At 61.4% G+C, this 458,085-nt stretch carries 439 protein-coding genes, 3 tRNA genes, 3 pseudogenes and 3 riboswitches (2 of these 448 only partly in view); of the genes and pseudogenes, 223 read left to right on the top strand and 222 right to left on the bottom strand.

What is annotated here, in order from left to right; genetic code table 11:
* Both RG540_RS10205 and RG540_RS10200 read left to right on the top strand, forming a co-directional pair.
* Positions 1–455, top strand: partial view of an efflux RND transporter periplasmic adaptor subunit gene (locus tag RG540_RS10205; protein WP_038587355.1) — the final stretch only. 727 nt of this gene lie to the left of the window's left edge; the window shows 455 of its 1,182 coding nt (coding positions 728–1,182); its start codon lies off the left edge, out of view; it ends in the stop codon at positions 453–455.
* A 130-nt stretch (positions 456–585) separates the two neighbouring features.
* Positions 586–3,765, top strand: coding sequence for an efflux RND transporter permease subunit (locus tag RG540_RS10200; protein ID WP_038587353.1), 3,180 nt, complete (start codon positions 586–588; stop codon positions 3,763–3,765).
* A 165-nt stretch (positions 3,766–3,930) separates the two neighbouring features.
* On the opposite strand, the gene RG540_RS10195 is transcribed toward RG540_RS10200, so the two are convergent.
* On the bottom strand, positions 3,931–4,701 hold the full coding sequence (locus tag RG540_RS10195; RefSeq protein ID WP_051909619.1) for an SDR family NAD(P)-dependent oxidoreductase: 771 nt from the start codon (positions 4,699–4,701) through the stop codon (positions 3,931–3,933).
* Between the two features lie 62 nt (positions 4,702–4,763).
* Here RG540_RS10195 and RG540_RS10190 point away from each other — a divergent pair, with 62 nt between their 5' ends.
* Positions 4,764–4,952, top strand: a complete 189-nt coding sequence (locus tag RG540_RS10190) for a hypothetical protein (protein WP_038587351.1) — start codon at positions 4,764–4,766, stop codon at positions 4,950–4,952.
* Positions 4,953–5,071: 119 nt separating this feature from the next.
* On the top strand, positions 5,072–5,752 hold the full coding sequence (locus tag RG540_RS10185; protein ID WP_038587349.1) for an HAD-IA family hydrolase: 681 nt from the start codon (positions 5,072–5,074) through the stop codon (positions 5,750–5,752).
* A 3-nt stretch (positions 5,753–5,755) separates the two neighbouring features.
* Here the strand turns inward: RG540_RS10185 and RG540_RS10180 are convergent, their stop codons facing one another.
* Positions 5,756–7,117, bottom strand: a complete 1,362-nt coding sequence (locus RG540_RS10180; RefSeq protein WP_038587347.1) for an APC family permease — start codon at positions 7,115–7,117, stop codon at positions 5,756–5,758.
* 36 nt (positions 7,118–7,153) lie between these two features.
* Between RG540_RS10180 and RG540_RS32350 the strand changes: the two genes are divergently transcribed.
* From RG540_RS32350 to RG540_RS10170, 3 genes are read left to right on the top strand one after another with little or no spacing between them, the layout of a single operon-like run.
* A complete protein-coding gene (locus tag RG540_RS32350) occupies positions 7,154–7,426 on the top strand; it encodes a hypothetical protein (protein ID WP_157884608.1) in 273 nt (90 codons plus the stop codon).
* 2 nt (positions 7,427–7,428) lie between these two features.
* Entirely contained in the window at positions 7,429–8,091 is a 663-nt protein-coding gene (locus tag RG540_RS10175) for a class I SAM-dependent methyltransferase (RefSeq protein WP_038587345.1), read from the top strand.
* A 15-nt stretch (positions 8,092–8,106) separates the two neighbouring features.
* Entirely contained in the window at positions 8,107–8,733 is a 627-nt protein-coding gene (locus tag RG540_RS10170; protein ID WP_038587343.1) for a TetR family transcriptional regulator, read from the top strand.
* On the opposite strand, the gene RG540_RS10165 is transcribed toward RG540_RS10170, so the two are convergent.
* The 5 genes from RG540_RS10165 to RG540_RS10145 all read right to left on the bottom strand — a co-directional run bounded on the left by RG540_RS10165 (position 8,734) and on the right by RG540_RS10145 (position 13,851).
* Positions 8,734–9,171: a YqaA family protein gene (locus RG540_RS10165; protein WP_038587341.1), complete on the bottom strand. Its 438-nt coding sequence runs from the start codon at positions 9,169–9,171 to the stop codon at positions 8,734–8,736.
* A gap of 73 nt (positions 9,172–9,244) precedes the next feature.
* Positions 9,245–11,764 (bottom strand): protein translocase subunit SecD, encoded by a 2,520-nt coding sequence (gene secD, locus RG540_RS10160; RefSeq protein WP_038587339.1) that lies wholly within the window; start codon positions 11,762–11,764, stop codon positions 9,245–9,247.
* Between the two features lie 88 nt (positions 11,765–11,852).
* Positions 11,853–12,233: a hypothetical protein gene (locus RG540_RS10155; RefSeq protein ID WP_155414635.1), complete on the bottom strand. Its 381-nt coding sequence runs from the start codon at positions 12,231–12,233 to the stop codon at positions 11,853–11,855.
* Positions 12,234–12,432: 199 nt separating this feature from the next.
* Positions 12,433–12,942, bottom strand: a complete 510-nt coding sequence (locus RG540_RS10150; protein ID WP_038587335.1) for a cupin domain-containing protein — start codon at positions 12,940–12,942, stop codon at positions 12,433–12,435.
* A gap of 288 nt (positions 12,943–13,230) precedes the next feature.
* Complete coding sequence (locus tag RG540_RS10145; protein WP_038593479.1) at positions 13,231–13,851, bottom strand: TerC family protein; 621 nt, start codon at positions 13,849–13,851, stop codon at positions 13,231–13,233.
* A 343-nt stretch (positions 13,852–14,194) separates the two neighbouring features.
* On the opposite strand from RG540_RS10145, the gene RG540_RS10140 reads away from it, so the two are divergent.
* The 6 genes from RG540_RS10140 (at position 14,195) to RG540_RS10115 (ending at position 18,275) form a co-directional block, all read left to right on the top strand.
* Entirely contained in the window at positions 14,195–14,560 is a 366-nt protein-coding gene (locus RG540_RS10140; protein ID WP_038593477.1) for a response regulator, read from the top strand.
* An 88-nt stretch (positions 14,561–14,648) separates the two neighbouring features.
* The gene (locus RG540_RS10135) at positions 14,649–14,948 is read left to right on the top strand and encodes a hypothetical protein (protein WP_038587333.1); all 300 of its coding nucleotides are present in this window, start codon (positions 14,649–14,651) and stop codon (positions 14,946–14,948) included.
* A gap of 150 nt (positions 14,949–15,098) precedes the next feature.
* Positions 15,099–16,484 carry an FAD/NAD(P)-binding protein gene (locus RG540_RS10130; RefSeq protein WP_038587331.1) on the top strand — a complete coding sequence of 462 codons (1,386 nt, stop codon included), beginning with the start codon at positions 15,099–15,101 and terminating at the stop codon, positions 16,482–16,484.
* Positions 16,485–16,601: 117 nt separating this feature from the next.
* Positions 16,602–17,153: an FMN reductase gene (gene msuE, locus RG540_RS10125; RefSeq protein ID WP_038587329.1), complete on the top strand. Its 552-nt coding sequence runs from the start codon at positions 16,602–16,604 to the stop codon at positions 17,151–17,153.
* A 61-nt stretch (positions 17,154–17,214) separates the two neighbouring features.
* Positions 17,215–17,706, top strand: a complete 492-nt coding sequence (locus RG540_RS10120; RefSeq protein ID WP_038587326.1) for a heme-degrading domain-containing protein — start codon at positions 17,215–17,217, stop codon at positions 17,704–17,706.
* Positions 17,707–17,717: 11 nt separating this feature from the next.
* Positions 17,718–18,275, top strand: coding sequence for a DUF924 family protein (locus RG540_RS10115; RefSeq protein WP_038587324.1), 558 nt, complete (start codon positions 17,718–17,720; stop codon positions 18,273–18,275).
* Positions 18,276–18,286: 11 nt separating this feature from the next.
* Here RG540_RS10115 and RG540_RS10110 read toward each other — a convergent pair whose 3' ends face one another.
* Entirely contained in the window at positions 18,287–18,541 is a 255-nt protein-coding gene (locus RG540_RS10110) for a GlsB/YeaQ/YmgE family stress response membrane protein (RefSeq protein ID WP_038543316.1), read from the bottom strand.
* 163 nt (positions 18,542–18,704) lie between these two features.
* On the opposite strand from RG540_RS10110, the gene RG540_RS10105 reads away from it, so the two are divergent.
* The 4 genes from RG540_RS10105 (at position 18,705) to RG540_RS10090 (ending at position 25,485) form a co-directional block, all read left to right on the top strand.
* Positions 18,705–21,182, top strand: coding sequence for a mechanosensitive ion channel domain-containing protein (locus RG540_RS10105; protein WP_244446646.1), 2,478 nt, complete (start codon positions 18,705–18,707; stop codon positions 21,180–21,182).
* A 154-nt stretch (positions 21,183–21,336) separates the two neighbouring features.
* Complete coding sequence (locus tag RG540_RS10100) at positions 21,337–23,850, top strand: GcvT family protein (RefSeq protein WP_038587322.1); 2,514 nt, start codon at positions 21,337–21,339, stop codon at positions 23,848–23,850.
* A 156-nt stretch (positions 23,851–24,006) separates the two neighbouring features.
* Complete coding sequence (locus RG540_RS10095; RefSeq protein WP_038587320.1) at positions 24,007–24,855, top strand: response regulator; 849 nt, start codon at positions 24,007–24,009, stop codon at positions 24,853–24,855.
* Positions 24,856–24,873: 18 nt separating this feature from the next.
* Positions 24,874–25,485, top strand: a complete 612-nt coding sequence (locus tag RG540_RS10090) for a GGDEF domain-containing protein (RefSeq protein WP_051909323.1) — start codon at positions 24,874–24,876, stop codon at positions 25,483–25,485.
* A gap of 18 nt (positions 25,486–25,503) precedes the next feature.
* Here the strand turns inward: RG540_RS10090 and RG540_RS10085 are convergent, their stop codons facing one another.
* Both RG540_RS10085 and RG540_RS10080 read right to left on the bottom strand, forming a co-directional pair.
* On the bottom strand, positions 25,504–26,523 hold the full coding sequence (locus RG540_RS10085; RefSeq protein WP_038593471.1) for a GlxA family transcriptional regulator: 1,020 nt from the start codon (positions 26,521–26,523) through the stop codon (positions 25,504–25,506).
* Between the two features lie 237 nt (positions 26,524–26,760).
* The gene (locus RG540_RS10080) at positions 26,761–26,970 is read right to left on the bottom strand and encodes a hypothetical protein (RefSeq protein WP_038587318.1); all 210 of its coding nucleotides are present in this window, start codon (positions 26,968–26,970) and stop codon (positions 26,761–26,763) included.
* Between the two features lie 213 nt (positions 26,971–27,183).
* Here RG540_RS10080 and RG540_RS10075 point away from each other — a divergent pair, with 213 nt between their 5' ends.
* Positions 27,184–28,080 carry a LysR family transcriptional regulator gene (locus tag RG540_RS10075; protein ID WP_038587316.1) on the top strand — a complete coding sequence of 299 codons (897 nt, stop codon included), beginning with the start codon at positions 27,184–27,186 and terminating at the stop codon, positions 28,078–28,080.
* A 2-nt stretch (positions 28,081–28,082) separates the two neighbouring features.
* Here the strand turns inward: RG540_RS10075 and RG540_RS10070 are convergent, their stop codons facing one another.
* From RG540_RS10070 to RG540_RS10050, 5 genes are all read right to left on the bottom strand, one after another.
* Positions 28,083–30,119, bottom strand: a complete 2,037-nt coding sequence (locus RG540_RS10070; RefSeq protein WP_038587314.1) for an ASKHA domain-containing protein — start codon at positions 30,117–30,119, stop codon at positions 28,083–28,085.
* Positions 30,120–30,130: 11 nt separating this feature from the next.
* Entirely contained in the window at positions 30,131–31,093 is a 963-nt protein-coding gene (locus RG540_RS10065; protein WP_038587312.1) for a methyltetrahydrofolate cobalamin methyltransferase, read from the bottom strand.
* A 52-nt stretch (positions 31,094–31,145) separates the two neighbouring features.
* Positions 31,146–31,448 (bottom strand): virulence factor, encoded by a 303-nt coding sequence (locus tag RG540_RS10060; protein WP_038587310.1) that lies wholly within the window; start codon positions 31,446–31,448, stop codon positions 31,146–31,148.
* 130 nt (positions 31,449–31,578) lie between these two features.
* On the bottom strand, positions 31,579–32,352 hold the full coding sequence (locus tag RG540_RS10055) for a formyl transferase (RefSeq protein ID WP_038587308.1): 774 nt from the start codon (positions 32,350–32,352) through the stop codon (positions 31,579–31,581).
* A gap of 58 nt (positions 32,353–32,410) precedes the next feature.
* Positions 32,411–33,025, bottom strand: a complete 615-nt coding sequence (locus RG540_RS10050; protein ID WP_038587306.1) for a DUF1638 domain-containing protein — start codon at positions 33,023–33,025, stop codon at positions 32,411–32,413.
* Between the two features lie 39 nt (positions 33,026–33,064).
* Here RG540_RS10050 and RG540_RS10045 point away from each other — a divergent pair, with 39 nt between their 5' ends.
* The gene (locus tag RG540_RS10045) at positions 33,065–33,223 is read left to right on the top strand and encodes an entericidin domain-containing protein (protein ID WP_038543295.1); all 159 of its coding nucleotides are present in this window, start codon (positions 33,065–33,067) and stop codon (positions 33,221–33,223) included.
* A 30-nt stretch (positions 33,224–33,253) separates the two neighbouring features.
* Here RG540_RS10045 and RG540_RS10040 read toward each other — a convergent pair whose 3' ends face one another.
* On the bottom strand, positions 33,254–33,955 hold the full coding sequence (locus tag RG540_RS10040) for a corrinoid protein (RefSeq protein WP_038587303.1): 702 nt from the start codon (positions 33,953–33,955) through the stop codon (positions 33,254–33,256).
* Positions 33,956–34,219: 264 nt separating this feature from the next.
* Between RG540_RS10040 and RG540_RS10035 the strand changes: the two genes are divergently transcribed.
* The 4 genes from RG540_RS10035 (at position 34,220) to RG540_RS10020 (ending at position 39,258) form a co-directional block, all read left to right on the top strand.
* Positions 34,220–35,794 (top strand): trimethylamine methyltransferase family protein, encoded by a 1,575-nt coding sequence (locus tag RG540_RS10035; RefSeq protein WP_038587301.1) that lies wholly within the window; start codon positions 34,220–34,222, stop codon positions 35,792–35,794.
* 101 nt (positions 35,795–35,895) lie between these two features.
* Entirely contained in the window at positions 35,896–36,573 is a 678-nt protein-coding gene (locus RG540_RS10030; protein ID WP_038587299.1) for a 4Fe-4S dicluster domain-containing protein, read from the top strand.
* An 85-nt stretch (positions 36,574–36,658) separates the two neighbouring features.
* Positions 36,659–37,186 (top strand): RNA polymerase sigma factor, encoded by a 528-nt coding sequence (locus tag RG540_RS10025; protein WP_038587297.1) that lies wholly within the window; start codon positions 36,659–36,661, stop codon positions 37,184–37,186.
* Between the two features lie 2 nt (positions 37,187–37,188).
* On the top strand, positions 37,189–39,258 hold the full coding sequence (locus tag RG540_RS10020) for a vWA domain-containing protein (protein ID WP_157884607.1): 2,070 nt from the start codon (positions 37,189–37,191) through the stop codon (positions 39,256–39,258).
* Positions 39,259–39,268: 10 nt separating this feature from the next.
* Here the strand turns inward: RG540_RS10020 and RG540_RS10015 are convergent, their stop codons facing one another.
* The 3 genes from RG540_RS10015 to RG540_RS10005 form a co-directional block, all read right to left on the bottom strand.
* Positions 39,269–39,613 (bottom strand): hypothetical protein, encoded by a 345-nt coding sequence (locus RG540_RS10015; RefSeq protein WP_038587293.1) that lies wholly within the window; start codon positions 39,611–39,613, stop codon positions 39,269–39,271.
* A 24-nt stretch (positions 39,614–39,637) separates the two neighbouring features.
* Positions 39,638–40,651 carry a betaine--homocysteine S-methyltransferase gene (gene bmt, locus RG540_RS10010; protein ID WP_038587291.1) on the bottom strand — a complete coding sequence of 338 codons (1,014 nt, stop codon included), beginning with the start codon at positions 40,649–40,651 and terminating at the stop codon, positions 39,638–39,640.
* A 120-nt stretch (positions 40,652–40,771) separates the two neighbouring features.
* Entirely contained in the window at positions 40,772–41,767 is a 996-nt protein-coding gene (locus RG540_RS10005) for an ABC transporter substrate-binding protein (protein WP_038587289.1), read from the bottom strand.
* An 802-nt stretch (positions 41,768–42,569) separates the two neighbouring features.
* Between RG540_RS10005 and cobU the strand changes: the two genes are divergently transcribed.
* Positions 42,570–43,091, top strand: a complete 522-nt coding sequence (gene cobU / locus RG540_RS10000; protein ID WP_038587287.1) for a bifunctional adenosylcobinamide kinase/adenosylcobinamide-phosphate guanylyltransferase — start codon at positions 42,570–42,572, stop codon at positions 43,089–43,091.
* Here cobU and RG540_RS09995 read toward each other — a convergent pair.
* A complete protein-coding gene (locus RG540_RS09995; protein WP_038587285.1) occupies positions 43,088–43,873 on the bottom strand; it encodes a TSUP family transporter in 786 nt (261 codons plus the stop codon). The two genes, cobU and RG540_RS09995, sit on opposite strands and share 4 nt — an antisense overlap.
* A gap of 177 nt (positions 43,874–44,050) precedes the next feature.
* Between RG540_RS09995 and RG540_RS09990 the strand changes: the two genes are divergently transcribed.
* The 8 genes from RG540_RS09990 (at position 44,051) to RG540_RS09955 (ending at position 51,377) form a co-directional block, all read left to right on the top strand.
* Complete coding sequence (locus tag RG540_RS09990; RefSeq protein WP_038587283.1) at positions 44,051–45,022, top strand: nucleoside hydrolase; 972 nt, start codon at positions 44,051–44,053, stop codon at positions 45,020–45,022.
* A 117-nt stretch (positions 45,023–45,139) separates the two neighbouring features.
* On the top strand, positions 45,140–45,424 hold the full coding sequence (locus RG540_RS09985; RefSeq protein ID WP_092662234.1) for an acyl carrier protein: 285 nt from the start codon (positions 45,140–45,142) through the stop codon (positions 45,422–45,424).
* Positions 45,425–45,455: 31 nt separating this feature from the next.
* Positions 45,456–45,929: a 3-hydroxyacyl-ACP dehydratase FabZ family protein gene (locus tag RG540_RS09980; protein ID WP_037082199.1), complete on the top strand. Its 474-nt coding sequence runs from the start codon at positions 45,456–45,458 to the stop codon at positions 45,927–45,929.
* 39 nt (positions 45,930–45,968) lie between these two features.
* Complete coding sequence (locus tag RG540_RS09975) at positions 45,969–47,168, top strand: beta-ketoacyl-ACP synthase (protein ID WP_038587281.1); 1,200 nt, start codon at positions 45,969–45,971, stop codon at positions 47,166–47,168.
* 10 nt (positions 47,169–47,178) lie between these two features.
* Positions 47,179–48,465, top strand: coding sequence for a beta-ketoacyl-ACP synthase (locus RG540_RS09970; RefSeq protein ID WP_038587279.1), 1,287 nt, complete (start codon positions 47,179–47,181; stop codon positions 48,463–48,465).
* A 59-nt stretch (positions 48,466–48,524) separates the two neighbouring features.
* Positions 48,525–49,553, top strand: coding sequence for a zinc-binding dehydrogenase (locus tag RG540_RS09965; RefSeq protein ID WP_038587277.1), 1,029 nt, complete (start codon positions 48,525–48,527; stop codon positions 49,551–49,553).
* A 10-nt stretch (positions 49,554–49,563) separates the two neighbouring features.
* Positions 49,564–50,493 carry a lipid A biosynthesis lauroyl acyltransferase gene (locus RG540_RS09960; RefSeq protein WP_038587275.1) on the top strand — a complete coding sequence of 310 codons (930 nt, stop codon included), beginning with the start codon at positions 49,564–49,566 and terminating at the stop codon, positions 50,491–50,493.
* A gap of 170 nt (positions 50,494–50,663) precedes the next feature.
* On the top strand, positions 50,664–51,377 hold the full coding sequence (locus tag RG540_RS09955; protein ID WP_038587273.1) for a PAS domain-containing protein: 714 nt from the start codon (positions 50,664–50,666) through the stop codon (positions 51,375–51,377).
* 3 nt (positions 51,378–51,380) lie between these two features.
* Here RG540_RS09955 and RG540_RS09950 read toward each other — a convergent pair whose 3' ends face one another.
* From RG540_RS09950 to RG540_RS09940, 3 genes are all read right to left on the bottom strand, one after another.
* Positions 51,381–51,737 carry a VOC family protein gene (locus RG540_RS09950; protein ID WP_038587270.1) on the bottom strand — a complete coding sequence of 119 codons (357 nt, stop codon included), beginning with the start codon at positions 51,735–51,737 and terminating at the stop codon, positions 51,381–51,383.
* Between the two features lie 9 nt (positions 51,738–51,746).
* Positions 51,747–52,154, bottom strand: a complete 408-nt coding sequence (locus tag RG540_RS09945; protein ID WP_038587268.1) for a polyketide cyclase — start codon at positions 52,152–52,154, stop codon at positions 51,747–51,749.
* 67 nt (positions 52,155–52,221) lie between these two features.
* Entirely contained in the window at positions 52,222–52,986 is a 765-nt protein-coding gene (locus tag RG540_RS09940; protein WP_051909321.1) for a helix-turn-helix domain-containing protein, read from the bottom strand.
* A 184-nt stretch (positions 52,987–53,170) separates the two neighbouring features.
* On the opposite strand from RG540_RS09940, the gene gndA reads away from it, so the two are divergent.
* Positions 53,171–54,604 carry an NADP-dependent phosphogluconate dehydrogenase gene (gene gndA, locus RG540_RS09935; protein WP_038587264.1) on the top strand — a complete coding sequence of 478 codons (1,434 nt, stop codon included), beginning with the start codon at positions 53,171–53,173 and terminating at the stop codon, positions 54,602–54,604.
* A 52-nt stretch (positions 54,605–54,656) separates the two neighbouring features.
* Here the strand turns inward: gndA and RG540_RS09930 are convergent, their stop codons facing one another.
* Positions 54,657–55,709 carry a LacI family transcriptional regulator gene (locus RG540_RS09930; RefSeq protein ID WP_038587262.1) on the bottom strand — a complete coding sequence of 351 codons (1,053 nt, stop codon included), beginning with the start codon at positions 55,707–55,709 and terminating at the stop codon, positions 54,657–54,659.
* A 416-nt stretch (positions 55,710–56,125) separates the two neighbouring features.
* Here RG540_RS09930 and RG540_RS09925 point away from each other — a divergent pair, with 416 nt between their 5' ends.
* The 10 genes from RG540_RS09925 (at position 56,126) to RG540_RS09880 (ending at position 68,507) form a co-directional block, all read left to right on the top strand.
* Positions 56,126–57,361, top strand: a complete 1,236-nt coding sequence (locus tag RG540_RS09925; protein WP_038587260.1) for an ABC transporter substrate-binding protein — start codon at positions 56,126–56,128, stop codon at positions 57,359–57,361.
* 99 nt (positions 57,362–57,460) lie between these two features.
* Positions 57,461–58,363: a carbohydrate ABC transporter permease gene (locus tag RG540_RS09920; RefSeq protein ID WP_007760323.1), complete on the top strand. Its 903-nt coding sequence runs from the start codon at positions 57,461–57,463 to the stop codon at positions 58,361–58,363.
* A gap of 10 nt (positions 58,364–58,373) precedes the next feature.
* On the top strand, positions 58,374–59,306 hold the full coding sequence (locus RG540_RS09915; protein ID WP_038593468.1) for a carbohydrate ABC transporter permease: 933 nt from the start codon (positions 58,374–58,376) through the stop codon (positions 59,304–59,306).
* A 5-nt stretch (positions 59,307–59,311) separates the two neighbouring features.
* Entirely contained in the window at positions 59,312–60,424 is a 1,113-nt protein-coding gene (locus RG540_RS09910; RefSeq protein WP_038587258.1) for an ABC transporter ATP-binding protein, read from the top strand.
* A 244-nt stretch (positions 60,425–60,668) separates the two neighbouring features.
* The gene (locus tag RG540_RS09905; protein WP_038587256.1) at positions 60,669–63,128 is read left to right on the top strand and encodes a beta-mannosidase; all 2,460 of its coding nucleotides are present in this window, start codon (positions 60,669–60,671) and stop codon (positions 63,126–63,128) included.
* Positions 63,125–63,886, top strand: a complete 762-nt coding sequence (locus tag RG540_RS09900) for a sugar phosphate isomerase/epimerase family protein (RefSeq protein WP_038587255.1) — start codon at positions 63,125–63,127, stop codon at positions 63,884–63,886. The genes RG540_RS09905 and RG540_RS09900 overlap by 4 nt, the downstream gene beginning before the upstream one ends.
* A gap of 23 nt (positions 63,887–63,909) precedes the next feature.
* Entirely contained in the window at positions 63,910–65,046 is a 1,137-nt protein-coding gene (locus RG540_RS09895) for a Gfo/Idh/MocA family protein (protein WP_038593465.1), read from the top strand.
* Between the two features lie 69 nt (positions 65,047–65,115).
* On the top strand, positions 65,116–66,159 hold the full coding sequence (mgrA, locus tag RG540_RS09890) for an L-glyceraldehyde 3-phosphate reductase (protein ID WP_038587253.1): 1,044 nt from the start codon (positions 65,116–65,118) through the stop codon (positions 66,157–66,159).
* Between the two features lie 190 nt (positions 66,160–66,349).
* Positions 66,350–67,957 (top strand): glycoside hydrolase family 43 protein, encoded by a 1,608-nt coding sequence (locus tag RG540_RS09885; protein ID WP_038587251.1) that lies wholly within the window; start codon positions 66,350–66,352, stop codon positions 67,955–67,957.
* Between the two features lie 217 nt (positions 67,958–68,174).
* Positions 68,175–68,507, top strand: a complete 333-nt coding sequence (locus RG540_RS09880; RefSeq protein ID WP_038587249.1) for an RcnB family protein — start codon at positions 68,175–68,177, stop codon at positions 68,505–68,507.
* Between the two features lie 96 nt (positions 68,508–68,603).
* On the opposite strand, the gene RG540_RS09875 is transcribed toward RG540_RS09880, so the two are convergent.
* Positions 68,604–69,605, bottom strand: coding sequence for a zinc ABC transporter substrate-binding protein (locus RG540_RS09875; RefSeq protein ID WP_038587247.1), 1,002 nt, complete (start codon positions 69,603–69,605; stop codon positions 68,604–68,606).
* 95 nt (positions 69,606–69,700) lie between these two features.
* On the opposite strand from RG540_RS09875, the gene RG540_RS09870 reads away from it, so the two are divergent.
* From RG540_RS09870 to RG540_RS09860, 3 genes are read left to right on the top strand one after another with little or no spacing between them, the layout of a single operon-like run.
* Positions 69,701–70,606, top strand: a complete 906-nt coding sequence (locus RG540_RS09870) for an ATP-binding cassette domain-containing protein (protein ID WP_051909319.1) — start codon at positions 69,701–69,703, stop codon at positions 70,604–70,606.
* Entirely contained in the window at positions 70,599–71,423 is an 825-nt protein-coding gene (gene znuB / locus RG540_RS09865) for a zinc ABC transporter permease subunit ZnuB (protein WP_038587246.1), read from the top strand. The genes RG540_RS09870 and znuB overlap by 8 nt, the downstream gene beginning before the upstream one ends.
* Positions 71,423–71,863: a Fur family transcriptional regulator gene (locus tag RG540_RS09860; protein ID WP_038587244.1), complete on the top strand. Its 441-nt coding sequence runs from the start codon at positions 71,423–71,425 to the stop codon at positions 71,861–71,863. Before znuB ends, RG540_RS09860 begins: the two co-directional genes overlap by 1 nt.
* Here the strand turns inward: RG540_RS09860 and RG540_RS09855 are convergent.
* A complete protein-coding gene (locus RG540_RS09855) occupies positions 71,860–72,387 on the bottom strand; it encodes a gamma carbonic anhydrase family protein (protein ID WP_038587241.1) in 528 nt (175 codons plus the stop codon). The genes RG540_RS09860 and RG540_RS09855 overlap by 4 nt on opposite strands.
* 26 nt (positions 72,388–72,413) lie before the next feature.
* The gene (locus RG540_RS09850) at positions 72,414–73,100 is read right to left on the bottom strand and encodes a fumarylacetoacetate hydrolase family protein (protein ID WP_038587239.1); all 687 of its coding nucleotides are present in this window, start codon (positions 73,098–73,100) and stop codon (positions 72,414–72,416) included.
* Positions 73,101–73,452: 352 nt separating this feature from the next.
* On the opposite strand from RG540_RS09850, the gene RG540_RS09845 reads away from it, so the two are divergent.
* Entirely contained in the window at positions 73,453–77,286 is a 3,834-nt protein-coding gene (locus RG540_RS09845; RefSeq protein ID WP_051909317.1) for an ATP-binding protein, read from the top strand.
* A 16-nt stretch (positions 77,287–77,302) separates the two neighbouring features.
* Here RG540_RS09845 and RG540_RS09840 read toward each other — a convergent pair whose 3' ends face one another.
* Both RG540_RS09840 and RG540_RS09835 read right to left on the bottom strand, forming a co-directional pair.
* Entirely contained in the window at positions 77,303–78,307 is a 1,005-nt protein-coding gene (locus RG540_RS09840; RefSeq protein WP_038587237.1) for an inorganic phosphate transporter, read from the bottom strand.
* A complete protein-coding gene (locus RG540_RS09835) occupies positions 78,307–78,951 on the bottom strand; it encodes a DUF47 domain-containing protein (protein WP_038587235.1) in 645 nt (214 codons plus the stop codon). Before RG540_RS09835 ends, RG540_RS09840 begins: the two co-directional genes overlap by 1 nt.
* A 95-nt stretch (positions 78,952–79,046) precedes the next feature.
* Here RG540_RS09835 and RG540_RS09830 point away from each other — a divergent pair, with 95 nt between their 5' ends.
* Entirely contained in the window at positions 79,047–79,580 is a 534-nt protein-coding gene (locus tag RG540_RS09830) for an NUDIX hydrolase (protein ID WP_038593456.1), read from the top strand.
* Here the strand turns inward: RG540_RS09830 and RG540_RS09825 are convergent.
* Together RG540_RS09825 and RG540_RS09820 are read right to left on the bottom strand one after the other, a co-directional pair.
* The gene (locus RG540_RS09825) at positions 79,577–81,256 is read right to left on the bottom strand and encodes a Na/Pi cotransporter family protein (protein ID WP_038587233.1); all 1,680 of its coding nucleotides are present in this window, start codon (positions 81,254–81,256) and stop codon (positions 79,577–79,579) included. The two genes, RG540_RS09830 and RG540_RS09825, sit on opposite strands and share 4 nt — an antisense overlap.
* Before the next feature lie 259 nt (positions 81,257–81,515).
* Positions 81,516–82,817: an MFS transporter gene (locus tag RG540_RS09820; RefSeq protein WP_038587231.1), complete on the bottom strand. Its 1,302-nt coding sequence runs from the start codon at positions 82,815–82,817 to the stop codon at positions 81,516–81,518.
* Between the two features lie 191 nt (positions 82,818–83,008).
* Here RG540_RS09820 and RG540_RS09815 point away from each other — a divergent pair, with 191 nt between their 5' ends.
* The 5 genes and pseudogenes from RG540_RS09815 to RG540_RS09795 form a co-directional block, all read left to right on the top strand.
* Positions 83,009–83,899 carry a LysR family transcriptional regulator gene (locus RG540_RS09815; protein ID WP_038593453.1) on the top strand — a complete coding sequence of 297 codons (891 nt, stop codon included), beginning with the start codon at positions 83,009–83,011 and terminating at the stop codon, positions 83,897–83,899.
* A 168-nt stretch (positions 83,900–84,067) separates the two neighbouring features.
* Positions 84,068–84,511: an SRPBCC family protein gene (locus RG540_RS09810; protein WP_038587229.1), complete on the top strand. Its 444-nt coding sequence runs from the start codon at positions 84,068–84,070 to the stop codon at positions 84,509–84,511.
* Positions 84,512–84,683: 172 nt separating this feature from the next.
* Positions 84,684–84,986 carry a hypothetical protein gene (locus tag RG540_RS09805; protein ID WP_038587227.1) on the top strand — a complete coding sequence of 101 codons (303 nt, stop codon included), beginning with the start codon at positions 84,684–84,686 and terminating at the stop codon, positions 84,984–84,986.
* A gap of 174 nt (positions 84,987–85,160) precedes the next feature.
* Positions 85,161–85,493: a hypothetical protein gene (locus RG540_RS09800; protein ID WP_038587226.1), complete on the top strand. Its 333-nt coding sequence runs from the start codon at positions 85,161–85,163 to the stop codon at positions 85,491–85,493.
* A gap of 221 nt (positions 85,494–85,714) precedes the next feature.
* Positions 85,715–85,888: pseudogene (locus RG540_RS09795) on the top strand (c-type cytochrome); the annotation flags it as partial.
* Between the two features lie 14 nt (positions 85,889–85,902).
* Here RG540_RS09795 and RG540_RS31610 read toward each other — a convergent pair.
* Positions 85,903–86,184: pseudogene (locus RG540_RS31610) on the bottom strand (alkylated DNA repair protein); the annotation flags it as partial.
* 232 nt (positions 86,185–86,416) lie between these two features.
* Between RG540_RS31610 and RG540_RS09790 the strand changes: the two are divergent.
* The 5 genes and pseudogenes from RG540_RS09790 to RG540_RS09775 all read left to right on the top strand — a co-directional run bounded on the left by RG540_RS09790 (position 86,417) and on the right by RG540_RS09775 (position 89,028).
* Positions 86,417–86,944 (top strand): DUF4142 domain-containing protein, encoded by a 528-nt coding sequence (locus RG540_RS09790; protein ID WP_038587223.1) that lies wholly within the window; start codon positions 86,417–86,419, stop codon positions 86,942–86,944.
* Between the two features lie 151 nt (positions 86,945–87,095).
* On the top strand, positions 87,096–88,145 hold the full coding sequence (locus RG540_RS09785) for an AI-2E family transporter (RefSeq protein ID WP_038587221.1): 1,050 nt from the start codon (positions 87,096–87,098) through the stop codon (positions 88,143–88,145).
* A 101-nt stretch (positions 88,146–88,246) separates the two neighbouring features.
* Positions 88,247–88,375: pseudogene (locus RG540_RS33125) on the top strand (DUF2267 domain-containing protein); the annotation flags it as partial.
* Complete coding sequence (locus RG540_RS33120; protein WP_244446665.1) at positions 88,355–88,585, top strand: YbhB/YbcL family Raf kinase inhibitor-like protein; 231 nt, start codon at positions 88,355–88,357, stop codon at positions 88,583–88,585. The pseudogene RG540_RS33125 and the gene RG540_RS33120, both read left to right, overlap by 21 nt.
* Before the next feature lie 17 nt (positions 88,586–88,602).
* Positions 88,603–89,028 (top strand): CBS domain-containing protein, encoded by a 426-nt coding sequence (locus RG540_RS09775; RefSeq protein ID WP_038587219.1) that lies wholly within the window; start codon positions 88,603–88,605, stop codon positions 89,026–89,028.
* 210 nt (positions 89,029–89,238) lie between these two features.
* On the opposite strand, the gene RG540_RS09770 is transcribed toward RG540_RS09775, so the two are convergent.
* Positions 89,239–90,129, bottom strand: a complete 891-nt coding sequence (locus tag RG540_RS09770; RefSeq protein ID WP_038587217.1) for a LysR family transcriptional regulator — start codon at positions 90,127–90,129, stop codon at positions 89,239–89,241.
* 107 nt (positions 90,130–90,236) lie between these two features.
* Between RG540_RS09770 and RG540_RS09765 the strand changes: the two genes are divergently transcribed.
* The 8 genes from RG540_RS09765 (at position 90,237) to RG540_RS09730 (ending at position 100,380) form a co-directional block, all read left to right on the top strand.
* Positions 90,237–91,097, top strand: a complete 861-nt coding sequence (locus RG540_RS09765; protein WP_038587215.1) for an SDR family oxidoreductase — start codon at positions 90,237–90,239, stop codon at positions 91,095–91,097.
* A 430-nt stretch (positions 91,098–91,527) separates the two neighbouring features.
* A complete protein-coding gene (locus tag RG540_RS09760) occupies positions 91,528–93,078 on the top strand; it encodes an ABC transporter substrate-binding protein (RefSeq protein WP_038587212.1) in 1,551 nt (516 codons plus the stop codon).
* A 1-nt stretch (position 93,079) separates the two neighbouring features.
* Complete coding sequence (locus RG540_RS09755; RefSeq protein ID WP_038587209.1) at positions 93,080–94,027, top strand: ABC transporter permease; 948 nt, start codon at positions 93,080–93,082, stop codon at positions 94,025–94,027.
* 2 nt (positions 94,028–94,029) lie between these two features.
* Positions 94,030–94,893: an ABC transporter permease gene (locus RG540_RS09750; RefSeq protein WP_038587206.1), complete on the top strand. Its 864-nt coding sequence runs from the start codon at positions 94,030–94,032 to the stop codon at positions 94,891–94,893.
* Entirely contained in the window at positions 94,890–96,947 is a 2,058-nt protein-coding gene (locus tag RG540_RS09745) for an ABC transporter ATP-binding protein (RefSeq protein WP_038587203.1), read from the top strand. The genes RG540_RS09750 and RG540_RS09745 overlap by 4 nt, the downstream gene beginning before the upstream one ends.
* An 8-nt stretch (positions 96,948–96,955) precedes the next feature.
* Entirely contained in the window at positions 96,956–97,606 is a 651-nt protein-coding gene (locus tag RG540_RS09740) for a TetR/AcrR family transcriptional regulator (RefSeq protein ID WP_051909315.1), read from the top strand.
* Positions 97,603–98,568: a formylglycine-generating enzyme family protein gene (locus RG540_RS09735; RefSeq protein ID WP_038587200.1), complete on the top strand. Its 966-nt coding sequence runs from the start codon at positions 97,603–97,605 to the stop codon at positions 98,566–98,568. The genes RG540_RS09740 and RG540_RS09735 overlap by 4 nt, the downstream gene beginning before the upstream one ends.
* A gap of 36 nt (positions 98,569–98,604) precedes the next feature.
* On the top strand, positions 98,605–100,380 hold the full coding sequence (locus RG540_RS09730) for a sulfatase (RefSeq protein ID WP_244446645.1): 1,776 nt from the start codon (positions 98,605–98,607) through the stop codon (positions 100,378–100,380).
* Positions 100,381–100,707: 327 nt separating this feature from the next.
* Here the strand turns inward: RG540_RS09730 and RG540_RS09725 are convergent, their stop codons facing one another.
* From RG540_RS09725 to RG540_RS09690, 7 genes are all read right to left on the bottom strand, one after another.
* Positions 100,708–100,983, bottom strand: coding sequence for a DUF4242 domain-containing protein (locus RG540_RS09725; protein WP_038587197.1), 276 nt, complete (start codon positions 100,981–100,983; stop codon positions 100,708–100,710).
* 600 nt (positions 100,984–101,583) lie between these two features.
* Entirely contained in the window at positions 101,584–102,576 is a 993-nt protein-coding gene (locus tag RG540_RS09715) for an ABC transporter ATP-binding protein (RefSeq protein ID WP_038587193.1), read from the bottom strand.
* 3 nt (positions 102,577–102,579) lie between these two features.
* The gene (locus RG540_RS09710; RefSeq protein ID WP_038587191.1) at positions 102,580–103,548 is read right to left on the bottom strand and encodes an ABC transporter ATP-binding protein; all 969 of its coding nucleotides are present in this window, start codon (positions 103,546–103,548) and stop codon (positions 102,580–102,582) included.
* 11 nt (positions 103,549–103,559) lie between these two features.
* Entirely contained in the window at positions 103,560–104,771 is a 1,212-nt protein-coding gene (locus tag RG540_RS31600) for an ABC transporter permease (RefSeq protein ID WP_080724909.1), read from the bottom strand.
* Entirely contained in the window at positions 104,768–105,751 is a 984-nt protein-coding gene (locus RG540_RS09700) for an ABC transporter permease (RefSeq protein WP_038587189.1), read from the bottom strand. Before RG540_RS09700 ends, RG540_RS31600 begins: the two co-directional genes overlap by 4 nt.
* Positions 105,751–107,154, bottom strand: a complete 1,404-nt coding sequence (locus RG540_RS09695) for a class-II fumarase/aspartase family protein (RefSeq protein ID WP_157884606.1) — start codon at positions 107,152–107,154, stop codon at positions 105,751–105,753. The genes RG540_RS09700 and RG540_RS09695 overlap by 1 nt, the downstream gene beginning before the upstream one ends.
* Positions 107,155–107,220: 66 nt before the next feature.
* Positions 107,221–108,828 carry an ABC transporter substrate-binding protein gene (locus RG540_RS09690; RefSeq protein WP_046599834.1) on the bottom strand — a complete coding sequence of 536 codons (1,608 nt, stop codon included), beginning with the start codon at positions 108,826–108,828 and terminating at the stop codon, positions 107,221–107,223.
* 195 nt (positions 108,829–109,023) lie between these two features.
* On the opposite strand from RG540_RS09690, the gene RG540_RS09685 reads away from it, so the two are divergent.
* Positions 109,024–109,839, top strand: coding sequence for a LysR substrate-binding domain-containing protein (locus RG540_RS09685; protein ID WP_162182800.1), 816 nt, complete (start codon positions 109,024–109,026; stop codon positions 109,837–109,839).
* Between the two features lie 1,041 nt (positions 109,840–110,880).
* Here the strand turns inward: RG540_RS09685 and RG540_RS09675 are convergent.
* Positions 110,881–111,666 carry an AraC family transcriptional regulator gene (locus tag RG540_RS09675; RefSeq protein WP_197560178.1) on the bottom strand — a complete coding sequence of 262 codons (786 nt, stop codon included), beginning with the start codon at positions 111,664–111,666 and terminating at the stop codon, positions 110,881–110,883.
* 154 nt (positions 111,667–111,820) lie between these two features.
* Between RG540_RS09675 and RG540_RS09670 the strand changes: the two genes are divergently transcribed.
* Complete coding sequence (locus RG540_RS09670) at positions 111,821–113,254, top strand: MFS transporter (protein WP_038593437.1); 1,434 nt, start codon at positions 111,821–111,823, stop codon at positions 113,252–113,254.
* 110 nt (positions 113,255–113,364) lie between these two features.
* Here the strand turns inward: RG540_RS09670 and istA are convergent, their stop codons facing one another.
* On the bottom strand, positions 113,365–114,840 hold the full coding sequence (istA, locus tag RG540_RS09665) for an IS21 family transposase (protein WP_157884605.1): 1,476 nt from the start codon (positions 114,838–114,840) through the stop codon (positions 113,365–113,367).
* A gap of 94 nt (positions 114,841–114,934) precedes the next feature.
* On the opposite strand from istA, the gene RG540_RS09660 reads away from it, so the two are divergent.
* From RG540_RS09660 to RG540_RS09650, 3 genes are all read left to right on the top strand, one after another.
* A complete protein-coding gene (locus tag RG540_RS09660; RefSeq protein ID WP_244446644.1) occupies positions 114,935–115,993 on the top strand; it encodes a hypothetical protein in 1,059 nt (352 codons plus the stop codon).
* Between the two features lie 199 nt (positions 115,994–116,192).
* Positions 116,193–117,239, top strand: a complete 1,047-nt coding sequence (locus tag RG540_RS09655) for a DmpA family aminopeptidase (RefSeq protein ID WP_038587177.1) — start codon at positions 116,193–116,195, stop codon at positions 117,237–117,239.
* A 19-nt stretch (positions 117,240–117,258) separates the two neighbouring features.
* Positions 117,259–118,125 (top strand): D-amino-acid transaminase, encoded by an 867-nt coding sequence (locus tag RG540_RS09650; RefSeq protein ID WP_038587175.1) that lies wholly within the window; start codon positions 117,259–117,261, stop codon positions 118,123–118,125.
* 7 nt (positions 118,126–118,132) lie between these two features.
* Here RG540_RS09650 and RG540_RS09645 read toward each other — a convergent pair whose 3' ends face one another.
* The 7 genes from RG540_RS09645 to RG540_RS09615 form a co-directional block, all read right to left on the bottom strand.
* Positions 118,133–119,017, bottom strand: coding sequence for a LysR substrate-binding domain-containing protein (locus tag RG540_RS09645; RefSeq protein ID WP_038593432.1), 885 nt, complete (start codon positions 119,015–119,017; stop codon positions 118,133–118,135).
* A gap of 62 nt (positions 119,018–119,079) precedes the next feature.
* Positions 119,080–120,588, bottom strand: coding sequence for a serine hydrolase domain-containing protein (locus RG540_RS09640; RefSeq protein WP_038587173.1), 1,509 nt, complete (start codon positions 120,586–120,588; stop codon positions 119,080–119,082).
* A 55-nt stretch (positions 120,589–120,643) separates the two neighbouring features.
* Positions 120,644–121,387: an ABC transporter ATP-binding protein gene (locus RG540_RS09635; RefSeq protein ID WP_038587169.1), complete on the bottom strand. Its 744-nt coding sequence runs from the start codon at positions 121,385–121,387 to the stop codon at positions 120,644–120,646.
* Positions 121,384–122,211, bottom strand: coding sequence for an ABC transporter ATP-binding protein (locus tag RG540_RS09630; RefSeq protein ID WP_038587168.1), 828 nt, complete (start codon positions 122,209–122,211; stop codon positions 121,384–121,386). Before RG540_RS09630 ends, RG540_RS09635 begins: the two co-directional genes overlap by 4 nt.
* 4 nt (positions 122,212–122,215) lie before the next feature.
* Complete coding sequence (locus RG540_RS09625) at positions 122,216–123,118, bottom strand: ABC transporter permease (RefSeq protein ID WP_157884648.1); 903 nt, start codon at positions 123,116–123,118, stop codon at positions 122,216–122,218.
* Complete coding sequence (locus RG540_RS09620; protein WP_162182799.1) at positions 123,115–124,128, bottom strand: ABC transporter permease; 1,014 nt, start codon at positions 124,126–124,128, stop codon at positions 123,115–123,117. Before RG540_RS09620 ends, RG540_RS09625 begins: the two co-directional genes overlap by 4 nt.
* On the bottom strand, positions 124,125–125,723 hold the full coding sequence (locus RG540_RS09615; RefSeq protein ID WP_038587164.1) for an ABC transporter substrate-binding protein: 1,599 nt from the start codon (positions 125,721–125,723) through the stop codon (positions 124,125–124,127). Before RG540_RS09615 ends, RG540_RS09620 begins: the two co-directional genes overlap by 4 nt.
* Before the next feature lie 211 nt (positions 125,724–125,934).
* On the opposite strand from RG540_RS09615, the gene RG540_RS09610 reads away from it, so the two are divergent.
* Complete coding sequence (locus RG540_RS09610; protein WP_038587162.1) at positions 125,935–126,972, top strand: dipeptidase; 1,038 nt, start codon at positions 125,935–125,937, stop codon at positions 126,970–126,972.
* A gap of 126 nt (positions 126,973–127,098) precedes the next feature.
* Here the strand turns inward: RG540_RS09610 and RG540_RS09605 are convergent, their stop codons facing one another.
* A complete protein-coding gene (locus RG540_RS09605) occupies positions 127,099–128,796 on the bottom strand; it encodes a peptide ABC transporter substrate-binding protein (protein ID WP_038587160.1) in 1,698 nt (565 codons plus the stop codon).
* Between the two features lie 124 nt (positions 128,797–128,920).
* Between RG540_RS09605 and RG540_RS09600 the strand changes: the two genes are divergently transcribed.
* The 3 genes from RG540_RS09600 to RG540_RS09590 are packed head-to-tail and all read left to right on the top strand — an operon-like array spanning position 128,921 to position 131,807.
* Complete coding sequence (locus RG540_RS09600) at positions 128,921–129,799, top strand: MurR/RpiR family transcriptional regulator (RefSeq protein WP_051909310.1); 879 nt, start codon at positions 128,921–128,923, stop codon at positions 129,797–129,799.
* On the top strand, positions 129,796–130,542 hold the full coding sequence (locus RG540_RS09595; protein ID WP_051909308.1) for an N-formylglutamate amidohydrolase: 747 nt from the start codon (positions 129,796–129,798) through the stop codon (positions 130,540–130,542). The genes RG540_RS09600 and RG540_RS09595 overlap by 4 nt, the downstream gene beginning before the upstream one ends.
* Positions 130,539–131,807: an NAD(P)/FAD-dependent oxidoreductase gene (locus RG540_RS09590; protein WP_038587158.1), complete on the top strand. Its 1,269-nt coding sequence runs from the start codon at positions 130,539–130,541 to the stop codon at positions 131,805–131,807. The genes RG540_RS09595 and RG540_RS09590 overlap by 4 nt, the downstream gene beginning before the upstream one ends.
* Before the next feature lie 64 nt (positions 131,808–131,871).
* On the opposite strand, the gene RG540_RS09585 is transcribed toward RG540_RS09590, so the two are convergent.
* Together RG540_RS09585 and RG540_RS09580 are read right to left on the bottom strand one after the other, a co-directional pair.
* Positions 131,872–132,783 carry an ABC transporter permease gene (locus RG540_RS09585; protein ID WP_038587156.1) on the bottom strand — a complete coding sequence of 304 codons (912 nt, stop codon included), beginning with the start codon at positions 132,781–132,783 and terminating at the stop codon, positions 131,872–131,874.
* The gene (locus RG540_RS09580) at positions 132,776–133,783 is read right to left on the bottom strand and encodes an ABC transporter permease (protein ID WP_038587153.1); all 1,008 of its coding nucleotides are present in this window, start codon (positions 133,781–133,783) and stop codon (positions 132,776–132,778) included. The genes RG540_RS09585 and RG540_RS09580 overlap by 8 nt, the downstream gene beginning before the upstream one ends.
* A 295-nt stretch (positions 133,784–134,078) precedes the next feature.
* Between RG540_RS09580 and RG540_RS09575 the strand changes: the two genes are divergently transcribed.
* Positions 134,079–135,956 (top strand): ABC transporter ATP-binding protein, encoded by a 1,878-nt coding sequence (locus RG540_RS09575; protein WP_244446643.1) that lies wholly within the window; start codon positions 134,079–134,081, stop codon positions 135,954–135,956.
* A 47-nt stretch (positions 135,957–136,003) separates the two neighbouring features.
* Positions 136,004–137,458: an aldehyde dehydrogenase family protein gene (locus RG540_RS09570; protein ID WP_038587150.1), complete on the top strand. Its 1,455-nt coding sequence runs from the start codon at positions 136,004–136,006 to the stop codon at positions 137,456–137,458.
* A gap of 591 nt (positions 137,459–138,049) precedes the next feature.
* Here RG540_RS09570 and RG540_RS09565 read toward each other — a convergent pair.
* Positions 138,050–139,051, bottom strand: a complete 1,002-nt coding sequence (locus RG540_RS09565) for an amidohydrolase family protein (RefSeq protein ID WP_038587147.1) — start codon at positions 139,049–139,051, stop codon at positions 138,050–138,052.
* Here RG540_RS09565 and RG540_RS09560 point away from each other — a divergent pair.
* Complete coding sequence (locus RG540_RS09560) at positions 139,050–140,000, top strand: AraC family transcriptional regulator (RefSeq protein WP_244446642.1); 951 nt, start codon at positions 139,050–139,052, stop codon at positions 139,998–140,000. The genes RG540_RS09565 and RG540_RS09560 overlap by 2 nt on opposite strands.
* Positions 140,001–140,192: 192 nt before the next feature.
* Here the strand turns inward: RG540_RS09560 and RG540_RS09555 are convergent, their stop codons facing one another.
* Positions 140,193–141,236 (bottom strand): alpha/beta hydrolase, encoded by a 1,044-nt coding sequence (locus RG540_RS09555; RefSeq protein WP_051909306.1) that lies wholly within the window; start codon positions 141,234–141,236, stop codon positions 140,193–140,195.
* Positions 141,237–141,332: 96 nt separating this feature from the next.
* The gene (locus tag RG540_RS09550) at positions 141,333–142,250 is read right to left on the bottom strand and encodes a LysR substrate-binding domain-containing protein (protein WP_038587144.1); all 918 of its coding nucleotides are present in this window, start codon (positions 142,248–142,250) and stop codon (positions 141,333–141,335) included.
* Between the two features lie 121 nt (positions 142,251–142,371).
* Between RG540_RS09550 and RG540_RS09545 the strand changes: the two genes are divergently transcribed.
* The 5 genes from RG540_RS09545 (at position 142,372) to RG540_RS09525 (ending at position 147,924) form a co-directional block, all read left to right on the top strand.
* Positions 142,372–143,337, top strand: coding sequence for a tripartite tricarboxylate transporter substrate-binding protein (locus RG540_RS09545; RefSeq protein ID WP_038587141.1), 966 nt, complete (start codon positions 142,372–142,374; stop codon positions 143,335–143,337).
* A 51-nt stretch (positions 143,338–143,388) separates the two neighbouring features.
* A complete protein-coding gene (locus tag RG540_RS09540) occupies positions 143,389–143,841 on the top strand; it encodes a tripartite tricarboxylate transporter TctB family protein (protein ID WP_038587138.1) in 453 nt (150 codons plus the stop codon).
* Positions 143,842–143,847: 6 nt separating this feature from the next.
* The gene (locus RG540_RS09535) at positions 143,848–145,353 is read left to right on the top strand and encodes a tripartite tricarboxylate transporter permease (protein WP_038593412.1); all 1,506 of its coding nucleotides are present in this window, start codon (positions 143,848–143,850) and stop codon (positions 145,351–145,353) included.
* Positions 145,354–145,365: 12 nt separating this feature from the next.
* Positions 145,366–146,451 (top strand): tartrate dehydrogenase, encoded by a 1,086-nt coding sequence (locus tag RG540_RS09530; RefSeq protein WP_038587135.1) that lies wholly within the window; start codon positions 145,366–145,368, stop codon positions 146,449–146,451.
* Between the two features lie 309 nt (positions 146,452–146,760).
* Positions 146,761–147,924 carry a mandelate racemase/muconate lactonizing enzyme family protein gene (locus RG540_RS09525; protein WP_038587133.1) on the top strand — a complete coding sequence of 388 codons (1,164 nt, stop codon included), beginning with the start codon at positions 146,761–146,763 and terminating at the stop codon, positions 147,922–147,924.
* A 203-nt stretch (positions 147,925–148,127) separates the two neighbouring features.
* Here RG540_RS09525 and RG540_RS09520 read toward each other — a convergent pair whose 3' ends face one another.
* The 3 genes from RG540_RS09520 to RG540_RS09510 all read right to left on the bottom strand — a co-directional run bounded on the left by RG540_RS09520 (position 148,128) and on the right by RG540_RS09510 (position 151,041).
* On the bottom strand, positions 148,128–149,450 hold the full coding sequence (locus RG540_RS09520; RefSeq protein ID WP_080724906.1) for an NtaA/DmoA family FMN-dependent monooxygenase: 1,323 nt from the start codon (positions 149,448–149,450) through the stop codon (positions 148,128–148,130).
* A 93-nt stretch (positions 149,451–149,543) separates the two neighbouring features.
* On the bottom strand, positions 149,544–150,209 hold the full coding sequence (locus tag RG540_RS09515) for an NADPH-dependent F420 reductase (RefSeq protein WP_322789618.1): 666 nt from the start codon (positions 150,207–150,209) through the stop codon (positions 149,544–149,546).
* A gap of 97 nt (positions 150,210–150,306) precedes the next feature.
* Positions 150,307–151,041: an NADPH-dependent F420 reductase gene (locus RG540_RS09510; protein WP_038587128.1), complete on the bottom strand. Its 735-nt coding sequence runs from the start codon at positions 151,039–151,041 to the stop codon at positions 150,307–150,309.
* A gap of 136 nt (positions 151,042–151,177) precedes the next feature.
* Here RG540_RS09510 and RG540_RS09505 point away from each other — a divergent pair, with 136 nt between their 5' ends.
* Positions 151,178–151,561 (top strand): winged helix-turn-helix transcriptional regulator, encoded by a 384-nt coding sequence (locus tag RG540_RS09505; protein ID WP_037078318.1) that lies wholly within the window; start codon positions 151,178–151,180, stop codon positions 151,559–151,561.
* A 113-nt stretch (positions 151,562–151,674) separates the two neighbouring features.
* Here RG540_RS09505 and RG540_RS09500 read toward each other — a convergent pair whose 3' ends face one another.
* A complete protein-coding gene (locus RG540_RS09500) occupies positions 151,675–152,298 on the bottom strand; it encodes a TetR/AcrR family transcriptional regulator (RefSeq protein ID WP_038587123.1) in 624 nt (207 codons plus the stop codon).
* A 127-nt stretch (positions 152,299–152,425) separates the two neighbouring features.
* On the opposite strand from RG540_RS09500, the gene RG540_RS09495 reads away from it, so the two are divergent.
* The 3 genes from RG540_RS09495 (at position 152,426) to RG540_RS09485 (ending at position 154,262) form a co-directional block, all read left to right on the top strand.
* The gene (locus RG540_RS09495; RefSeq protein ID WP_038587120.1) at positions 152,426–153,304 is read left to right on the top strand and encodes an SDR family oxidoreductase; all 879 of its coding nucleotides are present in this window, start codon (positions 152,426–152,428) and stop codon (positions 153,302–153,304) included.
* A gap of 13 nt (positions 153,305–153,317) precedes the next feature.
* The gene (locus tag RG540_RS09490; RefSeq protein ID WP_038587117.1) at positions 153,318–153,743 is read left to right on the top strand and encodes an organic hydroperoxide resistance protein; all 426 of its coding nucleotides are present in this window, start codon (positions 153,318–153,320) and stop codon (positions 153,741–153,743) included.
* A 228-nt stretch (positions 153,744–153,971) separates the two neighbouring features.
* Positions 153,972–154,262 carry a DUF1330 domain-containing protein gene (locus tag RG540_RS09485; protein WP_038587114.1) on the top strand — a complete coding sequence of 97 codons (291 nt, stop codon included), beginning with the start codon at positions 153,972–153,974 and terminating at the stop codon, positions 154,260–154,262.
* 500 nt (positions 154,263–154,762) lie between these two features.
* Here RG540_RS09485 and RG540_RS09480 read toward each other — a convergent pair whose 3' ends face one another.
* On the bottom strand, positions 154,763–155,833 hold the full coding sequence (locus RG540_RS09480) for a site-specific integrase (protein ID WP_038587111.1): 1,071 nt from the start codon (positions 155,831–155,833) through the stop codon (positions 154,763–154,765).
* Positions 155,834–156,013: 180 nt separating this feature from the next.
* Between RG540_RS09480 and dusA the strand changes: the two genes are divergently transcribed.
* Positions 156,014–157,009 carry a tRNA dihydrouridine(20/20a) synthase DusA gene (gene dusA, locus RG540_RS09475; protein ID WP_051909611.1) on the top strand — a complete coding sequence of 332 codons (996 nt, stop codon included), beginning with the start codon at positions 156,014–156,016 and terminating at the stop codon, positions 157,007–157,009.
* Between the two features lie 856 nt (positions 157,010–157,865).
* Here the strand turns inward: dusA and RG540_RS09470 are convergent.
* Positions 157,866–158,438, bottom strand: a complete 573-nt coding sequence (locus tag RG540_RS09470) for a TetR/AcrR family transcriptional regulator (protein ID WP_038587107.1) — start codon at positions 158,436–158,438, stop codon at positions 157,866–157,868.
* 134 nt (positions 158,439–158,572) lie between these two features.
* Between RG540_RS09470 and RG540_RS09465 the strand changes: the two genes are divergently transcribed.
* Together RG540_RS09465 and RG540_RS09460 are read left to right on the top strand one after the other, a co-directional pair.
* A complete protein-coding gene (locus RG540_RS09465) occupies positions 158,573–158,920 on the top strand; it encodes a DoxX family protein (protein WP_038587104.1) in 348 nt (115 codons plus the stop codon).
* 101 nt (positions 158,921–159,021) lie between these two features.
* The gene (locus tag RG540_RS09460) at positions 159,022–159,606 is read left to right on the top strand and encodes a flavodoxin family protein (RefSeq protein ID WP_038587101.1); all 585 of its coding nucleotides are present in this window, start codon (positions 159,022–159,024) and stop codon (positions 159,604–159,606) included.
* A 160-nt stretch (positions 159,607–159,766) separates the two neighbouring features.
* Here RG540_RS09460 and RG540_RS09455 read toward each other — a convergent pair whose 3' ends face one another.
* Positions 159,767–160,096: a flagellar basal body protein gene (locus tag RG540_RS09455; protein ID WP_038587099.1), complete on the bottom strand. Its 330-nt coding sequence runs from the start codon at positions 160,094–160,096 to the stop codon at positions 159,767–159,769.
* Between the two features lie 229 nt (positions 160,097–160,325).
* Here RG540_RS09455 and RG540_RS09450 point away from each other — a divergent pair, with 229 nt between their 5' ends.
* Positions 160,326–160,667 carry a hypothetical protein gene (locus RG540_RS09450; RefSeq protein ID WP_038587096.1) on the top strand — a complete coding sequence of 114 codons (342 nt, stop codon included), beginning with the start codon at positions 160,326–160,328 and terminating at the stop codon, positions 160,665–160,667.
* 222 nt (positions 160,668–160,889) lie between these two features.
* Here the strand turns inward: RG540_RS09450 and gcvP are convergent, their stop codons facing one another.
* The 3 genes from gcvP to gcvT are packed head-to-tail and all read right to left on the bottom strand — an operon-like array spanning position 160,890 to position 165,269.
* Entirely contained in the window at positions 160,890–163,757 is a 2,868-nt protein-coding gene (gcvP, locus tag RG540_RS09445; RefSeq protein ID WP_038587093.1) for an aminomethyl-transferring glycine dehydrogenase, read from the bottom strand.
* A complete protein-coding gene (gcvH, locus tag RG540_RS09440; protein WP_038587091.1) occupies positions 163,754–164,116 on the bottom strand; it encodes a glycine cleavage system protein GcvH in 363 nt (120 codons plus the stop codon). The genes gcvP and gcvH overlap by 4 nt, the downstream gene beginning before the upstream one ends.
* Positions 164,117–164,132: 16 nt before the next feature.
* Positions 164,133–165,269, bottom strand: coding sequence for a glycine cleavage system aminomethyltransferase GcvT (gcvT, locus tag RG540_RS09435; RefSeq protein WP_038587088.1), 1,137 nt, complete (start codon positions 165,267–165,269; stop codon positions 164,133–164,135).
* Positions 165,270–165,336: 67 nt separating this feature from the next.
* Positions 165,337–165,416, bottom strand: a riboswitch (glycine riboswitch).
* Positions 165,417–165,504, bottom strand: a riboswitch (glycine riboswitch). It abuts the riboswitch before it with no gap.
* Between the two features lie 194 nt (positions 165,505–165,698).
* Here gcvT and RG540_RS09430 point away from each other — a divergent pair.
* Complete coding sequence (locus tag RG540_RS09430) at positions 165,699–166,076, top strand: hypothetical protein (RefSeq protein WP_051909304.1); 378 nt, start codon at positions 165,699–165,701, stop codon at positions 166,074–166,076.
* A 67-nt stretch (positions 166,077–166,143) separates the two neighbouring features.
* Entirely contained in the window at positions 166,144–166,632 is a 489-nt protein-coding gene (locus RG540_RS09425; protein ID WP_038587087.1) for a copper chaperone PCu(A)C, read from the top strand.
* A gap of 39 nt (positions 166,633–166,671) precedes the next feature.
* Here RG540_RS09425 and RG540_RS09420 read toward each other — a convergent pair whose 3' ends face one another.
* A complete protein-coding gene (locus RG540_RS09420; RefSeq protein WP_038587085.1) occupies positions 166,672–167,088 on the bottom strand; it encodes a DUF2000 domain-containing protein in 417 nt (138 codons plus the stop codon).
* 138 nt (positions 167,089–167,226) lie between these two features.
* On the opposite strand from RG540_RS09420, the gene RG540_RS09415 reads away from it, so the two are divergent.
* Complete coding sequence (locus tag RG540_RS09415; RefSeq protein WP_038587083.1) at positions 167,227–167,712, top strand: Lrp/AsnC family transcriptional regulator; 486 nt, start codon at positions 167,227–167,229, stop codon at positions 167,710–167,712.
* Positions 167,713–167,887: 175 nt separating this feature from the next.
* Positions 167,888–169,483 (top strand): EAL domain-containing protein, encoded by a 1,596-nt coding sequence (locus RG540_RS09410; RefSeq protein ID WP_038587081.1) that lies wholly within the window; start codon positions 167,888–167,890, stop codon positions 169,481–169,483.
* Between the two features lie 17 nt (positions 169,484–169,500).
* Here the strand turns inward: RG540_RS09410 and RG540_RS09405 are convergent, their stop codons facing one another.
* Positions 169,501–169,779, bottom strand: coding sequence for a hypothetical protein (locus RG540_RS09405; protein ID WP_038587077.1), 279 nt, complete (start codon positions 169,777–169,779; stop codon positions 169,501–169,503).
* A 124-nt stretch (positions 169,780–169,903) separates the two neighbouring features.
* On the opposite strand from RG540_RS09405, the gene crcB reads away from it, so the two are divergent.
* The 5 genes from crcB (at position 169,904) to RG540_RS09380 (ending at position 173,322) form a co-directional block, all read left to right on the top strand.
* Positions 169,904–170,281, top strand: coding sequence for a fluoride efflux transporter CrcB (gene crcB / locus RG540_RS09400; protein ID WP_038587074.1), 378 nt, complete (start codon positions 169,904–169,906; stop codon positions 170,279–170,281).
* Positions 170,282–170,329: 48 nt separating this feature from the next.
* Positions 170,330–171,322, top strand: a complete 993-nt coding sequence (locus tag RG540_RS09395; RefSeq protein WP_038587071.1) for an RluA family pseudouridine synthase — start codon at positions 170,330–170,332, stop codon at positions 171,320–171,322.
* Positions 171,319–171,972, top strand: a complete 654-nt coding sequence (locus tag RG540_RS09390) for an HAD family hydrolase (RefSeq protein ID WP_038587068.1) — start codon at positions 171,319–171,321, stop codon at positions 171,970–171,972. The genes RG540_RS09395 and RG540_RS09390 overlap by 4 nt, the downstream gene beginning before the upstream one ends.
* Positions 171,973–171,984: 12 nt before the next feature.
* Entirely contained in the window at positions 171,985–172,776 is a 792-nt protein-coding gene (locus RG540_RS09385; protein WP_038587065.1) for an ATP12 family chaperone protein, read from the top strand.
* A gap of 111 nt (positions 172,777–172,887) precedes the next feature.
* Complete coding sequence (locus RG540_RS09380; RefSeq protein ID WP_155414638.1) at positions 172,888–173,322, top strand: hypothetical protein; 435 nt, start codon at positions 172,888–172,890, stop codon at positions 173,320–173,322.
* Positions 173,323–173,325: 3 nt separating this feature from the next.
* Here the strand turns inward: RG540_RS09380 and fghA are convergent, their stop codons facing one another.
* The 10 genes from fghA to lipB form a co-directional block, all read right to left on the bottom strand.
* Entirely contained in the window at positions 173,326–174,159 is an 834-nt protein-coding gene (gene fghA, locus RG540_RS09375) for an S-formylglutathione hydrolase (protein ID WP_038587060.1), read from the bottom strand.
* Positions 174,160–174,177: 18 nt separating this feature from the next.
* Positions 174,178–174,840, bottom strand: coding sequence for a DUF1345 domain-containing protein (locus tag RG540_RS09370; RefSeq protein WP_038587057.1), 663 nt, complete (start codon positions 174,838–174,840; stop codon positions 174,178–174,180).
* Between the two features lie 17 nt (positions 174,841–174,857).
* Positions 174,858–175,304 carry a YaiI/YqxD family protein gene (locus RG540_RS09365; RefSeq protein ID WP_038587054.1) on the bottom strand — a complete coding sequence of 149 codons (447 nt, stop codon included), beginning with the start codon at positions 175,302–175,304 and terminating at the stop codon, positions 174,858–174,860.
* A gap of 87 nt (positions 175,305–175,391) precedes the next feature.
* Positions 175,392–175,580, bottom strand: coding sequence for a YegP family protein (locus RG540_RS09360; RefSeq protein ID WP_038587050.1), 189 nt, complete (start codon positions 175,578–175,580; stop codon positions 175,392–175,394).
* 86 nt (positions 175,581–175,666) lie between these two features.
* Positions 175,667–176,794: an S-(hydroxymethyl)glutathione dehydrogenase/class III alcohol dehydrogenase gene (locus RG540_RS09355; protein WP_038587048.1), complete on the bottom strand. Its 1,128-nt coding sequence runs from the start codon at positions 176,792–176,794 to the stop codon at positions 175,667–175,669.
* A 105-nt stretch (positions 176,795–176,899) separates the two neighbouring features.
* A complete protein-coding gene (locus tag RG540_RS09350; RefSeq protein WP_038587045.1) occupies positions 176,900–177,514 on the bottom strand; it encodes a GNAT family N-acetyltransferase in 615 nt (204 codons plus the stop codon).
* 76 nt (positions 177,515–177,590) lie between these two features.
* Complete coding sequence (locus RG540_RS09345; protein WP_038587041.1) at positions 177,591–178,859, bottom strand: zinc metalloprotease; 1,269 nt, start codon at positions 178,857–178,859, stop codon at positions 177,591–177,593.
* A 137-nt stretch (positions 178,860–178,996) separates the two neighbouring features.
* Positions 178,997–179,650: a hypothetical protein gene (locus RG540_RS09340; RefSeq protein ID WP_157884604.1), complete on the bottom strand. Its 654-nt coding sequence runs from the start codon at positions 179,648–179,650 to the stop codon at positions 178,997–178,999.
* A 157-nt stretch (positions 179,651–179,807) separates the two neighbouring features.
* The gene (locus RG540_RS09335; protein ID WP_038587038.1) at positions 179,808–180,728 is read right to left on the bottom strand and encodes a DMT family transporter; all 921 of its coding nucleotides are present in this window, start codon (positions 180,726–180,728) and stop codon (positions 179,808–179,810) included.
* Between the two features lie 62 nt (positions 180,729–180,790).
* Entirely contained in the window at positions 180,791–181,519 is a 729-nt protein-coding gene (lipB, locus tag RG540_RS09330) for a lipoyl(octanoyl) transferase LipB (protein ID WP_038587035.1), read from the bottom strand.
* 177 nt (positions 181,520–181,696) lie between these two features.
* On the opposite strand from lipB, the gene RG540_RS09325 reads away from it, so the two are divergent.
* Positions 181,697–181,781, top strand: a tRNA-Leu gene (locus RG540_RS09325).
* 172 nt (positions 181,782–181,953) lie between these two features.
* Here the strand turns inward: RG540_RS09325 and RG540_RS09320 are convergent.
* The gene (locus RG540_RS09320; RefSeq protein WP_038587031.1) at positions 181,954–182,550 is read right to left on the bottom strand and encodes a hypothetical protein; all 597 of its coding nucleotides are present in this window, start codon (positions 182,548–182,550) and stop codon (positions 181,954–181,956) included.
* Positions 182,551–183,011: 461 nt separating this feature from the next.
* On the opposite strand from RG540_RS09320, the gene RG540_RS09315 reads away from it, so the two are divergent.
* Positions 183,012–183,434: an OsmC family protein gene (locus RG540_RS09315; protein ID WP_038587028.1), complete on the top strand. Its 423-nt coding sequence runs from the start codon at positions 183,012–183,014 to the stop codon at positions 183,432–183,434.
* 14 nt (positions 183,435–183,448) lie between these two features.
* Here RG540_RS09315 and RG540_RS09310 read toward each other — a convergent pair whose 3' ends face one another.
* The 3 genes from RG540_RS09310 to RG540_RS09300 all read right to left on the bottom strand — a co-directional run bounded on the left by RG540_RS09310 (position 183,449) and on the right by RG540_RS09300 (position 184,834).
* On the bottom strand, positions 183,449–183,940 hold the full coding sequence (locus RG540_RS09310) for a BON domain-containing protein (protein WP_051909300.1): 492 nt from the start codon (positions 183,938–183,940) through the stop codon (positions 183,449–183,451).
* Positions 183,941–184,015: 75 nt separating this feature from the next.
* Positions 184,016–184,273 (bottom strand): BON domain-containing protein, encoded by a 258-nt coding sequence (locus tag RG540_RS09305; RefSeq protein ID WP_051909298.1) that lies wholly within the window; start codon positions 184,271–184,273, stop codon positions 184,016–184,018.
* Between the two features lie 69 nt (positions 184,274–184,342).
* Positions 184,343–184,834 (bottom strand): peptide deformylase, encoded by a 492-nt coding sequence (locus RG540_RS09300; RefSeq protein ID WP_038593397.1) that lies wholly within the window; start codon positions 184,832–184,834, stop codon positions 184,343–184,345.
* Between the two features lie 205 nt (positions 184,835–185,039).
* Here RG540_RS09300 and mgtE point away from each other — a divergent pair, with 205 nt between their 5' ends.
* Both mgtE and RG540_RS09290 read left to right on the top strand, forming a co-directional pair.
* Positions 185,040–186,458, top strand: coding sequence for a magnesium transporter (mgtE, locus tag RG540_RS09295; protein WP_038587022.1), 1,419 nt, complete (start codon positions 185,040–185,042; stop codon positions 186,456–186,458).
* Between the two features lie 57 nt (positions 186,459–186,515).
* A complete protein-coding gene (locus RG540_RS09290) occupies positions 186,516–186,908 on the top strand; it encodes a MerR family transcriptional regulator (RefSeq protein WP_007770768.1) in 393 nt (130 codons plus the stop codon).
* Between the two features lie 15 nt (positions 186,909–186,923).
* On the opposite strand, the gene RG540_RS09285 is transcribed toward RG540_RS09290, so the two are convergent.
* A complete protein-coding gene (locus tag RG540_RS09285) occupies positions 186,924–187,910 on the bottom strand; it encodes a DUF1624 domain-containing protein (RefSeq protein ID WP_038587019.1) in 987 nt (328 codons plus the stop codon).
* Positions 187,911–187,933: 23 nt separating this feature from the next.
* Positions 187,934–188,632 carry a DUF599 domain-containing protein gene (locus tag RG540_RS09280; RefSeq protein ID WP_038587015.1) on the bottom strand — a complete coding sequence of 233 codons (699 nt, stop codon included), beginning with the start codon at positions 188,630–188,632 and terminating at the stop codon, positions 187,934–187,936.
* A gap of 517 nt (positions 188,633–189,149) precedes the next feature.
* Between RG540_RS09280 and RG540_RS09275 the strand changes: the two genes are divergently transcribed.
* Together RG540_RS09275 and RG540_RS09270 are read left to right on the top strand one after the other, a co-directional pair.
* Complete coding sequence (locus RG540_RS09275; protein WP_038587012.1) at positions 189,150–190,550, top strand: L-serine ammonia-lyase; 1,401 nt, start codon at positions 189,150–189,152, stop codon at positions 190,548–190,550.
* A 71-nt stretch (positions 190,551–190,621) separates the two neighbouring features.
* Complete coding sequence (locus RG540_RS09270; protein ID WP_038587011.1) at positions 190,622–191,059, top strand: DUF1489 family protein; 438 nt, start codon at positions 190,622–190,624, stop codon at positions 191,057–191,059.
* A 15-nt stretch (positions 191,060–191,074) separates the two neighbouring features.
* Here RG540_RS09270 and RG540_RS09265 read toward each other — a convergent pair whose 3' ends face one another.
* From RG540_RS09265 to RG540_RS09240, 6 genes are all read right to left on the bottom strand, one after another.
* A complete protein-coding gene (locus RG540_RS09265) occupies positions 191,075–191,344 on the bottom strand; it encodes a hypothetical protein (protein ID WP_038587008.1) in 270 nt (89 codons plus the stop codon).
* A gap of 87 nt (positions 191,345–191,431) precedes the next feature.
* Positions 191,432–193,000 carry a D-alanyl-D-alanine carboxypeptidase gene (locus RG540_RS09260; RefSeq protein WP_051909296.1) on the bottom strand — a complete coding sequence of 523 codons (1,569 nt, stop codon included), beginning with the start codon at positions 192,998–193,000 and terminating at the stop codon, positions 191,432–191,434.
* Positions 193,001–193,158: 158 nt separating this feature from the next.
* On the bottom strand, positions 193,159–193,893 hold the full coding sequence (locus RG540_RS09255) for a hypothetical protein (protein WP_038587004.1): 735 nt from the start codon (positions 193,891–193,893) through the stop codon (positions 193,159–193,161).
* Between the two features lie 243 nt (positions 193,894–194,136).
* Positions 194,137–194,703: a transglutaminase-like cysteine peptidase gene (locus tag RG540_RS09250; protein ID WP_080725014.1), complete on the bottom strand. Its 567-nt coding sequence runs from the start codon at positions 194,701–194,703 to the stop codon at positions 194,137–194,139.
* A 587-nt stretch (positions 194,704–195,290) separates the two neighbouring features.
* Entirely contained in the window at positions 195,291–195,902 is a 612-nt protein-coding gene (locus tag RG540_RS09245; protein WP_038586998.1) for a PilZ domain-containing protein, read from the bottom strand.
* A gap of 111 nt (positions 195,903–196,013) precedes the next feature.
* Entirely contained in the window at positions 196,014–196,580 is a 567-nt protein-coding gene (locus RG540_RS09240; protein WP_051909295.1) for a PAS domain-containing protein, read from the bottom strand.
* Between the two features lie 240 nt (positions 196,581–196,820).
* Here RG540_RS09240 and RG540_RS09235 point away from each other — a divergent pair, with 240 nt between their 5' ends.
* Positions 196,821–197,561 carry a rhomboid family intramembrane serine protease gene (locus tag RG540_RS09235; protein WP_051909608.1) on the top strand — a complete coding sequence of 247 codons (741 nt, stop codon included), beginning with the start codon at positions 196,821–196,823 and terminating at the stop codon, positions 197,559–197,561.
* A 128-nt stretch (positions 197,562–197,689) separates the two neighbouring features.
* The gene (locus RG540_RS09230; RefSeq protein ID WP_038586992.1) at positions 197,690–198,124 is read left to right on the top strand and encodes a CBS domain-containing protein; all 435 of its coding nucleotides are present in this window, start codon (positions 197,690–197,692) and stop codon (positions 198,122–198,124) included.
* Between the two features lie 64 nt (positions 198,125–198,188).
* Here the strand turns inward: RG540_RS09230 and RG540_RS09225 are convergent, their stop codons facing one another.
* The 3 genes from RG540_RS09225 to folE form a co-directional block, all read right to left on the bottom strand.
* On the bottom strand, positions 198,189–199,148 hold the full coding sequence (locus RG540_RS09225) for a patatin-like phospholipase family protein (protein WP_038586989.1): 960 nt from the start codon (positions 199,146–199,148) through the stop codon (positions 198,189–198,191).
* Between the two features lie 108 nt (positions 199,149–199,256).
* Positions 199,257–199,718: a phosphoribosyl-AMP cyclohydrolase gene (hisI, locus tag RG540_RS09220; protein WP_038586986.1), complete on the bottom strand. Its 462-nt coding sequence runs from the start codon at positions 199,716–199,718 to the stop codon at positions 199,257–199,259.
* A gap of 28 nt (positions 199,719–199,746) precedes the next feature.
* On the bottom strand, positions 199,747–200,361 hold the full coding sequence (gene folE / locus RG540_RS09215) for a GTP cyclohydrolase I FolE (protein WP_038543080.1): 615 nt from the start codon (positions 200,359–200,361) through the stop codon (positions 199,747–199,749).
* Positions 200,362–200,647: 286 nt separating this feature from the next.
* Between folE and RG540_RS09210 the strand changes: the two genes are divergently transcribed.
* The 4 genes from RG540_RS09210 to thrS all read left to right on the top strand — a co-directional run bounded on the left by RG540_RS09210 (position 200,648) and on the right by thrS (position 204,390).
* A complete protein-coding gene (locus tag RG540_RS09210; protein WP_038586983.1) occupies positions 200,648–201,091 on the top strand; it encodes an iron-sulfur cluster assembly scaffold protein in 444 nt (147 codons plus the stop codon).
* A gap of 250 nt (positions 201,092–201,341) precedes the next feature.
* The gene (gene yidD / locus RG540_RS31595) at positions 201,342–201,719 is read left to right on the top strand and encodes a membrane protein insertion efficiency factor YidD (RefSeq protein WP_080724904.1); all 378 of its coding nucleotides are present in this window, start codon (positions 201,342–201,344) and stop codon (positions 201,717–201,719) included.
* A gap of 7 nt (positions 201,720–201,726) precedes the next feature.
* Complete coding sequence (locus RG540_RS09205; protein WP_038593388.1) at positions 201,727–202,251, top strand: DUF1697 domain-containing protein; 525 nt, start codon at positions 201,727–201,729, stop codon at positions 202,249–202,251.
* 126 nt (positions 202,252–202,377) lie between these two features.
* Positions 202,378–204,390 (top strand): threonine--tRNA ligase, encoded by a 2,013-nt coding sequence (gene thrS, locus RG540_RS09200; RefSeq protein ID WP_038586980.1) that lies wholly within the window; start codon positions 202,378–202,380, stop codon positions 204,388–204,390.
* A 123-nt stretch (positions 204,391–204,513) separates the two neighbouring features.
* Here thrS and RG540_RS09195 read toward each other — a convergent pair whose 3' ends face one another.
* The gene (locus RG540_RS09195) at positions 204,514–205,500 is read right to left on the bottom strand and encodes a hypothetical protein (protein WP_038586977.1); all 987 of its coding nucleotides are present in this window, start codon (positions 205,498–205,500) and stop codon (positions 204,514–204,516) included.
* Between the two features lie 109 nt (positions 205,501–205,609).
* Between RG540_RS09195 and RG540_RS09190 the strand changes: the two genes are divergently transcribed.
* Both RG540_RS09190 and RG540_RS09185 read left to right on the top strand, forming a co-directional pair.
* A complete protein-coding gene (locus tag RG540_RS09190) occupies positions 205,610–206,188 on the top strand; it encodes a nitroreductase family protein (RefSeq protein ID WP_038586974.1) in 579 nt (192 codons plus the stop codon).
* Between the two features lie 8 nt (positions 206,189–206,196).
* Complete coding sequence (locus RG540_RS09185; RefSeq protein ID WP_038586972.1) at positions 206,197–206,817, top strand: flavin reductase family protein; 621 nt, start codon at positions 206,197–206,199, stop codon at positions 206,815–206,817.
* On the opposite strand, the gene RG540_RS09180 is transcribed toward RG540_RS09185, so the two are convergent.
* Positions 206,807–207,463, bottom strand: coding sequence for a hypothetical protein (locus RG540_RS09180; RefSeq protein WP_157884603.1), 657 nt, complete (start codon positions 207,461–207,463; stop codon positions 206,807–206,809). The two genes, RG540_RS09185 and RG540_RS09180, sit on opposite strands and share 11 nt — an antisense overlap.
* 110 nt (positions 207,464–207,573) lie before the next feature.
* Here RG540_RS09180 and RG540_RS09175 point away from each other — a divergent pair, with 110 nt between their 5' ends.
* A complete protein-coding gene (locus tag RG540_RS09175) occupies positions 207,574–208,701 on the top strand; it encodes a DUF2336 domain-containing protein (protein WP_038586966.1) in 1,128 nt (375 codons plus the stop codon).
* Between the two features lie 8 nt (positions 208,702–208,709).
* On the opposite strand, the gene RG540_RS09170 is transcribed toward RG540_RS09175, so the two are convergent.
* Together RG540_RS09170 and RG540_RS09165 are read right to left on the bottom strand one after the other, a co-directional pair.
* Positions 208,710–209,150 (bottom strand): hypothetical protein, encoded by a 441-nt coding sequence (locus RG540_RS09170; RefSeq protein WP_038586963.1) that lies wholly within the window; start codon positions 209,148–209,150, stop codon positions 208,710–208,712.
* 121 nt (positions 209,151–209,271) lie between these two features.
* Positions 209,272–210,492: an AI-2E family transporter gene (locus tag RG540_RS09165; RefSeq protein WP_038586960.1), complete on the bottom strand. Its 1,221-nt coding sequence runs from the start codon at positions 210,490–210,492 to the stop codon at positions 209,272–209,274.
* 251 nt (positions 210,493–210,743) lie between these two features.
* Between RG540_RS09165 and RG540_RS09160 the strand changes: the two genes are divergently transcribed.
* A complete protein-coding gene (locus RG540_RS09160; protein WP_038586957.1) occupies positions 210,744–213,293 on the top strand; it encodes an HWE histidine kinase domain-containing protein in 2,550 nt (849 codons plus the stop codon).
* A 42-nt stretch (positions 213,294–213,335) separates the two neighbouring features.
* Here the strand turns inward: RG540_RS09160 and parE are convergent, their stop codons facing one another.
* Positions 213,336–215,387: a DNA topoisomerase IV subunit B gene (parE, locus tag RG540_RS09155; protein WP_038586954.1), complete on the bottom strand. Its 2,052-nt coding sequence runs from the start codon at positions 215,385–215,387 to the stop codon at positions 213,336–213,338.
* 195 nt (positions 215,388–215,582) lie between these two features.
* On the opposite strand from parE, the gene RG540_RS09150 reads away from it, so the two are divergent.
* The 5 genes from RG540_RS09150 (at position 215,583) to RG540_RS09130 (ending at position 220,609) form a co-directional block, all read left to right on the top strand.
* Positions 215,583–216,467 carry an alpha/beta fold hydrolase gene (locus RG540_RS09150; RefSeq protein ID WP_038586951.1) on the top strand — a complete coding sequence of 295 codons (885 nt, stop codon included), beginning with the start codon at positions 215,583–215,585 and terminating at the stop codon, positions 216,465–216,467.
* 142 nt (positions 216,468–216,609) lie between these two features.
* Positions 216,610–217,380 (top strand): triose-phosphate isomerase, encoded by a 771-nt coding sequence (tpiA, locus tag RG540_RS09145; protein WP_038586948.1) that lies wholly within the window; start codon positions 216,610–216,612, stop codon positions 217,378–217,380.
* 96 nt (positions 217,381–217,476) lie between these two features.
* On the top strand, positions 217,477–217,938 hold the full coding sequence (gene secG, locus RG540_RS09140; protein WP_038586945.1) for a preprotein translocase subunit SecG: 462 nt from the start codon (positions 217,477–217,479) through the stop codon (positions 217,936–217,938).
* A gap of 136 nt (positions 217,939–218,074) precedes the next feature.
* Complete coding sequence (locus RG540_RS09135; RefSeq protein ID WP_038586942.1) at positions 218,075–219,703, top strand: CTP synthase; 1,629 nt, start codon at positions 218,075–218,077, stop codon at positions 219,701–219,703.
* A gap of 135 nt (positions 219,704–219,838) precedes the next feature.
* Positions 219,839–220,609 (top strand): SDR family oxidoreductase, encoded by a 771-nt coding sequence (locus tag RG540_RS09130; protein ID WP_038586939.1) that lies wholly within the window; start codon positions 219,839–219,841, stop codon positions 220,607–220,609.
* 7 nt (positions 220,610–220,616) lie between these two features.
* Here RG540_RS09130 and RG540_RS09125 read toward each other — a convergent pair whose 3' ends face one another.
* A complete protein-coding gene (locus RG540_RS09125) occupies positions 220,617–221,708 on the bottom strand; it encodes a citrate synthase/methylcitrate synthase (RefSeq protein ID WP_038586936.1) in 1,092 nt (363 codons plus the stop codon).
* A 79-nt stretch (positions 221,709–221,787) separates the two neighbouring features.
* Here RG540_RS09125 and RG540_RS09120 point away from each other — a divergent pair, with 79 nt between their 5' ends.
* Both RG540_RS09120 and RG540_RS09115 read left to right on the top strand, forming a co-directional pair.
* The gene (locus RG540_RS09120) at positions 221,788–222,930 is read left to right on the top strand and encodes a citrate synthase (protein ID WP_038593385.1); all 1,143 of its coding nucleotides are present in this window, start codon (positions 221,788–221,790) and stop codon (positions 222,928–222,930) included.
* Positions 222,931–223,043: 113 nt separating this feature from the next.
* The gene (locus RG540_RS09115) at positions 223,044–223,448 is read left to right on the top strand and encodes a VOC family protein (protein ID WP_244446641.1); all 405 of its coding nucleotides are present in this window, start codon (positions 223,044–223,046) and stop codon (positions 223,446–223,448) included.
* Between the two features lie 24 nt (positions 223,449–223,472).
* Here the strand turns inward: RG540_RS09115 and RG540_RS09110 are convergent, their stop codons facing one another.
* From RG540_RS09110 to RG540_RS09035, 17 genes are all read right to left on the bottom strand, one after another.
* Positions 223,473–224,906, bottom strand: coding sequence for a cryptochrome/photolyase family protein (locus RG540_RS09110; protein ID WP_038586930.1), 1,434 nt, complete (start codon positions 224,904–224,906; stop codon positions 223,473–223,475).
* Positions 224,907–224,969: 63 nt separating this feature from the next.
* Positions 224,970–226,184: a molybdopterin molybdotransferase MoeA gene (locus RG540_RS09105; RefSeq protein ID WP_038586927.1), complete on the bottom strand. Its 1,215-nt coding sequence runs from the start codon at positions 226,182–226,184 to the stop codon at positions 224,970–224,972.
* A 3-nt stretch (positions 226,185–226,187) separates the two neighbouring features.
* On the bottom strand, positions 226,188–226,625 hold the full coding sequence (gene moaC / locus RG540_RS09100) for a cyclic pyranopterin monophosphate synthase MoaC (protein ID WP_046601819.1): 438 nt from the start codon (positions 226,623–226,625) through the stop codon (positions 226,188–226,190).
* A 41-nt stretch (positions 226,626–226,666) separates the two neighbouring features.
* The gene (gene trpC, locus RG540_RS09095; protein WP_038586922.1) at positions 226,667–227,482 is read right to left on the bottom strand and encodes an indole-3-glycerol phosphate synthase TrpC; all 816 of its coding nucleotides are present in this window, start codon (positions 227,480–227,482) and stop codon (positions 226,667–226,669) included.
* A 4-nt stretch (positions 227,483–227,486) separates the two neighbouring features.
* Positions 227,487–228,503, bottom strand: coding sequence for an anthranilate phosphoribosyltransferase (gene trpD / locus RG540_RS09090; RefSeq protein WP_038586918.1), 1,017 nt, complete (start codon positions 228,501–228,503; stop codon positions 227,487–227,489).
* 19 nt (positions 228,504–228,522) lie between these two features.
* Complete coding sequence (locus tag RG540_RS09085; RefSeq protein ID WP_038586916.1) at positions 228,523–230,406, bottom strand: peptidylprolyl isomerase; 1,884 nt, start codon at positions 230,404–230,406, stop codon at positions 228,523–228,525.
* Positions 230,407–230,524: 118 nt separating this feature from the next.
* The gene (locus RG540_RS09080; RefSeq protein ID WP_038586913.1) at positions 230,525–231,442 is read right to left on the bottom strand and encodes a DUF72 domain-containing protein; all 918 of its coding nucleotides are present in this window, start codon (positions 231,440–231,442) and stop codon (positions 230,525–230,527) included.
* A gap of 66 nt (positions 231,443–231,508) precedes the next feature.
* Positions 231,509–231,856, bottom strand: coding sequence for a DMT family protein (locus tag RG540_RS09075; RefSeq protein ID WP_038543032.1), 348 nt, complete (start codon positions 231,854–231,856; stop codon positions 231,509–231,511).
* Between the two features lie 245 nt (positions 231,857–232,101).
* Positions 232,102–232,260, bottom strand: a complete 159-nt coding sequence (locus RG540_RS32835) for a hypothetical protein (protein WP_167551672.1) — start codon at positions 232,258–232,260, stop codon at positions 232,102–232,104.
* 254 nt (positions 232,261–232,514) lie between these two features.
* Complete coding sequence (locus RG540_RS09070; RefSeq protein WP_038586910.1) at positions 232,515–233,336, bottom strand: MBL fold metallo-hydrolase; 822 nt, start codon at positions 233,334–233,336, stop codon at positions 232,515–232,517.
* Positions 233,337–233,339: 3 nt separating this feature from the next.
* Positions 233,340–234,122, bottom strand: coding sequence for a TatD family hydrolase (locus tag RG540_RS09065; RefSeq protein WP_038586907.1), 783 nt, complete (start codon positions 234,120–234,122; stop codon positions 233,340–233,342).
* Positions 234,123–234,132: 10 nt separating this feature from the next.
* Positions 234,133–235,686, bottom strand: a complete 1,554-nt coding sequence (metG, locus tag RG540_RS09060) for a methionine--tRNA ligase (protein ID WP_038586904.1) — start codon at positions 235,684–235,686, stop codon at positions 234,133–234,135.
* Positions 235,687–235,792: 106 nt separating this feature from the next.
* Positions 235,793–236,821, bottom strand: a complete 1,029-nt coding sequence (locus RG540_RS09055; RefSeq protein ID WP_038586902.1) for a DNA polymerase III subunit delta' — start codon at positions 236,819–236,821, stop codon at positions 235,793–235,795.
* Positions 236,818–237,516 (bottom strand): dTMP kinase, encoded by a 699-nt coding sequence (tmk, locus tag RG540_RS09050; protein ID WP_304655747.1) that lies wholly within the window; start codon positions 237,514–237,516, stop codon positions 236,818–236,820. The genes RG540_RS09055 and tmk overlap by 4 nt, the downstream gene beginning before the upstream one ends.
* Before the next feature lie 49 nt (positions 237,517–237,565).
* A complete protein-coding gene (locus tag RG540_RS09045; RefSeq protein WP_038593382.1) occupies positions 237,566–238,744 on the bottom strand; it encodes a D-alanyl-D-alanine carboxypeptidase family protein in 1,179 nt (392 codons plus the stop codon).
* A gap of 67 nt (positions 238,745–238,811) precedes the next feature.
* Positions 238,812–239,867, bottom strand: a complete 1,056-nt coding sequence (locus RG540_RS09040) for a septal ring lytic transglycosylase RlpA family protein (protein WP_038593380.1) — start codon at positions 239,865–239,867, stop codon at positions 238,812–238,814.
* A gap of 255 nt (positions 239,868–240,122) precedes the next feature.
* Positions 240,123–240,422 carry a DUF6894 family protein gene (locus tag RG540_RS09035; RefSeq protein ID WP_407668883.1) on the bottom strand — a complete coding sequence of 100 codons (300 nt, stop codon included), beginning with the start codon at positions 240,420–240,422 and terminating at the stop codon, positions 240,123–240,125.
* Between the two features lie 93 nt (positions 240,423–240,515).
* Here RG540_RS09035 and RG540_RS09030 point away from each other — a divergent pair, with 93 nt between their 5' ends.
* Positions 240,516–241,235: a Crp/Fnr family transcriptional regulator gene (locus RG540_RS09030; protein ID WP_038586900.1), complete on the top strand. Its 720-nt coding sequence runs from the start codon at positions 240,516–240,518 to the stop codon at positions 241,233–241,235.
* Positions 241,236–241,329: 94 nt separating this feature from the next.
* On the opposite strand, the gene RG540_RS09025 is transcribed toward RG540_RS09030, so the two are convergent.
* A complete protein-coding gene (locus tag RG540_RS09025; protein ID WP_038586896.1) occupies positions 241,330–241,962 on the bottom strand; it encodes a TetR/AcrR family transcriptional regulator in 633 nt (210 codons plus the stop codon).
* Between the two features lie 118 nt (positions 241,963–242,080).
* Here RG540_RS09025 and RG540_RS09020 point away from each other — a divergent pair, with 118 nt between their 5' ends.
* Both RG540_RS09020 and RG540_RS09015 read left to right on the top strand, forming a co-directional pair.
* Complete coding sequence (locus tag RG540_RS09020) at positions 242,081–242,509, top strand: tautomerase family protein (protein ID WP_038586892.1); 429 nt, start codon at positions 242,081–242,083, stop codon at positions 242,507–242,509.
* An 82-nt stretch (positions 242,510–242,591) separates the two neighbouring features.
* A complete protein-coding gene (locus RG540_RS09015) occupies positions 242,592–242,999 on the top strand; it encodes a VOC family protein (RefSeq protein ID WP_038586890.1) in 408 nt (135 codons plus the stop codon).
* A gap of 224 nt (positions 243,000–243,223) precedes the next feature.
* Here the strand turns inward: RG540_RS09015 and RG540_RS09010 are convergent, their stop codons facing one another.
* Complete coding sequence (locus RG540_RS09010; protein ID WP_157884601.1) at positions 243,224–243,658, bottom strand: MarR family winged helix-turn-helix transcriptional regulator; 435 nt, start codon at positions 243,656–243,658, stop codon at positions 243,224–243,226.
* 94 nt (positions 243,659–243,752) lie between these two features.
* Between RG540_RS09010 and RG540_RS09005 the strand changes: the two genes are divergently transcribed.
* Complete coding sequence (locus RG540_RS09005; protein ID WP_038586884.1) at positions 243,753–244,619, top strand: SDR family NAD(P)-dependent oxidoreductase; 867 nt, start codon at positions 243,753–243,755, stop codon at positions 244,617–244,619.
* Between the two features lie 69 nt (positions 244,620–244,688).
* On the opposite strand, the gene RG540_RS09000 is transcribed toward RG540_RS09005, so the two are convergent.
* The 4 genes from RG540_RS09000 to RG540_RS08985 all read right to left on the bottom strand — a co-directional run bounded on the left by RG540_RS09000 (position 244,689) and on the right by RG540_RS08985 (position 247,286).
* A tRNA-Ser gene (locus RG540_RS09000) sits at positions 244,689–244,778 on the bottom strand.
* A gap of 53 nt (positions 244,779–244,831) precedes the next feature.
* Positions 244,832–245,311, bottom strand: coding sequence for a GNAT family N-acetyltransferase (locus RG540_RS08995; RefSeq protein WP_038586881.1), 480 nt, complete (start codon positions 245,309–245,311; stop codon positions 244,832–244,834).
* Positions 245,312–245,384: 73 nt separating this feature from the next.
* Entirely contained in the window at positions 245,385–246,002 is a 618-nt protein-coding gene (locus RG540_RS08990) for a J domain-containing protein (RefSeq protein WP_038586878.1), read from the bottom strand.
* Between the two features lie 129 nt (positions 246,003–246,131).
* Positions 246,132–247,286: an MFS transporter gene (locus RG540_RS08985; protein ID WP_038586875.1), complete on the bottom strand. Its 1,155-nt coding sequence runs from the start codon at positions 247,284–247,286 to the stop codon at positions 246,132–246,134.
* Positions 247,287–247,569: 283 nt separating this feature from the next.
* Here RG540_RS08985 and RG540_RS08980 point away from each other — a divergent pair, with 283 nt between their 5' ends.
* Positions 247,570–247,995: a DUF4864 domain-containing protein gene (locus RG540_RS08980; RefSeq protein ID WP_038586872.1), complete on the top strand. Its 426-nt coding sequence runs from the start codon at positions 247,570–247,572 to the stop codon at positions 247,993–247,995.
* Positions 247,996–248,006: 11 nt separating this feature from the next.
* On the opposite strand, the gene tgt is transcribed toward RG540_RS08980, so the two are convergent.
* The 5 genes from tgt to coaD form a co-directional block, all read right to left on the bottom strand.
* A complete protein-coding gene (gene tgt / locus RG540_RS08975; protein ID WP_038586869.1) occupies positions 248,007–249,137 on the bottom strand; it encodes a tRNA guanosine(34) transglycosylase Tgt in 1,131 nt (376 codons plus the stop codon).
* The gene (gene queA, locus RG540_RS08970) at positions 249,134–250,219 is read right to left on the bottom strand and encodes a tRNA preQ1(34) S-adenosylmethionine ribosyltransferase-isomerase QueA (RefSeq protein ID WP_038586867.1); all 1,086 of its coding nucleotides are present in this window, start codon (positions 250,217–250,219) and stop codon (positions 249,134–249,136) included. The genes tgt and queA overlap by 4 nt, the downstream gene beginning before the upstream one ends.
* A gap of 65 nt (positions 250,220–250,284) precedes the next feature.
* Complete coding sequence (locus RG540_RS08965; RefSeq protein ID WP_038586863.1) at positions 250,285–250,794, bottom strand: peptidylprolyl isomerase; 510 nt, start codon at positions 250,792–250,794, stop codon at positions 250,285–250,287.
* A gap of 78 nt (positions 250,795–250,872) precedes the next feature.
* Positions 250,873–251,445: a peptidylprolyl isomerase gene (locus tag RG540_RS08960; protein ID WP_038586859.1), complete on the bottom strand. Its 573-nt coding sequence runs from the start codon at positions 251,443–251,445 to the stop codon at positions 250,873–250,875.
* 27 nt (positions 251,446–251,472) lie between these two features.
* Complete coding sequence (coaD, locus tag RG540_RS08955; protein WP_038586856.1) at positions 251,473–251,967, bottom strand: pantetheine-phosphate adenylyltransferase; 495 nt, start codon at positions 251,965–251,967, stop codon at positions 251,473–251,475.
* A 435-nt stretch (positions 251,968–252,402) separates the two neighbouring features.
* Between coaD and RG540_RS32345 the strand changes: the two genes are divergently transcribed.
* Positions 252,403–252,558, top strand: coding sequence for a hypothetical protein (locus RG540_RS32345; RefSeq protein WP_155414821.1), 156 nt, complete (start codon positions 252,403–252,405; stop codon positions 252,556–252,558).
* Between the two features lie 292 nt (positions 252,559–252,850).
* Here RG540_RS32345 and gyrA read toward each other — a convergent pair whose 3' ends face one another.
* Positions 252,851–255,667 carry a DNA gyrase subunit A gene (gene gyrA / locus RG540_RS08950; protein WP_038586853.1) on the bottom strand — a complete coding sequence of 939 codons (2,817 nt, stop codon included), beginning with the start codon at positions 255,665–255,667 and terminating at the stop codon, positions 252,851–252,853.
* A gap of 227 nt (positions 255,668–255,894) precedes the next feature.
* Between gyrA and RG540_RS08945 the strand changes: the two genes are divergently transcribed.
* The gene (locus tag RG540_RS08945; protein ID WP_038586850.1) at positions 255,895–256,524 is read left to right on the top strand and encodes a MarC family protein; all 630 of its coding nucleotides are present in this window, start codon (positions 255,895–255,897) and stop codon (positions 256,522–256,524) included.
* Between the two features lie 109 nt (positions 256,525–256,633).
* Complete coding sequence (locus RG540_RS08940) at positions 256,634–257,782, top strand: HPP family protein (RefSeq protein WP_038593378.1); 1,149 nt, start codon at positions 256,634–256,636, stop codon at positions 257,780–257,782.
* A gap of 252 nt (positions 257,783–258,034) precedes the next feature.
* Here the strand turns inward: RG540_RS08940 and RG540_RS33115 are convergent, their stop codons facing one another.
* The gene (locus RG540_RS33115; RefSeq protein WP_244446640.1) at positions 258,035–258,445 is read right to left on the bottom strand and encodes a hypothetical protein; all 411 of its coding nucleotides are present in this window, start codon (positions 258,443–258,445) and stop codon (positions 258,035–258,037) included.
* Positions 258,446–258,713: 268 nt separating this feature from the next.
* A complete protein-coding gene (locus tag RG540_RS08930; protein ID WP_007763736.1) occupies positions 258,714–259,262 on the bottom strand; it encodes a single-stranded DNA-binding protein in 549 nt (182 codons plus the stop codon).
* Positions 259,263–259,511: 249 nt separating this feature from the next.
* Here RG540_RS08930 and uvrA point away from each other — a divergent pair, with 249 nt between their 5' ends.
* Both uvrA and RG540_RS08920 read left to right on the top strand, forming a co-directional pair.
* Positions 259,512–262,433: an excinuclease ABC subunit UvrA gene (gene uvrA, locus RG540_RS08925; RefSeq protein WP_038593374.1), complete on the top strand. Its 2,922-nt coding sequence runs from the start codon at positions 259,512–259,514 to the stop codon at positions 262,431–262,433.
* A gap of 24 nt (positions 262,434–262,457) precedes the next feature.
* Complete coding sequence (locus RG540_RS08920; RefSeq protein WP_038586848.1) at positions 262,458–263,270, top strand: DUF72 domain-containing protein; 813 nt, start codon at positions 262,458–262,460, stop codon at positions 263,268–263,270.
* On the opposite strand, the gene RG540_RS08915 is transcribed toward RG540_RS08920, so the two are convergent.
* Positions 263,267–264,748: a bifunctional ADP-dependent NAD(P)H-hydrate dehydratase/NAD(P)H-hydrate epimerase gene (locus RG540_RS08915; RefSeq protein ID WP_038586845.1), complete on the bottom strand. Its 1,482-nt coding sequence runs from the start codon at positions 264,746–264,748 to the stop codon at positions 263,267–263,269. The two genes, RG540_RS08920 and RG540_RS08915, sit on opposite strands and share 4 nt — an antisense overlap.
* A 343-nt stretch (positions 264,749–265,091) precedes the next feature.
* Between RG540_RS08915 and RG540_RS08910 the strand changes: the two genes are divergently transcribed.
* The 3 genes from RG540_RS08910 (at position 265,092) to hspQ (ending at position 267,510) form a co-directional block, all read left to right on the top strand.
* Positions 265,092–265,430: a P-II family nitrogen regulator gene (locus tag RG540_RS08910; protein WP_038542987.1), complete on the top strand. Its 339-nt coding sequence runs from the start codon at positions 265,092–265,094 to the stop codon at positions 265,428–265,430.
* A 69-nt stretch (positions 265,431–265,499) separates the two neighbouring features.
* Positions 265,500–266,909: a type I glutamate--ammonia ligase gene (gene glnA / locus RG540_RS08905; RefSeq protein WP_037087011.1), complete on the top strand. Its 1,410-nt coding sequence runs from the start codon at positions 265,500–265,502 to the stop codon at positions 266,907–266,909.
* A gap of 271 nt (positions 266,910–267,180) precedes the next feature.
* Complete coding sequence (gene hspQ, locus RG540_RS08900; RefSeq protein WP_038586840.1) at positions 267,181–267,510, top strand: heat shock protein HspQ; 330 nt, start codon at positions 267,181–267,183, stop codon at positions 267,508–267,510.
* A 115-nt stretch (positions 267,511–267,625) separates the two neighbouring features.
* On the opposite strand, the gene RG540_RS08895 is transcribed toward hspQ, so the two are convergent.
* Positions 267,626–268,273 (bottom strand): invasion associated locus B family protein, encoded by a 648-nt coding sequence (locus tag RG540_RS08895; protein ID WP_038542985.1) that lies wholly within the window; start codon positions 268,271–268,273, stop codon positions 267,626–267,628.
* Between the two features lie 285 nt (positions 268,274–268,558).
* Between RG540_RS08895 and RG540_RS08890 the strand changes: the two genes are divergently transcribed.
* Genes RG540_RS08890 through RG540_RS08880 form a run of 3 tightly spaced genes read left to right on the top strand, consistent with a single transcriptional unit; the run spans position 268,559 to position 272,044 of the window.
* A complete protein-coding gene (locus RG540_RS08890) occupies positions 268,559–270,385 on the top strand; it encodes an extracellular solute-binding protein (protein ID WP_038593372.1) in 1,827 nt (608 codons plus the stop codon).
* A 33-nt stretch (positions 270,386–270,418) separates the two neighbouring features.
* Entirely contained in the window at positions 270,419–271,090 is a 672-nt protein-coding gene (locus RG540_RS08885; protein WP_038586837.1) for a DsbA family oxidoreductase, read from the top strand.
* A gap of 15 nt (positions 271,091–271,105) precedes the next feature.
* Positions 271,106–272,044, top strand: coding sequence for a DMT family transporter (locus tag RG540_RS08880; RefSeq protein WP_038586835.1), 939 nt, complete (start codon positions 271,106–271,108; stop codon positions 272,042–272,044).
* On the opposite strand, the gene mfd is transcribed toward RG540_RS08880, so the two are convergent.
* Both mfd and RG540_RS08870 read right to left on the bottom strand, forming a co-directional pair.
* On the bottom strand, positions 272,045–275,551 hold the full coding sequence (gene mfd, locus RG540_RS08875) for a transcription-repair coupling factor (RefSeq protein ID WP_038593368.1): 3,507 nt from the start codon (positions 275,549–275,551) through the stop codon (positions 272,045–272,047).
* An 11-nt stretch (positions 275,552–275,562) separates the two neighbouring features.
* A complete protein-coding gene (locus RG540_RS08870) occupies positions 275,563–275,892 on the bottom strand; it encodes an FAD assembly factor SdhE (protein ID WP_038542977.1) in 330 nt (109 codons plus the stop codon).
* A gap of 90 nt (positions 275,893–275,982) precedes the next feature.
* Here RG540_RS08870 and recG point away from each other — a divergent pair, with 90 nt between their 5' ends.
* Positions 275,983–278,088 carry an ATP-dependent DNA helicase RecG gene (gene recG / locus RG540_RS08865; RefSeq protein ID WP_038593365.1) on the top strand — a complete coding sequence of 702 codons (2,106 nt, stop codon included), beginning with the start codon at positions 275,983–275,985 and terminating at the stop codon, positions 278,086–278,088.
* 127 nt (positions 278,089–278,215) lie between these two features.
* On the opposite strand, the gene RG540_RS08860 is transcribed toward recG, so the two are convergent.
* The 9 genes from RG540_RS08860 to pcsA form a co-directional block, all read right to left on the bottom strand.
* Positions 278,216–279,700: an esterase-like activity of phytase family protein gene (locus RG540_RS08860; RefSeq protein ID WP_038586832.1), complete on the bottom strand. Its 1,485-nt coding sequence runs from the start codon at positions 279,698–279,700 to the stop codon at positions 278,216–278,218.
* A gap of 134 nt (positions 279,701–279,834) precedes the next feature.
* Positions 279,835–280,518, bottom strand: coding sequence for a DUF502 domain-containing protein (locus tag RG540_RS08855; protein WP_038586829.1), 684 nt, complete (start codon positions 280,516–280,518; stop codon positions 279,835–279,837).
* A 92-nt stretch (positions 280,519–280,610) separates the two neighbouring features.
* A complete protein-coding gene (gene glmS / locus RG540_RS08850; RefSeq protein ID WP_038586826.1) occupies positions 280,611–282,437 on the bottom strand; it encodes a glutamine--fructose-6-phosphate transaminase (isomerizing) in 1,827 nt (608 codons plus the stop codon).
* A 120-nt stretch (positions 282,438–282,557) separates the two neighbouring features.
* A complete protein-coding gene (glmU, locus tag RG540_RS08845; RefSeq protein ID WP_038586823.1) occupies positions 282,558–283,919 on the bottom strand; it encodes a bifunctional UDP-N-acetylglucosamine diphosphorylase/glucosamine-1-phosphate N-acetyltransferase GlmU in 1,362 nt (453 codons plus the stop codon).
* Between the two features lie 128 nt (positions 283,920–284,047).
* On the bottom strand, positions 284,048–285,121 hold the full coding sequence (locus RG540_RS08840) for a BMP family ABC transporter substrate-binding protein (RefSeq protein ID WP_038586820.1): 1,074 nt from the start codon (positions 285,119–285,121) through the stop codon (positions 284,048–284,050).
* 47 nt (positions 285,122–285,168) lie between these two features.
* On the bottom strand, positions 285,169–286,095 hold the full coding sequence (locus tag RG540_RS08835; protein WP_038586817.1) for an ABC transporter permease: 927 nt from the start codon (positions 286,093–286,095) through the stop codon (positions 285,169–285,171).
* Positions 286,095–287,186 carry an ABC transporter permease gene (locus tag RG540_RS08830; RefSeq protein ID WP_038586814.1) on the bottom strand — a complete coding sequence of 364 codons (1,092 nt, stop codon included), beginning with the start codon at positions 287,184–287,186 and terminating at the stop codon, positions 286,095–286,097. The genes RG540_RS08835 and RG540_RS08830 overlap by 1 nt, the downstream gene beginning before the upstream one ends.
* A complete protein-coding gene (locus tag RG540_RS08825; protein WP_038586812.1) occupies positions 287,176–288,750 on the bottom strand; it encodes an ABC transporter ATP-binding protein in 1,575 nt (524 codons plus the stop codon). Before RG540_RS08825 ends, RG540_RS08830 begins: the two co-directional genes overlap by 11 nt.
* A gap of 167 nt (positions 288,751–288,917) precedes the next feature.
* Positions 288,918–289,646: a phosphatidylcholine synthase gene (pcsA, locus tag RG540_RS08820; protein WP_046601006.1), complete on the bottom strand. Its 729-nt coding sequence runs from the start codon at positions 289,644–289,646 to the stop codon at positions 288,918–288,920.
* A gap of 186 nt (positions 289,647–289,832) precedes the next feature.
* Here pcsA and RG540_RS08815 point away from each other — a divergent pair, with 186 nt between their 5' ends.
* Positions 289,833–291,035 carry a UbiH/UbiF family hydroxylase gene (locus tag RG540_RS08815; RefSeq protein WP_038586808.1) on the top strand — a complete coding sequence of 401 codons (1,203 nt, stop codon included), beginning with the start codon at positions 289,833–289,835 and terminating at the stop codon, positions 291,033–291,035.
* Here RG540_RS08815 and RG540_RS08810 read toward each other — a convergent pair.
* A complete protein-coding gene (locus tag RG540_RS08810) occupies positions 291,012–291,974 on the bottom strand; it encodes an AEC family transporter (protein ID WP_038586805.1) in 963 nt (320 codons plus the stop codon). The genes RG540_RS08815 and RG540_RS08810 overlap by 24 nt on opposite strands.
* Positions 291,975–292,020: 46 nt before the next feature.
* Positions 292,021–292,779, bottom strand: coding sequence for a cytochrome c biogenesis CcdA family protein (locus RG540_RS08805; protein WP_038593362.1), 759 nt, complete (start codon positions 292,777–292,779; stop codon positions 292,021–292,023).
* Between the two features lie 206 nt (positions 292,780–292,985).
* On the opposite strand from RG540_RS08805, the gene RG540_RS08800 reads away from it, so the two are divergent.
* Positions 292,986–293,061, top strand: a tRNA-Lys gene (locus tag RG540_RS08800).
* A gap of 925 nt (positions 293,062–293,986) precedes the next feature.
* Entirely contained in the window at positions 293,987–295,528 is a 1,542-nt protein-coding gene (locus tag RG540_RS08795) for a DegQ family serine endoprotease (protein ID WP_038586802.1), read from the top strand.
* A 14-nt stretch (positions 295,529–295,542) separates the two neighbouring features.
* Here RG540_RS08795 and RG540_RS08790 read toward each other — a convergent pair whose 3' ends face one another.
* Positions 295,543–295,782, bottom strand: a complete 240-nt coding sequence (locus RG540_RS08790) for a hypothetical protein (protein WP_155414735.1) — start codon at positions 295,780–295,782, stop codon at positions 295,543–295,545.
* A 222-nt stretch (positions 295,783–296,004) separates the two neighbouring features.
* On the opposite strand from RG540_RS08790, the gene RG540_RS33465 reads away from it, so the two are divergent.
* The 3 genes from RG540_RS33465 to RG540_RS08780 all read left to right on the top strand — a co-directional run bounded on the left by RG540_RS33465 (position 296,005) and on the right by RG540_RS08780 (position 297,103).
* A complete protein-coding gene (locus tag RG540_RS33465; protein WP_275451997.1) occupies positions 296,005–296,130 on the top strand; it encodes a hypothetical protein in 126 nt (41 codons plus the stop codon).
* Between the two features lie 121 nt (positions 296,131–296,251).
* Positions 296,252–296,830 (top strand): NADPH-dependent FMN reductase, encoded by a 579-nt coding sequence (locus RG540_RS08785; protein WP_038586800.1) that lies wholly within the window; start codon positions 296,252–296,254, stop codon positions 296,828–296,830.
* 93 nt (positions 296,831–296,923) lie between these two features.
* Entirely contained in the window at positions 296,924–297,103 is a 180-nt protein-coding gene (locus RG540_RS08780) for a hypothetical protein (RefSeq protein WP_038586796.1), read from the top strand.
* 80 nt (positions 297,104–297,183) lie between these two features.
* Here the strand turns inward: RG540_RS08780 and RG540_RS08775 are convergent, their stop codons facing one another.
* Positions 297,184–297,444 (bottom strand): DUF2171 domain-containing protein, encoded by a 261-nt coding sequence (locus RG540_RS08775; protein WP_038586793.1) that lies wholly within the window; start codon positions 297,442–297,444, stop codon positions 297,184–297,186.
* Positions 297,445–297,546: 102 nt separating this feature from the next.
* Complete coding sequence (locus RG540_RS08770; RefSeq protein ID WP_046601008.1) at positions 297,547–297,840, bottom strand: hypothetical protein; 294 nt, start codon at positions 297,838–297,840, stop codon at positions 297,547–297,549.
* 299 nt (positions 297,841–298,139) lie between these two features.
* Here RG540_RS08770 and RG540_RS08765 point away from each other — a divergent pair, with 299 nt between their 5' ends.
* The 4 genes from RG540_RS08765 (at position 298,140) to RG540_RS08750 (ending at position 302,095) form a co-directional block, all read left to right on the top strand.
* Positions 298,140–299,426, top strand: a complete 1,287-nt coding sequence (locus RG540_RS08765; protein ID WP_038586787.1) for an efflux RND transporter periplasmic adaptor subunit — start codon at positions 298,140–298,142, stop codon at positions 299,424–299,426.
* Between the two features lie 12 nt (positions 299,427–299,438).
* A complete protein-coding gene (locus tag RG540_RS08760) occupies positions 299,439–300,155 on the top strand; it encodes an ABC transporter ATP-binding protein (RefSeq protein WP_038586784.1) in 717 nt (238 codons plus the stop codon).
* Positions 300,145–301,350, top strand: a complete 1,206-nt coding sequence (locus RG540_RS08755; RefSeq protein ID WP_038586780.1) for an ABC transporter permease — start codon at positions 300,145–300,147, stop codon at positions 301,348–301,350. The genes RG540_RS08760 and RG540_RS08755 overlap by 11 nt, the downstream gene beginning before the upstream one ends.
* A gap of 121 nt (positions 301,351–301,471) precedes the next feature.
* Positions 301,472–302,095, top strand: a complete 624-nt coding sequence (locus tag RG540_RS08750; RefSeq protein ID WP_038586778.1) for a GntR family transcriptional regulator — start codon at positions 301,472–301,474, stop codon at positions 302,093–302,095.
* Positions 302,096–302,103: 8 nt separating this feature from the next.
* On the opposite strand, the gene sufA is transcribed toward RG540_RS08750, so the two are convergent.
* The 7 genes from sufA to RG540_RS08715 all read right to left on the bottom strand — a co-directional run bounded on the left by sufA (position 302,104) and on the right by RG540_RS08715 (position 309,121).
* Positions 302,104–302,493 carry a Fe-S cluster assembly scaffold SufA gene (gene sufA, locus RG540_RS08745; protein ID WP_038586776.1) on the bottom strand — a complete coding sequence of 130 codons (390 nt, stop codon included), beginning with the start codon at positions 302,491–302,493 and terminating at the stop codon, positions 302,104–302,106.
* Between the two features lie 77 nt (positions 302,494–302,570).
* Positions 302,571–302,951: an SUF system Fe-S cluster assembly protein gene (locus RG540_RS08740; protein ID WP_038586774.1), complete on the bottom strand. Its 381-nt coding sequence runs from the start codon at positions 302,949–302,951 to the stop codon at positions 302,571–302,573.
* 11 nt (positions 302,952–302,962) lie between these two features.
* Positions 302,963–304,204 carry a cysteine desulfurase gene (locus RG540_RS08735; RefSeq protein ID WP_038586772.1) on the bottom strand — a complete coding sequence of 414 codons (1,242 nt, stop codon included), beginning with the start codon at positions 304,202–304,204 and terminating at the stop codon, positions 302,963–302,965.
* Positions 304,205–304,217: 13 nt separating this feature from the next.
* The gene (gene sufD / locus RG540_RS08730) at positions 304,218–305,492 is read right to left on the bottom strand and encodes a Fe-S cluster assembly protein SufD (RefSeq protein WP_038586770.1); all 1,275 of its coding nucleotides are present in this window, start codon (positions 305,490–305,492) and stop codon (positions 304,218–304,220) included.
* A gap of 25 nt (positions 305,493–305,517) precedes the next feature.
* Entirely contained in the window at positions 305,518–306,273 is a 756-nt protein-coding gene (gene sufC, locus RG540_RS08725; protein ID WP_038542928.1) for a Fe-S cluster assembly ATPase SufC, read from the bottom strand.
* 63 nt (positions 306,274–306,336) lie between these two features.
* Positions 306,337–307,806, bottom strand: coding sequence for a Fe-S cluster assembly protein SufB (sufB, locus tag RG540_RS08720; RefSeq protein WP_038586768.1), 1,470 nt, complete (start codon positions 307,804–307,806; stop codon positions 306,337–306,339).
* Between the two features lie 148 nt (positions 307,807–307,954).
* Positions 307,955–309,121 carry a cysteine desulfurase family protein gene (locus RG540_RS08715; protein WP_038586765.1) on the bottom strand — a complete coding sequence of 389 codons (1,167 nt, stop codon included), beginning with the start codon at positions 309,119–309,121 and terminating at the stop codon, positions 307,955–307,957.
* Between the two features lie 241 nt (positions 309,122–309,362).
* On the opposite strand from RG540_RS08715, the gene RG540_RS08710 reads away from it, so the two are divergent.
* Positions 309,363–310,040: an alpha/beta hydrolase gene (locus tag RG540_RS08710; RefSeq protein ID WP_038542924.1), complete on the top strand. Its 678-nt coding sequence runs from the start codon at positions 309,363–309,365 to the stop codon at positions 310,038–310,040.
* A gap of 47 nt (positions 310,041–310,087) precedes the next feature.
* Here the strand turns inward: RG540_RS08710 and RG540_RS08705 are convergent, their stop codons facing one another.
* Positions 310,088–311,275 carry a GGDEF domain-containing protein gene (locus tag RG540_RS08705; protein WP_046601016.1) on the bottom strand — a complete coding sequence of 396 codons (1,188 nt, stop codon included), beginning with the start codon at positions 311,273–311,275 and terminating at the stop codon, positions 310,088–310,090.
* A gap of 269 nt (positions 311,276–311,544) precedes the next feature.
* Between RG540_RS08705 and tyrS the strand changes: the two genes are divergently transcribed.
* Positions 311,545–312,798 carry a tyrosine--tRNA ligase gene (tyrS, locus tag RG540_RS08700; RefSeq protein WP_038586762.1) on the top strand — a complete coding sequence of 418 codons (1,254 nt, stop codon included), beginning with the start codon at positions 311,545–311,547 and terminating at the stop codon, positions 312,796–312,798.
* Between the two features lie 50 nt (positions 312,799–312,848).
* Here tyrS and RG540_RS08695 read toward each other — a convergent pair whose 3' ends face one another.
* The gene (locus RG540_RS08695; protein ID WP_038593353.1) at positions 312,849–316,250 is read right to left on the bottom strand and encodes a YhdP family protein; all 3,402 of its coding nucleotides are present in this window, start codon (positions 316,248–316,250) and stop codon (positions 312,849–312,851) included.
* A 127-nt stretch (positions 316,251–316,377) separates the two neighbouring features.
* Here RG540_RS08695 and bcp point away from each other — a divergent pair, with 127 nt between their 5' ends.
* The 5 genes from bcp (at position 316,378) to RG540_RS08670 (ending at position 321,279) form a co-directional block, all read left to right on the top strand.
* A complete protein-coding gene (bcp, locus tag RG540_RS08690) occupies positions 316,378–316,845 on the top strand; it encodes a thioredoxin-dependent thiol peroxidase (RefSeq protein ID WP_038586759.1) in 468 nt (155 codons plus the stop codon).
* A gap of 15 nt (positions 316,846–316,860) precedes the next feature.
* Entirely contained in the window at positions 316,861–317,688 is an 828-nt protein-coding gene (locus tag RG540_RS08685; RefSeq protein WP_038586755.1) for a ferritin-like domain-containing protein, read from the top strand.
* A gap of 92 nt (positions 317,689–317,780) precedes the next feature.
* Positions 317,781–319,094: a M23 family metallopeptidase gene (locus RG540_RS08680; protein WP_038586752.1), complete on the top strand. Its 1,314-nt coding sequence runs from the start codon at positions 317,781–317,783 to the stop codon at positions 319,092–319,094.
* 210 nt (positions 319,095–319,304) lie between these two features.
* Positions 319,305–320,858 (top strand): DEAD/DEAH box helicase, encoded by a 1,554-nt coding sequence (locus tag RG540_RS08675; protein ID WP_038586749.1) that lies wholly within the window; start codon positions 319,305–319,307, stop codon positions 320,856–320,858.
* Positions 320,859–320,865: 7 nt separating this feature from the next.
* Positions 320,866–321,279 (top strand): NUDIX domain-containing protein, encoded by a 414-nt coding sequence (locus RG540_RS08670; protein WP_038586746.1) that lies wholly within the window; start codon positions 320,866–320,868, stop codon positions 321,277–321,279.
* 181 nt (positions 321,280–321,460) lie between these two features.
* Here RG540_RS08670 and RG540_RS08665 read toward each other — a convergent pair whose 3' ends face one another.
* From RG540_RS08665 to RG540_RS08635, 7 genes are read right to left on the bottom strand one after another with little or no spacing between them, the layout of a single operon-like run.
* Positions 321,461–321,787, bottom strand: coding sequence for a TfoX/Sxy family protein (locus tag RG540_RS08665; protein WP_038586744.1), 327 nt, complete (start codon positions 321,785–321,787; stop codon positions 321,461–321,463).
* 4 nt (positions 321,788–321,791) lie between these two features.
* Positions 321,792–323,426, bottom strand: a complete 1,635-nt coding sequence (locus tag RG540_RS08660; RefSeq protein WP_038586741.1) for an NTP transferase domain-containing protein — start codon at positions 323,424–323,426, stop codon at positions 321,792–321,794.
* 4 nt (positions 323,427–323,430) lie between these two features.
* Entirely contained in the window at positions 323,431–324,126 is a 696-nt protein-coding gene (locus RG540_RS08655; RefSeq protein ID WP_038586739.1) for an XdhC family protein, read from the bottom strand.
* Entirely contained in the window at positions 324,126–324,452 is a 327-nt protein-coding gene (locus RG540_RS08650; RefSeq protein ID WP_038586736.1) for an XdhC family protein, read from the bottom strand. Before RG540_RS08650 ends, RG540_RS08655 begins: the two co-directional genes overlap by 1 nt.
* Positions 324,449–325,711, bottom strand: a complete 1,263-nt coding sequence (locus tag RG540_RS08645) for a vWA domain-containing protein (protein WP_046601086.1) — start codon at positions 325,709–325,711, stop codon at positions 324,449–324,451. The genes RG540_RS08650 and RG540_RS08645 overlap by 4 nt, the downstream gene beginning before the upstream one ends.
* A 32-nt stretch (positions 325,712–325,743) precedes the next feature.
* Complete coding sequence (locus RG540_RS08640; protein ID WP_038586731.1) at positions 325,744–326,673, bottom strand: AAA family ATPase; 930 nt, start codon at positions 326,671–326,673, stop codon at positions 325,744–325,746.
* 24 nt (positions 326,674–326,697) lie between these two features.
* Positions 326,698–327,198, bottom strand: a complete 501-nt coding sequence (locus RG540_RS08635; RefSeq protein ID WP_038586728.1) for a flavin reductase — start codon at positions 327,196–327,198, stop codon at positions 326,698–326,700.
* Positions 327,199–327,372: 174 nt separating this feature from the next.
* Here RG540_RS08635 and RG540_RS08630 point away from each other — a divergent pair, with 174 nt between their 5' ends.
* The 6 genes from RG540_RS08630 (at position 327,373) to RG540_RS08605 (ending at position 334,626) form a co-directional block, all read left to right on the top strand.
* A complete protein-coding gene (locus RG540_RS08630; RefSeq protein WP_038586725.1) occupies positions 327,373–328,446 on the top strand; it encodes a branched-chain amino acid ABC transporter substrate-binding protein in 1,074 nt (357 codons plus the stop codon).
* Between the two features lie 60 nt (positions 328,447–328,506).
* Positions 328,507–329,196: a ribulose-phosphate 3-epimerase gene (gene rpe / locus RG540_RS08625; protein WP_038586722.1), complete on the top strand. Its 690-nt coding sequence runs from the start codon at positions 328,507–328,509 to the stop codon at positions 329,194–329,196.
* The gene (locus tag RG540_RS08620; RefSeq protein ID WP_051899713.1) at positions 329,193–329,930 is read left to right on the top strand and encodes a DUF2259 domain-containing protein; all 738 of its coding nucleotides are present in this window, start codon (positions 329,193–329,195) and stop codon (positions 329,928–329,930) included. The genes rpe and RG540_RS08620 overlap by 4 nt, the downstream gene beginning before the upstream one ends.
* 86 nt (positions 329,931–330,016) lie before the next feature.
* Entirely contained in the window at positions 330,017–331,324 is a 1,308-nt protein-coding gene (gene purB / locus RG540_RS08615; protein ID WP_038586718.1) for an adenylosuccinate lyase, read from the top strand.
* A 31-nt stretch (positions 331,325–331,355) separates the two neighbouring features.
* Positions 331,356–331,910, top strand: coding sequence for an RBBP9/YdeN family alpha/beta hydrolase (locus RG540_RS08610; protein ID WP_038586716.1), 555 nt, complete (start codon positions 331,356–331,358; stop codon positions 331,908–331,910).
* Positions 331,911–332,034: 124 nt separating this feature from the next.
* The gene (locus RG540_RS08605) at positions 332,035–334,626 is read left to right on the top strand and encodes a sensor domain-containing protein (protein WP_038586713.1); all 2,592 of its coding nucleotides are present in this window, start codon (positions 332,035–332,037) and stop codon (positions 334,624–334,626) included.
* A 75-nt stretch (positions 334,627–334,701) separates the two neighbouring features.
* Here RG540_RS08605 and RG540_RS08600 read toward each other — a convergent pair whose 3' ends face one another.
* A complete protein-coding gene (locus RG540_RS08600) occupies positions 334,702–335,016 on the bottom strand; it encodes a DUF1476 domain-containing protein (protein WP_038542878.1) in 315 nt (104 codons plus the stop codon).
* Between the two features lie 722 nt (positions 335,017–335,738).
* Here RG540_RS08600 and purC point away from each other — a divergent pair.
* The 12 genes from purC (at position 335,739) to RG540_RS08535 (ending at position 344,520) form a co-directional block, all read left to right on the top strand.
* Positions 335,739–336,503, top strand: a complete 765-nt coding sequence (purC, locus tag RG540_RS08590; protein WP_038542873.1) for a phosphoribosylaminoimidazolesuccinocarboxamide synthase — start codon at positions 335,739–335,741, stop codon at positions 336,501–336,503.
* Between the two features lie 15 nt (positions 336,504–336,518).
* Positions 336,519–336,761, top strand: a complete 243-nt coding sequence (purS, locus tag RG540_RS08585; RefSeq protein ID WP_038542871.1) for a phosphoribosylformylglycinamidine synthase subunit PurS — start codon at positions 336,519–336,521, stop codon at positions 336,759–336,761.
* Positions 336,762–336,778: 17 nt separating this feature from the next.
* Positions 336,779–336,985 (top strand): hypothetical protein, encoded by a 207-nt coding sequence (locus tag RG540_RS08580; RefSeq protein WP_038586707.1) that lies wholly within the window; start codon positions 336,779–336,781, stop codon positions 336,983–336,985.
* The gene (locus tag RG540_RS08575) at positions 336,978–337,235 is read left to right on the top strand and encodes a hypothetical protein (protein WP_038586704.1); all 258 of its coding nucleotides are present in this window, start codon (positions 336,978–336,980) and stop codon (positions 337,233–337,235) included. The genes RG540_RS08580 and RG540_RS08575 overlap by 8 nt, the downstream gene beginning before the upstream one ends.
* Complete coding sequence (gene purQ, locus RG540_RS08570; RefSeq protein WP_038586701.1) at positions 337,232–337,912, top strand: phosphoribosylformylglycinamidine synthase subunit PurQ; 681 nt, start codon at positions 337,232–337,234, stop codon at positions 337,910–337,912. The genes RG540_RS08575 and purQ overlap by 4 nt, the downstream gene beginning before the upstream one ends.
* A 57-nt stretch (positions 337,913–337,969) precedes the next feature.
* A complete protein-coding gene (locus tag RG540_RS08565; RefSeq protein WP_038586697.1) occupies positions 337,970–338,368 on the top strand; it encodes a lipoprotein in 399 nt (132 codons plus the stop codon).
* Between the two features lie 221 nt (positions 338,369–338,589).
* Entirely contained in the window at positions 338,590–339,144 is a 555-nt protein-coding gene (locus RG540_RS08560; protein ID WP_038542863.1) for an acyloxyacyl hydrolase, read from the top strand.
* A gap of 160 nt (positions 339,145–339,304) precedes the next feature.
* A complete protein-coding gene (gene purL / locus RG540_RS08555) occupies positions 339,305–341,512 on the top strand; it encodes a phosphoribosylformylglycinamidine synthase subunit PurL (RefSeq protein WP_038586694.1) in 2,208 nt (735 codons plus the stop codon).
* Positions 341,513–341,795: 283 nt separating this feature from the next.
* A complete protein-coding gene (locus RG540_RS08550; protein ID WP_157884600.1) occupies positions 341,796–342,347 on the top strand; it encodes a hypothetical protein in 552 nt (183 codons plus the stop codon).
* Between the two features lie 107 nt (positions 342,348–342,454).
* Complete coding sequence (locus tag RG540_RS08545) at positions 342,455–342,691, top strand: BolA family protein (protein ID WP_007770085.1); 237 nt, start codon at positions 342,455–342,457, stop codon at positions 342,689–342,691.
* 156 nt (positions 342,692–342,847) lie between these two features.
* A complete protein-coding gene (gene grxD / locus RG540_RS08540) occupies positions 342,848–343,183 on the top strand; it encodes a Grx4 family monothiol glutaredoxin (RefSeq protein WP_038542857.1) in 336 nt (111 codons plus the stop codon).
* 89 nt (positions 343,184–343,272) lie between these two features.
* Entirely contained in the window at positions 343,273–344,520 is a 1,248-nt protein-coding gene (locus RG540_RS08535) for a multidrug effflux MFS transporter (protein WP_038586688.1), read from the top strand.
* Positions 344,521–344,580: 60 nt separating this feature from the next.
* On the opposite strand, the gene RG540_RS08530 is transcribed toward RG540_RS08535, so the two are convergent.
* The 5 genes from RG540_RS08530 to cckA form a co-directional block, all read right to left on the bottom strand.
* Complete coding sequence (locus tag RG540_RS08530) at positions 344,581–345,405, bottom strand: inositol monophosphatase family protein (protein ID WP_038586685.1); 825 nt, start codon at positions 345,403–345,405, stop codon at positions 344,581–344,583.
* A 49-nt stretch (positions 345,406–345,454) separates the two neighbouring features.
* A complete protein-coding gene (ttcA, locus tag RG540_RS08525; protein ID WP_038586682.1) occupies positions 345,455–346,321 on the bottom strand; it encodes a tRNA 2-thiocytidine(32) synthetase TtcA in 867 nt (288 codons plus the stop codon).
* Positions 346,322–346,374: 53 nt separating this feature from the next.
* On the bottom strand, positions 346,375–349,035 hold the full coding sequence (gene alaS, locus RG540_RS08520) for an alanine--tRNA ligase (protein WP_038586678.1): 2,661 nt from the start codon (positions 349,033–349,035) through the stop codon (positions 346,375–346,377).
* Between the two features lie 184 nt (positions 349,036–349,219).
* Positions 349,220–350,308, bottom strand: coding sequence for a recombinase RecA (gene recA, locus RG540_RS08515; protein WP_038586675.1), 1,089 nt, complete (start codon positions 350,306–350,308; stop codon positions 349,220–349,222).
* A 245-nt stretch (positions 350,309–350,553) separates the two neighbouring features.
* Positions 350,554–353,166: a cell cycle histidine kinase CckA gene (cckA, locus tag RG540_RS08510; protein ID WP_038586672.1), complete on the bottom strand. Its 2,613-nt coding sequence runs from the start codon at positions 353,164–353,166 to the stop codon at positions 350,554–350,556.
* A 252-nt stretch (positions 353,167–353,418) separates the two neighbouring features.
* Here cckA and RG540_RS08505 point away from each other — a divergent pair, with 252 nt between their 5' ends.
* Complete coding sequence (locus RG540_RS08505; protein WP_038586669.1) at positions 353,419–354,528, top strand: flagellar biosynthetic protein FliO; 1,110 nt, start codon at positions 353,419–353,421, stop codon at positions 354,526–354,528.
* Positions 354,529–354,609: 81 nt separating this feature from the next.
* Here RG540_RS08505 and dksA read toward each other — a convergent pair whose 3' ends face one another.
* Entirely contained in the window at positions 354,610–355,029 is a 420-nt protein-coding gene (gene dksA / locus RG540_RS08500) for an RNA polymerase-binding protein DksA (RefSeq protein ID WP_007771163.1), read from the bottom strand.
* Between the two features lie 270 nt (positions 355,030–355,299).
* Between dksA and RG540_RS08495 the strand changes: the two genes are divergently transcribed.
* The 4 genes from RG540_RS08495 to RG540_RS08480 all read left to right on the top strand — a co-directional run bounded on the left by RG540_RS08495 (position 355,300) and on the right by RG540_RS08480 (position 359,086).
* Complete coding sequence (locus RG540_RS08495) at positions 355,300–355,809, top strand: SixA phosphatase family protein (RefSeq protein WP_038593350.1); 510 nt, start codon at positions 355,300–355,302, stop codon at positions 355,807–355,809.
* 77 nt (positions 355,810–355,886) lie between these two features.
* Positions 355,887–357,353 carry a YcjX family GTP-binding protein gene (locus RG540_RS08490; protein WP_038586666.1) on the top strand — a complete coding sequence of 489 codons (1,467 nt, stop codon included), beginning with the start codon at positions 355,887–355,889 and terminating at the stop codon, positions 357,351–357,353.
* On the top strand, positions 357,350–358,429 hold the full coding sequence (locus RG540_RS08485; RefSeq protein ID WP_038586663.1) for a YcjF family protein: 1,080 nt from the start codon (positions 357,350–357,352) through the stop codon (positions 358,427–358,429). Before RG540_RS08490 ends, RG540_RS08485 begins: the two co-directional genes overlap by 4 nt.
* Positions 358,430–358,531: 102 nt before the next feature.
* Entirely contained in the window at positions 358,532–359,086 is a 555-nt protein-coding gene (locus RG540_RS08480; RefSeq protein ID WP_038586660.1) for a hypothetical protein, read from the top strand.
* Positions 359,087–359,102: 16 nt separating this feature from the next.
* On the opposite strand, the gene folK is transcribed toward RG540_RS08480, so the two are convergent.
* From folK to folP, 3 genes are read right to left on the bottom strand one after another with little or no spacing between them, the layout of a single operon-like run.
* A complete protein-coding gene (gene folK / locus RG540_RS08475; protein WP_038593347.1) occupies positions 359,103–359,645 on the bottom strand; it encodes a 2-amino-4-hydroxy-6-hydroxymethyldihydropteridine diphosphokinase in 543 nt (180 codons plus the stop codon).
* On the bottom strand, positions 359,614–359,979 hold the full coding sequence (gene folB / locus RG540_RS08470; protein WP_038586657.1) for a dihydroneopterin aldolase: 366 nt from the start codon (positions 359,977–359,979) through the stop codon (positions 359,614–359,616). The genes folK and folB overlap by 32 nt, the downstream gene beginning before the upstream one ends.
* Complete coding sequence (gene folP, locus RG540_RS08465; protein WP_038593344.1) at positions 359,979–360,851, bottom strand: dihydropteroate synthase; 873 nt, start codon at positions 360,849–360,851, stop codon at positions 359,979–359,981. The genes folB and folP overlap by 1 nt, the downstream gene beginning before the upstream one ends.
* Before the next feature lie 181 nt (positions 360,852–361,032).
* On the opposite strand from folP, the gene RG540_RS08460 reads away from it, so the two are divergent.
* Positions 361,033–361,581 carry a DUF922 domain-containing Zn-dependent protease gene (locus tag RG540_RS08460; protein ID WP_038593341.1) on the top strand — a complete coding sequence of 183 codons (549 nt, stop codon included), beginning with the start codon at positions 361,033–361,035 and terminating at the stop codon, positions 361,579–361,581.
* Between the two features lie 412 nt (positions 361,582–361,993).
* Here the strand turns inward: RG540_RS08460 and RG540_RS08455 are convergent, their stop codons facing one another.
* The gene (locus RG540_RS08455; protein ID WP_038542828.1) at positions 361,994–362,314 is read right to left on the bottom strand and encodes a 2Fe-2S iron-sulfur cluster-binding protein; all 321 of its coding nucleotides are present in this window, start codon (positions 362,312–362,314) and stop codon (positions 361,994–361,996) included.
* 133 nt (positions 362,315–362,447) lie between these two features.
* Positions 362,448–362,816, bottom strand: coding sequence for an Hpt domain-containing protein (locus tag RG540_RS08450; RefSeq protein WP_038593338.1), 369 nt, complete (start codon positions 362,814–362,816; stop codon positions 362,448–362,450).
* Between the two features lie 479 nt (positions 362,817–363,295).
* Between RG540_RS08450 and RG540_RS08445 the strand changes: the two genes are divergently transcribed.
* The gene (locus RG540_RS08445; protein WP_038586654.1) at positions 363,296–369,730 is read left to right on the top strand and encodes an apolipoprotein A-IV repeat region-like domain-containing protein; all 6,435 of its coding nucleotides are present in this window, start codon (positions 363,296–363,298) and stop codon (positions 369,728–369,730) included.
* A 170-nt stretch (positions 369,731–369,900) separates the two neighbouring features.
* Entirely contained in the window at positions 369,901–370,335 is a 435-nt protein-coding gene (locus RG540_RS08440) for a hypothetical protein (RefSeq protein ID WP_051909288.1), read from the top strand.
* A 27-nt stretch (positions 370,336–370,362) separates the two neighbouring features.
* Here RG540_RS08440 and RG540_RS08435 read toward each other — a convergent pair whose 3' ends face one another.
* The 4 genes from RG540_RS08435 to RG540_RS08420 are packed head-to-tail and all read right to left on the bottom strand — an operon-like array spanning position 370,363 to position 374,348.
* Positions 370,363–370,977 carry an ABC-type transport auxiliary lipoprotein family protein gene (locus RG540_RS08435; RefSeq protein WP_038586651.1) on the bottom strand — a complete coding sequence of 205 codons (615 nt, stop codon included), beginning with the start codon at positions 370,975–370,977 and terminating at the stop codon, positions 370,363–370,365.
* A gap of 37 nt (positions 370,978–371,014) precedes the next feature.
* Positions 371,015–372,385, bottom strand: coding sequence for an MlaD family protein (locus RG540_RS08430; RefSeq protein WP_038586649.1), 1,371 nt, complete (start codon positions 372,383–372,385; stop codon positions 371,015–371,017).
* An 8-nt stretch (positions 372,386–372,393) separates the two neighbouring features.
* Positions 372,394–373,239, bottom strand: a complete 846-nt coding sequence (locus tag RG540_RS08425; RefSeq protein ID WP_038586646.1) for an ABC transporter ATP-binding protein — start codon at positions 373,237–373,239, stop codon at positions 372,394–372,396.
* Positions 373,239–374,348, bottom strand: coding sequence for an ABC transporter permease (locus RG540_RS08420; RefSeq protein ID WP_046601091.1), 1,110 nt, complete (start codon positions 374,346–374,348; stop codon positions 373,239–373,241). The genes RG540_RS08425 and RG540_RS08420 overlap by 1 nt, the downstream gene beginning before the upstream one ends.
* Before the next feature lie 154 nt (positions 374,349–374,502).
* Here RG540_RS08420 and dgcA point away from each other — a divergent pair, with 154 nt between their 5' ends.
* The gene (gene dgcA, locus RG540_RS08415; RefSeq protein ID WP_038586641.1) at positions 374,503–375,486 is read left to right on the top strand and encodes an N-acetyl-D-Glu racemase DgcA; all 984 of its coding nucleotides are present in this window, start codon (positions 374,503–374,505) and stop codon (positions 375,484–375,486) included.
* Here the strand turns inward: dgcA and RG540_RS08410 are convergent.
* Positions 375,456–376,643, bottom strand: coding sequence for an MFS transporter (locus RG540_RS08410; RefSeq protein ID WP_038586639.1), 1,188 nt, complete (start codon positions 376,641–376,643; stop codon positions 375,456–375,458). The genes dgcA and RG540_RS08410 overlap by 31 nt on opposite strands.
* Positions 376,644–376,752: 109 nt before the next feature.
* Positions 376,753–377,556: a UDP-2,3-diacylglucosamine diphosphatase gene (locus RG540_RS08405; protein WP_080724901.1), complete on the bottom strand. Its 804-nt coding sequence runs from the start codon at positions 377,554–377,556 to the stop codon at positions 376,753–376,755.
* Positions 377,557–377,787: 231 nt separating this feature from the next.
* Here RG540_RS08405 and RG540_RS08400 point away from each other — a divergent pair, with 231 nt between their 5' ends.
* A complete protein-coding gene (locus RG540_RS08400) occupies positions 377,788–380,115 on the top strand; it encodes an NADP-dependent malic enzyme (RefSeq protein WP_038586633.1) in 2,328 nt (775 codons plus the stop codon).
* A gap of 148 nt (positions 380,116–380,263) precedes the next feature.
* Entirely contained in the window at positions 380,264–380,965 is a 702-nt protein-coding gene (locus RG540_RS08395; RefSeq protein ID WP_038586631.1) for a hypothetical protein, read from the top strand.
* Here the strand turns inward: RG540_RS08395 and bluB are convergent, their stop codons facing one another.
* From bluB to RG540_RS08365, 6 genes are all read right to left on the bottom strand, one after another.
* The gene (gene bluB, locus RG540_RS08390; protein ID WP_038586629.1) at positions 380,966–381,652 is read right to left on the bottom strand and encodes a 5,6-dimethylbenzimidazole synthase; all 687 of its coding nucleotides are present in this window, start codon (positions 381,650–381,652) and stop codon (positions 380,966–380,968) included.
* An 81-nt stretch (positions 381,653–381,733) separates the two neighbouring features.
* Positions 381,734–381,922, bottom strand: a riboswitch (cobalamin riboswitch).
* A gap of 27 nt (positions 381,923–381,949) precedes the next feature.
* Complete coding sequence (locus tag RG540_RS08385; RefSeq protein WP_038586618.1) at positions 381,950–382,783, bottom strand: TolB family protein; 834 nt, start codon at positions 382,781–382,783, stop codon at positions 381,950–381,952.
* On the bottom strand, positions 382,773–383,369 hold the full coding sequence (locus RG540_RS08380; protein WP_038586615.1) for a hypothetical protein: 597 nt from the start codon (positions 383,367–383,369) through the stop codon (positions 382,773–382,775). Before RG540_RS08380 ends, RG540_RS08385 begins: the two co-directional genes overlap by 11 nt.
* Positions 383,370–383,372: 3 nt before the next feature.
* Entirely contained in the window at positions 383,373–385,046 is a 1,674-nt protein-coding gene (locus RG540_RS08375) for an NAD+ synthase (RefSeq protein WP_038586612.1), read from the bottom strand.
* A 60-nt stretch (positions 385,047–385,106) separates the two neighbouring features.
* A complete protein-coding gene (locus RG540_RS08370) occupies positions 385,107–385,517 on the bottom strand; it encodes a GFA family protein (RefSeq protein WP_038586609.1) in 411 nt (136 codons plus the stop codon).
* Positions 385,518–385,677: 160 nt separating this feature from the next.
* Positions 385,678–387,051: a class II 3-deoxy-7-phosphoheptulonate synthase gene (locus tag RG540_RS08365; protein WP_038586605.1), complete on the bottom strand. Its 1,374-nt coding sequence runs from the start codon at positions 387,049–387,051 to the stop codon at positions 385,678–385,680.
* A gap of 260 nt (positions 387,052–387,311) precedes the next feature.
* Between RG540_RS08365 and RG540_RS08360 the strand changes: the two genes are divergently transcribed.
* Positions 387,312–388,646: a TadE/TadG family type IV pilus assembly protein gene (locus tag RG540_RS08360; RefSeq protein WP_038586601.1), complete on the top strand. Its 1,335-nt coding sequence runs from the start codon at positions 387,312–387,314 to the stop codon at positions 388,644–388,646.
* Between the two features lie 25 nt (positions 388,647–388,671).
* On the opposite strand, the gene gor is transcribed toward RG540_RS08360, so the two are convergent.
* The 3 genes from gor to rpiA all read right to left on the bottom strand — a co-directional run bounded on the left by gor (position 388,672) and on the right by rpiA (position 391,585).
* Positions 388,672–390,060 carry a glutathione-disulfide reductase gene (gene gor / locus RG540_RS08355; RefSeq protein ID WP_038586598.1) on the bottom strand — a complete coding sequence of 463 codons (1,389 nt, stop codon included), beginning with the start codon at positions 390,058–390,060 and terminating at the stop codon, positions 388,672–388,674.
* A 118-nt stretch (positions 390,061–390,178) separates the two neighbouring features.
* Positions 390,179–390,871, bottom strand: a complete 693-nt coding sequence (locus tag RG540_RS08350) for a DUF2059 domain-containing protein (protein WP_038586597.1) — start codon at positions 390,869–390,871, stop codon at positions 390,179–390,181.
* An 18-nt stretch (positions 390,872–390,889) separates the two neighbouring features.
* The gene (gene rpiA, locus RG540_RS08345) at positions 390,890–391,585 is read right to left on the bottom strand and encodes a ribose-5-phosphate isomerase RpiA (RefSeq protein WP_038586595.1); all 696 of its coding nucleotides are present in this window, start codon (positions 391,583–391,585) and stop codon (positions 390,890–390,892) included.
* A 188-nt stretch (positions 391,586–391,773) separates the two neighbouring features.
* Here rpiA and RG540_RS08340 point away from each other — a divergent pair, with 188 nt between their 5' ends.
* Complete coding sequence (locus tag RG540_RS08340; protein WP_038586593.1) at positions 391,774–392,475, top strand: HAD family hydrolase; 702 nt, start codon at positions 391,774–391,776, stop codon at positions 392,473–392,475.
* Positions 392,476–392,531: 56 nt separating this feature from the next.
* Here RG540_RS08340 and RG540_RS08335 read toward each other — a convergent pair whose 3' ends face one another.
* Positions 392,532–394,469, bottom strand: coding sequence for a L,D-transpeptidase family protein (locus tag RG540_RS08335; RefSeq protein WP_080724900.1), 1,938 nt, complete (start codon positions 394,467–394,469; stop codon positions 392,532–392,534).
* 382 nt (positions 394,470–394,851) lie between these two features.
* Here RG540_RS08335 and fumC point away from each other — a divergent pair, with 382 nt between their 5' ends.
* Both fumC and RG540_RS08320 read left to right on the top strand, forming a co-directional pair.
* On the top strand, positions 394,852–396,243 hold the full coding sequence (fumC, locus tag RG540_RS08325; RefSeq protein ID WP_038586589.1) for a class II fumarate hydratase: 1,392 nt from the start codon (positions 394,852–394,854) through the stop codon (positions 396,241–396,243).
* A 293-nt stretch (positions 396,244–396,536) separates the two neighbouring features.
* Entirely contained in the window at positions 396,537–397,607 is a 1,071-nt protein-coding gene (locus RG540_RS08320) for a GGDEF domain-containing protein (protein ID WP_038586587.1), read from the top strand.
* Positions 397,608–397,614: 7 nt separating this feature from the next.
* Here the strand turns inward: RG540_RS08320 and RG540_RS08315 are convergent, their stop codons facing one another.
* The 4 genes from RG540_RS08315 to RG540_RS08300 all read right to left on the bottom strand — a co-directional run bounded on the left by RG540_RS08315 (position 397,615) and on the right by RG540_RS08300 (position 400,534).
* The gene (locus RG540_RS08315; RefSeq protein WP_038586585.1) at positions 397,615–398,421 is read right to left on the bottom strand and encodes a M15 family metallopeptidase; all 807 of its coding nucleotides are present in this window, start codon (positions 398,419–398,421) and stop codon (positions 397,615–397,617) included.
* Entirely contained in the window at positions 398,405–398,794 is a 390-nt protein-coding gene (locus tag RG540_RS08310; RefSeq protein WP_038586582.1) for a hypothetical protein, read from the bottom strand. Before RG540_RS08310 ends, RG540_RS08315 begins: the two co-directional genes overlap by 17 nt.
* A 121-nt stretch (positions 398,795–398,915) precedes the next feature.
* The gene (locus RG540_RS08305; protein ID WP_038586579.1) at positions 398,916–399,524 is read right to left on the bottom strand and encodes a pyridoxamine 5'-phosphate oxidase family protein; all 609 of its coding nucleotides are present in this window, start codon (positions 399,522–399,524) and stop codon (positions 398,916–398,918) included.
* Positions 399,525–399,592: 68 nt separating this feature from the next.
* The gene (locus tag RG540_RS08300) at positions 399,593–400,534 is read right to left on the bottom strand and encodes an alpha/beta hydrolase (RefSeq protein WP_038586576.1); all 942 of its coding nucleotides are present in this window, start codon (positions 400,532–400,534) and stop codon (positions 399,593–399,595) included.
* A gap of 47 nt (positions 400,535–400,581) precedes the next feature.
* Between RG540_RS08300 and RG540_RS08295 the strand changes: the two genes are divergently transcribed.
* Positions 400,582–401,061 (top strand): MarR family winged helix-turn-helix transcriptional regulator, encoded by a 480-nt coding sequence (locus RG540_RS08295; protein WP_038586573.1) that lies wholly within the window; start codon positions 400,582–400,584, stop codon positions 401,059–401,061.
* Here the strand turns inward: RG540_RS08295 and RG540_RS08290 are convergent, their stop codons facing one another.
* Positions 401,062–401,436 carry a gamma-butyrobetaine hydroxylase-like domain-containing protein gene (locus tag RG540_RS08290; RefSeq protein WP_038593329.1) on the bottom strand — a complete coding sequence of 125 codons (375 nt, stop codon included), beginning with the start codon at positions 401,434–401,436 and terminating at the stop codon, positions 401,062–401,064.
* 220 nt (positions 401,437–401,656) lie between these two features.
* Between RG540_RS08290 and moaA the strand changes: the two genes are divergently transcribed.
* Positions 401,657–402,646 (top strand): GTP 3',8-cyclase MoaA, encoded by a 990-nt coding sequence (gene moaA, locus RG540_RS08285; RefSeq protein WP_407668902.1) that lies wholly within the window; start codon positions 401,657–401,659, stop codon positions 402,644–402,646.
* Positions 402,647–402,752: 106 nt separating this feature from the next.
* Here the strand turns inward: moaA and RG540_RS08280 are convergent, their stop codons facing one another.
* Positions 402,753–405,314, bottom strand: coding sequence for a methyl-accepting chemotaxis protein (locus RG540_RS08280; protein ID WP_038586567.1), 2,562 nt, complete (start codon positions 405,312–405,314; stop codon positions 402,753–402,755).
* A 277-nt stretch (positions 405,315–405,591) separates the two neighbouring features.
* Between RG540_RS08280 and RG540_RS08275 the strand changes: the two genes are divergently transcribed.
* From RG540_RS08275 to mobB, 4 genes are read left to right on the top strand one after another with little or no spacing between them, the layout of a single operon-like run.
* On the top strand, positions 405,592–406,497 hold the full coding sequence (locus RG540_RS08275; RefSeq protein WP_038586565.1) for a DMT family transporter: 906 nt from the start codon (positions 405,592–405,594) through the stop codon (positions 406,495–406,497).
* 50 nt (positions 406,498–406,547) lie between these two features.
* Complete coding sequence (locus RG540_RS08270; protein WP_038593327.1) at positions 406,548–407,774, top strand: multidrug effflux MFS transporter; 1,227 nt, start codon at positions 406,548–406,550, stop codon at positions 407,772–407,774.
* Positions 407,774–408,412 carry a molybdenum cofactor guanylyltransferase MobA gene (gene mobA / locus RG540_RS08265; protein ID WP_038586562.1) on the top strand — a complete coding sequence of 213 codons (639 nt, stop codon included), beginning with the start codon at positions 407,774–407,776 and terminating at the stop codon, positions 408,410–408,412. The genes RG540_RS08270 and mobA overlap by 1 nt, the downstream gene beginning before the upstream one ends.
* Entirely contained in the window at positions 408,409–408,924 is a 516-nt protein-coding gene (mobB, locus tag RG540_RS08260; protein WP_038586559.1) for a molybdopterin-guanine dinucleotide biosynthesis protein B, read from the top strand. The genes mobA and mobB overlap by 4 nt, the downstream gene beginning before the upstream one ends.
* A gap of 49 nt (positions 408,925–408,973) precedes the next feature.
* On the opposite strand, the gene RG540_RS08255 is transcribed toward mobB, so the two are convergent.
* Positions 408,974–411,373, bottom strand: a complete 2,400-nt coding sequence (locus RG540_RS08255; RefSeq protein ID WP_038586556.1) for an OmpA family protein — start codon at positions 411,371–411,373, stop codon at positions 408,974–408,976.
* Positions 411,374–411,682: 309 nt separating this feature from the next.
* Here RG540_RS08255 and RG540_RS08250 point away from each other — a divergent pair, with 309 nt between their 5' ends.
* From RG540_RS08250 to RG540_RS08235, 4 genes are all read left to right on the top strand, one after another.
* Positions 411,683–412,462 carry an ABC transporter substrate-binding protein gene (locus RG540_RS08250; protein WP_038586553.1) on the top strand — a complete coding sequence of 260 codons (780 nt, stop codon included), beginning with the start codon at positions 411,683–411,685 and terminating at the stop codon, positions 412,460–412,462.
* 120 nt (positions 412,463–412,582) lie between these two features.
* On the top strand, positions 412,583–413,365 hold the full coding sequence (locus RG540_RS08245; RefSeq protein ID WP_038586551.1) for an ABC transporter permease: 783 nt from the start codon (positions 412,583–412,585) through the stop codon (positions 413,363–413,365).
* Entirely contained in the window at positions 413,362–414,192 is an 831-nt protein-coding gene (locus RG540_RS08240) for an ABC transporter permease (RefSeq protein WP_038586548.1), read from the top strand. Before RG540_RS08245 ends, RG540_RS08240 begins: the two co-directional genes overlap by 4 nt.
* A 151-nt stretch (positions 414,193–414,343) precedes the next feature.
* On the top strand, positions 414,344–414,607 hold the full coding sequence (locus RG540_RS08235; RefSeq protein ID WP_007764766.1) for an usg protein: 264 nt from the start codon (positions 414,344–414,346) through the stop codon (positions 414,605–414,607).
* Between the two features lie 168 nt (positions 414,608–414,775).
* On the opposite strand, the gene RG540_RS08230 is transcribed toward RG540_RS08235, so the two are convergent.
* Together RG540_RS08230 and RG540_RS08225 are read right to left on the bottom strand one after the other, a co-directional pair.
* Positions 414,776–415,042, bottom strand: a complete 267-nt coding sequence (locus RG540_RS08230; protein WP_038586545.1) for a DUF2798 domain-containing protein — start codon at positions 415,040–415,042, stop codon at positions 414,776–414,778.
* 60 nt (positions 415,043–415,102) lie between these two features.
* Positions 415,103–415,963, bottom strand: coding sequence for an NmrA/HSCARG family protein (locus RG540_RS08225; RefSeq protein WP_038586542.1), 861 nt, complete (start codon positions 415,961–415,963; stop codon positions 415,103–415,105).
* A 122-nt stretch (positions 415,964–416,085) separates the two neighbouring features.
* On the opposite strand from RG540_RS08225, the gene RG540_RS08220 reads away from it, so the two are divergent.
* Positions 416,086–416,979 (top strand): LysR family transcriptional regulator, encoded by an 894-nt coding sequence (locus tag RG540_RS08220; RefSeq protein ID WP_038586539.1) that lies wholly within the window; start codon positions 416,086–416,088, stop codon positions 416,977–416,979.
* A gap of 116 nt (positions 416,980–417,095) precedes the next feature.
* On the opposite strand, the gene RG540_RS08215 is transcribed toward RG540_RS08220, so the two are convergent.
* Entirely contained in the window at positions 417,096–417,818 is a 723-nt protein-coding gene (locus tag RG540_RS08215; protein ID WP_038586536.1) for a DUF2270 domain-containing protein, read from the bottom strand.
* Positions 417,819–417,954: 136 nt separating this feature from the next.
* Here RG540_RS08215 and RG540_RS08210 point away from each other — a divergent pair, with 136 nt between their 5' ends.
* The 5 genes from RG540_RS08210 (at position 417,955) to RG540_RS08190 (ending at position 421,590) form a co-directional block, all read left to right on the top strand.
* The gene (locus tag RG540_RS08210) at positions 417,955–418,776 is read left to right on the top strand and encodes a class I SAM-dependent DNA methyltransferase (RefSeq protein WP_038586532.1); all 822 of its coding nucleotides are present in this window, start codon (positions 417,955–417,957) and stop codon (positions 418,774–418,776) included.
* Positions 418,777–418,911: 135 nt separating this feature from the next.
* Positions 418,912–419,466 (top strand): DinB family protein, encoded by a 555-nt coding sequence (locus RG540_RS08205; protein WP_038586529.1) that lies wholly within the window; start codon positions 418,912–418,914, stop codon positions 419,464–419,466.
* Between the two features lie 2 nt (positions 419,467–419,468).
* Complete coding sequence (locus tag RG540_RS08200) at positions 419,469–419,879, top strand: CopD family protein (protein ID WP_038586526.1); 411 nt, start codon at positions 419,469–419,471, stop codon at positions 419,877–419,879.
* 141 nt (positions 419,880–420,020) lie between these two features.
* A complete protein-coding gene (locus RG540_RS08195; protein ID WP_038586523.1) occupies positions 420,021–420,893 on the top strand; it encodes an NAD(P)-dependent oxidoreductase in 873 nt (290 codons plus the stop codon).
* A 7-nt stretch (positions 420,894–420,900) separates the two neighbouring features.
* Positions 420,901–421,590, top strand: a complete 690-nt coding sequence (locus RG540_RS08190; RefSeq protein ID WP_038586520.1) for a DNA alkylation repair protein — start codon at positions 420,901–420,903, stop codon at positions 421,588–421,590.
* Here the strand turns inward: RG540_RS08190 and RG540_RS08185 are convergent.
* The 5 genes from RG540_RS08185 to RG540_RS08165 form a co-directional block, all read right to left on the bottom strand.
* Complete coding sequence (locus RG540_RS08185) at positions 421,587–422,339, bottom strand: AraC family transcriptional regulator (RefSeq protein WP_038586517.1); 753 nt, start codon at positions 422,337–422,339, stop codon at positions 421,587–421,589. The genes RG540_RS08190 and RG540_RS08185 overlap by 4 nt on opposite strands.
* Before the next feature lie 16 nt (positions 422,340–422,355).
* Positions 422,356–422,772, bottom strand: a complete 417-nt coding sequence (locus tag RG540_RS08180; RefSeq protein ID WP_157884599.1) for an ester cyclase — start codon at positions 422,770–422,772, stop codon at positions 422,356–422,358.
* A gap of 102 nt (positions 422,773–422,874) precedes the next feature.
* Positions 422,875–423,363: an Lrp/AsnC family transcriptional regulator gene (locus RG540_RS08175; RefSeq protein ID WP_007771498.1), complete on the bottom strand. Its 489-nt coding sequence runs from the start codon at positions 423,361–423,363 to the stop codon at positions 422,875–422,877.
* Between the two features lie 48 nt (positions 423,364–423,411).
* On the bottom strand, positions 423,412–424,077 hold the full coding sequence (locus RG540_RS08170; RefSeq protein WP_038586510.1) for a uracil-DNA glycosylase family protein: 666 nt from the start codon (positions 424,075–424,077) through the stop codon (positions 423,412–423,414).
* Positions 424,074–424,598, bottom strand: a complete 525-nt coding sequence (locus tag RG540_RS08165; protein WP_244446637.1) for a thermonuclease family protein — start codon at positions 424,596–424,598, stop codon at positions 424,074–424,076. The genes RG540_RS08170 and RG540_RS08165 overlap by 4 nt, the downstream gene beginning before the upstream one ends.
* A 162-nt stretch (positions 424,599–424,760) precedes the next feature.
* Between RG540_RS08165 and RG540_RS08160 the strand changes: the two genes are divergently transcribed.
* From RG540_RS08160 to RG540_RS08140, 5 genes are all read left to right on the top strand, one after another.
* Positions 424,761–426,296: a sensor histidine kinase gene (locus RG540_RS08160; protein WP_038586504.1), complete on the top strand. Its 1,536-nt coding sequence runs from the start codon at positions 424,761–424,763 to the stop codon at positions 426,294–426,296.
* A 47-nt stretch (positions 426,297–426,343) separates the two neighbouring features.
* A complete protein-coding gene (locus tag RG540_RS08155) occupies positions 426,344–426,574 on the top strand; it encodes a hypothetical protein (RefSeq protein ID WP_038586501.1) in 231 nt (76 codons plus the stop codon).
* Positions 426,571–426,843 (top strand): type II toxin-antitoxin system RelE/ParE family toxin, encoded by a 273-nt coding sequence (locus RG540_RS08150; protein WP_038586500.1) that lies wholly within the window; start codon positions 426,571–426,573, stop codon positions 426,841–426,843. The genes RG540_RS08155 and RG540_RS08150 overlap by 4 nt, the downstream gene beginning before the upstream one ends.
* A gap of 133 nt (positions 426,844–426,976) precedes the next feature.
* Positions 426,977–427,204, top strand: a complete 228-nt coding sequence (locus tag RG540_RS08145; protein ID WP_038593325.1) for a hypothetical protein — start codon at positions 426,977–426,979, stop codon at positions 427,202–427,204.
* Positions 427,201–427,494 (top strand): type II toxin-antitoxin system RelE/ParE family toxin, encoded by a 294-nt coding sequence (locus RG540_RS08140; RefSeq protein ID WP_038586497.1) that lies wholly within the window; start codon positions 427,201–427,203, stop codon positions 427,492–427,494. Before RG540_RS08145 ends, RG540_RS08140 begins: the two co-directional genes overlap by 4 nt.
* Positions 427,495–427,501: 7 nt before the next feature.
* Here the strand turns inward: RG540_RS08140 and RG540_RS08135 are convergent, their stop codons facing one another.
* The gene (locus tag RG540_RS08135) at positions 427,502–427,894 is read right to left on the bottom strand and encodes a diacylglycerol kinase (protein WP_038586495.1); all 393 of its coding nucleotides are present in this window, start codon (positions 427,892–427,894) and stop codon (positions 427,502–427,504) included.
* Between the two features lie 7 nt (positions 427,895–427,901).
* On the bottom strand, positions 427,902–428,921 hold the full coding sequence (gene cobT, locus RG540_RS08130) for a nicotinate-nucleotide--dimethylbenzimidazole phosphoribosyltransferase (RefSeq protein ID WP_038586492.1): 1,020 nt from the start codon (positions 428,919–428,921) through the stop codon (positions 427,902–427,904).
* Positions 428,922–429,031: 110 nt separating this feature from the next.
* Between cobT and RG540_RS08125 the strand changes: the two genes are divergently transcribed.
* Genes RG540_RS08125 through RG540_RS08115 form a run of 3 tightly spaced genes read left to right on the top strand, consistent with a single transcriptional unit; the run spans position 429,032 to position 430,750 of the window.
* Positions 429,032–429,808, top strand: coding sequence for an adenosylcobinamide-GDP ribazoletransferase (locus RG540_RS08125; protein WP_038593323.1), 777 nt, complete (start codon positions 429,032–429,034; stop codon positions 429,806–429,808).
* A gap of 19 nt (positions 429,809–429,827) precedes the next feature.
* The gene (locus tag RG540_RS08120) at positions 429,828–430,049 is read left to right on the top strand and encodes a DUF1289 domain-containing protein (RefSeq protein WP_038586489.1); all 222 of its coding nucleotides are present in this window, start codon (positions 429,828–429,830) and stop codon (positions 430,047–430,049) included.
* Positions 430,046–430,750 (top strand): TIGR02281 family clan AA aspartic protease, encoded by a 705-nt coding sequence (locus RG540_RS08115; protein WP_038586486.1) that lies wholly within the window; start codon positions 430,046–430,048, stop codon positions 430,748–430,750. The genes RG540_RS08120 and RG540_RS08115 overlap by 4 nt, the downstream gene beginning before the upstream one ends.
* A gap of 2 nt (positions 430,751–430,752) precedes the next feature.
* Here RG540_RS08115 and RG540_RS08110 read toward each other — a convergent pair whose 3' ends face one another.
* Entirely contained in the window at positions 430,753–431,730 is a 978-nt protein-coding gene (locus RG540_RS08110) for an AraC family transcriptional regulator (protein WP_046601045.1), read from the bottom strand.
* Between the two features lie 100 nt (positions 431,731–431,830).
* On the opposite strand from RG540_RS08110, the gene RG540_RS08105 reads away from it, so the two are divergent.
* Positions 431,831–433,054 carry an MFS transporter gene (locus RG540_RS08105; protein ID WP_038593319.1) on the top strand — a complete coding sequence of 408 codons (1,224 nt, stop codon included), beginning with the start codon at positions 431,831–431,833 and terminating at the stop codon, positions 433,052–433,054.
* Between the two features lie 24 nt (positions 433,055–433,078).
* Here RG540_RS08105 and RG540_RS08100 read toward each other — a convergent pair whose 3' ends face one another.
* The 6 genes from RG540_RS08100 to RG540_RS08075 all read right to left on the bottom strand — a co-directional run bounded on the left by RG540_RS08100 (position 433,079) and on the right by RG540_RS08075 (position 440,107).
* Entirely contained in the window at positions 433,079–433,840 is a 762-nt protein-coding gene (locus RG540_RS08100) for an ABC transporter permease (protein ID WP_038542707.1), read from the bottom strand.
* Positions 433,837–434,775, bottom strand: coding sequence for an ABC transporter ATP-binding protein (locus RG540_RS08095; RefSeq protein WP_038586483.1), 939 nt, complete (start codon positions 434,773–434,775; stop codon positions 433,837–433,839). The genes RG540_RS08100 and RG540_RS08095 overlap by 4 nt, the downstream gene beginning before the upstream one ends.
* 102 nt (positions 434,776–434,877) lie before the next feature.
* Positions 434,878–435,699 carry a sulfite exporter TauE/SafE family protein gene (locus RG540_RS08090; protein WP_038586480.1) on the bottom strand — a complete coding sequence of 274 codons (822 nt, stop codon included), beginning with the start codon at positions 435,697–435,699 and terminating at the stop codon, positions 434,878–434,880.
* A 534-nt stretch (positions 435,700–436,233) separates the two neighbouring features.
* Positions 436,234–436,557 (bottom strand): MmcQ/YjbR family DNA-binding protein, encoded by a 324-nt coding sequence (locus tag RG540_RS08085; protein WP_038586476.1) that lies wholly within the window; start codon positions 436,555–436,557, stop codon positions 436,234–436,236.
* Between the two features lie 9 nt (positions 436,558–436,566).
* The gene (locus RG540_RS08080; protein ID WP_038586473.1) at positions 436,567–438,021 is read right to left on the bottom strand and encodes an extensin-like domain-containing protein; all 1,455 of its coding nucleotides are present in this window, start codon (positions 438,019–438,021) and stop codon (positions 436,567–436,569) included.
* Between the two features lie 247 nt (positions 438,022–438,268).
* Positions 438,269–440,107 carry a methyl-accepting chemotaxis protein gene (locus tag RG540_RS08075; protein ID WP_038586470.1) on the bottom strand — a complete coding sequence of 613 codons (1,839 nt, stop codon included), beginning with the start codon at positions 440,105–440,107 and terminating at the stop codon, positions 438,269–438,271.
* A gap of 209 nt (positions 440,108–440,316) precedes the next feature.
* Here RG540_RS08075 and RG540_RS08070 point away from each other — a divergent pair, with 209 nt between their 5' ends.
* Positions 440,317–440,706 (top strand): acyl-CoA thioesterase, encoded by a 390-nt coding sequence (locus RG540_RS08070; RefSeq protein ID WP_038586468.1) that lies wholly within the window; start codon positions 440,317–440,319, stop codon positions 440,704–440,706.
* A gap of 14 nt (positions 440,707–440,720) precedes the next feature.
* A complete protein-coding gene (locus RG540_RS08065) occupies positions 440,721–441,308 on the top strand; it encodes a hypothetical protein (RefSeq protein ID WP_038586465.1) in 588 nt (195 codons plus the stop codon).
* A gap of 15 nt (positions 441,309–441,323) precedes the next feature.
* On the opposite strand, the gene RG540_RS08060 is transcribed toward RG540_RS08065, so the two are convergent.
* The gene (locus RG540_RS08060; RefSeq protein WP_038586462.1) at positions 441,324–442,502 is read right to left on the bottom strand and encodes a DUF1501 domain-containing protein; all 1,179 of its coding nucleotides are present in this window, start codon (positions 442,500–442,502) and stop codon (positions 441,324–441,326) included.
* A 3-nt stretch (positions 442,503–442,505) separates the two neighbouring features.
* Complete coding sequence (locus tag RG540_RS08055; protein WP_038586458.1) at positions 442,506–443,978, bottom strand: DUF1800 domain-containing protein; 1,473 nt, start codon at positions 443,976–443,978, stop codon at positions 442,506–442,508.
* A gap of 330 nt (positions 443,979–444,308) precedes the next feature.
* Here RG540_RS08055 and RG540_RS08050 point away from each other — a divergent pair, with 330 nt between their 5' ends.
* From RG540_RS08050 to RG540_RS08020, 6 genes are all read left to right on the top strand, one after another.
* Positions 444,309–446,303 carry a putative bifunctional diguanylate cyclase/phosphodiesterase gene (locus RG540_RS08050; RefSeq protein WP_051909284.1) on the top strand — a complete coding sequence of 665 codons (1,995 nt, stop codon included), beginning with the start codon at positions 444,309–444,311 and terminating at the stop codon, positions 446,301–446,303.
* A gap of 93 nt (positions 446,304–446,396) precedes the next feature.
* Positions 446,397–449,414, top strand: coding sequence for an excinuclease ABC subunit UvrB (uvrB, locus tag RG540_RS08045; RefSeq protein WP_038586455.1), 3,018 nt, complete (start codon positions 446,397–446,399; stop codon positions 449,412–449,414).
* A 91-nt stretch (positions 449,415–449,505) separates the two neighbouring features.
* Complete coding sequence (locus tag RG540_RS08040) at positions 449,506–450,753, top strand: hypothetical protein (protein WP_038586453.1); 1,248 nt, start codon at positions 449,506–449,508, stop codon at positions 450,751–450,753.
* Entirely contained in the window at positions 450,753–451,889 is a 1,137-nt protein-coding gene (locus tag RG540_RS08035) for a hypothetical protein (RefSeq protein WP_038586449.1), read from the top strand. The genes RG540_RS08040 and RG540_RS08035 overlap by 1 nt, the downstream gene beginning before the upstream one ends.
* A 187-nt stretch (positions 451,890–452,076) precedes the next feature.
* Positions 452,077–452,517, top strand: coding sequence for a DUF3828 domain-containing protein (locus RG540_RS08030; RefSeq protein WP_038586446.1), 441 nt, complete (start codon positions 452,077–452,079; stop codon positions 452,515–452,517).
* A 994-nt stretch (positions 452,518–453,511) separates the two neighbouring features.
* A complete protein-coding gene (locus RG540_RS08020) occupies positions 453,512–454,003 on the top strand; it encodes a hypothetical protein (RefSeq protein WP_157884598.1) in 492 nt (163 codons plus the stop codon).
* Between the two features lie 137 nt (positions 454,004–454,140).
* Here RG540_RS08020 and RG540_RS08015 read toward each other — a convergent pair whose 3' ends face one another.
* The 5 genes from RG540_RS08015 to cysG form a co-directional block, all read right to left on the bottom strand.
* A complete protein-coding gene (locus RG540_RS08015) occupies positions 454,141–454,968 on the bottom strand; it encodes a ferredoxin--NADP reductase (protein ID WP_038593315.1) in 828 nt (275 codons plus the stop codon).
* A 147-nt stretch (positions 454,969–455,115) separates the two neighbouring features.
* Entirely contained in the window at positions 455,116–455,625 is a 510-nt protein-coding gene (locus RG540_RS08010; RefSeq protein WP_038542680.1) for a DUF934 domain-containing protein, read from the bottom strand.
* On the bottom strand, positions 455,626–457,299 hold the full coding sequence (locus RG540_RS08005; protein ID WP_038586437.1) for a nitrite/sulfite reductase: 1,674 nt from the start codon (positions 457,297–457,299) through the stop codon (positions 455,626–455,628).
* Between the two features lie 7 nt (positions 457,300–457,306).
* The gene (locus RG540_RS08000) at positions 457,307–457,621 is read right to left on the bottom strand and encodes a DUF2849 domain-containing protein (protein ID WP_037087208.1); all 315 of its coding nucleotides are present in this window, start codon (positions 457,619–457,621) and stop codon (positions 457,307–457,309) included.
* Positions 457,618–458,085, bottom strand: partial view of a siroheme synthase CysG gene (cysG, locus tag RG540_RS07995; RefSeq protein ID WP_051909282.1) — the final stretch only. The gene runs 987 nt beyond the window's last position; the window shows 468 of its 1,455 coding nt (coding positions 988–1,455); the start codon falls outside the window, past its right edge — the gene reads right to left on this strand; its stop codon occupies positions 457,618–457,620. The genes RG540_RS08000 and cysG overlap by 4 nt, the downstream gene beginning before the upstream one ends.

The raw sequence follows: 458,085 nt of genomic DNA, 5'->3' as shown, positions 1-458,085 counted from the left end.
TCGACGGTGTACCGGCGATCGAACAGGTGCCTGTCGAGGTCAGCACGCTCGCCGGTAACGGCACACCGATCCGTGGCAAGCTGCAGCTCATCGACAACGAAGTGAATGCCTCGAGCGGCACGATCCGCGTGCGCGCCGTCTTCGACAATCCGGGCGGCAAGCTGATCCCGGGCCAGTTCGTGCGGGTTCGCATGGGCCAGCCGAAGGCGCAGGATCACCTGATGGTCAGTGAAAAGGCTGTCGGCACCGATCAGGACAAGAAGTTCGTCTTCGTGGTCGATGCGGCCAATACCGTTGCGTACCGGCAGGTGGAGCTGGGCACGGCGGTCGACGGCATGCGGATCGTCGAGAAGGGCCTCAATCCGGGCGACCGAATCGTCGTCAACGGCCTGCAGCGTATCCGTCCTGGTGCTGTGGTCCAGCCGCAGGACGAGGCGAAAGTCGCCAACAAGTAATGCTCTGAGCGGCGGCTAGTCCGCCGCTTTCCAACACTCATCCAGTTCCGGTTCGTGGAGCTTGCGGCCTTGTCGGCCGCGAGCCGGGGCCGTTTCGCCTCTTGTTCAACCCCGGAGAGAGGGCTTTGACATGAATATTTCCAGGTTTTTCATCGACAGACCGGTCTTTGCGGCCGTGCTGTCGATCCTCATCGTGGTCGCGGGCCTGATCGGCATGCGGTCTCTGCCGATTTCAGAATATCCCAATGTGGTCCCGCCTTCGATCGTCGTGCGTGCCGTCTATCCTGGCGCCAATCCGACGGTCATCGCCGAAACGGTCGCGACGCCGCTCGAAGAGCAGATAAACGGCGTCGAGGACATGCTCTACATGTCCAGCCAGGCGACCTCCGACGGCGTGATGACGCTGACCGTCACCTTCAAGCTCGGCACCGATCCGGACAAGGCGCAGCAGCTCGTTCAGAACCGCGTGAGCCAGGCCGAACCGCGCCTGCCGGCAGAAGTGCGTTCGATCGGTCTGACGACCGTCAAGAGCTCGCCGGACTTCATCATGGTGGTCAACCTCGTCTCAGACCGATACGACATCACCTACCTGCGCAACTATGCAACGCTCAACGTCAAGGACCGGCTGAACCGCATCCAGGGCGTCGGCCAGGTGCAGGTGTTCGGCGCCGGTGACTATTCGATGCGCGTGTGGATCGATCCGCAGAAGGCCGCCGAGCATTCACTGGCCGCAAGCGACATCTCGAACGCCATCCGCAGCCAGAACGTCCAGGCCGCGGCCGGCATCATCGGCGCTTCGCCGAGCCAGCCCGGTGTCGACCTGCAGCTCAACGTCAATGCCCAGGGCCGCCTGCGCACCCCGGAAGAGTTCGGCAACATCATCGTCAAGAGCGGTCAGAACGGGGAAATCACCCGGTTGCGCGATGTCGCCCGCATTGAGCTTGGTGCTGCCGATTATACGCTGCGCTCGCTGCTCGACGGTCAGCCGGCCGTTGCCATCGCGGTTCTCCAGGCGCCGGGTTCGAACGCGATCGAGATCGCCGACAACGTCAAGGCGACCATGGACCAGCTGCAGCTGGCGATGCCGCAGGGCGTGAAATACGAGATCGTCTACGATACGACCAAGTTCGTGCGCGCTTCGATCGAGAAGGTCATCGATACGTTGCTCGAAGCCATCGCGCTGGTCGTGCTCGTGGTCATCATCTTCCTGCAGACCTGGCGTGCCTCGATCATTCCGCTGATCGCCGTGCCCGTCTCGATCATCGGCACGTTTGCGGTCATGTATGCCTTCGGCTTCTCGATCAACGCATTGACGTTGTTCGGCCTCGTGCTGGCGATCGGTATCGTCGTCGACGATGCGATCGTCGTGGTGGAAAACGTCGAGCGCAATATCGAGGGCGGCCTCAGTCCGCGGGATGCGACCTACAAGGCGATGAAGGAAGTCTCCGGCCCGATCATCGCCATCGCGCTGGTTCTGGTCGCAGTCTTCGTGCCGCTCGCCTTCATCAGCGGCCTGTCCGGCCAGTTCTACCGGCAGTTCGCCCTGACGATCGCGATTTCGACGGTCATCTCGGCGATCAACTCGCTGACCCTGTCGCCGGCGCTGGCTGCCCTGCTGCTCAAGGACCATCACGCCAAGAAGGATTGGCTGACCCGGTTCATGGATGCCATCTTCGGCTGGTTCTTCCGTGGTTTCAACCGCGTCTTCGGTGCGGCTTCCAACGGCTACGGCCGCACGGTCGGCGGATTGCTGTCGCGCAAGAGCCTGGTGATGATCATCTATCTGGCTCTCGTCGGTGCGACCTACAGCATGTTCAATGCGGTGCCGGGCGGCTTCGTGCCGGCGCAGGACAAGCAGTATCTGATCGGCTTCGCCCAGCTTCCGGATGGTGCAACCCTCGACCGCACGGAAGACGTGATCAAGCGGATGAGCGAGATCACCCTGGCCCAGCCGGGCGTCGAACACGCCATCGCCTTCCCGGGCCTGTCGATCAACGGCTTCACGATCGGCTCGAACGCGGGCATCGTCTTTGCGGTTCTCGACGACTTCGAAAACCGCACGACGCCGGAGCTTTCGGGCGGTGCGATTGCCATGCAGCTGAACCAGAAGTTCGGCGCCATCCAGGACGCCTATATCGCCATGTTCCCGCCGCCGCCGGTCAACGGCCTCGGAACGACGGGCGGGTTCAAGCTGCAGATCGAGGACCGTGCAGGCCTTGGTAACCAGGCGCTCGACGAGGCCACCAAGGCGGTGATCGCCAAGGCCTACCAGACGCCTGAACTTGCCGGCATCTTCTCGAGTTTCCAGATCAACGTGCCGCAGCTCTATGCCGATCTCGACCGCGCCAAGGCCGAACAGCTCGGCGTCTCGGTGACCGACGTCTTCGAAACGCTGCAGATCTATCTCGGCTCGCTTTATGTGAACGACTTCAACGCTTTTGGCCGCACCTACAGCGTCCGGGTGCAGGCGGACGCCAAGTTCCGCGCCAAGGCGGAAGACATCGGCCAATTGAAGGTCCGTTCGCAGTCCGGCCAGATGATCCCGCTCTCGGCTCTGCTGAAGGTGGATGCTCAGACCGGTCCGGAACGGGCGACCCGCTACAACGGTTTCCTGTCCTCCGATATCAACGGCGCTCCGGCTCCGGGATTCTCGTCCGGCCAGGCAGAGGCTGCGATTACGAAGATCCTCGACGAGACGCTGCCTTCCGGCATCGAATTCGAGTGGACGGACCTGACCTATCAGCAGATCCTTGCCGGCAATTCGAGCATCGTCGTCTTCCCGCTGGCGCTGCTGCTCGTCTATCTCGTGCTCGCCGCCCAGTATGAAAGCCTCGTGCTGCCGCTGGCGATCATCATGATCGTGCCGATGGGTGTGCTGGCGGCGCTGACCGGCGTCTGGTGGACCGGCGGTGACAACAACATCTTCACCCAGATCGGGCTCGTGGTCCTTGTGGGTCTCTCGGCGAAGAACGCGATCCTGATCGTGGAGTTCGCCCGAGAACTGGAGTTCCAGGGGAGGACACCGCTCCAGGCGGCGGTTGAGGCGAGCCGACTGCGCCTGCGTCCGATCCTGATGACGTCGATGGCCTTCATCATGGGTGTCGTGCCGCTGGTCGTATCGACCGGTGCGGGTGCGGAAATGCGCTCCGCCATGGGTATCGCCGTGTTCTCCGGCATGATCGGGGTGACGTTCTTCGGCATCTTCATGACGCCGGTCTTCTACCTGCTGGCACGTTTGCTAACCGGCAGCCGCCCTCTGCGGCAGCACGGTACGGAGGAGGCGGCTCCCGCTCTCTCTCCAGCGGAGTAAGGTCTACCTCCGGCGCCGCGCGGGTTCTTTCCACCGGGAACCCGCGCGGTATTCTTATGTCTAAAATGATCGAACGCATCCCAAAAGGATGCGCTCGACCATTTTAGGTCTTCGTTTTGCAGATGTCGTTATCGCAAACCGCCGCGCACTTTTGCGAGACATGCGTTAAAGAGCACCGCCGTCGATGATCAAGGTCTGGGCCGTCATGGCCGCGGATGCATTCGAGGCGAGGAACAGGCAGGGGCCGACAAGGTCTTCAGCCACCAGCACCCGCTTCAGGGACTGGCGGGCGACCATCGCCGTGATGCTGTCGTCGTTCAGCCAGAGCTTTTTCTGCCGTTCGGTGACGATCATTCCAGGGAGGATGGCGTTGACGCGGATGTTCTCGGTTCCAAGCTTTCCGGCGAGGCTCTTGGTCAGGCCGATGATCCCGGCCTTGGCGGTCGCATAGGCGGGCAGTCCGCCCATGTTGAGCAGATAGGCGATCGAGGAGAAATTGACGATCGCGCCACCGCCGGCCTTGCGCAGGTGTGGGACCGCGGCCTGGGAGACGAAGAACATCTGCTTGACGTTAATGGCCTGGGCGTTGTCCCAGTATTCCTCGGTCACCGTCTCGAACTCGTGGCGGTCGTCCCAACCGGCATTGTTGACCAGTACCGAGAGCGATCCGAGTTGCTGGGCGGCCCTGTCGACGGCGGCTTTCGTTTCCGCGACGTTACGCAGATCGGCTTTCAGGTAGAGGACCGGATGGCGGGCGGTCTTGGAAAGACGTTCCCCCAATTCGCGGCTCGGCTCGTCGGCAATATCGATGAACGCGACTTTGGCACCCTGTGCCGCAAAACCTTCCACCAAGGCGGCGCCGATGCCGGAACCGCCGCCGGTGATCAGCACGCCACGATCGGCGAAATCCGCATGCCGTACAGAAATATTGGCCAAAACACCCTCCTTGTCCGGCTTGGTCGCCAAGTTCTATCGCTTCGATGCGGGAAGACAAGGATGTGCGACAAACTCTCGCCATCTGGGCGCGCAATGGTCTCGACATGACCATTGCGACAGGAATAGCCGTCGGCGTCGGGCTGGGCACGGTGCTCGGGACAGCCGTTTTCGACAATATCGGCATCGGTGTTGCCGTGGGCATCGCGATCGGCGTTGCCCTGTCTCAATTCCTGCGTTCGCGATCGAAATAGCCCGAAGGCGGTCGCATGCCTTTGCCGGGAATTGCCTTCCTGCGTCATTGCATTTACTCGGAAGAGGGCAGTTTCCGGCCATCTCCCCGAGTCGGAATCCGACGCTAAAGGAACTTTCCGTGCCTCTTCCCGCCGCCGACATCTCCCTTCCCGAAAAAACCTATGCTGCTTTCCTGTTCGACATGGACGGCACGATCCTGAACTCGATCGAATCCGCCGAACGCGTCTGGGGACGCTGGGCAGCAAAGATGGGTTTCGATGTGGAAGCATTCCTGCCGACCATGCATGGCAAGCGCGGGATCGACACGATCAGCGCACTGAACCTCCCGGGCATCGATCCGGCCGCCGAAGCCGAAGGCATCCTGCGCGGCGAGATCGAGGATGTCGAGGGCGTGGTGCCAATCCCGGGCGCGGTGGAATTCCTCTCCGCGCTGCCGCCTGAACGCTGGGCGATCGTCACGTCGTCGCCAATCGAACTCGCCAAGGTCCGGCTTGCCGCCGCCGGAATTCCGCAGCCGCGCTACATGGTGACCGCTGAAGACGTGACCGTCGGCAAGCCCAATCCGCAAGGCTATATCCTTGGCTCGGAACGGCTCGGCGTTAGCCCCTCTGAGGTTCTTGTATTCGAGGATGTGCTGGCCGGCATCCAGGCGGGCGAGGCGGCAGGCGCCGACGTGATGGTGATCACCGCCACCCATTCCCATCCAATCGAAACCGGGCATTCCAAAATACCCGGCTATCTCGACGTGGTGCCGCATATCAGCCAGGACGGGCGGCTCTCGATTCGCCGCAGGGCCTGAGTATCAGGCCGGCTGGTTCGACGTCCGCATGATGCTGACCGTGGCGAACCAGAGCACGACGCCGAGGCCGAGCAGGCAGGCGGCAATCAGATACTGAACCGGATCCCGGCCGGTCCAGGGGCCGGCGAGGAAGGCACAGGAGATCGCACCGAGTACCGGCAGGATGGTCGGCGTGCGGAAATGCTTGTGCTCGACCGTGTCCTTGCGCAGGACCAGTACGGCGACATTGACGATCGCAAAGACGCAGAGAAGCAGCAGCGCCGTGGTGCCGCCGAGCGCCGGAACGCCGCCGGCAAACAGGATCAGCGCAACCGCCAGCAGCGAGGTGAAACCGATCGCGATATAGGGTGTGCGACGGCCCGAATGGACCTTGCCGAGCACCTGCGGCAGAACCCCCTCTCGGCTCATGCCGTAGATCAGGCGGCTCGCCATCATCATGTTGATCAGTGCGGAATTGGCCACCGCGAACATGGTGATGATCGCGAAGATGCCGATCGGGAAGCCCGGTGCGCCGGCCTGCACCACCTTCAGCAGCGGGGTCTCGCCCTGGCCGAGTTCATTGGCCGGCACCAGCGTGATCGCCGAGATCGCCACCAGGACGTAGATCAGGCCCGTTACCGCCAGGCCGGTTAGCAGCACCTTCGGGAACATCCGGCTCGGCTCCTTGCATTCCTCGGCCATGTTGACCGAGTCCTCGAAGCCGACCATGGCGAAAAAGGCGAGGGTGGTTGCTGCGATGACCGGCCAGAAGACGCCGCCGTTCCCCGGGGTCGCGAATGTCCAGGCGCGGGAAACGTCGCCCTGGCCGCCGGCGATCGCCCAGAAGCCGATGCCGATGATGATCAGCAGGCCGGTCAGTTCGACGACGGTCAACAGAACGTTCAGTCTGACGCTCTCGCCGACCCCTCGGAAATTGACGGCAGCGACCAACGCGATGAAACCGACCGCGATCAGCGATACGCCCCAGGCGCCGAGATCGAGGCTGAGAGAGGTCGCGAAGTTGGAGGCAAAGGCCCGCGATGCGGTCGCCGCCGAGGTGATGCCCGACGACATCACCGCAAAGGCCACCAGGAAGGTGACGAAATGGATGCCGAAGGCCTTGTGGGTATAGAGCGCGGCGCCGGCCGCGCGCGGATATTTGGTGACCAGTTCGAGATAGCTGAAGGCGGTGAGGAGGGCGACGACGAAGGCGATCAGAAAGGGCAGCCAGACCACCCCTCCGACCTGCTTGGCCACCTGGCCGGTCAGGGCATAGATGCCCGTCCCGAGAATATCCCCGACGATGAACAGCAGCAGCAATCCGGGTCCCATCACCCGGTGGAGTTCCGTCTTCTGTTCGCCCAATTCAGTGACCGGCTTTTTCATAAACTCCTCCTGGTGTTATCGATTCCCTCCGGGAAAGTGTTCAATGAGAACAAGCGCCGGTTGTTCCCAAAAAAACGCAAAGGTTTCAGCCCGTTCCGGCCTGAAAAAGGGGGATGGCGAAAATATCCTAAAAACTTGCACTCGATGCAAAAATCCTCTAAATACGACGGTGTAGTCGCCGCACTGCACAATTCTGCGGCCGATATGCGTATTTTTCTTGAGCGGAGGTTCCCATGCCTTGGAATTGCCATGCAGGCTGTGAAGGTCGGCGGAATACTCGATCGCATTTTCAAACCGGTGAGTCTCTGACCATGACAGCAGATGCGGCATTTTCGGATTTTTGGCATTTTTTCCGTTCCTGGATCAGCAATCCATTGCGGGTTGCGGCGTTGGCGCCTTCCGGGGATTCGCTCGCGCGACTGATGACCCAGGAGATCGCGCCGCTGGACGGCCCGGTCATCGAACTCGGCCCGGGGACCGGGGTATTCACCCGTGCGCTTTTGGCGCGCGGCGTTGCCCAATCCGACCTCACCCTGATCGAATACGGTCCGGAATTCGTTCCCGGCCTGCAGCGGCGTTTTCCAGACGCGCGGATACTGCAGATGGATGCGGCAAAGCTTGCGCATGAGGATATTTTCGAGGGCGAACCGGTCGGCGCGGTCATCAGCGGCCTGCCGTTGCTCTCCATGTCGCCGCGCAAGATTACCGCGATCCTCGGCGGAGCTTTTACCTATATCCGTCCGGGCGGTTCCTTCTACCAGTTCACCTATGGCCCGCGTTGCCCTGTGCCGCGGCCGATCCTCGACCGGCTGGGTCTGAAGGCCGTGCATATCGGCCACACCGTGCGCAACCTGCCGCCCGCTGCCGTCTACCGGATTTCCCGCCGCAAGCCGCTGGATCTGACGCGGGAGCGATCCAGATACCGTGCCGAGGCAGAAGGCAGCCCGGTCCATGCCGACGAAGCGGGCGCCTGAACAAAATCGGATGAAATGACCAAGACGATTGATGGCGCGACGGAAGGCCGGCGGGAGCTCAAGCGTCGGCAGACCCGCGAGCGCATCGAGGAAGCGGCGATGAGCCTGTTCCTCGAGCGCGGCTTCGATGCCACGACGGTCGAGGAAATTGCCGAACGCGCCGAGGTCTCGAAACGCAGTTTCTTCGACTATTTTCCGTCCAAGGAAGAGGTCGTGTTCGCCTGGCAGGACGGTTTTGCCGATCATCTGATGGCGGCGATTGCGTCGAGGCCAGCGGACGAGCCGGCGGTCAAGGCTGTGCAACACGGTCTCGTCAGCGCCATCGTCTCGGCAGCCGATGAAAGAGCGATGGCGCTCGGGGAACTGATCCGCAGTACACCGGCGCTCAAAGCCCGCGACCAGCTCAAATATGCAAAGCTCGAGCTGAAGCTCACGGAAGCGCTGAAGGCTCGAAGCCGGAGCGACGAGGAGCGGCTGCGCGTCCGCCTGCTTGCCGCCGTGGTCATAGGCGCCTTGCGGGCGGGCGGAGAACTCTGGAACGAACAGCCGCCGGGCACCTCGCTCGAAACCTTCGCGCATCAGTTCTTCGGCGATTTCTGGAAGACGCTTGCCGATTTCGGCAACGAGGGGCAGGGGCGCTGATCAGACCACGCTGAGCGTCGCGGCCGCGAGTACCACATAGCGCAGCGCCTTGCCGATGAATACCAGGATCAGGAAGGTCGGCAGCGGTTCCTTGAGCACTCCGGCCGCGACCGTGATCGCGTCACCGCCTATCGGCAGCCAGCTCAGCAGCAGCGACCATTTTCCGTATTTCCGGTACCAGGCCTGCGCCTTGTCCAGTTTTTCCTGGGTCACCGGAAACCATCGATTGTTACGAAAGCGTTCGACACCACGCCCGAGCAGCCAGTTCACGGCGGCGCCCGCCGTGTTGCCGACCGACGCAACCAGCAGCAGGGCGATGAGCGAATACCGGTCGGAGAGAATCAGCCCGACGAGGATCGCCTCCGATTGCATCGGAAAGACCGTGGCGGCGATGAAGGCGGCGGAGAACAGTCCCGCATAGGCGGCAAAATCGAGCATGATCGACCTATAGCGGAGCCAAATGAAGAAGGGCGGATGAAAACCCGCCCTTCGTGTATTGCTGGGTCGTCAATCAAGCCTTTTTGGCGTTTTCGACCTCTTCCGCAGCCGTTTCCACCGCCTTGGCGTGGCGTTTGCGCCAGTCGCCGAGGAAGAGCAGGATCGGGGCCGCGATGAAGACAGACGATGCGCCGGCAACGAGAATACCGAATGCCATCGGGACCGCGAAGCTTTCGACCGCGCTGCCGCCCCAGATCGCCATCGGCAGAAGCGACAGGAAGGCGGTGGCGTTGGTGTAGAGGCTTCGGGCCAGCGTTTCGTTGATCGACTTGTCGATCAGTTCGCGCAGCGGCATCGACTTGTAGAGCCGCATGTTTTCGCGCATGCGGTCATAGACGACGACCTTGTCGTTGACCGAATAACCGACCATCGTCAGCACCGCGGCAATCGCGGTCAGATTGAAATCGAGGCCGGTAATGGCGAAGAAGCCCACCAGCTTGGTAACGTCCAGCACCAGGGTCACGATAGCGCCGACCGCGAAGGGCCATTCGAACCGCGCCCAGATGTAGATCAGCATCGCGATACTGGCGATGAAGACCGACAGGAAGCCGGCGATGGCAAGCTCGCCGGAGACTTTTGGACCAATGACATCGGTGCCCTGGACGGTCGCAGTGGAGTCGATCTTGGTGACTTCGTCCTTCAGCTTGGTGACGGCCGCCGTCTGCGCCTCTTCGCCGCCTTCCTGACGCTGGGCACGCACCAGGATGGTGTTCGGATCGCCGAAGGACTGCAGCGTGATTTCGCCGAGGTTGAGCGTGTTCAGACCTTCGCGGAACTTGGCGAGGTCGGCGGGACCTTGTGTCTTGACGGACATCTGGATGCCGCCGCGGAAGTCGACGCCGTAGTTCAGGCCCGGATAGAAGAACAGCCCGACCGAGGCGATCGACAGGACGGCCGAGACCGCCACGCCGAAGAAGCGCGCCTTCATGAACTGGATGTGCTTGTCGTAGGGGCTGAACCGGAACATCGACTGGATGTTGATGACCTTCAGCTTGTAGCGACGTGCGATGGCGATCATCGTCACGCGGACGAAGGCGACCGACGTGAACATCGAGATGATCAGGCCAAGACCCATGGTGACGGCGAAGCCGCGCACGGGACCGGAGCCGAAGTAGAACAGGATGGCCGCCGCGATCAGCGCGGTCATGTTGCCGTCGACAATGGTCGAATAGGCGCGGTTGAAGCCGACGTCGATGGCAGCGAAGGCGCCTCGGCCTTTACGCGTTTCCTCGCGAATGCGTTCGTTGATGAGGACGTTCGCGTCGACCGCAAGGCCGATGCCGAGCACGATACCGGCGATACCGGGCAGTGTCAGCGTCGCGCCGACCAGCGTCAGGGCGGAGAAGGTCAGGATCGTGTGGATCAGCAGCGCAACATTCGCCAGCAGGCCCCACGTGCCATACAGAACCAGGATGAAGACTGCCACGAGGACGAAGCCGACGAGGCCTGAATAAAGGCCCATCTGGATGGCGTCGGCACCCAGGTCGGCGCCAACGGTGCGTTCTTCGATGACGGTAAGCTTCGCCGGCAGCGCGCCGGCGCGCAGCAGTGCGGAGAGCGTATTGGCTTCTGAGACCGAGAAGCCGCCGGAGATCTGGCCCGAACCGCCGGTGATCGGCGTGCGGATGACCGGCGCGCTCAGCACCTTGTTGTCGAGCACGATCGCGAAGGGGCGGCCGACATTCTGCTGGGTGATCTGGGCAAAGCGGTTGGCGCCCGCCGAATCGAAGCGGAAGTTGACGACCGGTTCGTTGGTCTGCTGGTCGAAGGCGGCGCGGGCATCGGTCAGACGGTCGCCGGAAAGTTCGACGCGGTCGAGGACCGGATACTGGTTGCCGCGCTCGTCGGCGAGCATGGTGACGCCCTGTTCGCCCTGCTGGCCGAGCAGATGGAAGCTCATCTTGGCGGTCGAGCCGAGAAGCTGGCGAAGGCGGGCCGGATCCTGTTCGCCCGGAAGCTGGACAAGGACGCGGTCGGAGCCGATGCGCTGAATGGTCGGTTCGGCGACGCCCACCTGGTCGACGCGCTGGCGGATGATTTCAAGCGACTGATCGACGGCGCCGGTGATGTGCGAATTGATGCCGGCTTCGGTCTGGGCGATCGTGATCGTATTGTCGGTGGGCGTGGTGATCGCAAGATCGCTGCCGCCGATCGTTGTGCCGGCGCTGACCGGGTTGGCAAGCGTCTGGAGCTCGGTCACGGCGGCGCCGCGCTGGGCTGCATCACGCAGCGCGACCGTCACGGTGTCGCCCGTGCGGCGGATTGCGGTGGTCGCGATGTTCTTGTCGCGCAGGACCCGGCGGGCATCCTGCAGCAGGCTCTGGACGCGCTCGTTGATCAGGTCGCCACGGTCGACTTCCAGGACGAGGTGCGAGCCGCCGCGCAGGTCGAGGCCGAGCGAGACGCGGTTGTGTGGCAGCCAGCCGGGAAGCCGGCCAAGCGTCGACTGCGGAATGACGTTCGGCAGCGCCACCAGAATGCCGAGGAAGATGATGACGAGATAGGTCGTCACCAACCATGGAGAATTTCTCATGTATTTAATCCTGCTGAGCCCGGGTCACGCTCTGTCGAGCGGTTGGGGCGAGAATGCTGATGTCGTGCAAGCGCCGAGGCGCGATATCTCAGGCGCGGGCCGGTGGCGCACGCGGCAGCGATCCGTGCCAGAACGGATGAGCCGTCGGATCGGAGGATGGCTTCGACGCGAAGGCCGAAACAAAAATCGGGAAGCTGATCTCGATGGCGCGGGCTTCCAGCGCACCGTCGCCCGTAGGCCAATGGGCGCCCGTTCCGTCCTTGCGGTCCATGGCGGCAAGTGCACGCAAAGGCTCGCGCTTGGTCAGGTGCGGAGTGTCGCTGCTCTTGTCGGCCGAAAGGACGCCGCGGGGGAACTGGACGTCCTTGACGACGCCGGACAGCAGGCCGAACAAGGCGGCAATCAGCAGAGCGGCGGCAAAGACCGGCCAGCGCGACAGGAGGCTTTCCTGTTCACGTCCGTCTCTCATCCGCTTGTCCTGCGGAAACAGCGCCATCCGCATCAGCTCCGGAGCGTTAAAAATCCCGAAGTCCTTGCTTCGGAACGGAATGCCGCCTTCTAAAGGAGAGGTTCGAGGCGGTCAATCTCCAGTCGGAGCAAGTGTAAGGGCAGATTGCGGCGGCATTTGCGCCAATCGCTGCATTTCATGCGGGAAATCAGTTGGCGCGTTATTTGTGGATCGGGTCCTTCCAGAGGACTTCTTCCGGCTTCTCGATCGGTTCGATATCGAGGTTGACCACGACCGGGTCCTGGCCGGAGCGGCAGAGGACACATTCCAGGGTCTCGTCGCGGCTGGCGTTGATCTCCTGGTGCGGCACGTAGGGCGGCACATAGATGAAATCGCCGGGGCCTGCCTCCGCCACGAATTCGAGATTGTCGCCCCAGCGCATCCGCGCTCTTCCCTTCAGTACGTAGATGATACTTTCCAGATCGCCATGGTGATGGGCGCCGGTCTTGGCGTTGGCATGGATCGTCACCGTGCCCGCCCAGATCTTTTCGGCACCCGCACGGGCGTTGTTGATCGCGGTCGCGCGGTTCATGCCGGGGGTCTGGGCGGTGTTGGGATCGAGCGAATTGCCGGGGATGACTTTCACGCCGTGCTCGCGCCAATCGACGTGCGAATGACCGTCATGGTCATTGTCATGAGGGTGATGATGATCGTCGTGATCGTGGCTCAAGATCGGCTCTCATTGACTTGGACGGGGCTCACCAACTCTTGCGAGTAGGGGGTCCGCGAGCCCCTAACCGGCGTCATGCCGGCTGGAGGCCACGTAGCTTTGCTTGCCGAACATGATCAATGGGAACGTCACAAATGTCAAAGACTTGGTAAGCAGAGAATAATTTTCCTGTTTCAAATCAGGGCACTGTCTCGTTCCAATACCTCTCCGGGGAGGCGAAATAGAAAACCCCGCCAACGCGATCGGCGCCGGCGGGGCAAATGGCTGGTCGAGAGGCTGGGAAGAAATTTATGCGCCCTGGATGAGCGGCAGGACTTCGAGAGAGCCGTGATAGATCATATCGAGCGCCACATAAACGATGACCGCCAGGCCCACATAGGCGATCCAGCGGAAACGGGAGAGCAGTTTGGCCACGAAGTTGGCGGCGATCCCCATCAGGGCGATCGAGACGATCAGGCCGATGATCAGGACGGTCGAATGCTCCTTGGCGGCGCCGGCGACAGCCAGCACGTTGTCGAGCGACATCGAGACGTCGGCGACGACGATCTGGGTCGCGGCCTGAAAGAAAGTCTTCTGCGCGGCGTTTTCCTTGGCTTGTGCGGCGGTGTGCGCATCGTCGCCCTGGCCCTCGCGCAGCTCGCTCCACATCTTCCAACAGACCCAGGCCAGCAGCAGGCCGCCGGCAAGCTGGAGCCCCTTGATCGCCAGAAGGTAGGTTGCAACGACCGCAAACACGAGGCGCAGCACGGTCGCCGCGGAGATGCCGAAGAGGATCGCCTTCTTGCGCAGTTCGGCAGGAAGACCGGCGGCAGCAAGACCGATGACGATGGCATTGTCGCCGGAAAGAACGAGGTTGATGGCGATGACCTCGAGAAGCGCCGCGAAGCCGGCTGCGGTGAAGAGTTCCATCATGAAGCGTGAACCTGAGTCGGGAGTGGATGAGGGTGGAAGGTTATGCTGATCTTCTAGTCACATTTTCGTGGCGATTGGTACAGGATATTTCGGAGCACTTGGCAAGCGGATTTCGCATCCTGTCAAACGCCATTATCCATTATTGAAGCGGATGATGTCTGCGGAAAAGCAACCGATCCGGGTAAAGGCGTTTTAGTCCGGCTTCAGTTCCACTTGTCGCGACTCACCTGCCTCCTATATGGCCTCACGGCGGAGCGCGTCCCCGACCTGCCGCATCGCGGAGCGGATTTTCGCCGGTGGAGGCCATGGGACAAGCATCCGATGGATGAAGGAGACGTTCATGGCGCAGAAAGCTGTTGTCCTCGTCGTCGAGGATGAACCGCTAATCCGATTCACCACGCTCGATGCGCTGGAAGAGGTCGGGCACCAGGTGTTGGAAGCAGGCAGTGCCGACGAGGCGATGGTGCTGTTCCGCAACCGGTCCGATATCGACATCGTTTTTACCGACGTGAACATGGCGGGGTCGATGGATGGCATCCAGCTCGCTCAGCGGATACGCGCCATCCGCCCGAGCATCGGCATCATCATCACGTCGGGCGTCGTCAGCCTCGATCCGATGCTCCTGCCGGCCAACACGGTCTTTCTGCCGAAGCCCTATCAGCATGACATGCTGCTGTCTTCGATCCACGACATGATGCCGAGTTGAACGGTGTTGGGCCGAAGACGGACGGGCGGAACGGAACCAAGTGGCATGGCTTCCGGTTGTTTCTTCGATCAACCGGAGGAACCTTCACATGTTGACGAGGATCATCGCGTTTTCCGCCATCTCCCTGCTTTCGGCGCCCGTTCTGGCCCAGACGTCAGGCACGGGTGCCACGACAACCTTGCCGGGGACGACAACCACCGTACCCAATGCCAATTCCGGCGCCTCGCCGGTCACCACGCTTCCGGGCGTCACCGATCCGACGACCACCAACAGCACGACTGGCACTGTCGATCAGGAAGATCACTGCCAGCCGCCGGGAACGCCGAACAATACCAATCCGAGCGCCGAAGCCCCGACGCTGCCGCGGCCTGAACAGGCGTGCAACTGAAAGAGACGCGAAAACATCTTTACTCTTCGTCAATCTCTATTAAGTTGGTAGACATTGAAGCGTCGGCGGAAGCGGATCCAAAATCGCTTTCCTGTGGCTTCCAAGACAACCTTTCGCCCAAAGCAACCCAGGACGAGGAGTGTGTGCTTGATGACCTATGATGTCGCCGTCGTCGGTTCCGGTTTTTCCGCAATCGCCCTTACCATCAACCTCCTGCGCTTCCTGCCGTCCTCCGCGTCGATCGCGGTAGTCGGCGACGATCCCGGCTTCGGGCGGGGCACCGCCTACCGCACCGAATTCTATCTGCACCGTCTCAATGTCCCAGCGGCGCGGATGAGCGTGTTTCCGGATCGACCGGACGATTTCGTCGAATGGCTACGCGGCCAAGGCAGGGCGGCCTTTCCGGAGGATTTCGCCTCTCGCGGCGACTACGGCCTCTACCTGCGCGATACGCTTGCCTCGCTGCTGAGGCCCCGTGAGCGGCGCGCGCACGTGGATTTTATCCGAGCCAAGGCGACGGCCTGCGTCCAGTGCGAACAGGACGGGATCGTCTTCCATCTCGACAACGTCGGCGAACTGCGTGCCCGTACCGTCATTCTGGCGCTCGGCGTCGGCAATGCCGATCTGCCTTTGCCGAAGGATCGTATCGATCCGGGCGTCGGCTCCCGCATCATCGACAATCCCTGGCGACTCGGCTGGCTTTCGCGCGTCGGCCGCACCGACGAACTCTGTATCTTCGGCTCCGGCCTGACGATGATCGACCAGGTTCTGTCGCTGCGCGCCCAAGGACATCGCGGCCGCATCCATGTCCTGTCGCGGCGCGGACTGGTGCCGCATCCGCATCCGACCCGGCGCGCGGCTCCCGTCACGCCGGACCTGCCCGACAGCCGCGAAATCAGCGCGCTGCTGCGCGCCTTGCGGCGACAGGTGGAGAACGGTGCCGACTGGCGGGGCGTCGTCGATGGCCTGAGGCCGCAGACCCAGGCTTTGTGGCAGAGCCTTACCACCGAGCAGCGCTCGCGGTTCCTGCGCCATGCTCTTGCCTGGTGGAACATCCACCGCCACCGCATTGCGCCGGAAGTGTTCGCCCGCTTTAACGCGCTTCTGAAGGACGGTACGGTGACCGTGCATGCCGGTTTTCTCCGCGAGATCGACAGAGATGCCGAGGGTGCGAACGTCCGGTTCAGGCAACGCGGCACGCCGGACATTGCGTCGTTCCATGCGGACTGGATCGTCAACTGCACCGGCATGGAGCGCGCCGGCATCGGCCATTCGCCGCTGCTGACCGAGATGCGGAACCGACAGATGATCGCCATGGACGAACTCGGACTTGGCATCTCCGTCGATGGGCGGTCTCGCGTTCTCGATCCGGATGGCCGGCCACAGCCCGGCCTGTTTGCTGCGGGAGCGCTGACCGCCGGCCAATTCTGGGAGATCACGGCGGTGCCGGATATCCGCGTACAGGCCAAGGCGCTTGCAGAGACAATCGCCACGGACATTTCCCGGACGGCACCACGGCGAGCCCGTATCGCGTAGTCGAGCATTCCATGAGCACGATTTTCTCCTGATCGAGCATCAACGGCAGGTTCCTTGCTTTCATGCCGCGCCATCGACGTTAATCTGGAGAAAGTCATTGCGCAGGAAGGAATTTCCATGGCCCTGAAACTCGTCGGTCTCGCGGGGAGCTATAATCGCCCGTCCAAAACTTTTGCGCTGGTCGAACATATCGCCTCGGTCGCAGCCGAGCGTTATGGATTCGATACCCGGCTTCATGACCTCACCGATGTGGGACCGTCTCTTGGTCAGGCACAACGCCAGAGTGATCTTGATGAAGCGGCCGCCAGGGTACTGGCGGATGTCGTCGAGGCGGACTTCCTGATTGTCGGTTCGCCGACCTACAAGGGCAGCTATCCCGGGCTCTTCAAGCATTTCATCGATCTGATCGATCCCGAACAGCTGCGCGCCAAGCCGATCCTGATCACCGCGACCGGCGGTGGCGACCGGCACGCGCTGATGGTCGAACATCAGCTTCGGCCGCTTTTCGGTTTCTTTATGGCCCATACCCTGCCGACGGCCGTCTACGCATCCGATCGCGATTTCGCCGACTACCGCATCGTCTCCGAGGCGTTGCAGCAGCGGATCGGCTTTGCCGTCAACGAACTCGCCGCCTTCTTTCCCGTCCGGGAACTCGCTGCCGCCGAGTAACTTTACTTTCGGTCGCTTTGCCGTCATCAATCCCCCGCAACCGCAAAGCGGAGGAGAACGCATGGCCATCGAAGAAGACATGGCGAAGATCGCCGAGCAGGAGAAGGCGCTGGTCTTCGACCGGTTCGACCTGACGACCGCCTGGGATCTCGGATCGCTGCTCCGGCATATGGCCGTCGAGCGGGGCCTGAGCATCGTCATCGACGTGCAATTGCATTCGATGTCGGCCTTCTACACGGCGCTGCCGGGCACCAGCGCCGACAACCAGAGCTGGGTACGGCGCAAGCGCAATCTTGTGCTCCGCTTCTTCCAGTCCAGCTATGCGATCGGACGGAAGCTCGAGCTCCAGGGCGACACGGTCGAAAACCGATATGGTATTTCCGCGGCGGACCACGCGCCGCATGGCGGCAGCTTCCCGATCAAGGTCGCCGGTGTCGGTTGCATCGGGGCGGTGACCGTTTCGGGCCTGCCGCAGCGCGAGGATCATAATATGGTCGTCGAAGCCCTTGCACGGATGACCGGCAAGGATATCTCCACGCTCCGTCTCGACTGAGGAGATATTCGATGGCGCAGACCGACATAAAGACCCCGGACGAAGTTTTCGCCTTCTGGTTCAGGGAGCTCACCCGCAAGGACTGGTTCGAGAAGAACGAAGCGCTCGACGAAGCGATGCGCCGGCATTTTGCCGCGACGCATCTCTCGCTTGCCCGGGGCGAGCTCGACGCGTGGCGGGCTTCGCCGGAAAACCGGCTCGCGGCGGTGATCGTGCTCGACCAGCTTTCCCGCAATCTCTATCGCGGCACCCCGCTTGCCTTCGCAACGGACTGGCTGGCTTTGCGGGAGGCAAGGCTGGCAATCGAGGCCGGTGCGGATATGGCGGTCCTGCCCGAACAGCGCGGCTTCTTCTATCTCCCGTTCGAACACTCGGAAGTCCTTGCCGATCAGGATCGGTCGGTGGAGCTCTTCGCTTTGCTGGGGGATGCGGATTATCTGGATTATGCGGAGCGTCACCGCCTGGTGATCCGCGAGTTCGGCCGCTTCCCGCATCGCAATGCGCTGCTTGGCCGGGAATCGACCGCCGCCGAGCTGGAATATCTGGCCAAGCCCGGCGCCGGTTTCTGACGTTGAGGTAACTAGCGGCGGAACAGGCGTGCGACGGCGATCAGGATGCACGCGCCGATAAAGCCAGCGATGAGGTAAGCGATCCAGCCGCTACCCAGCGAAAGGTGGAAAAAGTTGAGAATGGCATTGGCGATGATGGCGCCGACAATGCCGAGAATAATGTTCATGATTAAGCCCATGTCGCTTTTCATGAACTTTTCAGCGAGCCAGCCGGCAATGCCGCCGATGATGATGGCTGCGATCCAGCCGATACCTGCCTGTTCCATGACTTACCCTCAATGATTGTTGGGACGGAGAAACGCGAAGAAATGTTCCAGGTTCCACGAATTGTTCCAATTCGTGGCCGGGCGTCAGAGCATTCCTTTTCTTCGCCCAGAAGTCACTCTATTTTCGCGCGCGAATCCGATCGAAAGACAAAAGAGCAGACATTTGACACAACTTCTCACGACCGGCCCTTCGACCATTCAACGGATAGCGTGCGCGCTCCTGGCGGCACTGATAATCGCTGCCCCGCTCGGCTTGCCCTCGCAGGCGGCCGCACAGGCGCAGCAGCAGGCACAAGGACAGCGCCAGGAACAGGTGGCGCCCGACGTCACCGTCGATTCCATCAATACCGACATGAAGGGCAAGATCGACGCGATCCGCCAGCAGCTCGATTCCTTCCGCAACCGGATCCAGAGCGATGCCGACGACGATGCACGTCTTGCGGAACTCAGGGTCAGGGCGGAAGCGATCGTCGGCGAAATGCGCTCCGCATCGGATGCCATGCGTACACGTGTCGAACAGATACAGGCCCGCCTCAAGGGACTCGGCGAGCCGCCCGCAGCCGGCCAGCCCCCGGAAGCGCCCGCGGTCGTCGAGGAGCGCAACCGGCTGCTGAACGAGCGCTCGGAGCTCAACATTATCGTCGACGATGCCGGCCAGCTTTCCAACAGCGCGACGCAGGTCGCCAACACGATCACCAATCTGCGCCGCACGTTGTTTACCCAGACGCTCTTCCGTCACACAGAGCTGTCGGGCGAGCTGTTCGCCGATGCCGGCAACGCATTCGTCGCGGAAGTCAGGAATTTCGGCTCCACCTTCAGCGGCTGGATCAGTTTCGTCTGGAAATTCAAAAAGCTGCAGCTGCTGGGCGCTCTGGCGCTGTCGCTCGGCGCGGCCATGCTCTTCCTGTCTGGGGGATATCGGCTGTTCGGGCGCTTCATCCGGCGCGACGACCATGAACATCCTTCCTATATCAGGCGTTTGTCGGTGGCCTTCTGGTCGACGGTGATCCAGACCGTGGCGCTGGCGGCCTTTCTGGTCGCCTCCTTCCTGTTCCTCGACGGCTTCAATGTCCTGCGCACGGATATCACGCCGATCGTGGTGACCTTCTTCGCGTTCGTCTGGTTCGTCAATTTCGTCTGGAAGCTCACCTATGGCGTGTTGGCGCCCGGCGAACCGGAATGGCGGCTCGTCCGCATCACCAACCGCGGCGCCCACCTGCTGACACTCGCCGTGCTTGCCATGGCAATCGTCAACGGGCTCGACTATCTGCTCGGCGCGATCAGCGAGGCGCTGAATTCCCCGCTGGTTCTGACCATCGTCAAAAGCCTGCTCGCCTCCGTCATCATCGGCCTGATCCTGATCGCCATCTCCTTCATCCAGCCGCGGCTTGTCGAGGGCGAGGATCCCGACAGCCCGGGGCATCGTTGGCCGCGCTTCTTTCCTCTGTTCCTTCGCGTCATGGGCCTGCTCCTCATCCTGTCGGTGCTGACGGGATATGTCGGGCTTGCGCGGTTCGCCTCGACCCAGATCGTGCTGACTGGCGCGGTGATCGTGCTGATCTATATCGGACTGCTGTCGGGTAGGGCGATCTCGAAACAGGGATCATTCACGGATACGGCCGCCGGCCGTCGGCTCGCCGAACACTTTCATTTCGGGGAGGTGTCGCTCGACCAGGCGGGGCTTGTCGCGGGGCTCGGCATCTATGCCTTTGCGCTGATCCTCGGCATCCCCCTCATTCTCTTGACCTGGGGTTTCCAGATCGCCGATATCGAAGCCTGGATCTACAGTTTCTTCACGCAGATCCGGATCGGTAACATCTCCATTTCTATCGTCGGTATTCTCGGCGGCATTCTGCTTTTCGGCCTCGGATTCGTCATCACGCGCTGGATCCAGAAATGGATCGACGGCAATGTGCTGGCGCGCAGCCAGGTGGATCTCGGCGTTCGCAATTCGGTCAAGACCGGTATCGGCTATCTCGGCGTCGGGCTTGCGGTGCTCGTCGGCGTTTCTGCCGCGGGCATCGATCTGTCGAGCTTCGCGCTGGTCGCATCCGCCCTGTCGGTCGGCATCGGTTTCGGTCTCCAGAATATCGTCTCGAACTTCGTGTCCGGCCTGATCCTGCTCGTCGAGCGGCCGTTCAAGGTGGGCGACCATGTGGTGACCGGGGCGACGGAAGGCATCGTCAAGCGCATTTCGGTGCGCGCCACCGAGATCGAGACGTTTCGCAAGCAGTCGATCATCGTGCCGAATTCCGACCTCATCAATTCGCCGGTCGGCAACTGGACGCATCGCAACAAGATCGGGCGTTCCGAAGTGCCGGTTGCGGTGAGCCACCATACCGATCCGCAGAAGGTGATGGATATTCTTTTGGAACTGGTCGACCAGGTTCCGGAAGTGCTGCGCAATCCGGAACCGCACGTGGAGTTTCTGAACTTCGGTCCGTCCTCGCTCAATTTCGAACTGAGGTTCCATCTGGCCGACATGGGCGAGGGCTTGAGGATCCGCAACAATCTGAGGATCGCCATCCTCAAGCGGTTCAAGGAAGAGGGGATCGCGATACCGTTCCCGCAGCAGGAGATCATCTTTCATCGGGGCCGGCCGATCCTGCCGGAGGAGAACGATGCAAGAGGGGGCGCGTAACCGGCCCTCTGCCCGAGCCCCGCGCGGCCATTCTGATGATCGTCGCGGGCTGGCTCCCGGCATGTCGTAAACAGGCGTTTGGCCCGCCTGCCGGAATTGCATAGTCCCTGCAGTTTGCGAAAAGGCCACACGAGGCCGAAGAGGGGTTCTTTCCATGAAGACACATGCACGGGCGGTGGTGATCGGCGGCGGCGTGGTCGGTGTTTCGACGCTTTATCATCTGGCGAAAAAGGGCTGGAGCGACGCGGTTCTGATCGAACGCAAGGAATTGACCTCGGGTTCGACCTGGCATGCGGCGGGTCTTCTGCCGCTCTTCAACCTCTCCTATTCGGTCGGCCAGCTGCATAAATATTCGGTGCGTTTCTATCAGGAACTGCAGGAAGAAACCGGCATGAATGTTGGTTTCTCGAAAGTCTCGAACATCCGTCTCGCCCGCACCAAGGACCGCTGGGAAGAGTACATGTATTATGCCGGGATCGCCGAGACGATCGGCGTCACGGTCAACGTCCTGACGCCCGAACAGGTGAAGGAGATCTGGCCGCTCTGCGAGATGGATGGAATCCTCGGCGCCATCCAGCATCCTGACGACGGCTATATCCAGCCGGCGGACCTCACGCAGGCGCTTGCCAAGGGTGCGCGCGACCTCGGCGCCACGATCTATCGCAACACGACCGTCACCGCCATCGCACAGCAGCCGGACGGGCTCTGGAAAGTGACGACCGACAAGGGCGAGATCACGGCCGAACACATCATTTCCTGCACCGGCAACTTCGCCCGCAAGACCGGCGAGATGGTCGGCATCAACATTCCGGTAATCCCGGTCGAGCACCAGTACATCGTCACCGAGCCGCATCCGGCGATCCAGGAGCGCAAGGCCAAGGGCTTGCCGGAAATGGGTGTCTTACGCGAATCGGACTCCTCCTGGTACATGCGCGAGGAGAATGGCGGCCTGCTGCTCGGGCCCTACGAGGTCGGAGCACCCGTCTGTTACGTCGACGGTCCGTCGGACGAGAGCGAATACGAGCTCTTCAACGAGGAACTCGACCGGCTGATGCCCTATATCGAGACCGCCATCGTGCGCGTGCCGGCGTTCGGCGAAGTGGGCATCAAGAAGGTCTACAATGGGGCGATCGCCTATACGCCGGACGGCTCACCGATCGTCGGTCCCGCACCTGGCCTCAAGAACTTCTGGCTGAACGAAGGCCATTCCTTCGGCATCACCGCAGCGGGCGGCGCCGGCTGGCAGCTTGCGGAATGGATCGTCGACGGCGAGCCCACCGTCGACATGATGGGCGTTGATCCGCGCCGCTTCGGCCCTTACGCAACGGAAGGCTACCTCATCGAGAAGAACGAAGAGGCCTATGCCAATGTTTTCACGATGCATTATCCTGATGAAGAGCGCTCCGCCGCGCGTCCCTTGAAAACGACGCCGGTCTATGACCGGTTGAAGAAGATGGGTGCCGTGTTCGGCTCCGTCTACGGCTGGGAACGCGCCAACTGGTTTGCGCCTAAAGGCTATGAAGTGCCTGCGGAAGACCTCGGCGTCGGCGCCGAGGTGCTGACCGGTCACAATCACGCGCCGGCGCTGGAAGATGGCCGGATCGTCGAAAAATGGTCCTTCCGCCGCTCGAACTATTTCGACCACGTGGGCAACGAGGTCAAGAATGTCCACGAGAATGTCGGCGTGCTCGACATGTCTGCCTTCGCCAAGATGGAAGTGTCCGGCCCGGGCGCGCGCGCTTTCCTCGACTCGATCTTCGCCAATGCGATCCCGAAGAAGCGCGGCCGCATCGCGCTCTGCCATCTGCTTACCAAACAGGGTGGGGTGCGCTCCGAGTTCACCGTCTATGAGTGGGCGCCGGATCGCTTCTATCTGGTATCGGCTGGTGCCTATGAGGCGCATGACCAGGATTATCTGCGCAAGCTCGCGCCGACAGACGGCTCGGTCAAACTCACCCAGATTACCCAGAGGCTCGGCGTGCTGGTTCTGGCCGGCCCGAAGTCTCGCCAGGTTCTGAAGAAGCTCACCCGCACCAGCCTTGAGAACAAGGATTTCCCCTGGCTTTCCGGCAAGGAAATTTCCGTCGGCATGGCGTCCGCCCATGCGTTGCGCGTCAATTTCGTCGGTGAACTCGGCTGGGAACTGCATCACCCGATCGAGATGCAGAACTACATCTTCGACAAGTTGATGGAAGCCGGCGCCGAGTTCGGCATCAAGCCCTTCGGCATTCGGGCCATGCTTTCCATGTCGGTCGAGAAGTCGTATCGGCTCATCCCGCGCGAAATGTCGATCGAGTACAATGCCTACGAGTCCGGTCTCGACCGTTTCATCAAGACGGACAAGGAATTCCTCGGCAAGCAAGGCCTGCTTTCCTATAAGGAAAAGGGGCTGAAGTGGAATTTCTGCACGCTGGTCGTCGAGGGCGCCAACGATCTCGATGCCCGCGGTTCTGAGGCGATCTACAATGAAGCCGGCGAATTGATCGGCCGCGCCACCAACGGTGCCTATGGCTGGCGGATCGGCAAGTCTCTGGCGCTGGCGATGGTGAAGCCGGGTTATGCGGAGACTGGCACGCGGCTCAAGATCAAGATTCTCGGCAATCTCTACAATGCCAGCGTCGTCGCCGAGAGCCCGTTCGACACCGACAACGTTGCACTGCGCGCGTGAAATCCGGTTAAAGTAAGAAACCATTGACATTGACGGGCGGTCTTCGGGCCGCCTGTTCCGTTTTTGGACGAGAAAGCCGTTCCGATTAACGGTTCTGCAAAGCGTTTGTACTACGGCTGTTAGCAGAGGGGATAATTACTTATCGACAGGGGCACCATGACATTCCTCGGCATTTCCGGGATGCAGTATTCCGGCCAATCACTGGCAAGCTCCCGCATCCTGCTTGCGGAAGATTCCAACGTCTTTACCTCAATGATCGGTACCCGGCTCAAGGAGCTGTTCGGCATCGAGGTTGAGATCTGCCGCAATTTCGAGGAATTGCAGATTGCCTATGACCGTTCAAGCGAACCGGTCACGCTGGCGATTTCCAATATCAACCTGCCGGGTGCGGAAAACGGCGAGGCGCTGGAATATCTCGTCGATCTCTCGATCCCCACCATCGTCTTTACCGGCACCTTTCACGAAGAGACGCGCGACAAACTGCTGACCAAGGACATCGTCGATTATATTCTCAAGGACAATGTCTTTGCGGTCGAGATGCTGGCCGAATCGGTCTGCCGGTTCCTTACCAATCATCGCCACCATGTCCTGATCGTCGATGACAGCCCGACCGCCCGGGCGCTGCTGTCGAGCCGCCTGAAGCGCTACAATTTCCGGGTCAGCGTCGCCGAGAACGGTGCCAAGGCCTTGGAGATCCTTAAGAAGAACCCGGATATCGGCCTCGTCGTCACCGACTACAACATGCCCGATATCGACGGTTTCGAACTGACCCGCCGCATCCGCTCGGTGCGCGGTTCGCACGAACTGCGGATCATCGGCGTTTCGTCTTCTTCGAACCGGCTGCTTTCGGCCCGTTTCCTGAAGGCTGGAGGCAACGACTTCATGCTGCGGCCCTTCATCGACGAGGAATTCTACTGCCGCGTCAACCAGAACCTGGATACGCTGATCCAGATCTGGTCGATGCAGGCAAAACGTCAGGACTCGACGGTCAAGAACGTCGCCTGATCTGCGAGGGTCTTTCGCATGCCCTATCTTCAAAGCCAGCACTTCCGGAAGACGGAGGAGCGTCTGACCTACGGCTGGGCTGCGCCATCACCGGTCCAGATGGAGGTGGCGAATCTCACCGCCGATCCGTTGACCGGGTTTGCCAATCTGAAGGAGTTCTATCGGCTTGGTTCACCGCTGGTGGGGACCTGCCTTTCCGAGGGCGCGTCCTGCGCCGTCGCAATCGTCGACATCGATCATTTCCGGCGGTTGAACGATACTCATTGCGAGGAAACGATCGCTGAGGTCCTGAAAGCGATCGCGGCCAAACTCGATGCCGCGTGCGGCGGCGGCCGGCACCTCCTTGCCCGGCTGGACGACGAGGAGTTCGGCCTGCTGCTGGTCGGTTTCGACGGCGCGGCGGCAACGGATTTCTGCGAAAAGCTGAGGCTTGAGATCGCCGATATGCGGATCGCTTCCGGCGACAACCACTTCTCGATAACCGTCTCGATCGGACTGGCAGAAGTCTACGGTCCGGAGACCTTCGACAATTACCTCAATGCTGCAGAACAATTCCTGTTCATGGCGAAGAGCTTCGGCCGCAACCAGGTCTTTTCGGATCATACGGTCGTGCTGCAAGCGGTGGGCTGACAGCCGCAATCACCAGGATCAGTCCACCACGCCGATGCGCGAGGTGTTCATGTTGAGCTTGCGCTCGGCGCGTTCCTGCTGCGGCGACCGGTTATAGACCTCTCGATAACATTTCGAGAAATGCGAGGCGGACACGAACCCACAGGCAACCGCCACTTCGACCACCGGCATCGACGACTGCACCAGCAGGTGCCGTGCCCGGTCGAGCCGGATTTCCAGATAATAGCGCGCCGGCGAGCGGCCCATTTCCTGACGGAACAGGCGTTCGATCTGGCGCCGGGAGAGGCCGGCGTCGTCGGCAATCTCCACCAGCGACAGCGGTTCAGAGAGATTGTTCTCCATCACCTCGATGATCGACAGGACCTTGGCGTTCTGGACGCCGAGGCGGGCCCGCAACGGCAGGCGCTGGCGGTCGTGCGGGTTGCGGACGCGGTCGGTCAGCTGCTGCTCGCAGACGCGGTTGACGAGGTTCTCGCCGAAATCCTGGCTGATCAGGTTCAGCATCATGTCGAGCGAGGCGGTGCCGCCGGCGCAGGTATAGAGGTTCGAATCGACCTCGTAGAGATCGGCATAAACTTCCGCCTGCGGAAATGCCTCGGCAAAGCCCGGAAGGTTTTCCCAGTGGATCGCACAGCGCTTGCCGTTCAGCAGCCCGGCTTGGGCCAGAACGTGCGCTCCCGTGCAGAGGCTTCCAACGGCAATGCCGCGGTTATAGGTTTCGCGCAGCCAGGCGTTGACGGACTTGTTGTTGAATTCCTCAACGTAGACGCCCGAGCAGACGAGGACCATGTTCGGACGGTTTTCGCCGGAGAGGTTGCGACGTTCGTCGGCCAGCGACGAATTTACCTCAATCCCGATGCCGCTCGAGGAATAGACCTTTTCACCGTCGGCGGAACAGAGCCGCCAGGTATAGGCCGAGTAGCCGAGCATTCGGTTGGCGATTCTGAGCGTCTCGACTGCTGCCGCAAAAGGCAGCATGGTAAAATGGGGAACAAGAAAAAAGACGAGAGAGCGCTTTGCTGCCGGGTTTTTGGTCATCACATTCATGCCGTCATTCCCCTTGTTCGTGGCCGTACATTGCGGCCCGCTTTTCTTCAAAAGCGACATTGGCACGGGGAAAGGCGGCGGAGAAGGGCTTTCGACGACAGGCTGATAACATTTTTGCGACATAAGCGGGTCGCAGACTTAATTCGCCAAAGGCGATAGGCTCAATGCGTGTCTCAGACTACATGGCCCGCTTCGCTGTTCGCGTGGGCGGGCCATGGAGCGGGAGGATTATCGGCGATGCGGTGCGGCATTGGTCGTCGGCCATCCGATGTCCTTGCGGATTTCTGCCGGCAGACCTTCCAGCATTCTTTCGGTCTGGCGACGACGCCATTGATCGCGAAGGCTGATAACCGCGTCCAGGGCAGGGCGGATGAGCGGGGCGAAGGATGACGGCCGGGACCGGGAGCGATCGCTCTCCTGATAGGTGATCATAGTCATGTCAGTTCTCCTTGGGTGTCTCATGGGACAACGCTCAGTCGGGACAATGAACGCCATCAATCCATCAATCAATCGGATGCAAATTATGCGTCTCATGAAATTCTGTTTTGTATCGACGCTTGCTTCCGATGTTTTTGAGTATGCCGCCCGTTTGACATTCAATCAAACGAAATGATATGGTGTTTAAGTTCAGAATTATTGATAGAGGCTGATATGACTGTTCCATTCCGCCCGCCGCTCCCGCTGCTCGATAACGACGTATTGCGCACCTTTGTGGCGATTGCCGAAACCGGCAATTTCTCGACCGCGGCCGATGCGGTTCTGCGCACGCCGTCGGCTGTTTCGATGCAGATCAAGAAACTGGAAGAGCAGTTGAAGACGACGCTCTTCCTGCGCGATGCCCGTTCGGTGTCGCTGACGCAGCATGGCGAGATGCTGCTCTCCTATGCACGGCGCATGCTGGCGCTCTCCAATGAAGCCGTGTCACGTTTCGTCATGCCGGAACTCGCCGGCGTGGTGCGCCTCGGTGCGCCGGACGATATCGCCGAACGCCTTCTGCCGAAGGTGCTCAAGGATTTCGGCGAGAGCTTTCCGGGCATCATGGTCGATGTCACCGTCGACATGAGCCTTGCGCTCAAGAAGCGGATGGACGAGCAACGCCTGGATCTGGCCCTGATCAATTGCGCGACGCGGCCTTTCGCGACAGCGGGTGAGATGATCCACACGGAACGACTGGTCTGGGCCGGCGCCAAATGCGGCACCGCATATCTGCGCGATCCGCTGCCGATTTCTGTCTGGGAGGACGGCTGCGTCTGGCGTCAGGATGCGATTGCCCAACTCGAGAAGCACAAGCGGAGCTATCGCATCGCCTATGCGAGCGCCCATACGATGGCGCAGCGCGCCGCCGTGCTATCCGACCTGGCGATCGCGCCGTTCCCGCGCTCCTACGTTACAGAAGACATGCAGATACTTGGGGCGAAGGAGGGCCTGCCGGAACTCATCAACTTCGATATCCGGCTGTTGACGGCTCCGCAGCTTTCCGTCCCCGGCAAGGCAGTGGCCGAAAGCATCCGCGAAGCTTTCGGCTCCCTGATCGCTGCTGCTGCCTGATTCTACTCGCGGCCGCGGCGACGTCTGCGGCCGCCTTCTCCCGAAGCCTCTGCCAGCGCCTTTCGCTCCGGCAGGGTCACGACAGACGCCAGATGCGGGAAGGCATCGACCTTGTTCGGCAGCGCCATGGCATAGACGAAATGCTCCTGGAATTTCGGCTCCAGCGCCGTCTCGATCTTCTCGATCCTACGCACCGTTTCCTCGATCTCGCGGCGGTAGCCGCGATTCAGCAGGCACATGCGCGCGCCCGTGCCGGCGGCATTGCCGACCGATTTGACGCGGCCCAGGTCGCAATCCGGGATGAGACCCAGCACCATGGCGTATTTCGGATCGATGAACGTGCCGAAGGCGCCGGCAAGGCCGATGCGGTCGACATGGTCGACCCCCTGCTTGTCCATCAACAGCTTTACGCCGGCATAAAGCGCCGCCTTGGCGAGCTGGATGGCGCGCACGTCGTTCTGGGTCACGGTGATGCGCTGCTCGCCGTCATGCACCAGATAGGAGAAGGTTCGGCCGTTTTGGAGGATGCGCGTGCTGCGCTCTGCCATTGCGCCGTCCACCACGCCGTCTTCCGAAATCAGTCCGGCGAGATACATTTCGGCGATCACTTCGATGATCGCCGAGCCGCAGATGCCGGTGATGCCGGTCGCAGCGGCTGCATCGGCGAAACCCGGCTCATCCGACCAGGGCTCGACGCCGATCACCCGGAAGCGCGGTTCGAGGGTTTCGGCGTCGATGCGGATACGCTCGATGGCACCGGGTGCTGCCCGCTGGCCCGATGAGATTTCGGCACCTTCGAAGGCCGGACCGGTCGGAGAGGAGGCCGCGACGACGCGGGTCGAATTTCCGAGCACGATTTCCGCATTGGTGCCGATATCGACCAGCAGCATCATCTCCTCCTGCCGATGCGGACCTTCCGACAGGGTTGCCGCCGCGGCATCGGCACCGACATGGCCGGCAATACAGGGCAGGAGATAAGTGCGGGTGCCTTCGTTCATCGGCAAGCCAATCTCGGAGGATTTGACTTTTACCGCTCCGGAAACGGCAAGCGCAAAGGGGGCTCCGCCAAGCTCCGTCGGATCGATCCCGAGGAACAGATGGTGCATGATCGGATTACCGACGAAGACGCTGTCGAGAATGTCGGTGCGAGAAACGCCGCCGTCGGCGCAGACCTTGTCGATCAATCCGTTCAGCGCCTCGCGCACGGCTAACGTCATCGCCTCGCGGCCATCGGGGTTCATCATCACATAGGAAACGCGGCTCATCAGATCCTCGCCGAATCGGATCTGCGGGTTCGACGTGCCCGCTGACGCCACGGTTCGGCCCGACAGCAGCGACGACAGATGCATGGCGATCGTCGTCGAGCCGATATCGCAGGCAATCCCGTAGGCCTCGTTCTTCAGGCCGGGGTAGAGCGCGACGAGCCGGGCGCGGTCATCGTCGCGGTCTTTGTGGATTGCCGCCGTGACCTTCCATTCACCCTTGCGCAGAATCTGCTGCATCTTGGGAATCAGGTGGAAATCGACATCGAGATCGTCGAGATGCCACTCGGCGGCAAGGGCTGCCTTCAGGCGGTCGAGATCGCCGAGCGGCTTTTCCATGTCGGGCTCTTCGACCTCGACATAACACATGCGGATCGCCGGATTACGGTCGAAGACGCGTTCATCGGCGGCCTTGCGGACCACCTGGGCATTGATCACCGTATCCTGTGGCACATCGATGACGAGATCGCCGAGGATCTGGGTCGAGCAGGAGAGGCGGCGACCTTCGGGAAGCCCGCGCACGCGGTCGTAACGCTCTTCCTTCGGGCCGAGCGGCGACAGGTGGTCGTTGGCCGAGGTAATGCCGTGCTTGGCGAAATGCCCCTCCTGGACCGAGACCTGGCACCGCCCGCAGGTCGCCCGCCCGCCGCAGACGCTCTCCACGTAGACGCCAAGCTGACGCGCGGCATCGAGCACCGGCGTGCCGACCGGAAACCGGCCGCGCTTGCCCGACGGCATGAAGAGGACGAGGGGATCTCTCTTGGAAATATCCGCCATGATAACTGTACTTACTCCGTCCGCGCTCCGGCGCCAGCCCGTGCGGCCCGGCCGCCACGTCGGCCGCTGGCAGCCGAAGGTGCAGCCGTCGCCGCGGCTCCACCGCCTTCGACCGGCTTGTAGTCGCGATAGGTCATGATCCAGTTACCGCAATTCTGATCCGTGCCGTTCAGCACGTTGGCGGCGCGCACCGCTTCCATTTCCTGCGGCCGGCAGGGGTTCATGATCGCCGACGTCATGCCGGCGCCGATCACCATCGGGATGAAGCCGGCATTGATGCCATGGCGGTGCGGCAGGCCGAAGGAAATGTTGGAAAGCCCGCAGGTCGTATTGACCTTCAGTTCTTCGCGCAGGCGTCGCAGGAGCGCAAAGACCTGCAGGCCGGCCGTCCCGAGCGCCCCGATCGGCATGACCAGCGGATCGACGACAATGTCGTGGGGCTTGATACCGTAGTCGGCGGCGCGTTCGACGATCTTCTTGGCAACCGCGAAACGGACGTCCGGATCCATCGAAATGCCGGTCTCGTCGTTGGAGATCGCCACGACCGGTACGTCGTATTTCTTGCAGAGCGGCAGGATCGCCTCGAGCTTTTCTTCCTCGCCGGTCACCGAATTGACCAGCGGCCGGCCTTTGGCCACTTTCAGCGCCGCCTCGATGGCGGCTGTCACCGAACTGTCGATCGACAGCGGCACGTCGACGAGGCCCTGGACGATCTCCAGCGTCCGGACGAGCAGACCAGGTTCGGTCTCGTTGGGATTGACCGAAGTGACCCCGGCATTGACGTCGAGCATGGTAGCACCCGCCGCCACCTGTTCCAACGCATCCCTGATGACGGTGTCGAAATTGCCCTCGATCATCTCGGCCGCGAGCTTCTTGCGGCCCGTCGGGTTGATGCGTTCGCCGATCACGCAGAAGGGCTGGTCGAAGCCGATCACGATCTCCCGGGTTGCGGATGCGACGATGGTGCGGGTCATGTCTTCCTCCAGGCGCGCGATGCAGCGCCGAAACGATGTGATTGTCTGAACGTCAGGCGGTTTCGCGGCCGCCGGTCTTCACCAGCGCGACGAGTTTTTCCCTGTCATAGGCTGCTTCCAGCTCGGCTGCCGCCCTGTCGGCTTCGGCCTCAAGATCGTCGGACACGGCGATCGGCTCGGCCTTGCGCCATTCGGCTAGATAGTCGTCTGTGCCGGCGGCGCCGCTGCGCATCGCGCACATGTCGATCGCCTCGGTGAAGCGCAGCGACAATTCCCGCTTGGCGGTCTGGCGGCCCTTCTTGATGATCACCTGCGCCGGAATATCCCGCCACAAGACGACGATGCGGTCGGCCATGAATTCCTCCCCTGTTGAGGCGCAGCATGCACGGGTGCGGGCGACAAGACTGCGCTTGCGACGACGTCGCACACAGCAAAATACGACGCGGCGATGGGATTGCCTTGCCGGATGTCGGGCCGGGTGCCGGTTACCAGATCTTCCGGGTCAGCCCGTGATAGACCCAGGTCCAGATCGGCGGCGGGAAACGCAATGCGGAGGGGCCTTGCGGCTGGTACGGCTTCAGCGTGCCGTCGATGGCATCCCGAAGCGCGCGGACGCTGATATCGACGGAAGAGGCGGTTATCAGCAGCGGATAGGTGGCGAGCGAATCCGAGCGCGCCGGGTCCACGCGGTTCTCGTAAAGCGTCCCACCGGTATCGATGCCCTTGTCGACCAGATGCACGGTCGCGCCAAAATTCTTCTCATCGCCTTCGACGCGCGACCAGTAGCCGCCCATCTGGCCGCGATACATCGGATTGATGCCGGCGTGGAAGTTGATGACCGGGCAGGGGATAGCGGCAAGGGTCGCAGGCGACAGGATGCGGCAGGATATGGTGAAGATCGCAGCGGGATTCAGGGCTGTCACCGCTGCGTGACAGGCCGGATCGTTGAGGGAGGCCACGTGCGTCACGGGGATCGCCGGGTTAGGCTCGGCGGAATGGCCGTAGTCGCGGATGATGTCGGCGGAGCGGCTTGCCGCAACGCTCTTGGTGAGTCTCGATGCGACCATCGTCGCGAGCTGGCCGAGCGCGGTGAACCAGCCGAACCGCCGGGCGCGGCGTTTCAAAAGCGTGCCCTTCGATTCCGGCTGTTCCTCGACGACATGCAGGTCGGGAAAATATTTTGCCAACGCGTTGATCATCACCTGCGGGTTCACCCCGCCTGACGTCATCACCACGATCCGAGAATTCCGGTCCTGCATCGATCCCTCCGCAAAAAGCGCAGGGCCGCACTCTTCCGCCGAAGGCCCGAAGAAACGGTTAAACCGAGCGTAACGCCTGCGTGAGGTCGCCGTAGCCGGTGAAGCGGTATTCGTATGCCAGGCCGAGGTATTCGGCGGCCCCGCGCGCCTTCTCCTGAAGGACCTTGTCTTCCTCCTGGCTGAGATAGACGAGTTTTCGGTAGTTGCCGAAATACATGTCCTTCAGCTGCGGATGACGGTCGAGGCCCAGCGGTTCGATGACGAAGGCCTCGAACTGGCGGGCAAGGAAGTCGGTCAGGAAGAATGAGAACAGGTCTTCGTCGGCTTTTGCGGCAAAAGCGTCGTTTCCGGCGAAGAAGGAATAACAGTGTGGGCCCTCGATGCGGGCAATGCCCTCGCGTTCGCAGAGCCGGTCGATGTCGCCGCCGGTTCCGCAATCAGCATAGGCGAAAAAGATCTTTTCGAAACCCGCTTCGCGCGCCTCGGCGACGGCTTTTTCAAGCCCCGGAACGATCTTCTGCGGATAGGCGTGCCAGATCGCCGGCAGGCAATTGAGATCGATATGGCCAAGACCTTGCTGCCTGGAAACAGCAAGGATTTCCCGCGCGATCGCTCCACACGCGATCACGTGAACCTTTTCGCGAGTTGAACGTTCCTTTGCCGGAAAATCCATTTCCGCCACGATTTCATCTCTCCATCGGAGTATTCTAACATGACGGTCAAGACAGTCACGGTAATCGCCGCTCTTTTAGCGACGATGGTTTCACTCACCTCCTGCGGCAATACCATTCGCGGCATGGGCAAGGATGCGGCCAATACCGTCAACGCCACGCAGGACGCGGGCCGCCGGGTCGATCGCGCTGCGCGCTAATACGCTGCTGTCAGCGAGCCGTTCGGCGCCTCAGGCGCCGGCGGCAAGGCTGTTGTGCTTGCGGCGGATATATTCCTTTGCCGTTTCGACGGCGACCGCCGCATCGCGGCAATAGGCATCGGCGCCGACCGCCTTGCCGAATTCCTCGTTGAGCGGCGCGCCGCCGACAAGCACGATATAGTCGTCGCGCATGCCCTTTTCCTTCAACGTATCGATGACGACCTTCATATAAGGCATGGTCGTGGTCAAAAGCGCCGACATCCCGAGAATATCCGGCTGTTCCCGCTCGATCGCATCGAGATAGTTCTCGACCGGGTTGTTGATGCCAAGGTCGACCACGTCGAAGCCGGCTCCCTCCATCATCATGCCGACGAGGTTCTTGCCGATATCGTGGATGTCGCCCTTGACGGTGCCGATCACCATCTTGCCGAGTTTCGGAGCGCCGGTCTCGACAAGAAGCGGACGCAGGATGAACATGCCGGCCTTCATGGCACTCGCCGATAGCAGCACTTCCGGCACGAAAAGAATGCCGTCGCGGAAGTCGATGCCGACGATGCGCATACCCTCGACCAAGGCCTTCGTGAGGACGTCATAGGGCGTCCAGCCGCGCGCGAGCAGGATGTTGGTCGCCTGCTCGATCTCCTCCTTCAAGCCGTCGTAAAGATCGTCGTGCATCTGCTGCACGAGTTCCTCGTCGGAAAGTTCCGCCAGGATGATTTCGTCGTCGGACATGCAATGCTTCCCTTCGTTCGAGGGGCCGGTTCGAAGGCCGGCAAATCAGACGTCTACCGTCCCGACTATCTGTACCTTTAATTTGCTTGGCAATTTCTTTCGTATGCGACAGCGGCGCGTCGGAAAAACGACGGAAGATCACAGCGTGATGTCTGTCCTGTACAAACCCGTGACGCAGAAAGGCGGGGCTCGGCTTGCGCTTGAGCCTAGCATGGCGCATCAAAAAAGCTTGAGGCGCTTTTCAAAGCGGAGGCGAGGAACATCATGGACGATTTGACCCCAGAGACGGAACCGGCAGGCAGCGGGGCCAGACGTGGCCGCGGCGAGCGGGGAGCGGCAGGCCGCCGCGCGGCCCGCGCAGGTAACGGTCCCGGTCTTTCCTTGCCCTATATCACCCGCAAAATCGGCGTCTATGAGGTGCTGGACGAGGAGGGCCTTGCTCTCATCGAGCGCAATGCGGATCTCATCCTCGAAGAGATCGGCATCGAATTCCGCGAGGATGAGGAAGCGCTCGAACTCTGGGCGAAGGCGGGTGCCGACGTCCGGGGCCACCGGGTGCATTTCCCCAAGGGCCTCTGCCGGGAACTGCTGAAGACAGCACCGAGCGAATTTACCTGGCATGCGCGCAATCCCGAACGCAACGTCCAGATCGGCGGTAAGGCGACCGTGTTCGCACCGGTTTACGGACCTCCCTTCGTGCGCGATCTCGACGGCAAGCGCCGTTATGCGACGATCGAGGATTTCCGCAATTTCGTGAAGCTCGCCTACATGGCGCCATCGATGCATTCGTCGGGTGGCACGGTCTGCGAGCCGGTCGATGTGCCGGTCAACAAGCGGCATCTCGATATGGTCTACAGCCATATCAAATATTCCGACAAGCCGTTCATGGGATCGGTCACCGCGCCGGAGCGCGCCGAAGACACCGTCGCCATGGCGAAACTGGTATTCGGCGACGAATTCGTCGAGAACAATTGCGTCACCCTGAACCTCATCAACGCCAACTCGCCGATGGTATTCGACGGCACCATGCTCGGCGCGCTGAAGGTCTATGCGCGGCATAACCAGGCCTCCGTCGTGTCGCCGTTCATTCTCTCGGGCGCCATGAGCCCGGTGACGGTCACCGGCACGCTGACGCAGATCCTTGCCGAAGTGCTGGCCGGTGCTGCGCTGACGCAGCTGATCCGCAAGGGCTCGCCGGTGCTGTTCGGAACGTTCGCGGCGTCGATCTCGATGCAATCTGGCGCGCCGACCTTCGGGACCCCGGAGCCGTCGCTGGTCTCTTACGGTGCGGCGCAGCTCGCCCGTCGCCTCGGCCTGCCGTTCCGTACCGGCGGTTCGCTCTGCGGCTCGAAAGTGCCCGATGCCCAGGCGGCGCACGAATCGGCCAACACGCTGAACACGACACTGCTCGCCGGCACCAATTTCGTGCTGCATGCTGCCGGCTGGCTGGAGGGTGGCCTCGTGTCGTCCTATGAGAAATTCATGATCGACCAGGACCAGCTCGGCATGATGCAGAAGATGGCGCAGGGCGTCGATCTGTCCGAGGAGGGTCAGGCGCTCGACGCGATCCGCGAAGTCGGGCCCGGCAGCCATTATCTCGGCTGCGCTCATACCCAGGCGCATTTCCAGACGGCCTTCTATCGCTCGGCGCTGATGGACAACAATTCGTTCGAACAGTGGGAGATCGAGGGCGAGAAGCGGATCGAGCAACGCGCCAACGCACTCTGCCGCTCCTGGCTCGATAGCTACGAAGCACCGCCGCTCGATCCCGCGATCGACGAGGCGCTGCTCGCGTTCATCAAGGACCGCAAGGATTCCATGCCCGACGCCTTCACCTGAAGAGAGCCCGATGCCGCCAGGGAGCAAGGCGGTGCCAGACTGGTAGCGGATTTCGTCCAGGAAGGGGTTTGGCGCCCTCACTACAAATACCAGGGGCCTCGGTGAGGCCGCCTTCACCAGTACTTGATGAGATTGCCGCGACACTCGAACCGCACGGCATTCTGATCCGCGGCGTGGTGAATTTCGGACCGGGCGAGGGGCCGTTATTGGGCGACGGCTCCCTTGCGCAGGCCGTCGTATTGCTCGGCAATGTCGGCGGTTCGGTCTGGCCGACGTTTGCGAAATGGCAAAAACGCCATGACGGTCCAGATCCCCTCGACGCGTGGTCGAAGACGCTGATCCGGCCGCTCGCCGAGCAGCTCGGAGCCGCTGCCTATTTCCCCTCTGATCCGCCCTGGCAGCCGTTCCAGCAATGGGCGATGAAAGCCGAAGGGCTGAAGTCGTCGCCGCCCGGCATCCTCATCCATCCGCAGTTCGGGCTCTGGCACGGTTATCGCGGCGCTCTCGGTTTTCCGTTTGCGATAGAGAATTCGCCTGATGAGGCCGAGCACCCTTGCGAGAGCTGCGCAGAAAAGCCCTGCCTATCGGCCTGTCCCGTCAACGCGGTCGACTTGTCGGGCTTCGATATTCCCCGATGTCACGCCTATCTTGCGAGCGACGCGGGCAAGGCGACCTGCATGATTTCCGGCTGTGCGGCCCGCAAGTCCTGTCCGGTCGGCGTGCAATATCGCTATCCGCCAGGGCAGCTCCGGTTCCATATGAAAGCGCTGGTGCGGTGAGCTTAAAATTTTTTCTTGGGATACCCCAAGGAATTTCCTGAACGAAACGTCTAAGTTCTTAAGCGACGGAAAAGCGGGCGGGCAAGTGAGCGCGGAAATCCTCGATAAGGCATGCCAGGGCGACCGCAATGCGTTTTCAGCGCTCGTCGCGGCGCATTACGATTTTATTCATGCCGTCGCTTGGCGCTGGTGCGGCTCGGAAAGCGATGCGGAAGACATCGCCCAGGACGTCTGCATCCGGCTGGGCAAGGCTATCCGCAGCTTCAAAGGACAGTCGGCGTTCCGCACCTGGCTCTACACGCTGACACTGAACGCGGTGCGCGACCATCAGCGCCAGTCCTCCCGCCGGCGACGGGACCAGGACCGGCTTGCAAACGACCCGATCTTCTTTTCGCATCTGGAGCCGGAGGAGGACGATCGCGGCGACTGGCTATGGGCGGCGGTGCGCCGTCTGCCGGAAAAACAGCGGGATGCGGTCCTGCTGGTTCATAGCGAAGGGCTCTCACACGCGGCTGCGGCGGGCATTCTCGACTGTAGCGAAAACACGGTCTCCTGGCATCTGCACGAGGCGCGTAAACGATTGAAGGACCTTCTGAAGAAGGAGGCGGTTTGACCATGACGGACGAATTCCACCAGCTCGGCAATTTGGCCCCGGCGCCTCGCGTTTCCGATGCGGCACGCGCCCGCGCGCTTGCCGCTGCCATGCAGGCCTTCGATGAGACGGAAAAAAATGCAGCGCGCGGCAAAGGAAGTTCCTGGTGGCAGCGTCAAAGCTCCGTTCTCAATAGGATCTGGAGCATCCGCATGGTTACCCAACACCGCTATCTCGCAGGCTCCGCACTTGCGACGATGCTGATCATTCCGACGGCTGCCCTGCTGACATTCGAACTGACGCGCGGCAACCTGCCGAGCTCGGGACAGGTTGCGCTGCCGCAAGTCATGGACGCACCGAAGCCCGTGGTCGAAAGAGTGCCGGTACCGTCAGTCGCGAAGCCGGCTGAACCGCAGCAGGAAGCCGATCAGAAGGCCGATGCCGCACCGTCGGTTCAATCCTCGAAGCAGAGGGATTTTAGCTCCGCAGATATTGCCCGCCAGCTGAATAAGCAGGAAGCAAATGGCGGTGCGGCCAAGCGGAGCGCTGCGCCCAGCCCATCGGTTGCTCCGATGCCCGCGCCCCCGGCCATGGCCGAGCGCGCGGCTCCGATGGCTGCTGCTCCCCGTTATGCGCCAACTGAGCGCGAAATCCTGCCGCCGCTCGAAGAAGGCCGCGACCGTTTCGCCAACGCGGACACCAATCCGGTCAAAAGCGTCGCAACCGATCCGGTTTCGACCTTCTCCGTCGACGTCGATACGGCCTCCTATGCCTTCGTGCGGCGCTCGCTGATGGAGGGGCATCTGCCCAATCCCGATAGCGTGCGGGTCGAGGAGATGATCAACTATTTCCCCTATGACTGGCCTCGGTCGCAGACGGCGGACGAGCCGTTCCGCACCACCGTCACCGTTACGCCCACTCCGTGGAATACCGGCACGCGGCTGATGCATGTGGCGATCAAGGGCTTCGAGACCGCGCCGGCCTCGCAGCCTGCCGCCAATCTCGTTTTCCTGATCGACGTCTCGGGCTCGATGAACGCGCCGGACAAGCTGCCGCTCTTGAAAAGCGCCTTCCGGCTGCTGGTCGGCAAATTGAAGCCGGAGGACAGAGTGTCGATCGTCACCTATGCCGGCAATGCCGGAACGGTGCTGGAGCCGACGTCCGCTCGTGAACGGGACAAGATTCTTGCTGCGATCGACAATCTGCGGCCCGGCGGTTCGACGGCGGGCGCGGAGGGCATCGATGCGGCCTATCGGCTGGCGCGCCAGGCCTTCATCCAGGGCGGTGTCAACCGGGTGATGCTGGCGACTGACGGCGATTTCAATGTCGGCGCTTCCAGCGACGAAGACCTCAAGCGCATTATCGAGCAGCGCCGCAAGGACGGCATCTTCCTGTCGGTTCTGGGTTTCGGCGAAGGCAATCTCAACGACAGCCTGATGCAGACGCTCGCCCAGAACGGTAACGGCACCGCGGCCTATATCGACACGCTTGCCGAGGCGCAGAAGGCGCTGGTCGAGGAGGCCGGTTCGACGCTTTTCCCGATCGCCAAGGACGTCAAAATCCAGGTCGAGTTCAATCCGCAGCAGATCTCGGAGTATCGTTTGGTCGGCTACGAGACTCGGGCGCTGAAGCGCGAGGATTTCAACAATGACCGGGTGGATGCCGGCGATATCGGGTCCGGTCATGCGGTTACGGCGATCTACGAAGTAACGCCGAAGGGCAGTGCCTCGGCGCTCAACGACCCGCTACGCTACGGCCCGGCCGCGCCCTCCACGCCGGTTGCGGTCTCCGACGAAATGGCCTTCGTCAAAATCCGCTACAAGCAGCCGGATGGCGATAGCAGCAAGCTGATCACCACGCCGGTCACCGAGATGAATGCAGTGCGCGACTTCGCCTCAGCACCTCAGGATGTCCGGTTCTCGACAGCGGTGGCAGCCTTTGGGCAAAAACTGCGCGGCACCGATGCGCTCGACGCCTATCCCTACCGCTTGATCCTCGACATGGCGCGCAATGCCCGCGGCGAGGATGCGTTCGGATATCGCGGCGGGTTCCTCGACCTGGTGCGGCTTGCCGAGACCCTCGACCGCCGCTAGGCCGTCTCAATCAAACCTTGGGATAGGCCCGCTCCAGCCCACCGGAGCGGGTTAACCCGTCGCGAAAGGCGGCATAGGCCGGATGCTGGCTCGATTTCGCCGCTTCCATCAGCCGGATCTGCAGCCGGGTAGGGGCGGTGCCGCCGATCCACTCGCCGCACTTCTGCAGTTTCAGGGAGTTCAGGAACTTCGCTTCCGAAGCCTGGTCGAGATAGAGATGCAGGCCGTCGAGCAGCAGGTCGTCCGACGTCGGATTGTCCATCAGCAGCGCCAGCCAGGATTGATTCTCGGTTGAGAAACTCGCGAGGCTTTCCGCTACCGTTTCCCGGCTGCCGATCGGGGATATGTTTGCCATGTCTCTATCCTTCAGCCTCACGCGTCAGCCGCGGCGGCGACGCCTTTCCCGGCCGGAATCTCCGCCCGATTCGCTGGCGGTCTTATTGCGCAGCGGGCCGATCTTGTCGACGATTTCCTCGATCGTCGGCCGCGGCCGAGGGGTATAATCGTCGAGTGCCGAGCGCATGGCGGCCAGGTGTTCGCAGGACGTGCCGCAGCAACCGCCGATGATCCTTGCGCCGGCATCGCGGGCAAGCCGCGCATATTCGGCCATCAGCGGCGGCGTGCCGGAATAGAAGATTTCCGAGCCGCGAAATTCCGGGATGCCGCAATTGCCCTTGACGATGGTGACAGCGTCAGGATCGGCGGCGGTCATGTCGAGCAGGCTGGACAGAATATCGGAGGCGCCGACGCCGCAATTGGCGCCAGCCGCGACCGGGCCTTCGCCGACATCCTTTGCCACGCTGTGGATCTGCTTGGGATCGAGGCCCATCATCGTTCTGCCGGCGGTGTCGAAGGAGCCGGTATAGGTATAGGGCAGGCCGACCTTGACGGCTGCTTCAGCCGCTGCGCGGATTTCCTCCGGCGCGGACATGGTCTCGATCCAGGCGATATCGGCGCCGCCGGCCTTCAGGCCCTCGATCTGCTCCGCGAAGGCGGCGACCGCATCCTCATGGGTCAGGGCTCCGAGCGGAACGAACAATTCGCCGGTCGGGCCGACCGAACCGGCGACGATCACCTTGCGGCCTGCTCTGTCTGCCACCTTACGGGCAATCTTGGCGGCAAGCCGGTTGAGTTCGTGCACCCGGCCTTCCGCCTTGTGCAGCTTCAGCCGCTGGCGCGTGCCGCCAAAGGAATTGGTGAGGATGATGTCGGCGCCTGCATCGACGAAATCTTGATGCAGCTTCTCGATCTTCTCAGGTGCCACCTCGTTCCACAGTTCTGGCGCTTCACCGGCTTCCAGACCCATGGCGAAGAGATTGGTGCCGGTCGCGCCGTCGGCCAGAAGCACGCCCTTCTCGGCCAGAAGTTCGGTCAGTGCGTTGGCGGTCGGCATGGGCGCTCCTTGCAATAGCGATCAATCATATAAAGAAATCTTTATATGATTTCAAGCCGCGGCCACGCGCGCCTCTTCGCGACGCCGGCGGCTCCAGCAGCGCCCGTTCGAATGGCCGGCTCAGAGCGACGCCTTGATCTTGTCGGCGATGTCGGGGGCCAGCCACTTGGTCCAGATATCCGGACTGGTTTCGAGGAAATGTTTGGCGGCAGCCTCGTTGGTGCTCTTGTTGGCTTCCTGCCAGGCGAGCACGCCGTTGACCGTCGCATTGCTCCACTTGCGCCTCTTGATATAGTCCATCGCCACCTCGGCCTTTTGCGCAAACTGCTTGGTCACCAGGGTGAAGGCCTGCGAGGTCGGATAAGAGTTAACCTTCGGGTTCAGGCAGTTGGGAACAGCGGTGCAGGCGTCCCAATCGGCCTTGTCATGCGGCACGCCGAAGGAGAGTTTCACCATCTCGTATTTGCCGAGGAAGGCGGTCGGCGCCCAGTAATAACCGAGCCAGCCGGTCTTCTTCTCGAAGGCGGCGGCGATCGATTGGTCGAGGCCTGCCGCCGTGCCGGTGTCGATCAGGTCGAAATTCTTCTCTTTGCCGCCGAGAGCCGTGAAGAGATTCGCGGTCGAAATCTGACAGCTCCAGCCGGACGGACAGTTGTAGACGGCACCTCTGGCGGACTTCTGCGGAGCTGGAAAGAGATCCGGATGGGCGAGCGCCTGCGGGACCGTCTTGATGTCCGGATGCGAGTCGGCAAGGAATTTCGGGATCCACCAGCCCTCGACGGCTCCATCCGACAGGATCTCGGCGCCGATCACCAGGCGGCCTTCGGCAACGGCCTTGTCGAGGGACGTGCGGACGGAGTTGATCCAGAACTCCGGTGCGAGGTCAGGCTGGCCCCTTTCGTTCATGGAGGTGAAAGTCGGAAGCGTGTCGCCCGCGACGAGTTCGACGGTGCAGCCGAAACCCTGTTCCAGGATGATCTTGTCGAGATTGGCGGCAACGCCGGCTGAAGCCCAGTTCATTTCGGCGATCGAGATCGAGCCGCAATCAGCATGTGCGGAACCTGCAAAGGCGTAAAGACCGCCGGCGAAGGCCATGGAAGCGAGGATTTTCTTCATTTTGAGACCTCCCGGCCGTTTCCTTTCAGTGTTGACTTCAGCAGAGCGCAAGAGGGTGGTCAGCCGATGGAGGCAGCCTTTGTCGTCCGTGGCGCAACTGTTCTCTTCGCGGTCGCGGCAGCTTTTCACAGATACCGCGCATTTATATGTCAGCTCGAAATCACGGTACGATTTCCTCGTCGGAAATCAACATTCTCGGATGGGCGTTGCTTGGGTGGGTCATCTGTTCGAGCCCCGGGAAAATCCTCATTTTCGATTGAAGAGCCTAGTATCGGCAGCGAAGCAATTTCGCCCGAATAGGCTGCCTGTGGACGACAAGCTCCCTTATTCACCGCGTATTTCAGGAACCATGACGGAAAATGAGAAAATCGTGCGACTTCTGGAGTTCACTAACCATCCGGTAAGAATGTCGCGTTATTGCTTTTAATGCGGGCGGTTAGCTCGCGCCTGGCGCCGGATCAGGTAGTGCGTACCGGTTGCCCTCGCTGTCCGATGGCGGGCCTGCTTTATTGGCCCGCGGACGCCTCATCTTCCGATTGTTGTAGAATTCGCGATTGTCATACTGTCCGTGGGCCTTTTGGCACCTGCGTGGATTTGCGGCCAAAATCGGCTGGCCGAACCCGGTCAGCCGAGGCCTTTCGTCGGTGAGGCTCGAATACGGCAAGCGGGTATCGGTTGACACCCGTGCTTTCTAGCGGCACCATTTACCGGTAATGCTAAACCAGAGACATCATCACCAACAGGGCCGGACGCCTCTTGTCTACGAATCGTCCGGTCCCCTCTGGTTCAGGCCATTTTCTCCATGATACGCAACGGTCATATCACCCTCGTCCTCGGTGGAGCACGTTCGGGCAAATCCGGCTTTTCCGAAAGGCTTGCCAAGGAGAGCGGCCTGGAACGGCACTATATCGCCACCGGCCGTGCCTATGACGACGAGATGCACGAGCGCATCGCCTGCCACCGCGCCGATCGCGGAGACAACTGGACCACGCACGAAGTGCCGCTCGATCTGATGGAGAGACTGACCGACATCGATGCGCCGGGGAGGGTCATCCTCGTCGATTGCCTGACGCTCTGGCTCACTAACCTGATGATGGAAGAGCGTGATATCGACACTGCCGCCGCCGCATTCGTGCGGCAGTTCGAAAGCCTCTCAGCGAAACTGGTTCTGGTCTCCAACGAGGTCGGCCTTGGCATCGTGCCGGACAACAAAATGGCGCGGGAATTCAGAGACCATGCCGGAAGGCTGCATCAGCGGATCGCGGCATCCGCCGACGAGGTCTTCTTCGTCGCCGCCGGTCTGCCGCTGAGGATGAAGGGTTAGAAGCCGAGCCAGACGCGCACCGGATGGGTCGGATCGGCGAGCAGCTTCAGGGCGAGCGCCAGGCAGGAGATGACGAGCAGCGGCTTGATTAGCTTCGCGCCGTTCTTCATGGCAAGCCGCGAACCCACCTGGGCGCCGAGGAACTGGCCGACGCCCATGATCAGGCCGATCTTCCAAAGCACCGACCCGGTTGCCGCAAAGACCAGGAACGAGCCGAAATTCGAGCCGAGATTGATGAGTTTGGTATGGGCGGTCGCCTTCAGCATGCCAAAGCCCGCGAGCAGCACGAAACCCAGCATGTAGAATGAGCCGGCACCAGGTCCGAATATGCCGTCGTAGAGGCCGACCAACGGGACGATCGTCACGCCGAACACGAAAGGCGTCACCCGGCGGTGACTGTCGGCATCGTTGAGATTGGGCTTGATGGTAAAGAACAGCGCGATGGCGATCAGCAGGAAGGGGATTGCCGCGGCAAGCCAGCCGGCCGGCACCAGCGAGGCGAGGGCGGCGCCGACGGCCCCGCCGATCAGCGACATCAGCGCCATCGGCAACTGGCTTTTCAAGTTCACGTGACCCCGCCGCGCATAGGCAATCGTCGCGGATGCCGACCCGAACTGCGATTGCAGCTTGTTGGTGGCGAGCGATTCGAGCGGCGGAATGCCGGCGATCAGCATGACCGGAATGGTGATGAGCCCGCCACCGCCGGCAATCGAATCGACGAAACCAGCAAAAATCGCGGCAAGAAACAGCAGGAAGAGGAATTGGAATGCGAGGTCGGTCAAGGGGAGGAGACTCTGTCAGGGGAGGCGCATCCGGACGGGTGCGGCGTGCTTCTCGCATCGAACCGCGATGACTGCAACCGCCTCCAGCAGAACTCCAGCCATGTTGCTTCCGGGATTGCGCATCATTGGTTTGGCGTTATTGTGCGCGGCTTTCGAAGAGCCGAACGAGGAAAGCACATGCACAAGGTCATTTTCGATACGGACCCCGGCGTTGACGATGCGATGGCGCTGCTCTTTCTGCACCGGCATCCTGAAGTCGACCTGATTGGCGTCACGACCGTTTTCGGCAATGTGTCGCTTGATCTGACCACTCGCAATGCGCAGTTTCTGCATCAGGAATGGGGAATTTCCGCGCCGATCGCCAGAGGCGCCGACAGGACGATCGATCCGCTGCGAAGCGACGATCGCGCCGCTTCCGTCGTGCACGGGCTCGACGGTCTTGGCAATATCGGCCTGCCGGACACGATCGACTGGCCGCTCGATCCGCGTCCCGCCTACCAGTTCATCATCGATACCGTCCGCGACAATCCGGGCGAAGTGACGCTGATCGCCGTCGGCCGCATGACAAACCTGGCGCTGGCGCTGCAGGCTGATCCGGATTTTGCCGGCCTCGTCAAGGAAGTCATCGTCATGGGCGGCGCCTTCGATGTGAACGGCAACGTCACGCCGGCAGCGGAAGCCAATATCCATGGCGATCCGGAAGCCGCCGACATCATCTTCACCACGCCCTGGAAGGTCACCATCGTCGGGCTCGATGTGACGCTGAAGACGATCATGACGGGGGAGTATCTTGCCGACATGGCCAAGTCGGGCGAAAAGGCGGTGCAATTGCTCTCCGACCTGTCGCAATATTACATCGAATTCTACAAGAGCCGGGTGGGCATCGCCGGCATGGCGGTGCATGACAGCACGGCCTGCGTCTATCTGGTGCGACCGGACCTCTTCATTCTCCGCAGCGGCGCGGTGAGGGTCGTCTGCGGCGGCATTGCCGACGGCGAAACGATCCAGGCCCCCGACAGCGGCCGCAAGTTCGTCGGCACGGCCTGGGACGGCCAGCCGAGCCAGTGGGTGTGCACCGACGTCCGATCGGGCGAGGTTCTCGAGGTGATCCGCACCGCGCTGGTCGAGAGCCGGGCCTCCGGTGCCTAGGCGATCGCTGTTTAGGCAACAGTTCCGGTGCAAATTTTCACGCGGGAACACGAGGCCATTGGCATTTGTGATCGATTTCCCTATGTGGAACCTTGATTTGGATATTCGACAAAGGACATGGGCGTGACAGCTACATTCGATAAAGTTGCCGACATCATCGCTGAGACCAGCGAAATCGATCGCGAGACGATCACGCCGGAAAGTCACACGATCGATGACCTGGGCATCGATAGCCTGGACTTCCTGGATATCGTGTTCGCCATCGACAAGGAATTCGGGATCAAGATTCCGCTGGAACAGTGGACCCAGGAAGTCAACGAGGGCAAGGTTTCGACCGAAGAGTACTTCGTCCTGAAGAACCTGTGTGCCAAGATCGACGAGCTGAAGGCGGCCAAGGGCTGATCGTCACCGATCATCCCGGGCCGGCAAACTCATGCTGCTCGAATATTTCCAGATGATCGACCGCGTCGAAGCGGTCGATCTTGGGGCCAAAGTGTTGAAGGCGCGGTCTGTCGTGCCTTCCAAAAGCCCTGTCTTCGAAGGCCATTTTCCCGGAATGCCGCTGGTGCCGGGCGTGCTCCTGATCGAGACCATGGCGCAGGCCTCCGGTTTCCTGGTGCTTGCCGCCACCGATTTCGCCGCGATGCCGTTCCTGATGTCGGTCGACGGCGCCAAGATGCGCGCCTTTGTGGAGCCCGACGCGGTTCTCGACATCGAGGCGTTTCTGGAGCATGAGGGATCCGGTTACGCGGTGACCAAGGCAAAGATCACGTGTAACGGCAAGAAGGTCTGCGACGCACAGCTCAAACTGCGCACCATGCCGTTCAGCGAAATCCCGCTGGCGCCGGTCATCCGCAAGCGTGCGGAAGAGGTCGGCCTGATGGATGCGATTGCCGCAAGCGCATAAAAACCCGCCCGTTCAGTCCGGTGGGTCAAAGAGGACATTATGAAGTCTGACAATGATGTCGTGATCACTGGTATCGGGATCGTCACCAGCCAGGGCGTGGGCAAGGAGCCGCATATCGCGCTCCTGTCGTCGCCGGAAGCGGGCGCCCCGAAAGTCGAGACCGATCGTTTCGCGCCGTATCCGGTGCATCCGATGCCCGAGATCGACTGGTCTGCGCAGATCGCCAAGCGTGGCGACCAGCGCCAGATGGAGAACTGGCAGCGGCTCGGCGTGTTTTCTGCAGGCCTTGCGCTCGACGACGCTGGCCTGAAGACGGATGCGGAAGCCTGCGCTTCCATGGACATGATCGTGGCCGCCGGCGGCGGCGAGCGCGACATCAAGGTCGATTCGCTGATCGTCGACGAAGCGCTGAAGCGCAACGACCGCGAAATGCTGCTCAACGAGAAGCTGACGACCGAGCTTCGCCCGACGCTGTTTCTGGCGCAGCTTTCCAACCTGGTCGCCGGCAATATCTCGATCGTCCACAAGGTCACCGGTTCGTCGCGCACCTTCATGGGCGAAGAGGCTGCCGGCATTTCCGCCGTCGAGACCGCCTTCCACCGTATCAAGGCGGGCCAATCCACCCACAGCCTGGTCGGCGGCGCCTTCGTCGCCGAACGCGCCGACATCATCCTTCTTGTCGAGGGTATTCGTGCGCATGCGACGGGTGGCTGGCATCCGCTCTGGTCGCGCTCGGCCGACAATGGCGGCGGCATGATCATGGGCACGGTCGGGGCCTTCCTGGTGCTCGAATCGCGCGCCCATGCACAAGCGCGCGGCGCCCATATCTACGCTGTCATCGATGCGATCGAGGGCGATCGTGGCAATCGTGACGAGGGGCGCCTCGAAAAGCGCCTCGCCCGTCTCGCCGGCCATGCGTCGGGCATTTCCAAGGCCGATACGATCGTGTTTTCGGGCGTGAGCGGCGTCGTCGATCTCGCGACGCGGGAGAAGGCGCTGCTGGAGACCGAATTCCCCGGCGCTGCGATCCGCGGATTTGGCGGCGTCACCGGCCACGGCATGGAAGCGCAGTTCCCCTTGGGTCTGGCGCTTGCGGCATTGACCTTGGATGGCGCGGCAAAAGTTCCCACATTCGATGCCCAGAACGAAAAGCCGATGACGGCGCCTGCGAAACACGCAGTGGTGACGACGGTCGGTTATACGCGCGGCGAGGGCCTTGCAGTCCTCTCGGCCGCGTAAAGGAGCTATGATGAGCGACAACCGCTTCAAGGATCATCTCGGCCGCCCGATCATCGCGATCACCGGCATGGGCGTCATCACCTCGCTCGGCCAGGGCCTTGCCGACAACTGGGCGGCGCTGACCTCCGGCACCTCCGGCATCCACAAGGTGACCCGCTTCCCGACCGAGGGCCTTTCCACCCGCATCGCTGGCACGGTGGATTTCATCGCCGTTCCGGCTGAAAACTCTGTCGAACGTTCCTTCGCCTTTGCCCGCGAGACGACGGTCGAAGCGCTTGCGCAGTCGGGTCTTTCAGGTGATTTCGACGGGCCGCTCTTTCTTGCAGCACCGCCGGTCGAGCCGGAATGGAGCGATCGTTTCGCGCTTGCCGACCGCGCTCCGCCGTCGAAGGTCGAAGGTGACGCCTATGACCGTTTCCTCGCCGCCATGCGCGAACGTCCGGACCCGGTCTTCCTCGAAGCCGTGCAGTTCGGCTCGATCTCCGAACGCCTTGCCGACAAGTTCGGCACCCGCGGACTGCCCGTGACCCTCTCGACGGCCTGCGCCTCTGGTGTCACCGCCATCCAGCTCGGCGTCGAAGCGATCCGTCAGGGCCGCACCGAGCGCTCGCTGGTGGTGGCGACCGACGGTTCGGTCAGCGCCGAAGCACTCATCCGCTTCTCGCTTCTGTCTGCTTTGTCCACCCAGAACGATCCGCCGGAAAAGGCGTCAAAGCCGTTCAGCAAGGATCGCGACGGTTTCGTCATCGCCGAAGGTGCGGCGACGCTGGTGCTCGAATCGCTCGAATCGGCAATCGCCCGCGGTGCGAAGGTGCTCGGCATCGTGAAGGGCTGCGGCGAAAAGGCCGACCATTTCCACCGCACCCGTTCCTCGCCTGACGGCGGCCCGGCGATTGCGACGATCCGCGCAGCGCTTGCTGATGCCGGCATGGACGAAAGCGGCATCGGCTATATCAACGCCCATGGCACCTCGACGCCGGAAAACGACAAGATGGAGTATGGCGCGATGCTCGCCGTCTTCGGCGATCGGTTGAAGGAAATTCCGGTTTCCTCCAACAAGTCGATGATTGGCCATACGCTGACTGCGGCCGGCGCTGTCGAAGCCGTCTTCTCCATCCAGACGATGCTGACCGGTACGCTGCCGCCGACCATCAACTACACCAACCCCGATCCGACGATCGTGCTCGATGTGGTGCCGAACAAGAAGCGGGATGGGCAGCCGAAGGCGGTGCTTTCCAACTCGTTCGGCTTCGGCGGACAGAACGCCAGCCTTGTCATGACGCTGGAACCAGCTTAGAGACCGTCGCCAATCACGTTTGACGAATTGGGACGCCTCCGGGCGAAGGAAGACCTATTATGCGCGCTCTGCAACTGATCGATGACCGGAAGCTCGAAGCGGTGGACATTCCCGAGCCGGAAGCCCCCGGGCCGGGCGAGGTGACGCTGCGGGTCAAAGCCGTCGCGCTCAACCATATCGACGTCTGGGGCTGGCGCGGCATGGCGTTCGCCAAGCGCAAGATGCCGCTGACGATCGGAGCGGAAGCCTCCGGCGTCGTCGAGGCGATCGGGCCGGGCGTTTCGAACGTCCTTCCGGGCCAGCTCGTGTCGATCTACGGCGCGCGCACCTGCGGCCTGTGTAAGCCCTGCCGCGAGAAGCGCGACAACCTCTGCGAACACGTTTCCGGCGTGCACGGTTTCCATCTTGACGGTTTTGCGCAGGAAAAGGCCAACCTTCCGGCCCGCCTGCTGGTGCCGGCGCCTCCGGGCGTCGATGCGGTTGCCGCAGCACTGGCGCCGGTCACCTTCGGGACTGTCGAGCACATGTTGTTCGACAATGCCAAGCTGCAGCCGGGCGAAACCATCCTGGTCCATGCCGGCGGCTCGGGCATCGGCTCGGCGGCGATCCAGCTCGCGAAAAAGATCGGTTGCACGGTGATCACCACGGTCGGCTCGGACGATAAGATCGAACGAGCCAAAGCGCTCGGCGCAGATCACGTCATCAACTACCGCGTTGATCGTTTCGAGGGCGTCGTGCGCAAGCTCACCAAGAAGAAGGGCGTCGACGTAGTCTTCGAACATGTCGGCAAGGATACCTGGGCCGGCTCGATGCTGTGCATGAAGCGCGGCGGCCGCCTCGTCACCTGCGGCTCCACGTCCGGCGTCTCGACCGACATGAACCTGATGATGCTCTTCCAGCAGCAGCTGAAGCTGTTCGGCTCGTTCGGCTGCCGCATGGAGAACATGGCCAATGCCATGCAGAAGATGGCTCAAGGCATCGTTCATCCGGTGATTGACACGGAAGTCACCTTCGCCGAGATCGACAAGGCGCTGGAGCGGATGGAAACCCGCCAGGTGTTCGGCAAGATCGTGCTCCGGATGGACTGAGGCGTCCCCCGTGAAGATGTTCCTTACCCGGATCGCTCTGGCGTTACTCCACTTCCAGCAATGGCTGGTGGCGCAGAGCGCGTTCGGGCTCCTGAATTTCCTGAAGATCTTTCCCGCGGATCCGGGCATCCGGTTCGCCGACCGGATGGCGCGGCGCATCGGGCCGAAGCTTGGCCGCCACAAGCTGATGCTCGTCAACCTGCGCAACGCCTATCCGGAAAAGACCGACGAGGAGCTTGAGGAGATCGCCATAGCGAGCTGGGGCCATATGGGCAGGCTCGCCGCCGAATACGTGTTCCTCGACCGGCTGTTCGATTTCGATCCCGAACAGGACAAGCCGGGGAGAGTGGAAGTCTCCGGCGTGCCGATCTTCGTCGATCTTCGCGATAATCCGCGGCCGTTCATCGTCTTCACGGCCCACACGGGTAATTTCGAACTGCTGCCGGTCGCCGGCAATGCCTTCGGCCTCGAAGTGACGGTGCTGTTCCGGCCGCCGAACAATCCTTATATCGCCGACAAGGTCTTCGCCTTCCGCAGTGCCCGCATGGGACAGCTGGTGCCATCGCATGCCGGCTCTTCGTTTGCTCTGGCGCGCAAGCTCGAAACGGGCGGCGGTGTCGGCGTTCTGGTGGATCAGAAATTCCGCAAGGGCCTCAAGACCAGCTTTTTCGGGCAGCCCGTCCAGACGAGCCCATTGCTTGCAAAGCTGGTTCGGCAATTCGATGCGGAAGTTTATCCGGCCCGCTGCATCCGGCTGCCGGGCAATCGCTTCCGGCTTGAGATCGAACCGAAGATCGAACTGCCGCGGGACGCGAACGGCAAACTCGATCTCCAGGCCACCGGTCAGTTGCTCAACGACAAGGTGGAAACCTGGGTTCGCGAATATCCCGAACAGTGGCTCTGGTACCACGACCGGTGGCATATCAAGCGCTATCTGTAGTCAGGTTTTGTGTTTCTCCGGGCCGCATTACTGCAATTTTTACTTTATGTGACCGGCTATAAATCGGGTCTGCTTTTGAGGAATAAATTAATCTGAATCGCATTGGATATTGGAGGCGCCGATCCTGAGGAACGATCGGCGATAATCTCCGGCACGAGGGGGAGGGCATTTTGGAAGCGTTGATCGATCTGTTCTGGTCAAAATATGCCGATCTACGGCAGGCCGTCGAACGCAATGACGATAGCGCAACCGCTTCGCTCGATCGTGAACTTGATCCGCTTCTGCTCGCGGTCTTTTCGAGCCAGAGCAAGGATCCAGCCAGCATCCAGGCGCAATTTCGCTTCGCGCTCGACCTCCTCAACGAGGAGGCCGATGACCGCGGCTGCGTCCGCCGCAACGGACATTTGCTGCAGATGCTTGTGGAACGCTACGTCGTTCCGGAGACCGGTCTGTCGGCCAATCGTCGTCCGGAGCCGGAATCGTTCGAGCACGGTGTGATCGCCGATGCGACGGCAGACGGTTTTCTCGACGATGCCCTGCTCAACCGGATTTCCGACCGTATCGTGGTGGTCGCGCCGGGCTATCGGATATTCTACTCCAACGAGACCAACGCACGCCGGCTTGATCTCGATCGCGACGCGCTGATCGGCCGGCATTTCGCGGAGTTCGTCGGCCTCCACCGTTTCAAGAACGAGTTCAAGCCGGGCCTCGACCGTTGCTTTGCGGGCGAGAGCATATCGCTGACCTATGCGGATCAGATCGACGGGCAGACGGTGGTGATTCGCTGCCGCATGTCGCCCTGTGTTTCGGGCTCGTCACAGCTGATCGGCGCGCTCCTGGTGATGCAGGAAACCGCCGACCGCCGCCGGCGCCCCGCTGCCTGACCTTTACTTGTCCGACCAGATGGCCAACTCGTAGCCTTCTGGATCAGCGAAATGGAATCGCCGTCCGCCCGGGAACGAGAAGATCGGCTTGACGATCCGGCCGCCGGCTTTTCCGACCCGCTCAAGGGCATTTTCCAGGTTTTCCGCGAAGAGAATGACGAGTGGGCCGCCTTTGGCTGTTACGTTCATCGACTTCGCAAAACCGCCCGTCAGCCTTCCGTCCTGGAATTCACAGTAATCCGGTCCATAATCCGTGAACGTCCAGCCGAAGGCCGAGCCATAGAAGGCCTTGGCGGCTTCGACATCCTTCACGGCGAACTCGATATAGTCGATCTTGCGATCCGCTCCCTTGGTTTCCATTGGACTCTCTTATTTGGTTTCTTCCAGCAGTTTTTTCAGCGCTCTGAGATCCTTCCGCACATGGGCGGCATCTGCCTCGAAAGCCGCGTCGTCAAGGTCCGGGCGCTGGAACAGCGTGAACATGACTTCCGCGCCATCGCCGTTCGGCACGACGCGCAGCGGGTTTTCGACGACAAGGCCGTTTTCCATCGTCACGGTGTGGTCGAGGATGCCGAATGGATTGTCGGGTGAGAACCGCACGCGCACCAGGCCGACCGGTCCGCCGTCGCCGATCCAGTCGTCGCCGTCGCGGGTCAACCCGGCGGCAAGGCCGGATGCCCAGAGCGGCATGTTTTCCGGACGGCTCGCGAAGGCGTAGACCTCCGTCCAGGTTTTTTCGATGCCGATATGGATGATGCGGGCGGGCAGGGTGGTCATGGTAGCCTCCTCAGTTTCCCCGCGGTCTATCCGAAGAGAAGCGGCGGTTCTTGAACAAAACGGACAATCAGGCGCAAAGCTGTCTGCGAATTTCCCAGGGCGTAAAGGTCGTCAGCTCCTTTACGTCGCGCGTCATATGCGCCTGATCAGCGTAACCGGCCTCAAGCGCGAGAATGGCGAGATTTCCCGATGCCGGCTGGCGGACCATGCGAAGAAGGCGCTGCAAACGGAGGATGCGCTCGAGAGTTTTCGGCCCATATCCGAAGTGATCGTGGCTCCGACGGCGCAACGTGCGCTCGCCGAGTGCCTCCGTCGCCGACGAGCCATGCAGCACCCCGCTGCCGAGCTCATCGAAGAGCGTTTTCATCGCGCTTTGGGGCTCGTTGGCCAGTGATGCCTCTCCCGCCGCCCAAGCCTCGAACAGCAGCCGCCTTTCGATAGCGCAGTTTGCTTCGGCAAGCCGCTCCTCCACCGTCTGGACATCGTCCCGGAGCTCGCGGAGCGGCACGGCTCGTCCAACCAGCTCGTGGAGCGGAACGTCGAGCCAGCGCAGGGCGGCACCCGCCCTGAAGCGCAGGCCGAGGATGGTTTCACCGGGGGCGAGGGCAGGGAAGGCAGCTGTGCGGTCGGGGCCAATCACCATCAATTGACCGCCAACCCAGATCAGGTCCGAGCAGCCGTCCGGCACGACGGCAATCTGACCCTCGAATTCCTGCGGTAGGCGGTGCGACCAGACACGGAAAAACAGCCTCGAAAGCGGCCCGTTCGTCGGCCGCTCTCGGTAAGTGCCGGCGCGCATAGCCAGTATCGGCGTATCTTTGGCCGTATTCATACTTCCTTGTGGCATCCGAATTTGGCAGCCGCAAGACGCCGTCCGCCGCGGAGAAACAGGTCGCTGGGTCGCCGCGACGAAGACAGAGTGTCATGGAAATTTAATCGTTTAGCGTCGCCATCGCCTTGCCGTTTCCCCATATGAATGCGACAACACCCTCGAATCTCAATATGGAGGCACATCCGTGGAACAGGCAGAAATCGGCCTTATCGGGCTCGGCGTCATGGGCTCTAACCTCTCGCTCAACATTGCCGAAAAAGGCAATAAGATCGCCGTCTTCAACCGATCTCCGGAAGCGACCCGCAAGTTCTACGCCGAGGCCGGCGAGCTGCAGGGCCAGCTTGTCCCCTGCGAGACGCTCGAGGAATTCGTCGCCTCCATCCGCCCGCCGCGGCCGATCATCATCATGATCAAGGCCGGCGATCCGGTCGATCAGCAGATGGAGCTTCTGAAGCCTTACCTTTCGGCCGGCGACATCATGATCGATGCCGGCAATGCGAATTTCCGCGACACGATGCGCCGCTTCGACAATCTGAAGGACAGCGGCCTGACCTTCATCGGCATGGGCGTTTCCGGCGGTGAAGAAGGTGCGCGCCACGGTCCGTCGATCATGGTCGGCGGTACCGAGGACAGCTGGAAGCGCGTCGAGAAGGTGCTGACCTCGATCTCCGCCAAGTTCAACAACGAGCCATGCGTTGCCTGGCTCGGTGAAAACGGCGCTGGCCATTTCGTCAAGACCATCCATAACGGCATCGAATATGCCGATATGCAGATGATCGCCGAAATCTACGGCATCCTGCGCGACGGCCTCGGCATGAGCGCCTCCGAAATCGGCGACGTGTTCGGCAAGTGGAACGAGGGTCGCCTCAATTCCTACCTGATCGAGATCAGCCAGACGGTCCTGAAAGCAGCCGATCCGATTACCGGCAAGCCGATGGTCGACGTCATCGTCGATGCCGCCGGCCAGAAGGGCACCGGCAAGTGGTCGGTTATCGAAGCCCAGAACATGGGCGTTGCCGCGACCGCCATCGAAGCTGCCGTCGCCGGCCGTGTCCTCTCGTCCCAGAGAACGGAACGCCTGGCTGCCGAAAAGATTTTTGGCCTCCCGAAGGTCGCGGAAGCGCCGAAGGATAAGGCCGCCTTCATCGCCGACCTCGAAAGCGCACTGCTCGCCGCCAAGATCGCCGCCTATGCGCAGGGCTTCGCCGTGATGTCGGCAGCGTCCGCCGAATATAACTGGAACCTGCCGATGCCGACGATCGCCAAGATCTGGCGCGCCGGCTGCATCATCCGCTCGGCCTTCCTCGACGAGATCACCTCGGCCTTCACCAAGGATCCGCATGTGCCGAACCTGATCGTCACGCCGGCCTTCGCGCAGATGGTCAAGGATACCGACGCCCCGCTGCGTCGCGTCGTTTCCTACGCCGCTCTCTCCGGCCTGCCGGTTCCGGCGCTCGCCTCGGCGCTCTCCTATTTCGACGCCTACCGTCGCGGCCGTGGCACGGCGAACCTCATCCAGGCGCAACGCGACTTCTTCGGGGCCCATGGCTTCGAACGCCTCGACGGCGTCGACAAGCATCATGGCCCGTGGGGCAGCGGACTTAGCGAATTTGCCTGATCATTGACCCACACAACGCAAAACGCCCGCCAATCCGGCGGGCGTTTTCGTTTCAGTCCTTTGGCGCCATCTTCGACCAGACGGGCTTTGCGACGCTCTGCAGCAGTTCCGGGCCGACGCCGTCGATGCGGGCCATCAGGGCCTTGGCCAGCTCGCGCCCAGCCTGACGGATATCCTCGCTGACCGTATAGATCTCCGGGCGAATCCAGTTGAGGAAGTCGGCCGACTGCTTTGATACCATGTCGACGTCGTGGCCTAGTTTCTTACCCGCAGCCTCGAGGCCGGCCACCAGTGCGATCGTCGCCGATCCGCTGATCGAGATGATGCCATCCGGCGGCTCGGCCGCGCGCATCATCCGTTCCGCATAGGCGCGGGTTTCTTCAAGCGGCGTCTCGCTGGTCAACCGGCCCATCGGCACTTCGGTAGCACCGAAATCGGCGAGCCCGCGTTCGAAGCCCACGCGGCTGTGGACGTAGAACGAGAAGCGGCTTCCCGGCGACAGGAACGCGATCCTCCGGCGGCCTTTTCCCACCAATTTCTGAACGGCCTTATAGGCATAAGCCTCGTTGTCGTAATCGTGATAGGGATGGACGATCCCCATGTCGGTGCGGCCGTGGGTGACGAAAGGCAGGTTCCGCTCCGTCATCAGCCGCACCCGCGCGTCGTCCGGCTCGATACGCGAGATGATCACCCCGTCCGCCGAGCCGGTGTCGAGGATATAGCGTACCGGCACCATCGGGTCCTTCTGGAAGGAATGCGGCGTCACCACGAGGTGATATTGCGTGCCGCCCAGCACTTCCGAAATGCCGTGCACCATCTGGCTGGTGAAGCCCATCAGCTCCTCGTCGATGCTGAGCACCAGGGCGATGACGTTGGTCTTGCCGGTTCTGAGGCGCACGCCGGCGCGGTTCGGCTGGTAGCCGAGCTGGTTGGCGACGAGGCGGACGCGCTCCTTGGTGTCGGCCCCGATATCCGGCGCATCCTTCAGCGCCCGCGAGACGGTGGTGATGCCGAGGCCCGTCATATAGGCGATCGTTTTCAAGGTAGGACGTTCACGGACCGCCGTCTGCGTTCCGCCCGTTCTTGGTCTTCCGCTGTCATCCATGATTTGCCGTCGCTGCCCCCGAGTCAGGTGGCCACTATAAAGGGCCGAAGCTTGCCCGGAAACGTCGCGACACCTCCCTGTCCTCCGATACGAACTTAATAACTGAAACGATACAGGTAAAATGTCGAGAGGAATTTTGCCGAGTGGAAAGCTCCCATTCCTCGGAGTTGCACAACGCAGATGCGAAATGATTTTTTGCGCCTGCGAAAATCAGACTTCCTGATATCGGCCATAAGTCGCCCGAATTCTGGTTTCTGAACCTTGTTTCGGACGAATGAACAAGCCGGAAAATCCTCCGAAATTCCTCTTTTGGTTGTATTTTCTCGACTGGCGAATTTTTTCGGACAAAACCGGTTGCGTCATATCGGCGATTGCCCTACGTTTTTACGGCAACGTTTCAGTGAGGGAGGAGACTCATGAATATTCGTTCTATGGCGGCTGTTCTTGCCGCAACCGTGATGCTGCCGCTTGGTGCGGCTCACGCCACCGATCTCGAAGTCACCCATTGGTGGACGTCCGGGGGCGAGGCTGCCGCTGTCGCGGAACTCGCCAAGGCTTTCAACGCAACCGGCAACAAATGGGTTGATGGCGCGATTGCAGGTTCCGGCGGTACCGCCCGTCCGATCATGATCAGCCGTATCACCGGCGGCGATCCGATGGCGGCCACCCAGTTCAACCACGGCCGCCAAGCCGAGGAACTGGTCCAGGCCGGCCTGATGCGCGACTTCACCGATCTCGCCAAGAAGGAAGGTTGGGACAAGATCGTCCGCCCTGCGGGCCTGCTGAAATCCTGCACTTTCGAAGGCAAGATCTATTGCGTGCCGCTCAACATCCATTCCTGGCAATGGCTGTGGCTTTCCAACGATGCCTTCAAGAAGGCTGGCGTTGCGGTTCCGAAGAACTGGGACGAATATGTCGCAGCGGCTCCGGCGCTTGAAAAGGCAGGCATCGTGCCGCTCGCAGTCGGCGGTCAGGCTTGGCAGTCGACCGGTCTGTTCAGCGTGCTGACGGTCGCGATCGGCGGCAAGGAGATCTACCAGAAGGTCTATGGCGACAAGGACGCAAAGGTCGCGGCCGGTCCGGAAATGGCCAAGGTCTTCAAGGCAGCCGACGATGCCCGGAAGATGTCGAAGGGCACCAACGTCCAGGACTGGAACCAGGCGACCAACATGGTGATCACCGGCAAAGCCGGGGGCCAGATCATGGGTGACTGGGCGCAGGGCGAATTCCAGCTTGCCGGCAAGAAGGCCGGCGTCGACTATACCTGCCTGCCTGGCCTCGGCGTGAACGAGGTCATCTCGACGGCGGGCGACGCCTTCTATTTCCCGGTCCTCAAGGACGCGGCGAAGACGAAGGCACAGGAAGCGCTTGCCTCGTCGCTTCTCGACGCCAAGACACAGGTTGCCTTCAACCTCAAGAAGGGCTCGCTGCCGGTGCGCGGCGACGTCGATCTTGCGGCCGCCAACGACTGCATGAAGAAGGGTCTCGAGATCCTCGCCAAGGGCAATGTCGTCACCAGCACCGACCAGCTCATCACGCAGGATACGCAGAAGCAGCTGGAAGACCTGATGTCGCAGTTCTTCGCCAACACGTCGATCACTGCCGAGGAGGCCCAGAAGCGCTTCGTCGCTATTTTCTCCAAGGCCGGTTGATCCAACAGACAGCGATCCAACAGCCGGCTCCGCGTCCGAAAGGGGCGGGGCCGGTGGTGGCTTGCTTCCTGCAGCCTTTGCTATCCAGAGGAGTTGACCATGGCGGCGCACACTCAGCCCGGCCGACCCAATCAGTTATTCCGCAATCTCAATTCGAAGATTGCCTCGATCCCGATGATGCTGACAGCCGTGGTGATCTTCCTCGGCGGCACGATCTGGACCGTCGTTTATTCCTTCACCAATTCCAAACTCCTGCCGCGCCTGTCCTTCGTCGGTCTGGAACAGTATGAGCGGCTCTGGGATACGCCGCGCTGGATCGTCTCGATCCAGAATCTGGCGACCTACGGGTGCCTGTCGCTGATCTTCAGCCTGACGATCGGTTTCCTGCTGGCCGCGCTGATGGACCAGAAGATCCGTTTCGAAAACACGTTCCGGACGATCTTCCTCTATCCGTTCGCGCTGTCCTTCATCGTCACCGGCCTTGTCTGGCAGTGGATTCTCAATCCTGAATTCGGCGTGCAATCGGTCGTCCGCTCGCTCGGCTGGACGAGCTTCACGTTCGATCCGCTCTACAATTCCGATATCGTCATCTACGGCATCCTGATCGCCGCACTCTGGCAGGGGACGGGCCTCGTCATGTGCCTGATGCTCGCCGGGCTTCGCGGCATCGACGAGGACATCTGGAAGGCGGCGCGCGTCGACGGCATCCCGATGTGGAAGACCTATCTCTTCATCATCATCCCGATGATGCGGCCGGTCTTCGTCACCACGCTGGTCATCATCGCCAGCGGCATCGTCAGGATCTACGACCTTGTCGTGGCGCAGACGAGCGGCGGCCCCGGCATCGCCTCCGACGTGCCTGCCAAATACGTCTACGACTACATGTTCTTCGCCCAGAACCTCGGCCAGGGTTTTGCTGCATCCACCATGATGCTTCTCGCCGTCGCCATCATCATCGTTCCCTGGGCCTATCTCGAATTCGGAGGACGCAAGCGTGGATAAATCGCTCACGATGCCCGCCATTTCCGTGGCTGCGGGCTCCGGCCAGGCCGGCTCCCGGCTGAAAGCCGGTCCGCAGGGCAAACGCCCCCGCAAAACGCTCTCGTCGCGCAATATCATCGTCTATGGCGCGCTCGGTTTGGCGGCGCTCTATTATCTCGTGCCGCTCTACGTGATGGTCGTCACGTCGTTGAAGGGCATGCCGGAAATCCGCCTCGGCAATATCTTTTCGCCGCCGATGGAGATCACATTCGAGCCCTGGGTGAAGGCCTGGGCGCAGGCCTGCACGGGCTTGAACTGCGACGGTCTTTCGCGCGGCTTCTGGAACTCGGTTCGGATCACCGTGCCATCGGTGATCGTGTCGATCGCGATCGCTTCGGTGAACGGTTATGCGCTTGCCAACTGGCGGTTCAAGGGCTCGGAGATCTTCTTCACGATCCTGATCGTCGGTGCCTTCATCCCCTATCAGGTGATGATCTACCCGATCGTCATCGTGCTGCGCGAAATGGGCCTCTACGGCTCGCTCTACGGCCTCATCCTGGTGCATTCGATCTTCGGCATGCCGATCCAGACGCTGCTGTTCCGCAACTATTTCGTCTCGCTGCCTGAGGAACTGTTCAAGGCGGCCCGCATCGACGGGGCGGGTTTCTGGCAGATCTATTTCCGGATCATGCTGCCCATGTCGCTGCCGATCTTCGTCGTCTCGATGATCCTGCAGACCACCGGCATCTGGAACGACTTCCTGTTCGGCGTGGTGTTCACCCGGCCGGATACCTATCCGATGACCGTTCAGCTCAACAACATCGTCAATTCCGTCCAGGGCGTGAAGGAATACAACGTCAACATGGCGGCGACGCTGCTGACGGGTGCGGTTCCGCTGATCGTCTATTTCGTTTCCGGCCGGCTTTTCGTCCGCGGCATCGCGGCCGGCGCAGTCAAAGGATAAGCCTGATGCTCAACAATGTTTCCGCGCGCGCGCAGAGCAGCGTTTCCATCCGCGAACTGTCGCTGTCCTTCGGCTCGGTGAAGGTGCTCGAAAATCTCAACCTCGACATCCATGACGGCGAGTTCCTGGTCCTGCTCGGCTCGTCCGGCTGCGGCAAGTCCACGCTGTTGAACTGCATTGCCGGACTTCTCGAACCGACCGAAGGCCAGATCTTCATCAAGGACAAGAACGTCACCTGGGAAGAGCCCAAGGATCGCGGCATCGGCATGGTGTTCCAGTCCTACGCGCTCTACCCGCAGATGACGGTGGAAAAAAACCTCTCGTTCGGCCTGCGCGTCGCCAAGATCCCGAAAGCCGAGATCGATCGCCGCGTGGCACGCGCCTCCGGCATCCTGCAGATCGAACCGCTTCTCAAGCGCAAACCCTCGGAACTCTCCGGCGGCCAGCGCCAGCGCGTCGCGATCGGCCGAGCGCTGGTGCGTGATGTCGACGTCTTCCTGTTCGACGAGCCGCTGTCGAACCTCGATGCGAAGCTCCGCTCGGAGCTGCGAGTCGAAATCAAGCGCCTTCACCAGGCGCTCAAGAACACGATGATCTACGTCACCCACGACCAGATCGAGGCGCTGACGCTTGCCGACCGCATCGCCATCATGAAGAGCGGCGTCATCCAGCAGCTCGACGATCCGGTGACGATCTACAACAAGCCGAAGAACCGTTTCGTGGCAGCCTTCATCGGCTCACCGGCGATGAATTTTCTCACCGGCGAACTGGCGGAGGAGGGCGGCCGCGCCGTCTTCAGGACGAATGGGGTCAGCTTCGCTCTCGACGGTTATGACGCTTCCGAGCCGCTGAAGCCCGGGCGCAAGGTCACTCTCGGCGCCCGTCCGGAACATATCAAGGTGGACGGCGACATAACCGGCGGCGAAGTGCATGAAGCGATCGTCGATATCGAGGAGCCGATGGGCGCCGACAACCTGCTTTGGCTGAAGCATGCCGGCCATGTGATGTCGGTTCGCATCGGCGGCGCAAGGCGTTATGCCGTCGGCGCCAAGGTGCGCCTCGCCTTCGACATGACCATGGCCTCACTGTTCGACGCCGAGACGGAAGAGCGGATCTGATGTTTGCGTGCAGCCAGTTTCGCGGGGGCTTATTCGCTTTAAGCCAGGAGGCACCCCCCTCTGGCCTGCCGGCCATCTCCCCCACAAGGGGGGAGATCGACTCGCTGCAACGTCTCGCCATCCCCGGCGCTTATAGTGGGGCCGGTGAGCAGGTCCCTAGCCAATCTCCCCACCCGTGGGGGAGATGCCCGGCAGGGCAGAGGGGGGCTGGCCCGGTACGCCATAATTTTTCCGGACCGGCGCGATGACCATGATCGACCTCTCCGGCCCTTGGCAGCTCGCCTCTGCCGACGGAACACATCGCACCGAGATGCCGATCCCGGGCGACGTCCACACTGCGCTGAAGACGGCCGGCATTATCCCGGACCCGTATTACGGGCGCAACGAAAACGACGTGCAATGGGTCGCAAACAAGGACTGGACGATCGAGAGGCGCTTCACGCTCGATGATCCGGCCGGCTCCTGGTATCTCGACATCACCGATCTCGATACGGTCGCGACCGTCTTCGTCAACGATATCCCGGTGCTCCAGGCGGACAACTGCTTCCGCCGTTACCGGCCGGACGTGTCGAAGGCGCTCAAGGCCGGCGAGAACACGATCCGTGTCCTCTTCCGCTCCAGCATCGTCGAAGGCGCGGAGCGGCAGGGGCGCCAGCCGTTTTACATTCCCTATTCCACGAACAATTCGCCGATCCCCAACGGCAACATGCTGCGAAAGCCGCAATCCCATTTTGGCTGGGACTGGAATATCGCGATCGCGCCCCTCGGGCTTTACGGCGAGATTTCGCTGAAGAAGCTCGAAACCGCCCGCGTCGAACATGTCATCACCAGCCAGAGACATGAGGCCGATGCGGTCGATCTCATCGTCGCCGTAACGTTTTATGCCGAAGGGCAGGGCGTTCTGCCGGTCTTCTTCTCGCTCGGCGGTGAACGTGTCCGGCTCGATTGCGGCGTGCGCGCCGGCGAGACCACGGTGACCCATGTCTTCCACATCGATGACCCCAAACTCTGGTGGCCCTCCGGCAGTGGCGAACAGGGGCTCTATAAGCTGACGGTCGAGACCCCGACAGAGACCGTGACACGTCAGATTGGTTTGCGCACCGTCGAGTTGCTCACCGACCCGGACGAAGCCGGCAGCCGTTTCGCCTTCCGCGTCAACGGCCGCGAAATCTTCTGCCGCGGCGCCAACTGGATTCCGGCGGACGCGCTGTTCTCTCTGTCCGGCCCCGAAAAGACCGAGGACCTGCTGCGCTCCGCCGTCGATGCCAACATGAACATGATCCGGGTCTGGGGCGGCGGTTTTTATGAGCCGGACTGGTTCTACGACCTCTGCGACGAACTCGGCCTGATGGTCTGGCAGGATTTTCAGTTCGCCTGCAACCTCTATCCCTCGACCTCGGATTTCCTGGAAAATGTCTCGGCGGAAGTCGAGTACCAGGCCCGCAGGCTCATCTCGCATCCCTCGATCGTGCTCTGGTGCGGCGATAACGAGCTGGTCGGCGCGCTGACATGGTTTCCGGAATCCCGTGAGAACCGCGACCGATACCTCGTCTCCTACGACCGGTTGAACCGCGTCATCGAGCAGGCGCTAGAAAGGGCCGCGCCCGACGCCACCTGGTGGCCGTCCAGCCCCGCATCCGGCTATCTCGATTACGGCGATGCCTGGCATGCGGACGGTTCGGGCGACATGCATTACTGGTCGGTCTGGCATGAGAACAAACCGTTCGCCGACTACCGCTCCGTTCGCCCGCGCTTCTGCTCGGAATTCGGCTTCCAGTCCTATACGTCGCTGCCCGTCATCGAGACCTATGCTGCGGCCAAGGATATGAACATTGCCTCGCCGGTCATGGAGCATCACCAGAAGAATGCCGGCGGCAACGAGCGTATCGCCGGCACGATGTTCCGCAACTTCCGCTTTCCGACCGATTTCGCCAATTTCGTCTATCTGAGCCAGGTGCAGCAGGGATTGGCGATCAAGACGGCCGTCGATTTCTGGAGGTCGCTGAAGCCGCATACGATGGGTGCGCTCTACTGGCAGCTCAACGACACCTGGCCGGTGGCTTCGTGGTCGAGCCTCGACTATGGCGGCAGCTGGAAAGTGCTGCACTATATGGCGAAGCGCTTCTTCCAGCCGGTCACGGTTGCGGCGATCCCGTCAGATGACGGCCGGGAGATCCGTTTCTCGCTCGTCAATGACACAGCCGTCGATGTGGCGGTGACCCTCAATCTGTCGCTCCTGACGCTCCGGGGCGAGCGCAGCTCGCTTCGGAGCATCGAAGCCGTCTGCACACCCGATGCAGCCGTCACCGTGCTCACCTTGCCGAGCGCGGATATTCCCGACGGGTCGATCCTTTCCTGGAGCTTTTCCGCATCGAACGGCATGGCTGGCGAGGGGCATCATGTGCCGGGCAGCTACAAGGCCCTGGAGCTCGAACCGGCAGGGCTTGAGCTTGCCGTGTCTCCATCCGGTGATGGAGCTTTTGACCTCGTCGTCAAGGCTGACGGCCTTGCGCTTTTCGTGCTGATCGAGAGCGGCACGAACGGCCGTTATTCCGAAAATGCTTTCGATCTCGCCCGCGGCGAAAGCCGCAGCATCCGCTTCACGCCCGCCGCGCCGACGGACGCGATCCCGCAATTCCGCATCTACGACCTCTATTCCTGCCACGCAGCAGGCGAGGGTATTATCAAGGGAGGATCACTATGACGAAACTCGGTTTTCAGCTTTATTGCGCACGCAACTTTCCGCCGCTCGCAGATGTCCTGAAGAAGGTCGCGCAGGCGGGTTATACCGAGGTGGAAGGATATGGCGGAATTTATGCCAATCTCGACGAGTTGTCGCTGAAGACGCTCAAAGGTGATCTCGATGCCAACGGCCTGACCATGCCGACCGGTCATTTCGGCATCGACCTTCTCGAAAAGGAGCCGGAACAGGCGCTGCTGATCGCCAGGACGCTCGGCGTCGAGGCGATCTATTGCCCGCATCTGCTTGCCGACCAGCGCCCGACCGATGCCGCCGGATGGTTCGCCTTCGGCCAGCGGCTGCAAAATGTCGGCAAACGCTATTGGGATGCCGGCTACACGTTCGGCTGGCATAACCATGACTTCGAGTTCAAGACTTTGTCGGACGGCTCGACGCCGCAGGAACAGCTCCTTGCCGGCGGTCCTGACCTTGCCTGGGAAGCGGATATCGCCTGGGTCATCCGCGGCGGCGCCGATCCGTTCGCCTGGATCGAGAGCTACGCCAAGCGGATCACCGCCGTTCACGTCAAGGACATCGCGCCGGCCGGCGAAAACGCGGACGAGGATGGCTGGGCCGATGTCGGCCACGGCACCGTTCCGTGGAAGGACCTGATGGCGGCGCTGAAGAAGACGTCCGCAAAACATTACGTCCTCGAACACGATAACCCGAAGGACCTCGACCGGCTGCTGACGCGCTCGATCGCTTCCTTCAAGACCTATTGATCACAGATTTTTCGGAGTTTTCCATGCCCAAGGAACTTGGCGTCGGCATCATGGGATGCGGCAATATTTCCACGACCTACTTCAAGCTGTCGCCGCTCTTCAAAGGCCTGAAGGTTCTCGCCTGCGCGGATCTCAACGCGCAGGCAGCCCAAATGCGCGCCGAGGAATACGGCGTCAAGGCACAGTCGATCGTGCAGATGCTTGCCAATGACGAGCTCGACGTGATCGTCAACCTGACCATCCCGGCGGCGCATTTCGCGGTCTCGAAAGCAATTCTCGAAGCCGGCAAGCACGTCTACTCGGAAAAGCCCCTCGTCATCACGCTGGAGGAGGGCAAGGCGCTGCAGGCGCTTGCCAAGGAGAAGGGCCTGTCGGTCGGCTGCGCGCCGGACACCTTCCTTGGCGGCGCGCATCAGCTCGCGCGCAAATATATCGACGAGGGCGGTGTCGGGCGCATCACGTCAGGCACCTGCCACGTAATGAGCCCGGGCATGGAAATGTGGCATCCGAACCCCGGCTTCTTCTTCCTTGAAGGCGGAGGGCCTATCCTCGATCTCGGCCCCTATTACATCGCCAACCTGATCAACCTGATCGGTCCGGTGAAGCGGGTCGGCGCACTCACCTCCATGGCGAGCCCGACGCGCAATGTCACCAGTGAGGGACCGTTTAAAGGACAATCGATCCCGGTAGAGACGCCCACCAACATCCACGCGCTGCTCGAATTCGTCAACGGCGCGACCATCACGCTGTCGGCCAGCTGGGATGTCTGGTCGCACCGCCACGCCAACATGGAACTCTACGGCACCGAGGGCTCGATCTTCGTGCCCGACCCGAACTTCTTCGGCGGCACGGTCGAGGCAAGCGGCCGCAACAAGGATATCCAGCCGCTGGAGCCCTGGGGTCACCCGTTCGGCATCGACAACCAGGAACATCCGCAGGGGCCGCGCGCCAACTATCGCACGGCCGGTCTTGCGGACATGGCGATAGCGCTGATCGAGGGTCGCGATGCCCGGTGCTCGCTGGAGCGCACGCTCCACGGCGTCGACGTCATGACCTCGATCCTGAAATCCGGCGAGGAAGGGCGGTTCATCGAGCTTTCGACCACCTGCACCCAGCCGGCGGCGCTTGGCATCGACGAGGCGCTGGCGCTTCTGCGCTGATCGGCTATGAATGCGGCGCGCACCGCCTGAGACACCGGCGCGCCGCATTTCATTCGGAGGATTTCGATCATGACCTGGCAACCAGCGTCCAACCGCTACGAAACCATGAAGTACAACCGCTGCGGCCGTTCGGGACTGAAGCTCCCGGCGATCTCGCTTGGCCTCTGGCACAATTTCGGCGACGACACGCCGCATGAACGCAAGGTCGCGATCACCCGCAAGGCCTTCGATCTTGGCATCACCCATTTCGACCTCGCCAACAATTATGGTCCCTTGCCGGGCAGCGCCGAGACCGCCTTCGGCCAAATCCTGCGCGAAGACTTCAAGGGATATCGCGACGAACTGATCATCTCGTCGAAGGCCGGCTACAACATGTGGCCCGGTCCCTATGGCGAATGGGGCAGCCGCAAATACCTGATCTCCTCCTGCGACCAGAGCCTGAAGCGGATGGGTCTCGACTATGTCGACATCTTCTATTCGCACCGCTTCGACCCGGATACGCCTCTCGAAGAGACGTGCGGCGCGCTCGATCACATCGTCCGCTCGGGCAGGGCGCTCTACGTCGGCATCTCGTCCTACAATTCGAAGCGCACCCAGGAAGCGACGGCGATCCTGAAGGAACTCGGCACGCCGATCCTTATCCACCAGCCGAGCTACTCGATGATCAACCGCTGGGTCGAGGAGGATGGCCTGCTCGATACGCTGGAAGATCTCGGCCTCGGTTCGATCGTCTTTTCGCCACTGGCGCAAGGCATGCTGACCTCGAAATATCTCGGCGGCATTCCGGAAGACAGCCGTGCCGCGCAGGGCAAGTCGCTGCGGCCGGCCTTCCTGAACGACCGGAACATCGCCAACCTTAAGGCGCTTAACGCAATTGCGGAAAAGCGTGGCCAGACGCTGGCGCAGATGGCGCTCGCATGGGTCCTGCGCGGCGGCCGCGTGACCACGGCACTGATCGGCGCCAGCCGCCCGGAACAGGTCGAGGACTGCGTCAGGTCGCTCGACAATCTGGAGTTCACGGCGGCCGAACTCGCCGAGATCGACACCTACGCCAAAGATGCCGACATCAACCTCTGGGCCAAATCGGCCGAGCGGGCAGGGCCGGCGCGGTAAGGGGGCGCGGTAAGGGAAGGGCGGCTTCGAGCTGCCCCTCATCCCCCTGCCAGGACCTTCTCCCCGTTCTGACGGGGAGAAGGGAGATGTGGCACGGCCGCGCTCCGAAGTCCTTCTCCCCGCAAGCGGGGAGAAGGTGGCGGCAGCCGGATGAGGGGCAAGGACTCAGTTTCTATTTTGGGAGGAGAACATGATCCACAACCCGATCTTGCCGGGCTTCAATCCCGATCCGTCCATCTGCCGCGTTGGCGAGGATTATTACATCGCTACCTCGACCTTCGAATGGTACCCGGGTGTGCAGATCCATCATTCTCGCGACCTGGTGAACTGGACGCTCAAGCGCCGGCCGCTGGAGCGGGCAGGCCAGCTCGATATGCGCGGCAATCCCGACAGCTGCGGCATCTGGGCGCCGTGCCTCTCTTATTCCGACGGGCTGTTTTTCCTGGTCTATACCGACGTCAAACGCTTCGACGGCAATTTCAAGGACGCGCATAACTACATCGTCACTTCGCCGACGATCGAGGGCGAATGGTCCGATCCGATCTATGTGAACTCCTCCGGGTTCGATCCGACGCTCTTCCACGACGACGACGGCCGAAAGTGGTTCCTCAACATGCAATGGAACCACCGCACCGAGAGTTACGGCGGGGCGCCGAAACATCCGGCCTTTGACGGCATCCTGCTGCAGGAGTGGGATTTCGAGACGAGGGCACTCAAGGGCCCGATCAAAAACATATTCGCCGGCAGCTCGCTCGGCCTGGTCGAGGGGCCGCATGTGTTCAAGCGCAACGGCTGGTATTACCTGACGACTGCCGAGGGTGGCACAGGGTACGACCATGCCGTCACCATGGCGCGCGCTCGCTCGCTCGACGGGCCGTATGAGATGCATCCGCAGACACATCTGATCACCTCGAAGGACCATCCGAAAGCCGTTCTGCAGCGAGCCGGCCATGGCCAGTACGTCGAAACGCCTGAAGGCGAAGCGTACCACACCCATCTCTGCGGCCGGCCGCTCGCCCCGCAACGCCGCTGCACGCTCGGCCGCGAGACCGCGATCCAGAAATGCATCTGGGAGGACGATTGGCTCTATCTCGCCCAGGGCGGCGTCGTTCCGGATGTCGACGTACCGGCACCGAGCGATGCCAGACGTATCGAGCAGCCTGCCCACATCGAGCGCTCATTTGACGACAAGGTCCTGCCGCCGGAATTCCAATGGCTGCGCACGCCTCATCCGGAACGGCTGTTCAGCCTGACCGAGCGTCCCGGTCGCTTGCGCCTTTTCGGCCGCGAAAGCATCGGTTCCTGGTTCGAACAATCGCTGGTCGCCCGCCGTCAGGAGCATCATTCCTTCCGCGCCGAGACGGTGGTCGATTTCTCGCCCGAGACCTACCAGCAGGTCGCCGGCCTGACGCACTATTACAATCGCCACAAGTTCCACTCGCTGGTGGTGACCCTGCACGAAAAGCTTGGCCGCGTGGTGACGGTCTTATCCTGCCCGGGTGATTTTCCGCATGGGCGCATGAGCTTTCCGGCAGGGAGCGGCGTTTCCATACCCGACGGCCCGGTACATCTCGCCATGGAGATCCGCGACAACGACCTGCAATTCTTCTGGCGCGCCGGCGGCTCCAACGATTGGCAGGAACTTGGTCCGGTGCTCGATGCCGGCGTCATCTCCGACGAGGGCGGCCGCGGCGAACACGGCTCCTTCACCGGCGCATTTGTTGGCCTCTTCGCCTTCGATACGTCGGGGCGGGCGAAGACTGCCGATTTCGATTACTTTGTTTATGAGGCGCTGTAGTTATGCCGCCGGATCGAAAATCTGACGATCGTCAGTTCGATCTTGTGAGCTGAGATTATGCGTTTTCGATTTTGAATTTGCTAATGCAGTAAATTCAAAATCTTAGGATATTACCGGAAGTATATAATTTCATTACAGAAATGTAATGCGATAGTTCAGATACGGTTCATCGTTCGGGTCCTAGTTTCCGAGTGTGGTCAACACGAGGAGACACCCAATGAAAAAGTTCTTTGCAATCCTTCTTTCCGCAACCGTGCTTGCCGCTCCGCTTGCGGCCCAGGCGCAGGATCATCATTCGCCTCCGGAACGGACCAGGACCGTGACCCGCACGGTGACGGTTCAGAAGAAGGTCGTGGTCGTAAAGCCGCGCTGGTCCAAGGGTCATCGCATGACGGCTGCCGAACGTCGCCGCATGGCGGAGGTCCGAGACTATCGCCGTTACCGCCTGTCGGCTCCGCCACGCGGTTACCACTGGGTCAAGGTCGACAATGATTTCCTGCTGGTCGGCATCGCGAGCGGTGTGATCTCGAGTTTCATCGTGGCTCGCTGAGAAGGATCGGCCTGCGGGGGTATTTGCCTTCCCTCCCGCAGGCCTCGCACGTTCGCCGCTATGCGTACCGGCCGCCGCACTTTTCGTTGCCCGACCTTACGTCCCCTGCGACAGGCAATTCTTCATGGAGCTCGCAAGCCCACGCATCAGCTCGAAATAAAGGCCGGGACCGGGCTTCAGCGTCGCGGCTTCGGGGTCGAGCGTGCCTGAACGGGCAGGCGTGCCTTCCGTCACCACCGCCACCAGCTTCGGCTCGAACTGCGGTTCTGCGAAGACGCAGGTGGCACCCAGTTCCTTCACCTTCTTCTGGATCTGACCGACACGTTCGGCGCCGGGCATTGTCTCGGGGCTGACGGTGATCGAACCCGCGACGCTCACCCCATAACGATTCTCGAAATATTGATAGGCATCGTGGAAGACGATGAAGGGCTTGTCTTTGACCGGCGCGACCGTTGCCTTGAGCTCCGTATCAAGCGTGTCGAGATCCTTCATCAGCGCGGCACCATTCGCCTGATAAGCGGCGGCATTCGCCGGGTCGGCGCCGACCAGCGTCTTTTCGATTTCCTCAGCCATCGCCTTGGCATTCATCGGGTCGAGCCAGAGATGCGTGTCGAAGCCGCCATGCCCATCGTGGTCGTGCTCGGCATGATTTTCGGCGGCGTGGTCGTGATCACCGTGCTCATGGTCGCCATGTTCATGTGCGTCCTCGGCCTCATGTCCGTGATCGTGTGCCTCGAAGGCGCCGCTCTCGCGGAAGGGCAGTTTTTGCAATCCGGGTGCATCCTCCAGCTCGATCACCGTTGCCGAGGCCGCCAGCGCATCCAGCGGCTTTTCGAGGAAGGCCTCGATACCGGGGCCGATCCAGAAGATCACGTCGGCGCTTTCGATCGCCGCGGCATTGGAGGGTTTCAGCGAGAATGTATGGGGCGAGGCGGCGCCATCGACGATCAGTTTCGGCTCGCCGACACCCTTCATGATCGAGGCGACGAGCGAATGGATCGGCTTGATCGAAACCACCACGTCCGGCGCCGCCAAGCCTTGGCCTGCACCCACGAAAAATGTCGCGGCGGAGAGGAGGGAGATCGAAGCCCGTTTCATGCTGCGTCCTTGTATTCCATAGTAATGTTATTACATCAATTGCGTTATGCTATAACGTGTGTCATAGCCACTGACAACAGGGAATCCGGAAAAGCATGCTGATGTCCAATCGGGCTCGTGCCCCCAAAACCGAAAGCCAATTGGTATCGCTTGCCAATGCCGGCATTCGCCGGGATGGCCGTTGGTTGGTGCGAGGCGTCGATTTCTCGATCCGGCGCGGCGAGGTCGTAACGCTGATCGGTCCGAATGGTGCCGGCAAGTCGACGACAGCGAAACTGGCGATTGGCGTGTTGCGCCCGGACGAAGGATCGGTCGCAAGATTGCCCGGCCTGCGCGTCGGTTATGTCCCGCAGAAACTGGCGATCGACTGGACCATGCCGCTTTCCGTGCGTCGGCTGATGCGGCTGACCGGCCCGCTTAATGACACCGATCTTCTGGCGGCGCTGGCCTCGACCGGCATCTCCCATCTCATCGACGCCGAGGTCCGGCATCTGTCCGGCGGCGAGTTCCAGCGGGCGCTGCTGGCCCGGGCGATCGCCCGCAAGCCGGACCTGATGGTGCTCGACGAACCGGTCCAGGGCGTCGATTTTGCCGGCGAGAGCGCGCTTTACGACCTGATCCGCTCGATCCGCACCGCGACCGGCTGCGGTATCCTGATGATCTCGCATGATCTGCATATGGTCATGGCCGGCACCGACACGGTCATCTGCCTCAACGGCCATATCTGCTGCCGCGGCACGCCGGAAGTGGTGAGCCAGAGCGCCTACTACCTGAAATTGTTCGGCAATTCACGTTCGCTGGCAGTCTACAGCCACCATCACGATCACACCCATCTGCCAGACGGCCGGGTGATGCATGGCGACGGTTCGGTCACCGATCACTGCCATCCCGATGACGGGCATCATGATCAGGATGGGCACGACCATGCGCATGATCACGACCATTCGCATCACCACCACCAAGGCGATCATGCCGAGGCGAAGGGAGAGGGCCGTGCTTGACGACTTCTTCACCCGCGCGCTCGTCGCCGGCATCGGCGTCGCATTGACGGCCGGGCCGCTCGGCTGTTTCGTCGTCTGGCGGCGGATGGCCTATTTCGGCGACACGATGGCGCATTCGGCGCTGCTCGGGGTGGCGCTGTCGCTGTTCTTCCAGATCAACCTGCTGGTCGCGGTCTTCGGCGTCGCGGTTATCGTCTCGCTGCTGCTTCTGGCACTGCAGCGGCGGCAATCGCTGTCGGCGGATGCGCTGCTCGGCATTCTCTCCCATTCGGCTTTGGCGATCGGCCTCGTGCTCGTCGCGTTCATGACCTGGGTGCGGATCGACCTCATCGCCTTCCTGTTCGGCGATATCCTCGCGGTGACGCGCACCGATATCGCACTGATCTGGGGCGGTGGCGTGTTGGTGCTGGCGGCGCTCGTCTGGCTCTGGCGACCGCTGATCGCGTCCACGGTCAGCGAGGATGTGGCCGAAGCCGAGGGTATGAAGCCGGCGCAAACGCGGCTGCTCTTCATGCTGCTGATGGCGCTGGTTATCGCCATCGCGATGAAGATCGTCGGCATCATGCTGATCACAGCGCTTTTGATCATCCCTGCGGCGACGGCCCGGCGGTTTTCAGCAAGCCCGGAGCTGATGGCGGTGCTCGCCTCGCTGATCGGCGCGCTCGCCGTGGTCGGCGGCCTGTTCGGCTCGCTACACTACGATACGCCGTCCGGCCCTTCCATTGTGGTCGCGGCGCTCTTACTTTTCATTTTAAGCCTGCTTCCCGCTGCGGGTAAAAACACGGCCGAAAAGGCTGGCAACCAAGGAGTGCGATAATGAACGCACCAGTTTCAACACCGACATCCGCTCCGGCGCTGACCAAAAACCAGTCGCTCGTCTTCGACGTTCTCGACCGCGCCGATGCGCCTGTGAGCGCCTATACGATCCTCGACCGGCTGCGCGACCACGGTTTTCGTGCGCCGCTGCAAGTTTACCGCGCGCTCGACAAGCTGCTCGAATTTGGCATGGTTCATCGGCTCGAAAGCCTCAACGCCTTCGTTGCCTGCGCACATCCGGAAAGCGAATGCTGCGGCAAGGGGCACGGCCACGGGCATGGCACCGTGGCATTTGCGATCTGCGAAAGCTGCGGCCATGTCTCGGAATTTCATGACCATGAGGTCGATCATCGCCTGAGCGACTGGGCAAAGAGCAAAAACTTCAAGCCTGCCAAGACGACGATCGAAATCCGCGGCCTGTGCGGTGCCTGCGCCGCCTAAAGAAGCCGAAGGTCGCGGGCGAACCGCTTCCAGTTGGCAACATAGCGGATGGCCGACTGTTTCAGCTTCTCGGCAGCCTCGTCGTCAAGCACCCGCATAACTTTCGCCGGCGAGCCGACGATCAGGGAGTTGTCGGGATATTCCTTGCCTTCGGTGACCAACGCATTGGCGCCGACCAGACAGTTCCTGCCGATTTTTGCGCCGTTCAGGATCGTCGCACCCATACCAACCAATGAATTGTCGTCGATCGAGCAGCCATGGATGATCGCGTGGTGGCCGATCGTGCAGTTTTCGCCGATCGTTACCGGATAGCGCGGATCGGTATGGATCATCACGCCTTCCTGGATGTTCGAACCCTTGCCGACGACGATCGGCTCGTTGTCGCCGCGCAGCACCGAGCCGAACCAGATGCCGACATCCTCGCCGAGTTCGACCTTGCCGATGATGGTTGCATCCGGCGCCAGCCAGAAACGGTCGGCGCCGGGCGTTTTCGGCTCGAATTCTCCGAGTGCATAGATCGGCATGGTTTTTCCTCCCTGTCGCGGTTTCGTCAGGCGACCGTCAGCGACAGCGTTCCGACGCCGTCGATGCCGCAGGTGACCTTGTCGCCGCGCGCCACGGCGCCGACGCCGGCCGGCGTGCCCGTCATGATCACATCGCCCGGAGCGAGGACGAACAGTTTCGACAGTTCGGCGATGATCTCCGGCAGTTTCCAGATCAGCTGATTGAGGTCGCCGGACTGTTTTCGTGCGCCGTTGACGTCGAGCCAGACCGCGCCTGTCTGCGGATGACCGATCTTTTCGGCCGGGACAAGAGCGGAGACGGGGGCCGATTTCTCGAAAGCCTTGGCGGCTTCCCACGGACGGCTCATCTTCTTGGCGACATCCTGCAGGTCGCGGCGGGTGAAATCGATGCCGACGGCGTATCCATAGACCTTGGTCAGCGCGTCCTCCACCGAAATATCGGCGCCGCCGCCGGAGAGCGCCACGACCAGTTCCACTTCGTGGTGGACGCTGGAGGAGAGCGGCGGATAGGGGAAGGTCTCGCCGTTATAGATGTTGTCGGCATTCTTCTGGAAAAAGAACGGCGGCTCGCGGGTCGGATCGCCGCCCATCTCGATCGCGTGTTCGGCATAGTTGCGGCCGACGCAATAGACCCGGCGCACCGGAAAGCGCTCCGCCACTCCCTCGACCGGCAAAAGAACGGTTTCGGGCATGGGGATCACGGTCGCGAGCATGGAAGACATCCTGGGAAAACTGTGGGCACGGGTCAATAAAGACGGTGCCCTTTGTCTCTCAATTCGCCGATTAATCCTAGCACTTTTTCAAGAGCCGAGGAAAGCTTGCACTCCGCTGCGGAAGGTTTCGTCGAGTTCAATTTCAACCCTTGATAGTTCATGCTAGGTTATTTCAGTGATTCGTTGAATAAGCCGGGCAGGGCATTCGGCGGCCACTCTCGTCAATAGTGCCACCGATCCGCGGCATTGAGGCGGCCTCACGAACACAGTTGGATATTACAACGGCTGAGCTGCGGGGCTCATTGTATCGAGCGTCAGGTTCCCGAGCCGGTGCCAGAATGGGGCTACCTGGTTGTCGACACAGCAGATACTCACCGGCGATTTCCTGGCGGGCGGTGGCGAAATGGCCGAGCTCGTCCGAACAAAGGACTGGAGCCACACACCGCTGGGGCCGATCGATCAATGGCCCCAAAGCCTCAAGACAACCGTCAGTCTTTGTCTCGCCTCGAATTTTCCGATCAACGTGATCTGGGGCGACGAAAACATCCAGATCTACAATGACGGCTATCGCACCGTCTGCGGCGAGGCCCATCCACGGGCTCTCGGGGAGGATTACAGCGTCACGTGGTCGAGCGCCTGGCCGGCGATCGGCGAACCTTTTCGTCAGGCGCGCCAAGGCAATACGTCATTCCTCGAAAACCAGCGGATGTTTCTGACCCGCAACGGTTATCTGGAGGAGACGTTTTTCACCTTCTCGCTTTCCCCGATCCGAGACGAGACCGGTGAGATCGGCGGCCTGTTCCATCCGGTGACGGAGACGACGGCCACCATGCTGTCGGAACGACGGACGCGCGCACTCCGGGATTTGAACGCCAGTCTGGCTTTGGCGGAAGACATGGACGACCTGTCGCAGCGCATAGTTGAAGTCCTTGCCCAGTTCGAATTCGATCTGCCGCTTCTTCTTCTTTATCATCTGTCTCCGGACGGGAGCAGTTATGGGCTTGCAGCGCAGTATGGTCTGCCGTCTCGACGCCTCGCATCCATGGCCACAATCGATGCGCACTCGAATGCCCCATGGCCGATGAAGAGGGCACTGGCGACAGGCGGCCCTCTTGGGGTCAACGGTCTTTCCGAATTCTTCGAGGGTGCGGGGCCTTATGATGAGCCTTCCGATCGGGCGCTCCTTCTTCCCATCGCCGTCCCCGGCCTGGACCTGCCTCCGGTCTTCGTGGTGGCTGGCGCCTCGCCACGCCTGCCTTTCGACGACACCTATATGGGCTTCTACGAACTGCTTGCGACCGCGATCTCCGCCGCCGTCAGCGCAGTGCGGGCGCGTAGCGACGAGCGGCGGCGGGCCGAAGCGCTGGCTGAAATCGATCGCAGCAAGACCATGTTCTTTTCGAACGTCAGCCATGAGTTCCGTACGCCGTTGACGCTGATGCTGGGGCCGCTCGCCGACGTGCTTCAGCAGCCGGACGGGCTTTCTGTCGATGACAGGCAGCGGATTGTTGTTGCCCAGCGCAATGGCCAACGGCTGTTGAAACTGGTCAACACTCTGTTGGACTTTTCGAGGATCGAGGCGCAGCGCGTGCAGGCCTCCTTCGAACCGGTCGATATCGGCAGCCTGACCGCAGAACTGGCATCGAATTTCCGATCCGCGATCGAACAGGCCGGGCTGAGGCTGGTTATCGATGTCGCGGACTTGCCCCAGCCGGTCTATCTCGATCGGGATCTCTGGGAAAAGATCGTCCTGAACCTGCTGTCCAACGCGTTCAAATTCACATTCCAGGGCGAGATACGCATCAGCGTGAGGCCGTCGGACGACGGGGAACGGGCCGAAATCGAAATACGCGACACCGGCACGGGGATTGCGGCCGAGGAGTTGCCGCGCCTGTTCGAGCGTTTTCACCGCATCGAGGGTGCGAAAGGCAGATCATTCGAGGGCTCCGGCATCGGGCTCGCCCTGGTGCAGGAACTGGTGCATCTTCAGGGCGGGGAAATCCGAGCCGAAAGCCGGCTTGGCGAAGGCACGTCCTTCTCGATCTCGATGTCGTTCGGAAAGGGGCACATCCCTCCGGAACAAATGCGAATGTCCCAGCCGGTCGAGAATAATACCGGCAGACGCCGGGCTTTCGTCGATGAAGCGATGTCATGGCTGACGACAAGCGCTGCTGCCGGCGCCGCTTTGATATCGCCAGCCGGGAGCACGGAGATGGCCGAAACGCTCGCTCCGACGGGGCATGTCCTTCTGGCGGACGACAATGCCGATATGCGTGCCTATGTGGAGCGGCTGCTGTCGACATCCGGCTTCACGGTCGAGACGGCGGCTGATGGCGAGGCGGCGCTTAACGCCGCACGCCTCAGACGGCCGGACCTCATCGTTTCCGACGTCATGATGCCAGGACTCGACGGATTTGGCCTGCTGTCGAGGATACGGGCCGACGACGATCTCCGAGATCTGCCCCTCATCCTCCTTTCCGCCCGAGCCGGAGAAGAGGCAAGGCTGGAGGGGATTCGGGCCGGTGCCGATGATTATCTTGTGAAGCCCTTTTCAGCTCGAGAACTGGTCGGGCGCATTTCGGCGTCCATCAGGCTGTCGCGCGATCGGCGCGAGGCGCTTCTGAAGGAAAACGCTGCGCGCCTGGAAGAGCTTAATGCGGATCTGGAGCGCCGCGTTCTGGAACATTCGCGCGAGCGGGGACGGACGTGGAAATATAGCCCGGACCTGTTGTCGGTGATCGATTGTCAGACCGGCCTATTCGAAAAGACCAATCCCGCCTGGGAGAAGACCCTTGGTTTGCAAGAGGAGCTGCTGCTGGGCACGCCTTTGCGGGCGCTCCTTCATCCCGACGACGTCGTCGCCAGCGAAACTGCGTTTCAGGCGGCGCAAACCGGCGTGCCCGTGCTTCACTTCGAAAACCGATGCCGGACCCGCGAAGGCGACCATCGCTGGCTCTCCTGGGTGGCTGTCGTCGTCGATGACAAACTCTATTCCAGCGCCCGTGACGTCACCGAGCAGAGAAGACGCGACGACGAGCTGAGGAAAACACAGGAAACGCTGCGCCAGGCCCAGAAGATGGAGGTGATCGGTCAGCTCACCGGCGGGGTCGCGCATGATTTCAACAACCTGCTGATGGTGATCTCCGGTGGACTGGATGTCCTCGACAAACGCGACGATCCGGCGCGGCGTGAGCGCATCAAAAGCGGCATGCTGCAGGCGGTCAATCGCGGAGCGTCGCTCACCAGGCAATTGCTGACCTTTGCCCGGCGGCAGCCATTGAAACCGCAGCCGATCGATCTTCGCCACCAGATTTCCGAGATGCGCGAACTTCTCGACCGGACCCTAAGCGGAGACATCAGCATCGATGTCGACGTCGATATGGGAGTGTGGCCGGTACAGGCCGATCCGGCCGAACTCGAACTCGTCCTCCTGAACCTTTGCGTCAATGCGCGCGATGCGATGCCGGATGGCGGGACGATCATCATCAGCGCGTCCAACTCCGTCGTCGATGCGTCGGGTCAAAGGGGCGACGTGGTGAAGATCACTGTTGCCGACAGCGGGATGGGAATGCAGCCCGAGGTTCTCAAGCGGGTGTTCGAGCCGTTCTTCACCACGAAGGACATCGGCAAGGGATCGGGACTGGGTCTTGCGCAAGTTTATGGTTTCGTCGAGGCTTCCGGCGGATCGGTCGAGATCAACAGCGAACCGGGCGTCGGGACAGCTGTAGACCTCTGGCTTCCCCGGTCGATCGAAGCGTCATTGGAGGCGACCAGCAACCATTCGTCCCGTGCCCAGGGGGACGCCGACAGGAGCGTCGCCGGAAAAATCCTGGTCGTGGAAGACGACGACAGCGTCGCTATGCTGGTCAACGACATGCTCGACCAACTTGGCTATTCCGTAACCCGCGTCGATGGGGCAGCCGCTGCGCTGAGCGTGCTCGCGTCCGATGCCGAGCCGGACTTGATGTTTTCCGACATCATGATGCCCGGCGGCATCAATGGCGTGGATCTCGCCAGGGAGGTCAAGCAAAGACATCCAAGACTGCCGATCCTGCTCACGTCGGGTTATGCGGACGTGCTCAAGAGCGCTGCGACCGCGGAAGGCGTGGAGATTTTGCCAAAACCCTACAGTCTGCGGCAGCTTTCGGAGGCTCTTCGGGCAACGATCCCGGATGCCCGCGAATGACGCGGGCCAGGTGCGATTATTGCAGCAGGTTCGCGAGGCTGTAGAACGCCGCCGATATCGCTGCAGTTGCCGGCATCGTCACAATCCAGGCAATCACGATGTTGCCGGCGAGCCCCCAACGTACCGCTGAGACCCGCCGTGCCGCGCCGACGCCAACGATCGCTCCGGTGATCGTGTGCGTTGTCGAGACGGGAATGCCGAGCCAGGTCGCTCCGAACAGTGTCAGCGCTCCGCCCGTCTCGGCGCAGAAACCCTGCATCGGGTTGAGCCTCGTGATCTTCGAGCCCATGGTATGGACGATCCGCCACCCACCGAAGAGCGTGCCGAGAGCCATTGCCGATTGGCAGGAGATCACCACCCAGAAGGGCACGTAGAACGTCGAGCCGAGATATCCCTGGCTGAACAACAGCACCGCGATGATGCCCATCGTTTTCTGCGCGTCATTGCCGCCGTGGCCGAGGGAGTAAAGCGACGCGGAGATGAACTGCATCACGCGAAATGTCCGGTCCACCGCGAATGGCGTTTGCCGAACGAAAAGCCAGGATACCAGGAGCACGAGCATCAGGGCGAGCAAGAAGCCGATGGCCGGCGACAGGAAAATCGCTCCGACCGTCTTGCCCAGGCCACTCCAGACAATCGAGCTGAAGCCGACCTTTGCCAGGCCGGCTCCCACCAGCCCGCCGACAAGCGCATGCGACGAACTGGACGGAATTCCGAAGATCCAGGTGACAATATTCCAGATGATCGCTCCCATGAGGGCGGCAAAGATCACCTGCGGCGAAACGATCGCAGGATCGATAATGCCTGTGCCGAGCGTTTCCGCCACATGCAGGCCGAAGAAAAGGAAAGCGATGAAATTGAAGAAGGCCGCCCAGGCAACCGCATATTGCGGCCGCAGGACACGGGTCGAGACGATCGTCGCGATCGAATTGGCCGCGTCATGAAGGCCATTGAGGAAGTCGAAGAACAGAGCGACGGCGATCAGGCCGAAGAGAAGTGGCAAGGCGAGAGAGGTATCCATCAAACGTTCTCGATGACAATGCCGCTGATCTCGTTGGCGACATCCTCGAAACGGTCGACGACCTTTTCCAGTTCGCCATAGATCTCGCTACCGATCATGTAGGCCATCGCATTGCCGCTCGCCCCGTGACGTCGGTAGAGGTCTTTCAGGCCCTGATCATGAAGGTCGTCCGAACGGCCTTCAACGCGGGTAACCTCCTCGGCGATCGCTGCAAGACGTTGGGCGTTGGTGCCGACCTTGTCGAGAAGGGGGATTGCTTCCGAAATGAGGTTCGCCGCCTTGACGATTTCGCTGCCCATCTGCTGCATCAGCGGATCGAAGCCGGACTGCTCGAACAACCGGATCGTCTTGACCGTCTTGTGCATCATGTCGATCGCATCATCCATCGACTGGATGAGATCCTTGATGTCGCCGCGATCGAAGGGGGTGATGAAGCTCCGCCGGACGGCAAGAAGAACGTCCCGAGTGATATCGTCGGCCTCATTTTCCAATGTGACGATCAGTTCGCAGTTTTTCTCGACCTCGTTGCCCTTGAGGAGCTGATCAAGCGCGTGGGCCGCTGCGACGACGGTCTTCGAATGAGTTGAAAACATTTCGAAGAATTTGTCTTCTCGTGGCATCAGCTTACGAAAAATACTCATCATGCCATGCGACCTTCCCATGCGGCTGACTGTCATAAATGTGTCATAAACACGCTCAGGCAATTGAAGCAACAAGCAAAATCGACAGTTTGATCGACATGAAATCTGCGAAGAAGACCACGAAGCCTCGGCCGGACAAGTCACAGACGCTGCTCAAGCAGCTTGCGGTCGTTCCGGACAGGCTGTTCGCCGGGGCGTTTCGCCAACAATATGGCGCCTTGTGCTTTCGGTATCGGAAAGACGGACCTGGTATCGAAGTCCTGGTGATCACGTCGCGTGAGGCTGGACGCTGGGTTATCCCCAAAGGATGGCCGATGAAGGGGAAAAAGCCCTTCGAAGCGGCGGCGACCGAAGCCTGGGAAGAAGCAGGCGTGAGCGGGGCGGCGAAAAAGAAGCCGGTCGGCCACTATACCTATCTGAAAGAACTCGACGACGGCAATGTGGCTCCGTGTATTGTGGACGTGTTCCAGATCGAAGTCACGGAGGTCCGAAGTGGCTTCAAGGAACAGGGGCAGCGCGTTCTCGAATGGGTCAGCCCCGACGAAGCGGCACGACGCGTTCGCGAGATCGAATTGAAGTCGCTGCTCGTGGAATTTAAGCCGCAGGGCCGCAAGAAGCGCAATCGCGGTTAATTCTGAACCGGGTCGGCGGCGCTCTGGTGGATGGTCCTGCTCTGCAGCAGTTCGCCTTGCCGTTCCAGGACCGGATAGGCCGTGGCTGCAACGAGATGCGAATTGATCTGCTTGAAATCCCGCAACAGGTCCAGGTGCAGGGAGGTGCTCTCCGCCGTGTCGACATCGCCGTTACGCAGCCGCTTGAAATGAGCGTTGGTGCCATCGCGTTCCGCCCGCCGGAAGACGATCTTTTCGTCGGCGAGCATGCGCGCGACGCGCTCGTCCTGCGACATGAAAAGGGCGGCGGCGGTGCGCAGATTGGTGGAGAGGCGGTCCAGCAGGCCGTTGAGCTCAAGCTGCCCCTCCTTCGAAAAGGTCATGCCTCGGCGCAACCTTTTGGCAAGATGGGGAAGCACGTTCTGGTCGAGGACGTCGCCTGCGTGTTCCAGACCGGTCGAAAACAGCAGAATTTCGTCGAGTCGTCTCCGGTCGCTGTCGCTGAACTCTTCGGGATCGATGGATGTGAGATACCGTTTGACTGCCGTGTTCAGGCGGTCGAGGACATTGTCCTTCTGTCGCAATTCCGACAGGGCGCGGCGATCGGTGCTCGTCAACGCAGACTTTGTTCCCGCCAGCATCTCCTCCAGCACGTCGACCAGACGCAGGACTTCCCGCGCCGCCGCCTGCAGCGCCACGACCGGCGTTTCCTTGGCGGACGGATCGAGATATCGCGGCTGGCCGGGATCGCTCTCGTCGATCCGCTGCGGCATCAGCCGAACGAGAGCGTTTGCAAAGGGCGTGAGGAGCGGCATGAAGACGACTGCGACCACGAGATTGAAGGCCGTGTGGAAATTGGCGACCAACCGAGCGCCGTCGCTCTCGATCTGCATCATCAGAGAGGTAATCGGGGAGAGGAGCGCAAGCGCTGCCAGAACGCCGATGATCCGGGTGATCAGATTGCCGATCGGAAGCCGCTTGGCCGAAAGATCGTTGCCGGACTGTCCCTCGACGACCGGATTGATCGCCGTCCCGAGATTGGCGCCGAGGGTGAGCGCGAAAGCCTGATAGGGATCGATCAGCCCTTGGGCCGAAAGCGACATGACGAGCAGGACCACCGCAACGCTCGAATGGGCTGCCCAGGTCAGTGCGGCAGCGAGCAGGAGGCTGAGGAGGGGGGTGGTCGATATGGCCGAAAGAACCGCAGAGAAGGCCGGTGTGCCGGCATATTGCGTCAGTACTTCGAGCAGTTGATGCAGGGCAAGCAGCATGAAGCCGAGGCCGATAAACACGCGGCCGAGATCATGGACCTGCGGATTTTGCGTGCGGCGGAACATCAGGACGCCGAGCAATATCAGAGCCGGCGACGCGGCGGCGACGTCAAAGGACAGAACCTGGACGATGAGCGTGCTGCCGACATTGGCGCCCAGCATGACGGCAAGCGCGGGGACAAGAGCAACCAGCCCCTCGGCTGCGAACCCCGACGCCATCAGTCCGGTCGCCGTGCTGCTCTGGAGAATTGCCGTGACGCCCATTCCGGACAAAAAGGCTTTCATCCGATTGTTCAGTGCGCGACCGAGAAACGACCGGAGGCTCGGCCCGAAAGCACGCTGGATGCCCGTCTGCACCATCCGCGTCCCCCAGAGAAGAAGCGCTATGTGTCCGGCAAGGGTAACGATCGCAATGATGAAGGGCATGGCATTCTCGTAAAAACAGTCGGATGGGAAAGCCGGACAAGTGCCGCAAGATATTAGCCAGCTAATATAGTCGCCGGATTCTATTGCTTTTTCAAGGCTCTGATCTGGCTGTTTGACCGGCCGGGGGCCGCCGCCCTGCGGGACTGCCCGACTAAGCCTGTTCCTGGCACATTCCGAAGGCGGGCGATCTTCTGCCTGCGACCCATTGCGGTCGCTCACCGTTCAACGCGGCATTCTCCTTTTGTAAGCACTCGGTGCCTTATTCAACCACCTCGAAGCGGACGCGGCTCAAGCTGACCAGGCCGGAGACAATCGCGCAGATGCCGGCCAGAACGAGCGCGATATTCGGTGCGCTCGATAGGGGCATGGTCTGGAAAATGATTGACATGGAGATACCGCCAAAGGTTTGACCAAGGAGGCGTGCCGTGCCTTGCATGGCTCCCGCAGCACCGCTGCGTGCTTTCGGCGCGGACAGAAGTAGAGTTCGGTTATTCGGCGTCTGGAACAGGCCAAAACCGATTCCAGCGAGGACAGTGCCGGCCAAAAAGGCAATTCCTCTTGGATCGGAAGGAGAGAGGCCCGCGACGAGGAGGCCTGCGGCCAGCAACCCGCCCCCGGAAGCGCAAAGCCACGCCGTCTTGACGCGATTGGCCAGCCACCCTGAAATCGGCGCCGCGACCATCGTCGCGGCGGGCCAGGGCACCATGTAAAGTCCCGCCAGAACCGGTGACATATGCAGGGTGTGCTGAAGGTAGAACGGCAGCGCGACATAGCTGAGCATCTGACCGGTAAAACACGATACCGATGCGATGATCGCAAGCCGGAAGGCTGGCCTGGCCAAAAGGTCGGTCGGAACAATCGGCGTCTCGTTCTTGCGCTCAAGGCGCAGCAGCACGCGAAGGCACAGGATGGAACCGACGATCAGGATCGAGCCGCTGATCGGTTCGCTGGCTATCCGGTCCGCACCGGAGAAGAACAATATGAACATCAGCGTGTTGGCGACCAATACGGCAGCATTCAGGTGCCGCTTCACCCCTGGCAGGTGACCCAGAAAGCCGCCACACAAAAGGACGATGAGGCCCAGCGGCACATTGACGGCAAATAACCAGGGCCAATCGGCGACGGAAAGGATTGCTCCGGCAACACCTGGCCCTGCGGCGGAAGAAATCGCGATGATCATCGCATTGAGGCCGATAATGGTTCCGAACAGCCGGTGCGGCACGGCAAAGCGCAGGTTCATCATGCCCAGGGCCATGATCGCGCCTGCACCCAGCCCTTGCGCAAATCGGGAAGCCACGAGAACGGGAAGATTTCCGGCGAGGGCACATGCTGCCGAAGCCACCGTGAAGAGAGCGACGCCGATCAGGAATACGCGCCGCGGGCCATGGATTTCGCCCAACGCGCCGCAGGGCAGAAGTGCGACAAGCACGGCAAGCTGATAACTTGATACGACCCAGACAGTGTCGCTGGCATCGGCCCCGAGCGAGGCGGCGATCGATGGCAGCGCGACATTGGCGATCGCTCCATCCAGCACGACGAGGACGAGCGTCGTCAAAAGCACTGCGACCGCCAGGTACCTTCGGGGTGACGTCAAGCCATCGTGGGCAAGGTTTGCGGGTGACGTTACGGACATGGGAGAAACACCGGTTCGTTGAGCTTCCCCATCGATATCCGCAGGCTTACATTTGCGCCAGACGCAACACATGCAACTCACTCTTGCGCCATACGCCATACCTCGCTAGGTTCGACATCATGCCTGATCTCGACCTCAACCTGCTATTGGCTCTGGATGGATTGCTTCGCGAGCGGAGCGTGTCGGGTGCTGCGCGCAGGCTGGGGCTGAGCACGTCGGCGATGAGCCGGACACTGTCGAGGTTGAGGACGGCATTGCGTGATCCCATTCTTGTCCCGGCGGGGCGGGCAATGGTCGCGACGCCGCATGCCGAAGCGATCGCCGAGCAAGTGCGGTCGCTGACGACGGCGGTCCAGACCGTGTTGAGTCCGCAACAAGACATCGAAATCCGGGAGTTCCGACGCGACTTTACGATCCGTGCCAACGAAGCATTCGTGCTCCTGCACGCCGCGCGCCTCAGCGTTGCCGTGACGGATGCCGCGCCGGGGATACGGCTGCGCTTCGTGCCGAAGCCGAACAAGGAAATTCAGCCTCTGAGAGATGCTGCGATTGACCTGGACATCGGCGTTATTTCCGGTGATGGCGCGGAGCTGCGCGGCCAAACCCTGTTTGAGGACATCTTTGTCGGCGTGGCGAGGCTAGGTCACCCTCTTTTCAAAGCTACGCCGATAACCGCCGAGCGATATGCGGCGTGCGGACATGTGATCTCCTCCAGACGAGGACATTTCGCGGGGCCGGTCGATGAAGCGCTTGCCGAACTGGGCCTCTCACGAAAGGTCCATCTCGTGGTGCCGAGCTATCCGGCGGTGCTTGCCGTTGCGGCGGCATCTGATCTTGTCGGGCTGGTGCCGCGCTCGTATTGCCAGGCGGGGGGTGCAGACCAGACCCAGATGTTCGAATTGCCAGTGTCGACGCCTGGCTTTTCGATCGCGCAGACCTGGCATCCCCGCATGGACGCGGACCCTGCCCATCGCTGGCTGCGAGGATTGATCTTCGAAGCATTCAGGTGACAGTCTGCCCTTGCGGCGATAACCTGCCTTGGCAGGCGAGCTTGGCCCAGCCCTGCAGCCGGAACACCCGGGTAATTCCTGCGCCAAAAAAAATCGATCCGATGTCGGATTGGCAAAATCCCGTTCGTCCTTAGAGTCGTCCACGGCAATTCATAAAGGATCACGACTATGCCGAATACCATAAGCCTGCATCGCGTCCTGGCGACCAGCCCGGAGAAGGTCTATCGGGCGTTCATCGAGGCTGACGCACTCGCCAAATGGCTTCCGCCCAACGGCTTTTTGTGCACTGTCCATCACTTTGAACCGACTGTCGGCGGAAAGTTCAAAATGTCTTTCAGGAACTTTACGACGGGCAATACCCATGCCTTTGGCGGCGAATATCTGGAACTCGTTCCAGGCGAACGCCTCCGCTACATCGACAAATTCGATGACCCCAACTTGCCCGGCGAAATGGAAGTCACGGTGACGCTGAAGAAGGTTTCCGTTGGCACCGAGGTCAATATTACCCAGGCAGGCGTACCGGACGTCATCCCGCCCGAGGCTTGTTATCTCGGTTGGCAGGAGTCGCTGCGGAACCTCGCAAAGGTCGTCGAGCCCGAGATCAACGAATAAGGCATCGGGATCGAATAACCGGCCGAGGCCGGATCTCGTCGAGGATTTTTCGCGATCCGGCCTCGGCTTCGTTATCGATAAAATCCGTCCTGCTTCCGGAAGGCTGGCTGTCGTTGCTGGAACCGGAAGCCAAGGTCTTTGTTCGGTTCGAGCAGCAACCGAGAGACCTCACATGACCAAGCTCATAGCCACAGCCATCATCGTCACTCTTTTCATGGCCGGCAGCGCGACCGCTCAAACGACACCGAGCCCCGGCAATGCCGCAGGTGGCGCCACGGGAGCCGTCGACGGACCGGGCAATACGGGAGACGCAGGCGGACCGACCGTTGGCACAGGCGGAAGTCTCGACCAGACTCAAACAGGCAGCACCAATAGCGATACACGCCAGCCGCCGAACAAGTGCGACCCCGCACAGGCAGCCAAGGACAATTCCAGGCCAAATCAAAACAATGCATCGGCCGGCTGCGTAAAGTGAGCCGAGATATGGGGAGGGCATATCCGGCCGCCTTCCAGCGTCACGTACCGACAATTTGCTGTCGCCATCGGCATTGCGCACCGATGGCTGCGCCGCTCTGCGATCGAGCCCGGTGAATATCGGTCTGGAACTATCTCGGCTCTGTCTTGTTGACTTTCGAAAGAGAAGAAAGTCATGCAGCAGCCACCGAAAGACCCCGTTTCCGCCTCACATCCTGCAGTGCCGTCCGCAGCCAGTCCTGTCACGCCGACCTTCGAAGCGCCATCTGATCGTCTGCCGGAGAAGGCGACAAATTCCCACCCGCACGAAAACGACGCCAGAGCGAAATATACGCAGGAGGATCTGGTAAAAAACTATGGCTTGAGTGCCCAGGAGGCCCAGCGGCTCATCGACCGGTTCGGACCGTTCGCAACGGAGCTTGATTTCATGCTGGCCGGGAAGGGACGTCCCAAAAAGCATCGTCGGCAGGATATGGAACGTTCGGCCGAAGACATCGCGTTTGGTTGAGGTGGAGCCCGCTTTGGTGCTGGCCGCCGCAGCGAGGCCCCCAGTCGCAAGGCTCGGAAGTGGCTCTGATAGGGGGCCGAGGCCCTTGTCGAACTAAGTTCCCGCGGCATGGAACTACGGCGGCGGAGCCAAGTTATTAGCTAGCCCAGTCCAACCGCGTTTCACAATGACATCAGAACCGAACAAGACACCTCGTTTAGGTTTCCCAAGTGGCCCTTACGCTTACCGGTCTGCGGCAGCGCGTCTATATCGGCGGCGTGATCAACAATACGCCTGACAACCTCGTCCAGTGGATCGTATCCCCGCAACGGTTCTCGCCAAGGACGGCGATGCCGACGACCGGCATTTCCGAAGCCGAGGCGCGACATCTGGCGGCTTATCTCAACGAACAGTGATTATCAGGGATGCGGAAGGCCGGATAATAGTGTCGACCTGCCGGAGAGACGCCGGCGATCAGCGTGTTCGCCAGGTCGGCGACCGACCACGAGCCGATTCCGTCGGTGGCATCAGGGGAAATATTGGGAACCCTGAAGGTTCCGAAGAGAGAGGCGAGCGCCAGACCGCCGCCCAGTTTCAGTGGGTCCGGCTGGCCCGGCGTTGCGTGGCAAGCGGCGCAGCTGCCTGCCGTAAATACCAGCCGCCCGTGCGTCGCATCGCCGCTCTCCAATGCCGGATCGTGGCAAGCCTTCGGCGGTCTGGCCGATCGGCGCGTTCTTGGGCCTGTCGTTCAAGCCGGTCGTCTGCTTTTCAGTGCTCATTTCAGCCTCCATTGAGCATCCAAACACTCAAGAGGCCGTTTTGTGCCATGGCCTTCAGCCTTTCCGGGATCGAAACGAGATTTTCCGTAGGTGTTGGAACAACAGGAGGAATGCGTTGTTCGCGTTGATGCAAAAGAGAATTCCTTGATGCGAAAGGAGAATTTCATGAAGAAGATCGCACTCATGGCTGCCATGGCGATGGTAACGACTTCGGCGTTCGCACAGTCCGCGGCAGAGAAATCAGGTGTCAATTCGCTCGTGGGCGTTGCTCCGAAGACCCAGGATTTCGTGACGGAAGCTGCAACCAGCGACATGTTCGAGATCGAGTCCAGCAAGCTGGCCGCTGAACGGGCCGATGCGCCGACGAAGACGTTTGCGCAGCAGATGATTCAGGACCACCAGAAGACGACGACGGAACTGAAACAGCTTGTCGACGGCGGCAAGGTGAAAGCCAAACTGCCTACCGCGATGACCAACGCGCAAACGAAGTCGCTCAACAAGCTCAAGGGCCTCCAAGGCGCAAAGTTCACCAAGCAGTATCATTCGGATCAGGAAGACGCCCATGAGGATGCCGTCGACTTGTTCAAGCGATATGGCAAGGAAGGTGAGAATGCCGACCTGAAGGCATGGGCGGCAAAGACTGCCCCGGCGCTCGAACATCATCTGCAGATGGCCAAGGACTTGAACAAGTAGCGGGTATTGCACGGCTTCAGACGACGGCTGCCGCTTATGCGGCGGTCGTGAAACCGTGGACGCAAATTCGACAGGAGGGTAAGAACCGGGAGCCGAGCGCTGCGGCCGCATCTGTGTTACCATCGACGCAGTCTCGAAGCGGAAAGGTCGAATGCCCCTTCAGCGCGTCAGTTTCTATGTGCTTCTGGTCCTTGTGACCATCGCGTTCGTCGCCGTCGTCCTGCCGTTCTACTCGGCGATATTATGGGCCGTCGTCCTCGCCATCATCTTCTTTCCTCTTCACCTGCGTATGGAAGCGCTGCTGGGCAGGCGGAAAAATGCCGCTGCAGCGCTCTCCGTGCTGATCTGCCTTTGCGTCGTCATCATTCCGGGGCTGGTCGTCCTCAGCTCGCTCGTCCAACAGGGTAACCTCCTCTACCAACGTATCGACAACGGCGAGATCGATGTGCGGAGGTTTTTCCAGGAGCTCCAGGAAGCGCTCCCCTTATTCGTCCGCAGTTGGCTCGAACGGATCGAGCTGGATAGCTTCGGTGCGTTGCAGGATCGCATCTCCCCGGCGCTGATGCAGGGCGGAGGTTTCTTTGCGGGGCGCGCCTTGAGCCTTGGCCAGAACACCTTGCAGTTCTTCGTCACCTTCGGCGTGATGCTCTATCTGCTGTTCTTCGTGTTCCGGGACGGCCAGTTGCTTGCCCGCACCGTCAGAAGGGCGCTCCCTCTCAGCGACGCGCATACCCTTCGCTTCGCCTCCAAATTCACCGCGGTCATCCATGCGACCGTGCGGGGCAATATCATCATCGCCATCATCCAGGGTTCAATCGGCGGCGTTGCGTTCTGGTTCCTCGGCGTGGAGCCGGCCCTGTTGTGGGGCGTCCTGATGAGCTTCCTGTCGCTGCTGCCGGCGGTCGGCGCCGCTTTGATCTGGATGCCCGCGGCCGTCTACCTGGTGCTTGCCGGCTTTTGGCTGAAGGCCATCGTGCTGGTTGCTGTCGGCGCCCTGGTCATCGGCCTTGTCGACAATCTTCTGAGGCCGCCCCTGGTCGGCAGAGAGACCAAGCTTCCCGACTATGTGGTCTTGATTTCCACTATCGGCGGCATCTCGCTTGTGGGCATCAACGGTTTCGTCATCGGACCGCTGGTTGCCGCCCTCTTCATTGCCGCATGGGGAATATTCGTCGAGGAAGAAGGCACATCGGACGCCTGATGAAGGCGATGAGCTGTCCGTGCATTTTTAGGATTGGCTTCGGAACTTCCGTCTCGCCGACCGGTTGGGGGGATTCGAACCATCATCATGGAGGTGAAACCATGAGTGCTTCGGGTATCGCCGTCTTCGACAAGACGCTGCAAACCACCCATACATGGCTGGACGATCTGATGGCCGATCAAGGGCTTGACCGGCAGCTTGCCTGGCATGTGCTAGGGGCGGTTCTTCACGTCTCGGAGAACGACTTCGGCAACGCCCGTTACGACGGCCCGCAGCCGCCGAAAGGCCACGGCCTGCACCATTATCAGTTCCGTCTCGCAGCCCTCGATGTCCCAAACATCAAGGTGCCGGACAGAGCGGGGATCGAGGCCATGTGGAAGGAGGCTCGCAGCCACATCCTCTCGGAGACCACGCTCACCGGAACATTCGACGTCCACTAAACGCAGGAGGAAAGATCATGAAAGTCTCAGAGATCATGTCGCGCGATGTAGAAATCGCCAGTCCCCACCAGACCGTCGCCGAAATTGCCAGGTGCATGGCCGACAGGAAAATCGGCTTTTTGCCCGTCGGTGACAACGACAAGCTCGTCGGAACGGTCACGGATCGCGATTTGGTCATCCGCGGGCTTGCCGACGGGCTTGGAGGCGATGCGAAGATCCGGGAAGTGATGACGCGTGACGTAAAGTACTGTTTCGAAGACGATGATGTCGACGACGTGGCGCGCAACATGGGCAAGGTCCAGGTCCGCCGTCTTCCCGTCGTCAACCGCGACAAACGCCTGACGGGCGTCATTTCGCTCGGTGATGCCGCCCTGGCGGACACCGCCGCCGCGGGAGCCGGATTGAAGAAGGTTTCCCGTCCGGGCGGCGCTCATGCGCACTGACAAAGAACGCAGAATCGGGTGTCGTACATCGGGGCTAAACCGGCAGCCGGAGGTCCTTCGGGCCCGCCTTTGCCAAACTCTCCCGCTATGCCGTCGGCGCCTTGTCTGTACCGAATTCAAGCCCAAAACGGCGGATCCTCCACATCGCTGGCATCCGGCCAGGGTCGTCCCCAACGCCAATCACTTCAGGCCCGAAAGCGTGTTTTGTCGTCACCTTCCGATATAGGCGGCCAGTTCGTCCGGCGTCCCATTTGGAAAGACCTGTTTTAGAAAGTCCAAGAACGCCGACACTCGCGCACTGAGCAGGCGCCGAGACGGGTAGAGAGTCCATAGAGCGATCTCGGGACCGTCGATATCCCCCCAATGTACCAGGGTGCCGTCAGCCAGGTCGTGGCTTACCAATGAAATGGGAAGACGTGCTGCACCGACGCCGGCTCGCACCGCGTCCCGGATCGTGATGAGCGTAGACAAAGTGAGGACCGGCTCGATTCTAATCGTTGACCGGCCACCGGGTGTCTTCACGTGCCATGTTTGCGGTTCGCCCAACCCGCGCGCAACGCCGGGAGCAGGGTGGTCTCCGTTCGGGCGGGGAAGAGCGGGGCTCGCCACCACCACCAGACGGTCGCGGAGAAACGCTCGTCCGACCAGGCTTTCATCCGGATCTGGATTGACCCGGATGACCAGATCGTAGCCCTCCTCGATCATGTCCACAGGCCGGTCCTCGCTCGTCACCTCAAGCCTCACCTCCGGATACTTAAGGACAAACCCAGCAGCAATCCTCCCCATTGCGGTTTGCGAAAAATGTAAAGGTGCGCTGATCCGCAATCTCCCTTTGGGTCTCTGACCGCCCGAGGCAATCGCCGAAGCCGTCTCGTCCAGTTCTGCGAGCAACGCCCCGGTCCGCTCGAAAAGCGCCCGTCCTTCTTCGGTGAGCTTCAGGTTACGCGCACCCCGTTCAAACAACCGCAGATCGAGACCGCTTTCCAGCTCGGCGACACGCCGCGAGAGGGTCGCCTTCGGCCGGCCGGTGGCCCTTGCCGCTTTGCCGAAACCGCCATGGCGGGCAACGAGATTAAAATCGGCAAGCGCGACGAGATCCATTGTTGTTCCACCTATGAGACGGTGTGTCCAAATTACCTGTCTATCGGGTCATCAATGAACCACACATACTCGGGGTGTCAAGTAATACCAACCCGGAGATAAATCCCATGACCATTCTTGTTACCGGCGCCACAGGCAATGTTGGCCGCCAAGTCGTCGAACACCTCGTCGAGCGCGGCGCTGATGTCCGTGCTCTTGTCCGCGACCCATCGAAAGCGGTTTTCCCGGCGGGCGTCAGCGTCGTGCAGGGCGACTTCCTCGACATCGACTCATTGCGCAACGCCATGTCCGGCGTGTCTACCCTGTTCCTCCTCAACGCTGTGGTGCCGGACGAATTCACCCAGGCTTTGATCGCGCTCAACGTCGCCCGTTCGGCTGGCATCGAACGCATCGTCTATCTGTCGGTGATCCACGCCGACGTTTACGTGAACGTGCCGCATTTCGCGGGCAAGTTCGGTGTCGAGCGGATGATCGAGCAGATGGGTTTCAAGGCTACGATCTTGCGGCCGGCCTATTTCATGCAGAACGATCTGATGGTCAAAGACGTCATCACCGGCTACGGCGCCTACACAATGCCGGTCGGCGCCAAGGGTCTCGCCATGATCGACACCCGTGATATCGCTGAAATCGCCGCCCTTGAACTGCTGCGCCGCGACCAGGCTGCAGAGCCGCTCGCGCTCGACCGGATCAACCTCGTCGGCCCCGAGACGCTGACCGGAACGGACATCGCCGCCATCTGGTCAGACGTGCTCGCCCGCCCGATCAGCTACGGCGGCGACAATACCGAGGGCTTTGAGCAGAACCTCAAGCAGTTCGTGCCCGCCTGGATGGCCTACGACATGCGCCTGATGGGCGAGCGTTTCCTGACCGACGGCATGTTGCCCGAGGCCGGCGACGTCGAGCGCCTGACGGCACTCCTTGGCCGCCCGCTCCGCCGATATCGCGACTTCGCCTCGGAAATGGGCTAAGAGCCTCGTGCTCTCTCCATTCTGGGGAGATTTCGGAAATCGCAAAAGCCCCCATTTTGCGACGTCGTAAAATGGGTTGTGAATCAGCGTCGAAGGTTGACCCCCTATAACCGGTCCCGTAAGGCCTTGATCTACCGAGATGAAATGCGGATCGGGTAGGGTCACGGTCGCCACCGATGATGATCCCGCCCTCGTCGCGAGTTTGCAAGTAAAGTCAGGCGCTTACCGCCTTTTCAAACGGGGCCAACCTTCGGTGCTGTTTCACACTGGAGACGTTCTGAGGCCGCTTAAATGGGGCACATGGCGAGCTTGACAAACGGGGAAAACCCAGCGACGCTAAATCTAGCGAGCGCTCGGTATAATTAGGCGCTCGATGACCGGAGGAGGCAGGCGCGTCGCGCCTGTTCGGTCGCACTCGGGAGGACGATTGATGACCAACAGGATTTTGCCTGCAATTCGCCATGCCCGCCCCATCGGCGGGATGATTTTCTCGGCCGTTCTGGCCTTTGGTCTCTGTGCCGCTGTTCCTGCGAAAGCCCAGGATAGCAAGCCGGTTCGTGGCGGTTCAATTACGGTTTCGCAGACGGCGGACGCCCAGCCACGCAACATCCTGACACTGCGTGCCGGCAATTCGCCTTGGGTGAAGAACGTCTTCGAAACGCTAACTCAGACCGACCCTAAGACCTTCGAAGTCAAACCTCTGCTCGCCAAGTCCTGGAAAGTGGCCGCCGACGGACTTTCGATGGATATCGTGCTGCGCGACGACGTGACATTCCATACCGGCCGCAAGATGACGTCCGACGATGTGAAATTCACACTGGAGACCATGGCCCTGCCGGAAACGGCCGCTCAGGTCGGCTTCATCGCAAAGGAATTCCAGAGCATCGACGTCACCAGTCCGACGACGCTGACGATCAAGTTCAAGAAGCCGCTCGCCAACATCTTCGACCTGTTCGAAGAAGCCAATGTCATCGACAAGGAAACCTATGCCAAGCGCGAGGACGGCTCCCAGGTGATCGGCACCGGCCCGTTCAAGTTCGCCAAATGGACGCCGGGCGCCTTGATCATGCTAGAGCGCTATACCGGTTACCGCGACAAGAACCTGCCTTATCTCGACTCGATCGAATTCGCGATCATCACCGATAGCACAGCATCGGTTTCGGCGTTACGCAGCGGCCGTTCCGTCATGGCGACGGGACTTTCGCAGAACGACCTCGTCGAGTTCGAGGGCAACCCGCAATACCAATTCCTGAATTCCGGCGGTGCTATCTATCCGTTTGGCGTCAATGTTACCAAGGCGCCGTTCGATAAGAAGGAGGTGCGCCAGGCACTCGGTTATGCAATCGACCGCCAGCGTATCAACGAACAGGTATTTGGCGGTATCGGTACTCCGACCGATCTCTTCTGGGGTGTCGGCTCGCCGGGTTATGGCGAGGAGCAGGCAAACCGCTACAACTACGATTCAAAAAAAGCCAAGGCGCTGATCGAAAAGGCTGGCGCCACGGGTGCCAAGGTGCCGATCATCGTGCCCTCCATCCCGGCGAATCGTAGCATTTTCGAGATCGTTCAGAACAATCTCAAGGAAATCGGGCTTGCGCCGGAAGCAGTGGTCCTCGACGTTGCGGATTTCGACAAACGGCAGGTTGCCGGCGATCTCGGGCCCGCCTTCCTGCTGATCCACGGCCAGGTCGGTTTCAGCACGGCGACGCTGCTTTCCTCGCTTCCGTCGCTCCGTCAGGGAAACCCGTCCGGCTTCTGGTCCGACCAGTATGTCACGCTGCGTAACGCGGTGACGGCGGCCAACTCGCCTGATGCAACCGACAAGGCAGTCAAGGCGCTCTCCGACTACATGCTCGATGAGGCCTTCAGCCTGCCGCTGTTGCAGACACCGGGCCAGACCATCCTCTCCGACACGCTAAAGGGCGTGAAGGCGACGCTCCGCTCGCAGATGCTCTACGGCGAAGCTTATCTGGCCGAGTGAGATGCTGAACTTCCTCCTCAAGAAACTCCCGTCGGTGGTGGTGGTGGCGATTGCGAGTTCTCTCATCGCCTTTATTCTGCCGCGGATGGCGCCCGGCGATCCCGCCGTGGCACTGGCGGGATCGGATGCAAGCCCCGAACAGCTCGCCGCGGTGCGCGAACAGATCGGCCTCAACGGGCCACTCCACGAGCAGTATTTCCATTGGATGTGGAACCTCCTGCATGGCGATCTCGGACGCTCATTTGCCATGCGCCGCCCGGTCTCGGCGCTGATCATGAGCAGGCTGGAAAGCACTGTCGAGCTTGCGGCGCTGGCGCTGATGCTGATGATCATCATCGGCTTCACGCTCGGCATCCTGTCGGCAACGTTGCGCCATCAGTCCGCCAGGGCAGGGCTCGACATTCTCAACACCATCTGTCTGGCGACGCCGCCTTTCCTCACCGGTCTGCTGCTGATCCTGCTGCTCGGCATCGCCTTTCCGATTCTGCCCGTCAGCGGTGAGATCGGCCTGCTGCGCGACCCGTTGAAGGGGCTGCAGTTCCTCATCCTGCCGGCCTTCGCGCTGGCGCTGCCGCAGGCGGCGGTTGTCGCCAGGCTTTTGACCACAGCGATCAATTCGGTGCGCGGTGAAGACTTCATCGATCTTGCCAAGGCAAAGGGCGTACCCCCGGGCCGGCTGATGCGCCGCCATCTTTTGCGCAACAGCCTTGGCCCGGCGATCGTCGCGATCGGACTTAGAGCCGGTGAACTGCTCGGCGGCGCGATCGTCATCGAGGCGATCTTCGCCCGTAACGGGCTTGGCCAGCTTGCGGTCTCAAGTGTCCAGAACCGCGACTATCTCGTGCTGCAGGCGTTGATATTGGGGGCGGTACTGATCGCCGTCCTGATCCAGCTCCTTTCGGAGATCGCCATCGCCGCGCTCGATCCGCGCATCCGGCTGGAGAGTTGACCATGGCCGCACCGCAATCGAAGCCTATCCATCGCCACTGGTTCAATCCGTCGATCGCCCGCTACTTGGAGGCGTTCACCACGACGCGCGGCATTGCGGCGCTGACGGTGATCATTCTCATCTCGGCGCTTGCCTTTCTGGCTCCGCTTATCTTTCCCGGCGGCTACGACATCCAGTCGCGGGAATCGTTGCGGGCGCCGTCGCTCGTGCATTTCTTCGGCACCGACGAACTCGGCCGCGATCTTTTCGTGCGCAGCATCTACGGGCTAAGGTCGGACCTGACGCTTGTTTATTGTGCGGTGCCTGTCAGCATAGTGGCCGGCACGCTGCTTGGGTTGATCGGGGCAGTTTCGCCAAGACTCGGCAATTTCGTGCAGCGTTGCCTCGATATCATCGTCGGCTTCCCGGGCCTCATCCTCGGCATCTGCGTCGTGCTGGTGCTCGGCGCCGGCTGGACGGCGCTGTTGGTGGCGATCGTCATTTCCGGTCTGCCAAGCTTCGGACGCCTTGCCCGCGCTACGCTGCTCGCCCAGCAACAGCGGGAATACGTCATCGCGGCTCGCACGCTGGGCGTCGGTAAATGGCAGATCATGGTCCGCCACATCTTGCCGAACGCCATCGACCCGATCATCGTACAGGGCGCCGTCTTTGTCGTTTCGGCGATCTTCATCGAGGCGGCGCTCAGCATCGTCGGGCTTGGATTGCAGCCGCCGGAACCGTCACTCGGAACGCTGCTCAACAACGGCATGCGCTATATCAGCCGTGCGCCGACTTATGTGCTCGGTCCGACCGTCATCCTCATCCTCGTCGCGCTTGCCTTCAGCATGCTGGCCGATGCCTTGAACGCTACGGTGAACCGCAAATGACCGACATTTCAGTCCAGTCCGTTGCGCCGCTGTTGAATGTCGAGGGGCTGTCTGCCTCCTTCGCCGGCCGGCATACGAATATCCGCATCATCGACAACGTCTCCTTCGAGGTGAAACCGCGACGGGTTCTCGGCATCGTCGGCGAATCCGGTTCCGGCAAGTCGGTCACCGTACGCTCGGTCCTCGGCATGCTGCGCCATCCCGGCCGGATCGATACCGGCAAGGTAATGTTCAACGGCCGTAATCTCGTCGGCCTGCCGGAAACCGAGATGCGCAAGATCCGCGGCAAGGATATCGCCATGGTCTTCCAGGACCCACAGGCGGCCCTGAACCCGGTGATGACCGTCGGCGAACAGATCGCCGAGGCGCTTGTCGTTCATGGCGCGGGCCGGACAGCAGCGCGCGAGCGGGCCCTCGACCTGCTGCGGCAGGTCGGTATTCCGGATGTGGAGCACAATTTCGACCAGTATCCGCACCAGTTTTCCGGCGGCATGCGCCAGCGTGTGGTGATCGCCATCGCGCTCGCCAACAAGCCTTCGTTGCTGATCGCCGACGAACCGACCACGGCGCTCGACGTGACGATCCAAGCGCAGATCCTGCGGCTTCTCTGCGACCTGAAGGACGAGCTCGGCCTGTCGATCATCATGATCACCCACGACATGGGCGTGGTGGCCGAACTTTGCGACGATCTCGTCGTCATGTATGGCGGCCGGGTCGTGGAGCGAGGTACGGTAGCCGATGTCTTTTCCGCGCCGCGCCATCCCTACACCGCGGCGCTGCTGCATTCCGTGCCGCGCATCGACAGCGATACCGGCAGCCAGCTGCGCGCCATTCCCGGCTCGCCGCCGACGCCAGCGCGGCTTCCCTCCGGCTGCGCCTTCCATCCGCGCTGTCACTTCGCGGTCGATCGATGCCGCACGGACGTGCCGAAACTGGAGGCATTGGCCCCCGGCCATTCCGCCGCCTGCTGGGTGACCGCGGCCACAGGCATGCCCGTCGCACCGGAAGAAGAAGGTCTTGCGCGCAAGACCCGGAGAACCCTTTCGGGCGAGCCTGTCCTGAGGATCGAGGACCTCAGGACGGACGTCAATCGCGGTTCGGGATCGTTCTTTTCCAATGCCAAGCCGATCTTTGCGGTGGACGGCGTATCGCTCGAGATCCGTCCCGGAGAAACGCTGGGCCTTGTCGGCGAATCCGGTTGCGGCAAGTCCACGCTGTCGCGCACCATCGTCGGCATCAATCCGGTCGCCGAGGGCCGGATCACTGTCGCCGGCCGCGATGTCAGTGCGATGGATCAGGAGGATCGCGACACGATCACCCGCACCATCCAATATGTGTTCCAGGACCCGTTCGCCTCGCTCAATCCGCGCCGCAGCATCGCCCAGTCGCTCAGCGAAGCACTCCGGGTCGCCGGCATCCACGGCGAGAAAGCGCGGCAGCGCTCGGTCGAATTGCTGCAGCGGGTCGGACTGAACGAGGATTTCCTCGAACGTTATCCCTACGAGCTTTCCGGCGGCCAGCGTCAGCGCGTCGGCATTGCGCGAGCGCTTGCCACCGAACCGAAGCTTCTGATCTGCGACGAGCCGGTCTCGGCGCTCGACGTCTCGATCCAGGCGCAGATCATCAATCTCCTGGAGGAACTGCGCGACAACCTTGGGCTCGGTTACCTGTTCATCGCCCATGACCTTTCGGTGGTGCGCCATATCAGCGATAATGTCGCGGTGATGTATCTCGGCAGGATCGTCGAGATCGGCACGGCCGAACAGGTCTACGGTTCTCCGCAGCATCCCTATACGGCGGCGCTGATTTCCTCGACGCCGGAACCGGTGCTCGATGCGCCACAGGAGAAGATCGTACTCGCCGGCGATATGCCGAGCCCGGCCAATCCGCCGAGCGGCTGCCGTTTCCGCACCCGCTGTCCGATCGGGCCGGCGTATTTTCCGGAGCGGGAAATCTGTTCCACCAGTTCGCCAAGCCTCAAGGAAACTGGTACCGGACAGAAGGCTGCCTGTCATTTTGCGGGCACGCCTTTGCAGATCCGGACGGGGAGATGAGGTCGAGCATGGACAAGAAAGCGACGCGCAAAAGCCCAAGGGGAGACAGCAGGCGGCGGGCGATCCTGGATTCGGCGCTGCGGCTTTTCTCCGAGCGAGGCTTCAACTCCGCCAGCATTGCCGATATTGCCGCCGACGTCGGCATGACGCAGGCCGGCATGCTGCATCATTTTCCGTCGAAGGCCGCATTGCTTCTGGCAGTGCTTCAAGAACGCGAGGAGCGAAACCAGAAGGCCAAATCGGAAAGTTTAGAGCGGGGTTTCGACTATTTAAGCACATTTCTACGGACGCTTCATACCAACGAACGAACACCAATTCTTGTACAGCTTTTTGCGATTCTATCCGCCGAAAGCATCGTTCAGGATCATCCGGCCCACGACTGGTTTGTCGAGCGGTATCGAGAGGTGGCGGCTTCCATGACCAGTGAGTTAGCGGCGGTTTTCGATCAGAGTAAGCTTCCAGCCGGAATGACCCTCGAAGCATTCGCCCGCTGGATTATCGCGGTAGCCGACGGCGTGCGGCTCCAGTGGCTTCTGGATCCGACGGCTGTCAGCCGCGAAACGTCAATGATCCAGTTCTTCACCATCCTCCGCCCCTATATGCGAGACCCGGATATGCACATTTCGCTGGACGAGCCGAGCCAGGAAAAACGCCGATGACCGATGCCGCTCTCGCCGGAAACACCTGCTGCTGCGCCGCTTCACGCGAGCGGGAAGGCGAGGTCGTGCCGGTCGGGATAAAGCCGCAGACGTCCGGCGCGCGCCCGATCCACCGGGAAGCGGAGCTACCTGGCGGTACTTTCCTGATGGGCGATCCTTTCGGTGAAGGTTATGCGCCGGATGGCGAGGAGCTTGTCCACGAGGTGCCGCTCGGCCCGTTCGCGATGGACACGACATGCGTGACGGTCGAGCAGTTTTCGGCCTTCGCAAGGGCGACGGGATATCGGACGGAGGCGGAGCGCTACGGCGATTCGAGCGTTTTCCGGCGAGCCGTCGCAGCCGACCGTCCGGATATTCTCGGATATCACGGCGCGCCCTGGTGGCTCACCGTGCGGGGTGCGGACTGGCGCCATCCGGTCGGGCCGCTGTCGGGTATCGAAGACCTGATGGAACACCCGGTCGTGCATGTCAGCCATGCCGATGCGCTTGCCTATTGCGAATGGGCCGGGCGTCGTCTGCCGACCGAAGCGGAGTGGGAATATGCCGCCAGAGGTGGTCTCGCGGGCAAACGGTTCCCCGGGGGCGACGAGTTGGAGGTAGACGGCCGGCATCATGCCAATCTCTGGCAAGGCACCTTTCCGACCCACAACACCGCCGCCGACGGCTGGCTGGCGACCGCGCCGGTGGAAAGCTACGCACTGAACGGTTTCGGTCTCTACCAGATGGCCGGCAATGTCTGGGAATGGTGCGCGGACTGGTTCGAGCGGGATTATTATGCCCACTCGCCATCCGGCGATCCGGAAGGCCCGGCAAACGGAGAGCGGCGCGTCATCCGCGGCGGCTCCTATCTCTGCCACGCCTCTTACTGCCACCGTTACCGGGTGGCGGCGCGCAGTTCCAATACGCCGGGCTCCTCAAGCTGCAATCTCGGCTTTCGAACCGTTTCCCGCCGATTTTCATAGCGCATAAGGACAGGACGTATCGATTTGAAAGCGATCATGATCATGTTCGACACCCTCAATCGCAGGTTCCTGCCTGCCTATGGTGCCGACTGGAATGACCTTCCCAATTTCCGCCGCCTGCAGGAGCGAACCGTCACCTTCGACAATTGTTATGGCGGCAGCATGCCCTGCATACCGGCCCGCCGCGAACTCCATACCGGCCGCTACAATTTCCTGCACCGCTCCTGGGGGCCGCTGGAGCCCTTCGACGATTCGATGCCGGAAATGCTGCGGACCAGCGGGGTCTATACCCATCTCGTCACCGATCATCAGCACTATTGGGAGGATGGCGGCGCCACCTATCACAATCGCTACAGCAGCTACGAATTCTGCAGGGGCCAGGAAGGCGATCGTTGGAAAGGCCATGTCGGCGACCCGCCGATCCCTGAGACCGCAAGCTGGCGGTCCGGCAGTCTCTGGCGGCAGGACTGGGTAAACCGCCAGTACATGACCGACATCGCCGATCATCCGCAAACGAAGACCTTCGATGCCGGCGTCGAGTTCATCAAAACTAATCACGCCGAGGATCGCTGGTTCCTGCAGGTCGAATGTTTCGACCCGCACGAACCTTTCTTCAGCTACGACCGCCACAAGGAACGGTATCCGCACGACTACGACGGCCCGCATTTCGACTGGCCGGACTACCGGGCCGTGACCGAGAAGCCGGAGGAAGTCGAACATGCGCGGATGGAATATGCAGCGCTGCTCAGCATGTGCGACGACAGCCTCGGCCGCGTGCTGGATGCGATGGACGAATATGGACTGTGGGACGATACGATGCTGATCGTCTGCACCGACCACGGACTGCTGCTCGGCGAGCGCGGCTGGTGGGGCAAGAACGTGCAGCCCTGGTATGAGGAAAACATCCACACGCCGCTGTTCGTCTGGGATCCGCGCCTGCGTGTGAAGGACGAGCGGCGCTCGAGCCTGGTCCAGACGATCGATTTCGGTCCGACGCTTCTCGATTTCTTCGGGGTAACCCCGACGGAGGATATGCAGGGCAGGCCGCTGTCCGGCGTCATTTCTACCGACGAGCAGGTCCGTGAAGCCGGCCTGTTCGGCAGTCATGGCGGGCATGTCTGCATTACCGACGGGCGTTACGTCTATATGCGGGCCTGCGTGACCCCCGAAAACCAGCCGCTCGAGCAATATACGCTGATGCCGACACATATGGACCACCGTTTCGCACCGGGAGAACTGAAAGAACTGTCGCTGGCAGACCCCTTTCCGTTCACCAAGCAGGTCCCGGTAATGCGGCTTCCGGCCAAGGCGCTTGGCAATCCGTATATATTTGGAACGCTGCTCTTCGATCTCCAAACGGATCCCGAACAACAGACACCTCTTCGCGATGAAGAGGTCGAAACGCGCATGGCGGACCTCCTCGTCGCAGCCATGCGCGCCAATCACGCGCCGGCCTCGCAGTTCGAACGACTTGGCCTGCCCCTCGTGGGTGCCGTCGGTCCCGAGCATCTGCTGATCGACCGGCAATGGGCGCAGCTCAAGAATGGCGAGCGGCTGTCACAGCGAGGCGACGATCATGGAAGCTACGATGGTTGCGTTAGACTGGCGCTAAATGAGGTTGTTAAAGACGTCCGGCTCTCTGCGGAATTCAAGACCATTTTCGGATTGGATTTGTCATCAGCAGTGCTTGATCGTTTCGGTCATCTGACCCCATGGCAGCTTTCGTTCGTGATGCCGAACGTCACTTCAGACATGCTCCGAATTTTTGATGCCATCCCTGCCGAATGGTCGAGCGCTGGAGCTTTGTCATGATCGTTTCTGTTTGAATCTTTGTGTCGCTTGGCGGCTCATCGTGAGATGCGTTCGTTGGAGCAGCTCTTGGCAGTTAATTTGAGACGGGCCGCCCGGGTTCCGCACTGATCAATCTGTAAGTTATTGGGAATATTCTCGTTTTTGAACGCTGCCTGCTAGGATGGACAGATCCTGTTCTTGTGGCAAATATCAATTTAGGTGCCAAAACACGAGCTTGAATCTCAAATTAACTGCTCAACCTCAAATGTTTTGCCCTGCTATCTCCTTGAAATGGTTGCAGGCAGAGTCTCACGATTAACTGCAAAACGACACCAATTTGAAATGCGGTCAAGCGTTAGCGGTCTCAGGTCCAATCACGGATGTAACTTCGGTAATTTTGTTCGCTGGGAAGCCGCCCTTATCCGCATGTTCACGAATGGCATCGGCACTCGGGGCCTCGTGAACGCAGTAGATCTTGTCGCCGGCGACATAGCTTGTGATCCAAGTGTAGGGCACGCCCAGATTCTCAACGACCTCGTTGGACTTGGCCGATATGGCGCAGAGATCGGCTTTTGAAAGATTACTCGCTCCGGGGATATCTCGTTCGATGATGAAAGTAGGCATGTGCTTATCCTCTCCTCGAGATGAAGAGGCATTGGGCCCGCGGGCCACAATAATGTCAACTTGTCCATATGGCGGCTAGGAGGCGATAATCCACCGCACCATGCGGCGGCACCTAAGCACCGGGAGCGCTATACCCGGAGGGACGTGGAAGCCATATCCCCTTGGCACCATTCAACAGGCTTCGTCAGAATGGTGTGTCTCCCCCCAAACCCGTCGTCTCACCGCGGCGGGTTTATCGGAAGGAGGCTGAAAACGATAAAGTGAGCCAGAAATTGGACGTGACGTGAGCCAACACTGTGTAGATGTATGGGCAGTCTAGGGTCCGGCCTTCCTTCCCATGCAAGAAAGCCTGCCAATGTTGTCCAAGGTGTAAGTGCCGAGTTCCGTTTGTTTCCGCGTATCCGGGTCCCACTCGTAGGCCGCGATCAACTTGTACTTCCCTCCACGCAGGAGACGAAGAGCTGAATGCTCCAGCTCCGGCATATCGTCGAAGTAAGCTTCAGCGTCTGGAGGTTCCGCGGATCGTGGCGTGATCCAGCACCGGATTGCAAAACGCCCCTGGACCATATCATCCCCCATTTTGCCGATCCCGAACACACCTCAACAAGGCTCGATATTCAAGCAGGCATGAACATGGCCCGACGAGGCTTCGCGTAGTTCGGGGCGTATCCGGCCGCAATGTTCGGTCGCCATCGGACAACGCGGATGGAAGTGGCAACCGGAGGGTGGGCTGAGAGGAGAGGGGATTTCTCCCTGGATCGGCATGAACCGGCGTCGCTGGAGCGAGATCTTCGGCATGCCCTCCAGCAGCATGCGCGTGTAAGGATGCAAGGGGGATGCGAAAAGCTGTTCCGTCTCGGTAAGTTCCACGACGCGGCCGAGATACATCACTGCCACCCGGTCGCACAGGTGCCGAATGACGCCGAGATCGTGGCTTATGAAGATCATCGCAAGGCCGCTATCTTGCTTGATATCCATCAAAAGGTTGATGATTTGCGCCTGTACCGAAACATCGAGCGCGGCCACGGCTTCGTCGCAGATGAGCATGTCGGGCTTGACTGCCAGCGCTCTGGCGATGCCGATGCGCTGGCGCTGGCCGCCGGAAAACTGGTGAGGATAGCGACCCATGCTGTCGGCAGGCAGGCCGACCTGGGAGAGGATGTCGACGACATAGTCCTTGATCTGTGGACGCCGCACCAGCCCGTGCAACACCGCAGCCTCGCCGATTATATCGCCGACGCGCAGGCGCGGGTTGAGGGAGGAGAGCGGATCCTGGAAGACCATCTGGACCTTCAGCGCGTCGCGGTTGCGCGCAAGGAAGCTTTCGTAGGGCTCATCGCGGAAACGCCGCTCGCCCGAAGAGGCCGGCAGGATGCCGGCGATCATCCGCGCCAGTGTCGATTTCCCGCATCCGGACTCGCCGACGATGCCAAGCGTTTCCCCCTCGCGCAGAGAGAGCGAAACATTGTCGACGGCGCGCAGCACTTTTGGCGGGCGGTCACGCAAAAAATGGTCCGCAAAATCGCGAAGCGGGCTGCTTCCGACGCTGAAGCTGCGTGACAGGTCCTTTGCCTCGAAGATCGTCTCGTTCACGCGTCAGTCCTCGAATGGATGGTAGCACCAGATGTGGTGCGTGGCGGATAGCTGGATGGCTGGCACCGGCTCGCTGCAGATATCCGCTGCCCGGTCGCAGCGGCTGGCGAAAGGACAACCCTCTCCAAGCGCAAGCAGCGACGGCATGTTGCCGGGAATCTGATTCAGCTTCTGTCCCGGCACGTTGCGCGAGGGGACGGAATCGAGGAGCTTGCGGGTATAAGGGTGGCGTGCGCCGCCAATGATTTCCTCGGTCGTGCCGATTTCCATCGTCGCTCCCGCATACATGACCATGATCCGGTCGGCGAGTTCGGAGAGCGTCGAGAGGTCGTGCGTGATCCAGATCATGCCGAGCCCGTGCTCGTCGATTAGGCGTCGGATATGATAGATGATCTGGGCCTGGATCGTGACGTCGAGGGCCGTCGTCGGTTCGTCGGCGATGATCATGTCCGGTCCGAGCAGCAGCGCGATGGCAATGACGACGCGCTGGCGCATGCCGCCCGACATTTCATGCGGATAGGCATTCAGCCGCTCGTCCGGCGAAGGGATGCCCACGGCCTTCAGCGCCTCGATGCAGCGGTCGTGCATGTCCTTGCGGGAGATGTTCTCGTGCTCGCCGATCGCCTCGTACATCTGATCGCGCACGCGCATCAGCGGGTTCAGCGTCATCAGCGGGTTCTGGAACACCATGGCGATCCGCTTGCCGCGATAGTGGCGCATCTCCTCGAAGCTGAGCGTCGTCAACTCTTCTCCATCGAGAGCTATGGAGCCGGAGACGATGTGGCCGGGTTCGTCGATCTGGCCCATGATCGACATGCCCGTCACCGATTTGCCCGAGCCGGATTCGCCGACGATGCCCAGCACCTCGCCGCGGGAAAGTTCGAAGGAAATGTCTCGCACGGATTTGATCACGCCCTGGCGCGTGAAAAACCAGGTGTTGAGGTTATCGACGCGGAAGAAGGGGTCCGTCATGGGCGGTTCCTTTAGCGGTCGAGCCGCGGATTGTTGAGATCACGCAGCCGGTCGCCGAGCAGGTTCATGGCGACGATCATCACCAGCAGCACGATGCCGGGATAGATGCTAATCCAGTATTTGTGCGAGAAGATGAATTCGTAGCCGCTGGCGATCAGCATGCCGAGCGACGGCCTTGTAAGCGGTAGGCCGACTCCGAGGAAGCTCAGCGACGATTCGAGCGAGATCGCCGAGGCGATGTTGAGCGTGAAGAGCACGATGATCTGCGGCATGCAGTTGGGCAGTACATGCCGCAGCATGATGCGCGCGGGCGAAAGCCTCAGGCACCGTGCCGCCTCGACATATTCCTTACCAAGTTCGCTCATCGCAAAGGAGCGGGCCGTGCGGGCATAATAGGACCATTGCACGATGACGATAGCGAGCACGACCTTACTGACGCCGTTGCCGAGAATGGCGAGGATTGCAAGCCCGACGAGCAAGGCCGGAAGACCGAGCATGAAGTCGACGGCGCGCATGATGATCGCGTCCGTAATGCCGCCGCGCCAGGCCGAAAGGAGCCCGAGCCCGGTGCCGATCACCATCGCGGCGCCGGCCGCCACAAGCCCGACGAAGACGCTGATCCTGACGCCGTAGAGAATTGCCGAGAACATGTCGCGCCCAAAGCTGTCGGTGCCCAGGCGAAAGACAAAATCCGTTTCCTGATCCATGGACCTGGCGATGGCGAGAAAGGTGAAGGTCGCTGGCAGCGGGCCGTTGGACGCGATTCTAACCTTGCCGCCCTCCGGATTATCTACGGTCCACCAAGGCTGGACGGGATGCTTCCTGGCACCCTCGACGGTTGCGCCGGCCGGAAGGTTGCGGATCTGCAAGTTTGCGAGCCTGGTTCCCTCCGGCTGAACGCCGACGCCGAGACAGTTCAGCCCGCAGGGCTCGGCCACGAGCGTCACGTGGGTTTTGGCTGCTGTGGCCGGCTGGACAGACGTCGCGCTGCCGTCGATGCGGATATTGGCCCTGACTTCTTCTCCCGGCAGCATGCGCGTGGAACCAGTCGGCTTCAACGCATCGGAGAGCTGAAGCTGCGTCAGGTCGTATGGGTCCGTCGGCGACAGCAGCGGTGCGAAGATGGCACAGGCGACGAAGGCCAGGCTGACCGCAAGACTGACGACGGCGGCGCGGCTTTCGGCAAAGTGCTGCGCGTAATCCTTGAATCCGGCCGTGCTCATGCTGTGCGCCGTCCCATCACGGATTTGATGCGGGGATCGATCGCCATGTGAAGGATATCGACGATGAAATTGATGCCGATGAACAGCAGCGCGGTATAGGTGAGCTGCGCTACGATCAGCGGCCGATCCAAGACCTTGATCGAGTTGATCAGGAGCTTGCCCAATCCTGGCCAGGAGAAGACCGTCTCGGTGATCACCCCGTAGGCAAGCAGGTTGCCGAGTTCGATGCCGGTGACGGTGACGAGCGGAACCAGCGCGTTGCGCAGGATATGGCCGACGACGACCTTGCGGCTGCGCACGCCCTTGGCATAGGCGAACTTGACGAAGTCGAGGCGCACGATTTCCATCGTCGCGGCGCGCGTCACGCGCATCAGCAGCGACATTTTCAACAATGCCAGGCTGAAGGCAGGCATGACGATGTGCGACCAGCCATCGAGCGTCCAGAGGCTGGTGGTGATGCCGAGATGGGTCGCCACCTGGCCCCGGTCGCCGACCGGCAGGATCGGCAGGGCGATACCGAAGGCGACGATCAGCAGCATGCCCTGCCAGAAGGTCGGTATGCTGACGCCGATCAGCGAGAAGGCCATCAGGCCCCGGCCGAGCGGCGAACCCGGCCTGAGGCCCGAATAGAGGCCTGCCGGCACGGAGACGGCGATGGCGATAAAAAAGGCCACGATGCCGAGTTCCAGGCTGGCGGGCAAACGCTGCAGCAGAATGCTGACGACCGGCTCCTTGTAGACGAAGGAATATCCCCAATCCCCCTGCGCGGCATTGCCGAGGAAGGTCAAGTACTGTTGCCAGAGCGGCTTGTCGAGGCCGAGCGCGGTGATGGCCGCCAGCCGGTCGGCCTCCGATGCTTCAGACGAGATCAGGATGTCTGCCGGGTTGCCGATCAGCCAGACGCCGACGAACAGGACGATCGACAGCACAAGCACCACGACCACGCTTTGCAACAGGCGCTGCAGCACGAAGGAGAACATCAGCGGTCGGCCTTTAGGTAGGCGTTGATATTGCGTTGCTCGGCGGTCGGCATAGACCCCGCCACAATATCCTGGACCAGCGAACCGAAATGCAACGCATATTCGGCGCATATGCCGCTGGTACTGCTGGTTTCAAGCCGCTTCTCGATCTCGACCCGGATTGCCTCGCCGCCCGGCAGCAGCGCCAACTCCTCCAGGAAGGGGGCCTTGCCGCCGGCCGCGGCCATGGCAGCGTCGTGGACCAGTTCATGGCCCCTGTGTTTGCCGAGCGTCTGGCCGAGCCGCATCATGGCGAACTCCCCGAAGATCGCTCCATGCGACAGGTCCAGATTGGCCCGCATCCGCTCCGTATCGACATGCAGGTCGCGCACCAGTAGTTCGGTCCGCACGAGGATTTCGGAAATGGCGGCGATGACCTCGGCCAGCCCGTCCTCGAACATCTGGTTGGCGCTGCCGTCCGATTCGAACGGGCGGTATGCGGCCGCCATCAGCATTCCGGCGCAGGAATAGAGCTTGTTGCTGTTGGCGATGATGCCGTAGCAGAGGATCGGGTTGATCTTCTGCGGCATGGTAGAGGAGCCGATGGTGCCCTCGATGCGACCTTCGTGCAGCTCTCCGTATTCTTCGGAGGAGCTCTGGTAGATCTCCTCGGCGATCTTGTGGCAGATGGAGGCTATCAGGCTCAGCGCATTGACATATTCGCACATGTGGGTGCGGATCGCCCGGGAGGGAATGGCCATCTCGCCCATGCCGAGAAGAGCCGCCACGCGCGACTGGAAGGCCGGCCCCTCCCTACCGAGGGCCGAGAAGCAGCCGACCGCGCCGCCGCTCATCACCACGAAGGCTCGCTTCTCGGCCTCCTTGAGCCGGTCCGCGGCCTGGAGGAATTCCTCGATCCAGACAGCCACCTTGAAACCGAAGGTGATCGGCACCGCGTGGCGATAATGCGTGCGTCCGGCCATAACGGTGTTGGCATGGGTGCGGGCATGGTGGCCGAGATGTTGAAGGATGTTGGCGAGAAAGCCGTCCAGCACCGCCTGGGCGCGCTTGGCGAGCAACAGCAGTCCCGTCTGGATGATGTTTTGAGTGGTGATGCCCCAGTGGACATAACCGCCGTGCTCGGAGCCGCAGAGCCGGACGAGTTCATTGATGAGCGGCATCAGCGGATGGCGGGTTGTCCGATAGGAGGCATCCAAGCGTTCCATGTCCAGGAGATCGTAACGACAATGTCCGGCGATCGCCTCTGCTGAAGCGACCGGGATCATGCCGAGCTCTCCCTGGGCCAGCGCCACGGCCTTTTCGACGTCCAGGAAGGCCTGGTACATGGCCGGCGGTGCGAATGCCTCCCTCAGTCCCCGGTAGTCGTATTGTGACGTGAGGGCGTCGTTGAATTCTGTACCCATCTGGCTTTGCACTCTCATAAAAATAGGGCAGGGCCGGCGTGAAATGCCGGCTCCACCGGCCGTGCGTCATTCGGGACGTGCGGTGTAGAAGATATTGGTCAGGTTGGCGTTGGCGTCGTAGTGAACGCCGTTGCGCACCCCCCAGACGCCGAACTCGTGGTAGAGCGGCACGTAGCCGTCGTCCTTGTAGACCTGGGCCACGGCGGAGCGGATCAGCTCTTCCCGCTTGGCGTCGTCGAGCGTCGATTGCGCGTCTTCGAGCGCCTTGTCGGTGACCTTGCTGGAATAGCGTCCGCGGTTTGCACCGCCCCAGCCGCGGTCGGGATTGCGGGTGCCGGCGAGGTTGATCATCTGGCTCAGGCCCTCGCCGGTATCGGCTGCGGCACCGGCGAGATAGAGGCTGAACTCGTAGGCGCTGGCCTTGGTGAAGTAGATGCTAAACGGGAAAGTCTCCAGCGTCACGTTGAGCCCGATCTGCGAGAGCATGGCGGTCACCGCCTGAGCGACCTGGGCACCGTTAACATAGCGGTCGCTCGGCGCGTTTAGCGTCAGGGAAAAACCGTTCGGATACCCCGCCTCGGCCAGCAGGCGCTTGGCCTCCTGCGGATCGAAGGGAGAGGGCTGCAGGTCGGGATTGTGACCGAAGACGCCGTCAACGATGATCTGACTTGCCGGCCCCGCCATGCCCCCCATCACGGTCTCGGCGATCTGCTCGCGGTTGATGGCGAGATTGAGCGCCTTGCGGACACGCGCGTCAAGGAAGGGGTTCTTTCCGTTGGTACCGGAAACCTTCGGTGTCTTTTCCTGGCCCTGATCGGGCAGCAGGAAGATCAGCAACGTCGAGGGCATGGACGACAGGTGGTGCTTGCCCGACGACTGGATGCTGTCGATGGCATTGATCGGTACGGCATTGATGACATCCACCGCGCCCCCAAGCAGGGCTGCGATGCGGGCGCTGTTGTCCGGCAGGGATTTGACCAGCACGGAATCGTAGGCGGCCGGGGTGCCGTAATACTGTGCGTTGCGCTCGAGTTCGATCTGGACGTCGGGCGTGAATTTCCTGACGCGGTAGTGGCCGATACCGGGGGGAACCTTGCCGTTGTTGAAACCGGCCGTTTCCAGCCAGTTGTCGTTGCCGCAGGTCTTGTCGTCATAGGTCAGGGTGCGGCCGGTCGGGTTCTCGACGATGCCGATATTGCTCAAGCTGCGCAGCAGGTTCGGGTCGGGCTTCTTGGTGTCGATCTCGATCTTGCCGTCGCCGGCATCCTTGATGGCGCTGATGGTGGAAATGAAGCTGCTGAACAGGCCGGGGCTGTTTGGCACATTGCGCACCCGGCACATCGAGTAGATCACGTCGTCGGCGCCGAGCGGGCTGCCGTCGTCGAACTTCGCCTTCGATTCGAGGGTGATGACCCATTTGGTATCGCCCTGGATCTCCCATGATTTCGCAAGGCGCGGCTCGACGCCGCCGTTGACGCCGTTGGCGTAAACGAGCGCGTCCGAGATGTTTTCGCGGAGATCGAAATTGTAGCCGGCACGGTGGAAATGCGGATCAACCGACGTGGCGAGCGCGGCAAGACCCACGCGCAATTGTTCGGCCGAAGCCGCGACAGGGGCAAGTGACGTCGCAGCCGCGATCGCCAAGCCGAAAGATGCCAGTGATAAGTTCTTCATGGTCCTCCCTCCCATTCATTCCGCGGGGACAGTATCGGCGGATCGCCGGCGGAAAAATCGAAATTTTCTGAATTCGATTGAGTTTTTCTCAATTGAACGCTAGAGAAGCGGAGGGAGGAAAACATCATGCAAAGAAGGCGCAGGGACCTGCCGCCGATGACCTCGCTACCTGTTTTTGAATCGGCGGGGCGGCACATGAGCATCGCCAAGGCGGCGGACGAGCTCTTCCTGACGCCCGGCGCGGTCAGCCGGCAGATCCAGAATCTGGAAGCATTCTTGGGCTGCGACCTCTTCGAACGAACGCACCGAAGAATAGCCTTGACGCCCGCCGGAGAGGTCTATTGGGCGAGAATCCACGCGTCTCTTGGCGATATCCGCGCCGTGACAAGCGATCTCTCGGTCAGCGTCGATCGCCGGCCGCTGGTGATCGGAAGTCCGCGCGTCTTTCTGCAGAAATGCATCATGCCGGTGCTCGGAACGCTTTACGCGCGCCGTCCCGACATCGTCGTGAAATTCGTCACCGGCGGGCATGATGTGGAAGGGCTGGACGGCATGATCCATGTGGGCGAGACGGTCGGGAAAAAAGGATTCGTATGCGAGATATTGGGCGACGCGGATCTCACTCCGGTCTGCAGCCCGGCCTATTTGCGCCGCGCACCCCCTCTCAAGACGCCCGACGATCTGGAAAATCATACCTTGTTGCGATCGGCGGAATTCACCCGCAACTGGGAGCGCTGGCTCGGACCGCGTGCGCCAAGAATATTCTCAAATACCCGCTTCATTGATCTCGAAAGCTCTGGCCTCGAACTGACGGCCGCCGTCGAAGGACTCGGCATTGCCATTGTCCGCCAGAAGCTGGTCAAGCAGGAGCTAGCGGACGGTCAGCTCGTTACTCTGTTTGAGAACGAAATGGTGCATGAGCATTATTTATTCATGTTCGCCGATCCGAAGCTTCGGTCCGAGAGTTTCCGGTTCTTTCGCACCTGGTTGAGAGATGCGGTGATGGAATAGGGCGGCCGATGATCCGGTCCGCCTCAACTGGTATCAGCGCCCCAGTCTCCGCATACACGATGTCTAGCCGGAAACGGTACGCTAGCGGCGACGGGCTGTCATGCCGATTGGCTCGATTAACACGAGTCCGCCGGTGTCTGTCATAAGCAACAACACCGCGCCGGGCTGAAGAGCAGTCCGGTGCTTCTATCCAAGGGCAAGTGCGCGGACTTAAGGCGGATCGTATAGCTCGACGAAGAGGCGAGATTGCCAATGCCGACAGCATCCCCGAGCCGCCGCAACGCGGCGGCGCGGCTTTGCAAGTCCCGCTCGCGCTTCTTCATCCACGCAGCGGCCGCCGGCCGTCTGTTAAAAGTCTCCGTCTCGTGATAAGTCACGCCATCCCGCATAACTCGCACGCGTGCCATGTAGCTGACGCTGCCATCTTTTCGCGCGCGCGGGGTGATAGCGCCCATGCTCGAAACGGACGGATTTGGTACAAGATGAGCTTGAACAAGACGGAGAACAGAGTGACGCAAGGTCTGTAAAACAAGAAGAAAATATATATTTCCAGGCTCCCGTTTTCGCCGTTGCGCCGATGATCGACTGGACGGATCAGCGCGAGTTTCTTTATATATAACAATCCAATACGCGAACTTAATTGTACCAAGTACCAACTTTTTTGATTGAACGGCGTATTATGGAAACGCGATTGCCGCTTTTGGGGCCGGGCTGGCAGCTATCAAGTCAGCAATGCCGAAGACCGGTCGCTCCGCCAAGAAGCGCTCGCGCCAAATCGTGGCCGCGCGCACGAGGGAACTGCGAAACATCAAGGCGAGCCTAGACCTTATCAGGTGACCCTGTCCAACAGCGGAAAGCGCGGTAGAGGCCCTTGCGCCAAACTAAACTCATGTGCGTTCAGATCGATGGGTCCGCGCCAGTAGTGCGCACCCGACTGAGAGTCTCCCAGTACTGCGACCCCATGGGTTGAAACTTTCGATCCTTGAATTTTTCAAATTGGATATTGCCGCCGACGTCAGGCACCGAGACGTCGTCTAAGGGCTATCGGCTTGCAAAATAATGGCCCGGGGAGTCGCCAAAGGCGCGGCGAAACATCGTGATGAAGTTGCTGGGCGCGGCATATCCGAGAGCGTCCGAGACCATGCCGACGGGATCGCCTCGGGCCAGCATTTCGAGGGCGTGGGTCAAACGCGCCTGCTGTCGCCATTGGGCAAAGCTCAACCCCGTCTCGGCCAGAATGAGACGCCGCAGCGTGCGCGACGAAATCGCCGCCCATGTCGCCCATTCGTCGAGCGTTCGCTCGTTCTCGGGCCGGGCGAGGATCGCATTGGCGATGCGCACCAGCCGCGGATCGGATGGCATCGGCAAATGCAGACGCTCTTGCGGCGCCTGTGCGATCTCGTCGAGTAGAACGGCGACGACGCGATCCTGATCCGGTTGCAGCCTGTCCATGGTGTTCCAAGTGACGGCTTTCCGAACCAGCGCGTGCATCAGTTCCCCGATGCCGATCACACGGGGAGCGTCGGGCAGATGGCGTCCGGCGTCGGGGGCAATGAAGACGCTCCACCCACTCAGTGCACCGCTGACGCTGACCGCATGAGCGACCCCCGGTGGAATCCAGCCGGCGCGGTGCGGCGGCAGCAGCCAGGAACCATGCGCCGTTCGAACATGAATGAGGCCGCTTTCGACGCACAGCACCTGTCCGCGCCGGTGCGTGTGCCAGTCATATTCCCGCGTTCCCAGCCGATACTCCGTGCCGGGGTCATCATTGCCCCACACGGCAATCAGCGACGGGCCATCGAGCCGGTCGCTGAGATCGACGGGCATCGACGAGGCTGTTGTCATACCGTTTTGGCCATCTCTCAGTATTTTATGTCCATATATCGATACCGCTCATAACCCATCTCAGTCGATCCTGGAAGGCGACGCAAACGGTCTTCCAGACGGATGCGCCGTGATCCAACCCGACGAGGTGCATTCGATGTCTTCTGTTTCCGCCGCCCCGGTGGTTCCATCTTCCCTTTTGCGTAGCAGTGTTCCGGCGTGGATTGCCGCAGTGGTTGCCTGCCTGTGCTCGTTCATGGTCGTCATGGACGGAGCCATCGTGAATGTGGCGCTGCCGGCGATCCGCGCCGATCTCGGCCTGACCACCATTGGTCAGCAATGGGTTGTCGATGCCTATCTGCTGTCGCTCGGCGGCTTCATGCTGCTCGCGGCACGTGCGAGCGATATCTACGGTCGCCGAGCCATCCTTCAGGCGGGTCTCATCACCTTCACTCTGGCGAGCTTGGTAGGCGGCTTCGCGACCAGCGGCCCCATGCTTCTGGCGGCACGGGCGGTTCAGGGTTTTGGTGCTTCGGCGCTCGCAACCTCGACGCTGGCCGTCATCATCTCCGTCTATCCCAAGGGAGCCGGGCGCGAACGGGCGATCTCCTTCTGGGCCGCATCGGGGGCGATCGCCGCCGCCTTCGGCGTCATCATCGGTGGTGTGCTGGTCAGCGTTCTGAGCTGGCGCTGGGTCATGTTCGTCAACGCGCCGATCGGTGCGCTTCTGAGCTTGGTCGTTGCGACCTGCCTGGCGCCGCAGCCTCATGGTGAAGATCGCCTGAAGCTCGACATGCCGGGCGCGATCTCGATCACGCTCGCGATCGGCAGCTTCATCTACGGTATCACCCAATCGGTCGCATTGGGCTGGGGATCGCCCGTCGTGCTTGGCGCCCTCGGCATCGCGGCTGGCCTTCTTGCGCTGTTCGTCGGCATCGAAAGCCGCACCGAGCAGCCCCTGATCCGTTTGAGCGTCTTCCGGCATCGCAACATCCCGGTCGGTATCGTCATGGTCATGGGCCTTGGCGCATCTTTGACCGCGTCCATGTTCTTCATCTCGCTCGTCCTCCAGCAGATCGCCGGTTACAGCCCGATGGACACTGGCCTTGCCATCCTGCCGATGGCGCTGCTCCTGGCCATCACCTCCATCTCGTCGCGTTATCTTCGCGATGCCGGCTTCGACCGCCTGCCGTTCTTCGGCGGGTTGATGGCTGCGGCAGGATTGGTCTGGCTGGCTTGGGTTCCTGCCGCGCCCGTCTATGTCGCCGATATCCTGTGGCCGTCACTGCTTGTCGGCGGCGGCCTCGGCCTGATGATCATGACGGCGACGCACGCGGTTCTTGCCGGTATTCCCCATGCGCAATCCGGTCTCGCCGCCGGTCTGCAAAACACCGCCCGGCAGCTCGGCGGAGCCGTGGGCATCGCCGCCCTGGTGACGCTCGCGCATTCGGTGTCGGTCGCAGAGAGCGGCACAGGCTCTGAGACCTTCGGTCAGCTCGCCGGCTACCACGCGGCGTTCATTGCGACTGGAGCGATCAGCGCGGTCTCGGCGCTCGCCTCGCTGCTGCTGCTCTGGCACGATCACACCTGATCACCAGCGCAAGGGAGCGTCGCCATGTCGATCGATAAAACCACCTTCGAAATCCTCGATGTCTCACAATTTCCTATCGTTCGATCGCGAAACGCAGCGGCGCGCCCGGGTTAGCGTGCGCAATCGGCGACCGGTTCATGGGTCAGGCGCAGCGCATCCGGGGTTTGCAGGGTTGCGGCCGGAGCCGGATCACGGCTGCGGGCCAGAATGTTGATGATCACCGAGGCTGAGCAGACGCCGTGATCCAAAGCCTCCTGGCAGGCAGCATCGACAGCCGCCAGACCGTCGGTGGGAACACAGCCGAGGATGGTGACCATCTGCCGATCACCATCATGGACGCTCTTCAGCCACCGGCGCACTTTCTCCATCGCTGCGGGTAAGACCCATTCCCGGAACGGCGCACCATTGCGCAAAGCACCGGGTTTACGAGCCAGAACAGGGACGTAATGCCAGGGATCGTAGATCGCCTCGCCACGGCCAAAGCAACGAGGATGCTCACCGACGTTCACGCCGTCCTGCCTGATGACGATCTTCTCGGCATAGGCGTGAACCTCAACAGGGCGGCCGACCGCCGTCGATAGGACCGAGTATTTGTTGTTGTCGAAGCGGACCGTGCAGGTCTTCGACACCGAGGCGGGAACGCAGTGGAAGCCATCGAACGGTCCAACGTAGTGCACCAGGCTGCCGCGCTCCTCCTCGAAAATCTGCCAGATTATCCGCTCGGTCTGCTCGGGATGGCGGTGTGCCTTGGCGTAGGCGACGCATTTGTCGAGCAGCCAGACGTTCAGCTCCTCCAGGCTTTTGACCCGTAGGCGTGGCGTGAAGAAGCGCTCGCGCACGAGACCGACCTGGTTCTCGGCCTGTCCCTTCTCCCATCCGGATGCGGGCGTGCAGGCAACGGGATGGACTAGATAGTGGCTGCACATCTGCAGGAAGCGGCGATTGTATTGTCGCTCCTTGCCGACGAACACCGCCTCGACCGCAGTCTTCATGTTATCGTAGATGCCGCGCGTGCAGGTGCCACGGAAGAAGGCGAAGGCCTTGTCATGGGCATCGAACACCATCTCCTGGCTCTCACGCATATAGGCTCGGGCGAACATCATCCGGCTGTGGCAGAGCCGGACGTGCGCGACCTTCACGGTCGTTGTCACCCCGTTGACCAGAATGATCTCGTGGCTCCAGTCGAACTGGTAGGCTTCTCCTGGCGCGTAATAGAGGGGCACATAGGTTTCCGCCGTCACGGCTCCCCGGTTCTTCGCCCAGGTCTTGGCGTATCGCCGGATCGCGTCATAACTGCCATCGTAGCCGAGTGCCCGAACCTCCTCGTAAATCCGGATCAGCGTTAGCCGTTCACGCGACGGCTTGCCCTCATTGGCAACCAGAAACCGCTCGATCTCGGCCTTCCAGGCTCCGACCCTCGGCAGCGGTTGTCGCTCGCGTTCATAGGCAAAATCGGTCTCGTCGGAACGCAGAATCTTGCGAACCGTGTTGCGCGACACGTGGAGTTCCCGGACAATCTTCTTCACCGACCAGCCCTGCACATGGAAGGCCCGTCGAACACGCGCAATCGTATCCACTCGCTTCAACTCCCGCTCCATCCGCCGTCAAAAGCCGGATGGTCAGATGAAATCTGAGGGGGGGCAAAATTGGACGCCGATTACCCCGCCAACGGGGTCAAATTTGCACGCCGGAACACACTATATCGTTGGAGCGCCGCCGGAGCCGGTCACGTCGACCCTCGTCAATACGTGGTTCTCGGTCGGGATCGTACTGGTCTTCGTGTTTTTCGGCCTGACGCGCGCTGTCGAGCGCAGTGCGTATGGCGGCATGGCGCTGGACATGCTCGACAGGATCACCGGACCCCTGTGGCAGCGGCTGGACGATTACATCAGAGCCATTATCGGTGCGTTCTTCGTCGCGATCTTCGCCATCGGTGGCGTATATCTGACCCCCGATCTCAAGACGCCGGCGGAATGGGCCTCCTGGCTCCAACTGGTCATCGCCGGCATGATCTTTTCACGCCGGACCATGCCGATTGCCGGGCTTGGCATCATTGCCTTGTGGGTGCTGGCGCTGCGGGACTATGACCTTTTCCATCTCTTCGACTATCTCGCGCTCGGCCTCGGCGTTGCCGCCTATCTGATCCTCGAACCATCAAAGCACGAGAACTGGCGGGTCCATCGCCTTGAAGCCCTCCGCTGGGGGTTGGCGATCGCGCTGATGTGGTCCAGCCTTGAGAAATTCGCCTTTCCGAGCTGGTTCTACCCGCTTGTCGTCGAGAAACCCTTTCTGACATTCGGCATGCCGCGCGACGTCTTCATCCCGATGGCGGGAGTCACCGAATTCACGCTGGGACTCAGCCTCGTCTGGATACCGCTTATCCGCCGGCTTTCGGCGATCGCATTGCTGGTCATCTTCACGGCCGCCGTCTGGCCCTTCGGCCGCGTCGATCTGATCGGCCACGGGCTGATCATGGCGATCCTGCTCGCCGTTGCCGCGGACCACAGCCGCGAGACCCACTTCCTCCCGGAGTTCAAGAAAAAGATCCGTCACATACCTGCTGGAATAGCTGCGGCCTTCGTGCTCTATGGCTCGGCGTATTGGGGATTGCATTCCGCCTTCTACGGTCCGGAGGGATATGCCGGCCCTGCGATCACAGAGAAGACGACGCATTCGCACAGTCCGGAATATCCGCACGGGCCGCAAGCCGGCGAGATCCCCCATGGAATACAAAAGTAGTCCTCGGCCGGGCAGCAAACGCAAGTTGGGCGACCGCAGAAAAACGTGAATACCAACCGGATTCATGAGGCTTCTCTGCCCTGACGACTGGAAGGCAGCGTGGATTGCAAAGCCGGCATGAAACTATTCCGTTTTTATCATGTCCGTGGCTCCTCGTCTGAAGTACCCTATCGGTAACTTGGATCTCAGAGCTCATTCAATGACTTATGAAAGTCGTGCCCGTTTGCGTTCGCTTGGCATATCCGTTGGCCACTACCCTGTGGGTATGCTGAACGCGATCACCGACGTCGCGGGTGTTTCGGTCGGCCATGTCACTTGCATCGAAGGCGATCGGACACGCACGGGGGCAACCGCCATCCTGCCGCATGCCGGCAATCTGTTTCAGGACAAGGTGCCGGCGGCGCTCGCGGTCTTCAACGGCTTCGGCAAGTTCGCGGGCTCGACGCAGATCGCCGAGCTCGGCGAGGTCGAGACGCCGATACTGCTCACCAATACTTTGGGCGTCGGTCGCGCGATCGAAGCCATCAACCGCCATACACTGGCACAGGCCGGAAACGAGCGCGTCGTGTCGCTGAACGCCGTCGTCGGTGAGACCAACGACGCCCGGCTCAACGATATCCGCGCGGCGCGCCCGAGCGTCGATGAAATGCTGGAAGCGCTTGCCGCCGCGAAAGGCGGTACGGTCGAAGAAGGTGCGATCGGTGCGGGCACCGGCACGGTGGCCTTCGGCCTGAAGGGCGGTATCGGCACCAGTTCGCGCGTCGTTCCTGTCGCGGGTACGTCGTGTACGGTCGGTGTTCTCGTGCAGTCGAATTACGGTGGAAAGCTGAGCGTCGCCGGCTGGCCTTACGAAGCGGAAGGTCATGACAAGGATGGTTCGATCGTCATGATCGTCGCGACAGATGCGCCGCTCTGCTCACGAAATCTCGGACGTCTTGCGGAACGCTGTTTTGGCGGCCTGGCGCGCACCGGTGCGGCTCTCAGCAACGGGTCCGGCGATTATGCGCTTGCCTTCTCGACGGCGGAAGACGTGCGTCGTACTCCCGAGCGCCGCAAGGCGATCGCCAACTATCCCGTTCTCTCAAACGATGTCGTCTCACCGCTCTTCGAAGCCGTTATCGAGGCGAGCGAGGAGGCGATTTTCAATTCGATGACGATGGCGACGACCACACATGGCTACAATGCCGGGACCGGCAAGCCTTCGACCATTCACGCGATTTCGCTCGACGCCCTCAAACGTCGCTGATTTTTAGACTGGAGTGCCAATGACTGCCGCCGAACCCCGCACCGTCTACCTCAACGGTGCCTTCCTGCCTGAAAACGAAGCCCATATTTCGATCTTCGATCGTGGCTTTCTCTTCGGTGACGGGATTTACGAGGTGACCGCCGTTCTCGACGGCAAGTTGATCGACAGCCCGCTTCACATGGCGCGCCTTGAGCGCAGCGTACGGGAAATCGGCGGCACATTGCCAATCCCGACCGAGGAGATCGTTGCGATCGAGAAGCGTTTGGTCGCCGAGAACAAGCTGACCGAGGGCGTCATCTACCTGCAATACACGCGTGGCGCCGAAGATCGCAATTTCCTCTATTCGGATAACCTCCAGCCAACCCTGCTGCTGTTTACCCAAGCAAAGACGCTGGAACATGTGGCCGCAGTGGAAAGGGGCCTGAAGGTCAAGGTCGTGCCCGACCAGCGCTGGGAGCGGCGCGATATCAAGACCGTCTGTCTGTTGCCACAGGTTCTCGCCAAGCGCATTGCCAAGGCGGAAGGCTGCGACGAAGCCTGGATGGTCGAGGAAGGTTTTGTCACCGAAGGTGCCTCGTCCACGGCCTACATCATTACCCATGACGACAAGATCGTAACCCGGGCCAACGGCAATGCCACGCTGCCGGGCTGCACGCGCCTGGCGGTGCTCGATCTTGCCCGCGAACAGGGGTTGACGATCGAGGAGCGTCCATTCTCGGTCGAGGAAGCCATGGCGGCGCGGGAAGCCTGCCTGACCAGCGCGTCGAACTTCATCGTGCCGATCACCTCGATCGACGGCAAGCCGGTCGGCGACGGCAAGGCCGGCCCGATGTTCAAGCGCCTGCGGACGCTCTACATGGATAATGCCCGCCGTACTGCGGTCTGACGAAAACTCAGCCGGCGGCCAGAACGTCCCAGATGCGCTTAACAATGGGCCGCCGGTTTTCCTTGGAGCGATAGAGCCGGATCTCGACACCGATTTCCCATTGCGGCTCCGCAGCCCGTACCAACCGGCCATCGGAGAGTTCCGCGGCTACCAGGCTCTCCGGTATCCAGGCAATGCCCCAGCCTGCCATCACCATGCCCTTGAGGCCAACCGACATGCTTCCGACATGGACACGATTGTCCGGCGGCAGGCGATCGGCCATGGCGCCGGCGACAAGCTGGCCGAAGAACGAAATCTTTTGATAGCTGACATGCGCGAAACCCGGCTCGATGCGATGCCGCGGCTGCCCGTTGGCGTCCGGCGCGGTAACCGGAATGATGATTTCTGCGCCAAGCCGATGATGTTCGAATTGCGGATCGAGCAGCATCGGCACGTGCTCGTTCTGGTAGGTCAGCAGGAAATCGGAGTCCCCATCGACCAATGAGTTGAGGTTTTCCTCCATACTGCCGGAGTCCGGCCGCATATGCGAAACGATCGGTCCGAGCTTCGCATTCAGCGCGTTCAGCCAGTTGGGGAAAAATGTGAAGGACAGCGTGTGCAGCGCCGTTACGGTAACCGTGCGGGCGTCATTGCCTTCCTCGTGCTGAAGATTGCGGCGAGCCTGGTAGAGGCTCTGCAGGGTCTGCTCTGCAATCGGCACGAAGCGTTGGCCGGCATCGGTCAGTCGCGACGGATATGTGGCGCGATCGATCAGGCTGGCGCCGACCCAGGTTTCCAGCTGCCGGATCCGGCGGCTGAAGGCCGATTGGGTGACATGCCGTTCTTCCGCCGCCTTGGAAAAATTCAGCGTCTGGGCCAGTGCCAGGAAATCTTCAAGCCATTTGACTTCCACCACGAGCTCCAATGGAAAACCGACCGCGCTTCTCCCTTGGTCTGATTGGTGGAAAAACGCAATCAGCCTGCGCGGCTATACTCGATCATTCTCGCCCGTGAAAGGACGAGTTCGAGCCGGTTTTCGGATAGGAGACGGAGGCAGACGCGCTTCGTCCAGGGGCCGTCCTTCAGGGTGAACAGGAAACGGCCATTGCCGAGAGCCTTGAGCGGCATGCGATGACGAACCGGGCCGACGCCCATCACCACGGCATCGCCAGCGATCTCGAAACAAGCGCCTTCGTCAGAGAGCCAGCGACCGGCAAGCGACGCCGGTATGCCGGTATCGACGGCCGGCAGCAGGCGGCGCGCGGGATGACCGATCTCGCCGACGACCGCTGGGCCATCCATCTTCAGGCGCATCGGCGAGGAGGCGGAAAAGGACGAAACGAATTCGCCGTCGTCCTCGTAAACGGTCTCATCGGCATCGAGCCAGGTGACGGTGGAACCTTTGACCTCGATCCAGAAGGGACCGGTCTCGGTCACATAGAGACCGTCCGTCAGCGCCGCCGAGGGGACGGGCGGGGCAAGGCCGAGCAGAGCAGCCATGGCCTCCTGGGCAATCTTGTTGCCATTGGTGTCTTCGCGGTTGGAGGCGATGACGAAACCGCTTTTGCTTTGACGATCGAGCAGGAAATAGCTCTTGTAGCCGGGATGAGAACCGCCATGGCCGGTAAACCCGTGACCGCCGAGGAGTGTGCGGCGCAGGCCGAGACCGTAGCCGCTTTCGCGGCCGTCGGAGAGGGCACGCGGCGCGGCCAGTTGGTCGAGTACGCCGGCGAGCGAGCCTTCACCGGCGAGCAGGGCGCGCAGCCAGTTGGCAAGGCTCGTCGCACTTCCGGTCATGCTGCCCGAGGCGGAGATATGGAGGCCGGCGGCGGAGAGCTGCCATTTTTCGCCGTCATGCCAGTAACCCGGCACAAGGCCGGCAACGGCATCGTTCCAGAGATCCGGCGCGTCCAGCACGGCATCGGTTTTCGCGCCGGCGGAGCGGATGAAATCGCTGAAGAACAGGCCCTTGCGCTCGAGCGCTGTTTCGACCAGCCGATAACCGGTGTTGGAATAGGAGATTTCGGTACCGGCTTCGTAGTTCAGCCGCGTCTGACGGGCCAGGAACTCCATCAGCGGCCCGGCCTTCGTTTCGGTGTAGACCGACAGGCCGAGCAGCGAGAGGCATTCGCGCGTATCGGGCAGGCCGCCGCTCATGTCGAGCGCCCGGCCAACGATGACGCTCGCGAGCGGTTCCTGAAGCTCCGGCAGATGCAGGCCGAGCCTATCGTCGAGCGAGATCGCGTCCGGATGCGACAGGACCATGGTGCAGAAGGCATGTTTGGTGACGGAGGCGTAACGCACGACCGTATCGGCGGTGAAGGGGGCCATGGTCGAAAGGTTTTCGACGCCGCCGACCTCGGCGAAACGGATGCCGTTTTCGTCGAACCCGATCACCGCACCACCGGGCTGGTCGGCGTCCCAGCTGGCAGCGAACTTCCCGGCGGCTGCCCGCGCCGCTTCCCAATTGGCCGTGATCGACATGTAGTTCTCCAATAACCCCCGAAAACCGGACCCTGGTCCGCCAGAACCTAGAAGGTCAGACCGGTTCTTCGAGTTCGACGCTCAGGTTGCGCAGTTCGCGCGTGTGCGGGTGCTGCACATTTCCGAGCCGCAGATCTTCGACCGTCACCTGCTCCACCATGTGGCCGTCGATCATCACGCCGACACGCGAGCAGAGATGCGATATGACGCTGAGATTGTGGCTGACCATCACATAGGTAAGGTTCTGCTCGACCCTGAGATCGGCCAGAAGATTGAGGATCTCCGCCTGCACGGAAACGTCGAGCGCGCTGGTCGGCTCGTCCAGCAGCAGCACCTGCGGCTCGGCGATCAAGGCGCGGGCGATCGCCACGCGCTGGCGCTGCCCGCCGGAGAGCTGATGCGGAAAGCGGAAGCGCGCCGATTGCGGCAGCGCCACCGCCGACAGCACCCTGGCGATGCGGGCGTCGATATCGTTCATGCCATGCACGAGCGGAAGTTCCGACAGGATACGGTCGATGGTCTGGCGCGGATGCAGCGAACCGTAGGGGTCCTGGAACACCATCTGAACCTTGCGGAAGAAGGCCGGCGGGCGCTTCAGCGGCGCGTCCTCACCGGAAAAGGCGATGCGGCCGGACCAGTCGTTGTTGAGGCCGGCCATGGCGCGCAGTACGGTGGATTTGCCCGAGCCGCTTTCGCCGACGATGCCGAAGCTCGCGCCATGGGCCACCTTGAAAGAGACGCCCTTGACGACTTCCTTGTCACCGAAGCTGATGCGCAGATTGTCGGTCTCGATGGTCATTTCAGCCACTCCGGATCACGGGTCAGCACGGGCAGGCGCTCCTTGGGATGGATCAGCGAAGGCATGCAGTTCAACAGCCCGCGCGTATAGGGATGCTGTGCGGAAAGGAGCTCGGACGCCTTCAGCTCTTCCATCACGCGCCCGGCATACATGACGGCGACGCGATCGCAGAAATGCGAGACGAGCGGCAGATCGTGGCTGATGAGCAGCAGGCCCATGCCGCGCTCCGACACCAGTTCCTCGATCAGCCGCAGGATCTCGGCCTGAACGGTCGCATCGAGCGCACTGGTGGGTTCGTCCGCGATCAGCAATTCCGGGTCCGGCGCCAGCATCATGGCGATCATGACGCGCTGTCCCATGCCGCCGGAAACTTCGTGCGGATAGGAGCCTGCGACCTTTTTCGGATCTCGGATCTTCACCTGTTCGAGAAGCGTAATCGCTGCTTCCAAAGCCTGTCGCTTGCTGCCGCCCTTGTGGGTGCGCCAGGCTTCCGCCACCTGGCTGCCGATGGTCTTCACCGGGTTCAGCGAATATTTCGGGTCCTGCAGGATGAAGCCCGCCCGCTTACCGCGGATCTGGCGCATCTCTCTTTCGCTGGCGGACATGATGTCGATGCCGTCGAAGGCCAATCTGTCGGCTTCGATGCGCGTCTGCTTGGGCAGAAGTTTCATCAGCGCGCGGGCGGTGAGGCTCTTGCCTGAGCCGCTTTCGCCGACGATGCCAAGCTTTTCGGTACCGAGCTTCAGCGACACGCCCTTGACGGCGGTCGCGAAGCCGGTGCGGCTCTGGAAGCCGATATGGAGATTTTGGATTTCGACCAGCATCGGCTCAGTTCCCCTTCGGATCGAGGACGTCGCGCAGTGCGTCGCCGAGGAAGTTGAAGGCAAGCGAGACGAGCAGGATAGCGATGGCCGGGATCATCGGCACCCACCATTGTTCGAAGATGAAGCGCTTGGCGGTAGCGATCATCGCACCCCATTCCGGCGATGGCGGCTGCGCGCCCATGCCGAGAAAGCCGAGCGAGGCGGCGGTAATGATGATCGAGCTCATGTCGAGCGTGACGCGGACGATCAGGCTCGGCGTGCAGAGCGGCGCGATATGGCGGAAGATGATCCGCCAGGACGAAGCGCCTGTCAGCCGATATGCGGCGATGAAATCGCTGCCTCGCACGGTCAGCGTTTCGGCGCGCGCCATGCGGGCATAAGGCGGCCATGCGGTGAGCGCGATGGCGAGAACCGCGCTTTCGACGCCCGGCTTCAGCGCCGCGACGAAGGCGAGTGCCAGAACGAGGCGGGGGAAGGCCAGAAAGATATCGGTGATGCGCATCAGGATCGTATCGACGATACCGCCGAAATAGCCGGCGATGCAGCCAATGGCGAGCCCTATCGGTGCGACGAGGACGACAACGGCGATGACCATACCGAGCGTGACGCGGGCGCCGTAGAGGATGCGGGTATAGACATCGCGGCCCAGCTCGTCGGTGCCCAGCCAATGCGCGGCGCTTGGTGCTGCCAGCCGGTTGCCCAGTTCTTGCGTTGCAGGATTGTGGGTGGCGAGCAGCGGCGCGAGGATCGCCATCAGCACGAAGATCGCGATGATCGTCAGCCCGATCATGCCGAGCGGGTTGCCCTTGAAGTTCAGCCAGGCGCGGTAACGGTTGCCCCATGCGGCCTGACGGCGCGAGGAGGGCGTTTCGCTGAGCGCCCAGTTACGGAAAGCGGAAGTCATTATTGCACCCTCGGATCGAGCAGACGGTACAGAATGTCCGCGAGTAGGTTGAGCCCGACATAGATCAGGCCGACGAGAAGCGTCGAACCGATGACCGGGTTCATGTCGGCGTTCATCAGCGAGGTCGTCAGATACTGGCCGATGCCCGGCCAGGAGAAGACGGTCTCGGTGACGACCGCGCCTTCGAGCAGACCGGCATAGGTCAGCGCCAGAACCGTGATGAGCTGTACGGCGACGGTCGGGAAGGCATGGCTCCAGACGACCTTGAGGCCGGAAAGCCCCTTGGCGCGGGCAGTGATGACATATTCGCCCTTCAGTGCATCGATCATGAAGGCGCGTGTCATGCGGGCGATATAGGCCATGGAAAAATAGGCGAGGATGATAACCGGCTGGGCCATATGCGCCAGCGCATCCCGGAAGGCGTCGAGATCGCCCGCAAGCAGCGTATCGACCGACATGAGGCCGGTGACCGTCGGGATCATGCCGTCATAGATGATGTCCTGACGGCCCGGCCCAGGCGCGATGCCGAGCGCCGAATAGAAGATCAGGAGCGAGATCATCGACAACATGAAGACCGGCACGGAATGGCCGGCGAGGCAGAGCACGCGGATCGCCTGGTCGGTGAACGAACCTTGGCGGACGGCGGCCCAGACACCGAGCGGAATGCCGACAAGGGTGGCCAGCAGCAGGGCTGCGGTGGCCAGTTCGAACGTGGCCGGGAAGAAGCGCGCGATATCGGTCGCCACCGGGTTCTTGGTGAGAACCGACATGCCGAAATCGCCGTGCAGAAGCTGGCTCAGATAATGCAGGAACTGCACCGGAATGGGCTGATCGAGCCCCATTTCGGCTCGTACACGCTGGATGACATCCTCAGGCGCATTGTCGCCGACGGCGGCGATAACCGGATCGACCGGCATGACGCGGCCGATGAGGAAGGTGAGGACCGTGAGGCCGAACAGCGTCAGGATGACGCTGCTCAGCATTGCGGAAAAGGACTTAAGCCGGTTCTTCAAGCCTTTTTGGTCTCCAGGTAGTTATTGCCTTCGGACAAGACGCCCAGACGGAACCCTTCCACGCCAACCCGGCAAGCCGCGGTCCTGGTGGTCTGGAACATGACGGCGAACGGGCTGTTTTCCATGAAGTCGCGCTGCAGGGCCTCGTAAAGCGCGATGCGCTTGGCCGGGTCCTTCTCGTCGCGGGCGGCTTCCGCCTTGGCGGCGAGAGCGTCGTCCTTGAACGAGGAGCGCCATGCGAAAGGCTTGTTCTTGGCGTTTTCCGAATTGTCCTTGTTGATGCAGAAGACTTCGGCGTTCGAATTCGGGTCGAAATAGTCCGTGCCCCAGGCGGACAGCGCCATCTCATGCTGGCGGCCGCGCATCTTGGTCAGGACCTGACGGTTCTCTGCCGATTGCAGCTTCACCCGGATGCCGATTTCGCCGAGGTTTGCCTGGATCGCCTGGGCGAGATCCGGGTAGGGTTGGGCGGCATAATGATCGAGGGTGATTTCAAAACCGTCCTTCAGGCCGGCTTCCGCCATCAGCGCCTTGGCCTTTTCGACATCCCGCTTATAGGGCAGATCCTTCACCGTACCGGGGAAGCCCAAAGGCTCCATGCTCTGGTGCACGACGTGGCTGAGCGGAATGATGTTCTTCTGGATACCTTCGTAATCGAGCGCCCATTTCACGGCCTTCCAGACCTGCGGCTTCGCGAGGTTCGGGTTGGACTGGTTAAGCGAGATCAGCACCAGCGAAGCGATCTGCTTCCGGATGAGGGTGATGTCCTTGTCGTTCTGCGCTGCCTTCAACTGTTCGGACGTCAGGTCGCGGGCGATATCGACATCGCCCTTCTGCAGCATGAGAAGCTGGGAAGACGGATCGACCACATGCCGGACGATGACGCGTTTCAGGTTGCCCTTGTAAGGGCCATGCGGGTTAAGCTGCAGGGAGATGCTTTCTGACGCCTTCCAGGCCTGCAGCATGAATGGGCCGGAACCGGCGCTGTTCTTCTGCAGCCAGGCATTGCCGAGGTCGTTGTTGACGGCGTTCGCCATGACGACCTTCTTCTCGACGATCGCGCCGATATTCGCCGAGAGGCAGAACAGCAGGAAGGAGATCGAGGTCGGCTTTTCGGTCGTCAGCGTGACGGTCTTGGCGTCCTTGGCGACGATACGGGCCTCGACGTTATCGGCCGTGAAGCCGAATTGGTTGATGATGAAAGCCGGGCTCTTGTTCATCTTGATGGCGCGCTGCAGCGAGAACGCAACGTCCTCGGCCGTAACATCCGCGCCGGACGAAAACTTCTGGTCGGAGAGCTTGAAGGTGAAGACCTTGCTCTCGGCATCTGCTTCCCACGAAGCGGCGACAACGGGGACGACTTGATCCGGATTGTCGTTATTGGCGCGCACCAGCTTCTGGTACATGTTGCTGATCATTTCGCCACCGACGGCCTCAAAACCCTCATGCGGGTCGAGGCTGGTCATGTTGTCGAGTTGCTGGGCAACGACCAGGATATCCTTCGGCGTGGCCGCGAATGCGGTGTCTGCCAGTTCGAGATAGGACAGGAAGGGCAGGGCAGCGCCGCCGATCAGAAAGTTACGTCTGGATACCATTATTCTATTCCCCTTGAATGGCCGGGCCTCCGGAAATGCCGGAGGCCGGTTAAGATTTTGCCGAAAAATGATGCAAGCCTCATATCAGGCGCCATTTCAGGCGACCAATTCCGTTTTTCGAATGGGTTATGCGCGGTTTGCATTTGCGGCCGCCGCGCCGGCTACGTACGGATAATCAAAAGTCCCATGCTTTGGCAGGATATTTCAGGAAATGCTCAACGATTTGCTCCCGGTCTTCGATGGCCATAACGATGTTCTGCTGCGCCTCAGGCGCGCCGGTGGTGAAGATCCGGTGAAGCGGTTTCTCGAAGGTGAAGAGGCGGGGCATATCGACCTGCCACGCGCGAGGGCCGGTGGTCTCGCAGGCGGTCTTTGCGCTATTTATGTCCCGTTGCCAAGCATGACCAAGGATGCCAATGGCGATTTCCCGACGCCGGCTCAGCCGGATGCCTTGAATGAAACGCTCGCAATGGCGCGGCTGCTGTTCGATATCGAAGCACGTTCGCAAGGCGCAGTGACAGTCTGTCGCAACGCCGCCGATATCCGCCGCTCGATCGAATCCGGTAGTTTCGCAGCCGTCCTTCATATCGAGGGAGCCGAAGCTGTCGCAGCCAATCTCGATGCGCTGCATGTTCTCCACCAGGCCGGCCTTCGTACGCTCGGCCCGGTATGGAGCCGCCCGAACGTATTCGCTTACGGCGTTCCCTTCCGCTACCCGTCTTCGCCGGATATCGGCGCGGGCCTCAGCGATGCGGGCCGCGACCTCATCCGGGCTTGCAACGAGCTGAAGATCATGGTCGACCTGTCGCACATGAACGAAACCGGTTTCTGGGAGATCGCGAAAATCTCCAAGGCGCCGCTCGTTGCTTCCCATTCGAACGTGCACGCGCTCTGCCAGCACAGCCGCAACCTGACCGACCGCCAGCTCGACGCCATCAGGGACACGGGCGGCCTGGCCGGCATTAATTTCGGCGTCCTCTTCCTGCGCGATGACGGTATCAAGGACCCGAATACCAGCCTGGACCTCATCGTCCGCCACGTCGCCTATATCGCCGAACGCATCGGCATCGAGCATGTGGCGCTCGGCTCGGACTTCGACGGTACGACTATTCCGGCCGAGATGAAGGATGCGGCTGGCCTGCCGCGTCTCGTCGAAGCACTTCGCCGCCACGGTTTCAATGATGCGGAGCTAAAAAAGATCGCCCATGAGAACTGGGTCTCCGTATTGCAACGCAGCTGGGCGGCCTGATCGCGCACGCCAAGTCCAAGTCCCGCCACGGCCCTCCAGATGCATGCGGCGCATGCACGACGCCCGCGACAGGCGAGCAATTCGTCTGTCGCGGGTATAGATGTGAATTGTTTGACCAGCGACGTCTTACTTGGCGCGTGACCAGTTCGCGATATCCCAGAGCTCACTATCCCATGGGTTCATTGTATTGCCTTGCAGGGACATCACCGCACCCGACACGTTGCCGCGATGAACGAGAGGAATGACGGTGTAGGATTGAACCAGCATGTCGTTCATCTTGCGCGCAAGCTCGCCGCGTCCTTCGATCGTACCGGTCTGGCGGAAGGTCTTGGCGAGCGCATCATAATCCGGCGAGCAGTAGCGCGGCATGTTGCTGCCCTGCCACTGCGTCTTCGGCGAAGGAACAGCGGCGCACGTCCACTTGCTCAAATAGGATTCCTGGTCGATCCCTTTCGAATTGTCGGTGTACATCTCGATATCGGCGTAGAATTTCTGACGAGTGTCGGGATTGCCGGCGTCACCACCGAAGAAGACCGAACCGCTGACGTTACGCAGATCGACGTCCACGCCGATCGCCTTCCAGCTCTGCTTCAACATCGCCTGGGTATCCTGACGGACACCGCTGGTCGAGGTCAGGAACGACAGCTTGAGCTTCAGTCCGCCCTTCTCGCGGATGCCGCCGGCGCCTGGCTTCCAGCCGGCCTCGTCCAGCAGCGCTTTTGCCTGCTCGACATTCGGTGTCAGGCAACTGTCATTCGCTTTCGAGACAAATTGAGACGGCGCCGGGACCACGTTGCAGCTCGGCTCACCCTGGTCGGCATATAGGACCTCGGAAATCTCGGCGCGGTCGATTGCCAGCGACAGTGCTTTCCGGACGCGAATATCGCTCAGGAATTTATTCGGGCCGCCTTCGACCGTCGACCGTTTGTCACCAAGCTCTGCGCTGGGGTCGGTCAGGTTCAGGAAGAGATATTCCACCATCGAGCCGAATGCGGTCACCGGACGGGCTTTTCCGGACGAGACGAGGTTCTCGAAGACGTCCGGCGACAACTGCAGATTCCATCCGTAGTCCGCTTCGCCTGTATTGAAGACGGCACGTGCGGCCGACATCGCATCCCCGCCGCCCTTGATGGAAATGCTCGAAAAATGCGGCTTGTCGGTATCCCGGAACTTCGGGTTCATGGCGAAGACAGCGACATCGTTCGGCTTGAACTCCTTGACCACATAGGGGCCGGTGCCAATAGGGGCGAAGTTCTGCGCCGTGCAGGACGCAATCTTCTCGCCCACGCAATCCTTGAACTGCTTTTCCTGCAGGATTGGTGTGGTTGAGCTGACAAAGGTGATGTAAGGGTAAGGCGTCGATTGCGCGAAGTTGATCTCGACCGTCAGATCGTCCTTGGCGACGACGGACTTGACGCCGTCAAAAGTATTCGATGCCGCGCAGCCTGCGCCGGGCGCCGTGCAATATTTCCAGGTGAAGACCGCATCCTTCGCTGTCAGGTCGCTTCCGTCGGACCATTTGACGCCCGGGCGCAATTTCCAGGTGATTGTCGTCATGTCCGACGAGATGCCGCCATTCTCTTTTGTGGGAATTTCGGCGGAAAGCAGCGGGATCAAATTGCCCTTGGGGTCGAAACGGGCGAGCGGCTCGACGACCAGTGCTGCGGCATCGACGTCCTTACCTATGCCCGACAAGTACGGGTTCAGGGTGGACGCTGCTTGCCAGTACAAAATCTTCAAGTTTCCGTCCGTGCCAGGTGCAGCTTGCGCGCGGAGCGGTAGCACGGCGGCTGCGACTGCAGCGAGGAATATGGCCTTATTCATCTTACGAGTCTCCTGTTGCTTGGCACTGCTGGTTGCGGGACAGAACGCCGTAGACGGGCGGTTGACGTTTGTACCGTATTGTGCAAAATCATCCCGTAGAGTCAATATGTAATAAAGAATACAAATGATGTCGACTTCCCCACTTTTCGAGAGAATTCGCAAGGGAGCCCGTTCGACAGCTGAACGGAAGGTCGCCTCAGTACTTCTTGAGGGGTATCCGACACGCGCGCTCTCAACGGTGGAAGCGCTGGCGAAGCAGGCTTCGGTAAGCGCGCCAACCGTGCTGCGTTTTGTTGCCAAGATCGGCTATCCGCGTTTTGCCGACTTTCAGGCTGCTGCCATTGCCGATGTGGAGCGTCAGCTCGGCTCGCCGCTCAACAATATCCGTTCCGCGGTGCAAGCAGAAAAGCCGGACCACATCTATCAGCAGACCTTGCTCTTGCAGGCCGAAGCGCTGCAAACCGCCGCGGCCCAGGCGATGCCGGTAGAATTCGACGTGATCGTCGATCTGCTGGTCAATCCGAAGATAACCATCAAGCTTCTGGGTGGTCGCTACAGCCAGAATCTCGCGCAGAGACTGGCATTGCAGCTCGGGCAGTTGCGTCCTTCCGTCTTCTTTGCGCCGCTGACGCTGGGTTTCACCTATGACGCCCTTGTGGATGCCGGGCCGCAAGACTGTTTCGTGATCTTTGATTACCGCCGTTATCAGGCCGAGCTGTTGAATTTTGCGCGGGGTGCAAAACGTAGCGGCGCGAGGATCTGCCTGTTCACCGATACCTGGCGCTCGCCGATAGCGGAATATTCCGACGCGGTCCTGACATCGCCCGATAGCTCGACATCTCCCTTCGGATCTCGCGTGGTCCCCACGGCACAGATCGAGGCAATCGTTGCCGCGGTCAGCCTGCGTACACATGATCGCAGTCGCGAGCGGCTGGCCCGCATCGAAGAGTTGCGAAAGCTCGATGATGACGCTCCGTCATCGGGTAAGGATGAAGCCGAATGAATGCCAATCCACCGATCGTCCTGAACCGGCAGGGACGCCTGCCGGGCGTGATTGCCGTCGATCATGCCGGTCGATCCATTCCCGAGGCGCTTGGTGATCTGGGACTGAGCGCACATTGGCGGGACACCCATCACTTCTGTGATCTGGGTGCGGCCGAACTTGCTCATGCACTGGCGGAGCGCATCGACGTACCGATCGTGCTTTGCGACGTAAGCCGGCTGGTGATCGATGTAAACCGCTGGCTCGAAGATCCGAGATCTGTGGTGCCGGAGGTGGAGGGGACATCCATTCCGGCAAATATCGAAATGGACGATGCTGCCCTTATTGCGCGCCAGGAGGCTGTGTTCTGGCCCTATCAATGTTGCCTCGGAGAAATCTGGATGGAACAAAAGGCCAGGCATCCGAAGCCCTTCTTCTTCTCGTTACACAGTTGCACACGGGTTTTCGATGGTTTCCGACGTCCCTGGGATGGCGGGACCATCTGGCATGATGACGAAACACTGTCGCGCCATCTGGTAAGCCATCTCTCGCGAGAGGATGGTCTGGTGATCGGTGATAACCAGCCCTATTCCGGCCTGGGTGGGGCTTTCACGGTCGATCGGCACACCTACGGTTCCGGGCTGCCTGCCTGCGGTTTCGAGGTGACGAACGACCTGTTGCAGACCGAGGCAGATTTCAACCGCTGGGCAGATCTCCTGTCCGGCGTGTTGTTGGCAGCAATTGATGAAGGGCTGGCCGCATGAAACCGTTCCAATCCGAACCACCCTATGGCTTGACGGCGCCCGCGGCGCCGATAACGCAGGCTTTCAGTGGCGCGCGCACGGTGGATTTCCTGCTGATCGGTGGCGGTTATGGCGGCCTGTTGACCGCGATCGACCTTGCCGAACGCGGCGCCCAGGTCGTGGTGCTGGAAGCGGCCGACATCGGTGCCGGCGGTTCGGGGCGCAATCATGGCCAGTGCATTCCGGTGTTTCGCTACCTCGATCCGGCGGTGCTGCCCGCAAAGGGTGCGGAACTGTTGGCCAATGCAGGAGCGCTGGTCTTCGACCGGATCCGCCAGTACGACATGCAGTGTGAGGCCGTGCAGAAGGGAACGCTGACCGCGGCCTATAACAAGCGTACCCTTGCGACCACGAGGAGCGCACATGCGAAATACAACGGTCTGGGCAAATCCGACCGCTATTACGATGCCGATGAAATCGCGTCACTGACCGGCACCCGCAAATTTTCGGGCGGCTGGGCGCACCGGGAGGGCGGTCACGTCAATCCGTTGGCCTATGTCCGCGAACTGGCTCGTGTCGCTCTTTCGCTTGGCGTCGAAATCTTCACGAAAAGTCCGATGGTGGGCATGACCCGCCAACCCGGCGGCTGGCAGGTCCGGACGCCGGATGGTGAAATCCACGCCAAGGTCGTTGGACTGACGACGGACGCCTATTCAAACGGATCGATACCCGGTTCGCTGACGAAGGGATTTTTCCCGTTGACGAGCTACGCGGTTGCAAGCCGACCGTTGACGGCCGATCAGCGCAGTGCCGTCATGCCCTCGGGAATGAATTTTGGCGATACCCATCACGACCCGATGTTCTTCCGCATCGATGCATCGGGGCGGATCATCACCGGTGGTCTGCGCGAACCCGGACGTGGTACGCGTTTCGACTATACGGCTGCCTTCATGACACGTCGGCTCGGCGCCATCTGGCCGGTGCTCGCCGATCTTCAATGGGATCATATGTGGACGGGTGTGGTCAGCATGGCGCTTGACCAGACCCCGTCGATCCAGAAGCTCGATGACGGGCTCTGGGCCCTGTCGGGTTGGTCAGGGCGGGGCGTGCCGACCTCGGCTGCATTATCGCGCGCCTTTGCGCGAACGCTGGAAGATCCGGCGAAGGGGCTTTCCTATTGGCCGCAGCGGACGCCGCCGCAGGTGATCGCGCGTGGGCTCCTCGGCAGCATGGTGCAGTTGTGCCGCGGTCCATACAACCAGATGCGCGACAAGCTGGAAAGCTGATTGCAAAGGCGGACAACCGGGATTTGGTCCCTTTGTCCGCCGTTTCCCTTCGCGTTCGGCCGCTCTAGCGGCCACGGATCCTCGGATCCATCGCATCCCGCAAACCATCGCCGACATAGTTCACCGAAAGAACGGTCAGCGAGATCGCGATGCCGGGCATGACAACGCGCATCGGGTAGATCTGTATCTGGTCGATTGCGTCGTAGAGCAGGCGCCCCCAGGTCGGGAAGTCCGGCGGAAAGCCAAGGCCAAGGAACGATAGCGAACTTTCGGTGATGATCGCGCTGGCAATACCGAGTGTCGCGGAGACAAGCACCGGCGAGAGCACATTCGGCAGGATATGGCGCTGGATCATCTTGGCGCGCCGGGTGCCGATCGACTGAGCGGCAAGGATGAATTCCCGCTCCTTCAAAGTCAGCACCTCTCCGCGCACTAGGCGCGCGGCGTGCATCCAGCTTGTCAGCCCGATGACGAAGACGATCAGTAGAAACGTGCCGGCTTCCGCTCCGAGCAGTCGGGCCAGCGGTTCCCGAAACAACATGGACGTAACCAGAAGAATAGGCAGCAGGGGCAGGGCCAGAAACAGATCCGTGAGCCGCATCAATATACCGTCGACGGCACGGAAATAACCGGCGCAGACCCCGACCAGTGTCCCGAGCGACAATGACAGGAGCATCGCCACCACTCCCACCGTCAGCGAGACCCGCCCGCCGGCCATCAACCGGGCCAGCATGTCGCGGCCAAGTTGGTCCGTACCAAGCGGATGTGCGAGCGACGGCCCCCTGTTTCGCGCCCGCATGACGATTTCGGTCGGGTCCACATGCCACAGCCAGGGGCCTGCAATGACTGCAACCAGGATGAGGCCCAGGATGAGCATGCCTGCCATTGCGCCGCGATGGCTGCGGAACTGGCGCCAGACATCGAGAGACTGGCTGGAGCGCTTCGTGAATGTCACTTGAGTGGTAACGTCAGTCATAGCGAATTCTCGGGTCCAATATGCCATAGAGGATGTCGGTGATCAGATTGAACAGAACGATCAGTACCGCGAAAATGAACGTCAGCGTCTGCACCATGGGAAGGTCGTTCGCCTGGATCGACGAGATCAGCAATTCGCCGATACCGTTCACCTTGAAGACCTGCTCGGTGATGATCGCGCCCCCGAAAATCTGTGGCACGCCCATGCCGATGACGGTGACGACCGGGATCATCGAGTTGCGCAGCACATGGATCAGCACGACAACCTTCTCGGTCAGGCCCTTCGCGCGCGCCGTACGGACATAGTCCTCGCGCAGGTTGTCGAGGACGGAGGCCCGCATGAAACGACTGATCTGGCTCGCATTGTACAGCGCAAGCACCATCATGGGCAGGACCATCTGGCGCAGCTGAGCCAGGAAGCTCTGCCAGTCTGTGACCTGCAGCGTCGTGTCGTAGAAGGATGGAAACCACGGAAGGGCGACGGAAAACAGCACGATCAGCACGACGCCGGTGAAGAAGGTCGGCACGGAAAATCCGATCATCGAGATAAGCGTGCCGATCTGATCGAACCAGCTGTATTGCCGGTAGGCAGAGATGATGCCGATCGGCAGTGCGATGGCTATGCCGACAATATAGGCGACTCCGACGACCCAGAGCGTCTGCGGCAGCCGCTGTGCGATGATGTCGGCGACCGGTGCGCGCGATTGCCAGGAAACGATCCGCTGGCTGTCGCCGCTCAGATCAAGCCCGAACAGCGCGTCGATGACATGCAGCGGCTCGATCCAGAAAAACTGTTTGAGCCAGAGGGCATAGCGCGTCATCAGAGGATCGCCGAGCCCGAGCGAGAGCCGCATTTTCTCCTTCACCTCGGGCGGGATGGTCAGGGGCAGCTGCGCCATCGGGTCGCCGGGTGCGAGGCCGAGCAGGAGGAAAATGATCAGGCTGATCAGCAGCAGTGTCGGAACGGCGACGACGAGCCGCCTGATTGTATAGTGGAACATTCATCGCGCCTCAGTCTTGCCGAGCCGAAGGGGCGAAAGCCGTCCGGGCCAGTGTGTAGACATTGATAGTGCGGATGGAGATGTGACCGGCTTCAACGTCTCTGCTCTTTCTTCTGGTTCCCGTTTTTGTAAAATAGATTGCAAAAATGCCTTCTGATAGTCAATATGTAAAGAATGGTACTTTTTGAGGGTCGGTGATCGCCGTCTTACAAGATGTCCGGATACGCTGGGTTGCGGCTTGATACGGGCGCGCGGCTGAGTGATCGGATGACCCGACCGGCGACCGGGAGATTTGATGTCCGAAATGTCCAACGCCTTGAGATCGCCCGTGCAAGGCACACCCGAACCGCTTGTCTCGGTCGAAAATCTGCGGGTCGAGTTCGAAAGCGATCGCGGCCGGATCGTCGGTGTGCATGATGTCAGTTTCGATATCATGCCGGGCGAATGTGTCTGCGTCGTCGGCGAGTCCGGCTCGGGGAAATCCGTCTCGGCTCTTTCGCTGATGAGGCTGGTGGAATTCGGTGGCGGCCGCATCGCTTCCGGTCGCTTGCAGTTCCAGCAGGCCAACGGCCAGCGGATCAACCTGGCTGAGGCCGATGCTGCGACCATGCGAACTATACGCGGCAACCAGATCGGCATGGTTTTCCAGGAGCCGATGACCGCTCTCAATCCGGTCTTCACGATCGGGCGGCAACTGGTCGAGGTCATAATGGCCCACCGGCCGCTCGCTTATTCCGCTGCCCGCAACAAGGCACTCGATCTGCTGCGCCAGATGCAGATCAGCGAACCCGAACGGCGCATACAACAATATCCGCACGAGCTGTCCGGTGGCATGCGCCAGCGCATCGTGATTGCAATGGCCATGGCATGCGAGCCACGTCTGCTGATCTGCGACGAGCCGACGACGGCGCTGGACGTGACCATCCAGGCGGAGATCCTGACACTGATCGATCGCCTGAAGCGCGAAACCGGCGCGTCCGTTCTGTTTATCACCCATGACATGTCGGTCGTTGCGCAGATGGCGGACCGGGTGGTGGTCATGTATCGCGGCGAGAAGGTGGAAGAAGGGGCCGTCGAGGAGATCTTCACCGCGGCCACTCATCCCTATACGCGTGCGCTGCTTGCGGCCGTTCCGAGGCTGGGTGAAATGCGTGGGACCACCGAACCGGAGCCGATGCGGGTGCTTGCCGCCACCGGCGCCACCGCCGGCCCTTCGCTGGAGCGCGCGCCGCCGCCGCGTGTCACGGAAGATCCGGCCGTTCTTCTCGAGGTTAGGAACCTGACCACTCGTTTCGCCGTCCGCAAGGGGCTGATGCGCAGGATCACGGCCAATGTCCATGCGGTCGAGGATGTGAGTTTCTCGCTGCATCGGGGCCAGACGCTCAGCATCGTCGGGGAATCCGGCTGCGGAAAATCGACATGCGGCCGGTCGATTCTCAGGCTCGTCCAGCCCACGTCCGGCCAGGTGTGGCTTGACGGTCTCGATGTCCTCGCGCAGTCGAGCCACGACCTTCATGCGACGCGACGCCAGATGCAGATGGTGTTCCAGGATCCCTATGCGAGCCTCAATCCGCAGATGCGGCTGTTCGACCAGGTGGCCGAACCGCTGCGAAACTACCGGCTGCTGTCCGGAAACGCGCTGCACCAGCGCGTCATCGAGCTGTTCGAACGGGTACAGCTACCCTCATCGTTCCTCCACCGTTATGCGCACGAACTTTCCGGTGGGCAGCGCCAGCGTATCGCGATCGCGCGAGCACTGGCGCTCAATCCGAAGCTGATCGTCGCCGATGAGGCGGTTTCGGCGCTCGACGTTTCGGTGCAGGCACAGGTTCTCAACCTTCTGATGGAGCTTCAGAGGGATCTCGGGATCTCGTTCCTGTTCATCAGTCACGACATGTCCGTGGTCGAACGCATCAGCCACCGGGTTGCCGTCATGTATCTGGGGCGGATTGTCGAGATCGGCCCCCGTGCGGCAATTTTCGAAAGGCCGCAGCATCCCTATACGCAGGCCTTGCTTGCGGCCGTGCCTGTCGCCGATCCCACCCGCAGGACCCTGCGCGGCCCGGCGAGCTATCATCCGCTGCATTCGCCGATCCATCCCCAGGATCATGTCGTGCAGCCATCGGTTTACAGGGAGGTGGCCCCCGGACATCTGGTACTGGACACGGACTAGATGCGGCCAACCGAAATCTCAGGCATTACAACAGGACAGGGATAATCATGCTCGATAAACGCAAGTTCTATATCGATGCCCGATGGACTGATCCGGTTGAGGCGAAAAACCTCGAAGTGATCAATCCTTCCACCGAGGAGGCATTTGCCATCATTTCGCTCGGCACCGACAAGGATACGGACTTGGCCGTCGACGCTGCCAAACGCGCCTTCGACGGCTGGTCGAACACCGCGCCGGGCGAGCGCCTGGCGAAAGTCGAGCGCCTGCTGGAAATCTACAAACGCCGGGCCGAGGAAATGGCCCGCACCATTTCACAGGAAATGGGTGCGCCGATCGACATGGCCCTCAGGAGCCAGGTAGGGGCGGGCGCCTGGCACATGACGAATTTCATAACCGCGTTTCGGGATTTCAAGTTCGTCAGGCCGTTAGGCGACCATGCGCCGGACAACCGGATCGTCATGGATCCGATCGGCGTCGTTGGCCTGATCACCCCATGGAACTGGCCGATGAACCAGGTCACTCTCAAGGTGACGCCCGCTTTGCTGGCCGGATGCACCCTGGTGCTCAAGCCGTCGGAGGTTGCGCCGCTGTCGTCGATGCTCTTTGCGGAATTTGCCGACGAGGCCGGCATACCCGCCGGCGTCTTCAATCTTGTCAACGGCGACGGTCCGGGCGTCGGCACGCGGTTGTCGGCACACCCCGACATCGAGATGATAAGCTTCACCGGTTCCACACGGGCAGGCAAGGCGATCTCGAAGGTCGCCGCGGAAACATTGAAGCGTGTTGCACTTGAGCTTGGCGGCAAGGGCGCCAACATCATCTTCGAAGATGCCGATGGTGATGCGGTCCGGCGCGGTGCCGCTCATTGCTTCAACAATACGGGCCAGAGCTGCAATGCGCCGACACGCATGCTGGTTCAGCGCTCCATCTACGATGACGCAGTCGAAACAGCGAAGTCGGTGGCGGAGGCCCTTGCCATCGATGTGGCTGACAAACATGGGGCGCATATCGGCCCTCTGGTCTCCGATACCCAGTATTCCAGAGTTCAGGACCTGATCGGAAAGGGGATCGAGGAGGGCGCACGTCTCGTCGCCGGCGGCCCCGGCCGTCCTTCCGGGCTGAACCGTGGTTATTTCGTGCGCCCCACCATCTTCGCTGACGTCGACAACAACATGACGATCGCGCGCGAAGAGGTATTCGGGCCGGTCCTGTCGATCATTCCCTTCGATACGGAAGAAGAGGCGATCACGATAGCCAACGACACGCCATACGGCCTGAGCAACTACGTACAGACACAGGACGGTGAGCGGCGAAACCGCGTGGCGCGCAAGCTCAAGTCGGGCATGGTCGAGATGAACGGCGTGTCGCGCGCCGCCGGTGCACCGTTCGGAGGCGTAAAGGCTTCGGGCCGGGCGCGAGAAGGCGGCGTCTGGGGCATCGAGGAATTCCTTGAACCCAAAGCGGTCTCGGGCTGGAGCGAAGAAAGCGCAATATCAGAGTGAGAAATTGCTCGCTTGGTTATTGAGCGCTGATGGCGTTTATGGCCGTTTTTCCACGGTTGGAGACAACCGCCTGCCGCCCGATCACATCCCTTCAAGGCGAAGGGATGATTTCCGCGCCGCCAGCTTTGGAATTTGCCGCTCGACCAATAGCAGGAATCGTTGATTGCGAGCCCCCGCACTGCGCTGCGGTACTCCATAAACGCCGAAGCTACGATCCGGTGCGATGCGTTTCAAAAAATACCCACCGGACTTAAATCTGCTTGTGCCCAATGTAAGGTAATCAGCTTGCTCCGGCGCGTATGACTTGGGTTACGCGCTCCGCCCTGCGAAATCTCCCTTGGAATCACGTCAGTCGGAATTGTGATGCGGCGGGATGCGCCATCAGCGCCTCCCGGAACGCCACCAGCTTGTGATGCTGCGCCGAAGCCTCAATCGCTCGTCGGTTCCCGCTCCAGTCCACTTATTAGGCGCTGTTAGTGCTCCTCCGCGTCGAGACCTGTGTTCGGGCATGGAACATTTTGCGTCGGTGACAGCCCGTCGCCGTCCCTGAACTTCGGTCACGACGATGGCTCTGGGACCGGGTGGAGTTGATCAAGCTGTTGATAGACCAAGAAGCGTGTCGGCATTTCCGTGGGCGATGCGCGCCCTGTCCGCGGGGGAAACAGGCAGGCTTTTGAGAAACGCTACGCCGGCGCTATTCGTGGCGTAAGGATAGTCGACCGAGAACAGGATGCGATCTGTGCCAAACGCGGTCAGCGCGGCGAGAAATGCGGACGTGTCGAAGAAGCCACTGGTCGTGATCCAAACTTGATCCAGAATAGTTTGCGATACGGTCCGCTGCCGTCCCGCTTCTGCTCCCGTCCCGAAGGTCTCATCAACGCGTTTGAGCAGCATTGGGAGCAACTCACCCAAGTGACCGATGATGAGCTTCAGGCCCGGGTTCCGATCGAGCGTGCCGGACAGAACGAGGCGAAGAATGTGAATCGCCGTTTCAGAATGCCAGCCGAAGCCGGCGTTGGACAGCAGATACGATGAAATCTCGCCCGGCAGTCCGCTATAATAAGCATCCCGCACTGCACGTGGCGGCGGTCCGGGATGAATATAAAGCGGGGACCCGAGCGCCTCGGCACGCGCCAGGATAGGAGCGAACCGCGGGTCGTCCAGGAACAGTCCATCCGTGGTGCCATTGATGGAGGCCCCGCGAAAACCGAGCTTTTTCACGCACCGCTCCAGTTCGTCTGCCGCCGCCGCAGGCTCTTTCATGGGCAAGTGGGCGAATGCCGCGAAACGATCGGGATGTCTTTCGACCGCAACAGCAAGTCGATCATTATAATCACGCGCAAAGCCGATGCCTTCTTCTCCAGCCAGCAATTCGGCGCCCGGACCTATGACCGACAGCACTTGCAGGGTGAGTTCAGCCTGGTTCATCGCATCGATGCGCCCCTGCTGTATATCGCCTAGCGCCTCGTTGAGAGGTCCCGGACCCCAATGACCGCTCGATGGCACCCAGCCGGCTTCTACGGCAACCGAACCCGGAATTCTTTGGGTCATTTCAGGGAGCATGACATGCTCCTCTAATGCAATGATACGCATGATCTCGTTTTCTCCATTCGGCGGCGGGAAAAGTCTAAAGTACGCCGCCATCATTGTTAGTATCGCGTCCATTAATGGCGTGATACGCTTTGAAATGACTATCGATATCGAAAATCTGCCAATCGCACCCGTTCGGGCCCCGACGGCAGCCGCGTGGGACGTCGAGTTCGCGACACCCGCGATGGCGTTACTTGTCGGGTACGACGAGAACTGGGTTGAGCTGCCGCTGCACGAGCACGCGAGCGGGCAACTCATCATCGCGCTGAGCGGCGCGGTAATGTGCCATGTTCCCGGCTCGATATGGATCGTTCCAACCGGGTGCGCCGTGTGGATTCCAGCCGGCCTTCGGCACCGCAGTCCGGCATCGCTGCACTCGCGCATAGGCATCCTGTTCGTTAAACAGGATGCCGCCTGCCTACCCCCTCATTGTTGCACTCTCGAGATCACCCCATTGGTGAGGGAGATAGTGCTGCGCCTCGTTGGCACGACCGTAGGGAGCGACGCCGACGAGCACGAGCTCCGCCTGATGAAGGTACTGTTGAAGGAACTGGAGGGAATGCCGACAGGTGGTTTGAGGCTTCCGGTTTCGTCCCATCCGAAGATGGTGGCGATCCAGGAGGCGCTGATGGCGCATCCGGGCGACCGCACGACGCTTGCCGAATGGTCAGGTCGGATCGCCACCAGCGAGCGCACCCTGGCCCGCTTGGTCTTCAGGGAAACGGGAATGACGTTCGGTCGATGGCGGCAGCAGCTGCATTTGCTTGTTGCCTTGTCCAAGCTGTCCGACGGAGTGCCAGTACAGCAAGTCGCCGAAGTCCTTGGCTACGAGTCGGCGACCTCCTTTATAACAATGTTCCGTAAGGCGTTGGGAACAACGCCGTCGCGATACTTCGACCGCACAGTTACCGATCCGCGAAGGCTTAGAAGGAAAAGTCAGCAAGCCGAATAGTTCGGTAAGTCGCTCAAAAGTTTGTCTCTCTGTTATCGATGCCCCTTGCTGCAAGGGCGTCTACAAGGCGATTTCCTACACTGAGAGGCGAGTGGCGGCGTCGCGATCAATGACCTTGAGAAGGATTGAGGACCAGTTCACTTCAAATCGGCGTCTGTCTCTACTTAAATTGAGGCCTCCATCTTGCTCGATTCAGAGATTTCCGCCGCTGGCATTCCCGGTGCTGCTGTTTCCCTTGATCGGACCACCCAATGTGGCCTTGAACCACTCGACCACCCGGTCGATGATCGGCGGCTGATACCAGGTGAGATCGCCATGACCTGCGCCCTCGACAAGAACGTACTCAACCTTGTCGCCCTTCTTCTTCAGGGCCTCAAAGAGCTGCACGCTCTGGAGGGGCGAAACGAGCGTGTCGGCGCTTCCATGCATGATGAGGAACGGCGGCTTGCTGCCTTCGACATGGCCCATGGGACTTGCCTGTAAGGCCTTCTCGGGGTCGCTACCGATCGATGCACCGGGGAAATCCCCAAACGCCGTGCCGTTCACCAGCAGCGCCTCGGTCACCGCCGGTGATTGATGCACCTTTGCGATATCATCCGGAAAGCCGTCGCCAATTTCCAGAAGGTTCGAGATCCCGTACATCGTCACGGCCGCCTGGACGTCGGAGGATTTGTCAAGAAACTGCCCCTTGTCGAAGCTCTTCTCGCCATTCGTCATGCCCATCATCTGCGACAGATATCCGCCGGCGGAATCCCCGAGCACGCCGATGCGGGCAGGATCGATACCGTATTCGTCCGCATGTTTGCGCAGATAGCGGATCGCAGCCTTACCGTCCTCGACGAGAGCTGGATACTTGTTCGGAACCGTGCGGTATTGCGCAGCCGCGACCACGAAGCCCGCCTTGGCGAGCGGCATGCGTAGGTCTATGAACTTCTCATGATCCGCCGAGATAAAGCCGCCGCCCGGAAAATAGACAATCGCCGGTTTCAGATCTTTGGTCCGCGGCACGAGCAGCGACATTTCAAGCTGGGTGACGGCTCGAACCTGCTTGATTTGCGTAAAAACCACGCCGCTGATCTCATCGATCTGGCCTTGTGTTTTTTCGACGCGGACAACCTGCGCACCCTCTGCGTAGCCCGGAAGCGAGGTTTTATCGTCAGCTTGAACAAGACTGCTGGCCACTGTGGTTGCTCCCCAAAACAAGGTGCCAAGAAGTATCTTCTGCTTCGTCTTCATTTCGATTTTCTCCTACGGATGGGATTAGATCACGCCTTAGACGGTGGTTGGTACATTGCATATCAAGAGCCCGCACGTCCGGCGGCTACGTTACGCTCACGCCGGCTTTCGCTTGGATGCGCTTTCGACGGTCGTCCAGAACTTCTCGGCCAACTCCGTCATCCGCGATCGGGATCGGATCAGCACGATCTTGACCGGCACCATCCACTTCTCGTCGCCGGCGATTGCGAGCTTTCCTTCAGGCTCCAGCTCGGAACTGGCAAGGCTGCTTGGTATCCAGGCAACGCCTTTCCCTTCCAATGCCAACGCTTTCAAGACCATTGCCAGATGGGATGTGAACACACGAGCGAGATGCAGTTCGCTCCCCACGTGGGGCAGATTGGCGGCCAAGATTCGCCCCATTCCTGATTTCTCGTCGAACGAGATATGTGCGACCGGATCCGATGGCGTGCCTGGCAGCTTGTAAATCGGCGCTCCCTTGTCATTCTTCTGCGCAACCGGGAGAAGGACGTCGCTGGCAAGTTCCATGTACTTGAAATCTGCGTCATGCAGACGAATTTCGCTGTTCGGATGGAAGTGGCAGAGCAGAAACTGGGCTCGGCCTTCTGCCATCATCCTCTCGCACTCGTTCATATTATCCGAAAGGAGCCGGATCGGGACGGTCGCCACCGACGAGCCCAGACTTTGGACCCAACCCGGGAAAAAGGTGAAGGACAATGCATGCGTCGCCGCAAACGTTAGGGTGGCGGTCGCCGCCCGTTCCTGGCTCAAGTCCTGAACGGCCCGTTCGATCCTTTGAAGAATATCGTTTGCGGCATCGAGCATGATTTCGCCGGCGGGCGTAATCCTGATGCGGTGTGTCGAACGGTCGACCAGAACCGATCCGCTCCAATCTTCAAAAGCCTTTATCCGTCGACCAAAAGCGGGCTGGGTGATGTTGCGCAGCTCCGCTGCCCTCGAGAAATTGAGGGTGTCGGCGAGTGCTCGCAAGTCCAAAAGCCAGGCAGTATCCATCTCATCCTCTCACTTCCGGCACCAATTGAAGCCGAAACGGCATTGGACCGTCAATCGCTTGTTCGCGAATGTTGCGTTGAGGAGTGCCGTTGTTGGAGACGACGGCAAATGGGAGGAAGAAATGAAGTTACTACCGATCATAGCGGCCTTTACGCTATCAGTCACCTCGGTTTTTGCGGCCGATTACCCAGAGCGCAACATATTCATGGTGGTTCCCTACGCAGCGGGCGGGCCAACCGATACCATTGCCCGGCTGACCGCAGACGCCATGTCGAAGTCTCTCGGCAAGCAGATCGTCGTGGAGAACGTTGCGGGCGCAGGTGGAACGATCGGTGCCCGGCGCGTGGCGGACGCCGACCCCGACGGTTACACCATCCTCGTCCATCATATCGGAATGGCGACCGCACCAGCCCTCTACAGACAGCTACCCTACAAACCGACGGAAGCTTTCGAACCGATCGGCCTCGTCAGCGACGCCGCGATGACGGTGATTGCGCGCAATGAGTTCCCGGCTTCGACGTTTCAGGAACTCGTCGCCTACATCAAGCAGAACGGTAACAAGGTAACCTATGCCCATGCCGGGATCGGAGCCGCGTCCCACCTCTGCGGCACGTTGTTCATGTCAACGATCGGAACCCAGATGACGACCGTTCCGTACAAGGGAAACGGCCCGATCATGACGGATTTGCTCGGCGGCCAGATCGATATGACCTGTGACCAGGCGACGAACACGGTCGGTCCGATCACGCAGAAGCAGGTGAAGGCATATGCGATCACCAGTGATGCACGGGCTGCCACGCTGCCCGACGTGCCGACGACCACCGAGGCCGGATTGCCTGAATTCAAAGTCGGGGTCTGGCATGGCGTCTACGCGCCCAAGGGCACTCCGAAAGAAGTCCTGGACAAGCTGACGACGGCACTCCAGGCCGCAATGGAAGACGCTACCTTGAAAGAACGCTTCGCGCAGATCGCCACCATGCCTGCGACGAAGGAGCAGGCGACCCAGGAGGCGCTTCGTACGAAGCTCGATTCCGAAATCAAGCGGTGGGATCCGATCATCAAGGCTGCCGGTCAGTTCGCAGATTAACGGTGATGGTTCGACTGCGGGGTAAAGCCCGCAGTCGAACGGAGGACTTCCATGGATATCAAGAATGTTGCCGCTTCCGGCACGCTGCTGGCTGTCGGGATCGGGTTCGGCATTTCGTCCGTGTTTACAATGGACGTCGGCTCTGCACTCAGAATGGGCCCGGGCTATTTCCCTCTGATCCTGTCGATCGTCATCACGGTGATCGGCATCGCCATCGGCATAAAGGCCCTCAGGGACACTGAAGGCTTTCACCCGCAGATCGCACCCTTGCGGGCTCTGGCCGCCATCATCATCGCGCCGATCCTGTTCGGCCTGACCGTCCGTGGCCTGGGGTTTGTGCCAGCGGTTGCGCTCACCTCGTTGTCTGCGGCAACAGCGGCGACCGGGCAAAGGCCGCTCGTCGTTCTCGCCATCACGCTCGGCATTACCGTGTTCTGTCTGGGCGTCTTCTATTATGGCCTCGGGCTGCCCGTCCGTCTTATCGGCCCCTGGTTGGGAGTTTAGGCTATGATGGACCTCATCGGAAATCTCGGGCTCGGCCTGAGCGCCGCGCTGACGCCCTACAATATTCTCTTTTGCTTCGTGGGCACGCTGCTCGGAACGCTGGTCGGCGTTCTCCCGGGGATAGGCCCGACGGCAACGATCGCCATGCTCCTGCCGATCACCCTGTCGCTTTCGCCCGAAACATCCCTGATCATGCTTGCCGGCATCTACTACGGCGCACAGTACGGCGGCTCGACGACGGCAATTCTGATCAATCTGCCGGGCGAATCCTCGTCGGCCGTGACGGCCCTGGATGGATACCAGATGGCACGGCAGGGGAGGGCCGGGCCGGCGCTTGCGGCCGCGGCGTTGAGTTCCTTCTTTGCCGGCACCATCGCGACGGTGGTCGTGGCCGCCCTCGCACCGCCCTTGACCTCGATCGCTTTGAAATTCGGCTCGCCCGAATATTTCGGGCTGATGGTGCTGGGTCTTGCCGCTTCCATCGTTCTTGCGCGCGGATCGGTGTTGAAAACGATCGCCATGGTGTCGATGGGCCTCGTCTTCGGACTTGTCGGAACCGACATCAATACCGGAGCGATGCGCTTCACGCTTGGTCGACCGGAACTGGCGGATGGTTTGAATTTTGTGGCCGTCGCCGTCGGGCTCTTCGGAATCGCCGAAATCCTGCGAAACCTGGAGACGACGATCGAGCGAACCGCGGTCATCAGCCGTGTTGCAGGTCTTTGGCCAAGTCGCGCAGATTTCAAGGCTATGATCGGGCCGGCTTGCCGGGGCACATTGCTGGGTTCCGCCTTAGGGGTTCTTCCGGGCGGCGGTGCAATCCTGGCGTCCTTCGCATCCTATGCGCTTGAGAAGAAGATCTCCAAGACGCCAGAGCGCTTTGGTAATGGCGCGATCGAGGGTGTGGCGGGACCGGAGGCCGCCAACAATGCCGGGGCGCAGACCTCGTTCATTCCGATGCTGACCCTTGGCGTGCCGGCCAATCCCGTTATGGCACTCATGATCGGCGCGATGATCATCCAGGGCATCGTGCCCGGCCCGCAGGTCGCGACCGAACAGCCCGTCCTGTTCTGGGGATTGATCGCCTCGATGTGGATCGGCAACCTGCTGCTGGTGATCCTGAACCTACCGTTGATCGGCCTGTGGGTGAAGCTTCTGACGGTTCCCTACACGGTGCTCTTTCCGGCCATCCTCGCCTTCGCCTCCATCGGCGTCTACAGCGTGAACTCCAACACGTTTGATCTCTATGTGATGGCGGCGTTCGGTGTGTTCGGTTACGTATTATCGAAGCTGGATTTTGAGCCGGCGCCGATGCTGCTGGGCTTTGTCCTCGGCCCCCTGCTGGAAGAGCATTTGCGCAGGGCGATGACGATTTCGCACGGCGACGTTTCCGTCTTCTTTACCCGGCCCATCAGCGCAGGACTTCTGACGGTTGCCCTCATCGTGCTGATCGTCGCCTTTCTTCCTAACATCGCGAGACGTCGCAAACAGGTCTTCGTCGAGGAAGACTGATAGAATTGGAGCATGACTTTGGAAAACAGAACCAACCGCATACACAAGATCGCCTCCATCGCCGGTGATGGCATCGGCAAGGAAGTCGTACCAGAGGGCCTCCGCGTTCTTGAAGCGGCATCCAAAAAGTTCGGCTTCGAACTCCAGATCGACACTTTCGACTTTGCCTCCTGCGACTACTACGTGAAGTACGGACAGATGATGCCGGAGGACTGGAAGGCGCAGATCGGCAGCCATGACGCGATCTTCTTCGGTGCGGTTGGCTGGCCGGAGATCGTTCCCGATCATATTTCGCTCTGGGGCTCGCTGATCCAGTTCCGGAGGGAGTTCGACCAGTATGTGAGCCTGCGGCCGGTCCGGCTGATGCCCGGCGTCACCTCGCCCCTGGCCGGGCGAGGACCTGGTGATATCGATTTCTACGTCGTGCGGGAGAACACCGAGGGCGAATATTCATCGGTCGGCGGGCGCATCTTCCCGGGAACCGAGCGGGAAACGGTTCTCCAGGAAACGGTGATGACGCGGATCGGCGTCGATCGGATTCTGAAATTCGCCTTCGACCTCGCCCAGACCCGCCCGCGCAAACGGCTCACCTCTGCGACCAAGTCGAATGGCATCTCCATTTCGATGCCCTATTGGGACGAGCGCGTCGAGGAGATGGCCAAATCCTATCCGGATATCACCTGGGACAAATACCATATCGATATCCTCTGCGCCCATTTCGTGCTGAACCCTGACCGCTTCGATGTGGTGGTGGCGTCCAACCTGTTCGGTGACATCCTCTCTGATCTTGGGCCTGCCTGCACGGGAACGATCGGCATCGCGCCTTCGGGAAATATCAATCCGGAGCGGAAATTTCCCTCCCTGTTCGAACCCGTTCACGGATCAGCGCCGGACATTGCGGGACAGGGCATTGCCAACCCTATCGGACAGATATGGTCGGCAGCGATGATGCTGGACCATCTCGGAGAGTATGAAGCCAGCGCTGCCGTGATGGCTGGCATCGAGACCGTTCTCGCGGACCAAAGGCTGCGGACACGCGACCTGGGCGGAGATGCGGACACCGTCACTTGCGGAAAGGCCGTTGCGGAAACCCTTTGATGACATGCCGTGGCGCTGAATATGCCGGCCGCTCAATGAAGCCGAATTGGCATCGCCGGGTATTCGATTCTATGGAGGCGGATAGAGCGATTCAGCCAAGTACCCTTATCGTCCGCCCAGGTTCTCATTCTATTTCATCAAATTGCGAGAACTGGCAATGCTGAAACGGCACCAATACAAATCGTCAGAGCATTGGAATGCGCGGCCTCGCTCGGCTACCAAGGCATTAGTCCTCTCGTCTGATCGCTGCGAAGGTGCGGCAGAGAGACAACATTCGCTACCTACCTAAAAACTGAACCGGAGATTCAAATGCGTATCGTCGACGTCTGCGAAGTCACTAAGCCCATCGCTTCGCCCATCCGCAATGCCTATATCGACTTCTCGAAGATGACAGCCAGCCTCGTCGCCGTCGTCACCGATGTTGTCAAGGACGGCCGTCGCGTCGTCGGCTATGGCTTCAACTCGAACGGCCGTTATGGCCAGGGCGGCCTGATCCGCGAACGGTTCAAGGACCGCATCCTGCAGGCAGACCCGAACAGCCTGATCAACGACGCCGGCACCAACCTCGATCCGCACAAGATCTGGTCGACTATGATGATGAATGAAAAGCCTGGCGGTCACGGCGAGCGCTCGGTTGCGGTCGGAACGCTCGACATGGCGGTCTGGGATGCGGTCGCCAAGATCGAGGACAAGCCGCTGTTCCGCCATCTCGCCGACATGAAGGGCCGGGAAGCCAATCCGAAGGTTTTCGTCTACGCCGCCGGCGGCTACTACTATCCGGGCAAGGACAACAGCGCGCTCCGCAAGGAGATGCGCGGCTATCTCGACCGCGGCTACAATGTCGTGAAGATGAAGATCGGCGGCGCCTCGATCGACGAGGACCGCGGCCGCATCGAATCCGTGCTGGAGGAAATCGGATCCGAGGCGAAGCTTGCGGTGGATGCGAACGGCCGCTTCGATCTGGAGACCGGCATCGCCTACGCCAAGATGCTGCGAGACTATCCGCTCTTTTGGTACGAAGAAATCGGCGACCCGCTGGACTACGCGCTGCAGGCCGCCATCTCGGAATTCTACGATGCCCCGATGGCGACCGGAGAGAACCTCTTCTCCCATCAGGATGCCCGTAACCTGCTGCGCTACGGCGGCATGCGGTCTGACCGCGACTTCCTGCAGTTTGACTGCGCCCTGTCATACGGTCTCGTCGAGTACCTGCGTACGCTAGACGTGCTGCGCCAGTTCGGTTGGTCACCGTCGCGTTGTATCCCTCATGGCGGCCACCAGATGTCGCTCAATATCGCCGCCGGCCTTGGGCTGGGCGGCAACGAGAGCTATCCAGATCTCTTCCAGCCCTATGGCGGCTTCCCGGACGGCGTCGAGGTCATCGACGGCCACATCACCATGCCGGAACTGCCGGGCATCGGCTTCGAAGGCAAATCCGACCTGATCAAGGTCATGCGCGAACTCGCCGAATAGTGGTATCGGACGTTAGGAGCGTTCATGAAGCTCCTGACGCTTTCTCTTCAAGGGTTTCCTGCTCTCCCAAGGATTCAAAGCCATGATCTGTGACGTCGGACAAGCCGCTCTCGACCATCATCGTCTGGAGTCGGGGAAACCCGGCATTCAGACGACCAAGCAAATTGATACGCAAAGCGATCTGGCGCTCGCCTATTTTCGGTTCACAGCATGATACGCGTATCAAGCCCGTACTGGGGCGGTGCGCCGAGATGGTCGCGCAGGGTCGTTCCCTCATAATCCCGATGAAATAGTCCGCGATCCTGAAGGAGAGGGACCACCTCATCGACGAGCGCATCGATGCCGTCCTCGTAGACGTCGGGCGACAGCCAGAAGCCATCGGCCGCACCCGCCTCGAACCAGGTCTGCATATGGTCGGCAGCTTCGACCGCGGGGCCGGCGATGACCGGGTGATAGTCGATCACGCCATGCGCCAGAATATCCCGCAGGCTCCAGCCCTCTCTTGCGATATTCAGGGCATGGGCTGAGCGGGGATCGCGCGGAGACGGACGAGCAGCCGCGAGTTGAGCCGTTGACAGCGGCTCGTCGAGCCGTGCCGCGTACAGCTGCAATCCCAGCATCTGCCCGAGATATTCTACGCGCTGCGGGAAGGTTTCCCCGCTGACCGCAATCCGGCGATCAAGCCCGCTTCGTCTGTCGGGCGTGATCGTCGTCATGAGGCCGGGGAAAAACTTTATCTCGTCAGGATCGCGACCAACACGTTCCGCAGCGTTGCGGAGCGCCATGCGCTGGGCACGGGCGGCCTCGATGGTGTAGACCGCCCCGATCACGCCGCTTGCATAACGGGCCGCGACCTCCAATCCCTGGTCGCCCCCGCCTGCCTGGAAGATGACGGGCTGCCCCTGTTCTGACGGCGGGAGGGGCAGCGGACCGCTTGAACCGACATGATTTCCTCGTAGATTGATGGGCTGGATCCTGAAAGGGTCCGCGAAGCGCCCCGATGCGGCGTCGTGCAGCCACGCTCCCTTTTCCCAGCTGCCCCACAGTGCCTGAACGATCTGGATCGACTCGTGAAGCCGCTGATACTTTTCGCTGCGGGACGGCAAGTCGCGACCGTAATTGGCCGCGATCGCGGGATCGCTGGTCGGAACCGCGTTCCATCCCGCCCGGCCGTGGCTCATCAGGTCGAGGGCCTTGAATTGGCGCGCCAGATTATAGGGCTCGTTGAAGGTGGTCGAACCGGTCGCGACCAATCCGATCCGTTCGGTCCCGCGCGCGACGGCCGCGAGCGTCATCATCGGATCGATGTTAATCATCGGCGCTTCGGTTTCGACATTGCCGGTCAACACCGGAAAGTCCGGCATGAACAGGAACTGAAACTTGCCCCGTTCCGCTGCCTGGGCGTAGCGCACCTGGCTGTCGAAGTTCGTGTAGTTCCGGGGATCGACCCCGGCCATGCGCCATGCTCCCGGCTGGGAGCCATAACCGTTTCCGAAATGCATTCCGATCATCATTTTACGCGACATTATCGATCCCATGTTCCGGCGCCCCCGCGGCTTACGGGCCGCGGGTCATCAGTTTTTTACCGGGGACTATATCCGTTGCTACCAAGTGGCGATCTACAGGAACAGGGCCCTGTTCAAACGCACGAGAAAGCCCGCGTCGGGATTGCTCTTCGTATCGCCAAGCCTCTCCTGAACCGCAGCGACGGAAAGGTCTCGCCGCTTTGGCAACCGGGATCTTTCCGCGGCGGCGAGTGCATCGGGAATCTCGATGGCCGTGAGGTCTGTGCAGTAAACCGGAGATCCTGGCTGCTGGCGCCATGACTCCGAAAGCGGTCCGGCATCGACCGCGTCGAAGCCCGTATCACCCACAAGCGCCATAGCGACAAGTCGGTCGCGTTCATTGTCTGCAGCGACCGGTATGGCGATCCGATCCGGATGCCCCGCAGGTTTTCCCAGTCGGGCGAAAGAATCGGAACCGATTGCATTCCACGCCTTTGCGACTGGTCGGCCGAGTTGTCTGGATACCCAGACGCTCTCGGCTTCGCCCGCCTCGATGTCGGCGATCTCGGTGTCGCGCATCGGATAGTAGTTGGACGTGTCGATAACGACGACGTCCTTTGGAAGAGCGGCAATTTTGGGCGCAATTTCGGGCAGGCGGTTGAGCGGTATGGAAAGGATCAGGATGTCGACGTCCTCGACTGCCTGCTCGATCGTTACTGCGCGTCCACCGGATGCAAATATTGATGCATCGATCGTTTCAGGACCACGTGAGTTTGCCACTTTGACATCGTACCCGGTTCTGCTGAGTTCGCGGACCAGCGTTTTCCGATGTGGCCTGCGCCAAGAATACCAACTTTCATGATGTTTCCTGTCCTGCTCACGCTGTTACGGCGCGGTTGCGGGCGACGATGTCGTCGTGGGTCAGGCTCTCGCCCCCTTCCATGAAACCCTTGATCAGAGTCTCGCGGTTGTCCGCCGAGCGGTTCGGGTCTGCTTTTCCAAGAGCCGTTTTCAGCTCGTCAGCCGTCAGTTCCGTGCAATAGGCAGGCGTGCCCGGCTGCTGTCGCCATGAGGTCGCAAGGCCCCCGGCATCGAAGGCGTCGAAGCCTGTCGCCTCGACCAGTTCCAGCACGCGCGATTTCTTTTCAGGATCGTCGCCCGCGACCGGAAGGGCGATGCGGCCGGGTTGCGTCTTGTCTGCGCCTTTCTTGGCAAGGGTCTCGGCAAGCACCGCGTTCCACGCCTTGATGATGGGTCGCTCGATCTGCTCGGTGACCCAGACCGCCTCCGGCTTGCCGTCATCGATCTCGGCGATCGCACCGTCGCGGTACGGATAATAGTTGGATGTGTCGATAACGACGACGTTCTCGGGAACGGTCTGAAACAACGCTGCGAGATCGCGATGCGCTGCGAACGGGATGGAGAGGATCACCGCATCCACACCTGTTACGGCATCTTCCCGGGTCGTTGCCGTCGCACCAACTTCGGCAGCAAGGTCGCGGATCGATTCCGGCCCCTTGGAATTGGCAAGCTTGATCTCGTGCCCTGCCGCCGCGAGCTTGCGTGCCAGTGTCGAACCGATGTTGCCTGCTCCAATGATTCCGACCTTCATTGTCATTCCCTTGCTGAGAGTACTGAACTCAACGCACTCCGACGGAGACGTGACTTTTCATACTCCGAAGAATAGGTATAGCTAGATGATACGGCAAGAACCGACTTGAAAGTGGGTAACCCACCCGGAGGTAAGTATGGCTATAGAGAGAGACTGGCGCTGCGACGATCCCAAGCAGCAGTTGATCTGGGCAGCAGCGACCAGGGACGCTCTTCAGGTCCTTGAGGGCAAGTGGAAAATTGTCATCATCTGCCAGCTGTTTGGTGCGAAAGGGCCGCTAAGATTTTCGGAACTTGAGAAGCGTGTAGAGGGCGTGAACCAGAAAATGCTCATCCAGCAACTCAAAGAACTGGAGAAAGACGGTATCGTCACGCGAACCGTGTTTCCTCAGGTTCCGCCCAGGGTAGAGTATGCGCTCAGTGAGATGGGGATCGCCCTTGGTCCATCCATGGCGGAACTGATTGACTGGGCTTTTATGCGACGTGACGCACGTGCTGCGGTGTCGCAGGATCCCGCGTAAGCGGCAATACCACTCCCAGCGACCCGGGCGTCGCGCATTGATTTTTAGCAGGCTGTTCGAAGGTTTGCTGCTCGAAGAGAGGGGAGACGCCAACAGGCGCTTGCCCGAAGGAATTAATCGGACAACCCATGCTCCAACAGGAGTCTGGCTGCATCGCGGTTTGCTTCAACAATTCCACCGTTAGGAATGGATTGTGCCATAACAAACGAACCCTGGACGAGTGACAGGATTTGGATGACGGCTTGCTCAGGCTTATCTAAAGCGAGCGGCTTAATCAGCGATGCAACGAATTCATGCAGTTCCGTGAAATACTCGGCAATTGTCGCCTGCACCTCTGGAGTGTTTGCCTCGGGTCCGAATTCTGCCAATCCTCTCGCAAACGAACAACCGCGGAAAGTTTTTGCCCTGAGAGGTTCATCTATCGCGTCGAAAATCGCGAGCACCCGCTCAGGCGGCGATAGGCCAGGCTTTTCGGTCGCGGTCGCGAGCATCTGGAACCAGATGACTCTCTTGTGGCGCAGATAGGTAGCGATGAGGGTGGCCTTCGAGGGGAAGTGCTTGTAAAAAGTCATCTTCGCCACGCCGCTCTCGGCGATGATCCGGTCTATCCCGACAGAGTTGATGCTAAGCCGGTAAAACAGGTCAGACGCAGTCTTCAATATGCGTTCTCGCGGGGCGAGGGCATCGAGCGATTTTCCATCCACATCTACAAACTCAAGCACGCTGCGCGTCTGCATTTCCGTCACCTCAGATCCTTGGCCGACATATAGACAGACTATTCTGTAAATTTTGCGATTGCAAATACATACAGGTCTGTCTATTGGTGGTTTGCGGCCAAAGGATTTCAAAGAGAGAGAACTGAAGATGAGCGGAAAAGTCGTTGTTGTCACAGGCGCAAGCAGTGGTTTCGGAAACCTCACGGTGCTGGAACTCGCAAGGCGGGGCCATACGGTGGTTGCGACCATGCGGGACGTCGAGGGAAGAAATGCCAAGGTCCGAAAGGACCTTATCGACGCGGCGAAGGCCGAGGGACATGTGCTGCAAGTCCTTGAAATGGACGTCGCCGACGAGGCCTCGGTCAATTCCACGATCGACCAGATCTTCAAGCAGCACGGAAAGATCGATGTTCTGGTCAACAACGCCGGACTTATGCCCGTCGGGGTCACCGAAGCCTACACGGTGGCAGACATCGAACGGCTGTTTGCGGTGAATTTCTTCGGCGCCGTACGGGCAGACCGCGCCGTTCTCCCGCATATGCGTGCCGCCGGCAGCGGACTCCTCGTGCACGTGACATCCCTGATGGGTCGGGTGGTTTTTCCGTTCTTCGGCACCTACTCCGCGAGCAAGTTTGCGCTCGAGGGGCTTGCCGAAGCGTATCGTTACGAACTGAAGGGCTTTGGAATCGACTCCGTCATCGTCGAGCCGGGGCCATTCCCGAGCAACCTCATTTCGTCGAGCCCTGAGCCATCCGACCAGACGGTGCTTGCATCCTACGGAGAGGTCGCCGCAATCCCGGGCCAGATCAAGGCGCACGCCAATGACGGACAAGATGAGGCCAATCCCCCGCGGCCCCAGCGCGTGGCCGATGCCATCGCGGAGCTGGTCGAGGCCACGGAGCGGCGTCCATTGCGCACGGTCGTCATGCCCGAAGGTCTGGACTTCGGCGTTCATCGACTGAACGAGGCCGTACGCCCGATTCAGAACGAGATGCTGACTTCGTTTGGCATGTCAGAGATGCTGTGACAGGAGCCCGACGATGAGCGCACTCTACAGCATCAAAGTCACAGCGATCGGTGGCCGCAGCGGTACCGTCCGCAGCGAAGACGGCCTTCTTGATCTTCCGCTGGCGCTGCCCACGACGATGGGCGGTAAGGGAGGTGCGACCAATCCGGAGCAACTGTTCGCGGCCGGCTATGCAGCCTGCTTCGAAAATGCGGTGATCCACATCACCCGCAACAAGGCCACCAGGGTGAAGGATACCGACATCGTGGTGGTGGCCGACGTGGGTTTGCAACCAAATGGCAACGGTGGTTTCGTCCTTTCAGTGGCGCTCGACGTCGCGATCACCGGTCTCGATCAGGCAGCGGCTGAGGAGATCGTACAGGCGGCGCATGCGACGTGCCCCTATTCGAACGCGGTAAGGGGCAACATCGACGTGGCCATCACCGTTACGACGAACTGATGTCGATGCGGGAGGCGGATATGACGGAAAAGGACGACGATCGTCGCGCCCTGATCTGGAGATCCGGCTCCCGCATATCCCCCGTCAACGGCTAGCGTAGCTCGAAATCCGCCCTGCGATCGATATCGTCTTCGACCTCGACAAGCCCGCGCAGCCTTCAAACGACCCGTCTTAAGCAAGGTCGTCAATTGCAACCGACCGGGTCCGGAACTCTTAAGGAGATTTAACATGACCGCTTATGCCATTTTCATTCAAGAACGTAGCCGCGATGCAGCTGAACTGCAGACTTATGCGGAAATGTTGAGGCCATTGCTGGGGGAATCGGGAGGAACCGTACTCGCCGCCCACGGCCCTCAGGACGTTCTGGAGGGGGCAGCTCCCGACGGTGTGGTGATGGTCAGTTTTCCCACTATGGAGGCGGCACGCGCCTTTTACGACAGTCCCGGATACCAAGCTGCCGTGAAACATCGGTTTCTCGGGGCGGACTATCGGTCCTTTATCATAGGCGGGATCAAGTAGGTCTGCCTCGCTTCCGATCCCGTAAACGTCATCAATAGTCCCCGGCCTTCTGGGCGGGCGCCAGTCCATCAACAAGATGCTCTCCGAAGAATGAGTGCAGCTTTTTCGAAGGGTATCTCGTCATCCCGTCCGCTCAGATCTTCCTTTTCAATGTTGGAAAGAAACGGCAGACAAGGCCGTCCAGCGTACGATGTGCACCTATCAATGGATGGAGGTAGTCGTGGGGCCAAGCACGGCAGGTTTGCCGGTGGCTGGGATGCCAGCCAATTTCGGTGCAACCGCGGTTGTATATGGGGGAGAATAGGCGGGCCACAACATAGAATAGGTGGGCGGGTAAACAGGTAGTTGAACTGGCGAAGTCGCGAGCCTAGGCCGCTAGCTTTGGAAGACGCTTTTCAACCAGCCGCAGGAATGGTTTGTTGCGAGCCCCCGCAACCAATCCCTTCTCCGTGCTACGCGGTTCTGCATGGCACCGGTGGTTCAGTAGGCTGGTCGAATACTTATTTGGTGTCGATGGCCAACTGAAGGCCGTGCCAGCCCGCATATTTATCGCCCGTCTCGCGAATGTGCGTATATCGCTTAAGGCTGACCCACGATCGATGCCCGCTGACCGCTGCAACATGGGGAATATTCCAACCCATCTCAAACAACCGTGAAACTCCCTCGTGGCGCAGGTCGTGAAAGCGTAAATCCTTGATATCCAGTAACTTGCAGGCGCGGGTGAAGTTGGCTGTAATGGCATCGGTGGAGTAGGGGAAGATCTCGGGCTTGCTACTGGGCATGCTTTCTATGATCCGAACCGCCTCGTCGGGGAGGTCCACCCACATGTCATTGCCGATCTTTTCTCCTGGGTGCTTCATATCGCGGACAAGGATACGTTTGTGCTCCTTCTGAAAATCGTTCCACGCTACGCGAGTAATCTCTTCTTGGCGGCGCGCGGAGAAAAGAGCGAAGACAATGACTTTATGCATCGGCACCGCTTGGGGAATTTTCTTCCGGCGATCAATGAAATGGCCGAGCAGTAGGTCGAGTTCCTCCAGCGTGGGCCTTCGACTCCGCTGGATGGAGCGGGAAATGATCCCCATGCGGCGAGCGACCTTGATTGCGTCCTTCATCTCCTGCTCATCGAGCCGGAAGTCCCACATCGGTCGCGCGATTGCAAAGACAGCAGCGAGGTGGCTGGCATAGTTTCCAACCGTCTGCGGTTTGCCGGTTAGCGACTGCAGAAACTCGATGATGTCTTTCGACTTGATTGTGGAGCAGGGCATCTTGGCGATGTCGTAGGTTTTGATCGATTTCAACACTTGCGCCTTTGTACGGCCTATATCCTTGATGGACTCCTCTGTGTAGCGATCGATGGCTTTCGCCAATGTGGGGTCAACCGCAATAGCGCCGGCGATAGCTCCCGGCTTCGCGAGTTCCTGCTCGCGCTTCTTCATCCACGCAGCGGCCGCCGGCCGTCTGTCAAAAGTCTCCGTCTCGTGATAAGTCACGCCATCCCGCATGACCCGCAGGCGCGCTCTATAGCCAACGCTGCCATTCTTGCGCTTGCGCGCGGTGATAGTGCCCATGACCGCCTCCTGATTTGGTCCACGGGTATTATATTTGGTCCAGAGGACCAAATCTAGTGCCGAAATCGCCGGATTTGGTCCAAAATGAGCGTAAATCAAACGGAGAACAGAGTGACGCAAGAGTCTGAAAAAAAAGAAAAAAGTAAATATCTCAAGGCTCCCGTTTTCGCCGTTGCGCCGATGATCGATTGGACGGATAGGCATTGCCGTTTCCTGCATCGGCAATTGTCGAAGGATGCGCTGCTCTATACCGAGATGGTGGTGGCCGACGCGATCATTCATGGGCCGCGCGACAGGCTCTTGTCTTTTTCTCCGGCCGAACATCCCGTTGCGCTGCAGCTCGGCGGCTCGGACCCGGCAAAGCTGGCCGAGGCGGTGCGGATCGCTGCCGATTACGGTTATGACGAGATCAACCTCAATGTCGGCTGCCCTTCGGACCGGGTGCAGTCGGGCACTTTTGGCGCCTGCCTGATGCGGGATCCGGGGCATGTGGCGGACCTCGTTTCGGCGATGAAGCGGGTGTCGAGCGTGCCGGTCACCGTCAAATGCCGGATCGGCGTCGATGACCAGGAGCCGACGGACGTTTTGCCGGACTTTCTCGCGCGGGTGATCGGCGCCGGGGCGGATGCGGTCTGGATCCATGCCCGCAAGGCCTGGCTGCAGGGGCTTTCGCCGAAGGAAAACCGCGAAGTGCCGCCGCTCGACTACGAGCTGGTCTATGCCATGAAGCGGGAAAACCCGGACGTGTTCATCGGCATCAACGGCGGCATCGCCGATCTGGAACAGGCGGCCAACCATCTCGCCCATATGGACGGGGTGATGCTCGGCCGCGCCGCCTATCACAATACCGGCATGCTCGCCGGCGTGGATGCGTTTTTGGCAGGTGGCGGGATTGCGGGCGAGGCCTCCACCGAGATCGACTGGCCGGCGCTGCGCGATACGATGGCGGACTATGCGGCAGAGCTGATCGGCCGGGGCGGGCGGCTGCATCACGTCACAAGGCACATGGTCGGGCTGTTCCAGGGTTTTGCCGGCGCAAGGCGGTTTCGCCAGATCCTCTCCACCGACGCCACCCGGCCGGGTGCCGGACCGGAGGTCATCGCGGCGGCCTTTGCGGCGGTGGATATCGACGGCGGGTCTCGGGTTCAATCCGAGGAGAAGAGGCTGGCGGGATAAGGGCGGAGATTTTCGAGCTTCCATCGGACACACTCCTCCCTTGGCGATCCTCGGTTTCTTTTCGTCATCCTCGGGCGAGCAAAGCGAGACCCGAGGATCGGACGGGGCGCTGAAAGCTGCCTCGTAAGATAAGTAATAAGTGACACCTCTCAGCGCCCCGTTCGGCGGTTATTATCCGCGACTTCGGTCCCTCTGCGATGACGGGGGTTGTGGGAACGGTTGCGTGCCCCTCCGAAGAGGGCGTCATGCACGCTCGCAGACCAGGATGCCGCAGGCCATGACTGCCGCCCGGCATCGTCTTCCACCTGCGCCGCACAATCCGGGTTTTCTGAAAAACCCTCGGACGCCGCGCGGCGCGACCCCATCACCCTGTGTGCCTCACAGGCACGCCCGACGCACCATGACGGAAAACGAAACGAGAAGTCGGTCCGACAGCTTCTCACCCGTCCCGCGTCGCCGGAGGGAGACCATTTTCCGCGAACCCGAACCCCAAGGTTTTGCGTCTTGCCCTTGACGTCCGCGCCGGTCCCGCCTCGCCGGCACGCCTGCCGGTGTATCCGCGACGGAACGAGGGGATTTTAGGCACGGGTTGGGAAGGCGAGGATGAGAGAGGATATGGATTGGGGTTAAGCTGCAGAAAAGGTTGCAGGACGTGTTCAGAAGCATCCCCGTTGAGGACGGGCTACTAACGCCCCCAAAACTATAATCCAGGCAAAAAACCAATGCCAAATGCATAAGACCATGGCTGCTTTGCGCCATAGGCGGGCAGAGCATGAGGCACGAGTTTCCTGAAATTCATTGACGCTGGTGATGCTATTGCAATTGACATCTCTCGCGTAGGCGTCGTGCAGTTGGCTCAATTCGCAATCGCAAACATCCCAACGACACGCCTTACCCGCTCGCCTCGGAACGCCGCTCTGATCCGGCCATGGCGCTCAAGCTCTGCCAATCCGTGTAAAGCAGCCCAAAAAGTTTCCGTCGTGATTTCAGGGTCGGCGCAAAACGGCTCAACGACCGCCATCATAGCTCCGAACGTGTCACGTAGCACCTGAGGCGTGTCGGACTTAGCGAACCGAAGGCCGCTCGGCAGAACAAACATGGCTTCGTAAAGAGCTGGCCTTTCGAATGCGAATTCAAGGTAAGCCGTGGCTACGTCTTCGATAGCCTCTGCCGGACTGGCATCTCGGCGGACCGACGCCCGCAACGTCGGCCCAAGTTTTCCGAACCCCTCAAGCGCGACCGCCCCGACGATCGCGTCGCGATTTTCGAAATGGGCGTACAGGACGGGCTGACTGTATTCGATCTCCTGCGCAAGGCGTCGGATGGTGACCGAAGCCCAGCCATCACGTTCGGCAAGCATTCTTGCCGCGGCGACGATCCGCTGCTCCCGCTCAGCCCGTTCCCGCTCTTTGCGCTCGTTGATACCCATACTTCCGCCTTCGGTCCGCAATCGAGCAATACTAGCGCTCAAAATCATTCATTGCAACGATTGACAATATAGCATTGCTAGATTTAAGTTCGACGCTATCGTCATTGCGACGATTGCACCGTTGGGGTCTTTGAATGTCGAACCTGATATCGTTCTCGCTAGACAATGCTGCGACGCTTACAGCATCCGCAGCATTTCTTCTCGGCGCTATCATCAATGCGTCAGGCCGTAAGGCTGTCCGAGAGCAATTCGTTCGCTACGGATTTCCATCGTGGTGGTGCTGGATCACCGCGATACTCGAATTCATTACGGCCTTCTTACTGATCCTGCGGCCGACCTTCGCAATCGGCGCGGTGCTCGGAGCCTGTATTATGGTCGCCGCGATCGTCGCTATCGTTCGGGCCCGTGATTTCCGCCACATCCCGCCGCCGGCGGTGTTCCTGCTGTTGGTGATCGCCGCGTCTGTCCAGTTCTCATCGTAGCTGCGACCGGAAACCTCCAGCTTCCATCATCCCAGCCAGAAAACCCGAACCACGCTGAACCCTATCGGCGAGGCGCATTACCTTGGCATAAGGAGCCAGTCATGATCACACCGAATTCGTTCCCAAGCACTGTCGTCGTCTACCATTCCGGTTACGGCCACACTCAACGCATGGCGGAAGCCATCGCGGAAGGTGCCGGCGCAAGGCTTCTTGCAATTGACGCCGAAGGCAACCTTTCAGACGACGGATGGGCGGCTTTGGATGCTGCCGATGCCATTATCTTCGGCTCGCCGACTTACATGGGCGGACCGAGCTGGCAATTTAAGAAATTTGCGGATGCATCCTCAAAGCCGTGGTTTTCTGCGAAGTGGCAGGACAAGGTCTTTGGCGGCTTCACCAACAGTGCGAGCCTTAATGGCGACAAGCTGAACACGCTGCAATACTTCGTCCTTCTTTCAGGACAGCACAGTGGCCTGTGGGTGAGCCTGGGCATAAAGCCATCGAACGTGAAGGCCTCTAATCGCGACGATTTGAACCGCATGGGATCATATATCGGCCCGATGGCCCAGTCGGACGCTGATGCGGCCCCGGATGAAATGTCTGTGGGCGATCTAGAAACAGCGCGTCTCTACGGGGCGCGGGTTACGAGCGTCGCTCGGCAGTACAAATCCGCTGATAGGGCATGACGTGGATTGCCTGCTAGCTCTTAACGTTCGGTAATATCACCTCCCGCGCATAGAGCGCGGGAGACGCGATCCACGTCGAGATGTCCGGTTTGGGCCTGACAGCAGTCACATCGGTGCCAGACTCTCGCCTAACGCCGTCTGCGTGAGGCAGGCGGCTCCCTCAATCCCGCTTGATACTCATCAACACATCCCACATATCCGCCCCCGTCTCGAACGCGGCCGCGTTGGCGGAAAAGCCCTGCGCGGCGGTCAGCGCGTCGAGCATTTCGCTGGCCATATCGACATTCGAGCTGTCGGGGAAGGTGACCGAGGTGGAGGGGGTGACGGTGGTGGTGACGCCGCCGGGGTTGGGGAGCGAAGAGACCTGGGTGTCGAGGCGGCTATAACCGGACGTATCGGCATTGGCGATGTTGTGCGCCGCGCTCGCGAGGCGTCTGGCCTGGGCCTGCATGCCCGAAACCGCAATGTTCATCACCGCCGACAGACCCATTCCGCATATCCCCAAAAGCCGATGATGGATGTTTTAGGGCAAGAGCTTCAAGGAAGATTGAACGGGCAGGGTAAGGGAAGCGTATTGCGGCGCGGCACAGATGTGCCGGAACGGGGCGCGGCAGTTTTTTGGGGCGCGGCTGGGCGTTCCGGGCCGTCGGCGGCATTGACCGGATCGAAAGGAAAAACGGGTAGGATCGCCGCTTTCCAACCGGCGGAGAATGCGGGTGATGGCGTCGCGGCGTCGATTTGGCCGACGAGGGGTCGCAGCGGCCGGCAGCGAGCCGTCCGCGCCGGCGGCGGTTTCCGCCCGCGTTTCGGAGCGTTTCGCACAGGCCGGCGATGAGGGGCGGTCTTTCCGGATTTCCTGGAAACAGATCCGCCACGGGCTGTGGATTGCCGCGCTGGTGTTTCTCGTGGTCGGCAAGGTGTTTTTTGCCTTTCGCGACGACCAGGTGCGCAAGCAAGCCACGGAGGCGGATCGCCTTGCCTGTGCCAGCCAAAGGATGTCGTTTGCCCGCAGCGCCTATGTGAATTGCCTGATGCGGGTTGCGGCCGGCGGCAAGCCGTGAGGGGCGGGCGTCGACCAGCATCGCCAATCTTTCGGGATTTCCGACAACTTGGCTCTTGATATCGAATTGCCCGTCGCTCCGGCCCTCCGCCGATTTGCGGCCGGCAGAGGGCATCGGGACGCGAGCGGGTGCGGCAGTCTCAACCCTCCCCTTGTGGGGAGGGTGGCCGGCAGGCGGGAGGTTTTTTGCCGGACAAAAAGCCCTCCCTGCACGGAAACCGCGCTACTCGGCCGCCTCCGCATAGGCTTCCAGCGGCGGGCAGGTGCAGACGAGGTTGCGGTCGCCATAGACATTGTCGACGCGGTTGACCGGGGACCAGTATTTGTCGACTCGGAAGGCGCCCGGCGGGTAGCAGGCCTGTTCGCGGGAATAGGGGCGGTCCCATTCGCCGACCAGGTCTTCGACCGTGTGCGGGGCGTTCTTCAGCGGGTTGTTCAAGCGGTCCATGCGGCCATCCTCGATGGCGCGGGCTTCCTCGCGGATCGCCAGCATCGCTTCGCAGAACCGGTCGATCTCGGCCTTGGTCTCCGATTCGGTCGGTTCGATCATCAGCGTGCCGGCGACCGGCCAGCTCATGGTCGGGGCGTGGAAACCGCAGTCGATCAGGCGTTTTGCGACGTCGTCGACGCTGACACCGGCCGAGACGTTGAGCGGGCGGGTGTCGATGATGCATTCATGGGCGACGCGGCCTGCCTGCGACTTGTAGAGCACGTCATAGGCGCCCTTCAGTCGCGCGGCGATATAGTTGGCGTTGAGGATCGCCACCTTGGTCGCCTGGGTGAGACCTTCACCGCCCATCATCAGGCAGTAGGACCAGGAGATCGGCAGGATCGACGGCGAGCCGAAGGGGGCCGCCGAAACTGCACCCTCACGGCCGTCCGTCGCCGGGTGTCCGGGGAGATGTGCCGCCAGATGTGACTTGACGCCGATCGGACCCATGCCCGGACCGCCGCCGCCATGCGGGATGCAGAAGGTCTTGTGGAGGTTGAGGTGGGAGACGTCGGAGCCGATGTCACCGGGCCGGGATAGGCCGACCATGGCGTTCATGTTGGCGCCGTCGAGATAGACCTGGCCGCCGTGGGCATGGGTGATCTCGCAGATCTCGCGCACGGTTTCCTCGAAGACGCCGTGGGTCGAGGGGTAGGTGATCATGCAGGCCGAGAGGTTCTCGGCATATTGTTCAGCCTTGGCGCGGAAATCGTCGATGTCGATATCGCCGTTGTCGCGGACCTTGACGACGACCACTTTCATGCCGACCATCTGGGCCGAGGCCGGGTTGGTGCCGTGCGCGGAGGTGGGAATGAGGCAGACGTCGCGGTGGGTGTCGCCCTTGGCGATGTGGTAGTTGCGGATGGTGAGCAGGCCCGCATATTCCCCTTGCGCGCCGGAATTCGGCTGCAGGGAAAAGGCGTCGTATCCCGTGATCTGGCAGAGCTTTTGCGACAGATCGTCGATCATCTCCTTGTAGCCGAGCGCCTGGTCCGCCGGCACGAAGGGGTGGATGTCGGCAAATTCCGGCCAGGTGATCGGCAGCATTTCGGCCGTTGCATTGAGTTTCATGGTGCAGGAGCCGAGCGGGATCATCGCCCGGTCGAGCGCCAGGTCCCGGTCCGAGAGCCGGCGGATATAGCGGGTCATCTCGCTCTCGGCGCGGTTCATGTGGAAGATCGGGTGGGTCATGTAGTCGGATTTGCGCAAGAGCGCGGTCGGCAGGCGCCAGGTGGGCTCGAAATCCGAAACCTTGAAATTGCCGCCGAAGGCACGCCAGACGGCTTCAAGGGTGGCAGGCCTTGTGCGCTCGTCGAGCGACATGCCGATGCGGGTTTCGCCGACCTTGCGCAGGTTGACGCCCTCGGCGACCGCGGCGCGCATGATCAGGCCCTGCATGTGGCCGACCTCGACGGTGATGGTGTCGAAGAAGGTGTCGGGTTCGATCGTATACCCAAGCTTTTCGAGGCCCTTGGCCATCAGCACGGCCTTGCGGTGGACCTGCTGGGCGATGGCCTTCAGCCCGTCCGGGCCGTGAAAGACACCGTACATGGAGGCCATGACGGCCAGCAGGACCTGGGCGGTGCAGATGTTCGAGGTCGCTTTTTCGCGGCGGATATGCTGTTCGCGGGTCTGAAGCGACAGGCGATAGGCGCGGTTGCCGCGGCTATCGACCGAGACGCCGACCAGGCGGCCGGGCATGGCGCGCTTGTGGGCATCCTTGACCGCCATATAGGCCGCATGCGGGCCGCCGTAACCAACCGGCACGCCGAACCGCTGGGAGGAGCCGATGGCGATATCCGCGCCCATCTCGCCGGGGGATTTGAGCAGCGTCAGCGCCAAAGGATCGGCGGCGACGGCGGCGACGGCGCCGGTCTGATGCAGGCGGGAGATCAGGCCGGTGAAATCGCGGACATGGCCGTTGGTGCCCGGATACTGGAAGATCGCGCCGAACACGTCGACCGGGTCGAGATCGGTCATCGGGTCGCCGATGATGACGCTCCAGCCGAGCGGGGCGGCGCGGGTTTCGATGAGGGCAATTGTCTGCGGGTGGCAGGCGGCGTCGACGAAGAAGGCGGTCGCCTTCGACTTCGCCTGGCGCTGGCAGAGCGCCATGGCTTCGGCGGCGGCGGTCGCCTCGTCGAGCAGCGAGGCGTTGGCGACGTCGAGGCCAGTCAGGTCGCAGATCATCGTCTGGAAATTGAGGAGCGCCTCGAGGCGGCCCTGGCTGATTTCCGGCTGGTAGGGCGTGTAGGCCGTGTACCAGGCGGGGTTTTCGAGGATGTTGCGCTGGATGACTGGCGGCGTGATAGTGCCGTAATAACCCTGGCCGATCAGGGAGACGAGCGCCTTGTTGCGGTTGGCAGTGTCGCGCAGCTTGTCGAGCGCCTCGCGTTCGGTCAGCGCCGGTCCCCAGGCAAGCGGCGCCGTCTGGCGGATCGAGGATGGCACGGTGGCGTCGATCAGGGCGTCGAGGCTCTTGTAGCCGACCACCTTCAGCATCTCGGCCATTTCGGCCGGCGAGGGGCCGATATGGCGGCGGTTGGCGAAGTCGTAGGGCTGATAGTCGGTGAAATGGAAATCGGTGCTGTCGGTGGTCATGCGATCAGTTCCCGGTAGGCGGCCTCGTCGAGCAGCGCGTCGGCGTCGGCGGCGGTCTTGAGCTTCAGCTTGAAGAACCATCCTGCTCCTTGAGGATCGGAATTGACGATCGAGGGATCGTCGACGATCGCCTGGTTGACCTCGGTGACTTCGCCGTCCAGCGGACAATAGACGTCGGAGGCGGCCTTGACGCTTTCCACGGTCGCGGCATTGCCGTCCTTGGTGAGTATGGCGCCCACTTCCGGCAGTTCCACGAAAACGAGGTCGCCAAGCTGTTCGGCAGCGTGAGAGGTGATGCCGACGGTTGCGACATCGCCGTCGAGCTTCAGCCATTCGTGTTCAGCGGTGAATTTCAGCATAGTTCTCTCCGGAGGATTATCGTTTGTAGGTGGGGGTGATGAAAGGCAGGGCGGAGACGGTGAGGGCTAAGTATTTGCCGCGCACCTCCGCGAAGATCTGGCAGCCGGGTTCGGCAAAGCGGGTCGGCACGTAGCCCATGGCGACGGGGCCTTCGACCGAGGGGCCGAAGGTGCCGGAGGTGACTTCGCCGAGTTCGGTCCTGCCCTCGGCATCGGCATAGAGTTTGGCATGGGCGCGGACGGGCGCCTTGCCCTCCGGCTTCAGGCCGACGCGGCGGCGGGTCGTGCCGTTCGCCAGTTCCTCGAGGATGCGGGCAGCGCCCGGAAAACCGCCGGCGCGGACGCCTCCGGTCCGGCGGGGCTTCTGGATCGCCCATTCGAGCGCAGCCTCGATCGGGGTGGTGGTCGTGTCGATGTCGTTGCCATAGAGGCAGAGGCCGGCTTCGAGACGCAGCGAATCGCGGGCGCCGAGGCCTATCGGCTGGCAGTGCAGGTCTTCGAGCAGCGCCTTGGCGATCTGCTCGGCCTGGTCTGCCGGAACCGAGATCTCGAACCCGTCCTCGCCGGAATAACCGGAGCGGGAGACGATGCAGTCGACATCGTGCAGAGACGCGTCGCGGACGTCCATGAACTTCATGGAGGTGACATCCGGCCAGAGAGCCGCCAGGACCGCTTCGGCGCGCGGTCCCTGGAGGGCGAGGAGCGCGCGGTCTTCAAGGAGTTCGACGTCGCAACTGGAAAGATGCGCCCGCAGATGGGCGAGGTCGGCGTCCTTGCAGGAGGCGTTGACGACGACGAACAGGTGATCGCCGCGATTGGTGATCATCAGGTCGTCAAGGATGCAGCCGTTGTCGTCGGTGAAGAAGCCGTAGCGCTGGCGACCGGGTTTCAGGCCGAGGATATCGACCGGCACCAGGCTTTCGAGCGCAAGTGCCGCATCCTCATAAGCGCCGGATTTCGCACGGATGACGACCTGACCCATGTGGGAAACGTCGAAAAGGCCGGCGGCGGTGCGCGTTTGCAGATGTTCCTTCAACACGCCGGCCGGATATTGCACTGGCATGTCGTAGCCGGCAAAGGGCACCATCCTGGCGCCGAGCGACAGATGGAGGGCGTGAAGCGGGGTTGTCTTGAGAACGGTCTGATCGTCCAAGGACGCCTCCAGGGTTGGCGCATTTCAAGCGCCGGCTCAGATTCAGGCGCAATGACGCACCGGTTTATGAGCCCCCTCTGTCCTTGTCGCCTGAGATTGTTATCCCTTCGGCGGGCCCTCTTCGGGCCTCTCTCCAGAGTTCCTGTCGGTCGACTGCTGGTCCTTTTGCCTGAGAGTTTCCGGGGCGGTTGCTCCTTCGGCACCGCATTGAAGCGGCTTCTCCCAGCGAGTCTGGGCGGCATTATCGGCCTCGAGCGCCATTTGGCAAGCCCTCCATGTCGCACCGAACACTATTTTTGTCGCAACGCAGCAAACGCGATTTGATCTAATGCAATGCGGGGTGAAATGGGTTCTGTATCACGCGACAAAAGGGCTTTTGCGCTTTATCGTGATTTGGATTATTCCCGCATCACTCGAACAGGCGAAACGATGACGGCAAGACTGGACATGGCGGCGACCTCAACGCGCATTTTCTGCGCGATGCTGCTGCTTTTGCTGGGATTTGCCCATCAGCCGGTGCAGGCTTCGGCGCCGCTCGATTCCTACAGCGAAGCCTATCGGTTGCCGGACGGCACATTTGCCGATATCTGTTCCGAAGGCGACCACGGCCATCAGATGCCGGCGGCAAAACCGCTCTGCGAAGTCTGCCTGCTCTCAGCATCGGTCATCCTGCCGCCGCCGGAGGATGAAGCCTTACTTGCGGCAGAGCGCGCGTCGCTTGCCAATCCCCTGCGCCAGTTTTCCGAACTTCTCGGTACGACCGCCGTCGCCCGGCCTAAATCCCGTGCTCCGCCGATCTCGATTTGATGTTTTAACGCTCTCAGATCAATCGCGGTCGACCGGCACAGATGCCGTCACCGTATGGGGATAATCCATGAAGACTTTCACCAAACTCGCTTTCCTCGGCATTTTCGCTGCGACCGGCATTATTATTGCGGGAGCGACGGCCGCTCAGGACGCGCCCGCCAAGCTCGGCGACCTGGAAGTGACGGGCGCCTTCACCAAGGCGATGCTTCCCGGCCAGCCGGTCGGCGGCGGTTATTTCACCATCAAGAACAACGGCAAATCCGACGACATGCTGGTCTCGGTCTCGTCGCCGGTCGCAGGCACCGTGGAGATGCACGAGATGGCGATGCAGGGCGAGGTAATGAAAATGCGCAAGCTCGATACCGGCATAGCCATCCCGGCAGGCAAGACCGTCGAACTGACGCCCGGCGGGCTGCACCTGATGTTCTTGAAGGTCAAGGAACCCTTCAAACAAGGCGGCAAGGTGCCGGTGACGCTGTCCTTCGAGAAAGCTGGGAAAGTGGATATCACGCTGCCGGTCGAGGCGGCGGGACCGGGCGGTCACGAACACAAGTGAGTTCGATAGAGCCCGCTCCCTGGAGCGGGCTCTTCGTTCCTAGCGCAGCAGTTTGAGGCTGCCGGTCAGCGACTTTATCCATTTCGAAGGGCCGGCGAGGCCAAGGCCGTCGATCTCTTCCTCCGCCAGGTCGCGATCCGGGAAGGTGGCTTCATAGTCCCGATAGTCGTGCAGCGATCTGGCGAAAGCCGGAAAGGGGACGATCACGTGGTCCTGCGGCGGCAACAGAGCCTTCAGCATCAAGGAGCGGATCGTCTCTGCCTGTGCCTGCAGGATCGGTACCGGCAGGGCGGAACTGATATCGATCGTCCGGCTTTCGCGATCGGTCAGCCGGCGGGCGGCAAGTGCCGGCATGCGCGCACCGAGGCCGACCGAGATGGCGCCGACCGTGTTGGCGACGAGGCCGAGCGGCAGGGCGGGGTTGACGATGATGGCGAGGCGGATGTCGTCGGTCATAGGCGGGCAGGGTATCCATCGGTGGAAGAGGACCTGCAACCTACTCCGGATTGGCCGGTCAATCCTGTCTTTTGCTTCCCGTTTTCGGCATTCTGCGGTAAGATTTACCTGAATGATGGGAAATATGGGTAGATTTTTATGGCGAACGACGTCGAGCCGGCGGACATACGAATTCTGGAAGCGTTGCAGGATGACGGCCGGCTGACCAATCAGGCGCTGGCCGACAAGGTCGGGCTTTCGACCTCCCCGAGTTGGCGGCGCGTGCGGCATCTCGAAGAGACGGGCGTCATCCAGGGATACAAGGCGGTGCTGGACCGAAAGGCGATCGGGCTCGGCGTGCTCGCCTTTATCCGCGTCAAGATAGATAGCCATAGCGAAGAGGAGGCGGAAGCGTTCGCGGCCGAGGTGATCGGCCTCGACGAGGTGGTCGCCTGCTACAGCATCGCGGGAGACGCGGATTTCCTGTTGCAGGTGGTCTCACCCGATCTCGATGCCTATGCGGATTTTGCCATGTCGACGTTGCGGCGATTGCCGCGCATCAAGGAAATGCAGACGACCTTCGTCCTCAAGGAGATCAAGGCTTTCGACGGCCTTCCGTTGCGTTTCGCTGACAAGCGAACCTAGGAAACCAACGGATTTGCCGGCCGTTTAGCGCATTCAGACTACTTGGCGCCGTGCGGACGACAACCGGAAGGGCTTTAGAAATTGCTTCGATACAACCTGATCGAGTTGTATCAATGAATCTTAACAGAAGTCCGCGATGAATACCGCCCAAGACCTCTCATCAAAGGTTTCGGCAATGGAACTGCGACGTTCTCGGGTGATTGCGGCGGCCGTTTTCCTCGGCCTGCTCGGGGCAATCATTCCGATTGCCGCGATGGTCTATATTTCGTGGGTCATCACGGTCGAGAAACAGCAGAACAATCTCGAGCGGATCGCGCAGCAGACGATCATGCGTGCGAGCAGGACGTTCGAGGATGCGCGGGCAGCGCTCGATTCGCTCGCCTATCCGCGTCTGGTACCCTGTTCGGACCAGCACATCGCCCGCATGCGGGTGATCGCCTTCAACACGCCCTCGGTCAAGGAAGTCGGTTATTTCGAGAACGGCCTGCTGAAATGCACCTCCTGGGGGATCGAGGAGCGCAAGGTCGACCGGCCGTGGATCGACTACATGACGCCCGACGGCGTGGAAGTGGCCACCCGCGTGCAGCCGGCGGTCAGCATGGGCAACCCGATGATGGCACTGCACTACGGCCCCTATAACGTACTGGTCGATCCTGCCCGTTTCGTCGACATCCTGGCAGATGCCGACATCTCGCTGGCGCTCGCCAACCGGCAGGGCATGCTGATCAACGAACTCAATTCCCCTGAAACGGCTCTCGTCAACGCGCTGATCGACGAGCCGAAGAACGGCATGACGTCCTCGGTGCTTTACGCGATAGCACGCGACAAAGGATTGATTGCGATCGCCATGGAGCCGCGCTCCAACCTTGGCGGCAGACTTCAGGCGGAACAGTTCCTGCTGCTGCCGGTCGGCGCCTTCATCGCCATCTTCATCGTCGGCGTCGTGATCTGGCTTTCCAGGAAGCGGCTGTCACCGCTCGGTGAACTGGTGATCGCGGTGCGCAAACGCGAATTCATCGTCCACTACCAGCCGATCATCGAACTGAAGACCGGCATCTGCGTCGGCGCGGAGGCCCTGGTGCGCTGGCGCAGGCCGGATGGATCGCTGGTGCGCCCGGATCTGTTCATCCCGCTTGCCGAGGAGAGCGGGCTCATTCTGCCGATTACCGATCAGGTCGTCGAGGCCGTCATCGCCGATCTCGGGGCGCTGCTCGCAGCCGACCGATCGCTGCATATCGCCATCAACCTCTGCGCCGACGATGTCACGTCCGGCCGTATTCTCGATGTTCTCGGCGACAAGCTCCCCAAGACGGAGATCGCGGCGGGGCAGATCTGGCTGGAGGCGACCGAACGCGGTTTCATCGATATCGAGGCGGCGCGGGCGACGCTGGCCCGGGCCCGAGAACGCGGTCATCTGGTGGCGATCGACGATTTCGGCACCGGATATTCGAGCCTGCAATATCTGCAGGGGCTGCCGATGGATGCGCTGAAGATCGACAAGTCCTTCGTCGACACGATCGGTCGCAACAGCGCCACCAGCTCGGTCACCGGCCATATCATCGAGATGGCGAAGACGCTCGACCTGCAGATCGTCGCCGAAGGCGTGGAGACGGAGGAGCAGGCCGACTATCTGAAGGCTCACGACGTGAGTTTCGGCCAAGGCTGGCTGTTTTCCAAACCGCTTCCGGCCGCGGATTTCATAGATTACCACCGAAACGCAAAAGCCCGCTCGGGGAGCGGGCAAAAGAATATCCGGTGCGTGGCGGCGTGAAACCTGCGGGAAGAGGTTCAGTCTTCCAGGTCGCGATAGGCTGACTGCGCCTGGGAGAAAGTCGCCTGCGGGTGATGCTGCTGGTCGGTCGTCAGCACATCGATCGAGACCGTCATGGCGGGAATCATAAATTCGATATCGCCGGGGTCGCCGGCATTTTCGGCGCGACGGGCATTGCGCTCGGAGTCGGCCTTGATGTCCTTGACCTGATCCTTGACGGAGAGGCGTCGTCCGGGCTTCAGCGCCTCGATGGCGAGCGCGGCGGTGTTCGCCGATATGGTGACCAGTTGTGTCATGGCGCCTGTCGCGTCTTTTCTCAGAATATGATAATTACGCCGGCCCTGATTTGTTCCCGTTTAAACAAAACGTGGGCATTTTATCGATTTGACGATTTCCGGTTTTGGCCTACAGAAAACTCCCATGAATAATATGCTTCTCGTCGCCATCGGGGGAGCCATCGGCTCTGTCTGCCGCTATATCGTCGGGTTCTGGGCGCTGCGCCTGTGGGGGGCTGCCTTTCCCTGGGGAACGCTTGCCGTCAACATCGCCGGCTCGTTCGCGATCGGCTTTCTCGCCGAACTCATCGTTCGACGGTACGATGCGTCACCCGAGATGCGGCTGCTGATCATCACCGGCTTTCTCGGCGGCTTCACGACGTTCTCGGCCTTTTCATTGGATGTCGTGTCGCTGCTGGAGCGGGGTGCGACCATGGTCGGCGTCACCTATGTCGTCGCGAGCGTGGCGATCTCGCTCGGTGCCGTCTTCGCCGGACTGGCGCTCGGGCGGGCAATGCTCTAAAGACCGGGCAAAGGCCGTTGGCCCACATCCAGATATGAAAGAGCTTTGATGGCAGGCATCGAGCATATCCGCGTCGAAGCGGACGAAGCGGGAATGCGTCTCGACCGCTGGTTCAAGATCCATTACCCGGGCCTCGGCTTCGGGCCGCTGCAGAAATTGCTGCGTTCCGGACAGGTGCGCGTAGACGGCGGACGGGTAAAATCCGACGCCCGCGTACAGCCGGGACAGACGGTGCGCATTCCGCCGATGGAGGTCGACGCCAAGAAGACCGGGCCGATCGCCGGCAAGGATCTCAAGCATTCCAGCGATTTCGAACTCTTGTCGCGCATGGTGCTGCACGAGGACGAGAAGGTGATCGTGCTCAACAAGCCGGCTGGCCTTGCCGTGCAAGGCGGATCGGGCGTCGCGCGCCATATCGACCAGATGCTCGACAGCTGGATCAGCCCGAAGGGCGAAAAGCCGAGGCTCGTCCACCGGCTCGACCGCGATACTTCAGGCGTGCTGGTGATTGCCCGCACCCGCGGTGCTGCGCAGAAGCTGACGGCCGCGTTTCGCGAGCGCGATACCAAGAAGACCTATTGGGCGCTGGTCAAGGGAGTGCCGCGCAAGCACGAGGACAAGATCTCCACCTGGCTGGTCAAGGAACAGACGCCGGATGGCGACCGCATGCGGATCGCCAGGCACGGCGAGGACGGCGCCGACCACGCGGTGTCCTATTACCGGGTGCTGGAAATGGCGGCGCAGACGCTCTGCTGGATGGAGATGGAGCCCTATACCGGCCGTACCCATCAGCTGCGCGTCCATGCGCTGCATATCGGCCATCCGATTATCGGCGACCCGAAATATTTCGACGACGATCACAACTGGGATTTTCCGGGCGGCATCCAGAAGAAGCTGCATCTGCACGCGCGCCATATCGACATTCCGCACCCGAACGGCGGACGGCTGAAGGTCACGGCACCTTTGCCGCCGCATATGGTGCAGAGCTGGAACCTTCTCGGGTTCGACATGGAAAACGGCCGCAGGGACGACGACGAATGAAACTGGTCCTTTTCGATTGCGACGGCACGCTGGTCGACAGCGCCAACCTGATCCACGAAACCATGCGCCGCACCTTTGCCCATTTCGGCAAGCCGGAGCCCAGGGTGGAAGACACCAAGGCGATCATCGGGCTGACGCTCGACATCGCGATTGCCCGCATGCAGGGCAAGCCGCATGCGGATGACGAAGCTGTCGAGATGATGGCCTATTACAAGACGCTGTTTGCCGTCGTGCGCCAGGACCTGGATTTCAAGGAACCATTGTTCGAAGGGATTCGCGAGCTGATCGACGCGATCGGACCGCGCGAGGACCTGCTGATCGGCGCGGTGACCGGAAAATCACGGCGCGGGCTGAAGCTTGTCATGGAGACGCACGGGTTCGACAAATATTTCGTCGTGTCGCGCACCGCCGACGACTGCCCGTCGAAGCCGCATCCGGCGATGGTGACCGAATGCTGCGACCAGACAGGCATTGAGCCTTCCGACACCCTTGTCATCGGCGACGCCATTTACGATATGCAGATGGCGAAGGCGGCCGGCGCTACGGCGATCGGCGTTGCCTGGGGTTACGCCTCCGTGGACGAGCTGAACAAGGCCGGAGCCGACGCGATCATCCATCATCCGAGCGAATTGCTGAGCCATATCGGCTGAGGTTTTATTTCCATGCGTGACATGTTTCCCGATCCATCCGAAGCGCTGAGCCACCCGGACCCGACGCGGCGGGCGCAGATCCAGATGCACAAGCCGCTGCCGAAGCGTTTCTACAAGGAAGTGTCGGTAACCGAGGGCGAGGGCGGCCATGCCATCCATCTCGACGGCCGGCCGGTCAGGACGCCCGCGAAGAACGGGCTCGTCGCTCCGACGGCCCGGCTTGCCGAACTGATCCGCGACGAGTGGGCCAATCAGGTGGATGTCATCGATCCGGGCACCATGCCGGTGACGCGGCTCGTCAACACCGCGATCGACGGTATCGCCACCGACCGCCAAGCGGTATTCGAGGATATCCTGCGGTTCTCTTCGAGCGACATGCTCTGCTACCGTGCCGAAGCACCGGAAAACCTGGTGGCGCGCCAGAACGAGCTCTGGGATCCGATCGTCGACTGGGCCGCGAACGAACTCGGCGCGCGCTTCATCCTGGTCGAGGGCGTGATGCCGCAGGAGCAGCCGAAGGAAGCGACCGCCGCCTTTGCCGTGACGCTGAAGAAATACGACACGCCGATCGAACTTGCCGTGCTGCACACGGTGACGACGCTGACCGGCTCGGCGATCCTGGCGCTTGCGTTTGCGGAAGGCCGGCTCACCGCCGACGAGGCCTGGACGCTCGCCCATCTCGATGAGGACTGGACGAACGAACATTGGGGCGCGGACGCGGAAGCCGAGAACCGGCGCGCCAAGCGGCTCGAGGAAATGCGGGCGGCGACGGAAACTTTTCTTGCGTTGAGGCCCTCGGCTTAATCGTTCTCTAACCGTGTTCGTTGGAACATCTGAAGGTGCCGTTTTGCAGGTTCCTTCATGCTCCGTCGTCTCTCTCGTTTCTGTCTTATTGCTTTGACGGCCTTGCCGTTGATGTCGTTCCGCTTGGAACAGGCAAACACGGCGCAGGAAAAACTTCTCTACGACGTGCGCGGCGCCTTCGTGACCGCGCGGCCGGATGTGCCGAAGGGATTGGTGATCGCCACCGACATGCTGGTCGACGAGGCGATCCGCGCAACCACCAGGTCGATCGCCCTGCCGCGGACGATCATCTCGGTGCGAATAGACGAGATGTCGCACATGCCCATGCTGATCGGCAGCCGGCATGAGGCGAAGGTGACGGTACAGGCGATATCCGTGAACACCGGCGAACCAATCGCCAGGGGAACGTTCAAGACGTCGATCTACCTGCTGGACGGGGACACCGCGGACCGTGACCTCGCCGAAAAGATCGCCGACCGCATCGCCAGCGAATTCCGCCTCGACGGCCAGCGCCGCCCGACAATGGCGACGGCGCTGTTTCCGTGAGAGTTAGGCCAGCCGCTCCGCGTGCCAGCGCAGGTGATCCTCCATGAAGGTCGAGATGAAATAATACGAATGATCGTAGCGCTCGTGCATTCGCAGCGTCACGTCGATATCCGTTCCCTTGGCCGCTTCCTCAAACAGCCAGGGGCGCAGGCCGTTTTCGAGGAAGCCGTCGGCCTTGCCCTGGTCGATCAGGAATTCCGGAAAGCGCGCGCCGTCCTCGACCAGTGCGCAGGCGTCGTATTGCCGCCAGATTGAGCGGTCGGCGCCCAGATATTTCTCGAAGGCGGGCGCCGACCAGTCGGCGGTCGAGGGCTCGACGATCGGCGCGAAGGCGGAGCAGCTCTTGAAGCGGTCGGGGTTCCTGAGCGCGATCGTCATCGCGCCATGACCGCCCATCGAGTGGCCGAAAATGCCTTGGCGGTCCATGTCCATGCGAAAATGCTGGCTGACGAAATTCGGCAGTTCCTCGGTGATGTAGGTGTACATCTGGTAGTGCTCGGCCCAGGGCTTTTCCGTCGCATCGAGATAGAAGCCGGCGCCCTTGCCCATCTGCCAATTGGTGAGTTCGTCGGGTACGTCATTGCCGCGCGGGCTGGTATCCGGGCAGATGACGATCAGCCCGAGTTCCGCGGCCATCCGCCGGTATTCGCCTTTTTCCATGACATTGGCATGGGTGCAGGTGAGGCCCGAGAGATACCAGACAACCGGGCAGGGCGCTTTGATCGCCTGCGGGGGCACGAAGACGGCGAATGTCATCTCGCATTTGCAGGCTTCGGATTCATGCATGAACACGCCCTGCATGCCGCCGAAGGCGGTGTTCTGGGAAAGGACCTTCATCGATGCTCCTCGAAGATATCAGTTGCCCATCGACACGACGGCGTTGACGGCCGCGGCGACGAGAACGGTGTTGAAAAAGAAGGACACGACTGCATGCAGGAGATTGATGCGGCGCATGTCGGTCGTGGTGATCTGGACGTCCGATGTCTGGGCAGTCATGCCGATGACGAAGGAGAAATAGAGAAAATCGTAGGCGCCGGGCTCGTCGGTTTCGGGAAAGTCGAGGCCGCCTCGCTTCGCCTCATTCTCTTCGGCCTGCTCGTCCGGACGCCAGAAATTGTGGGCGTAATGCATGGCGAACATCGTGTGGATCGTCAGCCAGCCGAGCACGACGGATGCGAAGGCGAGGGAGACGGCGGCAAGGCCCGCAGGCTGCGAACGGTTCAGCGCTTCGAACAGCGAAACCACGGCGGCGGCAACGGCGAGCAAAGTCACCCCCAAGATGACCGGCGCGGGCTCGTCGTCGTTTTGACCTTTCTTTCTGAACGTGGCGCCATCGAGCTTCGGGATGCGGGCGGCCATCATGACGAGGTAGATCAGGAAGAAGACGATGACTGCAATGCCGGGTGCGAGTTCCGGCACATAGAAGATCAGGAACGGCAGGCAGGCAAGCGAGGCGATCGTGCCGGCAAAGAACGGTCCATGCCGATGATAGTTCAGTTTGTGCCAGGGGCTTGGCATCCGGGTTTCCCGATCGCTCACGAGGCTGATTTGGCGCGGCGGCAGAGCCTGTCCAGCGTTTCCAGGAATTTCGATCGGTCGCGCGGCGAAAAGGCGGCGTTATAGCCCTTGCTTTCGCCGGTTTCCCGCAAATGTGCCCCAAGATCGCGCATGGCGCTCGCCATGCCGATATTGGTCTCGTCGAAGACGCGGCCGGTCGGGCCGGTTACTAGCGCGCCGGCCGCAACACAGCGTACCGCCAGCGGCACGTCGGCGGTTATGACGATATCGGCGGCTCCGGCGCGTTCGGCGATCCAGTTGTCGGCGGCGTCGAAACCGGCGGAGACGATGACATTATGGACCATCGGGTCGCGGGACGGACGAAGGCCGGAATTGGCGACGAACGTCACTTCGAGGTTATGGCGTTCCGCGACTTTGAGGATCTCCGGCTTGACCGGACAGGCATCGGCGTCGACGTAGATCATGAATAGATACTCCGGCCCAATCCGGCGACCTCCCGCACGACGGGAGGCAGCGTAGCCCGCCCCAGCGGGCTACGCGCAGGATATGGCTCAGGCGACAGAGGTCGTCTGGTCGTCGACTGCTGCGCCGGGTACGTTTTTCTTGATCGATTCTATGGCCGAAACGGCGGAAGCCTTGGCCGAATACCCTTCCGAAGAGAACATCGCCTGGCCGTTCGAAGCCTTGAAGCGAAAACGGTATTCCCCGGCCTTGTCCTGGTAGATTTCGAACTTGTACATCTTCTGCGTTCCTCACATTAAACGGAGTTAAATCATAGGTCTATTCGCAGCATTGGAGCGTGTTCCGGAACGTGTCGGAACCGCGCTCAATAAATCACTACGCTGCGAATCGATTCGCCGCCATGCATCAGCTCGAAACCCTTGTTGATGTCCTCGAGCGGCATTGTGTGGGTGATCATCGGGTCGATCTCGATCTTGCCCTCCATGTACCAGTCGACGATCTTCGGCACGTCGGTGCGGCCGCGGGCGCCGCCGAAGGCCGTGCCCATCCAGGTGCGGCCGGTGACGAGCTGGAAGGGGCGGGTGGAAATTTCCTGACCGGAGCCGGCAACGCCGATCACCACCGACTTGCCCCAGCCGCGATGCGACGCTTCGAGCGCCTGGCGCATGACCTTCGTATTGCCGGTGCAGTCGAACGTGTAGTCGGCTCCGCCGATCTGGTCGGCGCCACGTTTCGTCAGGTTGACGAGATAGGGGACGATGTCGCCGTCGACTTCCTTCGGATTGACGAAATGGGTCATGCCGAAGCGTTCACCCCAGGCCTTCTTGTCGTTGTTCAGGTCCACACCGATGATCATGTCGGCGCCGGCAAGCCGCAGTCCCTGGATGACGTTCAAACCGATGCCGCCGAGGCCGAAGACGATGGCAGTAGCGCCGATCTCCACCTTGGCGGTGTTGATGACAGCGCCGATGCCGGTCGTCACGCCGCAGCCGATATAGCAGACCTTGTCGAAGGGGGCGTCCGGGTTGATCTTGGCAACCGCGATTTCCGGAAGGACCGTATAGTTCGCAAAGGTCGAGCAGCCCATATAGTGATGGATCTTGTCCTTGCCGATCGAGAAGCGCGAGGTGCCATCGGGCATCAGCCCCTGGCCCTGGGTGGAGCGGATGGCGGTGCAGAGATTGGTCTTGCGCGACAGGCAGGACGGGCATTCGCGGCATTCCGGCGTATAGAGCGGAATGACATGGTCGCCCTTCTTGACCGAGGTGACGCCGGGCCCGACGTCGACAACGATGCCGGCGCCCTCATGGCCGAGGATCGCCGGGAAGAGGCCTTCCGGATCGGCGCCGGACAGGGTGAAATCATCGGTATGGCAGATGCCGGTCGCCTTCACCTCGATCAGCACCTCGCCGGCGCGGGGGCCTTCGAGCTGTACGGTCATGACTTCGAGCGGTTTGCCAGCCTGAACGGCGACGGCGGCGCGGACATCCATGATGTTCTCCCTTGAGGCTTTATAGATTCGGCGCGACCTTGGCACAGGCGAGGGGGCCGGCTCAAGCCGGAACGAGCCGTTCGCGGTCGCATTTCGGTGAGCGGATCAAGGACCGATAAGCGGCACGTGCGGGGAGGTCGTGCGCGGCGCCAGGCCGGTCAGGCGCGGATCGTCGAGAACTTCGACCATCAGGGCGTAGGGCGTGAACCCGGACCGCTGATAGAACTGCATGGCGGCCGGGTGGTCGAAGTGGCAGGTATGCACCCAGAAACGGCGGATCGGATGCGCCCAGGCCCGCTGGATCGCCCAGTTCATCATGAAACGGCCTGCGCCCTTGCCGATCGCACCGGCGACGAGGCCGAAATAGACGAGCTCGCATTCGCCCTGCTCCCGGAAATCGAGCTCCAGGAGGCCGATGCGGCGGCCGCCGTCGAGAAGCACGTAGATCTCGACCTGCGGATCGTTGAGAACCGAGGCAAGTTCGTCGTCACTGATGACAAGCCGCGAGACCCACATCCAGTTCTCGCCGACCGCCCGGAACAGCGCGCGGTATTCGTCGGGAGCAGGAGACTGCCAGCGTTCCAGGGTAAGCGTGTCCGGCGCCGCCGCGGTTTTCCTGCGCGGCTTCTCGAACATTTCGAGGCAGGTCACGACGGTGGCAATCTTGCCCGGAGGTACGGCGGAATAGCCGGACGGCAGTGTGGGATTTTCGCTTTTCATGTAACCTTTTGAGCCGCTTGGCGGGCTGAAGTCAATGGGCAGAGACGTCGATGGCGAGTGTGTCGAGGGCGGGTGATCAACCGAACAGGCGGTCGCAGGCGTAGACAAGACCGTAGGAATGGATGGCGACCGCGGCATAGAGGCCGAGGCCCGCCATCAAACGCTCGCCGGGATGCATTTGCTCAAGGGTTTCGCGCGGCTTGACGGACGAAAAGCCGATCAAGCTCATCAGCGTGAACACGGCAAGTGCCGCGATCAAGGCGGTGGAGGACAGCCCGATCCGGTAGCCGACCCACAGCATCAAGAGCGTAATCCCGAAACTGCCGGCGACGAGCAGGCTGCGGGTCGGAAAGATCTGCCTCAGCACCCTGCCGCCGTCGAAGCGGTACATCGGCAGGAGATTGAGGAGGTTGAAGGCACCTAATATCAGCAGGAAGACCAGCGCCGGTTGCCGCAGCGACGAAGAAAACAGGTGGGTGGCCGAGAGATCGTGGACGGAAATCATCACCGGTACGAGAAAGGCGGACATGCCTGCGCCCATGAGCGCGCAGGTGGCGACTTCGAAGCGGCTGTTGTAGGGCCGACCGCCGATAGCGATGCCTCCAAGAAGCGGAACGAAGATCATCCTGACCCTCTCATGCCCGAAGGCGCGATAGGCGGCCATGTGCCCCAGTTCGTGCAGCACGATGACCACCGTCAGAATTGTGGAGATCGTCAGACCTGCCGCAGTCAGCCCGAAAAAGGGCCAGAGCAGCAGCGTCGAGAGGAGCGCCAGGACTATCTGGGTGAGCGGATGTTCGATCATGCCGCCTGTTTTCGGCCGGCCGTTTTTCAGCCAGGAAGTCAGCGACGAGAGCTCGCGGCGGATCATGAAATAACGAAACAGGTAAACCGCAAGGCCGCGATAGTTGTCCGTCTGGGCAAGGGTGATCGTGGAACCGCCAGGCGCGGCCGACACGGCGCGGTATTCCTCGAAGTTGCGCCAGAAAGAAATGTCGAGCGCGGTGTCGTCCACCACGCGTGCACGGCTCTCATAGCTGAGCTGGGCACTATCGACAGTTTCCTCCACCTTGAAGACCCGCCGGATCGGCGCACCATGGCGATCGGGATGGCTGTAGGCGATCTCTATCCCGCCGCGGTTCCTTTCCATCCCTGAGGAGAGGATCGAAGGGTTCCAACTCGCCTCTTCGCCGCCGGGGTGAAAGGCGCGCCAGAGACGTTCCGGAGCGATTTCAAGCGTCCGATGCAGCGTGATGGTGCGGCGGCCGACGGGTGCTGCCATCAGCAGCCAGAGCAGGCCGAGATTGATCGTCAGCAACAGGACGGCGGAGACAATGGGCGTCATATCGACCTCGGGAGCCTGTCGGCTCGCGATTGGCCGATCATCACGAACACCATTAGGCCGATTGATTTTCCAGGGGGTTTAGCCGATCGCTAAAATGCGAACGAGCGGGCACGCGGGGCATTGCCACCCGTTGTTCGTCAGGCTGCTATCTCTTGCGTCAGACGATGCCCGGCATCGGTCACCAGCCAGGGACCGGAGCGCAACACTTCCTTCGGCCTTTCATAGGTCGCCACCGCCGCGATCATCTCCTGCCAGACGGGATGATGGGCTCTAGCATCGGCCAGTTCGTCGATCCCGCGCAGGACCAGCGCTTCGATCGGCGAGAGCATCAGCCGGCCTCGCTCCATCGCGCCGCGCAGCACCCGCCAGATATAGGTGAGATCAAAGGCTGTGATGGCAGGAGAGGCGGGGCGGGCGGCATGATAGGCGCCGCGCGCGCCGGGCTCGAGGGCCAGGCGAACCTGGTCGAGCGCAAAGGCCGAGAGGCTCTCCGGCACCTCGGACGCCACTTCCATCGCATGCAGCAGCAATTCGAGCTCCAGTGCGGAACGAACAGCTCCGTCGGCGGCGATCGTGCGCATCAGCCAGCCAGCCTTTGCGTCGTCGATGCGCCCCTTCGGCTCTGTGCCATGCACGAGATATGCAGTCAGGCTTTCGACGAAATAGGTCGACCATTCGGGGCTTTGTTCGGGACAAGAATCATTCAGCGCAAAAAGGGCGAGCGCATCTTCGGAGGAGCAAATGCCGTCCGGGAACGCATATTTGCGCAGCATCAAAATATCGTCGGCCACAATCCGACCCTTCCCGGCGATGACACATGCCGGAAAAGAAAAGCGGAACCCGCTCATCTTCATTTCTCCGTTTCATCATGAAACTGAATGTGGGGGATAAATGAGAGAAGTTGAGAGGCAGAAAAGAAGCGCGGTTAATCGGCCGAAAACAAGGCCGTCAAACAGTTTCGAGCTGCTTCGATTTGGAACGCTCCCGCCAGATGATAAACAGGCCGGAGGCGACGATGACGGCGATGCCGAGCCATTTGGAGGCGGTCGGGAAGTCGCCGAACAGGGCGTAACCGAGCACGGTCGCCGAGATGATCTCGAAATACTGGAAGGGTGCCAGCAGTGAAAGCGGCGCCAGCCGGAAGGCCCGCACCACGAGCAGATGCATGTAGCCCGAAATGGAGCCGAGCAGCATCAGCAGGATGAGACCGAGCCAGGACGCGGGGAGCGACGGCGCGAAGTCCGCGGCCCCGGCGTTATCTCCGGCTACAAGCGCCGCCGCCATGAACAGCGTGCCGCCGACGCCTGCCATGGTCTGCATGACCAGCGGCGAGTCGGCCTCGCCGATCGCGCGGTTGAGGAACAGGTAGAGCGTGTAGAGGAAGGCGCAGGCGACCGGCAGAAGCGCCGTCCAGCCGAAGATCGCATAGCTCGGCTGGATGACGATCATGGCGCCGCCGAAACCGACGACGATCGCCAGCCACCGCCGCCAGCCGACCTTTTCCCGCAAAAAGATCGCCGACATCATGGTGAGCATGAAGGGCTCGACGAAATAGATGGCGAAGACATCGGCGAGCGGCATGTATTTGACCGCCGCGAAGAACATCAGGCTGGCGGCCGCATGCAGCACGCCGCGCAGCAGGTTCATCCACGGGCGTTTCGGCCGGAAGATGGCGGCCCCGGTGAAGACGACGAGCGGCAGGATGCAGACGAGCTGAAAGAAGAACCTGTAGAATGTCACCTGAGCGGGCGACATCGCCTCGAAGGTCGCCATGTATTTGGCGATGGCATCCATCAACGGCAGGATGACCATGCAGGTGGCCATGATGGCCATGCCCTTCAGCGGATTTTCAGGTGTGGAAGAGGGCATGCCCGGCACTTTCGAGGAACCAGGTTCTTCAACCACAGCGGGCGGCAATGTTCAAGCCAAGATCAGGTTACAGCCGTTTCGGAAACCGAGGCGCCGAAGATTTCCTCGAAAGCTTCACGCAGGCGCATATCCACGTCGGCCATCATCACCGGAAGGCCGAGATCGACGAGGCTGGTCACGCCGTAAGCGCTGATCCCGCAGGGCACGATGCCGGTGAAATGCGAGAGGTCCGGTTCGACATTGAGGGAGAGGCCGTGGAAGCTGACCCAGCGGCGCAGGCGGATGCCGAGCGCGGCAATCTTGTCCTCCGCCATCGAACCGTCCGGCAGAAGCGGCTTTTCCGGCCGGCGCACCCAGACGCCGACGCGGTCCTCGCGCCGCTCGCCGCGCACGTTCATCATGTCGAGGGTGCGGATTATCAACTCCTCGAGCGCCGCCACATAGGCGCGCACGTCCTGGCGACGGCGTTTGAGATCCAGCATCACGTAAGCGACGCGCTGGCCGGGACCATGATAGGTGTATTCGCCACCGCGGCCTGTGGAAAACACCGGAAACCGGTCCGGCTCGATCAGGTCGGCGGCGTCGGCGCTGGTGCCGGCGGTATAGAGCGGCGGGTGTTCGAGCAGCCAGACGAGCTCGTCGGCGCGGCCATCGGCGATCGCCGCCACCTCACGCTCCATCTCGGCCACCGCCTCCACGTAAGGAACGAGTCCATCGGAGATTCGCCAGCGCACTGGCGGGGAGCCCGTTTGCGGCAGCATGGACAGATTGAGGTCGGTGCGTGTGAGCATGGAAAATCTTCTGGCAAAAACAAAAGGGTGCGGCAAGGGCCTGGTTTCCGGCCCGGTTTATATAGGCATTCACACCTGGAATTTTTATCCTTCAAAAATCTGTCACGGCGCACTTGTGCACCCCAAATGCTTTTGCTACATGCAGCCCCGCCGGCGCAAGTCGGCATCTACCACGATGCGGTCGTGGCGGAATTGGTAGACGCGCAGCGTTGAGGTCGCTGTGTCGCAAGACGTGGAAGTTCGAGTCTTCTCGACCGCACCAAAATAAAAACCCGCTTCGGCGGGTTTTTTGTTGCCCGGATGAAATTGCATCTAGAAAACTGAGCGACCGACCTGCCGCTCCTATGGCAAAACATCGAGCTATATAGCGCATTGCCGATGAATCGCCGGCCGGTGTTCACGCAGGCGACACCTGTCGTCCGACGCCTAGACTTTCAACGCGACTGATTTACTCGGACGACCTTGAAGCACGGGGGCAGCGAGACGTAATCAATCGGAACTGCGGCGTGCATATTTTCAAAGATCGTCACGGTTACTTCTGCGTCGCGTCCCGCTTGGCGCAAACGCGCTAGGGCGCTGAACGACGTGTTCTTACCCGATTGAAACGACTTCCCGTCCCCGTGAAAGCGATCAACCAGTCGTCCCGAATCTTTAGCGAGAACGACTGTGTCTGCTCCGTACATCGCGTGCTCGAAATCGTGGTCTTCCGTGCCGAACAGTTGAAACGGGTCATAGTCGTTGTAGATTATCAGAACGGTCGGCTTCCCGCCCTTAGACGCGGCTTGTATTTGCCTCTTGCTCTTGGTGATTCTATCTCGGATGAATTTGCCGACCTCCCCACTGTGAACCATCTCATCCGCCCAATTTCGGCCAGCCTCAATCTGCTTTAGCTCGAAAATGATCTCCGCCTCACCGATTGTCACGCCGTAGTCTGGCGTCGAGACGCCCCGTTCGGCTGAGATTGCCCGAAAGGGCAGACTGTTTGACACTAACCATGTCTCGAATAGTGTCTCGGATCGGGTCTTGGACATGGGTTTTCGCAGAATCATCCAGGGTTGGTGGCCGGTAGTGACATCTTCCGGCGCGAAGACGATAGGCGTATGGTTTGCGACGCCTCGTTTTATGTCTTACCTACCCCTCTTACCATACTCATCTGGAGTGGTCCCGCCCGCGCCGTATCGCGTCATACCACGCAAGTTCTCGTTCACCTGATTAGCGCATCAGCCTTCGCACTCACCCACCTGCGTACTGTATGATGGGCGCCCGAATCCCGTGATTGTCGCTATCGGCCCGTAACGCCGATGAATTTTGATGAGGATTGGTACGCTGCCGCGCAAATGAGCCTCAGAATGACTCAAGTAGATTAAGCGAAAATCCAATCTTTACTGCTTCTACAAGGCAATCGTACAGCAAGACGAATTGCGGCTTTGAAATTCCATGCCTATCTGATGAATTGAGGCGTGTGCATTATTGCAGGGTAGGAAATGACTCCATGGTCGAACTGAAAGTAAAGACACGGCCGATCGGCGCGACGGCGGTGCTCGGACGCCTCGGTCACCCGCAGGTGACGAGTGAGACGGGTGGTCAGGTCGAAGTGGTGACGGGCGCTTCTGAGCCGGGGTTCAATCCGCTCGACCTGATGTTTTCATCGCTCGCCGCCTGCCTCGTGCTCAGCGGTCGCATCGCCGCAAGCAAGCTCGGCATCCTCGACAGGTTGAGCGAGGTGAGGGTGCATGTGACAGGCGAGAAAGCCCACGAAGGGCCGTCCCGGATTACCAGGTTCGTCGTGGATTTCCGGATCGAAGGGGATTTCGACGACGAGCAGAAAAAGCAGATCGCCCATATGGCCGAGGAAATCTGCACCGTCAGCAATACTCTGAAAAATTCACCGGATATCCTGCTGACGAGCGCCTAGGCGTCGTCGGGCCGTCAATCGTCGTCGGGAATGTGGCTGTCGACGCCTTCGAGGCGAAGGTTGTTGACCAGTTCGCGGACGCCGGCGACACGCTGGATCCGGCGGGCGATCTTGCGAGAGGTCGGCGCATCGTCGACGGCGCCTTCGAGCGTGACGGTGCCGTCCTCGACATGCACGTCGATGGACGCCATGTCGATCATATCCAGCTCGTCGATCGCGTCGGTGACCCGCTCTTCGAGATCGTCGGCATCTTCGATCCCCTTCGTTCCAGGGCGAATGGTGTCGACCAACCGCTCTTCCGATCCGTCGCGCTCGGCGCTGTCCACCTGATAACCGCGATTGCGGTTGGTGTCGAAATTGGCCTTGGGGTCGCCATAGGCGGCGTTGTCGACAGGCCGGGCGCTGCCAGCGTCGTCGTAGGGCCAGCCTTCGTCGATATTGCGGTCATCGTAATCGCGAAAATCTTCCTCGCGGGAAATGTCGTCAGCTTTTTTCTTGCCCGGCACCACAGTCTCCTATCATTCCCACCTGGACCCGGCGCACCCCCAATTCACAAAAGGCTGGTGCGCCGGGTTTTCGCTTTAATGGCTCGTGGATGCGCCATTCTTGTTACCCGTCAGGGTCAGATGGCTTTCGACATCATGTACGCCATCCACGGTTTCCGCGCTCAATACGGCCTTCCTGGCCGAGAACACGGTATCGACGGAACCCTCGAGGATAACCTTGGTTCCCTCGGCATGCGGTTCGATCATCGATGAGTCGACGTCCGGCAATGCGGCCAGACGCGCGGATACTTGTCGTTCGAGTTCGGCTGCGGTCTTGTCTGCTGTCGCATTCATGGTCGTAGCTCCTCGCTGGACTTGCGACCTGACAACGGGCGAACGCGGATTTGGTTCGGTCCGGTTTTTTTATTTTCCCTTGCCCCATTTGCGCAGCAGCCGATCCCGCTTCAGGCGGGACAGCCGTTTCAGCCAGAAGATGCCGTCGAGCTGGTCGATCTCGTGCTGCATGCAGATGGAATAAAAGCCTTCGGCGTCCTCTTCATGGACGACACCGGTGAGATCCTGGTAGCGGAACCTGATCCGTTTCGGGCGTTCTACCTCGTCATTGGCCCCGGGCATCGAGACGCTGCCCTCGGTATGACGCATCAACTCCTCCGAGGAGAGCAGGATTTCCGGGTTGGCGTAAAAGCTCGCGCCGCTCTCCTTCGACAGTTCGAGCACTACAAGCCGGGTGAAGACGCCGACATGCGCGGCGGTGATGCCGACGCCGGGTGCTGCCCGCATCGTATCGAGAAGGTCATCGGCCAGCGCCGTCAGGGCCGCGTCGAAAACCGTGACCGGCTCGCATGGCCTGGACAGGCCCGGATCGGGATATTTCAGGATGGTTCGGATGGCCATTTTCGAACTCCTCTTGCTGCCCTTCGGGCTGCCTTTCGGGTTTTTCCGCATCGTTTCGCCATGCGCTCTGGACCCGGAACGGCAATTGTTCTAGCAGGAAAACCGGTGGCAGGAGCAATAGCGCCGGGTGCAGCTATCCGGTTGTTGACAATATGTTTTTTGCCGCCATTCTCGTTTTGTCAAAGACCAGCAGCGAGGGCGGCAGATGAGCGATATCGGCGAGGACCACCGCCTGCGCACAAAAACCGACGATGCCGGTGACGACATCTATTCCGAGGACGGCGCGATCCGTGCCGACTTCCTGGCGATGGTTGGCGCCGCAATCGCCGATCGTGACACGCTTTTCCTGCGCAGCCATGTGGCGCGCCTGCACGAATCGGAACTTGGCGACCTGCTCGAAGCGATCCTGCCCGACCAGCGCCATGCGCTTGTGCGGCTGCTCGGCGACGACTTCGACCTGACCGCACTGACCGAGGTCGACGAAAACATCCGCATGGAGATCGTCGACCAGATGTCGAACGCGCAGATCGCGGCAGCGATCGGCGATCTCGATTCGGACGACGCGGTCTACATTCTGGAAGACCTCGACCACGAGGACCGGGAAGAAATTCTCGCGCAGCTGCCGTTCACCGAGCGGGTGAGGCTGCGCCGCGCGCTCGATTATCCTGAACAGTCGGCCGGCCGCCGCATGCAGACGGAATTCGTCGCGGTGCCGCCGTTCTGGACCGTCGGCCAGACGATCGACTACATGCGCGACGAGGAGGATCTGCCGGAGAGCTTCACCCAGATCTTCGTGATCGACCCGACCTTCAAGCTGCTCGGCGTGCTCGACCTCGACCGTATCCTGCGCGCCAAGCGGCAGGTGAAGATCGAGACGATCATGCGGGAGACGAACTATCCGATCCCCGCCGACATGGACCAGGAAGAGGCAGCCCAGCTCTTCGAACAGTACGACCTGCTCTCGGCCGCCGTCGTCGACGAGAACGGCCGGCTGGTCGGCGTGCTGACCATCGACGACGTCGTCGACGTTATCCAGGAGGAGGCGGAAGAGGACATCATGCGCCTCTCGGGCGTCGGCGACGAAGAACTGTCCGACTCGGTCCGGGAGACCTCGCGGTCGCGGGTGCCATGGCTGCTGGTCAACCTCTTCACCGCCTTCATTTCGGCCTCGGTGATCTCGCTGTTCGAAGCGACGATCGAGCAGGTGGTGGCGCTCGCAATCCTGATGCCGATCGTTGCCGGCATGGGCGGCAATGCCGGCTCGCAGACGATGACGGTGACGGTGAGGGCGCTTGCGACCCGCAATCTCGACATTCACAATGCCTGGCGCGTCGCCCGACGCGAGGCGGGCGTCGGGCTGATCAACGGTGTGGTGATCGGCTGTCTCGTCGGCATTGTGGCAGGCCTCTGGTTCCACGACGCGCATATCGGCGGGCTAATCGCCACCGCCATGCTGATCAACATGTTCGCGGCCGCCATGGCCGGCATCATGATCCCGCTGCTCCTCGACCGGGCCGGGGCCGACCCAGCGGTATCGTCGGCGGTGTTCGTCACCGCGATTACCGATACGACCGGTTTCTTCTCGTTCCTCGGCCTGGCGACCTGGTGGTTCATGGTCAGCTGACCCGAAAAATTGACTGTTACGTAAAAGTCAATTAGTTTGACTGACGAGTAGCAGGACATGATCGTGAACAAGTATTATAGCATTACGGAGCTGACGCGTGAATTCGGGGTATCGACCCGCACGCTGCGCTTCTACGAGGACGAGGGCCTTATCCACCCCGAACGCCGGGGTCGCACGCGGCTTTTCCGGGCGACGGATCGCCGGCTGATCCAGGAAATCCTGCGCGGCCGCCGGATCGGCTTCACGATCGCCGAGATCCGCGAAATCATCCAGGTCTACAAGGAACCGCCGGGCGAGCTCGGGCAGCTCAAGCTCCTGATGACGCGCCTCGATGAAAAGCGCAACGACCTGCGCCAGAAGCGCAAGGATATCGACGATACGCTGACGGAGCTCGACAATGTCGAGGAAGCCTGCCTGACCCGGCTTGCCGAAATCGGCGTCGGCACCTGACCTCCAAAACGACCGCTATTGCGCCTCGATCGAGCACTGTTCGGCGAGCGATTGCACGCGCTCGTCCTGCGGGCCGATGGTGCCGGACTGCAGCGGCGTCATCAGCGACTGGGCGATCAGCTTGTCGGCGGTGCAGCCGCAGAATTTCTGGCAAAGGCCGGCATCGTTGCCCTGGCCCGTGCAGCCTGCTTCGCAGCTTCTGACATAGCCGATCCGCGGATCCGGCGGCGGGGCTGGATGAACCAGCGAGAAGAGATAGACGAGCGCGATCAGCACCGGCTGATGGACGAGATAGACGATCAGACTGTGGCGGCCGGCCTTCGAGAGAAGGTTCTCCTGCGTCTGGACCGCGGCGAGTTTCGGAAGCCAATTTTTCGATATCGCGAGCCGGGCGACTGCCACCCCAGCCAAAAGCGCCGCGATCCAGGGAAACAGCGGCACATAGTCGTTCGAACGCGGCGGGATTTCTGCAAAACCGAGCCAGCTCAGGTAACGGGCGTCGAACAGGGCCGAATCCAGTGCGCCGGGCACCAGGCTGTAGTCGACGATCATCGCAACGACCACCAGGGCAACGATCGCACCGGTCAACAACGGTGGCAGGCGCAGGAAGGCGAGGCCGATCAGGCTCGACAGCGCGATATTGTGCAGGATGCCGAAATAGATCCACTCGCCCGGAAAGGCGATCAGCGTCGCGATGCTGATCGCGACTGCAGCGCCTGCGACCATCGCAAAACGCTTCCAGAAGGGCTGCCAGCGGATCTTCGGGAAATGCGCGAGAACCAGGCTGACGCCCGCCAGGAACAGGAACGAGCTGGCGATCGAGCGGGCATAGACCCTGAAGAAGCCCTGGGTCGCCGTGCCGGGATCGACATAACCGAAAAACTCGAGATCCCAGGTGAAGTGATAGGTCGCCATGGCGATGAGGGCGACGCCGCGCAGCGTATCGATCAGCGTGATGCGGGGTCTGCGCGGAGTGGGGTTCTGGGTTTCGGCAACAGTCACTGCTTGTCTTTCCGGATCAGATCTCAGGGCGTCCCGCGGTCCATGATCGCCAGCCGGGCCTCCGAGAAATACTGGCGGCGGGTGAGCACGACGACCACCACAAGGGTCATGGCAATGAACATATAGGGCCCGATGAACCAACCGAGATAGCCGACCGACAAAAACAGTGCCCGCAGGCCCGAATTGAAATGGCCTGCCGCGATCGTATTCATCCGCACAACCTGATCGGCCGCCCGTTCGGCAGCAGCGCGGTCACCATTGGTGTCATGCATCATTGGCAAGGCGCCGAAAAGAATGGTGCAATAGTTGAACAGACGGTAAGACCAGCCGAATTTGAAGAAGGAATAACCGAACAGGAAGGTGAGGCCGGCGACCTTGAGTTCGAACGCGGTGCGGCCACCGTAAGCGACGAAGGGCAGGTCGCGGAAGACTGCCTCGACCTGTTCGGTGGCGCCGAGCAGCGCAAAACAGCCGCCGATCGCGAAGATCGATGTCGAGGCGAAAAAGGCCGTGCCGTTCTGCAGGCCCGCCAAGATCTGGGTGTCGATCATCTTGAGGTCCCGCCGGAGCGAATTGTAGATCCATTCCTTCCGCCGTTCGGCCATCGCCCGGTTGAGGCTGGCGCGGGGAAACAGCCAGGAGCCGGCGCCGGCGGTCACCCACGAATAGAGGGACCAAAGGACGGCAAAGAGGGCAAGCGCAATATAATCAGCGTTCGTCATGGGCTTCACCGGTTGGAATCGGTCTTTAATCCGTCTCGTCATGCTTTGTTTCGGTTTCGGCGGCAAGCCTCCTCGATCCGGATAGGAACCGCAAATGGCGTGCAGGCGTTACGAATGTGATCCGCCAAAGGCTTCCGCCATGTTTCCGCCATTTTGCGGATTGCGAAGGCGGCGGGATTTTAATAGACCATTAGCCATGACGACCGGGAGCGGACGTTAATCGATGCGGCATGAACCTGGAGACGACATGGAAGATACCGACCAGAAGTCCTGCTGGGGCGTGACCTTCAAGGCGCTCCTCGGATTTGCAGGGGCGTTAGCTCTCGCGTATCTGTTTGGCGTTATCTGATTGCCGCAGTGAAATTCCGGAATTTCTATTCCCGGCGTGGTATTCGTACCGCGCCGTTTCTATTTTAAGAGCATGTCGCGGCCGGTTCACCGGATGTCGGGCAATCACCAAGACATAGCGCTGGTCTGACATAGGCTCGGCGATCGTTCCACTACCTTGCGGATTCTCATGTTCCTGTCCGTTTTCGACGTCTTCAAGATTGGTATCGGCCCTTCGAGCTCGCACACGATGGGACCGATGTCGGCCGCCAACCGCTTCCTGGAGCTCATCCTGTCCAACGACTGGCCGCGCCCGACCGGCGCGCATGTCGCGGCGCTGAAGGTGAGCCTGCACGGTTCGCTCGCGTTCACCGGGATCGGCCACGGGACGGGCAGGGCGGTGATATTGGGTCTGGTCGGTGAGGAACCCCACGCCGTCGATCCGGACAGGATGGACGCGATCATCGACGAGGTGGAGCGGACCGGCCGCGTCACGCCGCCCGGCCATCCGGCTTATGAATTCCAGCCGAAGACCGATCTGATCTTCGACAAGAAGCAGCCACTGCCCGGCCATGCCAACGGCATGAGCTTTTCAGCCTTCGACCGCGACGGCCGGCTTCTCCTGAAGCGGATCTACTATTCGATCGGTGGTGGTTTCGTGGTGACGGACACCGAGCTCGAGGCGATGCGCGGTGCCAAGAAATCGGCCGGCGACTCACGCATTCCCTATCCATTCGCCTCGGCAAAACAGATGCTCGATATGGCGCGCGGCTCAGGCCTGACGATCGCCCAGATGAAGCGCGCCAACGAAGAAACCAAGATGAGCGCCGCCGAACTCGATGCCGGTCTTGACCGCATCTGGGAAGCGATGTCCAGCTGTATCGACCGCGGCCTCAAGGTCGACGGGATCATGCCGGGCGGGCTGAAGGTGAAGCGCCGGGCGAGGGCGATCCACGACAAGCTGAACGAAGAATGGCGCAGCAACCGGTTGAACCCGCTGCTCGCTAACGACTGGCTGAGCGTCTACGCGATGGCGGTCAACGAGGAGAATGCCGGCGGCGGGCGCGTGGTCACGGCGCCGACCAACGGGGCTGCCGGCGTCATTCCCGCGACGGTACGCTATTACCTGCATTTTCACGAGGACGCGAACCAGGCAGACGTCCATAACTTCCTGCTGACGGCAGCTGCCATCGGCGGCATTATCAAGCATAATGCCTCGATCTCGGGCGCCGAAGTCGGCTGTCAGGGCGAAGTGGGCTCGGCCGCCGCCATGGCTGCGGCGGGGCTTGCGGCCGTCATGGGCGGCTCGCCGGAGCAGATCGAAAACGCCGCCGAGATCGCGCTGGAACACCATCTCGGGATGACCTGCGACCCGATCGCCGGCCTCGTGCAGGTGCCCTGCATCGAGCGCAACGCGCTCGGGGCCGTCAAGGCGGTCACGGCCGCTTCGCTCGCCCTCAAGGGCGACGGGACACATTTCGTGCCGCTCGACGCCTGTATCGAGACAATGCGCCAGACCGGCAACGACATGAGCGAGAAATACAAGGAAACCTCGACCGGCGGCCTCGCCGTCAATGTCGTCGAGTGCTGACGGGTTTCGCCACTGTGGAGTGATCCGAGCAAACGCTTGACCTCACGTGCGGATGGGTCTTCAACCAAACCATGGCTCTCCATCTGATCAAACTCTGCGTCGGCGCCGATTCCATCCAGGATCTCCAGGATTGGGTCGCCGAGCGCGCGCTCAATGCTATCGCCGCCGGCCTCGAACCGCACAGCATCCATACGACGCGAATGGCGCCGAAGCGCATGCAGGAACTGCTCGACGACGGATCGCTCTACTGGGTGATCAAGGGGCAGGTGATGGCGCGGCAGAAGCTGCTCGATATCCGCACGGTTACGGGCGGCGACGGCATTCAGCGCTGCCAGTTGGTGCTGGGGCCGGAGGTCATCGAGACCGCACCGCAACCGAAACGGCCCTTCCAAGGGTGGCGTTATCTGAAAAGCGAAGAAGCGCCGCGTGACCTCGGCAAACTGGGCGAGGACGTGGCGGCGCTTCCGGAAGATCTGCGGCGGGAACTCGCCGAGCTTGGACTTCTGTAACCGGGAAACTTCCTATCAGCGAAGCTTGATGCGGACCGGTGCACGGCCGGCGCGGATGCCGACATGCAGGTGGATATTGGCTTCCGGCTGGGAATGGCGCCAGGCGCGCGCGCCGTGGCTGAGCAGCATGGAAACCAGATCGCGGGTCTTTTCCTTGGAGCGGTTCAAGCCGAGACCGGCAAGCCGCATGGCCGCCTCGTGAAGCGGGTTGAGGGCGACGCCCTTTGCTCTGGACTTCTGTGCCGGTTTGAAGGCGAGTTCAGCGCTGTTTTCATTCATCATCATCGGAAACCCCGTCTACGCGTTACTTTCGAGATCTCTCCGCGCCGAAGAACCGGCGCGGGTATTTCCTTGATCGCCGATGGCGATTGCTCACTGGAGCGACGCCCAGCAGCTGATGCCCTTCTTCTTCAGCACGTTGCAGGCATCGACAGCCGTCTTCTGGTCGTCGAAGCCGCCGAAGCGGGCGCGGTAGATCTGTTCGCCATTGTTGCTGAAGGCGACAGTGAAGGGTTTGGCGGAACGCAATACCTTGCCGCCTTTATCCTGCGCATTCTGCAGGAGATCCTGAGCTTGTTTCTGGTTCGGCGATGCGCCGATCTGGATGACCCAGCCGTTGGAGGCCATCGAAGCCGCAGCCGCCGACTGAGCGGCCTTCGCGGACACGGCAGACACCTTGGTGGATGCCGTCGTGACGTCGTCCACGGTCGAGCGGCCGGCACGGTGTGCGGCGGCTTCCTCGGTGCGGGCGGGCATATATTCCGGAGCCGGGGTCGGGACGGCAGCAACGCCGCCCATGGCCGTGTTCATCGCCTGGGTGATGACCTTCTTCTGCTCCGGTTCTGCTGCATAGGCCGATGCGGCGGCAGGCGCCATGGCTGCAGCCTGCTGTTCGGCATAACGGGCGCCCGGCCGCGGGCCGCTCGGCGGCAGGTCGAGAGCCGCCATCTGGCGCACGTCGGACTGGGTCGCGGCAACGGCCGGAGCGGCGCGTACCGGGGCTGAAGGAGCGGGCGCAACCGGGGCAGGGGCCGCTGCCTGGGCGATCAGGCTGCTGCTGCCGCCGCGGGAAGCTTCCGGAAGATAGTCGGCGACCAGCTTACGCATCGTCGCATCACGGACGGCGCTGGAGCGGCTGCCGAGCACGACGGCGACGATCGAGCGGCCATCGAGCTGCGCCGAGGTCGCAAGGTTGCTGCCGGCGGCGCGGGTGTAACCGGTCTTGATGCCATCGACACCCTTGACGTTGCCGACCAAGCGATTGTGGTTGCCGATCGTCTGCTTGCCGAAATTGAAGCTGCGGATTGAGAAGTAGCCGTAATATTGCGGGAAGTGCTGACGCAACGCCATGCCGAGGCGGGCCTGATCGCGTGCCGTCGTCATCTGCGCGGTGTTCGGCAGGCCGTTGGCATTGCGGTAGGTGGTGCGGGTCATGCCGAGTGCGCGCGCCTTGCCGGTCATCAACGAAGCGAAGCGTTCTTCGGAGCCGCCGACGAATTCGCCGAGGGCAGTGGCCATGTCGTTGGCGGAGCGGGTGACGAGGGCGCGAATAGCCTGATCGACCGAGACCGAACCGCCGGCGCGAACACCGAGTTTCGAGGGTGGCTCGGCTGCAGCGTGAGCAGAGACCGGAACCTGCGTGTCGAGGCTGATGCGGCCGGATTCAAGCGCTTCGAAGGTGAGGTAGAGCGTCATCATCTTGGTGAGCGACGCGGGATAACGCAGACCGTCCGGATCCTCCGAATAGAGAACCTTGCCGGTCTTGGCGTCGACGACGATGCCGGCGTATTTCGGACCGGCAGCAGCCGGCGTCGAAAACATCGAAATCGCCACAGCCAACGTGAAGAGAAAACCGAGGAACCGTCCCGGGACCGTCGCATCACCCTTGGAAAGGGATGCAGAAATCATTTTTTTCGACACTGCCGCACTCATCGCTTGCATCACATTAGTCAAATATCCGGACGCGCCCCCGCCACGGCCGTTACCGTTCAATCTAGGGGATTAGCGTTACCAAGAGGTTTATGATGAACAGCAGCTTACCTCGATATGCTGCATTTTAGACATCATCCCAGGCTTCGACCCGACCCGTCCGCGGCGGCTTATTTCACCAGCCGGTTTTCGACAAAGAGGCGAACTGCGGCATCAATATGTTGCCAGTCCCGCAAAAGCACACTGGAGAAGCGATAGAGCACCGTCAGGTCCTGTCCGATGTGGATATCCCGCTGGCAGTCGCCGCTGGTGGCTTTGTCGCCGGGGGTGGGCAGCACGCAGCGCACGGCGTAATCCGGGGCGCCGCCGACCTGACCGGTTAGAACCACTTCGCTGCCATAACCTGAATCGGCGCGCAGCCGGTGAAGCGTCAGTCCGAAGGCGGCCTGCTGCGGTGCGCCATCGAACAGTTTGGAATAGATCGGCTCCAGCCGGCCGGACATGTCGCGCGACATGGTGCTCTGGGATAATTGCAGGAAAATCAAAGAGGAAGACTGAGCGACATCATCGAAGCGCGACCGTAGGCCTGCACTATAACCTTCGAGTTCCGGCCAGGTGAGATAGAGGTCGACGCGCTCGGTGACGCCGGCCTGGCGCTGGTCGCGGAAACGAATCGTGTTGGCCGGAAGCTTGAGTTTGTCCTGGCCGATCTGGATCGGGAATTCTTCCCGGCTGTCGATATGGCCGGCAAGCGCGATGCGCTGCCCGAACAAATGGCCACCGACACTGATCGCAACCGTCAACAGAGCAAGGACCGCGATGACGGCCGCCAGCCGATAGAGGAAACGGTTGGAGAGGAGCGGCGCTTCTTCTGCAGCCGAGAGGTTCCGGGCTGGACCTGCCATGACGCGCGCTCCGTGTTCTCGTTCGAGAGAGAATTCGCCAGCGCCGGAATGGGACAGAACGCGGATACGAACGCGGCCAAGCGATTTGGCGGCAGTCTGGATGGTTATGATTAATGCTTCGTAAATAAAGCTTGATCCGGGATGGTGATAGCCTCCCAGTAATCCCTTCTGCGCCCACCTTCAGTCCTACAGATTGACCGCGGCTTGGATCGCCGCGGTCTTTTCGTCTATGACAGGTGAGAGTTACTGGCCGACGGAGCCGACGGCGGTGGCGCGGCCGTCCTGGAGCTTGACCCAGCGGGCGGGATCGTCGTTCGCCTGGCGCTTCAGGAAGGTGTATTCGGTATCCGACCAGACCATGACCTTGTTGCGCATGTTGTCGAGCACGAAGTCGCCACGATCGGTGCGAACTGTCAGCACCGCATGACCTTCGCCGTTCGGCTGTAGCACGACGGTGATCAGCAGGTCGGACGGCGAGAAACCTTTCGCCATCAGCATCTTGCGCTTCAGAAGCACGAAATCTTCGCAGTCGCCGACGGTGCGGGGATAGGCCCAGCGCTCTTCGACGCCATAGATTTCCTGATCCGTCATCGGCGTGATCGAGGAATTGACCGTGTAGTTGACGTCGAGAAGCGTGCGCCACTTGTCTTCGGTCAGTGCGAGCGGGCCGGCGTCTTTGTAGGTCGCGGCGCATTCGCTCACATAGGTTTTGCAGAATTCATAGTGGCCGAGCGGCGGATTGGCCTGGCCGAGAACGCGCACCGTGTTGGCCGGCATGCCGAAAGAGCTTCCGGCGGTAAAGATCGCCATGACGGCGGTGATGGCGGCGAGGCCCAGTCCCTTGCTGTATTTCATTTTTATGTCTCCCCGTTGTGAGGAGAACACTGCCAGACAGGGTTTGATCGACCGCAAAATCTCGTAGTAAAATCAATATCTTATTTGAATTCAATTCGCCTAAAACACACATCAAATACATCTCGAACTTTCACAAAATTCGAGCCGAATTTGCCGATAATTTTCATAAAATGCCGATTATCGGGGGCCCGGCTCCTCGGAGCTTTCCCGCTATCTATCCGTGAATAAAGGGGTTTTTGAAATCCGCGGAGCAGCCCATTGAGTGTCGGAAATCCCGCAATGACGACGATTGGCCGTTGCAAACAGGAAAGGTAAGGTACCGCATTGCGTTGCGTCATGACCAAATCTGGCTGATCGAGGCCGATTTTCGGGCTCGAAAAAAGTGCCGAAAGGGCACAATTTTTTTGAAGAAAGTTCATTTCGGCACAGACAGGCGGCTTTTTCCTGGCCCGTCCCGCAATGAAACAGGACGCAAAGGATAGGGCGCGCAACAAAAAAGCGCCCGGATGGGGCGCTTCTGGATTGCCGCCGTGAGAGCCTTTTTAAAGGAATTCGGTCAGTGTATCGCGTGATTGGACCGAATTGAACTCGATCGCCACGCCTTCCATGAAGTGGCGCACGACGCGGCCGCGCATGTTGCCGAGCCGGACAGGCGTGCCCAGCGCGGGGCGAATGTCGATATCGATCGCCGCGCCGGACAACGAAAGGTCCACGATGCGACAGGCATAACGCCGGCCGTCGTCCAGCGTGATCTCGGAGCGGGTGTTGCGCGGCGCCAGGCGATCATGACGACGATCTTCGGGCAGGCCGAGTTCGTGCTTGTTGGCGATCCATGTCAGCTGGGCGGCCAGTTTCTCGCGCTTGCGGTCCGTCGCGTTGATCGACATCACGAAACCGGTGCTCGACAGGCTGACGACCATGCCTTCGAGACGGCCGATATGATCGAGATAGGCGATGACGCGTTCGCCGACGAGCGGCCGGCCGACGCAGGCGAAGCTGACGTCGCCCGGCGACATGTCGACGACGTCGCAGGGAAATTCCTCATGCGTCGCCAGCATCAACCGTCCTGGAATACTGACGGACACGCGCTGAAAGGAACGCTGTGCGGGAACACTGGATGTCGATGGAGTATGAGATGGCTGAAAAGAATACATTTGAGAGAGCTTTTCTCTTCTAAGTCTATCGTTAAGAGTATTAGCGCGCCGCGGTTAACAGAAGGTTTTGGCAGAGACCGTCAGCTGCGCGTGCTGCGACCGGATGTTTCCTCAAGACGGGCTGCGGCCGGGCGTGTGGGAGAAACTGCGGCGATCGCCCGTGACCGGCACACCGAAATATGAACCGCCGCCAGTCAGGAACGTCCAGTTCTCGAGCGTCAGAAACATGGCCGGCGTTGCTGTTACGGGGTAGGGAGAAACCGCCGGCAGGAGAGCGCCGAATATCCGATCGCTTGCCGCCGTCTCCACCGATCGGATTGGCAGAAGCAGCATTTCATAAGCGTGGCGGATGTGGCCATTCGAGGCAAGGACGTCCAGGAGTGCCGGCTGCTGGGAGTGAATGACGCCGTGGGCGATCTCCACCGGCTGCCGGTGATCGGTCTCCTGCCAGACGTCCGCGAACGGCTTGCCGCGAAACTCACGGTCGAACAGCTCGCAGATGCGGGTGCCCGCCAGGCGGAACGCCAGCGTGCCGGCCGGGTCCATGGCGGCCATGAAAAGATGCGGGAGAAGATGACGCAGAGCGGCTGGATCGATCTCGGTCTTGAGGGGAGCCATCCCGTCACGCTTGAGATTGATCCAGTAGTCGAAGATTGCCCTGCTTGCCTGATTGCGCATCCATCTTACCTGTCATATTTCGATACAGGCCGCGCTTCATGTACGGCCGATCCTCCTCCCGCAGCGAAAACCATGCCACGACGAGGGCATCATGGTTAGGGATTTGCCACCGATCACGGCATCCGCGCGACGGTGATCTTGCCCGCGCTTTCCTTTGAACAGCCGCTCCTATATGGCTGTCGGACCCATTCGGTAGGGGACGAGAAGACAGAAGGGACTGGCATGAACGACGGGCCGGATATGGCTGACGAGCAGCGCGAAACGGATGACCGCGGCGAGCGCTCGCAGCCGATCTTCAATCTTCCGCGGAGCCTCGTCGTGACGCTGGCTTTGCTTGCAGTCATCTACATCGTGCAGGAATATCTGCTGGACGAGGACACGCGCGCCACCATGGTGGTGAACCTGGCGTTTACGCCGCTGCGCTACGTCTATCCGCTCAGCGAGCAGGGGTTTGCCTGGGCGTGGACGCCGGTCACGTATTCGCTGCTGCACGGCAGCATCGAGCATATTCTTTTCAACGGACTGTGGCTGATGGCTTTCGGAGCGCCGGTGGTGCGGCGGATCGGCACTCTTCGCTACGTGATCTTCTGGATTCTCTCGGCGGTGGCTGCCGCCTTCTTCCATGCAACGCTCAACTGGGGGGACGAGACGCTGCTGATCGGTGCGTCAGGCGTCGTCTCGGCTTTGATGGGAGCGGCCTGCCGTTTCGCCTTCCCGGAACGCCGAGGTTATGATCGGACCCATGGCCATCTCTATCCGCGCCAGTCTATCCTCGGCTCGTTCCGCAACCGCACCGTCGTCATCTTCACCGCCATGTGGCTCGCCGGCAACCTGCTGATCGCCTTCGGGGTGACGTTGTTCGGTGCGGATATGGGACCGATCGCCTGGGATGCGCATATCGGCGGCTTCCTGTTCGGTTTCTTGCTGTTTGACCTTTTCGATCCCCTGCCACCCAGCGTCATGCCCATCACGCAACCTTGATCTTTCTTGATCTCTTTCCGGCATCGCTCTACACTTCTGCGCACGTGCAGGGACGGTTCCTCCACCCGGGCGCTTTGCTTCTCGGGAATGGGCGACGTCCAGGCTGAGCCGGTTGGGAGGAGAGAGCCATGGCAATAATCGTCAAGAACATGTTGGATGCAAAGGGGCGTGACGTGGTCACCGTTGCCCCCGACAAGACGCTGCTCGAAGTCGCCGGGATTCTCAACGACAAGAAGATCGGTGCCGTCGTGGTAACCGGCATGGAAGGCCGCATCGCCGGCATCTTCACGGAACGCGACCTGGTGCGCGCCATCGCCGGAAAGGGCGCCAGTGTGCTCGACCAACTGGTAAAGTCGGCAATGACCACTGCGGTGCAACGCTGCAAGGATGACACGACCGTCGATGAACTGATGGGGATGATGAGCAGCGGCCGTTTCCGCCACGTGCCCGTCGAGCAGGACGGAAAGCTCGCTGGCATCATTTCGATCGGCGACGTGGTCAAGTCTCGCATTCGCGAGATCGAACTCGAGGCCGAACAGATCAAGGCCTATATTGCCGGCTGATCGCTTTCGGCTGAGCCTCGCCCAAGGGCGGGGCTGTATCACCTCGTGACGAGGCATCCCCCACTTAGCGGGCGAAAACTTCCTGCATGCGCTTCAGCGCAGAGATCTGCGCCATAGTCTCCGTATAACCGCGGTCGATCGCTTCGCCGGCGCGATGGAATTCGGACAGGCCGATATCGGCAAGACGCGGATGCAGCGCCAGATCCGGAGGGTCGCCGGCCAGGCGCGCGCGGGAAATGCGTTCCTGGATGATGTTGAAGGCCTGCACCATGGTGCCGGTCAGACCGACACGGATGTCCTCGGGCTTCTTGCGCCCGTCATCGATCGGCTGGACGCTGGCATTGTGCTTGACGACTGCAGACCGACCGAAAATCTCGTAGTTCAGGTTGACGGCGACCACGAGCGGCTGCTCGTAGGCGCGGCAGACGGACGTCGGCACCGGATTGACCAGCGCGCCGTCGACAAGCGTCCGGTTGTTGCATTTCACGGGTTCAAAAATGCCGGGCAGGGCGTAGGAGGCACGAAGACCGGTGATCAGCGAGCCGCTGGAGATCCACACCTCGTGGCCGGTATGGAGCTCGGTCGCAACCGATACGAACGGGCGGTCGAGATCCTCGATCGACAGGCCTTCGAGGTGTTCCTGCATCCGCTTGGTCAGCCGCATGCCACCGAGAAGACCGCCGCCGCCGATCGTCAGGTCCAGCAGGCCGGCAATGCGGCGCATGGTCAGCGAGCGGGCGAAAGTTTCGAGTTCGTCGAGCTTGCCGGCGAGGTAACATCCGCCGACCAGAGCGCCAATCGAGGTTCCGGCGATCATGCCGACTTCGATGCCGGCCTCGTCGAGAGCCCTGAGGACGCCGATATGAGCCCAACCGCGCGCGGCACCGCCGCCGAGAGCGAGGGCAAGCTTTGCTTTTTTGGGGGCTTCGATAGTGGGAGGAGGGGTCGGTTCGAGGACTTTCGTTTCGCCGCCTTCGGCAGGTGCCGCAAGTGGATCGTGACGGTTCCAACTCCAGTTCAGCATCGACAAAAATCCTCCACAGCTGAACAAACCCCGGTCTGACGATTAACGCATCGACAGGTTTCGAAATCGTTTATTCAGTCGAGACACGCCAAAAAACGAGGCAAATGCCTAAATGGTTCCTTGATCGGAATAGACGACATTTGGATCAAAATGACGCTGATTGTCGGTGATTTCAAGAACCGCCCTACCATCACTTTGGGTAACAGTCCGATAGAAACAGGAGCGACGGCCGGTATGGCATGTAGCGTCGTGTCCCGCGACCGAGACCTTGAGCCAGACGGCGTCCTGGTCGCAGTCGGTGCGCAGTTCATGGACAGTCTGCAGGTTGCCGGAGGATTCGCCCTTCTTCCAGATTTTGGCACGCGAGCGGCTGTAGTAATGCGCAATGCCGGTCTCGACCGTCAGCGCCAGCGCTTCGGCGTCCATATGCGCGACCATCAACAGTTCGCCGTCACGGACATCGGTGACGACGGCGGTGACGAGGCCGTTCTGATCGAAGCGGGGCGTGAAGGCGCCAGCGCCTTCGAGTTCCGTCTTGTCGGCGGAAGGCTGGTCAAAAGAAAACGACATCAGGAGACTCCGCCCGGAAAACCGCCGGTCAGCGGTTGCGGGCCAGCGTGAAGAAACGGGCCTGTTCGGCGGCGTTCGCCTTGAATTCGCCGGTAAACGTCGTCGTCATCGTATGCGAGCCCTGCTTCTGCACACCGCGCATTTCCATGCACAGGTGTTCGGCCTCGATCATCACGGCGACACCGCGCGGCTTTAAAGTTTCCTCGATCGCATTGGCGATCTGCGCCGTCATGTTTTCCTGCGTCTGCAGACGGCGACCGAAGATCTCGACGACGCGGGCGATCTTCGAAAGACCGAGGACCCGGCCGTTCGGCAGATAGGCGACATGCGCCTTGCCGATGATCGGCAGCATATGGTGTTCGCAATGGGAGAAGAACGGGATGTCGCGCACCAGCACGATATCGTCATAACCCGAGACTTCCTCGAAAGTACGGCCAAGCACGTCTTCCGGCGACTGTTCGTAACCGGAAAATAGCTCGCTATAGGAGGCGGCGACGCGCTTCGGGGTGTCGAGCAGGCCTTCGCGGGCGGGATCGTCACCTGCCCAGCGCAACAGAACGCGCACGGCTTCCTCGGCCTCCTGCTGCGAGGGGCGGACCTGCTTCTCTTTCGAAGCCGGGAAATTCTTCACAATGGCATCCATCTATCGTCTCCTGATGCGGTTCAAGGCCGCATCCGACTGGCGTTACTCACGGACTGATCAGCTGCTAGGCATCTGCGGCTGATTTTTGGGCAATCCGGGGTTATCTGACCTTCGGCGAACATTTTTACAAGATATCCTATTCCGTTTTCGGTAGGATTTCGTGAAAACATCCTTTCTTGATGATCTTGCCCGGACATCACATATAATGGCAGGAACCCTTTTATGGTAGTCCGCCTGACGTGACACAGTGTTCAACGAGCGACGGCCGGACTCAAAGCGAGCCTTGATGGACGACATCTATAACAGCAAGATTCTCGAATTCGCCGGCAATATCACCCATGCTGGCACGCTGCCGGATGCGGATGCGAGTTCCGAAAAACATTCGAAGCTGTGCGGCTCGAAAGTGCGGGTGCACCTGAAGATGGACGGCGACCGGGTCACCGATTTCGCCCACGAGGTCCGCGCCTGCGCACTCGGCCAGGCCTCGTCCTCGATCATGGCCCGGCACGTGATCGGGGCGACAACCGCCGAGATCCGCAAGGCGCGCCAGGATATGCTCGCCATGCTGAAAGAAGACGGCGAGGGGCCGGACGGCCGGTTCGAGGAAATGCGCTACCTGAAGCCTGTCAAGGACTACAGGGCCCGCCATCCCTCCACCATGCTGACCTTCGAGGCGGTCGTCGATGCGATCGACCAGATCGAGGCGAAGCAGCTGGCAACGGTCGGATGAGCTGGCATTCCGCGGCTACCCCCCTCTGCCCTGCCGGGCATCTCCCCCACATGGGGGGAGATCGGATGGAGGACCGTCTTCGCTTATTCTCGGATGTTTCGCGCTCGGCAACGTGTGCCGTTTCCAATGAGGTACAAATAGCGCCACGAGTCGATCTCCCCCCTCGAGGGGGAGATGCCCGACAGGGCAGAGGGGGGCTGGATCGGCACGCCCTAAGTGACATCCTGCCATCAATCGCGGTTCACGCCTGATGTGCGGCGCCCCAAACTGTCAGCACTCCGAACGCCAGCCGAAGGTCAGTTCCTCGCGCAACTGGTCCGGCCATTTCTCCAAGACGCCGGGCCGGCTGTTCGGCATGGGCTTGATCCGCTTCTACCAGCTGACACTGTCCGGATTCATCGGCAATTCCTGTCGGCATATTCCGACTTGCTCGGAATATGGTTACGAGGCAGTGGCGCGGCATGGGCTGTGGCCCGGAGGATGGATGACGCTGTTTCGGGTGGCGCGCTGCGGGCCGGGGGGTACAAGCGGGCTCGATCCTGTGCCGGAAGCGCTCGAAATGCGGCAACACTGGTGGATGCCGTGGCGATACTGGCGTCGCCATGCCGAACCGGCGTCGCCTCAATGAGGAGCCGATGATCACATATGTCGCGCTGCTTCACAGCATCGTTCTCGGCAGCGGCAAGCGGGTCATCATGGCCGACCTTCGCGCCATGGCGGAGGATCTCGGCTACCGGAATTGCCGGACCCTGGTTTCGACCGGCAATCTCGTCTTCGAGACCGGCAGGTCATCGACCGGCAATGTCGAGCAGAGATTGGAGGCCGCCTTCGAGAAACGGTTCGGCAAACATGTCGATATCATCGCAAGGACCGGTGCCGATTGGCTGAAGCTCGCGGCCGGCAATCCCTTTCCGTCGGGAGAAGGTTCCGAGGTCGGCGTGCGGGTGATGCGAAAGCCGCTCGACGAAAGTGTCCTGGACCTGCTCGAACGCCACCGCGGCGAGGAGGTGATTTCCATCGTCGACGGCGATCTTTGGGTCGATTTCGGCGGCAAGGCGAGCGAGACACGGCTGCTGTCGGCGATGACCACCAAGAAGCTCGGCATCGGCACGATCCGCAATGCCAACACGGTCGGCAGGCTTGCCGAAATGATCGGCTGAGCGGCCGCTCGCCTTTACTAAAACGCCAAAAGCATTTATCAGCCACGCCGGCTGCGCCCAAAGGGCGAACCGCCATTTATTCCAACACCACCCGCATTCGTTGGCGGGACTGGACAGGAGAAAGACATGTCCCAATCCGTTTCCCTTACATTTCCCGATGGCTCCGTCCGCGTTTTCGACGCCGGCACGACCGGCCGTGACGTTGCCGAGAGCATTTCCAAGTCGCTCGTCAAGAAGGCTGTCGCCGTCACCATCAATGGCACCGTGCAGGACCTTGCCGAGCCGGTGACCGACGGAAAGATCGAGATCGTCACGCGCACCGACGCCCGAGCGCTGGAACTCATCCGCCACGACGCCGCCCACGTGATGGCGGAGGCCGTGCAGGAGCTTTGGCCCGGCACGCAAGTCACCATCGGCCCGGTGATCGAGAACGGATTCTATTACGATTTTGCCCGCAACGCGCCTTTCACGCCCGACGATTTGCCGAAGATCGAGGCGAAGATGAAGGAAATCATCGGCCGCAACAAACCGTTCACCAAGCAGGTCTGGTCTCGCGAGAAGGCCCGCGAAGTCTTCGCAGCCAAGGGCGAAGGCTATAAAGTCGAGCTGATCGATGCGATCCCGGAGGACCAGGATCTCAAGATCTATTATCAAGGCGACTGGTTCGACCTCTGCCGTGGTCCGCATATGGCCTCGACCGGCCAGATCGGTACGGCCTTCAAGCTGATGAAGGTTGCCGGCGCCTATTGGCGCGGCGACTCGAACAACGCCATGCTGACCCGCATCTACGGCACCGCCTGGGCGACGCAGGAAGAACTCGACCAGTACCTGCACGTGCTGGCGGAAGCCGAAAAGCGCGATCACCGCAAGCTCGGCCGCGAAATGGACCTCTTCCATTTCCAGGAAGAAGGTCCGGGCGTGGTGTTCTGGCACGGCAAGGGCTGGCGCATGTTCCAGACGCTGACCGCCTATATGCGTCGCCGGCTTGCCGGCACCTATGAGGAAGTCAACGCGCCGCAGGTTCTCGATGCCTCGCTCTGGGAGACGTCGGGCCACTGGGGCTGGTACCAGGAGAACATGTTCGCGGTGAAGTCCGCCTATGCCTTCACCCATCCGGAAGACAAGGAAGCGGACAACCGCGTCTTTGCGCTGAAGCCGATGAACTGCCCGGGTCACGTGCAGATCTTCAAGCATGGCTTGAAGTCTTATCGCGAACTGCCGATTCGGCTTGCGGAATTCGGTCTCGTGCACCGCTATGAAGCTTCCGGCGCGCTGCACGGGCTGATGCGCGTACGCGGCTTCACCCAGGACGACGCGCACGTCTTCTGCACCGACGAGCAGATGGCCGCCGAATGCCTGCGGATCAACGACCTGATCCTGTCGGTCTACGAGGATTTCGGCTTCAAGGAAGTCGTGGTCAAGCTGTCGACCCGGCCGGACAAGCGTGTCGGCACCGACGCGCTTTGGGATCGTGCCGAATCCGTCATGCTCGATGTGCTGAAGACGATCGAGGCGCAGTCGGAAGGCCGCATCAAGACCGGCATCCTGCCGGGCGAGGGCGCGTTCTACGGTCCGAAGTTCGAGTATACGCTGAAGGACGCGATCGGTCGCGAATGGCAGTGCGGCACGACCCAGGTCGACTTCAACCTGCCGGAACGGTTCGGCGCCTTCTATATCGACCAAAACTCTGAAAAGACTCAGCCGGTGATGATCCATCGCGCCATCTGCGGTTCGATGGAACGTTTCCTCGGCATCCTGATCGAGAATTTTGCCGGCCACATGCCGCTCTGGTTCGCGCCGATGCAGGTGGTGGTGGCGACGATCACCTCGGACGCCGACGACTACGGCCGGGAGGTCGCGGAAGCTCTTCGTGATGCGGGCATGGTCGTCGAGACCGATTTCCGCAACGAGAAGATCAACTACAAGATCCGCGAGCACTCGGTCACCAAGGTGCCGGTGATCATCGTCTGCGGCAAGAAGGAAGCGGAAGAGCGTTCGGTGAACATCCGCCGACTGGGTTCGCAGGCGCAGACCTCGATGACGCTCGACGAAGCGATCTCTTCGCTGACCCTCGAAGCGACGCCACCGGATGTGTTGCGCCGTCTTGAAGCGAAGAACAAGAAGAAGGCCGCGGCCTGACCGATAATGACAGCGCCTGCCGAAGGGCGGGCGCTGTCAGAACTCGGCTAATATTGACGCGGGACTTCCGGAGGACTGATCTGTCAGGCTGGCGGAAGGTCCGGCAAAATCTGCCCGGACCTGTCAATTCCGGTCGCTGGTGACCCCGCCCGCCACCTGAGGCGTATCGCGCATCAGCACTTCGACCTCGGTGTTTCGTCCGGCTTTGACGGTGAACGAGCGCTGATAGATCTTGGTCTTGTTGCGGGCGACGGCGAGATATTCGCCTTCCGACAAGACCATCATGGAAAAAGCGCTGACGCTTTCGTTGACGACGTCGCCGGCGGCGGTCAGTACCGACCAGGCCGTATCGGCGATCGCTTCACCGCCTTTTTGAGAAACGAGCTTCAGGGTGATCTGCGCGGCGCGGTGCTGCAGTACCGCCTGGGTGAGCTTGCCGGCTTCCACCTGGATGTCGGCCCGAACCACTGCATTGACGTCCCCATATTCCGAGACGACGTGATAGGTGCCGGCATTCAGACGCACGACCGTATTCGGCTTGACGTCCGACATCACCAGCGCCCGGTCGCCATTGTCGCGCACTTCGGCAGAATAGACCGAAAAGCTCAGTTCCTTGGGCGGGATGCGCTGGTCGGTACCGGCAACCGCATTAAGGACGAAACCGCCGGCATCGAGCACCAGGGTCTGTTTCGGCACATTGCCGCTTTCGGGGACTTTCAGTTTCTTGGTGACGCCGGCGCGGCCGAAGGCGCAATTGACGAAATAATCGCCGGGGGCGAGCTGGAATGACGCGGAGCCGCCTTCGGAACTGGCCACCAGCGGCAATTTGCCGTCGTCACCGGCGATCGGGCTGAAAACGCGCCAGGTAAGACCTTCCTGCATGGGCTGGCCGTCGGACGTCAGCTTGGCGTCGAACTGCACGTCTTTTGAGAGAATACCGGGCGGGCCGCCCGGCAGAGCCGAGAAAGCGTTGAGCTTCGGCATCTTGCCGGTGCTGTCCGGCGTGCGGAAATTCTTGAAGGCGTCTTCCTGAGCGAATGCGCCGAATGCCGGGCCGAGAGCCATCGCTCCGGCGAGGAACCAGCGTGCCGCAAGGGAAGTACCTGCCATCTGTGTTGTCTACCGGTTGACTCTTGTTTTCCGAGACGGCACTTGAGACCAATGACAAGGCAATTTCAAGACCTTCCCACCGCGCCAGCTCCAAATGGAAGCTTTGACCATGCAAAATGACGTTAAACTCATCGATTTTCTGCGCGACAGGCATTCCACGCCAGTAGCACAGTTCAAGGAGCCAGGCCCATCGCGGGAGGAATTGGAGGCGATTCTGACCTTGGCGACCCGCGTTCCGGATCACGGCAAGCTCGCGCCCTGGCGCGTCATCGTCTATCGCGGCGACGTGCGCAGCACGCTCGGCGAACAGTTCCTGGCTCTGTCGCTCAAGAAGACGCCCGAGATGACCGATGCCGCCAGAGAGGCGGAGCTGGCGCGCTTCACCCGCGCGCCGCTGGTCGTCGCCGTCGTCAGCACCGCGGCACCGCATCCGAAGATCCCCGAATGGGAACAGGCGCTTTCTGCCGGCGCCGTCTGCTTCAACATGCTGATGGCCGCAAACGCCCATGGCTACGTCGCCAACTGGCGTACCGAATGGATCGCCTATGACGACGAGGCGCTGGCGCTCCTTGGTGTGAAGCCGGGCGAAAAGATTGCCGGTTTCATCCATATCGGCTCGAGCGATTTCGCGACGCCGGACCGCCCCCGGCCCGAACTGTCGCAGATCGTCACCTACGCCGGCGAATAGGGTTTTCGATGTTCTACACGACCGATACCAACCAGCATGGACTGAAGCACGATCCCTTCAAAGCGATCGTCGCGCCCCGCCCGATCGGCTGGATCGGCACGAAGGGCAGGGACGGATCGATGAATCTGTCGCCCTATTCCTTCTTCAACACCGTTTCCGACAGCCCCAAATTGGTGATGTTTTCCTCCAGTGGCCGCAAGCACAGCCTGAAGAACGCCGAGGAAACCGGCGTCTTTACAGCGAGCCTCGCAAGCCGACATCTGGCCGAAAAGATGAACGCCTCGTCGGAAGCCGTCCCTTATGGCGTCAGCGAATTCGAGGTGGCGGGGCTGACCGCCAAGATGGCGGAACTCATCGATGCGCCTTACGTCGCGGAAGCCTATACGGTGCTGGAATGCCGCGTCACGCAGGTGATCCAGCCGGTGGGATTGGACGGCCAGGGTGCCGAGGCCTACATGGTTTTCGGCCAAGTGGTCGGCATCCATATCAGCGAAGAGATCCTGCGGGGCGGACGGATCGACATGGGGCTTGCGCGGCCGATCGCGCGCATGGGTTACCGCGATTTCGCCGACGGCGGCGCCGACGTGTTCGAAATGACCCGGCCGGCCGGCGCCGAACCTAAACGCTGAAAATCCGATTGATGATCGCAACTTGATCGAGGCTGCGGCACAGCTTGCCGGAGAAGCCGTTCGCTCTTGCTCTTTCGCATTCAGACAGGAAGGCAGCAGCGTCCACAGTCGGTGAGACGGCGTCGACCGCCGTTATGCCTGCGGCGGCGGAGGTGAGCGCGATGGTCGCTGCCGCAACGCGCGCGGTATCGGAGAAGGGATTATAGCTGCCTTCCCAGCCAAGGGCCGCCAGGCGGCGGCTGCAGTGGTCGAAGCTCCGGGCAGCAAGGATGCCGGCGGCATCGGCAAGCGCAACGATCTGCGTCTTGCCCGGTGCCAGCCCTGCACGGATTTCCGCCACCCGCAGAGCCACATCGAGCCTCTGGACTTCGGCCCCGCTGCGGGCGCCGGATAGGATTACCGAGGCGGCGCCGTACTGGCTGGCGAGCGCGACGGCGGCCTCCGTTCTTCCCGAAGAAAAAGCCGGCAGAAGGAACGCAAGCCGTCCGTCCGGCGCCAGGTCAGCCCACTGGCGATCCAAACTCGTAGCTGCATTCCACGACTCAGGTGGACCGGTCAGGTCGACAACGATCGCATCCGCGCCTGCCGAACGGACCGTTGCGGCCCCCACAGAGGGGTCGACGACAAGCCAGGACCGTATTTTCAAGGACTTCGCCATGGTTAAGGAACGTGGTGAACCAATCTTAAACTTTTTGCCACTAGCGTGAGTAATCAAGCCAGCCAGATTCGAACTGGCATGTGTAGTCGAGGCCGAGTGTGATCGTACAGGCATTTCTTCGTTGGGCTGAAACAGCAAGAACAGGCGAGAGGGCGAAGGCGGCCAATGCTCTCGGCCGGGCCTATCTCCACTCGCCGATGGGCAGCGAGCAGCATCGCGCCGCAGCCCTTGCCATGACCTATCTGCTCGACGACCCGTCGCCGCACGTGCGCCTGGCGCTTGCGGAGGCTCTGGCGGATTCCCCCGATGCGCCGCGGGCCGTCATCGTCTGCCTTGCTGAAGACCAGCCGGAGATCGCCTGCACGGTCATCGCCTGTTCGCCCGTCCTTACCGAAAACGATCTCGTCGATCTTGCCGGGCGCAGCGACGGCCTGACCCGTGCGATGATCGCCGCAAGGCCGAACCTTTCGCGCGGGATCGCCGCCGCGATCGCCGAGATCGGCGACGAATGCGAAGTCACCCTTCTGCTGGAAAACGAGACCGCCTCGATCACCCGGATTTCGCTCAGGCGGATCGCGGAACGGTTCGGGCAGTGCTGCCAGATCCGCAACCTGCTGCTGGAACGCGATGCGCTACCGGCGGATGCCCGCCATATGCTCGTCAACCACATTACCGCGGCACTTGCCGGCTCCGGACTGGTGCGGACCAGCATGGCGCCGGCGCGGATCGAGCACATGACCCGAGAAGCGGGCGAGGCTGCGGCCGTCGCCATCGCCGGCACCGTGCTGCAGGAAGAAATCCCCGGCTTGGTCGAACATCTGCGCGCGGCCGGACGGCTGACGCCTGCCTTCCTCATCCACGCGCTCTGCAGCGGCAAGGTCGATTTCTTCGCCGGCGCAATGGTCTCGCTCTCGGGGCTCGACGACCGCCGCGTGAGAGCGATTCTCGCGACGGGCCGCATGCATGCGGTGCGGGCGCTTTTCGAAGCTTCGGGCCTCGGGCGGGATATCGCAGCCGTTTTCGTCGAAGCGGTCTTCCTCTGGCGGACAGCGGCGGCAGACGGGACGCTCGACAATATCGCCGGCATGTTGCTCGAGAAATTCCAGCGGCCGAACATGCAGCTTTCGCCGATCGGCGAACTTCTCGACATGATCGAAAAGCTGCATAGGCTGGAGGTCCGGCTCAGCGCGCGGTCTTATGCCAGCGGCGTGTCGCTGGCGGCGTAACCGCCAGCTTATCGGAATTTCTTGGCAACCCAGGAATAGCCATTCTCGACCAGCCGTACAGGGCTGGTCATCAGCGTTTTCACGCCTTCGGTGGTCGGCAGCACGGTCTTGACCCGCTGGATGGCGCGACCCGCAAGCGTTTCCTTCTCCTGTTGCGTCACCGGTTCCGGAGCAGGCGTAGCGGCTGGCTCTGCCGATGGTGCGGGCATCGTGGTCTCCGGTCGCGACTGCGGCACCGGCGCCTTGGCGATCTCCGTCGCTTCCGGTTTCTGGCAGACGGCGATGAGCATCGGGTAGGCCTGGTTGGCATAACCGGAGAGCTGTTGTTCCGATACCGAATTGCACATCTCGATGCTCGGCCAGCGGTTTTCCGCGGTCGCGATATAATGGCAGTCCGTCCCGGCGTCGTTGCAGCCGAGAATGGTCATGACAATCAGTGCGGAATTCATGGTGTCCCCCGAATTATGGTGAGCGACTTAAAGCGAGCAATCTTGGCCCGACCAAGGCAGCTTCAATGGATCCGCCACATCGGGCCGTTCGGAGATTACCAGCCCGATCCGCTCAGCATCTTCATGGAGAAGAGACTTTCCTGACGACGGGAAGATCGGGGGGAAGCTCCGGCGATGTCGCCGGCCCCTTGGGCACGTCGACGGTTTCAACCTCGGTTACTTCGGCCATCTTCACTTCGCGGATCCATTCGCGCCAGATCGACACGAGCAGCGCCATCAGGACCGGGCCGATGAACAGGCCGAGGAAGCCCATGGTGCTGACACCGCCGACGAGACCGAAGAATGTCGGCAGGAAGGGAAGCTTGATCGGGCCGCCGACCAGGCGGGGCCGCAGCGTCTTGTCGACGATGAAGAGTTCGACCGTGCCCCAGAGGAAAAGACCGCCGCCGGCGAAGTAGGCGCCATTGGCGACGAGATAAAACGATATCAGCGAGAACGACAGCGGCGCGCCGCCCGGAATAAGCGCCATCAGGCCGGTCAAAACGCCGAGCGTCACGGGCGAGGGGACGCCTGCGATCCAGTAGGCGATGCCGAGCACGATGCCTTCGCCGATTGCAATCAGCGTCTGGCCGGTCACGGTGGAGCTGATCGTCCTTGGAACGACGCGCGAGATACGCTCCCAGCGGGTCGGCAGGATACGCTCGCCGAGAAGATCGATCTGCTCGCTGAAGGAGCCGCCGTCGCGATAGACGAAGAACAGCGCGATCAACATGAAGAGCAGCGTCAGAACCAGATGGAAAGCGCCGTCGCCGGCGGCCACGATGGCCCGGTAGATATTGCCGATATTGGCGCCCGAGACGATCTGGATCAGTTCGCCGACCGCACCGGGCGAGCCGACATGCTGGACCCACTGGATGCCGAGCCATTCGCCGACCCAGGGAAGGCCGGTGATCCAGGCAGGCGGCGGCGCGCCGAAACGGTTCACTTCGGCCGCCCAGATGATCCACTGGCGCACTTCGCCGATCGTGTAGGAGATGGCGATGCCGATCGGCACGATCAGAAAGGCCAGGATGAAGATAATGGCAAGTGAGGCGGCAATCGTCGTGTTGCCACCCGTGCGGCGCTGCAGTTCACGGTAGAGAGGCCAGCTTGCAAAGCCGATCACCAGGGCGGCCAGAACCGGGACCAGGAAGCCGTGGAAGAAATAGATGCCTGCTGCGACGACAAGCACGAGAAGCCAGCGAGCAGCGGAGATCGGCGGGATGAGCGCGACCCTGCTCGGTGCGACTGGCCCAAGCCAGCGCGGCTCTTTCGGGCCTTTGCGATCGTTATTTCCGCTCACCGCATTTCCTTTTTTTCATTTTCACCATCATATGGCTTATGAGGCTGCCTGGTACAAGACTAATGCGTCATCCATTAAAAGGAAGCTTACTCCTTGCCCTAGACGGCGGATGCGATAGAAATATGAAATTACTTCCGGCATAGTCGGAAGTACGGAACAAACCTTCTTGATGAAGTTTTCCCAGCCTCGATGGAATGCCGAAGCGTCTGCTGTCCCATCTATTGGCCGGACCGCCTTCAGGGACTTGTAATATGCCTCACAGGGATACGGTCGATCTTACCAATTGCGACCGAGAGCCGATCCATATCCCCGGCAGCATTCAACCTCATGGATGCCTTATTGCCTGCGATGCCGCCGGATCCCTCGTCGTGCAGCACTCCGCCAACGTGGCGGACATGCTCGCGATCACGGGAGATATCAACGGCCAGCGGCTGGAGGATATCGTTGGCGGGGAGGCGGCCCACACATTGCGCAATGCACTCGCCACGTCCGACAATCCGGCGCGGCCTGCGCTTCGGCATGGCCTCAAGTTTGCCTCGGGTGCCGCTTTCGACGTTTCGATCCATCGTTTCGAGTCCAAGGTGATCTTGGAGTTCGAACCGGCCTCGACCGATTCCGACCAGCCGCTCGAAGTGGCGCGCATGCTGATCAGCCGCATCCGCAACGTCGCCAGCCTCGACCGGCTGATCGAAAGCTCGGTGCGGCTGATCTATGCCATGCTCGGCTACGACCGGGTGATGATCTATCGTTTCGAAGAGGATGGTGCCGGAAAGGTCGTCAGCGAATACAAGAGACGCGACCTCGAAAGCTTCAAGGGCCAGTATTTCCCGGCGGGCGACATTCCGAAACAGGCCCGGGCGCTTTACGTGAAGAACACTATCCGGGTGATCTCCGACGCCGGCAATCCTCGCATCCCGATCGTGCCGGAAACCGACGAGGCAGGCGAGGCGCTCGATCTGTCCTTCGCACATTTGCGCAGCGTTTCGCCGATCCATTGCGAGTATCTGCGCAACATGGGGGTCGCCGCGTCGATGTCGATCTCCGTCGTGGTGGATAACGAGCTGTGGGGCCTGATCGCCTGCCACCACTATTCTCCAAAAGTACTCTCGATGCCGCAGCGTGTGGCGGCGGAGACTTTTGGAGAATTTTTCTCGCTGCATCTGAGTGCATTGAAGCAGCGACAGCTCATGGAGACTGCCGGCCAGGCTCGGCGGTCGCTCGACCGCTTCCTGCAGGCCGCCTCCCATCATGCGGATATCACCGCGCTGCTGCGCAGTTCGCTCGCAGAGTTCGGCCAGATGCTGGCCTGTGATGGTATAGGCCTGTGGCTCGGGGGCGTGTTGACCGAGGAAGGCGCCGTGCCGCCGCAGGACCTGATCGCAGAGCTCGCCGAACTTGTCGGCGGCGTCGCAGGCGGCAAGATCTGGTCCAGCTTCCAGCTCTCCACGGATCTTCCGGGGATACGCATCTCTCCCGACACGATCTGCGGCGTGCTGGCCATCCCGCTTTCCCAGCGACCCCGCGACTACCTGTTCTTCTTCCGCCGCGAAATGGTGCAGACGGTCAATTGGGCCGGCAATCCTGAGAAATCCTATGAAACGGGGCCCCTCGGAGACCGCCTGACGCCCCGCAAGAGTTTCGCGATCTGGAGGGAGATGGTGCATCGGCAAGCCCAGCCCTGGAGCGACAGCGACCGCGAGATCGCCGATGCGATCCGAGCCGTGCTGGTCGAGGTGGTCCTCCACCACAACGAACTGCTGGCCGACGAGCGCGGCAAGGCGGACGTGCGTCAGCGGATGCTGAACGAGGAGCTCAACCACCGGGTCAAGAACATCCTTTCGGTGATCAAGGCGCTGGTCGGCCATTCGGTCGATGCCGAAGTCAGCCTCAAGGATTACATCGGCTCGCTCAAGGGACGCATCCAGGCGCTCGCCTTTGCCCACGACCAGGTGGTGCGCGGCGGCGACGGCGGCGGGCTGTCCGATCTTCTCGAAGCTGAGCTGAAGCCTTATAGCGAGGGGACGCGCAGCGTCACACTCAAGGGGCCGCGCGTCTGGCTCGACAGCCGTGCGTTTTCGGTCATGGCGCTGGTATTGCACGAGATGTCGACCAATGCGGCCAAATACGGCTCGCTCTCCGTTAATGGCGGGCAGCTGGATATCGAGTGGCGACGGCTTGCCAACCACGATTGCGAGCTTGTCTGGACCGAAAATGGCGGGCCGTCGGTAAGCCGCCCGTCCCGGGCCGGGTTTGGCAGCGTCCTGATCACCCGCAGCGTGCCCTACGAGCTCGAGGGCGAGGCAAAGATCGAATATCCGCCCGAAGGGGTGAGGGCCCGCTTCGTGGTGCCGTCGAAACATATCCACGGCGATGAGGAGTTGGCGGACTTGGAAGCCGAGGAGAGCGGCAGCGTCGTCAGCCACGACACCGTTGTCCCGCGGCTCCAGGACCTCGAATTCCTGCTGGTGGAAGACCAGATGCTGATTGCGGCGGACGTGGAAGCAATGCTCGCCGACCATGGCATCGACAAAGTGACGACGACGCCCTCGGCTGCCGATGCCTTCCGCAAGCTTGAGGACATCCGGTTTGATGTGGCGATCCTCGACGTCAATCTCGGCTCCGGCACATCTCTGCCGATTGCCGAGGAACTGATCCGCCGAAATATTCCGTTCATTTTCGCGACCGGCTACAGCGACAAGGCGATCATTCCGGCAAGCTTCTCGGCACCGGTTGTGCGCAAGCCCTATGAGGCGGCCGCACTGATCAGCGCCGTTACCAAAGTGCTCAGCGAACGGAGCTGACCGTCGTGGCGATGCCGGAGATATCCAAGCCGGAAATCCGGCTTAGATATCGAGGTTTTCCGCAAACGCGGCACGCTCCTGGATGAAGCGGAAACGGGCATCCGCCTTGGTGCCCATCAGGTTGTCGACGGCCTCGCGGGTGCCTTCGAAATCCACGTCGTCGATCGAGATGCGCAGCAGCGTACGATGGGCGGGATCCATCGTGGTTTCCTTCAGCTGCGCCGCCATCATTTCGCCGAGGCCTTTGAAGCGGCCGATCTCGACCTTCTTGCCCTTGAACACCGTTTCCATCAGCTCCGCCCGGTGGGCATCGTCGCGGGCATAGACGGTCTTGCCGCCTTGGCGCAGGACGTAGAGCGGCGGTACCGCCAGATAGAGGTGGTTGCCGCGGATGAGTTCCGGCATTTCCTGGTAGAAGAAGGTGATCAGCAGCGAAGCGATATGGGCACCATCGACGTCCGCATCGGTCATGATGATGATGCGTTCGTAGCGGAGGTCCTCCTCGCGGTATTTCGTCCGCGTGCCGCAGCCGAGCGCCTGGATGAGATCGGCGATCTGCTGGTTGGCGGATAGCTTTTCACGGCTGGCGCTGCCGACGTTGAGGATCTTTCCGCGCAAGGGCAGGATGGCCTGGTTGGCGCGATTGCGGCCCTGCTTGGCCGATCCTCCTGCCGAGTCACCTTCGACGATGAAGAGTTCGGCACCCTCGGCGGTGTTCTGCGAGCAGTCCGCGAGCTTGCCGGGCAGGCGCAGCTTGCGCACCGCCGTCTTGCGATTGACTTCCTTTTCCTTGCGGCGGCGCAGGCGCTCTTCGGCGCGTTCGATGACCCATTCGAGGAGCTTTGCAGCCTCGCCCGGATTGCCGGCAAGATAGTGATCGAAGGGATCGCGCAAGATGTTTTCGACGAGGCGCTGGGCTTCGACGGTCGCGAGCTTGTCCTTGGTCTGGCCGACGAATTCCGGCTCGCGGATAAAGACCGAAAGCATGCCGACCGCCGAGATCATCACGTCATCGGTAGTGATTTCCTTCGCGCGCTTGTTCTGGGTCAGGTCTGCATAGTTCTTGAGGCCCTTGGTGAGCGCGATACGCAGACCGGCCTCATGCGTGCCGCCTTCGGGCGTCGGGATGGTGTTGCAATAGGAATGCAGTTCGGGATCGCCGCCATACCAGGTGATCGCCCACTCCATCGCGCCATGGCCGCCGGTCTTTTCGGTGCGGCCGGCGAAGATTTCGCGAGTGACGGTGAAATCCTTGCCGAGCGTGGCGGAGAGATAATCCTTGAGGCCACCGGGGAAGTGGAAGACCGCCTTTTCCGGGATGTCGCCGCCGGCGGCCACCATGCCCGGATCGCAGCTCCAGCGGATTTCGACGCCGCCGAACAGATAGGCTTTTGAGCGCGCCATGCGGAAGATGCGGCCTGCATCGAATTTCGCATGATCGCCGAAAATCTGCGGATCGGGATGGAAGCGCACCCTGGTGCCGCGGCGGTTATGGACATCGCCGAGTTCTTCCAGGCCGCCCTGCGGCACGCCGCGCGAAAAGCGCTGGCGGTAGAGCTTGCGATTGCGGGCGACTTCCACTTCGAGAAGGTCGGACAGCGCGTTGACCACGGAAACGCCGACGCCGTGCAGACCGCCAGATGTCTCATAAGCCTTGCCGTCGAACTTACCGCCCGCATGCAGCTTGGTCATGATCACTTCGAGCGTCGACTTGCCCGGAACCTGGGGGTGATTCTCGACCGGGATGCCGCGGCCGTTGTCGGTGACGGTTAGGAAACCCTCGGCATCGAGATGCACGTCGATGAAGTCCGCATGGCCGGCCACCGCTTCGTCCATCGAATTGTCGATGACTTCGGCGAAGAGGTGGTGCATCGCCTTTTCGTCGGTGCCACCGATATACATGCCGGGACGCATGCGCACCGGTTCCAGGCCTTCGAGCACACGGATCGAGGAGGCGCCGTAGTCGTCGCCGGACAGGGTGGTCGGCGCCGGGCGCGGTGTCGAGGGCTCGGCCTTGACGGCGGGCGTGGGTTCGACGGCAACTGCCTTGGCTGTCACCGGCAAATCGGCAAAAAGGTCATTATTGTCATCCATTGGCTGCGTCGGTACTACCTGTCGGGGTGCGGAAGAGGAAGCCATACCCATCTCGTGCTGTTTCGAATCACTCGCGATTCTGCCAGAAACCCGGCTTTTTCGCGATGCCGCATGGAAACGGTCGTTTTTCACCAATGCTGCGCCGATCGGGCCATGGCAAGCTTGCGAGGTTGAAGGAACCGGATGAAACAAAGCATGTCCACAGTTCATTTCGTTTTCGGCACGTTTCTTGCTGTGCTGGCAACCCTTGCCGCCGCGCCGGCAGGGGCGCAGGAGGGGCCGATAAAGCCTTTCAAGGATGAACTTTTCTCCCAGATGAGGGTGTTGCAATCCTCAGACGGCGGAGCCAATGAGGTGATCGACTACCAGGAAATGCGCGATATCAACGGCCGCGATCGCGAGCCGGAACGGCGCGTCAAGGACGACTATGTTTCCTTGGGTGTCAGGCGCTATCAGCAGAACGAGACGCTGGCCCTCGCCGGGCGCCGGCTCGATGTCACCAGGGTGGGACAGGCGGACGGAGCCGCCTTCACCGTGATCTTCATCCACGGCCGCGGCGGCGACCGCCGGCTCGGTGTCAACGACTATACGTTCGGCGGCAATTTCAACCGCCTGAAGAACCTCGCCACCGGCAATGGCGGCACCTATTATTCGCCGAGCGTCACCTCGTTCGGCGACAATGGCGTCGCCGATATCGCGGCGCTGATCCGCTACGCGTTCGACCAGTCGGCCGGGCGGCCGGTGATCCTCGCCTGCGCGTCGATGGGCGGGTTCATCTGCCAGGGCATCAGCCGCGACAAACAGGCCGTGCGGTATCTGAAGGGCGTGGCGCTGCTCGGCGGCCCGCCGGATCCCGGATTGCCGAAATCGCTTCTAGCCAAGCGCAAGCTCCCCATTTATTTCGCGCATGGCGGCAGCGACAGCGTCTACAAGTCCGAGGATCAGGAAGCGGTCTATCGCAAGCTGAAGGCAGCGCGTTACCCGACCCGGTTCACGCTGTTTGCGACCGGCAGCCACGGCACGCCGATCCGGATGGTCGATTGGCGAAAGGTCCTGAATTTTCTGCTGACCAGCCACTGAGCGCCGGTCGTTAACCAAAGACTTGAACCAAAATCTGTCTTTTGCATACCAATTCATGCAGGATACGTCTAAAAACACGATCCTGATACATGGAGGCTTCGGTTTTGCTCGTCGGAACCGAACGGAGAGGAAATATTTACCGATGACGCCTGATGTGCGCCCGCTCGTTGCCGGAAACTGGAAGATGAACGGCACCCGCGAGTTCCTGACTGAAATCAAGACGATTGCCGACGGCGTGATCGGACCGTTGTCGGAAAAGGTCGATACGCTGATCTGCCCGCCGGCAACGCTCCTTTATGTCGCAACCGCCCTGGCGACCGACAGCCCGCTCGAGATCGGCGGCCAGGATTGCCACCAGAACCTCGGCGGTGCCCATACGGGCGATATTTCCGCGGAGATGATCGCCGACTGCTTTGGCACCTATGTGATCGTCGGACATTCCGAGCGCCGTGCCGATCACGCGGAAACCGATCATCTGGTCCGAGCCAAGGCGGAGGCGGCCTATGCCGCCGATCTGACCGCAATCGTCTGCATCGGCGAAACCGGCGACGAACGCGACGCGTACCAGACCCTCGACATCCTGAAACGCCAGATTTTCGGCTCGTTGCCCCAATCGGCAAACGCCGTCAACACTGTCGTCGCCTACGAACCGATCTGGGCAATCGGCACCGGACTGACGCCGACCGTCAAGGATATCGAAATCGCCCATGCCTTCATGCGGGCAGAACTCGTCCAGCGGTTCGGCGAAGAAGGCAGGCTGATGCGCATTCTCTACGGCGGTTCGGTCAAGCCGGGCAATGCCCGGGAGTTGATGGGCGTCGAGAATGTCGACGGTGCACTGATCGGCGGCGCGAGCTTGAAAGCGGAAGATTTTCTCGCCATCTATCGGGTCTATGAAGGACTGACGGCCTAAAGCTTTTTGATAAGGGCTTGGAATGCGCGCAGGCCTCATGTAAAGAGCCGCCAATCTTCTTCTATTGCCTCGTCGAGGGGCAGGGATTTTTAATTCATGCAGACCGTTCTGATTGTCATTCATCTCATGATCGTGCTGGCGCTCGTCGGCGTCGTGCTGATCCAGCGCTCCGAAGGCGGCGGGCTTGGCATCGGCGGCGGCTCCGGCTTCATGTCGGCACGCGGTACCGCCAATGCGCTGACCCGCACGACCGCCATCCTCGCGACGCTGTTCTTCATCACCTCGCTGGCGCTCGGCATCCTGGCGCGGTACGAATCCCGTCCGAGCGACATCCTGAACCGCATCCCGCAGAGCCAGCAGGGCACGGGCGGCGGCATTCTCGACCAGCTCGGCCCGGCACCGGCACCCGCTCCGGCAGGCAACGGCGTTCCGTCCGGTTCCGGCGCATCCGCTCCGGCAGCCCCGGGGACCGGTACTGCGCCGGCTCCTGCGGCCCCCGCGACCGGTTCGGCGCCTGCCGCTCCGGCTGCGCCGACGGGCGTTCCGACCGGCCAGTAAGGGCGCGGTCCACGTTTCAAGCTCCGGCAGGCCAAAAGCCTGCCGGTTTTATTTTGTGAAGATTCCACAGCCGATTTTATAAAGCGGACGATTTAGGCTGGCGGAATCACCAATGAAAAGGTATCCGGTGAATCCCATGGCGCGATATGTATTCATAACTGGCGGCGTGGTTTCTTCCCTCGGAAAAGGAATTGCGGCCGCGGCACTCGGAGCTTTATTACAAGCACGAGGTTACCGGGTTCGGCTGAGAAAGCTCGATCCTTATCTCAACGTCGACCCGGGCACGATGAGCCCGACGCAGCACGGCGAGGTTTTTGTCACCGACGACGGGGCGGAAACCGACCTTGATCTCGGTCACTACGAACGCTTCACGGGGCGTTCGGCGACCAAGACCGACAACATCACCACGGGTCGCATCTACAAGAACATTATCGACAAGGAACGCCGCGGCGACTATCTCGGCGCCACCGTCCAGGTGATCCCGCACGTCACCAACGAGATCAAGGATTTCGTCACCGAAGGCAATGACGACTACGATTTCGTCATCTGCGAGATCGGCGGCACGGTCGGCGACATCGAGGCGATGCCGTTCATGGAAGCGATCCGCCAGCTCGGCAACGACCTGCCGCGCGGCACCGCGATCTATGTCCACCTGACGCTGATGCCGTTCATTCCGGCGGCCGGCGAACTCAAGACCAAGCCGACCCAGCATTCCGTCAAGGAATTGCAGGCAATGGGGATCGCACCGGATATCCTGCTGGTGCGCGCCGACCGCGAAATTCCGGAGGCCGAACGCCGCAAGCTTTCGCTGTTCTGCAACGTGCGGGCCTCCGCCGTGATCCAGGCGCTTGACGTCGCCAATATCTACGACGTGCCGATGGCCTACCACAAAGAAGGCCTCGACAACGAGGTCCTTGCCGCCTTCGGCATCGAACCGGCGCCAAAACCGCGTCTGGAAGCCTGGGAAGAGGTCTGCAACCGCATCCGCACGCCGGAAGGCGAAGTGACGATCGCGATCGTCGGCAAATATACGGGCCTCAAGGACGCCTACAAGTCGCTGATCGAGGCGCTGCATCACGGCGGTATCGCCAACCACGTCAAGGTCAATCTCGAGTGGATCGAATCGGAGATCTTCGAGAAGGAGGATCCGGCGCCGTGGCTTGAGAAGGTTCACGGTATTCTGGTACCCGGCGGCTTCGGCGAGCGTGGGTCGCAGGGCAAGATCCATGCGGCTCGTTTCGCGCGCGAACGCAAGGTGCCGTATTTCGGCATCTGCTTCGGCATGCAGATGGCGGTCATCGAGGCTGCCCGCAACCTCGCCGGCATCGAGAAGGCGTCGTCGACGGAATTCGGCCCCTCCAAGGAGCCGGTGGTCGGCCTGATGACCGAATGGGTGAAGGGCAACGAGCTCGAAATCCGCTCAGTGGCCGGCGACCTCGGCGGAACGATGCGCCTCGGCGCCTACAAAGCGGCGCTCAAGAAGGACACCAAGATCGCTGAAATCTACGGCTCGACCGATATTTCCGAGCGTCATCGCCACCGTTACGAGGTGAATGTCGACTACAAGGACCGGCTGGAAAACTGCGGCCTGGTGTTCTCGGGCATGTCGCCGGACGGCGTGCTGCCGGAGACGATCGAATATCCGGACCATCCGTGGTTCATCGGCGTCCAATACCATCCGGAACTGAAGAGCCGGCCGCTCGATCCGCATCCGCTGTTTGCGAGCTTCATCGAAGCGGCCCTGGAACAGAGCCGCCTCGTCTGAGTAAATTCAAAAAGGCAGGGTTTCGCATCCTGCCTTTTTGCCGTCAGGCGGAGAGCTTCTGTTTTCGCACTGGCGGGAGTGCTTCAACATCCCCTATGTTCGCCGGAATTGCTCTTTTCATTTCAGCGGTGCGATATGGCCATTTTCGATAGATTTTCCCTCGTTGGGCGCGTGGCGCTTGTGACCGGCAGCGGCCGAGGGCTCGGCCTGCAGATGGCGAAGGCTCTGGCGGAGGCCGGCGCGCATGTCGTGCTCAGCGGCCGCTCCGGCGACATGCTGGAACAGGCCGTTGCCTTCATCACGGGTGAGGGCGGCAAGGCGAGCGCTGCCGCCTTCGACGTCGCAGATCTCGATGCCGGACGCGAGGCGATCGCAAGGCTCCACGCAGATCATGGCCGGCTGGATATCCTCATCAACAATGTCGGTGCCCGCGACCGGCGCCCGTTTGCGGCGTTCAGCGATGCCGATATCCTGAACCTGATCCAGACCGACCTGCTCTCGGCCATCGCGCTCTCCCGCAAGGCCGCTGATATCATGAAGGCTCAGGGCCATGGCCGTCTCATCTCGGTCACGTCGATCATCGGCAACATGGCCCGTTCGGGCGATGCCATCTATCCCGTCGCCAAACAGGGCCTGACCGGTCTGGTGCGAAGCCTGGCAGTCGAATACGGCCCATTCGGCGTCACCAGCAACGCGATTGCGCCGGGAATGTTCGCCACCGAGACCAATGCAGAGATTTCCGCAAACCCCGACATGAACGCATTCATGCGCCAGCGCGTACCGCTGCAGCGGTGGGGGCGGCCCGGAGAAATTGCCGGTGCCGCGCTGTTTCTGGCAAGCGACGCCGGCTCCTTCGTCAACGGCCATGTGCTGACCGTCGACGGCGGCATGTCCATCCAGATGTGATCGCCGGTCATGCCGCCTGGGGCAGGGGGCCGATATAGACCGAACGTGGCCGGATCAGCCGGCCTTCCAACGCCTGTTCGCGAGCATGGGCGATCCAACCGACCGTGCGGCCGATCGCAAAGACGCCGGTGAAGGCAGCCCGCGGAAATTTCAGCGCATCGAGCAGCAGGGCAGTGTAGAACTCGACATTGACGTCGAGCGGCCGGTCAGGCTTGCGCTCCCTGAGGATGGCGAGTGCTGCCTGCTCGACGGCTTCGGCGAGCCGGATGCGGTTGCGATCCACCTGTCCGGTCATGACCAAAGGCGCTAATGCGCCTTTCAGCGCATCGGCGCGGGGATCGCGGACGCGGTAGATGCGGTGGCCGAACCCCATCAGCCGCTCACCGCGATCGAGCGCCTGGCCGAGCCAGGTCCTGGCACTGTCCTCGCTGCCGATCGCATCCAGCATGTCGAGCACGGGTCCCGGCGCCCCGCCATGCAACGGGCCCTTGAGCGCGCTGATGGCAGCCAGCACGGATGACGTGAGGCCGGCGCCGGTCGAGGCGACGACGCGGGAGGCGAAGGTCGAGGCATTCAGTCCGTGATCCGAAATCGTCACCAGATAGGCGTCCAGCGCTGAGACCTGTTCACGCGTCGGCAGGCTGGCGTCCAGCATGGCGAGGATATCGGCGGACTGGGAAAGCGACGGAGTGGGCGCCACCGGCGTCTCTCCCTTCTGGAGCCTCAGCACGGCCGGTAGGAAGACGGCGGGGGCGGCCAGCAGTCGAAGCGTCGTTTCGAAATCCTCGCCGTCCGGCAGCCGTGCGATCAGGGCGCGCATGGCATCGACGGGCGGCAGGTTCAGAAGCGCGGCATCTGCGGTGTGTATATGCGCAAAAACTTCGGCGCGGGCCTGGCCGAGGCGGGCCTTGAGATCGGCCGCGGTAACGGGACGTTCCAGAAAACCATCGAGGAGCAGCGCTGCGGCGTCTTCATAGGTGGCGCGCTCGACAAGCAGGTCGAGAGATACGCCGCGAATGACTAGGCGGCCCGCTTCTCCGTCCACGTCCGAAAGCCGGGTCTCGGCGGCGATGACATCTTCAAGTCCGTTGTTTTTCATGAGTGTTTCTCCTTTACGGGCTTGATGATCCGACCTAGTCTTATTGACGTCAATCTTGATGCAATCGATCAACATGAACATCCTCTGGATCACCGCCGAAGAAGCGCTCTCCCGCCTCGGGACCAAACCGCAGACGCTTTATGCCAATGTCAGCCGCGGCCGCATCCGCGCGAAGGCGGATCCTGCCGATCCGCGGCGCAGCCTGTATCAGGCCGACGACGTCAAGCGTTTGTCCGAGCGGCATGCAGGGCGGCGACAATCGGCGGCGGTGGCAGCGGACGCGATCCGGTGGGGCGATCCGGTCCTGCCGACGACAATCTCGACGATTTCCAACGAGCGGCTTTTCTATCGCGGCCGCGATGCCGTCGAGCTGTGCGAACATGCCACGTTGGAAGAGGTCGCCGCACTTCTCTGGGATACGGAAAACGTTTTGGTTACGGCGGGCAGGACAGGGCAGAGCGGCTCCACCCGCATGGCTGCAGCCTTTGCCGGGCTTGCGGCCCGGGTGATGAACGACCTGCCTGCGCTGCGGCGGAAACCCTTCATCCTGCGCGCCGAAGCAGCCGACGTTCTCTCGACCGTCGCCATGGCGCTTGCGCCGTGGCCGGACCGGCTGCCCCTGCATGAACGGCTGGCGCTCGGCTGGCAGCGTCCCGATGCCGCTGGGCCGATCCGCAGAGCGCTGGTGCTGGCGGCCGAACACGAGCTCAACGTTTCTGCCTTTGCGGCGCGCGTGACGGCGTCGTCGGGCGCGGCACTCTCCGCTGCGACGCTTTCCGGCCTTGCGACGCTCACAGGTCCGCGGCATGGCGGTGCCTGGACCAGCGTACCGGTGCTCGCGGAAAAGGCTGGGTCGGTCGGCGTGCGCGAGGCGATCCGCAGCATGCTATCCTCGGAAGGCGTCGTCAGGCCCTTCGGTCACCGGCTCTATCCGCATGGCGATCCACGGGCACGGGCGCTGATGGTGAGTTTCGAGGCGCCGCCGCTCTACACCTCGCTTGCCGAAGCCGGGGAGGAACTCCTAGGTGAGCCGATCAACATCGATTTCGCACTGGCATCGCTTGCCGCGACTTTCGCGCTTCCCGAAGACGCACCTCTCGTCATCTTTGCGCTTTCGCGCACAACCGGCTGGCTGGCGCATGCCATGGAGCAGGTCGAGAGCGGACACCTGATCCGGCCGCGCGCACGTTATGCCGGCCCCGGTAGCGAATCCGGTGTATAGCGTCCGTTAAAGGCCGGCGGCTTCCACGGTTGACATGACACCACCACAGTAACTCCTTTATCCTGCCGGGGAATCACGGGTGAGCATGGACGATGTTGGGTAGCAATTTCAGCTTGAGTTTGAGCCTGTTCGTGGCACAGGGTCGCGAACGCGACACGGCCGAGTTCTATAAGAACGTCTTCGGCGCCACGGAAACGAATTCCTATGAAATGCTGCGCCTGACGATGATCGAGCTGCAGCTCGGACCGATCGGTATCGTCGTCTGCGGATCGGATCCGGAAAGAGAGTCCGCGCCTTCCTATCAGGGGCCCTACCATCCGAAAAACGACGGTGCTGTCAGCACGATCTTCCAGCTGACGGTGCCGGATGTCGAAAGCGTCGTCGATGCGGCGTTCGAATTCGGCGGCATGATGCGCGACAGGATCCAGACGGACATGAACGGCCGGCAGGTCGCGTCTATCTTCGATCCCGCGGGCCATGTCTGGGTATTGATCGAACGCGGCCAGGACGAGGAATAGTTTCGTCCTGGCCGTTCGGCTCGATCAGCGGATGTCGCGGTAGGCAGCAAGGGCCCGGTCGCGGGCAAAAGCGTGATCGACGATCGGCTTCGGATAGGTCTTTCCGAGCTCGATGCCCGCCTTTTCCAGGACATGCTCTGGCGCTTCGAAAGGCTTGTGGACGTATTTGCGATCCAGCCTTGCCAATTCCGGTACATGTTCCCGGACATAATCGCCATCCGGATCGAATTTCTCGCCCTGCAGGACGGGGTTGAAGATCCGGAAGAACGGCGAGGCATCGGCGCCGGAGCCTGCGACCCATTGCCAGTTGGCGCAATTGTTGGCGGGATCCGCATCGACCAGCGTGTCGCGGAACCATCTCTCGCCCTTGCGCCAGTCAATCATCAGGTCCTTGACCAGGAAGGACGCGGTGATCATTCGGATGCGGTTGTGCATGAAGCCTGTGCGCCAGAGCTGGCGCATGCCGGCATCGACGATGGGATAGCCCGTCAGGCCCATCGTCCAGGCGTGGAACTCCTTCGGGTCGTACTCCCATTTGAAGCCATCGAACCTGTCATCCCAGTTCCTGTCGTGAAGTTCGGGGAATTCGGTCAGCAGATTGTAGCAAAAGTCCCGCCAGGCGAGTTCGCGGCGGAAATGGGCAATATCTTCCGAAGCCCTGGTGGGCAGGCCCCGGACGGCATGCCAGATGCGGGCGGCAGAGACCTCGCCATGCGCCAGGTGCGGTGAGAGCAGGGAAGTGGCTTCGACTGACGGCAGATCGCGGCCGCGCCTGTAGTCGTGCAGCTCGCGATCGACGAAGTTGCGAAGCTTCTCTTGCGCACCCGCTTCGCCCGGCGTCCACATTCTTCCGAAATCCACGGCCCAATCGGGTTTCTTCGGCAGCAGAGCCCAGTGATCGAGGTTCTCGGAAGGCGGCAGATGCTCGGGCGAGGGGATTTTCGTCGGCGCGTCGGTTGGCTCCTGCGGCTCGCCCACCTTCTGAAGCGCGTTCCAGAATGGCGTAAAAACCTTGAAGGCGCTGCCGGCACCGGTGCGGATGGATTTCGGCTCGTGCAAGAGCTGTCCGTGGAAGGCGCGGATAGCGATGTCGTGCTTTTTCAGCTCAATGGCGATGCCCCGGTCAAACAGCGTCCGTTCATAGGCGTGGTTGACGAAGACGGTTTTCGCGTTGGTCTTGCGGGCGAGATCGGTGAGCACGTCCTCGGCCTTGCCGGAGATGAGGATGAGGTCACCGCCCAGAGACTTCAGCGATGCCTGGAGTGCTGCAAGCGAGTGATGCAGCCACCAGGCCTGCGCGGCACCGAGCGGTCCGATGTTCAGGCGTGCCGGCTCGCGGATATAGACCGGGATGACCGGGCCGCCGGCCTCGATCGCAGCGTGCAGTGCCGGGTTGTCGTCGAGGCGCAGATCCTTGCGGAACCAGAGGATGGCGGGGGCCGGCTTTTCAAGAGACACGGTCTTCTCCGTTCAGGGCATTGCTGCCCCAAGGTACGGATTTCGAAAAGGATCGGATCACCGTCAGGGACGGATCAGCAGGATGGGGCAGGGGGCGCCGGGCGGCAGCTCCGGCGCGTGCGCCGGGCGGATGATGAGGCAGTCGGAATGGGCAAAGATCTTCATCATCGAAGAGTCCTGCTTCTCGAAGGCCTCGGCGACAAGATTGCCGTCGTGGTCCCTCGTCAGCCTGGCGCGCAGATAATCCTGGCGCTGGTCGTTGGCGGAGAGTGTCTTCGCAGAAATGCCCCGCACCTCGCGGTGTCTTTCCGGCAGATGCGCGAGCCTGCGGATCAGGGGTTCGAGGAAGAGCAGGCTGGTGACGAGGCTTGCGACCGGATTGCCCGGCAGGCCGAGGACGTGCATATCGCCGAGCGCACCGACCATCAGCGGCTTGCCCGGCCGCATGGCGATGCGCCAGAAATCCAGCTCCATGCCGGCGGCTTTCAGCGTCGATTGTACCAGGTCATGATCGCCGACCGAGGCGCCGCCGAGGGTCACCAGCACGTCGGCCTTGGCCGCACGGGCCTTGTCGATGGCTGCAGTGATATCCTCAGGCCGGTCGCGGACGATGCCGAGATCGAGAACTTCGCCGCCATTGTCGCGCACCAAAGCGGAAACGCCGAAGGTGTTGGAGGCTATGATCTGCGCTTTGTCAGGCGTGGCGCCGGGCGCGACGAGCTCGTCGCCGGTCGCCAGGACTGCGACGCGGGGGCGGCGATAGACGGAAAGCTCCGGGTGGTTCATGGCCGCAGCGACTGTCAAATGCGAGAAGTCGAGCAGCGTGCCGGCCGGGAGCACGGTTTCGCCCTCGGCGAAATCCTGGCCGCGGGGGCGGACATGCCGGCCCTTCACGACTTCGAACTTCGTCCGGATCCGGTCGCCTTCGAGCTTTTCGGCATCTTCCTGGATGAGGATGGAGTCGGCGCCTTCCGGTACCGGGGCGCCGGTGAAGATGCGGAGGGTCTCGCCCTTGTTCAGCGTACCTTCGAAGGCGTGGCCGGCAGCGGCGGTGCCGATCACGGTCAGTTCGGCCCCGATCGCCGGTGCGTCGGAAGCCTTGAGCGCATAGCCATCCATGGCAGACGCGTCGAAGGGAGGCTGGGTGAGGCGGGCAACGAGGTCCGTCGCAAGGACCCGGCCGTTCGCTTCGCCAAGAGCGACCGTCTCCACCGTGCCGATCGGATTGGCCTTGCCGAGCAGGCGGTTCTTCGCTTCGGAAACGGGCAGCAACGCCATTTCTCAGTCCTCTGCGCGGTAGGTTCCGGATTTGCCGCCGGTCTTTTCGAGAAGGCGGATGCCGCCGATCTCCATGACCCTATCGACGGCCTTGGCCATGTCGTAGATCGTCAGGCAAGCGACCGAGGCGGCCGTCAGCGCTTCCATCTCGACGCCGGTCTTGCCGGTGAGTTTGGCGGTTGCGGTCACCCGGAGGCCCGGAAGCTGCTCGTCCTCGGTGATATCCACGACCACCTTGGTCAGCATCAGCGGGTGGCAGAGCGGGATGAGATCCGAAGTCTTCTTGGCGGCCATGATGCCGGCGAGCCGCGCCGTGCCGATCACGTCGCCCTTCTTGGCATTGCCTTCGCGGATCAGCGCGAGCGTCGCCGGAAGCATACGCACATAACCTTCGGCCGTCGCCGAGCGGCTGGTTTCGGCCTTGTCGCCGACATCGACCATATGCGCCTCGCCGGAAGCGCCGATATGGGTGAGGCCGGTCACTATTCTGCCGCCTGGGCCGCAGCCTCGCCGGTCAAAAGAAGGCGGGTGGCGGCGGCCACGTCGTCCTTGCGCATCAGGCTTTCGCCGACGAGGAAGGTGTTGATGCCGACCTTTTTCAGGCGCTGGCAGTCCTCATGGGTGAAGATGCCGCTTTCGCCAACGAGCAGGCGGTCGGCCGGCACCATCGGCGCCAGCCGCTCGCTCGTGTCGAGATTGAGCTCGAAGGTGCGCAGATTGCGGTTGTTGATGCCGATCAGCGGAGAGGGGAGTTTGAGCGCCCGCTCGGTTTCCTCTTCGTCATGCACTTCGATCAGCGCGTCCATACCGAGTTCGGCCGTCATATCGTAAAGCTCGCGGGCCTCATCGTCGGAAAGCGAGGCCATGATCAGCAGGATGCAATCGGCGCCCCAGGCCCGCGCCTCGTGGATCTGGTAGGTCTCGAACATGAAATCCTTGCGCAGCGCCGGCAGCGAGCAGGCGTTGCGGGCGGCGGTCAGGAATTCCGGCGCGCCCTGGAAGCTCGGCGCATCCGTGAGGACGGAGAGGCAAGTGGCGCCACCGGCTTCGTAGGCTGCAGCAAGCGACGGCGGATCGAAATCCGGGCGGATAAGGCCCTTAGACGGGCTTGCCTTCTTGATCTCGGCGATCAGCCCGAAGGCACCGGTATCCTGCCTCGCCTTCAACGCGCGATGAAAACCGCGCGGGGAGGGCTGGTCCGCAGCGCGGGCCTTTAGCTCCGCAAGCGGTACGCTCGCCTTGGCAGCGGCGATTTCCTCGCGCTTGTAGGCTTCGATCCTCTTGAGGATATCCGTCATGACCTCAATCCTTTTCGTTCGAGACGGCAACCAGACGGTCGAGAGCTGCCGCTGCTTCGCCGCTCTCCAGCGAACGGGTGGCAAGCCTCATGCCGTCGGCGATCGTCTCCACCTTGCCGGCGACGACCAGCGCGGCAGCCGCATTGCAGAGCGAAATATCGCGATACGCATTCTTCGCACCGCCGAGCACGGCGCGCAATGCCGCCGCGTTGTGGACACCATCGCCGCCCTTCAGTTCGTCCAGCGTTACAGGCTGGACGCCGAAATCCATCGGCGTCAGCTCGAAGGAACGGATCTTGCCGTCCTCCAGCGCCGTCACCTGGGTAATGCCCGTGGTGGTGATCTCGTCCATACCGTCGCCGTGAACGATCCAGACGGTCTCCGAACCGAGATCGCGCAGGACTTCGGCGATCGGACCGAGCCATTTTGGCGCAAAGACGCCAAGAAGCTGGCGTTTGGCGCCGGCCGGGTTGGAAAGCGGGCCGAGCAGGTTGAAGATCGTACGGGTACCGAGCTCGACGCGGCTTGGGCCGACATGGCGCATGGCCGCATGATGCATGGAAGCGAACATGAAGCCGATGCTGGCTTCCCGGATGCAGCGGGAGATCTGGTCGGGACCGATATCCAGATTGACGCCCAGAACGCCGAGCGTATCGGCCGTGCCGGATTTGGAACTCAGCGCACGGTTGCCGTGCTTGGCGACCGGGACGCCGCAGCCGGCGACGATCAGGGAGGCAAGCGTGGAGATGTTGTAGGTGCCGAGGCCGTCGCCGCCGGTGCCGACGATATCGATGGCGTCGGCTGGGCCGGAGACGGGCAGCATCTTCGATCGCATGGTTTCGACCGCGCCGGTGATCTCGGCAACCGTCTCGCCACGAACGCGCAGCGCCATCAGGAAGCCACCGATCTGCGACGGCGTCGCTTCGCCGGACATCAGGATGTCGAAAGCGCCTCGCGCCTCTTCGTGACTGAGGCTCTCGCCATTGGCAACCTTGGCAAGCAGGGGTTTCAGCTCAGGCATGGTCGGCCGTCCCTCTGTTTCACTGGAGCATGGCCTGGTCGACCACGGTCTGGTTGACGGACACGCCGTAGCTGGTCTTCAGACTGTTGACCATCTGATCGAGCATGTCGTCACCGGCAGCGTTCGCCATCTGCTGCAGCTGCTGGTCGCCGGATAGCGCATCCGTCGTCGCCTGGTCGACGGCGGCGACCTTCATCAGAAGGCGGCTTTCGCCATCGGAACCGAGCGCGGTCGCGGTGGTGTTGACCGGGCCGGCGAAGGCCGCCGAAATCGCCTCGTTGCCGAAGATCGCATCCTCGGCGCCGCGGCGCAGGCCCTGCTTGTTTTCGACCGCAACGCCGAGTTCGGTGGCAATGGCTGCTAGCGTCTCGCCCTTGTCGAGGCGGCCCTTGAGCTCGGTCGCGCGGGCGGCAAGCGCCTGGCGCTGCTGTTCGGCGGTCCAATCGGCAACGGCCTTATCGCGCACATCGGCGAGCGGGCGGTCGCGCTCGGGCACGATATTGCGCACCTCGAACCAGACATAACCGTCATTGCCGAGGTTCACCGGAATGGTGTCGGCGCCCGGTTCGGTGCGGAAAACGTCTCCAAGCAGCGTGTTCGAGGCGGGAAGCTCGGTGATCCGCTGCTCCTTCTCGTTGCGGCCGGAGGCATCCGACGTCACGGTGACAGCCTTGAGGTTGAGCGCCTTGGCGGTATCCTCAAGCGAGGTGCCGCCGCTACGCATATCCTCGAAACGGTCGTGGACGCTCAAGACTTCCTGGGACGCGGAAGAGACGGCAAGCCGCTTGCGGATATCCTCCTTGACTTCGTCGAACGACCGCGTCGTCTCGGGGCGGATATTGGTGACGCGCAGGATGACCGGGCCGAACGTGCCGGCGATGACAGCCGTCGTTCCGCCGCTGGCAGTGATCTTGAAGGCCGGATCGGCAAAGGCCGGATCGGGCACGTTCTCCTTGGTGAAATCACCGAGCAGAACGTCCGCCGCGGTCTTGCCCTGATCCTTGATGATCTGGTCGAAAGTGGCGGTGCCGTCCTTCAGCTGCGTCGCGGCGGCCTGCGCCATTTCCTTGTTGGGGAAGGGGAGCTGCTCGATCGTGCGGGTTTCATGCGTCTTGTAGCTGTCCTTGCGCTTTTCGTATTCGGCGCGCGCTGCTTCGTCAGTCACCGAAGATGCATCGGCAATATCGCCCGGCTGCAGCTTGACATAGGCGAAAGTGCGGTATTCAGGTGCGCGGTAACGGGTCTTCACGCCTTCGAACCAGGCAGAGAGCACATCGTTCGCCGGCGCCTTCACCGGGTCGATATTGGCATTGGACAGCAGGATATAATCGATCGAGCGGGTCTCGTCGCGATAGCTCTTCAAGGCATCGACCAGCACTTTCGGCGGCTGGAAGCCGTCCGAAACCGCCTCGACGATCTGGCTGCGCACCGCGACCTTGCTGCGCTCCTTGATGTAGTCGTCTTCGCGGATGCCGGCATTGCGCAGACGCGAGGTGAAGAGATTGCGGTCGAACTGGCCGTTGACGCCCTTGAAGGCCGGGTCTTCGGCGATCAGTTTGGCGAGACGGTCTTCCGACAGGCCGAGATTCATGTCATGGGAAAGCTGATCGAGTGCTGCACCAGCCGCGAGCTGTGTGAACACCTCGTTCTGGACGCCGAAGGCGCGAGCCTGCTCGGCGGTCAGTTGCGTGCCGAACTGGCGGCTGAGATTGGCGATCTGGCGCTGATAGGCGAGGCGGAATTCCTGGCTCGAAATCTGCTGGTCACCGACGGTCATCACCGTGTTGCCGCTCGCCGTCACCAGGGAGTGCGAAACGCCCCAGATAGCGAAAGACGCGACCAGAAGCAGGAGAAGCGACTTGGCAACCCAGGAGCGGGCAGCATTTCTGAGGGAATCAAGCATCGATCAACATACCTTGCGAACAGTCCTGCCGCCCGGAAAAGGCGGATTGAAGGACTGTCTCTAAATCAAACCGAGATGGAAATGAAGGCATGCCGACGGAAAAGCGAAAACCTCCGGTTCAGGCGCGTCTGGCGGTCCTCACATTCGCCGCAATCGGGCCCGCATTCAGCCGGTCGGCCAAGGCCTGCGCGTCCCGCGGCGCGCGCACTTTCACGTCGTTATCGAAGTAGACATAGACATCCAGCCCGTGCGCCCGCGGCGGGGAGGGTGGCCCTACGCGCTCCGCGTCCTTCGGGTCGCGCCCCTTCGCCCATTGGCGAATGAGCTGCGCCCACCGGTCGAGGGCCCGGTCATCATATCCGCTGACATAAAGTTGTTCGGAGCCATGCAGGCGGCAATAGACGAAATCGGCGGTGAGATCCATCAGGAGAGGCCATTCGACCGTATCTGCAACGACCAGGCCGACCTTGTAGCGACGCAGCAGGTCGACGAACTCCGGCGAGCGGAAGCTGTCGTGACGGATTTCCAACGCGTGGCGAATCGGCCGGTTCGCATCCGTTTCGACATAAGCACGCCCATCGAGACGCGCGTCGTGCCGCCGGGCGAGCGCGACGGCATCCTCCGTGCTCTTCGGCAACAGCTTCAGAAAGGGCTCGAAACGTTCCGCATCGAATTTCATTCGCGGGGGAAACTGCCAGAGAATCGGTCCGAGCTTCTTGCCGAGGCGCAGGACACCGGACGCCAGGAAATTGGCAAGCGGCGTCTCGATGTCGGTGAGGCGGCGCATATGGGTTATGTAGCGCGAACCTTTGATTGCGAAGACGAAGTCGTCGGGCGTTGCATCATGCCAGGCGGCAAAGCTCCGCGGCCGTTGAAGTCCGTAGAAGGTGCCGTTGATCTCGATCGAGCGGAAATGCTCGGCGGCGTAGGTCAGTTCCTGCTTCTGCGGCAGGCCTTCAGGGTAAAAAACGCCGCGCCAAGGCTTGTAGGTCCAGCCCGAAATGCCGATCCGGATATCGTCCGACTGCTTCTTCATCGCACCACCTGACGTCGTCATGGTGATCCGAACCCATCTGCGGTGCGCGGGTTCCCGACGTCTGCGTTATTTCGTGAAGATGAAGAAGGATCCGAGCGCGATGAAACCGAAGCCGACGATCTGCTTCCAGTGAATAGGCTCGCCAAGATAAAGTACCGAGAAAATCACGAAGACAGAGAGCGTGATGATCTCCTGGATGGTCTTCAGCTGCGCTGCATTGAAGTAACCGTAGCCGATGCGGTTGGCTGGCACCTGGGCGCAATATTCAAAGAAAGCGATGCCCCAGCTCACCATGATGACAAGATAAAGCGGCTTGCTCTCGAATTTCAGGTGTCCGTACCACGCGAAGGTCATGAAGACGTTCGACAGAATCAGAAGACCGATCGTGAGGAAGGGCGTGGCGCTTGCGAACATGATGGGAGAATCCGTTGGAAGTGGCCGATGCCATACGGCAACCGGGTTCCTCTGCCAAACACAAGACTTCGTGAAGTAAGGTGCAGCCCTGGCAGGCGGAAGGCGGACTGTTGGGTTCGACTTTGCTGCGGCACCGCTAGAGGCATTCGTTGCCGCTGCATGAGGATGACGGGATGGCAGTGCTTTTCGCGACGTCCTGGCGCTAGAGGCCTTCATGGCCCGGCATTCGAACGGCGCGGCAAGATTTAGTGAAAGGTTTCGGGGCGGACTTCGTCTTCGAGAATGCGGAAGGCTTCATAGAGCGCCTCGACCAGGATATCGGTCAGCTTGTCGGCGTCGTTGTCCTGAAGGAACAGCGCAAGAGACTGTTCGGACGGCTGGTGGGTATTGGCTTCATTCGACATATCATTGTCCTCAATCTGAACCGGAATCATTCCGGGTGAGGTCGACGGTAGGGACGCTGGCTTGCACCAAGCTTGACGACTTGTGCCAAACGACCAAGACAGCCGCCGGGCATCTTCAGCAGGAGGGAACGGGAGTATGCTGATAACGTTCCCGACCACACACAAAGATCGCATAAGATAGATTATGGAACTAACTGAATTACAAGAAGCCCAGCAAACCTGGGTTTCTTGGTCACTCCATAACCCCGCGGCGATCAGAGATCGACGGCAACTTCGAACGTCAGGCCGTCATAGGCCGGTTCGACATGTGGCGGCGTTTCCGCCATTACCGTGTCGTAGTCGAGCGGAAGATGCATGTGCGTCAGGATGGCGTGCTTCGGGGAAAATTTCGCGATCCATTCGAGCGCCTGTTCGAGCGACAGATGGCTTGGATGATATCTGTACTGCAGCGTATCGATGATGAGCGTATCAAGCCCGCCGAGCCTGGGAATGCTTGCAGGCGGAAAGTCGCTCACGTCGCTGCAATAGGCCACGTCACCGATCCTGAAACCCAGCGAATGGATGTCGCCATGGACCTGCAGATGCGGCAGGAAACGGATCTGCCCGCCGGGCCCATCGATGACGATCGGCTCTTCAAGGGCCTCGATCAGGAACGGCCGGACGATCGGCGGATAGCTGCCGCCCGCCGGGGTTTCGAGGCAATAGCCAAAACCCTGGCGAATCCGTTCCATGGTGAACGCATCGGCATAGATCGGGATGCGATGATGCTGCAGGATGAAATAGCCGCGCAGGTCGTCGATACCGTGCAGATGATCCGCATGGGCGTGGGTATAGAGAACCGCATCAACCCGCTGCACCTTGGCGGCGATCATCTGTTCGCGAAAATCGGGGCCGGTATCGACCACCACCACGGTGCCGCCGCCATCGGGCGCGATCTGCTCGACCATGAAGGCGGCGCGCGTGCGGCGGTTTTTAGGGTTCGTCGGATCGCAGGCGCCCCAGTCGCCATTCAGCCGCGGCACGCCGGGCGACGACGCGCAGCCGAGGATGGTGAAACGGCGCCGATACCTCGCCACAGGTTAGAGCCTCGGCATCTTGGAGAAGACGCGGAACGCGTTCTCCGTGGTGATCCTGGCGATTTCCTCGTAGCTGACGCCCATGCATTCAGCCAGCACTTCGGCCGTGTTGACCACGTAGGACGGCTCGTTGCGCTTGCCGCGCCAGCGTTTTGGCGCCAGATACGGGGCGTCGGTTTCCACCAGCAACCGGTCAAGCGGCACGGTTCTGGCGATCGCGCGCAGGTCTTCCGATTTTGGGAAGGTCAGGATGCCGGAGAACGAGACGTAGCCGCCGAGTTCGACGCCGATGCGGGCAAGGTCTGCGCCCGAGGAGAAGCAATGCAGGATGAAGGGGAAGGCCCCCTTCCCGCTTTCGGTCGTCAGGATCTCGGCCATGTCCTCGTCGGCGCTGCGGCTGTGGATGACGAGCGGCAGACCGGTTTCCCGGGCGGCGGCGATATGACGGATCAGCCCGGTCTTCTGGTCGGCCGGCGTCTGCGTGTCGTAGAAATAGTCGAGCCCGGCCTCACCGATCGCGACGATCTTCTGATGCGCATCGGCAAGCCGCACCAGGTCTTCGGTCTGGATGTCCAGTTCCTCGCCGGCATTGTTCGGATGCGTGCCGACCGAGCAGAAGACCGACGGATATTGCTCGGTGAGTGCCAGCAGCCCGTCGAGTTTTCGAACCCGCGTCGAAATCGTCACCATCTGGCCGACGCCGGCCTCGTGGGCGCGCGACACGATTGCGTCGCGCTCCTCGGCGAAATCGGCAAAATCCAGGTGGCAATGGGTATCGATCAGCATGGATAAGGCCTTATGCGCTCGCTTCCGGCGCCACGTAACGCGGGAACACCGGCGTCGGCGCTTCGAGCGGCGTGCCGGGCTTCAGGCGACCGGCTTCGCCGAGTGCCGCAAAATCCCGTTTATCGGCCGGAGAAGCCACGAGATCGAGCAGCTTGGCCGACGAGTCCGGCATGAAGGGCTGCAGCAGAATAGCGATCTGGCGCACGACTTCCGCCGCCACGTAGAGCACCGTGCCCATGCGGGCCGGATCGGTCTTTTTCAGCACCCACGGCGCCTGCGCCGCGAAATAACGGTCGGTGTCGGAAACGATACCGATGATCGCCGCAAGAGCGCGGTTGATCAGTTGCTTGTCCATTTCCTCGCGGCAGACGGCAATCAGTCCGTCGGCGGCAGCAAGCAGTTCCTTGTCGGCGTCGGTAAGCTCGCCCGGTTCCGGAACATGGCCGTCGCAATTCTTGACGATCATCGACAGCGAGCGGCTCGCAAGATTGCCGATGCCGTTGGCCAGATCCGCGTTGACGCGGGTGGCGATCAGCTGATCGTTGCAATTGCCATCCTGGCCGAAGGAAATCTCGCGGCAGAGATAATAGCGCACGTAGTCGAGCCCGAACTTCTCCAGAAGCTCGAATGGGTCGACGACATTGCCGACCGACTTCGACATCTTCTCGCCGGCATTCAGCACGAAGCCGTGGGCAAAGACGCGCTTCGGCAGCGGCAGCCTGGCCGACATCAGGAAGGCCGGCCAATAGACCGCATGGAAGCGGATGATGTCCTTGCCGATGATATGCGCGTCCGCCGGCCAGTATTTGGCGCGCGGGCCGTTCGGGTCTTCCATGTAGCCGGTTGCGGTGATGTAGTTGGTCAGCGCATCGACCCAGACATACATGACATGCGCCGGATCGTTGGGTACCTTGATACCCCAATCGAAGGTGGTGCGCGATACCGACAGGTCCCGCAAGCCGGATTTCACGAAGGAGATCACCTCGTTGCGGCGCTCGTTGGGGCCGATGAAATCCGGGTTTTCCTCGTAATGCTTCAGTAGCTTGTCGCCGTATTCGGAGAGCTTGAAGAAGTAGCTGGACTCCTCCACCCACTCCACCGGCGTTCCCTGCGGCCCATAGCGGACGCCATCGCGGACCGACGTTTCGTCCTCGGCATAGAACGCTTCGTCGCGTACCGAATACCAGCCGGCATAGGTATCCTTGTAGATGTCGCCATTGTCGGCCATCCGGTTCCAGATGTCCTTGGAGGCCTCGTGATGGCGCGGCTCGGTGGTGCGGATGAAATCGTCGTTGGACGCGTTGAGCAGCTTGCCCATCGCCCGGAATTCACCCGAATTGCGCTCGGCCAGCGCTTCCGGCGAAATGCCTTCGGCGCGCGCCGTCTGCTGCATCTTCTGGCCGTGTTCGTCCGTGCCGGTCAGGAAGAAAACATCCTTGCCGTCAAGGCGCTGGAAGCGCGCCATGGCATCCGTCGCGATCAACTCATAGGCATGGCCGATATGCGGCTTGCCGTTCGGGTAGGAAATCGCAGTGGTGATGTAATAGGGTGTCTTATCGGACATCGGGGGCACTCGGGCACTTGGATTTGGATCATGCCGCTCTTAGCGCATGTTTCGCTGATGCGAAACACAAAGTTCCTTATGCGGTTCCCGCCCCTGCCCTTAAAGTTCAGCGTCGCGCCGCTTCGAGGATCGACAGGATAGTCTGCTTGCGGTCGAGATTGTAAGCCTGCGCGATGGTGATCTTCTCGGTCATGTCGCTGACCAGTTTTGCCTGCCGGTCGGCCGTTGGTAGATCGCCGGCAAGGGCCGCGTTGCGCGCTTTGTCGATCAGATGATCGCCCAGGTGCTCCAGGAAAAAGCCGAAGATCACTTCGCTGTCCTTGCCGGACAGCACATCCGCCAGCCGGTGCATCGCCTTTCGGGCCGTGGGACCATCGGCCGCAACCACCTCCTCGAAGGCGGAGATGATCTCCGTGCCGCCGTAGTTCAGGAGTTTCAGCGCCTGGGAAACGCTGCCCTTGGACATGCGGAGCACCATCTCTTCCATCTTGCCGCCGTCAAGCGGCGTACCCAGACCCGCGAGCGCCTTCGCAAGATCGCTGTCACCGAGCGGCGACAGCCTGAGCGACTGGCATCGCGAACGGATCGTCGGCAGCAATTTTCCAGGCGCATGGGAGAGGACCAGGAAAAGCGCCCGACGCGGCGGTTCCTCGAGGATCTTCAGGATGGCGTTCGCCGCATTGCGGTTCAGATCGTCGGCCGGATCGATGATGACGATGCGCCAATTGCCGGTGCCGGAGGTCTGGGAGAAGAAATGCCCGGCTCGGCGCACCTCGTCGACCGTGATCGCCGTTTTCGTCTTGCCGGTCTTCTCATCCACCGGGCGGGCGAGATGCAGGAGGTTGTGCGAGGCGCCGGAGGCGATCTGCCGGCTGACCGACGAATTGAGATCGGGATCGGTGAGATGATCGGGTGCAGTCGCCGGATCGGGATGCGAAAGCACGTGGTTGGCAAAGCGAAAAGCGAGCGTCGCCTTGCCGATACCTTCCGGTCCTTCGATCAGGATCGCGTGATGCCCCTTCCCCGAACGATAGCTGCGCGCCAGAAAATCCTCGGCGGTCTGATGGCCATAAAGATGCGGATTGCGCGCCGGCGGCACGGCGCCTTCCAGAATGCCGGCGGTTTCCTCGCTCATCCGACCGATTCCGCGCTGCTCTTCTGGGTAAAGCTCAGTTCGCGCACCAGCGGCTCGACGATCGCGAAAATCTCGTCAGCGATCTCGTCTTCGGAGCGCTCGGCATCGACCACATGGCAGCGTTCCGGTTCCGCCTCGGCGATTTCGAGATAAGCCTCGCGACGCTTTTCGTGGGTCTCGATCTCCTCGCGCTCAAAACGATCAGGCGCGCTGTCGGCGCCGCGTTTGCGGGCGCGTTTCAGGCCGACTTCGGCCGGCAGGTCGAGGATCAGCGTGCAATCAGGCACCACACCATTGATCGCCACCCGCTGCAGCGCCTCGATATAATCTGGTTCCAGATTGCCGGTGACGCCCTGGTAGACACGCGAGGAATCGATGAACCGGTCACAGAGCACGACCGCGCCGCTTTCAAGCGCCGGGCGAATCACCTCCTCGACATGGTCGTTACGGGCAGCGGCAAACAGGATCGCCTCCATCCGCACACCGAACTCTTCTGCCGCACCCGAAAGCAGGACATGGCGCACGGCTTCTGCTCCCGGCGAGCCCCCTGGCTCCCGCGTCATCAGCACATCATGGCCGCGGCGGCGCAACTGATCCGCCAGCCGGCGAATCTGGGTGGATTTGCCAGCCCCCTCGCCGCCTTCGAAAGTTACGAACAATCCGGAATGTTCTGCCACGCGTCTTTCCGCACTCATTTTAGGTCAGCTTATAACGCATAAGGGTGCGCTGCGAAACATCGTGTTGTCAAAGCCAGAAGAACATCAGTTCAAGCAACGCATCCGTCGCCTGGCTGACGAGGCTGCCCGTTCCGACCGGTTTGGCGGTTACCAGCGGCACTTCCCGCACCACCCGGTCGCCTGCCGAAATCCTCAGCACGCCGACATCCTGGCCCTCGGTTACCGGAGCCCGCAATGGCCACCGATAGACGATTCGCCCGGACAGGCGGTCGGGATTATTGGCGGGCAGGTAGATATCGACCGGTTCCTTGGCGACGAGATCCACATGACCCGTCGTACCGCCATAGACGCTCGCCTGGCCGATCACCTCGCCCTGCTTGAACAGGACCTTGGTTTCGAAGGAGGAAAGCCCCCATTCGAGCACCCTTTTCGCTTCCTCCAGCCGTTCCTTGTCGCTCGCAAGCCCACCCATGGCGAGGAACAGCCGCGTGCCGTTGCGTGCCACCGATGCCACCAGGGCATAACCCGAACCTTCAGCAAAACCGGCGCCCAGGCCGTCAACGCCGATATTGAGCGAAAAAAGCGGGTTCTTGTTGCGTTGGAAGATCTTGTTCCAGGTGAAATCCGGCTGCGCGTAGATCGGATAGAATTCCGGGTATTCGCGAAAGATGTGGCGGGAGAGTTCGACGAGGTCGCGCGCGGTCGTGCGGCTCTCCGTGTCCGGCAGGCCGGTGGAATTGCCGAAGACCGACCGGCCGAGACCCAGATCCTTGGCGCGCGCCGTCATCCGGGCTGCAAATTCGCGTTCGGAATGGGAAATGCCCTCTGCCAGCACGATGCAGGCATCATTACCATTCTGGACGACGACGCCTTTGACGAGGTCTTCGACGCGTATCTGGGATTTCAGCGCCGCAAACATGGTCGTGGTGCCCGAGGGCGCCCCGCCGGTGCGCCAGGCAAATTCAGAAACCGGAAAGATCGTGTCGCGGCTGATCTCGCCGCGCTTCAACGCACTGAAGACCACTTCCATGGTCATCAGCTTGGCAAGCGACGCCGGTGGGAAACCCTGGTTTTCGTTGGAGGCGAGCAGCACCGTGCCGGTCTTCGCCTCGACCATATAGATCTGCTTCGCCTTGGTCACGAAGGCGGGCGGCGGTTCCTGCGCGTCGACGGCCTCCGAAAGCAAGCCGGCTTGCAGGAATACTTGCAGCGATACCAGGCAAAGAAGAATCAGCAGGCGCCGCATGATCACCCCACGAACCGTTCCGCACCATGCGTAGCAGCGGCGATTGCACCCGGCAATCGCCCTTGCGTTAGCGCACGGGCTTTTGAGCGGCCTTGGGGCCTTCCAGCACCATGTTGCCGAACATGACCTGCGGAGTTTTAGCCTGGGGCGCCGACGCGTAGGCGGTTTCCAGGCTCCGCCCCTGCGGGGGCCTTGCCTGAGCTTCGACCGGATAGGAAGACGCAACCTGGCGGGTCTGCACGGCGGCAACGCCGCCAGCAACCGGCCGCTCGATCGGGTGCGGACCGACCTGCGGCAATGTCGAGAAATTCTCGAAGGCCTCGAAGGCCTCTGGCGCGGCGGATACCGGCGCCGGGCCACTCGGTGTCCGGCCGGCCAGCGCCATCGGACGCGGCATGGCCGAGCCGTAGCTCTGGAGCTGGTCACCCAGCGTCTGGTTCGACGCGACCATGACGCCCGTGGCAATCTGGCCTTCCGGCCGGATCGACGGCATGCGATCGCCCTTGCGGATGTAGGACGCCATCAGGAACGGCATGTCCTTCCCGTCCATGCGGGCGCGGCCGACATATTGCACGTTGACGTGAGCCGTGCCGATCCGCTTCATGTCGAGCATCTCGGCCGTCTTGTCGGAAACGTCGATGATGCGGCCCGGATGATACGGGCCACGGTCATTGACCCGGACGATGACCGAGGTGCCGTTGTCGATATTGGTCACGCGGGCATAACTCGGCAGCGGAAAAGTCGGATGCGCTGCAGACAGGTGGTCGCTATCGTAAACTTCGCCATTGGCAGTCAGGCGACCGTGAAACGCCGAGCCGTACCAGGAGGCGAGACCGCTCCTGTTGTAATTCGCATCTTCCTTCGGAACGTAAGTCTGGCCCTTCACCTCATAGGGCTGGCCGACCATGAACCGGCCGCCGCCCTTCGGCACGGGCCGGCCGTCGCCGACCACGCGCGGGCTCGCCTTAACGCCATATTCCTTTTCGGAGAAATACTCTTTGCTGCGGGGTTTCGACTTCGGTGCCTCGGTCGTGGCGCAGGATGCCATCCCCGCGCAGACCATCGTCATCCCGAGCCATTTCGCACCCAGCGAAAGCTTGCCGCCACTCAAACCCAAACTCATCCGTCCCATGCCGCCTTCACTGCAATACGCCGCAAACGGTCTCGTAACCGCGCCGCTTTTCGCAGCCATTGAACCGATCCGAGACATACCCCTATGCCGCAGACTTAATGGAAATGAACTTTTGCCGGCAACGTGGCGAAAATGCGAGTGAAATTGGACACATAGATAAAATTCTATTCAATAGGGTTAATGATGCGTAAATAAAGACCGCTTTGAAACCAAGATTACCCCCGAATAAACTTCGACGTTACGTAGTCAGAGTTCCGGTTCATCATGCCACTGCGTCTGGAACGACAGACGCCCGGTAAACACCGGCTGCCCATGTTCGTTGCGGACTTCGATCGAGATCGCCCCCTTCCCGCGCTCGGGGAACTCCTCGCGGGCGATGTCCGACAAGATTCGGCTCACCTCCCGGCTGATCTCCTCGCGGGTGGATATTTCCTGACCCTCATTGTCACGCACAGGTCCGTCACCATTGATCAAATCGAAGAAGTATCGCGCCATGCCATGCTCACTGCCCTGAGTATTTGTCGTCCGAATTTCCTTTGCGGGCATTTGTTCCCGTCCAGGGCGCAGTCTTTCCGATGGATCTATATAGGCTCCTCATCCGTTCTTTACCTCGATATTGATGCCCCGCCGAGGATAACCGTGATCGACTCTCTACTTCTCAACCTCGAACAGCACGACGTTCTTACCGATGAAGAGCGCAACATTCTCAGGCGCATCGTCGGCCGTGAAAGGCGTTTTCTGGCGGGAGAGGATCTCGTCGCGGAGGGATCGAGGCCTGGCTACAGCAGCCTGCTCGTCGACGGGTTCGCTGCCCGATACAAATTGACGGCGGAAGGCATGCGGCAGATCACGGCAATCCACGTCGCCGGGGATTTTGTCGACCTGCATGCCTTCCTGCTGAAAACCATGGACCACGGCGTCGTCGCGCTTTCCCCGTGCCATGTCAGCCTTTGCGACCATTCAGACCTGAAGCAGGTGACGGAACAGCATCCGCACCTGACCCGCATGTTGTGGCTCGATACGCTCATCCACGGCTCCATCCACCGTGCCTGGATCGTCGCCATGGGGCGGCGCTCCAAAGTCTCGCATCTCGCGCACATTCTCTGCGAACTCTATGTCCGGCTGGGAGTGGTCCGCCGCACCAACGGCTGGAGCTTTCACCTTCCGCTCTCGCAGGGTGAGATGGCCGATGTGCTGGGGTTGTCGCTCGTCCACATGAACCGCGTCATCCAGACGCTCAGGCGAGAACGCCTGATCTCCTGGTCCAACCAGACGATCACCATTCTCGACTGGGAGCGCTTGCAGGAGGTGGCGGAATTCGATCCGACCTACCTGAGCCTATCCGTGGAGCCGCGGTGACAAGAGGTAAGCTATCGCTGCGCGGTGTCGTGATACGCCAACAAACGAAGATGGGCACGACATGTACGCTATAGCCCTCTAACGCCGCACAACTTCAATGGTCGGCAGAACCTGAATGCGCGCTGTCCAACGCCTTCGGGCCGGCCAAGCGTAACGCTGCCTGCCCTACGAGGTGGGCGATGCGGTTCGACAACTCCGGGTCCGATACGGCTCGGGCAAGCGTAACGCCTCCGCTGAGCATGGCGAGCAGGACGATAGCCTGATCTTTTCGCGAACCGGCGGACGTGCTTGGAGCATCATTCTCCGGCAACCCTGCGGCGACCTCTTCGACGAGACGCTTCAGCTCTGCCGTATAAGCAGCGCGCGTATCGTCATCGGCGCGCATCACGTCGGTGGACAGGCTCGGCAAGGCACAGCTTTCGCCAAGATCGCAGGTCCGTTTGTAACCAAGATAGAATCCCACAAAGGTCGTCAGCCAGTTTGTCTGTTCGCTGCCTTTGAGCGCGGCAATCCCTTGCCGCAACTCTTCCAAGCCTGACAGCACGGCGGTGCGGAAAGCTTCGCTCTTGGACTTAAAGTGCCCATAGAAGGCGCCGTTGGTCACGCCAGCGGCCTTGGTTAATGCTTCGATGCCGCCGCCGCCATAGCCCTCCTTCCGGAAAACCCGGCCCGCCGCCGCCACGATCTTCGATTTGGTCTCCTGCTTATGCTCCGGGCTGTAGCGCATGCCGTCCTCATTGAGAGTGATCTCTCTTTATCGCTTGAATAAAGAGTGATCGGTGTTTATGAATAGAGAGCATTCGGTATATATCAAATGCCTTTCCTGTTCAAATGAGGAGAACTCCATGCCCATTACGCTCACCGTGCCCGAAGGCCTGCTATCGCCACAAGCGCAGGCCGAGGCCTTTTCCGGACTAGCAGACGCGATTCTCGAAGTCTCGGGTCTGACCGGGAATGCCTTCATGACGGCCAACATCGTCGGCTCGATCAACGTGTTGCCGAAGGAACATGTACTTGCCGGTGGCAAGGTGGTGGCAGCAGCTTTTGTCGAACTTAAGCTCCCCGAGATCGCCCTGGCGACGCCTGAGGCGAAAAGCGCTTTTATCGAGAAGGCAACGGATATCGTCGAAAAGGCGGCCGGGGGACGGCTGAAGCGTGAACATATCTGGTCAAACATAGTCTACGCTCCCGAAGGAGCCTGGGGCATCGCCGGCCGCAGCTACGACAATGCCAGTTTGATCGAGGCCATAGCGGGCACTGGTGTCCCCCTATAGCGTTTCGCATCTCTAAATTCCTCAAGGCCGGACTGCGAAATGCGAAGATTTCGCGGTCTGGTATCTCATTGGAGGCCATGCCATGCAGCTTGCCAACTATCTCTTTTTCACGACCCAGTGTGAAGCAGCGCTCGACTTCTATACCAGATGTGGCCTTGGTCGGGTCACGGCGCTCATGCGTCACGGCGACCACGGAGTGCCGCTCGCCTGTGAAGGTATGCGCGGCAAAGTCATGCACTCCCGCTTCGAGGGACCGGGTCTTCTGTTCTTCGCCTCGGACAATCACGATGCCGAGCCGATGCGAGGCTCCGCGCACATGCTCATCCTCGACAATCGCGCCACGACAGACCGATTATTCACGGCGCTTGCCGATGGCGGCGAGATTACCACACATCTGGCGGTGCAGCCGTGGGGGAGCTATTACGGCAAACTCACCGATCGGTTTGGTGTCCAGTGGATGTTGGACTGTCTATCCCAGACCGCCGTATGATAATAGCCAGATGGTGATCGGAGTGCGATGTAGCTGCTGCGCAGAATATCGAGCTTAGCGCGGACAATCAGCAGATGGCGGGCCACACCCGACGAAGATGAGCACTACGTGTACGCTATAGCCCTCTAACGCCGCATTTTGTCGACTTCTCGATGGCCACTGAACGAAGTTCGGTGGCCATACCGTGTGGTTGGCCTCGTAATGCCCGCGCTGCCATTTGTCTTTCAAGTTCGATTGAACTTCCTCAGCAAACCGATGAACAGAGTGAGTTCGGCATCACTCCACCCATCCATGCGCGAAAAGAACGCGTCGGATTTGACCGCGTTCGCGGCTTGAATTCCGTTATGGCCCGCGTCCGTCAGGCTATAGACGATCGCCCGCCCGTCGTCCGGATCAGCCGAAGTGTCCGCCAGCCCGTTGTCGCAAAGGGATTTTGCCAACCGGCTGACGGCGCTTTTGTCCATACCGAGCCGGTCCGCGAGGCCCCCGGCCTTTGTGGGACCCTGGCTGGCAAGCATGGCGGCAAGTTGGTACGCGGCCGGCTGAAGATCAGGATGAAACCGAGCGGCCGAAGCGGCCATGACGGTGCGGGAGGCCACGAGCAGGGCGTTCAGCTCGCTGCCCAGCTCTGTCGCAAGCTCCTTACGCGTCTTGCTCATTTCCATCCTCCAACAGGCCGCACAAGGAAATTTAGTGGACATTTGTCCACCAATTTGATTGATGGATATATACCAACCAGATGGTGCTGTGCCTATGTCCGCTCGACCAATAATTCTCATCACCGGCGCCACTGACGGCATCGGGCAACTCGCCGCTTTGGACCTGGCCCGACGCGGCGCGCACCTCATCCTCACCGCGCGCAGCAAGGCCAAGGCCGACCGGACTTGCGCCGCGATCGAGGCAGTCGCGCCCGGTACGCCGGTCGATGTGCATTTCGTCGACTTCTCCGACCTGGCGGCCGTGGTGATGACCGGCAAGGCCATTGCTGCGCAGCATCCGCGCATAGATGTGCTCATCAACAATGCGGGACTGCACGCCTTCGAGCAGCGCGTCACCAGGGACGGTTATGCGGAAATGATCGCCGTCAACTATTTCGCCACTTGGCTGCTGACGGATACCTTACGGGAAACCCTCGTGCATTCTGCGCCATCGCGGATCGTCACCGTTGGCTCGGAAGCTTCGCGCCAGAGTGGCGGCCTCGATATCGAAAAAGACTTGCTCGACATCGCCCCCTTCACCGCGCGGGGATCATCGAGGATCTATGGCCGCACCAAGCTTCTGGACATCATGTTCTCCCTCGAACTGGCCCGGCAACTCGACGGGACGCGGGTCGCCGTCAACTGCCTGTGTCCGGGCTTCAACGTCACCGGTCTCGGCCGTGAACTGAGCTTCGCTCGCCCGCTCGCCACGGTGCTGAACTGGCTTGGCATCGGCAATCCCAAGCGCGGCGCGGGGGCCATCGTAGGGCTGGCTACCGATCCGGCGTTCGGCAAGCAGACCGGGGCTTATGTCTCGGCGAAGAACGCGCGCCTGCTAACACCTGTTGCCCCAGCGGATAGCGAAGAAGCACGGCGACACTTGTGGGAAAAGACGACCGAAATGCTTGCCCGCTTCCGCTGATGCGGCATTCGGCGGCGCTTGCGTAGCCATCGCGCAGAATATCGCGCCATGGCGTAGAATCGGCGGTTCTGGCGGAAGAGGTGGGATTCGAACCCACGGTACGGTTTCCCGCACGCCGGTTTTCAAGACCGGTTCCTTAAACCACTCGGACACTCTTCCAGTGCGCTGGCTTTATAACGGTCGCGGGTCCAGCGTCAACCTCACCTGCTCTATCAGCCCTCGGCAAAGCTTTTCAGCGTCTCGCCGGAAAGCCTGTAGCGGATCCACTCGGTCATCGGTTCGGCGCCGATTGCCTCGTAGACGCGGATCGCCGGCTCGTTCCAGTCGAGGACGCTCCATTCGAAACGGCCGCAACCGTTCTCGACGGCGATCTGCGCCAGCCGTTTCAGCAGCGCCTTGCCGGCGCCGAGCCCGCGCGCCTTCGGCGTCACATACAGGTCTTCGAGATAAAGCCCATTCTTCGCCTGCCAGGTCGAATAGCTGAAGAACCAGATGGCCATGCCGATGGGAACGCCGTCCTGCTCGCAGACCAGCGCATGGGTCACCGATCCGGTGCCGAAAATGGAGTTCCCGATCGTCTCGGAGGTCGCCGCGACCTCGTGCTCGGCTTTTTCGTAGATCGCCAGCTCGCGGATGAAACCGAGTAATGTCGCCGCATCCTCGCGGACGGCCTCACGTATGGTCAACGCCATCGAAAACCCTTTGGATTGAATGGGCTGAAGCTATGTCTTGAAGCTATATTGGGTGTCAAGACCGGCTGTACGCCTACTCCGCCGCGGTCTTGATCTCGATCACCTCGACCTCGTAGGAATAGCCATCCAGCATGCCATAGGCCTGCTCGATATTGCCAATCTCGGTCTCGGCCTTGCCGATCGCGTCGTCGATCGCGACGCAGCGGGATTTCAGCATGCGTCCCAGGACGTCCGTGTTAGGCTTGCGGCCGATGCGATCGATATGATTGCGGATGCGGGCGCGATGGCGCTCCATCTCCAGAATATGGAAGCGGGCGTTGACGATCTTGTCGGTCAGCTTGCGGCGCATGGCGGCGACAGGATCAAAACTGCCCGGCTCGCGCTCATCGAGGATGATCTCGTTGACCAGCGTTTCGAGAATCATCAGCCCCTGCAGATCCTTGGTATCGGCGAGTTCCGGGTCGTAACCGGTGTCGTCGTAGACCTTGCGGCGGACGGGATCGGAAAGAAGTTCGTAGGATGCCGTCAGCTTTCCGAACGCATCGACGTCGCCGCCGGCGTCCGGATGAACCGTTTTTGCGCGTTTGCGATAGGCCGACTTGATGGCAACGCCATCCGCCTCCCGCGAAACACCAAGCATCTCATAAGGGTCGATCACAGTGTCACCTGTTTTCGGCAAATCCGATTTCATTGTCTAACGGCTAAGGCCAGTGGTCTCAACCCCTCGCCCACTGTTATGGCCAATTATGGGCAGGGTCATGCCCCTGCCAGCCTTTCCCACAGGCTTAGTCCGGTGGGCCCGCAGGCTAGTCCGATGGGGCTATCTCCGCCGCCGCGGCCAGGACGGGCGGCGGCCTTCGGCGACGGGCGCCATCAGGAAGCTGACCAGCACGCAGGGCAGCAATACCAGGAAGGTCGCGACAAGGCTGACATGCTCGGCGATGAAGCCGAGCAATGGCGGCACGCCGATCGTCGACAGCATCAGCGTCAGCGACAGCGCCGCAAGGTTTTCCGACGGCCTGCCCTTGCCACGCGCGATCGTCGTCGAGACTGCCAGCGGAAAAGCCAGCGCCACGCCGCAACCGATCAGAAAAAGTGCGGCGCCTGCAAGTGTCAAGCTCGGCATCGCCACGAGGAGTACAATCCCAAGAGCGACGGAAACGGCCGAGGCACGCACCAGGATTATGGAGCCGAAACTATCCCGCAGCATGTCGCCGGAAAGCCGCGTCAGCCCCATGCCGACGGTAAAGGCAGCATAAAGCACGCCGGCAATCGCCGGGTCGGCCTTCAGTTGTTCGCGCAGAAAAAAGATGCCCCAGTCATAAACCGCGCCCTCGACGATGCAGAGGCCGAAAACCATGATGCAGATCAGCACGATCGTCCTGTCGGGAAGCACGTAGGTAGATCCCTTGCGATCGGGCGGCGTCTCCGGTGCCGGGTCTTTGGGGGTAACCCAGAAGACGAACAAACAGGCGGCGATGACGAAACCGGTGGCGAGCGTCTGCTGCACAAAGGGCGTCACCGCCTTTTCGGCCAGGAAGCCCGAACAAAGAGAGCCGGCCAGCAGGCCGACCGACCAGAAACCATGGCTGCGGGACAGTACCTTCCGACCCGTTCGCTGCTCTATGCCGGCGGAAATCATGTTGGCAGCCACGTCGAAAATGGTGCGGAAAAAACCGAAGAGAAAAAAACAGATCACAAACCCGGCGACCGGAAGGATTGTCAGCGCCGGCGTCAGCAGGGCGCAGATCGGCAAGGTGACGAGCGCCGTCAGCCGCGGCGTCAGACGGTCGTTGATGCGGCCGGCCAGTGGCAACGCCAGAAAGGTACCGACAGGCGCGCTCAGCAGGGCCAGACCGAGGCCGGCCTTGTCGATTCCCAGCGACGCCTGGATCGCCGGCAACCGCGTGAACAGCGAAATGAAGAGGATGGCATTGCTGAAATAAAGCAGCGCCGGCGGTAAAAGATTTTTCATCGAAATGCATGTCCGGGCGAATCAAACTTCCCGCCGCATTCCTGACAGCGTCGGTGGATACCGACAAGCCGCGATAACGGGACGCTGCCTTGCGCAACCCACAGGCGGAATATCACGAAAACGTGCGGATAACGGCAGGGCGCGCTTCGACACGTCATCATTCTGTAATCGTTCGGATTCGTTTGCATTCCAGAAAGGCGTTGCGCAAAAATTTTGCAGGCGCCATCTTCTCCTTGCGCCTAAAGGCGCTAGCCTTCTGGTGCTCGCCCTTGGAGAAAGCCCGATGCTGGTTCGATATGTTGCCGTCGTTCTGTGTTTCGCTCTCTGTTCCCTTACCGCCGTCAAGGCCGAGGATCCGGTCGCCAATGCCCAGGCGGTGATTTCCAGCCAGATCGCCGCGCTGATGCATGACGATGCGGAAAAGGCCTATTCCTTCGCCTCGCCCGGGATCCGCAGTCTCTATCCCAACAAGGACCGGTTCCTGGATATGGTGCGGAAAACCTACGAGCCGGTCTATCATGCCGGCAACTATGCCTTCGGCCGCTCGAAGATGATCGGCGGCGGCGAAGTGGTGCTGCAGGAAGTGATGATCAGCGCCAGGGAAGGCAAGGACTGGACTGCCATCTACGAGATGCGGCTGATGGACGACGGATCCTACAAGGTCAACGGCGTGCGGATGATCCGCAACACCGCCAGCCAGGGTATCTGACGCCCGTTTGATCAGACGGGATCGATATCGCCCTTCGCCCACATTTCCTGGGTTTCGGCATAGAAATCGGCGAACCGGCCCTCGGCGATCGCCTGGCGGATGCCCTTCATCAGGTCCTGATAATAGTTCAGGTTGTTCCAGGAGAGCAGCATACCGCCGAGCGCTTCGTCGGCGCGCACGAGATGATGCAGGTAGGCGCGGGAATAATCGCGGGCGGCCGGGCAGCTCGATTCCTCGTCGAGCGGCCGCATGTCCTCCGCATGGCGGGCATTGCGGATATTGACCTTGCCGCGGCGGGTGAAGGCGAGCCCGTGACGGCCCGAACGGGTCGGCATCACGCAATCGAACATGTCGATGCCGCGCGCCACCGATTTAAGCATGTCGTCCGGCGTGCCGACGCCCATCAGGTAACGCGGCTTTTCGAACGGCAGAACGGGAAGCGTCGTTTCGAGCATCTTCAGCATGACGTCCTGCGGCTCGCCGACCGCGAGCCCGCCGACCGCATACCCCTTCAGATCGAGCTGTTTCAGGCCTTCGGCGGAGCGGATGCGCAATTCCGGCTGGTCGCCGCCCTGGACGATGCCGAACATCGCCTTGCCCGGCTGATCGCCGAAAGCGACGCGGCAGCGCTCGGCCCAGCGCAGCGACAGTTCCATCGCCCGTTCGATCTCCTTTGGCTCGGCAGGCAGCGCCACGCATTCGTCGAGTTGCATCTGGATGTCGGAACCGAGCAGGCCCTGGATCTCGATCGAACGCTCCGGCGACATGTGATGCAGGCTGCCGTCCACGTGGCTCTTGAAGGTGACGCCCTTTTCGTCGAGCTTCCGAAGGCCCGACAGCGACATGACCTGGAATCCGCCGCTATCGGTGAGGATCGGATGTTTCCAGCGGATCAGCTCGTGCAGGCCGCCCAACCGGGCGACGCGCTCGGCGCCCGGCCGCAGCATCAGGTGGTAGGTATTGCCGAGGATGATGTCGGCGCCGGTGTCGCGCACCTGGTCCAGATACATGGCCTTGACGGTGCCGACCGTGCCGACCGGCATGAAGGCCGGGGTGCGGATCGTGCCCCGCGGCATGGTGATCTCACCGAGCCGCGCGCCGCCATCGGTGGCCTTGAGATTGAACTGGAAAGTCTCGGTCATCGGTTGTCCCGGAAAAGAAGGCTGGAATCGCCATAGGAATAAAAGCGGTAGCCGGTTTCGATCGCATGGGCGTAGGCCGCCCGCATCGTCTCCAGACCGCAGAAGGCCGAAACGAGCATGAACAGCGTCGATCGCGGCAGGTGGAAATTGGTCATCAGCATATCGACCGCCTTGAAACGGTATCCCGGCGTGATGAAGATGCCGGTCGCGCCGCTCCAGGGTTTTATCGTGCCGTCATCGGCAGCGGCGCTCTCGATCAGACGCAGCGATGTGGTACCGACGCAGACGATGCGCCCGCCGGCGCGTTTCACCGCATTCAGCCGTGCGGCTGTCTCGGCGCTGACATGGCCGATCTCCTGATGCATCTTGTGCCCGGTCGTGTCGTCCGCCTTGACCGGCAGGAAAGTCCCTGCCCCGACATGCAGCGTCACGAAATGCCGTTCGATGCCGGCGGCGTCGAGTGCCGCGAAAAGCTCCGGCGTGAAATGCAGGCCGGCGGTCGGAGCCGCGACGGCGCCCTCCTCGCGGGCATAGATGGTCTGGTAATCCTTTTGATCCTGCGCATCTTCCGGGCGCTTGGCGGCAATATAGGGTGGCAGCGGAATGTGCCCGACCGCCATGATCGCTTCGTCGAGTGCAGGGCCGGAAAGATCGAAGCGCAGAGTGACTTCGCCGCCCTCGCCTTTGTCTTCCACGGTTGCGGCAAGCGAACCGATCAGGCAGGCACTGCCGCCATGTCCGAATTCGATCCGGTCGCCGATCTTGATGCGTTTTCCCGGCTTAGCGAAGGCCTTCCAGCGATCGGGGGCGACGCGCATGTGCAACGTCGCGGAAACCTGCTGGCCGCCCGCTCCTTCGCGGTGGCGGATGCCTTCCAGCTGCGCCGGTATGACCTTGGTGTCGTTGAAGACCAGCGCGTCGCCCGGTCTCAGAAAACCCGGCAGATCGGACACGCGGTGATCGGCAAGCACCGGTTCGCTCTGCGGCCGGACGACGAGCAGCCGGGCGCTGTCACGCGGGCTCGCGGGCCGCAGCGCTATATTTTCGTCCGGGAGATCGAAGTCGAAGAGATCGACGCGCATGGATTTTCCAAAAAAGCGAAGCCCGCCCCGCCGACAGACGGAGCGGGCCATTCGTTCCGTCGAGATCAGACGTCGGCGGCGACGCGGACCGAGACGATCGAGTCCGGATCTTTGACCGGCTCGCCCTTCTTGATCTGGTCGATGAAGTCCATGCCTTCGATGACCTGGCCCCAGACGGTGTACTGCTTGTTCAGCCACGGTGCATCGGTGAAGCAGATGAAGAACTGCGAATTGGCCGAGTTCGGGCTCTGCGAACGGGCCATGGAGCAGGTGCCTCGCACATGCGGAACGGCGGAGAATTCAGCCTTCAGGTCCGGCTTTTCCGAGCCGCCCATGCCGGCGCGGGCCGGGTTGAAGCTCTCGGAACCCTGCTTGCCGAACTTCACGTCGCCTGTCTGGGCCATGAAATCGGGAATGACGCGATGGAAAACCACGCCGTCATAGGCTTTCTCGCGGGCAAGCTCCTTGACGCGGGCGACGTGGCCCGGCGCCAGGTCCGGCAGCAACGAAATGACAACCTTGCCCTTGGTGGTTTCCACGATGAGGGTGTTTTCCGGATCCTTGATCTCGGCCATATGCTTTCTCCTTAATTCGGCGCCCGATTGTCGTCCGCGACTGGGCGCCCTTCGTTTAGTTCTTCGCCTTTTGGGCGCTTACTTCTTGCCGACAGTGACCTTGATCATCTTGTCGGGATCGGTGACTTCGCCATTGCCGCCCTGGCCACGCTTGATCTTGTCGACAAATTCCATGCCCGACACGACCTTGCCAACCGCCGTGTACTGGCCGTCCAGGCTCGGATATTTGGTGAACATGATGAAGAATTGCGAGTTTGCGGAATTCGGATCCTGCGAACGCGCCATGCCGACGATGCCGCGCTCGAACGGCACTTTCGAGAATTCGGCCGGAATGTTGGGCATTTCAGAACCGCCCATACCGGCACGAGCCGGGTTGAAGCTTTTGCCGCCCTGCTTGCCGAACTGCACGTCGCCCGTCTGGGCCATGAAGCTGTTGATGACGCGATGGAAGACGACATTGTCGTATTCGCCCTTGGCGGCAAGGGCCTTGATCTGCGCAACATGTTTCGGCGCAACTTCCGGCATCAGCTGGATCACCACAGGGCCATCCTTCAGCTGGATGGTCAGGAAATCATCGGGCGCGGCGAGAGCCGGCAGGACCATCGAAGCGAGGGCGAAAGCGCCGGCAACGGCAAGACGAAGCAGTTTCATGGAAAGATCTCCGGGGTTCGGAAACGATCAGCGTTTCAGCTTGTTGTTCAGGGCCTTGAGGACCGCGGCAGGCACGAAGGCGCTGACGTCGCCGCCCATGGCCGCGATCTGCCGGACCAATGTGGCCGTAATGGGCCGCGAGGCGGTGCCGGCCGGCAGGAAAACAGTCTGGATATCCGGTGCCATCTGCCGGTTCATGCCAGCCATCTGCATTTCATAATCGAGATCGGTGCCGTCGCGCAGGCCGCGGATCAGAAGGCCGGCGCCGTTGGCGCGGGCGGCGTCGACCACCAGCTTGTCGAATGAAACGACCGAAACGTGGCCCGCCTTATCCGGCAGCGCCTCTGCAAGCGACGCCCTGATGAGTTCGGCTCGCTCCTCAAAGGTGAACATCGGCACCTTGCCTGGATGAATGCCGATCGCGACGATCACCGTGTCCGCGACATTCAGCGCCTGGACGAGTACGTCCAGATGGCCGTGGGTCATCGGATCGAAAGAACCGGGATAAAAAGCAGTGGTCATGCCGAGGTCCGGGCCTGTTTCAGCGAAATTTTGACGCCTTTTGTCACGGAAGCCGCTCTACCGCAAGCATCTCGCAATTCTGAACGAAAGATGAATGGCCCGTTCAAGGGCGTTTCAGCGGCCCTGTGGTCTTATGACGATCGTGGCGGGTGAAAGACCCGTCCGTATCTCGGGAGAAACGACGACAAATGCTGGCTTTGATGGTGATGGGAGCCGTGGTTCTCGCTTTTGCACTGGAGGCTTTCGTTGTCGCCTTCGGACCGGAAGAAGCCTGAAAGACTTCGAATTCTGAACGCCAGATGAACAGAGCATTCAAGGAGGCTTCAGAGCGACAAGGTTAAGTATCTCTCAAAATGCGGTGGAACCTGTTTGCGCGGTGCGCGTTCAGGCTAACAAGAAGGACAGATGGCGATGATCGCGAGAAGGAAAACGATCATGCTGGACAAGATCACCATGATCAACCTGGTCTGGACGGCCATGATTGCGGTGATGCTGACGGCAACAGTAACCCTTTATCAAGATAAATCCCAATTGGCAGATCTGAATTATCCGCAGGTAACGGGTCGTTATAGCGATCTCTCGTACTACTGAGGCGGATACACGGACCAGAAAGGATTCCCATGTTCGTGACGTTGACAGTACTTGCAGGTTTGATCAGCATCATGTTCGTGGCTTCCGTGGCCTCAACGATTTCCGAGCTCCGGCGCGAACGTGCCGACATGAAGGATTTCAGGGATTTCTCGCGCCGTCACAGCGCATTCTGACGATTTCACTGTAGCGAACCGCCTTCACAGACTTTCCCGTCGCAAGCGGTTCAAACAAAAGCCGGAGGATTTTCATCCTCCGGCTTTTTAGTGTGCCCGGTTTTTAGGGGGAATGCGGCCTATTCGGCCGCACCCTCATCCGTCGGGCCGGCTTCCGGAGCGGCGGCGCCGAGATCACCGGTCTCGCTGACGATTTCCTCCGGCAGACCATTGCCGTTCTCTTCGTCGCCTTCCGGCTCGCTGATACGCTCGACCGAAACAACCTTCTCATCTTTCGCCGTCGAGAAGATCGTGACGCCCTTCGTGGCGCGGCTGGCGATGCGGATGCCGTTGACCGGCACGCGGATCAGCACGCCGCCATCGGACACGAGCATGATCTGGTCGTTGTCCTCGATCGGGAAGGCGGCAACCAGTTCGCCGATCTCCGCGGTCTTGGACGTATCGGTGGCGCGGATGCCCTTGCCGCCGCGGCCCGATGTGCGGAAGTCGTAAGAGGACGACCGCTTGCCGAAACCTTTTTCCGAAACCGTCAGCACGAACTGTTCCCGTGCCTTCAATTCCTCGTAACGCTCATCGGAGAGCTGTCCCTCTTCGGTGACTTCCTCACCCACGAGAGCGATGTCCTCCTCGTCCACGCCAGCGGCGCGGCGTTCGGTCGCCGAACGCTTGAGATAGGCCGCGCGCTCCCAAGGCTCCGCATCCACATGGCCGACGATGGTCATGGAGATGATGCGGTCGCTGTCGCCGAGCGTGATGCCGCGCACGCCGATCGAATTGCGGCCGGCAAAGACACGCACGTCACCGACGGGGAAGCGAATGCACTGGCCGAGCGCGGTGGTCAGCAGCACATCGTCCTGATCGGTGCAGGTCTCGACGGAGAGGATTTCGTCGCCCTCTTCCTCGAGCTTCATGGCGATCTTGCCGTTGCGGTTGACCTGCACGAAGTCCGACAGCTTGTTGCGGCGAACGGTGCCGCGAGTGGTCGAGAACATGACGTCCAGGTTATCCCAGGTTGCCTCGTCCTCGGGCAGCGGCATGATCGTGGTGATGCGTTCGCCGGGTTCCAACGGCAGCATGTTGATCAATGCCTTGCCGCGGGACTGCGGCGTGCCGATCGGCAGGCGCCAGACCTTTTCCTTATAGACGATGCCGCGCGAGGAGAAGAACAGTACCGGCGTGTGGGTATTGGCCACGAACAGGCGCGTGACGAAATCCGCGTCGCGCGTCGCCATGCCGGAACGGCCCTTGCCGCCGCGACGCTGGGCACGATAGGTGCCGAGCGTGACACGCTTGATATAACCGAGATGCGAAACGGTGACGACCATGTCCTCGCGGGCGATCAGATCTTCGTCGTCCATTTCGAGGCCGGCATCAAGGATCTGCGAACGGCGCGGGGTGCCAAATTCATCGCGCACGGCGGCGAGTTCGTCCTTGACGATCGTCTGGATGCGCAGACGCGACGACAGAATGTCGAGATAGTCGCTGATCTCGGCGCCGATCTTGTTGAGTTCGTCACCGATTTCATCGCGGCCGAGCGCCGTCAGGCGGGCGAGACGGAGCTCGAGGATGGCGCGGGCCTGTTCCTCGGACAGATTGTAGGTGCCGTCCTCATTAATCTTGTGGCGCGGATCGTCGATGAGGCGGATCAGCGCATCGACGTCCTGAGCCGGCCAACGACGGGTCATCAACTGCTCGCGCGCCGTCTGCGGATCGGGAGCGCGGCGGATCAGGAGGATGATTTCGTCGATATTGGCAACCGCGATCGCAAGCCCCACCAAGACGTGGGCGCGTTCGCGAGCCTTGCGCAGCAGGTATTTCGTGCGCCGGCTAACCACTTCCTCGCGGAAGGAGACGAAGGCGCGAAGCATGTCGAGCAGCGCGAGCTGTTCCGGCTTGCCGCCATTCAGCGCCACCATGTTGCAGCCGAAGGAGGTCTGCAGCGGCGTGTAGCGATAGAGCTGGTTGAGGATGACGTCGGCATTGGCATCGCGCTTCAGCTCGACGACAACCCGGTAACCCTGGCGGTCGGATTCGTCACGCAGGTCGGAAATGCCCTCGATACGCTTTTCACGCACCAGCTCGCCGATCTTCTCGACCATGGTCGCCTTGTTCACCTGGAAGGGAACTTCGGTGATGATGATCTGCTCGCGGTCGCCGCGCATCGGCTCGATCGCTGCGACGCCGCGCATGATCACTGAGCCGCGGCCGGTCTCGTAGGCGGAACGGATGCCGGCCCGCCCGAGGATCAGGGCACCTGTCGGAAAGTCCGGACCGGGAATGATTTCCATCATTTCCGGCAGTTCGATCGCCGGATTGTCGATCAGGGCGATACAGCCGTTGATAACTTCCACCAGATTGTGCGGCGGGATATTGGTCGCCATGCCGACGGCGATGCCGCCTGCGCCGTTGACCAAAAGGTTCGGGAATTTCGCCGGCACAACGACGGGCTCGGACAGCGTGCCATCGTAGTTGTCGCGGAAATCGACGGTTTCCTTGTCGAGATCGTCGAGCAGCGCATGGGCCGCCTTCTCGAGGCGGCATTCGGTGTAACGTTCGGCCGCCGGCGGGTCGCCGTCGATCGAACCGAAATTGCCCTGACCATCGATCAGCGGCAGGCGGAGCGACCAATCCTGGGCCATGCGCGCCAGCGCGTCATAGATCGCCGAGTTGCCGTGCGGATGGAATTTACCCATCACGTCCCCGGTCACACGGGCGCATTTGACGTATTTCTTGTTCCAGTCGATGCCGAGTTCCGACATGCCGTAGAGGATGCGCCGGTGGACCGGCTTCAATCCGTCGCGGACGTCAGGAAGGGCGCGGCTGACGATGACGCTCATGGCGTAATCGAGGTACGACCGCTGCATCTCTTCCATGATGGAAATGGGTTCGATGCCTGGAGGCAGCTTTCCGCCGCCGGGTGTGCTTTGCTCAGTCAAATCGGATCACGATCTCTGTTCGGAATCAGTTTCTTTTTTATAGCGGAAAGCGGTTCCGAGCGCCAATTTCCACAATGGTTTTGAACAGCTTTTGCGGCTTTAACGCGGCTTTTGAACAAGGTCGAAGCATGCCGCGACGCGGACGGAGTGGGCTTTCTTTCGCTGCCGGCCTGTCCTAACAATCTTCGCATGCGACTGCAAGGATTGCAGCCCGACAGGGAGAGGATATGGCGACCCCCGATATGCTGGTCAATGCCCTGACCACGATGCTCGTGACACTCGACCCGCCCGGGCTGGCGCCGGTCTTTCTGGGCTTGACCGTCGGCATGACCGCCCTTCAGCGGCGCCAGGTCGCCTTCCGAGGGTCGCTGATCGCCTTCGGCATCCTCGCCGTCTTTGCGCTGTTCGGTTCGAGCGTGCTCGGGCTGCTCGGCATATCGATCGGCGCCTTCCGCATTGCCGGCGGTCTGCTGCTCTTCTGGATCTCCTTCGAAATGGTGTTCGAGAAACGCCAGGAGCGGAAGGAAAAGACGTCCCAGGCCGCAATCACCATCGACCATATCCACAATATCGCGGTGTTTCCGCTGGCGCTGCCGCTGATTGCCGGACCGGGCGCGATCTCAGCCACGGTCCTGCTTTCCGGCACCCTGCCCGGCATTGTCGACCGTGCGCTCTTCATCGGTGTCATCGCGCTGATCATGCTGCTCGTCTACGCGACGCTTCTGGTCGCCGAGCGGCTCGACCGTTTCCTCGGCGTCACCGGAAGGGCGATCCTCACCCGTCTGCTCGGCGTGATCCTCGCGGCGCTCTCCGTCCAGTTCGTCGTCGACGGGGTGCGCTCAGCCTTCAATCTTTAGGCGCCGCAATCTTTAGGCAAGAAGACCCCCTGCCTTATAAGACACGGGCGACAGCGCGGAATTTTCTGCTAGAACGCGATTCATCTCACCTCACTCGAAGGTCTCCATGATGCGCCGCATGTTGCGCCGGCTCCTGCCGGAAGCCACCCCCGTCAGCCCCAAGGAAAGATTGCGTGCAGCGCTTGGCGCGCTCGCGGGCATTCTGGTGACCGGACTGCTGGGAAGCCTGGCTTTGAAGGCAGATGCAACGCTTCCGGCACTGGTCGCCCCTATGGGGGCATCGGCGGTGCTGCTGTTTGCAGTGCCTTCCAGCCCGCTTGCACAGCCGTGGTCGATCCTCGGCGGCAATATCGTCGCAGCCCTGGTCGGCGTGACCGCCGCTCTATTGATAACCGATCCGTTCCTGGCCTCGGCGGTGGCGATCGCCGTTGCCATCGCGGCGATGATGACGCTTCGGTGCCTGCATCCCCCGAGCGGCGCGATCGCGCTGACCGCAGTGCTCGGCGGACCGACGATCCATGAACTCGGATACGGTTTCGTGTTCTGGCCGGTCGCCGGCAATTCGCTGGTCCTGCTGCTGATCGCGCTGGCCTTCAACAATCTGACGGGACGTCGTTACCCGCACGCGGCCAAGCCGGCGGCGGCCGATCATGGTACGACCGACCCCGCCTCGATCCAGCGCATCGGCTTTACCTCCGCCGACCTCGACGATGTCCTGAAAGAATACGACGAGTTCCTGGATATCGATCGCGACGACCTCGAAACGATCCTGCGGCGGACGGAATTGCGCTCCTATCGCCGGCGCGCCGGCCACCTCGATTGCGCCAGCATCATGTCACGCGATGTGGTGGCGGTGGCGCCGGACAATTCGCTGAAAGAGGCGCACGATCTGATGCGCCTCCATCACTTCAAGGCCTTGCCGGTCACCAATGACAGGGCGGAAGTAGTCGGGATCGTCACCCAGACCGATTTTCTCGACAAGGCGAACTGGACGAGGGGGAAGCCAAGGATCGGATTTGCCCAGCGCCTGCGCCTCGTTCTGTCGGGCGCCAGCGCGCCGAACGACACGGTCAAGGACATCATGACGACGCCGGTCAAGACGGTTGGCCCGGCCACGCCGATCGCAGACGCGATCGTCATCTTTGCCGAAGAAGGGCTGCACTACCTGCCGGTAACCCGGGAGAACAACAAACTGGTGGGCATTCTATCGCAATCAGACGTCCTGGTCGCGATGCTCGCCGACAAGGCGGCCGCCTGAGCAACAATTCAGGCAGCTGCCGTTTCAGAGATCGATGGTAGCCGACCGATCAGAACGGTAATAGGGAATGAAACTGTAAACTGAGAGAGAGATACCAGCAATATCAGGCTCCTAGAGGAACGATCATCACGCTGTTTCGATAAAATGTAAATATATGATCCGATTCCAGGCCAAAACCGGCCTGTAGTTTACAAACGGCCTAAGACCGGGCGTGAAGGCTGTGCATACAGCCGCTTCCTGACCTGCGCCCTGCTACCTGGTAGGGTTGAAGTACAGGGGCACGATCAAATGCCGGACCTGGAAGTCCCGTCCCGTATTAACGTGTGTGTGGACCGATCGCCGGAACAGCCCTTGTGTTATGGCTCCGTCAAACCTGACATCCTTCCGTGCGACAGCGAGCCTTGACTGGTATTCTGAAAGAACGAGATCCGCCCTCGCTCCGAAGCAGTAGATGATCATCTCCCCGGCATCCTGACCCGCAAGGCCTGTGCTGTATCTATCCGCGAGGTATCGGCCGCAGAAGCCGACCAAGTCAATGATCTCACCAAGGGACAGGAAGACGCCTTCCCTGAGGCGCTCGCCGATATCTACTCCCCGGAGGTCGGCCCAGAGGTAGAGAAACATCAGCGAGCGAAGTTCGTTGAACAAGGTGTTCGGCTGCATGCCAAGCGCCCGTCGTTCAGCAGTGATCCAGAATGTAGGCCCTCGAGCGGAAGACCTGTGGCGACTTGAACTAGGAACGGCATCCGCTCGCCATCGGCAAAACGGGACCATCGCACAGCATACGGATTGAAGGGCTTAGTTGACAAAATTCAACGCTCCGCTACCACCGAATAAGTGACTATCCAGTAGAAAGCGGCTTGTCAACGATATTATTCTATGATTACAATGCGATCAGCATTCTAGTTTACAAAGGCCGGAGCGCTCCAAGCTAGAACGGGATGTCGTCGTCGAGATCGCGGGAGAAATTGCCGCCTGCCGGCTGACCGCCGGAGGACTGACCGCCGCGGCTCGCACCGCCTGCCGCCGGCCGGCGCTCGTAATCGTCGCCGCCGCCAAAATCGTTGCCGCCGAAGTCATTGCCGACACGATTGCCGCCAGCACCACCACGGTCGCCGCCGCCCTCGCCGCGACCGTCCAGCATGGTCAGCGTCGAGTTGAATCCCTGAAGCACGATTTCCGTCGAATAACGGTCGTTGCCTGTCTGGTCCTGCCACTTGCGGGTCTGCAGTGCGCCTTCGATATAAAGCTTGGCGCCCTTCTTCACATATTGCTCGACGACCTTGCAAAGGCCTTCGTTGAAGACGACGACCGTATGCCATTCGGTCTTCTCGCGGCGTTCGCCGTTGTTGCGATCGCGCCAGGTTTCGGACGTGGCGATGCGAAGGTTGGCGATCGGCCGGCCGTCCTGCGTCCGGCGGATTTCAGGATCAGCCCCCACATTCCCCACCAGGATTACCTTGTTCACACTACCAGCCATATTCGTCACCTCATCTGCCGCCCGGCCGGCGGCACCAAAAATCAATCGCGGCACTTTAGCCCATCGGGCTCAGCCATTGGGGTTTTTGCGACCTTTAATCCACAGGCAAATTTGTTCTTTATTTGTTCTAATTTATTCCTATAGTGCTGTCAACCGACTCGGGAACGGTGCCGCATCGCAGCAGTTTCGTCTCGACAGCCACGGATCTATCACTACATAAGGACCTTCAATCCTCCCGAGAGCATGAAGATGAGCGAACTGAAGAGCATTTCTATACGTGGTGCGCGCGAGCACAATTTGAAGGGCATCGATCTCGATCTGCCGCGCAACTCGCTGATCGTCATGACCGGCCTGTCGGGTTCGGGCAAGTCGTCGCTCGCCTTCGACACGATCTATGCGGAAGGCCAGCGGCGTTATGTCGAAAGCCTTTCGGCCTATGCACGCCAGTTCCTGGAAATGATGCAGAAGCCGGATGTCGACCAGATCGACGGGCTTTCGCCGGCGATCTCGATCGAACAGAAGACGACCTCGCGCAACCCGCGCTCGACGGTCGGCACCGTCACCGAGATCTACGATTATATGCGCCTGCTTTTTGCGCGCGTCGGGGTGCCCTATTCGCCGGCGACCGGCTTGCCGATCGAAAGCCAGACAGTCAGCCAGATGGTCGACCGCATCCTGGCCTTCGAGGAAGGCACGCGTCTTTATATCCTGGCGCCGATGATCCGTGGACGGAAGGGCGAGTATAAGAAGGAACTCGCCGACCTGATGAAAAAGGGGTTTCAGCGCGTCAAGGTCGACGGCCAGTTCTACGAGATCGCCGACGTTCCGGCGCTCGACAAGAAATACAAGCACGATATCGATATCGTCGTGGACCGGCTCGTGGTCCGTTCCGATATTGCCGCGCGTCTGGCCGACAGTCTCGAAACCTCGCTGAAACTGGCCGATGGGCTGGCGGTCGCCGAGTTTGCCGACAAGCCGCTGCCGCCGGGAGAGACTTCGGCCGGCGGATCCGCGAACAAGTCCCTCAACGAAACGCACGAACGGGTGCTTTTTTCGGAAAAATTCGCCTGCCCGGTCTCCGGATTCACCATTTCGGAAATCGAGCCACGGCTGTTTTCGTTCAACAATCCATTTGGCGCCTGCCCCACCTGCGACGGTCTCGGATCGCAGCAGAAGGTGGACGAGGCGCTGATCGTGCCGGAGCCTGCCCGGACGTTGCGCGACGGCGCGATTGCGCCATGGGCGAAATCCACCTCGCCCTATTACAACCAGACGCTGGAAGCGCTTGGCAAGGTTTTCGATTTCAAGCTCTCCAGCCGCTGGAACGAGCTTTCGGCGGAGGCGCAGAAAGCCATCCTCGAGGGCACCGAGGAAAAGATCGAATTCCACTATGCCGATGGCGCCCGCTCCTACAAGACGGTCAAGAATTTCGAAGGCATCGTGCCGAACCTCGAACGCCGCTGGAAGGAAACAGATTCCGCCTGGGCACGCGAAGAGATCGAACGATACATGTCGGCCGCCCCCTGCCCGGCCTGCAACGGCTATCGCCTCAAGCCCGAAGCGCTGGCGGTCAAGATCAACAAGCTGCATATCGGCCAGGTGACCGAGATGTCGATCCGGATCGCGCGCGACTGGTTCGAGGTGCTGCCGGAACAGCTGAACGCCAAGCAGAACGAAATCGCAGTCCGCATTCTAAAAGAGATCCGCGAACGCCTGCGGTTCCTGAACGATGTCGGCCTCGATTATCTCAGCCTGTCGCGCAATTCCGGCACGCTCTCCGGTGGCGAAAGCCAGCGCATCCGGCTTGCCTCGCAGATCGGCTCCGGCCTGACCGGCGTACTGTACGTGCTCGACGAGCCGTCGATCGGCCTGCACCAGCGCGACAATGCCCGGCTGCTCGATACGCTGAAACACCTGCGCGACATCGGCAACACGGTGATCGTCGTCGAGCATGACGAAGACGCGATCATGAGTGCCGACTACGTGGTCGATATCGGCCCGGCGGCTGGCATCCACGGCGGACAGGTGGTGGCGGAAGGCACGCCCAACGAGGTGATGGCCAACCCGAAATCGCTGACCGGCAAATATCTGTCAGGCGAACTCGGCGTGCCGGTTCCGACGGAACGCCGCAAGCCGAAGAAGGGCAAGGAAATCAAGGTTTTTGGCGCCCGTGGCAACAACCTCAAGAATGTCACGGCCGCCATTCCGCTTGGCGTCTTTACTGCCGTGACCGGCGTGTCCGGCGGCGGCAAATCGACCTTCCTGATCGAGACGCTCTATAAATCCGCCGCACGCCGCGTGATGGGGGCGCGCGAAATCCCGGCCGAACACGACAGGATCGATGGCTTCGAGCATATCGACAAGGTGATCGATATCGATCAATCGCCGATCGGCCGCACGCCGCGATCGAACCCGGCCACCTATACCGGCGCATTCACGCCGATCCGCGACTGGTTTGCCGGTCTTCCAGAAGCGAAAGCTCGTGGCTACCAGCCCGGCCGTTTCTCGTTCAACGTCAAGGGCGGCCGCTGCGAGGCCTGCCAGGGCGACGGCGTCATCAAGATCGAGATGCACTTCCTGCCGGACGTCTACGTCACCTGCGACGTCTGCCACGGCAAGCGCTACAATCGCGAGACACTCGACGTCACCTTCAAGGGAAAATCGATCGCCGACGTGCTCGACATGACGGTCGAGGAAGGCGTCGAGTTCTTCTCGGCGGTGCCAGCGGTGCGCGACAAGCTGCAGTCGCTCTTCGAGGTCGGCCTCGGGTACATCAAGGTGGGCCAGCAGGCCAATACGCTTTCGGGTGGCGAGGCGCAGCGCGTCAAGCTAGCGAAGGAACTGTCGAAACGTTCGACGGGGCGCACGCTTTATATCCTCGACGAGCCGACGACCGGCCTGCATTTCCATGACGTCGCCAAGCTTCTGGAAATGCTGCAAGAACTGGTGAACCAGGGCAATTCCGTGGTGGTCATCGAGCACAATCTCGAGGTCATCAAAACGGCCGACTGGATCATCGACATCGGCCCGGAAGGCGGCACCGGCGGCGGCGAAGTGGTCGCGGCCGGCACGCCCGAGCAGATCGTCAAGGAAAAGCGGTCCTATACCGGCCAGTTCCTGAAAGAACTGCTGGAGCGGCGGCCGGTCAAGAAGGTGGAAGCGGCGGAGTGAAGCTCTGCACAGGGGAGGCAATTCATGACCAAAGCCGGCACTATTCGCACGGGCATCGGCGGCTGGACCTTCGAGCCGTGGGAAGGCACGTTCTACCCTGAAAAACTGGCCAAGAAAAAACAGCTCGAATATGCGGCCAGCAAACTGAAGGTGATCGAGGTCAACGGCACCTATTACGGATCGCAGAAGCCGGAGACCTTCGCCAAATGGGCATCCGAGGTTCCAGATGGCTTCATCTTTTCGCTGAAGGCCAGCCGCTTCACCACCAACCGCAAGGTTTTGGCAGAGGCGGGGGAGTCGATCGAAAAATTCCTGACCCAGGGACTGACCGAGCTCGGCGATCATCTCGGGCCGCTGCTCTGGCAGTTCGCGCCGACCAAGAAGTTCGAGGCGGACGATTTCGAAGCCTTCCTGAAATTGCTGCCGAACAAGCTGGACGGGCTGAAGCTGATCCATGTGGTCGAAGTCCGTAACGACACATTCAAGGTGCCGGAATTTATCGCGTTGCTCGCGAAATATAACATCGCGCCGGTCTGTGCCGACCATTTCGACTATCCGATGATCGCGGACGTCACCGCGGATTTCGTCTACACGCGCCTGCAAAAAGGCTCGGACGACATCAAGACCTGCTACGCCGAAGAGGATATGAAGGCCTGGGCGAAAAGGTTGGAAACCTGGGCCGAGGGTGGCGTGCCGGACGACCTGCCGCTGGTCGATGACAAACATAAGCCGAAGAAGGAGCCGCGCGACGTTTTCGCCTTCTTCATCCATGAGGGCAAGGTGAACGCTCCCTATGGGGCAATGGCGATGCGTGAACTTTTGGAAAGCCGCAGCTAGAGATCCAGCCTTACGCCGGCATGGGTGGCGAGGTCTTCGGCCGTCATGCCCCTGCCCGCCCGCTTACCGGCTTCTCCATGCAGGTAAACGCCCGCCGCGGCCGCCTCGAATGCGGGCATGCCTTGAGCGAGCAATGCACCGATCACGCCGGCGAGCACATCGCCGGAACCGGCAGTCGCCAGCCACGGCGGTCCGTTGGTATTGATGTAGGCGCGTCCGTCGGGGCTGGCGATCACCGTGTCGGCGCCCTTGTAGACAATGGCAGCGTGAGCGCGGGCGGCGGCGGTCACTGCCTTTTCCACCTTGCTCAGGCTGTCATCTGTAGCGATGTCGGGGAAAAGCCGGGCGAACTCGCCCTCGTGCGGCGTCAGCACCAAGTGGGGCTCTCCGCCGGCAAAGGCATCATACAGATCCGAGGGCTTTTCCTTGAAGGAGGTAATCCCGTCGGCGTCGAGCACCAGCGGCCGACCCTTCAATGCCAGCGCGAACTGCCTCGCCTTCTTGCCGATGCCAAATCCCGGTCCGAGCACGAAAGCGGCAAGCTTCGCCGTGCGAAGCCAGTTTTCCAGGTCTTTGACCGTGTCTACCCGGTACAGCATGATCGCGGTCAGCCAGGCCGCGTTGACCGGCATGGCATCGCTTGGCGAACCGACCGTCACCAGGCCGGCCCCGGCTTTCAGGCCCGCGGTCGCCGAAAGGCGAGCCGCACCCGTCTTGCCAGCCTCGCCTGAGAACACGGCCAGATGTCCGCGGCGATATTTGTGGGTGTCGCTTCCCGGCTCGGCCAGCAGGCCACTCCACAATTCGGGTCCATTCTCTCTTATCCTGCCGGCAACCTCGCGGATGATGCGGGCCGGAATGCCGATATCGAAAACCTCGACGTCACCGCAGAGAGACCTGCCCGGCAGCAGCAGGTGGCCCGGCTTGCGGGTCATGAAAGTGATCGTATGGGCAGCCTGGAAGGCGCCGCCGAGCGGCACGCCCCGCCTCCCGCAGAGACCGGACGGCAGGTCCACCGCAAGAACTGATATCCCCGCCTCGCCGACCTTGCGGATCACCTCCGCGACAATGTCGGGCACGTTGCGTGTCAGGCCGGCACCGAACAACGCGTCGACCACCACGTCGCCGGCCCGCGGTTGATAGACTTCGAGCGGTTTCGACGACAGACCGCAGAGGTCGCGCGCCTGCCTTGCATCGCCCTTCAGTGTTCTGGGATCGCCGAGATGATGGACGTCAACGGTGGCGCCGGCTTCGGCAAGCGCGCGGGCCGCGACATATCCGTCCCCCCCATTGTTTCCGGGACCGCAGAATGCGACAAAACGCAAGGCGCCCGGAAAATGCCGAAGCGCGGCGGCAGCAATCGCGCGGCCTGCCCTGTCCATCAGGTCAAAGGACGGAATGCCGGATCGGGCAGAGGCGGCGTCCGCCGCCGCCATCTCGTCGGGCGTCAGAAGCAGTGAAACAAGCGAAGCATCCATAGCGCTATTGAACGGAAAGATGATCAGAAAACAAGCGCCTCTTCTCTAGCCAGAATGGCATAGAAATTATGCAAATGCTTAAATAAGTGACTTTGTCTTGACTATATTCGCCATCGCTTAAGTTTCGAAAAAACTTCAAAAAACTCCGATTCTTGTGTCGCAACGCACAAATTTCGAGAAAAATGGAAGCAGTTTTGCCACTGAACCTGCTGTTTTATGGGGAATCGGTGCAAAACCGCATTGTTTTTTTGAAAGTGCCATGTGAGTTTGGCACGATAACTGCATTGGCATGGGCGAGCGGGTAACGGCCTGCTTCAAGAGAGAAGCGGAGATATAGTTTCTCATGAAAAAGATCGAAGCGATCATCAAGCCTTTCAAGCTCGACGAAGTGAAGGAAGCCCTTCAGGAAGTCGGCTTGCAGGGGATCACAGTGACCGAAGCCAAGGGCTTTGGCCGCCAGAAGGGCCATACGGAGCTCTATCGCGGCGCGGAATACGTCGTCGACTTTCTGCCTAAAGTCAAAGTCGAGGTCGTCCTGGCGGACGAGAATGCGGATGCGGTCATCGAGGCGATCCGCAACGCTGCACAGACTGGACGGATTGGAGACGGCAAGATATTCGTCTCCAACATCGAGGAAGTCATTCGCATCCGCACCGGTGAAACGGGCGTGGACGCCATCTAAACGCCCGCAAAATACCGCCCCAAGGCCAAAGGCCGGGGTTTCATCGTCATCGTACATCGAGGAGGTCATATGACGAGCGCAAGCGAAATCATGAAACAAATCAAGGAAAACGACGTCAAGTTCGTGGACCTGCGCTTTACCGACCCAAAGGGCAAGCTGCAGCATGTGACCATGGACGTGGTCTGCGTCGATGAGGACATGTTTGCCGATGGCGTCATGTTCGACGGTTCCTCGATCGGCGGCTGGAAGGCCATCAACGAGTCGGACATGGTGCTGATGCCGGACCCGGCGACGGTCCACATGGACCCGTTCTTCGCTCAGTCGACCATGGTCATCTTCTGCGACATCCTCGATCCGATATCGGGCGAAGCCTATAACCGCGATCCGCGCGGCACCGCCAAGAAGGCCGAAGCCTATCTGAAGGCATCCGGCATCGGCGATACCGTGTTTGTCGGCCCCGAGCCGGAATTCTTCGTCTTCGACGACGTCAAGTACAAGGCAGACCCTTACAATACCGGCTTCAAGCTCGACTCGTCGGAACTGCCGTCGAACGACGACACCGACTACGAGACCGGCAACCTCGGCCACCGTCCTCGCGTCAAGGGCGGCTATTTCCCGGTTCCGCCGGTCGACAGCCTCCAGGACATGCGCTCCGAAATGCTGACCGTGCTCGCCGAAATGGGCGTGGTCGTCGAAAAGCATCACCACGAAGTGGCTTCCGCCCAGCACGAGCTCGGGGTCAAGTTCGACACCTTGGTGCGAAACGCCGACAAGATCCAGATCTACAAATATGTCGTACACCAGGTCGCCAATGCCTATGGCAAGACCGCGACCTTCATGCCGAAGCCGATCTTCGGCGATAACGGCTCTGGCATGCACGTGCACCAGTCGATCTGGAAGGACGGCAAGCCGACCTTCGCCGGCGACGAATATGCCGGCCTTTCCGAAAGCTGCCTCTTCTATATCGGCGGCATCATCAAGCATGCCAAGGCGATCAACGCCTTCACCAACCCGACGACGAATTCCTACAAGCGTCTCGTTCCGGGTTATGAAGCGCCTGTTCTGCTTGCCTATTCGGCCCGTAACCGCTCGGCTTCGTGCCGCATTCCGTTCGGCACCGGACCGAAGTCGAAGCGCGTCGAAGTCCGCTTCCCGGATCCGCTGGCAAACCCGTATCTGGCCTTTGCCGCCATGCTGATGGCCGGCCTCGACGGCATCAAGAACAAGATCCATCCCGGCAAGGCCATGGACAAGGATCTCTACGACCTGCCGCCGAAGGAGCTGAAGAAGATCCCGACCGTCTGCGGCTCCTTGCGTGAAGCGCTCGAAAACCTCGATCGCGACCGCAAGTTCCTGACCGCCGGCGGCGTCTTCGACGACGACCAGATCGATGCCTATATCGAACTCAAGATGGTGGAAGTCATGCGCTTCGAGATGACGCCGCATCCCGTCGAGTTCGACATGTATTATTCGGCCTGATCCGATCATCGCCTCGTGAATTGGAAACGGCGGGTAGCAAGCCCGCCGTTTGTCGTTCCATGGCAGCGATATTCCTCGGCGAGGTTTTCGAAACGTATCGCGCACTCGGCATCGTTCTCGTTCCGGGCGGCATAGTTCTGGCGAACGAAACTGCCGCAAGGGCTTACTAAGCCTTATGTCTATCCCGTGGAACGAAGCGGCCCGGTCTGCATTAATCTCTTGATGTGGGAGAATTTTATTCCCACATTAGGATGCGAAAGGACATCGCACCATGAAACAACGCAACGCTAAATTCACCATCGGAGAAGTGGTTCGCCACAAGGTTTTTCCGTTTCGCGGCGTCGTGTTCGATGTGGATCCGGAATTCGCCAATACGGACGAATGGTGGAATTCCATTCCCGCAGAAATCCGGCCGAACAAGGACCAGCCCTTCTATCATCTCCTCGCGGAGAATGATGAGACGGAATATGTCGCCTATGTTTCAGAGCAAAATCTGGAGCATGACGAAAACGATGCTCCGCTGCGCAATCCGCAGGTCTACCAGATCTTCGATCGCGGCCCATCCGGTCAGTTGAAGCCCAAGATCATACTGGCCCACTAAACCCCATTCCCCGAACTGGAACGGCGTCGGCATTCAGCCGGCGCTTTTTTATGCCCAGAATCAGAAAGCCCGGCACATGGCCGGGCTTTGAAATTGTCTGGCTCTCGCCGAAAGCTTACTGGCCCTGCTTTGCAGCGTTTTGGGCGTCTTCCAGCTTCTTGCGGGTTTCTTCCGCCTTGCGCTGCATGCCTTCTTCGAGGCTGCGCTGGCTCTGGGCGATCTGTTCCTGCGGCATGGCCGGGCCATCAAAGATGCCGGTAAAGCCGGTCAGCGGAACCTTGATCGGGTTCGGAGCGCGGCGGAAATTGATCGAGGTGAAGACCACCTCGCTGCCCTTCTTGAGGCTGGCGATCATCGCGTCCGTCAGCGGCACTTCGGCGGTGCACTTATCCGGAAGGCAGACGATATAATCGAGCTTCTGGCCCTTGCCACCATCGATCTGCATGACGATGCCGGGCGGCACGAGGCGTGCGGTCGGTACCGAAACCTGCATGATCTTGCGGTTGACCTTGCCTTCGACCGTGATCAGGCCGACGGCGGTGATGAGCTGACCGTTCTGAGCGGCAATGATGTTCTGCACGACGCAGAGATCGCTGTCATCCTGCTTTGTGCAGGTCTTGAACCAGCCGAGCGGCGGTGCGCCAGGAGCCCCCGCAGCCGGAGCATCCTGTGCAAGAGCTGCAACCGGCAGCGCGATTGCGCCGGCCGAAAGAGCGAGAGCAGACATTGCCGTCCGCAGAACTTGGGTTGCCTTAAGCATCATAACGAGATCCGTCTCCTGAAATCAGCTGGGTACGGCAGACGCCGTCAACTCCCTCGGGGTGTCCTACTGCCTGTGACCTGTCGGTCAAATGAGGCAATTGAATGACCCGCCCGTCTGGCCAACCTGTTACATCGGGCAGGCATCGATATCCAGTCCCTCTTTCGTATTTTTTGACAAGGAGTTAATGCCGACGATCACTCTTTTGCACATAGCGGTGGTTGGTGGGCTTGATGGCATGCGCTATTTTGCAGGCGAATCAGCGAGGATTTCACCACCATGGGTGCCATGCGACGCTTTCTCCCCCTCATTGCCGCGTTTCTGATCGGCGCTCCGGCATTGGCCGAACCGGTCCATGGGATCGCCATGCACGGCAGCCCGGCGCTCGGCCCCGATTACAAGCATTTCCCCTATGTAAACCCGGCTGTGAAGAAGGGCGGCAAGATAACCTATGGCGTCGTCGGCACGTTCGACAGCCTCAACCCGTTCATATTGAAAGGCATGCGAACGACCGCGCGTGGCGTGTGGGATCCGGAACTCGGAAATCTGCTTTACGAACCGCTGATGACGCGCTCAAGCGACGAGTCTTTCACGCTCTACGGTCTGCTTGCGGAAAGCGCCGAGTGGGATGACGACCGGACTTTCATCCAGTTCAATCTCAACCCGAAAGCTAAGTGGTCAGACGGTACGCCTGTCACGCCGGAAGATGTCGTCTTTACCTTCGAACTGCTGAAGCAAAAAGGCCGCCCGCCGTTCAACAGCCGGCTCGACGCTGTAGCGAAGTTGGAAAAGGTGGGCGAGCGCAGCATACGCTTCACCTTCAACGACAAGGCCAACCGCGAAACGCCCCTGATCATCGCCTCTTCAACCCCCATCCTGCCGAAGCACGCGATAGATGCCGAGACTTTCGATCGCTCCGGCATCCGACAGGTCATCGGTTCAGGCCCCTACAAGATCAAATCCATTCAACCCGGAGAAAGGATTACGTGGGAGCGCGATCCGAATTACTGGGGCAAGGATGTTCCCGCCAAGATCGGTTTCGACAATTACAACGAGATCAGCGTGCTGTACTTCCTGCAGACGTCGACGATGTTCGAAGCCTTCAAGAAAGGCGATATCGATATGTACCCGGAAGGTGACGCGATCAACGGCAATCCCGATGCGTCGCATTGGGGGCAGGCCTACGATTTTCCGGCAGCCAATCGCGGCGATATCGTCAAGGAGGTCTTCGAACCTCGCCTGCCCTCCGGGATGTTCGGCCTGCTCTTCAATACCCGGCGTCCGCTCTTTTCCGACGAGCGCGTGCGCGAAGGGCTGTCCTACGTCATGGATTTCGAATGGATGAACCGCAACATCCTGGGCGGTGCTTTTAAAAGGACCCAGAGCTTCTGGCAGAACTCAACGCTCGGCGCCTTCGGAAATGCGGCTGACGAAAAGGAACGGGCACTGTTGGGCGACGCCATTGGCAGGCTTTCGCCCGAGCTTCTTGCCGGCACTTACCGTATGCCTGTGAACAATGGCTCGGGCGCGGACAGGGCGATCCTCAAACGCGCCGTGGATCTCTTGTCCGAGGACGGCTACTCGATCAAGGCCGGTCGTATGGTCGATAAAGCTGGTCGCCAGCTCTCCTTCGAGATCATGACCCAAAATGCGGCTCAGGAACGCATCGCGCTGGCCTATCAGCGTTCCCTGGCATTGATCGGTGTCGCGATGTCGATTCGCTCCGTGGACGACGCGCAATACCAATCTCGCGTGAATACGTTCGATTACGACATGGTCATCCGCTCATTTCCGTCTACGCTTTCGCCGGGAACGGAACAGATCAATCGCTGGGGCTCGGCTTCGCGCGATGCTCAAGGGAGCTTCAATTACGCAGGTGTAGCCGATCCGGATATCGACCGGATGATGGACGCATTTCTGAAAGCCCGTTCCCTGGACGATTTTCAAAGGGCGGTGCGGGCATACGATAGGCTTCTCGTGGCGGGTCACTATATAATACCGCTCTACCACGTCGGATCCCAATGGGTCGCTCGCTGGAAGTATATCGATCGACCGCAAGTCACGCCGATCTTCGGTTACCAGCGGTCGACCTGGTGGGATCGGCGAGCTCAATAACAATCCTCCTCGGAAACAAGAAAGGACGCCGCCATGGAGCGCGTAACAATCGACATCGTTTCGGACATCGTCTGCCCCTGGTGTTACCTCGGCAAGGCTAGGATGGAACTGGCGGTCGCCGAAGTGCAGGACGAGATCGGGGTCGACATCAACTGGCGCCCTTATCGGCTCAACCCGGACCATCCGCCCGAGGGCGTCGACCACCAGGCGGATCTGGCCGCCAAACTCGGCGGCAGGCAAGCCGTTGAACGCGCCCACGACATGCTGCAGAAGCTCGGCGAAGAGGTCGGGATCAAGTATGATTTCGAAGCGATCAAGATCGGCCCCAACACGCTCGATGCGCATCGCCTGCTGCATTGGGCAATCGTCGAAGACCGCCAAATTCAGGACAAGGTCGCGACGGCCCTGTTCAAGGCGAATTTCGAGGAGGGCCGCAATGTCGGCGACCATGCCGTGCTCGCCGACATCGCCGAAAAATCGGGCCTCGACCGGAAAGTCATCGAAAACCTCCTGGCAAGCGATGCCGACAAGGACACGGTTATCGGGGAAATCGAGGCCGCCCAGAAGATGGGCGTGACCGGCGTGCCATTCTTCATCATCGACGGCCAATATGCGGTCAGCGGCGCGCAGACGCCGGATGTCCTTGCCAATGCGCTGCGCGAAATCGCCAAGCTGAAGGCGGAAGCCCGCAAGGGCATGATCTGAGAACGGACAAAATTCGTGCGTACCGACCAGACCCTGAAAGGCGTTCTTCTCGCCTTCGCTTCGTTTGCCGCCTATTCCTGGAGCGATGCCAGCGTCAAGATGATAGATGGCGCGCTGACGCCCTATGAGATGGGCTTTTTCGGCGCCGTCTTCATGCTGGCCGGGTTTCCCTATCTGATGAAGCCGGGTGACAGTTGGCTTGACGTCGTGAGAAGCACCAACCGGCCGCTATGGGTCCTGCGTTTCTTTTCCGCGGCCATGGGGACGATCGGCAGCGTAGCAGCCTTCACCTATCTGTCGATGGCGGAAGCCTTCGCGCTGATCTTCCTGCTGCCATCCTTCGTGACGATCATGTCGGTGCTGTTCCTCAAGGAAACTGTCGGCATACGGCGCTGGAGTGCGGTGATTATCGGCTTCATCGGCGTTCTGGTCATATTGCGTCCAGGCTTCCGCGAGCTTTCGATCGGGCATGTTGGGGCGGTGTTTGCCGGGTTTTCCGGGGCGATCTCGATCATCGTCTATCGCGCCGTCGGACCGTCGGAGAAGCACATCTCGCTTTACGGCGCCGGCGTGCTTGGCGTTCTCGTCATCCTCGGCATCCTGATGATCCCGGATTTCCGCTGGCCCACACTACCGCAATGGGCGATGCTGGCGGGCTACGGCCTACTTGCGGCGCTCGCCACCGTCTGGCTGATGTATGCCGCCAATCACGCGCCCGCCGCCGTGATCGGGCCAACCCAATACAGCCAGATGCTCTGGGCCATCCTGTTCGGTTATCTGATCTTCGGCGACAAGGTCGACCTGCCGATGCTGGTCGGCATCGTGCTGATCATCGGTTCCGGCCTCCTGACGCTCGCCCGCGAGCGGGCACGCCACGTGCCCCTACCCGCCTCCGTCGCGACCGATCCGCAAGCCGCCGTGGTCACCGTGCCCGACAATAAAACCGATACATAATCATGTCTTTGCCAGTTCGGCGAACTGGGTCATCACCTGGGCGGCAGCCGTCAGTCGCTTTTCGGGCGATGGTAGGTCGCGGGTGAGGAACACGCTGTGGTCCGGCCGGATCTTTGCGAGCGTCCCCTGCTTGGCGATATAACCGACGAGATTGGCCGGGTTCGGGAACTGCCTGTCGCGGAAGGTGACGACGATGCCCTTCGGGCCGGCATCGAGCTTCTCGACATTCGCCTTGCGGCACAGCGACTTGATGTAGACGACCTTCAAGAGGTTCTGTACCTCGGTCGGCATCGGGCCGAAACGATCGACCATTTCCGCACCGAAACCGTCGATCTCCGACAGTTCCGTGACTTCGCCGAGACGGCGGTAAAGGCCCATGCGCAGATGCAGGTCCGGCACGTAGGTTTCCGGGATCATCACGGTGATGCCGACCGAAATCTGCGGCGACCAGCCGGTATCGGTGATCTCGTCGTCGCCCTTCACTTCTGCGACCGCTTCCTCCAGCATCTGCTGGTAGAGCTCGAAACCGACCTCCTTGATATGGCCGGACTGTTCTTCGCCGAGCAGATTGCCGGCGCCGCGGATGTCGAGGTCGTGGCTGGCGAGCTGGAAACCGGCACCGAGTGTGTCGAGCGACTGCAGCACCTTGAGACGGCGTTCGGCCATCTGCGTCAGCGTCTTGTTGACCGGCAGCGTGAACAGCGCGAAGGCGCGCACCTTGGAACGGCCGACGCGGCCGCGAAGCTGGTAGAGCTGCGCCAGGCCGAACATGTCGGCGCGATGGACGATCAGCGTATTGGCGGTCGGCACGTCGAGGCCGGATTCGACGATCGTGGTCGAGAGCAGCACGTCGTATTTGCCGTCGTAGAAGGCATTCATGATGTCTTCGAGCTCGCTGGCCGCCATCTGGCCATGCGCAACCCCGACCTTCAATTCCGGTACATCCGACTGGAGGAAGGCCTGGATTTCAGCGAGATCTGCCAGGCGCGGACAGACATAAAAGCTCTGGCCGCCGCGATAATGTTCGCGCATGAGCGTCTCGCGGATGACCAGCGGATCGAAGGGTGAGATGAACGTGCGGACCGCCATGCGGTCGACCGGCGGCGTGGTGATCAGCGACAATTCGCGAACGCCGGTCATGGCAAGTTGAAGCGTGCGCGGGATCGGCGTTGCCGAGAGCGTCAGGACATGGACGTCGCTCTTCAGGTCCTTCAGCCGCTCCTTGTGCTTGACGCCGAAATGCTGCTCCTCGTCGATGATCAGCAGGCCGAGATTGGCGAACTGGATGCCAGCGCCAAGCAGCGCATGGGTGCCGACAACAATATCGACCTTGCCATCGGCGAGGTCCTTCTTGGTCTGGGCCAGTTCCTTGGCGGGCACCAGCCGCGACGCCTGCTCGACCTTGATCGGCAGACCGCGGAAACGCTCGCGAAACGTCTTGAAATGCTGGCGGGAGAGAAGCGTGGTCGGCACGACGACCGCGACCTGCGCGCCGTTCATGGCGGCGAAGAAAGCGGCACGCAACGCGACTTCCGTCTTGCCGAAACCGACGTCGCCGCAGACGAGGCGGTCCATCGGACGGCCGGCGCCAAGATCGTCACGCACGGAATCGATGGCTGTCGCCTGGTCCTCGGTCTCGTCATAGGGGAAACGGGCGGCGAATTCGTCGTAGAGCCCTTCCGGCGTGGTCAGAACCGGCGCGCGGCGGGTGATGCGGGTGGCGGCGATGCGGATCAGCGCGTCGGCCATATCAAGCAGCCGCTTCTTGAGCTTGGCCTTGCGGGCCTGCCAGGCGCCACCACCGAGCCTGTCGAGTTGGGCTTCCGCCGCATCCGAACCGTAGCGCGACAAAAGGTCGATGTTTTCGACCGGCAGGAAGAGTTTTGCCTGGTCGGCATAATGCAGTTCCAGGCAGGCGCGCGGGGCGCCTGCGGCCTCGATTGTCACCAGGCCAACAAATTTACCGATGCCATGCTCGGCATGGACGACCAGAGAACCTTCGTCGAGGCCGGCGACTTCGGTCAGGAAATTGGCGCCGCGCTTGCGGCGCTTGCCGCGGCGGACCATGCGGTCGCCAAGAATGTCCTGCTCGCCGATGACGACGATATTGCCTGTCTCGAAACCGGCTTCGAGGCTGAGGACCGCAGAAGCCGCCTCGCCTTTCTCGAGCTTGTCGAGATCGGCGAGCTTTTCAATCTGGCGGACGCGCTTCAGCCCGCGCTCGTCGAGCACTTGCAGCAGCCGGTCGAGCGAGCCGGCGGACCAGCCGGTGACAAGAACCTTGGCGCCCTCGGCCCGCTTGTCGGCGATATGTTTGACGACGAGGTCGAAGACGTTGACGCGTTCGTCGCGATCTTTCTCCTCTGTCTGGTTTTTCGCCCAGCGCGGACCGGTATGGGCACCCAAAGTCACCACTCGGCGACCGTCTGCATCCATCTCGTTGAACGGCGTCAGGCGTACTGCGTTGACGGCGTCGAGCGCTGCGGCAAAGGCCTTGCTTTCGAGGTAGAGTTGCCCCGGTGAAACCGGCTTGTAGGGCGCGGCTTGAGCGGCAGCACCCTTGCCCTGAGTGCCGCTGTCGCGCCGTGCCTCGTAATAGTCGAGCACCAGTTTCGAACGCTCGCCGGCCGCTTCGCGGGCAGTGTGGTCCGTGACGATCCGGAAACCCTTGAGGTAATCGAAGGCGGTTTCGAGACCGTCGTAGAACAGCGGCAGCCAGTGTTCCATGCCGGGGTAACGCCGGCCTTCAGAGACCGCCTGATAGAGCGAATCGTCGCGGGTCGCGGCGCCGAAGAGCGACAGGTAATTTTTCCGGAAACGGCTGATCGTGTCCGGCGTCAGCGTCACCTCGCTCATCGGGTTCAGGTCGAGGGCGCGCGCCTGGCCGGTCGTGCGCTGGCTGGCCGGATCGAAGGAACGGATCGATTCCAGGGTATCGCCGAAGAAATCGAGGCGGACCGGCTCTTCGGTGCCTGGCACGAAGACATCGAGAATGCCGCCGCGCACGGCAAATTCGCCGACTTCGCGGACCGTCGCGACGCGCTCGAAGCCGTTGCGCTCCAACCGCGCGGCGATATCGTCCATGCGGATCTGATTGCCCGGTTTGGCTGAGAACGCGAGGCTTTCGATGATCTCGGCGGGAGCGATTTTCTGCAGCATTGCATTGACGGTGACGAGCACGATCGCTGCATGCGGCTTCCTGGCATGAGAGATCAGGCCGGACAGGGCCGCCAGCCGGCGGGCCGAGACGTCGGCGCTCGGCGAGACGCGGTCATAGGGAAGACAGTCCCAGGCGGGCAGTGTCAGGACCGGGATTTCCGGCGCCACGAAGGACAGCATCTGTTCCAGATCGAACATGCGCTGGCCGTCCGACAGGACATAGGCGACCGCCTGGCCGGCGCGAGCGAGCTCGGCAAGGATCAGCGGCTCCATGCCCGGCGGCACGTTGCCTATGGTCAGCGGGGTCTGCGCCGCGGCAATCTTCTTCGCGTCGAATCCGGGAATCATTGGGCCAGAATTCATATCTTGTTTCCGAGCCTTGCTTCCAGGGAGGCTTTGGTGACGGGATCGAAATCCGGGTTATAGGCAGCGACGCGCGCGAAAAGCGGCGTCTTCCTATGCTCGGGCAGGACTTGAGCCCCGGTGATCCAGGCATGCAGGTCGTGGTCGTCCTCGCCCATGATCGCCTCGAACTCGTCGAGTTCCGCATCCCCAAGATTGGCGATCTCGGCTTCCGCGAAGCTGCCCAGAACCAAGTCCATCTCGCGGATGCCGCGATGCCAACAGCGATAGAGGATGCGCCGGCGGCGCGGGTCGAGATCCGCGCTGGTGCGGGATAGTCCTGTCATGGCCGTGTCCTTGTTTTGCCGTTCATATAGGACGCTTTTCCGCCCTCGTCACCTTGCCAAATGGGCAAAATCCATCGCATTTTGCGCGCCATGCGTCCCGCCATACTCGATCCGCTGTTCTCGCCCGTCGCCTCGCTTGCCGGTGTCGGGCCGAAGCTTGCCGAACTGATCGCCCGCGTCACCGGCCGTGACGATCCGGACGACTGCCGCGTCGTGGATCTGCTCTTCCATGCTCCCTCCTCGCTGATCGACCGGCGCAACCGGCCGGGCATCGCGCTTTCGCCGCAAGGAGCGATCGTCACGATCGAAGGCCGGGTCGACCGGCATCAGCCGCCGCCGCCCGGCAAGTCCAACATGCCCTATCGCGTCTTCCTGCACGACGATACGGGCGAGCTGGCGCTCACCTTCTTCCGGGCCAAAGGCAATTGGCTGGAAAAGTCGCTGCCGATCGACGAGATGGTCATGGTGAGCGGCAAGGTGGACTGGTTCAACGGCCGGCCCTCGATGGTGCACCCGGATTTCATCGTCAAATCCTCCGAAGCGGAAACCCTGGCGCTGGTGGAACCGGTATACCCGATGACGGCCGGCCTAACGCCCAAGGTTCTGCGCAAGGCCGTGGACGGTGCCGTAGCTCGGCTGCCGGACCTGCCGGAATGGGCCGATGCCGAACTGGCCTTGCGCCAGGGCTTTCCCTCGGTCGCGGAAGCCTTTCGCGGGCTGCACGATCCGCGCGACGCAGCGGATATCGATCCGCAGGCCCCTGCCCGCCGCCGGCTTGCTTATGACGAGTTCCTGGCCGGCCAGGTGTCGCTGTCGCTGGTACGCCAGAGGGTGCGCAAGGTCCCGGGCCAGCCGATCCGAGTGAAGGGCGATCTCGCCGCAAGGATCATCGCCGGCCTTCCCTTCTCGCTGACCCCGAGCCAGAGAGCGGCGGTCGAGGACATCATCCAGGACATGGCCGGTGAAGACCGCATGCTGCGGCTGCTGCAGGGCGATGTCGGCGCGGGCAAGACGCTGGTGGCGCTGCTTGCCATGTCCGCGGCCGTCGAGGCCGGCGGCCAGGCGGTGCTGATGGCGCCGACCGAAATTCTCGCCCGCCAGCATTTTTCGACAATTTCGAAGCTCGCCGGTGCTGCAGGTGTAGCGGTCGAGGTGCTGACCAGCCGCACCAAGGGGCGCGAGCGCGACCAGATCATCGAGCGGATCGCCTCGGGCGAAGCGCAGATCATCGTCGGCACCCACGCGCTCTTCCAGGATGCGATCAATTATCACAATTTGATGCTCGCCGTGGTGGACGAGCAGCACCGGTTCGGTGTGCATCAGCGACTGCGGCTCACCGCCAAGGGCATTTCCCCGCATATGCTGGTGATGACCGCGACGCCCATTCCCCGCACACTGGTGCTCGCCGCGTTTGGGGATATGGACGTCTCGAAGCTCACCGAAAAACCGGCCGGCCGCAAGCCGATCCAGACCGTCACCATTCCCACCGAGCGGATCGGCGACATCGTCGCCCGGCTGCGCGGCGCTATCGGCGAAGGAAAAAAAGCCTATTGGATCTGCCCGCTCGTCGAGGAATCGGATGCCTCCGACCTGATGTCAGCGGAGGAGCGGTATGCGGTTCTCGCCAGGGAACTTGGCCGTGATGTCGGGTTGATCCATGGGCGGATGAGCGGGCCTGAGAAGGACGCGGTGATGAACGCCTTCAAGACCGGCGAAATCCGGCTGCTGGTCGCGACCACCGTCGTCGAAGTCGGCGTTGATGTGCCGGATGCGACGATCATGGTCATCGAACATGCAGAGCGGTTCGGCCTTGCCCAGTTGCACCAGCTGCGCGGCCGTGTCGGGCGCGGCGACGAGGCTTCGACCTGTATCCTGCTTTACAAGGGGCCGCTCAGCGAAACCGGCCGGGCGCGGCTTTCGATCCTTCGCGACAGCGAGGACGGTTTTCTGATCGCCGAGGAGGATCTGAAGCTGCGCGGCGAAGGAGAGCTGCTCGGCACCCGCCAGTCCGGTACGCCGGGTTTCCGGATCGCCAGCCTGGAAGCGCATGCGGACCTGCTGGAAATCGCCCGTAAGGATGCGGCCTATCTGTTGGAGCGGGATCCCGAACTCACCAGCGAACGCGGCCAGAACATGCGCGTGCTGCTTTATCTGCACCGCCGCGACGAGGCGATCCGGTTCCTGAGAGCCGGGTGAGGACACGGTTTTCGGCGGGGCTCGCAGCGGTCAAAAGCATCGTCTACCGGATCTTCGTCCTTCCCCCCGAACGATCGGGGAGAAGGCTGTGCTTGTCGAATAGGGAAGCCCCCAATCCGGATCGACGTTACTTCTTGGCAACGCCTGGAAGCGTCACGCGAAAAACCTGGAACATGGTGTCGACATCCGCGCCGCCGGCCGCCTTATAGGCGCCGCCGACCTGGAAACCGTCCTGGGTCAGGAAGTCGTTGTCGTTGGCGACGAACAGGAAGAAGTCATCCGGAGCCGAAGCATCGAGCGCGCTTGCGATCGACATGGCTTCCCATTTTTCCGAAAGATTGTTCCTGTCGTTCGGCGCGCCGTTATGCAGGCCGAAGCGAGCGAGTTCCTGGGAGTCGTTGATGTCGATGAACGACGTCAGGACCGCAGGTTTCACGGTCTCGTCGACCTTGCCCTTCGAAGCGACCGGCTTGAGACCGTCGAAATCGGTGCCGGCAATATCGGTGGCACTGGTGAGATCGACCAGGTTGATCTTGCGGTAGACCGACGTGTCGCCCTTCACGCCCTGGCCGCTATTGCTGTCGCGCGCCAGAACCAGGAAAGCCTTGTCGGACAGCGCCAGGATTTCGCTCGCGGCGGCAACGGCAACCTTGCCCTTGTTATCAAAGGTCGGCAGCGGCACGAGATATTCATGCACCAGCTTGAGGTTGTCGATGTCGGAAGCGTCATAGACCAGGGCGCGGGTGTTCATGCGCGTCGAACTGGAGTCGCCACCATCCTGAATGGGTGCGGACTGCAGCAAGGCGATCACAAATTTGCCGTCCGGGGTCATCGCCATGCCTTCGAGGCCCTGGTTGTTCTGGCGACCACTTTCCGGATCCTTCGGATCCGGTACCTTGCCGCCAGGGCCGGGATTGTTGGAAGAGAAGTCCAACCGGCCCTTGCGCATCGGCAGCAGGGCCTTCGGCGGCTGGGTAGCGGAGATCAGCTTACCATCAATGGAAAAGTGATAGATATAGGGGCCGTATTCGTCGCTGATCAAAAGCGAACCGTCCGCCAGGCGGATGACGGCCTCGGAATCGAGAGAGACCTTGCCGGTCGAGGCCTGCGGCATGGCCGGCATTTTGGCCGCAGCGGCGCGAACGCCCGATTCCGGATCGAGACCGGTCATGTTCTTGCCGGCATCGTCGGTCAGCAGCATGGTCTCCGCGAGCTTTGCCTGAACGCCAGCCTGCTGCTTGTCGGAGGACAGGGCCTGGCCGGCGGCGGCCGGCGCCAGCCGGATCTCGATTTTGTTGATGCGCGAATTGTAATCGGTCGTGCCGTCGACATTGTAGCCGCGATCCGGCAGCAACCAGAGGGAACCGGCATAACCCTCGGCATCCCTCTTCCAGTCGGTCGGGTCGATCGCCATGCCGGAACCGGACCCGAAAGTCTCACCGAACTTGTCACGTTGGCCGGCCGGAATGCGGCCGACGGCGACGAGGCCCTTGTTGACGACGGTGATGCCGGCGCCCGTTGCACTCGTCTCGGCCAGCAGGACCGAGTTCGAAATCAAAGACGAAGCAATCATTGTGGCCGCAAGCAGTGCAGCCTTACGCGCATAACCCATGGAATGGTTCCTTGTTGAGCCTCGGAGGGCCAGCGGCTTCCCGCCGTTACGCGTCGAATAATTGCTGCGACGCGCGCTCCCTGCTTCTTCTTAGGCGGCTGCGGTGACAATGACGTGACGCCCCGCACGGGCGCTTATGGCGCCGGCAGGACGGCGGTTGGCAGGCCGGGGATGGGCTTGTAGTCCGGCGCGATGAGGCCACCCGATATCAGCAGCTTGGCACCCTCTTCCGGCGTCATGTCGAGCATGACGATCTTGCTTTTCGGCACGAACATCAGGAAACCGGCGGTCGGCACCGGGGTCGGCGGCAGGAAGACACCGACCATTTCCTCTCCGTCCGCATTGAGCTTTGCCGCGATCTCTCCCTGCGCATCGCCGGAGATGAAGACCAGCGCCCACATGCCGGGACTCGGAAACTCGATCAGCCCGCATTTCTTGAAGGAGGTCGACTGTTCCTTCAGCACCGTCTCAAAGATCTGTTTGATGCTCTTATAAATGCTGCGGATCAGCGGCATCCGGTGCAGGATCGATTCGCCGAACTTGACGATCGAGCGGCCGATCAGGTTCTTGCCGAGAAAGCCGATAATGGTGATGAGCACCACGGCGATCAGCAGACCGGTGCCAGGAATGGTGATGTTGAAATAATATTGCGGATCGTAGCGCCGCGGAATGTAGGGCGTGACCCAGCTATCGGCCCAGTCGATAAAGGTGAAGGTGAGCCAGATGGTGATGGCAAGCGGCGCGCAGATGATCAGGCCGGTTAGGAAGTTGTTCCTGAGACGGCCGGCCAGCGATATTCGCTCTGGACTGTCGCTCATCCGATTTTCCTGCATACCCTGAGCATCGCCGCAATCATCTGTTGCGACAATGCCGGATGCGATGTTGCGATGCAAGGAAAAGCCGGTGGATATCACTCCACCGTGACGGATTTTGCCAGGTTGCGCGGCTGATCGACATCGGTGCCCATGAAGACAGCCGTATGGTAGGCAAGCAGCTGGATCGGCAGCGAGAAAATCATCGGAGCGATGATCTCGTCGACATTCGGCAATGCTATCGTCGCCATGGTCGGCAGCTTGGAAGCCGCCGCACCCTTCTCGTCGGTGATGAAGATGATCTTGCCGCCGCGCGCCGCGACTTCCTGCATGTTGGAAACGGTCTTTTCGAAGAATCGGTCATGCGGTGCGATGACGATCACCGGCATATGTTCGTCGATCAGCGCGATCGGCCCATGTTTCAGCTCGCCGGCGGCATACCCTTCGGCGTGGATGTAGGAAATCTCCTTGAGCTTCAGCGCGCCTTCCATGGCGAGCGGAAAACTGGTGCCGCGGCCGAGATAAAGCACATCCTTGAAGCGCGACAGTTCGCGCGACAGAGCCTCGATCTGCGGCTGAATGTCGTTCAGCACCCGGCTCATGATCCGCGGCATTTCAGCGAGGTGCTTGACCATCGCCTTCTCATCGCCCGCCGTGACCGTGCCGCGGGCGCGGCCGGCGCCGATAGCGAGCGCAGCAAGAACCGCAAGCTGGCAGGTAAAGGCCTTGGTGGAGGCGACGCCGATCTCCGGGCCGGCGAGGATCGGGAAGATCGCGTCCGATTCGCGGGCGATGGTCGATTCCTTGACGTTGACGACCGCGCCTATCTTGAGGCCGTTGTCCTTGCAGTAACGCAACGAGGCAAGCGTATCGGCTGTTTCGCCCGATTGGGAAATGAACAGCGCCGCCTGGGACGGCGACAGCGGCAGTTCGCGGTAGCGGAATTCGGAGGCGACGTCGATTTCGACCGGCAGGCGCGCATAACGCTCGAACCAGTATTTGCCGATCAGGCCGGACAGATAGGCCGTGCCGCAGGCGGCGATCGCCAGGCCGGAAACCTTGCCGAAATCGATCGCCGTATCGTTCGCCTTCACCGTATGGGTCGCGAAATCGATATAATGGCTGAGCGCATGGGAGATGATCTCCGGCTGTTCGTAGATCTCCTTCTCCATGAAATGGCGGTGATTGCCTTTGTCGACCATGAAGGCCGACGCCTGGGAAATCTGGCTCTGCCGCTTCACCGGCTTGCCGTCGTAATCGATGATCTCGGCGCCCTTATGGGTCATGACGGCGCAGTCGCCGTCGACCAGATAGGTGATCTCGTTGGTAAACGGAGACAGCGCGATGGCATCGGAGCCCAAGAACATCTCGCCGCGGCCGTGGCCGATCGCGAGCGGCGGTCCGAAACGGGCGGCCATGATCGTGCCCGGGTCGTCCTCGAACATCACCACCAGCGCATAGGCGCCGGAAACCCGGTTCAGCGTCGCCAGCATGGCGGCGCGGTGGTCGAGGCCCTGGCGGGTGTATTTTGCGAGCAGATGTGCGACGACTTCCGTATCCGTCTGGCTTTCGAAGACGGCGCCTTCGGCCAGCAGTTCATCCTTCAGCTCGGAAAAGTTCTCGATGATGCCGTTATGGACAACGGCGACGCCATCAACGAAATGCGGATGGGCGTTGGTCTCATTCGGGACACCGTGGGTCGCCCAGCGGGTATGGGCGATGCCGATCGTCCCGGGCAGCGGCTCGGCGTCGAGCTTCTTTTCAAGATTGAAGAGTTTTCCCTCGGCGCGGCGGCGATCCATCCGGCCCTCGTGGACGGTCGCTACGCCGGCGGAATCATAACCGCGGTATTCGAGCCTTCGCAGCGCATCGACCAGACGCGCCGCCACCGGCGAATTTCCGACGATCCCGACAATTCCGCACATGAACGACCCTCTTCGCTTCGTGGAACCCGCGCGAACTCCTAGCCGATTGCAGGTTTTGCGCAATCGGCCCGCCGGTCACTTTCGATGTCGGAAAGTAACGCGCAAATGTTAATGGCCGGGCTACTTTTGCATCTTCCTGGCGGCCTTGAGGGCGAGTGCCCGCTCGCGGAGGATTTTTGCGCGGCCCGGCTTCATCTCCTGGCGGGCACGGCCGAGGGCGAGCGCATCGGCCGGGACATTTTCGGTGATGACACTTCCCGAAGCGACATAGGCGCCGTCGCCGATCGAGACGGGTGCGACGAGCGACGAGTTCGAACCGATAAAGGCGTTGGCGCCGATGCGGGTCTCGTGTTTGTTGACGCCGTCGTAGTTGCAGGTGATCGTGCCGGCGCCGATATTGGCATGGGCGCCGACAAAGGCATCGCCGATATAGGTCAGGTGGTTGACCTTGGCGCCTTCATCGATCCTGGCATTCTTGACCTCGCAGAAATTGCCGACCTTGGAGCCGGCTGCAAGATCGGCACCGGGGCGAAGCCGCGCGAAAGGCCCGACGGTGGCGCCGCCGCTCACATGGGCGCCTTCGATATGCGAAAAGGCGTGGATCACGGCTCCGCTGTCGATCCGAACGCCCGGACCAAACACGACGTTGGGCTCGATCAGCACGTCTTGACCGATCTGCGTATCATATGAAAGGAACACGGTTTCCGGCGCGATCATGCTGACGCCCGAGATCATCAGTTCGTGGCGGCGGCGTTCCTGCCAGAGCCTTTCGAGCATGGCCAGTTCGGCGCGGTTGTTGCAGCCGGCGACTTCCGTTTCCGGCGCATCGACCGCCACGACCTTGCCGCCTGCCGCGCGGGCGATCTCGACGATGTCCGTCAGATAATATTCGCCCTTGACGTTTTGATTGGTGATGCTCTCGAGCAGCGCAAGCGCCTTGCGCCCGTTGATCGCCATCAGGCCGCTATTACACCAGGTGACCTTGCGCTCTTCTTCCGTCGCATCCTTCTCTTCGCGGATGGCGATCAGCTCGCCGTTTTCGATCAGCAGGCGGCCGTAACCGGTCGGCTTGTCCGTATGGAAACCGATCACCACGACATCCGCGCCGGCGGCAAGCTTTTCCCGCGCCTCGGCGAAGGGCGCGGAGGTGATCAGCGGCACGTCGCCGTAGGCGACCAGGATGTCATCGTAACCGCGAACAATCGCTTGTTTAGCCGTCAGGACCGCATGGCCGGTGCCGCGGCGCTCCGCCTGGAGAAAAGCCTCGACGGAAACGCCTTCGACCGCGCCGGCCTTGGCCACTCCGTCTGCGTCGCGGCCAACGACCAGAGCCGCCTCAGTCACGCCGGTCGATGCCACCGCCGCCATCACATGCGCGATCATCGGACGGCCGGCAATCGGATGCAGCACCTTCGACATCGACGATTTCATGCGTGTGCTATCGCCGGCGGCGATGATGACGGCAAGGCAGGAACGGCTCATGGGGATTCTCCTTCTCAGGCGATTTGCCGCTTAATACCAGCAAGATGATTGACGTGCGATAAAAGCCTTATGTGCGCCAGAAACAAAAAGGGCGCCCGAAGGCGCCCTTTCTACGGACAAGTCCTGGTTCACTTCGGCAGTTTGTCGTCCACGCCTTCGACGTAGAAGTTCATGCCGAGAAGGGTGCCGTCATCCGACTTTTCGCCGGCCTTCAGCCATGCGCTGCCGTCCTGCTTGTTGATCGGGCCGGTGAACGGATGCAGTTCGCCCGACTTGATCTTGGCTTCAGTCTCCTCCGCCATCGCCTTCACGTCGTCCGGCATGTTGGTATAGGGCGCCATGGTCAGGATGCCGTCCTTCAGGCCGTCCCAGATTTGCTCCGACTTCCAGGTCCCGTCGAGCAGCGCCTTGGTGCGCTTGATGTAATACGCACCCCAAGTGTCGACGATGGCGGTCAGCTGCGTCTTGGGGCCGGCCGCGATCATGTCGGAGGCCTGGCCGAAGGCGAGGATGCCGCGCTCGGAGGCGACCTGCATCGGAGCGGTCGTGTCGGTGTGCTGGGTCAGGATATCGACGCCCTGGTCGATCAGCGCCTTGGCGGCATCGGCTTCCTTGCCCGGGTCGAACCAGGTATTGGCCCAGACGACCTTCAGCTTGAAGTTCGGGTTGATCGACTTCGCGCCGAGTTCGAAGGCGTTGATGCCCATTACCACTTCCGGGATCGGGAAGGAGGCGATGTAACCGGCAACGCCCTTCTTCGACATCTTCGCGGCGATCTGGCCCTGAATGTATCGGCCTTCATAGAAGCGCGAATTGTAGGTGGCGAGATTCGGAGCGGCCTTGAAGCCGGTCGCATGCTCGAACTTCACATCCGGGAATTTCGCGGCGACCTTGACGGTGGCGTCCATGAAACCGAAGGAGGTGGTGAAGACCAGCGAGCAACCCGAGCGAGCCATGCGCTCGATGGCGCGTTCTGCATCCGGGCCTTCCGGAACGTTTTCGAGGAAGGGCGTTTCAACCTTGGTGCCGAGTGCCTTGTCGAGCTGCTGGCGACCGAGTTCATGCGCCTGGGTCCAGCCACCATCCGTCTTCGAACCGACATAGATGAAGCAGACCTTCTTCTTCTCCTGGGCTTGGGCGCCTGTCGAAAAACCGCCCATCAGGGCGGCCGATGCGGCAAGGGCGATAATCAGTTTCTTCATTTCCTGACCTCTATTGGCTTGAAGACGTTTTGTTTTTGGTTCCGTGGTCACCGGTCGGGGACAAAGGGTTTCCCGAGCGAAGCCGGCGTATTGATGAGCGTCGTGCGACGATTATGCGAAATGATGATCAGCACGACAATAGTCGCCGCATAAGGAAGTGCGGACAGAAACTGAGACGGGATGACGATGCCGAGATTCTGGGCCAGGATCTGGGCATGCAACTGGCCGATGCCGACTGCGCCGAACAGGTAACCACCGGCCAGAACCCGCCACGGCCGCCAGGAGGCGAAAACGACGAGTGCAAGCGCAATCCAGCCGCGGCCGGCGGACATGTTTTCCACCCATTGCGGCGTGTAGACGAGCGAAAGCTGCGCGCCTGCCAGCCCGGCGCAGGCACCGCCGAACATGACGGCCAGATAACGGGTGCGGATGACGTTGATGCCGAGCGCATGGGCGGAGGCATGGTTGTCGCCGATCGCCCGCAGCTTCAGACCGGTCCGGCTCCTGAACAGGAACCAGTTGATGCCGATCACGAGCACGACCGAGAGATAGAAGGTGAGGTCTTGCGCGAACAGGACGCGGCCGAAGAACGGGATGTCGGAGAGAAGCGGGAAGACGATCGGCTGCAGCTTGATGCCGGGCTGGCCGACGAAAGCCTCGCCAATCTGGCCGGAAAGCCCGAGCCCCAGGATGGTGAGCGCAAGCCCGGTCGCGACCTGATTGGCCACCAGCGTCAGCGTCAGTAATCCGAAGAGCAGCGAGAACACCCCTCCGCCCAAGATGCCGGCGAGGAGGCCGACATAGGGGGAACCGGTCAGCTGCGCGGCGACGAAGGCGCAGGCGGCGCCCATGATCATCATGCCCTCGACACCGAGGTTCAGCACGCCGGAGCGCTCGGTCACCAGTTCGCCGAGAGCTGCCAGAACCAGCGGGGTCGATGCGGTGATGACGGTAAGAAGGATCGCCTCGAACATCAGCCCTTTACCTCCGCCGTTTTCGCGCCCGCAAAGATCAGCCGGATCCTGTAGTGGATCAGCGTATCGCAGGAGAGCACGAAGAAGAGCAGCAACCCTTGAAAGACGCGGCTGACCTTGTCCGAAATGCCGATCGACAGCTGCGCCGCTTCGCCGCCGAGATAGGTGAGCGCCAGCACGAGCCCGGAAGCAATGATCCCGAGAGGGTTGAGCCGCCCCAGGAAGGCGACGATGATTGCCGTGAAGCCGTAGCCCGGCGAGATAACCGGCTGCAGGTGGCCGATCGAGCCGGAGACCTCCGAAATGCCTGCAAGGCCCGCGAGCGCGCCCGACAGCAGCATCGAGAACCACACCATCCGGCGGGCGGAGAAGCCCGCGAACCGCCCTGCCCGCTCCGACTGGCCGAGCACCGACACCTCGAAGCCCTTCAGCATGAAGCGCATCATGAACCACAACGCCACGGCGGCGACGATGGCGAAGACGAAGGCCCAGTGGGCGCGGCCGGACGAGGAGAGAATCTCCGGCACGACGGCCTCGATCTGGAAAGTCTTCGTGATCGGGAAATTGTTGCCCTGCGGATCACGCCATGGTCCGCGCACCAGCCAGTCGAGATAAAGCTGGGCGATATAGACCAGCATCAGGCTGGTCAGGATTTCGTTAGTGTTGAACCTTGTCTTCAAAAGCGCTGGGATGCCCGCATAAAGCGCGCCGCCGATCATGCCGAGGATCAGCATCAGCGGCAGGATCATCGGCGAGTGCCAGGCCGGATACATGACTGGCAGGATCGATCCGGTAATCGCGCCTATGGTGAACTGCCCTTCGGCACCGATATTCCAGTTGTTGGACCGGTAACAGACAGCGAGCCCGACGGCGATGAGGATCAGCGGCGCTGCCTTCACAGCCAGCTCGTGGAGAGACCAGATCTCCAGCAACGGCTCGACGAAATATATGTAGAGCGCGCTCAGCGGGTTCTTCCCGAGCAGCCAGAACATAATGGCCCCGAAAAGCAGCGTCAGCACCAGGGCGAGCAGCGGCGAGAGGATCGAGAACAGCGGCGAGACGCGGGCGCGCTTCTGGAGCTCAATGCGCATGCGCCGCCTCCGGATTGGAATGGCTTTCGTGGATACCGCCCATCAGCAGACCGATACGTTCCAACGTCAGCGTGCCGGCCGGATGGGGCTCGGAAAGACGGCCTTCCGAGATCACCGCGATATTCGTCGCCACCTCAAAGATCTCATCGAGATCCTGGCTGATCACCACCACCGCCGAGCCCGACTTGGCGAGATCGATCAGCGCCTGGCGGATGCGGCTTGCCGCACCGGCATCGACACCCCAGGTCGGCTGGTTGACGACGAGCACCGATGGCTGGCGGTCAAGCTCGCGCCCGACGATGAATTTCTGAAGATTGCCGCCGGAAAGCGAGCCCGCCTGCGGATCTTCGCCGCTCTTGCGGACATCCATCGCCTCGCAGATGCGGCGGGTGGCAGAGCGGATCGCATCGAAGCGGATGACGGAAAAGGCACCGCCGGACAGAAAGGCCTTTTTGTCCGACTGGCTGCGGGCAAGCAGGAGATTGTCCGAAAGCACCATGGCGGAGACGGCGGCGTGGCCGTGCCGCTCCTCCGGCACGAAACCGGCACCAAGCAGTCTCCGGCCGTTGATGCCGGTGCGGCCGACCGCCTTGCCCCGAATGCGGATCGCCTCATCCGCGGCGACCGGATATTCACCGGAGAGCGCATCGAAGAGTTCGCCCTGGCCATTGCCGGCAACGCCGGCGATCGCCAGCACTTCGCCGGCGCGGACCTTCATGGCGACGTTCTTTAGCGAGACCGCAAAAGGCGTGCGCGCCGGCACCGACAGATTGCTGACTTCGATGCGGATATCGCCGAGTGCTGCTGCGTTGTCTCGATGGACTTCGGCGACGTCGGAGCCGACCATCATGCGGGCGAGCGAGGCCGGCGTTTCCTGTTTCGGATCGCAGGCGCCGGTCACCTTCCCGTGGCGCAGAACCGTGGCGCGGTCGCAGATGCGGCGCACTTCCTCCAGCCTGTGGCTGATATAAAGCACTGACCGACCCTCGGCCTTCAGCTTGAACAGCGTCTCGAACAGCCGGTCCGCTTCCTGCGGCGTCAAGACCGATGTGGGCTCGTCGAGGATGATCAGTCTGGGGTTTTGAAGCAGAGCCCGGACGATCTCGATGCGCTGGCGCTCGCCGACGGAAAGGTCCGCCACATGCGCCTTGGGATCGAGCGGCAGGCCGTATGCCTTGGAAAGCGACGCCGCCTCGTCCGAGATCCTGGCAAGCGAAATCTTCGGGTCGAGCGACAGCGCGATGTTTTCCGCCACCGTCAATGCCTCGAACAGCGAGAAATGCTGGAAGACCATGCCGATGCCGAGTTGACGGGCCTCGCCCGGCGAGGCGATCGTCACCGGCGCGCCCTGCCAGAGGATCTGGCCGGCGCTCGGCTGCAGCACGCCGAACAGCATTTTTACCAGCGTCGACTTGCCCGCGCCGTTTTCACCCAGCAATGCGTGGATTTCGCCGGGCGCGATATCCAGATCGATCGCGTTGCAGGCTGCGAAGCTGCCGAAAAGCTTGGTCAAACCTCGAACCGACAGAAGCGGAACGGTCGTCGGACCCTCGGATAACGTCACTGAACCCCCTCGTTCACCGCGGGCCTACCTTCTTCGAGGTTTTTCAGGGCGACGCAGCGTATTGATTTTCCCGACATCCGGCGATCACTCCGGACGTTCGACTGATATTGATACCGTATTTGTTGCTTCGCACAACACTAAAGAAAGGGGGTTGCAGGAAGGTCCAACTATTTTCCGAGACTGGGGAAAAGCTGCAGCACGCCGCCGATGCAATAGAGATAGATACCGCTCAGGACGACACCGTAAACGACCCAGGCGGGCGTCTCGAAATGCAGGAGCAGCGAATAGCCGCCGAGGGCGCACCAGATGAGGCAGACGGCCAGATTGAGCGGACGGAGCCGTTTGACGCGCACGGGGTGCAGGAAGTTGATCGGCAGGAAGGTGAGAATGACCGAGACCGAGACGAGGACCAGAGCCGCTGTTGCGCTCGCGTCGACGACGAACAGCGTGAAGACCACCATGTTCCAGACGACTGGAAAACCGGAGAAAAAGTACTCGTCCGTCTTCATGCCCATGTCGGCATAATAAACCGCGCTCGAGACGACGATCGCGCCTGCGGCAACGAAGGACCAGGGTTCGCCGATCATGCCGCTCTGATAAAGCGCAAACGCCGGAAGCAGCACGTAGGTCACGTAGTCGATGATGTTGTCGAGCGTATCGCCAGACCAGTTGGGCAGGACTTCCTTGACCCGAACCTTGCGGGCGATCGGTCCGTCGATGCCATCGACGAGAAGCGCAAGGCCGAGCCACCAGAACATGTCGACAAAACGATGCTCCGCTGCCGCAACGACGCCGAGGAAAGCAAGGAATGAGCCGGACGCCGTCAACAGATGAACCGAGAAGGCGCGGATTTCGGCATACGGAACTTTTTTGTAATTGAAGATTCGTCTGATCACGCGTCAGTCCCGCCTTTCCCTTATCCGGCGAGGTATGCGGCCAATCACCGCGTATTGCAACCAGCTTGGGGCCACCGCCCGGCATAAAGCATTGCTTTTTCTATGCTGCGCTGCCGTGTCCCATGGATATGCTCGCCGCAAAGCTCTAGATAATCCATCGTACATTTGCAGCGCAGGACGACGGACATGCAGCATTTCGAGATTACGGTGGTGGGCGGGGGACTTTCCGGATCGGTTGCTGCTCTGGCGCTCGCGCGTGCCGGCCGCAAGGTGGCGCTGATCGCGCCGCCATCCGAAAAGGCCGATGAACGCACGACCGCACTGATGGACCAATCCATCCGCTTTCTCGAACGACTTGGCGTCTGGGAGGACATTGCGCCTTCGGCCGCCCCGCTTTCGGTGATGCAGATCATCGACGGCACCAAACGGCTGCTGCGCGCACCGACGGCGCAGTTCCGGGCACAGGACGTCGGACTCTACGCCTTCGGCTACAATATTCCCAACCGGGCGCTATCGGAAACGCTGGATGCCGCCGTTGCCGCCGAACCCAATATCAGCAAGATCGCGCAAAGCGTCGAGACTTTCGACTTCTCGGCCGAACGAGCCATGCTGACGCTGTCGGACGGCGCCTCGATCCGTGCCGACTTCGTTGCGGCCGCCGATGGACGCAATTCGAAGGCCCGTGAGACCGCCGGCATCGGCGTGCGCCGCTGGTCCTATCCACAATCGGCGGCGGTGTTGAACTTCGCCCACACCCTGCCGCACGGCAATGTCTCGACCGAAGTCCATACGGAAAGCGGACCGTTCACCCAGGTTCCCCTGCCCGGCCTGCGCTCCAGCCTTGTCTGGGTGGTGAAGCCGGATGAAGCCCGCCGTCTCGTCGAGCTTCCGACCGGGGAACTGTCGCGGCTGGTCGAAGACCGCATGCAATCGATGCTCGGCAAGGTGACAGTCGAAGGCAAGGCGCAGGCCTGGCCGCTCTCCAGCCTGATGGCGGAGCGGTTCGGCAAGGGTCGGCTGGCGCTGATCGGCGAGGCCGCACATGCCTTTCCGCCGATCGGAGCGCAGGGCCTCAACCTGTCGCTGCGCGACATCATCGCGCTGTCGGAATTGCTTGTCGCCACCAGCGACCGTCCGATTGCAGCCGATGCCGGCGATCGCTTCAACCGGCGCCGCGGGCCGGACATCGTCAGCCGCACCGTCGGCGTCGATCTTCTCAACCGTTCGCTGCTGTCGGATTTCCTGCCGGTGCAGATGCTGCGGGCCGCCGGCCTGCACATCCTCACCTATGCGCCGCCGCTGCGCAATCTGCTGATGCGCGAGGGGATCGAGCCCGGTCGTGGGCTGCGGGCCGTCGTCGATGCCTTACGGAAAGAGATCAGGCGGTAACGTTCCGGAATTGATGAGGTAAAGCAGCATCGGCAGGGTCGTCACCGACGCAACGGTGATGATCAGGATGCTGGCCGACGCCCGCTCCTGCCAGACGCCGTATTGCTGGCTGATGACGAAGACATTGGTCGCCGTCGGCAGCGCCGAAAGCAGCGTCGCGGAGTAGATCCATATCGGATCGAAATTGCCGATCAGCGACAGGACCGTATAGGTCGTCATCGGCAGCAGGATCAGCTTGAAGACCGCGATATAACCGATCTCCACCGGCACACGCTTGATCGGCCTCAGCGCCAGCGTCACGCCCATGGCAAACAGCGCGCACGGGGCTGCAGCCTGAGCGAGGTAGTCGACGAGCCGCTGGAAGGCTGCCGGCGGCTGCACCGCAAGCGCCGCGAAGCAGAAGCCTAGCGCCGTCGAGATGATGAAAGGATGCATCACCACTTTCCGGACGATATCCGCAACCACGTGGGCGACTGGGCGTTTGTCGCCGCCGGTCATCGCCATCATCGCCGGTGCGACGATGAAATGCGCGGCGTTCTCGAAGCAGACGATCAGCGCCACCGGCACCGCCGCCGCCTCGCCGAAAGCGAGCAACGCCAGGCCCGGCCCCATATAGCCGATATTGCCGTAGGCGCCGGCAAACGATTGGATGGTGCAGTCGGCAAAGGAGTTGCGGCGAAAGAAGAAACCGATCAGGAAGAGGACCAGGAAGATCAGGTAGGTCGCGCCGATCTCGCCGAAAATGAAGTCGGCCCGGGTCAGCTGCTCTACCGGCGTGCGGGACACGAGCTTGAAGAAGAGCGCTGGTAGAGCCGCATAGATGATGAACGTATTCATCCAGCCGAGCGCTTCAGCCGGCTGTTTCGTCAGTCTTGCGGCAAGATAACCGATGAAGATCAGCCCGAAGAAGGGCAACAGCAATGCAATGATATCGGTCATCGGTACCCTGCCCGCTGACCGGGCCGTATTGGAAGACGGTTTTCCGTTAGCCGATTTGCATCAGGATTGGAAAGGTCTGCTGGAACCAGATTGCGGCCGAAGTGACGAAACCGAAGATGAAGGCAAGCCCGGTGAGGATCAGGAAGACGCCCATGATCTTCTCGACCAGGCCGAGATGGCGGCGGAAGCGGGTGAGGAACCGCATGAACGCACCAGAGAAGCCGGCAGCGATCCAGAACGGCACGGCCAGGCCCAACGAATAGATGGCGAGCAATGCCGCCCCCTCGCCGACCGTATCGCGGGATGCAGCGACCCCGAGGATGGCGCCAAGCACCGGGCCGATGCAGGGCGTCCAGCCGAACGCGAAGGCAAGCCCCATGACATAAGCGCCGGAGAGCGTCGCCGGCTGGCCACCGCCCTGGAAACGCGCCTCGCGGGCAAGCAATCCAATCCGGAAAACGCCGAGAAAATTCAGGCCCATGACGATGATGATCAGGCCGCCGAGTTTGGACAGGAGATCGAGATGCTGGCGCAAGAGCACGCCGATCGTCGAAGCGCCGGCCCCGAGCGCCACGAACACAGTCGCAAACCCGAGGGTGAAGAACAGCGCCGACTTCAGCACCGCGCGACGCGTGCCGCTCCGCGATTCGATGACCGCCGCACCATCGCCGCCGCGGAACTGTTCGACCGAAATGCCCGCCATGTAACAGAGATAAGGCGGCACGAGGGGCAGCACGCAGGGGGACAGAAACGATAGGGCGCCGGCAAGAAGCGCGCTCAACAGGGATATTTCGGCAATCGACACGTGTGGCTCCGGCTGGCGGGCCTTTTTGCGAGCCCGCGTCTTGCGCTTGAGGTAATGGCCCGACGCGGCGAATGCCAATCACCTTTTCGCATCGCCGTGAAAAAGCGGCAGATAGCCGCATTTTTGCTGTTTTTGCGGGTTGACCGCAAGAGGTCACCTGCCTATGTTCCGCGCACTTTCAAGGACGCGCTCATCCGCGGCCGCGGGAGAGCGTAGCTCAGCCGGTAGAGCAACTGACTTTTAATCAGTAGGTCTCGGGTTCGAACCCCGACGCTCTCACCATTTGGATCAAAGCAGCCCCAATTAGCCGATGCCAATGTGATCGCTGTAGGCTGATGCGTGGGTGAGGCTTCGGGCGCCGGCTGTTCCGCCTTGGCGGATAGAATCGGTGTGATCGGCCTGTCAAAATGTGGGTGGACGAAATCCAGCCGGTCTGTCACAAGCCGATCAGGACGCGACTGCCGTTAGTTTTAGAACGGGGTCGGGCGACCGATTGACGTCACGTCGCTGCCACGAGATCACGTCGGCCGTCCATTCTCAAATCCGACACGCGGAATTGCAGGGCGAAAAGCCACTCCTTATCGATTACAATTTGCTCATGTTGAGAGCGAACGCCGTTCATTACAACCTGTTCACCTTTGCAGCGGTAGCCGGCGGACGGATAAAAACTCGGATCAGCGCGCCAAGTATTTGAAATCTCTATGTATGCTGGATGGAGAAAATCTCCAGAGCCTAGGATCTGGCCCGAAATTCGGCGGATGAGGCATTCCGAACCTTATTTATTATTAAGCTGACCTTCGACCCTTCCGGGCGTATTTTCATCTTCAGGACTGAGTGATGCCGACGGCCGGAAATGCCGTGACGGCAGAGCCAGTTGCAGATCGTTTGCTGAAGGTAGTGCTCATATGCGCTCGCTTGTCCCAATAAACCAGCATTCCCCGGCACCACCGGCGCCCTGCCCGGTGATGCACCTCACCAGCCCGCCAGAGGATCGACTTCGATCGCCCGGCGTTCACTACGCTTCACCTACCTCCAGGTGATCAGGCTTTCTGAAGTAGCGGCTTTCCTCTGAAGCCGACTTTTCAGAATCGTAAATATTCAAAACCAACCGATCGGCCGTGCGCGCTTCATCGCGCGGCTTCGATCTTCTTCGCCCTATGCGCCGGCCTTCCCGACGACAAGGCTGCAGATTGAAAGGAAGACCTCCATGTCCAATATCCTTCGCAAACACCGAATCGCTGCCCTTCTCGGCGCCGCCATCGTTGCGGTGCCGCTCTCCGTGCCGGTCATTCTCGGCACCAACGCGGCGCATGCGGCAACCACGGCAACCTCCGTCACCGGCTCCGTTTCCGGCATCGTCGCTCCGGGCGGCTCGTTCGCACCGATCGTTTCGGCCGACAAGCCGGCGGTCGTCACCATCATCACCACGATGAAGGCCCAGAACGTTGCCTCGGACGACAGCTCGCCCTTCGGCGACAATTCCCCGTTCGACGAGCAGTTCCGGCAATTTTTCGGCCAGCAGGGCATTCCCGTGCCGCGCCAGATGCCGCAGCAGCGCCAGGCTCCGCGGGCCGAGGCTCTCGGCTCCGGTTTCGTCGTTACGGCGGACGGCTACATCGTCACCAACAACCACGTGATCGACAATGCGATCGACATCAAGGTGACGCTTGACGACGGCACGGAAGTGCCCGCCAAGCTGATCGGTACCGATCCTAAATCCGACCTCGCCGTCATCAAGATCAACGCGCCGAAGCCCTTGGCCACCATCGCCTGGGGCGATTCGGACAAGCTCAATGCCGGTGACCAGATCCTGGCGATCGGCAATCCGTTCGGCATTGGCACCACCGTCACGGCTGGTATCGTTTCGGCGCGTGGCCGCGATCTCCACAGCGGCCCCTATGATGACTTCATCCAGATCGATGCGCCGATCAACCATGGCAATTCCGGCGGTCCGCTGGTTGATCTCGAGGGCAAGGTCGTCGGCATCAACACGGCGATCTATTCCCCGAATGGCGGCAGTGTCGGGGTCGGCTTCGCGATTCCTTCGGACCAGGCCCAGAAGGTCGTCGCCAAGCTGATGAAGGACGGCTCGATCGAGCATGGCTTCATCGGCGTGCAGATCCAGCCGGTGACGGCGGATGTGGCGAGCGCCATCGGCCTCGACAAGCCGGAAGGCGCGCTGGTTGCCAATGTCAACGACGGCACGCCGGCTGCCAAGGCCGGTATCCAGACCGGCGACGTCATCACCGCGCTCGGCGGCCAGGCGGTCAAATCTCCGCGGGACCTGTCGCGCATGGTCGCCGACCTGACGCCCGGCGCCAAGGAAGGCCTCACCGTCTGGCGTCAGGGTCAAAACCGCAACCTCAGCATCACGGTCGGCGACAACGAGCCCGACCAGCAGCAGGCTTCCGCCGACAATGGCAACAAGTCCATGCAGGGTGCCCAGCGCGTTCCGACCATCGGCATCGGTCTTGCCGACATCACGCCGGATATCCGTCAGGCCCTCAACCTGCCCCGTCGGGAAAACGGCGCAGTGATTGAAAGCGTCGCCCCCGACAAACCGGCTGCCGATGCCGGCCTGCAGCCGGGAGACGTCATCATTTCGATCAATCAGGAGCCGGTGAAGTCGGCGAAGGATGCCAAGACGGCAGTTGCCGAAGCCGGCAAGTCCGGGCGCAAGTCAGTCCTGCTTCTCATCCAGCGTGGCGAAAACCAGACCTTCGTCGCGGTTCCCTTCTCGATCGGCTGAACATCGAACCCGCCTTATCTTCTCGCCGCCGCCCGGTTGTCGCGACCGGGCGGCGGTCGTTTGGCCCCGCCCACACTCCCCTCCAACGCAGCGACGAGTTCTGCAAATCTCGCCCTCGCCCGAGCAAGCACCAGCGCATCGGCGATCGGTTTGTCCACAACGTCCTCCAGAGCCCGAGACACCCGACGAGCCGCTCTCTTCAATTCGCCGGGAGCGGCTTCGGTGCCCACGATCTCGGCTGCCAGTATATACATTCGCCGATAGCTCCTTGCTTCGGCGGCCGCCCTCATCCACGTCATATGGAACTCAGTCATCCGGGCTTAGATGGGAGCCGCCTGCGGAAAGTCAGGCGCGCCGTAACGGTAGAGTCAATCTCGCTTTAACCAAAACTTAAGCGTGAATTATCATCTCCTGATGAAACCGGCGCCGGAACCTTCGCAGGCAGAAGACGTTTGCCCGGCCGAAGGAGCGTCTTTATGCGCATTATATTCATCGTCATGATCGCTTCGGTGCTCAGCATCCTGGCGTTCAAATATGCGGATCAATCGCTCGGTGGCGGCGATATCCTTGCCTCTCCCACGGAACTCTCGGTTCAGAACTGACACGATCGCGTGAAGCGGATGGTCTTTTCCGCCTGCCCTTTGCGTCGGCTTGACCACTTCGGCCTTACCGCCATATTCCTGCGGTCCCGCCCAATCCATTTCCCAAACACGAGAGGTTTTCATGGCCAAGCCAAAGATTGCGATCATTATCGGCAGTACGCGTGACGTCCGGTTCGGCGACAAGCCGGCACAATGGATCTACGATACGGCATCCAAGCGCGACGACATGGACTTCGAGATCGTCGACCTGCGCGACTTCCCGCTGCCGTTCTTCAACGAAAAGGCTTCGAACGCCTGGGTTCCGACGGAAAACGAAGTCGGACAGCGCTGGCAGAAGAAGGTCGCCGAATTCGACGGCTACATCTTCGTGATTGCCGAATACAACCGCTCGATCACGGCGGCGCTCAAGAACGCGCTCGACTACTCCTATCCGGAATGGAACCGCAAGCCGGCGGCAGCCGTCGGTTATGGCAGCGTCGGCGGTGCCCGCGCAGTCGAGCATTTCCGTACGATCGCAGTCGAACTTCAGATGGTTCCGACCCGCCCGGGCGTCCACATCCAGGGCGCTGATTTCTTCGCGGTCTGGCAGCAGGGCAAGGCTCTCTCGGAACTCACCCATCTGGAGCCCGGCGTAAAGACCATGCTGGACGATCTTTCCTGGTGGGCAACGGCGCTCAAGACGGCCCGCGAGAAAGCTTGATTGCCTGTCACGCGACATTGATCCGAAGGTTCCGGTTTTGCCCGGAACCTTCCCGTTTTCAGGGTGTTGTCAGGCAATAGAGGAGTCGTTGCCATGAGCGCCCAGAATGTCCTGATTGCCTTGGGATCTGCGATTGCGGGTGGCCTTGTCGTCGCCCTTCTGATGCATCCTGCCGAACCGACCGTGACCGCGAAGTCGGACCGCCTTAGCGGCCCACCGGCAGAGACCGCCTTCATGCCCGAACGCTTCGGCGTCCCCGGTTCGACACAATGACGTAGACGCCTGAAGTTGGGATCTGACATGCGAAAAAGCCGGCGTCTCTTTCGAGGCGCCGGCTTTTTCATGTCTACCAATCAATGAACGCCCTTGCCGCCCTCTTCCTCTTCGAATGTCACCGCGACATCGCCATCGGCCGAGAGGCGAACCCTGTTGCCTTCGATATCGGCAACGAGTTCAAGCGGAATGAAGTGATGGTGGCCTTTATGGCTGCCCTCACCGCTGTCCTTCCTGGTCAGCTTGATACGGCTGCCTTCGACGCGGTCGACCGTTCCAACATGGACGCCATCCGCGCCGATGACTTCGGCGTGTTCCTTGATTCTTGCAGCATCGATCATGGGAAATCTCCTTTTCAGCGCTCCGACAACGCGTGAATGAAGATATCGATGCATGCCTCTTCAAAAACGCATGACCTTTCGAAAACACGCCGCTGCGGAAGGTCACTGGTGCAGGGTGTAAGTACCCATTTTGCAGAAGTCCTGCGTATCTTCCATGTCTTCGAGCTTGGAATCCTCCGAGAATTCGAAGCGCATGTCGTATTTGCAGGTACGGCGGCCATCGCGGATGGTGATCTTGATGCTCTGGCCGGGCTCCAGCACGTCGTCGCCGAAAACGTCTTCTTCCCAGTTGTCCACACCTTCCGGTGAAGTGTAAAAGCGCTCAAGTGTACCCTTTGTCTTGTTGATCAGCGTGAACACAAGATCGTCTGCAGCATGCGAAGCACCTGCGGACATCAGAATAGCTGCGAAAGCGCCGGCTAATGTTGAGAATTTCTTAACCACAATACTACCCCTCTACCCATTAATTGGGTTGGTTATTGCTACCACGCTACCGTTAAAGGCTGATGAAATGGCCGGTATTCTTCGATACACGTGTATTACCGATATTTAAGTTTTACCATTTCCGGTTTTATGTCATTGAGAGAGCATAAGAATTTCGCCCCGCGACCATGCTTCGGGCGGATTTGCGCCCCATGACGGCACAGCGAGAGATTTAGCCCTGGTTGTATCGCTACCCAGCAAAGGACAGGCCGTTGAACGTGCAGAACACCCCCGACCCGGCAGCAAAGACCAGCGGCACGCCCGATCTCGCCGCGATCCTGGCCACCTCGGGAAGCCAGCGAAAAAAAACGCGCTGGATCTGGCCGACGGTCTTTGTCGTTCTCGTTGCGGCGGCGGCGGGCGCCTATGGCTATTCGGGCAGTGGCGGCCCGCGGTATGATTACACGACGCAGCCGGCCAAGCGCGGCGGCCTCTCAGTCATCGTCACGGCGACAGGCTCGGTCCAGCCGACCGATCAGGTGGACATATCGAGCGAGCTGTCCGGCACCGTCCGCAAGGTTAATGTCAGCTATAACAGCGCGGTCAAACAGGGCGATGTGCTCGCCGAACTCGACACCAACAAGCAGGAGGCGGATGTCCAGAGCGCCCGCGCCCAGCTCGCCTCGGCAAAGGCCAACGTGCTGAAGGCCGAAGCGGAGGCGGCCTCGGCCAAAAATTCGTTCGACCGCCTGACCGGTCTCGTCAGCAACCGCATTTCCACCCAGCAGGAACTGGACGCGGCGAGATTCACCTATGATTCGGCGCTCGCCACCAAGGCCGTCAACGAGGCGTCGGTTCTTTCCGCCGAAGCCAATCTGCGGCTGTCGGAGCTCAATCTCGTGAAGCTCAAGATCGTCTCGCCGATCGACGGCATCGTACTGACCCGCGACGTGGATCCGGGCGCGACCGTCGCGTCTTCGCTCAACGCACCGGTGCTCTTCACCATTGCCGGAGATTTAAAGCGCATGGAGTTGCAGGTCGCCGTTGACGAGGCAGATGTCGGCCATGTGCAGGAGGGTCAGGCAGCAAAATTCTCTGTCGACGCCTATCCCGATCGCAACTTTCCGGCCACCATCCAGACCGTGCGCTTCGCCTCCGAAACCGTCTCCAATGTCGTCACCTACAAGGCGATCCTGACGGTCGACAACGCCGATCTGCTGCTGCGTCCCGGCATGACGGCAACGGCCGATATTACCGTGCAATCGGTCACCGACGCGCTCCTCGTGCCGAATGCCGCGCTGCGCTACTCGCCGCCGACGACGGCGCGCAGCCGCGGCAATTTCCTCACCCGGCTTTTTGCGCCGCCGCGCCCGCGCGGCAATCGCGGCAGCGATGATGCTTCGGGAGCGGGTCGGGCTGTATGGGTTCTGCGCGCAGGCGCGCCGACGCGGGTACAGGTCGAGACCGGCCCCACCGACGGCCAGTTCACGGTGCTGAAATCCGGTGAGATCAAGCAAGGCGACCTGCTGATCACGGACGCTGTCGCCCGGGCGAGCTGAGGAAGGGTTTTGATGACGCTCCCTCCCATCATCGCCTTCAGACAGGTTTCGAAATTCTACGGGCACGGCGAAGCGACGATCCGCGCGCTCGATCGTATCGACCTGTCGATCACGGCGGGCGAGTTCGTGTCGATCATGGGTCCGTCCGGTTCCGGCAAGTCCACCGCGATGAACATCATCGGCGGGCTCGACCTGCCCTCCTCCGGCGAATACCTGTTCCAGGGCATTCCGACCAGCGGCTTCGACCGCGCCCAGCTGACACTTTTACGCCGGCATATGCTCGGCTTCGTGTTCCAGGGGTTCAACCTGCTTGCCCGCACGTCCGCGGTCGAAAATGTCGAGCTGCCGCTCGTCTATCGCGGCATGGATCACCGGGAGCGGCGCAAACGTGCGATGGTTGCGCTGGAACAGGTGGGTCTCAAGGGCCGCGAAGGGCACACGACCCAGGAATTGTCCGGTGGCCAGCAGCAGCGCGTGGCGATCGCTCGCGCCATCGTCACCGATCCCGCCGTGCTACTGGCCGACGAACCGACCGGCAATCTCGACACCAGGACCAGCGCCGAGATCATGGAGCTGATCACCCGGCTCAATCGCGACAACGGCATTACCGTGATCATGGTCACCCACGAGGAGGACATCGCCGCCTATGGCAAGCGGCTCCTGCGCTTCGTCGACGGACGCCTCGCCTCCGATCAGGCGCAGGTGAAGGAGCATGATCATGTTCTTTGAGACGGCGAAACTGGCCTGGCGGGCGATCAGCCGCAACATGCTGCGTTCCTTCCTGACCGTTCTCGGCGTGGTGATCGGCGTTGCGGCGGTCATCGCCATGGTGACGGTCGGCAACGGCACAACGGCGAAGGTCCAGGCCGAGCTTTCTCGCCTCGGCACCAACACGCTGTTCGTCCGCCCGGGCCAATGGGGGCCGGGACGCGCCAGCAGCGAGGCCAAGCGCTTCAACGACAAGGATGTCCTGGCGATCCAGGGACAGGTAACCGGGCTTCGCGCCGTGGCGCCCGTGAACCGCGGCACGGCGACCGTGATTGCCGGCGGCGCCAACCATTCGTCCAGCGTGATCGGCACCAACAACGATTATCTGATCGCCCAGGATTGGGATCTGTCGCTCGGCCGGTCGTTCCTCGCCAACGAGGACCGCGGCAGCCAGGCCGCCTGCATCATCGGCGAGACGGTGCGCAAGGAACTCTTTGGCGCGGCCAACCCGGTCGGACAGAACATCCGCGTCAGCAATGTCGCCTGCCCGGTTGTCGGCGTGCTCGCCGTCAAAGGCCAGTCCGGCATGGGCGACGACCAGGACGACACGGTCATCATGCCGTTGAAACTCCACCAGCGGCGGATCGGCGGCACGACGACGATCAGCAGCATCATCCTGTCGGCGCAGGATGGCGTGGCAACCGAAAAAGTCCAGTCGGATGTGGAAAGCCTGCTGCGCGAACGGCGCAGGATTGCGATCGGCCGCGACGACGATTTCTCGGTCAACGACATGTCGCAGATCGCCGCGGCGATGACCGGCACGACGGTGCTGCTGACCGGCCTGCTTGGCGCGGTCGCCGCCGTGAGCCTGCTGGTCGGCGGCATCGGCATCATGAACATCATGCTGGTCTCAGTCACCGAACGCACCCGCGAAATCGGCATTCGCCTCGCGATCGGTGCCCTCGAGCGGCAGGTGCTGACCCAGTTCCTCGTCGAGGCGGTGATGTTGTCGATCTTCGGCGGTGTCAGCGGCATCGTTGCCGGCCTTGCGCTTGCCTATGGCGTCGTCAGCTTCCTCGGCGTGCCCTTCGTCGCGAGCCCGACGATCATCCTGCTCGCCTTCGCCTTCTCGGCGGCGATCGGCATGGTGTTCGGCTACTTTCCGGCCCGACGTGCGGCGCAGCTCAATCCGATCGAAGCGCTCCGCCACGAATGACCAAAGCACCTCTGGCCGTCAGGGTGCCTACGAGCAACCGTATACTGCAGACTGATATATCAACTCGGCTTGCCATTCCAAATGCGACATGTCACTTTCTGATATATCAGAGAGGATCACCATGGCATCCGAAGCGGAATCGCTGAGCAGACAGGCCTACCGTCGCCTTGAAACCCTGATCGTCACCATGAAGCTGCCGCCCGGCGCGCTGGTTACGGAAAAGCAGCTCATCGGTCTGGCGGGCCAGGGCCGAACGCCGGTCCGCGAAGCGATCCAGAAGCTCGAATGGCAGGGGCTGATGCGGGTTCGCCCGCGCGTCGGGCTGCAGGTCACCGAGATCATCGAGAGCGACCACGAAAGCATCATGCAGGTGCGGCGCCAGCTCGAACCGGTCGTCGCGGTGCTGGTCACTGAACATGCAAACGACCAGCAGCGCACCACCCTGCTCGATTGCGCCAAGGCCATGGGTGCTGCTGCGGCGACCGGCGACATTCCCGGCTTTCTGGATGCCGACAAGCGTTTCGACGACATCCTGGAGGATGCTTGCCCCAACCGGTTCCTGATGTCGGCGCTGGCGCCGCTCCAGACCCATTCGCGGCGGCGGTGGTTTTCGACGGCCTCTATCGAACGGCTGGATCAGGCGGTAACGCAGCATGTCGCCGTCATCCGCGCCATCCGAACGGGCGACGTCGACGCTGCGCGAAGAGCGATGGAGACGCTCCTCGCCTATCTCACAAATTCATAAAGGAAAGATCAGGCGTGGACTTCGGCTTCGCGCTGTTTTGCGAGCGCAGCGAGATCCGCAGGCTTCAACTCGACCGACTCGCCGCAACCGCAGGCGGACGTCTGGTTGGGATTGACGAAGGTGAAGCCTGAGCGCATCTGCGTGACTTCGAAATCCATCTGGGTCCCGAGAAGATAGAGCACGGCGGACGGTTCGATCCAGACGGCGGCGCCGTCATGCTCGATCCTGTCGTCCTTCGCATTCGGCTCGGTGACGAGATCGACTGTGTATTCCATGCCGGCACAGCCGCCTTTCTTGATCCCGACGCGCAGGCCCTTGGCCTCCGTTCCGGAATTGGCGACGAGCTGCTTGACGCGCGTCGCGGCGGCATCGGTCATGGTCATAATGGCGAAGCCCATGGGCTCATTCTCCTTCCGCACACGGATTCAAGGTCCGGTGTTTCACGATTCAAATGTAGTACCGACCGATTAATCGATCAATACCAGCCGACAGCCACCTGGGCTTCTTCGGACATGCGTTCCGGCGTCCACGGCGGATCGAAGGTCATCTCGACTTCGACGCCGGACACGCCTTCGACGGCGCCGACGGCGTTTTCGACCCAACCCGGCATTTCGCCGGCGACGGGGCAACCCGGTGCAGTCAGCGTCATCATGATCTTCACCATGCGGTCGTCCTCGATGTCGATCTTGTAGATCAGACCGAGTTCGAAGATGTCGGCGGGGATTTCCGGATCATAGACCGTCTTCAGCGCTCCGATCACGTCGTCGCTCAGTCGCGCCAACTCATCGGCCGGAATAGCGGATTGGATCAGTCCTTCTCGGGCGTCCCACTTCAATTCCGTTTCATCGGCGGCCATGGCAATAGTCCTCAAGCAAAGAAATTTCGTGCGTAGTCGAGCGCATCGGCCAGCGCATCCACTTCGGCACGGGTATTATACATGCCGAACGATGCCCTGCATGTGGAGGTGACGCCGAAGCGCTTCAAGAGCGGCATGGCGCAATGGGTGCCGGCGCGGACCGCCACGCCCTTGCGATCGATCACCATCGAGACGTCATGGGCATGGATGCCCGCGAGTTCGAAGGAAAAGATACCGCCCTTGCCGGGCGCATTGCCGATGATCCGCAGCGAGTTGATGGCCCGCAGGCGTTCCGCAGCGTAGGCGGCGAGATCCGCCTCGTGGCGGGCGATCGCGGCGCGGCCGATCTTGTCCATGTAGTCGAGCGCGTAACCGAGCCCGATCGCCTGGACGATCGGCGGCGTGCCCGCCTCGAAACGATGCGGCGGATCGTTGTAAGTGACGATGTCCTCCGTGACGTCGACGATCATCTCGCCGCCGCCCTGGAACGGCCGCATCTCCCTCAGCCGATCCGACTTGCCGTAAAGCACGCCGATGCCCGACGGGCCGTAAAGCTTGTGGCCGGTCATCACGTACCAGTCGCAATCGATGTCGCGGACATCGACCGGCATGTGCACGGCGCCCTGGCTGCCGTCGATCAGAACCGGAATGCCGCGCTCATGGGCAATGCGGCAGACTTCCTTGACCGGCACCACGGTGCCGAGCGCGTTCGACATATGGGTGATGGCGACCAGCTTGGTCTTTTCGGTGAGGGACTTTTCGAAATCCTCGATATGGAAGGCACCCTCGTCGTCGACCGGCACCCAGACGAGCTTGGCGCCCTGCCGCTCGCGGATGAAATGCCAGGGCACGATATTGGAATGGTGCTCCATGATCGTCACGACGATCTCGTCGTCGGCGCCGATATTCGGCATGCCCCAGCCGTAGGCGACCGTGTTGATCGCCTCGGTCGAGTTCTTGGTGAAGACGATCTCGTCCACCGAACCGGCATTCAGGAACCGGCGCACCTTTTCGCGCGACGCCTCATAGGCTTCAGTTGCGGCATTCGAGAGGAAATGCAGGCCGCGATGGACGTTCGCATATTCGCTGGAATAGGCGTGGCTGATCGCGTCGATCACCACCTGCGGCTTCTGGGCCGACGCGCCGTTGTCGAGATAGACCAGCGGCTTGCCGTGCACCATCGTCGACAGGATCGGAAAATCCCGGCGGATCGCTTCCACATCGTAGGTCGTCGAGGGTGCACTCTGGTCCATATCAGGCCCCTTCTCAGGCATGCTTTTCAAGCCAGGCCGAGATGACGCCTTCCAGCGCTTCGACCAGCTTTTCTTCCTCGAGTTCCTCGACGATCTCGGCAACGAAGGCATTGACCAGCATGGCCCGCGCCTTGTTTTCCGGAACGCCGCGCGCCATCAGGTAGAAGAGATGGCTGCTCTCGATATCGGCAACCGTCGCGCCATGGCCGCAGACCACGTCGTCGGCGAAGATTTCGAGCTCGGGCTTGGCCGAGAACCCGCCATCGTCGGTCAACAGAAGTGTGTTGCAGGACATCTTGGCGTCGGTCTTCTGGGCATCCGGAGCAACCCGGATCATGCCCTGGAAAACACCGTTGGCGCGGTCGAACACGACATTGCGGATGATCTCCGTCGAGTTGGTGTTCGGCACGTTGTGGCCGAGAACCAGCGTGACGTCAGTGTGGCTTTCGGCGCCGAGCAGGTTGACGCCGCGCAGCGTCAGTTCGGCACCTTCGCCCGCCACGTCGATCCGCAGTTCCTGGCGCACCAGCTTGCCGCCGGCATTGATGACGAAAAGGCGCAGCTTCGCATCGGTGCCGAGCTTTACGCGGATCTGGCCGAGATGGGTGTCTTCTGCAGCCTGCTGCTGCAGGATGATCCAGGTGATGTCAGCGCCGTCCTCCAACGCGATGTCACTGATCGAGGACACAAGCGCTGAACCTTCAACCACCGACCGGTGACGCTCGATGATTGTCGCTTTGGAAGCGGCGCCGAAGGAGACCGGGAAGCGCGTATGAACCTGGCCGGCGCCGTGCAGCGCCTGCAGTTCGATCGGCGCGTCCAATTCCGTATTGGCTGGAACGGTGATCGCAAAACCATCGCGCACGAAGCTGCCGTTGATGCGGCCGATCGCGTCGTCTTTGTCGAGCGCTGTCAGGCCGGCTGCGGCCGAACCGTCTGCGAGACTGTCCTTGAAAAGCGCGATCTCTACGCCGTCCACGGCGGCCTTCGCATCGGCAGTACCCTGCAGGATCGAAAGGACCTTCGATCCCTCGACCAGCGGCGCAATCGGATCGATGGCCGAGACTGGCGTCGCGTCCGGGAGGACGCGCAGCAGGTTCTTGAGGTCGGTATAGTGCCAAGCCTCGATGCGGCGGGTCGGCAGGCCGGACTTCTTGAGATCGTCCAGCAGCCGGTCACGCGTGCCGATCACGGCGCCATTGCCCGGCAGTTCGCCGATCTGCGCGCCGAAGGCTTCGACCAACGCGGTTTCGGCAGCCGTGAGACGGCTTGTCGTCTGCATGTTCATGACAACATCCTTCCCTTCTGGCCGCTTAAGCCGCTTCTCCGATGATATCGGCATAGCCGTTCTCTTCCAACTCAAGCGCAAGCGCCTTGTCGCCGGAGCGGATGATCTGGCCCTTGTAGAGAACGTGGACCGTGTCCGGCACGATGTAGTCGAGCAGGCGCTGGTAATGGGTGATGACGATCGTGGCACGGTCCGGCGACTTCAGCGCGTTGACGCCATCGGCAACGATCTTCAGCGCGTCGATGTCGAGGCCGCTGTCGGTTTCATCGAGGATGCAAAGTTTTGGCTCGAGCAGCGCCATCTGCAGGATTTCGGCGCGCTTCTTTTCGCCGCCGGAAAAACCGACGTTGAGCGGACGGCGCAGCATGGCCTGGTCGATCTTCAGCTTCTCGGCGGCTTCCTTGACGCGGCGGATGAAGTCCGGTGTCGTCAGTTCCGCTTCGCCGCGCGCCTTGCGCTGCTCGTTCATCGCAACCTTCAGGAACTGCATGGTAGCGACGCCCGGAATTTCGAGCGGGTACTGGAAGGCGAGGAAGATGCCCTTGGAGGCACGTTCGGCCGGGTCGAGTTCCAGGATGCTCTCGCCGTTATAGAGGATGTCGCCCTCGGTGACTTCGTAATCCTGGCGGCCTGCGAGGATATAGGACAGCGTCGACTTGCCGGAACCGTTCGGGCCCATGACGGCAGCAACTTCGCCAGCCTTCACGGTGAGGTTCAGGCCGCGAATGATCTCGGTGCCGTCTTCGGCGATACGGGCGTGCAGGTTCTTGATCTCAAGCATGTTTCTTATCCTTCCGGATTTATTCGGTGACGCGTCAGTGCGCGATATTCGGACAGCGGGCCATCAGCCCACGGAGCCTTCAAGCGAGATGCCGATCAGCTTCTGGGCCTCGACGGCGAATTCCATCGGCAACTGCTGGATGACGTCCTTGACGAAGCCGTTGACGATCAAGGCGATGGCTTCCTCTTCGGGAATGCCGCGCTGCATGACGTAGAACTTCTGGTCCTCGGAAATCTTCGAGGTCGTCGCTTCGTGCTCGATCTGTGCCGATGCGTTCTTCACGTCGATATAGGGCACGGTGTGGGCACCGCACTGGTCGCCGATCAGAAGCGAGTCACAGTTGGTGAAGTTGCGCGCATTTGAAGCCCGGCGATTGATCGAGACCTGACCGCGATAGGTGTTGTTCGAATTGCCAGCGGAAATGCCCTTGGAGATGATGCGGCTCGACGTGTTCTTGCCGAGATGGATCATTTTGGTGCCACTGTCGATCTGCTGATAACCGTTGGAAACGGCGATCGAATAAAATTCGCCGCGTGAGTCGTCGCCGCGAAGAATGCAGCTGGGATATTTCCAGGTGATCGCCGAACCGGTCTCGACCTGCGTCCAGGAGATCTTCGAGCGGGCACCGCGGCAATCGCCACGCTTGGTGACGAAGTTGTAGATGCCGCCCTTGCCTTGCGCATCGCCCGGGTACCAGTTCTGCACCGTTGAATACTTGATCTCCGCGTCGTCGAGAGCGATGAGCTCGACCACGGCGGCGTGGAGCTGGTTTTCGTCGCGCTGCGGCGCCGTGCAGCCTTCAAGGTAGGAGACGTAGGCACCCTCCTCGGCGATGATCAGCGTGCGTTCGAACTGGCCGGTGTTCTTTTCGTTGATGCGGAAATAGGTGGACAGCTCCATCGGGCACCGCACGCCCTTCGGCACGAAGACGAAGGAACCGTCGGTGAACACGGCGGCGTTCAGGGTCGCATAGAAATTGTCGGAGGTCGGAACGACCGAGCCCAGATATTTCTTGATCAGCTCAGGATGTTCGCGGATCGCCTCGGAGATCGACATGAAGATCACGCCGGCCTTCTGCAGTTCCTTCTTGAAGGTCGTCACGACCGAGACGGAGTCGAAGACGGCGTCGACAGCGACCCGGGGCGTCTCGACGCCAGCCAGAATTTCCTGTTCGCGCAGCGGAATGCCGAGCTTCTCGTAGACCCTCAACAGCTCCGGATCGACTTCTTCGAGCGATTTCGGACCGGCGGTGCTTTTCGGCGCGGCGTAATAATAGAGGTCGTTGAAGTCGATCTTCGGATATTCGACACGCGCCCAGGTGGGCTCCTCCATGGTTAGCCAGCGACGATAGGCGTCGAGGCGCCATTCAAGCATCCATTCCGGCTCCTGCTTCTTGGCGGAGATGAAACGGATGATATCTTCCGAAAGACCCTTTGGCGCCTTGTCCACTTCGATGACGGTTTCAAAACCGTATTTGTACTGGTCCACATCGATTAGGCGAACCTGATCGATTGTTTCCTGCACGGCAGCCATGTTCATACTCCAAATCTTGCCGGTTCAAATTCCGGCAATTCTTGTCATCAATCCGGGGGGACAATTGCCTCCCTTATGTAGGCGCCAGAAGGCGGTTTTCACACCTTTTGGCAAGCGGAAATTTGCGCATCCGCATTTTTGGAAGCGGTCACGCCGCCTCGCCCGCCGATTTTCGCCGGCCGGCAATCTTGGTGAAGGCGGCCAGCGCCCGCGCGATATCATCTTCCGTCGTGTCGACGCCGAGCGAAATCCGCAAAGCACCGAGCTTCGGATCATGCCCCATCGCCGTCAAAACATGGCTTTCGCCGACCTTTCCCGCCGAGCAGGCGGAGCCGGCGGACAGCGCGATACCTTCGAGATCGAAAGCGATCTGCCCGGTTTCCGATTTCAGCCCCGGCAAAGTGAAAAAGCAGGTATTCGCCACACGCAGAACTCCCTCGCCATGGATGATCGCATCCGGCGCAGCATGGCGCATTCCCGCTTCCAGCCGGTTGCGCAACTCTTCGATCTTGGCATTGCGATCATGAAGGTTTTCACGCACGGCCTGGGCCGCCGCACCGAACCCGACGATGGCATGGAAATTTTCGGTGCCGGAGCGATGGCCCTTTTCCTGGCCGCCGCCACGGATGAGCGGTTTCGGCATCAGCACTTCGCCGCGCGAAACGAGTGCGCCGACGCCCTTCGGACCGCCGATCTTGTGCGACGACAGGATCAGGAAATCCGCATCCAGTGCATTGATGTCCACCGGAATACGGCCGACCGCCTGCACGGCATCCACCACCGTCAAGCCGCCATGGGCATGGGCGATCGCCGCAACGTCTGCCACGGGCTGAACAATGCCGGTCTCGTTATTGACCAGCATGACAGCGACCATCGGCATGCCGACGCTCCGGTCGCGTTCAGCCAGCAGCGCCTCAAGTGCGGAAAGATCGACGATACCCGCCGGCGTCACCGGCACTTCGGTCACCCGGGCCGGATCGAAACGACCGCCTTCGCGGATCGCCGGATGCTCGATCGCCGAAACATAGACACGGCTCATCGCCAAAGGCGCCCGGCCCATGCGGAAATCCGGGGTCAGGACGTGATTGGCCGCTTCCGTAGCGCCGCTGACGAAGGTCACATGCGGGGGCTCGGCACCGACCAGCGCCGCCACCTGCCGGCGCGCCTTGTCGATAGCGGCGCGTGCCGCCCTGCCCTCGCCATGAACCGACGAGGCATTTCCCGGCAATTGCAACGCATCCAGCATGGCGGCGCGGGCCGGCGCGCTCAAGGGCGCGGTCGCGTTCCAGTCCAGATATGTGCGGTTCAGCGCCATTGCCTGATCGGCTTCCGTTTCTAGATAGATGTTGAATTACATATGGGCGGACGGGGAACCCGCATTTTCCTTGAAATTTCCGTCGGCCTTGCCGTAAGAGACATCGCATCGGGCGCGCATCCAGCATGCAGCCCAAAGTTTCGAATGGTTCTAAACTGAGTTTAGAAAAGCTGAGCGTCTTCGTCAAGTCAAACTCGACGTGATACTCGTTTGGAGCCTGAACATATTGACCGGAGTACCGATGCCCGAAGTCATTTTCAACGGCCCAGCCGGCCGCCTTGAAGGTCGTTACCAGCCATCCAAGGAAAAGAGCGCCCCGATCGCCATCGTCCTGCACCCGCACCCGCAGTTTGGCGGCACGATGAACAACCAGATCGTCTACCAGCTCTTCTACATGTTCCAGAAGCGCGGTTTTACGACGCTCCGGTTCAATTTCCGCAGCATCGGTCGCAGCCAGGGCGAATTCGACCACGGCGCCGGAGAGCTTTCGGATGCTGCCTCGGCGCTCGACTGGGTGCAGAGCCTGCATCCCGATTCGAAGAGCTGTTGGGTCGCCGGTTATTCGTTCGGCGCCTGGATCGGCATGCAGCTCCTGATGCGCCGTCCTGAGATCGAGGGTTTCATGTCGATCGCGCCGCAGCCGAACATCTACGACTTCTCGTTCCTTGCGCCCTGCCCGTCGTCCGGCCTGATCATCAACGGCGACAGCGACAAGGTGGCGCCCGAAAAGGACGTCAACGGGCTCGTGGAAAAGCTGAAGACGCAGAAGGGCATTCTGATCACCCATCGGATAGTCGAGGGTGCCAATCACTTCTTCAACGGCCAGGTGGACACGCTGATGGGCGAATGCGAGGATTATCTCGACCGACGCCTCAACGGCGAATTGGTGCCTGAACCGGCAGCCAAGCGCATTCGCTGATCGCTTTTAAAAACTGTTGGCTAAAACGGCTGCTTCGGCGGCCGTTTTCATTTGACGGCTTTGATGGATTTCGGCTGCGGAGAGCCGATATGCCGCGCCTGCCTGACGCGGTTGCGGCCGGAGCGCTTGGCCTCGTAGAGAGCAGCATCGGCGTCTCGCATGGCTCCCGCAAGATCGCCTCCCGGCGCAAGTTCCGCCACGCCGAAACTTGCAGTCACGGCAAAGGAGGACGGGAGCGCGCTGACTGTGATTCCCATCGTTCCGCCCCGGAGCGCCTGCGCAAACAGCGTCGCCATGTCGAGCGTCGTACTGGGGAGGAAGATCGCGAACTCCTCGCCGCCGATGCGGCCGACCACGGCATTCTTGGCGGCACTCGTCTGCAACAGATCGCTGAAGGCCTGGATCACCAGATCACCACCGTGATGGCCGTAGGTGTCGTTGATGCGCTTGAAATGGTCGAGATCGCAGATGATCACAACGTGCCCGGCCTTCGGCGCCAGCGCCATCGCCGCCTTGACGCCATTCTCGAAGCCGCGGCGATTGGCGAGACCGGAAAGCGCATCCTTCTCCGAATTGCTGCGCTCGTCCGCCATGATCTCCAGGACCAGAACCGACAGCAGCGTCAATCCGACCGCGACCATCAGCACGGCAGTCGAGCTTTGTGAGATCAGCGCGTAATTGGTGCCGATATAATCCTTGGCGGTCGTGCCCGCCCCCGCAATCACGGCAAGGCTCGCCTTTGCGAAGAAATGCAGGCCGGTCGCCAGCAGCAGATAACCAAGCGCCCGGTCGACCGCCAGCCGGCGGGTCGATGAAAAGATGGCCGCCGCGCTCGAAAGGAGCGCCAATGCAAACGGTGTCTGGTAGGAAAAGGCATGTGCAGCCGTTCCGCGCGGCAGGTCGTAGATCAGCAGGTCGAGGCAGATGCCCGTCATCAGAAAACAGCCCGCCCAGACGGGCGCGACCTTCCGGCCGTAGAGAGTGCCGATACCGACCCTGAGCAAGGTCATGCCACCGAGCACCGATGCGAAGGCGCAGATTGCCCAGAATTTCGTGAGATACGCATAGGCGACCAGCAATTCACAGACTGACGAGAGCGAGGCGACGGTAAAAGCGGCGGCAAACCAGAGCGCAGCCGTCCGCGAGCGGCTGCGCGTGGAAACCACAACAAAAACCGCACCGAAACACATGGCGATGATAAAATTCACCGCGAGGAAAAAGGCAGCCCCGTTCATCAGCCCATCAATGCAGGAGACCTGCACACCACCCGGTTATCGCGTCCCGGGCAGGATGTTAAAAGCCCATGGAACAAGAAACCGTTAATGCATAACCTGTCCTTCTTGCACCTGCTATTGCGTCCTGCGGAAATTGCAAGGTTCCTCGTTGGCAGCCGCCCATTCGTCGCGCTGATCACACCCAACATCACTTTTGAAGTGATTACCGGCAAAAACAGTGCTAGAGGCGCGGCCACATATCCCAAAACCCACCCTGCCAGAGTTAGATCATGTCCAGGTTCAAGTCCGATTTCCTCCGTACGCTCGACGAGCGCGGTTTCATCCACCAGGTTTCCGACGAGACCGGGCTCGACGAACTGTTTTCGAGGGAAATCGTCACCGGCTATATCGGCTTCGACCCAACGGCGCCGAGCCTGCACGCCGGCAGCTTGATCCAGATCATGATGCTGCATTGGATGCAGCAGACCGGCCACCGGCCGATCTCGCTGATGGGCGGCGGCACCGGCATGGTCGGCGATCCCTCGTTCAAGGACGAAGCGCGCCAACTGATGACCGTCGACACGATCGAAGGCAACATCGCCTCGATAAAGCGCGTCTTCGCGAACTACCTCGCTTATGGCGAAGGTCCGAAGGACGCACTGATGATCAACAATGCCGACTGGCTGCGCAGCCTCAACTATCTCGAATTCCTGCGCGACGTCGGCCGGCACTTCTCGGTCAACCGGATGCTGTCGTTCGAGAGCGTCAAGACGCGCCTCGATCGTGAGCAGTCGCTGTCCTTCCTGGAATTCAACTACATGATCCTCCAGGCCTATGACTTCGTGGAACTCGCCAAGCGGACGGGCTGCCGGCTGCAGATGGGCGGCTCGGATCAGTGGGGGAATATCGTCAACGGTATCGACCTTGGTCACCGCATGGGGACGCAACAGCTTTTTGCGCTGACTTCGCCGCTCCTGACCACGTCCTCCGGCGCCAAGATGGGCAAATCGGCGACGGGCGCCATCTGGCTCAACCCGGACATGCTGTCGGCCTATGATTTCTGGCAATACTGGCGCAATACCGAGGATGCCGACGTTCCGCGCTTCCTGAAGCTTTACACGACGCTGCCGATGGACGAGATCGCGCGGCTTTCAGCGCTCGGCGGCTCGGAGATCAACGAGGTCAAGAAGATCCTCGCAACCGAGATCACGGCCATCCTGCACGGTCGCCCAGCGGCGGAAGAAGCAGCGGAGACCGCCCGCAAGACGTTCGAGGAAGGCGGGCTTTCCGAAAACCTGCCGTCGGTCGAGGTTCCCACTGCCGATCTCGAAGCCGGGATCGGCCTCCTGTCGCTGATCGTGCGCGCCGGCCTTGCCGGTTCGAACGGCGAAGCGCGCCGTCACGTCCAGGGCGGCGCCGTGCGCATCAACGATCAGGCCGTCAGCGACGAACGCATGACCATCGGCACCGGCGAGATCACCGGCGACGGTGTCATCAAGCTCTCGCTCGGCAAGAAGAAGCACATCCTGGTGCGCCCGGCCTGAGCCGAGCGTCTCGATAGCGAGTTGAAACGGGCCGCCACGAGCGGCCCTTTTTATTGGAACTCGAAAATCTGCCGGAAGATACCGGGCGCGATCAGCGACAGCGGATTGACGGTGAGCCTCGGTTTCTCGAACGGGCCTTCGAGCTTGAAGGTGATGCCGAGCAGGCCGCGATCGCGGCCGTTGCCGAGGATGGCGCCGATCAGCGGCAACTCGCCGAACAAGCGGTTCAGGCCGTAAGCCGGCATGAATGTTCCGGTCATCTCCATATTGCCTTTCGCATCGCGCACCAGGCCCTGGAAGGTCGCACCGATCTGCTCGCCACGCACGACGCCGTTTTCTATGGCAAACGAGCCATTCCGATAAAGCAGGCTTGCGAAACCGCGCTGGAATTTGGCCGAATTGACATCGATGTTCTTTTTCGTTGCCGTGTTCAGGCTGCGGCCCTCCTGGTCCGGCGTCGCAACGAGAGACTGGAGTTTGGCCTCGTTGACCAGCGCGAAATTGCGCAGATCGATGGCACCGGTCCAGGCATCGCCCTGCGCCTTCAGGCGCAGGTTCAAAAGCCCGCCGCGCATGTTGTCGTAGAGGTTCATGAAGCGGATGATCGCGCCGGCGTCGCCACTGGTGATGGAAATCGTGTCGCCCGCATTCATCTCACTGACGACCGCCTGACCGCTTTCCGTCGAGCCGGAAAAATCCGCCGCTGAAATATTGCCGCTACGGCTCGAAAACAGGAATGACACATTCGAGAGCGTCTGGTCATTGAACCCGATCATGCGGTCGAGCTTGCCCCGCACGGTGGCGTTGCTCGTATCGTCGCCACCGCGCTTGGTGCCGCTGCCGCTCTTTCCGCCTGCCCGGACTTTGGTGACGACGGGCCGCATATCGACGACGGAGCCGCTGATCGAGACGTCGAAATTACCCTTGGTGCGTTTGACGCTCACCGCATAATTGTCGGACGGCGAGAGCTGCATATGCGAGAAGTCCGCCGACGTCAGGCTCCCGCCATTGAGCGCGAAGGTGCCGCGCGCCCCAAACCCGTCGCCGGAGAGTTCGAAATTGCGGATATCGGAACGTTCTCCGGTGTCAGACAACTCGAATTGCGCCTTGGCCGGAATGCCGCCGCCCTTGGTCCAGCCGAGCCACGGGATGGAAAGCGTTGCTCGGCTGAGATCGAGCGAGACGGATTGGCGGGTTTCGTCGATCCGTGTCAACTGAGCCGTCACCGTCCCGTCGATCACGTCGGAGAGACCCGGCGCGAGTTTTTCCCGCTGATCGTTGTTGAGGACGGTCTTGACGATCCGCTCGCGCTTGACCGAGGACGCCGGCCCGACTGGTTCGACCAGCGTGATATCGGCCGGCACATCATCGATCGTCCCCTTGGCTACAAGCCGTGCCGCCAGGTTGTCGATGTCGAGCGTGCCATCCAGGCCGCCGATCTTGCGGCCGGAAAACTGCGGGCCGAGATCAATGTCGTCCAGATCGATATGGGCGCTCCAGGTAGGTTTCGGCGGATTGTGCGCCAGGATCAGCCCCATATGGGCCTTGAGGTCGACGCGAGCGTGACCGGAAAAATCCTCCGGCTTGAACTCGGTCCCCTTCAGCGCATTGATCGGCCGGAAATTCGCAAGCTCCGTCATCGCATCGGCGGGTCCCGCAATCTTGAGCGAAAGGTCCGCCATCAGCGGTTTTACATAGGTCGAGGGGATCGAGAACCGGCCACCTTCAACGGCGACGAACCGACCGGACGGAAAGAAGGAAGATGCGCGTGCGATATCGACCTGCATCACCTCGCCCCTCAAATCGAAACGGCCATCGATATCGCGCAGCGGAGGCACGTCGCCCGGCAGGTTGATCCGGGTATTGGCGAGATCAAAACCGATCTGCAGCTCGTTCTTGTCGAGCTCCATCGGAATGCCCGGCCCCTTCATCCGGCCCGCCGGAATGAAGACGGCGATCGAGCCATTGGTGATGGTGCCGCCGAACATGTTGTCCATCACCCAATCGCGCGGCTTGCGGGCCATCCAGAACGGCCAGAGCTGCTTGACCCCGGTCACTTCCATATGCGGCAGCTGCGCCCCGAAACTGATCTCGGGAGACTGGTTGCCGAACCGCACTTTGAGAGACCCGGCCATGCGGCCGAGAGGGCTGGAAACCGCCATCTCATCGAACTGAAGCGCGCGATCTGCCGACAGGTATCGCCCATTCGCCTTGAGATCGAAGCGGGCGGGCTGCTCGCTTGCCGAAGCGCCGACGGCTGTTGCGCCGCTGATCAGAACATCGAGGCCGAACCCCGGACGCTTGTCGTCCGGATTGAGCCGGCTGAGATCGATCACCGCGCCGGTGAACGGCAGGATTGTCGGCCCGAAACGGACCTCGGATTTCAGCAGCTCGATCGAGTTCTTCGAGAAATCATAGGCCACGTTGATATTGGCGCCGCTCAAAGTCTGCTGGATGCCATCGAAATAAAAATGGCCGGGAGACTGGCGAAGCGTCGCGGTGATAGCCGGCTTTGCAGTCTCACGTGAGCGAACCGCCGAAAGATCGAGATCTAGGGAGCCTTCGATCCCCTCGCGCGGCTGACCATCCTCGGTTCGTTGCAACATGAAAGATGTCACCTCGAGGCCCGTCAGCTTGGCAGAAAGTGACGACGTAACCCCTTCGATGGTCTTCGACGCTGCGATGAGGACGGCTTTGCGGCCGTTGAGGCTGATCGCGCCGTTGATCACCACCTCGCCTTCGGCGCTGCGCGTCAGTTCGAGATCGTCGACGACCAGCATGATCGGCTTGCGTCCGGGCGCTGCCGGCAAGAGGATCTCTATTCCGGCGATGCTGACGGAGCCGGTCCCGGTTCGCTCGATGAGCGCCTTGGCTTCGTCGAGGCGCTGGAAAATCTCCTCCAGCAGAGCCGGCATGGCATCGACGCGGACTTCCGAGATCGGCAACGGATCGCCGGAGGGCAATTGCGCCGTGTCGAGACGGATATGTTCCGCCTCCATGTGCTTGATGGACACGCGACCGCCGAGAAGCGCCAGCGGATCGACGGCCATGCGCATGGCGCCGGCACGGCTCAGATGTTCGCCGGTCGCCTGTTCGACGATATCGACGTCACGCGCTTCCAGCGCCAGACGTAACCTCGAATCGAAACGGATGGCGGTCGAGCCGACAGTGGCCACGTAACGCGGACCGATTGCATTGTTGATGGCGCTCTGGGCACGCGACGAAAGCGTGCTGTCGACCATGCCACCCTCGATTGCGAAAACGGCGCTTCCGATTGCAACAAAAACCAGAAGGAGGAAAAACAGCAGTGTCTTGCCGAATCGCCTGCCTCGCCGGCTTGGTGGCGGGCAGTGCACGATAATCGGATCCTCGATCTGTGCGGAGGGTAATTCATGCAGCGGAATGATTTCTTTCCGGCTGAAACTGACCCTTTCTCCGCGAATTTCCGACATCAGGTTGAGGACTCGTCTTTCTGCATTCGTCTTCGGGCCGGGCGCGACCGCTCTGGACGTCGCTCGGGCGAGTATATACCGATTGTGGCGAATATCATCCACGATACCGGCGAAAGAAAGGAAATCCATGGCCGATTTGACCATTGGCGACATCGCACCGGAGTTCGAACTTCCGCGCGACGGCGGCGGCTCCGTTTCCCTCAAGACGTTTACGGGAAAACCGGTCGTCCTCTATTTCTATCCCAAAGACGACACGGAGGCCTGCACCAAGGAGGCTATCTCGTTTACGGGCCTCTTGCCGGAATTCGAAAAGGTGAGCGCGTCGGTCATCGGCGTGTCGCCCGACAGCGTCAAGAAGCATGACAAGTTCGCCAAGAAGCATGGCCTTTCGGTCATCCTGGCGGCTGACGAAGACACTGCCCTTGCCAATCTCTACGGCGTCTGGAAGGAGAAGAGCATGTATGGCCGGACCTATATGGGCGTGGAACGCACGACCTTCCTGATCGGCGCGGACGGGCGCATCGCCCGGATCTGGTCGAAGGTGAAGGTAAAAGGCCATGCCGAGGAGGTGCTTGAAAGCCTCAAGGCGCTATAGGCAGGAGACAGATCGATGTCGGGTGAGTTCTCGATCACGTCGCTTAGGGGCGGCGCAACGGCGGCAATCCTGTCGGCCGACCTCGATATCAAGACGCGGCTGGCGCAGCAGACCGCCACCCGGTGGTTCGAGCGGCGGCTGTCGCTCCGCTCTCCACTCGATCCGCCCCTCCCCGAGCGTCCCGGCCGGCCGGCAAAGCCCGAACTGGTGCCGCCGAAGGCGGTCGGCAAGCGCTCATTGCATACCGTCAACGGCCGCCTCGCAACGCTGCACGCGATCGCCCATATCGAGCTCAATGCTGTCGATCTGGCACTCGACATCGTCGCCCGGTTTGCGACCGAGCCGGTGCCGAATTCCTTCTTCGACGGCTGGATGCAGGTGGCTTTCGAAGAGGCGAAACACTTTCGCATGGTGCGGGGCCGGCTGAACGAGATGGGTGCCGACTATGGCGACATGCCAGCCCATGACGGGCTGTGGCAGGCGGCCCATTCCACGCGCAACGACCTCACTGCCCGCCTTGCCGTCGTGCCGCTCATTCTTGAGGCGCGCGGTCTCGACGTGACCCCATCCCTGCAGGCGAAGATGCGCGAGACCGGCGATCTCGAAAGCGCGGCCATCCTCGACGTCATCTACAACGATGAGAAGGGCCACGTGGCGATCGGCGCAAAATGGTTCCGCTTTCTCTGCGCCCGCGAGCGCAAGGATCCGGCAGCGACGTTCCAGCAGCTGGTGCGCGCCAATTTCCGCGGATCGCTGAAAGCGCCGTTCAACGATATCGCCCGGGCCGAGGCGGGCCTGACGCCGTCATTCTACAGGTCGCTGACCTCCACCAGCTACGCCTGAACGCCCCGATTAAAGCGTTCGTTAACCATATCCATGTGTAATCCCGACAATGAGAACAGCGGCCGGACGAGTCGCATCTCCGGGAGATCCGCGTGGCGAAGGGAACCGAAAGCCGGGTGTTTGGGAAACGGGCGCCTCAGCACGTTCTCATTTTCGCCAGCGGTGAGAAGATCCGCCACATGACCATCCGGCCCTGGATGGCCGCATTGACCTTCTGTTTTCTCGGCATTTTCGCAATCGGCTATCTTGGCGCCACCTCCTATCTGGTGATCCGTGACGACCTGATCGGCGCGACCATGGCGCGCCAGGCCCGCATGCAATACGATTACGAAGACCGGATCGCGGCGCTGCGCGCCCAGCTCGACCGGATCACCTCGCGCCAGCTCCTCGACCAGCAGGTGGTCGAGCAGAAGGTCGAGAAGCTGCTGGAACAGCAGAACGCCCTCTTTTCGCGCCACGGCAAGCTGGGTTCTCTTCTGAACCGCGCCGAGGAATCCGGCCTCACGACACCGGAGCCACCGACGCCGGCCATGCTCCAGCCGCCGGCCCAGGAACGCCAGGCTTCGCTTTCCGGTGGTAGCGGCGGCGTCCAGGCGATCGAGAAGCTGCTCTCCGGCAAGACTTCCGCCACCCCGCTCCAGACGCCAACTGCGCTCGGTTATGCGCCTTTGCGTGAAAACATTGCCGACCGCGCCGACCGGGTTTTCTCCAAGGTGACGCTGTCGCTGAAGAACATCGAGAAGGAGCAGCTTGCCAAGATCGCCGATCTGACGACCGGCGCTTCGGAAACAGCAGACGCGATCGCCGCGATCCTGAAGCGGACCGGCGTCGAAGTGGCATCCGCAGACAACGGTGCTGAAGATGCCACGGACGGCGTTGGCGGCCCCTATGTCGCACCGCAGACCAATATCGGCGCCTTCGATGCCTCGCTCGACGAGCTCGATGCGGCGCTCAGCCGGCTGGAAAGCGTGCGCGAGACGGCGCGCGACCTGCCCTTCGGCAATCCCGCCCCCGGCCGCCCGGTCACCAGCCGCTACGGCAACCGCATCGATCCTTTCCTCGGCCGGATGGCGTTGCATGCAGGCATCGACTTCCAGGCCTCCACCGGCGACGACGTAAAAAGCACCGGCTCCGGCAAGGTAATCTCGGCGGGTGCTGCCAGCGGTTACGGCAACATGGTCGAGATCGACCATGGCCAGGGAATCACCACCCGCTACGGCCATATGTCGAAAATCTTGGTGAAGGAAGGCGACGAGATCGCCGCCGGAGAGGTGATCGGCAGGGCAGGCTCGACCGGCCGTTCCACCGGTCCGCATGTCCATTACGAGGTCCGCCGAGACGGCAATCCGATCGACCCAGTGCACTTCCTCAATGCCGGCATGAAGCTCACCACCTACCTCAATTGAGGGACGCGCCTAGGCAGAAGGCAATTGTTTGCCTATATAAACGGTAGCCGGCTTGCTCAGCGAGCGTTTTCATTCACCAATCCTATCGCCAATCGCCCTGCATTCCTTGACTTTTGGACATTTTGGTCCTATGTCGCGGCCAGTTGCCGGCCAGCATGCGCCGACTCCCATAAGTGTTCGTATAGAACCGGAACGGAAACAGAATTCCCTTTGACCACATTTGCTGATCTTGGCCTGAGCCAGAAAGTCCTCTCCGCTGTCACAGACGCGGGTTACACGATCCCCACGCCGATCCAGGAAGGGGCAATCCCGCACGCGCTGCAGCGCCGCGATATCTGCGGCATCGCACAGACCGGCACGGGCAAGACGGCCTCCTTCGTTCTCCCGATGCTGACGCTTCTGGAAAAGGGCCGCGCTCGCGCTCGCATGCCACGGACACTGATCCTCGAGCCGACCCGCGAACTCGCCGCCCAGGTCGCCGAAAATTTTGAAAAATACGGCAAGAACCACAAGCTCAACGTCGCGCTGCTGATCGGCGGCGTGTCCTTCGACGACCAGGACCGCAAGCTGGAACGCGGCGCCGACGTGCTGATCTGCACCCCCGGCCGTCTGCTCGACCACTGCGAGCGCGGCAAGCTTTTGATGACCGGCGTCGAGATCCTTGTCATCGACGAGGCCGACCGCATGCTCGACATGGGCTTCATCCCGGATATCGAGCGGATCGCCAAGATGATCCCCTTCACCCGGCAGACGCTGTTCTTCTCGGCCACCATGCCGCCGGAAATCCAGAAGCTCGCCGACCGCTTCCTGCAGAACCCGGAACGGATCGAGGTGGCCAAGCCTTCCACGACCGCCAAGACCGTGACGCAGCGCCTCGTCGCTTCGCACAACAAGGATTACGAGAAGCGCGCCGTGCTGCGCGAGCTCATCAAGGCGCAGGACGATCTCAAGAACGCGATCATCTTCTGCAATCGCAAGGTCGATGTGGCGGACCTTTTCCGTTCGCTCGAGCGGCATGGCTTCTCGGTCGGCGCTCTGCATGGCGACATGGACCAGCGTTCCCGCACGACGATGCTGCAGAATTTCCGCGACGGCAATATCCAGCTTCTGGTCGCTTCCGACGTTGCCGCACGTGGCCTCGACTTGCCGGACGTCGGCCATGTCTTCAACTTCGACGTACCGATCCATGCGGAGGACTATGTCCACCGCATCGGCCGGACAGGACGAGCCGGCCGTTCGGGCCGCGCCTTCACCCTCGTCACTCGCTCCGACACCAAATATCTCGCCGCCATCGAGAACCTCATCAATGAGAAGATCGAATGGCTGAACGGCGACATTTCGGCACTTCCTGCGCCGATGGAAAGCCATGAGAGCGAACACGGTGGCCGCAAGGGCCGGGATCGTGATAAGGAGCGCGGCCGCGGCAGACGAAGCGATTCGGGACGTGCTGATTCTGGGCGCGGGGATTCGAGTCACAAGGCTGACACGAAGATTCAAGATAATCAGATAGAAGCAGTCGAAGAGGCATTTGTGGAAGCTAGGGTGGAAAACGTGAAACCGGAGCGCAAGGCAGACAGGAAGCCGCAGAACAATGGTGGCAACCGCAACTCACGGCCGACACCTGCACCGGCACCCGCAAATGACGACAATCGCGAGCGTCGCCAGCGCTACCATCGCGATCATGACGATGGCCCGACCCCGGTCGGCTTCGGCGACGATATTCCGGCCTTCATGCTGATCGTTGCAAACGGCGGCAAGGCTTAAAACTTCCGTGCCCAGACCCGGCATTGATTTCCCGGGCGTCGGCGCCGGGCTTGTGATCCTGCGCGACGACGGCAAGGTTCTGCTTTGCCGTCGCCTGAAGGCGCCGGAAGCGGGCTTCTGGAACATTGTCGGCGGCAAGGTCGATCCGATGGAGCCTTCCTCGCAAGCCGCCCGCCGCGAGGCGGAAGAAGAGACCGGCCTGAAAATCGGCAGGGTTGAGCTTCTTTGTACGGCCGAAGAGATCATCGAGGCCGATGGGCAACACTGGGTCTCGCTGATCTACATAACCCGCGATTTTGCGGGTGAGCCTTCGCTCACGGAGCCAGATAAATTGTCGGACATCGGCTGGTTCGATCCTCATAACCCGCCTCAGCCGCTTTCGGCCTTTTCTGCCAGGGCCTTTTCATATCTCCCAAAATGAGTGCAAACGAAAACCGCTCCGGAGAACCGAAGCGGTCGACTTGATGAAATCATTTTGACAGAATTTCCGGATGCAAGCTTACCGAGAGATTCGGCGGCCGACGTCCCTCACTATGCGGTGGACGGTATGCGCTTCGCACCCTGTCGAGCAAGATGCGAAATCTAGCACTCAGGATCGAAGTTCAGGATTTGGCGTTGGCGCGCACCGCGGCCTCGAAAGCCAACCGCACCCATTTGCGCATCTCGTCGGGATCGTCGAAGGCTTCTTCCGGCACGGTCCAATAGGGCATCAGCACGGTTTTGCCCTTCTTTCCCTCATAAAACCATTGCCTGGCACCAGCGCCTTCGAACTCCGGTGAGCTCACCGCATCGGCCTTCAGCATGATCTCGCCGCGCAGGTCGATCGCGACGATCAATCCATCGTGATAGATGCCCTTGCCGCCGAACATGCGGCGGATCGAGACCGGGCCGAGCCCCTCAAACATTTCCTCGATGTCGGAATTGTCCATTCGCCTACCTTTTCAAAATCCCGCCGGCGGCCGTCACCGCCTCCGGCGTATCGACGTCCAGATGCGCGGCGGGACCTATATCCACGTCGATCACCGAAAGTCCGGAGTTTTCGATGATCCCCCGAGCTCCGACATCGCCTTCCAGCCTCAACACGGCATCGAAAGCGATCCGCGGCAGAATGATCGGGTTGCCGCGTTTTCCGTCCGAGACCGAACGGACCACGACCCCGCCGCCGGCCTGCCGGAAGGCGGCGATCAGCATGTTCAGATGCTCCGTCGTGACGCCCGGCATGTCGGCCAGCATGACCAGAATGCCGTCTTTCTGCGCCAGTTCCGAACTTGAGAAACCGGCAACCAGCGAGCTTGCCATGCCGGAGGCATAGTCCGGATTGAAGTGAGAACCGATGTCGAGGCCGGACAGCGCTATCTCGATCTCGTCGCGCCGATGACCGGTTACGGCGACGACGGGCGAGGCCTGCGACGACAGCAGCATGCCAGCGGTGCGGCGGACGAGTGGAATGCCCTCGAATTCGGCAAGCAGCTTGTGCGGCCCGTCCTTGCCCATGCGCCGCGCCTGGCCGGCAGCGAGCATCAAGGCACCGACCGACAGTGCCGCCGCCTTTTCCGGCGCCGCATCGCGCGGGCGGGGCCGGGTCGGAATTTCCATCAGCAGCCCCCCGACGCCCATGCCGGTGATATCGAAGGAAGTGGGCGTCTCACCGGCCATCAGCCGGTTCAGGACCCAGTCGAAACCGTTTTCCTTCGGCGAACGCGCACAACCCGGCGCACCCAGCACCGGGACATTGCCGATCCGCCCGAGAACCAAGAGATTGCCGGGGTCGACGGGCATGCCGACCTGATCGACCTCTCCGCCCGCGCGGCGGATGGCGGCGGGAATGACGTCGTCGCGATCGGCCACAGCCGAGGCTCCGAAGACGATAATCATAGCCGGCTCATTAGTTTCCCCCGGCCGAAGCTGCTGAAGAACCTCGGTAAGGCGTTCGGCGGAATGGGGAATGCGGATCTCTTTTATTAGCCGGCTACCAGATGGCGCAAGCCTCTGCTCCAGCAGCTTGGCGGTGCGATCCATGACCGATACTTTCAGCGAAGGAAGCTCGGTCGCGACCAGGGTCACCGCGCGGGGACTGAAGGCTTTCACCTCGAAGGCGACCGATTCTGCCAGCAGCGCCACGGCTTCAGCGACTTTCGCGCCGCCGACAGCGAGCGGGATGATCTTGACGGTCGCCGCCATGTCGCCGGCACGCACCGCTACATGGTCGGCAAGACAAGCAAGCGTGATTGCCGGATCGATGCGGTTCAGTGCGTCGATCACCCTCTTGTCGGCGACAAAAAGGCCATCCACCTTGGCATAGATGTTGACGCGACCCGTGGTCGCCTCTGAGAAACGGAGATTATCCGGCGCAATCGCATCTGCAATCGCCTGGGCCGCGTCGTCCTCCAGCATGTCGCCCGGATCGAGCTGCACCGCGACGACGGATCTGATGCCTTCTACCGAAAGCCGGGCGATGTCCTCCCGCGACAGCATGTGCCCTTTCGAGATGCGGCCGGCCGGCAGTCTGATACTGTGCGCAAGCACTACGCCTTCCGCCTCGTCGAGTTCGAACGTCCCGTATCTCATGGCGTCACCCAGCAGTGATGAGATCACGTCGGCGGAACGCCTGGACGATCTGGGCAAGCGTGGCGAGTGCGATCTCGGCTGGGCTCGCGGCCCCTATGTCGAGGCCGATCGGCGCGGCGATGCGGCTGATCTCGTTGTCGCTGCGGCCCATTTCCTTCAGCCGCTCCACCCGCTTCGCATGGGTTTTCCGGCTGCCGAGCGCGCCGACGTAAAAGCACCCAACCCGCAGCGCTTCGGAGAGCGGGAAATCATCGATCTTCGGATCATGGGTAACGGCCGCCAGTGCCGTATAGGCGTCGAGCGGGCGGTCCTTCAACACGTCTTCCGGCCAGTCGGCGATCAGATCGACCCCCTCGAAACGTTCCTCGGTCGCAAAAGCCGTCCGCGGATCGATGATCGTCAGGTCATATCCGGCGACCGGGGCCAGCCGGGCGAGCGCCTGGCTGATATGCACGGCGCCGATCACCACGATGCGCGGCGGCGGCAGGTGCACGTTGAGGAACAGCGACCGGCCTTCGACCTCGACCGTCCCCGCCTTGCCGCTGCGAAACACTTTTGCGGTTTCCTCCCCGAGCAAACCGAATACGGGTTCGCCCTCCAGGATGACCTGCACGTGGTCGCCGGCGAGGTCGGTTACAACCACGGCAGCCCTGCGCGAACGCCGGGCGGCGTTGAGCTTCGTCAGTGCTTCGAGCTGCATCAGCCGAGCCTTTCCACATAGACGCGGATCCGGCCGCCGCAGGACAGGCCGACCCGCCATGCGGTCTCGTCGGCAACGCCGAACTCCAGCATTTTCGGGGCGCCGCTCTCGATGACGTCAAGCGCCTCCGTGATAACAGCGCCTTCGACGCAGCCGCCGGAGACGGAGCCTTCGAAATTACCCTCGCCATCGATGACGAGATGGCTGCCTGTCGGGCGTGGCGCGGAGCCCCAGGTCTCGATCACCGTTGCGATCGCCACGTCACGGCCGGCCTGCTTCCAGCTCTCGGCGGCCAGCAGCGGGTCCAGAATTTCGGAAACAGTCATGCGACCCTCCTCATGTTCAAATAACGCCGCGGGTCCGCGGTCTTTGTATGGTCATCCGACAATGCAATCGCCAGATCGGCCAGCGATTGCAGATTGTGGACGGCACGAAACTCGTCCACATGCGGCAACATGGCGCGCACGCCACGCGCCCGTGCCTCGAAACCATCGAACCGCAACAGCGGGTTCAACCAGATCAGACGGCGGCAGGACCGGTGCAGCCTGTCCATTTCCTGCGCCAGCTCCTCGACACCCTCCCGCTCGAGGCCGTCGGTGATCAACAGCACGACAGCGCCCTGCCCCAGCACGCGGCGCGACCAGAGCCGGTTGAATTCGGCAAGCGTCGCACCGATCCGCGTGCCACCCGACCAGTCGCGCACCGCGTCCGTGCAGCCGGCCAGCGCTTCGTCCGGATCACGGCGGCGCATCTGGCGGGTGACGTTGGTCAGCCGAGTGCCGAACAGGAAGGTATGCACCCGGGTGCGCTTTTCCGTCAGCGCATGCAGAAAATGCAGAAAGATCCGGGTGTACTGGCTCATCGAGCCGGAAATATCGGCAAGCACCACGAGTGGTGGCGGCGCGGTCTTGCGCTCGCGAAACCGCGGCAGAATAAGATCGCCGCCGCTCTTCATCGCCTGGCGCATGGTGGCGCGCGGGTCGATCCTGGGCGGATGATTGAACGACCGGAATCGGCGTGTCGCCACCTTGTCCAGCGGCAGAGCGAGCTTGACCAGTTCACGCCGGGCTTCCGCCAGTTCGGCCGCGCTCATCTGGGCGAAATCCATGCGCTTGAGGATTTCGCCGGCAGAGGTCGTGAAGCGGGAGTCGACTTCGATCTCCGGCGGTTTCTTGCGGTTCGGGGTCTCCGGCTGGTCGGCGGTCAGCGCCTCGCTGACGCGTGTCGCACCGGCCTTCTGCTTTTCCCTTTCGCGATTATCGGCAGCCTTCGGCGACATCATCGCGATCATCTTGCCGACCAGATCGCGGGAGCGCCAGAACAGGCGAAACGCCTCGTCAAACACCGGCTGGTCCTCATGGCGCTTGACAAAAACGGCCGACAGCGCCGCATGGAACTCTTCGCGCGAACCGATGCCGATCGCGTCGACCGCGGCAATCGCGTCGGCGGCAGCGGCCGGCCCGGTCTTCAGCCCGGCGCGCCGCAGGACGCGGGAGAAATAGACGAGGTTGTCTGCAAGCCGCCCATCGCCGGGCCTCCCCGCGCCAAAGCCTCCAGCACCGGCCTGAACCGGGGGCGCGATCATTCCGTCTTCGCTGAAACCAGCCACCATGATCCCTACCCTGCTGCCAGAAATTCGGCCTTCACTTCGGAAAGCACCCGTTCGCCTTCTCCGCCTTTGATGCGGGCGATATCGTCCTGATATTTCAAGAGCGTGCCGAGCGTATCGGCGATCGTTTCCGGATCAAGCGCAATCCGGTCGAGCTCGGTCAGCGCCGTCGCCCAGTCGATGGTTTCGGCGACGCCGGGGTTCTTGAAGAGGTCCACCGTTCGCAGCTTCTGCACATAGGCGACCACCTGCCGCGACAGGGTTTCCGAGCATTGCGGCACCTTGCGGCGGATGATCTCCAGTTCCTGTGCCGCATCCGGATAATCGACCCAGTGATACAGGCAGCGCCGCTTCAGCGCGTCATGGATCTCGCGGGTGCGGTTGGTGGTGATGATGACGATCGGCGGTTCCTCGGCCTTGATCGTGCCCAGCTCGGGGATCGTCACCTGGAAGTCGGACAGCACTTCCAGGAGGAAGGCTTCGAAGGCTTCGTCGGTACGGTCGAGCTCGTCGATCAGGAAGACCGGCGCCGGACCACCCGGCTGGCCAAGCGCCTGCAGCACCGGCCGGCGGATCAGGTGGCGTTCGGAAAACAGATCCGCCTCGATGCGCGAGCGATCCTTGACGCCCGATGCCTCCGAAAGCCGGATATCCAGCATCTGGGCCGGATAGTTCCATTCGTAGACTGCCGAGGAGATATCGAGGCCTTCGTAACACTGCAGCCGGATCAGCGGCCGGTTCAAGGCCTTGGCCAGCGTCTTGGCGATCTCGGTCTTGCCGACCCCGGCTTCGCCTTCGAGGAAAAGCGGGCGTTTCATTTTCAGCGCCAGGAAAATCACCGTGCCGAGCGAGCGCCCGGCAAGATAGTCCTCGGCGCCTAAAAGCGCGATCGTTTCGTCAATCGAGGTCGGCAGAGCGCTTTTTGTTCCGTCAGGCATGACTACACCCTTTCAAACGGCGTTCTATAATGTGCGAAAGCCGCGATCCAGATAGATGAGCGAGGGGTTCGCCTCGCCGAAATGCATGGCCCTCACTTCGCCGAACATGACAAAATGGGTCGAAACCCGCTTGATGTCGGTCAACCGGCAATCGAAGCTGACGACGGCATCGGCAAGAACCGGGGCTCCGGTCATCAGTGTCTTCCAATCTCCGAGCGCGAATCGCTCGTCCGCCGGAACGCCGCTCAAGCCCGCAAATGCCGTCGCCAGCGACTGATGATGCGCCGCCAGCGAATTCAAAGCAAAGATGCCACTCTTCTCGAAGATGGCATTGCTGACGTTGCTGCCGTTCAGGCAGACGAGCACGGTCGGCGGATTGTCCGAGACCGAACACGCTGCCGTCACCGTCACGCCGCGCCGGACGCCTTCGAATTCCGTCGTCACAACCTGGACATGGCCAGCGTACCGCGCCATGCCGTTTCGGTAGTGGACGGGATCGAGGAGAGGCTGGTCCGTCAAAGGCATCTCTTGAAAGGCATCCAGGGACTGCCGTCAGTCCTGCATTACTCTTCGAGATATGGTGGCAAAAACTCTTGATGTCCACCGGACTTGCGGCTTTTTACTTGCAAAAGCCGATTCTCTTTGACGGCTGCGACCAGAAGGCTAAATGTCACTTCGAAGAAGAATCCCAGGGAAAACATGACAGCACGACGTTTCATCATCGCCGGACTGCTGGCTTCGTTTCTCGGATGCGGATCGGCATCGGCGGCAATGATCGGCGTCGTGGCGCCACGCTCCGGTCCATACGCACCGCTCGGCGCCCAGGTCTTCCAAGGCGCGCGCGCCGCAGCGGATGCGGCCGGCGATACCGTTGTCGAGATCGATGAAAGTTGCGATGAGAACGGTGGTGCTGCCGCTGCCAAAAACCTCACCGACGCAAAAGTGCCTGCCGCCATCGGCTTCCTCTGCGTCGAAACGCTTTCCACCGCATTGCCGCTGCTGAAGGCGGCCCAGATCCCGGCCATTACCATCTCTGTCCGCTCGAAGATCCTGATGGAAGACACGCTGCGCAATGGCTGGCCTTTCTTCCGCATGGCACCGGCCGAAGGCGACGAGGCGGAGAAACTGTCGGAAACCATTCTCAGCATCTGGAAGGCAGAGCCGATCGCGCTGGTCGAGGACGGCACGATCTACGGCCGCGAGCTTGCGAGCGCCATCCGCCAGCGTCTCGAACCGATGGGCATCACGCCGATCTTCACCGACACCTTCCGGCCTGGTCAGGAGCAGCAGGTGGCGCTGGTGCGTCGTCTCGCCAAGGCGGGCGCAAGCCATGTGTTCGTCGGCGGCGACCGCAACGACATGGCGATCATTGCTCGCGACGGCGCTTCGGAGAACATTCCGCTCACCCTGCTTGGCGGCGATAACTTGCGTGCAGCCAACCGTCCGGTGCCGCTGCGCGACGGCGTTTTAGCCGTTGCCCTTCCGGATTATGCCGCCCTGCCCTCCGCGGCGGCAGCCGTCGCAGCCCTGCGCGCAAAAAATATCGACGCGACCGGCTACATGTTGCCCGCTTATGCCGCGACCGAGCTGGTTCACCAGGCGGTGACTGCGGCGGCCGGCCAACCTTTGGCGCAGACGATCGGCAGCCGTTCCTTCAATACGGTGATCGGCCCGATTGCCTTCGATCGCGGTCATGAACTGAAGGATAATCCGTTCCGCCTGCTCGAATGGCGTGGATCGACGTTCACCCTGTCGCGTCCGGCGACCGAGTGACGTTGTTCCCGTGACGTCGCGATGTTAGAGGGACAGCCGACAACCGGAGATTTTCGACCCATGACCCTGGCCCCGCGCCTGCCGATCCGCATCGCCCCGTCCATTCTCGCTGCCGATTTTTCGAAGCTCGGCCAGGAAGTTTGCGATGCCGTCGAAGCGGGAGCCGAATGGGTCCATCTCGACGTGATGGACGGGCATTTCGTGCCGAACATCTCGTTCGGACCTGATGTGATCAAGTCGCTGAGGCCGTATACGACCGCCTTCTTCGACTGCCACCTGATGATCTCACCCGCCGATCCTTACCTCGAAGCCTTTGCCAAGGCCGGATGCGACGGCATCACTGTCCATGCTGAAGCCGGGCCGCACCTGCACCGCTCGCTTCAGACGATCCGCTCGCTCGGCAAGAAGGTCGGCGTCACGCTCAACCCGGCAACCCCGCTCTCGGCGATCGAGAACGTTCTCGACGACATCGACCTGATCCTGATCATGAGCGTCAATCCCGGCTTCGGGGGCCAAAAATTCATCCCAGCGATGGTCGACAAGATCCGCGCCGCCAGGACGATGGTCGGCGGCCGGCCGATCGAGCTAGAAGTCGACGGCGGCATTACCGCCGAGACGATCGGCGCGGCAACCGCTGCGGGCGCCAATGTCTTTGTTGCAGGATCTGCGGTTTACAAAGGCGATGGAATCGCGGCCTATCGTGAGAATATCGCGCGGCTGAAAGCTGCGGCGGAGGACGGACGCAGATGATGTCAGGCTTGCGATCTTCGGTTCCGGCATTTGCGGCGATAATGTTCGCCGGTTCCACATCGGCTGCCGATATCGCGAGCGTCCGCCCGATCGGCTTTTCTTCCGACGGCGCCGTTTTCGCCTTCGAGGAATACGGTATCCAGGACGGATCCGGTTTTCCCTATGCCAATATCTTCGCGCTCGACCTCAACAAGGATACCTACCTGCCGGGTACGCCGTTCCGGGTCCGGCTGGAAGAAGACGGGGCGACGATCGCCAAGGCCCGCTGGCAGGTCCACAATGACGCAGATGTGATGGTCGAAACTCACGAGCTTGCCAATCATCCGGGTGAACTCGTCGCCTTCAATCCGATCACCGAGATCGGCACCGACCCGCATCAGCTCCGCTATCGCAGCGTGCCGGCCCTGCCTCCTGTCGGAGAAGCCAATACGCTTGTTCTCGAGGAGGTCCCCCAGCCTCTCGATCCGCAATGCGAGGGCATAGTCGAAAAGACGGTCTCGCTGCGCCTGCGCTTCACCGAACGGAACGGAAAACCGGTCGATGACATGGTCCACGAAGACCAGCGCATTCCCGCCTCACGCGGCTGCGTCACCGGGTACCGGCTCGCCGGCGTCGTCACCGGCTCATCGCTCGAAGGTGCTCCGGTCGAAGTCGCGTTGGTCATGGTCCTCAGCGCCGGTTTCGAGGGTCAGAACGGACGCTGGATCGCCGTTCCGGTCAAGACGACGCCCTGATCTCGTTTGATCGTTCTCAAAAACTTGAGCTTCGCCGCGCTTCTTGCTACAGCGCAGCCGACACTCGTGAAGGAAACGACAAACCCATGATCTCCCGTTACTCGCGGCCCGATATGGTGGCCATCTGGTCGCCCGAAACCAAGTTCCGCATCTGGTTCGAGATCGAGGCGCATGCCTGCGATGCGCTTGCGGCGATCGGGGTGATCCCGAAATCGGCAGCGGAGACGATCTGGGAAAAGGGCGGCAGCGCCACATTCGATGTCGCGCGCATCGACGAGATCGAGGCCGTCACCAAGCATGACGTCATCGCCTTCCTGACCCATCTTGCCGAATTCGTCGGTCCGGACAGTCGCTTCATCCACCAGGGGATGACGTCTTCCGACGTGCTCGACACCTGCTTCAGCGTGCAGCTGGTGCGCGCCACGGACCTGCTGCTTGCCGATATCGACAAGTTGCTCGAAGCGCTGAAGCGTCGCGCCTTCGAGCACAAGGACACGGTCACGATCGGCCGCAGCCATGGCATCCACGCGGAGCCGACGACGTTCGGCGTCAAGCTCGCCCAAGCCTATGCGGAATTCGACCGCAACAAGACGCGCCTGCTCGAAGCCCGCGACGAGATCGCCACCTGCGCGATTTCCGGCGCCGTCGGCACGTTTGCCAATATCGATCCGCGCGTCGAGGAACATGTCGCTGCCGCCATGGGCCTAAAGCCGGAACCGGTCTCGACCCAAGTCATTCCGCGCGACCGTCACGCCATGTATTTCGCGATATTAGGCGTCATCGCCTCATCGATCGAACGGCTGTCGATCGAAGTCCGCCACCTGCAGCGCACCGAAGTGCTCGAAGCGGAAGAGTTTTTCTCGCCGGGCCAGAAAGGCTCGTCGGCGATGCCGCACAAGCGCAATCCGGTGCTGACCGAAAACCTGACGGGCCTTGCCCGCATGGTACGCTCCTATGCCTTGCCGGCGATGGAGAATGTGGCGCTCTGGCACGAGCGTGACATTTCGCACTCTTCGGTCGAGCGCATGATCGGCCCGGACGCGACGGTGACGCTCGATTTCGCCCTAGCGCGCATGACCAGCGTGATCGACAAGCTGCTCGTCTACCCTGAGAACATGATGAAGAATATGAACAAGTTCCGCGGGCTTGTTCACTCGCAGCGGGTGCTGCTTGCCCTTACGCAAGCCGGCGTCTCTCGCGAAGACGCCTATCGTCTCGTACAGCGCAACGCGATGCGGGTCTGGGAAGAAGGCAAGGATTTTCTCGAGGAGCTGCTGGCGGACCAGGAGGTCCGTGCCGCACTTTCCGAAGCGGACCTGCGCGAGAAATTCGACCTCGGCTATCACACCAAGCATGTCGACACGATCTTCCGCCGGGTTTTCGGCGAGGCTTGATCTTGACCCTCGGCGAACACAGATAGGCGCCATGAAGGCATCCGAAGCAGATATATTGATCGTCCCCGGCTACACCAATTCCGGGCCACATCACTGGCAGACCCGTTGGGAGCAGAAGCTGACGACGGCCCGCCGGGTCGAGCAGGACGAGTGGTCAAAGCCGGTGCGCGAGGACTGGATTGCACGGGTCGCCGAAGAGGTGAACTGCGCGACGCGGCCCGTCGTCATCATCGCCCATTCGCTCGGCATCCCGACCGTCATTCACGCCATTCCGCTGTTCACGAAACCGGTGGCCGGCGCCTTTTTCGTGGCCCCGCCGGAAGTGGACAATCCGTCCATCCGGCCCCGGCACCTGCAGACCTTCGGCCCTTATCCGCGCGATCCGCTCCCCTTCCCGTCGCTGACGATCGCGAGCCGCAACGATCCGTTCGGCTCCTACGAACACGCAGACGACATCGCGTCCGCCTGGGGTTCGATGCTCGTCGATGCCGGAGAAGCTGGCCATATCAACCAGGATTCCGGCCACGGCCCCTGGCCCGAAGGCACAATGGTTTTTGCCCAGTTCCTCAGCCGTCTGAAGCCATAGAAACATGGTGGAATGAGCAGCGCCCCATAATTTCAGGGTGTGTCAATTCGAACAGCATTTTTAAGCTGGACTTAATTGACACTTGCTAAAGTGCCTGTTCGTTTTGTAGCGCCAGGCTGTGCCGATGCCGTCAAATGTTCTCTCGCGCCTATTGGACTCCGGCCCAGGAGACGAGATCGGCGTTCTTGAGACGGTGTTCCAGGCGGCCCCGTTCCCGATTGCCATCGTCGACCACGCCGCTGCGCTGTTGTTTGCGAATGGCACGTTCAGACGCGAATGGATGGGTGACAGCCGTCAGCCGACGGCTTTGTCAGCCATCCTGCATCCGGGTGACCAGGACAGTTTCCATCAGACGATCCAAGGCCTGACTCTCGATTCTCCCGCGGAACGCCTGGAACTGCGCGTCATGGATCCGAACGGTTCGCAGCGGTGGGTGCTAGCCACCTTCGCACCACTCGGCAAAAACCTGAAAGGCCAGCTTCTTTCTGCGGTCCACCTGACCGACATCACCGATCAGAGACGGCAGGTCGAAGAGCTTATCGAACGTGAAAGCCGTTGGGACAACGCGCTCGTCAGCTCTGTCTCGGGGGTCTGGGATCACAATTATGCGACCGGCCAGAAATATTACTCGCCGGTGTGGCGGCAGATCCGCGGAATGTCGCCAGAGGATCCGCTGGCAGCCAGCACGAAGGAATGGCTGGAGCTCGTGCATCCGGACGACCACGACCATGTCATTCATGCCATCGAGCGGCAGAATGCCGGCGATCCGGCCTATGCCGTCTTCGACTATCGCGAACGCCACAAGCAAGGGCATTGGATCTGGATCGAATGCCGGGGTGCGTGCGTCGAATGGGACGCGAACGGCAAGGCGACCCGCGTCGTCGGCACGGACACGGATATCACCGCCCGCAAGGCCGCGGAGGAGACAACCGCACAGATGTCGCGACGGCTCGACATGGCCCTCGAAATATCCGGCATCGGCGTTTACGAATCCGATTTCTCCACCGGCGAGGTCGAGTGGGATGAGCGGATGTTCCGTATCTATGGGTTGGCAAAAAGCGAGGAAGTGAAGATCGGCGGGCTCTGGGAGAACTTCCTGCACCCGGACGACGCCGCACGCGTCCAGGCAAACGTGCTTGCCAATATCGAGGAGGGCAAACGCTTTTCGGACGAATACCGCGTGATACTGCGGGACGGGTCCGAACGCGTCGTGCGTACCCGCACCATGTCTTTCGTCGATGGAAACGGTCACCAGAAAATGGTCGGGGCCAACTGGGACGTGACGGCCGACGTGACGCTCCACCGCGAACTCGAACGGGCAAAGACCCTTGCCGAGGCACGCAATCGCGAACTCGAAGCCGCCCGCAGCAGCATCGAGCACAATGCGATGCATGACTACCTGACCGACCTTCCGAACCGCCGTTACCTCGACGAGATGCTGGACCGCGTGGCGGCTGAATGCGCCCGCGACAGACACGGCATCGCGATCCTCCATATCGATCTCGACCGCTTCAAGCAGATCAACGACACGCTCGGTCACAGCGCCGGCGACATGATGCTGAAGCATGCGGCGAAAGTCCTCAAAGGCACGATCCGCAAAGGCGATTTCGTCGCCCGTATCGGCGGCGACGAATTCGTCATCCTGTCGAAATTCGAAGGTTCGCCGCGCAAGCTCTCGCATCTGGCCGACCGGATCATCAAGGAATTGCGCAAGCCCGTGTCCTATGAGGGGCACGACTGCCGTTTCGGCGCCAGCATCGGCATCGCCTGTCATACGGGAGTGGAGGTCGATGCGCGCCAACTCCTCCTGAATGCCGACATCGCGCTCTACCGGGCCAAGAATCGCGGCCGCAACCGGCATGAATTCTTCTCGGCCGATACCCAGAACGAGATCATCAGCACGAAGCGGATTTCAGACGAGATTCTTCTTGCTCTCGAGCGTGACGAATTCATTCCGTATTATCAGCTGCAGTTCGATGCGGCGACGCTGGAGATTTCCGGCGTGGAAACGCTGGCGCGCTGGATGCACCCGGAGCGGGGCATGCTGTCTCCGGACAAATTCCTCGAAATGGCCGAGGAGCTCGACGTCGTCTCGGTCATTGACGGAACCATACTCGACAAGGCGCTTGCCGATTTCCGCGATTGGCGCAGCAATGGCCTCTCGATCCCAAAACTCTCGGTCAACGTTTCATACCGGCGTCTGCACGACGCCTCGCTGTCACGAAAGCTCAAGAAGCTGAAGATCGAGCCGGGTACCGTATCCTTCGAGCTCCTGGAATCGATCTTCCTCGACGATTGCGACGACGATATCCTAAAGAACCTCGCCCGGATCAAGAAGCTCGGTATCGATATCGAGATTGACGACTTCGGCACCGGCCACGCGTCGATCATCAGCCTCCTCCGGCTCAATCCGCGTGCGCTGAAGATCGACCGCGAGCTCGTTCGTCTCGTCTCGCAGTCGCAAAAGCAACGCAAGATGGTCGGATCGATCATCGAGATCGGCAAATCGCTGAATATCGAGGTTGTCGCGGAAGGCGTCGAGACCACGGAACAGATTCGTATCCTGCGCGATCTCGGCTGCGACGTCCTGCAGGGTTATGCGCTCGCAAGGCCAATGCCGCGCAGCAGCATTCCGGATTTCATACTTTCGGGCCGTTGGCGCACGGGCGAAAGCACACAGCCCGACGGCCGCAAGCGACACGCCACGGACAACTGAGCCTGTTTTATCCGCAGAAAGAGAAAGCCGCGTCCGACCGGACGCAGCTTCTATATCAGTCTGGTGAAATGCAGCTTACTGGTTCTCGATCTGATCGACCGCCTGAGCCAGAAGCTCCAGCATCTTGGAGCGGATATCCTGGTCCGAGATGGAAACGCCAGCGGCATCGAGATCGCTACGCAGCTTGCGGAAGACATCCTCGTCACCCGCTTCCTCGAAGTCGGCAACGACGACTTCCTTTGCGTAAGCTTCGGCATCCGTCTTGCCGAGCAGGCCGGCCGCCCAGAGACCTGCGAGCTTGTTGCGACGGGCAAGCGCCTTGAACTTCAATTCAAGATCCAGGGCAAACTTGTTTTCAAAGGCTTTTTCGCGATCGCTGAGGCCACTCATCTCGGGTCTCCCAAAGTGAACTTTTATGGAACCCCCTTAATCAAAAGACGAGCGAAGCGCAATCGGCGGTCTGCTGATTCCGACACTGGCGGACGCGGAATCCCGATACGGAATTGACGAATGGCAATTCCGTCACAACAAAGCTCCGGCTTCGCGTAAAGAGCAGCTACCGCATCCAGCGTCAGGTGCCCTCGCTTCCTTGGCCGCCCCGCTCGGCAGGTTGTGCATCCAGGTCCATAGCTCGTCACCGGAAACGACGACACCGGAGGCGTCGAAATCATGACGCAATTGGATGGCTATGTTCCTGGAGAGCTTTGCCGTCGAGGCGGAAAAACCTGATCCGAACCCGGCCGCCTGTGTCGGCAATGCAAGCCGAGGCCCCTTAGGACCCCGGCAACGAGATTCCGCGCGAAACTGCGAGCTGCGGTCATAGGCAAATTTGCCCCAAACGCCCTTGGCGCCATCACGACGAAGATGCACATCATGATCCCCTGTTTTCCCTGTTTATTGCTGCTCGTGGGATCCGGACATCCTAATTGCTAGAGCAAAACCTTTGAAAACCTGTGTAGTCTGAAGGTCAACGATTCTTGGTTACGCTTCGCCAACCCCTCGCCGACAAAGGTTTTGGAGGCCCGCATTGTGAAACCTGTTCTTTTCCGATAAGGGACCGCTCAAACATCATCCATTGCGTCCGGCAGGGCGCCAACAACGAGATAAAAATCATGAACCGTCGCCGCCGTATCTACGAAGGCAAGGCCAAGATCCTTTATGAAGGCCCTGAGCCAGGCACGCTGATCCAGTTCTTCAAGGACGATGCCACAGCCTTCAACAAAAAGAAGCACGGCGTCATCGACGGCAAGGGCGTCCTCAACAACCGCATCTCGGAATATCTCTTCACCCATCTGAACAAGATCGGCATCCCGACGCATTTCATCCGCCGGCTGAACATGCGCGAACAGCTGATCAAGGAAGTGGAGATGATTCCGCTCGAGATCGTGGTGCGCAACGTCGCCGCCGGCTCGCTCTCGACCCGCCTCGGTATCGAGGAAGGCATGGTCCTGCCGCGTTCGATCATAGAGTTCTACTACAAGTCCGATGCGCTCGCCGATCCGATGGTTTCCGAAGAGCACATCACCGCTTTCGGCTGGGCGAACCCTGCCGAGCTCGACGACATCATGGCGCTTGCCATCCGCGTCAACGACTTCCTCTCAGGTCTCTTCCTCGGCGTCGGCATCCAGCTCGTCGATTTCAAGATCGAATGCGGCCGCCTGTTCGAAGGCGACATGATGCGCATCATTCTCGCCGATGAGATTTCGCCGGACAGCTGCCGTCTTTGGGACATCGAGACCAAGGAAAAGATGGACAAGGACCGTTTCCGGCAGGACCTGGGCGGCCTGGTGGAAGCCTATTCGGAAGTGGCGCGCCGTCTCGGCATCATCAATGAAAACGAACCCGTCCGCGGCACCGGACCGGTTCTCGTCAAGTAATTCGGGGGTAGATCAGTGATCAAGGCACGCGTGACGGTCACGCTCAAAAACGGCGTTCTCGACCCGCAGGGCAAGGCTATCGAAGGCGCGCTCGGCAGTCTCGGCTTTTCCGGCGTCGGCCATGTCCGCCAGGGCAAGGTCTTCGATCTCGAACTCGAGGGCGCCGACAAGGCGAAGGCCGAGGCGGACCTGAAAGCCATGTGCGACAAGCTGCTGGCAAACACTGTGATTGAGAACTATACTATCGCTCTCGACTGAAGGTTGCGGAGCGTGTGATGGCTGAAGTCACGAACGAAATGCTCTACGAGGAGATGCTGGAGCTCGACGAGCGTAGCAAGCAGACGCTTGAGTCGCTTGAGGAGCTTGTCAGTTTCATGAAGGAGACGAACCGCGAGCTTGCCGAGGGGCAAGCGCGGACCGAAGCCTTGAAGAAGAAGCTTTTCGGCGACCGTTTCGATCGATACGGGGCATATTGTGGCTGACGTTTCCCAGGAACTCATCAATGAGCTTCTGCAACGACTCCATCAGCGAGCTGACAAGTCGGATACCGCCATTCGCGATCTTCGGAATGAGATGAATTCGATGCGCTTGGTCGTTCACGCGCATCAGAGCGATATCAACAACCTCTATACCATGTTGCATCAGCTGGATGCCAGGTTGGAGAGAATCGAAAACCGCCTCGAACTGCGCGAGCTAGCCGAGGCCCAGGCAAGGTTTGAACCGCACCCATGAAATCCGCCGTCGTTCAGCTTCCCGGTCTCAATCGCGATCGCGACATGATCGCCGCCCTCACTAAGATCTCCGGCAAGGCGCCGATCACCGTCTGGCAGACCGAGACCGACATTCCGGATGATGTCGATCTCATCGTCATCCCCGGCGGCTTTTCCTACGGCGATTATCTGCGTTGCGGCGCGATCGCGGCCCGCATGCCGGTGATGCAGGCGATCAAGGACAAGGCGGACAAGGGTGTCAAGGTACTCGGCGTCTGCAACGGGTTCCAGATCCTCGTTGAAGCCGGCATGCTGCCCGGCGCGCTGATGCGCAATTCCTCGCTGAAATTCGTCTGCAAGGAAGTGAAGCTCGAAGTGGTCAATGCCGACACGGATTTCACCCGGGCCTATGAAAAGGGCCAGGTGCTCCGTTGCCCGGTCGCCCATCACGACGGCAACTATTTCGTCGATGCGGAGACGTTATCGGGCATGGAAGATCGTGGCGAAATCGTCTTCCGTTATGCCGAAGGCACCAACCCGAACGGCTCGCTGAACGATATCGCCGGCGTCATGAACAGCCGCGGCAACGTGCTCGGCATGATGCCCCACCCGGAAAACCTGATCGAAGCCGCCCATGGCGGCAATGACGGGCGCGGAATTTTCGCCTCGGCGCTCGATGTCATCGCCGCGACCGCCTGAACCTTCATCTTATCCGGATCGATCCTAGAACGACCGAAACCACGTCAGGACGTTTTGATGCCGTTCTCCCATCGCCTGCCCGCCATGTCGTCTCTCGTGATCCTTGGCATGGCGCTGTCCGCCTGTCAGTCGGGGCGCCCTGCGGCGGTGACGACCGACCGCGCCGCACTTCCGACCATGGAACGCGTGGCGCTGGCCGCCAATAGCTGCTGGTTCAAGTCGGGCGATGCGGCGTTCAAGCCCTATCGCCTGGCACCGGAACTCAACTCCTTCTCCGGCCGGCCGCGCATTCTCGCCGTGCCGCGCAACAGCCCTGAGTCGCGTCCGATGCTGGTCGTCCAGGCGGAAGGCAGCCCCGCCCGCCTCGACGCTTTCGGCCCGATGATGAGCGGCCCCGATGGGGAGAGGATCAAGCGCGACGTCCTGCGCTGGGCCGGCGGCGCGACGGGCTGCTGATATTAACCATCTGTATTTACGCATTAATATGTAATCTGTTGCACGCCTGCACCGGCTTGTCCAAATCGTCACATTTTTTGGCCACAAGTGATAACACAGTGTGAACGGTGCTGGACGGCGTCAAAGTGCCATTGTACCACTTCGATCTGGAAGAGTGGGCGAGCGCACCGAGTGCGGATCGCACCGGCCGCCGGCATGGCGGCGCTTATGAGGGCGGTGTAATGAACAAGGCATTTTTCGCATCTGCAATCGGAGCCATCATTCTGGCTTCGGGCATATCGTCCTCGGCATTTGCTCAGGAACGTCTGTTCGATGAAGTGCGAATCGGCGTCTCCGGTTCGATTCAGAGCGCGAGCACTTTCGAGAAGGGTGCCTTCCCGTCCGCTACCGTCTTCTTCGACCCCTTCGACCAGCGTCATGCCGAGAGCTTCATGGACCACATGCTGCGTCCGCGCGTCCACGTCGGCGCGATCGTGTCGACGGCAGGCGAAGCAAGCCAGGTATTCGCCGGCTTCACCTGGACTGCACCGATCACCGACCGCATCTTCGTCGATCTCGGCTTCGGCGGCGCCTTCAACAACGGCAATCTCGACAAGCCGAATGACGGTCCGAAGGTCGGTTGCCATGCGCTCTTCCACGAGTCGCTCGGCCTTGGTTACAACATCACCAACAACTGGCGTGTATTGGCGACCGTCGAGCACTCCTCGAATGCCAACCTCTGCGACTACAATGCCGGCCTCTCCTATGCAGGCATCGCAGTCGGCTACAAGTTCTGATCCAGATCGCCTATTTTCCAACTGAGGCGCCGGTTTTCCGGCGCTTTTTGTTTTCAGGCTCCTACACAGTAACGCTGCACAGCCGTATTTTCCTGTCGCGCCGCTTTGCGACTTAGGCTAAAGAGCGCCAAGAGCTTGGCCCTTCAATCCAGAGAAGATCATGACCATTCCGAACAGCATCGCGATCACTCCCGAACTCGTCGCCTCGCATGGCCTGAAGCCCGACGAATATCAGCGGATTCTCGATCTGATCGGACGCGAACCGACTTTCACGGAACTCGGCATCTTCTCGGCCATGTGGAACGAGCACTGCTCCTATAAATCCTCCAAGAAATGGCTGCGCACGCTGCCGACCAAGGGATCGCGGGTCATCCAGGGTCCCGGCGAAAACGCCGGTGTGGTCGATATCGACGATGGCGATTGCGTGGTCTTCAAGATGGAGAGCCACAACCACCCGTCCTATATCGAGCCTTATCAGGGCGCGGCAACGGGCGTTGGCGGCATCCTGCGCGACGTCTTCACCATGGGCGCCCGGCCGATCGCGGCACTGAACGCGCTGCGCTTCGGGGCACCCGATCATCCGAAAACCAAACATCTCGTGTCCGGCGTCGTTGCCGGCGTTGGCGGTTACGGCAATTCCTTCGGTGTGCCGACGGTCGGCGGCGAGGTTGAGTTCGACCCGCGCTACAACGGCAATATCCTGGTCAATGCGTTTGCGGCCGGGCTTGCCAAATCCAATGCCATCTTCCTGTCGGAGGCCAAGGGCGTCGGTCTGCCGGTCGTTTATCTCGGCGCCAAGACCGGCCGCGACGGTGTGGGCGGAGCCACGATGGCATCGGCCGAATTCGACGAATCCATCGAGGAGAAACGCCCGACCGTCCAGGTCGGCGATCCCTTCACGGAAAAATGCCTGCTGGAAGCCTGCCTTGAACTGATGGCGACCGGCGCGGTCATCGCGATCCAGGACATGGGTGCCGCCGGCCTCACCTGCTCGGCGGTCGAAATGGGCGCCAAGGGCGATCTCGGCATCGAACTCGATCTCGACAAGGTGCCGGTGCGCGAAGACCGGATGACGGCCTATGAGATGATGCTGTCGGAAAGCCAGGAGCGCATGCTCATGGTGCTGCAGCCGGAAAAGGAAGACCAGGCCAAAGCGATCTTCGTCAAATGGGGTCTGGATTTTGCGATCGTCGGCAAGACCACCGACGACCTGCGCTTTCGTGTCCTGCATCAGGGCGAGGAAGTCGCCAACCTGCCGATCAAGGATCTTGGCGACCAGGCTCCGGAATACGATCGGCCGTGGGTCCAGTCGAATGTTCGTGCACCCCTGCCCGCCTCGCAGGTCGCAGCACCTGCGGATTATAACCAGACGCTGCTGAAACTCGTCGGCTCGGCCAATCAGTCCAGCCGCCGCTGGGTCTGGGAACAGTATGACACGCTGATCCAGGGCAACTCGCTGCAGCGCCCGGGCGGCGATGCCGGCGTCGTGCGCGTCGAGAACCACCCGACCAAAGCGCTCGCCTTTTCCTCCGACGTTACGCCGCGTTATGTCGAGGCCGATCCGTTCGAGGGCGGCAAGCAGGCGGTCGCCGAATGCTGGCGCAATATCGTCGCCACCGGCGCCGAGCCGCTCGCCGCCACCGATAACCTCAATTTCGGCAATCCGGAAAAACCTGAAATCATGGGCCAGCTCGTCGGCGCCATCAAGGGCATCGGCGAGGCCTGCAGGGCGCTGGATTTCCCGATCGTTTCCGGCAACGTCTCGCTCTACAACGAGACCAACGGCGTCGCGATCCTGCCGACCCCGACGATTGCCGGCGTCGGCCTGCTGCCCGACTGGCAGAAGATGGCGAAAATCGGTTCTGCCAATGACGGCGACAAGCTGATCATGATCGGAACCGACGGCACCCATCTCGGTTCGTCGATCTATCTACGCGACATCCTCGACACCAACGACGGTCCGCCGCCGGAAGTCGATCTGAAGGCCGAGCGCCGCAACGGCGATTTCGTCCGTTCGCTCATCCGCAACGGCCAGGTGACGGCCTGCCACGACATTTCCTCGGGCGGCCTGGTGATCGCGCTTGCCGAAATGGCGATGGCATCGGCCAAGGGTATGAAGGTCGGCATCAGGGAACAGCGCGGCCCGGCCCATGCGCTGCTATTCGGCGAAGACCAGGCCCGCTACGTGATCGCAGTGCCTGCAGATCTTGCCAATTTCGTGCAGGCCAGCGCCGAGAGCGCCGGCGTACCGTTCCGCACGCTCGGTACCGTCGGGGGTGCCAGCCTAATCGTCGACGACCTTATCGACATTGCTGTTCCGCAGCTTACAGATGCCCACGAAAGCTGGTTCCCAGCCTTCATGGCCTGACCCCGTCCAGCCCATTCCGATACCCAAGCCGCGATTTCTCGATCGCGGTTTGTTTGCACAGGTGAACAAATTTGAAGCGCGGGGGATTGATGGACTCGGGCTGTCCCGGTAAGCGTTGCGGCTTTCTGAATTAGGAAAGTAAGCGCAGCAAATGCTTATGCCGATTTTGACCTGGTTGAGGTCATCGGGCCCGACCTGGCACTACAAGCGCATCTGGCTCGATGCACTGATCATCACCCTTTGCCTGAACGTTCTGGCCTGGATGATTTTCTCGAAGATGGGAATGACCACCCACGACATCTTCGATGAAGACGGCCCCATCGAAGACATTCAGTCCGCTTCGCTTGCCATCACCGCCCTTTTTGCCGTCATGGCGGCCTTGGGGACGCGGATATTGGCCCGCTTCGTCGCAATCACGACGGCCTGCATTTCCATCGTGTTCTTCATGCGCGAGATGCCAATATGTCGTGGAAGTATGACAATTTATTGTGTGTCGAAGACCTGGCTGCCGATTATTATCGGCGCGGCCGCTCTCATCCTGCTGATTGCGACGATCGTGTTCGAATATCGCCATAGAGGAGGCATTCTCCGGGCCATTCATCCACGCCTTTCCTGGCCGCTGGCCCTGATTGCCGCCGTTCTCGGCATCAGCCAGCTGGCCGAACATTTCGATATCGTCGTGATGGAGGAAAGCTTCGAGTCCTACGGCTTCATGATCCTGACCCTGAGTTCCATCTGGCTTTTTCGCTTCTCCCGGACCCAGCATCTTCCGCCGCTTAGAGCCCGAGCCAAAGCCAGCCTCTACAAGGTGAAACACGTATTCCTGCACCATTGAGGCGGAGCCCTTCGATCCAGCTTTGACCGCAGAGCAGCTTTGAGGCAGTGTATCCTGACAAAAGGTTCTGCGGTTTTGAGTCCCGCGGAGAGAAAAGGGATGACATCATGGCTATGAGACCCGGTGAAATCGAAGACCTGATCAAGGCCGGCATTCCCGGTGCCAAGGTCACCATCCGGGATCTTGCCGGCGACGGCGACCACTATGCCGCGGAAGTGGTGGCGGAAGCCTTCCGGGGAAAGAGCCGGGTGCAGCAGCACCAGATGGTCTACGAGGCTCTAAAGGGCAATATGGGCGGCGTGCTGCATGCGCTGGCGTTGCAGACCTCCGCTCCGGCGGAGTGAGGGACGTTAGCCGGGCCGAGGTTCAAAACCGGGGCTACGCGAAACAATAAGCGCATTCCGCCGGACTATTCCGCTGGAATTCCCGATGCTGGATTGCTATTTAAGGCAGATCACGCAGCGCAGCGGCCCTTGAAACCGCATGTGAAAGGATAGGACATGAGCGGAATTACCGATTTTATCGCCAACGAAGTGAAGACCAACGACGTCGTTCTCTTCATGAAGGGCACCCCGCAGTTCCCGCAATGTGGTTTCTCCGGCCAGGTCGTGCAGATCCTCGACTATCTCGGCCTGGATTATAAGGGCGTCAACGTGCTCGCCGATGCGGAGATCCGCCAGGGCATCAAGGACTATTCCAACTGGCCGACCATTCCGCAACTTTACGTCAAGGGCGAGTTCGTCGGCGGTTGCGATATCGTCCGCGAGATGTTCCAATCCGGCGAATTGCAGACTCATCTGCAGGAACAGGGCATCGGAGTCCGCGGCGCCGCCTGAGATTTTCCGGGCTGCTGTCCGGGATATTTAAAAGACATTTTCAAGGCGCCGCTCCCAACGGCGCCTTTCACGTTGTTTAGGAAACTGCTGTGACAAATCCTTCACAAACTGCCCCGGCCCGCCTGCGCGGCATGGGTCGGGTCGAATTCATCGCGATGATGGCGATGCTGATGGCCATTAATTCGCTTGCCATCGACATCATGCTTCCCGGATTGCAGGAGATCGGCGCATCGCTTGGCGTCGTCAACGAAAACCACCGCCAGTATGTCGTTTCGGCCTATCTCTTCGGCCTCGGCGCCGCACAGATCATCTATGGATCGATCTCCGACCGTTTCGGTCGCAGAAATCCGATGCTCTTCGGCCTCGGCCTCTATTTCGTCTGCGCTGTCGGCGCCGTCATCGCGCCATCATTCGGGGCGCTGCTGGCCCTTCGCTTCATCCAGGGTGCCGGAGCGGCCGCAACACGAGTGATTTCCATTTCGATCGTGCGTGACGTATACGGTGGTCGCGCCATGGCGGAAGTCATGTCGCTGATCATGATGGTCTTCATGGTCGTGCCGGTCATCGCGCCGGCCACGGGCCAGGTGATCATGCTGTTCGGCAACTGGCACCTGATTTTCGTGTTCATGGCAGTCGCCTCGCTTTGCATCGGCTTCTGGATGTATTCGCGCCTGCCGGAAACGCTCGATCCGGCCGATGTGCGTCCCTTCACCATTTCGTCGATCCTGCACGCCTTCCAGATCGTTCTGACCAATCGCCTTGCCCTCTGCTACACGATTGCCAGCACATTCATTTTCGGCGCCATGTTCGGCTTCATCAACTCGGCCCAACAGATTTATGTCGGTATCTACGACGTCGGCGTCTGGTTTCCGCTGGTCTTCGCCTGCGTGGCGGTGTTCATGTCTGCCGCATCCTTTCTGAACGCCCGATTTGTCGGGCGTTTCGGCATGCGGCGCCTTTCGCACGGCTCGCTGCTTGGCTTCATCGGCATTACATTCGTCTGGATGCTCGTGCAGATTTTCGGGCCTCAACCCATGCCGCTCGTGATCTTCATCGCGTTTTTCGGGCTCTCGATGTTCCAGTTCGGCTGGATCGGCTCGAACTTCAATTCGCTCGCCATGGAGCCACTCGGCCATGTCGCCGGAACGGCGTCCGCCGTGCTCGGCTTCATGAGCACGGTCGGCGGGGCACTGATCGGCGTCGCGATCGGCCAGTCCTTCAACGGTACGGCACTGCCGCTGGTCGCAGGCTTCTTCACCGTCTCAATCATCGGGTTGATCTTCGTGCTGATCGGCGAGAAGGGAAAACTCTTCCAGCCGCAAAATCCGAAGATCTGAGAAGCATTTCCCAACGAAAAAGGCCGGAGCGATCCGGCCTTTTTCGTTGACGCCGCTATTTCAGGGGCCGATGATCTCGTTGCGCAGCATCTGCCAGCTTTCCTTGTCGGTAGCGAGCAACAGCCCGCCGTCGACATGGTGCGGCATGTAAGGAGAGCCGTCGAAGCGCGCGACGTAACCGCCCGCCTCCGTGCCGATCAGCGTGCCGGCCAGGTGGTCCCAGGGCATCAGCTTGTTGTAGAGCACGAACTGCACATGCCCGCCGGCGAACGTGCGATATTCATGGGCCGAGCAGCGATAGTTGGCAAAGAACCGGACTTTGGCGAGATTGCCGAGGATCCGCTCCCGCTCGCCGCCGAAGAAATATCCGGGCGAGGCCATACCGATCATGGCTTCGATCGGCCGGGCGTCGGCGACCGAAAGCCGGATCACCTCGCCATCCGGCCGTCGCAGGAATGCGCCGGCGCCCCTTTCCGCCATGACCCAGTCGTCGCCCATCGGATCGTAGATGATACCGGCCACCGTCTCGCCCTTCCAGACAACGGAGGCCATGACGCCGAAGGCCGGGATGCCCGAGGCGAAGTTGAACGTGCCGTCGACCGGATCGACGACCACCGCGAATTCCGCATCCGCGAGCTTGGCGAGCAGCGACGGATCGGCTGCCACCGATTCCTCGCCGACAAAGAGCGCGCCGGGCGCAAAGGCTTCCAGCTCGCGGCGGATCATCCGCTCGGCGGCCTCGTCGGCTTCCGTCACCAGGTCGGACGGCTCGCTCTTTGAACGTACATCGCCGCTGCCCAGCCGCCGGAAACGCGGCAGGATTTCGGCCTTGGCGGCAAGGCGCAGAAGATCGGCAAGCTTCGTGATGTCGAGCGGAAGGGTCATGACAACGGTCTCTTGGGGGATTGGTGCGGAAGGTTGGGTTCGGGGGAATTCAGAGACTTTGAGCGGCTTGCAGGCCGGAGAAATCGAAGAGCTTCGGATCGAGCAGGTGCGACGGGTTCACATGGGCGAGCGCGCGCAGCATCGTATCCTTGCGGCCCGGCATCCGGGCCTCGATATCGGCGAGCATCGCCTTCATCGCATTGCGCTGCAGGCCATCCTGCGAACCGCAGAGATCACACGGGATGATCGGGAACTGCATGGCGGCTGCGAATTTCGCCAGATCGTCCTCGGCGCAATAGGCAAGCGGCCTCAGCACCATCATGTCGCCCTCGTCGTTCAACAGCTTTGCCGGCATGCCGGCGAGCCTGCCGCCATGGAAGAAGTTCATGAAGAAGGTTTCGAGGATGTCTTCGCGGTGATGGCCGAGCACCAGTGCGTCACAGCCCTCCTCGCGGGCGATCCGGTAGAGGTTGCCGCGCCGCAGCCGGGAACAGAGCGAGCAATAGGTGGCGCCTTCCGGCACCTTTTCCTTCACGATCGAATAGGTATCGCGATATTCGATACGGTGCTGCACCCCAATCGAGGCAAGATATTCCGGCAATATATGCTTTGGGAAGTTCGGCTGGCCTTGGTCGAGATTGCAGGCAAGGAGTTCCACGGGCAGAAGGCCGCGCCATTGCAGATCCAGCAGCACGGCGAGCAACGAATAGGAATCCTTGCCACCGGAAAGCCCGATCAGCCAGCGCTTCTGGCCATTCAACATGCCAAAATCGTCGAAAGCCTGGCGCACCTGCCGGAGCAGGCGCTTACGCAGCTTGTTGAATGAGACGGAACTCGGCGCATCCCGGAAGAGCGCCGGTACGAGGCCGTTGCCGACCTCATCCAGCTCATCATCGATCTTGGCCGTCACGCCCATTGGTCTTCCTTTGAAACCGAAAAGCGGGCAATGCTCGCTTCCGGTGTTTGTCGTCAGGCGCTAAGAACGGCTGCTACCGCTTCGAGCGCCTCGTTGGCCTTGGCGCCGTCCGGTCCACCGGCCTGGGCCATGTCGGGACGGCCGCCGCCGCCCTTGCCGCCAAGCGCCATGGATGCGATGCGGACCAGGTCCACGGCGCTGAAGCGATCGACCAGGTCAGGCGTCACCGCAACCACGGCGCTTGCCTTGCCGTCTTCCGACACGCCGATCAGCGTGACGACGCCGGAGCCGAGGCTTGCCTTGCCTTCATCCGCCAGGCCCTTCAGGTCCTTGGCATCGATGCCGTTGAGCGCCTTGCCCATGAACTTGACGCCGCCGATCTCCCTGAAATCGCCGGCCGAACCACCCTGCCCGCCGCCCATGGCCAACCGGCGCTTGGCGTCCGCCAATTCCTTCTCGAGCTTGCGGCGCTCGTCGATCAGCGCTTCGACGCGCGAAACCACCTCAGCCGGCTGCACCTTCAAGGCGCCTGCGAGCGTCTTCACGCGGTCATCCTGTTCGGCGAGATAGGCACGCGCTGCCTCGCCCGTCACCGCCTCGACGCGGCGAACGCCGGCGCCGACGGCGCTTTCACCGAGAACGCGGACAAGGCCGATATCGCCGGTCGCATTGACATGGGTGCCGCCGCAGAGCTCGATCGAGTAGGGCTTGCCGGCCTTGGGGCCTTCGATTGCCTTGCCCATCGCAACGACGCGAACTTCATCGCCGTATTTTTCGCCGAACAGCGCCATGGCACCTTCCGCGATCGCGTCGTCGACGCTCATCAATCGGGTCGTGACCGGCGCGTTCTGGAGGATGATGGCATTCGCCATGTCCTCGACCTTCTGCAATTCTTCGGCCGACATCGGCTTCGGATGCGAGACGTCGAAACGCAGGCGCTCGGGCGCTACCAGCGAACCCTTCTGGGCCACGTGCGTGCCAAGCACTTCGCGAAGTGCCTCATGCAGCAGATGGGTGGCCGAATGGTTGGAACGCAGGCGCGAACGACGGTCGTGATCGACCGTCAGCGCTGCGGCATCACCAACCTTCAACATGCCCTCAGTGACGGTCGCGATGTGGACGAATACGCCCTCGCCCTTCTTCTGGGTATCCGAGATATTCAGTTTGGCATTGTCCGTCGCAATCACGCCGGTATCGCCCATCTGGCCGCCGGATTCGCCATAAAACGGCGTCTGGTTGACGACGACCTGGATCTGTTGGCCGGCGGACGCGCTGTCGACAGCCTTGCCGTCGCGGACGATCGCCTGCACCACGCCTTCAGCGGTTTCCGTGTCATATCCGAGGAATTCGGTGGCGCCGTGCTTTTCCTTGAGCTCGAACCAGATCGTTTCCGTCGCCTTGTCGCCGGAACCGGTCCAGTGCGAGCGGGCTTCCGCCTTCTGGCGCTGCATGGCGTCGGTGAAGCCGGAAATATCGACGCCGATTTCGCGGGCGCGCAAGGCATCCTGGGTCAGGTCGAGCGGGAAACCGTAGGTGTCGTAAAGCTTGAAGGCGGTCTCGCCATCCAGCATGTCGCCCTTGTGAAGCGCACCGGTCGCATCCGAGAGCAGCGAAAGCCCGCGCTCCAGCGTCTTGCGGAAGCGGTTTTCCTCGAGCTTCAGGGTTTCCGAAATCAGCGATTCGGCGCGGACCAGTTCCGGATAGGCGCGGCCCATCTGCTGGATGAGCGCGGGCAGCAACTTGAAGAGCAGCGGATCGCGGGCGCCGAGCAACTGGGCATGGCGCATGGCGCGGCGCATGATGCGGCGGAGCACGTAGCCGCGGCCTTCGTTCGAGGGCAGCACGCCGTCGGCGATCAGGAATGCGGAGGACCGCAGGTGGTCGGCTATGACGCGGTGGCTGCCGCGATGCTCGCCTTCAGCTTTGACGCCGGTCGCCTCTTCCGAGGCCGAGATCAGCGCGCGGAACAGGTCGATATCGTAGTTGTCGTGCCGGCCCTGCAGGACCGCCGCAACACGCTCCAGGCCCATGCCGGTGTCGATCGACGGGCGCGGCAGGTCGATCCGCTCGTCCTTCGTCACCTGCTCGTACTGCATGAAGACGAGGTTCCAGATCTCGATGAACCGGTCGCCGTCCTCTTCCGGCGAACCGGGCGGGCCGCCCCAGATATGGTCGCCATGATCGTAGAAGATTTCCGAGCATGGGCCGCAAGGACCGGTATCGCCCATCGCCCAGAAATTGTCGCTGGTCGGAATGCGGATGATCTTGTCGTCCGAAAGACCGGCGATCTTCTTCCAGAGGTCGAAAGCCTCGTCGTCGGTATGGTAGACGGTCACCAGGAGACGCTTGGCGTCGAGGCCGAATTCCTTGGTGATCAGGTTCCAGGCAAGCTCTATCGCATTTGCCTTGAAATAGTCGCCGAAGGAGAAATTGCCGAGCATTTCGAAGAAGGTGTGGTGACGAGCCGTATAACCGACATTGTCGAGGTCGTTATGCTTGCCGCCGGCGCGAACGCATTTCTGTGCCGTCGTCGCGGTCGTATAGGGGCGTTTCTCAAGACCGGTGAACACGTTCTTGAACTGAACCATGCCGGCATTGGTAAACATCAGCGTCGGATCGTTGCGCGGCACCAGCGGACTGGAGGACACGACCTCGTGCCCGTTCTTTCGGAAATAGTCGAGGAAGGTCGACCGGATTTCATTCACGCCGCTCATGCTACGCCCTTTTTACCGCCGGATGCGGTCCTATTATTCGAAAACCAGAGGCTTGTATCGCCCACACCCCCAACTGTCCAGCCGCCCCGCCGCCTCACCGAACGAGAAACCGGCCGCGCATCTTCCATGCGCAGCCGGTTCAAAATAATCCGCCGGAGAAATCCCCGAGTGCGGCGGAACCGCTTTACATATCCGCGGCCGCGTCGCTGTCGTCAGCGTCGGGACCGCCGTTTTGCAGGAAGCGGTCGGCAATGAGGCCGGCATTCTGGCGAAGCGACGTCTCGATCTCCCGGGCAAGCTCAGGGTTGTCGCGCAGGAACGTCTTGGCGTTCTCGCGGCCCTGGCCGAGACGCTGGCTGTTATAGGAGAACCAGGCACCAGACTTCTCGACGATGCCGGCCTTGACGCCGAGATCGACCAGTTCGCCGGTCTTGGAAACGCCTTCGCCATACATGATGTCGAATTCGACCTGCTTGAAGGGAGGCGCCATCTTGTTCTTGACGACTTTCACGCGGGTCTGGTTGCCGACCACTTCCTCGCGTTCCTTGACCTGACCGATGCGGCGGATGTCGAGGCGAACCGAGGCGTAGAATTTCAAGGCGTTGCCGCCGGTGGTGGTTTCCGGAGAGCCGAACATCACGCCGATCTTCATACGGATCTGGTTGATGAAGATCACCATCGTATTCGACTTGGAAATCGAAGCGGTGAGCTTGCGCAGCGCCTGGCTCATCAGGCGCGCCTGAAGGCCCGGCAGGCTGTCGCCCATCTCGCCCTCAATTTCGGCGCGCGGGGTCAATGCCGCAACCGAGTCGATAACGAGGACATCGACGGCACCGGAACGGACCAGCGTGTCGGTGATTTCGAGCGCCTGCTCGCCGGTATCCGGCTGCGAGATCAGAAGGTTCTGGAGATCGACGCCAAGCTTGCGAGCATAGACCGGATCAAGCGCGTGTTCGGCGTCGACGAAGGCGCAGATGCCACCCTTCTTCTGAGCTTCGGCAATCGTCTGCAGCGCAAGCGTCGTCTTGCCCGAGCTTTCCGGACCGTAGATTTCGACGATACGGCCCTTCGGCAGGCCGCCGATGCCAAGCGCGATATCGAGGCTGAGAGAGCCGGTCGAAACCGTCTCGATCTCGACAATGTTCTCGTTCGAACCGAGCTTCATGATCGATCCCTTACCGAAGGATCGTTCGATCTGCGACAATGCCGCTTCCAGCGCCTTACTCTTGTCCACGCCTTTATCCTCTACGAGCCGCAAACTATTCTGTGCCATCTGGTCCCACCTTTAGGTTATTGCCGCCGCGCACGCAATGAAGCAGCCGATAAAGGTGACGTACCTATTTTGTTCTCATTTGGCAAGGGTCGCCCAAGAGATTGAGTCAAAATAGATATTTCGATTTCGTTCTCAGGATGTTCACGCCCGCCGAGGTGTGGAAAATTCCCGTTTGAAATCAAAGCTGCGCCGCAATTTGACGAGGAAATCGCGGCGTTTGAAATTTATGAGAGACGATCCGATTCTCACTCCGAATCGAGCATTTCCCGGACCGCCACGGCAAGCTGCTTTAGCGAGAAGGGCTTCGGCAGGAAGCCGAACTTGGCGTCGGCCGGCAGGTTGCGCGCAAACGCGTCCTCGGCATAGCCCGAAACGAAGATAAACTTCATGTCCGGATAGATCTTGCGCAGCTCGGTCAAAAGCGTCGGGCCGTCCATTTCAGGCATGACGACGTCGGAGACGACGATATCCACCTTGCCCTGGAGCTCTTTCATGATGTCGAGCGCCTCGGTGCCGGAACCCGCTTCGTGCACGGTGTAGCCGCGGGTTTCCAACATGCGCTTGCCGCCGCGGCGGACGGCCTCCTCGTCCTCGACGAGCAGGACCACCGCCGACTTTCCGGTGAGGTCGAGGTCGTCGGATGCAGGCGTCGACACGACAGGCGCGAGAGCGGCCGGCGGCGCCTGTGTACCGGTTGCGGTAGCATCCTGGACGACGACGGGCGTTTCGGGAATGTGGCGTGGGAGGAACATGCGGAAACTCGTGCCGCGTCCGACTTCCGATTCGGGATAGATATAGCCGCCGGACTGTTTGACGATGCCGTAGACCATCGAGAGGCCGAGGCCGGTGCCCTTGCCCACTTCCTTGGTGGTGAAGAAAGGTTCGAAGATCTTGTCCATGATTTCGGGCGAGATGCCCGTGCCGGTGTCGGAAACTTCGACCATCACGAAGTCTTCGGCCGGGAGATCCGCCTGGTTGAAACCGCCCGCATCCTCGGCGGATACATTGCGGGTCTTGATCAGGATCGTGCCGCCCTGGGGCATGGCGTCGCGCGCGTTGACGCAGAGGTTGATCAGCACCTGCTCGAACTGCGACAGGTCGGTGCGCACCGGCCAGAGATCGCGGCCGTAGTCCACTTCGAGCTTCACATTGGTACCGGAAATCAGCCGGTCGACCAGCATGCGCAGATCGCCGACCACGTCGGTGAGGTTCAGCACCGCCGGCCGCATGGTCTGCTTGCGCGAGAAGGCGAGCAGCTGGCGCACCAGCACGGCGGCGCGGTTGGCGTTGCGCTTGATCTCCATCAAGTCGGCAAAGCTCGCATCGGAAGGGCGCGCCTGCAGGAGGAGATGGTCGGAGGACAGAAGGATCGCAGTCAGGACGTTGTTGAAGTCGTGGGCGATGCCACCCGCCAGCGTGCCGACGGCATTAAGCTTCTGGGTCTGCGCCATCTGGGTTTCGAGCGCCTTCTGCTCGGTCGTCTCGACGGCGTAGACGATCGCGGCCTCTTCCGGCGCCTCGTCGCTCTCGTCGATCACGGCGTTCACATAGAAGCGCACATAGCGGTTCTCGTCGCCGGGATGGCGCGAATCGATTGGGGCGATATCGCCCTGCCCGTCCTTGGCAGCGGCAATCGCCTGCATCAGATGCTGGCGGGAATTGTCGTGAACGATGCGGTCGAGTTCGATACCGGCATCCACGTCGTCGCGGGAAACGACGCCGGCAAACAGTTTGAGGAACGGCGCATTGATGCGCAGGATCCGGCCTTCGCCATCGACGGAGGCGATCGCCATCGGCGTATTGTTGAAGAAGCGCGTGAAGCGCATCGCGGAGGCGGACTGGTCGCCCTCGCCGCCCTTCTGCCGCGCCAGCACGATGGTGCGGCTTTCGCCCGGTGCGCCGTCGCGGGTTGCGCTGACATTGTGCACCAGCCGCACGGGCAGGCTCTGGCCGTTGGCGCGGCGCAGATCGAGATCGAGCGTTTCGGTGCGCTTCAGCCCGGGTGCGGCCTGCACCGACTGGATCAGCGCCATGCCCTCGCCCGCCACCAGGTCGGAGATCGTCACCGAGCGTGGCACGAACTTGGTCAGGTCGATGCCAAGCCATTCGGCAAGCGTGGCGTTCAGGTAGAAGATCTCGCCCTTCTTGCCGGCGGAGAAGAACCCGGCGGGCGCGTGGTCGAGATAGTCGATTGCGTTCTGCAGCTCGCGGAAAAACCGCTCCTGGTCGTCGCGCTCCGAGGTGATGTCGGTGATCTGCCAGATGTCGAGTTGGCCCTTGCGGCTGTCGGCGGGCGTCAGCAGCCGCGCCTTGAGACGGTACCAGTGGGCACCGGAACCGTTACCGGTCGTCCGTCCGATCGGCTGGAGAAGCCGGAACTCCTCGTGACCTTCCCGGCCCTCGCGCAGAGCCGTCGTCAGCCGGTAGAGCGCCTCGGTCGATTCGCGGGTCTTGGACAGAAGCGCTTCGAGCGACTGCACGTTGCTTGCCTTGGTCGCACCGGTCATCCGGCCATAGGCGGCATTGGCGTAGAGAATGCGGCCCTTGGCATCGGTGATCAGGATGCCGTCGGGATGGTTGGCGAGAAAACCCCGGGCCAGCTCGTCGGAACGCGACTGCGGCATGACCTCGACGAGGCCGATGATCGACGACACCAGGAAGAAGATGCCGACCATGGCGAGAATGCCGAGCAGGCCGAGTACCAGCTCGTTGTCGAGCGCATGCTGGAACATCACGAAGCCGGCAGCCACGCCACAGAGAACGAGCGCCAGAAGGACGATTCGGACGATGGTGCCGCCACGCGTCCCTTTTTCCACCAGGGGCGCATCGTAGTTGCCGCTCTGCTGCAACTTCGTCATCAATTCCTCGCATTTCGACCGGCGCTGCGGCCATGAACATTCAGGGATCAGGAATCCCGCGATTCCTTATTAGCAAGTTGCAGGTTAAGCAAAAAGCTCTGCTGAGCCACAAAACCCGGGACAGTTTGGCGGAGTGACCTATCTTTGCTTTTCTGCGCTGTCTTTCAGCGCGGGACAGTGACAGTTAGCAGCTTGCTTCGGTAGGAAAAAAGTCGTTTTTTACCGCAGCGTTCATATGAGGAGTGGCAAGAGATGTTAGATGACCTGATGGGCGCCTATGGAGGCCGCCTGGTGATCGCAGTCGTCGGCGTCGGCATTGGGCTCGTCGTCCTCATCGGCGCGCTCTGGCTCATGCGCGGCCGCGCCGGCCCGTCCCCCTTCGTGCGCGGCGGCAAAAATCGCCAGCCGCGGCTTCAGGTACTGGATGCTGCGGCAGTCGATGCGCGCCGTCGCCTGGTCCTCATCCGCCGCGACGGGGTCGAGCACCTGATCATGATCGGCGGGCCGACCGATATCGTCATCGAAAGCGGAATTTCCACGGCGGCACCTGCCATGCCGGCGACCCCGGCAAGCGCGGCAAACCGCTTCCAGCCGCTGGACATGACGGCTCCCGTTCAAGCCGCACCCGCCATGGAAGCCCGGCTGGCTCCCGTCGCCGAACCCCGCCCTGCCCCGATCCCACGTCCCGCGGCTCCGGAAGCGCGCATCGAGCCGGCACGGGAAAGCGTCGTGCCGCCGCGCGAGGCCCCGCGCGCCGCTGCGCCTTTGGCGGCGACGGCAGCTCCCGTCACCGGGCCCATGCCGATGAGCGGCACCCTTGCTCCGCGGCCCGCCCCGCCTGTCATGGCCAACAATGCAGCGGCTGCCGAGCCGGCGGCCGCCCCCAGGATCGAACCGCCCGCCCGTCAAGCCCCGGAGGTAAAATCCGAACAGCTGCGGCCGATCGCGGCTTTGGCAGCCGCAGCCGCAGCCCCGCCGCCTAGCCCAGCTCCTGCGCCCGCTCCTGTCCAAGTTCCTGCTTATGACGACGCTGCCGATGTGCTCGACGCCGCCCGCGAACGCGTCTTCCAGGAAGCGCCCGAACCCCGCGTCGTGCCGGTCAGCGCCGCAATCGTGCCGCCTGCCCTGCAATCGGCCGCCGACAAGCCGAAACAGCTCGGCAGCGATTTCGAGCGGATTCTCGAAGAGGAAATGGCCAACAACCTCGCATCCCGCGAGTCGGTCGTCATCCCCCAGCCGAACCGTCAGATACAGCCGAGGAACCCCGGCGTGCCGCCGGTCACCGGTGCGACGCCGGAACCGAGCCTGCAGTCGGAAGTCGCGCGCATCTTCGGTGAAATGTCGGTCACCCGCGACAAGTGAGCGGGCCCGCCGCCATTTTGGGCCCAAGAAAAAAGGCACGGAAAAACCGTGCCTTGAATTCGTTATGGCTGATCAGGCGAATTATTCGTCCCGATAGACCTTTTCACGACGCTCGTGGCGTTCCTGCGCTTCGATCGACAGTGTGGCGATCGGACGAGCGTCGAGACGCTTGAGGCCGATCGGTTCGCCCGTTTCCTCGCAGTAACCGTAGGTGCCGTCCTCAATGCGCTGCAAGGCGGCATCGATTTTGGAAATCAGCTTGCGCTGACGGTCACGGGCTCGAAGTTCGATAGCTCTGTCGGTTTCGGAGGAAGCCCGGTCGGCGAGATCGGGGTGGTTGGCGCTCTCTTCAGCCAGATGGCCGAGCGTTTCGCGCGCTTCTCTCAGAATATCGTTTTTCCAGGCGATCAGTTTTGCCCGGAAATACGCTTTCTGATTTGCATTCATGAACTCGTCGTTTTCAGAGAGCACATAATTGCTAAGATCGATCTTCTCACTCAACGCGATTCTCCTGAAGAACATCTCATGCGGCGCTCTATATCCTATCCTCCCATCCGGATTCAAGCCTCGCGCTCAGTATTAAGGCATTTTTAAAACTGTCATAAAAATCCGCTAAACGGCTATTTTTTAAGCTTTTATTCTGAATGTTTGAAACTCTTCTCCACAGGCGGACGCGCTTGGTGGCGCTATTTCAGAACATCTGCGGCAGTTGACGAGTCTCATGCCGAAAGGGTACCCATCGCTTCCATCCTCTCACTAGCGGTGCCGGGCATGACGACGATCACTCCTCCTCCTTCCCGCATCTATCTCCTGCGCCACGCCAAATCCGGCTGGGCGGAGCCGGGACAGCACGATTTCGATCGCCCTCTCGACAATCAGGGCTTTGCGCAGGCCGAGATCGTTGCCGACAAGGCTGCTGATCGCAACTACCGGCCTGATATCCTTATCAGTTCCACCGCCATGCGGTGCCGCCAGACCGCCGAGGCCATCCGCCGCGCGATCAGCGAGGAGATCGAGCCTGTCTTCATCGACGAACTCTATAACGGCTCGCTCGGCACCTATCTCGCCATTCTCGCAGGCCAAAGAGACAGCAACTCGGTCATGCTCGTCGGCCATAACCCGACCATGGAAGAGGTCCTGGAAGGGTTGATCGGCGCCGACCAGATGGTGGCGGCGGTCCCGGGCGGTTACCCGCCTGCCGGCCTTGCGGTGCTCGATTATCGCGGTTTTGTCGCCGGCTCGGATGCCGCCTGGACACTGACCGACTTCCTGACGGCCTGAACTGGACCCGAACGACGGCTTTGCGGCCTCGCAACGGCTTCCTATATAGGCGTAAACTCTGGACCCGGAACAACGCCTTGCCGCCTTCGCTTACCAGCTTCTCGGATGACGCGCGCATCGCGCTCGACAATCTCGCCGACCGTGCCTCGGGCCTCGTGCATCCGACGATCAGGCTCGGCGTGACCGGCCTGTCGCGGGCCGGCAAGACCGTTTTCATCTCGTCGCTCGTCCACAATCTCCTGAACGGCGGGCGGCTGCCGCTCTTTGAAGCGCTCCGGTCGGGCCGGGTCTCGGCGGTGCGGCTTGAGCCGCAGCCGGACGACGCCATCCCGCGCTTTCAATACGAAGACCATATCCAGGCCCTGGTGCGCGACCGCATCTGGCCGGATTCGACCCGCGCCATCTCGGAACTGCGGATCACCCTCGACTACCAGAGCGCCAGCGGCTGGGGCCGGATGTTTTCGCGCGGCCGGCTGTCGATCGACATCGTCGATTATCCGGGCGAATGGCTGCTCGACCTGCCGCTGCTGGCGCAGGATTTTCGGACCTTCAGCGACAATACCGCAGCACTTGCCGGGACCGGCATCCGCGAGGAGTTGTCGCGAGAATGGCTGGCTCTCGCAAACGGCATAGATGCGGACGCCCCGGCGGACGAAATGACGGCCCGGCGGCTGTCCGAAGCCTTTGCCGCTTATCTCAGGGCCTGCAAGGCGGACGAACGGTCGCTTTCGACCCTGCCGCCCGGCCGGTTCCTGATGCCCGGCGATCTTGAAGGCTCGCCGGCGCTGACCTTCGCGCCGCTGCCGAACATGTCCGACACCAAGGCGCCGAAGGGCTCGCTGCGGGCGATGATGGAGCGCCGTTACGAGGCCTACAAGAACGTCGTGGTCAAGCCGTTCTTCCGCGAGCATTTCGCCCGGCTCGACCGTCAGATCGTGCTGATCGACGCGTTGCAGGCGATCAATCGTGGTCCCGAAGCGGTGCAGGATCTGGAACGGGCGCTGACCGATGTGCTCGCCTGTTTCCGCCCCGGCCACAACAGTTTCTTCTCTTCCCTGATCGGCCGCAGGATCGACAAGGTTCTGGTCGCCGCCACCAAGGCGGATCACCTGCATCACGAAAGCCATGATCGCCTGGAACGGCTCACCGGTCGGCTGGTCGATCGCGCCGTCAAACGGATCGGCATGGCCGGCGCCGGCATCGAGGTTATGGCGATCGCATCGGTGCGCGCCACCCGCGAGGCGACCGTCAAGGAAGACAACCATCTCCTGCCGGTGATCGTCGGCACGCCTATTGCGGGCGAGATGATCAACGGTGAACACTTCGACGGAAACAAGAAAACAGCGATATTTCCCGGTGATTTGCCGGAAGATCCTGAAGCATTTTTTCAGCAGCTGGATTCCGTCAATGCGGAGCTTCCGGAGATCAACGTGGTGCGTTTTCGCCCACCGGCGCTCGAAGAGGCGAATGGCATGAAGCTCTCGGTACCGCATATCCGGCTCGACCGCACCATGCAATTTCTGTTCGGAGACCGCCTCGCATGAGACCGCCCGAATCACCTCAGAACGGCAAGCGCCGACCAGCGTCTTTCTCGATCGAAGAGGAAAGTGCCGCCCGAAACGAAACCTTGCCCGTCCCTCGCCGCAGCCCGCGCAGCTTCGAGGACGGCGTCGTCGTGACGCCCGACGAACAGGATCCGTTCGTGACGCCGCCCGAACTCGCCGCGGAGGCCATCCCGGTCGCCGAGCCCCGGAAGCGCAAGAAATTCTCGTTCGTCAATCTGGCGACGGCGGCCTTCGGCACCTTCCTGTCGCTCGCTTTCGGTCTGTGGGCCGATAGCGTCGTCCGCGACCTGTTCACCCGTGCCGACTGGTTGGGATATGCAGCGCTCGGAGCGCTTGCCATCGGGCTCGTCGCAGTTGCCGTGATCGTCGGCCGCGAGATCTTCGGCATGATGCGGCTTTCCGCCGTCCAGACCCTGAAAGCACAAGCGGAACAGGCCGCCCTTTCCCCTCGCCCGACCGCCGCGCGTGCCGTCGTTGCCACGCTTGCGAAACTTCTCAGTCACCGGGCGGAGACCGCCAAGGGTCGCGCCAACCTCGACGCCACGAAGGACGAGATCATCGATGGCCCCCAGCTTATCGAGCTTGCCGAACGGGAGCTCCTGGCGCCGCTCGACCGCAAGGCCCGCGCTCTCATTCTCGGATCGTCCAAACGTGTTTCGATCGTCACCGCCATCAGCCCCCGTGCCATTGTCGACCTTGCCTACGTGCTCTTCGAAGTGACGCGGCTGATCCGCGCCATGGCCGAACTTTACGGTGGCCGGCCGGGTACGCTCGGCCTGCTGCGACTGATGCGGGATGTTATTGCCCATCTTGCCGTAACCGGCTCGATCGCCGTTGGCGATGGAGTAGCCCAACAGGTCCTCGGGCATGGGCTGGCTTCCAGACTGTCGAAGCGGTTGGGCGAAGGCGTGATCAACGGCCTGCTGACCGCGCGAATCGGCATCGCCGCCATGGACCTTTGCAGGCCGCTGCCCTTCCGGGCGGTGAAAAGGCCCGGAATCAGCGATTTCATCTCGGATATTGCGGCAGTCGGCGGGCGAAAAGATGAACAATAGAAGGGTTGACCATGGCTCAAATCCGGCCATGGTCACCAGTCGTTAACCATTCCCACCTAAATTACGGGACACCTAAAGTTGCTGCTCGTCAGGGGAAAGTTCATGTATTCGCGCTTCTTTTCGCTTCTGGGCGGGTTCGCCATTCTGACAGTCGCGACCACTTCCGCCATGGCGCCGCAGGCTGAAGCCGCACCGCGCGACAAGGCATTCTTCCAGTCGGTCGCCGGCGTCTGGAAAGGTCCCGGCGAAATCGTCGCCGGCAAATACAAAGGCACGAAATTCAGCTGCAATTTGACCGGTGCAGCTATCCCGGACAGCGATGTCGGCATCAAGCTCGATGGGACCTGCCGCGTCGGCGTGTTCCAGCAACCGATGTCGGCCACCATCGCCCAGAGCGGCCGCGGTTACACCGGCAAGTTTCTGGATGGCGCCGAGGGCAAGGGACTGGACATCATTTCCGGCTCGGTCAGCGGCGACAAGGTCGTCATGGGCATCAACCGCAATCAGCTCAACGGCGCGATGGTCGCGAGCCTGCGCGGCGAGAACAAGATGAACATCACCATCTCGATCAAAGTCGAAGACCAGATGGTTCCCGTGATCGGGCTCAGCCTCGACCGCGACATGGATTCGATCGCCGTCGGCTCGATCAAGGAATAAGGCCGGCTGGGGCGTCTCAGGCGCCCCGCCACCAATCCTGACTGTCGCGCGCGACCTTGATGCCGGCGATGTCGGCTCCACCAAGCCAGTCGCGCACTTTCCTTCCCTTCACCAGAAGATCCGGGGCGATGTCGGCAAGCGGCATCATCACGAAGCCGCGGTCGGTCATGCGCGGATGCGGCACTTCCAGTTTTTCGGTTTTCTGTTCGCGCGCGCCATAGGTCAGGATATCGATATCGATGGTGCGTGGTCCCCAGCGTTCCAGGCGGACGCGCTTCATGCCGCGCTCGATCGACAGGCAGACGTCCAGAAGGTCCTCTGGCTCCAATGACGTCTCCACCAGAACGCAGCAGTTGAAGAAATCCGCCTGGTCGGTCTTGCCCCAGGGCGGGGTTGAATAGAGTTTCGACACGGCCACGACCCGGCAGTCTTCGCGGGTATCGAGCTGCCGGAGCGCCTCGGCCATGGACGACGGCGGATCGCCGATATTGCCGCCAAGCCCGAGAGCCGCGACCTCAAGGGTATTTTCAGGCGAAATGCTCAACACGCACCTCCGCATAATCGAGGATGCCAGGGATCGGCACGCTCGGTTTGCGCACGGTGATCTCCACCCGGCGGATCTGCGGCGACCAGGCGCACAGCCCCTTGCCGATGTCCTTGGCAAGCGTCTCGATGAGGTTGCGGCGGTGGCCGGTCACCACCTTCTCGACGATTTCGTAGGCGATGCCGTAATGCACCGTGCTTGCGACATTATCGTTTTCAAGCGCCTCATCCGCCTCGACGTCCATGACGACATCGATGAAGAAACGCTGGCCGAGCGTGGCCTCCTGCTCGAAGGCGCCGTGCTTGGCGTAGAATGCACAGTTCTTCAGCGTGATCGTGTAGGTCGCCATCAAAGGCCCTCTCTTGCGTAATAAGCGGAGGCCGCGGCGAGAACCGCATCGGCCATTGCCAGCGCATCGCGGTTGGCAGCGACATTGTGGACACGGAAGATCGAAGCACCCGCGAGACGCAGGATCGCCGTCGTCGCGGCGGTACCGACGTCGCGCTCGTCCGCCTTCTCGCGGCCCGTCAGGGCGCCGATGAAGCGTTTCCGCGAGGTGCCGGCGAGCAGCGGGAAGCCGAGCCTATGCAGTTCGGCAAACCGCGCCATCAATTCTAGGTCGTCGTCACGGTCCTTGGCAAAGCCGAAGCCGGGATCGAGCACGATCGCATCTTCGGAGATGCCGGCGCTACGAGCGATCTCGAGCGACTGCTGCAGGAAAAATTCCTGGTCGGCGATTCTGTCGGGCCGCTTTTCCTGTTCGCGCCCGCGGCCGGTATGCATGATGCAGACCCCGGCAGATGTTTGAGCCGCAACGGTGGCGATCTCCGGCTCGCGTTGCAGGCCGTGCACGTCGTTGATGATATGAGCACCTGCCGCCATGGCCAGGCGGGCGGTTTCGGCCCGATAGGTATCGATCGAGATCAGCGCATCCGTCTTCACGGCGAGTTTTTCGATCACCGGCAGGACGCGGTCCTGCTCTTCGGCCGCCGACACCTCGGCCGCGCCGGGCCTCGTCGATTCGCCGCCGATATCGAGAATAGCTGCGCCGTCGCGGACGCAGGAAAGGGCATGAGCCACCGCGGCATCGACGTTTGCGTATTTTCCACCGTCGGAAAAGGAATCAGGCGTGATGTTGATGATCGCCATAATCTGGCCTTGGCGACCGAGTTCAAGGGCACGAGCGCGCCCGACACGCCAGGTGCTGTTGCGCTGCGATATCACCGGCCGGCCGTCTGTCGAAGGGTAACGCAAAATTTGATGCCTTTGTGTTGCGCTCAGGCTGGCTATGCCCCAAGGTCCCCATAAGTTCAACGTCGCAGGCCATAGAATGTTCTCCATGCGCAGAGTCCGCCGGTTTTTCGGTGTCTTTCTTCTCCTCTGCGCGATCCCTGCGACGGCCATGGCAGAGCCGATCATCAACAAGACCTATTCCTATTTCCGGATCGGCGGCCGTACGGCCGAGGATCTCGACAAGGAACTGGAAAACCTCGGCCCTCTCACCCGCGGGACCGGCCATCGCCATCCGGGCGCCACCGAAATCAAGTACGGGGGCGATGTCACCTATGTGGAAAGCGGTGGCCGCTGTTCGGTCGGCGGTGCGCGGGTGACGCTTCGCACCCACATCATCCTGCCCCGCTGGGGCAATCGCGGCCGGGCCACGGCCGAGCTCGGCTTCATCTGGGATACGCTGTCGAAGGACATCAAGCGCCATGAGGAGCGGCATGCGGAAATCGCCCGCAACCACGCGCGTCAGCTCGAACGGGAACTGCTTGGTCTCCCGGCCAACAGAACCTGTGACGCGCTGGAAAAACAGGTGGCGGAAACGACCCGCCGGGTTCTTGAAGCGCATGACCGGGAGCAGCTCCGATTCGACCAGATCGAGGCAGCCAATTTCGATGCGCGGATGATGCGGCTGCTGCAGTACCGCATGAAACGATCCGGAAATTAAATCCGCATTTCAGGAATCAGCCCCGCCAACCGTTGCGAAGCTTTTGCCAAGCTTGCGCCATCCCTCGTCAATGACGGGTGATTTATGGTGATAGTCTAAAATACGAATCTCGGATATAACCTAAGACATAGCTTACCTACCAACGCTTCAAAAAACGAAGCAGATGAGGTAGATAGCCGCAAGATCAGCGTGCCCCTCCGGTTTCGGACCGATGTGTCGAACGCAGTTGCTTCAGGTGTTCCTGAGTTTTTGATTTCCAGTGTTTTAGTTCTCCTGGCGTGTCTTCAAGCCGCAGGTGTTTCCTCCCTCCCCTGCTGGTGATGCGCCCGCCTTGCCTCGCTTGCCGCTTTTGCGGAGCGAGGCTTTTTTTTGCCCGGAAACCGGCAATCGGGAAAATGACGATCAGCTACGATCAGGCCTGGCGCTCGGGCACGTTGACCACGAGCCCGTCGAGATCGGCCTTGACCTTGATCTGACAGGAAAGGCGCGAGTTCGGCTTCACCTCGAAGGCGAAGTCGAGCATGTCTTCCTCCATGGGCGCCGGCGGGCCGACCTTTTCGGTCCAGGCCTCGTCGACATAGACATGACAGGTCGCGCAGGCGCAGGCGCCGCCGCATTCGGCCTCGATGCCGGGGACGGAATTGCGAACCGCATTCTCCATAACGGTGGAGCCTGGCTCGGCTTCGATATCGAAGCGCGTTCCGTCAAAGGCAACGATGGTCAGTTTCGTCATGATAGGGAAATCCGGAATGTTGAAGGGTCAGGGCACACTATTTGAGCGTGCTGTCTTCCAATAAAAGCCCGGCGCAGTCAACATTTCGGGGCGCCGCCGGCTGTTCAATCGGCGCCTCGCCCAACCGATTCGCTCAGCGGCAGAGTTTGTTGATGAAGTTTTCGGCCTCGATGACTGCGGCGGCGACCGCAGCCCGCAACGAGGCGTCGGAGGCATTGTCTTCAAGGCGCTCGGCAGCGGTGGAAACCTTGAAGGCGCCGACCGCACCGGCAGCACCCTTCAGACGGTGTGCGGCGGCGACGACGTAGGCGCTATCGGCGCTTGATATATCGTGCAGCGCGCGGCGTGCCTGGCGTGCAAACATCTGGAGCACTTCGACTTCAAGGTTCTTGTCGCCCATGGTCTGGGTCGCGAGATGGACGAGGTCAATCGGACGGGACTGCGAGGGGCAAGCGCCCCGGAGGGTTTCCGGAGCTTCGAACGCGATACTGACGGCTGCCATTGCCATGAACCTGTTTTCCCTGTTGTTCTTCTGATAATGTCCCGAATTGTGCGGGCCAATCGCAGCTATCCCGTTAAATTCCGGCACAATCTGGGCCGGTTTCTTCCCATATGGTTAATTTCTGCTAAGCTCCCGGGATTTTAGGAGTTTTGCATCTTCGCATGGTTTAAATTCTGTTAACAACATTCCACAGCATCATTCGAAGGCAGGCGTCATAATTGTGCAGGGTGGCCGAATGTGCCACTACAATACGCCTAAGGTGGCGGGGAATATCGTCCTTTTGCCCCAGGTGGTAGGTTGGTAAGCTTTCATTATCATCCGTTTGAAAGAACGGCCATCCGACTTGAAAATGAATAGGAAACTGGAAATCCGCTTTGTGGGTGGAGAGTTTCCGGCAGGCAGCGTTCCATCTGTCGGTCTGCGGGCGGCAGCGCTTCAGATGGGATTTGCCGGGCGAGTATGTAACGAGGCGTAACCGCATGGCAAAGAACCCTAGCAGCGAGTCGATCGATGAGACGGCGTTCCAGGCGTTGGAAGATGCCCTAAAAATCAACTTCAACGAAGATCAGCCGCGCCAAAGATCAGTGCCCCATGCCTCGGAGGCAAGAGTGTCAGACACTAACAAACCGCGTCAGACCCAGTACCAGGACGATGCCGCCGAATCATACAGGTCGGCAGCCACCGAAACCGCTGCCAAATCCCCCACATTCCAGCCCGCCAACGATGCGGGCAAACGCAGTTCGACTGCAATCCTGCGGACGTTGGAAGGCGGCGCGATGCGCTCGTCGATCCGCAACGCGGTGATCGTCTCGATCCTCTGGGCAATCGGCGGCATCGCCCTCGGGCAGATGATCTACGGCAACCAACTCTGGCAGATCACCTCGGTGGAAGGCGTTCTCGCCGCGCCCGGCATCGTCGCGCTCGCGGTCTGCATCTTCGTCCCGATCATGCTGTTCTTCGCCTTCGCGATCATGATGGCTCGCGCTCAGGACCTCAGAACCGCCGCCCGCTCGATGGCCGAGGTGGCGCTTCGCCTTTCGGACCCGGAGACGGTTGCCTCCGAGCGGATCATGAGCGTCGGTCAGGCCGTGCGCCGCGAAGTATCCGCGATGAACGAAGGTATCGAGCGCACCATCGCCCGTGCCGCCGAGCTCGAAACGCTCGTGCATTCGGAAGTGAATGCGCTGGAGCGAAGCTTTACCGACAATGAATTGCGCGTTCGCGGTCTCGTCCACGAACTCGGCGCCGAACGGGATGCGATCGTCAACCACGCCGAGCGTATCCGTTCGTCGATCGCCGGAGCCCATGACCAGCTCAAGGAAGAGCTGTCGCTCGCGACCGAAGAAATCTCCATTCGCCTGGCGACTTCAGGCGAAGCCTTCGCCTCGATGATCGAGACGCGCGGCGCAGCGCTGATGGAGAAATCCAACGCCGCCGGCGAAGCGCTCGGCAGCCTGCTGACCACCAAGACCGAAAACCTGCTGCAGACGCTCAATTCGTCCGGCTTCGCACTCGCCCACGAGTTCGACGAGCGGATGGAAGCGATCAACAGCGTGCTTTCGCAGCGCGGCCAGGCGCTCCTCAACGAATTCCAGACGCGCGCCTCCTCGCTCGACGCCAATACCGAAAAGCTCAACGCAGCACTTGCGGACCGCACCCGCCAGCTGAACGAGACCCTGCTTGCCCGGACCCGGGAAATTACCGACGGACTTGCCGAAAGCGAACAGACGCTCACCGGTTCGCTCGGCGGCATCCTTGCTTCGCTCAACAGCTCGCTCGAAGAAAAGAGCTCGTCCTTCCGCCAGAGCCTGCAAAGCACCGTCGAAGACGTGGTCCTCGACCTCGACATGCGCTCCGGCTTCTTCGAAGAGCGCCTGCAGACAACCGTCGGCCTGCTCAGCACCACCTTCGACGACAGCATCTCGCAATTCACCTCCGCCTTCGACCAGCGCGCCGGCACGCTCGACAGCAAGCTGATGGACAGCCTTGCCCGCATCAACGAGACGGTGGCCAGCGGTTCGGACGCGATCGAGAACATCCTCTCGTCCAGCGTCGAGCGCATCAGTTCCTCGCTCACCGATCAGTCGCTTGCGCTTGAGACGACGCTTGGCACCGGCCAGGAAATGCTGGACTCCATGCTCGGAAGCCGCTCGCGTGAACTGTCCGACGCATTGTCGGCCCGCAGCAGCGAAATTCAGGACACGCTGGCATCCCGCGCCACCGAAATCCAGGATGCGCTCGTCACACACACCGGGGAACTCCAGGATGTCCTCGGGTCCCAGACCAGTCAGCTTCGCGACGTGCTCGGAACACGCACCAGCGAACTCCAATCCGTGCTCGTCTCGCGAACTGCGGAACTTCAGGAAGCGCTTGGTTCACGCACCGGGGAACTTCAGGACGTGCTTGGAACTCGTACAACCGAGCTCCAGAGCGTGCTCGCCTCCGGGACCAGCGAACTTCACGACGTGATCGGCGGCCGCGCCACCGAACTTCAGAACGCGTTCACCGCGCGCGCCAGCGAACTCCAGGGCGTGCTCACTTCGGGCACCGGCGAGCTTCAGGACGTGCTTGCCTCACGCACCGGTGAACTCAAGGGCGTGTTCGCCTCCGGCACCAGCGAACTTCAAGCCGGCTTTGCGAACGCGCATCAGAATATCGAAACGACGCTTGCCGAACGCAGCAGCAGCCTGCTCGGTACGCTTTCCGAAAACCAGTCCAAGTTCGAACAGAGCCTGGCAATCCGCTCGGGCGCCATCATCGCTGCACTTTCCGGCAGTCACGATCATCTGACCGAGGTGCTCAGCCAGAAGTCTGCAGCAATCGAAACACTGATGTCCGGCGCGCCGGAGCGGCTCGCCGGCATGTTCGACGAAAAGTCGGAGCACATCTCCCGCACGCTCGCGACAAGCGAACAGCGGATCGGCGACGAGCTCGGCCGGCGTGCGTCCGAAATGCAGTCGTCGCTCGATGCCAATCGCGAGCGGATTTCCGAAATCCTCGAAGACAAGTCGATGGAAATCGCGACGTCCTTCGCGCTCGGTGAAGATCGCCTTGCCGGCATGCTGGACGACAAGTCGGAATCGATCGCCCGTGCGCTTTCGGAGACCGAGCAGCGCATGAGCGGCGACCTCGCCCGCCGCACCTCGGAAATCAACGAGTCGCTCGGCGTCAACCGCGACAGGCTTGCAGAAATCCTCGACGACAAATCGATGGAAATCGCCACCTCCTTCGCACTCGGCGAAGACCGCCTCGCCGGCATGCTGGACGAAAAGTCGACGGCCATCGCCAACACCTTCATCGATGCCGACGTCCGCATCGAGCAGTCCTTTGCGGCCCGCGCGGAGACCATCCGCAACGCCTATGCCGACAGCCAGGTCAATCTCGATCAGTCGCTCGATAACCGGACGACGGAGCTTGCCCGCATTCTCGAAAGCGGCGGCGATCGTCTCGAACAGACGGTCGGCGGCGCCAGCAGCCGTATCGAAACGGCGCTTACAAGCGGCGCCCAGCGTTTCGAAACGGGCATGGCGGATGGACTGGAACGGGTCGAAGCCGTTCTTGGCTCAACGCAAGAGCGTATCGCCGCGACCATCGGCCTTGGCCACCAGCAGCTGGAAACGACACTCGGCTCCGGTTACGAACAAATCCGCGACACTCTGGAAGAACGCACGAATTCAATCGCGACCACGCTCGGCGATGCACAGAGCCAGATCGGGACCCTGATGCAGGATCAGGTGACCTCGCTCGGCACCTCGGTTGCCGCAAGTGCCGGAATGCTGGAAATGTCGCTCGAAACCCAGCAGAATGCTCTGCGCGAGGCGATCGATACGGCAGGTCAGTCTCTCGAAGAACGTCTGCGCGACAATGTCGGGACGCTTGCCGTCCGGCTCTCCGATGCTGCTGGCGAAATCGGCCGTTCGGCCGATGCCTTCTCCAACCGCATCCGGCAGACGGTCGGCGGCGTTCAGGGCGCACTCGAAGAAACCGGCAGCCGCATCGAATCGACGTTCGGCGGGCTCGAAGGCCGCATCCGCGGCGAAATCCTCGAGGCGGCTCAGCTCGTCGACGAGGCCGGCACCAATCTTTCGGCCACGCTCACCAACCGCACGGCTGACCTCGAACGTGTGGCCACCGAGGCTTCGGATCGTATCACCGACACCATGGACGGCCGCACCGCCCGTATCGAGGAACGCCTCGGCACGATCGACCGCGCTCTGACCATCGGCCTCGACAACGTCACCAAGACCATCGAAAGCAAGGCCGTCGGCCTCGCCTCGACACTGCGCGAAGCAGTCGGCGCCGCAGCCCAGAGCATGGACAGCGAAGCCACGCGCTCCGCCGAAGTACTGGCCCGTGCCGGCGCCGAATTCACCGAGGAACTCAGCAATCGCAACGCCGAGTTCACCAAGGCAATCGAGGAACGTTCGACCCAGATCGTCGGTCGGATTTCGGAAACCCAGAACCGGCTCGCCGGCCAGGCGGCAACCGTAGCGCTCGCTTTCTCGGAAGCCGGCAATGCGATCGTCCACAAGGTCGCGGAGGCCGACAGCCTGGTGAAGCGCCAGGTAACAGCGATCTCTGAGGCGCTGGACGATGCGCAGAAGGCTCTCGACTCGCGCGGCGACGGTATCCGCACCACGCTCGCCGATACCGCAAGCCACCTCGATAGCGCCATGGACGCCGTCGACCGGGCACTCGCGGCCCGCGGCGAAGCTATTCACTCCGCCCTCGACGCCCGCGCCCGTGACCTGAATTCCATGCTCGCCGGTCGCTCGGCTGAATTGACGCGCCTTCTCGACGAAAAGGCGAAGCCGATGGTCGAGGAATATGCCGCGACCGGCCGCAACGCCATCGAACAGATGACGACTGCTGCCCAGCAGGGCGCCGAACGGCTTTCCGCCGTGGCGCAGGAGACGACGGCACGGATTTCCTCTGCTGCGGAAGATACGACCGCACGGCTCTCCGCCGCGACGGAAGAAACGACCACGCGGCTTTCGTCTGCGACGGACGAATCGACGGCACGTATCCGCAACGAGAACTCGGCGCTGGTCGATGCGATCGCCGCACGGACCAACGAGACGCTTGCCGCCATCACGCAGCGGACCGAAAGTGCGGCCGGCACCATGCGTCATGTCGAACAGGGCCTGTCGGCCAGCGTCAACAGCCTCATCGACAAGCTGGCGGAAAGCAATTCGAACATTTCCGCGATGGTCCAGGAGACGGCAAAGGAACTCGGCAGCACCGCCGACGCCGTCGCCCATCACCTTTCGGAAGCCGACCGCAAGCTGAGCGTGACGGCCAACCGTTTCGTGCAGTCGGCGACCAACTCCGCCGATATCGTTTCCGGCTCGACCCGCATGCTCGAGGACAATATCGGTCGCATGTCGGACGTCTTCGGCAACACGCTCGATCAGGTCAGCAGCCTTGTCGGCCGTTTCGACGACCATTCACGCGTGCTTGTCGAAGCATCCGAACTCCTCGGTGCAGCACAGTCCAATCTCGTCAGCACGCTGGACGAACGCCAGAATGCGCTGCGCAACCTGTCGACCGGTCTCGTCAAGCGTTCCGAGGAAATCGAGACGACGATGCGCAGCCTGACGAGCCTCGTCGACGGCGCTTTCGAGCGGGCGGAAGAACGTTCGCTGCAGGTCGGCTCGCGGCTTCGCGAAAGCCTGCATGCCTCGTTTGCCGATATCGGCCGGACGCTTGGGGAAACCCAGCATCGCGCCGAAGTTACCGCCGATGCGATGCGCGAAGCACTGATCAGCGCCGGCAGCGACGCCAACCACGCCATCGAGACGACGCTCTCCGATGCCGAGAAGCGTACCCGTGATCTCTCTGAGCGGATGCGCGGCAGCATTTCGCAGTCGCTCACCGACGTCGAGCAGCTGCTGTCGGATGCCACCACCCGCTCCGGCAGTGCCGCCGAACAGCTGCGCGATACGCTCAGGGAATCGGTCGAGGAAGCTATCAACCGCTTCTCCGGCGCAACCGACGAAATCCGCCGCTCGGCGCAGGATATCCGCCGCGAGCTGGATACGACCCGCACCGAACTCAAGCGCGGCGCCTTCGACCTGCCGGAAGAAGCCAAGGAAAGTGCAGCGGCGATGCGGCGTGCCGTTGCCGAGCAGATCAAGGCGCTGCAGGATATTTCGGCGCTGGTCGGACGTTCGACGCAGAACTTCGAAATCTCCGAGGCTTCGGCACCACGCCAGGCGCCTGCTCCCGCTCCGCAGCCGGCTCCTGCCCGTCCGCAGCCACAGCCCGCTGCCGCAGCCATCTCGCAGCCGGCGCCGTCTGCACCCCGCAACGACCCCTATGCCGGAAACGCGTTGCGCGGCACGCTGCCGCTCGACCGTCCGACACAGGCGCCCGTCGCCCGCGCACCGGAACCGGCACAGCGCGGCGGCACCGACGGCGGCTGGATCAGCGATCTGCTGCGCGGCGCATCGCGTGACGAGTTCACGGAGACGCCAGCCGCTGCACCGCGTCAGCAACAGCCGCCGGCACCGCGTGCGGCCGAGCCGGCCCCCGCTCCGCGCGGCAACGGCGACAACCGCAACCCCCGCCATATGGTGGAATCGCTGAACTCGCTGTCGGTGGATATCGCCCGCGCCATTGATCATGACGCATCGGTCGACCTGTGGCGGCGTTACCAGCGCGGCGAACGCGACGTCTTCACCCGTCGCCTCTACACGCTGAAAGGCCAGCAGACTTTCGACGAGATCAAGCGCAAGTACGACCGCGAACCGGAATTCCGCACCGCCGTCGACCGCTATATCGCCGATTTCGAAAAGTTGCTCGCCGACGTCGCCCGCACCGACCGCGACAAGACGGTAACCCAGAGCTACCTCACCTCGGATACGGGCAAGGTCTACACGATGCTGGCCCACGCTGCCGGCCGGTTCAACTAAGAGCCGGATCAGAACAACTGATACCTAAAAAGCCGCCTTTCGGGGCGGCTTTTTTGTTGGCTAATGTGTCTCGCTTTCGACGACAATGCCGCTCGTGATCCACGGTCTCTATACTTCATCCAGTTTCGATGATTGAATTTGCCACTTATGGAAGATTCGGCGGGTCTCCTATGGCAAACACACTGGCGACGGTTGCGGAGGTCTTATCGATCCTCGAAAAGCACGGCGCACCGTGGCACCACGCAGATATTGACCTCGTGTACCTTACTGAGAGCTTCTTATTGCTGGATGCGGCGATAGCCGGACTCCAGGACTTGGCCTTGGCCGTTCCGGAAAAGCGCTTCAACCACAAGAGGGCATTCATATTCCGCGAAACGTTATGCGAAATTATTCTGGTGAAGGACGGGAAGGCCGGACCTGTTACCAATTACTGGGGTGATACTGTGTTCCGGTGGAATGCGCCATTGTTGCATCCCGAGCCCTTTTCGTTCTGCCACGGATCTTTTACCGTCATATCTGGCGAGAATTTGCGCAAACATCGCGATGAGAAGAAATCGCGGCAACCCCACCGATGGAGCGAGCCGACATCCTTCGACGCCTCCTAGAGTCGCGGATCGAACCGCAATCTCATGTCACATCGACTTCAGCGACCAGTCGACGATCTCCGCGCCGACCTTGGCGAAGGCGCGATCCAGGGCCTCGATGAAATTGCGGTTCTCGGCACCCGAGACCGGGGCGGTCGCCTTGAACACGCTCTGGGCGCGCACCGTGCCGTTACGGTCATTGAGGATTTTGGCCGAGATTTCAACGTTGGCGAGACGGGGGCTGCCAGCCGTCACCTCGAAGGCGCGGATATCGGTGACGATCTGGTAATCGATCGCCAGGCCCTGCCCCGGCTTGCCGACGCCGCCGAGACGGCCGGAGTTCTCGAAGGCCTCGACGAGCTTCGACTGGACGAGCGCCGGCAGGCGGTCGCCCCAGCGGGAGTCGGCCAGATACTGGATTTCGGAAGCCGAAACGCGCACCACGACCTGTTCGCTGTTCAGCAATTTCAGCGCCGTCGGTTCAGGCACGAGGATCTGCCGGTTGCGGGCAGAGACGCCCTGGCCGGACGGGGTGATCGACAGGTCGAACGTGTCGTTGTTGGCCTTGCTGCCGCAACCAGCCAACAGTGCCGCGACAAGCGGCAGCGCAAGCAGAACCGGGGCACGGGCCGCGCGTCGCATCAGAACCTCCGAACCGGTCATCAAAACCCCACTCTTTCCAACACTGAAAATGCCCCGCCTACCGCCGCGTTCTGCCGTCATATTGCTTCACCGTCTCGCCGCCGAAAATCAGCCGCTGCGGGTTCTGGTCGAAATTGTTGATCGTCTGGTCGAGCGACTGCACCGTGCGGCGCGCGTCGTTGACCAGCGTCTGGATGTCCCGCAGGCCACCCGCCGAAAAACGCGACAGGTTGTCGGCGATCGGGCCGACCCGGCCATTGATATTGTCGGCCATGGTGCGGAAGGATTCGAGCGTCTTGCGCGCCTCGGCAAACAGGCCTTGCGAGTCGTCGCTCGACACAAGTCCGTCCACCTTGGCAAGAATGCCGTCGACGCGGCTCGAAGCGTCGTTGAGCTTCTTTGCCAGATCGGTGAAATCGCCGATCGCGCGGTCGATATCGTCCTTCCGATGGGCGAAATTGTCGACCACGCCGCGGGCCGAGCCGATGGTCTGGCGAGCATCCTCGGAAGCGGCGGTGATATTGCGGATCGTGGTGGCGACCTGATCGGTATTGACGGCACCCAGCACGCCATCGGCACGTTTCAGAAGGGTCTGGGCGTCCGAACCCGCCTTTTCGAAGTTGGCGGCAGCGTTCCTGACATTGGTTACCAGATCGTCGAACTTATCCGAGGCAGCGGCGATGTTGCGGGTGGCGCGCTCGGTATTGGAGACCACGGCGTTGATCTTTTCCGCGTCAATCGCCTTCACCAGTCGCTCGGCTGCGATAAGGGTGGAGTTGAGCGTTCCGGAGACCCGGTCGATCGTCGCCGAGAGCGTCGAGAGGCTGTTCAGGAACTTGTCGATGCTGTCGGAATTCTGAGCAAGCGCCGACGTGAAAGTCTCGACGTTGCGGATGGTCTGGGTCAACGGACCTCGCGCGTCGGCGACAAACCCCTGGATATCGCTGATCGCATTGTCGGCGCGGTCGAGGATCTTGTCGGCGGTGGCGAGCAGGTTGGTGACGCTCGACTGTTCGGCGATCAGCACCGCCGGCCGGCCGCTTTCGATCGATTTCTGGAGGATGTTCTCCTCCCCCTTGGCGCCACCGGAAAGCTCGATATAGGCCGCACCCGTAAGGCCCTGCACTTCGAGCGCCGCCTGGGTGGACTGATAGACCGGAGCATCGGCCCGCACTTCGGTGAACGCGATCGAATAACGCGGATCATCCGGATCGATGGTGAGGCTGCGAACCGAACCGACCGGAATGCCGTTGAACCGAACCGGAGAGCCGACGGACAAGCCGTTCGCCGATCCCGGGATGCGGATCGCCAGTTCGGCCGTCGGTCCGCCGCGGCCCGATTGCGCCATCCAATAGACGAAGCCGAAAGCGGCAGCGATCACCAGCAAGGTGAAGAAACCGACAAGGGCGTAGTTGGCTCTGGTTTCCATAGATTACGTCACTCTTTTACTTCTGCCGCAGGCTGCTTTTCTTGGACCACGACTGATCGCGCCCGCTTGCCGCGGAAATAGGACTGTACCCATGGATCGTCATAGGCAAACATATCCTCAAGCGTACCCTCGACCAAGACCCGTTTCTCGCCAAGCACAGCAATTCTGTCGCAAACCGAGAACAGGCTGTCGAGGTCGTGGGTCACCATGTAGACCGTCAATCCCAGCGTATCGCGCAGCCTGGCGATCAACGCATCGAAATCTGCGGCGCCGATCGGATCGAGGCCGGATGTCGGCTCATCGAGGAAAACGAGGTCCGGATCGAGCGCCAGGGCACGTGCAAGTGCAGCGCGCTTGATCATGCCGCCCGACAGTTCGGATGGATATTTGTCGGCCGCATCAGGCGGCAGGCCGACCATCTCGATCTTCAGGTAGGCAAGTTCGTCCATCAGCGACTGCGGCAGATCGAGATATTCACGCATCGGCAGCTGGATGTTTTCCTTCACTGTCAGGGCCGAGAACAGCGCTCCATGCTGGAAAAGCACGCCGAGCCGCGTATCGAGCGCCATGCGCTCGTCTTCCGAAACTGTGTCGTAATCGGCACCGAGAATGTGGATCGTGCCGGAACGGTGCGGCAGAAGGCTGAGCACGGTGCGCATCAGCACCGACTTGCCGGTGCCGGATGCGCCGACGAAGCCCAGGATCTCGCCGCGATAGATGTCGAGGTTCAGGTGGTCGAGCACCAGCTTATTGCCGAAGCCGACCGTCAGGTCGCGCACCGACAGCACCACCTGCCGGCCGTTCGACTTGTCCTTGATCGCGGTCTGCGGCGCCTCTTCCAAACCGTCCTCCATCAGAAGTCGATCGCGGAATAGAAAAGGGCGAACATCGCATCTATGAAGATGACGGCGAAGATCGACTTCACCACCGAGGTGGTGACGTGCTGGCCAAGCGATTCGGCGCTGCCGCCCACCTTCATGCCTTCGACGGCGGCAACGATGCCGATCGCCAGCGCCATGAACGGCGCCTTGATCATGCCCGAAGCGACGGAGGTATGGTCGATCGCCTCGTGAAGGCGCGACAGATAGGTATCGAAGGTAATGCCAGAATAGGCAAATGCGACGACGGCCGCCCCGAACAACGCCGAAAAATTGGCGAGGATCGTCAAAAGCGGCAGGGCCACCGTCAGGGCCACCAGGCGCGGAAAAATCAGCACGCCGACCGGATTGAGGCCGATCACCGTCAAGGCATCGATCTCCTCGCGCATCTTCATCGAACCGATTTCGGCAGTGATCGCACTACCCGAACGGCCGGCGATCATGATCGCCGTCAGGAGCACGCCGATCTCGCGAAGCTGCAGGATGCCGACCAGATCAACGACGAAAATCTCGGCGCCGAAATAACGGAGCTGGAAAGCGCCCTGCTGGGCGATGATCGCGCCGATCAGGAAGGACATCAGCACGATGATCGGCACGGCGCGCACGCCCATACGGTCGATATGGGTGACGACCGAGGCCGGCGAGACGCCGGCGCCACGGCCGAATTTCATCTGCGCACCGCGGACCGCCGATCCCAGGATATGCATGGCCGCGTAGAAGTCGCCACCGAGCGAAACCATCACCTCACCGACCGGCGCAAACAGCCGTTCGAACAGGTTTCCCCTGTTTCCGCCGTCTGCAGGCGGCGCGGGAGTATGTTCGGGCAGCACGTCGATCAGTTCGCGGATCGGGCCTTCGCCGCCGACCAGGGCCGGTTCCCCGCCCTGCCCGCCCTTGGCGGTCATCAGCCTGCGGATGAGCCAGGCACCGGCGGTATCGACGCCGGTTATGCCGGAAAGATCGATCTCCACCTTTCCGCGGTTCTTGGCATGCTCAAACCGCTCGAACTCCTTGAGCACAGGCGCAATCGTCGGGCCGCGCCATTCGCCAACCAGCACGTACCGTTCACCGTCGCCGCCGGGCATATCTTCGGCCTTGATTTCGGCTGGCTGGGAGGTCACGTGTTTCTTTCGCGCTTCAAGCTTGTCAGGAGTTTCAACACGATGCGGTTGATCGCACTTTCGAGACCGGCAATATAGCTGCGTCATAGGGATTTGCCACAACGGGACGCGTAAAACCATGAGCCGTCACCTCGAAGCCACAATAGAGACGTTTCCAATCTCCGGGTCGTTCACGATTTCCCGCGGCTCCAAGACCGAAGCGGAAGTGATCACCTGCGTCGTCAGTGAAAACGGCATTTCCGGCCGCGGCGAATGTGTGCCTTACAAGCGCTACGGCGAGAGCCTGGACGGCGTGATGGCGGAGATCGAAGCGGTCGCCGATGCCATCCGTGCCGGTCTGACACGCGAAGAATTGCAGAGGCGGATGAAGCCCGGCGCTGCGCGAAACGCCATCGATTGTGCCCTTTGGGACCTCGAGGCGAAGCTGGGCGGACGCCGCGTTGCCGATATGATCGGCGCCACCAGCCGCAAACCCTTCGTCACGGCCTTCACTTTGTCGCTGGGCGAACCCGAGGCCATGGCAGCCGAGGCGGGCAGGAACGCGCACCGGCCGCTTCTCAAGGTCAAGCTCGGAACAGATAATGACGAAGCACGGCTGAGGGCCGTTCGCGACGCCGCGCCGGCAGCGCGGATCATCGTCGATGCCAACGAAGGCTGGACGGAGGAAAACCTCACCCGCCATATGGCGATCGCCGCCGAAACGAATGTGTCGTTGATCGAACAGCCATTGCCCGCCGGGCGGGATGCGGCACTTGGTCGTATCCGCCGCCTCGTTTCCGTCTGCGCCGATGAAAGCGTGCATGCCACCGAGGACCTGGAAAGCCTTCGCGACCGCTACGACGCGGTCAACATCAAGCTCGACAAGACCGGCGGCCTCACCGAGGCACTGGCGATGAAGGCGGAAGCGCAGCGGCTTGGATTTGCGGTGATGATCGGCTGCATGGTCGGCTCGTCGCTTGCCATGGCGCCGGCCGTCTTGCTTGCCCAGGATGCAGATTACGCGGATCTCGACGGGCCGTTGCTGCTGGCCCGCGACCGGCCGGGCGGGCTGCGCTATGAAGGTTCTCTCGTCTATCCGCCGGAAGCTGACCTCTGGGGCTGAAGTTTGGCTGCAAATGCAATGATCGACAGGCCGACAAGCGCCAGAACGGACATGGCAACATAGCTGGTCAGGCCGAACTGACGGTAGAGCACGCCGGAAAGCACCGTCGACAGGCCCAGGAAGACGCCATTGTAGAACACATAGGCACCCTGCATCGAGGCCTCCTGATCCTCTCGCACCGCCTCGACCAACCGGTGCTGGATGCCGATATGCACGAAGGCGAAGGTGAAGGCGTGGGTGGCCTGCAGCACCAGATATCCCCAGAAATCGAGCGGCATCGGAAACAGGGTCCAGCGTAGCACCGCGACCGCGCATCCGATCCGCATCAGCGTCCACGGCGAAATCCTTCGCGCGATCCAGCCGGCGGCGAAAAAGACCAGGATTTCCGACACGACTGCAGCACTCCAGAGCACGCCTATCGAGCCGCTTGAAAACCCGACCTGCTGCCAGTGAATCGTGCCGAACGTATAGAACATGCCATGCCCCGCCTGCGCCACCGACGCGCCGATCATCAGCACGTGCAGGTCGAGCCTTTTCAGCGAACTGGGCTGGGGCATCCTGTCGGGGTCCGGCCTTATAACCGCCCGGCCGAGCCTGGGCGCCGCGAACGCTACGGCGACGGTCAGCAGAAAGCCGACCGCTATTGCCGACGGGATGGCCTGCAAACCCAGGAAGCCGCGCATTTCGCCGACAAGAAGCGTCACGGCCACGAAACCGACGGACCCCCAGACGCGCATCGAGCCATATTGAAAGCCCCAGCGCCGGACACCGCTCACGGCGATAGATTCGACGATTGGCGCGTAGGGTGCGAAAACCGCCGCCTGAATGGCGACAATGATCAAAACCGGCCAGAAGTCGCGGGTGAAGAACATCGCGAATGCCGTCAGCAGCGACAGGGCACCGGACCAGGCAAGCATCAGGGTCCGTTCCGTCATACGGTCGGCAAGCAGTCCCGCAACCGGGGCGGCAGCCACGCGCAGGAAAAGCTGCGAGGCGAGCGCGATGCCGATTTCGAATTCGGTGAAGGCCAGCCCGTCGAGCCAGACGGGCAGATAGGGTAGAATCACGCCATTCACCCCGAGCGGCGCCCCATAGGCGATCGCACAGCGCAACTGGAAGAACCGGGGCGCTGTCTGCGCCGTATTTGAGGGAATCACGATTTCACGGGTGGGTTGCTGAAGTTTCAGCTTACCTAACACACACCCTCATGCCTGCCTATGGCAAGAAATGGCCCTCTGACCGGCCCGCCCGTCTGTCGCGGACCACTCAGGCGGCCCGCATGTCTCCGACGGATTGCGGCGCCGGCAAGGCCTTGATCTCGGCCGTCGCGACGATGTCCTGCCAGGAAATCATTTCCAGCGTGCCATCGAAATTCTCGGCGATCGCCGTACAGCTTTCCACCCAGTCGCCGGTATTGACGTAGTGGATGCCGTCGATGTCCTCCATGACAGCGTGATGGATATGGCCGCAGATGACGCCGTCGACGTTGTTGCGGCGGGCTTCGTCGGCGACGACCCGCTGGAACTCGCCGATGAAATTGACGGCGTGCTTGACCTGCAGCTTGGCCCAGGCGGAGAAGGACCAGTAGGGCATGCCGAGACGGCGACGAACGGCGGCAAGCCCGATGTTGATGACGATCGCCGCGTCATAGGCCCAGTCGCCGAGATAGGCGAGCAGGCGGGCATTGCGGACCACGACGTCGAATTCGTCGCCGTGCAGGATCAGGTATTTCTTGCCGTCGGCCATTTCGTAGATTTCGCGCTCGGCGACTTCGATGCCGCCGAAATGGGTGCCCGGGAAGGAGCGCAGGAATTCGTCGTGATTGCCGGGAATGTAGACGATGCGGGTGCCCTTGCGCGCCTTGCGGAGCAGTTTCTGGACCACGTCGTTGCAGCCCTGCGGCCAGTACCAGTTGCGTTTCAGCCGCCAGCCGTCGACGATGTCGCCCACCAGGAAAATGGTCTCCGCTTCATGATAGCGCAGGAAATCCAGGAGGAAGTCCGTTCGGGCCGCCTTGGAGCCCAGATGAACGTCCGAAATGAAGAGCGTTCTGAAATGCCTTGTATCCATCTCACCGGTCACGAAGTCGTCCTTTCGCTGCCGCTTCTGATGGCTTCAAAACCAGACTCGTGTTTCAGGATGATGACAGGGGCTGGAAAAGCCGGGTCCCGACGCCCGTCGGCCACGTTCCAATTTCCGTCATGACCGCAAATTAGCTGCTGTTGCTTTGGGTCGATTGATGTAATGAGGGGTCTCTCCTTTCGACCCCTCAAAGACAATACAAGCAAGCCAGGAGGAAACATGAACGCGCAGGACAAACCGAAGGCACCGACCATGCCGGTCAGCGCCGATCTCGACGAGCAGGCGCTGTTCTTCCACCGCTATCCGCGGCCCGGCAAGCTGGAGATCCAGGCGACCAAGCCGCTCGGCAACCAGCGCGACCTGGCGCTTGCCTATTCCCCGGGCGTTGCAGCACCCTGTCTGGCGATCCGCGACAATCCGGATATGGCGGCGGACTATACCGCCCGCGCCAACCTCGTCGCGGTCGTTTCGAACGGTTCGGCCGTGCTTGGGCTTGGCAATATCGGCCCGCTGGCTTCAAAGCCGGTGATGGAAGGCAAGGCCGTCCTCTTCAAGAAATTCGCCGGCATCGACGTGTTCGACATCGAGATCGACGCGCCGGGCATCGAGGCGATGGTCTCGACGGTTTCGGCGCTGGAACCAACCTTCGGCGGCATCAACCTCGAAGACATCAAGTCTCCGGAATGTTTCGAAGTCGAGCGCCGGCTGCGCGAAAAGATGAACATCCCGGTCTTCCACGACGATCAGCACGGCACGGCGATCATCGTCGCCGCCGCGGTCCTGAATGGGCTTGAGCTCGCCGGCAAGAACATCGCCGACGTGAAAATCGTCACCTCGGGCGCGGGTGCTGCGGCACTCGCCTGCCTGCATCTCCTCGTTTCGCTCGGCGCGAAGAAGGAGAATATCTGGGTCCACGACATCGAAGGCCTCGTCTATGACGGCCGCAATACGCTGATGGACGAGTGGAAGGAAATCTACACCCAGAAGTCCGACAAGCGCGTGCTTGCCGACAGCATCGGTGGTGCCGACGTGTTTCTCGGCCTGTCCGCCGCCGGCGTGCTGAAGCCCGAGCTCCTGGAACAGATGGCCGACAAGCCGCTGATCATGGCGCTTGCCAATCCGACGCCGGAAATCATGCCCGAGCTTGCCCGCGCCGCCCGTCCCGACGCGATGATCTGCACCGGCCGTTCGGACTTCCCGAACCAGGTCAACAACGTGCTGTGCTTCCCCTATATCTTCCGCGGCGCGCTCGATTGCGGCGCCCGGACGATCAACGAGGAAATGAAGATGGCGGCGGTCAAGGCGATCGCAGCGCTTGCCCGCGAGGAAGTTTCCGACGTCGCGGCGCGCGCCTATTCCGGCGAATCGCCGATTTTTGGCGCAGACTATCTGATCCCCTCGCCCTTCGATCCGCGCCTCATCCTGCGCATCGCGCCTGCGGTCGCAAAGGCAGCTGCCGAGACCGGCGTCGCCGCGCGGCCGATCCAGGATTTCGAGGCCTATCTCGACCAGCTGAATCGCTTCGTCTGGCGCTCCGGTTTCGTCATGAAGCCGATCTTCAGCGCCGCCAAGGTTTCCGAAAAGAACCGGGTGATCTTCGCCGAGGGCGAGGACGAACGCGTACTGCGCGCAGCCCAGGTTCTGCTCGAGGAAAAGACCGCGACGCCTATCCTGATCGGCCGTCCTTCCGTCATCGAGGCGCGGCTTGCCCGTTTCGGCATCCGCATCCGCCCGAATGTCGATTTCGCCGTGGTCAACCCGGAAGACGATCCGCGCTACCGCGACTATGTCGACGAATATTTCGCACTGGTCGGCCGCGAAGGCATCAATCCGGAAGCGGCGCGCACCATCGTGCGCACCAACAATACGGTAATCGGTGCGCTGGCGGTCAAGCGCGGCGATGCGGACGCGCTGATCTGCGGCGTCGAAGGCCGTTACGACAAGCACCTCAGCGACGTGAACCAGATCATCGGCAAGCGTCCAGGCGTCTGCGCTTTCTCGGGCCTCAGCCTGGTGATTTCCCAGCGAGGCGCAATGTTCTTCACCGACACGTTCGTCAACTACAATCCATCCGCGCAGGAAATTGCCGAGATCACCATTCTGGCGGCAGAGGAAATCCGCCGGTTCGGCATCACCCCGAAGGCAGCGCTGATCTGCCACTCGAATTTCGGCTCGCGCGATTCCGAGAGTGCGCAGAAGATGCGGGCTGCCCTGAAGCTGGTGCGCCAGCGGGCGCCGGAGCTGGAAGTGGACGGCGAAATGCAGGGTGGTTCGGCGTTGTCGGAAACGCTGCGCAAGCGGGCCATGCCGGACAGTTCGCTGACCGGCGAAGCCAACCTGCTGGTTTTCCCGAACCTCGATGCGGCAAACATCTCGCTTGGTCTCGTCCGCAACCTCACGGACGCCCTGCATGTCGGCCCCATCCTTCTCGGGGCGGCCCAACCGGCGCATATCCTGTCGTCCTCGGTCACGTCGCGCGGCGTGGTGAACATGGCGGCGCTCGCCGTCGTGGAAGCATCGCAACCCAACCTGCAATTTCAATCCTGAATTGCATAATTCTCTCGATGCGATGATTTGAGCCCCGCCCGGGGCTCAGCCGGCCCCTGGATAGATTTCACCGTGCGGTGATCGCGGCTTTATGAGATTATCAACCGGCACGTTCCATGATGGCATCTTCTACTAACTAAAGGAGAGGATGCCGGAATTGCCGATACCGCTTCGCGGCCTGCTGACCATACCGCTCTTGCTTTTGCCTGCCGCAGCGCTGGCGGGAGACCCTGCCGTTTGCGCAGCGCTCTACCGGAAACTTGGAAACAGCCCGGAGATCATCGGCAACACGTCCGCTGCGCGCAGCTACGCCCAGCAGCTCGGCGAATATAATGCCGACATCCGCGAACTGCGGGTCGACATGCGCCGCGCCGGCTGCGGCAACGGCAGCGTCGTGGTTCTCGGTGGCCCCAATGCCGAGGTCTGCGGCCAGATGCGGGATGCGCTGGACAGGATGGAGCAGAGCCGCGACACGCTGACGGCGGAGCGCAACGGTTCGCGGCAGATGATCCTGCCCTCGGAAGAGCGCAATGCCATTCTCGCCGCCATTCGCGAACAGCGCTGCATCCCTTCTTTCGAGCCGCTGCCGCCTGTAGTCGACGACAAGCGAAAGGTGCCGGGCATCGAACTCCCCAGGCAAGAGGAGCCTTATTCCGGAATTACCAACCTGCGCACCCACCCACCGCAAAAGCCGCAGGCAACCGCGGTCCAGCCGCCGGTGCTCACGCCGCCGCCGGAGCGGCCATACGACCCAAGCAAAAAGGTGCGCACCGTCGGGCCGACCTTCCTGCCCGAAGCGGGTATCGATCTCACCAATCCGAAATCGGCAGGACCGCAGCCGCAGCAATAATCAGCGGCCGTTCCACCGGTCCTGAAAGATCAGCGCGTCCAGGCCTAAACGCTGGCGCCAGCCCTTGAGCGCCAGTTCGGGTTCGCCATAGAGCCGATCGACATAACCGAGGCAGAGCCAGGCGACGATCTCGACGCGATCGGGAATGCCGAGCAGCCCGCGCACGTCCTCGTCGCGGAAAATGCTGACCCAGCCGACACCGACGCCCTCGGCCCTTGCCGCCAGCCACAGGTTCTGCACGGCGCAGACGGTCGAATAGGCATCCATGCGCGGATTGTGGGTCCGGCCGAGCACGACCGGACCGGCGCGGTCCGGATCGCAGGTAACACAGATCGACAGCGGCGCCTTGACAATGCCTTCCAGCTTGAGACTGCGGTAGAGGTCGCGGCTTTCGTCCGGAAACATCTCAACGGCCTCGTCATTGGCGCGCGAAAAGGCGGCCCGCGCGGCCTCGCGTACCGCCGGATCGCGGATGAGGATGAAATTCCAGGGCTGCATGAAGCCGACCGAGGGTGCCGAATGCGCGGCGCCAAGCAGCCGCTTTACCAGATCGTCCGGCAGCGGATCGGGCAGGAACTGGTCGCGCACGTCACGGCGCGTCTCGATTGCCCGGTAGACGGCCGCGCGTTCGGCCTTCGAAAACTCACCGGCAGGCAGCAAGGCATGCGCGAAAGGATCAGGCTGCATCGTTTGTCCCCAACAATGCCGTCGCTCCCTTGCCCTTCAGAAGCAAAGAGAGGTCCGAAACCTTTCCGCCGTCCGCGCGGGGTCGGTCTATCGTGTCAGGCCGGTCTTCTGACTTGGCTTCATCCGCCTGCACCGCCGCCTTCCCGGTTTCCCAGTGGCTTTCATATCCTGCGGCCGAGCGTCCACCTCACAGCGTTGGGCACGTTCCGGTTCCACCCCGGATTCCCGATTCTCCGGCTTGTCACCGGCACCTGACAGGATCGCTTATGCCCTTACGTTATCCTCGGCGCAAGGCGCTCATGCGACGGGGAAATAGCGCACATAGGCAAATTCATCGCCGTTGGGCGACCAGTTCGGCGAATTCATCGTGCCCTGCCCGCCGAAGAGCTCGAACAGCGTTTCGACATTGCCGCCGTCCATATCCATCAACCTGACGCGGACGTCGAGATCGCGCGGGTGGTCGAAGACATCGGCGCCGTAGGAGACGAAGACGACCTTGTCACCCTTCGGTGATGGATGAGGAAACCAGTCGCCGTAACCGCTGTCGGTGATCCGCTCGGCCGCGCCGCCGGCGGCAGGGACGCGCCAGATCTGCGTCAGCCCGGTGCGGCTGGAATTGAAGTAGATCCATTTCCCGTCCGGCGAAAAATCCGGCCCGTCATTGCGGCCCTCGCCGAATGTCAGCCGCGTCTCTGCGCCGCCTTCGATGCCGATCGTATAGATATCGAACTCGTCGCCGCGGATGCCGCAATAGGCGAAGCTTTTCCCGTCCGGCGACCAGCCATGCCAGTAGGACGGCAGATTCCGGGTGACCAGCCGCGGCACGCCGCCACCGGCGGGAAGGACATAGATCGCCGACTTGTCGAACTCTACCTTGTCGGAAATGGCGATCAGCGAACCGTCCGGCGAGATGCCGTGGTCGTTGTTGCATTGGCGGGCAAAGCCGGTATCGACCAGTCTGGGCCCGTCGTCACCCTCCGGTGACAGACGATAGATCAGGCCCTCGCTGTTGAGCATCAGGTAACGCCCGTCGGGCGACCAGTTGGGCGCCTCGAACAGGGCTTCCGTCTGCCAGACCACCCGCGCCTGCAGGGTGCGGATGTTGAAGATCTCGACGGAGCTACGAGCCATCAGCCTCTTCTTCAACAAGCTCAAAAATATCCTTTAATGCTACCCTCATAAGCTGATCCAGAAACAGTTGGCGTCCAGACGCTACTTTTTCTTCATCAATGGACTGATCAACTAAGTCCTCATTGAGAGGTACTTCAAAATTCAGAATCCACCAGCGATCAATCTTCTTTGCGAGAAGATGCGCCTGAAATAAAAGTTGCAAATCGAGGGCGGCTTTTTTGTCGTCTAGTAAAATCGCATAAAGTTCGTGCGCCACCTCGCCTCTGTACTTTATAAATCTGTCAATAAGCTGATTGTCATCAGGCGAAATGGCGCCCATTTCCAAATGGAAATCGCGGCAAGCGCGGAATACACCCTTCCCATTTAGCAAGGAGGCATACTCTTTTCCAGGAATGCCGACTAATTCACCATCTATAGACCGCCACTCGTTAGTGAAAAAATCCCTCACCCTGTCTGTGATTAGCTCTTTTAGATTCTCGTAAACCACCAGGAAAAGTGCGGCAATACGGAGATTTAGAGAAATCTCAGCGTGATCTTCCTTTAGGAGACGTTTCAATTTCTCGTAGGGAAGATCATCAATCTCCATGACCTACCGATCCCGGAAACGGTTGGTGATCGGGTAGCGCCGGTCGCGGCCGAAGTTCTTCTTGGTGATCTTGACGCCCGGCGCGGATTGGCGCCGCTTGTATTCGGCCAGATAGAGCAGGTGCTCGATCCGGTGAACGGTGGCGATGTCGTGGCCGCGGGCGATGATCTCTTCCGTGCCCATCTCCAGCTCGACCAGGCACTCGAGAATATCATCGAGCACCGGATAGGGCGGCAGCGAATCCTGGTCGGTCTGGTTGGGTCGCAGTTCTGCGGACGGCGCCTTGGAGATGATGTTCTTCGGGATCACCTCGCCGCTCGGGCCAAGAGCCGTCGGCGGCAGGTGTTCGTTGCGCCAGGCGGCCAGCGCATAGACCTGCATCTTGTAGAGATCCTTGATCGGATTGAAGCCGCCGTTCATGTCGCCGTAAAGGGTCGCGTAGCCGACCGACATTTCCGATTTGTTGCCGGTCGTTACCACCATCGAACCGAACTTGTTGGAGATCGCCATCAGGATCGTACCGCGCGCACGGCTCTGGAGGTTCTCCTCGGTAATCCCCCCGTCGGTTCCTTCGAACAGCTCGGCCAGCGCCGACGAAAAACCGTCCACCGGCTCGGCGATCTCCACGATGTCGTAACGGCAGCCAAGCGCCCTGGCGCAATCGGCCGCGTCCTTCAGCGAGTCCTCGGACGTATAGCGATAGGGCAACATCACCGTCCGCACCCTCTCCTCGCCGAGCGCATCGACGGCGATTGCCGCGCAGATGGCGCTGTCGATGCCGCCGGACAGGCCGAGAACGACCGACTTGAAGCCGTTCTTGTTGACGTAGTCGCGGAAACCCAGAAGGCAGGCGCGGTAATCCGCCTCCTCCTTTTCCGGAATGCGCGCCATCGGCCCGTGGGCGCAGTGCCAGGTCTCGCCAATCCGCTTCCATTCCGTGACGGCGACGGCAGCCTCGAACTGGCTCATCTGGAAGGCGAGCGACTTGTCGGTGTTGAAGGCGAAGCTTGCGCCGTCGAAGACCAGTTCGTCCTGGCCGCCGAGCTGGGCCGCGTAGATCATCGGCAGGCCGGTCTCGATCACTTGTTTCAGCACGACCTGATGGCGGATATCCACCTTGCCGCGATAGTAGGGCGAACCGTTCGGCACGAGCAGGATTTCCGCGCCGCTTTCCGAGAGCGTCTCGCAGACGCCGAGATCGCCCCAGATATCCTCGCAGATCGGGATGCCAAGCCGGACGCCGCGAAAGTTCACCGGACCCGGCATCTCGCCGGCGATGAAGACGCGCTTTTCGTCGAATTCGCCGTAATTCGGCAGGTCGATCTTGTCGCGCACCGCGATCACCTTGCCGCCGTCGAGCACGGCGATCGAATTGTGCCGGCCTTCCTTTCCCTGACGTGGAAAGCCGATGATGACGCCGGGGCCGCCGTCTGCCGTATCGGCCGCAAGCTCCTCCACCGCCTTCAGGCAGGCGTTGAGGAAAGCCGGTTTCAGGACGAGGTCTTCCGGCGGATAACCAGACAGGAAGAGCTCGGTGAACAGGATGAGGTCCGCCTCTTCGCGGGCGGCATCTCTTCGGGCTTCTCGGGCCAGCGCCAGATTGCCGACGATATCGCCGACGGTCGGGTTGAGCTGGGCAACGGCGATACGAAATGTCTGGCTGATATCCTGGGTCATGCTACCGATTTAACGTCCGCAGCAGACGGCGGCAACGTTGTTCCGTGAGTTTTTTGTCGTTCAGGCAGATACGGGACGATCGCCCGGATAATGCGGCACGCCGTCCTCCGGCAGTTCGTAGAAATCCCCCTTGTCGGCGCAATAGATATGCTCGCCCATGACGAGCCCACTCGGCTGATCGAAGGCGCCCGCCAGGATCGAAATACTTGTCGCGCCCTCCGCCTGCCAGAACAGCGCAGAGCCGCATTGCGAGCAGAAGCCGCGCCGCGCCTCGTCGCTGGCGCGATACCAGTTCAGCGCCTCCTCGCCTTCGAGCGTCATGTTCTCGGCACGAACGCTGGTCGCCGCGTAATAAAGTCCGGTCTGGCGGCGGCATTGCGAACAATGGCAGGCCGTGACCGTCCGCAGCGGACCCACCGTCTCAAATCGGATCACGCCGCACAGGCAACGACCGCTGTTCTTCTGCTCCATGCACCATCCTCAACGAAGCGACGGCCGAGTGTCGCGAGCGCGGGCCGCGAGGTCAAATCTATTCCGCTGATGATGATCATCAATGGAAGCCATATCAAGATGCAGAAAGGCCGGCGTCACCGCCGGCCTTCTTCGATTTTCAGCGATGATGCGCGGCGGTTCAGCCGTTGACGACCATCCGCTTTTCGTCGCGGCCGCTCTTCATCCGCTCAGCGAGCAGGAAGGCGAGCTCCAAGGCCTGGTCGGCGTTGAGGCGCGGGTCGCAATGGGTGTGGTAGCGGTCCTGCAGGTCGCCGGCCGAGACCGCACGAGCACCGCCGGTGCATTCGGTGACGTCCTTGCCGGTCATCTCGATATGGATGCCGCCCGGATGGGTGCCTTCCGCACGATGGATCTGGAAGAAGCTTTCGACTTCCGACAGGATCCGGTCGAAGGGCCGGGTCTTGTAGCTGTTGAGCGTGATCGTGTTGCCGTGCATCGGATCGCAGGACCAGACGACTTTCCTGCCTTCCCGCTCGACGGCGCGGATCAGCTTCGGCAGCGAATCGGCGACCTTGTCGTAGCCGAAACGGCAGATCAGCGTCAGACGGCCAGCTTCGTTCGTCGGGTTCAAGGCATCGATCAGTTCGATTAGGTTATCGGCCTGCAGCGACGGACCACACTTGAGGCCGATCGGGTTCTTGATGCCGCGGAAATATTCGACATGCGCATGGTCGAGCTGGCGGGTACGGTCGCCGATCCACAGCATGTGGCCTGAGGTCGCGTACCAGTCGCCCGAAGTGGAGTCGACGCGGGTGAAAGCCTCCTCGTAACCGAGCAGCAACGCTTCATGGCTGGTGAAGAAATCCGTCTCGCGCAGGCTCGGCTGATTTTCCGCAGTGATGCCGATCGCCTTCATGAAATCCATGGTTTCGCTGATGCGGTCGGCGAGCTTGCGGTAACGTTCGCCCTGGGGGCTATCCTTGACGAAGCCGAGCATCCACTTATGGACGTTTTCGAGATTGGCGTAGCCGCCCATCGCGAAGGCGCGCAGCAGGTTGAGCGTCGCGGCCGACTGGCGGTAGGCCATCATCTGGCGCTCCGGATCCGGCGTGCGGGCCTCCTCGGTGAACTCGGTGCCGTTGACGATGTCGCCACGGTAGGTCAGTAGCGTCTTGCCGTCCTGTGACTCGTGCGAATTGCTGCGCGGCTTGGCGAACTGGCCGGCGATGCGGCCGACCTTGACGACCGGAAGCTGGGCGCCATAGGTCAGCACGACCGCCATCTGCAGGAACGAACGGAAGAAGTCGCGGATATTGTCGGCGCCATGTTCGACGAAGCTTTCGGCGCAGTCGCCGCCCTGCAGCAGGAAGGCATTGCCTTCCGCGACACTGGCAAGCTGCTTCTTCAGGCGGCGGGCTTCACCGGCAAACACGAGCGGCGGAAAGGTGGCGAGCTGGGCTTCAGTCGCGGCCAGCGCGGCCTTGTCCGGAAATTCAGGGACCTGCTGGATCGGTTTCTGCCGCCAACTGCTCGGGGTCCAATTCTGTGCCATCTCGCTCACCTGTTTCAGCCTCGGCCATCCTCCGCCGGGCAAGTCTTTAAAATCGAGGCGGCTTATAAACCTTAACAGCACCGTTGCATAGCCGTTTTGCCTGCTTTCACCGCCACTCGTCCGCGCGATATTCGGAGCAGCCGGTCGGATCGCATGCAGTATGAAACCGGGACATGCGCGGGTTTTTAATATGGTTCTTAGCCACAACTTCACGAATTTGCGCGACGCTCCGCCGAAGATTTCTTGCTGGGGAGCAGGCGATGCATCCGATGACACGTCTATGGAAAGATCGCCGCGGCAATTTCGGCGTCATGACCGCGTTGCTGCTGGTTCCGCTAATCGGTACCGCCGGCATGGCGCTCGATTTCGGCCACGCACTCACCGTGAAGCAGCAACTCATCGGGGCAGCCGATGCGGCCGCTGTCGGCGCGGTCGCCGAGAAATCGAAGGCCGTCACCCAGGCTATGCAGTTGCAGGGCGACGGAAGCGTGGCGCTCGATCCGGCCGAGGCCCGAAGCATCTTCCTCGGCCAGATGTCCGGCGAGCTTTCCACCCTGCCGGTCAGCGTTGATATAGAGGTAGCGAAGAAAAACGGCATCCTGACCTCACGCGTATCGTTCAGCGCCACCTTGCCGACCACCTTCATGACAATCGTCGGCAAGGATGACATCACAGTTGCCGGCCAGGCCACCGCGCAATACCAGACGCCGTCGTTCATCGACTTCTACATGCTGCTGGACAACACACCTTCGATGGGTGTCGGGGCGACGCCGGCAGACGTTGATAGGATGAAATACGCGACGCGGTTCGGTGACAGCAAAGGTGAGAACGCCGACTGCGCCTTTGCCTGCCACATCGTCTATGAGAACGGCGACGAAGACCCGAACAGCTATTACAACGTCGCCAAGAACAACAACGTCACGACCCGCATCGACGTGGTGGCAGCCGCGACCAAGGCGCTGATGGCGAAAGCCACCGATACCCAGACGGTCGCAAACCAGTTCCGCATGGCCGCCTATACCTTCGGAAAGACCGCCATGGATGCGAAGCTCTTCAAGGTCGCAAACCTCGATTACAACTTGGGAGAAGTTAGCAAAGCCACCAACCAGATCACCCTGATGAGTATTCCACGTCAGAATTACAATAATGACCAGCAGACCAGTTTCGACGACGCGCTGAAGGGTATCAACACTGAAATCAAAGGAGTGCCCGGCAACGGGACCAGCAATACCGACCGGCAACAGATCGTCTTCTTCGTGGCCGACGGTGTTGGAGACAGCTACAAGCCGAAGGGCTGCACCAGTCCGAAGGGCGCCAACGACGGCCGCTGTATCGAGCCTATCGATACCACCGCCTGCGAGACGCTGAAGTTGCGCGGCATCCGCGTGGCAGTACTCTATACGACCTATCTTCCACTGCCGGAAAACGGCTTTTACAAGAGCTGGGTTGCGCCCTTCCAAAGCACGATCGCTTCGAAGATGGAGGCATGCGCCACGCCGGGCCTTTACTTCGAAGTCAGCCCGACGCAGGGCATTACCCAGGCCATGCAGACGCTTTTCCTGAAGATCGTCGCCACGCCACGGATCACCAGTTAGCCCAGCGCCCAAGCCCGGGAGCGCGTCAGACGCGCTCGCCGTTCTTCACCCGGTAGCTCGGGTTGTACATCGTGACGAGTTCTTCCGAAGCCGTCGGATGGACAGCCATGGTGCGGTCGAAATCATCCTTGGTGACGCCGGCCTTCAGCGAGATGCCGAGAAGCTGCGCCATCTCGCCGGCATCGTGGCCGAGGATGTGGGCGCCGACCACCTTGCGGCTTTGCGCATCGACGACCAGCTTCATGATCATCTTTTCAGCCCGTCCCGAAAGCGTCGCCTTCATCGGCCGGAACTCGGCGCGGTAGACTTCAAGCTCCGGACAACGCTTGGCAGCCTCCTCTTCCGACAGACCGACCGTGCCGATCTCGGGCTGCGAGAAGACGGCTGTGGCGATCAGGTCGTGGTCCGGGGCGGTCGGATTATTCCTGTATTCGGTCTCGATGAAGCACATCGCCTCGTGGATCGCCACCGGCGTCAGCTGTACCCGGTCGGTGACATCACCGAGCGCATAGATATGCGGCACGCTGGTGCGGGAATATCTGTCGACGACAATGGCGCCACGCTCGTTCACCTCGACACCGGCCGCTTCCAGGCCAAGCCCCGTGGTATTCGGATCGCGGCCAAGCGCCAGCATGATGGTGTCGACGGCGATCGTTTCGCCGTTCATTGTCCTGGCGACAAGCCCACCCGCCGCCGCCTTGGTCACCTCCTCGATCACATCGGTCAGGACGATGCGGATACCCTTCTCGACCATCGCCTTGTGCAGGCCCTGGCGCATGTCGTGGTCGAAGCGCGAGAGGATTTCCTTGCCGCGATAGATCAGGGTCACGTCGACGCCGAGGCCGTGGAAGATGTTTGCGAATTCGACAGCGATATAGCCACCGCCGGCGATCAGGATGGAGCGCGGCAGTTCCGGCAGATCGAAAGCTTCGTTGGACGAGATGCAGAGTTCGTGGCCGGGCAGCGCCGCGTGCGGGTTGGGCGCGCCGCCGGTCGCGATGACGATCTTTTCGGCGGTCACCGTCTTGCCGGTCTTCACGAGCCGGATCGTGTGGGAATCGACCAATTCGGCGCGGGTTTCGAGGATTTCGGCGCCGTTGTTTTCCAGGCCCTTGCGATAGAGGCCTTCAAGGCGGGCGATCTCCCTGTCCTTGGCGGCGATCAGCTTTTTCCAGTCGAACGAACTCGCCCCGACTTCCCAGCCGTAGCCAACCGCATCCTCGAAATGCTCGTGGTACTGGGAGGCATAGACGAAGAGCTTCTTCGGTACGCAGCCGCGGATGACGCAGGTGCCGCCGAAACGATATTCCTCGGCGATCGCCACCCGCTTGCCGAGCGATGCTGCCACGCGCCCGGCCCTCACGCCGCCCGATCCGCCGCCAATCACGAAGAGATCATAGTCATAGGCGGTCATGGTATTCTCCTTGAGAGCAGGCGGCTGGATGTCGCTCACATATAGGAACGGGAACCCCCAAAGGAAAAGCCCGGATTGCTCCGGGCCTCCATAAAATTCAGCGGGTCGAGGGATGCGATCAGGGTTTTGGCGCGGGCGCCGGAGCCGGCTTGGTAGCCGGAGCAGCGGGCTTGGCCGGAGCGGTCGCGGCCGGAGCAGCGGGCTTGGCCGCAGGCGCAGCGGCGGGCTTGGCCGGCGCAGGCTTTGCCGGCGCGGGTGCGGCCTGTGCTTCCGCCGGAGCCGGATCGACGACCGGCGGCTTGATCGGGTTTGCATCGATGATGCCGCGCAGCTTTTCGGAGCTCTGGTTGGTCAGGTCGCGTGAAACCCCGTTTGCCCAGATTTCAGCGGCCTTGGTCAGTTCGCGGCTGACGAGCGGCTGGTTGGTCAGCAGCTTCTTGCCGGTTTCCGTGTTGAAGAAGGTGGAGATCGACTTCAGTTCATCGACCGAGAAGCTCTTGGCGTAGATGGTCGCTGCTTCCTTCTCCAGATCGGCACGGCGCGGCGCAAGCACCAGTGCCTGCTCGTCGACGACGTTGGAGATCTGACCCTGGAAGTTGGGGGAGGCCTGGATGAACTGAGCCTTCAGACGCTCCGCCAGGTTGGGCAGGATGTTGTCGTAGCGATCCGTAACGTTGAGCGCCGCGATCGCATCGCGTGCAGCGGCAAGCTGGGCTTCCGAAACTTCCTGTGCGCGAGCCGATACCGTGAAGGCGCCGGAGAAGAGGATAGCCACAGCGGCGGCACGGCCGAGAACCGCGAATCTGATCATGAGTTTGTTGCTCCTAGTTTACTTCGCCTCGAGCGTCCGCGCTCCAGCCTCGCCGGCAATGATCGCTAAGGACGCCATATGGATGAACAGCCCGTGTTCCACGACACCGGGAATGAAATTAAGCTCCGCTGACAGAGCGTCTGCATCAGGAATGCGGCCAAAAGATGCGTCGAAAATGTAGTGGCCACCGTCCGTCGTGAAGACATCAGCCCCCGATTTGCGCAGCTTCAGTTCGCCGCTCAACCCCAATCTGGAGGCGGCCTTTTCGATCGCGATCTGGGTCGCCGTCTGACCGAAGGGATTGATTTCGATCGGCAGCGGATAGGCCCCGAGCATGCCGACGAGCTTGCTTTCGTCGGCAATCACGATCATGCGGCTGGACGCCGCGGCGACGATCTTTTCGCGCAGCAACGCACCGCCGCCGCCCTTGATCAGGGTCAGGTTGGCATCGACTTCGTCGGCACCGTCGATTGTCAGATCGAGCTCCGGAAGCTCATCGAGCGATCTCAGCGGGACACCGAGCTCGACGCAGAGCCGCGCAGTACGCTCGGACGTCGGCACGCCTTCGACCTTGAAGCCCTCGTGAACCTTTTCGGCGAGTAGCCTGACGAATTCGTCCGCCGTCGAACCGGTGCCGATACCAAGCCTCATGCCGTCCTCGACATAGGCCAGTGCCGCTTGCGCCGCCTTGACTTTCATTTCCCGGGCGTCCATCCGCCAAAAGCTCCCCGCTGTTTCGCCGACCCGCTGTTTACACGCGTCTCCCGGCAAACGAAAGTCCCCTCACGGCGGGTTTTACGAAGCCATGGGTTTTACGAAGATGGGCGAATCTCGCATATTTGCATTTCACGGCAGCATTGCTTAATCCGGGACATCTCCCGAACGACGTTCACGAGGTTCCATTGACCGCTCCACTCGTCATTTTCGACCTCGACGGCACGCTGATCGACACCGCACCGGATCTGATCGACAGCCTTAATTATACGATCGAGGACGTCGGCCTGCAGCCGGTGACGTTCGAGGACCTCACCCATCTCGTCGGCCAGGGCGTGCGCGTGATGATCCGCCGTGCCTTCGAACTGCGCAGAGTTGCGCTCGACGAGCCGACCGCTGCCAGGCTGTTCGACCGCTATATGGAGCATTACGAGGCGCAGATGCCGGGCAGAAGCCGCCCCTACGATGGCGTCGTTGCATGTCTCGACCGTCTGTCGGCCGTCGGCATGCGGCTCGCCGTCTGCACCAACAAGTCCGAACGGCTCGCCTTCCCGCTTCTCGAAAAGCTAGGTCTTCTGGACCGCTTCGTCGCGATGACCTGCGGCGACACCTTTGCCGTCCGCAAGCCGGATGCCCAGCATATTTTCGGCACCATCGAACGTGCCGGCGGCGACCCCACCACGAGCGTCATGATCGGCGACAGCGTCAACGATATTCTAGCCGCGCAAAATGCCGGAATTCCCTCGATCGCCGTGAGCTTCGGTTATTCCGACGTCGCCGTCGATACGCTCAACCCGGACCGGGTGATCAGCGGTTATCACGAGCTGACCGTGGAAATGGTGGAAACGCTGATTTCGACCGATGTGAAGCGAGTGGCGGCAGCCACGTAAAAAGGCGGCACGAGGCCGCCTTCTTCTGCAATCCAAACCCGATCCCGGCAAAAAGCTCAGCTCTGGGCCGCGCGAACCTTGGTCGTCGCGGCGAAGGCTCTCACCGTCGCATCGTCACGGCCATAGACGTCGTCGAAATATTCGACCTTGCCGTCCTTGTTCGGCCAGGCGGTGAAGTAGGAGACATAGACCGGGATCCTGACCGGTACCTTGGTGGCGACGTTCTGGCCGGCGGCGATCCGGCCGTTCACGTCGTCGATCGTCGTGCCGAGCACGGCGGCGGCCATCTTGCGCGGTTCGGCAAGACGTACGCATCCATGGCTCAGTGCCCGCATGTCGCGCTGGAAGAAGCTCTTCGAGGGCGTGTCATGCATGTAGATCGCATGGCTGTTCGGGAAGAGGATCTTCAGATCGCCGAGTGCGTTGTCGCCAGACGGCGGCTGGCGCACGGAAATCTTGTCGGTCGAGCCGAACCAGTTGACGCTGCTCGACGGCACCGCCTTTCCGCCGATCGACACCTCGTAACCCATCCGGTCGAGATAGCTCGGATCCTGGCGCAGGTGCGGCAGCATCTCGTTGATGATGATCGACTGCGGCACGCCCCAATAGGGGTTGAACTCGACCGTTTCGATCTCGTCCTGGAAGAAATAGGTCTGATTGGCCTTGCCGCCGACCACGACGCGCATCGAGAACTGTTCGGCACCGCGGTCATGATAATAGACCATGAATGCCGGCTGGTTGATGAAGACGTAACGCTGGCCGAGATCGTCCGGCAGCCAGCGCGCCTGTTCCATGGCGACTTCGACCTTCTCGATCTTGTCCTTCGACGTGTGGCCGACCATCTTGCGCACCGTCGCGTTGCCGATGACGCCGTCAGCCTTGAGGCCGACTTCGGCCTGGAAGGATTTGACGATCTCGACGAGCTCGGGCGTGTAGTCCGGGGTCTGCTGGTAGGCCGTCAGCGTCGCCGCATGCTTGGTCTTCAGCGCTTCGGAACCGGTATGCTGGATGGCGGCGATGATGCTCGCCATATCCGGGCTGCTCTTGCCCGGCTTCAGGAGAATGTCGTCCGGCAGCGAAATGCGCGGACCGTCGTTGGCGGCGGCGGCGCGCAGCGTCGCGAGCTCTGCCTTCAGCGCCTGGAATTGAGGACCCTGCGGCGCAAGGCCTTGGAGATAGGCCGCGACATCGGTTCCGGTCTGCGCGAAAGGCAGGACGAGCGAAAGCTTGACGTCCTTGCGCTTGAAATCGTGGTATCCGGATACCTTGTTCGGATCGATGCGGCCGCGCACCATGTCCTGCGCAAACATCAGCACCTTTTCCGACAGCGCCAGCTCGAACTGCATGAGGGCGCGGTCGTGGCTATCGGCAGCGGAAACCGGCGCCGACGTCGTTGCGGAAACATTGATGGGGGTTGCCGCATCGGCGGGCGCGGCAACGCTTGCGGTGGTCAGCGCCGGGACCGGCAGGATGTAATCGGCCGGTTCCAACCCATATTCGCCGGCACGCTCGAAGAGCGACAGAACGCCCCTCGCCTTTTCATTGACGTCGCCGGCGGTGACCCAGAGAGGCTCCCCGGCCTTGCCGTAGAAGGCTTCGAGAGCGGTGGCAATTTCCGGCGGGGCAGAAACCCTGGCCTCGGTGATGAGGCGCCTGCCGTCCGTCGCGGACGCTGCAGCGAAGGCGGCCGTCTTCACAACCCGCTCGGCATCCGGCTTATAGGTGTAATAACGCGGCCCCGAGACCTTCGGCAGCGGTTCGGGATCGGCGAGACTGCGCTCGCTCGGCATGCTGGCATTGCCGCCGACGCCCGGCAGGCCGTTATCGGCGTGCCTTGGCCGGTCTGCTCCAGGACCACCACGCAAGAGATCGAGAAGGGTCACGGCATGTGCGGGAACGGCGGCTCCGGTAAAAATCGAGATGCCGGACACGAGCGCCAATGCGATCGAAGTTTTTTTGTGTTTGTGCTGCAATGTCGTCCCCGTCACCTGCATCCGCGTCCTGATCCGCGGGCTCGAATATGTATCACGCCATCTAACCGATCGCGCGAGGGATGGAAAGAAACGCCCGAGTGTCCGGCGGGTTTCAATTCCGTCGGAAAACAGCATCGGTGCGCAGCCGGAAGGTTAAGAAACTATTCGTTAAATTTTTACTGACGGCCATCGACAAGGACCCCATCAGGGGGCGGATTCTGCTGCATAATTACGCGGTCCGTGTCATAAAAGGCACGACGAAAGCGTACCAAAAAGCCGGTTTCCCCGGCTTGCGGACGTTCAGCAATCGTATAGTAATGCCGCCGGCCGGCTCCGACGCGGTAACGCGTTGTTGATCTTTCGAGACACCGGCAGCGACCACGAGCAAAAAGAGGCAGCGAAGATGGCATCGACCCGCACCGAAACCGACACGTTTGGCCCGATCGAAGTGGCGAGCGACCGTTATTGGGGCGCTCAGGCGCAGCGCTCGCTCGGCAACTTCAAGATCGGCTGGGAGAAGCAGCCGCTCGCGGTCGTTCGGGCGCTCGGCATCGTCAAGCAGGCCGCCGCCCGGGCCAACATGGAACTGGGCGGCCTCGACGCTGCGCTCGGCAAGGTCATCGTCGAAGCGGCGCAGGAAGTCATCGACGGCAAGCTCGACGACCACTTCCCGCTGGTCGTCTGGCAGACCGGTTCCGGCACCCAGTCGAACATGAACGCCAATGAGGTGATCTCCAACCGCGCGATCGAAATGCTCGGCGGCGTGATGGGCTCCAAGAAGCCCGTTCATCCCAACGACCACGTCAACATGAGCCAGTCGTCGAACGACACCTATCCGACGGCCATGCACATCGCCTGCGTCGAAACCATCGTGCGGCACCTGATCCCGTCGCTGAAGCATCTGCGCGAAGCGCTGGACGTGAAGGTCAAGGCTTTCTCCCACATCATCAAGATCGGCCGCACCCATACGCAGGACGCCACCCCGCTGACGCTCGGCCAGGAGTTTTCCGGCTATGCGGCGCAGGTCGGCTCGGCGATCGCCAATATCGAACTGACGCTGCCGGCGCTCTCCAAGCTCGCCCAGGGCGGCACGGCAGTCGGTACCGGCCTCAACGCCCCGGTCGGCTTTGCCGAAAAGGTCGCCGAGGAGATCTCGAAGATCACCGATCTGCCCTTCGTCACCGCCCCGAACAAGTTCGAAGCGCTCGCGTCGCATGATTCCATGGTCTTCGCCCACGGCGCGATCAACGCTGCTGCCGCCGCTCTCTTCAAGATCGCCAACGACATCCGCTTCCTCGGTTCCGGTCCGCGTGCGGGCCTTGGCGAACTATCGCTGCCGGAAAACGAACCGGGGTCGTCGATCATGCCAGGCAAGGTCAATCCGACCCAGTCGGAAGCCCTGACCCAGGTCTGCGCCCACATCTTCGGCAACCACGCGGCGCTCACCTTCGCCGGCAGCCAGGGCCATTTCGAACTGAACGTCTACAATCCGATGATGGCCTATAATTTCCTGCAGTCGGTGCAGCTGCTCGGCGACGCCGCGGTCTCCTTCACCGACAATTGCGTGGTCGGCATCGAGGCCCGGGAAGACAATATCAGACGCGGCGTGGAAAATTCGCTGATGCTGGTCACCGCTCTCAACTCCCGGCTCGGCTACGACATCTGCGCCAAGATCGCCAAGACCGCCCACAAGAACGGAACGACTCTTCGCGAAGAAGCAGTCGGCGGCGGATACCTGACGAACGAGGAATTCGACCAGTATGTCCGTCCTGAGAACATGATCGGTCCAAAATAAGGCGACCTGATTTACAATATAACGAGCAAGCCCGCCTCCTGAATGGCGGGTTTTCTCTTTCGGTCAGCCTACAATGATTAATTCCGACAATATATCAACATTCTAAAGGTGAATATCTTTTCGGGCTCGAAGTCTGTAAACCCATTAATTTTGAGGGTAAAAGCGGGTATTTCAGAAATGCGAAATAAATTTAAGAATAAGCTCTTCAGCTCGCACCCCTTAATTCTTTTCCAACATTTTTCACATACTACTTCGTTTCATAGCATACAGGTGAGATCTAGTGGGGATCGTCGATGACGACGGCAACAGCGCCGAGAGCGCAATCTAGCGATCTGATCGGCCAGATCATCTATGCGGTGCGATCGATGGGCGTCGCGCCGATCCCTCGTAACTATCAGCTTTTCTACGAGGCCTATATCGGTTCCAATCCTGACCTGACCCGCGATCTGGCGGCGCTCGGAAGCCGTGCCACGCAGGAGGAGCTGGACGCACTTTCGCATCGGTACCTTGGAACGGGCCAGGTGGCGGTCATCGAAGACGCCCATACCAGGATTCTTGGCGAACTGGACGCGCTCCTGAAACTGTTGCGGCAGGAGCAGAGCTCGCTCGAAAGCTACGGCAAGCTGCTTGGAGAGACCGCTCAGCGGATCAACTCCAAGAGCAATTTTTCGAACGACCTGCTGACCAGCGCACTGGCGCTGCTGAGCGAAGCGACGGGCAGCACCATGGCGCATGGTGAAAAGACCGTTGGCGGCGTCGTCCAGCGCTCGCAGGAAATGGACCAGGTCCGCCGGGAACTCGACGAATACAAGCGTATCGCCAACACCGATTCTTTGACCCGCATCGCCAACCGCCGGGCCTTCGACGAGCGCCTTGCGGCGACTTACGACAATATGGCCCTGCTGCCGGTCACCGCATTGGTGCTGGCCGATATCGACAACTTCAAGAAGATCAACGACAGCTACGGCCATCCGGTCGGCGACAAGATCCTCGCGACGGTTGCTTCCGTGATCCGCTCGAATGTCCGCAAGGATGTCTTCGTCGCCCGCTCCGGCGGCGAGGAATTCGCGATCCTCGTCGAAGGCAACACGCCGGAAGAGGTGATGATCATCTGCGAGCGGGTCCGCCGCGCGCTGGAAACCCGGATCTTCCGCAATTCGCGCTCCGGCATCGACTACGGCCCGGTCACCATCTCGCTCGGCTTTGCAATGGGTTCGCAGGCGAGCGATCCCGGCGAACTTTACGCCAATGCCGATACGGCGCTCTACAATGCCAAGAACGCCGGCCGGAACCGCTCAGTCTTTTTCGATGACAGCATGAAGAAGGACTATGTCGGCAAGAGCTGGCTGATCTACAGGAAGTAGAATTCCCTCAGTCGCAGGCCGAGACGCCGGCGGCGCCGGCGATAGCCAGCAGTTCCGGGCGGTATTCGAAATGCATGGTGTCGTAGTGATACCAGCGACCGCCCCAGATAAAGCCATGGCGCTCGAATGCCGCGACGATCTTCATCGGAAAGCGGTTTTTGTAGTTCTGGACGGTGCCGGGTTTGCCTCCCGACCACAACCAGTAATCGGCGTGTTTCGTGTTGAGATCGATCGCCGCGCCAAAACTGTGGACGGAGAGATTGGTCTGTCCCGCAACCTTGCGCCAGTTGAAGACGCCGGCCGACGGCGTCAGGTAGGTTTTCAGGCCCGGGTCGGCGGCAAGCTCATCCCGGACGGCGGCTAGCGCCTTGTCGACCCCGTTACGGCTGGTGACCCGCAACGTCTCGCCGAACCATGCGACCGGCACAAGGCTCGACTGCACGGCATTGGCACTCGCGCCATAAAGGCGCTTCATCAAGTCGTCGCTGCGGATGCGGCCCGGATCGGAATCGACCGGCGGGCGGTATTCGCACGAGCCGGGCCGATATGCCTGAGACAGGCTGTCCTCGACATCGCCCTCGGCCAGCATTTGCGCGTGATTGCGCCTGATCCCGTCGTCGATCGGAATCGGCGCGCCCTCCTTCATCATCAGCCTGCCGTCGCGGCTGGCCTCGATCATGTCGGGATAGGCCTTCACGAGGGCCGCGATCTTCTCCTCCAGGCGCAGTTCGCGCGCCTCGCCTGGGCCGCAGACGAGGATCGACAGCATCACGGCCGCCGACCGGAGGAACTGCCTGTCAGTAGACCAGGACATTGACGTAATCGCCGCGGGGCCCTCGAAAGATCTGCACATTGATCATGACATTCCCGCGAACGACGGCGTTGCGGGCGGCCCGGTCGATGGTGCCGCGGCTGATCATGCGCTCGACGAGTTCCCGATTGCCGGCGTCGGCGAAGAAGCTGTCGCTCTGGTCGCCGCGTTGCGAGACGCCGAAGCGATGAAAATTTGCGCGGTCTTGGCGGATGATCTGCCAGGGCTCCTGCAGGCGCACATTGTTGGAATTGTACAGGTCGGCCTCGCCGATGAAGGCCGTATATTCCTCGATCAACTGGTCGGCCTGCGCCGCTTGGGCGCCGAACATCGTCGCAGCCAGGATCACCGCCGCAAAGCAGGTTCCAAACTTCATAAAGTCCCCCGTGCCCGTCCCCTATGGCGGGTCGATTCGATTGTTGCCTCGACCGCTGAAAATGTCCATGAGGACACCGACGATGGACGTCTTCTTCACGAAGAAAACGCTGGCGCGGTATCTACCACATCGTCTTGGCGGCACGCTCCGGCCATTCGCGGTCGTAGGTATCCTTGTCGAAATCCGCCTTGGCCGCCTTCAGGAGCGTTCCGGGCGTCGGCAGGCTCTTCGGGTCGACGAAATGCTCCGGGTTCCAGAGTTCGGCGCGCATCAGAGCCCGGGCGCACTGGAAATAGACCTCGTTTATGGTGATGATCGTGACGCTGCGCGGATGCCGGCCGTCCATCTCGAAGCTTTCGAGCAGCGCAGGCTCCACCGAGATCACGGCGCGGCCGTTGACGCGCATCGCCGTGTTCGAGCCGGGGACGAGAAACATCAACGCCACGCGCGGGTCGCGCACGATGTTGATCAGCGAATCGATGCGGTTGTTGCCGCGCCAGTCGGGCAGAAGCAGGGTTGCATCGTCCTGGATACGCACCGCCCCGCCAAGATCGCCGCGCGGAGAGCAGTCGAGCCCTTCCGGCCCCACGGTTGAGAAGGCGACAAAGGGCGAAGCCTCGATGATCTGCCGGTATTCCGTGGTCAGCGTCTTCGTCACCTTGGCGAGCGAAGCTTCCGAGACGCCGTCATAGATCGCCTTCAGTTCCTCGACGGATGTGATGATGGTCATGGCTCGCCCCTTCGGTGTCAGCGGGCCTTAGCCCGCGCGGGCGACAGTAGGATGACACTCCCTGTGGATCAAGCAGCGGCGTCGTTACCGGGCTTCTCGATGATGGAGGTTTCGCGCAACGGCCGGCCATCGCCCGTCAGGAAGGCTGCGATGGTCTCGATCACCCCGCGATCGCTGACAATGCGGCGATGTCCGAGCCCGTTCGCCCATTCGAGCCGTGCCGTGGCAAGCCCTTCGAAGCGGCGGGCATGGTCGGCGGCAACCTCCTTGTCCTCCTCGGCATGCACGACCAGCAGAGGCGTGCCGAGCCGCGCGGCGCTCGCAACCGTATCGAAGTCGTCGAGGGAGGCGCCGGCCACATCCTCCGCCCGCCGCATCAGTTGCGCCTTGACGCGCGGCGGCAGACCGACCATCCGCGAAAAATCGTCGAACAGCCAATGGATATGGCTCGGCGCGCCGATGACGACCAGTTTCGACGGGGAGATCGAGCCGACTTCCTTCATCACCCCGCCGGCGGCGAGCATCATGCTCGCACCGCCGAACGAATGACCGACCGCCGCATCGAAATGGCCAAACCGCTTCTCCGCCGCAACGATCGCCTCGACGGCCTGTCGCATGTTGAGGCTGCGGCCGCTGGAAAGCCCGTGACCAGGAAAATCGAGCACCACCACCTCGGCGCCGTTTTCGGCCAATCCCGCCGGCAGGGCGGCGATATAGGCGGCATTGGAACCCCAGCCGTGCACGACAAGATAACGGGGCCGGCCGGGCTTGCCGTCGCCGTTGAAGCGATAGGCCATCACCGTCGATTTTCCGACAGTGAGCGGGATTTTCTGGGTGGCCGCCAGCCGTTCGCGTCCCTCGTTCTCCATCGCCAGAGCCTTGCCGCCTCTCGGACGGCGCGAGGGTGTCAGGCAGAAGAGCCGAAAGGCGAGCTTGGCCGCGGTATCGGGGAAAAGCCGTCCCGGGACGGCAAACGCGAAACGGGTGACCTTGAGTGCAAAGGATGACATAGTGAGAAAACCCGATAATGTTCAATATTGAACAATAAAGTACAACGATGAACAAAAAACAATCCCTTCCCTGGGATCATCCGCGTTTTCGCAGTTGGATTGCCGTCGCCCGCGCCTGCCAGTTGATGCAAACCGTGCTGACCCGCGAGCTCGCCGAACTCGACATCAAGCCGCCGCATCTCGATATCCTGATCAATCTCTATCGGTTCGAAGGGATTTCGCAGCAGGAGCTTGCCCACAAGCTTCTGGTCGGACGCTCCAACATGAGCATGGCGCTGCCGCAGATGGAAAAGCGCGGGCTGATCGAGCGACGCGGCGATAGCAAGGACAAGCGCGTCCTGCGCCTCTACCTGACGGAGGAGGGCCGCGCGGTGACGGAAGCTGCGATGGGCATCCAGACGGCACTGATCGAGCGTACGCTCTCCTCCGAGCCGCTGGATCAATGCATGGCGATGGCCGAATCGATGGAGCGGCTGATCGTTACCCTGCAGTCGGAGGTCCGTGAGGACAGCCGCGAACCGGTGTGATCACTGCGTCCGTTGCGGCGGATCGCGCGACAGACCCTTTTCGGCCAGATTGCGCTCATAGTCGGCAAACAGCTCGGCGCCGCGCTCGCCGAGTTCCCGCAAATATGGCCAGGTGAAGATACCGCTGTCATGGCCGTCGTCGAAACGGATCCGCACGGCGTAATTGCCGGCCGGGGTGATCGCCGCAATGCCGACATTGCGCTTGCCGGGCACGGTGACCTGCTGGCCGGGACCATGACCCTGCACTTCCGCCGAAGGCGACAGCACACGCATCGTTTCCGCCGACAAGGGATAAGCCGCGCCGTCGCTAAAGGTGACGTTCAGCGTGTGGCGGTCCTTGGAGACCCGCAGTTCCGTCGGCCAAATGTCGCTCATGCTTTTCAGGCTCCCGATTGTCATATGCCTGGCGGAGGATTAGGAGCTACGGCGCTTCGCCGCAAGCTGTTTTGCGTCCATCATCGTCCTATCTGATCGATGTCGTACACTTGACGCGGCGGCTCGAAACGCCCACTTTCGGGGTAAGGGAGAATGCCACGTGAACAGTTTCGCAGGACCGGTCGGAGGCGCAGCGCCGATCATCGCCGACAAGGCGCCAATGATCGATCCGTTCGGCCGCGCGGTCACCTATCTACGTGTCTCGGTCACCGACCGCTGCGATTTCCGCTGCACCTATTGCATGGCGGAAAACATGACCTTCCTGCCGAAAAAGGACCTGCTGACGCTGGAAGAGCTCAACCGGCTCTGTTCCGCCTTCATTTCCAAGGGCGTCCGCAAGATCCGCCTCACGGGCGGCGAGCCGCTGGTGCGCAAGAACATCATGTTCCTAGTGCGTGAACTCGGCCAGCACGTCAAGGCCGGCACTCTCGACGAACTGACGCTGACGACCAATGGATCACAGCTGGCAAAATACGCCGACGAACTTTACGACAGCGGCGTGCGCCGCATCAATGTTTCGCTCGACACGCTGAACCCGGAAAAATTCAAGGCGATCACCCGCTGGGGCGATTACCACAAAGTCATGGAAGGCATTGACGCCGCCCAGAAGGCCGGGCTGAAGATCAAGCTGAATGCCGTGGCGCTGAAGGATTTCAACGAATTCGAGATCGCCGACATGCTACGTTTCGCGCATGGCCGCGGCATGGACATGACGGTGATCGAGACCATGCCGATGGGCGAGATCGACGAGGATCGCACCGACCAGTATCTGCCGCTGTCAAAGTTGCGCGCCGATCTCGAAGAACAGTTCACGCTGACCGAAATCCCCTACAAGACAGGTGGCCCTGCCCGCTATGTCGAAGTCCAGGAAACCGGCGGACGCTTAGGGTTCATCACGCCGATGACCCATAATTTCTGCGAAAGCTGCAACCGCGTGCGCCTCACCTGCACCGGCACACTCTACATGTGCCTCGGCCAGAACGATGCGGCCGACCTGCGCACGGCGCTGCGGGCCTCCGAGAACGACGGCTACCTGTCGGCCGCGATCGACGAAGCGATCACCCGCAAGCCCAAGGGCCACGATTTCATCATCGACCGTACCCACAAACGCCCCGCCGTCGCCCGCCACATGAGTGTCACCGGCGGCTGATTTACCCGCCGGCTTGGCCTTCAGGGCCTCAAACCACCCCTTTCCTGCCGCCCAAAAAAAAAGCCGGAACTCTCGTCCCGGCTCTTGAAGCATATGAGGAGAACCCTCAGGCAGCGTCGCTGCGGCGGAAGCCCGAGCGGCGTTCGTTGGCGCCGGCGTGGAAGCTGATGTTCGGATCGCGCGTCTTGAAGCGCTCGATCTTTTCCGACAGCATTTCCACCCGCCTGCGCAGGCCGTGGATCTCGGCGTTGTTTTCCTCGACCATCGCCGCATTGCGCTGGGTGATCAGCTCGACCTCCTGAACCGCCTTGGTGACTTCGTTGATGCCGGTCGACTGCTCGCCGGTCGCCGCAGAAATCTGGGACACCAGTTTACGGACATCGGTGATGTGCGTGATGATCTCGGTGAGTGCCGTACCCGTCTCCTCGACGAGATGCACGCCGTTGCTGACCTGGGTCGAGCTTGCCGAGATGAGGCCCTTGATTTCGCGCGCCGCACCGGCGCACCGCTGTGCCAGTTCGCGGACTTCCTGGGCGACGACGGCAAAGCCGCGACCCGCCTCGCCGGCACGGGCTGCCTCGACGCCGGCATTCAGCGCCAAAAGGTTGGTCTGGAAGGCAATCTCGTCAATAACCCCGATGATCGTTGCGATTTTTTCGGAGGAACGGCTGATCTCGCCCATGGCATCGACCGCGCGGGACACGACCTCGCCGGAGCGGACCGCGAAATCTTCCGTCTCGTTGACCGAGACGGATGTCTGCTTGGCGCTTTCGGCAGTCGAGCGGACGATTTCGCTCAGATGGCGCAATGCACGCGAACTCTGTTCGAGCGCTGCTGCCTGCTGTTCCGTGCGGCGGGCAAGATCGTCCGCCGAAGCCGCGAGATTGCCGGTGCCGCCGTCGATTTCTTCCGCGGTCGAGCGCACGTCGGCGAGCGTCGCACGGAGCGCCTCGACAGCCTGGTTGTAGGTGCGCGCCATCTCGATGAAGTCTTCCGGCAGGTTCTCGTCCATACTGCGCTCGAGGTCGCCCTCGGCAAGCTTGCCGAGCATGTCGTTGAGCGCCGTCAGCGCCTGGCGCTGTTCGCCGGCGATGCGGGCACGCTCGGAGGCGCGGCGCTCGGACTCGGCGGTCGAGAGCTCACGGGCGGCGGCGGCATCCTGCTCGAGACGGACATTTTCGACGGCCGCATCGCGGAAGACGGTGACCGAGCGAACCATGTCGCCGATTTCGTCGCCACGTTCGCGGCCTTCGATCTTGACCTCGAGATCGCCGTCCGCCAACCGCTTCATCACTTCGGTGACGCGACGCAGCGGGCCGCGCAGCGTTTCCACCAGCATCAGGCCGCCGGCAATGGCAAGCAGCGTGCCGACCACCATGGCGATCAGCGACAGTTGAGCGGAACGCTCGCTGTCTTCCTTGCCGACCTCCTGGGCCTGGGCCACGAAATTCTTGAGGCCGGCCATGCCGCCCGTCAGAGTTTCGGCGGCGGCGGCGCGTGCCTTTTTCCATTCGGCGGCAATGGACAGAAGCTTGGCGGTATCCTCCTCGATCGACTTCAGGCGGGGCTGAAGCGTGGTCGAGAACTCGCGCATGGCCGGGTTTCTGGCAAGTTCGGAAACTTCCGCACTGGCAGCCTTCAGCTTTGCCATAACGTCGAGGACGACCTTGCGCGCGTCCTCCGTCTGGGTAGCGCGCAGCCGCTCGACGTAGAGCTGCATGGCGTCGATCAGGCGCAGCGATTCAGCGCTGCGGTCGAGAAGCGTGCGCAGGCTCGCGACCTCGCCCTCGATGCTGGCGAAACGGCTGGCCGCATTGCCGGCCTTGCTGGTGACTTCCGCCTCCATCTTGGCCTGGAATTTCTCCATGCCGGCGACGGTGTCGCGTATCGCCTTCGCCTTTTCCGCAACGTCCTGATTGCCCTTGATGGTGGCAGCAAGAGCACTGATCGCGTCATTGATCGGCTTTAGCTGCTTGATACCGTTCGGGGTGAGGAAGGCCTGAACTTCCTGGAAGGTCTTGTCCAGAATACCGAGATACATGTCGGCGGTGCTGATCGCGCCGTCGTCGGTACCGGTCTCCTTGACGGAATTGCGAAGCTCGCCGATCTGTTCGGCGATCGCCTTGTAGGCATAGGCTTCCAGCACCATACCCTTGGCAAACTTTTCCTTGCCTTCGAACTGCTTGCGGACGTTGGCGACCTGATCGGAAACGCCTGTCGCGACAGTGCGGACATTGTCGATGCTGTCGTCGAGCGCTGCGGCGTTTTCGTCGCGCCTCTGCTTTATCTTCCAGAGCGCGTCCGTATCGGCGCGCATCTTGGGCGCAAGCCCGGTCACCGCGGCGATGCGCTCGCGGTCCCCGGCCGTCACGAGCAGCCCGCCGAGCACGCGGACGCCGCTCTCCTGCTTGTCGATGGCCGCCTTCAAGGCTGCGAGCGACGCATTGTCGGGCTTGCCGTTGAATTCCTGGAGAACCGCCTGGAGATTTTCGAAATCGCCGATGTTCTCGATCGTCGCACGCGTCACCGTCATATGACCGTTCAGCATGCTGGCCGTATAATAACCCGCAAGGCCTACCCCGGCGATCAAAAGGACCAGCGGGATGACGAAAAGAAGGACCTTGGTGACGATCCTACGGCTCTGAAGAAGACGATCGATGAAAGACATTTTTCCCCCAACTGCAAACCAGAAGCGGCTTCGCGTCAGCGCATTCGCGAAACAGCAACGGCACGATCCCAGCTTCATGCGGGAATGAATGGCTTTCACAATCGTCAAATTCGGTTGAACAACGGTTAATTCGGGACCCTTACAAATCATATTATTACACAGTGTCAGATATCGGAACGTGCCCCCGCTAACCAAAAGAGTACCGCCTGGGAGGCAATCAGGCTGGCGACGCGTAAGTCGTTGCTTTAAGAGACCGGATACCGGAGGAATCTCGCAAATGGCATGGTCTGAAAATTCGCGGGGCGCATTGTTCATGTCGCTCGCCATGGCGGCTTTCACCTGTAACGATGCCCTGGTCAAGTCGGTGACCTCGGAGCTCAGCATCCCCCAGATCGTGGCCGTGCGCGGCGTCATGGCGACAGTGCTGATCTACTGTGTGGCGCGCTACATGGGCGTGACCCTTTCGGCAAAGGCGGTCATGCATCCGCTGGTGCTGCTGCGCACCTTGTTCGAGCTTGGCGCCACCCTGTCCTTCCTCTCAGCACTTGCCCATATCGAATTCGCCGCCATTTCGTCGATCATGCAGGCGCTGCCGCTTGCCGTGACGTTAGGTGCTGCCCTCTTCCTAGGCGAACCTGTCGGCTGGCGGCGCTGGACGGCGATCGGCATAGGCTTCCTTGGCGTACTGATCATCATCCGCCCGGGTCCGGAAGGCTTTACGCCGGCAGCGGTGCTCGCCGTCATCGCCTGCTGCTGCACGGCATGCCGCGATCTCACCACCAAGCGCATCCAGGCCGACATTCCTTCGCTGACGGTGACGCTCTTCACGTCGCTCGCCAACACTATTCTCGGGGCGATCCTGATCGTGCCGATGGGCGGCTGGCAGCCGGTCAGCACCTATGCGCTCGGGCATCTGGCAATTGCTTCGGTGATGGTGTTCGCAGGTTATCAGGCCGTCATCCAATCGATGCGGACAGGCGAGATCTCCTTCATAGCGCCGTTCCGCTATACCGGCCTGCTCTGGGCTTTGGCCATCGGCATTTTCGCCTTCGGCGAACGTCCGAACGCCTATATGCTGGTGGGCGCGGCAGTCGTTATCGGTTCCGGCCTTTACACCTTCTATCGCGAACGCAAGCGGCAGGGCATCACCACCGGCAAGGCTGCAGCCGCCCCGCCTGCCTGATGACCGGCCTGACGAAAGAGCCGAAAGGCAGCGTGAAAGGACAAGACGACGTGCAGCAAAGCCGATTTCTGGACAGACGAACCCCACCCCATATCCTGACGCTCGTCGTCTGCGCCGGACTTGCCGCCCTCTCGCTCAACGTCTTCCTGCCTTCGCTTTCCGCCATGGCGACCCATTTCGGCACCGACTATGCCGTCATGCAGCTGGCCGTATCCGGTTATATCGCCGGCACCGCCGTGCTGCAGCTGGTGCTCGGCCCGCTTTCCGACCTCTTCGGCCGCCGCCGCGTGATGATCGGCAGCATCCTGATCATGCTGGTCGGCACCGTGATCTGCCTGGTAGCCGCAAACGTCACCGTGTTCATGATCGGCCGGCTGCTGCAGACGGCGGTCGTCGCAGGTTTCGTCCTGCCGCGCGCGATCATCCGCGACACGGTGCCGATGGAGAGCGCCGCCTCGATGATCGCCTACGTCACCATGGGCATGTCGCTGGTGCCGATGATCAGCCCAACGATCGGCGGCGCGCTCAACGACATGTTCGGATGGGAAGCGAATTTCGCCTTGATGCTCGGCCTCGGCCTGTTGACCCTGACGCTCGTCTTCACCGATCTCGGCGAAACGAACCACCTGCCGGCCACCAGCTTCATCGCCCAGTTCCGCAGCTGGCCGGATCTTTTTCGCTCACGCCGATTCTGGGGTTATACGTTCACCTCGACCTTCTCGTCGGGCGTGTTCTTCTCGTTCCTTGGCGGCGCACCCTTCGTCGGCACGGCGATCTATCATCTCTCGCCTACAATGCTCGGCGCGCAGTTCTTCCTGATCGCGGCCGGCTACATGATCGGCAACTTCATTTCGGGCCGCTACACCCGCCATTTCGGCACGATGACGATGATGATCTCCGGCAGCCTGGTCAGCCTGGTCGGCGTCCTTATCACCGCCGTATTCCTCGCCGCAGAAGCGCCCTGGCCGCTCGCCTTCTTCGCACCGCTGGCGCTCACCGGCGTCGGCAACGGCCTCACCCTTCCAAGCTCGAATGCCGGCATCGTCAGCGTCCGGCCGCATCTCGCTGGCTCGGCTTCCGGCCTCGGCGGCGCGATCACCGTCGGTGGCGGTGCCGCACTTTCGACCCTTGCCGCAACGGTGCTGAAGGACGAGGGCGGCGCCATGCCGCTTCTCGTCGTCATGGGCGTTACGACCATCCTTGCGCTCGTCGCTACCGTCTATGTCCGGCAGATCGACCGCCGCGAAGGCGCGATTCCGACAACGGACGACGACTGATGACCGCACCCGCCGCTCCCCCCAGCAAACCTCCCGGCCTGATCCTTGCCGGCGGCAAATCGAGCCGCATGGGCACCGACAAGGCTTTTCTCACCATCGGCGACGACACGATCCTCGCCCACGTGGTACGGCGGCTCCTACCCCAGGTCTCGGAAATCACCCTCAACGCACCGATGGGGTTCCCCAATCCGCTCGGTCTGCGCCTGCTGCCGGACCCGGTTCCCGGCCAGATCGGCCCGCTCGCTGGCGTGCTCGCCGGCCTGCTCGACATCCAGGCCCGCAGCCTTGAAGCAACGCATCTCCTCACCGTCCCTTCCGACAGTCCCTTCGTACCCGCCGACCTCGTGCCCCGGCTCGAAGCTGAGGCGGGCGATCCGAACGCGATCGTCATCGCCGCCTCGGACGGCCGCGATCATCCGGTCTTCGGGCTCTGGCCGGTTTCCATCGCCGGTGATCTGGAAACCTGGCTCTCCGACCCCGACAACCGGCGGATCATGGGTTTCCTCGAACGTCACCGCATGGAGACCGTCGAATTCCAAATGGTCGAGACGCGCCAGGGGGTGCTCGATCCCTTCCTCAACATCAACACGCCCGAGGATCTTCAAGAGGCGCGTCGTTTCGCCGAGGAGCTTTCATGACCCCTCCCCGCGTCTTTGGCATTTCCGGCTGGAAAAATTCCGGCAAGACGGGCCTGGCGGTGCGGCTGGTGGCGGAATTCACCCGCCGCGGCTATGCGATCTCGACGATCAAGCACGCGCACCACGATTTCGACATCGACAAGGTGGGGGCCGACTCCTTCCGCCACCGCGCCGCCGGGGCCCACGAAGTGGCGATCGTTTCCGGTACCCGCTTTGCGATCATGCACGAATTGCGCGGCGCGCCGGAACCGAGCTTCGAGGAAATCCTCTCCCGCCTCGCTCCCTGCGATCTGGTACTGATCGAGGGCTACAAGCGCGAGCCGGTCCCGAAGATCGAAGCCCGCCGCCTCGAGGCGAACAACCGAGAACCGCTGGCGCCCAGCGATCCCCACATCGTCGCCATTGCCGCCGACCACCCGGTCACCGACGCCACCCTCCCTGTCTTCGACCTCGACGACACGAACGCGATTGCCGATTTCATCGCACAGGTGACGGGGCTTTCCGACAAATAAAAAACCGCCGGATCGCTCCGGCGGCTTTGGTTCGAGGTGCCTGAACCAATTACTGGTTCGAAGCGACCGGTTTGACCAGTGGGGTGATGCGGCGCACCGTCACGCGGCGGTTTTCCTGTTGCGGACCGTCGGTGCGGACCTTGAGGTAACGCTCGCCATAACCCTGCGTCGCCAGGTTTTCCGGCGGGATGGCGAATGCGTCCGTCAGCACCCGGGCAACGCTTTCGGCGCGCTCGTCGGAGAGAACGAGGTTGCTGTCGTCGGCGCCGACGGCATCCGTATGACCTTCGATCAGGAAGGTTTCGGAAGGATCCCGCTTCAGAACCTTGTTGATCGCGTCGGCGACCTTGCGCAGCGAGCTCGCCTGGTTCATCGGGATCTCGGCACTGCCGGTGGCAAACGTGATCGTATCGAGGTCGATACGCGGCACCTTGTCCCGGATACGGGCGGAGTAGCGTACTTCGTCCAGCGAATAGACCCGCTCGACCCGCTCCACCGGCGGCTGTTCCAGGAACTCGTAATAATCCCGGTCCGGCTCGGTCGAGGTGTCGATGATATAGTCGTCGAGCGGCACGCTCAGCCGCATCGGCGGCAGGTCGTCGCCGGGATCACGCCAGACGTAGTCGCGGCCGCGGCGGTTATCCATCAGCTCCGGCGAATAATAGAGCACGTATTCCTCGCCGCCCTTCACGACCCGCGAGCGCTGGACGATCTCGCCATAGCTGTTGCGGACGGTGACGATCCGCGTGCCGTCGTCGCGCACGATGACTTCGCGCACCCGGCCGTCGCGGAGCTGCTCGTATTGCGGCGCCCGATCGCGATCGTTGTAGAAACGACGGCTGTCGTCATGACGAACGACGGATTGGTTGTCGATCGAGATGATCACGCGGCCACCATCCCGGTCGCGGTCGCGGCCGTTGCGGTCCCGATTGCCGTCCCGGCCGGCAGTGTCGCGGAAGTCCCAGCCCTGGGGGCGTTCGAAATCCGGCCGACGGTCGAGGCGCTGACCACGCTCTTCGGACAGCTGGCGAAATTCCTGCTGCTGCTCGCGCGTGGCGCGCGTGCCGCTCTGGGCCTCTGCATCGGTTTTCGGCGGCGCCAGTTGCTGCTGGTCGGCCTGCTGCGGAGCCGGACGACGCGGACGCTCTCCATCCCGTGGCGGACGTGCAGACGGTGTCTCCTTGGCGCTGTCGAGCACGGCTGCACCGTTCTGAACGGGCAGCACGACCTGTTCACCGCTCTTGGCCGCAGCCGGATCCTTGGCAAGCGCCTTGGCGCGTTCGACCTGCTGAGGTGTCGTTGCCGTCTGGGGCGCGGTCGGCGGGGTACCAGGCTGGGCGCCAGTCGCCTGCTGGCCCTGCGGCTGGCCCGGCACCTGCTGACCCTGAGGCACCACTGGCTGTCCTTCGGTCGTCTGACGGCGAGGCGTTTCGCCGGCAGGCGGCTGACCCGGCGCGGCCTGGCCATTTGCCGGCGACTGCTGGTTGCGCCTGTCCTGCGCCGTTCCGGTGCCCGGAGCCTGTCCAGGGACCTGAGCCGGCGCCTGGCCCGTTGCGTTGCCGCGAGCCGGATTTTCGGGTGCTGCTCCCGGAGCCGTGGCGCGATCGGTAGCCGGCGGCTGTGTCGGCTTTGGTGTTTCGGCCTGCTTTTCAGCGGGAGCTGCCTTGGGCTGCTGGGCATTGCCGCTGGCCGGCTTTTCGGGCGTTGCTTCCGGCGTCGCCGCACGATTGGTGGCAGGCGGCTGCGGCTTCGGGGTTTCGGCCTGCTTCCCGGCCGGTGCTTCCTTCGGCTGCTGGGCATCGCGGCGAGCGGGAGCCTCGGGTGCGGCTTCCGGCGTCGCGGCGCGATTGGTTGCCGGCCGTTCCGGCTTCGGCGTTTCGGCCTGCTTTTCAGCGGGAGCCGCCTTCGGCTGCTGGGCCTCCCTTGCGGCCGGCGGCTCGGTCGGCTGCTCGCGCGGGCGACGCGGCTGAGCATCGTTTCCGCCCTGTCCCTGACCGGTCTCCTGCTGCTGACGGCGCGGACGTTCCTGCGCGGGCGCCTCGGCTGCCGGACGCTCGGCCTGCGGCGCCTGGCGAGGTGCAGCTTCCCGCGGAGCAGCTTCGCGAGGCGCAGCCTCACGGGGGGCGGCTTCCGGCTCGGCCTTGCGCTGGCGCTGCGGCTGTTCCTGCTGCTGGGCCTGGGGCGGCGCTTGCGGCCGTTCGGCCGGAGCCTGCTGTTGCCCCTCCTGGGGCTTGCGGCGTGGGCGCTGCTGTCCCTCGCCTTCCTGCGCATCCGGAGGAATGATGACCTGTTGCTGCACCTCGATGACGCCCGGCATCTGGCCGGCCTCGATGGCGGGTCTCATCTCCAAAGCGGGCCTCAAGGGGGCGGCACCGGCCGGCTGAAGCATCAGCGGCAGCGATATGAGAGGTGCTGCGACGCTGGCGAACAGTCTGAATTTTTTCGACATGGACATTTCCTCTTCTAGGGGTGTCATCCCTTTCATGCGCGTCCTTTATTGCCTTTTTCGGCGGACTTACGCGGCGGCTCAACTGTATTGCACCAAAATGGTTCCGTCGCAGCCTGTTGCGGATGGCCTGAACCTCGCATGAATGTGTTGTTCATCAGCTGGTGGCAACCAGACGTGCACGTAAAATGCCGTTGCAATTTTTCCCGAGCAGGTATCTAAAAATCCATTCGGGGCGCGCCTGCACGCGTGCCCCGTCTCCCTGCGGCCGAAAAAGACCAACACCGCAGGTTGCCAACAGAGAGGATCAAAATGAAAATTTCCACCCGATTCCTTGCTGCCGCCTCGATCGCCGCCCTGTCGCTTTTCGCCGGTTCGGCGATGGCTCAGGAGAAACTCGTGATCGGCACCGAAGGCGCCTACCCGCCTTTCAACAACCTGGAAGCCAACGGCCAGCTCACCGGTTTCGACATCGATATCGCCAAGGCGCTCTGCGACGAAATGAAGGTCACCTGCACCTTCGTCACCAATGACTGGGACGGCATCATCCCGGCGCTGCAGTCGAAGAAATTCGATGCCATCATCGCTTCCATGTCGATTACACCGGAGCGGAAGGAGCAGGTCACCTTCTCGAAGAAATATTACAACACGCCGCCGGCCATCGCCGTCCCGAAGGATTCGCCGATCAAGGAAGCGACAGCCGCCGGCCTCAAGGGCAAGACGATCGGCGCGCAAGGCTCCACCACTCATTCGAACTATGCTGAAAAGCATATGCCCGACTCGGAGCTGAAGCTTTATCCGACTGCCGACGAATACAAGCTCGACATCACCAACGGTCGTATCGATGCCGTCATCGACGATATCGTGGTGTTGTCGCAGTGGATCAAGTCGGACGCCGGCAAGTGCTGCAAGATCCTGGCACCGCTGCCGATCGACGTAGACATCAATGGCGAAGGTGCGGGCATTGCGGTCCGCAAGGGCGAAACCGCGCTGGCCGACAAGTTCTCGGCCGCGATCCTCGCGATCCGCGCCAACGGCAAATACAAGGCTATCAACGACAAGTATTTCGATTTCGACGCCTACGGCAAGTAATCGACCGGACAACCTGGTTAACGCCCGGCGGGAGGCTTGCCCTTCCGCCGTTTTTCTTTTTAATGGCGTCAATACAAGACAAAAGCGGCACACAAAAAGGCCGCAGGGGAAAACGACCTTATGAGCGGATTCTTTTCCGCCCTCCTTTCGGCGCTGGATCCGCTTTGCGGGCCCGTCGGGCTTTTTTCATTGTTCGGTTCCGGTAGCATCGTTGCCTGCGGCGAGACCGGCTGGGGCGACGAGATCGCCTTCGGCGTCAAGGTCACGATCACGCTCGCGCTCGCCACGCTGCCCGTCGGGCTGGTCATTGGCTTCCTGATCGCGCTCGCCGCACAGTCGGAGGACAAGCTGCTGAGGCTTGCCGCCGGCATCTACACGACGATCTTCCGCGGCCTGCCCGAACTGCTCACCCTGTTCATCGTCTATTACGGCCTGCAGATCCTCATCCAGGCGGTGCTCGCCTCCTTCGGGTACGACGGGCGCGTGGAGATCAATGCCTTTTTCGCCGGCATGGCGGCGCTCGCCGTCGTCTTCTCCTCCTATTCCTCCGAGGTTCTGCTGTCGGCCTTCAGGGCGATCCCGCGTGGCCAGTACGAGGCGGGCGACGCGCTCGGTCTTCACCGCTCGCGCACCATGCTTCTCGTCATCCTGCCGCAGCTCATCCGCATCGCGCTGCCCGGCCTCACCAATCTCTGGCTGATCCTCTTGAAGGACACGTCCTATGTCTCGGTCATCGGGCTTGCCGATATCCTGCGCCAGACCGGCATTGCCGCGCGCGTCAGCAAGGAAGCCTTCTTCTTCTACGGCATCGCCTGCCTGCTCTATCTGATCCTCGCGCTGGTCTCGTCCGTCGGGCTCGGCTTCATCGAACGCTGGGCGAAACGTTCGGAGGGCCGTCGATGAGTTACGTCAAGGAACTGATCCCGCCACGCGCGCCTCCGGCCCTGATCGGCAGGCAGTTGGCGCCGGCGCGTATTGCCGGCATCCTGGTTCTGCTCGTCTGGGCAGCCCTTGCGATCGCGCTTGTCTTCATGATGATCAGCGGCTGGAACGAGGATAAATTCCTGCGCTACGGCCCGCGCTATCTCCACGGCCTCTGGACCACCATTTCGCTGGTCGGCCTCGCCGTCATCCTCGGGGCCGTGCTGTCGGCACCGATCGCCTTCGCAAGGATGTCGAGAAACAAGGCGCTGAACGGCCTCGCCTATGCCTATGTCTACGTGTTTCGCAGCACGCCGCTGCTCGCCCAGCTGTTCATGATCTATTACGGGCTCGGCAGCTTCAAACCGCAACTCGAATCCGTCGGCCTCTGGTGGTTCTTTCGCGAAGCCTGGTATTGCGGCCTCTTCTCGCTGACGCTCAACACCGCCGCCTACCAGGCGGAAATCCTGCGCGGCGCGATCGAAAGCGTGCCGCGCGGCCAGCACGAAGGTGCGGCCGCACTCGGCCTTTCCAAACGCAACGCTTTCCGCAAGGTCATCCTGCCCCAGGCGCTGATCGTCGCATTGCGCCCTTATGGCAACGAGATCGTGCTTCTGATCAAGGGATCGGCCGTCGTCGCCATCGTCACCGTCTTCGATCTGATGGGCGAGACACGCTACGCCTTCTCACGCACGTTCGACTATCAGACCTATCTCTGGGCGGCGATTTTCTACCTCGCCATCGTCGAAGCGCTGCGGCATCTCTGGGCCTTCATCGAGGCACGCCTGACGCGCCATCTGAAGCGCTAGCAGCACTCAGGCGAAACAGCTGCTAACATACTGTAAATTATCACGAATGTGCTCTTAAGGTGGAATTGTAAAGCTTCGGTTAAACATGGCATGTTCTCCTATTAGGTGACGCAACGACGTCACCGCGAAACAACAAACGGGAACTGCTTGCATGTCTGAAATGGAAATGATGCTGAAAGGCTACGGGCTGACGACCGCCCAAATTTTCTACCGCCTGCCGGACCATCCCGCGCTGCTGCAAAGCTATGTCTGGCAGAACTACGACCTCGCTCCGGATTTTCCCGAGATGAACGGTTTTCTGAAATTCTGGCAGGAGAAGCTCGACGGCCCGCTGCATTCCGTCCGCTATGTCCATCGCAAGCTGATCTCGGCAAGCGAATGGCGGGCCGTCAAGGGCGAGATCATCCTGCACTAGCTGTTTGATCCCGGATGTGATGGTGCGATCAATACCGGGGGCAAACAGCCAGTCGGATTTTTTGCCGGTCAGGCGTTCTTGGTGTTTTCCGTCATCGGATGCGCTGGCTGATCTTTGTCGCCTCCGATATCTCGACATTCGGTCTTCGGTTCTTTGAGACTATAAGGATCAGGCCGGCCGATCGACAATTGTTGCAACGATCCGTCGCACGATCGGGAGGACAACCAGTAAACTCGGAAACGCAACGAGCCACGATGCGCCCCATGCATAGGCCCAGGTCCCCGCGAAACCGGTTGTCCAGCCTATGTTGATTGCCGTCGACACGGTGGAGACAATGCAGGACATAAGGATTGAAAGAACGAATGGCATGACGACCGCATTGTAGGCGGCTGGTAGTTTTCTCAATTTGAAAGCCTTTTCAGGTGAAGCTTGCATGGGAATCTCCTCATCAGAAAATCAGAGTAAGCGCTATTGAGAGCGCGAAGTGACGTGTTGCTAGGCCAGTTCCCGAATAAAGCTTAACAAGGAACGCGGCTCGCGGCCCAAAGCGGCGCGCAATGCCAGACTGTTTCCGCCAAGGCCATACCTGGTGTAGTGGCCATATACTTTGGCCAGCAATTGCATTTGATCGTCATTGTAGGGGAGACGAGTATTCGCCGCCCACTCGTCAAATGTCGGCTCGCCGGCAGAGATGGGACGGCCAAGTTCGCCCGCCATCAACGAGACGATATCTTCGCGACTGTACATGCCAGCGCACAGATCGAGGGTCGCATAGGATAATCGCGGCCCGGTCAATGCGATCGCTGCGACTTCGGCGACATCACGGTAGTCGACCCGCGCCAATTTCGCTGTTTTTGAAAACGGCTCCGAAAAGACGCCATGTTCAACGACGGACGGCCAGGCGGTACTGATATTTTGCATGAAATTGGCAGGGTGAAGAATGGTATATTCCATATTCGTCGAATAGAGAGCGTCTTCGACCGGCACCTTGCTCGCATGGTTTTTCAGCGTCGTATTGGTAGGCTGGATCACCGAAGAAAATACGAATTTCTGAACGCCTGCTCGGGCCGCCGCCTCGACCATGGCAACACCCATAGCCGCTTCATCAGGAGCAAAGGCTGGCCCGATGTGAAAGACGCCGTCGACGCCCGTGACGGCGCTCTCGAGGCTTTGACGATTGCTCAAATCTCCGATCGCGACTTCGGACGCGCCGAGCGTGCGAGCCTTTTCGGCGTTTGCCGGGGCACGAATAAGCGCTCGAACATTGACATTGCGGCGAATAAGCTCGGGCACGACAAGTCCGGCAAATCGACCTGTGGCGCCGACCACCAAAACAGTTGGATTGAGTGATCTCATAATAATTCCTTCCTGCGAAGCTGTCCCCTTCAGGACCACTCAGGGAAAGTTATGAATTCACGAAATCCGTTACCAGTCCCCGGTTTTGTGATAGTTTCTCTCGATTTTCGGGAGAATGAGCGATGAGCCGGATAGATGATTTTGAAGCGTTCATTGCAGTCGTCGAGCATGGAAGTTTGACGGCTGCCGCTCGTCGACTGAACCGTTCACTTCAGTCGATCAGCCGGTCTTTAGCGACATTGGAAGAGTCCGTTGGGGTCGAACTGGTGCATAGGACGACGCGCCATTCGACACCGAGCGAAACGGGCGCGGCCTTTTTCCACCGCATCAAACCCGCCGTCGACGAGATAAACGAAGCAAAGCTCGAAGCGGCCAACCGACGATCGGAGCCATCAGGCATCCTGCGCCTCACTGCACCGGTTCTGTTCGGCCCGGATTTCCTCGTGCCTATCGTCGCCGACTACATGCGGATGTATCCAAGGGTCGAGGTTGATCTGCAGCTTTCCGATGCCTTTGTCGATCTTGGTGCCGAGGGTCTCGATCTGGCGATACGGATCGGCAACTTGCCGGATTCCGGCTTGCGAGCGAAACGCCTGGGCGCGTTGCGGCGCGTGGTATTCGGGGCTCCTTCCTACTTCAGGCGACATGGCCAACCGACCCATCCCTTTGACCTGGCCCAGCACAATTGCATTGTTCGAACCGTCGATGAACGTCCAGGCGAGTGGATGTTTCAGATTGAAGGCAAGCCTCGGACGGTGAAAGTCGCCGGGATTTTTCGATCTAACCTGATGACGCCGATTTATGCTGCAGCAATCCACGGATTGGGCTTGGGCTATTCACCCCTTTGGCAGATAAGGCAGTTGGTGGACGACGGTCGCGTCGAGTTGACTTTAACGGAGTTCGAGCCGGCGCCGGTGCCGATACACGCCGTGTGGCCGGAAGGCAGATCGTCTTCAGCCAAAGTTCGCGCATTTCTGGATATGCTGGGGTCCCGCTTGGAACTCAAAAACCTGTAGCGGAAGTGGCCTTCAGTCGTTCCGGTCAAATCGGTCCAACCTGGAAGGCGGCTAGTTGTCTGTGCTTCGTCGAAGATCAGTGCCGGGTTAAACACTAAAAACAGCAGCCTCGCGTTTCAGACGTGCACTTCGCCATGGGCGAATTCGCCGTCGTCCGGCTCGCGATGCAGGGCTGAGAAAATCACGGCGGCATAAAGGACCGCGACGAGCGCAATCACGCTCCATCCCGGCAAAGGACCGAGCGCGGCGTTGTTGACCGCCTCCGACCATGAAAAGACGACATCCGCCTGGGTATCGTTGGGCAGGAGCTTTGGGGTCGAGATCTTCAGAAGCCACGCCATCAGCAGGATGACGTACATCCAGACGTAATTGCGCCTCACCCGGCGAAACAACGCCTCGCGATAACTGATCAGGAAACAGGGATTGCGCAGGCTCGTGGCGATCGCCTGCGCCCAGTCGGGCTTGAGGTCCGCCTGCGGATAAAGTGCCTGCGCGAAATAATGGCGTTCCAGCTTGCGAACCCTGGCGCGGTAGACGTCGAAGAAGCGGTATCGCCGTGCTTCGATCAAGAGAAGCAGCGAGATCAGCAGCATCGCAAACAGAACCACGCCGTGATGCGACGTCGGCGTCGACAGCGAGACCGACAGCAGCGCCGCCACCACCGTGATCGACCAGTTCGAGGTGCGGTCGATGCGGTCGCGCCAGCTGGTCATCCGCCCGAGTTCGCCGCGGTAATAGTGGATGATCACATTGGCCTTTTCGGCGGAGGTCATCGGCAGCGACGGCGCGCGCCGTTCGACATTCTGCTCCAGCACGCTTTTGCCCTCGTCGACAGGCATGACCTTCTCCCGGAGGTGGTTCTCGAAAAGCCGTTCTGCTTTGACCTCTCAACGAATGAGCACCCGCCGCGTTCCCCCTGATGGACAAATGCCGGCTATCGGCTTAAAGCCGCCTGCGAAAAGAAGGACGCTGGCCATGAAGAAGATCGACGAGGAAGCCCTGGCAGAGGCCTATAACCGCGCGCTGGCGCTGGAAAAGGGGGGCGACATCGATGCAGCCGTCAAGGCCTACGAGCAGGTGCTCGAACTCGATCCAGAGGACCACGGCGGTGCCGCCGTGCGCATCGCGGCCATGGGCCGCGGCGAGACCCCACCCAAGGCGCCGGACGCCTATGTCGAAACCCTGTTCGACCAGCACGCCGAAAGCTTCGAGGACATTCTCGTCGAGCAACTCGGTTATGCGGTGCCCGTCATCGTGCGCCAGCGCCTGCAGGAGCTGAAGCTCGGGCCGTTCAAGCGCATGCTCGATCTCGGCTGCGGCACGGGGCTTACCGGCGGCACGCTGCGCGACATGGTCGACGACATCACCGGCATCGACATTTCCGAGAACATGGTTGAAATCGCGCACGAAAAGGATCTCTACGAGACGCTTTACGTGGCCGAAGTCGAGGATTTCCTCGAAGACAATGACGACGAGCCCTTCGACCTCGTGACCGCCACCGACGTGCTGCCTTATCTCGGCGCGCTGGAACCGCTGTTCTTCGGCGCGGCAGAAAACATGGCTCCCGGCGGCTTGTTCGTCTTTTCTTCCGAGACCCTCTCCCCGGAAGCTTTTGCCGGCCGGTCCTATATCGTCGGCCCGCACCAGCGTTTCGCTCATTCGGAAACCTATATCCGCGAACGCCTCACGGCCACCGGCTTCGAACTTCTCGAAATCTCCGACATCAACGTGCGGATGCAGGACGGCAACCCGACCCCAGGCCATCTGGTGATCGCGAAGTTGACGACCACATCATGACCATCGAGGTTGCAGGATCAATCTTTGAGCGCGCGCAATTGCAGATAACCTCACCGCGACATCATGGGTGGTCCAAACCATCTTCTCATCGCCGCTCTTCACCGATAGTTTGCCCTCCGCAACGGAGGGATTCGGATGACGCCGCAGCGCTATCTTCTTGCCCAGGCCTATAACAATGCCTGGGCCAACCACCGGCTGCTGAAAGCCTGCGGAGAGCTCTCACGCGAAGAGCTGGACGCGACGCGGATCAGCTTCTTCCCGTCGATCATCCATACGCTCAACCATATCCTCACCGTCGACTGGCTCTATATCAGCGGGCTCGAAGGTGATTGCCTCGGTCCCGCCGCCTTCGAGCCTGAAATCCCTTGTCCGCTCTTTGCCGATCTCGATCGCGAACAGCGCGCCGCCGATCGCCGCCTCATCGATCACTGTCGAAGCTTGGATGAGAAAACCATCGCCGAGGACATCCGCATTCCCCGGCGCACCTTCGTGCAGGTCGAGCCTGCCGATCGGCTGCTGATGCACCTCTTCCAGCACCAGATCCATCATCGCGGCCAGGTTCACGCCATGCTGTCGGGAACCACCGTTCAACCGCCGCAGCTCGACGAGTTCTTCTGCAAGGGCGAAGACCAATTGAGACAACAAGATTTTGCCGAACTGGGCTTCACCGAAGCCATGATCTGGAGTTGACCATGCTGTATTTCATCATCAAGGCCCTGCACATTCTGTCCGACTTCCTGCTGATCGGCGGCATGCTGATCAACGCCTTCGTCATCGGCATGGTGCCGCCGACGATCCGCACCGGCGTCATCTCGGCGCTCAGAAGATACGACCGCACCGTCACCACGGCTGCACTCGGCGGCGCCTGGCTTTTCGGCCTGTGGCTCGCCTTCGGCTACGGGTTTTACACTTCCGGCTGGTTCGGCTTCAAATTCCTGATCGTCATCATGCTGTCGGCGCTGCACGGCATGCAGGGCGCCTGGATGCGCCGCATGGAAGCCGATCCGCATCTCGACCCGCCGGCCTTCGTGCGCGCCGGCCTGCCGATCGTCCTCGGCTCGGTCGTCGTCATCATAGCGCTTGCGGTCATCAAGCCGTTCTGAGCCAAAGCGCAACCAGGGGAGCGCAGCTGCCTCGAGGGGTGCACCCCTCCGAAACCGAAATCTGCGCTTTTCGCCGAACTGCGCTTTTCCGGAGGTCCTCTTTGCTCTAATCCTCTGGCAACAAAATTCTGGAGGTTCAGCATGGCGAAAGTGGCATTCATCGGTCTCGGGGTCATGGGTTATCCCATGGCGGGGCATCTCAAGGTCAAGGGCGGCCATGACGTCACCGTCTATAACCGCACGGCTGCCAAGGCCGAGGACTGGGCGAAGAAATTTGGCGGCAGAGCCGCCGCCACACCGGCCGAGGCGGCCAAGGATGCCGATTTCGTGTTCGTCTGCGTCGGCAATGACGACGATCTCCGCTCGGTGACAATCACCGAGACCGGTGTTCTCGCCGGAATGAAACCGGGCGCGATCCTGATCGACAACACCACCGCCAGCGCCGAAGTCGCCCGCGAGCTCGATGCCGCTGCACGAGAAAAGGGTGTCGGCTTCATCGACGCGCCGGTTTCGGGCGGCCAGGCCGGCGCCGAAAACGGTGTGCTCACCGTCATGTGCGGCGGCGACGAGGCGACGTTCGAAAAGGCCAGGCCGGTGATCGACGCCTATGCCCGCATGGTCGGCCTCATGGGGCCGGCAGGTGCCGGCCAGCTCACCAAGATGATGAACCAGATCTGCATCGCCGGCCTCGTCCAGGGCCTCGCTGAATCCATCCATTTCGGCAAGCAGGCCGGTCTCGACATCGAGAAGGTCATCGAGGTGATCTCCAAGGGTGCGGCCGGCTCCTGGCAGATGGAGAACCGCTACAAGACCATGAATGCCGGCAAATACGATTTCGGCTTCGCGGTCGACTGGATGCGCAAGGATCTCGATATCGTGCTGACCGAAGCCCGCCGCAACGGCGCCAAGCTGCCGGTCACGGCCCTCGTCGACCAGTTCTACGGCGACGTGCAGGCGATGGGCGGCAAGCGCTGGGATACGTCCTCGCTGCTCGCACGGCTCGAAAAGAAATGACCTGCCGATGATTGGCCCCTCCTCCGACGTCGCCGGGATCATCGCGCATCTCGAAACGCTGCGATCGGAGGAGAACATTTCCGGCATGGCCCGGTTCGGCATCGTCACCGACGGGGCGATCGGCATTTCCAATCCCGACATGCAGAAGATCGCTCGGACCATCAAACGCGATCACGGCCGGGCGCTGGACCTCTGGCGCGCCGGCATCCGCGAAGCCCGCATGCTGGCGATCTATACCGCCGATCCCGCCGTACTGACGCCGGCCGAGGCGCGAGGGTGGTCGGAGGACTTTGCCTCCTGGGAAATCGTCGATACCGCCGCCGACCTTTTCGTCGAAACGCCGTTCTGGCAGCAGCTCGTCGTAGACTTCGCCGAGGATGACCGCGAATTCGTCCGCCGCACCGCGTTTGCGATGATCGCCGGCGCCGCCGTCCATCGCAAGGACGAGCCGGACGATACCTTCATCACCTATCTGCCGCTAATCGAGGCGCATTCCACCGATCCGCGCAATTTCGTCAGGAAGGCGGTCAACTGGGCGCTCCGCAATATCGGCAAGCGCAACCGCACCTGCCACGCCCCGGCTCTTAAACTCTCCGAAAAGCTTGCCGCCTCATCGGACAAGAACGCCCGCTGGATCGGCAAGGATGCCGTCAGGGAATTGTCGGGCGAGAAGCTTTTGGCGCGGCTGAGGGGTTAGCCGGCTTTACCTACCCGGTATTGCCGCGGCGTCGTGCCCGCAAACGTCCGAAACGCCTTGATGAAGGAACTCGTACTTTCGAACCCGCAGGCGAGGCCGATTTCGGTTATCGGCTCCCGGCCGGCAAGCAGCATCTCCTTGGCCCTCACCATCCGCGCCCGATGCCGGAAATCGCGAAAACTCATGCCGAGCTCCGCATCGAATTTTCGTGCCAGCGTGCGTTCCGAAAGGCGTGACGCCTCCGCAAGGGAGCCAAAATCAAGATCCCGGTCGAGATCTTCCAGCATCCGCTCGACGGCGACCGCCATGGCCGGCGACTGCGGTTTCGGCAACCATGTCTCGTCCTCCTCCGCAGCCAGATCCGCCGCGACGGATGCGAGCGCCCTGAAGAAGGCATTCGCGGTTTCGTCGCATGAGGGGCGTCCTGTATCCCAACGCATGACATGCAGGATCATCTGCCGCGCCAGATCGGAAAGACCGAAGACCCGGCAGGCCGGTAGCGGCGCTTCGAATTCGCGATCGCCGAACAGAACCGAGGACGCCGTGGCCGCCCCATTGCTGCGCACCGCAATCACCGTTCCCCGTGCGATCAGCGCGGCCCTTTGCGGCGGCAGCATCCAGCGGCGGTCGCCGATATCGAGAACGAAGATGCCGGCCGACGCGTAAAGCAGGTAATCGGCATCGAAGGCCCGTTCGATCTCGAACGGCGCGTCAAACACCCGATGATAGGCATGAGAAATTGTCGCCATCGCTGCCGGACTTGCCCTATGCCGCCTGCTGTCCCCGCATCTGCTTTAGCAGTTCGGCGGTGTCGAGCAATGCGGAATGATGGACGATCTTTCCGTCCTTCAAGACGAAGGTCCGGTAGGCGCGCACGTGGATGGAATTGCCGGCGGGTTCGACGCCCTTGAAAGCCGCCTGGTGCGTGCCGCGCAATGTCAGCTCGCACATGACGCTATCGTCTTCGGCGGTCATCCGCTCGATCGACCAGACGGCATCCGGCATGATCCGCTTCTGCACCGCCACCATGGCGCAATGCCCTTCCGAATTGGCCGGCGAATAGGCGGCCTCTTGATACTCGGTAGCGAAAAAACTTCCGAAGCGCTCGATCAGACCGCGGTTCCAGATCTCTTCGATATATTCGCGGACGATCGTCTTGTTGGCCTTGGCCTGGTCCTGCATGGCGAGCTCCATTTGTTTCGATGAAGCCCAGATAAAACAAAACGGGCCGTATCAACTCGGCCCGTCCTGCCAGAAAATGATCCCGATCCGCCAAACGGCGAACTATTCCTCGCCCGACTTCTGGTTATCCAGCATCATGTAGTCGAGCGGCAGCTCGGTCGTGTACTTGATCTGCTCCATCGCAAACACCGACGAGACGTCGCGGATCTCGATCTTGGCGATCAGGCGCTTGTAGAAGGCATCATAGGCGCCGATGTCCGGCACGACGACGCGCAGCAGGTAATCGACGTCGCCGCTCATGCGGTAGAATTCTACGACTTCCGGGAAATCGACGACCACTTCCGAGAACCGCTTCAGCCACTCGATCGAGTGGCTGGCGGTGCGGATCGAGACGAACACCGTGACCTTGGTATTGACCTTGACCGGATCCAGCAGCGCCACGCGGCGGCGGATGACGCCGTCCTCTTCCATCTTCTGGATACGGCGCCAGCAAGGCGTGGTCGACAGGCCGACCTTCTTCGCGAGGTCCGCGACGGCGAGAGTGGAATCTTCCTGCAGAATGCGGAGTATCTTACGGTCGAGGCGGTCCATCAGAGTCCTTTCGAAATGATTTTTCGTTATACACCGAATTCGTGGCAGTTAACCGAAATTTGTTTCCCGTATCAAGCTATCCACATGCTGTCTTAGAACCGGCAGCAGATCCGTCTCGAACCATGGATTCTTTTTGAGCCAGCCGGTGTTGCGCCAGCTCGGATGCGGCAGCGGCAGTATCCTCGGTCCCTGATTGGCGAAGACATAGTCGCGCCAGTTCTCTACCGTTTCCGTCATGCCCTTGCCTCGCCGGCTCCCCAGATGCCAGGCCTGCGCATAACCGCCGACGGCGATAACCAGTTCGATCTGCGGCATGGCGGCAATCACCCGGGACCGCCAGAACGGCGCGCATTCGAGCCGCGGCGGCAGGTCGCTGCCCTTGGCATCGTAACCCGGAAAACAGAAGCCCATCGGCACGATCGCAAACTTCTGCGGATCGTAGAACTCTTCGCGGGTCACGGCCATCCAGTCGCGCAGCCGATTTCCCGAAGCATCGTTGAACGGCAGCCCGCTTTCATGCACCCGAAGCCCCGGCGCCTGTCCGGCGATCAGCACCCTCGCCGTCTTCGATAGCACGGCGACCGGCCGCGGCTCATGCGGCAGACGGTCACCCTCGCCTTTCGCCGGCGCGTCGCGACAGATGCGGCAGGCCGCGATGGCGCGGGCCAACCCGGCGATATCCTCCTCGCCGTCGGCGATATCATCCATGCTCATTGCCAGGCCGTCACCCGTTTCATCCAATCCCAAAATGCCTCCGCCAGGCCGACATCGTCCATCGTGCCGCGGCTGGCGCGCCAGTCACGCGGGCTTTCGAACCGGCCGGCCCACAGCCCCTGCCGTTCGCGCCGCGCTGCCACCTGTTCCTGCGCATAACGTCCCGAGGCGACGGCGAGACCCTGCCGCACAAGCGTGCCGTTGATGCTAGTCGTGCCCGAATGGCAGCGGACGAGAAGCCGACGATATTTGTCGCGCTCGCGGCCGAGACATTCCGTCTTACCGTCTGCGACGAGGCGCATCAGCAGCCGTCTCGCCTCTTCCCCGCAAGCCCATGGCTTGCCGCGACCGTCTTCGCAGGTCTGGTCGAGTTCCGGCGCATCCATGCCCTGCAGCCGCAGGCGCTCGCCACCCACCGCCAGCGTATCGCCGTCGATCACATGGAACGGGCCATGCACGACGCTATCGGCCGCCTCGTCCAGCTTGGCGGCGATCAGCACCAGAAGGATGAAGAAGGCCACGAGAAACGCGCCATCGCGAAAAACCCTGAACGTTCGAGCCACAATCCAGCCTTATTGGAAAACGGAAGCTTCAGGAAAATGGCAAACAAAACCTTTCCCGGCAGTACTCTCTTAAGGATTTGGACATACTCTCTCAACACCCGGGGTATCAGTTCAGTGGCCATGAGTAGCGGCGTCAGCACATCGACCGACAAGAACATCGTTGATCGCTCGCGCGGCCACCGCAACAAGGCCGTCTCTAAAGCCGTGCGCGCCACGCGTGAACGCCTGCAGTCCAGCTCCCAGGGCAATCAGATCTTCGACCGCGACATGATCGCCATGCACGTCAATTCCGTGCTGCAGGGCGCATCGGTCATGCCGATCTTCATCGTCGTGGTGACGGCGATCGGCGTCTACCTCAATCCGAACGCCAATCTTTTTGCCTGGGCGCTGCTGATGTTCAGCGTCCATGCGATCAACGTGCTGATCGCCCGCCGCGCGAGCCGCAAGGACATCGGCTCGGGTGACGTCCAGAAATGGCGCCGCAGGCTGCTCGCAGCACAGTTGATCGTCGGCACCGGCTGGGCGCTCTTTGCGCTGCAGAACTGCAATGCCTGTTCGGGCGACAACTATTATTTCTACAAGGGCGCCGTTCTCCTTTTCGCGATCTCGATCACTGCGATGAGCAGTTTCATGCTGCGGCTCGGCGTGTTGTTCGGCTTCCTGCCGATGATCCTGGCGCTGCTTGCGACGGCCATCCTGACTCGCAATGTGCTCGATATCGGCATGATCGCGATCTGCGCCATCGCGGTCGTCTTCTTCCACTATATCGCCGACCGGCTCTATCGCTCCAACCTGACGCTGATGTCCTATCAGTCGGAAAAGGACGACCTGATCGCCGAGCTGGAAGTGGCAAAATCCATGTCGGACGAAGCCCGCCGCCGCGCCGAAGAGGCGAACCTTGCCAAATCCCGGTTCCTCGCCTCGATGTCGCACGAGCTGCGCACGCCGCTCAACGCCATTCTCGGTTTCTCCGAAGTCATGAGTTCCGAGGTCCTCGGGCCGCTCGCCAACCCGACCTACAAGGAATATGCCGGCGACATCCACCGTTCCGGCCAGCATCTCCTCAATCTCATCAACGAAATCCTCGACCTGTCGCGCATCGAGGCCGGCCGCTACGACCTCGCCGAGGAATCGCTGTCGCTGCTGGAGATTGCCGAGGATTGCATCGGCATGGTGCAGCTGCGCGCCAGCGCCAAGAACATCTCGATCAGCCAGCAGTTCGAATCACAACTCCCACAGGTCTGGGTGGATGAAAAATCGATGCGCCAGGTCCTCCTGAACCTGCTCTCGAATGCGGTCAAGTTCACGCCCCAGGGCGGCGAGGTTACCGTCAAGGTCGGCTGGACAGCCGGCGGCGGCCAGTATGTGGCGATCAAGGACAACGGACCCGGCATTCCGGAAGAGGAAATCCCGGTGGTGCTGTCGGCCTTCGGCCAGGGCTCGATCGCCATCAAGAGTGCCGAACAGGGCACCGGCCTCGGCCTGCCGATCGTCCAGGCGATCCTTGCCAAGCACGACGGCCAGTTCATCCTGCGCTCCAAGCTGCGCGAGGGCACCGAGGCTATTGCCATCCTTCCCGCGACGCGCGTGCTGCAGAGCGTGCCGGCCGTCGCCGATGCACAGACCGTCGCCCGCCGTCGTAAGAGCTTCGCCTGAGGCAAGCCGCCTCTTTTGCACCGGCCGGTTTCGGTGCATAATGCGGCATGACCAAACTTCTCGACCGCGCCATCGAAGCAGCCAGGGAACTTCCTGCCGAAATGCAGGATGAGATCGCCGAGATTCTGCTGAGGTTCATGGGCGAAGATGACGGAGACGTCTACCAGCTCACGCCCGAGGAAGAAGCCGACCTGGAAGAGGCCGACCGGGAGATTGAACGCGGAGAAATCGCGACGGAAGAGGAAGTCCGCGCGATGTGGGCCAAATACCGCCTGTGAAGCTTCGCTATACGACCAGAGCTCTCCGCGAAATCGACGAGGCGATCTCCTATATCGGCAACCATTCTCCGCAAGGTGCAGACAACGTCGCGGTACGTATCCGCGAAGCATTGACCTTCTTGAGGGAGCAGCCATTCGCGGGTAGCGTCACCTCGCGAAAAAATACCCGCCGCTTTTTTCTCAAACCCTATCCTTACACGGTCTATTACCGTGTTGGTGCCGGCGAAATCATCATCCAGCGCTTCCGCCACACGTCTCGCAAGAGTTAGCAATGGCCAATCTTCACCGCGCTAACCACATAAAGCGTGGCCCGCAGTTGCCAATGGTCGCCCGCCGCCGCAAGAGCTCGCCTGAGGCGAGCAGGCTCTTTTGCGCCGGCTGGTTTCGGTGCATACTGCGGGCATGACCAAACTTCTCGACCGCGCCATCGAAGCAGCCAAGGAGCTCCCTGCCGAAATGCAGGATGAGATCGCCCGTGTCATGCTTAGGCTCGTGGGCAAAGACGAGCCGGTCCATCAGCTCACTCCCGAGGAGGAAGCCAGTTTCGCCAAGTCGCTGGACCAGGCCGCTCGGCGTGAATTTGCGCCAACCGAGCAGGTTCAGGCCATCTGGTCGAAATACGCCCGGTGACGATTCGCTTCACCCCTGAAGCCGCCATCGAACTTGAGGATGTCCTCAGCTATCTGACCGCTCATTCACCGGAAGGCGCACGCAATGTGGGCACGCGGATCCAACAGGTTTTGAGCAATCTCTCGGAATATCCGCTGACCGGTATGCGCACCAGCCTTCAACCGATGCGACGGGTGGCGGTGACGCCTTATCCGTATCTCATATTTTATCTGCCCGGCGATGATGAGATCATTGTGGTTGGCATACGCCACGCTGCACGCGACCCATCTTCGACGCCGGACCGACTGTAACGGGCGATTATCCCCACAAGCTCCGAACCACCACATAAACCACGAAAAACCCATTGGCACACAGCAAGCAGAACACCGCGAACGAGCCGAGGTCCTTGGCGTGGCGGCCGACGGTGGAGATTTCAGGCGAGATGCGGTCGACCAGTTCCTCGATCGCGGTGTTCAGCGATTCCACCGCAAACAGCACCAGCATCAGGATGGCGAGGACGAAATAGTCGAAAGCACCGGCGCCGACGATCGCAAACAGCACGACGGCCGCCGCACAGGCAATCACCTCATGGCGAAAGGCTTCCTCCTGCCACAGGCGCACCAGCCCCTGCATCGAATAACGGAAGGCCGCAATTACCCGGCGGATGCCGGTTGCCCTTTCGATATTGCTGTCGAGCGGCGTCTTTTCCATCCGAGGCTCAGTGGCTCTTGTTGCTGACGCCGGCCTGCTCGAACGTCGCCATGCCGGAATGGCAGGCGGCGGCGGCCTTGACGATACCGGCGGCAAGCGCTGCGCCGGTCCCCTCGCCGAGCCGCATGCCGAGCGCCAGAAGCGGCGTCTTGCCGAGCTTCTCGATCGCACGCAGATGTCCCGGTTCGCCGGAGACATGGCCGATCAGGCAGTGGTCGAGCGCTGCCGGATTGGCGGCCTTGAGGATGGAGGCCGCGGCCGTCACCACATAACCGTCGAGCAGGACCGGGATTTTTTCGACGCGCGCAGCCAGGATCGCGCCTGCGATCGCGGCGATCTCGCGGCCGCCGAGACGGCGCAGGATCTCCAGCGGATCGCTCAGGTGGTCCTTGTGGAATTCGACGGCAGCCTTCACCGCGGCGATCTTGCGCTCCATGAATTCGCCGTGCGAACCGGTGCCGGGACCGACCCAGTCCTCCGCCTCGCCACCATAAAGCGCGAGGTTGATGGCAGCCGCGATCGTCGTGTTGCCGATGCCCATTTCGCCGATGCAGAGAAGATCGGTGCCACCAGCGATCGCCTCCATTCCGAAGGCCATGGTCGCGGCGCAGTCGCGTTCCGAAAGAGCCGCTTCGGTTGTGATGTCGCCGGTCGGGTAGTCGAGCGCCAGGTCGAAGATCTTCAGGCCGAGATCATGGGTGACGCAGATCTGGTTGATCGCCGCACCGCCGGCCGCGAAATTTTCCACCATTTGCTGAGTGACTGATGATGGGAACGGTGTCACGCCATGGCGGGTAACGCCGTGATTGCCGGCAAAAATCGCCACAAGCGGGCGGTTGACCGCCGGTGCGCGGCCTGTCCAGGCGGCCAGCCAGAAGGCGATTTCCTCAAGGCGGCCCAGGGCACCCGGCGGCTTGGTAAGCTGCGCATCGCGCTCGCGCGCCGCAACCAGCGCCCGCGGGTCCGGTCCGGGAAGGTTCTGCAGCAGGACACGGAAATCGTCGAAAGGCAGGCCGCTCACGCTCATGGAAAGTCTCTCTTGTGTCTCGGTCTCGTCTCGCGACGGGAAAACTTGTCTTTTCCCGTAAATCGCGCTTGTGTGCGCAAACTCATAGTCGGGTCGGAACGGAGGAACAACTGCCAAACGCAACGGAATTCATCGCGGACCTCGCCCGCTCGGTCGGGTTTCTCAGCCGCCTGCCGGTGCCGGACCGATTCTTCCGCGGCCACGACGGCACGATCTCGCGGGCGGTGCGGGCCTTTCCCGTCGCGGGGCTGGTCATCGCGATCCTGCCGGCCCTCGTTCTTCTCCTCCTGCAATACGGTGATCCGCTGCTTGTCAGCCTGATTGCGCTTGCGCTGCTGACGCTTGTGACCGGCGCGCTCCACGAGGATGGCCTTGCGGACACGGCGGACGGTCTCGGCGGAGGACGGGACAAGGACCACGCGCTCCTGATCATGAAGGACAGCCGCATCGGCGCCTATGGCGTCGTGGCGCTGGTGCTGTCTTTTGGCCTGCGGGCCTCGGCGCTTTCAGCACTTTTCCGCGACGATGCTGTTACCGCAGCGCTCGCCGTGCTTGCCGTTGCGGCCGTCAGCCGCGCGATCCTGGTCGCCCATTGGCGCGCCTTGCCGTCGGCCCGGGAAAACGGTGTCGCGGCAAGCGCCGGATTTCCGGAGGATAGCGCCCGCAATATCGCGCTGTTTTCCGGCGCCGCCATCGCGCTTGTCCTTCTCGTTCCGGTCCTAGGCCTGCCGAAAGTGCTGCTGTCGCTGATCATGGCGGCACTCGCCGGCTTCGGTTTCACCCGTTTCGTGCGCCAGAAACTCGGCGGACACACGGGAGATACGATCGGCGCTACTCAACAATTGAGCGAGATCGCCATGCTCGCCACTCTTGCTCTTGCCGCCTGAAACCCCGATATACTGACGCATGATTTCGCCTTGCACCCTCGTCTGTTCGATCGACCTCAAGACCGGCTATTGCTTCGGCTGCGGACGCACGCGCGAAGAGATCGCCGCCTGGATGGATTATACCGATGCGGAGCGCCGCGCGCTGATGGAAACTCTCCCCGCACGGCTTGAAACCGTCGAGCGCCGGCCGCGGCGGGAAACCCGCCGGCAGCGCATGATCCGGGAACGCGACACCGCATGAACGCGCTCACCGGCATTCTCATCGTCCTCGGCATCGGCCTGGCGCTGCTGATCTTCAACCACGATACCGGGCAGACTTTCGGCATCGACAACGACCGTTTCGGCCAGATCATCTACCTCCTGCCAATCGCCGGCCTGCTGGCCGCCGGCATTCTCGCCGGTCGGCGCGGCAATGCCGGCGAGGTGCTGCGCAATATCGCCCTCTGGCTGCTGATCATCCTCGGGTTGGTCACCGCCTATCTCTATCGTGACGATGCCCGCAATGTCGCCGCAAGGGTGACTGCCGGCCTGCTGCCCGGTACCGCCGTGGTGGTGACGACCAGCGAAGGCGGCAATGAGGTGATCATCCACAAGACCCAGGGCAGCCATTTCCAGACCAATGTCAGGGTCCAGGGCAAGGTCCTGCCGATGCTGGTCGATACCGGCGCCAGCACCGTGGTGCTCTCCTATGACGATGCCCGCACGATCGGCCTCAATCCGCAGAGCCTCAATTATTCGGTCTCGGTGATGACCGCCAACGGCCGGGCAATGGCCGCGGGGGTGCGGCTGGACGAAATCGCCATCGGCCCGATCGTGCGGAAAAACGTCCGGGCGATGGTTGCGGAAGACGGAAGGCTCGGCGAGAGCCTGCTCGGCATGAGCTTCCTCTCCACCCTCGGATCTCTGCAGATGCAGACCGACGAGCTGAGATTGCGGGACTGAGGTCAGCCGAAATCCTGGATGGCTACGCCCTCTCCCTTGTTACGGAAATGGCTCGGCGGCGTGCCGATGATGCGCTTGAAGGCGCGGCTGAAGGAGGCTTCGGCATCGTAGCCGAGCCGTTCGGCGACGGTTGCCACCCGTTCGCCGTCCCGCAGCCATTGCCGCGCCTGGTGCATGCGCACCCGTGCCACGTAGCGGGCCGGCGTTTCGCCGACGACGCGCAGAAACCGTTCGGCAAAGCCTGATCGCGACGCGCCCATCAGCCTCGCCAGTGCCGCCACGGTCCAGTCGCGGTCCGGCTGGAGATGGATGGCGGCGAGTACGCGGCCGACCTCCGGATTGCGCACGGCCGCGATCCAGCCGGTCGTATCGCCGCAACCGTGTTCGACCCAGGTGCGGATCAGCGTCGCGGTCAACACGTCGGCGAGCCTTGCGAGAATGCCGCCCGCCCCGACCCGGTCCATGTCGACCTCGCGCGCCATGGCATCGAGAAGATGCGGGATGGAAGGCTCGTTCCTGGCGAGATCGCTGGTCAGCATCGCCTCGGGCATCAGTTGAAGCAGCGGATGCAGCTTGTCGATGTTGAAGCGCATCGAGGCAGTCAGCGCCACGGTGCCGCCGCAGGCGTCAGCGCATTGCACGTCGAAGACGCCCTGGCAGACTTCCTTGCGCCCGAACCGGTCGAACGGCAGCGGCGTCAGGCCCGGAACGCTTGCCAGCACATGCGCATCGCCGCGCGGCAGCAGCGCCGCATCCCCCGCCCGCAATTCCAGCCATTCGCCTGAGGGCGTCTGCAACCATGCGGAGCCCGATGAAATGAAGTGGAAACGCGCCGCCTCCTGCGCGGGAAAGGAGGTCGCCCAAGGCTCGGGAAGCCGGCAGCGGCCGTATTCGACGCCGTCGAGACGCAGTCCGCGCAACATTTCGGTGAGCGGATCGGAGACGTCTAGGGAGATTTCTTTGGACGAATAGTCAAGCATATCGGATTTTCTAGCATGGAAAGTACAGGCTGTCACGCCTAAGTCTGGTCTACATTCCCGGCCCGGTCCTCCGCGCCACCTCCCAAGACAGGACATGACCATGACTGACAGCACTTTCGAAGAGGATGATGTCGTGCGCGACACGTCGTCCCCGAACACATCGGCCAAGGCCCGGTGGGACGCGGTCATCGCGCTCACCCTCGGCGTTTTCGGCCTCGTGACGGCAGAGTTCCTGCCGGCCAGCCTGCTCACCCCGATCTCCGCCGATCTCGGCATCAGTTCCGGCGTTGCGGGCCAGACCGTGACGGTGACGGCGGTCGTCGCAGCTTTTGCCGGCCCCGGCGTCGTCATCGGCACCCGCAGCTTCAACCGGCGCTGGACGCTGTTCGGGCTGACCGCCCTCCTCATTCTCTCCTGCGCGCTGGCGGCCCTTGCCAACGGCCTGACCCTGCTCCTCGTGTCGCGCGTCCTGCTCGGCATCGGGCTCGGCGGCTTCTGGGCCATGGCCGGGGCGCTTGCCATGCGGCTCGTGCCCATGAACCACCTGCCGCGCGCCATGGCGATGATCTTCACCGGCGTCTCGGTGGCGACGGTCATGGCGGCACCGCTCGGTGCCTATATCGGCTCCACGCTCGGCTGGCGGGCGGCCTTCGTACTCGCCGGCGCTGTCGGCGTGCTGGCGCTCATCGCGCAGCTCGTCACCGTACCCTCGCTGCCGCCAGCCGGACATGCCGGGCTCGGCACGCTGGCGGAAGTCCTCAAGCGGCCGAAGATCCGCATCGGCCTCATCGCCACCCTTCTCATCGTCGCCGGCCATTTTGCGGGCTTCACCTATATCCGCCCCTATCTGGAAGACGTCCCGCGGCTTGATGTCGAGATGGTCTCGCTCCTCCTGCTCGCCTATGGTGTCGGCGGTTTCTTCGGCAATATCGTCGGCGGCATGATCACCGAACGCAGTTCGACGCTCGGCGTCGTCTTCGCCTCCAGCCTGATCGCCGTTTCCGCCGTGCTCCTCGTCTCCCTCGGGGCTTCGACGGTGGCAGCAGCGGTTGCCATCACGCTCTGGGGTTTTGCCTTCGGCGCGCTGCCGGTCAGCATCCAGAGCTACATCACCCGGGCGGCACCGGATGAGGCGGAAAGCGCCGGCGCGCTGCTGCTGACGACCTTCCAGATCGCCATATCCAGCGGCGCCGTACTCGGCGGCCTGCTGATCGACGCCCAGGGACCGCTCGGCGTCATGACCTTCCTCGGCATCGCAGCCATTCTCGGTGCGTCGGTGATGGTCGCACGCGGCGGACGCCAGGTCCAACTCAGCCAGGGCTGAACCGAACACGGCTATCGGCTGCGGTCAGTTGCGCAGCCGATAGCCCGTCTTGAAGATCCAGCCCAGGATCGACAGGCAGATGACCAGGAACAGGGTGATCATCCCGAGGCTCACCATCGGGTTGACGTCGGCGATCTCGTAGAAACTCCAGCGGAAGCCGGAGACGAGATAGAGGACCGGGTTGAAATGGCTGACCGTCTGCCAGAAGGGCGGCAGCATGTTGATCGAATAGAAGCTGCCGCCGAGGAAGGTCAAAGGCGGCACGACCAGCATCGGGATGACGTTGAGCTGTTCGAAATTCTTCGCCCAGATGCCGATGATGAAACCGAACATGCTGAAGGTGACCGCCGTCAGCACCAGGAAAAGCACCATCATGAACGGATGGGCGATGTGAATGTCGACGAAGAACGAGGCGGTGGCGAGAATGATCAGGCCGATGATCAGCCCCTTGGTCGCCGCCGCGCCGACATAACCGACGATGATCTCGGTCATCGCAACCGGCGCCGACAGGATTTCGTAGATCGTGCCGGTGAATTTCGGGAAATAGATGCCGATCGAGCCGTTGCTGATGCATTGCGTCAGCAGCGTCAGCATGATCAGGCCAGGGGTAATGAACGACCCGTAGGAAACACCTTCGACCGTCTGGATGCGCGAACCGATCGCAGTGCCGAAGACGATGAAATAAAGCGAGGTGGTGATGACCGGAGAGATGACGCTCTGCAGGAGCGTACGGCGCAGCCGGGCCATCTCGAAGACATAGATCGACTTGATCGCTTCGAAATTCATGCGTTTTCTCCGACTTTTTCGCCTACCAGCGCCACGAAAATGTCCTCGAGCGAGCTTTGACGCGTGGAAAGATCGCGGAAATGAATGTCCTCGGAAGCGAGCGTCGACAGCAGCGATGCGATCGTGCCCTGCCCTTCCTCTCCCTGGTATTCGTGGATCAGTGCCGTGCCGTCTTCGGAAAGCGTCAGGTTGTATGCACCGAGGCTTTCCGGCAATACCTTCAGCGGCTCGGACAGTTCGAGCCGGAGCTGCTTGCGGCCGAGCTTCTTCATCAGCGCCGCCTTTTCCTCGATCAGCAGCAGCTTGCCGCCGTTGATGACGCCTACCCGGTCGGCGATCTCTTCCGCCTCCTCGATATAGTGGGTGGTGAGGATAATGGTGACGCCGGTCTCGCGCAGCTTCTCGACGACCTGCCACATCTCGCGGCGCAGATTGACGTCGACGCCGGCGGTCGGCTCGTCGAGGAACAGGATTTTCGGCTCGTGGGCGAGCGCCTTGGCGATCATCACCCGCCGCTTCATGCCGCCCGAAAGTTCGCGCAGCATGTTGTCCTTCTTGCTCCAGAGAGACAGTTCCTTCAGCACGCTCTCGACCAGCGCCGGATTGGGCTTCTTGCCGTAGACGCCGCGGGAGAAGGTGACCGTGTTCCAGACCGTCTCGAACATGTCGGTCGTCAGTTCCTGCGGCACGAGACCGATCAGCGACCGCGTCTGGCGGAAATCCCTGATGACATCGTGGCCACCGACCATCACCTTGCCGGTCGAGGGATTGACGAGACCACAGATGATCGAGATCAACGTCGTCTTGCCAGCGCCGTTCGGGCCGAGCAGCGCCAGAATCTCGCCTTCCTCGATTTCCAGGTCGACGCCCTTCAGCGCCTGAAACCCGTTCTCGTAGGTCTTGGTAAGTTTATCTATGGAAACGACTGAGGCCATGCGGAACGGTTCTTCCCAAGGATTCTATTTGCGGGATGCGCCGCGAATATAGGCACCCCAACCTTCGAAACCATCCCTTGTGGAAGAATATTGCTGACGGTTTCAGAGGATAATCGACAGGAAGAACTGCGCCGAGATGACGACCAGGAAGATACCGAAGCCGATTTCGAGCTGCCGTTTCGACATGACATGCGCCAGCCGCGCACCGACCGGCGCCAGATAGAGCGTGACCGGGATCAGCAGCGCCACCGCCAGCCAGTTGATATAGCCGGTCGAGAATGGCGGAAGGCCGGGTCTGCCCCAACCGCCCCAGACATACCCGACCAACCCCGGCAGCGAAATCAGCACTCCGACGCCCGAGGAGGTCGCAACCCCCTGGTGGATGGAGCGGCCGTAAAGCGTCATGAACGTATTGTTGAGAATGCCGCCGCCAATCCCCATCAGTCCGGACAGGATGCCGATCCCGGTGCCGACCAGGAATTTGATGGGATTGCCGGGCAGGTCGTCGCCGAGCTTCCAGGTGGCGCGGTTGAAGATCATCCGGAAGGCAAGCACCAGGGCGATGACCGCGAAGATCAGCTGCAGTTCGACGCTGGTCGCCTTGGCCGCGATCAGGGTGGCGATCAGCGTGCCGAGCGGCACCGCGACGATCCAGCCCTTGAGCAAATCGGTATCGACCGCGCCACGCTGCCGGTGCGCCATGAAGGAGCGGATCGAGGTGGGCACGATGATCGCCAGCGACGTGCCGAGTGCCAATTGCATGCGTATGTCTTCGGGCACGCCGAGGAGCCCGAAAACGTGGAAGAAGATCGGCACCAGGATGGCGCCGCCGCCGATGCCGAACATGCCGGCGAGAATTCCAGCGGCCGCACCGCCGGCCAGAAGCGCCAGGATGAAAGGGAAAAGCGTTGCGATGGACAACATTCCGGTCTCCAGTCCGACATCGGATCCGAAGAAGGATATTCATCCACTGCCGCTGTCATTTTTCCGTGACGTTCTTACAGCATTGTCCCCACCAGGCAAGCAACGGTCCCGCCCTTTACGCCGCACGTAACCCCTCGCGCGACCGTCATGACCAAAGTGTTTTAGTCTTTCTCGTTTCCGCTTGCCGCATGCATACTGTTTTCAAGTATGAGTTCTTCAGTAACCGGAAGCACGGCTCATCCCCGCGAGCCCGACCTCCATTCTCGCCGGCTCTCTGAGCCGGCTTTCTTTTTTGTGGATTCAAGCCAATTCCGTTCGGGTGGCCGGGTGAGACCCGACGCGCCATGGGCATGGTCTGCGCGTCGGGCCTCGTGCCGCAGTAGGGGTAAAGCCTGGGGGGCGGACTGCGGCGCCACCACTCTTGCGTCGCCGCTGCTTATGGTTCCAGTTTGGTTGCCGCATATGGTTTATGGACCATTAATGTCCACAGGCTCGCCGCAATCGCCATGCCTCGGGCGTATCCGAAGGAAAGGCTCAGGTCCTGCGTCTGCCGGGCAGCGCATGCCGCCATGCCGTTTCCAGAGCGTCGCGGAGGTCCGCCTCTTCGAGTTCGGAAAGAACCGCCGTCGTCCAGCCCTGACGGCCCCAGGCGTTCTGGACCGGCGAAAAGGCATGCGGCAGCATCTCGCATTTGAACTGCTGCTCGTCGGGCGCGAACTTGAAATTCGCGGTCAGGCCATCGGCCGCAAGCGTCGCGAAGATGCGCCTGACCTTGAACGCCGCCCGGTCGAAATGCGGTGCCTCGGACGCTCCTTCGAGCGAGAGGGCCAGACTGCGGAGCATGTCGGCATCGGCCATCGTCAGACTTCAGTCGCAATAGCGCTTGCCGCCCCTGCGGGAGCGCAGGTCGAAGTGAAAATGGTTCCAGTGTTCCGCATTGCTGCCCGGACCGAGCACAGTGCTGAAATACTTGCAGCTGTCGCTGCGCACCGCCTTCAGGAGACCGCCCTCGCGCATCGAGAACAGGCCCTTCTTGCGCACGTCGATCTCGTGGCCGTCCTTCAGCACGATCTGGCCGATGTCGATGGCGTTGCCCTTGGCATGCTCGGACATCGGATTGTTGCGCTGGTTGCTGTTGTTCATCCGCCGGCAGGAATAACCGCCCATTGGCACGATCTTCTGGATGCCGGTCAGATAGCGGTAACGGGCGGAAGGCGCGAGCTCGTTCTTTACCCATTTGGCAAAGGCGAGCGTCGTCTGGCAGTTCAGCGTGACGGCCGGCTTGACGTCGATATTGCCGGACAGGCCGGAGAGTTTCACTGGATAAGGCACCCTGCAGCTCGGGCCTGCGTCGATGGGCGGCCGGTCGTCGAATTCGACGCCGAGGCGCCTCAGTTCCGCCCGGCAGCTCACCTCCGACTGCGGCATCACATCGCGCTGCCAGGGCATGTCGCGCTGGCTCATCGGGCCGCTGTCGATCATCGGATTGTTGGGCCGCAGCATTGCTACCTGCTGCGTGCCGGCCGCCGATCTGCTGCCGGGAGGTGCTATGCTCCGCTCATTGCCCCAGGCCATGTCGCGATTGGCCGCGTTGCCGTTCGAAAGATCGCCTTGCAGGCCGGCGCCCTGGCGCTTCGGCGGCACCAGCACACGGTCGTCGTTCATGGGTTGGGAAATCGGCTGGCGGCGCGACTGCAGCGCGCGGGGATTGTCGGTGCCGATGCCGTCGACGACGGGCTGGTCGCCGACGCCCTCGGCGATATCGGAATCCTCTTCCGCGGCAAGCCCCGTGACATCGCTCTCGTCGGGGCCGAAACCGAGCTCGGCATCGATGTTGACGCCGTCCTCCGGAATGGTCGTCGGCCCGGCATTACGGGTCGTATTGCGCTGTCGAGCAGAGGCCTGCTGCTGCATCGCCTCGTCGCTGTCGATCATCGGCAGGCGGCCCTGGCGCGCGCCGGGTGCCTGCTGCGACATCGGGGCGCCAAGCGGCGCAGACTGCACCGGCTCCGGCGCCCGCAGATAGTGGCCGCCGTTATTGGCGCCCGAATTGGGATAGGCTGAATTTTGATAGCCGGCGCCCGCAAGGTTCGGCGTATTTGCGTAATCGACGGCGCGGGCCCCGGAGACCGGCGCGGGGTTCGTCGGATAGGCCTGCTGCGAGGCGGGCTCGCGCGGTATGTCGCGCATCGGCTGGATCGCCCCGACGCGGCCGTTATCGATCGACGCCGGCGGAACGAGATCCCCGGCGGAGCAGGCAGCCAGCATTGTCGGGATCATCAGCGAGCCGATCACCCGCCGAGAAAGGGAAGCATACGCCATACAAGTTTGCCACTCTTCCGGTGCCGAAATGACACACGCTGAGAGTTTAGGCAAAGTCGGTAAATGAACCTTTGAGAAATCAAGGCTCTTTCGTGACCTTTCGGTGCAATTTAAGGTCGTTTCAGGACGCCCGCCGTCCCATTGCCTCCATTCTGGCGATCCATTTCAATGCGCCCGACAGCAAAAGGCCGCCGGGCTTTTTTTTGCGCCGGCGGCCTCTGGTTTTTCAGCGGTGGATCGGGGTCGATCAGGCGGCGCGAGCGCGGGATGCCTGACCCGAGGTTGCCGCGCGGCCTCCGTTGCCGAGCCTGAAGGCCGAAAGGAGGCCTTGCAGATGCAGGCTCTGTTCGGCGAGCGTCTGGCTCGCCGCAGTGGTTTCCTCGACCATCGCCGCATTCTGCTGGGTCATCTGGTCCATGTGGTTGACGGAGGAATTGATCTCCTGGAGGCCGGTCGCCTGTTCGCGGGCGGCCGTCGCAATCGTGTCCACATGGGAGTTGACCCGCTCGACCAGGGTAGCGATCTCGACCAGCGCATCGCCGGTGGAGCGCACCAGTGCCACGCCGCCTTCCACCTCACGGGCGGAATTGCCGATCAGCGTCTTGATCTCCTTGGCGGCATTGGCGGAGCGCTGCGCCAGTTCGCGCACTTCCTGCGCCACGACCGCAAAACCGCGGCCCGCCTCGCCGGCCCGTGCCGCCTCGACGCCGGCATTCAGCGCCAGAAGGTTGGTCTGGAAGGCGATCTCGTCGATCACCGAGATGATCTGGTTGATGCGGTTGGAGCTCTCCTCGATCCTGCCCATGGCGTCGATCGCATTGCGGACGATCTCGCCCGAACGGCCGGCGCTATCCTTGGTCTCGCTGACCATGGTGCGGGCCTCGACGGCCCGTTCCGACGCGGTGCGGACGGTTGCGGTGATCTCGTCGAGTGCTGCCGCGGTCTCTTCGAGCGCCGCCGCCTGCTGTTCGGTGCGCTTGGACAGATGGCCCGTCGCCCCGGAAATGTCCGAGGCGCTGTCGCGCACCACAAGGCTGGTCTCGGAGATCGCCGCGATCGCCTGGTGCAGCGAACCGACCGCCGCGTTGAAATCGTGGCGGAGTTTTGCATAGTCCTCGCCGATGTCGACGAGTGCCACGGAAAGGTCGCCCCCGGCCAGCGCCTCGAGCGCCCGGCCAAGCTCGCTGATCGCACGCCCCTGGCGGTCGGCAGCGGCCGTCATCGTCCGCTCGTTGTCGGAGCGCTCGCTGGCGATCATGCGGGCCTGTTCGGCCTCGCGTGCCTGCAGCTGGACCCGTTCGTCGACCGAATCGCGCAGCACGGAAAGCGCGCGGGCCATCTCGCCGATCTCATTCTTCTGTTCGGTGCAGGGCACGGTGACGCGCGCCTCGCCCGATGCGATCGACTGCAGCGCCTGCCTGATCTTGCCGATCGGGCCGGTCACCGTCTTGACCACGAAGGTGGCGCCGGCGATCAGCACCAGCGCACCGATGCCGAACATCGAGGCGAAGTTGATCGCGTCGCGGCGGAACATGGCGTGCAGGTCGTCGACATAGACGCCGGTGCCGACGATCCAGCCCCAAGGCGCGAAACCGGCGACATGCGAATATTTCTCGACCGGCTGCTCGGCGCCCGGCTTCGGCCAATAGTAGTCGACGAAGCCCTTGCCCGTCGGGCTTGCCTTGACGGCATTGACGAACTCGACGAACAGGAACTTGCCGTTCGGGTCCTTGTCGTTCGACAGGTCCTTGCCGTTCAGCTCCGCCTTGATCGGATGCATGATCATCCGCGGCAGCATGTCGTTGAGCCAGAAATAGCCGCTGCCGTCACCGTAGCGCATCACCGAAATGACCGCCTTGGCCTCGGTCTGGGCCTGCTCGCGGGTCATCGCGCCGGAGGCTTCGAGGGCCTGGTATTTCTTGAGCACGGTCAGCGCCACATCGTTCATCTGGGCAAGGCCCGCCTTCCGCTCCCGTTCCGACGAAGCGTAGCTCTGGAACAGGCTGAAGACCATGGCGCCGCCGAGGATGACGAGCGACAGGAGCACAAGACTATAAAGGCGCCAGGAAATGGCGAGACGTTGCATGGGACCCCCCTTATGTGCAATTCGCCTTAAATTCTAATGGTCGATGGTTACTAGGTAGTGAAGCCCTGACAAATCGCGGCGAACGCGAATTAGTTCAGCCTAAATAATTGATGTTGAAACGCTTTTTGGCGGAGTTTCCTTCTCCTTCATGTGCGGTTAGTCTCCCGGCGGGAGGAGTCGCCCGAAAACCGCTTCGAAAGAGAGACGACATGACCGAAAATCCCAAGCCGACCGGCGAACTGACGCTCCGGACGCTCGCCATGCCGGCGGATGCCAACGCGGCCGGCGATATCTTCGGCGGCTGGGTGATGGCGCAGATGGACTTGGCGAGCGGCATCCGCGCCGCCGAACGGGCCCGCGGCCGCGTGGTCACGGCAGCGGTCAAGGAAATGGCCTTCGAACTGCCGGTGAAGATCGGCGATACGCTGAACATCTATACGGAAATCACCCGCGTCGGACGCTCGTCGATCACGCTGACCGTCGAAGCCTGGGCACAGCGGGCACGTCACCGGATGATCGAGAAGGTCACGGCAGGGACTTTCATCATGGTTGCGCTCGACGAGGACGGCCGCCCGGTGCCGGTGCCCGCCGAAGAATAGATCGGGGAACAGCCATGGACGTCGCCACCGCCGCCGAAACCTATACGCATATCCGCGTGGTCATGGGCATGGTGGTGAGCCTCAGCCTGGCGCGGCTGCTGAACGGCCTCGCCGGCATCGTCCAGCACCCCGGCGCGGCGCGCATCTACCCCGTCCACCTCGGCTGGGTGGTATTCATGTTTCTGTTCCTGGTGCATTTCTGGTGGTGGGAATACCGTCTGCACGCCCTGCCGGTGATCGGTTTTGCGGCCTATCTTTTCCTGATCGCCTTCTGCGCGCTGTTCTTCTTCCTCTGCGCCCTGCTCTTTCCGACTTCGATGCAGGACTACGACGGTTACGAACATTATTTCCTGTCGCGGCGAACCTGGTTCTTCGGTTTCCTGGCGGGAATGCTCGTCACCGATCTCGTCGATACGGCTCTCAAAGGTCGGGATTATTTCCTGTCGCTTGGCTACGAATATCCGGCCCGCACCGCGTTCTATATCGTGCTCAGCATCATCGCCGCGATCACCACCGACCGGCGTTATCACGCGGCCTTCGTCGTCTTCGCGCTCGCCTACCAGTTCTACTGGGTATTCCGGGTCTACGACCTCCTGACATAGGCACGCTCTGCCCGATCACCCCCTCAGATAGGCGGAGGATCTATCGAAACTCAGGCCGGGGAAAACCTTGGCGGTGAGATTGTCGGGCTCGATGCCGAACTGGCGGTAGAGCATGGCAGCGGCGACCTCGCGGACATCGCCGGTCGGCATCAGGTCGCGGCGGTCGAGCAGCTTGTCTTCGGAAAGCCCTGGCCATTTGCCCAAAACCCTGCCGCCCGGCATCGCCCCGCCGGCAAGCACCGCAAGCCCGCCGGTTCCGTGGTCGGTGCCGTTGGTGCCATTTTCGCGGGCGGTGCGGCCGAATTCGGTCATTGCCAGCACCACGGTCTTTTTCCAGGCCTCTTCGCCGAGCGCATCCTTCAGCGTGATTATCGCGGTAGAGAGATCGCCGACAGCTTTCCTGAACTGCCCCTTTTGGCCCACATGGGTGTCCCAGCCGTTGATCGAGAAGCTGGCGATCCGATAGTCCTCGCGCAGCATGCCGCCGGCAAGCCGCGCCATGTCGGCAATGCCAGCGCCCCGCCGGTTGTCGGCGTAAAGGGAGTCCGCCGACATATCGGTCTTCTTCGCCTCCTCCATGGCTTTCGCAAACGCCGGATCGCCGGCGTAGAGGCGGTCGAGAAAGGCGATCTCGTCTTCGGCAAGCGCGAAATTGCTTTGCGACGACCAGCTATCCGCCTCGTTCGGACCACTGAGGATCAGTTCCATCGAAGTGTTGATATCGATCGCCTTGCGGCCGTTCGAGCGCGGGATGACCGCGAGCGTGCGGTTCAGCCAGCCAGTGCGCTGGCCCTTGGCGTTGCCGCCAGTCTCCAGCATGTCCTGGCCGTCGAAATGGCTGCGCTGGTCGCGATAGGGCGTCGAGACGGCGTGCACGAAGGAGAGCTCGCGCGCCTGCCACAGCGGCACAAGTGCGGAAGCTGCCGGATTGAGCCCGAAGAACCCGTCGAGATCGATGAGGCCGGTGTCCGGCCGCAGGCCGAGCTTCGGCCGGAGCGCCGCATAGGCCGGGTCGCCGTAAGGCTGGACGAAGTCGAGCCCGTCCATGGCGCCGCGCAGGATGATCGTCACGAAGCGGTTGTCGCCGGGCATCGCTGCAAAGCTCACCGGCGTCAGGAGTGGAGCCGCAGCAGCACAGCAGGCGCCGGCCAGAAAACCGCGGCGAGACAACGGGAAACTGTCCTGGACGCTCATCTCTTATCTCCTGTTGAATTCAGGGGATGCCAGCACCATCGTGATGCCATGCACCTTGTTGGGCGCCTGCGCGATCACCCTGCGGGTCTCCGGATGGGCGGCATCGGCAAGTGCGGCCTGCAGGAATTCCGACGGCTCCAGCCTCTGTGCAAAGATGCGCCCGACCATACGCGACCAGGAAATCCGTTCGCTCAACTGGCTCGGGGTCAGCCATACGCTCGTTTCGTCCGCGAAACCTGCGGGGCTCGGCGGCTGCCAGATCGGCTGGCCCATGCGCTGCAGCGCGCCGAGCGTCAGGGCATTGGCACGCCCCGCCTTCTTCCTGATATCTTCCCTCTTCGCCATGCCGGTCAGGTCCATGGCTTTCTGCATCGGGCTCTCGTCCTCGTCGCCATCGTCCATGTCGCGCAGCAGGTTGGCGAAATTCCTCTCCGGCAGATCGAGGGCGCGGAAACCCGATGCCACGAACTCGAACGGCTGCTTGATCTTCTGACCGGGATCCGACCAGGCCCGCGGATGAGCGAGCATGGCGCGGTAGACCTCGGTCAGATTGCCCTCGCTCTTCGTCCATGCCGCGACCATCGCGCCGACCATGTCTTCTGGCGCCTCGTCCGCGACGAAATGCCGGACGAGCTTGCCGCAGACATGCCGCGCGGTCCTGGGGTTGGCGGCGAGGTCCTCGAGCATCAGGACGTGGTCCTGGCCATCGCCCTCGTCGTCCTGGTAGGTCCGGCCGAGCAGGTTGACAGGTCCCGCCTCGGCGAGCCGCGGCTGATAGACGACCTGCATGGCGCGGTTGTCCACCGACAGGCCGGTGAGGATCAGTGCCGCGGCACGCACGTCGTCCTGCGTATAGCCGCTGCCCGCACCCAATGTGTGCAGCTCCAGCAGTTCGCGTCCGAGGTTTTCGTTGAGGCCGCGGCCGTTCTTGCGGGCGGCGGCGGAATCTGGCCCGACACTCTGGTTCTGGTCGAGATAGATCAACATGGCTGGATGCAGAATGGCATCGGACAGCAATTTCGTGAAGGAACCGCCGATATTGGGGCGGATCGCCTGCGCCTCATAGAGCGGCACGATCATTCGCATCGGCAGCGACTTCATCACGCTGGTCGAAAAGTGGTCGACCCAGAAACTCGCGAGACGCTCATAAAATCCGAGCGGCGAATGGATCGCCTGGGCAAGCCGCGCCATGGCATCCTGCCGATAGATGCGCCGCGCCTCGGTCCGGGTCGCCTTGCGGACGTCTTCATTCGGATTGCCGGCCTGACGGGCTTTCGCCTCGGCGGCGAGCAACGAGACGACACGGGTTGCGGTGTCCAGCCGGCCACTCACGCCCTCGCGCGGAAAGCGGGGCTTTTCGGAAGCCCCTTCCTCGATCTGCGCCAGCAGCGCCTCGACATCGCGGGGCGGCTCCTCGCCGGGACGAAGACCATAACCGTATCGGATGGCGGCCAGGGTCGGGGTGGGAAGAGCCATTGAATCACTCCTCGTTGGACCCCCTCAGAGTCCCGAAAAAATGTGGTGGAAACCAACAGGAATTGCGGCCATTTCGTGACATGGACAATTTGTAATTCGTGACCGTGCGGGAAGTTCCAGCAGTGCGGGAGAAATCGGATCTACTGCAGGATCTGCCCGGCTATCGGAACAATCGAAGGGCATCCGCCCAATATTGAGGCGCCACGAACGGCCGGTTACCTTTTCATTCAGGATAACCCGGCTGGGTTGAAGAAGATCCCTCGAATGCAAGACTTTCTTATCGCCGCCCGTGGATAGTGTCGGCATAGGAACTCCAGCCCAAGCAGATCGATGGAAGCCGAATTCAGAACAGGTCAGATCGACCCGGCCCTTGCCCTGGACGTGAAGCGAGCGCAGGCATCGACCATACTCGAACGCCTGATCTCGACGCTCGCGACCAATGCCGCGATATCCGCTTCGGCGCTTTTCGTCACCACGATCGACCGTGGCCTGACCGTTTCGGCCAGCCTGTGGTTCATGGCGGTGATCGCAAGCCTGGTCCTGCGCGTCTTCATGGCCTCGATCCTGAAGCGTTGGGAAACCGTGGAACATGCCCCGCAACAGGCGCTGAACGTGCTGACCGTCGGGGCGCTCGTGAGCGGGCTCGCCTGGGCGGCTCTTCCGCTGACCGTGCCCGATTTCAACGCGCTCGACGGAGACAGTGGCCTCTATCTGATCATGTGCGGCATGGCGACCGGCGCAGTCCTGATGGGTGTCGGGCACAACCCGGTTTCCCTCGCCTTCGCCATACCGCCCAACATTTCCGTGATGGTGTCGCTTGCCGTCACCGGCAGCGCCAGCGGCTGGCTCCTCACCATCGACGTCGTGGCGCTGACGATGGTGCTGATCCGCAGCAGCCGCACCAGCGAGGCGACCTTCGTCGGCAACGTGCTCGGCAAACTCAAGGCGACGGCGCTTGCCGATTCCCTCTCCAGTGCCAATTCGAACATCCTGCGCGCCAATTACCGGCTGGAAGTGCTCGCCAATTGCGATCCGCTGACCGGGCTTGCCAACCGTACCGCCTTCAATACCGCCCTCGATACGGGAATTTCCGCCGCAAGGCTCGAGGAGGAACAACTCGCCCTCCTCATCCTCGATCTCGACCGCTTCAAGACGGTCAACGACACGCTCGGCCACAGCGCCGGCGACGCGCTGCTCGTCGAGGTCAGCGACCGGCTGCGCCTGGCGGTCGACGGCAAGGGCGTCATCGCCCGGCTCGGCGGCGACGAGTTCGCGATCATCCTCGGCGGCTCGGATGCCGCCGAAACCGCCCGGGGTCTGGCGAAGCGCATCCTCGAGCACAGCCGGCAGCCGGTCATGCTCGAGGGCCAGCCGACCGTGGTCGGCACCTCGATCGGCCTGGCGCTCTTCCCGCTGCATGCGGATACGGCCGAGGATCTGTTCATCAGCGCCGACATGGCGCTCTACAGGGCCAAGGACGGCGGGCGCCGCCAGTGGCGCGAATTCGAGCCCGCCTTCCGCTCCCAGGCCGACCGCCAGAACCAGATCGAGCACGAACTCGCCGATGCGCTCGATGCCGGCGATCTCGAAGCGTGGTTCCAGCCGCAGGTCGATCTCGCCTCCCAGGAGATCACCGGTTTCGAGGCGCTGGTGCGCTGGCACCACCCCTATCTCGGGCCGATCGCGCCGCCGGAAATCGTCGCCGCCGCGCAGGCCGCCAATCTTGCCGACCGGCTGACCGCGACGGTTGCCGAAGCCGCCTGCCGGCTGCTCACCCGCCTGCCCTCGCTCGGCCTGCCGCGGGCGACCGTCGCCATCAACGTCTCGCCGCGCGAGTTCGACCTCTATTCGGTCACCGACGTGCTCGACTGCATCACCTCGGCGCATTGCATCGATCCGGCGCTGTTCGAGATCGAGATCACCGAGGAGGCGATCCTTGACACGCTGGTCGCCGGCGAGCAGCTGAAGCGCATCGAGCGGTCCGGCTACAAGCTCGCCGTCGACGATTTCGGGGCCGGCCATTCCTCGCTCGCCTACCTCGTGGCGCTCAAGGTCGACCGGCTGAAGCTCGACCGACGGTTCATCACCAACGTGCATCAAAGCCGCCAGAACCAGGAAATCGTCGGCGCCATGGCCAGCCTCGGACGGGCGCTGTCGATGGAGGTGGTGGTCGAAGGCGTCGAGAGCGAGGAGGAAGCCAACGCCCTGAAAGCGCTCGGCTGCCAGTTCGCCCAGGGCTATTTCTTCGGCCGCCCGATGCCGGCCGAACGCATCCCCGGCTGGATCGAATGCCGCCGTGCCGCCACCCAGCGCCAGGTGGCGTAACCTGCCCGCGCCCCAAAAATCCGTTTCCCTTTTGTACTCGTTTTGTGACCTGCCCCTCTTCACTTTCGCGACGAGTCTCTCCATATTCGCGGCATGGCCAGATCACCGAAAAAATCGCCCGCCTCGAACCCGGACAATCACAACGGTTTCGAGGAAGCCCCGCAATCGTCGTTCGAGGGTGCGCCTCTGCAAGGCAGCGTTTCCGACTGGGTGAAGCAGCTTGAGGCGGAGGCGGAAGCATCCGGCGTCGAGACGCAGCGCGAGATCGCTTCGAAGGCCGGCAAGCACCGCAAGAGAATAGAGATCGCGGCGCGTGAGGAAGCCATCAAGGCCGCCCAGAAGAGCGCCCCGACGACGGCCAAGAACACCACCGCCTCGAAGACCGCCCGCGGCGTGTCGATCGGCGCCTCGTCAGATCCGAAGACGCGCGCCCGCGCCGGGCTCAATCCGGTCGCCGGCATGGATACGTCGCTGGAGGATGCCGAGAACCTCGCCGCCGGCGCGGTCACCGCCACCGTGGAAGCCCTGTCGGCGCTGATCGAGAGCGGCAACCCGCTGTTCAAGGACGGCAAGCTGTGGACGCCACACCGCCCCGCCCGGCCGGAAAAGTCCGAGGGCGGCGTCACCATCCGCATGTCCTCCGATTACGAGCCGGCCGGCGACCAGCCGACCGCCATCCGCGACCTGGTGGCGGGCATCAACGACAACGAGCGCTCCCAGGTGCTGCTCGGCGTCACCGGTTCGGGCAAGACATTCACCATGGCCAAGGTGATCGAGGCGACCCAGCGCCCGGCGGTGATCCTGGCGCCCAACAAGACGCTGGCGGCGCAGCTCTATTCCGAGTTCAAGAACTTCTTCCCGGACAACGCAGTCGAATATTTCGTCTCCTATTACGACTATTACCAGCCGGAAGCCTATGTGCCGCGCTCCGACACGTTCATCGAGAAGGAATCCTCGATCAACGAACAGATCGACCGGATGCGCCACTCCGCCACCCGTTCGCTGCTGGAGCGCGACGACTGCATCATCGTCGCCTCGGTCTCCTGCATCTACGGTATCGGCTCGGTCGAGACCTATACGGCGATGACCTTCCAGATGTCGGTCGGCGACCGATTGGATCAACGTCAATTGTTGGCAGACCTCGTCGCCCAGCAATACAAGCGCCAGGACCTGAATTTCGTGCGCGGCTCGTTCCGGGTGCGCGGCGACACGATCGAGATCTTCCCGGCCCACTTGGAAGATGCCGCTTGGCGGATCAGCATGTTCGGCGACGAGATCGATGCGATCACCGAGTTCGATCCGCTCACCGGCCACAAGGTCGGCGACCTGAAATCGGTGAAGATCTACGCCAATTCGCACTATGTCACCCCGCGCCCGACGCTGAACGGCGCCATCAAGGCGATCAAGGAAGAGCTCAAGCTGCGGCTTGCCGAGCTCGAAAAGGGCGGCCGCCTGCTCGAAGCGCAGCGGCTGGAACAGCGCACCCGCTACGATATCGAGATGCTGGAGGCGACCGGCTCCTGCGCCGGCATCGAGAACTATTCGCGTTACCTGACCGGCCGCAATCCCGGCGAGCCGCCGCCGACCCTGTTCGAATACATCCCCGACAACGCCCTGCTGTTCATCGACGAAAGCCATGTCTCGGTCAGCCAGATCGGCGGCATGTACCGAGGAGACTTCAGAAGAAAAGCGACACTCGCCGAATACGGTTTCCGCCTGCCGTCCTGCATGGACAACCGGCCGCTGCGCTTCGAGGAATGGGATGCGATGCGCCCGCTCACCGTCGCCGTCTCGGCCACGCCCGGCAACTGGGAGATGGAACAGTCCGGCGGCGTGTTCGCCGAACAGGTCATCCGCCCCACGGGCCTGATCGACCCGCCGGTGGAAGTCCGCTCCGCCCGCTCCCAGGTCGACGACGTGCTCGGCGAAATCCGCGAGACCGCCGCCAAGGGGTACCGGACGCTGTGTACGGTGCTCACCAAGCGCATGGCCGAAGATTTGACCGAATACCTGCATGAACAGGGGGTTCGCGTGCGCTACATGCACTCGGACATCGACACCCTGGAGCGCATCGAGATCATCCGCGACCTGCGGCTCGGTGCCTTCGACGTGCTGGTCGGCATCAACCTTCTGCGCGAAGGCCTCGACATTCCCGAATGCGCCTTCGTCGCCATTCTCGACGCCGACAAGGAAGGCTTTTTGCGCTCGGAAACGTCCCTCATCCAGACCATTGGACGTGCCGCGAGAAACGTCGACGGCAAGGTCATCCTCTATGCCGACAAGATCACCGGCTCGATGCAGCGCGCCATGGACGAAACCGCCCGCCGCCGCGAAAAGCAGATGGAATACAACACCGCCAACGGCATCACGCCGGAATCGGTGAAGGCCAGGATTTCCGACATCCTCGACTCGGTCTACGAGCGCGACCACGTCCGCGCCGACATTTCCGGCGTCTCCGGCAAGGGTTTTGCAGATGGCGGCCACCTGGTCGGCAACAATCTGCAGGCCCATCTCAACGCGCTCGAAAAATCGATGCGCGACGCCGCCGCCGACCTCGACTTCGAAAAGGCCGCCCGCCTGCGCGACGAAATCAAACGCCTCAAGGCCGCCGAACTCGCCGTCATGGACGACCCGATCGCCAGGGACGAAGCCCGCGCCGTCGAAGGCGGCAATGGCAAGGCCGGAAACGGCAAGGCTGGAAACGGCAAAGGCGGAGCAAAACCCCGCCGCGAGTCGATCCCCCCCCTTGAGGGGGAGATGTCCGGCAGGACAGAGGGGGGTGTTTCCCCACCCTCGACCTCCCTCTTCGCCAAACCCAACCTCGACGACATGGGCCGCGACATCGCCGAACCCGCCAAGCCATCGCTGTTCCGCAAGAACGACCTCGACGAAATGACCGTCGGCCGCACCGAAAAACCGGTCACCGGCAAGCTTCCGCCGAAACCGTCATCCTCAACCTCTCCTCCGTCATCCTCGGGCTTGACCCGAGGATCCACCGACGACCCCCGCCCCCTCGTGCGCGGCAAGGTCGGCGCGGGAAGTTATGAGGATGCGGGCGAACAGAAGCGGAAGAGCCGGACCAAGGGGAAGACGGGGCGGCCTGGGCGATAGTGCATGAGGCAAGCGGCATTCGATTGAAATCGCCATTGAATAATACTTTAAATTGCAATAAGCGAGGACATTAATTTTTTAAGGTGTCTCGATGAAAAATACAACCAAAGGCGCATGGATAATTCATCATGGCTTAAAAACCAAAGCAGATACAAACGGAGGGGCAGATTTCTCTGCTATTGATACGGCAGCAAAAGCCGGGACACTATTTACTCAGATATGTCGGTCCACCGAAACCGAAATCCCAAAGGAGAAAGTTCGCGCATACGCCCGCGCTATAAATCTCAACCCGAACCTTGAGCTTAATTCTATACTTTCCATTCTTAAAACTCACCGGCTAATTGACGAAAGCGACAACACCATCGTTTCCATCGGCGGCAGTACGACAACCGCTCTGGAATCGACCGCCAAGATCTTTGATGAGCAAGACAAAATCGAGGAAGAGGAAGCTGCTGTTTTACTAGCGGAGCATCTCTCTGACGCACCTTTGAGCGATGGAGAGCTTCTGGATTTTCTTTATTCAAAATTTGACTTTAAAGAGAATCGATCAAGAGATTTACTGTCGAGAGCTGAAAATATCGGTTTCGTGGATGCGGAACCGGAAGGTACTGAAAAGCTCTTTTTTAACGGAAATCTTTTTAGAAATCAGGATATTAAAAAGGTTAAGGCAGTAGTTGATTCCTTTACGACTGAGGAAGCGACACAATTCCGTGAATTGGAAGAAAAACTACGACTTGCACCGCTGTCACTAAAAGCCGCTACCGCAATAACTTCTGCCGATCTGATGAAGAAGATTCGGTCTGTTGGCTTGGTTGATGTCTCCTTCCTGGAAAACGAACACGGGCAATTTGGGTACGTGACGCTGCCGTCATCCTTTCACAAGTTCGCAAACCCATTTGTCGATGACGCCTTCGACTTGGCGAAAGCCTTAGTGGCCGCACTTTCTTATGGGATGAGTCAGAGCTCTTCTTCGCGGGGAAAAATCTGGGGAATATCGCTTCTGCTGGGAAAACTAATCCGAGGCGGCTCGGTCGGCCCTGCGCCAGCGATCGGCAATGACTACAAGTTGCTTGAGCAGCGTGGTGTGGTCGAGGTATTTCCTGACGGTCGCAGCTTCAGCATGCGGTTGCTTAAACGAGACGTCGGGGAAATCGCTCTAGCGGTACTAACGCGCGGCACAACGGAAGATAAGCAGGTCGAAGAATGGCTGCCCCAAGTATCGATGAGTGGATTTGTCACGCCTTCGGAGAGCCGTCAGACTATGCGAAAAAACAGAAGCTTAGGTCTTAAACGCGTTTCCAATGACGTGCTTACATCACTTCGAACAAGGAAATCTTGATGGCTTCGGAAGCACTATTAAAAAAAGGCGAAGCAATTGAAGAAACGCTCCGCGAGTATTTTCGTCGTCTTGGCTACTTTAGCGTGAGGGGCCTGCCATTTCTATTCGATGGCGACGAAGTGACTGATATAGACCTCTTTCTGTATGAAAGATCTGGTGCGGCTGGTCGAAGGCGTACAATTGTCGATATAAAGTATAAAAACCGCCCGAAAGCAGTCGAGCGCGCCGTTTGGACAGCAGGTCTCAAAGCCAGTTTGGGCGTAGAAGCCGGAATCATCGCCTCCACCGATACACGACGAAGCGTAAAAGCGCTTGCAAGATCGCTAGGTCTATCGTTTTTCGATGGAAATATGCTCGCCGAAATCAATAAACTCCCTCAGTTACAATCTTTAGAGCGTTACTCGAAGGAGCATATATATGCCGGTATCAGTAGAATTGAAAAAGAGCGCGGAGAGAGGAAATGGACGGCAGCTCTGAAGGAGTGCCAAGCATCTTTGATTACAGATCTTGGTATTCACTCGGCCAATAGTTGCTTACTTTTACTCCGAGAATTCAATGAACATCTTTTCGTAACTAATGAGAAAGCGCTTTTCGTAAGACTGATTTATCTCGCCTGTTCCTACCTTGCGCTGAGCTTCGACTACGCAACTCGCGACTTAACATTCAGCAAGCTTGAGGAAATCGTCAATTTCTTAGCGGTTGGCCTAAAATTTGGAGAAACCGGCGACGGGAAGTCTTTGGAGAAGATCCAATTCGCGATTGAACTTGTTAAACAATATGGTGAAAATGGACCGTCTGCGGCAAAGAAAATACAGTCAAACCTTGAGAGATCCGTCGAGACGTTACGGGTAGAAACATTGGCAGAACCTGTTGCGCGATTTGTCGGAAAAGAGACTCTATTTAAGGCGGCGATTGGATTTGAGCACAAGGCGTACAGTTACCAATTTTTTTCTTTCGACGATCTTTCGGTCGAAGAAAAATCACTTCTGGCGGCGGTCTTGGATTTTACCACTATGGACCGCAGAAAGTTTGCAGAACTCACCGAGCAAGCCAAAAATAAGCCGCTCGAAGGCCCCACAGAAGAAGGTGATCTCTTCGACAAGTCTCAACAAGATAGACCAGACCCAAAACTATAGGTATCAAAGCAGCGTGTCAGCTGGATCATCGGGCAAGCAGGATGACGATGGATGGGTGAGGTCCCCGCTTCACGGCAGCGTAGAAGCGGCCGCGCTGGTTCAGCCCCCGTTGTTACCACCACCACTATCCTTCCACCCCTCCATCCCCTAAACATTTCCTCACATCCAAACGCGGAACGACTCATCCATGCGCATGCCGGCCATCGTCTTTGGACTGCTGTTTTCCCTGCTGGCTGCGGCCGGCGCCGAGGCGCGGGTCTACAAGTCGCCGCAGGCGCTGATCAAATCGCTTTATGCCGATACGATCGATCCGGCCGAGGACGATGCGCCCTCGCCCTATTCGGCCTATTTTTCCGATGCGCTCAACGAGAGCCTGACGGCGAATGGCGAGGCGGTGGATTTCGATCCGATCCTTGCCGGGCAGGATGGCGTCGCCAGCAATATCCAGCTTTCCCCGCCGATCGTCCTTGGCAACACGGCCGAACTGGAAGTGTCCTTCCGCAACGGCAAGCGCTCGGCGACGCTCTTCTACACGCTGGTGCGCGAAAACGGCGGCTGGAAGGTGGACGACATCGCCGACCAGTCCGGCGACGACCCCTGGAGCCTTCGCGACCTTTTGGGGCAGTAGGGGACGGGTTTTACGCGGCGGGGCACCACTTCTCCTTTTTCCGGCCCGGACTTCTCCCCCGCGGCCTTTCGGCGGTACCTTTCCTCCCTCATTCCTGTCCTCGGACTTGATCCGAGGATCAGTCACAGGAATCCAGCAGCGCCGCGTCGGCGGCGCGTAAGACTCTACTTCCCTCGCCCTCGACCCGAAAAATATCCTCTCGCCGTGCAGACGCACGACGGCTGGATCCCTGTGACTGTCCTCGGATCAAGTCCGAGGACAGGGATGAGGAGGAGAGCTGGCATTTCGCCTTGTCCGATACGGGGATGCTGCCGAACATCTCCTCCAACCTTTTCAGCACTTTAACTCCATCCACATCCTCTCTCATCTCCGCCTTCCCAACCCATGCCTAAAATCCCCCGTTCCGTCGCGGATACACCGGCAGGCGTGCTGGCGAGGCGGGACCGGCGCGGACGTCAAGGGCAAGACGCAAAACCTTGGCGTTCGGGTTCGCGGAAAATGGTCTCCCTCCGGCGACGCGGGACGGATGAGAAGCTGTCGGACCGACTTCTCGTTTCGTTTTCCGTCATGGTGCGTCGGGCGTGCCTGTGAGGCACACAGGGTGATGGGGCAGCGCCGCGCGGCGTCCCGAGGGTTTTTCAAAAAACCCGGATTGTGCGGCGCAGGTGGAAGACGATGCCGGGCGGCGGTCATGGCCTGCGGCATCCTGGTCTGCGAGCGTGCATGACACCCTCTTCGGAGGGGCACGCAACCGTTCCCACAACCCCCGTCATCGCAGAGGGACCGAAGTCGCGGATAATAACCGCCGAACGGGGCGCTGAGAGGTGTCACTTATTACTTACTTTACGAGGCAGCTTTCAGCGCCCCGTCCGATCCTCGGGTCTCGCTTTGCTTGCCCGAGGATAACGAAAAGAAACCGAGGATCGCCAAGGGAGGAGTGTGTCCGATGGATCCCGCCCTTCCCGTCCATATGCCGAGACAGACCGAGGAGCCCATGGCCACAAAGCGATTGCCCGAAGAACGACTACCCAGCGAGCGGCCTGCACCGCTCGAAGACCGCGTCAGCCGCCGCCTCGCCGATGCTCTCGGCATGCCGCAGATCTGCCGGCGCCGCGCGTGCCGACGCACCGGGCGTTGCACCGCCGAAGTCTCCACCGCAGGCGAACCCGCCTGCATCGGCGTCCTGCAGGATTGTCACCGCGAACTGTTTGTCGCCCAGAAACGGGTCGCCGTCCTCTGCGCCGAGAGCTTCTCCGCGTGGCAAGGCCTGCCGGAAGCGGTCGGCCCTGGACAGTCGTTCATGCTGAGGCAAGGCGCCTGCGCAGCCGTCTCCGCGCTTTGCGACAGCCAAGCGGTCCGCCCCGCGGTTCGGGGATGGCTGCGCCGCATCCGCCTTCCTCCACCCGCCTCGCCTCCCCGCAGCATCGTGGGAGCCTTCGAGAGGTTCGGCGAGTTCCTGCCGGAGGAGGACGATGGGGGGCAGTAGAGGGAGTGGATCGGGGCGGTGAAATGGTGCGGGGGTCGCGTATGCCGCACCGCCTCCCAGCCCTTCGCTTTGGCTCAGGGCGTTCGAGGCTCAAAACGCTCCACTGGAGCGTTTTGCCGGCCGCAGGCCGTCGCCTCTCACCCTACAAACGCCCTTTCGATGACGAACTCGCCGGGCTTGCTGTTCGAGCCTTCGACGAGACCCGCCTTTTCGAGCAGGTCCTTGGTGTCCTTCAGCATCGCGGTCGAGCCGCAGATCATGCCGCGGTCGACGGCCGGGTCGAGCGCCGGGACGCCGAGATCGGTGAACAGCTTGCCGTTCTCGATCAGGTCGGTGATGCGGCCGCGATACTTAAAATCCTCGCGGGTCACGGTCGGGTAATGCTTGAGTTTGTCCCCGACGATCTCGTGCAGGAACTCATGGTTGTTGATCTCGTGTACCAGGTCGAAACCGTATTTCAGCTCGGCGACGTCGCGGCAGGTATGGGTGAGGATGACCTCGTCGAATTTTTCGTAGGTCTCCGGGTCGCGGATGAGGCTGGCGAAGGGGGCAATGCCGGTGCCGGTCGAGAACATGTAGAGCCGCTTGCCGGGCGTCAGCGCGTCGAGCACCAGCGTGCCGGTCGGCTTCTTGCGCATCAGCACCGTGTCGCCCGGCTTGATCGCCTGCAGGTGCGAGGTCAGCGGGCCGTCCGGCACCTTGATCGAGAAGAATTCGAGCTCCTCGTCCCAAGCGGGGCTGGCGATCGAATAGGCGCGGTAGACCGGCTTGTCGCCGACCATCAGGCCGATCATCGCGAACTCGCCCGAACGGAAGCGGAAACCGGCCGGCCGGGTCATGCGGAAGCGGAACAGGCGGTCGGTATAATGCTCGACGGCAAGCACCGTCTCGGCGTAAACGCCGTCCGGGATCTTTGCCTGAACCTGGGCCACTGCGAATTCTTCCGTCTTAGCTGGAGCGTTCATGCCTATCGGTCTCTTCGTCTCGTCGTTCTTCGCAGAAGCGAAATATACCATCTGGTCCCGCATTTGAAGGCATCCGCGTGCCTTTGTCGCGGGCCTTTCAGAAAATGTGTGCGGGAAATTCACCTTTCGGCCGGTCGTCCCCTGGCCTCAGGCCGTCACCGTGCGGCGCCGCCAGCTATAGCCCTCGCCCTTTTCGGCGTGGCGGGCCGTCGGCTGGTAGTGCTCGGCGATGCCCGGCAGCCGGCCCTCTTCGAGCCGCTTCAGCGCCGTGGCGTTCTTCACCGAAAAACTGTCGATGCCACAGCGCAGCATCAGGGGCACCTGGTCGATCAGCACGTCGCCGACCGCGCGCAGCTCGTTCCTGTAGCCGAGCCGGTCGCGCAGCAGCGAGGCATGCGAAAAGGCGCGGCCGTCGTTGAAGGCCGGGAAATCCACCGCGACGATCTCGATGCGGTAAAGATAGGGTTCGAGCTTGCGCACATCGTCCGCCGGGCGGATCAGCACGCCGAGGCCAACATCGTTGCTCTCCTCGGCCCGCGCGATCATCTCGTCGAGCGGCAGCAACACCTTCTGGTCCTCGGTCGCCTTCACCTCCTCGGTCTCGATCACCCAGGGGTCGTTCTCGACGAAGCCGGTTTCTCTCCAGAGTCTGGTCATTTACGCAGCCTCCGCCTTGGCATCGCCATAGAGCGCTTCCTTGAAAGGCTGCGGACCGACACGGCGATAGGCTTCGAGGAAGGTCTCTTCCTTGGCGAGGCGAAGGCCGAGATAGGTGTCGACGATGGTTTCCACCGCGTCGGTCACCTTGTTCGGCTCGAAGCCGCGGCCGATGATCTCGCCGATCGAGGTGTTCTCGTCGCCGGAACCGCCGAGCGTGATCTGGTAGAGTTCGGCGCCCTTCTTCTCGACGCCCAGCAAGCCGATATGGCCGACATGGTGATGGCCGCAGGCATTGATGCAGCCGGAAATCTTGATCTTGAGCTCGCCGATCTCGGCCTGGCGCTCCGGCGCACCGAAGCGGGTGGAGATTTCCTGCGACAGCGGGATCGAACGGGCGTTCGCCAGCGCGCAATAGTCTAGCCCCGGACAGGCGATGATGTCGGTGATCAGCCCGGCATTGGCGGTCGCAAGGTTATGAGCGACCAGCGCGCGGTAAAGCGGCTCGAGATCGGCCAGCGCCACATGCGGCAGGATGACGTTCTGCTCGTGGCTGATGCGGATCTCGTCGAAGGCGAACTCTTCCGCCAGATCGGCGATGGCATCCATCTGCACGTCGGAAGCGTCGCCTGGAATGCCGCCGATCGGCTTCAGGGAGATCGTCACCATACCGTAGTCGGGATGTTTGTGCGGCTTGACGTTCTGGTCGACCCAGCGGGCGAAATTCTCGTCGGTCTTTTTCCAGCCGGCGAGCTGCGGCCAGCCTTCGGCCCGGTCGGCCAAGGCCGGCGGCGCGAAATAGGCGGCGATCGCCTGGATGTCCTTCTCCGGCAGCTTCAGCTCGGTACCCTGCAGATGGGAGAATTCCTCCTCCACCTGGCGGGCCAGTTCCTCGGCACCGGTCTCATGGACGAGGATCTTGATGCGCGCCTTGTATTTGTTGTCGCGGCGGCCGTGCAGATTGTAAACGCGCATGATCGCGGTCGTGTAGGAGAGCAGGTCTTCCTCGGGGAGGAAATCCTTGATCTTCTTGGCGATCATCGGGGTACGGCCCTGCCCGCCGCCGACATAGACGGCAAAACCGATCTGGCCATCCTCGTTCTTCTTCAGATGCAGGCCGATGTCGTGCACCTGGATCGCGGCGCGGTCGCGCTCGGCGCCGGTGACGGCGATCTTGAATTTGCGCGGCAGATACGAGAATTCCGGGTGGACCGAGGACCACTGGCGCAGGATCTCGGCGTAAGGACGCGGATCGGCGACCTCATCGGCGGCAGCCCCGGCGAAATGGTCGGCCGTGACGTTGCGGATGCAGTTGCCCGACGTCTGCAGCGCGTGCATCTCGACGCTTGCAAGCTCGGCCAGGATATCCGGCGTATCGGAAAGTTTCGGCCAGTTGTACTGGATGTTCTGGCGGGTGGTGAAATGCCCGTAACCGCGGTCGTATTTGCGGGCGATATGGGCGAGCATGCGCATCTGCCTGGCATTCAGCGTCCCATAGGGGATCGCGACGCGCAGCATGTAGGCGTGAAGCTGGAGGTAGACGCCATTCATCAGGCGCAGCGGCTTGAACGCATCCTCGGCCAGCTCGCCGGCGAGGCGGCGGCCGACCTGATCGCGGAACTGCTCCACGCGGCTCGAAACAAAAGCGTGGTCGAATTCGTCGTAACGGTACATGACTTCCTCAAACTGCGATGAAGGCCGGATCGGCGGGGCGGTAGCCGGCAGCATATTCCATGGTCGGGCCCTGGGCACGGATCCGTTCGCGAAGGCGCAGCGGCCAGAGCTTGCCGTCCTGCTCCTGCACGTCGATGACGGCGACGTCAACAACCCGGTTCTGCGCAAAATCGCGCTTGCCGATCGCTTCCAGCGAGGCCACGGCCTCGGGATGGCGGGCGACGATCGCGTCCTGCAGGTTTTCCACCCATTGGCCGTTCGCATCGAGCCAGACGGCGATGCCGTCGGAAAGGCGGTTGGCGGTCAGAACCTTGTCAGTCATCTTATCTGTTCCATTTCCTCGCGAACCGGAATCTTACCATGAGAAAGCGGTTCGGACTTTTCGAAATTCGCACCAGCGACGGCTTCGCCGATGATCACCATGACCGGACCGGAAAGATCGTCGCGCGCTTCCAGGTCCGGCAGCTCGCGAAGAACGCCGTGGAAGAGCCGGCGGTCGGCGCGGCTGGCATTTTCGATCACGGCGACGGTGGTTTCCGGGGCAAGGCCGGCGCCCATCAGGCGTTCGGCGACGGAGGCGGCAACCGTGCGGCCCATATAGACGGCGATCGTGGCGCCGGAGATCGCAAGGCTTGCCCAGTCGGGCAGGACATCGCCGGTCAGGTCATGGCCGGTGGTGAAGATCAGCGACGAGGCGACGCCGCGCAACGTCAGCGGCAGCTCGAAATCGGCGGCGGCGGCAAAGGCGGAGGTGATGCCCGGTACGATCTCGTAAGTGACACCCGC

It is taken from the genome of Neorhizobium galegae bv. orientalis str. HAMBI 540, assembly GCF_000731315.1.
GTDB lineage: Bacteria > Pseudomonadota > Alphaproteobacteria > Rhizobiales > Rhizobiaceae > Neorhizobium > Neorhizobium galegae.
Note: the sequence above shows the minus strand (reverse complement) of the source record. Positions and strands in the feature narration are given on the sequence as shown.

Coding starts and splice junctions, on each gene's coding strand:
- RG540_RS10200 (WP_038587353.1), top strand. CDS start 586: ATGAATATTTCCAGGTTTTTCATCGACAGACCGGTCTTTGCGGCCGTG.
- RG540_RS10180 (WP_038587347.1), bottom strand. CDS start 7,117: ATGAAAAAGCCGGTCACTGAATTGGGCGAACAGAAGACGGAACTCCAC.
- RG540_RS10175 (WP_038587345.1), top strand. CDS start 7,429: ATGACAGCAGATGCGGCATTTTCGGATTTTTGGCATTTTTTCCGTTCC.
- RG540_RS10170 (WP_038587343.1), top strand. CDS start 8,107: ATGACCAAGACGATTGATGGCGCGACGGAAGGCCGGCGGGAGCTCAAG.
- RG540_RS10165 (WP_038587341.1), bottom strand. CDS start 9,171: ATGCTCGATTTTGCCGCCTATGCGGGACTGTTCTCCGCCGCCTTCATC.
- secD (WP_038587339.1), bottom strand. CDS start 11,764: ATGAGAAATTCTCCATGGTTGGTGACGACCTATCTCGTCATCATCTTC.
- RG540_RS10155 (WP_155414635.1), bottom strand. CDS start 12,233: ATGAGAGACGGACGTGAACAGGAAAGCCTCCTGTCGCGCTGGCCGGTC.
- RG540_RS10145 (WP_038593479.1), bottom strand. CDS start 13,851: ATGGAACTCTTCACCGCAGCCGGCTTCGCGGCGCTTCTCGAGGTCATC.
- RG540_RS10140 (WP_038593477.1), top strand. CDS start 14,195: ATGGCGCAGAAAGCTGTTGTCCTCGTCGTCGAGGATGAACCGCTAATC.
- RG540_RS10135 (WP_038587333.1), top strand. CDS start 14,649: ATGTTGACGAGGATCATCGCGTTTTCCGCCATCTCCCTGCTTTCGGCG.
- RG540_RS10130 (WP_038587331.1), top strand. CDS start 15,099: ATGACCTATGATGTCGCCGTCGTCGGTTCCGGTTTTTCCGCAATCGCC.
- msuE (WP_038587329.1), top strand. CDS start 16,602: ATGGCCCTGAAACTCGTCGGTCTCGCGGGGAGCTATAATCGCCCGTCC.
- RG540_RS10120 (WP_038587326.1), top strand. CDS start 17,215: ATGGCCATCGAAGAAGACATGGCGAAGATCGCCGAGCAGGAGAAGGCG.
- RG540_RS10115 (WP_038587324.1), top strand. CDS start 17,718: ATGGCGCAGACCGACATAAAGACCCCGGACGAAGTTTTCGCCTTCTGG.
- RG540_RS10110 (WP_038543316.1), bottom strand. CDS start 18,541: ATGGAACAGGCAGGTATCGGCTGGATCGCAGCCATCATCATCGGCGGC.
- RG540_RS10100 (WP_038587322.1), top strand. CDS start 21,337: ATGAAGACACATGCACGGGCGGTGGTGATCGGCGGCGGCGTGGTCGGT.
- RG540_RS10095 (WP_038587320.1), top strand. CDS start 24,007: ATGACATTCCTCGGCATTTCCGGGATGCAGTATTCCGGCCAATCACTG.
- RG540_RS10090 (WP_051909323.1), top strand. CDS start 24,874: ATGCCCTATCTTCAAAGCCAGCACTTCCGGAAGACGGAGGAGCGTCTG.
- RG540_RS10085 (WP_038593471.1), bottom strand. CDS start 26,523: ATGACCAAAAACCCGGCAGCAAAGCGCTCTCTCGTCTTTTTTCTTGTT.
- RG540_RS10080 (WP_038587318.1), bottom strand. CDS start 26,970: ATGACTATGATCACCTATCAGGAGAGCGATCGCTCCCGGTCCCGGCCG.
- RG540_RS10075 (WP_038587316.1), top strand. CDS start 27,184: ATGACTGTTCCATTCCGCCCGCCGCTCCCGCTGCTCGATAACGACGTA.
- RG540_RS10070 (WP_038587314.1), bottom strand. CDS start 30,119: ATGGCGGATATTTCCAAGAGAGATCCCCTCGTCCTCTTCATGCCGTCG.
- RG540_RS10065 (WP_038587312.1), bottom strand. CDS start 31,093: ATGACCCGCACCATCGTCGCATCCGCAACCCGGGAGATCGTGATCGGC.
- RG540_RS10060 (WP_038587310.1), bottom strand. CDS start 31,448: ATGGCCGACCGCATCGTCGTCTTGTGGCGGGATATTCCGGCGCAGGTG.
- RG540_RS10055 (WP_038587308.1), bottom strand. CDS start 32,352: ATGCAGGACCGGAATTCTCGGATCGTGGTGATGACGTCAGGCGGGGTG.
- RG540_RS10050 (WP_038587306.1), bottom strand. CDS start 33,025: ATGGATTTTCCGGCAAAGGAACGTTCAACTCGCGAAAAGGTTCACGTG.
- RG540_RS10045 (WP_038543295.1), top strand. CDS start 33,065: ATGACGGTCAAGACAGTCACGGTAATCGCCGCTCTTTTAGCGACGATG.
- RG540_RS10040 (WP_038587303.1), bottom strand. CDS start 33,955: ATGTCCGACGACGAAATCATCCTGGCGGAACTTTCCGACGAGGAACTC.
- RG540_RS10035 (WP_038587301.1), top strand. CDS start 34,220: ATGGACGATTTGACCCCAGAGACGGAACCGGCAGGCAGCGGGGCCAGA.
- RG540_RS10020 (WP_157884607.1), top strand. CDS start 37,189: ATGACGGACGAATTCCACCAGCTCGGCAATTTGGCCCCGGCGCCTCGC.
- RG540_RS10015 (WP_038587293.1), bottom strand. CDS start 39,613: ATGGCAAACATATCCCCGATCGGCAGCCGGGAAACGGTAGCGGAAAGC.
- bmt (WP_038587291.1), bottom strand. CDS start 40,651: ATGCCGACCGCCAACGCACTGACCGAACTTCTGGCCGAGAAGGGCGTG.
- RG540_RS10005 (WP_038587289.1), bottom strand. CDS start 41,767: ATGAAGAAAATCCTCGCTTCCATGGCCTTCGCCGGCGGTCTTTACGCC.
- cobU (WP_038587287.1), top strand. CDS start 42,570: ATGATACGCAACGGTCATATCACCCTCGTCCTCGGTGGAGCACGTTCG.
- RG540_RS09990 (WP_038587283.1), top strand. CDS start 44,051: ATGCACAAGGTCATTTTCGATACGGACCCCGGCGTTGACGATGCGATG.
- RG540_RS09985 (WP_092662234.1), top strand. CDS start 45,140: ATGGGCGTGACAGCTACATTCGATAAAGTTGCCGACATCATCGCTGAG.
- RG540_RS09980 (WP_037082199.1), top strand. CDS start 45,456: ATGCTGCTCGAATATTTCCAGATGATCGACCGCGTCGAAGCGGTCGAT.
- RG540_RS09975 (WP_038587281.1), top strand. CDS start 45,969: ATGAAGTCTGACAATGATGTCGTGATCACTGGTATCGGGATCGTCACC.
- RG540_RS09970 (WP_038587279.1), top strand. CDS start 47,179: ATGAGCGACAACCGCTTCAAGGATCATCTCGGCCGCCCGATCATCGCG.
- RG540_RS09965 (WP_038587277.1), top strand. CDS start 48,525: ATGCGCGCTCTGCAACTGATCGATGACCGGAAGCTCGAAGCGGTGGAC.
- RG540_RS09950 (WP_038587270.1), bottom strand. CDS start 51,737: ATGGAAACCAAGGGAGCGGATCGCAAGATCGACTATATCGAGTTCGCC.
- RG540_RS09945 (WP_038587268.1), bottom strand. CDS start 52,154: ATGACCACCCTGCCCGCCCGCATCATCCATATCGGCATCGAAAAAACC.
- RG540_RS09940 (WP_051909321.1), bottom strand. CDS start 52,986: ATGAATACGGCCAAAGATACGCCGATACTGGCTATGCGCGCCGGCACT.
- RG540_RS09930 (WP_038587262.1), bottom strand. CDS start 55,709: ATGGATGACAGCGGAAGACCAAGAACGGGCGGAACGCAGACGGCGGTC.
- RG540_RS09925 (WP_038587260.1), top strand. CDS start 56,126: ATGAATATTCGTTCTATGGCGGCTGTTCTTGCCGCAACCGTGATGCTG.
- RG540_RS09920 (WP_007760323.1), top strand. CDS start 57,461: ATGGCGGCGCACACTCAGCCCGGCCGACCCAATCAGTTATTCCGCAAT.
- RG540_RS09915 (WP_038593468.1), top strand. CDS start 58,374: ATGCCCGCCATTTCCGTGGCTGCGGGCTCCGGCCAGGCCGGCTCCCGG.
- RG540_RS09910 (WP_038587258.1), top strand. CDS start 59,312: ATGCTCAACAATGTTTCCGCGCGCGCGCAGAGCAGCGTTTCCATCCGC.
- RG540_RS09905 (WP_038587256.1), top strand. CDS start 60,669: ATGACCATGATCGACCTCTCCGGCCCTTGGCAGCTCGCCTCTGCCGAC.
- RG540_RS09900 (WP_038587255.1), top strand. CDS start 63,125: ATGACGAAACTCGGTTTTCAGCTTTATTGCGCACGCAACTTTCCGCCG.
- RG540_RS09895 (WP_038593465.1), top strand. CDS start 63,910: ATGCCCAAGGAACTTGGCGTCGGCATCATGGGATGCGGCAATATTTCC.
- mgrA (WP_038587253.1), top strand. CDS start 65,116: ATGACCTGGCAACCAGCGTCCAACCGCTACGAAACCATGAAGTACAAC.
- RG540_RS09885 (WP_038587251.1), top strand. CDS start 66,350: ATGATCCACAACCCGATCTTGCCGGGCTTCAATCCCGATCCGTCCATC.
- RG540_RS09880 (WP_038587249.1), top strand. CDS start 68,175: ATGAAAAAGTTCTTTGCAATCCTTCTTTCCGCAACCGTGCTTGCCGCT.
- RG540_RS09875 (WP_038587247.1), bottom strand. CDS start 69,605: ATGAAACGGGCTTCGATCTCCCTCCTCTCCGCCGCGACATTTTTCGTG.
- RG540_RS09870 (WP_051909319.1), top strand. CDS start 69,701: ATGCTGATGTCCAATCGGGCTCGTGCCCCCAAAACCGAAAGCCAATTG.
- RG540_RS09860 (WP_038587244.1), top strand. CDS start 71,423: ATGAACGCACCAGTTTCAACACCGACATCCGCTCCGGCGCTGACCAAA.
- RG540_RS09855 (WP_038587241.1), bottom strand. CDS start 72,387: ATGCCGATCTATGCACTCGGAGAATTCGAGCCGAAAACGCCCGGCGCC.
- RG540_RS09850 (WP_038587239.1), bottom strand. CDS start 73,100: ATGCTCGCGACCGTGATCCCCATGCCCGAAACCGTTCTTTTGCCGGTC.
- RG540_RS09840 (WP_038587237.1), bottom strand. CDS start 78,307: ATGGATACCTCTCTCGCCTTGCCACTTCTCTTCGGCCTGATCGCCGTC.
- RG540_RS09835 (WP_038587235.1), bottom strand. CDS start 78,951: ATGATGAGTATTTTTCGTAAGCTGATGCCACGAGAAGACAAATTCTTC.
- RG540_RS09830 (WP_038593456.1), top strand. CDS start 79,047: ATGAAATCTGCGAAGAAGACCACGAAGCCTCGGCCGGACAAGTCACAG.
- RG540_RS09825 (WP_038587233.1), bottom strand. CDS start 81,256: ATGCCCTTCATCATTGCGATCGTTACCCTTGCCGGACACATAGCGCTT.
- RG540_RS09815 (WP_038593453.1), top strand. CDS start 83,009: ATGCCTGATCTCGACCTCAACCTGCTATTGGCTCTGGATGGATTGCTT.
- RG540_RS09810 (WP_038587229.1), top strand. CDS start 84,068: ATGCCGAATACCATAAGCCTGCATCGCGTCCTGGCGACCAGCCCGGAG.
- RG540_RS09805 (WP_038587227.1), top strand. CDS start 84,684: ATGACCAAGCTCATAGCCACAGCCATCATCGTCACTCTTTTCATGGCC.
- RG540_RS09800 (WP_038587226.1), top strand. CDS start 85,161: ATGCAGCAGCCACCGAAAGACCCCGTTTCCGCCTCACATCCTGCAGTG.
- RG540_RS09790 (WP_038587223.1), top strand. CDS start 86,417: ATGAAGAAGATCGCACTCATGGCTGCCATGGCGATGGTAACGACTTCG.
- RG540_RS09785 (WP_038587221.1), top strand. CDS start 87,096: ATGCCCCTTCAGCGCGTCAGTTTCTATGTGCTTCTGGTCCTTGTGACC.
- RG540_RS09775 (WP_038587219.1), top strand. CDS start 88,603: ATGAAAGTCTCAGAGATCATGTCGCGCGATGTAGAAATCGCCAGTCCC.
- RG540_RS09770 (WP_038587217.1), bottom strand. CDS start 90,129: ATGGATCTCGTCGCGCTTGCCGATTTTAATCTCGTTGCCCGCCATGGC.
- RG540_RS09765 (WP_038587215.1), top strand. CDS start 90,237: ATGACCATTCTTGTTACCGGCGCCACAGGCAATGTTGGCCGCCAAGTC.
- RG540_RS09760 (WP_038587212.1), top strand. CDS start 91,528: ATGACCAACAGGATTTTGCCTGCAATTCGCCATGCCCGCCCCATCGGC.
- RG540_RS09755 (WP_038587209.1), top strand. CDS start 93,080: ATGCTGAACTTCCTCCTCAAGAAACTCCCGTCGGTGGTGGTGGTGGCG.
- RG540_RS09750 (WP_038587206.1), top strand. CDS start 94,030: ATGGCCGCACCGCAATCGAAGCCTATCCATCGCCACTGGTTCAATCCG.
- RG540_RS09745 (WP_038587203.1), top strand. CDS start 94,890: ATGACCGACATTTCAGTCCAGTCCGTTGCGCCGCTGTTGAATGTCGAG.
- RG540_RS09740 (WP_051909315.1), top strand. CDS start 96,956: ATGGACAAGAAAGCGACGCGCAAAAGCCCAAGGGGAGACAGCAGGCGG.
- RG540_RS09735 (WP_038587200.1), top strand. CDS start 97,603: ATGACCGATGCCGCTCTCGCCGGAAACACCTGCTGCTGCGCCGCTTCA.
- RG540_RS09730 (WP_244446645.1), top strand. CDS start 98,605: ATGATCATGTTCGACACCCTCAATCGCAGGTTCCTGCCTGCCTATGGT.
- RG540_RS09725 (WP_038587197.1), bottom strand. CDS start 100,983: ATGCCTACTTTCATCATCGAACGAGATATCCCCGGAGCGAGTAATCTT.
- RG540_RS09710 (WP_038587191.1), bottom strand. CDS start 103,548: ATGACGGACCCCTTCTTCCGCGTCGATAACCTCAACACCTGGTTTTTC.
- RG540_RS31600 (WP_080724909.1), bottom strand. CDS start 104,771: ATGAGCACGGCCGGATTCAAGGATTACGCGCAGCACTTTGCCGAAAGC.
- RG540_RS09700 (WP_038587189.1), bottom strand. CDS start 105,751: ATGTTCTCCTTCGTGCTGCAGCGCCTGTTGCAAAGCGTGGTCGTGGTG.
- RG540_RS09695 (WP_157884606.1), bottom strand. CDS start 107,154: ATGGGTACAGAATTCAACGACGCCCTCACGTCACAATACGACTACCGG.
- RG540_RS09690 (WP_046599834.1), bottom strand. CDS start 108,828: ATGAAGAACTTATCACTGGCATCTTTCGGCTTGGCGATCGCGGCTGCG.
- RG540_RS09685 (WP_162182800.1), top strand. CDS start 109,024: ATGAGCATCGCCAAGGCGGCGGACGAGCTCTTCCTGACGCCCGGCGCG.
- RG540_RS09675 (WP_197560178.1), bottom strand. CDS start 111,666: ATGCCCGTCGATCTCAGCGACCGGCTCGATGGCCCGTCGCTGATTGCC.
- RG540_RS09670 (WP_038593437.1), top strand. CDS start 111,821: ATGTCTTCTGTTTCCGCCGCCCCGGTGGTTCCATCTTCCCTTTTGCGT.
- RG540_RS09655 (WP_038587177.1), top strand. CDS start 116,193: ATGACTTATGAAAGTCGTGCCCGTTTGCGTTCGCTTGGCATATCCGTT.
- RG540_RS09650 (WP_038587175.1), top strand. CDS start 117,259: ATGACTGCCGCCGAACCCCGCACCGTCTACCTCAACGGTGCCTTCCTG.
- RG540_RS09640 (WP_038587173.1), bottom strand. CDS start 120,588: ATGTCGATCACGGCCAATTGGGAAGCGGCGCGGGCAGCCGCCGGGAAG.
- RG540_RS09635 (WP_038587169.1), bottom strand. CDS start 121,387: ATGACCATCGAGACCGACAATCTGCGCATCAGCTTCGGTGACAAGGAA.
- RG540_RS09630 (WP_038587168.1), bottom strand. CDS start 122,211: ATGCTGGTCGAAATCCAAAATCTCCATATCGGCTTCCAGAGCCGCACC.
- RG540_RS09615 (WP_038587164.1), bottom strand. CDS start 125,723: ATGGTATCCAGACGTAACTTTCTGATCGGCGGCGCTGCCCTGCCCTTC.
- RG540_RS09610 (WP_038587162.1), top strand. CDS start 125,935: ATGCTCAACGATTTGCTCCCGGTCTTCGATGGCCATAACGATGTTCTG.
- RG540_RS09605 (WP_038587160.1), bottom strand. CDS start 128,796: ATGAATAAGGCCATATTCCTCGCTGCAGTCGCAGCCGCCGTGCTACCG.
- RG540_RS09600 (WP_051909310.1), top strand. CDS start 128,921: ATGATGTCGACTTCCCCACTTTTCGAGAGAATTCGCAAGGGAGCCCGT.
- RG540_RS09595 (WP_051909308.1), top strand. CDS start 129,796: ATGAATGCCAATCCACCGATCGTCCTGAACCGGCAGGGACGCCTGCCG.
- RG540_RS09590 (WP_038587158.1), top strand. CDS start 130,539: ATGAAACCGTTCCAATCCGAACCACCCTATGGCTTGACGGCGCCCGCG.
- RG540_RS09585 (WP_038587156.1), bottom strand. CDS start 132,783: ATGACTGACGTTACCACTCAAGTGACATTCACGAAGCGCTCCAGCCAG.
- RG540_RS09580 (WP_038587153.1), bottom strand. CDS start 133,783: ATGTTCCACTATACAATCAGGCGGCTCGTCGTCGCCGTTCCGACACTG.
- RG540_RS09575 (WP_244446643.1), top strand. CDS start 134,079: ATGTCCGAAATGTCCAACGCCTTGAGATCGCCCGTGCAAGGCACACCC.
- RG540_RS09570 (WP_038587150.1), top strand. CDS start 136,004: ATGCTCGATAAACGCAAGTTCTATATCGATGCCCGATGGACTGATCCG.
- RG540_RS09560 (WP_244446642.1), top strand. CDS start 139,050: ATGATCTCGTTTTCTCCATTCGGCGGCGGGAAAAGTCTAAAGTACGCC.
- RG540_RS09565 (WP_038587147.1), bottom strand. CDS start 139,051: ATGCGTATCATTGCATTAGAGGAGCATGTCATGCTCCCTGAAATGACC.
- RG540_RS09555 (WP_051909306.1), bottom strand. CDS start 141,236: ATGAAGACGAAGCAGAAGATACTTCTTGGCACCTTGTTTTGGGGAGCA.
- RG540_RS09550 (WP_038587144.1), bottom strand. CDS start 142,250: ATGGATACTGCCTGGCTTTTGGACTTGCGAGCACTCGCCGACACCCTC.
- RG540_RS09545 (WP_038587141.1), top strand. CDS start 142,372: ATGAAGTTACTACCGATCATAGCGGCCTTTACGCTATCAGTCACCTCG.
- RG540_RS09540 (WP_038587138.1), top strand. CDS start 143,389: ATGGATATCAAGAATGTTGCCGCTTCCGGCACGCTGCTGGCTGTCGGG.
- RG540_RS09535 (WP_038593412.1), top strand. CDS start 143,848: ATGGACCTCATCGGAAATCTCGGGCTCGGCCTGAGCGCCGCGCTGACG.
- RG540_RS09530 (WP_038587135.1), top strand. CDS start 145,366: ATGACTTTGGAAAACAGAACCAACCGCATACACAAGATCGCCTCCATC.
- RG540_RS09525 (WP_038587133.1), top strand. CDS start 146,761: ATGCGTATCGTCGACGTCTGCGAAGTCACTAAGCCCATCGCTTCGCCC.
- RG540_RS09520 (WP_080724906.1), bottom strand. CDS start 149,450: ATGTCGCGTAAAATGATGATCGGAATGCATTTCGGAAACGGTTATGGC.
- RG540_RS09510 (WP_038587128.1), bottom strand. CDS start 151,041: ATGAAGGTCGGAATCATTGGAGCAGGCAACATCGGTTCGACACTGGCA.
- RG540_RS09505 (WP_037078318.1), top strand. CDS start 151,178: ATGGCTATAGAGAGAGACTGGCGCTGCGACGATCCCAAGCAGCAGTTG.
- RG540_RS09500 (WP_038587123.1), bottom strand. CDS start 152,298: ATGCAGACGCGCAGCGTGCTTGAGTTTGTAGATGTGGATGGAAAATCG.
- RG540_RS09495 (WP_038587120.1), top strand. CDS start 152,426: ATGAGCGGAAAAGTCGTTGTTGTCACAGGCGCAAGCAGTGGTTTCGGA.
- RG540_RS09490 (WP_038587117.1), top strand. CDS start 153,318: ATGAGCGCACTCTACAGCATCAAAGTCACAGCGATCGGTGGCCGCAGC.
- RG540_RS09485 (WP_038587114.1), top strand. CDS start 153,972: ATGACCGCTTATGCCATTTTCATTCAAGAACGTAGCCGCGATGCAGCT.
- RG540_RS09480 (WP_038587111.1), bottom strand. CDS start 155,833: ATGGGCACTATCACCGCGCGCAAGCGCAAGAATGGCAGCGTTGGCTAT.
- dusA (WP_051909611.1), top strand. CDS start 156,014: ATGATCGATTGGACGGATAGGCATTGCCGTTTCCTGCATCGGCAATTG.
- RG540_RS09470 (WP_038587107.1), bottom strand. CDS start 158,438: ATGGGTATCAACGAGCGCAAAGAGCGGGAACGGGCTGAGCGGGAGCAG.
- RG540_RS09465 (WP_038587104.1), top strand. CDS start 158,573: ATGTCGAACCTGATATCGTTCTCGCTAGACAATGCTGCGACGCTTACA.
- RG540_RS09460 (WP_038587101.1), top strand. CDS start 159,022: ATGATCACACCGAATTCGTTCCCAAGCACTGTCGTCGTCTACCATTCC.
- RG540_RS09455 (WP_038587099.1), bottom strand. CDS start 160,096: ATGGGTCTGTCGGCGGTGATGAACATTGCGGTTTCGGGCATGCAGGCC.
- RG540_RS09450 (WP_038587096.1), top strand. CDS start 160,326: ATGGCGTCGCGGCGTCGATTTGGCCGACGAGGGGTCGCAGCGGCCGGC.
- gcvP (WP_038587093.1), bottom strand. CDS start 163,757: ATGACCACCGACAGCACCGATTTCCATTTCACCGACTATCAGCCCTAC.
- gcvH (WP_038587091.1), bottom strand. CDS start 164,116: ATGCTGAAATTCACCGCTGAACACGAATGGCTGAAGCTCGACGGCGAT.
- RG540_RS09430 (WP_051909304.1), top strand. CDS start 165,699: ATGACGGCAAGACTGGACATGGCGGCGACCTCAACGCGCATTTTCTGC.
- RG540_RS09425 (WP_038587087.1), top strand. CDS start 166,144: ATGAAGACTTTCACCAAACTCGCTTTCCTCGGCATTTTCGCTGCGACC.
- RG540_RS09420 (WP_038587085.1), bottom strand. CDS start 167,088: ATGACCGACGACATCCGCCTCGCCATCATCGTCAACCCCGCCCTGCCG.
- RG540_RS09415 (WP_038587083.1), top strand. CDS start 167,227: ATGGCGAACGACGTCGAGCCGGCGGACATACGAATTCTGGAAGCGTTG.
- RG540_RS09410 (WP_038587081.1), top strand. CDS start 167,888: ATGGAACTGCGACGTTCTCGGGTGATTGCGGCGGCCGTTTTCCTCGGC.
- RG540_RS09405 (WP_038587077.1), bottom strand. CDS start 169,779: ATGACACAACTGGTCACCATATCGGCGAACACCGCCGCGCTCGCCATC.
- crcB (WP_038587074.1), top strand. CDS start 169,904: ATGAATAATATGCTTCTCGTCGCCATCGGGGGAGCCATCGGCTCTGTC.
- RG540_RS09395 (WP_038587071.1), top strand. CDS start 170,330: ATGGCAGGCATCGAGCATATCCGCGTCGAAGCGGACGAAGCGGGAATG.
- RG540_RS09390 (WP_038587068.1), top strand. CDS start 171,319: ATGAAACTGGTCCTTTTCGATTGCGACGGCACGCTGGTCGACAGCGCC.
- RG540_RS09385 (WP_038587065.1), top strand. CDS start 171,985: ATGCGTGACATGTTTCCCGATCCATCCGAAGCGCTGAGCCACCCGGAC.
- RG540_RS09380 (WP_155414638.1), top strand. CDS start 172,888: ATGTCGTTCCGCTTGGAACAGGCAAACACGGCGCAGGAAAAACTTCTC.
- fghA (WP_038587060.1), bottom strand. CDS start 174,159: ATGAAGGTCCTTTCCCAGAACACCGCCTTCGGCGGCATGCAGGGCGTG.
- RG540_RS09370 (WP_038587057.1), bottom strand. CDS start 174,840: ATGCCAAGCCCCTGGCACAAACTGAACTATCATCGGCATGGACCGTTC.
- RG540_RS09365 (WP_038587054.1), bottom strand. CDS start 175,304: ATGATCTACGTCGACGCCGATGCCTGTCCGGTCAAGCCGGAGATCCTC.
- RG540_RS09360 (WP_038587050.1), bottom strand. CDS start 175,580: ATGTACAAGTTCGAAATCTACCAGGACAAGGCCGGGGAATACCGTTTT.
- RG540_RS09355 (WP_038587048.1), bottom strand. CDS start 176,794: ATGGATGTCCGCGCCGCCGTCGCCGTTCAGGCTGGCAAACCGCTCGAA.
- RG540_RS09350 (WP_038587045.1), bottom strand. CDS start 177,514: ATGAAAAGCGAAAATCCCACACTGCCGTCCGGCTATTCCGCCGTACCT.
- RG540_RS09345 (WP_038587041.1), bottom strand. CDS start 178,859: ATGACGCCCATTGTCTCCGCCGTCCTGTTGCTGACGATCAATCTCGGC.
- RG540_RS09335 (WP_038587038.1), bottom strand. CDS start 180,728: ATGCCCTCTTCCACACCTGAAAATCCGCTGAAGGGCATGGCCATCATG.
- lipB (WP_038587035.1), bottom strand. CDS start 181,519: ATGCTCACACGCACCGACCTCAATCTGTCCATGCTGCCGCAAACGGGC.
- RG540_RS09320 (WP_038587031.1), bottom strand. CDS start 182,550: ATGTCCAAGACCCGATCCGAGACACTATTCGAGACATGGTTAGTGTCA.
- RG540_RS09315 (WP_038587028.1), top strand. CDS start 183,012: ATGGTCGAACTGAAAGTAAAGACACGGCCGATCGGCGCGACGGCGGTG.
- RG540_RS09305 (WP_051909298.1), bottom strand. CDS start 184,273: ATGAATGCGACAGCAGACAAGACCGCAGCCGAACTCGAACGACAAGTA.
- RG540_RS09300 (WP_038593397.1), bottom strand. CDS start 184,834: ATGGCCATCCGAACCATCCTGAAATATCCCGATCCGGGCCTGTCCAGG.
- mgtE (WP_038587022.1), top strand. CDS start 185,040: ATGAGCGATATCGGCGAGGACCACCGCCTGCGCACAAAAACCGACGAT.
- RG540_RS09290 (WP_007770768.1), top strand. CDS start 186,516: ATGATCGTGAACAAGTATTATAGCATTACGGAGCTGACGCGTGAATTC.
- RG540_RS09280 (WP_038587015.1), bottom strand. CDS start 188,632: ATGACGAACGCTGATTATATTGCGCTTGCCCTCTTTGCCGTCCTTTGG.
- RG540_RS09275 (WP_038587012.1), top strand. CDS start 189,150: ATGTTCCTGTCCGTTTTCGACGTCTTCAAGATTGGTATCGGCCCTTCG.
- RG540_RS09270 (WP_038587011.1), top strand. CDS start 190,622: ATGGCTCTCCATCTGATCAAACTCTGCGTCGGCGCCGATTCCATCCAG.
- RG540_RS09265 (WP_038587008.1), bottom strand. CDS start 191,344: ATGATGATGAATGAAAACAGCGCTGAACTCGCCTTCAAACCGGCACAG.
- RG540_RS09260 (WP_051909296.1), bottom strand. CDS start 193,000: ATGCAAGCGATGAGTGCGGCAGTGTCGAAAAAAATGATTTCTGCATCC.
- RG540_RS09255 (WP_038587004.1), bottom strand. CDS start 193,893: ATGGCAGGTCCAGCCCGGAACCTCTCGGCTGCAGAAGAAGCGCCGCTC.
- RG540_RS09250 (WP_080725014.1), bottom strand. CDS start 194,703: ATGGCGATCTTTACCGCCGGAAGCTCTTTCGGCATGCCGGCCAACACG.
- RG540_RS09245 (WP_038586998.1), bottom strand. CDS start 195,902: ATGTATTCTTTTCAGCCATCTCATACTCCATCGACATCCAGTGTTCCC.
- RG540_RS09240 (WP_051909295.1), bottom strand. CDS start 196,580: ATGCGCAATCAGGCAAGCAGGGCAATCTTCGACTACTGGATCAATCTC.
- RG540_RS09235 (WP_051909608.1), top strand. CDS start 196,821: ATGGCTGACGAGCAGCGCGAAACGGATGACCGCGGCGAGCGCTCGCAG.
- RG540_RS09230 (WP_038586992.1), top strand. CDS start 197,690: ATGGCAATAATCGTCAAGAACATGTTGGATGCAAAGGGGCGTGACGTG.
- RG540_RS09225 (WP_038586989.1), bottom strand. CDS start 199,148: ATGCTGAACTGGAGTTGGAACCGTCACGATCCACTTGCGGCACCTGCC.
- hisI (WP_038586986.1), bottom strand. CDS start 199,718: ATGTCGTTTTCTTTTGACCAGCCTTCCGCCGACAAGACGGAACTCGAA.
- folE (WP_038543080.1), bottom strand. CDS start 200,361: ATGGATGCCATTGTGAAGAATTTCCCGGCTTCGAAAGAGAAGCAGGTC.
- RG540_RS09210 (WP_038586983.1), top strand. CDS start 200,648: ATGGACGACATCTATAACAGCAAGATTCTCGAATTCGCCGGCAATATC.
- yidD (WP_080724904.1), top strand. CDS start 201,342: ATGTGCGGCGCCCCAAACTGTCAGCACTCCGAACGCCAGCCGAAGGTC.
- RG540_RS09205 (WP_038593388.1), top strand. CDS start 201,727: ATGATCACATATGTCGCGCTGCTTCACAGCATCGTTCTCGGCAGCGGC.
- thrS (WP_038586980.1), top strand. CDS start 202,378: ATGTCCCAATCCGTTTCCCTTACATTTCCCGATGGCTCCGTCCGCGTT.
- RG540_RS09195 (WP_038586977.1), bottom strand. CDS start 205,500: ATGGCAGGTACTTCCCTTGCGGCACGCTGGTTCCTCGCCGGAGCGATG.
- RG540_RS09190 (WP_038586974.1), top strand. CDS start 205,610: ATGCAAAATGACGTTAAACTCATCGATTTTCTGCGCGACAGGCATTCC.
- RG540_RS09185 (WP_038586972.1), top strand. CDS start 206,197: ATGTTCTACACGACCGATACCAACCAGCATGGACTGAAGCACGATCCC.
- RG540_RS09170 (WP_038586963.1), bottom strand. CDS start 209,150: ATGAATTCCGCACTGATTGTCATGACCATTCTCGGCTGCAACGACGCC.
- RG540_RS09160 (WP_038586957.1), top strand. CDS start 210,744: ATGCCTCACAGGGATACGGTCGATCTTACCAATTGCGACCGAGAGCCG.
- parE (WP_038586954.1), bottom strand. CDS start 215,387: ATGGATGACAATAATGACCTTTTTGCCGATTTGCCGGTGACAGCCAAG.
- RG540_RS09150 (WP_038586951.1), top strand. CDS start 215,583: ATGTCCACAGTTCATTTCGTTTTCGGCACGTTTCTTGCTGTGCTGGCA.
- tpiA (WP_038586948.1), top strand. CDS start 216,610: ATGACGCCTGATGTGCGCCCGCTCGTTGCCGGAAACTGGAAGATGAAC.
- secG (WP_038586945.1), top strand. CDS start 217,477: ATGCAGACCGTTCTGATTGTCATTCATCTCATGATCGTGCTGGCGCTC.
- RG540_RS09135 (WP_038586942.1), top strand. CDS start 218,075: ATGGCGCGATATGTATTCATAACTGGCGGCGTGGTTTCTTCCCTCGGA.
- RG540_RS09130 (WP_038586939.1), top strand. CDS start 219,839: ATGGCCATTTTCGATAGATTTTCCCTCGTTGGGCGCGTGGCGCTTGTG.
- RG540_RS09125 (WP_038586936.1), bottom strand. CDS start 221,708: ATGAAAAACAACGGACTTGAAGATGTCATCGCCGCCGAGACCCGGCTT.
- RG540_RS09105 (WP_038586927.1), bottom strand. CDS start 226,184: ATGGCGTTGCTGCCCGTTTCCGAAGCGAAGAACCGCCTGCTCGGCAAG.
- moaC (WP_046601819.1), bottom strand. CDS start 226,625: ATGGTCGATGTCGGCGACAAGGCCGAAACCAGCCGCTCGGCGACGGCC.
- trpC (WP_038586922.1), bottom strand. CDS start 227,482: ATGACGGATATCCTCAAGAGGATCGAAGCCTACAAGCGCGAGGAAATC.
- trpD (WP_038586918.1), bottom strand. CDS start 228,503: ATGCCTGAGCTGAAACCCCTGCTTGCCAAGGTTGCCAATGGCGAGAGC.
- RG540_RS09085 (WP_038586916.1), bottom strand. CDS start 230,406: ATGCTTGATTCCCTCAGAAATGCTGCCCGCTCCTGGGTTGCCAAGTCG.
- RG540_RS09080 (WP_038586913.1), bottom strand. CDS start 231,442: ATGAAGAAGCAGTCGGACGATATCCGGATCGGCATTTCGGGCTGGACC.
- RG540_RS09075 (WP_038543032.1), bottom strand. CDS start 231,856: ATGTTCGCAAGCGCCACGCCCTTCCTCACGATCGGTCTTCTGATTCTG.
- RG540_RS32835 (WP_167551672.1), bottom strand. CDS start 232,260: ATGTCGAATGAAGCCAATACCCACCAGCCGTCCGAACAGTCTCTTGCG.
- RG540_RS09065 (WP_038586907.1), bottom strand. CDS start 234,122: ATGCTGATCGATACCCATTGCCACCTGGATTTTGCCGATTTCGCCGAG.
- metG (WP_038586904.1), bottom strand. CDS start 235,686: ATGTCCGATAAGACACCCTATTACATCACCACTGCGATTTCCTACCCG.
- RG540_RS09055 (WP_038586902.1), bottom strand. CDS start 236,821: ATGAGCGAGGAAACCGCCGGCATTCTGGAAGGCGCCGTGCCGCCGGCG.
- tmk (WP_304655747.1), bottom strand. CDS start 237,516: ATGAGTGCGGAAAGACGCGTGGCAGAACATTCCGGATTGTTCGTAACT.
- RG540_RS09045 (WP_038593382.1), bottom strand. CDS start 238,744: ATGCGGCGCCTGCTGATTCTTCTTTGCCTGGTATCGCTGCAAGTATTC.
- RG540_RS09040 (WP_038593380.1), bottom strand. CDS start 239,867: ATGAGTTTGGGTTTGAGTGGCGGCAAGCTTTCGCTGGGTGCGAAATGG.
- RG540_RS09035 (WP_407668883.1), bottom strand. CDS start 240,422: ATGCCCGCAAAGGAAATTCGGACGACAAATACTCAGGGCAGTGAGCAT.
- RG540_RS09025 (WP_038586896.1), bottom strand. CDS start 241,962: ATGCGCTACAGCCCGGAGCATAAGCAGGAGACCAAATCGAAGATCGTG.
- RG540_RS09020 (WP_038586892.1), top strand. CDS start 242,081: ATGCCCATTACGCTCACCGTGCCCGAAGGCCTGCTATCGCCACAAGCG.
- RG540_RS09015 (WP_038586890.1), top strand. CDS start 242,592: ATGCAGCTTGCCAACTATCTCTTTTTCACGACCCAGTGTGAAGCAGCG.
- RG540_RS09010 (WP_157884601.1), bottom strand. CDS start 243,658: ATGAGCAAGACGCGTAAGGAGCTTGCGACAGAGCTGGGCAGCGAGCTG.
- RG540_RS09005 (WP_038586884.1), top strand. CDS start 243,753: ATGTCCGCTCGACCAATAATTCTCATCACCGGCGCCACTGACGGCATC.
- RG540_RS08995 (WP_038586881.1), bottom strand. CDS start 245,311: ATGGCGTTGACCATACGTGAGGCCGTCCGCGAGGATGCGGCGACATTA.
- RG540_RS08990 (WP_038586878.1), bottom strand. CDS start 246,002: ATGAAATCGGATTTGCCGAAAACAGGTGACACTGTGATCGACCCTTAT.
- RG540_RS08985 (WP_038586875.1), bottom strand. CDS start 247,286: ATGAAAAATCTTTTACCGCCGGCGCTGCTTTATTTCAGCAATGCCATC.
- RG540_RS08980 (WP_038586872.1), top strand. CDS start 247,570: ATGCTGGTTCGATATGTTGCCGTCGTTCTGTGTTTCGCTCTCTGTTCC.
- tgt (WP_038586869.1), bottom strand. CDS start 249,137: ATGACCGAGACTTTCCAGTTCAATCTCAAGGCCACCGATGGCGGCGCG.
- queA (WP_038586867.1), bottom strand. CDS start 250,219: ATGCGCGTCGATCTCTTCGACTTCGATCTCCCGGACGAAAATATAGCG.
- RG540_RS08965 (WP_038586863.1), bottom strand. CDS start 250,794: ATGGCCGAGATCAAGGATCCGGAAAACACCCTCATCGTGGAAACCACC.
- RG540_RS08960 (WP_038586859.1), bottom strand. CDS start 251,445: ATGAAACTGCTTCGTCTTGCCGTTGCCGGCGCTTTCGCCCTCGCTTCG.
- coaD (WP_038586856.1), bottom strand. CDS start 251,967: ATGACCACTGCTTTTTATCCCGGTTCTTTCGATCCGATGACCCACGGC.
- RG540_RS32345 (WP_155414821.1), top strand. CDS start 252,403: ATGCTGGACAAGATCACCATGATCAACCTGGTCTGGACGGCCATGATT.
- RG540_RS08945 (WP_038586850.1), top strand. CDS start 255,895: ATGGCGACCCCCGATATGCTGGTCAATGCCCTGACCACGATGCTCGTG.
- RG540_RS08940 (WP_038593378.1), top strand. CDS start 256,634: ATGCGCCGCATGTTGCGCCGGCTCCTGCCGGAAGCCACCCCCGTCAGC.
- RG540_RS33115 (WP_244446640.1), bottom strand. CDS start 258,445: ATGCAGCCGAACACCTTGTTCAACGAACTTCGCTCGCTGATGTTTCTC.
- RG540_RS08930 (WP_007763736.1), bottom strand. CDS start 259,262: ATGGCTGGTAGTGTGAACAAGGTAATCCTGGTGGGGAATGTGGGGGCT.
- uvrA (WP_038593374.1), top strand. CDS start 259,512: ATGAGCGAACTGAAGAGCATTTCTATACGTGGTGCGCGCGAGCACAAT.
- RG540_RS08920 (WP_038586848.1), top strand. CDS start 262,458: ATGACCAAAGCCGGCACTATTCGCACGGGCATCGGCGGCTGGACCTTC.
- RG540_RS08915 (WP_038586845.1), bottom strand. CDS start 264,748: ATGGATGCTTCGCTTGTTTCACTGCTTCTGACGCCCGACGAGATGGCG.
- RG540_RS08910 (WP_038542987.1), top strand. CDS start 265,092: ATGAAAAAGATCGAAGCGATCATCAAGCCTTTCAAGCTCGACGAAGTG.
- glnA (WP_037087011.1), top strand. CDS start 265,500: ATGACGAGCGCAAGCGAAATCATGAAACAAATCAAGGAAAACGACGTC.
- hspQ (WP_038586840.1), top strand. CDS start 267,181: ATGAAACAACGCAACGCTAAATTCACCATCGGAGAAGTGGTTCGCCAC.
- RG540_RS08895 (WP_038542985.1), bottom strand. CDS start 268,273: ATGATGCTTAAGGCAACCCAAGTTCTGCGGACGGCAATGTCTGCTCTC.
- RG540_RS08890 (WP_038593372.1), top strand. CDS start 268,559: ATGCGACGCTTTCTCCCCCTCATTGCCGCGTTTCTGATCGGCGCTCCG.
- RG540_RS08885 (WP_038586837.1), top strand. CDS start 270,419: ATGGAGCGCGTAACAATCGACATCGTTTCGGACATCGTCTGCCCCTGG.
- mfd (WP_038593368.1), bottom strand. CDS start 275,551: ATGATTCCCGGATTCGACGCGAAGAAGATTGCCGCGGCGCAGACCCCG.
- RG540_RS08870 (WP_038542977.1), bottom strand. CDS start 275,892: ATGACAGGACTATCCCGCACCAGCGCGGATCTCGACCCGCGCCGCCGG.
- recG (WP_038593365.1), top strand. CDS start 275,983: ATGCGTCCCGCCATACTCGATCCGCTGTTCTCGCCCGTCGCCTCGCTT.
- RG540_RS08860 (WP_038586832.1), bottom strand. CDS start 279,700: ATGGGTTATGCGCGTAAGGCTGCACTGCTTGCGGCCACAATGATTGCT.
- RG540_RS08855 (WP_038586829.1), bottom strand. CDS start 280,518: ATGAGCGACAGTCCAGAGCGAATATCGCTGGCCGGCCGTCTCAGGAAC.
- glmS (WP_038586826.1), bottom strand. CDS start 282,437: ATGTGCGGAATTGTCGGGATCGTCGGAAATTCGCCGGTGGCGGCGCGT.
- glmU (WP_038586823.1), bottom strand. CDS start 283,919: ATGAGCCGTTCCTGCCTTGCCGTCATCATCGCCGCCGGCGATAGCACA.
- RG540_RS08840 (WP_038586820.1), bottom strand. CDS start 285,121: ATGAAGAAACTGATTATCGCCCTTGCCGCATCGGCCGCCCTGATGGGC.
- RG540_RS08835 (WP_038586817.1), bottom strand. CDS start 286,095: ATGTTCGAGGCGATCCTTCTTACCGTCATCACCGCATCGACCCCGCTG.
- RG540_RS08830 (WP_038586814.1), bottom strand. CDS start 287,186: ATGCGCATTGAGCTCCAGAAGCGCGCCCGCGTCTCGCCGCTGTTCTCG.
- RG540_RS08815 (WP_038586808.1), top strand. CDS start 289,833: ATGCAGCATTTCGAGATTACGGTGGTGGGCGGGGGACTTTCCGGATCG.
- RG540_RS08810 (WP_038586805.1), bottom strand. CDS start 291,974: ATGACCGATATCATTGCATTGCTGTTGCCCTTCTTCGGGCTGATCTTC.
- RG540_RS08795 (WP_038586802.1), top strand. CDS start 293,987: ATGTCCAATATCCTTCGCAAACACCGAATCGCTGCCCTTCTCGGCGCC.
- RG540_RS08790 (WP_155414735.1), bottom strand. CDS start 295,782: ATGTATATACTGGCAGCCGAGATCGTGGGCACCGAAGCCGCTCCCGGC.
- RG540_RS33465 (WP_275451997.1), top strand. CDS start 296,005: ATGCGCATTATATTCATCGTCATGATCGCTTCGGTGCTCAGCATCCTG.
- RG540_RS08785 (WP_038586800.1), top strand. CDS start 296,252: ATGGCCAAGCCAAAGATTGCGATCATTATCGGCAGTACGCGTGACGTC.
- RG540_RS08780 (WP_038586796.1), top strand. CDS start 296,924: ATGAGCGCCCAGAATGTCCTGATTGCCTTGGGATCTGCGATTGCGGGT.
- RG540_RS08775 (WP_038586793.1), bottom strand. CDS start 297,444: ATGATCGATGCTGCAAGAATCAAGGAACACGCCGAAGTCATCGGCGCG.
- RG540_RS08770 (WP_046601008.1), bottom strand. CDS start 297,840: ATGTCCGCAGGTGCTTCGCATGCTGCAGACGATCTTGTGTTCACGCTG.
- RG540_RS08760 (WP_038586784.1), top strand. CDS start 299,439: ATGACGCTCCCTCCCATCATCGCCTTCAGACAGGTTTCGAAATTCTAC.
- RG540_RS08755 (WP_038586780.1), top strand. CDS start 300,145: ATGTTCTTTGAGACGGCGAAACTGGCCTGGCGGGCGATCAGCCGCAAC.
- RG540_RS08750 (WP_038586778.1), top strand. CDS start 301,472: ATGGCATCCGAAGCGGAATCGCTGAGCAGACAGGCCTACCGTCGCCTT.
- sufA (WP_038586776.1), bottom strand. CDS start 302,493: ATGGGCTTCGCCATTATGACCATGACCGATGCCGCCGCGACGCGCGTC.
- RG540_RS08740 (WP_038586774.1), bottom strand. CDS start 302,951: ATGGCCGCCGATGAAACGGAATTGAAGTGGGACGCCCGAGAAGGACTG.
- RG540_RS08735 (WP_038586772.1), bottom strand. CDS start 304,204: ATGGACCAGAGTGCACCCTCGACGACCTACGATGTGGAAGCGATCCGC.
- sufD (WP_038586770.1), bottom strand. CDS start 305,492: ATGAACATGCAGACGACAAGCCGTCTCACGGCTGCCGAAACCGCGTTG.
- sufC (WP_038542928.1), bottom strand. CDS start 306,273: ATGCTTGAGATCAAGAACCTGCACGCCCGTATCGCCGAAGACGGCACC.
- sufB (WP_038586768.1), bottom strand. CDS start 307,806: ATGGCTGCCGTGCAGGAAACAATCGATCAGGTTCGCCTAATCGATGTG.
- RG540_RS08715 (WP_038586765.1), bottom strand. CDS start 309,121: ATGGCGCTGAACCGCACATATCTGGACTGGAACGCGACCGCGCCCTTG.
- RG540_RS08710 (WP_038542924.1), top strand. CDS start 309,363: ATGCCCGAAGTCATTTTCAACGGCCCAGCCGGCCGCCTTGAAGGTCGT.
- RG540_RS08705 (WP_046601016.1), bottom strand. CDS start 311,275: ATGAACGGGGCTGCCTTTTTCCTCGCGGTGAATTTTATCATCGCCATG.
- tyrS (WP_038586762.1), top strand. CDS start 311,545: ATGTCCAGGTTCAAGTCCGATTTCCTCCGTACGCTCGACGAGCGCGGT.
- RG540_RS08695 (WP_038593353.1), bottom strand. CDS start 316,250: ATGTCGGAAATTCGCGGAGAAAGGGTCAGTTTCAGCCGGAAAGAAATC.
- bcp (WP_038586759.1), top strand. CDS start 316,378: ATGGCCGATTTGACCATTGGCGACATCGCACCGGAGTTCGAACTTCCG.
- RG540_RS08685 (WP_038586755.1), top strand. CDS start 316,861: ATGTCGGGTGAGTTCTCGATCACGTCGCTTAGGGGCGGCGCAACGGCG.
- RG540_RS08665 (WP_038586744.1), bottom strand. CDS start 321,787: ATGGACAATTCCGACATCGAGGAAATGTTTGAGGGGCTCGGCCCGGTC.
- RG540_RS08660 (WP_038586741.1), bottom strand. CDS start 323,426: ATGAGATACGGGACGTTCGAACTCGACGAGGCGGAAGGCGTAGTGCTT.
- RG540_RS08655 (WP_038586739.1), bottom strand. CDS start 324,126: ATGCAGCTCGAAGCACTGACGAAGCTCAACGCCGCCCGGCGTTCGCGC.
- RG540_RS08650 (WP_038586736.1), bottom strand. CDS start 324,452: ATGACTGTTTCCGAAATTCTGGACCCGCTGCTGGCCGCCGAGAGCTGG.
- RG540_RS08645 (WP_046601086.1), bottom strand. CDS start 325,711: ATGATCGCGCCCCCGGTTCAGGCCGGTGCTGGAGGCTTTGGCGCGGGG.
- RG540_RS08640 (WP_038586731.1), bottom strand. CDS start 326,673: ATGCCTGACGGAACAAAAAGCGCTCTGCCGACCTCGATTGACGAAACG.
- RG540_RS08635 (WP_038586728.1), bottom strand. CDS start 327,198: ATGCCTTTGACGGACCAGCCTCTCCTCGATCCCGTCCACTACCGAAAC.
- RG540_RS08630 (WP_038586725.1), top strand. CDS start 327,373: ATGACAGCACGACGTTTCATCATCGCCGGACTGCTGGCTTCGTTTCTC.
- rpe (WP_038586722.1), top strand. CDS start 328,507: ATGACCCTGGCCCCGCGCCTGCCGATCCGCATCGCCCCGTCCATTCTC.
- RG540_RS08620 (WP_051899713.1), top strand. CDS start 329,193: ATGATGTCAGGCTTGCGATCTTCGGTTCCGGCATTTGCGGCGATAATG.
- purB (WP_038586718.1), top strand. CDS start 330,017: ATGATCTCCCGTTACTCGCGGCCCGATATGGTGGCCATCTGGTCGCCC.
- RG540_RS08610 (WP_038586716.1), top strand. CDS start 331,356: ATGAAGGCATCCGAAGCAGATATATTGATCGTCCCCGGCTACACCAAT.
- RG540_RS08605 (WP_038586713.1), top strand. CDS start 332,035: ATGCCGTCAAATGTTCTCTCGCGCCTATTGGACTCCGGCCCAGGAGAC.
- RG540_RS08600 (WP_038542878.1), bottom strand. CDS start 335,016: ATGAGTGGCCTCAGCGATCGCGAAAAAGCCTTTGAAAACAAGTTTGCC.
- purC (WP_038542873.1), top strand. CDS start 335,739: ATGAACCGTCGCCGCCGTATCTACGAAGGCAAGGCCAAGATCCTTTAT.
- RG540_RS08580 (WP_038586707.1), top strand. CDS start 336,779: ATGGCTGAAGTCACGAACGAAATGCTCTACGAGGAGATGCTGGAGCTC.
- purQ (WP_038586701.1), top strand. CDS start 337,232: ATGAAATCCGCCGTCGTTCAGCTTCCCGGTCTCAATCGCGATCGCGAC.
- RG540_RS08565 (WP_038586697.1), top strand. CDS start 337,970: ATGCCGTTCTCCCATCGCCTGCCCGCCATGTCGTCTCTCGTGATCCTT.
- RG540_RS08560 (WP_038542863.1), top strand. CDS start 338,590: ATGAACAAGGCATTTTTCGCATCTGCAATCGGAGCCATCATTCTGGCT.
- purL (WP_038586694.1), top strand. CDS start 339,305: ATGACCATTCCGAACAGCATCGCGATCACTCCCGAACTCGTCGCCTCG.
- RG540_RS08550 (WP_157884600.1), top strand. CDS start 341,796: ATGACCACCCACGACATCTTCGATGAAGACGGCCCCATCGAAGACATT.
- RG540_RS08545 (WP_007770085.1), top strand. CDS start 342,455: ATGGCTATGAGACCCGGTGAAATCGAAGACCTGATCAAGGCCGGCATT.
- grxD (WP_038542857.1), top strand. CDS start 342,848: ATGAGCGGAATTACCGATTTTATCGCCAACGAAGTGAAGACCAACGAC.
- RG540_RS08530 (WP_038586685.1), bottom strand. CDS start 345,405: ATGACCCTTCCGCTCGACATCACGAAGCTTGCCGATCTTCTGCGCCTT.
- ttcA (WP_038586682.1), bottom strand. CDS start 346,321: ATGGGCGTGACGGCCAAGATCGATGATGAGCTGGATGAGGTCGGCAAC.
- alaS (WP_038586678.1), bottom strand. CDS start 349,035: ATGAGCGGCGTGAATGAAATCCGGTCGACCTTCCTCGACTATTTCCGA.
- recA (WP_038586675.1), bottom strand. CDS start 350,308: ATGGCACAGAATAGTTTGCGGCTCGTAGAGGATAAAGGCGTGGACAAG.
- cckA (WP_038586672.1), bottom strand. CDS start 353,166: ATGACGAAGTTGCAGCAGAGCGGCAACTACGATGCGCCCCTGGTGGAA.
- RG540_RS08505 (WP_038586669.1), top strand. CDS start 353,419: ATGTTAGATGACCTGATGGGCGCCTATGGAGGCCGCCTGGTGATCGCA.
- RG540_RS08495 (WP_038593350.1), top strand. CDS start 355,300: ATGACGACGATCACTCCTCCTCCTTCCCGCATCTATCTCCTGCGCCAC.
- RG540_RS08485 (WP_038586663.1), top strand. CDS start 357,350: ATGAGACCGCCCGAATCACCTCAGAACGGCAAGCGCCGACCAGCGTCT.
- RG540_RS08480 (WP_038586660.1), top strand. CDS start 358,532: ATGTATTCGCGCTTCTTTTCGCTTCTGGGCGGGTTCGCCATTCTGACA.
- folK (WP_038593347.1), bottom strand. CDS start 359,645: ATGCGGAGGTGCGTGTTGAGCATTTCGCCTGAAAATACCCTTGAGGTC.
- folB (WP_038586657.1), bottom strand. CDS start 359,979: ATGGCGACCTACACGATCACGCTGAAGAACTGTGCATTCTACGCCAAG.
- RG540_RS08460 (WP_038593341.1), top strand. CDS start 361,033: ATGGCAGAGCCGATCATCAACAAGACCTATTCCTATTTCCGGATCGGC.
- RG540_RS08455 (WP_038542828.1), bottom strand. CDS start 362,314: ATGACGAAACTGACCATCGTTGCCTTTGACGGAACGCGCTTCGATATC.
- RG540_RS08450 (WP_038593338.1), bottom strand. CDS start 362,816: ATGGCAGCCGTCAGTATCGCGTTCGAAGCTCCGGAAACCCTCCGGGGC.
- RG540_RS08445 (WP_038586654.1), top strand. CDS start 363,296: ATGGCAAAGAACCCTAGCAGCGAGTCGATCGATGAGACGGCGTTCCAG.
- RG540_RS08440 (WP_051909288.1), top strand. CDS start 369,901: ATGGCAAACACACTGGCGACGGTTGCGGAGGTCTTATCGATCCTCGAA.
- RG540_RS08435 (WP_038586651.1), bottom strand. CDS start 370,977: ATGACCGGTTCGGAGGTTCTGATGCGACGCGCGGCCCGTGCCCCGGTT.
- RG540_RS08430 (WP_038586649.1), bottom strand. CDS start 372,385: ATGGAAACCAGAGCCAACTACGCCCTTGTCGGTTTCTTCACCTTGCTG.
- RG540_RS08425 (WP_038586646.1), bottom strand. CDS start 373,239: ATGGAGGACGGTTTGGAAGAGGCGCCGCAGACCGCGATCAAGGACAAG.
- RG540_RS08420 (WP_046601091.1), bottom strand. CDS start 374,348: ATGCCCGGCGGCGACGGTGAACGGTACGTGCTGGTTGGCGAATGGCGC.
- dgcA (WP_038586641.1), top strand. CDS start 374,503: ATGAGCCGTCACCTCGAAGCCACAATAGAGACGTTTCCAATCTCCGGG.
- RG540_RS08405 (WP_080724901.1), bottom strand. CDS start 377,556: ATGGATACAAGGCATTTCAGAACGCTCTTCATTTCGGACGTTCATCTG.
- RG540_RS08400 (WP_038586633.1), top strand. CDS start 377,788: ATGAACGCGCAGGACAAACCGAAGGCACCGACCATGCCGGTCAGCGCC.
- RG540_RS08395 (WP_038586631.1), top strand. CDS start 380,264: ATGCCGGAATTGCCGATACCGCTTCGCGGCCTGCTGACCATACCGCTC.
- bluB (WP_038586629.1), bottom strand. CDS start 381,652: ATGCAGCCTGATCCTTTCGCGCATGCCTTGCTGCCTGCCGGTGAGTTT.
- RG540_RS08385 (WP_038586618.1), bottom strand. CDS start 382,783: ATGGCTCGTAGCTCCGTCGAGATCTTCAACATCCGCACCCTGCAGGCG.
- RG540_RS08380 (WP_038586615.1), bottom strand. CDS start 383,369: ATGGAGATTGATGATCTTCCCTACGAGAAATTGAAACGTCTCCTAAAG.
- RG540_RS08375 (WP_038586612.1), bottom strand. CDS start 385,046: ATGACCCAGGATATCAGCCAGACATTTCGTATCGCCGTTGCCCAGCTC.
- RG540_RS08370 (WP_038586609.1), bottom strand. CDS start 385,517: ATGGAGCAGAAGAACAGCGGTCGTTGCCTGTGCGGCGTGATCCGATTT.
- RG540_RS08365 (WP_038586605.1), bottom strand. CDS start 387,051: ATGGCACAGAATTGGACCCCGAGCAGTTGGCGGCAGAAACCGATCCAG.
- RG540_RS08360 (WP_038586601.1), top strand. CDS start 387,312: ATGCATCCGATGACACGTCTATGGAAAGATCGCCGCGGCAATTTCGGC.
- gor (WP_038586598.1), bottom strand. CDS start 390,060: ATGACCGCCTATGACTATGATCTCTTCGTGATTGGCGGCGGATCGGGC.
- RG540_RS08350 (WP_038586597.1), bottom strand. CDS start 390,871: ATGATCAGATTCGCGGTTCTCGGCCGTGCCGCCGCTGTGGCTATCCTC.
- rpiA (WP_038586595.1), bottom strand. CDS start 391,585: ATGGACGCCCGGGAAATGAAAGTCAAGGCGGCGCAAGCGGCACTGGCC.
- RG540_RS08335 (WP_080724900.1), bottom strand. CDS start 394,469: ATGCAGGTGACGGGGACGACATTGCAGCACAAACACAAAAAAACTTCG.
- fumC (WP_038586589.1), top strand. CDS start 394,852: ATGGCATCGACCCGCACCGAAACCGACACGTTTGGCCCGATCGAAGTG.
- RG540_RS08320 (WP_038586587.1), top strand. CDS start 396,537: ATGACGACGGCAACAGCGCCGAGAGCGCAATCTAGCGATCTGATCGGC.
- RG540_RS08315 (WP_038586585.1), bottom strand. CDS start 398,421: ATGTCCTGGTCTACTGACAGGCAGTTCCTCCGGTCGGCGGCCGTGATG.
- RG540_RS08310 (WP_038586582.1), bottom strand. CDS start 398,794: ATGAAGTTTGGAACCTGCTTTGCGGCGGTGATCCTGGCTGCGACGATG.
- RG540_RS08305 (WP_038586579.1), bottom strand. CDS start 399,524: ATGACCATCATCACATCCGTCGAGGAACTGAAGGCGATCTATGACGGC.
- RG540_RS08300 (WP_038586576.1), bottom strand. CDS start 400,534: ATGTCATCCTTTGCACTCAAGGTCACCCGTTTCGCGTTTGCCGTCCCG.
- RG540_RS08295 (WP_038586573.1), top strand. CDS start 400,582: ATGAACAAAAAACAATCCCTTCCCTGGGATCATCCGCGTTTTCGCAGT.
- RG540_RS08290 (WP_038593329.1), bottom strand. CDS start 401,436: ATGAGCGACATTTGGCCGACGGAACTGCGGGTCTCCAAGGACCGCCAC.
- moaA (WP_407668902.1), top strand. CDS start 401,657: ATGATCGATCCGTTCGGCCGCGCGGTCACCTATCTACGTGTCTCGGTC.
- RG540_RS08280 (WP_038586567.1), bottom strand. CDS start 405,314: ATGTCTTTCATCGATCGTCTTCTTCAGAGCCGTAGGATCGTCACCAAG.
- RG540_RS08275 (WP_038586565.1), top strand. CDS start 405,592: ATGGCATGGTCTGAAAATTCGCGGGGCGCATTGTTCATGTCGCTCGCC.
- mobA (WP_038586562.1), top strand. CDS start 407,774: ATGACCGCACCCGCCGCTCCCCCCAGCAAACCTCCCGGCCTGATCCTT.
- mobB (WP_038586559.1), top strand. CDS start 408,409: ATGACCCCTCCCCGCGTCTTTGGCATTTCCGGCTGGAAAAATTCCGGC.
- RG540_RS08255 (WP_038586556.1), bottom strand. CDS start 411,373: ATGTCGAAAAAATTCAGACTGTTCGCCAGCGTCGCAGCACCTCTCATA.
- RG540_RS08250 (WP_038586553.1), top strand. CDS start 411,683: ATGAAAATTTCCACCCGATTCCTTGCTGCCGCCTCGATCGCCGCCCTG.
- RG540_RS08245 (WP_038586551.1), top strand. CDS start 412,583: ATGAGCGGATTCTTTTCCGCCCTCCTTTCGGCGCTGGATCCGCTTTGC.
- RG540_RS08240 (WP_038586548.1), top strand. CDS start 413,362: ATGAGTTACGTCAAGGAACTGATCCCGCCACGCGCGCCTCCGGCCCTG.
- RG540_RS08235 (WP_007764766.1), top strand. CDS start 414,344: ATGTCTGAAATGGAAATGATGCTGAAAGGCTACGGGCTGACGACCGCC.
- RG540_RS08230 (WP_038586545.1), bottom strand. CDS start 415,042: ATGCAAGCTTCACCTGAAAAGGCTTTCAAATTGAGAAAACTACCAGCC.
- RG540_RS08225 (WP_038586542.1), bottom strand. CDS start 415,963: ATGAGATCACTCAATCCAACTGTTTTGGTGGTCGGCGCCACAGGTCGA.
- RG540_RS08220 (WP_038586539.1), top strand. CDS start 416,086: ATGAGCCGGATAGATGATTTTGAAGCGTTCATTGCAGTCGTCGAGCAT.
- RG540_RS08215 (WP_038586536.1), bottom strand. CDS start 417,818: ATGCCTGTCGACGAGGGCAAAAGCGTGCTGGAGCAGAATGTCGAACGG.
- RG540_RS08210 (WP_038586532.1), top strand. CDS start 417,955: ATGAAGAAGATCGACGAGGAAGCCCTGGCAGAGGCCTATAACCGCGCG.
- RG540_RS08205 (WP_038586529.1), top strand. CDS start 418,912: ATGACGCCGCAGCGCTATCTTCTTGCCCAGGCCTATAACAATGCCTGG.
- RG540_RS08200 (WP_038586526.1), top strand. CDS start 419,469: ATGCTGTATTTCATCATCAAGGCCCTGCACATTCTGTCCGACTTCCTG.
- RG540_RS08195 (WP_038586523.1), top strand. CDS start 420,021: ATGGCGAAAGTGGCATTCATCGGTCTCGGGGTCATGGGTTATCCCATG.
- RG540_RS08190 (WP_038586520.1), top strand. CDS start 420,901: ATGATTGGCCCCTCCTCCGACGTCGCCGGGATCATCGCGCATCTCGAA.
- RG540_RS08185 (WP_038586517.1), bottom strand. CDS start 422,339: ATGGCGACAATTTCTCATGCCTATCATCGGGTGTTTGACGCGCCGTTC.
- RG540_RS08180 (WP_157884599.1), bottom strand. CDS start 422,772: ATGCAGGACCAGGCCAAGGCCAACAAGACGATCGTCCGCGAATATATC.
- RG540_RS08175 (WP_007771498.1), bottom strand. CDS start 423,363: ATGGACCGCCTCGACCGTAAGATACTCCGCATTCTGCAGGAAGATTCC.
- RG540_RS08170 (WP_038586510.1), bottom strand. CDS start 424,077: ATGAGCATGGATGATATCGCCGACGGCGAGGAGGATATCGCCGGGTTG.
- RG540_RS08160 (WP_038586504.1), top strand. CDS start 424,761: ATGAGTAGCGGCGTCAGCACATCGACCGACAAGAACATCGTTGATCGC.
- RG540_RS08155 (WP_038586501.1), top strand. CDS start 426,344: ATGACCAAACTTCTCGACCGCGCCATCGAAGCAGCCAGGGAACTTCCT.
- RG540_RS08145 (WP_038593325.1), top strand. CDS start 426,977: ATGACCAAACTTCTCGACCGCGCCATCGAAGCAGCCAAGGAGCTCCCT.
- RG540_RS08135 (WP_038586495.1), bottom strand. CDS start 427,894: ATGGAAAAGACGCCGCTCGACAGCAATATCGAAAGGGCAACCGGCATC.
- cobT (WP_038586492.1), bottom strand. CDS start 428,921: ATGAGCGTGAGCGGCCTGCCTTTCGACGATTTCCGTGTCCTGCTGCAG.
- RG540_RS08120 (WP_038586489.1), top strand. CDS start 429,828: ATGATTTCGCCTTGCACCCTCGTCTGTTCGATCGACCTCAAGACCGGC.
- RG540_RS08115 (WP_038586486.1), top strand. CDS start 430,046: ATGAACGCGCTCACCGGCATTCTCATCGTCCTCGGCATCGGCCTGGCG.
- RG540_RS08110 (WP_046601045.1), bottom strand. CDS start 431,730: ATGCTTGACTATTCGTCCAAAGAAATCTCCCTAGACGTCTCCGATCCG.
- RG540_RS08105 (WP_038593319.1), top strand. CDS start 431,831: ATGACTGACAGCACTTTCGAAGAGGATGATGTCGTGCGCGACACGTCG.
- RG540_RS08100 (WP_038542707.1), bottom strand. CDS start 433,840: ATGAATTTCGAAGCGATCAAGTCGATCTATGTCTTCGAGATGGCCCGG.
- RG540_RS08095 (WP_038586483.1), bottom strand. CDS start 434,775: ATGGCCTCAGTCGTTTCCATAGATAAACTTACCAAGACCTACGAGAAC.
- RG540_RS08090 (WP_038586480.1), bottom strand. CDS start 435,699: ATGTTGTCCATCGCAACGCTTTTCCCTTTCATCCTGGCGCTTCTGGCC.
- RG540_RS08085 (WP_038586476.1), bottom strand. CDS start 436,557: ATGGCCGATGCCGACATGCTCCGCAGTCTGGCCCTCTCGCTCGAAGGA.
- RG540_RS08080 (WP_038586473.1), bottom strand. CDS start 438,021: ATGGCGTATGCTTCCCTTTCTCGGCGGGTGATCGGCTCGCTGATGATC.
- RG540_RS08075 (WP_038586470.1), bottom strand. CDS start 440,107: ATGCAACGTCTCGCCATTTCCTGGCGCCTTTATAGTCTTGTGCTCCTG.
- RG540_RS08070 (WP_038586468.1), top strand. CDS start 440,317: ATGACCGAAAATCCCAAGCCGACCGGCGAACTGACGCTCCGGACGCTC.
- RG540_RS08065 (WP_038586465.1), top strand. CDS start 440,721: ATGGACGTCGCCACCGCCGCCGAAACCTATACGCATATCCGCGTGGTC.
- RG540_RS08060 (WP_038586462.1), bottom strand. CDS start 442,502: ATGAGCGTCCAGGACAGTTTCCCGTTGTCTCGCCGCGGTTTTCTGGCC.
- RG540_RS08055 (WP_038586458.1), bottom strand. CDS start 443,978: ATGGCTCTTCCCACCCCGACCCTGGCCGCCATCCGATACGGTTATGGT.
- RG540_RS08050 (WP_051909284.1), top strand. CDS start 444,309: ATGGAAGCCGAATTCAGAACAGGTCAGATCGACCCGGCCCTTGCCCTG.
- uvrB (WP_038586455.1), top strand. CDS start 446,397: ATGGCCAGATCACCGAAAAAATCGCCCGCCTCGAACCCGGACAATCAC.
- RG540_RS08040 (WP_038586453.1), top strand. CDS start 449,506: ATGAAAAATACAACCAAAGGCGCATGGATAATTCATCATGGCTTAAAA.
- RG540_RS08035 (WP_038586449.1), top strand. CDS start 450,753: ATGGCTTCGGAAGCACTATTAAAAAAAGGCGAAGCAATTGAAGAAACG.
- RG540_RS08030 (WP_038586446.1), top strand. CDS start 452,077: ATGCGCATGCCGGCCATCGTCTTTGGACTGCTGTTTTCCCTGCTGGCT.
- RG540_RS08020 (WP_157884598.1), top strand. CDS start 453,512: ATGGCCACAAAGCGATTGCCCGAAGAACGACTACCCAGCGAGCGGCCT.
- RG540_RS08015 (WP_038593315.1), bottom strand. CDS start 454,968: ATGAACGCTCCAGCTAAGACGGAAGAATTCGCAGTGGCCCAGGTTCAG.
- RG540_RS08010 (WP_038542680.1), bottom strand. CDS start 455,625: ATGACCAGACTCTGGAGAGAAACCGGCTTCGTCGAGAACGACCCCTGG.
- RG540_RS08005 (WP_038586437.1), bottom strand. CDS start 457,299: ATGTACCGTTACGACGAATTCGACCACGCTTTTGTTTCGAGCCGCGTG.
- RG540_RS08000 (WP_037087208.1), bottom strand. CDS start 457,621: ATGACTGACAAGGTTCTGACCGCCAACCGCCTTTCCGACGGCATCGCC.